This is a genomic window from Desulfoluna sp. CLI2B (genome assembly GCF_056847375.1).
Genome location: NZ_CP186557.1, coordinates 1,142,898 through 1,604,270, shown reverse-complemented (window position 1 = coordinate 1,604,270; position 461,373 = coordinate 1,142,898). Strand labels below are relative to the sequence as shown.

Below are 461,373 nucleotides of genomic sequence, written 5' to 3'. Positions count from 1 at the left end.
ATAATGGGGAAACACGCCTGCCAGCTCTTCCTCGGAGGTGTCCAAGGAGAAATTCACCACGGCATCGCCCATCTTGGTGTCGTAAAACGCCAGGAAAACCCCCTGGAACCGATCGCAGAACCGAGCCTTGAGGTCCCGCTCCAGGGCGGTGCAATGATCCAGCCCGAAATCGGGGAGCAGACGGCTCTCGTTTTTCTCTTCCACGCTGCGAATAAGCAGCCGGAGCCGCTCCAGGGTGTCGACATCCTCAGCCAGCTCACCCCGCAGAGAGGGCACCATGGCGTACTCTCGCTGCACCTCTCTGACCATGGAAAGGTTCAGGGAGAACGAGTAACTCAAAAGCACGCCCAAGGTCAGGCTGGCCAGTGCCAGACAGGAGAAGGCCATGACCTTGAGGCGCCTTTTGCCTTCAAGGAGGCGCCGTGTGGGTACATGGATGTTCCGATCCGTCGGAAGGATTTTGGAGAAGAGGTCGTGGAGGAAATAGCTGGTGTCCGTTGCATCCTGTTCCCCGTCGGAAGCCCTCCCCTCAAGCATGCGAGCCGCCTCGGGGAACTTGGAAAAAGGACGGCCGGACTGCCGGGCGCTGGAGAAAAAGAGCCCCCGCAAAAACGGAGCTTCCTGATAGACGTTGCCACTGAAGGCGGCGTCCGCAAAGGTCTTGAGTCGGCTTTCGATGCCCTGGAACTCCTCAGGAAAAAAAAGGACCCGGGCCTGGGCACTCTCCGTCCCGAGCGAACGTGCCACCTGCAGACGGTAGTTTCGAAGTTTTTTCGTCACCTGGGCAAAGGACGAAGAGAGATAAAACGCCGCATCGCACTGCATGTCGCCGTTGATGGACCCGAAAACCTGCTCGTACACGGCGTCGGGAAGCTGCTCGCAAAACTCCGTCATGCCCTGGATCAGATCGCACTTGGTCACCAGCAGATAGATGGGGAACCGCGCCCCGATCATCTTCATCAGCTCATTGATGCGATCCCGGATCTTGCGCCCTTCCTCTTCGATTTCATCCCGTGTTCCCGTCAACAGTGTTTTGGCCGAGACCGTAACCACAAGCCCGTTCAGGGGCTCTTTCTTCCGATACCTGGCCAGCTGCTTGAGAAAAGAGTGCCACTCCCGCTTGTCCTGGGACTCGTCCTGATGGGTGGCGTAGCGCCCCGCCGTATCCAGAACGATGGCCTCGTTGAAAAACCACCATTCGCAGTTGCGCGTCCCGGAAACCCCGGAAACGCGGGGAGGCTGCGCAAGGTTGGTCACAAGGCCAGAGTTTTCGATGGCCGTGGACTTGCCCGTGCCCGACTCCCCCATGACCATGTACCAGGGCAGGACATACAAGGGATCCCCCTTCACACGGAGGTGGGATTTCTTGAGTTCGGCAACGGACATCTTCCACTGCTTGCGCTGCTCGCTTGCGATGGCCTTGTCTTCGGCGGATGCGCCCTTGGCCACCAGCCCGTTGACGAATTTACGCTCCCGGTAACGGCTCCAGAGAAACCGCATCAGAAAAAAAAGCAGGAGCAGTCCCAGGGCCCCCGCAGACACAGCCGCCCCCGCCCATACGGAATACCCAAGCAATATGGCCACCACGGGTGGCACCAGGATAAGTGTCATCAACAGGCAGAGAATCAGAACCGCTTTCAGAAATGTTCGCATTTATCGCACCAGTCCTGTCAGAACTTCGCTGTTTAAAATAAACCCATAGACCACGAACAATATGCCGCACAGCACCGCAGGGGACAGCACAAGCAGAAAGCTCAGCATCGACGAACCGCTTTTGACCCGGGGCTCCATCCCCACGGGCATATCCCCCTTGTACGGTGCCGGAAACCATTTTTCCCGACCGTCGGAGGTCAACCGCTCGTCATCGTTCACCAGCCGCCTGCAAAGCCCTGCCTTCAGGTCCTCCAGGGTCTGCTCGTCCTCTTCCATGCCGTATCGTCCGCGAAACCCCGCCATGAGGCAGAGATAGAACACCTCAAACACCTCCCGCCGGGAAGGGTCCGTCTCCTTGAGCCGGGTAAAGAACTCGGCACCGCCCTGGGCGGTTTTAAAATGAATCCGCTGCAGGGACTCCTTCTGCCACTGGACCTTCCCGCTCCAGCCCGACTGCATGACACGGTCATCCACCCAACAGAACACGGCGAACCGGGCCCCCTCAAAATCCTCTTCGGAAAATTCGCTGCGTGCCGGATGGCGCCCACATGCATCCACATGCACCATGATGGATGCGCGAAGCTCTTCGTAGGGCGTCTGTATGCTGTCGCTCCCGGCCTTGGGGGCAGGGCATAGGCCACACAGGCCATCAACGGGATAAAACAGTCGCTCAAATGCATGCTATTTCCTCCTGACAATCATGATCTCCACCTTCATATCCGAAGCAAGCCCTTCCCAGTAAAGGGAGATGTGCTTTTCACGTTCCACGCGATGCCAGCGATCGTCCTGGCTGTCGATGCGAAAGTAGGACGAATTGCCGCGCCGCGGGAGTTCCTGTGGGGGAGACGCGAGATGCTCCAGGCCGATGCCCGGCAAAGACCGCTCCACAAACGCAGGCACCGAGGCCTTGGACCCCAGCTTGACCCCGATCTTGACCGCTTCGAGGATATGGTCCTGCTCCTCGGGCCCCGTCACCACGAGGTAGTACTGGCTGTTGGCCTCCAGATGGGGAGGCAGCAGCACGGCATTGAGGTAAGGGTCTTCCCGCTGGAACTCGATAATGTACTCGGGACCGGAGGTGATCTCATCCAGCAGGGCGGAAAGGATCATCCCGGCCTGGGAGTAGCAGTGCCACAGGTTGTCGTGGTCGTAAGCCGGAAGCCCCGCCCCCCCCTCTTCACTCTGGCCCAGGACATTGATGCGCTCAGAAAAAGAGGAGAGCTCTCCGATGGCCTGTCTCAGCACCACGTACAGGTCCCACGGGTGGGCTTCTTTGTGTTCGATGAGGTGTGCAATTTTGGGGATATAGCGATTGAGGGTTCTCAGGGCCAGGAGGAACACCATGTCCCGGGAGCCGAACTCCGCGTTGTGGACGCCCCGTTTTTTCTTGTAGCTCTCCAGCTCGTGCCCTTTGTAAGACAGCTGGTCGTAGACATCCTGGACCAGGCCCCAGAGCACCCTGGACCCGCTCAAGGCGTAAACAGGGGGAATAAATCGGGTGGACAGCACGATGTCGTCGCCGTTTCTCTCCAGCATGGCGATGGGAATCAACTCGTAGCCCCCCAGCTGGTCCAGCTCGGAGTGGAAAAAAACCTTGAGCAGCAGGGTCAGGGTTTTCAGCTGGGCAGGCGGGCCGTCCTGGTGCAGGTCCCTCACATTTTCGGGCTCCTCGCGGGCCAGGTAGCGGGTGGTGACCTCAGCGGGAAGCACGCCGGGCCCCAGGGTGGTGACGTTGCCCTGGTACCGGTTCATCTTGCGAACGCCCACATACACCGTCAGGGGCTTGCCGCCGTCCACCCAGGACTCCTGGAACCGCCTCGGCTCCATGAGGGCGTTTTCCCCGATGACGGCGTAGGTGCCATCCCGGAACCAGAATGCTCCGGCGTCGATATGGATGGACGAGCCGGACACGGCGGAACTTCGGATGGAGACATTCCCCACCCCTGTGAGATGGGGTTGGATGTGCCGATTGTAGGGCGTCAACGCGGATTCGTGATAGCTGTGGTTCAATTGCAGGTGCTGCGGCTGGAGAAAAAGCCCCTGGTGCCAGAAAAGTGGTTTTTCCATGCCTATTCTTCCTCTGCCTCTGCGCCGACGTCGACAATCTGATCGGGGCCCAGCACGAAATCCGCCTGCAACTTCCCTGGAACCAGTTTCTTGTTAAAGCTGAGCGCACTCTCTCGCTCAATAAACACGGGGATCTCAAGCAACCGAACCATGCGCTCCTGGGTCAACATGCCGTATCCCGCCACAATCCCCAGGTATCGCGTTCCTTCCGCGCGCTCCATCCGATGGGTCACGTCACTCCCCGGGTAGATATAGATACTCTTTACGGAGGTCACGCTCTCGTCGTACACCTTGCACTCCAACAACTTGGCGAGCCCGTCTTCATCCTGGCAGAGCTGGTTGAAGGAGTTGGGGTCGTTGAGCTGGTAGAGGACAACGTACAGGGTGTAGGCTTTCCCATGCCGTTGGTTGAGCTGGTTGTCTGCTTCGAAGTGAAGGACGATACCTTCTTGTTCAAGTTTCCACTCCGGTGGTGATACGGGAGAAAATCCGCACCCGCATACGGACCAGGCCAAAAGGGACAGCACGACAAAAAAAGTCTTTTTCACTTCCTAACTCCTTAACCAGATAGGGTTCACACATCAAAAAAAGGCAGGGATATCCCAGGGTATCGCAACTCGGCCTGTCGCGGTTCATCGCAGGCTCGTCTCTCGTGTGGCGAGGCTGCCGGGGACACCACGGAGGCAAGGCCCGGGAACCGGTCGGGTCGGCCGAAACAATCGATTGTCTGTTTATCTTTTCAGGCCAGGCCCCTTAATAAAGACCGGGGTAATTCGCTGCGTGGCCTTGAAATGCATGACTGGAGGGTACGAATGGTCATGGGTCATCCGGAGGCACCATGGCTCCCCGTCGAAGCCCATCACCGTGGGCTCCGCTTGTCAGCCGGAAGTGCATCACCGGAAGTGTGAAGGAAGAAAGCGGCATCAAAGGCATCAGTCAGCTCAAGGGCAATGGGGAGGCGTCCTCGGTGCTCCCTTTGCCGGACCGCACAAAACAAGCGCCAGGCTTTTGAGATCTTACGAACGGTGCCGACCGCCGCCTCTTTGGTGATGGCGACACTCATCTGTCGCCAATAGTGGGTGCTTCTGCCCCATCATGTCGGTGCATGTCTATTTCAATACATGCCCAGCCGTTACTTCAGTTATATTTTTAAGTAAAAACTGTTTTAATTTTACTATATTTTAAAATCATATCGCACAGAGATTAACTCTTCATCGTGTGTGAATAATTTTCATATGACACTTTACATCATTATTCAACAAATAATTACTCTCAAAGTAGAATAAAATAAAACCCAATCATACATCACGTCGTTCACAGCCTCAAAACCAGACACATCAATCTTCGATATTACAGGGTATTACATACAAACGCAGTCAATCACAGGAGGATCGCAAACGCCCACGCGCCCGTCAAACAGCAGCCACATGGAAAGTATTTGGGATATTGCCACTGCAACTCGACCCATAGATAAAAAACACTCAAAACGCAGGACACATCGCCTTTATTAATGGCTCATGCGAAAAAACTCTAGAACATAGATCGTAGCGATCGAAAGCAGTTCGATAATATCAAATCCATATCGCCATAAACGAAAACAGGCCATGATCTCACCAGATCATGGCCTGTTCGTAAAACACCTGTTGTTTCGTATCCAAAAACCTTATGAAGGCGACCGTCAGCTCGCCACGATCTTCAGGAAGGCCGACAGACTATCCGCCTCAAGCCTTCCCGCTTTCCACTCTTCAAGGGCCAGGGCAAGCTGATCCGGGCACGAGGTGGCCTTTTTCCCGCAGGTAATCCCCTTCAGACGGGCAATCACCTCATCCACGGACATGCCTTCCACAAGGCGCCCGATCCCCAGGAGATTTCCAGGACACCCTCCGGTAAACACGAGATTTTCAATGGCGTTGTTCTTGATATCAAAATCTATTTTTTTGGCGCAGACGCCCGAGGGCACGTACGTGTACATGATACATCCATCTCCGAATTTTTTTTCCAGAACGCAGATCAAGCCCATGGGGTTCGGCGTTCCTTATAAAGACACAAACAATAAAAAACGAAAATGACCATACACCGCTCCGCGTCCCATGAAAAGCCCGTTACGCACGGGCAGGCGTTTTTTTGCATCACAGCACACGTCACCGACGCAGCCTCCGTCAGTCCAGAGCGTGGTATCGGTCTGCCCAGGGAAAAGCCCGCTCAAGCTGCCCGGCCAGCCTGAACAAGGTCACCTCATCGCACATCCGCCCGGTAAAGAGCATGCCCAGGGGCAGCCCTCCCTCGGTCCAATGCAGGGGAACGGAAACGCTGGGAAGGCCGGAGATATTTCCAAGAACCGTAAAAGCCATACGACTCAACGTGGGTCCGGCAAAGTGCTTCACAAGCCCCAGCTTCATGAGCAGGCGCCCCGTTTTGACGGGACTGCCCATTTTCAACAGAAGGTCCTCAAATTTTGTGGGCGGCAGCACCCCGAGGGGATCGGGAGGGCCGATGAGGGTGGGAGTGAGAAACAGGTCGTGCCGTGTGAGGAACCGCCCCATGGCAAGTTGCACCTCGTGCCACCCTTTTTTTGCCATCACCAGATCGCAGGCGGAAAAAGACCGGCCGATCATGGCCATGTTGAGGGTGGAAGACTCCAGGGCAGCAACAGCCTTTTTTCCGTACTCTTTTCCGGTAAAGGCCACCTCCGCTGCCACGTGTGCACAGACCACCATAAAAAAGTCACGCCACAACGCGTCGGTGTTGATGGGGGGATCGGCCTCTTCCACCCGGTGGCCGAGGCCTTCCAGATGCTTGACGGTGGCTTCCAGACCCCGCAGCGCCTCCGGGTGCAGGGTGGCGTCGGTCAGGGGGCGGCTGGAAAAGGCAATGTTCAGCGGCCCCGGATCGACCTGGCAGGCGTCAAGGTAGGTTCCATGCCCACGGGCAACCCGGTAGGGGGCTCCCACCTCCGGTCCGGCCGTGGCATCAAGCATGGCAGCACTGTCCCGAACGCTCCGGGTGATGACATGCCCTGCCACGGCACCGTCCCAGGCCTCGCCCGATTCCGGCCCCAGGGGATTCAGACCCCGGGAGGGCTTCAGGCCAAAGACACCGCAACAAGCCGAGGGAAACCGGATGGACCCCCCGCCGTCGTTGGCCGACGCCATGGGCACAATCCCTGCGGCCACCGCAGCCGCCGACCCGCCGGACGACCCCCCGGTACTGATGCCCCGTTTCCATGGATTGTGGGCAGGCCCCGAAGACTTGGGCTCCGTGGTAATGGTGAGGCCGAACTCCGGGGTGTTGGTCTTTCCGAAGGGCACCACCCCGGCGGCCATGAACCGATTGACCAGCTCACTGTTCTCCCCGGGGACGGCACGGATTCCCCGGCTTCCCTTGCACAGGGGCTCTCCTTCATAATTGTCCATGAGATCCTTGAAAAGAAAAGGCACGCCCGTAAAGGGGCCGTCGGGCAGGGTCCCCGCTGCCTGGGCCCTGGCCCGCTCACAAAAGGTGTGAACGATGGCGTTCAGCTCCGGGTTTATCCGCTCCGCCCTTGAAATGGCACTTTCCAGAAGTTCGCGTGGGTGGACGTCACCTTTCCGTACAAGCTCCGCAAGGCCCAGGCCATCGTATCGGGTGTATTCGTTCAACATGGGGCAACTCCAGTCTCGGGGTTATGATGGTCTTGCGCCCGAACCAACAGGAAAAAACGGTTCTGCTGTCGGAAATCGGACCGTGGTGGCCGAATTGTAAGTCAAGCCATCGAATAAACTTGATTTACTACATAAACTATGATCTTATCAAGTAATACTCGTCCATAGGATGGGTACCGGCCACATTCAGGTCGATACATCAGCGTTCCTCCGAGCCTCGGCAACATGCTGATTGTATGAACCAAACAGATCACCATCAGACATACCCCAACCGCATCCCCGTTTTTTCACCCGGGGACAAAACAGATGAGACCCCCCCATGACATCACGACTCAATCTACCCGGACTCGCATGCTTCCTCCTGGCGGCTTTGGTGTTATTGCCCTCCCCGTCCATGGCATCGGACGAGGCCGCCATGAAAATGCCGGTGGAAGGCACCTGTGACGCCGCCTATGTTCTCCTTGAAGGTGTGTGCGTCTCCCAAAGCGCCCTGCAGACCGACCCCGTCACCCTGCTGGAAAAAATCAACGCTTTTAAGAAAAACGCCGACGACCCTAACGCCTCAGTACCGATTTCGGCCACAACCGACGACAACCCCACATGCGCGCGGTACAAAAAAATGATCGATGATTACCTGAAACAGGGCGTCATGACCTACAACCCGGAGACGGGAAAGATGGAAAGCATGAGGGGAGAGGCCGCAGAAGAGGCCATACGCGAGGCCCGAGAGTATGTAGACACCTTCTGCAATGATTGACGATGATGAGGTGCAAAAAATGATTCCAGTCCTTACAACCCCTGGTCAACCATCGGAGGCAGCCATGTTTGAAAACCGCAGCGGCGACACACCGATTTTTTCATGTTACCGATCAGGCGCCATTGTGCTGTTGCAACTGAAGAACGACCTGGTGAACACCATCAGCGAGATTGACATCAAAGAGCTGATGTTCGACTACTTCAAACGCTTTACATCCGACGCGTCGGTCAAAGTGATTATCCTCATGGGTGCCAAGGGGAAAAAAGGAAGAGACGAATACATTGATTTCTACCGGAAGGTGGCCTGCGGCAGCATGAGTTACGACAAGCTGGAGCGCCTCTACTGCGCCCTGAATCAATTTATCCTCAAGCTTGCCACCGTCAACAAATACGTCATCCACGCCGATCGCGGCCAGATCGACACCATCTTTCTCAGCATGGCCCTGGCATGCGACTACCGCATCCTCGCCACGGGAAGCGTCTACCAGAACCCCTACCACAACATCGGACTGGTCCCCAAAGGGGGCCTCGCCTATTTCCTCCCCCGCATGATCGGCTCCGCCGCAGCCTCAAAGTTTCTCTTGAGAAAAGACGACATCACCGCCAAGGAGGCCCTGGGCATCAAAATCGTGGATCGCATTGTTCCCCCCGATCGCCTGGAACAGGAAACGGTGAACATGGCACGATCCATTGCCGAGGTCCCGGCCGAAACTCTCTTTGGTGTGAAAAAGCTCCTGAACCTCTCCCAGGAAGACCTGCACAGGGTCCTTGAGGTGGAGAGCATCGAGCTGCGCCGCATTGTCCGCTCCGACGCCTTCAAGCAAGAACTTTCCGGGGCGTTGGACCGGTTTGGGTTGAGATATTGAAGGGGCTGAGGGCTAAGGGCTAAGGGCTAAGGGCTAAGGGCTAAGGGCTAAGGGCTAAGGGCTAAGGGAGCATACCCTTACAGGCACGATATGCACAGTGTTTTCAGGACTCGAACGAAAAAATACCGCCGGGCTTTAACCATAAGGGTTAAGGCCCGGCGGTAACCAACATTCGAGGTCTTTTCCATAGCGTCACGTTGCTCCCAGCTGGCCGCCAGAGGCATGCTTTGGACGGCTCCCCCTTATGTCTTCGTCACCGTGGGAAAAAGATCCGGGTCGGTGTGAGGGATGAACTTGGCCCCGCTGAAACGAATCATGAAATCCTGGTCGACGTTGAGTTCCACGTAGGTGATCCGGTCCCTTATGGCATCGGCCTCGTCCATGTAGCGATCCCCGTAGAGCATCAGGGTCGCCCCCTCCAGGGAGCTGTTCCCGATCTTTTCATACCGGTTACGGTCAAGGTCCGGGATCATGCCGATGGAGATGGCGGATTCGGGATCGATGTAGGCCCCGAAGGTCCCGGCCACATGGATTTTTTCCAGATCTCCGAACCCCACCCCCACCTTCATGACAATGGTCTCCAGGATGGTGTACATGGCCGCCTTGGAGCGGATCAGGCTGTCCAGGCTGGCCTGGGAAACGGTAATGGCGCTACCGGTTCCCGACATATCCTCCGCCACAACAATGAGGGCGGGCAGGCCGTGTTCCATGGTGTACCGATCCTTGCAGGCGGACTCCACGAGCTTTCCCTTGGCATCGATCATGCCCGTTAAAAAAAGGACGGCCGCCAGATCGATAAACCCCGACCCGCACACCCCCAACGGCGGCAGGTCGCCGATGGTGCCCACGGTAAAATCGTCGCCCTTCCTGCGCACCCGATCGATGACCCCGTCCCCGGCGGTCATGCCCATGGAAGAGACCCCCCCCTCAAGGGCAGGACCGGCAGCCCCGGCACACCCCACCAGCCAGTCCCAGTTGCCCAGAACCACTTCGGCGTTGGTCCCCACATCCACAAGGAGCGAGGTCTCCTTTTGCCGGTGAATACCGGAAAAAAGGATCCCGGAGATCAAATCGCCCCCAAAATAGCTGCCGATGTTGGGGAAGAAAAAGACGCGCCCCTCCGGGTTGGTATGCTTCAGGAACAGAGACGCCCTGTGGGTCCCCGGGGTGTTGGTCACCGGAATGTAGGGTTCGCGGATGATATGCTCTGCAGGGAGCCCCATAAACAGATGAGTCATGGCGGTATTCCCCGAAACCGCCACGATGTAAACCTCCTGCACCGAGACCCCGGCCTGGAGACAGAGGGTCTCCAAACCGTCGTCCACGCCTCTGCATACCAGGGTTTTCAACTCTTCGGCCCCTTCGTCCGTGGCCGCATGGTGAATCCGGGTCAGGATATCGCTGCCCAGGCTGACCTGGGGATTGTCCATCACCGTCTCGGAAAGCGTTTCCCGGCTCTCCAGATCCACAAGGCGCATGACGATGCGGGTGGTTCCCAGGTCCACGGCCACACCCAGGGCCCGGGTCTCTCCCCGGGGGCTCAGACGTCCAGGCAACCAGAAGTCGCCCGCCCCCCTGAAACAGAACGCACCTCGCGGAAAAGTCCCATTTCCTCAACAGGCGACTCACCCGTTGAAAAAGAGAAAAGTCCACCGCCGGGCGATTGCCCGTGACGGAGAGCGCCCGAAGCAACCGGTCCATATCCGCGCTGTTATCTGAAAGGGAAGGCATGGAAAGTCGAACCGGCCTCACCCACCCCAACCCATGGTCGTGTCGTGTCATCTGGTCAACCCCGGTTAAATGGTTTTCGTCCCCATGGGACGTCTCTCATCGGTGTGGTGAATCAACGTCGTCATAAAGCAAAAAGACTTATCCCGACGCCCAAAAGGAGGCGTTTCCGGCCTCCCGGCACAGGAGGAGATCCGCCCCCAGCAAAGGCGCCGGATCGTGGAAGCACACCGCCCCTTCTGCTCCCATGGTGGCCCAGCGCAGGGCCTTACGGGAAAGCCCGTCCGAAAAAGTCATCAGTGAAAAATGGAGATGGCAGGCTATACGAAGATGCCGCCGTAAAGGATCTGCCAGCGAGGCGAGGGGCTCTCCCCGCCCAAGCATATCGCCCCGGGCCAGGCCCTTTCTCGGGGTCACATGGGCATAAGCGGTAAAAAAAGGGCCTTTGGGCCCCTCGTGGCGTACAAAAAGGGAGGTCCCGATAAAATCGTCGTCGGAGACCTCCCAGACTTCTCCGTCAAAGGCTGCCGGGACACAAGCCCCCGGGCCCAGGGTCCGGGGCTCTCCGCCTTCGGAATAGTAACGGCACAAATCCACCCCTTCATGGGGAAAGGGCCGCGCTTTACCGCTGCCCCACCAGCTCTTCCGTGTCCCGAAGAGCATCGCCTCATGGGCGGCAAACCGAACCTGCCCCAGGCCGTTGGCTCCGGCAAGGCCCTTGAGGTAACGGCACGGGGGCATGCACGCAACCTGCTCAGGAAGCATGCGTAAAGACGATGCGATGGGCCATGAGATTGATGTCCGCAAGGACCCCTTTGACCTCCTTGACCTCACCCAGGAGGCCGCGGAGCACGTACACCCCGTTGTCGGCCGGCGTGATGGCGGCCACGTTCTCCATGACCAGCTCTTCCTGATCACCGTGCTTCAGGTACACATTGGATTCGCACATGGTATTGCTCCTTTCAGGTATGTTCAATGGGCAGGGCCGAAAAGACGGGCTGAAACGCAAGGAAGGCCGTTTTTTAAAGCCTCCGGGATTTACCGCGCAACGCTCCCCGACCCTCCGTAACGATCCAGCTCCCAGATGATGCACTGGGTCCGGAACTTGCAATAAAGCTTCGGGTCCGCACAGGTAGCACACTCATCGCAAAGATAGCGACCGTACTTGCTGCAGTAATAGCGCCCTTCCCGCTCAGGGTGGCGGGCACACCGTCTCTCGTCGTGATCCGCGGTTGCACTCATGACGTCACTCTACCCCAAGGACTGTGTGATTTCAAGAAAATGAGCCCGAAATCCCAAGTTGTCGATGCCCCCGTCCACACCGGACGATAGCATCGAACCGGAATGAACTCATCAATATAGTTTTACCTTTCAAGGAATAATCATTCAAAAAATATTTGACTTCCTCATGTTATTACATTACTGTTTGTAGCAAAGAACATGATTCACAATCTTCCAATGCATCTCACCTCGAACACCTCCTGAGCAGAGTTTGACGCACCTCTTCTTCAAACGGCCGCTCGACGCCCCGGGTAATGCAACACACCCACACCATACCAACGCACACGGCCCATGACCCAGGTGGTTCTTTCGCCTGATTTCAGGAATACCAACCCACGCTGGCCGCCCATCCAAGGAGGCATTCATGGATGAATGGACCTACGACCCGGAAAAGGCACGGCAATTCGCCGTTGAGGTGATGGAACGCTCCAACCAGAATATTTTTGCCTGCTATCAGTGCCGACGCTGCGCATCCGGGTGCACTGTGGGTGAAGAGATCGGCTTCACCCCGGACCGACTTATCCGCATGGTGATCACGGGCAACCGCAAAGCCGCCCTTGAAAATGCCCTGGTCTGGCAATGCGCTGCTACACCTGCGGCACCCGCTGCCCCAACGACATCCAGGGTGGGCGGGTCACCGAAACCCTCAAGAAAATGAGCCGCGAAGACAACCTGGTCCCCATGAGCCCCACCATCGCCTACTTCCACGACTCCTTCGTCACCGGATGCACACGGTGGGGACGGGTCAATGAAGTCCAGTTCATGGGATCCTACGAAATGAAACACATGGCCAAGAACCTCGTCAGCTTCAAGTTCGGTGCCGTGTGGAAAGAGATTCGCCAGCAGACCCTCCTCATGGGTGCCATGCTGAAGCAGCGCCGTCTCCACCTCAAGCTCCAGACGGCAAAAGGCCGCAACGAAGTCCGTTCCTTTTATAAACAAGCCATGGAAAAGAAAAAAAAGAGCAGAAGCACCCCGCAGCCCCGGTAATGGCAGAAGCCATTTCGGGCGGCCCGGGATACCCACCCGGCACGGATATCCAACAACCTTCAACCGGAGGACCCCATGGAGCTGGCTTACTACCCCGGATGTTCCCTGCACCAGTCGTCGCAGTTCTACGACCACCAGACGCGCCTTGTCTTCTCCACCCTGGGCATCGAACTCACCGAGATCTCCGACTGGAGCTGCTGCGGGGCAACCTCCGCAGGCAAGTTCGATGATTTCCTCGCCGTGGCCCTTCCCGCCCGAAACCTGGGCATTGCCGAAGCCTCGGGCTTCGACGAGATGGTGGTCCCCTGTTCAGGCTGTTACTCCAGCCTGCTCATGAGCCAGGTCCGGTTAAAGGAGAACCCCGCCCTGCTCTCGGAGATCAACCGGGAGCTCACCAGCAAGGTAGACGGCTCCCTCAAGCTGCTCACCATTCTGGATGTCCTGCTCAAGGCCACGGCAAAGCCCGGGGTCAAAGAACAGGTGGTCCACCCCTTAAACGGCATCAAGGCGGCCTGCTACTACGGCTGCATGACACGTTTTGCCTACGACGTGCCCGTCTCCGATGATGTGGAGAATCCCAGGGGGATGGAAACCCTGGTGGAATTCTTCGGCGGGGAGACCATGGACTGGAGCTACAAAACCGCCTGCTGCGGGGCGTCCGCCGCCATCAACGACCCGGACACGGCCATGACCCTCATGGCAAAGATCATGCGGGACGCCCTGGCCCGCAAGGCCAACTGCATCGTCACCACCTGCCCCATGTGCCAGCTCAACCTGGACGCCTACCAAGAGCGATTCTGCAATGCCCACGGCATCTACGAAAGGCTGCCCGTCTACTTCATCACCGAACTCGCCGGGCTGGCACTGGGGCTCCCCATGGACTCCCTCAACATGAAACAGCACTTCATCGACGTCACCGGCCTGATCAAGGAAACCGGCATCCTGAAAGAGACCCGAACGGCCTGACACCTCAACATCCGAAGCAGGACATGCCTTCTACGCGGCTCCGGAACACGACCACTCGAAGGACTTCGACAACAACACCTTCAGACTTCGCACGGACCCGGCACCTGACCTCACACACACCGGGTTCCCCATGACAGGGAGGCATCCATGACGAACACAAGCGGCTCCGTACTGGTGGTGGGCGGGGGCATCGGCGGCATGCAGGCGGCCCTTGACCTGGCCGACAGCGGTTTCAAGGTCCACATGATCCAGCGGGAATCCTCCATCGGCGGCACCATGGTCATGCTGGACAAAACCTTCCCCACCGGGGACTGCTCCATGTGCATGATCTCCCCCAAAATGGTGGAGGTGGGCCGTCATCCCAACATCGAGATCCACCCCCTATCCGAGGTGGCGAGGATCGACGGCACCCCTGGAGACTTCACCGCCGTCATTCACCAGAAGGCCCTGTACGTCGACCCCGACAAGTGCACGGGGTGCGGAAGCTGTGAAGAGAAATGCCCCAAAAAGGTCCCATCGGAATTCGAGCAGAACCTGGCCCCCCGCAAGGCCATCCATGCCCTCTTCTCCCAAGCCGTTCCCTCCACCCGGGTCATTGACGCCTCCCAGTGCATCTACCTCACCAAGGGCAAATGCCGGGCCTGTGAAAAAGTCTGCACGGCCGGGGCCATCCGCTTTGACGACACGGACAAGGAGTTCACCCTGAGAGCAGGGGCCGTGATCCTTTCCCCGGGCTTGGACCGCCACGACCCCACCATCCATCAGGAGCTGGGCTACGGCAGGTGGCCCAATGTGGTCACCTCCCTGCAGTTCGAACGCATTCTCTCGGCTTCCGGACCTTTCCAGGGCCACATCACCCGGCCCGCCGACGGCACCCACCCGAAAAAAATCGCCTGGCTCCACTGCGTGGGCTCCCGGGATCCCCATAACTAGTTCCGTCTGTCTGCTGCATGTACACCACCAAGCAGGCGGTCATCGCCAAGGAGCACGACAGCGCGGTGGAGCCAACCATCTTCTACATGGACATGCGGGCCCACGGCAAAGACTTCGACCGCTACATCGAACGAGCCAAAACCGACTACGGGGTGCGCTACATCCGGGCCATGATCTCCGACGTGCGGGAAACGGCCGAAGACGGCAACCTCACCCTGCGCTACGAGCGCCCGGACGGCTCCCTGGTCTCCGAGTCCTTCGACATGGTGGTCCTCTCCGTGGGCCTTCAGCCCAGAAAAGATGCCGCGGACTTTGCCGAAACCTTTGGCATTGACACCGACGCCCACCTGTTCCCCAAAACCGGGCCCTTTTCTCCCGTGGCCTCCTCACGGCCCGGGGTGTACGTCACCGGCTGCTATCAAGGCCCCAAGGACATCCCGGAAACCGTGGCTCAGGGCAGCGCCGTGGCAGGGGCAACCATGGCCCTTCTCAGCGAGGCCAGGGGCACGGAGATCACCACGCGCACCCTCCCCCCGGAAACCGTAACCGCAGAGGACGAGCCCCGCGCCGGTGTCTTTGTCTGCCACTGCGGGGTCAACATCGCCCAGACCGTGGACGTCAAATCCGTGGCCGAGATCGCCTCGGGCATTGAAGGCGTTGTCCACGCCGAGGACCTGGTCTACGCCTGCGCCCAGGACAGCCAGGAGATCATCCGGCAACGCATCACCGACAAAGGCCTCAACCGTGTTGTGGTGGCCTCCTGCACCCCCCGCACCCACGAGCCCCTCTTCCGGGAGACCATCCGGGCCGCAGGGCTCAACCCCTACCTCTTTGAACTGGCCGACATCCGGGAGCAGTGTTCCTGGTGCCACATGGGGCAAGGGGAAGAGGCCACCCAAAAAGCCAAAGAGCTCGTCTCCATGAGCATTGAAAAGGCCTTGCGCCTCATGCCCGTGGCCACGGCCACCGTGCCGGTCACCCCCCGGGCCCTTATAGTGGGCGGCGGCATCGCAGGGCTCACCTGCGCCCTCTCCCTTGCCGATCAGGGGTACGGGGTGGACCTGGTGGAAAAAGAGACCCAGCCCGGCGGGCTCCTGGCCGGGGTCTCCACAAGCTGGGACGGAGGCGATGTGGCCCAGTGCCTCAGGCAAAGCCTGGAGCGCGTGGCAACCCATGAGCGGATTACCGTTCACGCCGCAGCCGAAGTGGAGACCAGCGAAGGCTACGTGGGCAACTTCACCACCACCCTCACCGACGGGGCCACCGTAGAGCACGGCGCCGTGATCATGGCCACCGGCGGCACCTGGCACGAGCCCACCTCCTTTCTCTACGGAGAAGACCGCCGGGTCATGATCCTGCGGGACCTTGAGGCCTCCCTTGAGCAGGCCCCGCCAAAGGACCGGGAGCACGTTCTGTTTATCCAGTGCGCAGAGTCCCGGTGCGAGCCCCGCAACTACTGTTCCCGCATCTGCTGCCAGGAGTCCGTCAAACACGCCGTGGCCATCAAAAAAGCCAACCCCAAGGCCAACGTCACCATCCTCTACCGCGAAATGCGCACCTACGGCATGCGGGAGATGCTCTACGCCGAGGCCAGGGACTTAGGGGTCCTTTTCGTGCGCTACAGCCTGGACAACATGCCGGAACTCACCCCGTCAACCGACGGCATCGAGGTCCGCCTCAACGACGAGATGGCCGGGTTCCCCATCCGCTTCGTGGTTCAGCGCCTTGTGCTGGCTGCAGGGCTGAACCCTCACCCCGCCACCGGGGAGATGGCCGAAAGGTACAAACTCACCACCAACAGCGACGGCTTTCTCCTGGAAGCCCACGTCAAACTCAGGCCCGTGGACTTTCCCAGCGAAGGCTACTACGTGGCAGGCCTGGCCCACGCCCCGAAAAACATCGATGAAACCATCAGCCAGGCCCTCTCCGCCGCAGGCCGGGCAGGGGTGCTCCTTTCCAAAAAAGAGCTGGCCGTCTCCGGGGCCGTGGCCAAGCACAACCGGGACCTCTGCATGAGCTGCCTGGCGTGCGTCCGCAACTGCCCCTATGGCGCCCCCTTCATCGACACCGACGGCAAGGTGAGCCACAACGAGGTCAAGTGCGTGGGCTGCGGCATCTGCGCCGGGGTCTGCCCGGCCAAGGCTTTCCAGGTCAACAGCTTTAAAGACGATCAGATCGCGGCCATGATCGAGGCGGCGGCGCCGGGGAAAGTGGCCAATGGCGAGCAGTAATAAGTAGCAACCCGTTTCCAATGGATATTCAAACACATGGAGGCCCCATGGCAGATTCGGTAACAAACATGGAGACCGAAGCGCACGGCACGGCACCGGCATGGCAGCCCAAGATCCTTGCCTTTGCCTGTCACTACTGTGCCTTTGCAGCGGCCGACCTGGCCGGAGTAATGCGTCTCTCCTACCCCACCAACGTCAAAACCATCCGGCTTCCCTGCACGGGCAAGCTGGACCACGGCTACGTTCTCCAGGCCTTTGAACGGGGGTTTGACGGCATCTTCGTGGCGGGTTGACTCCAGGGCCAATGCCATTTCCTGGAAGGAAATACAAACGCTGCCAAACGCGTCACCCGTCTCAAGGGTCTCATCGCCCAGGTGGGCCTGGAGCCGGAGCGCCTGGAAATGTTCAACCTCTCTGCTGCCATGGGACCGAGGTGGGCGGAGATCTGCCGTGAATTTACGGAAACCGTGCGAGAACTCGGGCCGTCGCCCTTCGGAGAACCCCATCAAGGAGACAAGCGATGATCGTCGGACAGCAGAAACCGTTGGAAGAGATCTGGGAGATGGTCAAGGACCAGAAACGCCTGCTCGTGCTGGGCTGCAACACCTGTGTGGCGGTCTGCCATGAGGGGGGAAGCAAAGAGGCCGGGATCATCGCCTCCCTGCTCCGCATGAAGGCAACCAAGGAAGGCGTCACCATGGAGATCACCGAAGGGGGCGTGGAACGGCAGTGTGAAGAGGAGTTTTTCGCCCCCATGCTGGGAGCCATTGCCGACACCGATGCCGTGCTCTCCACGGCCTGCGGCATCGGCGTGCAGTTCATCGCCGCCTTCTGGAAAGACAAGCCGGTCTTTCCGGCCCTGAACACCACCTTTTTAGGAGGGGTGGAGACCGAAGGGATCTTTTCCGAGCGCTGCCAGGCCTGCGGAAGCTGCGTGCTCGGGCGCACCGGCGGCATCTGCCCCATCTCAAGGTGCGCCAAGCGGGTCTTGAACGGCCCCTGCGGCGGATCGGTGGACGGACGCTGCGAGATCAACAAGGACACCCCGTGCGCCTGGCAGCTCATCGTGGACCGCCTCAGGGAGCTGAACCAGATGGATCGCTACGAAGAGCTCTCCCCCATCCAGGACTGGTCCACAGACCGGGCCGGCGGTCCGAGAACCCTGGAACAGGAGGACCTGAAAAAATGAGACCCAAACGAACCCCGCGCACCGCAAGCCGCCTGGAACACGTCCTGGCCCAGGGTCATCTGGCCGTCACCTCCGAGTGCGGTCCCCCCAGGGGCACAGACGGCGCCGTACTGGAGACCAAGGGAGCCATGCTCAAAGGTTACGTCGACGTGGTGAACGTCACGGACAATCAGACCTCCATGACCCGGCTCTGCAGCCTGGCCGCCTCCATCCGGCTGAAGCAGGCTGGGCTGGAGCCTGTTCTCCAGATGGTCACCCGGGACAAAAACCGCATCGCCCTGCAAAGCGATATCCTGGGGGCCGCCTCCTTTGACATCAACAACATCCTCTGCCTCACCGGCGACCACCAGAGCTTCGGGGACTGCAAGACCGGTCAGAACGTTCACGACCTGGACTCCATGCAGCTCCTCCAGGTGGTCCGGCAGATGCGTGACGACGGCACCTTCATCGGTGGCGATGCCATCAGCCGTCCGCCGGAGATGTTCATCGGAGCGGCAGCCAACCCCTTTGCCGACCCCTTTGAGATCCGCGTCCCCCGTCTGGCCAAGAAAATCGCCGCAGGGGCCGAGTTCATCCAGACCCAGTGCATCTATAACGTCGATAAATTCGAAGCGTGGATGCAAGGAGTTCGGGACCGGGGCCTCCATGAGCAGACCTACATCCTTGCAGGGGTCACCCCCTTTAAAACCGCGGGCATGGCCAAGTACATGCGCAGCCGCGTCCCAGGCATCGACGTCCCCGAAGAGCTGGTCAAACGCATGAGCGACACCCCCAAAGAGAAACAGGCCGACGAAGGCATCGCCATCTGCCTGGAAACAATTGAGCGCCTCAAGGAGGTAGAGGGGGTCTGTGGCTTCCACGTCATGGCCATCGAATGGGAAGAGAAGGTTCCCGAAATTGTTAAACGGGCAGGACTCTATCCCAGGCCGGAGCTGGAGGAGCCCGCACCGATGCCCGCATCGGCGGCCGCCCCCTGACCCGATTATATGGATTGAACATTCAAGAAATTAAGCCAGCTCTGTGGTACCATAACAGAAGCCCCAAACCACCTGCAGACGTCAAGACCGAACAACCCCGGAGCATGACCGCAAGGGCCTGCCCTTGCCCCCCATACCCCACATCCTGGCCGGGCGGGAAACCGCCCGGAAAGGCGCGACCGGCCCCGGTGGGATACCACGGATACCGGACCGCACCTGAGCCATCAACCCATGCCGATCAAGGAGGTTGCCATGACTGAAAAGAAGCGTGTTCTTGTGGTGGATGACGAACCCGATATGACCCTCGTCATCAAAAAAAGGCTCGAAAGAGAAGGGTTCCTCACCGAGGTGGCCTACAACGGCAGCGAGGCCATCGCCAAGGTGGAGGCCAACCCACCGGATGCCATTGTCCTTGACGTCATGATGCCGGAGATGGATGGCTACGCAGTCTGCGACCAGTTGAAAAACGACGAAAAGTACGAGGGCATTCCCATCCTCATGCTCACCGCCGTGGCCGACCACGTGGGATCCACCCGCTATTCCCATTACGACGGGCGGGCCATGGAGGCCGATGACTACATTCCCAAGGGCCCCGATTCCACCGAAGAGATCGTTGCAGGCGTCAAGCGGCTGCTGATGTAATCCATCGCCACAAAAACGGATTCCCCGGGCAAGCCGACATCGTGTTAACGGCGTTGCCCGGGGTATCTCCGCTGGGGAAGCACAAAATGCACCCCCTTTGGGTGTCATGCATGCCATCAGGACACTGCCATGGAGATCAGAACATTCGAACCCAAGGAGAGATGCGGTCTTGTGGTGGTCATCACCGGCTACGGCAAAGGCAAGACCACCAGTGCCATGGGCATGGCCCTGCGGGCCACAGGCCACGGCATGAAGACCTGCATCATCCAATTCATGAAGGGGGATCTCTACTCTGGAGAGTGGGACGGGGTCAAAAAACTCGGCGGCCTGGTGGAGCTTACCGCCACCGGCAAAGGCTTCTGCGGCATCGAAGGCAACCCCTACTCCCACGCCGAACACCGGAAAAACGCCCAGGATGCCGTGGCCCTGGCCCACGACAAAATAGCCTCGGGCCTCTTTGACCTCCTTATCCTCGATGAAATCAACAACGCCCTTCACCTCAACCTCGTGGACCTTGATCAGGTCCATGCCCTCCTGGACAAACGCCCTGCCCCCCTCCACCTGGTCCTCACCGGCAGGGACGCCCACCCCGAAATCATCGACAGAGCCGACACCGCAAGCGAAGTCCGCGAAATCAAACACGCCTACAGAAAAGGCATCGAGCCCCAGCCGGGGGTTGATTTCTAAAGCCTCTGGCCTTGCGTACCGTTTTTCGGTGCGGGAGCCGCACCCTACGCTTCGCAACCCAGGCGGGACCGGGGGGTCCGTGGGGACAGGGAATCGTTTTCTTGTCGTACCAACAAAAAGCCGATACCTCGTAGGGTGCGCCATGCGCACCGTCAATTACCGAAGAAAGCGAATGAGTTACGGCGCTTTGAAATGACATTGGCTATAGACCAAAGCCGATGGTCTCGCGTTACGTTTGCGGTGCGGGGGCCGCACCCTACGCTTCGCAACCCAGGCGGGACCGGGGGTTCCGTGGTCCCAGGAAATCGTTTTCTTGTCGTACCAACAAAAAGCCGATACCTCGTTGGGTGCGCCGTGCGCACCGCCAATTACCAAAGAAAGTGGACGAGTTACGGCGTCTTGAAATGGTGTTGGCTGTGGCCAAAGCCGATGGCCTCGCGTTACGGTTGCGGTGCGGGGCGACCTGAAACGTTCGCAACCCAGGCGGAATCGGGGATTCCGTGGAGACAGGGAATCGTTTTCTTGTCGTGGCGGCAAAAAGCCGATACCTCGTTGGGTGCGCCGTGCGCACCGCCAATTACCGCAGAAAACGAATAAGTTACGGCGTCGTAGAATGGCGTTGGCTGTCACCAGAGCCGATGGCCTCGCGTTACGTTTGCGGTGCGGGGGCCGCACCCTACGCTTCGCAGCCCAAGCGGGACCGGGAGTTCCGTGGGGACAGGGAATCGTTTTCGCCATGGCGGCAAAAGGCCGCTGTCCCGTAGGGTGCGCCGCGCGCACCGTCAATTACCGAAGAAAACGGATGGGTTACAGCGCCTTAAAATGGCGTTGGCTGTGGCCAAAGCCGATGGTCTCGCGTTAAGTTTTCGGTGCGGGGGCCGCACCCTACGCTTCGCAACTCAGGCGGGATCGGGGGGGCCGTGTGGACAGGGAATCGTTTTCGCCATGGAGGCAAAAAGCCGGTGTCCCGTAGGGTGCGCCGTGCGCACCGCCAATTACCGAATAAAGCGGATGAGTTACGGCGTCTTAAGATGGCTTTGGCGTGGTGATAGCGGTGGCATCGCGTTACGTTTGCGGTGCGGGGGCCGCACCCTACGCTTCGCAGACACGGGGGGGGGGGGTTGGGATTCATACGATGGAGGAAAAGGCACAAACTCACCAACCCCGCGACGAATTTTCACCCCCGGAGGGTAAAAAAGCAGGCCAAAGGCTTTCGGGTTTTCCCATCAGTTTTGGCCTGCTTTTTTATGAAAATGCTTAATCGGGGATGAGGTCGTAGTAGTAGCGCATCACGTCGGTACGGGTGACAATACCGATCATCCTGCCGTCTTCCACCACCGGCACCCGGCCGATGTCGTGTTTGATCATAAGCCGTGCCGCTTCCAGAGGACTCTTTTCGGCTTCGATCTCTACCACGGAAGGGCTCATATAGGCTTTGACCGGGGATTTGAGTTGCTTTTCCTTGCGGATCTTTTTGAAGTCGCGCCGGGAGATCACCCCGCCAGGGACCTCTCCCCTGCCGTTGTCGGTGACCGGCACCCCGGTGCAGCCGCGTTCCCGAAGGAGCTCGCCCAGGGTTTCCATGGGGGTGGTGGCCTCCACGGAGACCACGGGAAAGCTCATGATATCCCCAAGCTGCACCGAAGCCACCTGGTCGTTCTCCACGAGGTTGCAGAGCATGGTAAAAACGGCATCGGGGTTGTGGAAATCGGATTTGAACTGGGCGGCCCCTGCCCCGGGATGGCCGCCGCCCCCCAGGGTACGCATGAGTTTTCCCATGTCCAGGTTCTCGGCCGTGCTGCGACCGATGATCATGCACTTGCTGCCCTCCCCGTCGTAGAAGACGCCGAAGGCCGCGTCGCTGTTTTCCAGGTCCAGGAACATGTTCACCACCACGGAGAGGTTGGCCACATGGCCCTCGATGGGCACTGCCGCAAAGGAGAGGGTGTACCCGTTGACCTTGCGCCTCTCCGGGTTCTTCATCATCTCAAAGAGCACGGACTTCTGTTTTTCACCGTACACCTGCTTAAGAAAACCGCTTAAAACGGAGAGATCGGCCTTTCGATCCAGGAGCCAGGCAACAGCCCGGGCGTCTTCGGGGGTGGTGGAAGGATAGGTGAGGCTTCCGGTGTCCTCATAAATGCCGATGAGAAACAGGGTCGCCAAAATGGGGGTGAGGACCATGCGTCGGGCTTCCAGTTCGAGGATCAGGTGGGTGACGGCGGAGCCGTATCCCTCGTTTCGAACCATGTCGGCCTTGATGTCGCCGCCGTGGTGATGGTCCCAGATATGAATGGTGAGATCGTCCCGCTCCTGCAGAGGGGCAAACCCGTCCAGGCGCTTCCAGCTGTTGGTGTCCACCACAATAAGCTGGGTCACCTCATCCAGGTTGATCTCCCGTGGGTGGAGGATCTCGAACAGATCCTTGTGAATGGCCATGAAGGCCCGAACATTGGCGTTGACGCTTTTGGGAAGAACCGGAACCGCATCCGGGTAAATCATGGTGGCGGCAATAAGGGAGGCCAACCCGTCAAAGTCGGTCCCCTTGTGGGTCGTCACGATCTGCATGGTATCTCCTGTGCCACAACTCTCCAGTCTTTAGAGGTCGGATTGAATGGTTTCCTTTAAGTTTCGTCCATATCGTACCGACAGCAGAGCCCTTTATGAATCACCCTCAAGGCCTTGCCGAGCATCCGGCCTCCCCCATGGATCCATGAAAGTTATACCCACTGTATCAAGCATATTGTAAAAAGGATCACGGATTTTTCAACCCCTGCCCCAACATTTCCTCCACAAAAAAGGAAAGCCCGCAGAAACAGCTCCTCCATAAGGATCATGGATTCCGCCCGGCCCGGCACCCGCCCTCATCCCACTGCGTAAATACGCAACCCACTTTTCATGAGGTATCCTATCCCGCAGAGCAATCTCGGTTTAAAGAGGCATTTGACCCTTGAAACAGCAGGGAGTCTCGAATCACAGCCCGGTCATTGAGGTTTTCCGCAACACCATAGGCCACGCCCCTTGCGCCCTCCACCCCCACCACCCCGAAAAGCCGCTATTTGGTAATAATAATGGTGTTCATGCTGATGGGTTCATGGTACATAACACACATCGTGTCAACCCGAAGGGAACGACGCGATTGATATTTCAAGGCTGAAATCACGGATCGGGCTTCTGATTTACGCAATCACAAACCCATATCTTGCCGAAAGGCACGGAACGAGACGTTCCCGACAGCCCATTTTCTTACGGTGACCGACCCTTCGGGCGGCCACACCAACATCACAGAGTCAGGTTGTACACATGAGCAAGATCATCATCACGGTAATCGGAAAAGACCGGCCCGGCATCGTCTCATCGGTGGCCCGGGTTCTTCTGCAGCTGGACTGCAACATAGAAAATGTCAGCCAGACCATCCTTCAGTCCGAATTTGCGGGTCTTTACATTGTCTCCATGCCGACGGGTACCGATCTGGAAGCCGTCACCGAGGCATTCAACGGCGCCTTTCAGGAAGATGGCCTCCAGGTCCACATCAGCCCTCTGGACGTTAACGCACCCCAGGTCGAGTGTGAAGGCGAGCACTTCATCATCACCACCATCGGCCCGGACAGCAAGGGGCTGGTGTACGACATCTCCAATGTCATCGCCGAAGCGGGTGTCAACATCATCAACCTGACGGCCGTGTTTGAAGGCGGGGACAACCCGGAGCGAAACATCATGGTCTACGAGATCCTGGTCCCGGACACCGTGGACCGACACATTCTCTCCGCCACCCTCAAGGAGAAGGCCGCCAGCCTCAACCTGGCCCTCACCTTCCAGCACAAGAACATCTTCGACACGGTGAACCGCATTTGAGTGTGAACCACCGCCGTCTTTTTACAATGAAGCAAAAAAACATGTCAGGAACAGACCATGCTTAGCGATAACGAACTGATATCCACCGTGGAGATGCTCAAATACGAGCACCTCGACGTCCGTACCGTGACCCTCGGGATCAACCTCTTTGACTGCGCCAGCCACGATCTGGAGACCTTCAAGTCCAACCTGCGCAAAAAAATCACCCGCCTTGCCGGCCCCCTTGTGGCCACCTGCAACGCCATCGGAGACAAATACGGCATCGAGGTGGTGAACAAACGTATCTCCATCAGCCCCATCGCCGTTGTGGCCGCCCCCTTCAACGCCGACCAGATGGTTGAGATCGCCAAGACCTTGAACGACATTGCCGTGGAAGTGGGCGTGGACTTCATCGGCGGCTTTTCCGCCCTGGTGGAAAAAGGCATGGCCAACGGGGACCGGGCCCTCATCGAAGCCATCCCCGAGGCCCTCACCCAGACCGAGCGCATCTGTGCCTCGGTGAACGTGGGCTCCACCCGGGCAGGCATCAACATGGACGCCGTGCTCCTCATGGCCCAGGCCATCAAGCGCGGGGCCGCCCTCACCGCCGACAAAGACGGCCTTGCCGTGGCCAAACTCTGCGTCTTCTGCAACATCCCCCAGGACGTTCCCTTCATGGCCGGGGCCTACCTCGGCACCGGCGAAGCCGACGCCGTCATCAACGTGGGGGTCAGCGGCCCCGGCGTGGTGAAGCGTGCCATCGACCGCGCCGTGGAAGCCAAGCCCAACCTGGGCTTGGGCGACATCGCCGAAATCATCAAGCGCACGGCCTGCAAGGTCACCCGGGTGGGCGAGCTCATCGGCCGCGAAGTGGCCCAGACCCTCGACATCCCCTTTGGCGTGGTGGACCTCTCCCTGGCCCCCACCCCCACCGTGGGCGACAGCGTGGGCGAAATCTTCCAGAGCCTGGGCCTCATCAGCATCGGCGCACCGGGCAGCACCGCAGCCCTTGCCATGCTCAACGACGCCGTGAAAAAAGGCGGCGCCTTTGCAAGCTCCCACGTGGGCGGCCTCTCCGGCGCCTTTATCCCTGTGAGCGAGGACCTGAACATTGAAGAAGCCTCCGAAGGGCTGCAACATCGAAAGCGAAGCCATGACCTGTGTCTGCTCCGTGGGCCTGGACATGGTGGCCATCCCCGGTGCCACCTCCGAGGAGACCATTGCAGGGATCATCGCCGACGAGATGGCCATCGGCATGATCAACAACAAGACCACCGCCTGCCGCCTCATCCCCGTGCCCGGCAAAGTGGCCGGAGAGAGCGCCCACTACGGGGGCCTCCTGGGCCACGCCACCATCATCGACGTGAAAAACTGCCAGGGCCGCAACGACTTTGTTCTCCACGGGGGTCGCATTCCGGCGCCCATCCACAGCCTGAAAAACTAAGGGATGGTATAGAAATTTGGCCTCCGGCGGCCCTGCCGGAGGCCAACGTTTAATCCGTCTTCGCCTGCAAAGACGGTTGCCCCATGTCATACATCACGCGAATGCCCGAGAACGATGGCATAATGGATGCCTCCATGCATTCGCCATAGGGTTTCCAGGTGCCCCCACCTGGCCGCCGGAGGCTGCTTTTTCGTCAATCGGTGCGCACGGCGCACCCTACCATTCCCCCGCAGCAACCCTGGCTACTGATCCGTAGAGTGCGCCCCCTGCACCGCCTTCGCCGCGCAAATCCCCGGCACCCTCTCCCCCAAATAAAAAACGGGCACCCCGAAGGGTGCCCGTTTGTGTGTTTCACAGTCGTTCGAGTGGTTCTATGCCGTATAATTGGCCCACTTCGTATCGATCATGCCCTGCATCTCTTCGATCACCGCATCGGAGAGGGAGCTGAAGCGACGCTGGGTCTGGAAGTACTCGGTGACGGGGGTGCGCTCTTTGCCCACGCGCTTGGCAGACTCACCGGTAAGGGAGAACTCGCCCTTGACGATCTCGTAGAGGTCGAACAGGCCGGTGGTGACCCCCAGCTTGCCGATCTTCACGGTATTGCGGGTGGGAAAGCCCCAGCCCGAGGGGCATGGGGTGTGGACGTGGATGTAGCGCGTCCCGCCCTTCATGGAGGCGGCCTTCTTCACCTTGTCGTAGAGATCAAGGGGGTAGGCGGCCGAAGCCGTGGCCACGTAATCGATCCCATGGGCGGCGATGATGCTCGGCACGTCTTTTTTGTGCTGGAGCTTGCCCTTGATGGGGGTGGTGGTGGTCATGACGCCCTTGGGGGTGGTGCCGGAACGCTGCACACCGGTGTTCATGTAGGCTTCGTTGTCGTAGCAGATGTAGATGATGTCCTCACCGCGCTCGCAGGCGCCGGAGAGGGCCTGGATGCCGATGTCCCCGGTGCCGCCGTCGCCGGCAAAGGCCACGACATTCAAGTGATCCCGCCCGGTGGCGCGCAGGGCTGCCCGCACGCCGGTGGCGGCCGCGGCCGTGGAGGCAAAGGTGACGTTCACGCAAGGAAGCTTGGTGGAGGCCACGGGGTAGAGCCCCTGGAGAACAGTCAGACAGCTGGGGGGAACGGCCAACACCGTATCCTTGCCCAGGGCTTTCAGGGCGGTGCGGTACACGATGCCCAGACCGCAGCCGGAGCAGGCGCGGTTGCCCGGATTCATGATCTCTTCATCCGTCAGGCTCAAAATCGTTGTTTTTTTCTCGTTATCCATGGCAGCCACCCTCTACAGCTTCAGGCCGATCCACCGGGGTTCATCCCCGACGGCGGCTTCTTTGTTGATGGATTCGGTCAGGGCGTCGTACAGGTGCTGGGTCTTGATCTCCCGGCCCCCAAGGCCCACGATGTAGTTGTGCACGAACGGCCGGGTCTCGGCGCTGTAGAGCGCGGACTTGACGTCTGCATAGAGAGCGCCCTGGTTGCCGTAGGAGAGAGCCTTTTCAAGCACGATGACGCCCTTGAACGCGGAAAGGGCTTCGCGCACGGCGGCGTCGGGGAAGGGCCGGTAGACCTTCAGGCCCATGACACCCACCTTGATTCCCTCCTCCCGCATGGCATCCACCACGTCGCGGAGCTGGTAGGAGAGAGATCCCATGCAGAAAGTCACGTAGTCGGCATCCTCACAGCGGTAGGGCTCCAGGAAGGGCTCGCCGCCACGGCCGAAGATCTCGCCGAACTCGCCGTCGATCTTTTCGATCTCGGAAAGGGCCGCGCGCAGGTCCGTGTGCAGGGTCTTGCGGATCTCCATGTAACCGGGGGCCGTGTTGCCGTGGAGGTCGGGCCGCACGTCCGGCAGGGTCACGGTGTTGAAGTTCCGGGGCTTTTCCGGGTTCAGGAAATGGGTGGGCTCAAAGCCGGGCAGAAAGGCGTCCACCTTCTCCTGCTCGGGCACGTCAAAGGGCATGTAGGTGTGGGACAGAAGGTAGCCGTCGTAGCACACCATAACGGGGATGCTCACGGTTTCGGCCAGCTTAAAGGCCTTGAGCACCGTGTCGTGGATCTGCTGGTGGTCGGCGCAGTACAGCTGGATCCAGCCCAGGTCACGCTGGCTCACCGTGTCTTGGTGGTCGTTCCAAACGGTCCAGGGCGCGCCCACGCCGCGGTTGGCCACACACATGACGATGGGAAGACGGGCCCCTGCCGCCCAGTGGAGCTGCTCGTTCATGTAGAGCAGGCCGTTGGCGCTGGTGGCGGTAAAGGAGCGGGCCCCTGCGGTGGAGGAGGCGATGCACACGGCCATGGCGCTGTGCTCGCTCTCCACGGGGATGTATTCGGCAGGGAGGTCACCGGACTCGACGAACTCGGACAATTTTTCCGTCAGAGGGGTCTGCGGCGTGATGGGGTAGGCGGCGATTACCTGGGTCCTCGCCAGTTTGACCCCAGTTGCGGCAGCCACGTTGCCTGATTCAATCACATGCATGGTCTATTTCTCCTCCTTGGTAAAGCTCGCCTCGGGCACCATGGAGATGGCCCCGGCGGGACACTCCTCGGCGCAGATGCCGCACCCCTTGCAGTAGGTATAATCAATGGTGGGCGGAATGGTCTTGGTGACCACCGCGTCGGGGCAGTAGAGCCAGCAGTTGAAACACGACGGCTTCCCGGTTTTGGCGGGAATACACTTCTCCGTATCGATGACGGGACGAACCACCCGCCAGGATCCGGTGTTGCCCCCGTCCCCGGGGCCCGGTTCACTGACAGAGATCATGTTGCAGAATGCGTCTTTGGACATCAGGCACCTCCGATGACTGTGCGATCATAAGTAAGGGCGGCCGCCCGGGCGTTCTCCTCGGGCTTCATGACGGAAAACTCGTTGAGGATGGCTTCCCTCAAAAGGTCACGGCTCACCAGACCGGTGGCCTTGGCAAAGGCACCGATGATCCCGGTGTTGACGATGCCGGGGGCCAGGCCGGCCTCCAGGGCATGGGACGTCACATCGGAGATGGAGAGTTTGTGGGCGCCGAAGTCGTAGGTGTCTATGGCTTTCGGGGTGTTGAGGATAATCTGCCCCCCGTCCTTCAGGCCATGGGTGACGTCCACTTCCTCAAGGAGGGTGTGGTCTAGAACCACAACCATATCCGGGGTTTCAATGGGAGAGAGATCGTAGATTTTCTCCCGGGAGATCTTCAGGGACGTGAAAACGGGGGCTCCCCTGCGCTCCGTTCCGAAGGTGGGGGCCATAACCACACCTTTGTAGCCTGCCTTGAACACGGCGTTGGCCACAACCTTGGCGGCTGTGATGGCACCCTGACCTCCCCGGCCGTGCCAACGGATTTCAATGATGTCCTGTCTCATGTTTCACCACTTTCAGCACGTGATGTGCCTTGATCATGCCTGGCACCTGCCCGATAGCGCCCGGGAAGGTGCAGAATATCCAAAGATATCCGACCCGGAATCATTCCGGGCCAGGGGGATACGATACCACCTGCGCCGTCCTTCCGTCTACCCTCGGAAAAGCGTGCTGAATCAGGAAGCTGCCGTATCCTTTCACATTGCTTGGGCTGCCTTTCACTTGACGTTAACGTCAAGATCAATCAAGAAGCAATATCGCAAACCAAATTCCCTTGTCAAGCCCCTTTGCGCAAGTTGGTCCGTCCCAGGCCGAAAACTTTGTTAATATGCGTTTTTCAAGGACATTGGCCACATTCTTCTTGATTTACCCCTCGGATACCGCTATCTAAATTTTAAAACCTGTGCGCACTTGCCGCTCAAGGCGTCACCATGCCGAGACCGATTCGACACCCAGCCGTTTGGTCCTCTACCCCGGCCCATGGCCAGAGCCTGTCCGTTCTGCGCATCCGAAAACATATTGAGGCACCCGGCAAAGACATTGCGTGACGAGCCGTCCCTGAAAATCATCAATTTTCAAGGACATGATTCAAAATCCGATACGGCTTACCTGTCACTGCAACCCTTGCCCTGCCCCCGACACACGGTTCACTCTGCATGGCGTTTCGCCATACTGATATATCAACCTTCAATGGCCGCGCATGTCACAGCCATTGCCATGACTTTTTTGAGGTCTTCCATGGATATCACCATCAACAAAATCGACACGCCCAAGGCACACCCCGATGAATCCAACCTGGGATTCGGGACCATCTTCACCGACCACATGTTCTGCATGGACTACACCGAAGGCATCGGATGGCACGACGCCCGCATCGTGCCCTACGGTCCCTTTGAGGTGAGCCCCGCCACCATGGTCCTCCACTACGGCCAGACCATCTTCGAAGGCCTGAAGGTCTACAAGAAGGAAGACGGCTCCGCCCAGCTCTTCCGTCCCCGCGACAACTTCGAGCGCCTCAACCGTTCCGCCCACGCCCTCTGCATCCCCGAGATCAACGTGGACGACTGCCTGGAGGCCCTCCAGGCCCTCCTCAGCATGGAAAAGGGCTGGATCCCTTCTGCTCCCGGCACCTCGCTGTATGTCCGTCCCTTCATCATCGCCATGGACCCCTACATCGGCCTGAAGTCCTCCCCCACCCACCGGTTCATGATCATCCTCTCCCCGGTGGGCGCGTACTACCCCGAAGGGTTCAATCCGGTGAAGATCTGGGTCTCTCCGGAACACGTCCGTGCCGTCCGCGGCGGCCTCGGCGCTGCCAAAACCGCCGCCAACTACGCAGCCAGCCTCTACGCCACCGAGATCGCCCAGGCCGAAGGCTACACCCAGGTGCTCTGGCTTGACGGCGTGGAGCGCAAATACGTCGAAGAGGTGGGCTCCATGAACATCTTCTTTGTCATCGACGACGAGATCGTCACCCCCGAGCTCAACGGTAGCATCCTGGCAGGCATTACCCGGGACTCCGTGCTCAAGCTGGCCCGCCACCAGGGCAAAAAAGTCGCGGAAAAACGCATCTCCATTGACGAGGTGTTCAAGGCCCACGAAGAAGGCCGCCTCCAGGAGGTCTTCGGCTCCGGCACCGCAGCGGTCATCTCCCCGGTCAACAAGATCAAATACGGCGACCGCGAGATCACCGTGGGCGACGGCGGCGCAGGCCCCATCTCCTCCGGCATCTTCAACGACCTCATGGACATCCAGTTCGGTCGTTCCGAAGATCCCCTGAACTGGATCGTTCCCGTGGCCTAAGTCCCTCGCACGGCTGAGGCAGACGCCACCCATACGACATAAAAAAGGCGGTATCCGATGATTCGGATACCGCCTTTTTTTTGGTAACGATTCACTTGCCTCCGGCGGGTCGCTTTTTGAAAAAAACTCCGCAAAAACGTTCCGGTCATCAAGGCGCTTAGCGTCAGTCCTGAGGTGTGAGGCAGTCTGCATAAACCCTCAACGTTCATGTCGGGCGAAGCCCGAGTCGTAGGCCTTAGCGCTTTGCCCTGAGGAACGAAGGGCAAAGCGCTAAGGCAATCAGCTTTCGAGGTGGCTCACCTCGCCGCCGGAGGCTGCTTTTACGAACAGTTCCACCAGGGTGCTGCTCCGGACATCCACGAGGCCCTTGTCCGTAAGCTTCAGGGCCGGGCTCACCGGCAGGGTAAGGGTGGCAAAGGACATCAGCGGGTTGGGATGGACAAAGCCGAGCTCTTCCATGGCCTGCTGGATCCGGGCGACCCGGTCGGCAATCTCGGGCATGGGGTCTTCGGAGAGGAGGCCTGCCACGGGAAGGGCCAGGGAGGCCACCACCTCCCCTTTTCGGACCACGCAGATCCCGCCCTGGTTGGGCGCGGACTCCATCTCATGTCCGAGGCCCGGTCCCCGGCCACCAGCAGGTTGTGGCTGTCGTGGGCATAGGAGGTGGCCACGGCGCCCCCTTGAAAGATGCACCCGGTCATGATCCCCTTGCCTGCCCCGGCCTTTCCGGTGTGGCGCTCGATGACAAGGGCCAGGTTGCAGGGCGCCTCCTCCCAGCACCCCCTGCCCTCTTCCACAGGTAGCGTGAGTCGCCCTTCACGGGTGTAGGTGGTGAGATTGTTCTTCTCCATGGTGCGGCAGCAGACTTTTGAAGCACCCTGTGGGGCCGCCAGCTCAAACAGGGTGTCCGGGAGTTCCTCGGGCAGGCGGATGCTTTGGTAGAAATCCTCGGGAAAGGTTTCGCCACAGCCAGCCTCTGCCGTTTGGCACCAGGACACGGGGACTCCGCCTTTAAAGACCTCCTCCACGGTAAAATCTGCTGACCGGTCGGCCAGGAGCACGGCATCGGCGACCTTGCCCGGTGCAATGGCCCCCCTGTCCCGAAATCCCATGCGGCGGGCCGGGGACCAGGTGGCGGCGATGACAGCCTTCTCTAAGGGCATGCCCGCCTCAAGGGCCTTTCTCACCACATGGTCGAGGTGCCCCTTTTCCGCCAGGACGTTGGGGGGCACATCATCGGTGACAAAACAGAAGAGACCGTCGGTATCGTGGGCCAGGAGGCAGTCGACAATCTCCGGGGTCACGGCTTTTTCCTGGATCTCCACAAACATGCCGTTTGCCAGGCGCTGTTCCAGGCCCTCGGGGTCCTGAAGGCAGTGATCCGAGTCCACGCCCATGTAGAGCACCTTGGCAAGGTCCAGGCCCTTGTAGGAGGGGCAGTGCCCCTCCACGGCGGCAAAGGGCTGCTCCCTTCGCATGTAGTCGATGAACTCTGCGGCACGGGACGGGCCCATGGCGATGAGCTCCGGGCAGTTCATCACCTCCCCGAGGCAGATGACCTTCGGTTCGTCCCGAAAAAGCCGGTCCAGCTCCTCCAGGCCCACCACGCCCCCGGAGGTCTCCAGATCAGATGAGGTGGCGGGCACGGAACTGGGGACCCCGTAGTAGACATCCGCCGCCGCCCCCTTGGAAACCCGGATCATCTCCTGGATGCCCCGAATCCCGAAAACGTTGGCGATCTCATGGGGCTCGGAGACCACGGTGGTCACCCCCCGCTCCGCAACGGCCCGGGCAAAGGGCACCGGGGTGCACAGGGTGCTTTCGATGTGCAGGTGGATGTCGATGAGCCCCGGAATCAGAGGTTTTCCTCCACAGTCCCGGGTCTCTTCAGGCTCAAAGCCCATGCCCTCCATCTTGCCGACATACAAAAAGCGCCCCCGGTGAATCACCACGTCGCAGCGGTCCCACCGCTTGAGAAAAACGTTGAACACCAGGGCATCTTTTAACAGGGCATCCACAACCATGGTGTCCGCCTCCTTTTTTTTATCATTTTGCAACGATTCAACCCCACATGCCTCCGGCGGCCCTGCCGGGGTCCAACCTTTTGAAAAATTGGACAAACAGGTCTTAAGCCATCATTTCAAGGCTCCGCAGGAGGCGCGCTGAATGGTTACATCATTTTCATATCAGTGAGTTGCGATGATCCTGAAATAGTAGATCATGAGAAGGGCGATGGCGTAAACCGACCAGTGGGCATCCCGCACCGATCCGGTGACGAGCTTTAAAAAGGCAAACACCACCAGGGCCGCTGCGATGCCGTTGCCCGCGTTAAAGGAGAAGATGGTCACCGTCACGCAGACAAAGGCGGGGATGTATTCCGTCATGTCGCTGTAGTCGATTTTTCGCATGGAGCCCAGCATGGAGATACCGATGTACATCAGCACCGGAGAGGTGGCGCAGGACGGAATCATCAGGGCAATGGGCGAGAAAAAGAGTGTCAGCAGAAAAAAGAAGGAGGCGGTCACGGTGGTCAGGCCGGTTCGGCCCCCTGCCTCCACCCCGGCGGAGGACTCCAGATAGGTGGTGAGCACCGGGCAGGAAAAAAAGGACCCGAAGGCGGTGGCGCCGGAGTCCACATAAAAACATTTGTCGATGCCCGGCATATCACCCTTCTCATCCAGGTACCCGGCCTGTGCCCCCACGGCAAGGAGAGTCCCAAGGGTGGAGAAGAAATCGGGAATGAAGAACGCCAGGAGATAGGGAAGATATTTCGGGCTCAGGGCCCCTGTGATGTCGAGGTTGAACATCATGGAATCGATGCCCGACGGCATGGACACCAGACTCCCAGGAAGCCTGGTCACCCCGAAGGGGATGCCCGCCAGCGTGGTGAGGAGCACGGCAAAGATGATGCCTCCCTTGACCTTGCGGGCGGTAAAGAAAAGCACCAGGAAAAACCCGAGGATGGAGAGAAGGGCCTTGGCCGAAGTGAGGTCCCCGAAGACCAGGACGTTCTTGCCCGGATTGGCCACGATGATCCCCGCGTGCTTGAACCCCAAAAGAGCGATGAACAGGCCGATCCCTGCGCCCACGGCCACCTTCACACTCGGAGGAATCACCGTCACGATAAACTCCCGGACCCCGAACACCGATACCAGGATAAAGATCACCCCGCTGATAAAGACGATGCCCGATGCGATGCTCAAAGGGACACCCCCTTTGAGCAGGGTAAAGGAAAAAATGGCCACGCTGCCAAGCCCCGGCCCCAGCATAAAAGGCCGGTTCGTGTAGAGTCCCATGACAAGGGACGCCAGCACCGTCATCACCACGGTGACCGTAAAGGCCGCCCCCTTGGGCACCCCGCCCGAGCTGAGCATACCGGGCACCACCGCGATGATGTACGCCATGGTTGCAAAGGTGGTAAACCCTGCGATGAGTTCTGTTTTCAGATCAGTCCCGAAGTCGGAACACTTAAAAAAGGTGCTGAGCCGCCCTTGGCCTATACCCTGTCCATCCATCCTCACTGTCCCCTTTTCAAACAAAAAATCCTGTCACGTAAAACAAATGAAAAAACGGCCCCTTTGCGCCGAATCCCTCTCGGCAGGGCCGCTCTGGATACACCTCAATATGGTTTTTCAAAAAAACAAGCCTCCGGCGGCCCTGCCGGGGGCCAAACTTTTAAAAAGTTTGATAAACAGGTCAGGCTTCGCCAAAACAATTCCAACATTTTCGCACCCGTGCTTCGTTTTGATCGCCCTTCGGGGCGATCAAAACGAAGCACGGGTGCATTAGAAACGTTTTTTGCGGAGCTTTTTTTCAAAAAAGCGACCCGCCGGAGGCAACTGAACAGTTACGAAATATCTAAATATTTCCAAGTAACCAGACGTAATAATAACTTATTAATTTAGCCCAATCGTTTTCTCATGAAATATCCGGGTTAAGCGTACTGCAACTTGACGGATACCTATCCCAAAGTCCGGACCGACGCCCGCTCTGCCAGGGTGCTGCGGATCATCACCTTGTGGCAGGTGGAGGTCACCTCCCCTGCGGCCACGTTGAGCAGGAGCTCGGCCGCGCTCTTTCCGGCATCGGCCATGTGCAGGTCCACGGTGGTCAGGGCCGGGTAGAGAAAAGGCGAGAAGGTGACGTTGTTGCGCCCGATGACGGAGATATCCTCGGGGATGCGGAGCCCGGCCTCCTGAACGGCGGCATAGGCTCCCATGGCCATCTGGTCCGACATGCAGCAGATGGCCGTGGGCGTCGGCCCGGTGGCCAGTCGCTCTTTTATCGCCAGGTAGGCGGATTCGGCCTGGTAGTCCCCGTAGCAGATATTCTCCCCGCGCACCGCGATGTCCGCCTCGCGGCAGCACGCGTTGTAGGCATCGATCACTCCCAGGGCGTTGACGTCGTTCTCGCGGCCCAGGAGCAGAACGATCTCCCGGTGCCCCTGATCGATCAGGAAAGAAGCCCCAGAGGCTTTGTCCAGGTCCTGGAGGATCACCTGATGAACGGGCAGGTCCAGCTCCGGGATGTTGATGGTCACAAAGGGCTTGCCGCTGTTTTGGAGGGTGGCGATGTTGCGGTGCACCTGCTCGGTGGAGCAAAAGCCCGTGCTGAAGAGAAAATACCCGTCGCATCCCGCGCTGTTTTGAAGCTGGTCTTTCACGATCTCCTCGGAGGAGGCTCCGTTAACGGGCAAAAAGAGCATGCTGTATCCCCTTTCCGAGAGGACCTGTTGAATGCCCGCCAGGATGGCGTTGGTAAACTCATTGACGAACAGGGGAAGCGAAGTGGGAATAATCACACCGGTGATCTTGGATTCGTGTCGCCCCAGGCTGCTGGCAAAGATGTTTTTGCGGTAATTGAGCTCGTCCACCACCTTGTCGATACGCTCCTTGGTGGAGGCACTGACCCGCGTCGTCTCTTTGTTGTTCAGGTAAAGGGAGACCGAGGCAATGGACACCCCGACCCGTTTGGCGATCTCTTTGATGGTTGCTGCCATGGTGATTCCCCCGATAGGTTAAACGTTCAACCTCACCTACTATGAAGCTTCCGTGCCTGTCAATATCTTCCTGGGAGACAGATCACCGGGGCCGTGACGGCCACTGTTCAAGATGGGGGGGAGGACCCGGGAAAAAACCGGGCTGTGACGGCAGCACGGAGGCGATTAGCGTTCCGGTCAGCGCCGTTTGGGATAAAGGAAGGCAAAGGGGGGGGGAAGGTGACAATCAGGCCAGGTGAGCTGCCAGGCGTCTTCCCAGGCCAAGGAGGGTGAGCGTCGGAGGAAGTCCCCAGGCCTCCGGCACCACAGAGCAGTCGCAGACGTAGAGGTGTTTTCAGGTCGGAGTCCACCATGTGGTTGATCTTGACGGTCCCTCCGGGATGGGCGGCCACCTTCCAGCCCGTATAGACACCCTTGGCTCCGGCCTGCCTCAAAATGGCCTTTGCCCGGGACACTCCCGTCTTCATCTTCAGGTGGTCCCCGGGGCCTATGCTCTTCCGAATGCCCCCTTTCCAGGTAAGCCGCCCCCCGAGCTCATCTTTGATCTTGATCATCACCATGAGGGTATCGGGCCGGGAGAGCATACGGTGAAATTTCAATTTCGGCGCGATCTGGGCGGCAAAAACCGGGGTCGGAAAGTGAAGGTCCACCATAAGATACCCCTCATCTTCCATATGGACACCCGCGGTCATCTGGGTCTCGCCCTTGCTGCCCAGGCCGCCCACAGAGCCGAACACCATCACCAGGGGATCAAAGAAAAAATCGTACCCTGCGCTGTAGAGCCCGCTGTGCCGAAGGATATGCGCCGATCCGATGCCCCCTGCGGAAAGGACCACCTTGTCGGCGTAAGCCGAATGGGTTTGAAAGCCTTTTTTGTATATCACCCCGATGGCGGTGTCCCCTTCAAAGATAACCTTCTCCACCTTGGCCCCGTTGACCAGGGTCGCCCCTTGTTCAACGGCTTCATCCACGTAATCGCGGGCAGTCCACTTGGCCCCGTAGGGGCAGCCGTAGGTACATTTCAGGCAGTCGGGCCGACAGGCGTCCTGGTCGATAAGCTTATTGAATTTGTTCCACTCATAGCCCAGGTTACGGGCGCTCTCCATCAGCCTCAGGGAACCGGGACCCATGAGTTCGTCTTTCAGGGGGGCGATGGGGAGTTCCCGCTTCAGCGCGTCCACCTCCCCTCGGATATCAATTCCATAGGACTCAAGCATCTCAAAGGGCGGGTCAAAGGCGGTGGCGCAGTAAAACATGGAACTTCCGCCGGTACATATGCCCCGGACCATACCAAGGAGGGCCTTGTTGCTGAACAGGATATTTCTGCCTGGAATACCCGCATTTTTCACCAGTTGAGAGAAGGTCCCCTTGACGGGTTTGTAATCACCCCATTCCAGGATCAGCACATCCTTCCCCTGTGCCGTCAGCTCCCTGGCGACGGTGGCTCCACCCGGGCCGGTTCCCACGACAATCACATCGGCCTGTGTCTTCATGGTTTCCATAACGCCTCCCTGTTAAAATTGTCGACAATCCACAACCGTCATTGATACATAGAGACAAGACACCTGTCAACACTCATCAACACTGTTTATCTTACAGCCTTTCAAGGGCTTACAGAGCCTTCAACAACTATCAGCCCACCCTCCAAAAACAACGCCGCCGCCCACCCTTTCGACCAGCCAAGGATACGCGGCGTGTTCTCATCATCTCAACCGTGACGCCGATGACGCCCCGAAGGATGCCAGGGCGTAAGCCTTTTCCGACGCCACATAGGCTTCCATGGCCTGGACGCCCCTCTCCACATCACGCGCTTCGAGGCTCTCCACAATGGTTTTGAAATAGGACAGCTTCGCAAGGTATCGTTTACGGTCCACCACCAGGGAGAGGTATTGCAACCGCTGGGCGTTGGGCATCAACCCCTGGAGGATCCTTGCAAGAACCGGGTTTTCCACGGTCTCCAGACCGACGGCGGCAAAACTGAAAATCGCATCATAGACGCCGCCGGCATCCCCCTTTTCAGCCGCGGCCGCCATCTGTTCGTAGGCGTGGACCAACTGCATGCGGTGAGACTCACCGCACCGTCCGATTCAGCGGCGCACCACCAGGCCGTAGAGGACCTGGAGGACATCGGCGTGCCCTTCGATCACCGCCTCGGTCACCCGGCTCACCCGCGCCCCGCACCGGGGCACGATCTCCACCAGCCCCCTTACGAATCGCCTCCCGGATGGGGGAACGACTCACCCCCAATTCACCGGCGATGGCCTGTTCACGGACCCACTCCCCAGGCGCCAGCTCCAGGCGCACGATCTTCTCCGTAAGGTAAGTGGCGATGCGATCGGACAAATTTTCAGGTTTCCCGGCTTCCATGGCCCTCCACTGGAATGGTTGACGTGGTGTGGTGCAAAAGATCGTGCCGGCACATTGGGCCTTACAGGCGACCTTCCCTCTTGAGCTCTTCATACCAGAGGGGATGATGTTCCCGAACCGCGTCTGCGCTCATCAAGCCGTCCCTGAAAATCGCCCGCAGCCCGTGCCGGTTCATGGGAATCAGGGATAGATATGAACGGGCAGCAACAGGGAGATAAAAACAAAGGAGACGGCATGGACAAACCGGGCCTGTTCCTGAAATGCCTGGGAAAAGAGATCCCGGAACATCAGAACCATCCCGCTTCCGGTGATGGCCGCAACCGCAAGGATCATGAGCCAGGCAAACCCCTTCTGGCCTGTGTTGAACTTGCCGAACCGACCATGTTCCAGGCGCACATAGGTCGTCCACAGCTCCTTCAGCCCCCGGAAGAGCGCACGGGGGCCCCAGCTCTGCTCCGGCCAGATCTTCCATCTTCGCACGGAAGCCAGCATGGTGAGGCAGAAAGGCAGGGCCGTCATGACAAAGAAGAGCGCGGTAACCCGGTGAAGGATCCTGGCCACCTGCAGGCCTCCGGCCAGACGATCCGCAGGGGTTTCCCCAAGGGCGGGCCCTCCTGCCCCGGCAAAGCTGATGGCATCGTGGGGTGCGGAAAACATCGACGCCAGGAAGCTGAAGTTCGTTGAAAAGACGGGGAGCCCCGTGATGAAAAACAGCACCATAAAATGGATGATGTGTTTGTGAAACCACCGCTGCATGCCACTAAACGCCGTAATATACGTCTCGGTATTACTCTCCATGCTCCTCCTCCCGTACCTTCTTTTTCCGTGCGCTGAGCCAGTGCAGGGAGTGAAGGGCCGCACCGGCACCGATACCGGCCAGCCCCATGGTCCCCAGGGTCTTGCTGCCCTGCCTGGCCTGCATGGTTCGCTTCACGGGGTTCTCCGGCAACAGGTACGCCTCGGCCAGGGCCTTCGGCGCCAGGGTCAGCCAGCCGATGCGCCCCACGGTGGCGTTGACCGCCTCCTTGCCGTAGAGCATGTACTCCCCGCCCAGCCTCTCGGCATAGCGGGCCAGGCGCTTTTCCCCTTCGGCGATCACTTCCGCTTCCGACCCGGAGACAAGGGCCCCGGCCGGACAGGCGGAGACACAAACCTGCTGCCTGCCGGATTCCACTCGGTCGTAGCATCCGATGCACTTTTTTGCCGTGTTGGAGACGGGATCGTAGCGGGGCACATCATAGGGGCAGACATCGATGCAGGTCCGGCAGCCGATGCAGGCGGAGGCGTTGATCACAATCTGGCCACCCGGACGACGCTCAATGGCCCCGGAGGGGCAATTGGCAAGACAGGGGGCATGCTCGCAATGACGACAATGATGAAAGGCCACCACCACCCGGGCCTTGGGATACGCCCCCACCTCCCGCCGGACCGGTGTGAAGTAAAAGGTCTCGGGAAGCAGGGCGTTTGAGGAGCGTTCGATGTGGATGCCCTCATCCCGGGCCATGCGCATGCGGTTTTCTGCCGAGCAGGCACTCATGCAGGCAAAGCAATTCAGGCAGCTAAGGGTGTCGTACAACATCAGGTGACGCATCAGGAAGCCCTCCGTAATTTAAGGATCACATCCTGGGGAAGATGTCCGGCAACCCCCGGAGAAAACTGAAGCCGTCCGAAATGATTGATATTCAGACCGTCATGGCGAGCAAACCGAAGTTTTTCAGGTGTCTGCATGCACCCCCTGCCGAAGCCGTGGTAGTAGAAGAGCACATCGGGATGAACCGTACGGCTCAGGGAGACCACGGCCCGCTGACGCTCTTCGGGGTAGTCCTCCAGCCACACCTCCACGGTGTCCCCTTCGGACACGCCCAGGTTCCGGGCCCGGGCTACGTTGATGAAGACATTTGCATAGCCCATGTCGTCATGGAGGGGAACCAGCACCGGGTTGTTGCGGGTCTGTCCACCGCAGAACGACCCCAGGGGAGAAAAGCCCGAGGCCGGAATGAACTCGTCGGTTCCCAGGGCCTTTTTCTTCCCGTACCAGCGGCAGGTCAGGTGAGGAAACAACGGGGAAGCGTGATCTCTTGCCCCATAGTCCGGATGCTCCGTGGCCAGGCGGTGATGAATACCAGCCAGCCAGAAGCTGTAGACCTCGTGTTTTCCCGTGGGGCTCTTGGGGGCATGGTCCGCCATGGTGCGGGACCCGCCCCAGCTCCCCTTTTCCAGGAGGGCCTCCACGGAGTCTGGCAGGGTCGCGGCCTCGTCCGGGGTAAGCCCTGAGATGCCCTTGAACTGACTGCGCCACAGGGGCATGAGCCCCTCTTTCTCCAGGTGGAGAAAATAAGCATCGTACTCTTCAGGCTCCAGCACCCGTTTGGCGAGCTGGCAGAGGATCCGATACCCATCCCGGCTTCCCAGCACCGGGTCCACCGCCTTTCGATTCACCCCGATGACCGGGATCAGGGATTTGTAACCGGTATAGAGGGGCTGGTCCTGCTCCAGAAAGGTGCAGCCCGGCAAGATCACGTCGGCAAACATGACGCTGTCCTGCCAGAACGGGGAGACCGCCACGATGGTCTCCACCTCCTTCATCATCTTCACCACATCCGCACCGCCGGCCGTGCCTCCCACCAGGTCCTGGCCCCAGAAAAAAAGAAGCTCCGGGACCATGGGTTTCTTCTCAAGGAAGGCTTTGACCACGGTGGAGCGGCCCTCCACAGGGCTTGCCGCCCAGCGCCCCGGGTCATGGGCGTTGTGCCAGGCAAGGATGCTCGTGCCGCCGGGCTCCGGCGGGTCCACCGGAAGTCCTCCGAGTCCGGCGTTGCGATTCCTCTGGATTCCCCCCTCCTGCCCATAGAGCCCGAGCAGCAGGTTGAGCATCTGGATGGCCACCTGGGCCCTGAAATCCGTGCTGTGCCGGGTGAAGCGATACCCGATCTCCACAAAGGCCTTTGGAGCCGCGTCGTGGAGCCTGTCCGCCACAGACTCCATGGTTTCTGGGGAGATCCCGCATACGGCGGCCATCTCCTCGGGACTGTTTGCCAGGGCACTCTCCTGAAGAAGCGCCAACGCTGGCCGAACGGTTTTCCCCTCCCAGGCATAGGTCCCCCCATAAGCCGGAACGCGGGCTTCCCGGGCAGGCCTCACCCTGTTCTCCGCCGTATCGAACACCAGGTAATCCCCCGGGGAATCGCCTTCGCCTTCAAAAAGAGGAAGCAGGGTTTCCGGGTCAATGAGGGCATCTGCGTTGGTTTTGCTTAGAAACCCCGCATCCACATACCCTTTTTTAAAGACAAAATGGATCACCCCGAGCAAAAACGAATAGTCGGTCCCCGGCCGGATGGGAAGCCACTCGGCCGTCGCCTGGGCCATCTCATTGGGATGCCGGGGATCCACAACGGTCAGGGGCAGCCCGTGCCTCAACCCGTCCCCGAACTGAGCGCCCCACCCGTGGGCGATGATGGCACCCCCTAAGTTCTTGCCGATGACCAGGCCGTAGTCTGCGTGTTCAAAATCGCTGGAGTGGGAACCCGGCCCCCCGAAATTCAAAATGGCCCTGGAGCTGCTGGACACCACGCTGAAGCAGGTGTCCCCGTACCCCACGATATTGGGGCTCCCGAACACGTTAAAAAAGAGCTCATCGTATTTCGCCGCCGAAGTAAAGCGGGAGAAAAGAACCGCCCTGTCCGCTTTTCCAGCGTCTCTCAGAGCCTTCATTTTCCCGGCCACCAGGTCCAGGGCTTCGTCCCAGCTCGCTTTCCTGAATTCGCCCTTGCCTCGCTCTCCGGTTCGGATCAGGGGGGTCTTGATGCGATCCTCGCTGTACAGGGCGCTCACCGCAGCCCGCGCACGCCCGCAAGTCCCCCAATTTTCATGGACCCTGCTCGCCTCCAGGCGAACCACCTTGCCCTCTTTGACCCAGGCGGTTGCCGGGCAGTGCTGAGCGCACATCTGACAGAGCACCGGAACGCCCTTTTCCCGTGCGTATTCGGAATCCGGCACATGCAGTGGCGTGGCCGCCGCCTCCTGCCCTGCCGCCAGTAAAGCCCCGGTGGCCCCCAGGGCCGAAGAGACCTTAAAAAAATCCCTTCTGGACAGCTTCGTTCGTTTATCCATGTGTCTTGGTATCCTCAATAAATGAAGTGCTGAAGCGACATACACAAAGCAACACAAACCCCAAGGAACGGCTCGCCGCCCTCTGTAATCGAAGGCCACCCACATTGACTTGTTCGTTTCCTAACGAGGGATACAGCTGGAAAGAGGCCTCCCGGGTTACACATCGCAAAAAATCGCGAGAAGCAATAGACAGATATTTTTTACTGAGAAAAGCAGAATATGAAGTTTATTTTTTATCTACTCAGGGGCAAAAAAGCAACACCCTTCTTCCGGTGCCATTGAAGCGCCGTCCTCTTTACGAGAGTGGCAAGGGAACAGGTAGAAAGAAGAAATAACAAGAAAGGATGGTCGTGGAGGGAATGAATGCACTCGGCCCGCCGGTGAGCGGGTAGCAAAAAAAAACGCCCCGTCGTCCTTTGGCCCCCTTAACGGATTCAACAGGGAGCCAAAGCATGGCGGGGCGCTGAAACAAAGGCCCTTTTCGCCGAAACAGCAGAAAAGGGCCAATGACTGTTACTTGTCGCTGTTCCCGTCCCAGATCCCCGGTTCCAGCTGGTCACGAAGCTCGGGGTACTCGTTGGCATCAAAGGTAGGCAGCTTGCCATTTTTGAGCTGCTTGTTGTAATCCCTGGCCAGCTTCACCACCACGCCGGAGAGAAGCACAATGGCCACCAGGTTGGTCAGGGCCATGAACCCCATGGAGAGGTCTGCCATGGACCAGACGATGGGCAGCTCGGCCACGGCGCCGAACATCACCATGCCCAGGACGAGAAACCGGAACACCGTCAGGCCGCCGGGGTGATTTCGCTCAAGGAAGATGAGGTTGGTCTCTGCATAGGAGTAGTTGGCGATGACCGAGGTAAAGGCAAAGAAAAAGATCGCCACGGCCACAAAAGCGTTGCCCCAGTCCCCAACACCGGAGGAGAGGGCTTTCTGGGTCAGTTCGATGCCGCTCATGCCGGAGTTGCTCTCCAGGGCACCGGAGACGAGAATCACGGCGGCCGTTGCGGTACAGATCACCAGGGTGTCGGCAAACACGCCCAGCATCTGGACATACCCCTGGGAGGCGGGGTGGGGAGGATAAGGCGTGGCCGAAGCAGCAGCGTTAGGAGCGGAACCCAGGCCCGCTTCGTTGGAAAACAGGCCGCGCTTGATGCCGTTCATCATGGCCTGGGCCACGGTGTACCCCAGGGCACCGGAGACCGCCTTGTCCCATCCAAAGGCACTGTTGATAATCAGAGAGATCACATCCGGAAGCTTTTCAATCTGGGAGCCCACCACAAACAGGGCGAGGATCAAATAGGCAAGGGCCATGAAGGGCACGATGAGTTCGGCCACCCGTGCGATGGTGCGAAGACCGCCGAAGATGACGATGCCGGAGAGGACCACGAGGATTCCCCCCATGACCGCAGGGGACACCCCAAAAGCCACATCCATGGCCTGGGCAATGGAGTTGGCCTGCACCGCGTTGAACACCAGGCCGAAGGAGATGATGAGAAAAATGGAGAAGAGCACACCCATCCAGCGCATGCCCAGGCCTTTTTCCATATAGTAGGCGGGGCCGCCTCGGTAGTTACCGGCGTCGTCTCGGGTCTTGTAAAGCTGAGCCAGGGTGCTCTCGGCAAAGGCGCTGGACATGCCCACCAGGGCCACCAGCCACATCCAGAAGATGGCACCGGGCCCCCCAAGGGTAAGGGCCACGGCCACGCCGGCAAGGTTACCGGTGCCGACACGGGCGGCCAGGCTTGTACACAGGGCCTGAAAGGATGAAATCCCGGCGCTGTCCGCCTGACGGCTCTTTTTCAGCACGGAGAACATGTGCCCGAAGTGGCGAAACTGGATGAATCCCAGGCGAAGGGTGAAGTAAATCCCCACGCCGATCAGAAGATAAATGAGGACAGAGCCCCAGATCAAGCCGTTCAGGTTGTTGATGATAGTGTTTAACACGCGTTGCTCCTTGTGAGTTTAACAGGGACCGGCTTCCCGTCGATGGCATGGACAAACAAAAAAACGCACGAGCCCGGGCATTGGCGTCCAAGCCGCCCCGTTCGTGCGTGTATGTGTGTGGGTAATGCCGTTCCCGCTCATTCATACGTTCATATTTCGGCCCGGAATATAGTACGATTCACCCTAAATTGCAATCACGTAAAAACGATGGAAATCCCTCGCCAAATCAAGCCTTAGCCAAGGTTCCTTCCTTGCTGAACAGACCGGTACCTGGCCCTGCCCCGATGGCTTAACAACAGGCAACCTTACGCTTATTCTCGGTTTCACCCCCACGGACACCCGAAGCAGAACCTCCATGCAACGCCCCGCCTTGCCCTTGGCATGGCCGCCTCCCAGGCACGCTCACGGCCTATTTTACTGACACATGCAAAAAAGCCATACCCTCTATTAGAAAAATGGAATATAATAAAAGTTTTCGCACTAAAACTCGACATAGACAAAGAGGAACACCGATGCTGGACATGTGGAACGAATCATTACCGTATATCATTCGAATCCTGACGGCCGCCGCCCTGGGGGGGCTGCTCGGACTGGAACGAGACATCCACGGTCGGGAGGCGGGCCTTCGGACCCACCTGCTGGTCTGCGCCGGGTCTGCGGTGTTCATGACGCTCTCCACGGCGGTTTCCACCTTCGGTGTGCTGAAACCCGAGGCCTTTCAGGGGGTCACGGATCCCGGGCGCATCGCCGCACAAATTGTCACGGGTATCGGCTTCCTGGGAGCCGGGGCCATCATCAAAGACGGCCTCTCCGTCCGGGGGCTCACCACAGCGGCCTGCCTCTGGATCACCTGCGCCATCGGCATGGCCGCAGGGGCCGGGCTGTATATCCTCTCCGTGGCCACCACCATCATCGCCCTCTTCTCCCTGTCGGTGCTCAACTACGTGGAGCAGTTCTATAAAAAGGATGTCTACCGCAACCTGACCCTCTCCCTGCCCGAAGGGGAAAAGCCGGAGAGGGCCGTCGAGGTGATGAAGAAAAACGGGCTCCGAATCATCTCCACGGAACTTCTGAAAGACTACGACACGGGCGTCACCCGCCTCACCCTGGGGCTCCAGCTCTCATCCCGGGGGAACGTGGACAAGCGCTCCTACGATATCATCGACGCCCTGGAGGAGAGCCCCATCATGCTCAACTCCATCAAGTGGTACAAAATTTAACACACCATAGACCAAGCGAGGTGACCATGGCCCCAGACGACCTGTTCGCCGCCCCAACCCTTGCCGATGTGCTACGGGAAATGGACATTGAATTTCTCGTTGCAGGGGAATACGGCATCACCGTGGACGACGCCGCAAATTTCATCGGCAACGACCACTTCCTCTTTCTGGATGTGCGAACCCGGGAGGAGAAAGACCACCTGACCTTCTCCTTTGCCCGGCACATCCCCTTGCATGAGCTTCCCGACCGTGTGGACGAACTCCCCCGGGACAAGTTCATCATCACCTTCTGCGTCTCCGGGTTTCGGGCCGCCATGGCCTACGCCTTCCTCCGCACCCAGGACTTCGACGAGATCAAGGCCCTCAAAGGACGCCTGGACGAGCTGGCCGGAGCCATGACCCCAGGCCGGTTCTACCGCCTGGGGCCATGATGCCAGCTGTGCTCGGGACCTACTCCCCTGAGAATCGCCTTGTCTCTTTCCGTGGGCTCGATCTCTTTATAGAGGTAAAGAACATTTCCGATGGGGTCGGCCACGGAAAACCCGCGGTCGCCCCAGGGGTGGTCTTCCAGGGGGCTCAGGACGGCAAGGCCCTCCCCTGTCAATCGCGCATGCTCGGCGTCCACATCCTCCACCATGAAATTCAGGACCACCCCGGCTCCGCCAAAGACAGGCCTGTCGCCCCGGGGCTCCATAAACTGAACTGTGGGGCCATCCGATCCAAAGCGAAGGCTCAGATACCAGCCGCAATCAAAGGCGATGGAAGCGGCAAAGTGTTTTCGATAAAACGCGCGGCATGCGTCAACATCCGGCGTGCAGAAACAGGTGGATAACGCCTGTGGATTCATCTTGTCTCCTTAAAAACTGTATAGATAGTCCATGCGCCAAGGTGATACGTCACCACCACGGCAAAGGAACCGATTGCACAGAAAAAACCGGTCAGGCCACAGCCCGGCCACATCCAAAACCGGCAGCCAGCACACCGGCATTGCCCAGGATCAACGCGGAAAAAACGAGCAGGCCGGGTCCAAACCCGCCATGGTCCGAAGCCGTGCCCAGCAGCATCGGCCCCGTAAAAAACCCCGTCCCCCAGGCCAGGTAAAATGCACCGGAGACGGTGCCCCTGCGGGAGATCGGAACCGACTCACTCAAAGCGGCCATGGCCGATACGCAGAAAACACCCAACCCGAACCCGGCCATGGCAAGAGAGCCTAAAAGGGCCGGGCCGCTGGCCCAGACGGCAAGGGGCAGGCAACTCCCCGCCAGGATAAGCCCCAGGATCATGGTCGCCACGCGTCCGGCTTTGTCGGACAAGGCGCCGCCCATAAGCTGGGCCAGCCCCACGGCAACATAAAACAGGACGAAAAAAAGCGACACAGCATTCTCCCCACCCCCACGGCCCGCCACAAGGGACATGGGAATCACGGTGAGAAACACGCCATAACCGCATCCGTAGAGAACAACGCCGGAGAAAACAGCCCGCGTCTCCCGGGTGGCCACAAGGGCCCACGCCGATGTCAGGTGCCAGCCCCCGCTTCGGGGACTCCCGGTCCCTTCGTTTTTCCCCACGCCCAAAAGCACCACGATCCCACCCGAAAAACCGGTTGCCGCAAGCAACCAAAAGGCGCCGGTGCCCCCCCAGCTGTCACACAAAAGAAGGCCCAGGAGCCCTCCTGCGGTCAGCCCCAGGTGCATGGATGCGTTGTACAGGCCCAGGATCTTCCCCCGGCCTTCGGTCCAATCCATGGAGAGCAGCGCCGGGGCCAGGGCCCAGACAGGCACCTCCCCCACCCCCTGGAGAAACCGTCCCAGATAAAGAATACTCGGGGTTTCGGCCAGACCATAGGCCAGGGCCGCAAAACCGCAGACCGCGTACCCGGCCACCAGAAACCATGTGCAGCCATAGCGGTCGGCAAGGGTCCCCATGGGGACCTGAAGCAACACAAAGGGAAGGGCAAAACACGAGGCAAGGCACCCCACGTCGGAATACGATCCGGACAGGGCAGCCGATTCGGGCGGAAGACGATGAAACGGTGAGACCGACGCCCACCATCAGAAAAAACACAGAGACATTCAACGAAACAGCCGATTGAAATCGAGCCATACCATCCTCCTTATCCGCTGACATATCAGCAGAAAGTCCACACTCAGAGCGGACGGATGGCCGGGGGCCCGGATTTCACGCACGGCCCCCGTTCTCTTAATCACACCCGGATACCGGGCAAATCAGGAGCCATCGCCACTCACTCTACAGAGAACGCCAAAAAATTCAGGCTGTCTGCGGAGGAGGCGGAGAGAGAAATCGTATGGTATGTGTATTCATGTGTCTCCTACCCCGGATATTTCATGAGAAAACAGCCACCCAAAAGGAAAGCAATATGATTTCGGACGGCTACAGTAAAAATATCAGCTATTTTGAAAATGCAAAATGTAAATCAACGTTTGCTGTTTGATTTTCTCATCCTTCGGGCGAGCCGAGTGCACCCATCTATACCGTTATTCCGACTTTATAAAACCACGACTTCTGCAGGCTTCTGATGCCTTGAATATGGGTGCACTCGACTCGTGAAATATCCGGGCTACACTGGTAACGGTTTTACAGGGTATTCTTCTTGATTTTGAAACGCGTGTCAATACCGCGTGCAGGCAAGATATGGGCAAGACCACCTACAAACCCGGGGATCAGTAGTCATACCACCCCTTGCCGGCCTTGCGCCCCACGCGCCCGGCGTCGAGATGTTCGCGGAAAATCCCGGGGGTCTTGAACCGGTCGCCGTAGGTATCGGTGAGAATGGTATGGACCTTGTCGAGAAGATCCAGGCTGATGTTGTCGCTCAGGCGAAAGGGACCCACGGGGTGACCGAGGCCGAGACGGCATGCGGTGTCGATGTCCTCTTTGGTGGCGACCCCCTCGTCCAGGAGCCTGTAGGCCTCGTTCATCAGCGCCAGGAGGATGCGGTTCACCACAAACCCCTCCACATTTTTCACCTTCACCGGCTCCTTGCCGATGGCCCGGCAGAATCCCATGGCAAACTCTGCGGTTGCCGTGGAGGTGACAAGCCCGGGGATCACTTCCACCAGCTTCATCACCGAGGCCGGAGAAAAGAAGTGGAGCCCCACGAACCGATCGGGGCGGGCCGCGGCGGCCAGTTTCGTAATGGAGATTGATGAGGTGTTGGAGGCAAAGACGCACTCGGGCTTGCACAAAACGTCCAGCTCTTCAAAGAGGGCCCGCTTGGTTTCAGGCACTTCCAGAATCGCCTCGATCACAAGGTCCACCTCGTCGAACCCGTCATACATGTCCGTTGCTTCGATGCGGGCAAGGGTATTCTCTTTTTCCGTCCCATCCAGCCTGCCCTTGTCCACCGCACGTGACAGGATCTTGCCTGCAACCGCCTTGCCCCTGTCCGCCAGGTCCTGGCTCACCTCTTTTAAAATGACATCCATGCCGCTTTGCGCGCAACACAGGGCAATCTCAGCCCCCATCATCCCCGCTCCCACAATCCCGACTCGCGTCACCTTGCTCATGGTCTCTATCCTTTCGGAAATCCGGTCTGTTCACAAAAAAACCAACCTTCTGGCCAAAGCTAAACTTCACGTTAACGTAAGCCGACAAACCCGATCGCGTCAAGACATATTGTACTCTTTTCAAAACATCGTTATCAGGCAAGGCGCGGTCGGCCCCCCACCTTTCCATGCCGGGCGCAACAGGGTATCCATGTTCCTTCGCCCATCCCCCCGGAACAGCACCGTATTTTTTCATCACGACGCCCCTTGACCCCACGCGCGAAGTGTCGTAAACCCTCGTCATGAACGCCCGCACGGGGGACGGCATTGTCATGTCCCCCTTGGCGCCGGACCGCCAGTGACCGTGCGGCCGGTATTAATGCTGACTTGCCGTCCGGGTATTGCCCATGCAACCCACCCTCGGTCTCAAGCTCATCCTCACCCCCGGCATCATCGCAGCCGTTACTTACGCGGGAAAACGCTGGGGTGCCCTGGTTGCCGGATGGCTCTCCGCCTTCCCGGTGATCTCCGGCCCCATCCTGCTCTTTCTTGCCCTGGAGCACGGCCCGGCCTTTGCCGGAAACGCAGCCACCGGAACCCTGTCCGGGGTCCTGGCCTTTGTCGCCTTTTACCTGGCCTACGCCTGGAGCGCCACGCGGTTCAACTGGCCGATTGCCCTGGTCCTGGCCCTTCTGACCTACACCCTGTCGGCCCTTCTCCTGCTGGCCTGGTTCCCTCCCCTTGGCATCGGCCTTCCCCTTATTCTGGCCGTGCTGTGGTTCTCCCCGAGGCTGTTTCCGGCCACATCCCCCGGAGCACCAACCTCGGTCTCCCACCCCCATGAGCTTGCCTACAGGATGATCGCCGCCGTGCTCCTGGTGCTGGCCGTCACCTGGGCCTCAGCCACCATCGGCCCCCGGGCAAGCGGCATTGCCGCCACCTTTCCGGTGATGGGCTCCATCCTGGCCGTCTTCTCCCACCGGAAGCAGGGCACGGGGTACGTGGTAAAACTCCTTCGGGGCATGGTCTTCGGTCTCTACTCCTTTGCCGCCTTCTGCATGGCCCTGAACCGAACGCTCACGGCCCTTCCCATGGCTGAGGCCTTTCTCCTCTCCCTGGCCATGGCCGTGCTCGCCCAGGCCATCGCCTGGCGCCTGCTGAAGCCATGAAAAACGGCCCCCGGCGGCAAGCTAAAAAGCCCGTCATATCCCGAATACCTCGTTAAAATCGAAACCTTGGGCGACCCGAACACGGTGCACAGGGTGCACCCTACCGCGCTATCGGCCCTTGGAACGGTGTCATCAAGAACACCCTGATGACCGAAACGATGACCAAGGCCCCCCATTCCCCATTCCCCATTCCCCATTCCCTATTCCCTATTCCCTATCCCCCATCCCCTATCCCCTATCCCCTATCCCCTATTCCCTATTCCCTATTCCCTATTCCCTATTCCCTATTCCCTATCCCCTATTCCCTATTCCCTATTCACTATTCACTATTTCCTATTCACTATTTCCTGTTTTTCCTGCTTTCCCTGCCCTTACCCCGCCTCCCTCAACGTCATGTTCTTTTCCACCCTCACCACCCGGTTGGTGGCGTCCAGGCAGACCCAGTCCCCGGTGCGGATCACGGCCATGGGGTCGATGTCCAGGCGATCCATCATGGGGATGTTGTTCATGACGGCGCTGATGGCGACAACGGGCTCCGCCTCCCGTACGATCATGCCCAGGGGCCCTGTTTTGAACAGGCAGGCGTAAAACCCGATGAGGGCTCCTGTGGTGGAGCCCCGCCCCGATGGAAACACAAGGATCTTGCCGGAAATGTTGGCTCCGGCCTGGTCGTGCAGGTCGTTGAGCCTGCCGGTGGTAAGGTCGAAGTCCCCCAGAAAGGAGAAGGGCATGCTCAGGACCAGTGCCTCCCCTTCCACGCATCCCTCTTTGATGGTGTGGCCTTTGATGTTCATCGTTCCTCCCATGTTCCGGTAAGGGCCGCATCGATACATTGACCGGTGCTGCCGTAGTACGTATCCATCACCTTTCCCCCGGCCACCTCGCCGGCCCCCCCGCGAAGCAGGTAATGGGCACAACGGGCTGAGTTGGTCGCCACGCGGGATACAGGCTCCTTCATGTGGGCAAAGGGAAACACAGCGATGCACGAATCAGTGATGACGAGGCCTCCGGCCTTTTCGATGGTGTCCACATACCCCATGCGGCGGCACAGCTCCAGCACCCCCTCGTTGGTGGCCAGGACCAGCCGCACCCCGTCGGACACCCGTTTCCCGTCCAGTCGCATGGCGATATCCCTGATTTCGCGCATGGTCAGATGGGGACACCCCAGGGCCACCACCTCCACATCCGAGGCTGTGTAATGACAGAGCTGGGCCGCCGCATCTTTCAGCTCAAAGGGCGAAAGGCTCAACGTCATATCGGGCTTGCGGTTGCCCAGGGTCGCCTCAAGGCTCGGGGCCTCCGGCGTGATCCCGGTCAAATGACAGAGGCTCACCGCCCCGGAGACAGGCATGGGAGAAAGCAGGTATTTCAGTTTTTCAAAGGGAACGGTGGGCGGCAGCCCGTCCACCACCACATTCCGTGTTTCGGCCAGTGCGCCGACGTGATAGCCGATGGCGCCCGCTCGGCTTCCGAGAGCTTTGCCGTATCCACTTTCTGGAACTTCACCACCACCTCGGCATAGCGCTCGTCCTTTCGTATGCGCCCGAACTCGGGGGTTCGGCCGGTGATGGCCGAACAGGTCATGGCAATGCCTGAATCCCGGTTTCCCCGGGCCCCGAACAGGGAGTTGTTGATGATGATGCCGGAAGACCCCGCCCAGGAAAAAACGTTGTCCTTTTTCAGCATGTTCCCCATGAGGTAGGGGGCGCAGCTCAAGGTCATAAAGCATCCCAGCCCCTTATAAAGTTCCACGGCCTTTGCCGTGTCCTGGATCACCGGGCCCGCCGAGTCTTCCCGAAGCCCGAGCTCCGTCACCCATCGGGCGGCAAGGGGAGACAGGGAGTGAATGGTGGACAGGGTGGGCACAACATCCACCCCTTCCATGAGCTCCTGAAGCATGTGCACGGGATCCGGCAGAATATGGGCGCTGTCCACCCGAACCAGCCGCTGGGCGTCAAAGGCCTCCCCGTATTCAACCAGAAACGCCAGGGCCTTCTGGACTCCGGGGCCGAACTCGCCCCCCAGCATCTTTCTCTCTTCTTCCGTTAAAAGCATAAAAACCTCGAATTCAGGTATCACAGAACGTTTCAGGTGTGTGCCCGTGCGGGTTGGAGCGCTTCAGCCCCGCATCGCACAGGCACGCGGTCCGCCAGAGACCGGTCATGCGGCCCTCGGAGGGATACAGAGAAGCTTCTTTTCAGGTGCCACGTCCCGGATATCCAGGCCCAGGCCCTCCACCAGGCTGTCCACGGTCACATCCATTCCGTTGCTGAAAAAATGGGGGTAATGCTTTTTCACGGAATCGAGAAGATCGTACACGGGGAGGTCGGGAAAGCTGCCGTAATAATGGATGTACTCCATGTGCTTCTCTCCCGAGAGGGTGTAGGCCGGGTAGGTCGTGTCATGGATGCCGTCGAACTCCGGGATGTAGTACCCGGATTTTTCGCACAGCCCCAGATCAAAGGACGGAGTGGCCTTGACCCATTTGCCTCCCAGAAAGATCTCGGCAAACCCGTGAAAGGCAAACACATCGGTCTGGAGCAGCTCGGTGATTTTCGCGGGGGTCTGGTGGTTGATGAGGTCGGCAAACCCCATGCGGGCGGGAATCCCCACGGACCTGGCCGCAGCGCACAGGACCAGTCCCTTGGACACGCAGTACCCGCTCGCTTTTTTCAGGATATTGCTGGCCTTCATGTACAGGGGATTGATCTCGTAGCCGAACAGGTCGTACTTGATATCGTCCCGGACAGCGTAAAACAGACGAATCGCCTTCTCTTGGTCGGTATAGGCTCCCCGGCACGCTTCCCGAGCGTAGTCCGCAATCTCAACGCAGTCAGAGTCAATGAAAAAGGTGGGCTTCAGGTACAGTGAAAACTCTTCGGGTTCTGTCATGGTATCGGTCTCCTGTGATTTGAATGAAGGCTGCGCAGTCTCCCGGGCTGTCCGATCCGGGAGCTGCAGGGAGTCAGAGCGGGTGCGCTACAGCAACATCGCGATTCACCGGGCAAAGGGGCCCTGGGGCAGAGGCCGGGCGGGACCCTGCCGTCAATCCATCTTCATGTACGTGCCGATCATGCCTGAAATCCCCTTGGCAAGGGGACGGAGCTGGGACACATCCACCTTGTCCAGGGTGTCGTCGGAGGTAAGAAGGTAATAGGGCTGGCCGATCCAGTGAATGAAGTCGACCCCCGTATACATATGGTAATGCCCGGCCTCACCCGGGGGCACGGGTCCCAGGAGGGTGGAGGGAATCAGCAGGGTCCGCTCCGGCTCGGTGCGCTTCATCATCCGCGATGCCGTGGCAATGGCTTCGTAGTTTTCGTTGACAAAGACGATGGAGAGCCTGCTGCTGCGGTTGCGGAACACCCCGTTGCCCTGCCCGTCGTCCACGTAGTTCCGGGCCGCCAGGTGCTCCAGGTTGATGTCCAGAACGGCGTTTTTCAACAGGTCCTCCGCGTGGGTATGGGCAAAGGTTCGGGACCCCTTGCCCCCGTAGAAATGCCCCGTGGTGGTGATAAAGAGCAGGGTCTTTTCACGCTGGTCCGGGGGAACCTGGGCCCAGGTCTCTGCCATGGCAAGGACCATGCCCACGCCGGTGCCGTCCTCGGTGGCCCCTTTGAAGGCCGAGTCGTGGTGGGTGCTGATGATGATGGTCTCCTCGGATTGCCCCGGCAGGATCCCGTAGATATTGCGGCCGTGGCCCGGCTCCAGGGTTCCGGTGATGGTCAGGGTGGCGTCGCCCCCGGCCTGGGCAAGGGCCTTGATGCGGTCGTTCTTGTAATGGGAGACATACATGCAGGGCATGGCCTTCATCTTGCCCGCATAGGGGCCCCAGTGGGTGTTGATGTCAAAGGGATGGTCCTTGAGCACCAGCACGAGGCCTGCGGCCCCCCGGTCGCTGGCGAGCCAGTAGACCGAGTTGGGATTGTTCTCCTCTGTATACTCCGCCGGAAAGTTGCTTCGCACAAAGGTCAGGTCCTGGGTGGTCAGCAGGTTGAAAGACCCGGTGGGATCCGAGGTGTAATACCCGTCGTCATAGAGCATCTGGATGAGCCCCACGGGAAAGGAGGGGAAGGGGCACTGGGCCACAATGATCTTGCCCTGGATGTTGCCCAGCTTGTCGAACTCTTCCCGGGTGCCCTCACCGGCCCAGACCATGGAGCCCGTCACGGCCCCACCGTTGGGTTTCTCCCCGTAGACCATGCCCGTGTTCACCGTATAGAAGGCGGGAAACTCCGTCATCACACCGTCCTCTTCCACCTGGAGATTCCAGGACTCGGCCTTGTAGACATCGCACTCAACCTCTTCGACACCCACATTTGCCACCCCCAGAATCGCCGACATTTCGCCGATGATGTACTCTTCGGCGATCCGGGCCTCCGGGGAACCGATCCTGCGATGCTCGGTGGCACACACCTGTTCGACATAGGAGAAAATTTCGTCTCCGGAAGGAAGATAAGCGTCGGTGTCGATGGGCTCGGGCAGGGTCTCTTCCACTTCGGAGGCCGCTTTCTTGATACGCATGAAGTGAGGGATATCCATGATCACCCGGGTGAGCAGCTCCACGGTGGTCTCCTCGCCGCTGGGCATGAAGAGGGCAGCCCACCCGTTGGCGGGCTCACTGGCCGGGCTGTGGAAGATGTAGCGCCAGGCGATGATTTTGTACCAGTAGTACTTCCCCACGTCGGCCTTTGTGTCGTCAAAGGTCGCCTCTTTCAATACAGGGCTGATGGGGTAATAAGGCCCTGCCACGTTACGGGCCCTGAACACGCTGTACCCGGTGGCGCGGGCAACGGGGTCCCACTGAATCCGTACCCTGTTTTCAAAGCGCCCGGAGCTGGCCACCACATTGGCGGGCGAGGCCACTTTGCTCAGGGACTCCAGGCATTCCTGAACAACCTCGGTTCCGGCATCGTCGGCGAAAACCGGCGATACAAAGAAAACAAACAGGGCCAGCGCAAGATGCCACAGGACATTCTTCTTCATGCATTCCTCCTTGAAATTCACAGTATAGTAGGTTGATATTCCTTAAAAAAATGATCCAAACAAAGAGACTGGGGACGTTGCCACCGAGCACATCCGCCCCGGATGTTCTGCTCAAGCTGTATCAAGGGATAGAAAAACATCGGTTCGGCGCATGCTGCCCCGGGCGATACGCATGAGTGGTTTCGCATTCCGAACACTGCTTGGATTACTGCACAGAGTATGCCACCTGTCGCACGCGACAACTCAACCGCGGCAAGTAAGGAGAAAAGGAAAACATTGTTCGTACTCAAACAAAAAAAAGGGCGGGGAATATTTCCCCACCCTTTCTCTACGAGCCGTCAATTATTCGATTTTTCTTATTGCTTAAATTGCAAAGAGGAGACATTCCGTAAATTGGGGAATTATTCCTCATCCACGGGAGCTATCTTGAATTTCTTAATCTTGGACGCCAGGGTTTTCCGATCGATCTTAAGGACCTGGGCCACCCGGCTCCGGTTCCACTGGTACCGGTTCAGGTGACTCTGAATGATCTCTTTTTCAAACCGCTCCACCTGGGAAGCCAGGGTACAGGAATCACCACCCGATACGGTATCGACCCTGGCCCTTCCGGGGGCGATGGATGTCTCTCCTCCGGGCATACCCGTAAAGTCGACCTTGTTAAGGGCAAGAAATCGGTTGAGGACATTCTGAAGTTCCCGCACGTTGCCCGGCCAGGTATAGGCCATGAACGACCGCCTGACCTTGGAGGAAATCCGGGGCAGGGGCTTGTCCGTCCCCGCCTTCATGAAAAAATGGTCGATGAGAAGGGGGATATCCTCGGCCCGGTGACGCAACGGAGGCAGGCGGATGGGAATGACATGGATGCGAAAAAAGAAATCTTCCCGCATTTTCCGGGTGCGAACCAGCTCTGTAAGGTCCCGGTTGGTGGCGGCCACAATGGAAAAGGAGGCGTGCTTTACCCGGTTGCTCCCGATGGGCGTGTAGCCGCCCCCTTCAAGGGCCCTCAACAGCTTGACCTGCATGTTGAGGCCGATCTCACCCACCTCGTCGAGGAAAAGAGTCCCGCCGTCGGCCAGGTCCAGGAACCCCGCCTTGTCGCATATGGCCCCGGTAAAGGCCCCCTTCTTGTACCCGAAAAACTCGCTTTCGATGATGCTCTCCGGTATGGCTCCGCAGTTCACCGGTACAAAGGGTTTGTCGGCCCTGGGGCTCATGTCGTGGATCGCCCGGGCCGCAAGCTCCTTTCCCGTGCCCGACTCCCCTGAAATCACCACGTTGGCAGGGGACGACGCCGCCTGGATGATCAACTCGTAGACCCGCTGCATGGCCTCGCTCTTACCGATAATGTTGCCGAACCGCTCGCTCTTCTGGATGGACCGCTTCAGGTAGATGTTTTCCACGCTCAGCTGCTGTTCCCTCTCCTTCAGGGCGACCTCGGCCTGCTTTCGCTGGGTGACGTCCCGGGCGACACATTGAAGGAGAATCACCTTTCCCCCCTCGGAGATGGGGTTGCAGGAGACCTCCACGTAAAAGTCGGGCCGGTCCTTGGCCCGGAACCGGAAGTCGTAGGTGGTGGTGCTGGGGTTCCCCGAAAAGGCCTGCTCCAGAAGCACGATGGCTGTATCGAGCTCCTGGGAATTGTCCAGATATCGGGAAATATGGGTATGGGTCATCTCCTCCGGCGAATACCCGCTGAATTCCGAGACCACCGGGCTGATATAGTCGATCCGCAAATCCGGCGTCAGGCCGAAGACCACGTCCTTGATCTCCTCGGTGAGCATGCGGTATTTGATCTCGCTGCGCCGCAAGGCCTCCTCGGCCTGTTTCCTCTCCGTAATGTCCCTGGAGGCCCCGGTAATTCCCACAGGGTGGCCGTACTCCGTCAGGATCAGCTTGGTGATGGTTTCGATCCACCGGCTGGTGCCGTCCTTGTGCCAGCATATCGTAGTGGGCACGTGGGCGTTGTACTCGCCCAGAAGTCCGTCCTTGAGCATCTGCTTTGCCCGGAGATAGGATTCTTCGGAGAAAAACTCCTGGAGCTTCAACAGCTTGAATTCCTCCTGGGTGTACCCCGTGACCCGCTTCACCGAAGGGCTCACATAGGTCACGGCAAGATCGAGGTCGGTGATAAAGACGACATCCGTGGAGTTCTCCGCGATCAATCGGAAAATTTCGTCCATGTTTCGTGCCGGAGGGGTGGCGGGCGCCTCGGTCATGCAGCCCTTGATGGCCACAAGGCTCCTGCCCGTGCCGGGAATCATGGAGACATTGACGGTGCGCTCACGAATCGCACCCTTGCTGTCGATGAGGCGGCACGGGTAGGCCTCCGGCACACCGCCCTGCTGCTCACGACGCATCCTGTGATACCGTTTCAGGGTTTCCATGTCCTCCCGGTGAATGAACTGCGAAAGCCCCCCCGCTCCGGCCGCCTCGGCTTCGCTGTACCCGGAGGCCTCCTCGAAAATCCGGTTGACCCTGAGGATCCGCATCTCTTCGTCCAGAACCACCACGGCCTCGCCCTGCTTCTCGAACTGTGTCTCAAGGGACTCGGTGCGCTGCCTCAAGGCCACCCCCATGTTGTTCTGGCGGGTCATGTCAAAGGCGGTGCACGTCACCGCCCTCACCTCGCCGTCCCCCCCGCAGATGGGCGATGATGAGACATCCGCCCAGAACACATCACCACCCTTGCAGATGAACCGGCGGGTCATCCGAAGGGAGGCCAGCTCGCCGCGAACCAGTGACATAAAGTTCCTCGCCACCTCCTCATAGTCATCCGGTGCGATGATGTCCCGGATGGAAAGGTTCCTGAGTTCGTCGTCAGCGTAGCCTGAGACTTTTTTCAACGACTCGTTGTATTCGAGAAAGGCCCCGTCACAGGAGAGGATTCCAATGATGATCGGGGTGACGTTGAAAACGGACTTGAATAGTGAGTACTCCTTCATGGCTCCCTTTCGCACATGGTGTTCAAAGTGATACGACTGCACTTCCGGAGTTCGCGCATCGGCCCCGACGAAAAATGATCATGATATGGATACGACGGCTCATTCAAGCCTGGTGACTCATGGAAAAAATGCTGCGTGTGCTGGTATGACGTGTCTTCGATGATATGCCGGGCTACCTGGCGAAGGGCCCTGGCCCGCTTTTTTGTACGACTGTACTATTTTTTACATCTATCTCACTGAAGGGGGGAACGGGGTCCCCTCAAAGGGGCCTCAAAAAAACACTGTTTTTCCTACTATACACCGGCAAATTTACTTTCTGCAAGAAGATTGACACAATTCCTCACACGGAAACACCACAAGGCATAAACAGAGCTGACTTTACGCACGACCCTGCGTTTAATAAACCGCCATGTAGACGTCATCAACAATACTACTTTTTCGATTTCCCTCTTCAGCCGGCCTCATGGTGAAGGGCCATGCCCCTGCCCGGATATTTCATGAAAAAACAAACAGCCAAAATGAAAGCCACATGATTTCAAAACGCTATAGCGAAAATGTCAGCTATTTTGAAAATGCAAATCAGGGTGTGTTGTTTGATTTTCTCACCCTTCGGGGGAGCCGGGCTACCCGGCCCGTCGCCGTCCCCACACAGCCTGCAGGGGATCTGCCTCCCGCTTTTGCGGGAAATAGGGATCCGACACCGGCCTTGGCCAGCCCCGGCGGCTTTCCGTGTGGTACTCGGTAAACGCCTCTGCGGCACGAAAATATTCAAGGACAAGCCCCATACGCTCAAAGGGATGAATCTCGGGCCAGGGCTGGGTGGCCTTGGGAGGAAACCAGCGATCGGAAAAGGTCAGGGCAAAAAGCCCGCCGGGCCGGAGCACCCGGGCAACCTCTTTGAAAAGAGCCACGGGATGGATGGCATACTCCACGGAAGCAGTGCACACCACGGCATCAAAGGAGGCGTCGTCATAGGGAAGCACGGGACGGGCGTTGAGGTCATGGACGGTACGAACCCCCAGTATGGCATTGCGGTCGAGCTCCTCGCCGTTCATCCCCAGCCCCGTGACCCGACAGGACCCTAAAGCGTCCGGCAAATGGGAGTCCCAGGATGCCATGAGGTCCAGAACGTCCGAGCCGTCGGTGAGCAGGCAGCCGTAAAGGGCCCGCACCTGCCCCTCGGCCTCGGCGTCCAGATGCTGCACAAGGCGGGGCGAGGCATAAAATACGGCATCATCCGGCCCTTCCGGCCGTTGCAGCGGGGTTCCGTCCACGCAAAGGTCGGGAGCTTGAAACAGCGCCTGCATACCGGGTCCGTCACCTGTGACGGATTCTGCTATCTCACGGCAACGCCCGGCCATGGACCGGTTCGACTCCTCGACGCAGTGAAGGCGAATGCCCAGGTCCAGGGGAAGCCCTGCCAGGGGGTGGTTCAGATCCAGGGTCACCCGCGTTTCGGTGACCTCCAGCACCTGCATGGGGCGTATGTCCTGGGGAAAAACGCCCAGGGCCCCGGACGCCACACCCCGGGGCAGGAAAAATCCCGGAACAATCCCGAAGGGGAGCCCCTGAGGAGGAGGCGAGACCTGACGGCGTGGGATGGTCCTCACCAGCTCCCCTGATCTCAACGGAAGCAACTCACCGGGTTCAAAGGCATGGCGAAGGGTCTCTCCCACCTGCCAGCCCTTCATGCCACGGCGCAGAGCCGCCGGGATGATGTCCCGCCACACGTTCACCGCCGGAATAAACAGGCGCTCCGTGTGACAGGCGTCGTCGCTGACCCACTTCAGGATGACCTCCACATCCGCATCCCCTTCAAGGATTGGCTCGCCCATACCATGCCTCCCAAACAAGGAAAAGTTCAGTAAACCTTGAAATAATTATTCCAAGGCGCTATAGCCACCATGGATTCCAGTATATAGCCAATCGCCGGGAGAAGACACCCGGAACATAGCGATACCATAATAAATAAGGATCATCCCACGTGCCTCGCAGCACCTCAGGTGAAACCGGCGGGGCCACCCAATGCATGTCAGGAGGAACCATGAAGGAACTGTTCGACACCATTCGCCTTGGCAACCTTGAACTGAAAAACCGATGCATCCGCGCCGCCACCTGGGAGGGCATCGCCGACGAGAGCGGTCATATCAACGACAAGGTCATGGACCTCTACAGGGATCTCGCCAAAGGTGGGGCGTCAGCCATCATCACCGGCTACGCCTTTGTACTGAAAGACGAGCAGCCCAACCCCAAGATGTTCGGCGCTTACGACGACACCTTCGTGGACACGTACAAGCCCCTCACCGACATGGTGCACGACAACGGCAGCAAGATCTTCCTCCAGCTTGTCTACGGCGGCTCTTTCACCTGGTTCGACACGGAAAACAGGGAGATCTGGGGACCATCCGCCGTGACCAATAAAATCTCCGGGGTCACCCCCAAGGAGATGACGCCCCTGGACATCCAGACCCTCATCGAAGCCTTCGGCGACGCGGCCAGGCGAGCTGACGGCGTGGAGATCCACGCCGGCCACGGCTACCTCCTCAACCAGTTCCTCTCCCCCTTCTTCAACCGGCGGGAAGATGTCTTCGGCGGAAGCAGCGAAAAAAGAGCCCGGGTCATCTTTGATGTCTTCGAGAACATCCGCAAGAAAACCGCCCCGGATTTCCCCGTGCTCATCAAACTCAACTGCTCGGATTTCATGGGCACCAAAGGGTTCACCTTTGAAGAGTGCCTGGCCCTGTGCAAAAAGCTGGACGCCATGGGCATCGACGGCATCGAGATCAGCGGCGGCCCCGTGTTCCGTGCCCCAAAAACAGAAAAAGAGACCACCTATGAGGTGACTCTTTCCGCAAACGATTCCTATTTCAGCGACTACGCCCGGGTCATTGCCGAGGCCGTGGACACCCCGGTGATCCTCGTGGGCGGCAACCGCTCCACGGCCACCATGGAACAGCTCCTGGCCGACACCGACATCGCCGCCTTCTCCTTCTCACGGCCCCTACTCTGCGAGCCCGACCTCATCAACAAATGGCAGGCCGACAAAACCGTCAAACCCCGCTGCACCTCCTGCGGCCAGTGCTCCGCCCTCGGCGCGCGGATTTCCTGCATCCAGAACCGGGAAAAGACGAGCCGTAGCGTTGAAAACAGCCTCCGGCGGCGAGGTGAGCCACCTCGAAAGCTTATTGCCATTGCGCTTTGCCCTTCGTTCCTCAGGGCAAAGCGCAATGGCCTTCGGCTCGGGCTGCGCCCGACATAAGCGCTAATGGATTGTGCGGGCTGGCTCACAAGCTTCGACGTCACAGGATACGTTGTCGCTACTTGCCCATTACCGATTTAACCGCACTGCCTTCTATGGTTAAAGTGCTTGGAAAAGCCTACCTCCGGCGGCCAGGGGATTTTTGGCCTAAGTGGCTTCCATGAGATGGCCCGTCAAGTGCTTTGAAATATGTTTGTCAAACTTTTCAAAAGTTTGGCCCCCGGCAGGGCCGCCGGAGGCGTCTTTAACCTGGCTGACCCGGAGCCATGGCCAGGCTCCGTGTGGCCACCTGCTGCCGGACGCCCTGGTCATGGAAAATGCCCAGAAACGCGGTGCCATTCTTCCTGGCCTCTTCCATGAGGTCACAGACGGTGCGTGTGTTGGCCGGATCCAGGGAGGCGGTGGGCTCGTCCAGGAGCATCACCGGGTAGGGCACGGCAAACCCGCGGGCGATGTTGATGCGCTGCTGCTCGCCCCCGGAAAAGGTGGTGGGGGACAGGTCCCAGAGCCGCTCCGGGATCCTAAGCCGTTCCAGCAGGGTCCGGGCCCTCTGCCCGGCAAGATCTGACGGCATGCCCCGTCCCAGCATGGGCTCCATCACCACGTCCAGGGCCGAGACCCTGGGAATCACCCGGAGAAACTGGCTCACATACCCGATGGTGGTGTTGCGCACCGCCACGACCTCCATGGGGGTAAGCCCCCCCATCTCCACGACCCGCCCCTGATGACGAACCCACACCCGTCCGGTCTCCATGCGGTAATTACCGTAGACCAGCTTCAACAAGGTGCTCTTGCCCGCCCCGGACGGTCCCTCAAGGACCACGGCTTCCCCGGGTGCAAGGGAAAGACTCACCTCATCGAGGACCGGGATCGTCACGTTCCCCTGGGTGTGCAGGCAAAAGGTCTTCCTGATTTTCTCTATATTGACAACCCATTCCATAGATAAACTCCCTGTAATGTTTCCAAAGCGTGTGCCTGCAGGGTACAACCCGGCAAGGTGTACCCCCTTCAAAGCATTTTGCAAATGCGCTTTGCCCCTTGTCCCCTGGAGTGCGGCGCTCCATTTCGGCCGTTTTTTCAACCGTTTTACCCATAGAAGCCACCGAGGGTATGCGGTAGGGTGCGCTTGCGCACCGCCGAAAAATGGTAGAGGTCTTAAGAGCAACTCAATGGGCCAAAACCGAAGAGACCAGCAGCTGGGTGTAGGGATGCTGGGGGTCGTCCAGAATCTGGTCCGTGAGCCCCTCCTCGACCACGCGCCCGGCCCGCATCACCAGGAGGCGATGGGCCAGGAGCCTGGCCACGGCCAGGTCGTGGGTCACGATGACCATGGAGAGCGAGAGCTGGGTCACGAGGTGCCGCATGATGTCCAGGACCCTGGCCTGCACCGAGACGTCCAGGCCGCTTGTGGGCTCGTCCATGAAGATGAGGCGCGGGTTGGTGATGAGGTTCCGTGCGATCTGGAGGCGCTGCTGCATGCCCCCGGAAAAGTGGGCGGGGATATCGTCCACGCGGTCCGCCCCGATCTCCACCCGCTCCAGCCACGCCATGGCCTTGCGGCGGATCCCGCCGTAGTGGCGCTCTCCGTTGGCCATGAGACGCTCGCCGATGTTGCCCCCGGCGCTGACGTGCATGCGCAGGCCGTCCCGCGGGTTCTGGTGCACGATGCCCATCTCCGTGCGAATCACCCGGCGCACCAGCTGCTCCGGGGAGCGGTTCATGTCCACCGCCCCGCAGGCGGCCTGGTAGACCACGGTGCCGGAGGTGGCCCGAAGCTGCCCGGACAGGCACCCCAAAAGGGTCGACTTGCCGGAGCCCGACTCCCCAACGATGCCCAGCACCTCCCCGGGGTGCATGGTAAAGCCGACGCCCTCGCACCCCAGCTGCGGCCCGTAGGTCTTGCACAGGTTCGTGACGGTGAGCAGTGCCTCATCGCCCATCTTGCCCCCCTTCCCTGCGTTGCCGGCAGTAATCGGTATCCGAGCAGACATGCATGGTCCCTCCCTTGTCGTCGGTGATGATCTCATCCAGGTAGCTTTCCGTTGCCCCGCACAGGGCGCAGCTCATCTCCCAGGACTCCACCTCAAAGGGATAGTCCTCAAAATCCAGGCTCCGAACCTCGGTGTACGGTGGCACGGCGTAGATCCGCTTCTCCCGCCCGGCCCCGAAGAGCTGAAGGGCGGGCATGCGGTCCATCTTGGGGTTGTCGAACTTGGGGATGGGGGACGGGCTCATGACGTACCGGCCCGCCACCTGCACGGGGTAGTCAAAGCCGGTCATGATGCGGTCGTGTTTGGCGATGTCCTCGTAGAGCTTCACCTGCATGGCGCCGTACTCCATGAGGGCGTGCATCTTTTCGGTTTCGGTGCGGCTCGGCTCGATGAAGACCAGGGGCTCGGGCAGGGGCACCTGGTAGACCATGACCTGGCCTTCGGCAAGGGGCGTCTCCGGGATGCGGTGGCGCGTCTGGATCACCGTGGCCTCGTCCGTCCGGGTGGTGGTATCCACCCCCGCAGTCTTGGAAAAAAAGGAGCGGATACTTACCGCGTTGGTGGTGTCGTCTGCCCCCTGGTCGATGACCTTCAGGGTGTCGTCCGGGCCGATGATGGAGGCGGTGATCTGGATGCCGCCGGTGCCCCACCCGTAAGGCAGGGGGATCTCCCGGCTCCCGAAGGGCACCTGAAAGCCCGGGATGGCCACCGCTTTCAGGAGGCTCCTGCGGATCATCCGCTTGGTCTGCTCATCCAGAAACGCAAAATTGTAGCCCTCCAGGGGGCCGTTTTGGTCCGTCTCCGGTGCCGTGGTCTCAGTTGGGGATTGCATCGTGGATTCTGTGTCCTTCTCTGTGGTCTTTCCGGAGGTCTCGCAAGAGCACCAGCTCGGATTGAAAATCGACGTAATGGGGCAGTTTGAGGTGCTGCACAAACCCCGAAGCTTCCAGGCTGTCGCAGTGGCCGAGGACAAATTCCTCATCCTGGGCGGGGTATGCCACCGTCTCCCCCAGCTCCCGGCTGCAGAGGGTCCTGTCCACAATGGCCATGGCCATGGCTTTGCGCTCGGACCTTCCGAAGGTCAGGCCGTAGCCCTGGGTGAGGGCCGGGGCCTCCCCTTTCGTTGAGGGTCCGGGTGGGGTGATCATCACGCACTCGGTGACGGTGATCTCCCCTATCACCACGGGAAACCCCAGCTCTTCGGGCACCATCTCCAGGGCCACCTCCCCCATGCGGATCTCCCCTGCAAAGGGGTGGTCCGAGGAGCCGAAGCCCCTCTGGGCTGAGTAGGCCATGGAGAGCAGAAAGCCTTCGTCTCCCCTACTCAGAGCCTGGAGCCGCACGGGCCGCTCCGCAGGAAACGCCAGGGGCTGGCGGGTCATGTCCCCGGGCTCTTCGTCTCCGTCCTCGTCACCGGCCATGAGCCCTTCGGCGGCCAGAAGGTCTGCCACCCGGGGGCAGGAAACGTCTTCCACGGCAGGCTCCGGGGGCGCCTGGGCCACCCGGAGGGTCTTGGCTCCCTGGCGGGGCCGCTCCAGGGAAAAATCCAGCAACCGGTGGGTGTAATCGTAGGTGGGCCCCAGCATCTGGCCCCCGGGCAGGTCCTTAAAGGTGGCCGAGATCCGCCGCCGCATATGCATGGCCGAGGTGTCCAGGGGCTGGGTAAAGCCGATGCGCGGCAAGGTGGTCCGATACGCCCTCAACAGAAACACGGCCTCGGCCAGGTCCCCTTGCGCCTGTTTTACAGCAATGGCTGCCAGGCGCCTGTCGCAGAGCGAGCCTTCGTTCATCACCCGGTCCACGGCAAGGCCCATCTGCTCTTCGATCTGCTCGACGGTCAACTCCGGTACCGACACATCGCCCCTGCGCTCCTCGGCCAACAGGGCGTGGGCTTGTTCGATGGCCTTCTCCCCTCCTTTTACCGCTACATACATGGCGTCTCTTCCCAGTCTGTTGTCCGCGGCATGGCCGCGATACGGTTGTTGCAGGCAAAAAGGATATCCACCCCAATGGGAAACAGGGCCCGGGCGTTTTTCCGACTGCTCCAGAAATGATCGGGCAGTCCCCCGGCATCCAGATCGCAGGACCCGTCGATGCCCGGCCCCATAAGCCGTTTGCCCGGGCGCGCTTCCAGGTGCTCCACCTGGAGGATCAGGGTGGTGGACTGATGGGGGCTCCCCTCGCTGCCCAAACAGAAGCTCTCCAGCCGAGGCATGGACTCCGGCCGGGTGACAAGGGCAAAGTCGGCCTCGGAGACCGAGGTGCCCATGGGAGACCCGCAGTGAAAGGTCACCCACTGAAGGGCCGACGCCCCCCTGGGAAGATCCGTCCACAACGAGGTTTCAAAATCCAGCAGGGTCAGGGCCAGGGCCGTGGTGGCCTCGTCCAGCCCCTCCACGGGGACCCACTCGTCCAGCTCGATGATGCGGCCCGGATGGGCCATGGCATCCAAAACCTGCCGGAAGACCTTCTGGGTACCGAGGGCCGGGTTGGCGAACCCTTCGGCGATCTCGTTTAAATTCATGGCTGTCTGCATCTATTCTCCCCTTACCATGGTGAAAAAATCGACACGGGTGGCATCCGTCTTTTCCGACGCGCGCCGCCTCTCCTCTGCCAGCTCACCGGCCAGGGGCTCCACCACCCTGGCCATCACCTCGCTATGGGCCCTGCTGTCCTGCAGCAAGGCGTCGAAAACCGCAGCGAGCTCCGCGTGACGCACCCGGGTGCCCCTGACGTAGGCACACCCGCTGAAGCCGGTCTCGGTCTGCACCGCGCACCGGGTGACAGGCACCTCCCCGAAGTTGAAGGGACGCCCCTGCCCCCCGGTGCGGGCCCGCACCATCACCATGGCCGTCTCCGGGGGACGCAGGAAGGTGTATGCCGGTTTGCCCGGCACCTCCTGCCAGGCCGCCTCCAGGGACGCCAGGGGAGCCCGGGCAAGGATCCCCATCCACTGCTGCCGCTCTTGTTGTTCCTGTGTGTTCTGCATCATCAGATAAATCTGCTCCTCAGCTTGCCGCAGGCATAATCCAGAAGGCTGACGCTGACGATGACCATGATCATCATGGTGGCCACCTCCCGGTACTCAAACCCGTTGATCTTGTCGAACATAAGAAACCCGATGCCCCCGGCCCCGCAAAAGCCCAGGATGGTGGCGCTGCGCACGTTGGACTCGAACCGCAGGAGGCTGTAGCTCACCACCAGGGGCATCACCTGGGGCAGCACGGAAAAGGAGATCACCTGCAGGTTCCCCGCCCCGCTGGCCACCAGGGCCTCCATCTGGCCGGGGTCGATGGCCTCGATGGCCTCGCTCACCACCTTGCCCAGGATGCCGAAGGTGTGGCAGAACCCAGGGCAAAGGGCCCCAGACCGATGACCGCCACAAAAATCAGGGCCATGACAAACTCGTTAAAGCCCCGGCAGAAGTCCAGGAAGCGCCGCACACCGACGTGGCAGAGCCAGCGAAGGGCCCGGTGCCGCCGCCCCTCCCCCTGGACCAGCAGGGCCAGGGTGTTTTCGGCGGCGCACATGGCCGCCGGAATGGCCAGCACCACGGCAAAGAGGGTTCCCCACACGGCCATGGCGATGGTCTCCACCAGTCCGTGGCCGTACTCCGAAAGGGCCGAAGGCGAGGTCTCCGGCGGAAAAAAGCCCCCCTTCTTGTCCCGGAGGATCTGGCGGTATTCCCGCTCCACAAAGGCCTCGCGCTCGGCTTCGGGTTTCCTGGACAGGAGCTCGTCGGCCAGGGCCTCGGTCTCCTTGTGCATGGCCATGCCCAGGGGCATCTCCTTTCCTGCGCGGGCCAGCCGTTTTTTCAGCTCCTCTCCGGCCTCTTCCATGGCAACGATCTTCAAAAGGTTCTCCGCCTGGATCCTGGCGTCCTTTCGGTCGAACTCGGTGAGCTCGCGGCCGAAGAGATAGGTGGCGGCATTCTCACGTTTCTCGATAAAAGCCATGGGGTCGATGCCCACGAACCAGTGAGCCATAGACACGCCGCCCACCAGCCACAAGGGCGAAAAGCCCCCGGGTCACTGTCTGAAAAGGCGTCTTGACCGGCTTCAGGCTCAGTCGTGTGATGACCTGGGTCTGGTTCATTTGGCCGCCATCTTCTTTTTGAGGTATTTCAGGTACCGGATGGTGTCGTAGGTGCTGTCGTCGGCAAACCCGTACCCCCCGTTCTGGAGGTGGGCCATGCCCTCTTTGTCCCCATTGAAGGAGAGAAGGGCCCCGGCAAAGGCGGCTTTCAGGCTTTCAGGCAGGTCTTTGCGGGCGGCCATGGGGGCCCCGGGGATCAGCTCCGAGGTCCAGAGGACCCGAAAGTCATCCAGGGTGGCCTGGCCCTTCTGGATCATCCGGTCCAGGTCGATGTTGTTGGTGGCGGCCACCTCCACGGTTCCGTTTTTCACCGAGAGGATGGAAGCCCCGTGGGACCCGGAGAACTTCACCTGGCGAAAGTAGGCTTCGGGCTTCACCTTCAGGTCCCGGGCAAAGAGGATGTTGGGCACCAGGTAGCCGGAGGTGGAGTTGGGATCGGTAAAGGCAAACACCTTTCCCTTGATCTGGGAAAGGGTCTTGATGGGCGAGTCCTTGCGGGTGATGATCACCCCGTAGTACCCGGGTTCCCCCGCTTTGTTCAGCTCCAGGGCAATGGCCTGGGCGTCGGCCTTCTTGGCGGCCTCCACGTAACTCTTGGGACCGAAGTAGGCAAAATCGAGGTGCTTGTGAGCCATGGCCGTGATCACGCCGGAGTAATCACTGGCGCTGATGATCTCCACCTCCACGCCCAGGCTCTTCTTCACGTGGTCGGCCAGGGGCTGAAACCGCGACTCCACGGCCGAGCCCCCTTCCGTGGGGATAAAACCGATACGGATCTTTTGGGGCCACTGAGCCTGGGAAGCCGACGCCGTCCCCGAAAGGATCAGACCGATACACATCACACACACCGCGGTCAATCGTCTTGCGTTGTCAAACATGGGATCTCCTTTGTGCTGTTCGTTATGTTACGGATAAATCGTATCGATGCCATTGGCAGCCGGAGGCTGCCTTTTTCAATTCAGGCGCAGGCCGCCAGGGTGGGGTCATCGGAGCGCGGGCCGTAGACGTCCCGAATGATCGCGTCGGTGAGGGCCTCCGGCGGGCCGTCAAAGACCATGCCCCCTGCTAAGATGCCGATGATGCGTTTGGCGTAGCGCCTGGCAAAGTCGATGTGATGAAGATTCACCACCACGGGGATGCCCTGCTCCTCATGGATTCGCCGAAGCAGCCCCATGATGACCTCCGAGCTTTTGGGGTCGAGGCTGGCGATGGGTTCGTCGGCAAGGAAGAGGGCCGGGTTCTGGGCCAGGGTCCGGGCGATGGCCACCCGTTGCTGCTGGCCGCCGGAGAGGGAATCGGCGCGCTGGTAGGCCAGGTTCCCGATGCCCACCTGGTTGAGGAGGCTGAAGGCCAGCTCCTGCTCCGCCTCGGAGAAGAGCCTCAGCAGTGATCCCGTGTGGGAGAGCAGCGTGGTGCAGAACCGGAGCCGCCCCACCAACACGTTTTCCAGGACCGTGAGCCGCCGGACCAGGTTGAACTGCTGAAAGATCATGCCCACCTGCTGGCGGACCCGGCGAAGCTTACGCCCGGTGGCCCGGGTGATCTCCTCCCCGTTCAGGAACATGTCGCCGCTGGAGGGGTTCACCAGGCGGTTGAGGCACCTCAGAAGGGTTGACTTTCCCGCCCCGGAGGAGCCGATGATGACGATAAAATCATCCTTTCGCACGGCAAGGGAGATCCCCCGAATCGCTTCGGTGCCGTTGGGGTACACCTTGCCCAGGTTCCGGGTCTCCAGCACGGTGTCGGCCAGGGTTGGATCAAGCGGCCGGATGGTGTCGCTCATGGCGCGGCCCTCCTTTGGCGGTTTCCGTGACGCAGGCAGGGGTTCCCTGCCCCTCCCCCGATCCGGGGGCGGCGTAGTGCACCATGCGGCCTCCCACCCAGCTCTGGATAATCCGCGCCCAGGGTTCGCTGCGGTCCACCACCAACAAGTCTGCCTTTTCCCCGGGGGCCAGGGTCCCCAGTCCTTTACGGATAAAACGCCCCGGCCCGGAGGTCACAAGGGAGAGGGCGTAATCCGGGGAGGTGTCCAGGGTCTTTGAAGGGTGCCTGGAGCATGCACTCGGGGTAGTAGTCACTGAGCAGGCCGTGGCAAAGCCCTCGCGAGACGGTCTCCGCCGCCTTGAGGTGTCCGCCGGAAGAGCGCCCCCTCACCAGGTTGGGCGCACCCATGAACACCCGCATGCCCTCTTTCACGGCCCGTTTTGCCGCATCCACGGAAAGGGGAAACTCACTGGCCGTTGCGCCCAGGGCCTTGACCAGGCCGACCTTCTCGGGGGTGTCGTCGTCGTGGCTCAAAAAGGGAAGCCCTTCGGCCGAAACCCGCCGGGCAAAGGAGGAGAGGGCATTCCACCCGGCCTCCCGGCACGCTGTTTTGCGATGGGCCATGCCCACGATCTCCTCATAGGCATCCCCACCGGCTCCGGCGTAGTAATCCACAAAGGCGCCCAGGGTGGTGAACTGTCCCTGGCCCGGGGTGTGGTCCATGACCGAGACCATGTCGATGAGGCCCTCGTCCAGAAGCCGGGTAAGGACCTTGCATCCCTCTTCGGCCCCCACCTCGTACCTGGCATGGACCAGGTGACGGACCATGGCCCCGGAGGAGCGGTCAAAGGCTTTGACCATGCGAATGATGCGCTCCACCTCCCCCGGGGACCTTAAGCCCAGCTCGTTGTCTGCAAAGCTGAGGGCATGGCAGTAGGTGGTGATACCGCAGGAGGCGATGCGCCGGTCCAGGTTGCGAAGAGCAAACTCAAAATCAAAATAGACCCCGGGGCGCATCTCGATGCTCTGCTCCAGGGCGTCGGAGTGGAGGTCCACCAGGCCCGGCATGATCAGCCGTCCCCCGGCGTCCAGGGTCACGGTTCCCCGGGGAGGCTGATCCCCTTCGGTCACCTCGAGCACCCCCTTTTCGCTGAAAAGAACCGACCCACGCTCCAGCAGGCGCTCTCCGTCAAACACCGCACCACCGGTGAGGCATATCGTGCTGTCCATAATCTGCTCCTGTTGTGATCTCCGTTTCCGGCAGGATGGCGGAAGAGGTCAGCGCCCCGCCGCATCCGGCCGTTCGTCTTCAACTGTCATAAGGAAAATAGAGGGGAAATGTTGGGAAATGACCGCGAAACGGTTAGCACTGTGTTAAACGCAATATCGCCGTGGGTGATATATAAGGAGAGGATCGGAAAAAAGGCTATGCCCTTACCTGGTGATGGCAGCCGGGCACAAAGTGCGTGAGGAGATCGATGAAGTGTGAGACCGAGGCCTCAAGGGAGTCGTTGTTCCGAGGGGTCTGGGTTAAATGTCGAGAAGCGGGGCAAGGGTGTCCGAGTGGCTGAGCCTGGCTTCAATCTGGGCTTCGGTTTCCCGGTTTCTGCGCAGGAGCCTTTTTTTGAGGATCTCGCGTTCCGCCTCGATATGGATCACCACCATCTCGGGATAGCGCCGGGCAGCCTCGCCAAGGTAACCCCGGGAGCCATTAACCACCACGCTCACGCCCCGGTCAAGCCAGCCGTCGATTTCGGCGCCGATGCCGTAGCCGTTGCCGTGGCTCTCCCAGGACAGGGCAAACAGCCCGAGCTCCCGCCTCTGGCAGAACTCTTCACGGGACAGGGCCACATGGTTCTCGCCCCCCGCATCCGCAGGGCGGGTAATGTATCGGTGGGCAAACAGCACCGGTGCCGAGCCGTTGAGCTCAGAGCGTGCCTCGGTGCACAGGGTATCTTTTCCGGCGCCCGACGCGCCGGTGACGTAAAAAAGTGTTCCGTTTTCCATGGGAAGGTATCCTCTGTTCGGGGTCAAGGCCCGAATGAACGGACCGGGATCTGCATGGATCAGCATGGGCTCCCATGGTGAGGTTTATATTACAATCGGGTGATAAAATCATGTTGCAATGGGCTCATTCGTTTCAATCGTCCTTCAACGGATGTATAATTCGGCACGACCTGCCCGGACGGGCCATGTCAGCCATCACTGTTCAGCCCGCCTTCGGCCTGGCAGAAAACCCAACACACCAAATGGAAAAAAGAGACCATGACGCATATCATCAAGGCCACCCTCCTCTTCGACGGCAAGGGAGGCACCGCCACCGACCGATACATCACCATTGAAAACGACCGCATCGCAAGCATCTCTGAAACCGCAACCCGCTGGGACTCGGAAGGGATCGTGACCCCCGCCTTCATAGATCCCCACTCCCACATCGGCATGGAACGCGAAGGGGAGCCCTCACGGGAGGGGGAGGCCAACGACGAAATCGCCCAGATCCTGCCCCTGGTGGACCCGGTGGACAGCCTCTACTTCGACGACCGCGCTTTCTCCGATGCCGTGGACTTCGGGGTCCTGTACAGCTGCGTGGTGCCGGGAAGCGGCAACCTCATCGGCGGCAAGGCCAGGGTGATCCGAAACTTTGCCCGGTACCGGGACGAAGCCGTGATCAAAGACTACGGCTACAAGATGGCCCTGGGCTACAACCCCCGCTCCACCACGGACTGGAAAGGGGATCGCCCCACCACCCGCATGGGGATCTACGCCATGCTCGAAAAGCGCTTTGACGAGGTGCTCCTTAAAAAGGAGAAGGCCGCCCTTGCAAAGGAGAAAAAACTCAACGAACTCTCGGACAAGCAGGCCAAGGGCGAGATCAACGAAACCGACCACGCCTTTGAGGCCGATGTCATCGAACGCGAATACCTCCTCTCCTTCGATCCCGAAGACAGCGCCCTGCTGGAGCTTCTCAGCGGCGAAAAAATCGCAAAAGTCCACGTGCACAAGGAAGACGACATTCTCTATCTCATCAAGCTCGTGGAAAAGTGCCCCCCGGTCTCTCCGTCACCTGCGATCACGCCTGCGATGTCTTCCACACCGAGATCTTCAACAAGCTCGCCGAACGGGAGATCCCCGTGGTTTACGGCCCCATCGGCTCCGTGGGCTACAAGGTGGAGCTCAAACACGCCGTTTACAAAAACACGGCCAAGCTCATGGCCTCTGAGGCCTTTTACACCCTCATGAGCGACCACCCCGTGACCCTTTCAGCCTCCCTCCGGGACGGGCTGAAGTTCTTCCTGATGCACGGCATGGACGAAGCCGAGGCCATCAGCCTGATCACCGGCAAAAGCGCCGCCGTCCTGGGCATCGACGACCAGCTCGGCACCATCGAAGAGGGAAAGCTCGCCAGCCTCCTGGTCTGGGAAAAGCCCCCCTTCCATTTAGGAGCGGTTCCTTCCGAAGTGTTTGCGGAAGGGAAGAAAATCAGATAGAAAGCCCCGCCCCTTTGCCCCGGGCTGCCCATTACAGGCGCAGTCCGGGGCCCACTCCCTGCCGCGAAACACCCCGCCCACACCAGTCTATCAGCAATACCCGACACGCCATCCAGCCAGCCCGTTAGACATCAGGACATGGGCCGTACGAGGCGCCGCCGCGCCGGAAAAACCCGTCAAAATACCCCATGACACAAACTAATTTCCAGATAATCCCCAAACCATGGCAAACCCGGAACCATCAATAATAAATTGAAATAAAAATCGATTTAAAAGATGATCATTGTCTTTTTTTAGAAACATACGGAAAAAATCATAACAACTCAAAATATCTTTTAATCACACCTCCGCCACAAGCGATTGCTCTTGAAAAAACCGTTGAAGCAATTTGACACAGGCTTTCGCCGCCTCTATGGTAGGCATCGTTTTGAACACAACCGAGGGTGAACCACATGACAAAAATTGAAGTGAGGGACCTGGTCAAGATTTTCGGTCCCTCCCCGCGACGGGCATTGTCCATGCTCCGGGACGGGTCTGACAAAGAAGAGATATTGGAAAAAACAGGCCACGGTGTCGGCGTGGGCGGGGTAACCTTCGACGTCAAGGCCGGAGAGATCATCGTTATCATGGGTCTTTCAGGGAGCGGAAAGTCCACCCTGGTGCGCTGCCTGAACCGGCTCATCGAGCCCACGGCGGGATCCATCCTCGTGGACGGGGTCGATATCGCCAAGGTAAGCCATGGGGAACTCCTGGATATCCGGCAGAAAAAATTTGGCATGGTCTTCCAGAATTTTGCCCTGTTTCCCCACCGCACCGTGGCGGAAAACGCCGCCTTCGGGCTTGAAATCCAGGGCGTGGAGCGGGAGGCCAGACTGGAGAAGGCCCACGAAGTCCTGGGCCAGGTGGGCCTGTCCGGCTGGGAGCAGAGCTACCCGGATCAGCTCTCCGGCGGCATGCAGCAGCGGGTGGGCCTTGCCCGCGCCCTGGCCGTAGACCCGGATATCCTGCTCATGGACGAAGCCTTCAGCGCCCTGGACCCCCTCATCCGAAGGGACATGCAGGACGAACTCCTGGACCTTCAGGACCGGCTCCAGAAGACCATCGTCTTCATCAGCCACGATCTGGACGAAGCCTTGAAAATCGGCGATCGCATCGTGCTGATGAAAGACGGCAAGGTGGTTCAGGTGGGCACACCGGACGAAATCCTCATGGAACCGGCCACCCGCTACGTGGAAAAATTCGTGGAAGACGTGGACATCTCCAAGGTCCTCACGGCCGAATCCGTGATGAAGCGCCCCTTTGCCGTGGGCCATGTGCGCAACGACGGGCCCAGAGCCGCCCTTCGCAAGATGAAAAACGAGGGAATCTCCAGCCTCTTCGTCACCAAGCGGGACCACTCCCTTCTGGGAATCATCTCGGCGGCCGACGCCAAAGAAGCCGCAGAGCGAGGCGACGACAACCTGGAGACCATTTTGCAGCGGGACGTCACCACCGTCCCCCCGGAGACCCCGGCCTCCGAGCTGTTCGAGATCCTCAAGGATCTCCCCTACCCCCTGGCCGTGGTCACGGAGACCCGGAAACTGGCGGGCGTCATTGTCCGCGGGACCCTGCTGGCCGCCCTGGCCGAAGGAGGACGAAGTGCTTGACCTGGACATCCCGAGGCTCCCCATCGGAAAGGCCATCGAAGCTGTCATCGATTTTCTCGTGGCCCATTGTTCCGGTGCCACCAATGTCTTCTCGGACATCATGGAGGCGTTCATCGACTTCATGGTGGACGGCATGCTCTTTTTGCCCCCCTGGCTCTTTATCCTGGGAATCGGGGCCCTGGCCTTTGCCATCACACGCAAGGCATCGGTGTCGGCCCTGGCCATCCTGGGGCTGTTCCTCATCGTGAACATGGGCCTGTGGAAGGCCACGGTAAGCACCCTGGCCCTGGTGCTCATAGCCACCCTGGTCTCCATCCTCATCGCCATCCCCACGGGGATCCTGGCGGCCTTGAATAGAACCGCCTATCGCATGGTCATGCCCGTTCTGGACTTTATGCAGACCATGCCGGCCTTCGTCTACCTGATCCCGGCCATCCCCTTTTTCGGGCTGGGCAAGGTGTCGGCCATCTTCTCCACCGTGATCTTCTCGGTGCCACCGGCCATCCGCCTCACCTGCCTCGGGATCCGCCAGGTTCCGGCAGAGCTCATCGAAGCGGCGGACGCATTTGGCTCCTCACCGCGCCAGAAGCTCTTCAAGATCCAGCTTCCACTGGCCACCCCCACCATCATGGCCGGGGTGAACCAGACGGTGATGCTGGCCCTCTCCATGGTGGTGGTGGCCGCCATGATCGGCGCCAAGGGCTTGGGGGGCGAGGTATGGAAAGCCATCCAGCGGCTCCAGCCCGGCAAGGGCTTTGAAGCCGGAATCGGAATTGTCATCGTTGCCATGCTCCTGGACCGCATACTTCAGCAGCTGGGAGCCAAGAATGGAAAACCTGAAGGAGGAAATGCATGATTCGCCGTATCGCGTCCCTTTGTCTCGCCCTGGCTGTTGCCGCTCTCATCGCAACCCCGGCCGCGGCCAAGGAAAAAATCAAAATCGTTTACGTGGAGTGGGCCTGTGCCACAGCCAGCTCCAACGTCATGAAAGCCGTCATCGAAGAAAACCTGGGCTACGACGTGGAGCTTACCCCGGTCTCGGCCCCGGCCATGTACGCAGCCCTGGCCTCAGGCGACCAGGACGCCCTGACCACCTCGTGGCTCCCCGTAACCCACGGTGACATGGTCAAACGCTATCAAGGGAAAATCGAAGACCTCGGCCCCAACTTCCACGGAGCCCGGATCGGCCTCATTGTCCCCACCTACGTGACCATCGACACGGTTGCCGAGCTCAACGCCAACGCCAAGGCCTTTGACGGTGAGATCATCGGCATCGACCCCGGTGCCGGGGTGATGCTCAAGACCGAAGAGGCCATGGACCACTACGGCCTGGACAAGATCGAGCTGGTCTCCTCCAGCGGCGCGGGCATGACCGCCACCCTGGCCAACCGCTACCGCCAGAAAAAATGGATCGCCGTCACCGGCTGGGTGCCCCACTGGAAGTTCGCCAAGTTCGACCTGAAGTTCCTTGAGGACCCGGACAAGGTGTACGGCGAGGCCGAGACCATCAACACCTTTGCCCGCAAGGGGCTCAAGGCGGACCACCCCAAGGTCTACCACGTGCTGGATACCTTCTCCTGGACCGCCGCCGAGATCGGTGAGGTGATGGCCATGAACACCGTGGACGGCTCCGACGTGTATGAAAATGCCAAAAAATGGGTCGCCGCCCACCCGGATCGTGTCAAGAGCTGGTTGCCGTAACAGATCCAGGAAAAGCCAGCCTCCGGCGGCAAGGTGGGGGCACCTTGAAACCCTATGGCGAATGCATGAAGGGCATCATCATGCCATCACTTCCAAGGCATTCGCGTGAAGGGTGATCGTTGACAACCCGTCTCGAAAAGAGACCTGTTTGATTCTTCAATAAACAGACAGATCGGAGCAGGAACGTTTTTGCGGAGTTTTTTTCAAAAGCGACCTGCCGGAGGCAAGCTGAACAGCTACAATAAAGTGCAAAAGCCCGCTCAAGGTTCCAAAGAACCATGGACGGGCTTTTGATTTTTGCCTGACACCATCTTCCCTGTTCAGTTGGGCACTTATGCCTGACCCGAGCCCTTCCCCAAAGCCGCTTTCCCAAGCATGGATGCCGCGATAATCACCCCCATCCCCAGAAGCACCTGCCCCGACACCCTCTGCCCGTGGATAAGCGCCACCAGAAGCACAGCCAGGGGCGGTGTAAGGTAGCTTAGAAACCCAATAACCGAAAGATTCCCCGTTGCCACTGCCCGGTTCCACAGGAAAAAGGAGAGCCCTAAAGGCACAAGGCCCACGTAAACCGCCGAAACAAGGGCCCGGCCCCCTGGTGCCGGATGGGGACCGGTAATGAGATAAAAAGCCGCGGAGATCACGGCGGCGTACACCGTAAAAGCGGTCATGGGACTGCGACAAGTGTTCAGCCTAGGCAGGGCCACGGAAAAACTGCTCCAGATCAACCCGCAGAGCAGTGCCAGGAGGTAGCCTTTCATGTAGGCGGCATCAAAGGAGAGATCCGCGTTGGAAGCGATCACAAGACCAGCACCCACCATGCCCATGAGCGCCGTTGCGACAATGCTCCCTTTGAGCTTTTTAAAGGCCAGCACCGAGGAGAAGACCACGATCCAGAAGGACCATGTGGTGGCCAGGATGGCGGCCTCGGCCAGCGGGGCGTTGTCCATGGCCATGTAGTAGACCCAGTGGTAGCCGAAGATCCCGGCAACACCCCAAAGGCTGGCGGCAAGCCCCGGAAGGTAAAGCCTCACAGAACGGGTCGTCACCACATCCTGAACATAGAGATAGAGAGCCGCCGACGTAAAGCTGTAGAACAGAAGAGACTCGGTGGAGAGGCCGTCAAGGCCCGCCCCCACGGCAGCCGGGAGACTCGCCCAGCATAAAATCGCCCCAAGGGCGTACAGATAAGGAACCACAACCACACTCCCGGACGCGGCGTGCGCGCCTTTAAAAAGGTTTTCTATTATCCGGCTCGGGCCGGGTGCCATCCATGGGAGACGAGGGTAGCCCAACGGGATGCGGCTATCTTGAACAAAATTGACATGGGATAAGGGGGGGGGGAGGCTAAGGGCGAAAGGCTAAAGGCAAAGGGCTAAAGGCGAAGGGAGGGGGATGGGGGAATCAGGATGAGCGCTGGTAGGCGCCGGGGGGAAGGCCGTAGCGGGACCGGAAGGCACGGGTGAGGTGGCTTTGATCGGAAAAACCGGAGGCCAGGGCGCTGTCTGCGATGGACTCTCCCCGTTCCAGCATGCGGCGGGCGTTTTCCAGGCGAAGCTGGGTCAGGTAGGCATGGGGCGCTGTGTAGTTCCCAGGGTTTTCCGGAAAAGGCGGATCAGGTGGTAGGGGGTGCATCCGGCAAGCCCGGCAAGGGTCTCCAAGGTCAGGGGCGTATCGAGATTCTCCCGGAGGCACTCCAGGACCCGGTCGATACGGACATCTCGTGCCTCCGGTGCCTTCGGCAAAGTCCCCAGTCGGCCGTGACGCCTGAAGAGGTCGCCGAAGACCCGGGTCACCCGGGTGGAGAGCTCTAAATCGGGCGCATCGCCGAGCATCAGCTCATGGAGCCGGGCCAGCTCTGTCCAGAGGGACCTGTCGGTTATGGGCCCGCCAGTGAGGCCAAGCCCCTCGGCACCGGAGAGGCCGAACTGTTCGCCCATGGCCTGGAACACCCCGGCCTCCACGTAAAAGCTGCGCAGGTGCCGGGCCGTCTCCGAGCAGGGACGGTTGCCATGGACCGCCCCGGGCTCGATGACGCTTATGCTGCCCGGTGCCAGGATGTCCGTGGAGCCACCAAGGCTGTAGTGCTCCCCCCCGGCCGTGTTCAGCCACACCACATACCGGTCGTGGATATGGGGCCGGAACTCGAAGGGATCGGTGCAGGAGAGCACCTTGACGCCCGGGATGCGTTCCGGTCTGTAGACCATGGCCATGGCAAGGGGCTCCTTTGCAAGGCAGGGGTTGGGTCAGAGACGAGGCATCAGGCGTGGCTGTTGGCGGTGAGTTCCTTGGCCCACTTGCCTTTGTCGGACTCAACAGGGGTAAAGCCCCTCAGCCGCGAGATGAGGCCATCGGGTTTTTCATCCATGAGGACGATGTTGCTGTAGTCGGCTTCGATGAACGACTGGTCGGCCATGTGGTTGAAAAAGGCCATGAGCTTGTCGTAGTAGGCGTCCACATTGAGAAAGCCGCAGGGCTTTTTGTGGATGCCCAGCTGGGACCAGGTGATGATCTCAAAGATCTCCTCCATGGTGCCGAACCCGCCGGGAAGCGCGATGAACCCGTCGGAGAGATCGGCCATGAGGCCCTTGCGCTCATGCATGGTGTCCACCACACGCAGGTCATCCAGGTCGGTGAGGGCCACTTCCATGTCCACCAGGTGACGGGTAATGACCCCGGTGACCTTGCCGCCGTTCTCTTTGACGGTCTTGGCAAGGGTCCCCATCATGCCCAGGCTGCCGCCTCCGTACACCAGGCGGATGTCGTTGGCAGCCATGGTTTTTCCAAGCTCCCGCGCCCCTTCCAGGTAGGCGGGGTTGGACCCGGGGCTTGCCCCGCAGAACACACAGATATTTTTCATTTTTTCTTCCTTGTATTTCTTTTTTTTGTAACGCTTCAACTCAAAAAAGCCTCCGGTGGCCCTGCCGGGGCCAAACTTTTACCAAATTAGATGCTTTGGGTTTGCCAAACAGGTCTTGACAGCTCCGGCATGAATTCCAGCGATTTTGACTGTTCTAATCTTTCTACCGGAACGTTTTTTGCGGAGCTTTTTTTCAAAAAAGCGACCCGCCGGAGGCAAAGATGAGCTGAATCGTTATTTTTTTTTAACACGCCCGGGTCCATCATGCCACGTTCAGAACCGTCGCCCCCATGCACCAGCGGTTCCGGCCCTTCTCCTTGGCCCGGTACAGGCCATCATCAGCAGCCTCGAAAAGGTCCCGCTCGGATCCCATTCTCGTGGGAGCCACGTGGCCACGCCGATGCTTGTGGTGACATACCCTGCGACAGAGGAGCGCTTGTGGGGAATGGCAAGGTCGGACACGGCCCCGAGAAGTCGTTCGGCCACATGAACAGCCCCTTCTGCCTCGGTTTCGGGCAGAAGCACGGCGAACTCTTCGCCGCCCACCCGCGCCACCTTGTCCGTGTGCCTCCTGGCCGCATCGGAGATGGCCAGGGCCACTTTTTTCAGGCAGTCGTCCCCCTGGGCATGCCCGCAGGTGTCGTTGTAGGCTTTAAAAAAATCGATATCCAGCATCACCAGGGAAAGGGGCGCCTGGGTCCTGATCCCCCGGATCCACTCCCGTTCGAAGATGACCTCAAACTCCCGTTTGTTAATAAGCCCGGTGAGGCCGTCCGTGGTGGAGAGCAGGCGAAGCTGCTCGTTGGTCTCTTCAAGCTGCTGTTGCAACTCTTCAAGCTCCACCAGCTTTCGGTCGAGCTCCCGGGTCTTTTTGCTCAGGGCATCCTTGTGGCGGAACAATTCGATGAAGACCCCCACCTTGCTCTTGAAGACCCGCTCGTCCAGGGGCTTGAACAGATAGTCCACCGCCCCGCTCTCGTACCCTTTGAACACCTGGGCATCCGCCCGAAACGCCGCCGTGATGAAGATGATGGGGATGTGCTTTGTCTTTTTGTTTCCGCGCATCAGCTCCGCCACTTCATAGCCGTCCATGCCGGGCATCTGGACGTCGAGGAGAACCAGGGCGAAATCGTGGTCCAGGGTGAGCCCCAGGGCCTCCATGCCGGAGGTGGCCCGGACGAGTTCGATATCCGGCTCATCCAGAAGGCTTTCCAGGGTCAGGAGGTTCTCCGGACGATCATCAACGATCAGTATCTTGGCAATTCCCATGACAAACCTTTGTGGTATTGATGGAACATAAACAATCAACAGCCCGTTTCAGAAAGCCCCCGCACACCACGACGGGGGCTTCATCTTTCTGTCAGGCCAGTGTTTTCAAAAAAGGGCCGATGCGTTCCAGAGGAAGCACATGGTCCGGGGTCACCGCCTTGATGGCGGCCCTGGGCATGGCATCTGCCGCGGCGGTCTCCGGATCCTGCACCACCACCAGGCCGCCCAGTGCCTTGACTCTCGCAACACCGGCCGCACCGTCTGAGTTGGCGCCGGTGAGGATCACCCCCACCAGCCCTTTACAGAACACCTCGGCGGCCGTCTCAAACAGCACGTCCACCGACGGCCGCGAGAAGTTTACCCGCTCCTCGGTGGACAGGGCAATGGTCCTGTCCGCCTCCACCATAAGGTGGTAGTTGGGAGGCGCCACATAGACGGTCCCCGGCTTCAGGGGCTCTTTGTCTTCGGCCTCCTTGGCGTGCAGCGCACACCGGATATCCAGATGCTTCGGCAGGTAGCTCTCTGTGTTCGGGCTAAGATGCTGAACCACAAGCACCGGCACCCCGAATGATTCGTCCAAAACCGGAAGGATCGCCTCCAGAGCGGCGAGGCCTCCGGCTGAAACGCCGATGACAACAGCTTCAAATGACTTCATGCGTTTCATCCTTTGCCATGGCCTGCCTGCCGGGTTCTCACAGGGCGGACGGGCCACGCTTTTTTCGGTATATCTTTTCTCGCTCGGACACGACCTCGAATCGGTCGGCCACGTTTGAAAACCGGATACTCTCCTTGGATCCAAGGCAGAGAAACCCGCCGGGACACAGGCTGTCGTAAAAAAGGTTCAACACCCGGTTCTGCAACTCCCGGTTAAAATAGATAAGAACGTTCCTGCAAAAGATCAGGTTCATCTCCCCGAACACCCCGTCGGTGACCAGGTTGTGGGAGGAGAAGAGCACATGCTCTTTAAGGGACCGTTTCATGATCACGTTATCATAATCGGCGGTGTAGTAATCTGAAAAAGAGCGGTCCCCGCCAGCCTTCTGGTAGTTGGCCGTGTACTCACGTACCAGGTCCATGGGGTAGATCCCCTCCTTGGCCTTTTGAAGGATCAGCTCGTTGAAATCCGTGGCGTACACCTGCACGCGGTCGCCCATGCCCTCCTCTTCCAAAAGGATGCACATGGAGTAGACCTCCTGGCCCGCCGAACACCCGGCATGCCACACCTTGGCAAAGGGGTAGGTGCGAAGATGTGGAAAGACCACCTCCCTCACCCGCTTGTAGAACCACGGGTCCCTGAACATCTCCGTGACGTTGATGGAAAGGTCCAGGAGCAGAGTGTTAAAAAAGCCTTCGTCATGGATGGCCCGGTGCTGCATGTCCGAGAACGTGTCCAGGCCTTCCAGGGACCGTCGGTGCTCCAGGCGACGCTTGGTATGGGTAAAGGCGTAGCTTCGGAAATCGTAGCCGTATTTCCGGTAGATGGCCTCAAGGAGCATCTGGATCTCAAGGCGTTCGTTTTCGATGCGTTCGGATTCATTCATATCAGTACAACCAGACCCTCAGCATGGATAGAAGTTTTTCCGCGTTCACGGGTTTGGCCAGGTAGTCGCTGGCACCGGCCTCTATGCACTTGCTCCTGTCCCCCTTCATGGCCTTGGCTGTCAGGGCGATGATGGGCAGCCTGGAGAAGGCCTTTTTCTTGCGGATCTCCGTCATGGCTTCGTAGCCGTCCATTACCGGCATCATGATGTCCATGAGGACCGCGTCCACCTTCTCCATGGCCTTGAGCTTGTCCAGGCATTCGATGCCGTTCCTGGCGATGACCACCTCCATGTTGCGTTCCTCCAACACACTGGAAAGCGCAAAAACGTTGCGCATGTCGTCGTCCACCAGCAGGATGGTCTTGCCGCTCAGCACCGCCTCCTTGTCGTGGACCATCTTGAGCATGTTGCGTTTCTCCTCCGGCAGGTTGGCTTCCACGCGATGGAGAAACAGGGCGGACTCGTCCAGGAGCCGCTCCGGGGATTTCACCCCCTTGACGATGATGCTCTCGGCGTAGCGGTTGAGTTCTTTTTCCTCATCCCGGGTCAGGTCCCGTCCCGTGTAGATGATGATGGGAACCCGGGTGGAGGTGGGGCTCAGGCGGATCTTCTCCAGCAGTTCAAAGCCCGTCATGTCCTCCAGGCCGAGGTCCAGGACCATGCAGTCGTAGCCCCCTTTGTCCAGCTCCGCCAGGGCTTCCCTGCCGGAACTGACGGCGGTGGTCTCCACGTCTCCGGTGCCGATGAGGGTCTCGATGCTCTCCCGGTGGATCTTGTCGTCTTCCACCAGAAGAAGCCGGCTCACGGGCTTGGAGGCGATGTCCTCCAGCTTGCTTAAAGCGTCTTCCACCTTCTCCATACTCACCGGCTTGGTGAGGTAGCCCACCGCCCCCATGCGCATGGCATCCAGGCAGCTGTCGTTAGCAGACATGAAATGCACAGGAATGTGCCGGAGTTCGGAGTTGCCCTTGAGGCGTTCCATGACGGTCCAGCCGTCGATGCCCGGCAGGCCGATGTCCAGGATGATGGCGCTGGGCTTGTAGTAATCGGCAAAATGGAGCCCGGTCTCCCCGTCTTCTGCCACCACGCACTTGAACCCCCGCTCCCGGGCAAAATCCCGCATGATCCTGGCGGAGTTGAGATCATCCTCGATGATGAGCAGGCTCTTTGCCTCCGGGGTCAGGGTTTTGCGGTCGTCCTCCACGTAATCGCTCTCACAAGGGGGAGAGGCAGGGGCTGCCAGGGGGCAGTCCGGGACGCTGCAGTCGACAGACGGAGGAATCGGCGCTGGTGAAGAGACCGGCGCGCTCTCCTGCCGTGCGGGTGCGGGCTCCGGCACCGGAGACGGCTCGGCCGCTGCGGACGGTGTCGTGCCCTGGTACGCCTCGGGGAGAAGCACGGTAAAGGTGCTGCCCTTGCCCTCTTCGCTGTCCAGCAAAATCGTGCCGCCCAGCAGCTTGGCCAGCTCCCGGGAGATGGACAGGCCCAGGCCGGTGCCGCCGTACTTGCGGCTCGTGCTGCCGTCTGCCTGCTGGAAAGCCTGGAAAATGGCCACCTGTTTCTCCTTGGCGATACCGATGCCGTCATCTGTAACAGCAAAGGCGAGAACACCTTCGGGCTCCATCTCCGCCCTGGCGAGGAGGTCGGGGCCGGGGCGGGACACGGTGAGGGCCACCGAACCCCGATCGGTGAACTTGAAGGCATTGGTCAAAAGGTTCCGCAGGATCTGCTGGAGCCTCTGGGAGTCTGTGCGGACCATCTCCGGCACACCCGGGGCAACGCTTAAGCCCAGGGCAATCTGTTTGTCTTCGGCCACATCCTTGAACAGCCGCCGGATATCGCCCATGAGCCCGTCCATGGTCACGTCCTCGATGACCAGCTCCACCTTGCCCGCTTCGATCTTGGAGAGGTCCAGGATCTCGTTGATAAGGGCCAGAAGGTCGGCGCCGGAAGCGTGGACAGCCTTGGCGGACTCCACCTGGCGCTCCGAGAGGTTGCCGTCCTTGTTCTTGGAGAGCATCTGGGAGAGGATCAGGATACTGTTCAGGGGTGTCCTCAACTCATGGGACATGTTGGCCAGAAACTCGGACTTGTACTTGCTGGCGATCTCAAGGTCCCGGGCCTTCTGCTTGACCACCTCCTGGGCGGCCTCCAGGTCGGTGTTCTTGCATGAGATGGCCTCTTTCTGTTCCTCCAGGGCCCGGGTCCGTTCCTCCAGCTCCTCGTTGGTGACCCGCAGCTCTTCCTGCTGGGCCTGGAGTTCGGACTCGGACTCCTTCAGGGCCTTGGTCTGCTCTTCCAGCTCCTCGTTGGTGACCCGCAGCTCCTCCTGCTGGGCCTGGAGTTCGGACTCGGATTCCTTCAGTGCCTTGGCCTGCTCCTCCAGCTCTTCGTTGGACACCCGCAGGGCCTCCTGCTGCTCCTGGGCCTTTTCCAGGAGATCGTGGATTGTCTGGCGGGACTTGGCGGCGTTGAACAAGATGGCCGCGTTTTCCATGTTCTGCTCGATGAAACGGCGCTGCATATCGGTGAAACGGCTCACCGAGCCCAAAAGCAGCACGCCCACCACCGCGCCTTCAAAGGAGACGGGTGCCGCGATAAAGTTGGACGGGATGGTCTCCCCCGCCCCGAAGTTCACGGCAGGTGCGCCGCTCTGCATGTCGCTGAACACCAGGATCTCGTTTTCCATGGCGGCCTGACCCACCATGCCTTCCCCAAGGGCGAATCGGTTGAAGTTGCCGCTGCGGTCGGTAAAAGCATAACTCGCCTTGAGTTCCAGGCCCTTGTCGGTCATGAGGTACAGGGCTCCGAGCTGGGCATCCATGTGCCGGGCCATGAAGGAGGTAAAGCGACGTGCCAGCTGGCCGCTGTCGTGTTCACCGCGCAACTTGTCGTCCAGCCCCTCTTTTCCGGATTTGAGCCAGTCCAGGTTCTGGAGTTTCCGCGCCATGTTGTTCAGCGCCCTTGCCAGGGCCCCCAGCTCATCCCTCTGGTTGAGCTTGAGGGAGGCATTGAGCTCCCCGTTGGCAATGGCCTCGGCAAACCGGATGTCCGCAATGAGGGGCCGGGTGATGGCGCGGGAAAAAAACAACGCGCCGATACCGATGCAGGCAAGGAGGAGCCCGGCCACCAGCCCGATCATCCGATAGATGCCCCTCACCGGTGCGGTGACCTCGTGCCTGTCGATCTTGGAGATGAGGTACCAGTCAAGGCCGGGGATCTCCAGCCGATGGTAGGCAACCAGAACGGCCTGCCCGATGCTGTCCATGTAGGTGGCGTGGCCACCTTCTATTCCCCCCCGGACTGCGTCATTCCAATACTCTGGCGGATTCTTGAGGGTCGACCCCACCACGAACTTCCCGCTGCCGATGGTCTTCACATTGCTCCGCAGCTCGAAACGATCCGTTTTTGCGTTGATCCCGAGAAGATAAGACTCTCCGGTGCTGCCCATCCCCTGGCGGGCGTCCACAATGTGTGTCACCTGCTCCGGTGAAAACTGGAAAATCAAGACCCCTTTGACGGTGTCGCTGTCGTATCGGATGGGGTGCCCCATGAACAGGGACTGAAGCCCCCCGCTGGGTCCGAAGGCAGCAAAATCGGACACAGCCGTTTTGCCGGTGGCCGCCACTTCCCGCCATACCGAGGCCAGGCCGGTCTCCTTGTAGGCACCGTGGCGCAGATTGGTGCCGAGGTCGTCTTCGCCTGCAACGGAAAAGAGGACATCCCCCTCGTCGGCATCCACCACAAAGATATCGTGGTACCCGTAGTTGCGGGCATAGACATCCATCATCTTGCTGTAGGGCTCCACCTGACGCCAGTAATCGGCGGACCGGCTGTCCAGCCCCACGGCCGCGCCTTTGCGGGACAGGGCCCTTTGGGACTTGAGAACCGCCAGCAGCTCGCGGGTCCGCTTGGACTCGGCCATGAACGCGATCCCGGCATGACGATCCGCGAAATACTCCTCGATCTGCCCTTTTCGGATCACCTGCACCGTGCTGAGCTGATCGAAGGACTTGTCCAGCAGAGAATCCGTGGACAACCGGGCCCCGAAATAGCCGATGACGACCAGGGGAACGGCACCGAAGATGATAAAGAGCAGGATAAGCTTGAACCGGATCCGCATATCTGAAAAACGAAACATGTGTACTCCAAAAACCAAATAACAGGCGCCCACAGCCCCCACGTAAAACACTCACACCAGCACACGCCCGGAACCCCACAGGCCCCGTGCCGATACGCACATCACCCCATCTTGAGAAAGCCGCGACGACGCAGGCAGAAAAATACGCGTCGACCCGGCCCGTTTCCTCACTTGGGTTTACAGGTCTTGACATGAAAAAGTCAACCGCTGATACCGGGAGATGCCTTATATTGTCAAGTCCGTAAAACTCCCCGGGGGCATCCCCCACAACCGGTAACGCAAAAAAGCCTATTCTGTCACGGATTCGGGAGAGAATAGGTACCGAGTTCTCGCCTCGGCCTGAACTCGATCACCCCCACCTCACGGGCCTCCGCAATGCCGGTTACGGCGCTTTGACGGCACAGCTCCATGGTCTTCATGGCATCCGGGCCGGAGAGTTCCTTGGAAAGGGTGCAGTGGGGAAGCCATCGTCCGGGAATATACCGCTGGAATGGAGGGTGGGCGCAGGCATCCAGAAGGCTGTATAGCCGTTGCTGCAGGTCAAGAAGAGGCCGGTTCGGGACCGGAGAAAGGATTACGGTGTGCTGCTCCCCGGGAATCAGGGAGATGGCGGGAAATGTGATGGGAAATCGGAAACACTCCTTGGAAAACGCCTTGACCAGGCTTAGAATCATCGTCTCATCAATGGAGGAAAGAACCGCCAGGCTCAGGTGGGGCCGCCCTCCGATCTGCTGGAGAACGGACGGCACACCGGATGCGGCGAGGACATCCCACGTTCGCCGGATGGTAGCCTCAAAGTCCGGATCAAAGTAAAGTTCGATGGAGTACCCCATGCTGACCTCCCAGAAAAAGCGATGTAACGATTCAGTTGCCTCAACTGATTTAAACGGTTGGGCAACAGAAGGCAAACAGGGATTAAAAAAGACGGAATCCGGCGGTGATCATGAACCGGTGAAGGACAGGATCATCCCGGGCAAAATCTTTGACCAGATTGTACTCCACGCCCACGTACCCCACCTCGTCCAGGTTGAAGCGCAGCCCGGCCGCTCCTGTAGCTCCCGCGCCGAACTCGGAGAGCCCCGGCTCCGGGTTGAGGTCGCCGATGATGCCCCCACCCTCCAGAAAGGGCTTCGGGAGCCAGACTTTTTTCGGGTTAAACTCCACGCCGGCACCGGCCGTAAGGGAGGTCACCGGATCGCTCACCTCGGCCCGGCCCAGGCCGTAAAGTCGAAGCTTGGCACCCAGGAGCGAATAAAACTGATGCCGATAGGAGAGGTCCAGGCCGAAGGTCCCTGCCCCTGCCTTCCCCGGAGCCGAGGTGCCGCCCGTCACGCTGGTGCCGAGCTGCAGGGCGTGGGTCCGCATCCAGGAGTCCAGGGCGTTGGGGCTGTCCCAAACCAGACCGAAGCCGCCGAAGGACTGCCCGGCGGCGGCCAGCACGCGTTTGACAAAGGTGGTGCACTGCAAACCAAACAGGTTGTAGTTGGGTTTGGACCGGCAGGTTTTCCGCGCTTCCTTCATGGCCGCTGCAAACTGGGCGGCGGTGAGAACAAAGCGCTGGGAGGCTGTGGGTGTGTGGCGCGTATCCGGGTGATGCACGCACCCTTTGACATCTTTGGTGATGTTGGAGCCGTCGTAGCCCCACTGGGGCCAGAACCCGTAGGTCCAGGAGGTCCCCTTGTCGTCCTCCAGCTTCACCCAGGAGTGCCCCACCTTGTGGGTTAACGGAAGCAGGAGGAAGGTCCCCTCTTTGTCTGCGTACACGGTAATGGAAAACTTACCCGTGGCCGGATGTTTGACAGGGTCCGGCTTTGCGCAGTCCTTAGAACAGTCCTTGGGACTGAGCCGGGCCACCACCGAAGCGGTGCCCCGCTGCTGAACCACATGGGTCAGTTCATGGGCCATCACCTGACGCCCCGCAGACGAGTCCGACGGCGGCAACCCCTTGCCCAGCACGATATGGTTCCCCAGGGCAAAGGCCCGGGCATGAAGGGACGCGGCCAGCTCGGCGGCCTCATCCCCCTTGTGGACCCGGACGCCGGAAAAATCCCGTCCGAAGCGTGGTTCCATATAGCCCCGGGTCCCGGTGTCCAGGGGTGCCCCGGAGGACCTCAGCCCCAACGGCCCTGTAAAACAGGCATCCCTCGGCCCGGCAAGGGCCGTTTCAACAGCTCCCGGTGACGGCATGGCCGTCACCTGCCGGGCCACCCGATGGGCCTCTTCCTCGGCCCTCTCCCCACCCGCGCCGCCGACGGTCACCGAGGGCAAAGGGGAAGGGCCCCGTGGGCCGGATGCCGAGTGTTCGCCTCCGCGCGCCATCCATTGTTGCATCCCGTGGTTCCCCACGGCCCGCTGCGGCCCTTCCTCAGGGCAGATATTCCTCCCCGGGCCGGGGGCACACTGCCGCCGGCATGGGTCGCCACCGCCTCCTTGACCTCTTTGGCCTGACGTAAAAAAGTACGCATGAACGTTCTCCTATATCCAACAGAAACCGCGCAGACATTGAAGGATCATCACGCCTTCCACAGACGACATAACGGAGGCTATATGACGCAGAACCTACCCCTTGAATACACGGTTACGGGCAATACGAAGGCACCTGGCTGGGAAACAACCCCTCCCCCGCGTTGCATTCCCAGAAGATATGCCCCTCGTCGTCCATGGAGGGAACGAACAGAAGCTCTCCCTCTTCCATGTCCACGGTGAGGGTCATGTTGGACGCGTCCACCGACAGATGGCTCCCATCCGGCAACGAATCCAGCACCCCGATGTCCTCCAGGGTGGGGATCTCTTCCGTCGTCTTGTAATAGGCTGCCATGGCTTCGCGCACCGGCCGGGTCTCGTGCATCACCGCGGTGGTATGGGCCTTGACCTTGTAGGTGGAAAACTGCGGGACGCTCACGGCAATAGTCGCGAACACAATATAAATCAGGATAATCAGGCCGGTCCCGGCCCCAAGGCGGCCGGCGTAGGGCAGGAAGGCGGCAAATACATAGGCGAGCCCATGGCGTGGTGGATCTTTGGCTTCGGGGGCCACCACCCGGGCCACACGCTTGGAGACCCAGGGATAGCCGGAGATGAGCTCATGAAGAGACATCCAGAAGCCCGACGTCTGCCGACTCTGACGCAGGTAAGCCTTGAGGTCCATGTCTTTCCATCGCTCAGCCCCCGCGGCCAGAGCGGCCAGGGCCCGTCCCGCCCCTTCCGGCGTCTTGCAGCAGGCCAGGCCGTGACGGTCGCATGTGGTCTCCCGCGCCCGGGAATAGGCCGCCCCCAGGAGGGGAAGCCAGAGAACCGGCCAGCGAAGCATGGTCCCGGTGAGGTGTTTCATCCTGATGTGCCCGAGTTCATGGCCGATGTAAAATTTCACCCCGTCGTCATGGGCTGCCATGGCATCCACCACATCGGAAAAAAGCACCACGAAATGGGTGCCAAGAAACCGGGTGGCAAAGGCATTGAAACCGCCGTCACCGTTTAAAATGTAGGCTTTCGGAGCCTCCTGGAATTTCAGAAGGTTGCTGCAGTAGACAAACTGGGCATAAAGGTCGGGGAACTGCTCCTGGGACAGCTCGATGCCGTTGCCCTTGATATGGGCGATGAGGGCGGATTGGGCAAAAAGATAAAACACAAACCCCACAAGCAACACGACCAGCGCGACCCCGACAGTACCAAGGATCAAAAGACCCCACACCGTAATCCCCAGGACAAGGGTAAGTGTTCCCAGAACGCGCTCGCGCGGACAGACTAGTTCTTCCATACCATCTCCTTTGCTCAGCGGTAACAAGATACAGACTCAAATGACGACACGAATTCAGCAGGTGAGAGCGGGTCGATCCTCCGGGCTATGGCTACTTGATGAGTTTGTCGACACCGATCTCCGTCAACATGTCCCGCCGGAAAAAGTTACAGCCAGGGGAAACGCGATAATGATACCGAGCTTGGACGCCCAGTTCCTGTCCAGGGGCCAGAGCAGCTGCTTGTGGTACGCCTCGATTTTGTCCCTGTCCTCCTCCTGACGAATCACAGACCAGAGCGCCATGACCTTTTTCTGCCTGGCGATGATGGTAAAAAGCATGGGTGAAAGAAACAGGAGCGGCACAAGCCATTGGATCATCTTCTGGCCCATGTCCGAGGCTCCGGTTGCACTCTGGGAAGCCTTGGAGACAATGGGGATGACAAGGGCGGGGGACAGAGCCCAGTAGATCATGTTCAACGCCTGGTTCCAGCGTTCCAGGCCGAACTCACGGATGGATGAGTAAGGATCGAGCCTTAGAACGATCCCATGTTGCCGGGCAAATGACATGCTGTCGAACCAGACAAACAAGGCAAGATGGGCCCAGATATGAAACAGAGACGCCACCCCCACGACAATGATGATGTATTGCTGGGTATAGGCCAGGCACACAAAGATCAGGTTGCTCCACTTGCCCGGGTTCTTTTCGCCCGGATGGCGCCTGAACAACCACGCCTCCGTCCAGGAGGCATCCTCAACCCGGTGTGTCACCTCCGGCAAGGGAATTGTCCCGTCTGATACCTCGTGCCAGCCTTGTGGCTCGGCCAGGAAGCGGCCACCTGTAGACTTGCCGCTGCCCTCTTCCCCCTTCAACAGGTACACATGGTCGGGCGGGTCAAGATAGAGCCCCACCAGGTCTGCCGTGTCCAGGGCCATGATGACCACGGCCAGCAGGGAGGAGAGAATAAGGATATATTTCCGGTAGCGATCGATATGGCTTACAAAGGCGTCCCTGCACGCGGGCACCCCGCCGTCGCCGCTGTTCACGACACACCCGTTGGCAAACAGGTCTTTCCATGACGCGATGAACTGGTCCCAGGTCGACCGGTACAGGTACACGACAGGAAGCCAGAACAGGGGGAAGAGAAACCAGTTGGGCTTTTGAAGGTAGCCCTTGAAAATATCCCCCGTGGCCAGGCCGAACAAAACGGAAAGCGGAAGCAGGGTCAGCGAGTACCCCATCAGCGCAAGGAGCAGGACACGGGTTCTGCTTTCAGCAAACCTGCCGATCATGGGGCGCCGCACTCTTTGAAAAAAACCGGTTCCATCGTACGCTCCTTGGAAGGGCGAATGCAGATACCCTGTTCGCATCCTCAAAACAATGTTCAACAAAACGTCGCTATACTACCCATTTCGTCCCGGCAACGCAAGGGTCATTTTACTACCAGTCGATACCGTTTGGCCCACGATCCGCCGGAGACAATTTTGAGCTGAAGAGGATGCATAAGAATAAGTAACGATTGATGTCGCCCCTGGCAGGCCGTTCCCGCTTGTTCCTACATCTTCATCAATCTGTCCAGCGTTTTTATCACATCGTCCCGGTTCTTTTTACTCTTCATCCACGCGGGGAGATTCGTGATGATGGCGTATTTTCCGGCATGATCTCCCCGTTCCCTCAGGGAAGAAGAGATATACTCTCTGAGATACGTCAGATGCGCCGTATTGTATGCCCATATCTCATTGCCCCTGACGTCATCAACATACCAGAGCCGCTCCCCGTTGTAGGGATCAAGGGGTCTGCCGCTGAAAAAATCAATGGACCACGAGATGTCCACAACATTGACGGCACCACACTCCGGGCAGGGAGCCTCAACGGTGTTGAAAGGCCTTTGCGGGGTCGATTCACAATTCACCCGTGCGTTCACCCACTTGTGACCGCACGCGCTGCAGGGACGACGGCCGAAGCCTTTGACGGGCCCCGACCAGGAGAAATGCTCACACGTCCTGGTGTACGAACACCGGGTGCAGACCACCCGCGTGCCTGTGGGGCACCAGGGGAGCAGATACTCGGATTTGCCCCTGGAGATGGCGTGCCCGTCGCATTCCGGGCACCGGATGTCGATATCCTGTTGAAGAAAGTAGTAAGCGGTGTACCAGGGCTCCGTGAACTGTTTCGAATTCCGGGGAGAGGACATAACCAAAACGCCTTTGAGGTTTCCATACGTAATAAAGGAAGATCAACCCTTCCAGACAAGGGCATGATTGAATCGCCTTTTTTACTCAATCCAAAAAGCTTAAGCAATAAAAAACAGCGTTCAAAATCCAACCGCATTGAACGCCCCACCGGGATCCGAGGTTAGTTTTTCAGCAACCAGCCATTATTGACGGCGGTTTCCAGATTCTGGAGAAACCAGGCGTAGATATCCGGTTCTACGTCTTTTATGAAGGCATGGGCTTCCATAACCTGGCTTTTTGTGATCCCGTGGTCCTTCCATGCCTGTCCATGGCTTGCCAGGTTATGCAGAAAAGGGAGCAACCGGTCCACCACCTTCAACAAGGCGGCTTCCCTGGAGTTCCCGAGTTCCTGCTCGTCCCACAGCTCGGCAAGATCGTTGATGGTGTTTCCGCCATGGGCCGCAAGCCTTGCCACGCATTTCCTCTCCAGGTCCGGCGCTGCATTTCGCGCGCTGTCGTAGAGAAAGGTATCCCCGGGGTCAATCTCCCCCAGGTCATGGACGAGGGCAAGCTTGATGAGTTTTTCCATGGAGACGTCTCGCTTCAGATGATTGGCCATCAGCCAGCAGGCCATGGCCAGGTGCCAGGAGTGCTCCGCAGAATTTTCAAGGCGCTTGCCGCCGGCAATGTAGGTTCTCCGGTTTACGAGCTTCAGGGCATCGAGTTCCAGCAAAAAATCGGTCAGTGCGTCCATAACTGTCTTTGGTCTCCCCCAATTGGTGTGACGGCAGCTTCCGCAGCAATCGCCTGTGTGTAGAATTTCGTGTCCACGGCCATCTTCGGGAACGAAGGGGGCAGCGCAGATGCCGGGATTTCAAGAAACCCGTGTTTTTCGTAAAACCGATGGGCTGCCTTAAATGCCGACGTGGTCCCAAGGTAGATACCGTCGATTCCCGTTGAGGCCCCCCATGCCAGAAGGGTTGTGAGCAGGCGTTCCGCCACCCCGTGCGTCGCCCCCCGGAAGGCTTTCTTTACGAACATTTTTCGCAAGGCCGCTTTCCCGCCGCCGATATCCAGCAGCGACACGGTGCCCACAACCTCTTCTTCGCTTACGGCCACCCAGAAGTTGCCGTTTCCTTGTTGATAAAAGGACGGGATCTCCAGCAGATCGGGTTGATGGTAAGGGGTAGATCGACTGCAAATTCCTCTGCGTCGATGGAACAGGATGATCTCCACTATCGTCGCGGAAATATATCTCTGAATAGGGCACGATTTCTGTCATGAATGTTTCCGCCTGGTTTCTGATTTTTCCATTTCAGCACCCTCCCCCACCGTGCACGGGCGGGCAAACCGGTCAGGGCCGGGGGCAAACCCGGGTAACAAGCCTTTCAAGGGCTGGCCTGTCTCCTCCCATGAGAACGGGGATCATTGGTTTCAGGGTCTCTTCGTCAAGGTCCCACCACGCCAGCCGGAGCAGAAGGTCCACGACCTCCTTGTCAAACCGCATGGAAATGTGCCGGGCCGGGACGCCACCCACCACCTCATAGGGTTCCACATCCTTGGTGACCACGGCCCGTGCTGCGATCCTTGCGCCGTCTCCTATGGAGACCCCCGCCATGATAACGGAACCGTTGCCGATCCACACATCGTTTCCTACCACGATATCGCCTTTGTTGTTCCACGAGTCATTGACGGCAACATCTTGTTCCCACATATCCCGAAATATGGCAAAGGGATAATTTACAAAGCTCTCGTTTTTGTGGTTGCCCCCATTGAGGAGGAAAGTAGCACCGGAAGCAAGGGAGCAGTACTTTCCGATGACCAGCTTATCGTTGTTGACGGGGTAATGATACAGCACGTTGGCGGTTTCGAACTGCAGGGGGTCCACCATATTGTAATCGCCGACGATGATGGATGGGTTCTTGATGGTGTTTTTTAATAAACAGGTGTGGGTGTCGTTGGGCATGGGAAATATAACGCTGCGATCCATGATTCTCCTTCGCGTGCTTTGAAAATACTCAGGCTCCGGGCCATACGCCAATGAAGGCCCCCGGCCTTTCAAAGCCAGGAGTACCACCAAAAAGAGCAAAAATCCACAGGCCCCTGCCAGGATATTTCCATGCCGTTTTCGCTGAATACGCCCCTGATTAAGCGTAAGATTACCGGACCTCCCGCCCTCCGGAAGAGACTTTCATTCTCTGCTGTTCCTCCCTGTAAAATGAGACAATCCGGTCGATCATCCCAAACTGCCGGGAGAGAAGGTCTTCGGTGATGGTCCGGATGCCCCACTTCTTGAAATCGATCTGCAGGCCGTTGCCGCCGGGGTCTTCTGCCCCGTCCAGCTCAGAATAAAACCCGCCCACGGAGACCAGCAGGCGGTGGACATCCTTGATGGCGTCGCAAAGCTCGGATACGTCGGAACCGGAAAACATTCCGGGGATGGGTTGGATCTCGGGCAAGGTCATGGCGACCCTCCTTTTTTGTTAGTGCGGTGTGACGGAAGCGGCATACAACAACGGCTGAAGGCGCTCATCCCGCAGGAGCAAACGCACCACCGCCGTGCCGTTTTTCTGCTAAATGCCCGGGCAACGCGCATCCTTTCGCCGTCTTTACGGATCCGTGGCCATGGGGACACCCGTGGCGCAGCGCCCACGATCCATCGCCCAAGAAATCACATAAGCAAATCCGGCGATTTTTTCTGTGCGTGTGACACGGCTCAAGGGAAATGAGACAGCCCCGGGCATATCGGTGAGAGGCAAACGCACCTTCGGTGAGATCAGGAGAGGAAAAACCCTGACGACAGGGCTTTGAGACATGGCACCGAATTCCGAAGATGCGTCTTCCCGCCTGTTAGTCAGGCACAGGCGCACCCACGGGCCACAAAACGCGGCAACACGGTGTGTTGAAAGGGGTTAACGTGGAATGGGGTAAGTAAAATACGACTTGAAATGGATTGGGGGGTGGTGTAAAAAACCGCTTAGCCATGACGACCTCCTTTTAAGGTTGTTCTGGTTAGGCCTGGCAGGATGTTGCACCATCCTGTCGGGTCGCTCCTCACACATACAATAACTAGTTATTACCGCTCACCATAAGTTCCTCTTTTGGGAATGTCAACATTTTTTCATCACAAAATGCAGGATGTTGCATCCCGCCACACCGGTTAAGGCCACGGCACCTTTCCCCAGAAAAAATCGTCTGTTTTCATGGCCTGAACGGGCCTGCGAGGGTTGCTCCGGATAGTTCACGCATCCAGAGCACCCATATTCAAGACATATGCACTGAAAATACGGCAACCGGCATGTAGCCTTGCCAGCGCTTTAGCCTTCATGATCAAAATCGTCAGGGTACTCCCCCTTTTTGAATGCGTCATACCAGATCTGCCTCGTCTCCGGTGTGGACAAAGCCAGCTCTTCCAGCACCTGCACCGTAAAATCCACGGCGCCCAGCCCGCTTGCGGTAATCACCTGCCTGTCCCTGACGGCAAGAGCATCCACATAAAGCTTCGGATCGGTGTGGCCGGAGGCCATTTTTTCCAGATAGACGGGCGAGTTGCTGGTATGCTGCCTGCCCTTAAGGATTCCGGCCCGGGCCAGGACCGTGGTGGCCGCGCAGATGGCGGCAATGGGAGTACCGGACGATTCCAGGCTTTTGAGGAAAGGCTCCAGCTCATCCCTTGGGTACCCCTTTTCCCACAGGTAGCCCCCGGGCAGGATAAACAGGGAGATATCCCCCGGCTCAACCCGGGAGAGGGACATATCCGGGATCACGCGCAACCCTCCCATGGAAACGACAATGTCTTCTGTAAAACCCACGCTTACCACCTCGGCCTTGCCCAACCGCCGAACTTCGGCAAGGACGTTGCCCAGCTCCCAATCCGCATACCCGTCAAACACAAGCACATACACGCGTTTCATGCACACAAGTCCTTTCTTCTTATGCCATCCCGGCCGGTGGCCAGCCTGACAGATGGAAAAATAACGCCACCTTCGGGTGGCAACATCAATGCTCCTGGTCCAAGCCTGCCGATGGATGCCACCTTCCAGGCCAGAGGGGTTGCGTTTTTCAAAGCGATCAGTCACCCCTCACCAACTGCAGCTCTGATGTCTTGCAGTGTATCGCCCCCGGCTACACCTTTGACATTTCGTTCACGGTAAACAGCGCAACCGCATCTTCCGTTGCCTTCAGATACTCGGCAAGATGGGCGCTGTTCATATGCACCTGCCATAATTCACGGCTTTCCCATCGTTCGTAGAACAGGAAAACCGCCGGATTTTCGTTGTCCTGGTGGAGATCATACTGCAGACAGCCCTCCTCCTTCCGGGTCGGAACAAGAAGCTTTAGCAGCTCCCCCTTGACCAGGCCGATTTGTTCACTTTTTGCCTCGATTCTGGCGACAATGATCAGTTCTTGTGACATGTCAAGCCTCCTTGGGAATAATGCCGGGGCATGCTTTAAAGAAGGACTCGCCCCCAAAAGCAATGGATAAACAGCTGAGCGTACTCTGCCCGTAGACCATCCCCACTAAAGATACGTTTTAAGAACAACGGCATCGGCACCGTCGGATCGCATATGGTACTGCATGGCGGTGGGTACAAAGCCCAACCTGACCAAAAGGCACAGCATGGCCGCGTTGTCCGCGAACACCAGGGCGCGAACATCCTTAAAGCCGAGAAAGATCGCAACCTCCACGGCGTGCTTCACCAAGAGCCGCCCGAGCCCCTCTCCTTTTCGATGCGGTAGCACCCCGACACCATAAATTTCAAACCCATCCAGCGGATTCACCTTAACGACCAACACGCCCAGGATCTCGCCCAGATCGTCCAATGCGCAGAAATATCGCCCCCCATGCTCTTTGTGGTGTTGAAGCCATGACTCAACGACGTCCGGCTCAAACGGGAGCAGGGTCGGGGATAAATAAGTCAGGTTTTCCGGGGCATTCCAAATCTCAAGGAACACCGGCAGCAACTTGCTTTTTTCTTCGGGACGCTCCTGGGGGACAAATTCCTTGATGGTTACAGGCGACATATGATGATCCTCTTGATAACGATAATGCCAATTGGACGAAAGCACAGAAACAAAGTCCTGACGGGACTATTAATTATCTATGTCCATATAAAAATTGTTATGTAACTTTATTACCGGACCACCTGATTCGCAGCATTGTTACTCTAATATAAATGCACCCTCGTATCGGTTCATCTTTAATTTACTTCAACAAAACTACACCCACCTTCAAATAGTGATTACTCTCGATATCGCGATTCTAAAAAATCCAAGTTCGCTACAAAACCCCAAAACAAAAAAGAGCTTTATCTTAGCAGAACACCACCTAAACATTCATTTTTTACTTGCACTCAACATTTCTCACAGGTATACATCTTCGTTATCTTAGCCTGTTAGAGCACATTCCATTACAGACCACTGTCAAATCACATTGATATTTATCTCATACAGGAGAATGTAATGAAGACCAGATTTATAGTATTGACGCTATCAGCCCTATTACTATTCAGTTGCAAAATATCAGGAAAAGTTTCACATAACAACGAGCCCCTCAAGGGTGTTAAGATTATATTATCTGATGGATTATCGCGCAAGACGATTACCAACATGGACGGGAATTATTCTTTTGAATTCAAAAAAGAGGACGCCACAGGTCAACATTTCACAATAACGCCTGAATTGGATGGATATATTTTCACTCCAGAGAAAAAACAAGTAAAGTTCACAACAGAACAAGAGATAAGCAATATTAACTTTTCAGCAAAAATTGATATTCGACCTGCGCTTATTGATCTATACAACAGCACAGATGGTGATTCATGGAGCAATAACGCGGGATGGAAAGAGCCTCCTCTCGAATCAGACGGTTTCTCAAAACGTGGATCTGAGGAAAACTGGTATGGAATAGAGTTTGATACAACCTCAAGTTCTCCCCTTATTGGAATAGACCTTTCCAACAACGGACTAACAGGAAGCATACCTCAAACAATTTCAACTTTTTCCGAATTGGTATCCATTAATTTAAGCCAAAACAACTTATTGGGAGCCATTCCGGATTCCATCGGATCTATCACACGTCTTGAATCCATTGATTTAAGTTACAACCGACTCAGAGGAACAATACCTTCAACCATTGTAAATCTAAAAAAACTCTCCAGCATTAACCTAAGCCACAACCATCTTTGTTCAGACAATGCTAACACTATAGCATTTCTCGACTCAATCAATCCGGATTGGGGACATGCACAAATCGACACGCCCTGCCACCCCATCAGAGATGCATTGATAGATATTTACGATGCAACCAATCGCTGAATCGACAACAACGGTGGGTGGGGAACCGATGACGATCTTTACAATTGGTACGGCGTCCAATACGACATGTATACGTCGACCTTTTCCCTCAACTTGCAGAATAACAACCTCCAAGGCATGCTCCCGGCCTCCCTCAGCCAGCTCAGCAACCTCACGTCCCTTAACCTATCATGGAACCAGCTGACGGGAACTCTGCCTGAAAATATCGGCAACATGAGCCAGTTGAGAGACCTCCACCTTGGAGGAAACCAACTATCCGGACCCATCCCCCAAAGCATCGGAGAGCTCACTGACCTTTACTCTCTCCAGCTTGACAGCAATGAGCTTAAAGGCATTATCCCTTCAAGTATCACAAAACTTAAAAACCTTTCACACCTCATGCTTATGCTCAACCACCTCTGCACCACAGATGAGGAGACGATATCCTTTTTGGATGGCATAAATCCAAGCTGGCGACAAGGCCAGATGGATACCCCCTGCCTGCCCATTCGTGATATTCTCGCGGAACTCTATCAAACCACCAATGGCCCGCAATGGACAAACAACGACGGCTGGGGCACCGATGACGATCTTCGTAATTGGTACGGCGTCCAATACGACATGCATACATCAACCTTTTCACTCAACTTGCAGAATAACAACCTCCAAGGCATGCTCCCGGCCTCCCTAAGCCAGCTCAGCAACCTCACGTCCCTTGACCTCTCATGGAACCAGCTGACGGGAACTCTGCCTGAAAATATCGGCAACATGAGCCAGTTGAGAGACCTCCACCTTGGAGGAAACCAACTATCCGGACCCATCCCCCAAAGCATCGGAGAGCTCACTGACCTTTACTCTCTCCAGCTTGACAGCAATGAGCTTAAAGGCATTATCCCTTCAAGTATCACAAAACTTAAAAACCTTTCACACCTCATGCTTATGCTCAACCACCTCTGCACCACAGATGAGGAGACGATATCCTTTTTGGATGGCATAAATCCAAGCTGGCGACAAGGCCAGATGGATACCCCCTGCCTGCCCATTCGTGATATTCTCACGGAACTCTATCAAACCACCAATGGCCCGCAATGGACAAACAACGACGGCTGGGGCACCGATGACGATCTTCGTAATTGGTACGGCGTCCAATACGACATGCATACATCAACCTTTTCCCTCAACTTGCAGAATAACAACCTCCAAGGCATGCTCCCGGCCTCCCTCAGCCAGCTCAGCAACCTCACGTCCCTTAACCTATCATGGAACCAGCTGACGGGAACTCTGCCTGAAAATATCGGCAACATGAGCCAGTTGAGAGACCTCCACCTTGGCGGAAACCAACTATCCGGACCCATCCCCCAAAGCATCGGAGAGCTCACTGACCTTTACTCTCTCCAGCTTGACAGCAATGAGCTTAAAGGCATTATCCCTTCAAGTATCACAAAACTTAAAAACCTTTCACACCTCATGCTTATGCTCAACCACCTCTGCACCACAGATGAGGGGACGATATCCTTTTTGGATGGCATAAATCCAAGCTGGCGACAAGGCCAGATGGATACCCCCTGCCTGCCCATTCGTGATATTCTCACGGAACTCTATCAAACCACCAATGGCGCGCAATGGACAAACAACGACGGCTGGGGCACCGATGACGATCTTCGTAATTGGTACGGCGTCCAATACGACATGCATACATCAACCTTTTCCCTCAACTTGCAGAATAACAACCTCCAAGGCATGCTCCCGGCCTCCCTCAGCCAACTCAGCAACCTCACGTCCCTTGACCTCTCATGGAACCAGCTGACGGGAACTCTGCCTGAAAATATCGGCAACATGAGCCAGTTGAGAGACCTCCTCCTTGGCGGAAACCAACTATCCGGACCCATCCCCCAAAGCATCAGGAGAGCTCACTTACTCTCTCCAGTTAGACAGCAATGAGCTTAAAGGCATTATCCCTTCAAGTATCACAAAACTTAAAAACCTTTCACACCTCATGCTTATGCTCAACCACCTCTGCACCACAGATGAGGAGACGATATCCTTTTTGGATGGCATAAATCCAAGCTGGCGACAAGGCCAGATGGATACCCCCTGCCTGCCCATTCGTGATATTCTCACGGAACTCTATCAAACCACCAATGGCCCGCAATGGACAAACAACGACGGCTGGGGCACCGATGACGATCTTCGTAATTGGTACGGCGTCCAATACGACATGCATACATCAACCTTTTCCCTCAACTTGCAGAATAACAACCTCCAAGGCATGCTCCCGGCCTCCCTCAGCCAACTCAGCAACCTCACGTCCCTTAACCTATCATGGAACCAGCTGACGGGAACTCTGCCTGAAAATGGCAACATGAGCCAGTTGAGACCTCCACCTTGGCGGAAACCAACTATCCGGACCCATCCCCCAAAGCATCGGAGAGCTCACTGACCTTTACTCTCTCCAGCTTGACAGCAATGAGCTTAAAGGCATTATCCCTTCAAGTATCACAAAACTTAAAAACCTTTCACACCTCATGCTTATGCTCAACCACCTCTGCACCACAGATGAGGAGACGATATCCTTTTTGGATGGCATAAATCCAAGCTGGCGACAAGGCCAGATGGATACCCCCTGCCTGCCCATTCGTGATATTCTCACGGAACTCTATCAAACCACCAATGGCGCGCAATGGACAAACAACGACGGCTGGGGCACCGATGACGATCTTCGTAATTGGTACGGCGTCCAATACGACATGCATACATCAACCTTTTCCCTCAACTTGCAGAATAACAACCTCCAAGGCATGCTCCCGGCCTCCCTCAGCCAACTCAGCAACCTCACGTCCCTTGACCTCTCATGGAACCAGCTGACGGGAACTCTGCCTGAAAATATCGGCAACATGAGCCAGTTGAGAGACCTCCTCCTTGGCGGAAACCAACTATCCGGACCCATCCCCCAAAGCATCGGAGAGCTCACTGACCTTTACTCTCTCCAGTTAGACAGCAATGAGCTTAAAGGCATTATCCCTTCAAGTATCACAAAACTTAAAAACCTTTCACACCTCATGCTTATGCTCAACCACCTCTGCACCACAGATGAGGAGACGATATCCTTTTTGGATGGCATAAATCCAAGCTGGCGACAAGGCCAGATAGATACTTCCCAGAACATGCCATTCGTGATATTCTCACGGAACTCTATCAAACCACCAATGGCCCGCAATGGACAAACAACGACGGCTGGGGCACCGATGACGATCTTCGTAATTGGTACGGCGTCCAATACGACATGCATACATCAACCTTTTCCCTCAACTTGCAGAATAACAACCTCCAAGGCATGCTCCCGGCCTCCCTCAGCCAACTCAGCAACCTCACGTCCCTTGACCTCTCATGGAACCAGCTGACGGGAACTCTGCCTGAAAATATCGGCAACATGAGCCAGTTGAGAGACCTCCTCCTTGGCGGAAACCAACTATCCGGACCCATCCCCCAAAGCATCGGAGAGCTCACGGACCTTTACTCTCTCCAGTTAGACAGCAATGAGCTTAAAGGCATTATCCCTTCAAGTATCACAAAACTTAAAAACCTTTCACACCTCATGCTTATGTTCAACCACCTCTGCACCACAGATGAGGAGACGATATCCTTTTTGGATGGCATAAATCCAAGCTGGCGACAAGGCCAGGTAGATACTCCTTGCGAGGAATAGCGTCCTTAAAGCCATTAGGTTGCAAGCAAAGGCATGTCCTGCAACCTAATGGCCACCATTATTAAAACTCAAAACAGATATTTGAATTTCAGGGCCTGGCTCATATATGAAATCAATGGCCAGGGCCGTTTTATGTGTAAAACGCTCAGCCCTTGATCTGCAACCAGGCGTCCGACACGACCATGCTGAAAACACACGTCATCACACCCGGCCTTATGTATGGGCCTGATATCCAAAAGGACTAATAAGGAGGGACAGGCTCTTTTTGCCCATCATAAAGATCCTGCCCTCTGCCTTTCTACCTGATTAACGCCTGATTTTTATTTTTGGGCGGGCTCCTACTCTTCCCGTTCCACGAGGCCCAGCTGGTTAACACCCCATATGTGCATCATTTCAAGGATCGGGAACACACTTTTACCCAGTTCAGTCAGAGTGTATTCCACACGGGGCGGGACTTCCGGATGAACGGTTCGTATTATCAAGCCGTCCCGTTCCAATTCTTTCAGCTGCTGAGTCAGCATCTTCTGGCTAACCCCAGGAACAACTCGTTCCAATTCCTTGTAGCGCTTGTCCGCATCATGAAGGTGCCACAACATAAGGCATTTCCATTTGCCGCTGAGCACCTCCATCGTGACTTCAACCGGGCAACGATATTCCCGGCCGTTCCATTTAATCATTTCAGAGCCTCAAAAAAAATGTGCCTGTTATCCGCCCATCTGACGGCAATTCGCACCGTTTGGTTCGTGTCGAACTGAAAAGTGCCTTCTTGCGCACTCACTCCAATCGCCTTATTTTACATATTGTTACAGAGAACACCACCAAACACAAACCATTATATGCAGGAGTACAACAATGACATACCCAAGAACTTTTTCACATATAGGACTATCCGTGACAAACCTGGAACAGGCTGTAGATTTCTACACAAACGTCCTTGGATGGTATGTGATCATGCCCCCCACAGAAATCAAGGCTGATGATTCTGCCATAGGCGTGATGTGTAACGATGTCTTTGGCGAAGGCTGGGGCAGTTTTCGCATTGCGCACCTTGCCACAGGTGACAAGATCGGCGTCGAGATTTTCGAATTTCGAAACTCTGAGCAGCGGGAAAACAACTTTGAATATTGGAAAACGGGCGTCTTCCACTTTTGTGTACAAGACCCGGACGTGGAGGGGTTGGCCGCCAAAATCGTAGAAAATGGCGGAAAGCAGCGAATGCCCGTGCGCGAATACTACCCGGGCGACAAACCCTACCGCATGGTGTACTGCGAAGACCCCTTCGGCAATCTCATCGAAATCTATTCCCACAGCTACGAACTGACCTACTCCGCTGGCGCATATCAGGAATAGCTCGCACAATGTCCGCACTTCCGTGCGGGCATTGTTTTATATACGCCTGATACCATGTCATAATCTATCCAGTATTCACGATAATCAAAGTGACATTAGGGACACCCTACTTTTTGCTATCCGGTATAACGGACCCGCCAAAGCCCCAAACGGCGCATTAACCTACCAACCGAACCAGAGAGACAAGAATAAAAGTTCGATTTTTAGGAATCGAACAGCGAAAAAATCAATTATATATCAACATAAAACCAACGCATTATCACTGTGACTTTCAAGGATAGCCTCTATCGGTAAGCCTTCGGAACCTCCCTTCCTCCTTCCGCCCTCCCATGGCATCAATTTTGCTATTTTTCAGCACAAAAAAACGTCACCACCACAAAGACAACACCTTTTTGATATGAATCCGCTCCGGCACCGGTTCACCGCGCACAGGGAGACACGAATGCACCGTTTCACATGCATCACCATCATCTTTACGCCTCTGATTTTATGTTGTTTAGCACTCTCGCCACCCCCTACAACATCAGAAACACGCCCAAAAGTCCTTCTCCTTCACAGCTACCACACCTCCAACCCGTGGGACATGTCTGTAGAGCAAGGCGTCCTGGACGCCCTGGCGGATGAGTACTATATCCCGGACGAAAACCTCGCCTTTGAGTCCTTCTACATGGACACCAAGCGGCGTACTTCCCGTGAGTGGAAAGAGGATGCAGGTAAAATGGCCCGTGAAGCCATCGGTCGCCTTCGACCGGCAGTGGTCATCGCCCTGGACGACAACTGCCAGGAATACGTTGTCCGGCGGATGAACACGTCAGGTTGTGCGTTTGTTTTTGCAGGGGTCAACCGGGACCCGGAGGAATACGGAATCATCACCAACCGGGAGAACCCGGGGGGCAACATCACAGGGGCCCTGGAAAGGGAACGGTTCCCTGAAAGCCTGGCCTTTATGAGACGCATCGTTCCAGGCATCAAACGCCTTGCCATTATCTCCGATGCATCCCCCACAGGGGCCCCTGTGGTTCAACGCATCAAAGCCCTGGCCCCGACCCATGGGGTGACGGTTGTCGATTCCCTGGAGACCGACGACTTCACCGCCTGGAAAGACTTTGTCACCAAAATCCAACCCCGGGCCGATGCCTTGGCTGTCGTCGTCTATCACACCGTAAAGGATGACAACGGCACCCATGTGCCTGCTGAAAAGGTCCTGGCCTGGACAACCTCCCACAGTAAGCTTCCCGACATGGGATTCTGGCCCTGGGCCGTCTCCCAGGGCCTCCTCTGCTCAGATGCCATCTCCGGCTATGACCAGGGGTACTATGTGGGTACCATCACCTCGTATATCCTTGGCGGTCAGTCCCCCGGGGACTTTCCCGTATCCGCCCCCCGAACCGGCCAACCTTGCATCAACCAGGCACGCGCCGACGAACTCGGCCTTGCGATTCCTGCCCACCTGACCAAAACAGCCAAGCTGTTTCCCACCATGACGACTCGATCCCCTCTCTCATCCCCGCCGGACTGATACGCCATTGGCCCCATGCCACGCTTAAAGAAACTGTTCACGGCTTATTCACATGCTGCCATCAAAAAGGAAATGCCCCCATGATCATTTCATGCACTCACTGCGGCAAGACGTACAGCATAAAAGCACAAACACTGCACTCCGACCGCTCCAAAGCCAAATGCCTGGCCTGTGGCAACTGGTTCGTCATCACCAAACAAAAGGAGCCGGTCGCCACCGCAACATCACCCCTCACGCGTGAAGAAAATCAAAAGCTGTCAGGGGACCTGTCTCCCGGCACCGAGCCAGAGACGCCGTCTTTCGACACCGAGCCGCCAGCGCCCATGCAGGGCCGGATTTCTCAGGCCAGCCCTGATGACAACCCGCCCCGAAAAGGCATTGGGCTCACAGGTAAATTTATTCTGTTCTCCATTCTTCCCTTTCTGCTCGTCTGCGCAGGCAGTCTCTGGTACTTCACACAGCTGGTCATGCCGCGCATGGACACCCAGGTCACCGAAACCATGTCCGATGCGATATGGAACATCGAACAAAGGCACCTCCGGGAGCAGAGCCGTTCCAACGCACGACAGGTCCGCCAATATCTCTTCAGGCACCCGGACCTTATCAACCGCAACTTTAACCGGGACATCTACTTTAAAAAAATCGCCATCAAAAAAATCGGGACCTCCGGCTACACCTTTCTCTACGAACGGCCACGGCCCGGCGGGATCTGGCGCAGCTGGGCCCACATCGACCCGAACATCGTAGGAAAAGACCTGTCTAAACTGAAAACAGACCAGCCTGATTTCAACGCCTTCTGGAACATCCTCACAGCAGTCGAGACGAAACCCTCCGCAGAAGGATTCTACCTGTGGCAGGACAAAGGGCAGACCAGCAGATGGTACCTAATCGTCACCAAAGTTCGCGGAACCCCTTATGTGACGGGAACTGCGTTCAAGGCCGAAGAGATAGAAGAAAACGTCAGCCTGCTCCGAAAGCAGGCCCGGCAGATCACCACCGAAGCCCTGCAGGGAACCCTTCTGGCCATGGGACTCGGGGCCCTTTTGGCTGCATCTATCTTCATCTTATACGGCCGCCGCACCACACGACGGATCATACACCTTTCCGAGGTGGCCGATCGTATCAGCCTGGGGGATCTGACAATTCCTGTCCATGTGGACTCTCGCGATGAGATCGGGGAATTGGCCGAAGCCATCAGCCGCATGCGGGACAGTATCAGTGTGGCCATTAAGCGGCTGAGGAGTAAAAACAACCGGTAGCAGCCCCTCATAACGCTCATGAACCCAGCCGGTGGGCCTTGCCCGCCGGTTTTCCGGAGACTCAATGATGAGAATAAAAAGTCTGTTTTATGCTCTGGTTGCCGCACTGTGTCTTACTGCCTGGGCAACTGCTTCTACCCATTCGAAGCGAGTGCTGATCCTCCAGAGTTATCATGCGGAATACCCCTGGGTAAGGGACGTAAGTCAAGGGATACAGGAAGCCTTGGAAGAAGAGCGTTTCATACAAGGGCACAACATGGATCTGGCCTTCTCTAGGAGTCCGCCACCCAACGCCATCCAGAAGGAATGACTGGAAGCAACAACAAAGCCAGAAGGCCATGGACCTCATCAACAGGCTGGAACCGGATGTTATCATTGCAAGCGACGACAATGCCCTTCGCTACGTGGTCACTCAACTCACAGACACCCATTGGCCCATCGTGTTTACAGGGATCAACGCCGACCCGACAGAGTATGAATGCATCGACAGCCTTATGGCTCCTGGGCACAACGTCACAGGCTGCATGGAACGGGAACGCTTCAAGGGCTCCATGCGCCTTCTGAAACGCGTCCTCCCCGACGCATCGCGTATTGCTGTCATCAGCGACAACGGCCCCACCTCGCGCCCTATCCTGGAACGCATCACAGCGCAGGCCAACGAGGCCCATGTCACCATTGCAGGTATCAAGGCGGCAACAACTTTTCATGAATGGCAACACTTTGTTCGGGACATGCAGAAAAAGGCTAATGCGCTGGTTGTGCTCACCTACCATGTGGTGAAAGACGAAAAAGGAAATGAAATCGCCCCGGAACAGGTTTTGCGATGGACATTGGAAAACAACCGCCTGCCTGAAGTGGGATTCTGGAAATGGGCCGTAGAGGACGGCCTGTTGCTCTCCGAGGCAATCTCCGGGTTTCAGCAGGGCTACCACGCAGGCACACTGGCCGCATATATATTAGAGGGCCAGCCGCCAAGTGACTTCGCCGTCACCACGCCTCGCCGGGGTGAACGATGCATCAACCTGGGACGGGCCAAGTCACTTGGCCTGACCATCCCCGAGGACCTGCAGACATTCACAACCCTCTTCACCGCCCAGCGGGTTCTGCAATAAGGGAGTAAGCAATAAGAGGGGCAGGCTCTTTTGAAAATCAAGATCACCACCGTTCATGGCACACCGCATCATTCCATGTTCCCAGGTTCTGTCACGTCACCGACTTACCACCGAACGTCAACATCATGCCTGTACTCCGCATTGAACTCCCCCTCTACCCCGAAAGGGGGAGATAAACACACCCTCCTCCCCTTTTTGGGAGATTTACCCATCATCTAACGTTGCCGAATTTTGATAAAACGAATGCTGCCAACGTCCAATACGTTATCGACATGTCCTCGGCAGGCAACTAACACGCCCCAAGAAATTGTCTCGACCATCCCAACGATCCTTTTATTCCAGGCAAGAAACCATGAATCTCAACGGTATCGCTACACGTCCGTTCACCATACCCTAAAATCCATTGCCTCCGTGCAAAGAACAAATCGAAAACAAAATTCGTTTTTCGACCATAATCCCCTTCTAAGGAAAAATCATTAATTTCGAAAGATTACCGCACAACATACCCCAAAATAGGTAGAAAAAAAGTCATAAAAATCTCTCTTTCGGGGGATTTACGCATCAAATTCATTGGCTTAAAAGAGAGCCATAAGCACCACATCGCCCTCCTGAAATTTTATTGCGTCAGCATTTAGCGAAAAAGACATAAGCGGTTCAATACAGCCAAGTAGATAAAGGGCACCTGAAAACAAAATCAAACGGTTTAGAACTCAGATCTTAAAAAAAGAGAACACACCTTAATTCATTATTCGACGATTTCTACAGGCCCCATTCGCTTTAAGGGTCAGGTCCATCAATCCCGATGCCTGATCCGGGGCGATAATTCATCAACACCATAACGTGAAAGGAGTCAAAAGTCATGAAACGTAACCTGGTTATCTTGAGCAACAAGCATTCCGCCCTCCGAGACGCCCTTGAAAAAAACAACAGCGTCTCTGAAGAATTCGTCAAAACGGAAAGCCCCCGGACGTCTCAGGTCGACGGCCACAACCTTTTGTTCGTCGATACCGAATCTTTCGGTGAAGCCGAAGCCATTCGGGATGAGCGCGTAGCCACCGCTCTGAAAAGAGGCATTCCCATCATCATCGAAAGCCCTACGGTCAAACTTCTTACTGAGCTGAGCGGCTGTGGTTCAGACAAGGTCGAGGCAGCACTTATTGTCCAGGGAAGAGGCCAGTTCTACTATTCCATGTCTTACATGGATATAGGCACAACAAGAGAGGACTGCTATTTTGCTGATTCCGAAATTCCCAAAGGACAATACGGAGACGAAGAGTCTGTAGTTCAAGCAATCTCTCGGCCTGAGTCACCCTACGTAACAACCGACGCTGTTGATATTGAGGAAAGAGTCCTTTGCGCTCTCAAAAACATTCAGACCGTAGAGAAAAAACTCGAGGTGTTACAAGACTCACCCTTCCAAAAAAGCGAAATTCCCAATAATCGTAAGTGGTCTCATCACCGGGATATGGAGTGGCAGAGTTGGGTCTTCGCAGACCCTTCAGGTGAAACAGATAAAACGAAATAGACCCAGAAACGACTTCTACTCTAACTCCAACCTGCTTGCTGCCAATAGCCCAGCGAAGGTAAAGGTTCTCAATGCCATGGTGGGTGGTACTGGCTTCGAAGCCGTGGTCCACGGCGAACAAATGATTCGAAACGATCATAAGCACAGAGGCTGGGCTCAGGGGTTGACAGGCATTGAGTTCAAACCAGATAGCGATGCGTTCGGAAAAATCCAAGACTACGTTCCCATCAACCAGGCCAACTCTACATCAATTTCTGCCGGGTATAAATGGGATATTGGCTTTACCGGAGGGGGCGGCCCCGAAGGGCCTGAGGGAAGCCTCAGCTTCTCCTACGGCCAAGATTCAGGACACACCAAACAATCAATGGATTACAGAACGTTAACCGAGTCAGTTGAAGACAACGGCATGGTTTTCTATCACAATGTGAACATTGTGGGAGGCGACACCGAAATTGATGCGATGAAGCTGTTCTATGAAAATGGGAGTAACGAATTTACAAAATTTTTCTATTTCCATTTCCCGTCCGGGCAACGGGTTCGCGGTTGGCCCACGCTTTCCACGGAACTTCTGAAACCTGATTCTGAATGCGTCTGGTTCGCCAACCCCGACGAATCACGAGCGGGAACGATGTTGATGAGAGGCGTACATGGCGTAGCCTACATGTTCCAAACGCAACCCAAGCACAAACCGATTCGAAGGCTGTCGTCTTTACTATGAAGACCGCATGACTGTCAATTTTCAATCTGTCAACTACAATGATCCAGAAGACTAAGTATTAAACCCGTTAGCACACCAAAGCAGAAAGTGGATAAACAGGTATTTTTTGTTTATTCATTTTACTAAAAGATTGTTCCGCACCCGGCATCTGGCCCTTCACATTTAACAAAATATCCATTTTTGTTTAAATAATTGCCATGTCGGGTGCACTTCGTTTGCATTAGCAAGTGAGATACAGAAGCCACCTGTGAAGACGAGCCTTAGGGGACTGTGGGAAACCATTATTCTACCAGAAAAAAGGCACAAGAGCTTTGAATGTAGACTATTTTAACGTATTACAGGAGAAACTGATAAGATTTCAAGCATTCTTTTCGAAGGAGTTACCCAATCCAAACCACTAACGCATTTAGCACACCAAAAACCTCAAGAGCCGAACCGCTTTACGCAAATGACGATGATCAGTATGACATACACGAACAGCAACAAGGGCTATAAGCTATCAGGCATGGCCGTATCTCCCTCGGCGTTGGTACCGCACACCACAGTGCTCACAAAACTTGATTGAAAAAAAGACTCTTATAAGAAAAGACACGTCATCGGTAAATTGTGAATGCTTCGCGCTTTAATGCTTTTCAGAAGTCGATTCATACATACGCCGCCTTTTGCGGTGATGAATTCGAATTTAACAGCATCTCGCCCGAAATCCGAGGAAGGATTAGCCTGCGCCTTTTGAAAACCAGCTCCCGGATTTCATCAACATGTCCGTCGTCAAATTTTTTTTGCTTCTGTGGGGGTGATTCCTGTGTGGGCCCATCGACTTATCAGCCCAAGCCTCAATGACGCCAACAAAGCCTGATTCTTTTGAAGCGAAAGGAAACCAATAATGAAAACGCCCGTATTAAAAGCTCTTATGACTCTTACAGCTTGCGTTCTGGTATCCACAGGGTGCCAGTCGTCAATCAGCGACAGTTCGTTATCGAGAATTGGTGACAACCAGGTTGCCTTTGGCAGTGGAGACAATACCAAAAACAGCAGCATTGCCCAAAACGGAGGAACCGCCAACAACCACAGCAATATCATAACGAACCACTATACGATCAATAACCCAACGGCGAATATCATCGAGGAGAACAATAGCCCAAAGATTGACAGAAGCAACTGTACGTTCCCGGTATTGGGGACCCTGTCTGTCATGGTAAAGCCAACAGATAAAAGTGGAAATTACTGGGATGAACCCAACAGAGTCACCGATGAAGCCGGCGCGCCTGATATCGGCTATTTGATCACGTTTTCCGACAACACCCAAATTGCTTACCCCCCAAAGAATAAATCAGGGGACCATGGATGGGGTAACATCCGTGACATGGAAAGCAGAAACATGTTCAACTATACGTTCAAAGATGTCTTGATCAAATCTGCAAACTTTAAAGTGGATATTTTTGATATCGATCAAGATCGAGCCACTCTCATCGCCTCGGGGGAAGGAAAAATCAATGTCCAGCGTGACTTTGATTTAGCCAGCGTAGAAGTTATCGTACCGGTAAATAAGGACGTCAGGCGTTAAAGGGCTGTCTCTTTTAGGTTCACAACACGCAAGTTCGCTGTTCCTCTTCCATTACGATATATGTGGCGATACATGATTTTTCAGGGGGATATCAGGAGAAGTATTGCACTGGTCATCACGATGAGCCTGTCTCTCTTTCTATTTGATCTTCCGGGACACTTCTGGAAAAACGAATTTATACAAATTATGGGATTCATTTGGCCACCCGTCATTGTGTTGTCGTGAGTGACGCAACAACCGGCCAGCCCCCAGGAGGAAAACCGGCTGCCGCCTTTTAACTCTCAAGCCCCTTTGATCAACACCAGACAATCAGGGGATCCTGAGGTTTTTAATTCCGCTCTCTTCGAACTCACGTGAGTACTTCTCGGCGCATTGATTGATTGCGGTAAATCGGTCGATGGAATCCATTTTTTCTGCCTCTTCCTTACCAACCTCTTCTAAAAAATCACGTTTACCGAGTTCTTGGCACAATGATTCCCAAAAGCACTCATCATCGTACTCATCTATGTAGTGATGAACATCCTCGTCCATTTCAAACCGGTTTGTGGGGAAAAACCCTTCAAGCTGTTTATTATATTCAATCAGACTTTCATATTTAAAATCTTTGGCAAAGGAATATACTTTTTGAACAAGCTCCTCGTATTTTTCTGTACCTGCGTCCTTCTCAATTTTTCGAGCGTTCATTACCCAATTGGCAATATATACAAGATCAAGAAGAAGCTGCCTGAACTCTTTTTTCTTTGGTAAAAATTCATTTTCACGTCGTGAACTCCTGAATTTATTATAATGGCAGGAACCGGATTTCGACTTGAGCTCACACTCGCACAAATTTCTCAAGATTGTAAAGACTCTTCAAAAAGAAAAAAACAACCCCAGTCCATCATTGAAGAAGGGCTGGGGCGTTTTACGTGTAAAGCGGACAGCTTCTATACAGAGGGGGTTATATCCCAGACATCCTGCTCTTTTTTGGAGTCCAGGGTGATGTGCCAGATCCTATTTTTGGTAAAATCGATGCGGTCCAGGTCCACTTTTCGAACCCGCCGGTTGTGTTGCGTATGGAAATACAACTTGTGCTCACTCTGGTCCCAGGCCGTGGTCCAGAGGGTTGAACTCCTCATCCCTTTCAGGTCAACCGTTTCCTCATTGGAGCCTTCCCCTGATCCCAGGGGCAGGTTAAAGTTATCGAGAATCCGAAACACTTCGTAGACGGTTTCACTGGAATGCTTTGTAGGGCGTGCAGTCTGGGTCCAGGCAACGGCCCGGACAAAGCGGGAGGGCGGCGTAAAATCACCGGGCAGCCCGATCATACCACTTGCTCCGCCTGTGGGATTCACCTCAACACCTTCAAGCTCTTTGCCCGAGGCCTCCTCTGAAGTGAGCTTTACATAGTTCCTGAGGTTGGTCATGTGCCAGTCATAGGAAGGCGAGTTGGTAATCACTCCCAGAGGGTTGTCGAAAAAACGAATTTTCCCTTTCAGGCACTCGATAACCACGGACTTGCCCGAGGGTTCGGTGACGATCCAATGGGCGTCCACAGGTATTTCCAGGGCCTCTTCCACTACGGCCACAAGGCGCACCCCTTCCATCCCTTTTTTGACCTCGTCCACGGTGGCGTATTGCGTAAGGATATAGGCGACCACATCCACTGCGGTGATTGTATCCTTTGCATTGACGGGGTCGTAAGCCATGTACTCGGCAGTACCGGGGTGGTAGAACAACCCTGCCGTGAGCCCCTTTTCATTCATGCCGTCTGAGAGCGTATCCTTTTTGAGCATATCCAGGGCAACAACCCCGTACACCGATTCCCAGGCCTTGCCGTTGTTACCATCCGGAGTCAGTCCCCTGAATGCATACCCGCGGGGTACAATGGCCACCCTTGAGTTCAAATCAAAGGCACCCCATTCCATGGAACGACCATAGACGCACGATCCGTCTTCCGCCATCAATCTCACCCCGGTGCACGCCTCCGCAGAGGCAAAGCAAAACAAGAACAGCAGCAGGATACCTGTCAACCAACCCGTCAACTTACGTCCGAACATGAATCGATCTCCCGTATTATGGATTTTTATTATCGCCGGTACGGTCACCGGCACACGTGACTGCACACACCTGTTTCACGACCGACACCCACCAAAACCAATGCAATGAAACGCCTTTGCGTCGCCCATGCCATGGATATCCTCCACGGCTTTCCATGCGTTGATCGTGCAGCAGGTAATGGCAGCCAGCATAGACCGCATTGAACTGCCATGATAATTCCCCGAATGGAGTATTTTGCGAAACGCCCTGCCTTCATTTCTGGGAAAAACATTTTCTGGTCATATGAACGAGGAAAACCGCAAGGGACACTGATAAATCGAAGCCCTTCAGGTTACGATAAGCAGGCTCAACGTCCGCTCTCTTCTCAGCGTATCGATGCGGCTGTTAGCCCCTGTTTTTTTTTAATATATATCTTTCAGATGTATCTTGGCGCTACATTCAGAGACATACAGCGTCTCAGCGGTCTTTGTCATCGGCCAGTTGCGAAACAGTTTCTGTTTCGCGTGGCATAAGCAGGTTGACAGGGGGGGAGAACTCTAAAAGTTTTGACTTTATGCTAGCTATTTTTTCTTCCTTGCGAAAAGCAAGCATTTCACAAGGAATCAGGCTTGTAAATAAAAAAGAAAAAACGGGACAGGCTCTTCATATCCTGAGTGTAATACTCAAAAAAGAGCCTATGTCAGCTTTTTATCTAAAATCAAATTTTGCCGGTGAGGTGAAAGTCCGATGTGACTATTTATTTTGGGAATCCTTAATGGACTGGACCAGGGCCTTAATATGGGCGTTATAACCCTTTATCCTTAAAATCGAAGCGTCGGTCAGGGGAGAAGACGTCGTTTGAGCAACGGCCTGGATGGCTTTCAGGTAACTGGGCAGGATTTCGGACATGATCTTGTGCCCTTTTGGCGTCAGACTGACCATGGCAGAGCGTCGATCGTTGGGGTCGGTTTTTCGATGAACAAGGCCGTCCCGTTCCAACACATCAAGGTTGTGGGAAGAAGACGCCCGGGTCATCTCGGCCACGATTGCAAGGTCAGCGGGCCTCATGATTCCTTCCGGGTGAAGATAAAGCCCCCTGAGCATATCAAAACGCCCCTTGGGTTGGCCGCTGATGGTTTCCGTCAGCAGCTTCAGCATCTCATGAAGTTTCTCCACTTCCAAAAACCAATTCATGGTCGTTTCAAAAAGGGAGTCATCAATGTCTTGCTGTTCACGCACATAAGAAAGTTGTGCTTGGAGCATCTCTTTTTTTATCATGTTGCCGTCCGCCTTTTACAGTTTTTTGGAGCTTCGCCTTGAAGCGCCTATATGTAAAAATCTTAACGGGCGGTGTCAACGAAAGATATCCCGGCCTCCCTGCCGGTCCGTACAGCGATTCAGGTTACGGAGGTTATGACGGCATATGCGTCAAGGCAAGCTGACCTGCATGATCGCGATAAATCCTGTGCAGTTCGGTTGAGGCCTTCATAGACGCACCATCCATGACTCCGTCGCGATTGTGTGCGCCTTTGTCATAAGCCAATCCGTGGGCCAGGGACCTTGAAAGGCACTCCGCAGCCAACGCCGCCATGTAAGCATGGTTTGCCCGGACGGAGCACATCCCACGGCTGGCAGGCCCTGCCCATGCCAACATGAGTTGAGCATGTCGCCGGGCGATGCCAAGTTTTTCCATGGATTCATGGGGCAATGGCGTAGCAAGGGCCAGCCTGATCTGCTCAAAGCAACAGGACGCGTGCAGCTGAAACCGCCGCCTGGGGGACGAGGGGTAAAAAAGGGCAATGAGAAGACCGGAAACCAAGGTACCTCCAACCATACACCAGGCATAACTTGTGACCACTGCGAATGAAGCCATGGTCGCTGCATAACTGTAGGCACAACTGTTCATCAGCACCCCCACCAGCATCCCCAAACCCCGAACGCGTGGATTTGGAGCGTGCATGAACCACCCCCAGAACGTAAAAATCGATGCAATCACGAGAAAGAAAAACTCGGTACTGTGGATGACCTGAAGAACAAAAAAAAGAAGCAATGCGCTTAAAACCATTGCAGCGAATTGGATGACAATAACAAAGGGCAGAGTCAGAGCCGGCCCTGCTGTACAGAAAATAATCTGAAGCGTGGCAAGAAGGGGGATGGCCGACCCTCCGGGCCAGCCTGTAAACCGCCACAAAACCATACCAAGGGTTGTTGCTCCTCCTGCAAGGAGTGCTTTCAATGCACTGTGAAAGGGGCCGCCGTAAGGATCCTCCCGCATGGGGTGATAAGCCTTCTCAATGCAGTCGGCTGTGGTGTCCTCAGCAAGGAAACAGAGCCTGGTTTCATATTCAAGGCGGTCCATGCACTCATGGGCCAATGAAATGAGTTCACACCAGGGCCCCTGGAAGGATTTAGATGGAACAGGCCCGGAATCGTTGTCGTCATGACGCTGGCATGATGCGTCACCACAACAGGAAAGTTCCGCTCGAAGGGTACGCAACCTGTTTGCAAGAGTGCGAAGGTAGCATGCCGAAAGGCTTCGGGACGTCACGTCAAAGGAGGCTGAGGGAGGCTCGGTGCAAATCAGGGTGAGATGAGCGGCCAGGTCGTCCAAAATGGCAAGAACGCGTTCATGACTCAGACGTTTTCGACGGAATGCATTTGTGTCACGGCAGGCATGACGCAGCTCATCCCGCAACAGGGCAACGCCACCGCAAAGCTCTCCCGGTTGAAGCAAAGGCGAAACACTACCCTGGGCAACCTGTTCGGCCCGTTGACCGGACAGCGCGGAGAGCTTTTCTATGAGACGACCGAGGTTGGTCCGATAGTCTTCACCGGCATATCTCGGAAGAACCACCTGGTGGGAGAGAGCTGCGGCCACAAGGCCTATGGCCACACCGCAGACACGGTCCACGGCCAGATAAAACGCAAGGATCGGTGCGTTGACACGGGTGAGGGTTACCAACCCGGCGGCCACAACGGCCCATCGCCAAAACTGAGGGTGCCGTGTTTCGAGCATGGCGTAGGTCCCCAACATGGCCAGAGAGCCGCAGGCCAGAGCGTACAGCAGGCCAGTAAAGCCAACGAGAAGAAGCCCTGCAAGTGTTCCCGCGATATTTCCTGCGAGGCGCTTAAAAAGTTTGTCTGAGACGGCACCATAATTCATCCCCTCAACCACAAGAATTGTTGTGGGAGCCCAATAGGGGTTTTCCAGTCCGAGCCACAGCGAGGCATACAGAGCCCCCGCCACAGCAAGCCCCGTACGGAACGCATACCCCGCCTGCCTTATCTGCATGTTGCTCTCCTTGCCCTGTATCAGGATCCGGTGCTGATGGCCACGGATGCCGTGGTACCGGGAATAACCCTCAAGCCCTTGATTGTTGATAAAAAAGTTATCTCCACGGGTACCCTCTGGGCCAGGCGAACCCAGTCAAATACAGCAGGAAGGCTGGGAACGAGTCCTGCTGAGGCAGAAAACTCACTTGGTGAGATGGCACAGCCAATGCTCTTGACCTGGCCCTTTAACGGGGTATCGGGCATGGTCATAAGAGACACCGTGGCAGGACTCCCCATACGGATGGATTCCAGCTGGGTTTCTTTAAATGCTGCCATCACATGGATACTCTGGTCATCCACAACCGCCATCACAGGCTGACCTGTCACCGCGTAGTCCCCGGGGTTGATCCTTACGTTGACAACATGCCCGTTCACCGGAGAGCGTACTTCTGTATAGGAGAGGTCTAATTCAGCCCTCTCAAGGCGAAGGCGGGCGCTTTCGATGAGCACGTTGTCCTCCCCTGTGGCCCCAAGCCGCATTTTTGCTTCCTTCAGTGCGGCCCGTGAGGCTTCAAGTGCAGAGGCCGATTCGTCAAAGGCCATCACCGCATCATCCAGGGTCTTCTGACTGATGCTGTTATGCTTCAAGAGAAACGCGTACCGCTCCTTGTTTCGTTTGGTATTAACGTATGTTGCCTCAGCCGATTTAACTCGGGCCGTGGCAATGTCCACTGTGGCCCTCAGGGTTGCCACCTCCTGACGTGCCTTCCGAAGGGCGGACGCAGCACTGTCCCGGGCCAGGATATATGGCCTTGCGTCAATTCGAAAAAGGACGTCTCCTTTGCGGACCTCTGCGTTGTCGGTAACCTTTACGTCAGAAATCTTGCCGTTGACCTGGGGCGCCAGGGCTACGATATCTGCTTCCACAAGACCATGGCGGGTCCATGGTCGAAGCTCATATCTGCGGTACGCCGTCAGCATAAGAAGCCCTGAGATAAGAACCAGTCCACCGGTTGCGAGCAGCCGATGAAGGCTGTTTTTTTGTAACTTCATGCACTCTCTCCTTACGGTGTTGTGGTGATAAGGGTCAACAAAGCGCTGTACCCTGCTGCCAGGGCCGTTACCACAAGCATCGGATGCCAGAACCGCTGCATCAGGTTGCATGCCTCTAAGACACGGCGTGTTACCATCGCCCCGGCAAGACCACCGGTGACAATGGGAAGCAGCGGAGGAAAGTAAAGGCCGCAAAAGGGGATCTCCATGAATGAAACGGGCATGGTTTAAACTCCACATATGGGTTCAGGTGCCTTGCAAGGCACTGGGTTTTCATTGTAGCACCACGAAAAAGGGGCATAACCTGCCCCGGCAGTTCAAAGCAGGAAGGGCATTGACAATGCCCTTCCTGCTTGAGCTGAAGATTTACCCTCCAAAAGGGTGTTCGGGCCTTTCGAAGTCAATGGGCGGCACCTAAATGACGGTTGCAGCCAAAGAGTTGCGCTCTTGTTTTGAACCACCTGTAATCGATCTGTGTTGAGCTCTTCATCCAGGCCCTTCACCAACCAATCCCGAAAACATAATGCATGATAAATGGCCATTAGATAAGTGCTCAAGCATTGCCTTCAGGGTCGCTTAAACATCACGGAGACCCTAATTAGACGACTGATAGTTAGATGTCAAATTATTTTTCAAAACATATTCCAAGCCTGGGAAAAGCAGCAGGTCCACTTGAGAACGCTGCGAACAACACAGAACGTGTCAAGGGATTACAAGACCGGATAGGACGGATGTTGAGGAATCGTTTGTTCGTCGGGGGATTTGGTCAGGGGTCGGGGCACAGGCTTTTTATGATTGCTGTCATTTCGTGTGTCCTTAACTGTTGCCCCATCAATGAAAGGAACACCAAAACGCCTGCAAAACACTCCAAAGGGTTCTGTTTCTTCCACCACACGCATACCATCAACAATACAACGCAAGAAAAACGATAGATCCATACGTGGACAGCGCTTCCATGAGCATGAAGGAGTGAACCTCCCAGACAATCGGTGCTAAAGAAACACAGGGAAATATACACCCGAGTTACCTTGTGTTGCTGTGCCCTTTTTCACCCAAGGTGTATAACACGCCCATGTCGAGCCAGATCCCTTTGTCTGTAGCCAGTTCGTCCGTTTCAGCCATGTGCTCTTTTTTAAATTGTAAAAAATCTTTTTCGGAAAGTTGACTTACCAACCAGCGAAAGCCCCCGTTCCATATGATGTACCACCAATCCGAGGCATCTCTTAAATAATACCCACACTCTTTCTGCTCGCAGTGTATATTTTGCAATCCTGAGAACTTAAAAAGAGTGGTGCATTGCTTTTTAGTTGAAACGCCTTTCCAGGCCATGCTTGATACTTCAATACCGTACTTTGCAAGACGATTGAGAAACACATTTACAAGAGGCGTAAAGGCATTATCCGAAAATGTTGTTATAAGCACCGCACCTCCGGGTTTAACTTTACTGGCTATATGGATCAGCTGTTTTGCCATATCCTCAACAAAAAAAATACTGAAAGAACTCACCGCAACATCGAAATGATTATCCTTGTAATCAATCGCCTGCATATCCATTTCAACAAATGTAACATTCGGTATCCCCAGTTTATTTTTGTTTTCCATGGCCTGTGCGAGCATACCTTCTGAAAAATCTATGCCCGTCACATGTCCATCCGGCAAATCCTTGGCAAGGGCAAACGCCACATACCCAGTGCCCGTGGCCACATCAATGACATGCTCATCTCCCCTCATATTCAATAAAGAGGAGACTTCATCAGGGGCCTCAGAAAAAAACCGCATTGCCGAATGCCCATACCCAGCAGAAATAGCATTAAACGTGTTCTTGTAAGCCTCTTTCAATCCGGGGTTCTCCATCATGAGATCTCCTCGTATCATTAAGGCACAACGTAACCTTAAGGACACAACAGCAGGTTATATTATCGAATATATGCTTATCTTTCAGAGAGAGTCCACGGTTTAGTAAAGTAGGTTTCACGAACGTCAAGAGCCTTTGATTTAGCCCAGTTTTCCAACCCCATCCTGTTTATCAGGCACAAATTAAAGACCTTCATATTGTGCGGCAACTCAGCAGCCCTGTCAGCATAAGGGTGCAAATTGTCGCACGGAAATTCGTCACAATCTCCACAAAAATCAACTTCCCTGGTTTTAGAACATTCATATGCGGCACAGCGATGCGAATCGCCGAAGAGATGCTTTTGCAATGGTATCTTGCCATCGTGATGTCGACATCCTTTGCACAGCATGATCTCAACAGGCACATTGTATTCTTCGGACATTTTTTCTACAGCGGCTCTTACCTCCTTGTTTTCACGGGCTAAATAGAAATGACAATTAAAGCAATCGAGACCACAGGGCGCAGTCATCTGAAAATAGTCCATAAGTGATCCTCCTCATCGGCTTTGGATTCATTTTGGCAGGAAAGATTATAATCCAGCCGGTAAAAATAAAGCATCCCCCATTTGGGGGATATGGATAAGATTTATGAGATGAAAAGAGCCTCTCCAGCCCGGCCCTTTTCGACACAACCAGGCGAAAGGCGGGCTGATCATCTGAGTGAGCACACACACCTTTTCATGGTGGAGAGATGGACAGTGTGATAGATAGGGGAACTCTTATTGTGATCTACCGCAAGCGCATCGCTTGATATTATAGGTTATATAAACGATACAGCCTGAAAGGAGAGTTTTTTTGAAAGCAGGTAATAAATTCGTTTTTTGTATGATCGTAGCTTTCACCGTAGGTTGCACGAGCCTTCCCAGGAAAAGCCCTTCGAACTGGATTGGTTATACCGAACGCGGCAAAGCCTCTTTTTACGCCATGAAGTACCAATTCAGAAAAACAGCAAGTGGTGAAAGGTTCAATCAGTTATCCAAGACAGCCGCCCATAAAAGGCTTCCATTCGGATCAAAGGTCAAAGTAACAAATGTAAAAAACGGCAAAAGCGTTATCGTCAAAATCAATGACAGAGGGCCCTTTGTTAAAGGGCGCATCATTGACTTGTCCCGTTCTGCATTCAGCAATATCGGCAACACCGCTTCGGGTGTGATCAACGTCAGGATCGAAGTGATCGAATAGCCCATGCCCCCCTACCCGACCATCCGGCGATTCGTCGATTGGTGTCCACTGGGAACTGTCTTTCTATGTGAACTCCTCAAAATCATCTTGGAGCACACAAAAAAGCATTCCCTCAGACACAACTTGGATCTGCCATAAAAACCGACTATTTCAACAAGGCTAACCGCATACGTTCAGGCACTCCTTTGCAGCCCACCACCTTGAAAACAGCGTGATTATCCGTGTTGTTCAGGAGCTCATGGGTCACAGCGACGTCAAAACCACGAAAATGCCCCCCATGTCATGGACAAGGGGGGGCGCAGCACTGCTTCTCCGGTGGGTATTGTGGTGGGATAAAAGGGGAAAGGAAAGGCGGACATACGCATCGTTTTTCACCGAAAAATCGATGGCGCACACGGCTTCCGAAGTGTGCTGTAAACGATGGATTTCCCACCCTCGTGTCCGGAACGAAACCGGTTCGGTTGGAGGAAGAAAACGCTGGGGTTGGCCCTGAGGAGCGCGGGCCAAGCCCCAACGGTAACCTGATTTCAAGGTAGAGCACCTTGCCGACGGAGGCATCGCTTTTATTCTTTTTCTCGTTTGCAGACTGAGCTTGGAAACGAAAGGTATCCTGATATCAGATAGTGCCCTCTCCCCTGCCCGCCGAAGGCTTTCTTTTTGCTCCACGTTGGCCGTCGAAGGCGCTTCTTGTTGGCTTTATTTACCTAATCCCGCTCCACAGCCGTCATGTCCACGGTTTTCGGGTAGGTTTCATTGCCGAGGGGTTCCAGGGCGTCCAGATCCACGGGGGTGGATTCGGGGGTAAGCCAGGAGCCCTTCTTTTTCAGGATATCCACGGCTTTGTTCCAGGGATAGGTAACAACCAGGGTATCACCTGCGCCGTTGACGGAAAGGCTTGAAGGGTAACGGGTCAGCACCTTGCCCCCGAGCCATACCTGGCTCCCCAGGGGCATGGTTTCAAAGGCGGAGAGGATGTACTTGCCGTCGGTGATGTCGGCCATGTCCGTACCGAGACCGGCCACGGAAGCGATGACCATGTAGCAGGTGTTGCCCACCATGCAGGCGTCGGCGATGCCGTAGAGCTGGAGGGGATCCAGGATGTCTCCCACGGTGCTGCTGAGGTTGCCGGCCACCCAGGTGATAAAATCGTCGTAGATAAAGTCCACTGTGCTGTGGATAAAGGGATCGGGGTCACCGGCCAGAATCTTGCCAACGTTGAGCACGGAGCAGACACCGCCCAGGTTGGTTGTCCCGGGAAGATAGACCCCGGAGGAGGTGATGTAAACCACGCTGAAATCCTCTGCAAAGAGGACCTTGACCTTGCCGTGGTAAGAGAAATCTTCATCTTCGTCTCCGGCGATGGGCGGCAGGGGAACGAGGCCTTCGTCGGTTGCCTCAAAGGGATAGATCTTGTCGGACACCCCGATGAGCAGCCTGCCGTTTGAAGAGACGCCGAAGCCGTAGTTGTAATCCCAGTGGTCTGCGTTCATGGTCAGGTCTTGGCCGAGAAATGCGCCGTCAAACCCCAGGGCCCGGATGCGGACATCCTGGATCTCGTCCCCTTTGACCATGGCATAGAGTTCGTCTCTCACGGGGTTTACCGCCAGTTTCAAGCCGATGCGGTAATAGTCGGCCCAAAACCGCTTCAGGGAAAAGCTTGCCAGACGGGACAGAGATGCTGCGTCGTAGATTTCCACCTCACAGCTGGTGAAGGCAGAGTTGCGCGTGCCCACCAGAAGCTTGGCGCCGTCGCCGGAAAGGACCATGTCCCAGATGTGACGCACCTGAAGGGTGTGTGTCTCAATGGCCAGCTCCGTTGCGGTTGGAGAGAGAGAGAGAAAAAAAAGTTGGCCGAACGTTGTCGGGGTCGTTGGTGTTGAGAAGAAGGGTCTTGCCCTGGGTGCCCCCAAGGTTGGTGATAACGGCAGTGTCTTCGCGGCATCCTGCAAGGACCGCTGCGGCGAAAAGCATAAAGGCCATGAACCATGCATGTTTTTTCATCATACCTCCCTGATATGGATAAACAGTCTGTCCGTGGCCACCGATGCAAGGGTGGCATCTTCGATACCCAAGCCGGATATGTCATCAATGGTGAGAAAATCGCCCAAAAAACAGTACATTCCATGTTGCCTTTTTGGCATGCCTGTTTTTTTCTGCGTAACCAGATGTAATACCGTCTTATGGACTGATCGTTTTCTCACGGAATATCCGGGCCAAAGGATCCGGCACCTGCCGTGCGGTGAATCCCGGCGACGTCGTTAGCGTGTTGCCATTGACCGGCCGGTTTTCCGCCCCGGACGGCGTTCCTGCCGGAGCCAAACATCGATACATTTGATTAACGATGTTTACCACAAAACTGACCCGTGGGTCAAAATCATTTTAGTCTAACCCAACTGGTAAACCACTTGATTTTTTATGTATTCACACAACATCCTACCTATCAGAGAAAAGCCTTACTTGAAAAACAAGCCGGACAAACGTGATGAAAACAGCTTCTGGAGACCGGCGAACCGACCAAAGACCCGGGCCAGAAACTGGCGGTAACCGATCAACGGATCTACCTGTCACTTTTTGTGTTTCAAAGGGGGATTGATAAAACGACTCAAAAGGATAAAAGGTGGGGTAAGGGGTTGGAAACGACGTCGCCCATGGAAGGTGCATGGGCGTCGTCGGAAACAAAGAGAGTATAAAGAACCTGTCCCCTGTTTCCATTTTAGTCTTCGAGATGATCACGAAGAAACTTATCAATTTGCCTTTTTGACCGCTCAGTACTCTTGTAAGAGTATTTTTGGGCCAATTCCAAAACATCGGGATCGTATTCAGAGATCATTCTGTTAACCTGAGCTTTCGATTTGTTACGAAACACACCCTTTACCGTTTTATGAATACTTCTGCTCATATAGTACCGGTTTCCATTTATTGATTATTATGTGTTATTGGCACAGAACGCCAAGCTAACCGGCATTTATCGTGGCGCGAGGCGACACGATAAATATCCGAGTTCAGGGCCATGTTAAGCATTGTTGTTATGAACTTGCTTGGCAGGATTCCCTACCACAGTAACATCTGACGGAATACTTTTGGTAACAACGGCCCCCGAGCCAATTACGCATCGTTTGCCAATTGTAACTCCTGGCAATATTACGGCGTTACCTCCAATCCAGCAGTCATCACCAATTGTTACTGATTTTGCAGATTCTAATCCTTCACGTCGCCTAATAGCATCAACAGGATGGGTTGCTGTATAAACTTGCACATTTGGACCAAATAGAACATTTGATCCTATCTCAATTGGCATTACATCCAGTAAAACACAATTAAAATTGAAAAAGACTTTGCTACCAGAATAAATATTGTACCCGTAGTCACAATAAAATGGAGGCTCAATAATTATGTCTGTCGCTGAGTTTGGGTAAAAGCGTGTTCAATTACTTCTTCGATATGTAGAATCATTTCCATATTCAGTGTAGTTGAGCCTGTGAATCAATTCACGAGCTTTCTTTCGCTCATCTAAAAGAATAGTATCAGAAGCATCATATAATTCCCCCTTCAACATTTTATCTTTTTCACTTTTCATCGCTGATACCTAATATTTTGAACTTAACACATGGCCATGCCGACCCAAAAATATGATAGGAACGACCAGCTGATAAAGCAGCGACCAGCTTTGGCATAGCTCCTAAAGTAATTGTTATATTTAGTAATTTCAACACATGTGGAGTATTCTTTTGTGATTTGAGTCACCTGTGAAACTAAGTGTAAAGCGGCCAAACTCTTTTTGAGATTCTACATCTTCTGTAATTTCTATTCGCCGGGCATGAAAAATTGACATAAGCTCTTCAACATCACGAGAACCGTGAAACCGAAATGATCGAGTGTCTGAGCCATCAGAGATGGCTAAAGTAACATCAATTACACCATCTCGAATTGGATTTTTGATCAAAATTTCAGTCGTCTTCCAATATTCATTAAAGATAATATTCATATGATTTTGGAAACATAACGCTTAAATAAACGGCGTCACGAAGCTGTGTAGCGAGAAACGAGGGGAGCAGCTTTGTGACGTCCGAGTTTATTTTATTGTTCTGCGCTCCTAATTTTTATTATGAAACGCTTCTAAATCGTGCCAAAATTTATCAAGGCCTTTTCTATATTCAAGAGCGATATGAAATCTTTTGCCTTGCCAGTTTTTTGACCGAAAAAATTCCATTGTTTTGTCAAAATCCTGTTTTGCCCATTCATCTGTGTGGTGAATATATGGAGTATCAGTTACCCAAAACCGAAGATCCGTTGAAGTTATCCTTAATAAAATTGATACAATTTCACTGTATTTAGTCCACAAACCTCTATAAAGACGGCATATATTCCCCCTGGAATATTCTTTTTTTTCTTTTGCCAAGTCAGTAAGTGTGTCAATGTGAACAATCTCTATAAACACATGGGTATAAGAAGAAATTAGGTCGTTTGAGCCTTCAAACATACTTCTTATTTTTTGAAGTCGACGATAATAAGGCGGATGAAAATCAGACCTTAATTTTCCGATGAATTGTCTTGCCGACTTCCATGTGCCGTCTGTTTCTTCAGTTTGTTCTATAAATTTTTCAAGATCTTGTTCTACGTCGAGAGTAAGATCAACCATTTTTTCATAAAGATCCCAGCTCTTTTTAAAGCGTTCCAAAATGATGCTATTTTTTGTTGATATAGCTTCTTTAATAACATCTAACTCATGCTTACCTTTGATGCCTGTGAATTTACTGAGGTTATCTATCCCCCATTTAAGGAGCAACTCATACATAGAATGTTTCCTTATATGGTACGCAGAACGCCGCGCTTCACCCGACGGGTGCGGCAGAGCGAAAAAGTTTGAAATACGCCGCACGTCAAAATGCTACACCGCTTGAAAAGTAGCACTTGCGCCCGGTCGGTGTGGAAGCTTTTGTTCGGTGCTACTTTCGAGCACCGGTACTATAAAGATGGTCTATACAATAGACTGTATCTTTGATTCTTTTTTTATCACAGTCCTTCCAAATACATATGTTATCTGAAGTGCCCCCACGAGACTTAAGAAGAAGCCCTTTTCTCTTCTCTTCAGTAACTTCAGACTGCCAGTTATCAATGCGCTCGATATGAAATGATGATCGAACCGTATATTTATCCCATTCATCTATTGCCCAAAGTTGATTGCAAACTTTGCATTCGTAGAGCCGCATCAAATTTGCGGTATCAAGCTCTTTTAATCCGTTTAGAAAACCTTCTGGGGCTTCACTTAGATAAAATGCTTTTGGTATGTGCTTACATTTACAGTTCATATAGGCACCGAACGCCAAAATCACGGGCCGGGCGCTGAAGCACGAAAGCGGCCAGTGAACGAAAATGGTTGAAAAAAGATACCGCTCAAAAAGCGGCGTCGTAAGCCCGGTCCAGTGTATTTGTTTGTTGGGTCATTCTTCTGGTGGCTCAAATTCCTCTTCAACAAACAAACCAGTTTTTGGATCTCTTCCAAATGCCACCGGAGGCGAAAACTCTAAAAACGGAATAATGCCAGGGTCATAATTACATACAGTATTAACGTCATAAATTGCCCAGTTTCCTGCAACATCAGCGTATTCCTGTGTTTCATCTCCCGACATGAATGTCCAACCACTATCAGGATATTCTTTATCTGGATCGGGAACTTCCCGATACATATAACCGACTTTTTCCCATCAACGAGTGCTCTATCAGAAGCGATCCGAGCACCGTCACCTTGCTATATCTTTTATTTGATCTGCACTAAGTTTATAATTTTTCATTTTATGGTAAACCCAACGCGTAAATAACCGGCGGCACGAAGTTGCGGAGCGAGGAACGAGCGGAGCAGCTTTGTGACGTCCGAGTTTATTTTATTGTTGGGCACAAAGTTAATCTGATCCTGTCCACGTTGGAAGTTCACTTCCTAATTTCTTTGAGAGTTGCACATTGAAATCATCACGTTGGTTTATTTTTGCACGGACGAAATTAACCGCCTCAACAGGAGTAAATATTTTAACCAAGTCTCTGAGTTTATGACGATTGCCTATAATACCACCTGGTTGTTTTTTAGACCCTCCATCTCCAGTGATAAGGACCGCTGCATATTTTGCAGCTTCACAAACAATCTTAACATCGTTTCGTTGATTGTCGTCTCGTGCACCATTGGGAAATATCGCTGATTCTACCTGTAAATAGATAGAATTAGAAGACTTTAGAGGAGATGTTGTTGTGTAAATTTGGTGGTTCGTTTTTCGAATTCTTGGAATGTAGTTACCAGCTATGGCCTCACTACGAGCTGTTCCAGATATATTGATTATGATAACTCCGTCATCGAACCACTTTTCGAGCTGATTTACATAAGGAAGTTTCTGCTTTGCATTAATCAAATTTGTATCGATGTGTAAGACAGGAATTTTAAGCAGTCTTGGGTTCATTTGCATATTCATGGCTGCCCTGTTCCTAAAGGTCTGTGATAGTACAACCATCAGCCTTACCATCGATTATTTGCTTACCAAAATTTATAGAGAGTGTAAATTTATCTGTGTATCTGGCTGTGGTATTAACCTCCTGAAAGGAGAATGTCACCATGGCCAAAAAGCAGAGTCGTATAGATGCACTTTTAGATGAGTTGCTCAAAGATGAAGACCCTAAAGAACTATTTAATAAAGATGGACTTCTTGAGGATTTAACCAAACGCCTTGTGGAACGCGCCTTGGAAGGCGAGCTGACCGATCATCTCGGCTACCAGAAGAATGAACGCCAAAAGAGTCGCTCGACAAACGTCCGTAATGGCAATACAAAAAAGACAATTGTAACGAATCGAGGTTCACTTGATATTGAGGTTCCCAGGGATCGAGATGGTGATTTCGAACCTCAGTTAGTCAGAAAGCGCCAAAAAAGGCTTCCAGGGTTTGATGACAAGGTCATTGCACTATATGCTCGCGGAATGACAGTGAGAGAGATCCAGGGCCATCTCAAAGATCTCTATAGTGTTGAAGTATCCCCGACACTGATCAGCAATGTGACCGACAGCGTCATAGATGATGTTCGCCAGTGGCAGTCTTTTTGGTCAGCTTGGATGCAGTTACTACCCATCGTTTACCTGGATGCAATATATCTAAAGATTCGTAAAGGCAGCCATGTTGAAAATCGAGCTGTTTATCTGGCATTGGGTGTAAACCTTGAAGGTAACAAAGAGCTTCTTGGCCTCTGGATTGGAGAGGCTGAGGGTGCAAAATTTTGGCTTGGCATCCTCACTGAGCTTCAAAGCCGAGGGGTAAAAGATATTTTGGTCGCTTGTGTTGACGGCTTAAAGGGCTTTCCTGAAGCCATTGGGAACGTCTTTCCTCAGACGGAAGTCCAGCTCTGTATCGTTCATATGGTGCGTAATTCTTTGAGATACGTTGGTTGGAAAGAGCGAAAGAACGTCGTAAAGAGTTTAAAGGAAATCTACACTGCACCCACAGAAGACGCTGGTTTGAGAGCTTTGGATCAATTTGAGCAAGAGTGGGGAGAAAGGTTCCCAATTATCGGCCAAATATGGCGTTCTAAATGGGAAAATATAGCGCCGTTCTTCCGTTACCCAGAACCGATACGTAAAGTCATTTATACGACAAATGCTATCGAATCTTTGAACGCATCATTGAAGAAAATTACAAAGAAACGGGCAGTTTTTCCAACAGAGGATTCAGTGCGAAAGGTTCTGTATCTGGCGATATTAAAGGCTTCTGAGAAGTGGTCGCGCCCCATCAGGGACTGGGCTGCTGCTCTCAACTATTTTTCGATTGTATTTGAGGGGAGAGTCCCTCTTTGATTTAAACGCCAGATACACAGTTTATTTGACAGTCTCAATTTATACAGTGGGATACCGCTTCTTCTTCAGTTTTGTATGCATTACCTGCACTGAATTTTTTTTCCGCAACACTGTCGTCTTTATGTTTCGAAATACAGAGGTGTATAGCCCACTCACTTGAAGTTGTTAACTGCATAGGAGTTGGGTGAATAAGGTATCCCTTATATGATATTACTTCCATTCCGTTCTCCTTGTCATAAGAATGCCCAACGCCGCAAATCACCGGCGGCAAAAGTTGCAGAGCGAAGCGGAGCGGCTTTTGCCGTCCGAGTGCATTTGCATTGTTATGAATAAGCCCGCTTATAAGAACAGACAAATTCTTCAAATATTGAATAAGGAAAATCACCCTCTCTATGTTCTTTGAAACTCTTTTCTGTCATTAAATCACGTATTTTTTCCATTTGTCTTAGGACACAAATACAGAACAATTTTAATTTAACCTCAAAACGGAGAGTTTCTAGCTTAGGTTTGGATACACTGTTAATCTGTGTACATTCCGTGGTTGTAAAGTTTACCTTATGTTGCTGCTCTGGATTACGCTTAATTGACCATAAATACTCACCGGGCTCGTCATGCCACTTAAACTCTGTTTCTGTAGCCCCCTCCAACATTGAAGTAAGCGCATTTAGAAGAACCTCAATAGGGTTTTCAAATATGTGTGTTGGCCCCATATAATAAATCGCACCATCGACATAGATATGGCAAACACTCCATCCATGGTTTTCAAGAAAGTAAAAAAAAATCTATGTCATCTGGGTACTTCATTCTCTATCTCTTTTTCATAACGCCACGCATGTGGGGCCGCCGAGCGGAGCGAGGGTACCTGGAGCGCAGCGGAAGGCGGTCCGACACAATGCGTTTGTTGTGTGATTATTTTGTTTTAGAAATACCTATTGAATTCGATCGTTTGCCAGTACTTTATTAGTGAGTTTCAATAGTTCCTCTTGGTTGCTCGAAAGAATATCTATCCATAATTTCTTTGATGCAGTATTGGGTTCATTCTCAAAATTCTTTACATCAATGTACCACTGTTTGGATAGCATGATCGGTGTAAAGAACCAGCCTGCATATGTTTTGACTTTATATGGTAAAGGGCCATATGATACCGAATCTTTGGTTTTTGTACTTACTATTTCAAACTTATAAATATGGTTTTCTTCGAGTGTCGTAACGTACCCAAAAAAGGTCATGTAGGCCAAAGCCTCATTAAAAAAACCTGATTGATGAGTATAATTGGAATCTGAGTAATTTGAAATTATTAAATCCGAGAACTTATCTGAATTATTGAATTGTTTGAATATTCCAGATTCTTGAATCGGTAGACGGAATAATTGATTGTATCTATCTGTGTCTCCGTCACTTGTAGAATCGATCTTAATTGTTAAACGACTTAGATTTGATAGTAATTGTTCACTCTCCTGATCAGTCACATGAGGTGAGTATTTTGTATAAGCACAGCTACAACATTGCAAAATTAGGATTAGGGCTACAATTTTCTTTCCCACATTTATCATACCAGAGCCCTTAAAAGGGATTCACAATCAGCTATGACACACAACGTAAAGCTAACGGGCCGGGCGGCGAAAGGCGGCACAGACCAGAAAGCGAAAGTGTTTGAAAAATAGAACCGCTTGGGACTGGACAGCTGTAGCCCGGTCCTAGTTAAGCGCCATGTTATGTGCCGCTAAAAACCATGAAACTATCGTTTTTACAATAAAAAACGATGGCCTCATTTATTTGCTCAATCGATGCTTTTGGATTTTGAAATAATACATTGTCAATTACATCTTGTATTAATTCATCACGATATAATAACCACCAGCCTTTATTTACGACTTTTTGAGGAAAAACTTCTTTGTAGTTCTCTTCTTCGATTATTTGAGGATAATCTCCGATAAAAATCAAATCGTCAACTTTTGGGTGTTCTTCATTTTTATTTTCCCAATAAACACAATAACTATCACTTGAATATCGATCCTTCGGCTTTCTATAGATCTCATATTCAATAATATCGCTTAACTTAATAAATGAATTCAATTCCATAGTATTTATTCCAAGCACATAACGCTTAAATAACCGGCGGCTCGAAGCTGCGGAGCGAGGAACGAGCGGAGCAGCTTTGTGCCGTCCGAGTTAATTTTTTTGTTATGTTTTAATATGATAGTAAGGATTAAATATTTTTTCTGATTTCACATTTTGTTCCGTTGGAATTTTAGATTTGGACTTGAGTTCAACATAAGCTTGCTGGGAAAGTGTGAAACTTACAAGCATCAAGGCCAATAAAAGGAAAACTAATCCAGTTCTGATGCAAAGGTATGCTACTTCATTTCGAACTTGTTTAACTAAATTAATATTTTCTTGGCCAACCAACGCTCGAACAGTTGCTAACTTTTTGTCTTGAGTTTTGCTCCTAACACAGTGTTCCATATCCATATTTGGGCATCAACTTAAATGAACCTAAAGAAATAATACCTCCACAAAGCATATAAATTGAAGAAAAGCTGAGAAATATAAGAATAATTGGTTTTAAAAAGTGAACAGGTAACAACTTTGCTATTGTTGTTGCAGAGACTCCTAAAACTGTTAAACATAAGCTTAGGCCAAGTGTAAATTTCTTGCCCCAATTCCTTGAGCTCTGGGGCTGCTCCGGCTAATCTATTGGCAATTATTGAATAATCAATGTCAAAATAATGCGAATGTTTATCTATTGAAGCACAATCAGCTTTAGGTACAATTTTTTGTTCAAATTTCCATATAATAAAAAAAGGAAATAGGAATTCTTTGATAGAATTTAAACATTTATTTAGCATGTCAAGCAAATCCATCGGATAATAATTTAGCTAAATCTTTTTCTATTGGTCGTTCATGGCTTGATAGCCAACCCCATTCACCTGTTGGGTTAATTTCGATGAAATAATAAGCATTTTCACATTTAATCAAATCGATTGCGCCATAGACCAACTTTAATTCTTTAAGTAACAAGATACATTTATTCTGAATATCCAAAGGCAAATCTATATCAATATATTCTAACTCTTCTTTTTTTAGTAGGCGCCAATCATCTGAAATGCCTTTTCCATTTGATAGAATTTGAACGGAATAAAGAGTATTGCCTATGACTGTAACTCGTATATCAATTTTCGGTTGTAAATAGCTTTGAGAAGTTAGTGGAGCATAGTAAACATTTTGGTCCGTCAAGCCAGATGGATCTATGTGGGATGTGTATGCAAATAGACAATCATTATTCTCTCGTAGAAGTAGAGTGTCTAATGATTTAACAATAATTTTCTTGTCGACTATTTTTAATTTTTGAAAGTCGTTACCGATATGGGTATTTGGAGTTAGAAAACCAATTCGAGAGGCAACCATTAATTGATATGGTTTTGATTCCGCAGAATAAGTACTTGCAGGCCAGTTTACCCAAAATGATTCATCAAAAACCATTAAGCCACGAAAAATGCACTCCACTGAGACCTTGATAATTGTTTTTCAGCTAAAGTACTTTATTAGGTGTATTTCGCAAGAATACTGGTAATCTATACCAAATAGATGTGATTTCTTTGATTTGTATTTCGGTACCTAATCCGCTAATACAAAGCTCTTTTGAAATAGGATCAATATTAATTCTATAGTCAGTTACGTTTTCTTTGTTTAGCCTGAAATAATTAACACCATCTTCTTCAAGTTGCCTAATAACTAAATCTACTGAAAAATCATATATGCTCGTAAGAATTAAACAAAATTTATTCATGATCCTTTTTGATCCTCACCGGTCTCGACATCGCATTTCTTAGTTGCTTGAACACCGAACTCAGAATCATGTCCAATTAAGACTTCATTGTCTCTCATCCAGATACCTCTTTTATGATTGAATTTGCTTCTTTTCGGCATTTCAGGTGTAGAAGTATAGGGTTTTCTTTTTGCAACATCAATTAATACATGACTTGACATGAGATTCTCCTTTTTTAAACATAACGCTACGCTCAGGGGCGTCAAAAAGTGGAGCGAGGAACGAGCGCAGCTTTTTGGCGTCCCTTGAAGCGTGTAGTTAGGTTATTTAGTTGATACGATTTAATGTCTTTTCTGGCCCCGTGAGCATTGTCACAAAGCTGTTATCGAAAACAAATTTGGGATGTTTTGAAACAATTGTCATTCCCCCAAAAAGTTGAATGCCCCATACTGATACTTCATCCCCTTTTTCACTCATTTTTCCTTTATAACGAACAGTATTGCCGCCTAAAGCATTGTTGATATAAAGACTCGAATTTAAAGAGAAAAGATACGAAACATAATCTATGCCAGATTTTGTGGGTGTGAAAACTTTAATAGACGTTTTTTGTGATAGGTACTTCCCCCAGTGATACCAAATTAATCCTCGGCCAACATAACTTATAAAATCATAAAGTATTTGTGTATCAAATAGTATTGCTTGTCTATTTTGATCGTTAGGATTTGGTGTTGGAATGCATATATTATGGTGTGAAGAAGCTATTTGTCTATGAAGTTTTTTATTATTCATTAGCCGCTTTGGTACATTTTCATTTAATTCTTTTAAAGCGTTATAGTGAGTAGCACCAAAAGGCAAAACGGTTGACAGATATTGTTCTAACTTTGATTTATTATTATTGCACTCCTTACAAGCAGGTACTTTTGGTAAATTATGACGATCAGGTAAATTAAAAAATTCACGGGGAAAAATATGATCTGCTGTTGAAGATTCTCTCTCTCGGCAATAAACACATTTTTTACCTTTATATTTCTTACTATGTCCCAAAACTTACAATCCTTTAAGAGACCTAACGTTGAGTTGTGGGGCCGCCGAGCGGAGCGAGGGCACTGGCGCGGAGCGCCAGCGGTCCCATACCAACGACTTGTTATAACCTTGCTATGTAATTGATGTGAAAGAAAAAACGATTTGACAGTCTGTTGCTTTTATTGCTTCGTTGACAATTTTAGGCAGATTCCAAATCTCAGTGTCATTTTCCGAAAAAATTGAAACAAAGACGTCATAAGCATCCGCTTTGATGTTGTATTCATCTATGAATTTTTTGATATCTTTTAATATATTTTGATTCTCTAAATCAATAAGACCCGTAATTTTCTTTGTTTTAAAATGTTCTCCAAATCTTACAGAAGGAATTTGAATTTTCAAATTTTTAGCCTGGTCATCAGACAGGCCCGTAAACCTAAAAATTACGTTTGCCTGAAAATCATAGTTGCGTTCTGGCATTGAACTAAATCACTTCAAATATGGGTTATAACGCTCCGCTTCACCGGGCGCAAAATGCGGAGCGAGGAACGAGAGCAGTGCTTGGCGGTCCGTGTACAAGTAATTGTTATTCCTTATTTTTCATTTATTTCTACCCATTTGCCGTTAATCAGTTTTTCAAAACGTCCCCATTGGGGATCACCGATTAAACGACCTACAACCCGAACTGATTCAATCCAGTCCTGCTGGCAATGCTCAAGTGGATCAGGAATTGTTTTCCATTCATCTTGATCAATGCCATAATCCTCTTTACACGACTCAAAGGCTATCTCTAAATTTTCAAACCAGTAATCACCTAAAGATGGGCCATCTTCAATGATGTCGTATTCAAACAAGTAAACTCCATCCTCACAGTCATGGATCATTAACCGTTTTATATTTGAACTATTGATTTTTGTTTTTGTAATATATCTCACTTGATTTGAGGGATAACGCTTGAGCTTAGGGGCCGCCGAGCGGAGCGAGGGAACTGGGGCGCAGCCCCAAGCGGTCCCTTAAAGCGACTTGTTAGACATAATATTTAACTATCTTAATTAAAATAACTTTCCACGAAGAAAATCCTTATAGCGCTGTGCTCGTTTTAAAACGTCATCGTAGGTCCATATATCTAAATTTGAGCCTTGATTAGTCAACAATCTAATTCGTTCTACATCGTCCTGAAAGTGCTGTTGCCTTCCAGCAACTAAAATCATTTTAGGTCTATAGACAGAAGTTTTTAATTTTAACCTTTCCTCAATATATCTTCGATTACTTGAATCATCAAACCACTCTCTGTAGTATTGAAGCTGTCCAATAGCTTCTTGAATTATTTGAGAAAAATAAACACGATTTGTTTTTCGTGTTATTGGTTTTAGGGATGGGCGTTTTAATTCAACCAAAGCACTCGAGCCCCCATCAATTTTTTCAAGGAAAAAATCAGGTATTAATTTACTTCCGTCTTCTTTATAAAGTATTGGATGAGGGTGTAATTCTCCAAAATCAATTCCAGAAATTATATGAGGGTGTTTTTCAAAAAAAAGTTGCAAATCTTGTTCTTTTGCACTTGTAGAATTAATTAAATCTTCAAGCTCTTCCAAAATTTGATCAGAATAACCGCACACTGTTTCGACAGGTTGAACATTTGAGCCTCGAAATACAAAAGGACCATACTCGGAAAAAGCATCATCAATACGTCCAATAGCTGTTGAACCAAAAGGACGAATACGAATTTTACCCGTACCATCTAATACAAGAAGCAATTGTTGTTGATCAAATGAAGGGTCTATAGCTGGAATTTTTCCTAATGCATTTTCAAGTGAACGTAGGTAGGTTTCACCACCTGTTGACAAAAAACCATCTCGTAGAAAACGCCTATCACCGAAAAGCGTTTTGATAAGATCAGATGGAACTATTCCTGAACGACCACCTTGAAGGGCGCCAATAATAAGATCAATTTCAGTTAATTTACCGTTGCTTTCAACTATTTTACCTCTTTTATTGAAACGACCATACTCGACAAATTTATCTGCAAAAAAATTCCAAAAAGTACTTTCATAGTCGTATATATGCAAATTTTCGGGTTCTTGTTCTTTAAAATTTGGTAAATTTGAAAGCGTAACATCGCACCGTTCAAATAAATCAATTATTGCTGGTGATCTAGCTATAAGACTCGAAAAAATATCCATATCTGTTTTTAAAAATACTGAATTACCTAATAAGTCCCCTGTCCTTCCAGCTCGTATTATTGCTGAAGCAGCTCTTTCACCAATGGCAACCTTTTTACCAAAAAAATAACGACAAGAATCTTCAAGTATCTTTTGCTCTTCGCTTGGTGAGTGCTTTTTATATATAGGCATAGATATTGTTCTCACTTGTCTAACGCCACACTTCACCCGACGGGCGCAGGGGCGAGAAAGTGTTTGAAAGATGCCGACCGCCGTTAAGTGATACCGCTTGAAAACCGCACTTGCGCCCGGTCGGCGTGCAAGTGTTTGTTAGCTGCTTGTAATACCGATTACCATTAATTCAAGAGCATATTCATAGACGCGTTCTGATAAATCTGTGCTTGACCCAAGTAATTTCATTACCTCATTCCTATGCTTTGTGTAATTTGGATTGTAATAATCATTGAAACTTCCCATCCCCCCATAAACAGATCTAATCGAAGATGATAGATCGCTTAATTCCTTTTGAGTGAATTTAGAGTTTGATAATGATTTTGCATTTTCAAGTTGTCGTTCAAAATGATCAATCCAAGGACAGTCCTCGTCTAAACGTAAATGAATACACAAATGTTCGAGCGATTGTATTAGTTTATCGAGCTGATTTTTTCGAATAGATAACTGAATTTTCATAGTCCTCGATCATGTTGAATAGCAGCTAACAATTATTAATGGACATTTTTGTCCCATAACACCTTCTCAGAGGGAAACATGGACATTATTGTCCGATATTCTATGAACTTCCGGGTATATAGGACCACCATGTCCCGTATTCCATTTATTGGGAACCGATATGTCCCATAATACCTTCTCAAAGGGATAAAGCGACAGCGCTGTCTCATAATCCACCATATGCCGGAATACGGGACTGATTTGTCGCATATTCTTATATTTCTTGCATTTTCAGACATCCTTGCATAATGTCTTGACGTTTGTTGTCATTAACATTGTTGACCTTAAACTCACACATCTTTCTCTCGGATATTCAGTTGTATGATCACCCCAAAGGCAACTGTCCGTTTATAGCCAAGCTGTTAAATTCTTACTCTTTGAATTGAACAATTGCAAGGAGGTATTTGTGAGCCCTGCGCCCCAGACAAGGCTGCTTGACAAAGTGCGTGACAAAATTCGCCTCAAGCACTACTCCATTCGGACAGAAGAGGCTTATACAAGCTGGATAAAGCGTTACATTCTCTTTCACGGCAAGAGGCACCCAAAGGACATGGGAAAGAAAGAGATTGAGGCCTACCTGACCCATCTCGCAACAAGACGGAACGTTGCTGCCTCGACGCAGAACCAGGCATTCAGCGCCCTGCTTTTTCTTTACAATGAGGTGCTTAAAATTGAAATTGAAGGCGAGATCAAAGCCTTTCGGGCCAAAAAGCCGATGCGCCTGCCTACCGTGCTGACGGTGGATGAAACCCAAAGGGTACTTGCCGGGATGTCCGGCCAATACCTGATCATGGGGCAGCTACTGTACGGGGGCGGATTAAGGGCCATTGAATGCCTGAGACTGAGGGTAAAGGATGTTGATTTCGGGCTTAACCAGATTGTCGTTCGCGATGGCAAAGGGCAGAAAGACCGCATCACCATTTTTCCGGATGTTGCAAAGGAAAGGCTCAGAGAACATCTGGATCAGAGAAAAGCGCTTCATGAATCAGACCTGGCTGATGATGTGGGCAGTGTCTATCTGCCCAACGCCCTGGCCGTGAAGTATAAAAACGCGGACAAAGAGTGGGGCTGGCAATACGTTTTCCCTTCGTCGGGTCTATCTGTCGATCCGCGGTCAGGGATCAGGCGCCGCCATCACCTCCATGAAAAGACGTTGAATCGGGCCATCTATAAGGCGCGAAAACTGGCCGGGATAATCAAACCGGTGACCTGCCACACCTTCCGTCACTCCTTTGCAACGCATCTCCTTGAGGCAGGCTACGACATCCGAACCATTCAGGACCTTCTGGGCCACAAGGACGTCAGCACCACCATGATCTACACCCACGTTCTCAACAAAGGAGGGCTGGCCGTTCAGAGCCCGTTGGACATCCATCATCAGCGCAAGGTCCATTGAGCCTTTTCGGGCAGTTGCTTCCCTTGAGCCATTCATCAACTCATGGAAATAAAAACATGCTTCCGGCGGGTCGCTTAACAAAAACTCCGCGGTAAAACTTGTAAAGAGCCTGCCCCCTGTTTAGTTTTGATGCTTTTCCTGTTTTACTATAGCGAGTCCAAGGGAAGCGTTAAAAACTATTTAAACGGCAGGTTAGCTTTTTTGTTTTTTATTGTGCCCTTTTCCTTTAGCCTTGTTTTTACCTTTCTTTTGTCCCTTGCTTGTTCCCCTACCCTGTCCGTCAGCTAACGAAAACGATCCTCTCTTGAGTGCATGAAAATCAGCTGAACCCGGCTTGATCCCGAGTTCTTTGGCTATAGCTCCCCATCCTTTATTCTTATTGCTCCTGTATATCTCTACTACACTCTCTGGTTCAGTGTTTGTCATCTTGCCGAGTTGAAGGCACATAAACACGTCAGCGGGAAACTCTACAGTTCTGATTATTGTCTGGACTTCAGGATAAGGGACACTGAACTGGGCACTCAACCTGGCGCTGAAATTATCTATGTCGGCTTTGGCCTGAATATTTAGGTTAGAAAGAAAATTGTCTAAATCTGCATACGCATTACTAACCGAAAACATAATAATGAACGTCATGGTCAAATTGATAAACGCTTTTTTCATAATTTTATTTCTTTCCTATATCCGATATTTTAAGCTCATCATTCGACTTAAATATATTGATTGGGCTAAAAATTAATAACATGCCTATCGACAGTAGCGCCTGCCACGCAAAAATAAAGACAAAATCATCCGATATTCATTACAATTCTTGAATCTTAAAACACAACACATGTGGTTTTCACCATCAACATCGCGCTTCAATAAACTTCGCACCACATAACAGTGCCATCCCAAACGAGCTCGGAAGATAAAATTCAGCTATTCGCAAAATTTTACTAATATTCATATCTTTTAACCCTCATGAATGCAAGCGTGTTATAACGTTACCCAAACCTAACATTTCATGGATAAACAACCATCCCAAATGCGATGACAAACTGAACCAAGGTTAAAAACCTGTTTACCAAACTTTCTTGTGGCGTCGTAGTGTAGCCCTTGAGCGACAATGCATCAAAAGGCTGGTCCTCGGCAGGGCCGCCAGAGGCAACAGCCCGCTGCCTGGTTGCTGTTTTGGGATCATTTTTTGTCAACAGATCTGAACACGGAGGAAGCCGTCAACGATGTGATGGGCCTGAGGGGTTAGGAATCGGAAGTGACATCGCCCATGGAAGGTGCATGGGCGACGCCGTAACAGAAAGGAAAGGGTGAAGGGAGGATGCCTATCGGCGTCCCTTGGGCTTGCCGGGTTTTCCTCCCCTGGACGGGCGGGAGCCGGGCTTAGGGTTTCCGTTGCCCCGGGGGCTGTTTGCCTTGCCGGAGCCGGTGCGGGTTTTCGTTTTGGTGGCGGCTTTTTTGCCGGAGCCACTGGATTTTGCCTTGCGGGATCGGGACTCCTGCTTTGCGGTTTTGCGCTTCTCCACCGATTTCTCACTTTCGAACTCTACCTTTTTCTTGCCGCCGCCGGTGCTGCCCGGGCGGTAGAGCACAAAATCCGGCACCTCGTGGCCCTGGGTGTAGCCGTCCACATGGGCCACGGGAAGCTTGCGCTTGAGAAAGGCTTCGATGGCCTCAAGGAAGGGCACCTCCTCGGCACCCACAAGGGAGATGGCCAGACCCTTTTCTCCGGCCCGGCCCGTACGGCCGATGCGGTGGACGTAATCTTCGGGAATCTTGGGCATGTCGTAGTTGACCACACAGGGTAAGCCGCTGATATCCAGGCCCCTGGCAGCCACATCCGTTGCCGTGAGGACCTGGATGCCCCCCTCTTTGAACTCCTGGAGGGTTCGGTTCCTGACGGACTGGCTCATGTTGCCGTGAAGGGCGGCCGACGGGATCCCCCGCTCCATGAGCTGAAGCTTGTTGGCCCCGTGCTTGGTGCGGCAAAAGGCCAAGACCCGGGACCAGCGGCCCTTGGTGATCAGATGGACAAGAAGCGCCCGTTTGTTGGACTTGTCCACGGTGTGAACCCGCTGGTCCACGGCGTCTGCTGCCGCTTTTTCAGGGGAGACCTCGATCTGGGCGGGGTTCGTGAGCATCCGGGAGGCAAGGTCTCGAATCTCCGGGGTATAGGTGGCGGAAAAGAGCATGGTGCGGCGCTCTTCGGGCAGCAGCTCCAGGATCTGGGAGATCTCCTGGCTGAAGCCCAGGTCCAGCATGCGGTCCGCTTCGTCAAAGACGAGGAACTCGATGTCCATGAGCTTTACGTGCCGCTGGATGGCAAGGTCCAGCAAACGCCCGGGCGTGGCCACCAGAATGTCCACCCCGCGCTTGAGGCGGGTGATCTGAGGATGAATACCCACCCCGCCGTACACCACGGTGCATCGCAGGGAGACACGCCGGGCATAGCCTTTGATGCACTCCCCCACCTGAAGGGCCAACTCCCGCGTGGGGGCCAGGACCAGGGCGCGGGGATGCCTGCCGTAGCCCTTTTTCTGACCCAGAATTTCTACCAGGGGCAGTGCAAAGGCGTCGGTCTTGCCCGTGCCGGTCTGGGCCCGGGCAAGGATATCCTGCCCTTCGAGGATCACGGGCACAGCCCTCTCCTGAATGGGGGTGGGCTGGGCATAGCCCTTGTCGCTTATGGCTTTCAGCAGTTCGGCACGAAGGCCAAGTCGATCAAATGACATCTCGTTCAATCCTCATTTCACTGTAACTGTTTCTTCAAATACTCCGGCCTGTTTCTATCACGGAAGGCACCCTTGCAGATAGGCTTTTATCTCAGCCGCGTCTTCCATGGCAAGACACTCGGCCAGGGCCTTTTCCGCGTCCGTGGCGCGGACGGATCGGATGAACCGCTTGGCTTCGGGAATGGCCGAGGGCACCATGCTGATCTGGCGCGCCCCCATGCCCACAAAAAGAAAAATACTCTCCTTGACGGCCGCGGCCTCCCCGCAGATGCACAGGGGTTTCCCTAAATGGTTGCACACCTTGACGATATGGTCCACGGTGGCCACCACCGACGGATGCAGGGCGTTGAAGTGAACGGCCACCTTCTTGTTGTTCCGGTCCACGGCCAGAAGGTATTGCATCAGGTCGTTGGTGCCTACATTCACGTAGTCCACGTACTTCAACAGCCGGTCCAGAATGGGCACGGCAGCCGGGACCTCCACCATGATGCCCAGCTTGATCTCCCGGTCATAGGCGATGCCCGCCCGGTCCAGGTTCTCCTTCTCCTCGGCCACCAGGGTTGCCACCCGCCGGATCTCCTCCACGCTGGTGATCATGGGAAAAAGAATCCGGGTGTTGCCGAAGACCGAGGCCCTGAGAATGGAGCGGATCTGCACCCGGAACACATCCTCCAGGTCCAGGCTCAGACGGATGGAGCGCCAGCCCAGGAAGGGGTTGTCCTCCTTGGGGTAGTCCAGGTAGGAGAGAAACTTGTCCCCGCCCACGTCAAAGGTGCGGATGGTCACCGAGCGCCCCTGGGACTTTTCGATGACCCGCCGGTACAGGGCCACCTGCTCCTCTTCAGAAGGAAAGGAGGTGCGCAGCAGAAAAGGAAACTCCGTGCGATAGAGCCCGATGAGGTCTGCCCCGTACTGCCTGGCCAGCATCATGTCCGAGAGCAGGCCGATGTTGGCCCCGAGGCCCACGGTGACGCCGTCCACGGTCTGGGCCGGGAGTTCCCGAAGGCCTTCGAGTTTTTTGCGGGCCTTGAGCCCCTCTTCCCGGCGCCGGGCGTACTCGTCCCGGATCTCCTGGGAGGGGTTTGCATACACAATCCCGGAGACCCCGTCAACAATGAGGTAATCCCCGTCCCGCACATGGTCCAGAATCCCCTCCACCCCGATGACGATGGGAATCTCCAGGGACCGCGCAATGATCACCGTGTGGGAGGTGCGCCCCCCCTTGGCCAGGACAATGCCCTTCAGGTGCGGCTGGCGAATGGCCAGAAGGTCCACGGGCGAGATGTCCGAGGCCACGATGATGGTGTCCCTGGCAAAGGCCTGGCCCGCGTCCCCGCCCATGCCCACAAGGTTTGCCAGGACCCGACGCCCGATATCCAGGACATCGGCTGCCCGCTCGCTTAGATACGGGTCCTCCATGGACTTGAACATCTTCACGTAAGCCGTGATCACCTTTTTCAAGGCGTATTCCGCGCTGACCTTCTCCTCGATCTTGGCGATGATCTTCTTTTTCAAGGAAGGGTCCGTCAGGAACATAAGGTGGGCGTCGATGATGGCCCTGTCCTGCTCGGAGAGCCTACGGGCACTTCTCGCCACCTCACGGATCTGGACTTCGGACGCCTCAAAGGCCTGGTCCAGGCGCAGGACCTCGGCCGACGTGTTCCGCACCTTCATGCGATGGACCTGATTAAAATCCATGGTTTCAAAGGTAAAGTGGGCATGGCCCGCGGCCACGCGATCGGACACCGGCTCTCCCCGAAGGTGGGAAAAGGAGTCCTCATCTTGGGGTTCGCCCTCCTCACCCGGCTCCAGGGAGCCGTCGGCCTCTCCCCTCTTCCGCTCTTCCCATAAGATGGTGTAGGCCACGGTGGCCGCCAGCTGCCCCGCGATCTTCTGGAACACCGGGATGTCGTCCGGCCGGATCCCCTCCTCGGCCAGGGTCTGCAGCACAAGGGCCCCCAGGACCTTGCGGTGGTAGATCAGGGGCACGCCCAGATAGGTCTTGTATTTTTCTTCGCCGCTGCCCTCGTAATACTTGAAGCGGGGGTGGGCCGAAGGATTCACGATGAACACCGGTGCCATGGTCTCGATGACCATACCGGTGAGGCCTTCGTCCACATCCATCTCGATGGTCCCCACGGACTCGCGGGTCAGGCCCACCGTGGCCTTCAGGTGCAGGCTGTTGCCGTATGGGTTGTAAGCGTACACCGAACAGACCTCCGTGGCGAATCGCCCGGCGATCATCCCCACGATGCGGTCCAGGGACTGCTCGGGGTTTTCGGAGTCGCTCATGGTCTCAAGGATCTCTTCCAGAATGTCTCGTTTGTCGTTGCGCATAAAATCCCTTTGTACCAAAACGCACAATCTGTCCGGGCAACACCGCGCTCCCATCTGCGGGCGGAGCAGCCCGGATATGTCATGATAAACCCATCAGGCCAACGCTGCAGAGGGGTATGACCGTGGGGTAATGCAAACCAATTCAACCGGCTTAAACAGGCAAAAGGCAGTTCACGGTTTTTCGCTGGGTTTTCTCATCCGCCGGGCAAGCCGGGGCAGCTGTGCAAAGAAAAGAAACACCACATTACCACTGCCGCCCGTCCGCCACAAGGGCACCCAGCCTGGTTAATCAGGAATATTGGGAAGGGTCGTGATCTCGCCCTTGTAGTTTCGCAGGGTGTATTCTTTGTCGTTTTTCTCCACGTAACTGTAGTAAGGCATCAGCATGATCTTCCCGATGCTGGTGGCCACCACGTACATGGGCTGGGCCAGCCCGCTGGTGTGTCCCCCAATAGATCGCGGTCAGGGTCGAGTTTCTCCACCGGTGTACGGAAATGATCGATGCCCGGGGCAGGCTCGCAATAGAAGAGGTAGTAGGGACGAATCCGAATGGACAGGAGTTTCTGGTGAAGTGCCTTGAACGTCTCTGTATCGTCGTTGATCCCTTTGAGCAGCACCGCCTGGTTGCCCACCTGGACGCCGCAGGAGAGCAGATCATACACCGCACGTGCCGTCTGCTCCGTGATCTCCCCGGGGTGGTTGCACTGGGTGTTGATCCAGATGGGCACCCGGTGGTACCCGGAGAGCACCTCTTTTAAGCCCGGCGTAATGCGGTGCGGAAGCACAATGGGGGTGCGGGTGCCGAAGCGAATCATCTCCACATGGGGAATCTCCCGCAGCTTTTCCACAAGCCAGGCGAGCTTGTCATCGGAGAGCACAAAGGGATCGCCCCCCGTCACCAGAACATCCCGGATCTCCCCATGATCCCTGATCCACTGCACCCCCTCCTCAATGTCAAAACGAAACCGAACCTCGCGCACCACCACCAGCTCCTTGCGAAAACAGTGTCGGCAATACATCGCGCACATATCGGTCACCAGAAAGGCGATACGGTCATGGTATTGTCGGGCGATGCAGTCGGGGCGGGTTTCGCTGGTTAGCCGGTTCTCTTTCCATGCCAGGTAATTTTCCACCCCGTAGCGGTTCTCCTTTTCCAGCACGGACGGAATGATCTGGCGACGAATGGGGCACCCGGGGTCCTCCGGGTCCATGAGAGAGGCAAAATAGGGGGTGGTACCCCACCGGACATTCTCTTTTTCAGCCTCTTCTATTCCTTTTTTCTCCCCGGGAGACACCGTGACATACGCCTGGAGCTTTTCCAGTGTGTTGACACTCTCCTCAAGCTGGGTCACCCACGCTTCCTTCTGATATCCCATGTCACCTCCCTTCCCTGCGGTGAAGAGCAAGTAAAACAAGGTTCAATATCATTGATTATACATGAAACCCGATGCAAAGCCATGAGGCTCTCGCGATAAAAGCGTCCTGCCGTAAGGAAAGGGTAACAGTACCTCAAACCATGGCCCGGCGCACTGTTCAGAAATGGTGGGCCCGGGCATCGCGCAGCCTTTGCCATATCGGATAATCATCGAATACCATTGAACAATCCCTGCCACCATAGTATACATAAACATCATGCACGGGGCTCACCGGCAGCCCCTTTCGCCCGTAAGCGAACCGTTTCCCGGGGCCACCGACCTCTCCTCTTCCTGCCATAAGACCTCCCCCTTGCCCCCTGCGAAACAACGCGTCCCGGCATTTTTGCCTTTCGGCTCATCACGCCTTTTCCCTCCGAACCCTTGTTTTAAGGAACTCGCCATGAGCGCCCGAACCGACGTCCTTGAGTTAAAAAACCGAATGTCCCAGTCTATCCTGGGGCAGGAGACCATCGTGGAGCGCCTTCTCCTGGGGCTCCTTGCAAACGGCAACCTCCTTGTGGAAGGATTGCCCGGCCTTGCCAAAACCCGAGCCGTCAAGGCCCTGGCCACCAACCTGGACGCCGGGATGAACCGCATCCAGTTCGTGCCGGACCTGCTTCCCTCGGACGTCACGGGAACCGAGGTCTACCACACGGTCCAGGGCCAGGGAGAGTTTCAGTTTCAGGCTGGCCCCATCTTCAACAACATCATCCTGGCCGATGAGATCAACCGGGCCCCGGCCAAGGTCCAGGCCGCCCTTCTGGAAGCCATGGAAGAACGCCAGGTCACGGTGGCCGGTACCACCCACGAACTGCCGGAGCTCTTCATGGTCATGGCCACCCAGAACCCCATCGAGCAGGAAGGCACCTACCCCCTGCCCGAGGCCCAGATGGACCGGTTCCTCATGCATGTCTCCATCACGTACCCGGATGAAGCAACGGAGATGGACATCGTGCGGCTGGTGAGGCGCGAAGCAGGCGCCACCAACGGCAACAGCGCCCCGGCGGAGCCCATCCCCCAGCAGGTGATCTTCGACGCCCGCAAAGAGATCGACGCCGTCCACACGGCCGAGGCCGTGGAGACCTACATCGTGGACCTTATCTCCGCCACCCGGAACCCGGAGCGATACGACGGTGACCTGGAAAAATGGATCCAGGTGGGGGCCAGCCCCCGGGGCTCCATCGGCCTGGACAAATGCTCCCGCGCCCACGCCTGGCTCGCAGGCAACGACCACGTCACCCCCGAGGACGTCCGCGCCGTGCTCCACGACGTCCTTCGCCATCGCATCATGCTGAGCTATGAAGCCAACGCGGACGGAATCACCGCCGATGAGGTACTTTCCGAGCTGGCAAAAACCGTGGCCGTGGCGTGAAAAGGAAGCCCACCATGAACCGACCCGATACACACCCCGGCGTCTACGCACGCCTGAGCGACCTGATCCGCCTGAAGCACAAGGCCCAGGGGTTCAGCTTTCTGCCCAGGCAACCGGTGCACAGCCTGCTCACGGGCAGGCACGCCTCACGCCTGCGGGGACGGGGCCTGGATTTCGAGGAGATCCGGGGCTACCTGCCGGGGGATGACATCCGCAGCATTGACTGGAAGGTGACCGCCCGCACCCGGAAACCCCACACCCGGGTCTACTCCGAAGAACGGGAACGCCCGGTGCTGCTGGTGGTGGACCAGCGATTGAGCATGTTCTTCGGCACCCGTGTCAACATGAAATCGGTCACCGCCGCCGAAACTGCGGCCCTTGCAGCCTGGCGGGTCATCAGCTCCGGGGACCGGGTGGGCGCGGTGATCTTCAACGACGAGGAGATCCGGCACATCCGCCCCCATCGAAGCGCCAGGACCGTCATGGAGATTCTCAACCGCATCATCGAATTCAACCACGCCCTGACGGTGGACAGCCGCATCACCCCGAGCCCCGGTGCCCTGGACCGAGCCCTGGAAAAAACAGCCCACCTGGCCCGCACCGACACCCTCATCTGCATCATCAGCGATTTTTCTGGGATCACAGAGGACACCTGCCGACACATCAAGCTCATGGGCCGCCACAACGACATCATCCTCGGCATGATCCACGACCCCACGGCAACGGATGCGGTGAATGCCGGGACCATCGTCATCAGCGACGGCATGCGCCAGGCGTCCCTGGACAGCAGTGACGAGGCCAAGCGCAACCTCGTGCGGGAGGTGTTCAATGAACGGCTCCACCTCCTCACCGAAGAGTTGACCCGATACGGGGTCCCGGTGCTGCCCATCCACACGGCAACAGGGGCGGCCGAGCAGATCCGCGATTCCCTGGGAGCCCGATGAGCCCAACCCGAACAGGGTGAGGAAAACCAGATGACAGACCCCACAAGCCTGGACAACCTCCACGATATCATCCCCTTTTCGCCCCAACCCCTCTGGCCACCGGCCCCGGGGTGGTACGTCATTGCCTGGATCCTTGCGGCGGCCACTGCCTGGCTCCTGATCACGTCAGCCCTCAGGTGGAAACGCAACAGGTACCGGCGGGAGGCCCTGGCCGAGCTGGCCCTGATAAATCGAGGCAGCCCCCCCACAAGGGACGAACTTGCCCCCTTACCGGCCCTGGTTAAACGCACCGCCCTTGCCGCCTACGGCAGACAAACCGTGGCCGCCCTCACCGGCGAACCATGGCTGGCGTTTCTCGACACAAGCCTCTCCACCACGGCCTTTACCCAAGGGACAGGGCGCCTTCTCATCCGCATCCCATACCAGCCAAAGGCCCCCCTTGACCCGGCCGAGGCAAAGAACCTGATTCACCTGGTCGAAACCTGGATAAAAAAACATGAAACGTAACGGTTCAGATCTTAAGAAGCTGCCTTCTATGGTTAAAGGGACCGACAAAAAGCGTGCCTCCGGCGGCGAGGTGAGCCACCTCGAAAGCTTATTGCCCTTGCGCTTTGTCCCTCGTTCCTCGGGCCAAAGCGCAAGGGCCTTCGGCTCGGGCTTCGCCCGACATAAATGCTGATGGTTTATACAGGATAGCTCTCAAGCTTCGACGTCACAGGATACATTGTCGTTACTTGCTCATTGTTAATTTAACCGCACTGCCTCCGGCGGCCATGGAATGATCCCCTGGCCCCTAGGTTGCGGATGCTTTCCCCTCATTTCTCGGAGGAATGCATCCACGAAGATGTCCATAAACCCATCTCAGATCTGTTTATTGTATTAAGCATTCAAACGTTTGGCCCCCGGCAGGGCCGCCGGAGGCATAAACTGTGTGCTTGCGATCATGTAAAGGACAGCCCCATGCTCCAGTTCCACACCCCCATCCTCTTTGCCCTGCTGCCCCTGCCCCTTCTGCTGAAACGCTTTCTGCCGGCATACAGCCAGCGGGAGCAGGGCATCAGGATTCCGTTTTTTGATGAGCTCGTTAAGAAAACCGGGCTCACGGCCTCGTCCGGGGCCGTGGTCCACGGGATGCCCCTCATCCACACCATCCTGGTCTTTGGTGCGTGGATCCTTTTGGTCACGGCCCTGGCTCGGCCACAGTGGGTGGAGGAGGCCGTCACCAAAACCGTTCCCTCCAGGGACCTGCTCCTTGCCGTGGACCTTTCCGGCTCCATGGAGACCACGGATTTCAAAAACAGGGAGGGCAAGGTGGTGGACCGGCTGACCGCCGTCAAGGAGGTGCTCCACGAGTTCCTCGAAGAGCGCGAAGGGGATCGGGTGGGGCTTATCTTTTTTGGGTCCGCAGCCTTTATCCAGGCCCCCTTCACCGAAGACCTGGAGACCTGCCGGATTCTCCTGGACGAAGCCCAGGTCCGCATGGCCGGACCCCAGACCATGCTGGGGGACGCCATCGGCCTTGCCATCACCCAGTTTGAGCGCAGCGACATGAAAGAGAGGGTGCTCATCATCCTCACCGACGGCAACGATACGGGCAGCCTGGTGCCCCCGGACAAAGCCGCGGACATCGCCAAGGACAACGGGGTGACCATCCACACCGTGGCCGTGGGCGACCCACGGGCGGCCGGTGAGGAGAAATTAGACGAAGCCACCTTAAAGGCCGTGGCAGCCACCACCGGGGGCGCGTTTTTCCATGCCGACGACCGCGACGGGCTCTCGGACGTCTACAAACGCCTGGATGAGATGAGCACCCGGGACCTGGAGACCATCAGCCACCGCCCCAGGACCGACCTCTTTCACTGGCCCCTGGGCGTGCTGCTGGTGGTGAGTTTCCTCTACCACGGCATGTCAGCCTTTTTCTCCAGAACGGCCAGAGCCACGCGCCATTCCCGGGAATCAAAGACGGAGGCGGCACACACATGACGCAGATCATCCACAACCTCCATTTTCTCAGGCCCCTGTGGCTCCTCGCCCTTGTCCCGGCCCTTTGCCTTGCCATCCTGATCCTCAGGCGGCACCACGGCAAAACTCCTTACGAAGGCGTCATCGCACCGCACCTCCTTGCCCATCTCCTGACCGGGCAGGACAAAGCCAACCGACTGCGCCCAGCCGGGCTCCTCATCCTCTTCTGGTGCCTTGCCGTCACCGCCCTGGCCGGGCCCTCCTGGAAAAAAGCACCCTCCCCCTTTACCGAGGACACCTCGGCCCTGGTCATCGCTGTGAAGGTCACGCCTTCCATGACCGCCGAAGACATCCGGCCCTCGCGCCTTACCCGGGCATCCCACAAAATAAGGGACCTTCTGGCCTTAAGGCCGGGCGCACGCACGGCCCTGGTGGCCTATGCCGGAAGCGCCCACCTGGTCATGCCCCTGACCCGAGACGCCACCATCATCACCACCTTTGCAGGGGAGCTCTCCCCGGAGATCATGCCCGAAGAGGGAGACCAGGCAGCCGCAGCCCTGGCCCTTGCTGCAGAACAACTGGAAAAGAACAACCAGCCCGGCTCCATCCTCCTCATGGCCGACAGCGTGGACCCAGGCCAGCTCAAGGCCCTTGAAGCCCATGCCGCCGAACACCGGTTCCCGGTGCATATCCTTGCCGTTGCCGCAGACAAAGGGGTCCCGGTTCCCCCGGACAGCCCCCCTGCCCCGCCCCTGGACCCAAAGAGGATGAAACAGGCCGCAGATGCCGTGGACGCGACCCTTACCATCATCAGCCCGGACGACCGGGACATCAAGGCACTGAACCGCCGCATCGAAAGCACTCCCGTGGACGCGGGGCCCCCGGAGGAAGGCGAGCACTGGCAGGACAGCGGCTACGCCCTGGTGCCCCTTTTAACCCTGCTCAGCCTCATGTGGTTCAGGCCGGGATGGCGCGTGAGGTGGCGATAAACGGAAAACCCCAAGGAACCCATGTCATGACACCAGGAAAGAAAGCCGCAATCGCCGTTTCCGCCGTCACCGTCATCCTCGCCATAATGGCCCTGCGCGAGACCGGTGGCTCCCTGGTCGGGCTCTTTCTCACCCCGGACCAGCAGGGCCGCCTGCTCATGTCCCGGGGAGACTACGCCACAGCCGCCGAACGGTTCTTTGATCCCATGGGCCGAGGCCAAGCATACTACCGCAACGGCCAGTTCAAGGAGGCCGCCGCCGCCTTCGGCCAGGTTCCTTCGGAAGAGGGCCTCTTCAATCGGGGAAACGCCCTTCTGATGGCCGGAAAATACGACGCGGCCATTGCAAGTTACGATGGTGCCCTCCTGGCCCGAACAGGCTGGAAAGAGGCTGAAGAGAATAAAACCCTTGCCATCGCCCGACGGGACAACATGGCGCCCCCCGAAGGAGACCAGGGAGGCATCGGCGGGGACCAGCTTGGGGCGGACGAGATCGTGTTCAGCGACCGTGTGGAAAAATCCGGCGGAGGCCGGGAAGAGACAGTGGAAGGCAGCGCCCAAATGTCGGACAAAGAGCTGAGGGCCATGTGGCTGAGGCGGGTTCAGACGCGGCCCGCTGACTTTTTGCGAGCCAAGTTTTCCTATCAGAACAGCGTACAAAAACCATAACCAAGGGATAATCCCCAGATTCGCAAATGCTCCATACCTTCGCTTGTCGCGCCGTAGGGTGCGCTTGCGCACCGCCGAGAAATCGCAGCGATCACAAACCCCATGCGGGACCGTCTTCACGCAGCATCGATATGGCAAAAGGCGTTGGTTTTTCGAACACATGGTGCGCAAGCACACCCTACAGGATGTCACCGGACAAGCTGTTAAAATAAAGCAGGGCAGCCCAGCGCAACACTCTGTGTTTTGCCCGAACATTATGGGCTAAACCGGTGCCCCCCTCAAAAAGACAGGGAAAAAAACATCCCATGCAAACACACCCCGCAACCACGTTCCCAAGGATCTCACTGTTACGGCATTGTCGTTTCCTTTTCCTGCTTCTCGCAGGCATCGTTCTTCTGTCATCCCCGGCAGGCGCCCAGGGCCCTTCGGAAAAAATCCGAGTCTCCCTTGCCCCGGAGGGCACGGTCAAGGTTGGCCAGAGGGTGACCCTCTCCATCGAACTCATGACCACAGCCCGGTTTTCCGGGTCCCCCGGGTTTGACATACCCGACATCCCCGGGGTTATCGCGCTGAAGCTTAACACCTTCGGCATCAACAGCACGGAAACCGCTGACGGCGTCACCTACAGTGTCCAGGGCCATGAGTTCGCCCTGTTTGCCCAGCGGCCGGGCAAACGGGTCATTGAACCCTTTGAAGTGCGCTTTTATCCCACCGGTCCCGGGGCAGCCCCGCCCCGGGAGGTCACGCTGAAGACCGAGCCCCTCACCCTGGATGCCGTTATGCCCCCGGGGGCCGAAGATCTTTCCGCACTCATCTGCACGGAAGCTGAGCAGCCGAAGCGTGGGACCCGCCCCCGGAAGAGGCCCGGGTGGGGGATGCCTTTACCCGCCGCATCACCATGCGGGCCGATGACGTTCCGGGCATGGCCTTCCCGCCCCTTGAGGTTCCCGACATCCGCTCCGTGGGAATCTACCCCAAAGAACCCCTGGTCAACGACAAGACAGACCGTGGCGACTTCACCGGAGAGCGAACCGAGACCATTACCTATGTGTGTGAAGCCAAGGGAACCGTCACCTTCCCGGAGGTAACGGTCCACTGGTGGGACCTCAAGAACGACAGCCTCCAGGTGAAAACCCTTCCGGCCGTGACCCTCAAGGTGAAGGCCAATCCCAGCCTCCTGACGGGAACCGATGCCCCCCTGCCCCTCTCTTCCTGGAACCGGGCCGTGCCGTGGCTCCTTTTTTCTGGCATCGTCCTCGCGCTGTGCGTGGTGGCGGCGGTAAAATACCGGGCCACATTGGGCGAACGTTTCATTGCATGGCGACAGGCCGAAAAATGCGCGGAGAAGACCTGCTTCAAGGCAATCAAAACAGCCTGCAGGGCCAAGGATCCTGCAGCCGCTTACGGAGCCCTGCTCGCGTGGATAGATGCCCTCCCCAACACCCCCGGCTCCCTTACCCCGGCCCTCATCAGCGACATCACCCAAAACCCACCCCTTGCCGAACAGGCAAACCGCCTGCAACGGCAATTGTTCCAATCCCCCGGCAGCCAGGGAACGCCCTGGGATGCCCCCGCCTTTTTCAAGGCCCTTAGCACATCCCGTCGCCGCCTTCTCAAAAAGGAAAAAACAAAAGCCTCTAAAAACGGGTTACCCGGGCTGAACCCGTCCTGACCGAGGCGCAACCGGTTTCCCCACCCATGCCTGCCCGCCGGGCCATCCACTATTCATCTTGATTTTATGGAAAAACATTGTAGTATTCCAGAAGCTAAGTTCTGCCGAAGCCACAGGCTTCATTCATCACCCCCTGCTGCCTCCAGAGTCCCGCGCAGAAATCGTGTTCCTGATCCTCCCGGCCCCTACGTAGAGCAAAAATACCCATATCGACACCGACACCGGAACCGCCATGGACGAGGCCCACACCGTATTTACCCGACTGCGACGCTCCATTTCCCATCCCCCCGTGCGCCCGGGAACCGAGCACAAAAGGGGCTGGGCAGGCTATGAAAACCTGGTGCTGCATATCCACCCCAAACGGGTCCCCTTAGCGGCCCTGCGTTTTACCCTCACCTGGGGGTTGGGGGGCATGTGTGCGGTGCTCTTTTCCCTTCTGGCCGCAAGCGGGATGCTGCTCCTCTTTGTCTACGAACCCTTTCCCGATAAAGCCTACCAGTCTATCCTGACCCTGCAAAACGAGATTCCCTTCGGGCAGCTGGTCCGGAACATCCACTACGTCAGCGCCAATCTCCTTATATTCGCCGCTTTCCTGCACATGCTGCGGGTCTTTTATACCGGGGCCTTTCACACGGTGCGCCAGTTCAACTGGGTCATCGGTGTGTGCCTCTTTACCGGGATCCTTCTCTCCAACTTCACCGGGTACCTCCTGCCCTGGGACCAGTTGTCCTACTGGGCCGTCACCATCTCCACGGGCATGACCGAGTACATCCCCCTTGCCGGAGGCTGGATCCGGGCCACTCTCCAGGGAAGTGAGGGCACCGGCTCCCACACCCTCATGATCTTTTTTACCCTCCACACCACGGTCCTGCCCGGGAGCATGATCATCCTCATGGCCTGGCACTTCTGGCGCATCCGAAAGGCCGGAGGCGTGGTGCTCCCGCCCGATCCCTCCGACGATCAGCGCCCGACCATGGTGGATACCCTGCCGAACCTCGCGGTAAGGGAAGGGGTGGTGGCCCTGGTTCTCGTGGCCGTTGTCATGGCAATCTCGGTGGCGTACAACGCCCCGCTGGGGGAAATGGCCAACCCCGGGCTCAGCCCCAACCCGGCCAAAGCCCCCTGGTATTTCATGGGGTTCCAGGAGCTGCTCCTGCATCTCCACCCCACCTTTGCGGTATGCATCATCCCCGCGGCCCTGTTGCTCCTCTGCCTGGGCCTGCCCTATCGCAGATACGACACGCCCTCGGGGGGCGTCTGGTTTTTCTCTTCCCAGGGAAAAAAAACGGGAATCACCGCCGCCCTCACCGCAGGGGTCGTGGTGCCTGCCACCGTGATGCTGAGCGAATACGCCCCCGGCCTTTCCGAATGGTTTCCAGACCTGCCCCCCGTGGTCACCGAGGGCATCCTGCCCACGGCATCAGCCTGCGTTGCCCTGGCCGTGTTCACCCGGATCATCAAACGGCGCTTCGCCACCACGAACAACGAAACAACCCTGGCCCTTTTTACCCTGGCTGTTGTCTCATTTGCCCTTCTCACCCTCACCGGTGTCTGGTTCAGGGGAGAAGGCATGGGGCTTGTCCAGCCCTTTGCTCACTGACCATCGGAGAAAAACAGATTCCATGACCACGCAGACCACCCACACCGAAGGCCAGCAGCCCACACCGCCCCGGCGGAGTTTCCTCAAAACCGTCTGGGCTTTTCTCGGGCTCATGGCCGCCGGCGAATTTCTCTGGATTGCCTCCGGGTTTCTCAGGCCCGGCAAAAAAACCTCACAGGCCGCCCCGTCGGACATGCTCATTGTGGCCGGAAAGCTGGAGGATTTTCCCATGGGATCGGTCACCGCCTTTGTGCGTGGCCGGTTCTACCTCTCCCGACTGGAAGACGGCGGCGTCCTTGCCATCTCCCGCAAGTGCACCCACCTGGGCTGCACCGTGCCCTGGGACGATGACGAGAAAAAATTCATCTGTCCCTGCCATGCCTCGGCCTTTGACAGGAAAGGAAGCGTCATCAGCCCACCGGCGCCGCGGCCTCTGGATATTTACCCCGTGACCATCGAAAACGGCGTGATCACCGTGGACACAAGCAGGACCATCCGCCGCAACGTTCTGGACCCTTCGCAAATCGCCTATGCCTGAGCAGAAACCACCGGACAAGGCCATGCCCTCTGACCTCACCCAAAATCGACCTGAGCACCGACGCTGGATCCAGGCAGGTGTCATCGCTACCTTGGTCATTGTCCTGGCCATTCCGCTCTATGTCCTGAAGGCAGATTACCTGCGCCGAACCCGTCCGGCACCGGCCCCCGCCGCCCCTACCTTTGTGGGCAGGCAAGCCTGCATCGGCTGCCACAAGCCCGAGTACGACAAGTGGCGCAACTCCCACCACGACCTGGCCATGGACACAGCCACCGAGGCCACGGTTCTCGGGGACTTCAATGACGCCGTGTTCACCCAAAACGGAATCACCACCCGGTTTTACAAGGACAACGGCGCCTTTTACGTCAACACCCTGGGGCCGGATGGACAAAACGACGATTTTCAAATCACCCACACCTTTGGTGTCTTTCCCCTCCAGCAGTACCTGGTGCCCTTTCCCGGGGGCCGGTACCAGTGCCTCACCATCGCCTGGGACGTGGAGAAAAAAAAGTGGTACGCCCTTCCCAACCACACGGACGACCCCGACGACTGGCTCCACTGGACCAACGCGGCCCAGAACTGGAACGGCATGTGCGCGGAGTGCCACTCCACCCATCTCCGCAAGGGCTATGACCACCGCACCGACACCTTCAACACCACCTGGACCGAGATCGATGTGAGCTGCGAGGCGTGCCACGGGCCGGGCTCCGCCCATGTGGCCTGGGCTGAAAAGCCCGACATGGGCCGGGAAAAAACGGAAAACTACCATTTACTGGTGGACACCCGGGACATCACCCCCGAGGCCCAACTCGCCATCTGTGCCCGCTGCCACTCACGGCGTGCCTCCTTTGCGGATTTTGACCACCGGGACGACGACATCATGGACTGCGTCATCCCCTCCCTTCTCAACGAAGGGCTCTACCACCCCGACGGGCAGATTTTAGATGAAGTCTATGTCTACGGATCCTTTACCCAAAGCAAGATGTACCAGAGGGAGGTCATGTGTAGCGACTGCCACGACGTCCACAGCCTGGACCGAAAGCTCGATGGCAACGATTTGTGCCTCCAGTGCCACCGAAAGGATATCTACGACACGGCCGACCACCACTTCCACAAAGCCGTGGACAAGGGAAAGCCCAGCAAAGGTGATGACTGCATCAGCTGTCACATGCCCGAAAGCCCGTACATGGGCATCGACATGCGAGCCGACCACAGCATCCGGATCCCCAGGCCCGACCTGAGCCTTGCCCTTCAGACCCCCAACGCCTGCAACGCCGCAGGCTGCCACGGAGACAAAACAGTTCAGTGGTCCGCCAACTGGACCCAGACATGGTACGGATTAAGGAAACGGGCCCATTACGGCACCACCTTTGCCGAGGCACGGAAAGGCAACCCAAAGGCAAAAAAAGAGCTGATCCGGCTCTCTCAGGATCAACTAAGGCCGCCGGTGGTAAGGGCCACAGCCCTCTCCCTGCTGCAACGCTACATGGATGATGAGGTCATGGGCGTGCTGGAGGAGTCCCTGTCGGACAGCGAAGCCCTGATCCGCCACACCGGCATCGCGACTTTGAACCTCACCGGGCATGAAAAAACCACCCGGCTCATCACCCCGCTGCTTTACGACCCGGTAAAAGCCGTACGCATCCAGGCGGCTCTGTGCCTGGCCCCTGTCCACAGGGAGCAGCTCAACACCAACCAGAAAATCGTCTTCAACACCGCCATCGACGAATACCGCGAAGCCATGGAATATGCGTCTGATTTCGCATCAGGCCGTTTCAACCTGGCCATCATGCACGATGCCCTGGGCGACACGGACCAGGCCATCGCCCAGTACCGTGAAGCCATCCGCATCGACGGCCAGTTCTTCCCGGCCAAAAACAACCTGGCCATGCTCTACAACCGCATAGGCAACAACCAGGGGGCCGTTGCGCTCTTCCGGGACATCCTGAAAACCCACCCAGAGCGCTACCACATGGCATACTCCCTGGGGCTTTTGCTGGCCGAAGAGAAGCAATACGCCGAAGCCGCAACCTGGCTCCGCCAGGCGGCAGAGGGGCTGCCGGAGCGATCCCGCGTCCATTACAACCTGGGGCTGCTCCTCCAGCACCTGGGGGAAAACGCGGAAGCCGAAGCCTCCCTGCTCCGGGCCCTCGCCCTGGAACCGGACCATGCCGATTACCTCCTGGCCCTTGCAGACCACCTGATCAAAAACCAGCGGTACGATGACGCCACCCTTGTGGCCCGGGCCATGATCCAAAAGCATCCGTCCAACCGAACCGGATACGACCTCCTCAATTACCTCCGGCATGTGTCTGCCGAGCCTTCCTCCCCCGGGGCAGCGGAATAAGGCATCAGCCCCTGCGGAAGCAAAAAAAACAGTTCATCGCCATATGTTGGTTTACCGTTGATAAACCAAATAAAAAAAGATATTATTTTAAAAACTTACCTCACCCCTTCTTCTCAAGAGCAATCCCCAGCAACAACCAAATCGTCTTTTTGCCGATGATGACCCTTTCGTGGAAAATCGTCGAGTCGACCCCTAACCAAGGAGCAGATTATGAAAACTGGCAAATTGATGGTCGCGGTCATCGCCGCATCCGTTGCGATGGTCCTCGCTGTGAGCCCTGCCTCGGCCGCTAAAAAGCCGAACATCCTCGTCATCATGGCCGACGATGTGGGCGTCCACAATGTCAGCGCATACAGCAAGGGCCTTGTGGGCTTTATGACCCCCAACCTCGACCGCCTGGCCAACGAAGGCATGATGTTCACCGACTACTATGCAGAGCAGAGCTGCACCGCCGGACGCTCCGCCTTTATTACAGGCCAGAGCCCGGTTCGCACGGGGCTCAGCAAGGTGGGCCTTCCCGGTGCAGACCTGGGAATCCAGCCCGAAGACCCCACCCTGGCAGAGCTTCTGAAGCCCCACGGCTACATGACCGGCCAGTTCGGTAAAAACCATCTGGGCGACAAGGACGAGTTCCTGCCCACGGCCCACGGCTTCGACGAGTTCTTCGGCAACCTCTACCACCTCAACGCTGAAGAGGAGCCTGAGCACGAGGACTACCCGAAGAACCCCGATTTCCGTAAAAAGTTCGGCCCAAGGGGCGTCATCAAATCCACGGCCGACGGAAAGATCGAGGACACAGGCCCCCTCACCCGCAAACGCATGGAAACCGTGGACGAAGAATTCTTAGCCTCCACCAAGGACTTCATCGAGCGGGCCAAAAAAGCAGACAAGCCCTTCTTTGCCTGGTTCAACCCCAGCCGCATGCACTTTTACACCCACCTGAAAAAAGAGAGCCAGGGCGTCACGGGCCTGGGCGTTTACGCCGACGGCATGGTGGAACACGACAAGATGGTGGGCGACCTTCTGGATTTCCTCAAGGCCCAGGGCCTGGAGGAGAACACCATCGTGGTCTACACCACGGACAATGGCCCCCATTACAACGAGTGGCCGGACGGCGGCATCTCCCCCTTCCGCGGCGAGAAAAACACCAACTGGGAAGGCGGATACCGGGTTCCGGCCATGGTACGCTGGCCCGGCAAGGTTCCCCCCGGCACCGTCTCCAACGAGATCATGTCCATGCTGGACTGGGTCCCCACCCTCATGGCAGCCGTGGGTGACGAGAAGGTCTCGGAAAAACTCCTCAAAGGCCACAAAGCCGCCGGTAAAAAGTTCAAGGTTCACTTAGACGGCTTCAACTTCCTGCCCCACATCACCGGCAAGGAGAAAGAAGGCCCCCGAAAGAGCTTCTTCTACTTTAACGACGACGCCCAGCTTGTGGGCCTGCGCTATGACCAGTGGAAGATCGTCTTTGCCGAGCAGCGGGCGAAAAAGATCGACGTGTGGCAAGAGCCCTTTGTCTGGCTTCGCGCTCCCAAGATATTCAACCTCAGAAGCGACCCTTACGAGCGTGCCGACACCGACTCCAACAACTACGGCCGCTGGTACATGAGGAGCGCGATCTCTTCTCCTCACCCCGGCCCAGCATGTGGTGGGCAAGTTCATCGCGACCCTGAAGGACTACCCGCCGCGCCAGAAGCCCGCCAAATTCAATGTGGACTCCGTAATGGAGACTCTCTATAAAGGCGGCTCCCACTAAGGGCTGAACTGGCTACCCAACGACAAAAGCCCCTGTCGCAAGCGACAGGGGCTTTTTTTATGTAGCGCCGGGTAAACGGCTTGACTCACACGGGTTTTTTGAGCAGCAGAAGCTCCTGGACCTCCGTCAGGACAATGGGCCGGGCGTCAAGGTCCACATCGGGCTGTTCCGCCATCTGTTTTGCCAGCTTCGGGTCAAAGGCCATGTCGAAATACCCGAAAGCCCACCCATAAAATTCCTCTGGGCTCTCGAAAACCCACCGGCTTTTAAATGTCTCACTGCGGCGTACCACCCAGTCACTGTCATCGATGGCCCGGCGCACCGCCGCCTTTTCCCGGTCTTCGTTGTGGAGCAGTGCAAACACCTGCCCCATGCCTTCATCATTTAAGGGTTCCAGTACCAGCAGGCTCCCACGGTCTCGGAGCACCCGCCACGCCTCCGCAAGGGCCTTACCGCAATCCCGATGGTGATGAAGTGACAGGCTGAAGAGGATGATGTCAAAGGAGGCGTCGGCAAATGCCAAGGCCTCGCCGGACCCGACGGCAACCTCCGCTCCCGGGACCGTCCCCTTTGCCTTCGCCGCCCTCTTCTCATCCGGGTCAATGGCTGTAAGGGAAGAGGTCTCCCTTGCCAGCCATTCGGTCAACCGGCCGTCCCCGCACCCGATTTCCAGAATGTCCCGATGCGCCAGGTCAACAAAGGCCTTGATCTGATCGCGTGTTTTTTCCTCGCTGTTCTGCTCCATGGCCTTCCCGGCTCCTCTGCCCAGGATATGCGCCGATAAGATCACCGCTTTTAATCCTGCCGTTTCTCATGAGATATCCGGGCTACGCCGACAGACGGACCACGGCCTGGTTGAGGCTGTCCAGGACCTCTTTGGCGCTGTCCATGACCTTGCGGCTGTTCTCCAGGTTGCCCCGGGTCTGGGTGGCGGCCTCTTCAATGCGCCCCAGGATGGTTTCACTGGCCTGGTTGCTCTCTGCGGCCTTGGCGGTGATATCGCCCATACCGTCGTTCATCTCCCCTACGTTGACATCAATCTCACGGGTGGAGGCTGACTGCTCTTCGATGGCTGCGGCCACGCCGTTGACGATGGTGCTGATGTTTCCAATCACCTCGGAGATGGCCGTGATTTGCTTTGTGGAGTCGGCAGTGGCGTCCTGAATCCCTTTGACCTGGCCGCGAATGCCGCTGGTGGCCTCGGCGGTCTGATGGGCAAGGGCCTTGATTTCGTTGGCAACAACAGCAAACCCCTTGCCCGCCTCACCGGCACGGGCCGCCTCAATGGTGGCGTTAAGGGCCAAGAGATTTGTCTGCTCGGAGATTTCGGTGATTACCTCGGTGATCTTGCCGATCTCCCGGGCCGCTTCGTCCAGGCGCTTGATCTCCCGGGAGGCCTCTTCGGAGCGGTGGACGCCCTGGGTGGAGATCTCCATGGCCCGGGCAGACTGACCAGCGATCTCCGTTACGGCACGTGCCATCTCTTCCATGGAGGCCGAGGTGAGCTCCATGTTGTGGGAAGCCTGCTCCACAGCCGCTGAAATGGCAGCGGTGTTCTCGCGCATGGACGAGGCGTCCGACGTTACCCCGCCGATCTGGGTGGCTGTCTCTTCCGAGGCCCCCACCATCTCTTCGGAGATATCCCGAAGCCCCTCGGAGGTACCGGTAAGCTCCGACGCTTTTTCCCTCAGTTCGTTGATCAGCATGGTGATGTCGGCGGCCCGCTCATCAAGCAATACAGAGTTTTCAATGTTCAGGCGGTACGAGGCGTTGGTCTTCTTGCCCACCCCCATCATCCCCAGGATATAGGTCAGAAACACGACACCGATGGCCCACTCACCGTTGAAGGCGGTCCACACGATAACGGGCACCAGCAGGCAGGCCACGTAAGCCACCAGAAGCCTCAGCGCCGGTGCCAGGGAGATAACACACCCCCCCACCAGGCCGCAGGTCATCACCATGGCATAGGTACTGTAGGCTGAGGTGGTCCCGTACAAATGAATGACCAGCATGCACACGGCCCCCCACACAAGGCCGGACACGAGGGTCGACACCAGAAAGAAACGATTCCAGAACAGAGGATTTTCGTTGTAGGAGGTTGCCGCCTTTCGGGCCGCCGCCAGTCTCAGCAGACTCAAAGCGACGATGACAGTGCCGAACATAACGGTGATAAGCGTATGTTCCCTGACCATGGGCGTCACGGCCAGGAGTATGCAGAACACCACGAAAAAAGCCACCACCGAAGGGCCGGAAAATGCGTAGAGATCCTGATACTTCTTCGCATTGACCTGTTCCTTGCGTTCCCGATCCATCTCTTCCACAGACATACATCCCCTCCCTTTTACTGACTTATCTGCACGGCAGCCACCAAAGCCCACCGTATTTACTTACCTTCAAGGGGAACCCGATCAAAACACTCAAGACCCCCGTCAAAAGCCATTATCACCATTTGTGATATATCTGCTATTCATACTCTTAGAGGGAATAGTTAAACCGTTTTTCAGCAAATATCAACATGCCTCTTTTCAAAAGAGAAGCAATCCCGGGTCCAAATACGCGGATTCAATTAGTTTGTATGCATACAATATTTTTTCATGACCTCACACGGCTTCCCAACTCTATATAAATCGAAGTAACACCCATCATATTTACCATCACGCCGCAATATATTACTTCGTACATCAACCATATTGACAAAGGTAACCATCTTCCGATAGCCTTTTGCCTGGGAAGCGGCGTGATTGCCCCATGCCCCGGGTGCAGCGCCCCACCCGGAAAGGCGGCCTCCCGATATTTCATAAAAAACGGCCAGACCAAAGCACGAAGATTGTTATTGCAGCTCTGATGCCTTGAATGATTTGGGTGCAACCCGTGAAATATCCGGGCTAACAGCCCACGACAACCCCTGACATGCAAGGAGACCCCATGCCGGATTCCGTGTACAGAAAGCTCCAGGAACACTTGAACCAACTTCCCATGGGATTTCCCCCCACGGAAAGTGGTGTGGATATCGCCCTGTTAAAAAAGATGTACGAACCCGAAGAGGCCGAGCTGACACTGAGCCTCACCCCGGCCCCCCAACGGGCGGATCAGGTGGCCGAAAAAAACGGCACCGACCCCGAGGCCTGCAAGGCAAAACTGGACCGCATGGGAAAAAGGGGCCTTCTTATCACCACCACCGTCAACGGTGAACGCCACTACGTGCTGGCTCCGTACATCGTGGGCACCTACGAGTACCAGATCAACCGGCTGGACAGGGAGTACACCGACCTGCACAACCAGTACATGATGGAGGCCATGGGCCTGGAGGTCTTTGGCGGCAAGACCTCCCTCTTCCGCATCGTCCCCGTGGAAAAAAGCGTGGAATCCGTTCAGGAGATCCTCCCCCACGACGTGGTAAAGACGAAAATCATGGAGGCGGACCGCATCGCCCTCACCGACTGCCTCTGCCGCCTGAAATCCAAAGCCGAGGGCCGTGGCTGCGACCACCCCGTCCGCACCTGCCTCTCCCTGAACCGATGCGCGGATTTTTTCATCGAAAACGACCTCCGGGCAGAAGAGATCAGCAAAGAAGAGGCCCTGGCCATCATGGACATGGCCGATCGCGAGGGCCTGGTCACCCAGACCCAGAACTCGGCAGGGGACCTGGACTACATCTGCAACTGCTGCAAGTGCAGTTGCGGCATCATGGCCACCGTGGTGCACCTTGGGCTCCACAACCAGCTCACCAAGGCCTCCTACATCAACACCCCGGACACCGAGGCCTGCACCGGCTGCGGCACCTGCCTGGACCGCTGCATGTTCAAGGCCATCCGCATCATCGACGGCAAGGCCTCCATCCACCCCAACAAGTGCATGGGCTGCGGCCTCTGCACCACCACCTGCCCCGAAGGCGCCGCAAAACTTACCAAACGGACCCCGGAGCAGATGCCCGATGTCCCGGAAAGCGTCCAGGCCATGTACGACCGCATCCAGGCTGAAAAAGGCCGCCCCGAGGCCTTCCACTCCTTTACGGAGATCCAGGATAAAGGCGGGGTGTTCTGATCGAATCTCTCACCCTTGGGACGAGCCGAGTGCACCCATCTTCTGCGTTATCAGAGCCTTTATAAAACCACGACTCCTTCAGCTCTGATGCTTTGAATAGTAGGTGCACTCGGCTCGTGAATTCCGGGCCAAGGCACGCATCATTCCCCTTCTATTTCAGAGCCGTTTATCGATACAGCCCCCCTTTTCGTCCCCCCCCATGCATTCCGCGCCAGCGACAGACCACCACAACACACGAGACAAACCGCAAAGAAACAGCCACTTAGCCCCAACCAGACACGACAACGGAAAAATATCTCGCCCATTTAGTTGACACCATCAACCTAAGGGCTTATAGTTGATCATAACAACGAAATAGCCCACGTAGTGGTGGGCTGGTATTTTAAAAGCATGTAAAATCATGACTCCGAGTCCGCCGCAGGCGACCGGCGCCCCAAATCAGGGCAAAAAATTTTATTCTATTAGTTGACAACATCAATCAAAAGGATGGATTTACCATGAACTCCCTGTCTAAGACCCTTGGGTACTTCGCGTTCATCACCGCCGAACTGACGGTCCTGTTCCTTGGCATCAGTACCATCGTGGCCCTGGTCCTCATGTACATACCCCATGAAAAGCTCCGGTCCTGGCTCTCCCGACGGGGCGTGGTGGGCAATGTCATCGCAGCCATGGTGGGCTCCCTCACCCCGTTTTGCGCCTGCTCCACCATTCCCATGACCCTGGGCATGCTCAACGCGGGGGCGCCCTTCGGGCCGGTGATGTCCTTTGTCATCGCCTCGCCCCTGCTCAACCCCATTATCCTGGCCATGGTGGCGGCCATGATGGGTCTTAAGGCCAGCATCATCTACTTTACCGTCACCTTTGCCGCATCCGTGGTGTTCGGGGTGATCCTGGAGAAAACCGGCGGAGCCGCCCACGTCCGGCACGTTCGCCTGAAAAACGGCATGGCCTCCGGCGGCCAGCAGGTGCCCGCCACCTTTGGGGGCAAACTGAAGGCGTCGTTTCTTTCGGCATGGTCCGATTTCCGCGGAGTGCTGGTCTACCTCCTCGTGGGGGTGGGCATCGGGGCCGCCATTTACGGCTACCTGCCCCAGGAGTTCGTGGCCCGGCTGGCAGGACCTGAGAACCCCTTTGCCATTCCCGTGGCCGCGGTCATCGGCATCCCGCTGTACATCCGTGCAGAGACCGCCATTCCCATCGGCCTTGCCCTCTCCCAGAAGGGCATGAGCATGGGGGCCGTCATCGCCCTGATCATCGGCGGAGCCGGCATGGCCATACCGGAGATGAGCATGCTGGCAAGCATCTTCCGCAAGCGGCTGGTGGCCTCCGTGGTGGCGGTCATCTTTGCCACGGCGGTCATCGGCGGGTACGTGTTCAACCTGATGCCCGCTTAACCCTTATCGTTCAGCAAGAAAACGCACCAAAAACGTTTCAACACAAAAGGAGACACCCCATGAGCAACGAGAAAAAAAACGGATTGTTCGGAAAACTCTTTGGCAAAAACAAATCCGAGAGCTGCTGCACCATGGAACTCGAAGAGATCTCGGAAACCGAGTCTTCCCAGTCAAAGGAGACGCCGGAAACCCGGCCTGAGACCAAAGAGAAGAAAAACTCCTGCTGCGGATGCTGCTGAGCCATCCCGTGCAGATCAATCACATGAACCCCGAACGCTCCCGGCGATGTCGCCGGGAGCCAACCCTCTGACATCCATTTGTCGTGGATGGAATCAGGACCCTGAGCATGAATCAATTAGACCACACCCTCAAAGCCATGGACCTTCATTTTTTTGCAACCGAAAAGCACGGCATCTCCCTTGCGGCAGCAGCCGACTGCCTTGCCGACAAAGAGCAGTGCGTCTTTCTCGACGTCCGTACCGACGAGGAGACACCCTACGCCCGATTCGGGGACGCAATCCACATCCCTTTAGAACAGCTGCCCGACCGCCTGGACGACGTGCCGCGGGACAAAGCCGTTGTGGTCTTCTGCACCTCGGTGGTGCGAGCCAGCATGGCCGCGTTTTACCTGAAGGCCGAAGGCTTTGCTTCTGCCCGGACCCTGCTGGCAAACTCCGAAGAGATGATGAAACTGTTTTCTCCGGCTGAAATCCATCGGCGAAAAGACGCCACCCCATCAAACCGTTCATTCTGAACCATACAATTGAGGCAAACTATGGAAAACATACGAAACTATTTTAGGGAAATGGATTACGAAGCCTTTGGCACCGGAGGGTTTGCCACCAGCCCGGCCGCCCTGCCCGGCCTTATCAAAAACAGGGCCTTTCTGATGGACCTGCGCACCCACGAAGAGGTTGAAGGGTTCTCCCTTCCCATGGCAGTCCACATCCCCCTGAACGAATTGCCGGACCGCCTTGACGAGATCCCCGATGACGTACCGGTGATCCTTTTTGCCGACGGCCCCTGGCGCCCCAGCGTGGCCATGGCCTACCTCATCGCCAGGGGATTTGACCAGGTCTCCATCATCCCCCAGGGGCTGCCCGAAATGGCCAAACTGCTGAAACCCGGCCCCCTGCATGCCGCAGGCATACGCGGATCACTGGAGGCCACGCCCGGGTGCGGGTGCCGCACATGCTGCTGATGACCGTTGCCGCCCTGGCCTTTGCACTGAGCTTTTTCTTTGCCCTGGGCGGGGTGGGCAGTGCCGTGGCCCTGGTCCCGGCCCTCATGGCCGTGGGCGTCCCCCCGGTAACGGCCAGGCCCGTGGCGCTCCTCGTCAACGTGGCGAGCCTGGGCGGGGCCACGGTCCACAACCTTCGAAGCGGACAGCTCAAACCCGGCCCCTGGTGGCCCCTCATTGCCTGCTCCCTTCCGGCAGCACCTTTAGGGGCCTGGGTCTCCACACTGATCCCCCAGGCCATCCTCCAGGGAGCCTTCGCCTGTTTCATGATCTTGTCCGGGCTGGTCATTGTCCGCCCGACCCGGGAATCCACAAAACAGGCGGCGGACACATGCCCCCCGGCGGGAAGCGCCTTGCTGGGATCGGTATCGGGGCTCATCTCGGGGATGCTGGGCGTCGGAGGCGGCGGGGTCATCGTACCCGCCCTCCACGGCATGGGGTTTCGGGCCCAGCAGATCGCCATGGTGACGGCCCTTTCCGTCCCCTTCTCATCGTTGACAGGATTTATGGCCTACACGGCCATGGGCTCCCTCTCCCTTGAGACATGCGCTGTGGCATCCGTCGCCGCCCTGGGCGGGGGACTCCTCGGGACCCGGGCCATGCACCGCATCGATCAGAAACGAATCCGCATGGTCCTGGCCCTCTCCCTGATGGTCTCAGGCCTGCGAATACTCTGGAAACTTGCGGGATAACACCCGCAATCACTACCCGGTTTCAAGAACCGGACCTATAGCGGACCGGAACCACCGGTCATTCATCGAATCAGAAAGGAGTAACAAACAAATGACATGCTTCAACCAGGTAAAACGTACGATTCTCTCAGCCGCCGCAATACTCCTCGGAGCCGCCATCTTTTCCACCCAGGCGTCAGCCCATGTGCTTGACTTTATGCACGGGCAAAAGGCCGTGCCTGGAAGCGAACTCTACGCGTTAGGGGAAACAGCCATGGCCCATACGGATGGAAACGTATCCTATTTTACCAACGGCAAGGGACGCGTTCTCAAAGTCCACGCCACAAAGGGTGCAAACGACACCCTTCGCGTCACCGTACAGCGCGTTTATATTCCCAGGAACTATATAGCGGAGACCCACAGCGAAACCGCCAGGGCAGAAAAGCTCTACGATCGATTGAGCCGGGTGGCCCGCAGCAGCCAGGGAAAATACGCCCTTTTGACGGATAAAGACGGCATGGCCGCATATCAATACGGCAAAGCCGTTGCTGAGAAGCTGGACTCTGAAAAATAACGTCCCCTTTCTTCTTCGTAAGGCGCGTCAGACCCGGTGAGCAGCGTTGCCTCACTGGACGCTACCACCGAAACAAAAAAGGCACCGACCCAAACCGGCCGGTGCCTTTCCTGTATTATCACGTCTTCATTATTTTCTGGGGCCAGGGCGTCAGCCCCCAAGCCCCGGACTCTCTTCCGGCCCACCCTTACTTGTTGGCGGCACCGAGAAAGCTGCCCAGGGCGGTGAGGATGATCTCCCGCATGGGCGCATCGATCTTCGCAACGATCTCCTCCATACGGGCATGGGCGTTGCGGTTGATCTCCTCCAGGGCGTCCCGGCCTTTGGCCGTGGGCTGAACACAGCAGACCCGCCCGTCCGTCTCGCTGCGGCGCCTTTCGGCAAGCCCCTTCTTCTCCAGCCTGTCCACCACCCGGGTGGCGCCACTCTTGGTAAACCCCAGCTTCCGGGCGATGCCCTGCATGGAGCAGTCGCACTCCAGGGAGATCTCCTTGAGCGCCCGGATGTCCGCATAGGACATGCCGTGGCAACAGCTGTTGTCTTGGACGTGGATGCCGAAGCGCCACACAATGTCATCAATATACCGCACAAACTGTTCTGTGTTTTCCGCCATAATCGTACCCCTTATTTAATTGACCTTATCAACCAATAAGGCATCTGCCCTTCACTGTCAACATACGCAGGGAAAAAACACGGGCGCTGCATGGGGCGCAGACCGAGCAGTTACGCTGTCATCTCCCCTTTCAGGCTGGCCTGCATGAGCTCGCGAATCACCTGTGTATCCGAACGGGTACTGAAAAGAAAAAACATTTTGGCAAGGGCCGCCTCCGGGGTCATATCAAACCCGCTGATGACACCGGCCTCCAGAAGGGCCGAGCCCGTGGCGTAGGTTCCCATCATCACCCGCCCTTTCAGGCACTGGGTGCAGTTAACGATCACCACGCCCCGGTCCGTGGCCTCTTTCAGCACGGCCATGAGTTCGGGGTCGTTATCCGGGGCGTTACCCACCCCGTAGGTCTCCAGAACCAGACCCTTGATGGGCGGAGCCAGAAGGTTTTTCACCACCGCCGCAGAAATCCCGGGAAAGAGGCGCAAGACCGCCACCGGGGAGCTGTAAAGCCGCTGGACCCGCAGGGAGCCCTGCCCCTCGGGCTTTGGCAGCAGCAGGTCCCTGTTGATCTCGATGTCGATGCCCGTGGTGCCCAGAGGGGGAAAGTTGGGGGAATCAAAGGCGTCGAAGCCCCCTGCGTTCCACTTGGTGGTGCGGTTGCCGCGAAACAGGCGGTTGTCGAAAAAAAGGCACACCTCGTGAATGTCCTCCCGGGCCGCCAGCAGCATGGCCGTGATGAGGTTCTCCCGGGAGTCGTTCCGCACCTCGCACAAGGGGATCTGGCCGCCGGTTAAAATCACCGGCTTTTGCAGCCCCTCCAGCATAAAGGGAAGGGCCGAGGCCGTGTAGGCCATGGTATCGGTGCCGTGGATCACCAGGAACCCGTCGTAGTCGTCGTGGTGGGCCGCGATGTCCTCTGCAATGTCAAACCAGGCCGAAGGGCTCATGCTCGACGAATCCAGGGGCGGATCGTACTCATGGATGTGGTACTCCGGCATGGACGGGCTCTTCAGCACGGCCATCTTCGCCATCTGCTCCTTGAGATACCCAGGAGAGGGCTCGTCAGCCCCTGTCACCCCACTTTCATCCCAATGGTTGGCCAGTATGGCAATGTAAATTCTCTTTTTCATGTGGTCCTAATCTATGGTCAACGTACGGGAAAGAAAAATCGCCTTCTTCGGATCAAATCACATCCGCCATTCAAACAAACGTCAGCCTTGATCAGCGTTTGGCCATCGGCATCCGTACATCTCCTCCCCCCGAAGCACCTTGTCCCCTGGAGCGCCGCACTCCTGTGCAGCACGGGCAACGACGGACTAAAGTGCCGCACCGGAGTGCGGCGCTCCGTTTCCGTTGATCTGTCTCGTTTTTTGGAAGGTCGCAGCCCAGACATCATTTAAGGCAAACGACAAAGCCCTGTTTGTTATAAGGTCAGGCAGAACCCAATCAGTCTGTCTCGCCCATCCGGTTGCTGTAGGCACGTGCCAGGCCCCCTTCGGCGGTTTCACGGTAGGGGCTGGGCAGGTCCTGGCCGGTTTCCCGCATGACGCGCACCACCTCGTCAAAGGAGATGAGGTGGGAACCATCGGAAAACAAGGCATAATCGGCGCAATTCATGGCCCGTGTGGCGGCAAAGGCGTTGCGCTCGATGCAGGGGATCTGCACAAGACCTGCCACGGGGTCGCAGGTGAGGCCCAGATGGTGTTCAAGGCCCATCTCGGCGGCGTATTCCACCTGGCGCACGGTGCCCCCCAGGATCTGGGCGGCGGCCCCTGCGGCCATGGCGCAGGCGGTGCCCACCTCTCCCTGGCAGCCCACTTCGGCACCGGAGATGGAGGCGTTGTATTTGATGAGGTTCCCGATGAGACCGGCCGTGGCCAGGGCCCTCAAAAAGATAATTTCGTCGGCCTCCACCACCTCCATGAGGTAACGGATCACCGCGGGAAGGACCCCGCAGGCCCCGCAGGTGGGGGCGGTGACAATGGTCCCCCCTGCGGCGTTCTCTTCGGAGACGGCCAGTGCGTAGGCGCTGATCTTGCCGGTGCGGCGGAAGTGGTCCCCGCTCATGACGGCTTTCTGATGCAGGGTCCAGGCCTTGCGGGTGAGCCCCAGCACCCCGGGAAGAATACCTTCGGTGGCAAGACCGCGATCCAGGGCGGCCAGCATGTGGTGGAGCTTATCCCGCAGAAACTCCCATATATCGGCGCCTTCGCACGCCTCCACATACTGCCAGAAGGGAATCCCCTCTTCCCGACAGTGGGTCAGGATATCCTCCATGGTAGTGAGGTCATAGGTATGGGAGCTGGCAGGCGGCATGCCGGTTTCGCTGATGGCGCCCCCGCCGGTGCTGTAGACAAGCCATTCGCCCAGGCTGGTCCCATCTGCGTCCAGGGCCTCAAAAAGCATGCCGTTGGGGTGTCCGGGAAGGAGCTCTTCCGGGCGCCAGGCGATCTCCACCGCCTTGGGGGCCAGCCCCTCCGCCACGGCCACATCGGTGAGGTGCCCCTTGCCCGTGGCGGCCAGGCTGGCAAACAGGGTCACCCGGAACGAGGCGGCCTCCGGGTGCTTCCCGCCAAAGATTTCCGCAGCCCGCTTGGGGCCCATGGTATGGCTGCTCGAGGGTCCGACCCCCGTCCTGTAGAGTTCCCGAAGTGATTCCATGGCCTGCCTCCTTTCCTTACATCCCGCAATTCGTGCACATACGCACCGTCAAACAAACAATGCCGTCGGGTAACCCTCGACGGCATTGAGTATCTTACACTGCGGATCGATCTCCGGACAAGGCCGGGATCGCCTGGTGCACTTTTTTTTCCAAAGGAGGCCCGGCCGGGCCTCCTTTATATAAGGATCTGCATGACGCTATTTCAGGTTGCGAAGGGCGATGCCGATGCAAAAACAGGCACCTCCCCAGGTAACGCCCAGCCCGAAGACCATCATCAGTACGGCAGATGTTTCCATATCGCTACTCCTTTCGACCCAGCAGGTCGCATTTGCTCAAAACAATGGCCAGAACGGGAAGACATGCCACAACGGCCCAGCCATAGATACCAAGGGCGCTGGCGGTGTACCCTTCATAGGGGGTGGTAATGTCCCCTGCGCATTTCATGACCATCATGTAGGCAACCACAAAGGTGGTGAAAAACTTGAGGCAAAAAGTCCACCACTGCCCCACGAGGAAGTCCGAGGTGCGGTTCATGGATGGACTCAAGGTTGAAGAACCAGGAGAGAAGTACAACCTCCACCAGACCACCGAGGAGAACGGCGTAGGTGTTGATAAAGTGGTCCACGATGTCGAGCGCGCCGGTACCGACCGCGGCCCCGGTGGTGTAGATGACGCTCACAGCAAACCCGATGCCGCAGAACAGGGTGGTGGCTGCCTTGCGGCTGATCTTGAAGCCCTCCAGGATCCCTGCGATGCACGCCTCGCAGATGGAGATCATGGAGCTGACCCCGGCAAAAAGCAGGGAGAGGAAGAAAAGCACCCCGATGAAACTGGCCCCGGGCATGAAGTTGATGGCCTGGGGAATGGTGACAAAGGCCAGGCCCACACCGGAGGAGACCACCTCTTTGATGGGAACCCCTTTTTGTGCCGCCATGTAGCCCAGCACGGAGAAGATCATGACCCCGGCGAGCATTGAGAAACCGCAGTTGATGAAGGCGGTCATAAAGGCGTTGTTGTTGATGTCCGAATCACCGGACAGGTAACTGGAGTAGGTGATCATGATCCCGAAGCCGATACTCAGGGAGAAGAAGACCTGACCAAAAGCAGCCGCCCACACCTTGATGTCGCCGAGGGCGGAAAAGTCCGGCTTGAAGAGCCAGTTCAGGCCGTCCACCGCACCGGGCATGGTCACCGCGCGGGCCATGATGAGGATAACCATGACAAACAGGGCGGGCATGAAAAACTTGTTGGCCGCCTCAATGCCCTTTTTAACACCGCAAATGAGCACGCCCCAGCATGTGAGCCACACCGCGGCCAGAGGGGCCAGGATGTGCCACTGGATGCCGCCCATGGAAAAGGGGCCGTCCGAAAGATGGAGGTACTCCTTGAAGAAGAAGCCGCTGGTGTCTTCACCCCAGCCGAGGTTGAAAGAGAAGGTAAAGTAAGAGAAAGACCAGGCAATGATCACCACGTAGTAGCTTGCAATGACAAAACAGACGAGAAGCTGCCACCAGCCCAGCCATCCCCACTTCTTGTTAAGAGAACGGAAGGTCACCGGGGTGGCCCCGGCGTGTCTCTGCCCCACCCCGAATTCGAGGATCAGAAGGGGAATACCGGCGGTGAAAACCGCAACAAAGTAAGGGATCAGAAAGGCTCCGCCCCCGTTTTCATACACCATGTAGGGAAATCGCCAGATGTTCCCCATGCCGATGGCGGACCCAACCGCCGCCAGGATAAACCCCAAACGGGTTCCCCATTGATCTCGCTGTTTCATGCAACCTCTTTTCCGTCGTGGATATCGATTGTGTATCGTCAAACAAAAAGCCCGCCCTGTCGAATCCACGGCACATCTTTCAGATCCAGACTTTCAATATCCCCCGCCTCAAATTTTAAAAGTTTAAAAAAGGGGATCCAGAAATTTGACGATATACCTAATTCACCGGGGTATGTCAATCATCAAGGAAAAGCCAAAACCGTTGTTACCTCTGTCAACCCCGTGACTGTCAACCCAATCGGCAAAAATGGTTTACCGAGTACCTTGACTGTCCCTTAGGATGCTGATAAGGTGTCTTTTTTCTAAAATTCGGTCAATCAATTGAAATATATAGATGTTATCGAGGTGAACGACAGTGAACAGGATTATTTCCACCCAACCGCGCGTCTCAGCGCTCCTTCCCTTGGGTCTCTTCCTTGCCATTTTTGTGGGGAGCGGGCTCTATTTTCAAAGCGTGGGCACCAGCTTCGCGTTCTACCAGGTGGCAGCTCCGGTGGCAGCCCTGCCCGCCATTATCCTGTCGGTTCTCCTGTCCAGGCAGGGCCTCACAGACACTGTGGAGCGCTTTCTCAAAGGCGCCGGACACAGCAACATCATGGCCATGTGCATGATCTACCTCCTTGCCGGTGGCTTCAGCGCCGTGGCCAAAGCCACCGGCGGCGTGGACGCGGTTGTGGCTGTGGCTATCTCCATCATCCCGGCCTCCTTTCTCCTGCCCGGTCTCTTTGTGGTGGGCGCCCTGATCTCCACGGCCATGGGAACCTCCATGGGCACCATCGCGGCCCTGGCCCCCATTGCCTTAGGCGTGGCCGGTGAAGCGGGCCTCTCCATCGCCCTCACCGCAGGTGCCGTCACCGGCGGCGCCATGTTCGGGGACAACCTCTCCATCATCTCCGACACCACCATCGCGGCCACCCGGACCCAGGGGTGTGAGATGAAGGACAAATTCCGAGTCAACGTGGCTGTTGCCGTTCCTGCGGCGATCATCACCATTGTCCTGCTCCTCTTCCAGGCCAAAGGCACCACCGTGGCCGAGGCCAAGGACGCATCCTTTCTCCTGGCCCTGCCCTACGCAGCCATCCTGGTGATGGCCGTTTCCGGCATCAACGTCTTTGCCGTGCTCTTCTCCGGCATCATCCTGGCGGGCCTTGCCGGGTTCATGACCACCCCGGACTTCACCCTCCTCACCTTTGCCAAGGAGATCTACAACGGGTTCACGGGCATGCAGGAGATCTTCATCCTCTCCATCTTCATCGGGGGCTTAGGGGAGCTCATGAAGAACAGGCAGCCTTCTGGCCCACTGGGACAGTTGTTGGTTTCCAACGCCATCCGCCACGTGGCCTCGAGCAAAGGCGGCACCGCCATCGCCGAGATGGGCATCGGGATCCTCGTCTTTCTCACCAACCTCTGCACGGCCAACAACACCGTGGCCATCCTCGTCACCGGCAGCGTAGCCAAAAACATCGCCGAAGCCAACGGCGTGGAGCCCAAGCGGGCCGCAGGCACCCTGGACATCTTCGCCTGCATCTGCCAGGGCCTGATCCCCTGGGGAGCCCAGATCCTCCTGGCCGCCTCCATCTTCAAGATTTCGCCCCTTGCCGTGGTGGGCAACGTCCACTACTGCATGGTGCTCTTCGGCTGCACCATGGTGGCCCTTTTCATCCCCGGCAAAAAAGCGAACGTCCCCGCAGGCGCATAAGCAAAAGCACAAACGGATTTAAAATAGAAAACCCCCGGCAGAGTGTTCTGCCGGGGGTTTTTTGTTTGGATAATCTGCGTTTCGGGGCGCACGGCGTACCCCACGGAACACCGAGCGGCATCGCGGGCTGTAGGGTGCGGCTCCCGCACCGGATGGCGCTTCAAGGGGCATTAAATTGGCGACGCAAAAAACAAAGGGCGCCATAACTTCGATCGGTGTCTATGGATGGGGCGTTTGCGGTGCGCACGGCGCACCCTACGGGACACCGAGCGGCATCGCGGGCTGTAGGGTGCGGCTCCCGCACCGGGTGGCGTTTCGAGGGGCAACAAATCGGTCACGCAAAAAACAAAGGGCGCCATGACTTCGGTCGGTTTCTGGGGATGGGGCGTTTGCGGTGCGCACGGCGCACCCTACGGAACACCGAGCGGCATCGCGGGCTGTAGGGTGCGGCTCCCGCACCGGGTGGCGTTTCGAGGGGCAGTAAATCGGTGACGCCAAAAACAAAGGGCGCCATGACTTCGGTCGGTTTATAGGGATGGGGCGTTTGCGGTGCGCACAGCGCACCCTACGGGACACCGTGCGATTTCGGGGGCATGGGCATTCCCTACGTCCTATGCCCTATGACCTATGACCTATGCCCTATTTTCCCTATCCCCTCAATAAATCGCCTTGGTGGATTCAGCGTCAAAAATGTGCAACTGATTGAGGTTGGCCTCCACGCGCACGGCGTCTCCGGGGCTGACGACCCTGCGGCCGTCGCATTTGGCAAGGACCCTGGCGCCGCCCAGGTCCACGTGGACGTGGGTTTCGTTGCCCAGGGGCTCCACCACATCCACCACGCCGGGGAGTTTCCAGTCATCCGGGAAACGGCCCTCACCGCTTTCAAGGGTCAGGTCTTCGGCGCGGATACCCACCACAACCTCCTGGCCGGGGGCGATCTCTGCGCCTTCTTTTTCCGGAATGGGAAGGCTCACCTCACCTTCAAATACAAGGGAGAGGCCCCCTGCCACGCCTTTGACCACTGCGGGGACCAGGTTCATGGGAGGGCTGCCGATAAAGCCGGCCACAAAGGTGTTAACGGGATGTTCAAAGAGCTCCAGGGGCTTGCCCTGCTGCACGATATGCCCGTCTTTCATCACCACGATGCGGTCCCCCAGGGTCATGGCTTCCACCTGATCGTGGGTGACGTAGATGATGGTGGCATCCACACGGCGATGGAGTTTCTTCATCTCGATGCGCATCTGGGTCCTGAGCTTGGCGTCGAGGTTGGAGAGGGGTTCGTCAAAGAGAAAAATATCGGGCCTGCGGACGATGGCCCGGCCCATGGCCACGCGCTGGCGCTGGCCGCCGGAGAGTTGGGAGGGCTTGCGGTAGAGAAACTCTTCCAGCCCCAGGATGGCCGCTGCCTCTTCCACGCGACGCTTGATCTCCTCCTTGGGCCTTTTTTTGATTTTCAGGCCAAAGGACATGTTGTCAAAAACGTTCATGTGGGGGTAGAGGGCGTAATTCTGGAACACCATGGCCACACCGCGATCCTTGGGGGCCAGGTCGTTGATCACCTTGTCCCCGATGGACATGGTCCCGTCCGAAATCTCTTCGAGGCCGGCGATCATCCGCAGGGTGGTGGACTTGCCGCAGCCGGAAGGGCCCACAAACACCACAAACTCCTTGTCCTCGATATCGAGATTGATGCCGTGCACCACCTCGGTCCTGCCATATCTCTTCACCACATCTTTAATCTGAAGACGAGCCATATCCTGTCCTGTCCTGAAAGTACCCCGTACGGGTCGGAGCTTCTTGTCATCGGCCACCGGCACGGGCCCGCTTGCGCCGGCCGCCATGCCATGGAAAAAAGATCCCGCATCTCTCCAAGGGGTCTTAGCAGGAATGGCGCAACCGAAACAATAAAAAAATCACGTTCCCCCGGGCCACCCGCACCCCGAGCCCCCCGGAGAGAAGGCAACTGTGCACACGAAATTTTTACCGTCCGAAAACAAGGGAGCGGATTTTAAAATCAATCCCCGCCGCCCCACCCGGTCCCATGCGACTACAGGGCCCTTCCGGGGCTGATTATGCCTTGACGCTCCCCCAAAATCGCCATACCCTGTCTGCGGCATAACCAGTAGCGGTTACAATCAATCAGGCGTTATTTCAGAACGACCCACGATGAGGAGGAGAAGAGATGGTTCTTCGAAAATGGTTAGCAACACTTACTGCGGCACTGATCCTTGCCCCCGCAGCAGCCATGGCCAAACCCGTCACCATTGAATGGTGGCATGCCATGAGATCTGCTCGCGGCGAAGTGGCCAACGAAATCATCAAGCGATTCAATGAGTCCCAGGACCAGTACCGTGTCGTGGGCACCTTCAAAGGAAACTACGACGAGACCCTCAACGCAGGGATCGCCGCCTTCAGGGCAAAAAAACAGCCCCACATCATGCAGGTATTCGAGGTGGGCACCCAGACCATGATGCTCTCCGGCGTGGTCTACCCCGTATTCCAGCTCATGAAGGACACAGGAAACGACATCGACTGGTCACGGTACCTCCAGCCCATCCTCTCCTACTACATGAACGCCGACGGCGAACTGGTTTCCATGCCCTTCAACTCGTCCACGCCCGTCATGTACTACAACAAAGAGCTCTTCAAAAAAGCGGGCATCGACACCGTCCCCGTCACCTGGGACGACATGGGCGTGGCCACGGGCAAACTCCGTGCCGCAGGTGTCGACGCCGGTATGGTCACCGCCTGGCAGTCCTGGGTCCAGGTGGAGAACTACAGCGCCATCCACAACATCCCCTTTGCCACCAAGGCCAACGGCTACGAAGGCCTTGACGTGGAACTCACCATCAACAACCCCCAGATGGTCAAGCACGTCACCCGCCTCCGGGACTGGGCCAAGGACGGCCGATTCGTCTACTCCGGCCAGAAATACCAGGGCCCCAAGGCTGAGTTCCTCGCCCAGAAAGCCGGGATCTACATGGACTCCATCAGCGGCATCGCCAAGCTGAAGAAAGCGGCCCAGTTTGACTGGGGCGTGGCTCCCCTTCCCGTGGAAGCGGACATGAAAGAGCCCCAGAACAGCATCATCGGCGGGGCCTCCCTCTGGGTGCTCAGGGGCCACACCAAGGAAGAATACAAGGCCACGGCCGCCTTCCTGAAGTTCATCTCCACCAACGAGATCCAGGAGTACTGGCACAAGCAGACCGGCTACTTCCCCGCCACCATTGACGCCTACGAAAGCCTCAAGGCCAAGGGCTACTACAAGGCCGACCCCAAACAGGAAGTGGGCATCAAGCAGCTCAAGCGACGGGACCCCACCAAGATCTCACGGGGCCTGCGCCTCGGCAGCTTCACCCAGATCCGCAACATCATCAACGAAGAGCTGGAACTGGTGTGGAACGGCAACAAGACCCCCCAGGAGGCCCTGGACGCGGCGGTCAAGCGTGCCAACATCAAGCTGAAATCCTTTGCCAAAACCTACAAGAGACGGTCCTAACCGTATCTAAAGGTTTAACAGACACCGCCCCGGACCCGGCCCCTGCGGCCGGGCCCGGGGCTTTCGTGCGTTGACGTATTACCCCAAAAGCCACAGGCCCCATGCAAAAACGATCGGTTTTCAACTCAAGGTACCTGCCCTACGTGCTGATCCTTCCACAGGTTCTGGTCACGTTGACTTTTTTTTACTGGCCCGCCGCCCAGGGACTGGTGCAATCCTTTCTCCTGAGCGACCCCTTCGGGATGTCCAACACCTTCGTGTGGTTTGAGAACTTTACGGCGATCTTCACCGATCCCCTCTACCTCAAGTCCATCGGCATCACCATTGTCTTCAGCCTCACCACCGCCTTTGTCTCCATCTCCCTGGGGATGATCATCGCCACCCTGGCCAACCGGGCCACGCGGTGCAAGGCCCTGATCCGGACCATGCTCATCTGGCCCTACGCCGTGGCCCCAGCCATCTCCGGTGTCCTCTGGCTTTTTCTTTTGCACCCCTCCTTCGGGGTGGTGGCCCTGGCCCTGAAAAAGTGGTTCGGCTTCAACTGGAACCCGGTGCTCAACGGCAACGACGCCCTGGCCATGGTCATCATCGCCAGTGCCTGGAAAGAGATCAGCTACAACTTCGTCTTCTTCATGGCCGGACTCCAGGCCATTCCCCATTCGCTCATCGAAGCGGCTTCCATGGACGGCGCCTCCCCTTTCCGACGGTTTTTCGCCATCACCCTGCCGCTGTTGTCCCCCACCCTCTTTTTCCTGACCGTCATGAACATCATCTACGCCTTCTTCGAGACCTTCGGGGTCATCCATGCGGTCACCCAGGGGGGCCCGGGCGGGGCCACCAACACCCTGGTCTACAAGGTGTACCAGGACGGATTTGTGGGACTGGACATGGGCTCGTCCGCCGCCCAGTCCGTGATCCTGATGATCCTCATCGTCGGAGTCACCGTGTTCCAGTTCAAATTCATCGAAAAAAGAGTCCAATACGCGGGGTAATAAAGGCACATCATGGTTGAAAAAACACCCATACTCGATTTTCTGACCTACGTTTTTCTGATCCTGGGCATCGTCATCGTCGGCTTTCCCATCCTCTACGCAGGCATTGCCGCGTCCCTGCCCCTGGAAAAGGTCTCCATGGTCCCCATGCCCCTGGTTCCCGGGGATCAGTTTTTCGTCAACATGAAGCTGGCCTGGACCCGCGGGGATCTCTCCACCCAGCTCTTCAACTCCCTGATCATGGCCTCGGGCATCACCCTCGGCAAGATCTCCGTCTCCATGCTGGGGGCGTTTTCCATCGTCTACTTCGACTACAAGCTGCGCACCGTGGCCTTTGTCACGGTCTTCTGCACCCTGATGCTGCCGGTGGAGGTGCGCATCCTGCCCACTTACGAGATGGCCGCCAACCTCTTCGGCCCCCTGCAGCCCCTCTGGGACATGCTGCACCTCAACAGCGTGGTGAGCTGGTTTGCCGGGCACGATGTGGAGGTCTCCCTCAACTGGAGCCTTCTGGACAGCCACACGGGCCTGATCCTGCCCCTGGTGGCCTCGGCCACCTGCACCTTCCTCTTCCGCCAGTTCTTCCTCACCGTGCCGGAAGAGCTCTGCGAAGCGGCCAAAATGGACGGGGCCTCCCCCATGACCTTCTTCTGGAAGGTGCTGCTGCCCCTGTCCAAAACCAACATCGCCGCCCTGGTGGTCATCGAGTTTGTCTACGGCTGGAACCAGTACCTCTGGCCCCTGCTCATCACCACCAACCCCAAGATGCAGACAGCGGTCATCGGCCTGCAGAACCTCATCCCCCTGGCCGACGACCTCCCCGAGTGGAACATCGCCCTGGCAGGGGCCCTCATCGTCATGCTGCCGCCCATCGTGGTGGTCCTGGCCATGCAGAAGTGGTTCGTCAAAGGCCTGGTGGACTCGGAAAAATAGCCCCGACCTTATCCGTTACAAACACCCAGGGCGCGGCACACCGTACGGTATGCCGCGCCCTGCCTCTTTTTTCTCACACAGCATAAAGGCGACCCCACATGATCACCCTTCCCTTTCACACCAACCGCTACTTCATTTTACGCCACGGCCACAGCACGGCCAACGACAAGGGCCTCATTGTGAGCAGCCCGGAAAACGGCATCGGCAACTGGGGCCTTTCGGAGACCGGCAAGGAGGAGGTGACCCGCTCCGTGACCCGCGCGCAAGACGAAGGGTTCTTCAATCGCCTCATCAAACCCGTGGTGGTCTGCTCTCCCTTTCTGCGAACCATGGAGACCGCCGACATCGCAGCCAAGATCCTCAAGGCGGAACGGTTCTCCGACGCCAACCTGCGGGAGCGCTTTTTCGGGGAGTTTGATTTAAAGGAGAGCGGCCTCTACGAAAAGGGGTGGGCCTTTGACGAGTCAAACCCGGATCACACCGAGTTCGGCGTGGAGAGCGTCAGCTCCGTTGCCGCCCGCATGGCGGAGGTGGTGAAACGCACGGGTCGCCGCTACAACGAAAAGGACATCATCCTGGTCACCCACGGGGATCCGGGCCAGATCCTTCAGTGTGTGTTCGACGGCATCGACCCGGCAAAACACCGCAGCCTCTCCCCCCTGGAGACGGCCGAAATCCGACCGGTCCCCAGCAGGTAAGGCACACCGCGCACGGTGCCGGGGCCCATCAGGCTCCGGCGGCTGCGGGGTCTTTCAGGTAGATGGTGTAGGTGTAGGGAGTCTTGGCGGGATACGCCTGGGAAAAAACCGGTGTGAAGGTGTCGGGAATCTCGGGCATGAAAATGTCCCCGGCGGGTGTGGCGTGAATATGGGAGATATGCAGGGTGTCTGCCAGGGGAAGGGTCTCCCGGAAGATTTCGCCACCCCCGGCCACCATGAGCCGCCGCCCCCCTGCGCAGCCCGCCTCAATGGCCTCCTCAAGGGAGGTGCAGACCAGGCACCCTGGGGCTTTGTAGGAGGCATTACGGGTCAGGACAATGATCTTTCTGCCCGGAAGGGGACGCCCGATGGTCTCCCAGGTTTTTCTGCCCATGAGCACGCTGTGGTGGTAACTCACCGCCTTAAACAGGGAGAGTTCCCCTTCGATATTCCAGGGAATATCGGCACCATTGCCGATGATCCCGTTGTCCGCCACCGCAACGACAATAGATATTTTCATGCTTACCATCCCTTCATCACCCGGATAAAGCCCACCGGCACCCTTTACGGGCCCGGGAACATCCCGTGCCGTGTGCCGTGTCTCCCCTATACCACCCGGGCCGGGCCGTGTCGAGGAGGCTGGTCCGGGCCACGGGCTACTTGATGATCTGGATCCCCATGGTGTGCATCCGGGCCATGCGACGCTGGCCCTTGTTCCCCCGCGTCACGGACAGCACACGGTTCACCAGCTCCAGCAATTCCCGGCAAAGGGGCCGAAACGAGTGGATGGAGCAGGTCGACGGATCCAGCAGGGTGCCGTAGCGATGCAGCAGGGTGATGCCTTTCACCCCTTCGGTGAGCTCGTCGATGGACTCCACCACCTCTTCGGCGACATCCTGGAAAAGGTCGATGTCCACCACATCATAGAGGATCGAAACAAGCTGCTCCCTGAGCTGCTCGAAGTCGCGGCGCTTTCCTGCGGCCAGCTCCAATGTTCGGTAATATCGTGTCTTCACATGTCTTCCGACGCTATCGGCTAAAATATCCATACGGCCTCCCGTCCGGGGCGAGGTTGTCTGTGATGCATTGGCCGTTTGCACGGCTCGCGGCATCCGTACCGGCATGAACGTCAGCGATGAGTGGGTTACACGAATGGGAGTGGGAAAACAGATACGTTTCAACAAATAATGGTCGCGAAAATATTCAGCGATTGCTCTTCAGGGGCTTGGAAACGCACAAGGCTTTCCATCCCCTCGCTGTCGCGGGCCAAACCGACATATATCGAACGTTGAATGCAAGTGCATGGTGATGGGGGTACATCCGGCGGTCTATACGTACAGTATACGTCGGAAGCGGAGCGTTAAGCAAGGCCGCAAAAAAATCTGCGGACTAACCCGGATATTTCACGAGTCGAGTGCACCCATATTCAAGGCATCAGAGCTGCAGATGAAGTTGTTTACCTCAAAGCTCTGATAACGCAGAAGATGGGTGCACTCGGCTCGCCCGAAGGGTGAGAAAATCAAACAGCAAACGTCGATTTCCATTTTCAAAACAGCCAGCGCCCTTGTTATAGCCACCCGAAATAATGGTGTTTTTCCTTTGACCGGTTGTTTTCTCATGAAATATCCGGGCTAAAGCTGGCCCTCTCCCCGGCCGAGATGATAACAAAGGGAGCCGAACCGACAACCGCAAGCCGTGGGATAAAAAAGATGACAAGCGACCAGAACGAAGCCGCAGAAAGCCCCAAACCCAAAAAGAGCAAAAGAAAGATAATCCTGCCCATTGCCGCCGTGCTGCTCCTTGCGGGCCTCGCCGCAGGGGGCTGGTTTGGGTACAACGCCTTTTTCAAATCCGGGTACCCCCGTCAAACCCTGGAGTACGTGGATCTGGACGACAGTGTCCTGAAGTTCTCCTGGGCACGGCTCCCCGATGTCTATCACCGCATGGTCGACGCCAACGCGGAGATGGCTCTCATGAAAAACGAAATCAAACGGATCAGGCGGGTGGGCAAGGCCTATCCCAGGCAGGAAAAAATCGTGGCATCGGAGATCAAACGGTGGGAGCGGAACGTGCAAAAACTCTCAGGGCAACTCCGCAGGTTCCAGGGCCAGGTGGAAGCGTTGTACGTGACATTCCGGGTCAACCCGGAAAAGGGGCAGGCCGCCATACGGGAAAAGGGTCCGGCCCTTGCCTCAGCCATGCTGGAGGCCGTCAACGGTGTCCGAAGCCAGACCGCTGCCCTTGAAGCGGCCCAGGTGGCCCCCACGGGGATCAAAGGGGTCATCGAACAGATCAAAAAGCAACTCAATAGCGTTCCTCAGGGTTCCCCCTTCTCCCCGGGCTCTTTTCTTCCTGTGTGGAAAAAAGGAAAAGGAGAGGCCTTGGCCAGATCGTCCACGGATCGCCTTGCCATCTCGGTAAACTCCGAACTGAAATGAAGCACCTTCTTGAATTGCTCATCAAAGGCTTTCCGCTGCTTGACGTAACTGTCGATGGTCTGAGACAGGTGAAGATCAAAAAAATCCCCCATCATGTTGTCACCGTACCGAAGCATCAGGTGAAGCAGGTGAACGGGGAGAAAAAACTTTTTGTTCTTTGCCTCCTCCACAAGGATCTGGGTGAGGATATAGGCCGTCACGTCATCCCCTGAACCGGCCTCCACTACCTTCACATCTTTTCCGCTCCGGATGATCTCGGCAAGCTGCTCCAGGGTGATGTACGAGCTCTCGGATGTGTTGTAGAGGCGCCTGTTGCTGTACTTTTTCACCACCACGGTCTCTTCAGCCATTGTCTCTCCCGCTTGGGTTGTCGGTCGATGGGTTGAAAGGCCCCGGATCGGCGACCCTTTTTTGGTACTATATGCCAGCCCACCGGGGAATGCAATTGACATCGGCGGCCTGTTTCCTTTATTGATAAAAGAGTGTTTTAATAAAATTACTTTGTTTGGTTTAAACAATTTTGTTTTTACCTATCGCAAATTCCTTTATAGTGAAACACAAACGCCCCTTCCCGTCCACTTGAAGCGGCCCGGCACCTAACCCGGATATGTCATGAGAAAACGGCTATACTGAAGCAATAACATGTTCTTGCAGGCGGTTAGCGCAAGAGATTTGACATCTCAAAGACACAAAATGCAATTCACGGTTTTCTGCACGATTTTCTCACCCTTCGGGCGAGCCGAGTGCACCCATCTCCTGCGTTATCAGGGCTTTCATAAAACCACGACGCCTGCTGAATATGGGTGAACTCGACTCGTGAAATATCCGGGCTAAAAGCCCTTTGCCCCGCAGGCGGTACCCTCCCGAGCAACAGACACCATGTCGGGTACCGCGAAACACAGCAGGTCAGGAACCGGATGACGACACAAAGACGACGCAGCCTTCCTCGCGAAAACAATACCATGTCAGCACACTTGGACCCCGGAACAGGAGAAACCCGACCATGGCGAAATCTATCCTGAAACAGCTCAAAGAGCATGAACGTGAAGTCCGAAGACAATTGATTATCAACGCAGCCAAAACCCTCTTCAGCCAGAATTCATTCCACGAAATCGGCATGAGGGATATCGCCAACGAGGCGGGCATCTCCGTTGCGTCGCTTTATCAATACTTTCCAAGCCAGGACGACCTGTTCGTAGAGATCCTCACCAACGACATCAACAAGATCAAATCGCGCCTCTGGGAAAGCCGTCGCGAACTGGACGATATCGCCATCGACATCGTCAATTTCCTTGTGGACAACGAAGATATCTTCCAGATGATGAGCCATTTCATGATCAAGGGCGAGAAAAACCCGGAGACCCTTCGCAAGTTCAACGTCATTCAGGTCCTGTTTCTGGACATGCTGGACAGGGCCCTTGCCAAAGCAGGGGAAGCCCATCCGGTCAGCTACTATTCCCATGCCTTTTTTGCCTCCCTTTTCGGCAACGTCATCACCTTCCGAAACTATCCGTCAAGCGACGCCTCCTCCCACAGGGAAAGCCTCTATCACGTGGCAAGGATTACAGCCAAAGCCTTCCACGACACCCTGGTCACAGAGGAAAAAGCCATAACCTTCTGAGGACGCGTATAAATGCAATGATCGCACATCAAACCTCTTTTATTAGAGTAAACATTGTTATATAATCGATTTTCTTCAGCGCCGACGTACCAACCTTACCGGACAAGGAGAAAATCCGTGACCATACGCCTGACCCTGCTCACAGCTGCCGCCATCTGTCTCCAAGCCGCCACCGCTTTCGGGCTCTGGGACTATGAGCCGCCCGCCGTCTCCACGCCACCCCTTATGGGTTGCTGGTCCGATGATACCGTCTCCTATGCCGTGGGGTTCGACGGCGCTGCCTTCCGCCATTCAGGGGGCTCCTGGTCGGACATCTCCGACGACACCCTCTCCGGTGCCGTGCTCTTTGCCGTCCACGCCACCCCATGGGGAACCGTGTATGCCTCAGGCTACCGCCTCGGCTCCCCGCTGTTCGACTCCAACAACGACGGAACCATCAACGCCATCGACACCCAGAGCAAATACGGCGTTATCTTTCGCTACACCGGATCGACCTGGGAGGAGCTCAACTCGCAGTACGGACCGGAGTCCCCCTATTTTGCCTCCTCCTTTACAGGCCTGTGGGTTGACGAAAACGGCGTGGTCTATCTGTCCGGGGGCAAACAGCGCTCGGCAACCGACACAACACCAGCAGGGGTCCTCCTCTCCTTTGACGGCGCCTCATTCAGCCCCCTGGTCGGGGCATCTCAAGAGCTTCCCAACATGTACGCCATCAACGGATTCGGTTCCAACGCCTATATTTCCAGCGCCGGAGGCCTTGTCCTTGAACTGAACACCGGCACAAACGCACTCACCCCCTTAAACAGCGGCGGGCTGAGCCTCGACTTCCGAGGGGTCTGGCAAACAGCGGACAAGACCCTTTATGCCGTGGCCGAAGCCACCTACGGGTACATCCTCCGATACCACGCCACCAAGGGATGGCAGCAAATGGCCATCGACAAAGAGGATCGCCCGCCCCTGTTGTGCATTAGCGAGGGCAACGGGCTCCTCGTGGCTGCCGGGAGCTACGGCAAGGCGTATTATCTGGACACCGACAACGACGTATGGAAGGAGATGCTCACAGGCACACAGAACGACATCAACTGCCTCAGCGCAGCAGAGGACGGCCTCCTGGCTGCCACCAACACGCCCTCCGGCTCCACCACCACCCCAACGGGCGCCCTGTACCGCATGACGGAAGCAGAGCCGAACACCGCTTACATCCTGGCGGATCAACCCACAGGCATCGGTGTCAAAGTGGGCGGCACCTACACCTATGAGGTCATCCTCTACGACTTTGCCCTGGGGGACATCTGGAAGCGGGAGTGGCATTTCAACACCGGCATACATGACCCCGTGCCCTCTTACGGGGTTCTCTACTCTTCCACCCCGTCAGGGGCCACCACCGCCCTCTACATTACCGGCGAGGGGGGAGAGGAAAGCAACCGGGAGCTGCGCATTCATCCCTGCACCGGATGCACGCCCCACATGGTGGTCTCAGGAGATGTCATCCACCTGACCGTCAACTCCGGGGTCACCACCCAGAACCAGATCAAAGAGATCCTTGAACAGAGCCACGCGGTCTCTGAGGTATACCCCCGACACGGCACCAGCCCCTGGGAGGTCTCATCCAAGGACTACGACAGCGTCCAGCTTACGGGAGGACGAGATAACGAGGACCTCTTCATCAACGAAGAGACCAAAGGCGATGACTACTACCTTGCCGTCCACCGGTTCAAGGGATTGGGAGAGTGGCACCCGGAGCTCACCGTGTATCGGGAAAACATCGCCTACATTGACGGCATGATCAAGCTATGGGGGCACAGGACCCAGGAACCGGGACCCACCGTCACGATCCAAGACACCGGGGAAACACCGGCGTCGGAGTCTGCAACGGGGGTGCTGGGCGGCCTTATCAATATCACCGCGCCCCCCGGCGTAAAGGGAAACATCGAGGTGAAACTTGCAAACCCCGCACCCTCAGATGAGGTGACCTCCACCTTCTCTTCCGTGTACAACACCCTTACTGTCCACATCCGTAACGGTACCACCACCATCCAGGCCATCATCGACCACCTGAACACCCTGGACGACACCATTGCGTCGGCGTCCTTTAAATCGGACAACGGCAACATTTCCGACAGCAACAGCCCCTGGCTTGACGAATACGAAACAAGCGTCACCCTGGCAGGGGGGACCAACCACGCAGAGGGCGAGTACGACGAGGCAAGCAACACGGTCACCCTCACCATTGACAGCGGCATCACCACCACCACGGACATGGCCATCGCCCTTTCCGAGGTATGCAGGGACCCCGAAGACAAAGAGACCCGAATCTTTGAAAAAGTAAACGATCTGGTTGCCTACAAAATCTGGGACACTGACGAACGAACCAACACAGTGACCCTTACCGGCATCTCCACGGAACCCGCCAGCACCACCGTCCGGGTCTTTTCCCCGGAGGACCTTGATTTCAAGCATACCCCCGTGAGCGCCAACCTCTCGGCAACGGTCACCTTTACAGACAATTCCAACCCGGACCTGGGCATCAACGCACTGGCAATGGGATATCTTCCGTCCCCTGGAGGAAGGCTACGAAACCAAGGCCAGCGTCACCAGCGAAACTGGTACCGCCGAAGCGTCTGTATCCGATCTCGGAGAGTACGACATCGGTATGCGAGTCACCCTAAAAGACGGGTCAACCCTTTCCAAAGTCGAGGAGGAAGCCTTAAAAATAAACGGAAAACACGCCGGTGACTCCAGTCTGGGCGGCGCCAACGGCTGTTTCATCGGATCGTTACCCCGTTATTGACACAACGATTTATCACACCGACACAAAAAAAGCCCCCCTTACGGAGTCGCTCCGAAGGGGGGCTTTTCATGAAGTGAAAAGTGGGTTTATGCCCTACTGACGAACAAGGCGGCGGTTGGGAAACGCCGTGGGTGAACTGCTCCGGCACGGGTTGATGTCCAGGCCGCCCCGTCGGGTAAACCGCCCCACCACCGTAAGGGCCGTGGGGGCCAGGCGAGCCATGATGTCCGTGTAGAGGGTCTCCACACAGTTCTCGTGGTAGCCCGTGTGGGTCCGAAACGAAACAAGGTAGGCAAAAAGCGCGGTCTCGTCGATCCTTTTCCCGGAGTAGGTGATTTCCACCGTGGCCCAGTCGGGCTGGCCGGTCACCGGGCAGTTGGTGCGCAGGATATGGGAACACAGGGTCTCGTCCGTGACGTCGCCGTCCCCGTGGGCCAGAAGGGAGGCGTCCACCTCGTAGACATACGAATCGGCTTCATGGTGATCGATGCACCGCCCACCTGCGCGTTGCGTCCCCAGGGCCTCGGTGTCGTCGCACCCAAACAGGGAGACCGTCACCTCCCCTTCCGCCACCCTGGAAAGATCGCCCGCCATGGCCGTCCTCACCGCCTCAGGGCTCTCAAACCGGCTCATGTTAAAGGAGTTCAGATAGAGTTTCAGGGACTTGGACTCCACAATGCACCGACTGATGGCCGGAACCCTGATCTCCGCCACCGCAGAGACGGGTTTGCCCTTACCGTCCAGCCAGGAGCACCACGGCCGTCCAGATGTCTTCGCCACAAAAGGGAAGCGCCTTTCCGTCCAACCCCAAAGCCCCCCGGCCCAGGGCCCGCTCCACCGGAAACAGCTGGGACGGGTCGTAGGTAAAGGTGTATCCGATTTTCTTCCCCAAGGGGTTTTCCGTTCTCATACAAACTCCCATCATGGATAAATAAAGCCTCCGGCGGCCCTGCCGGGGACGGATAAAGCATTCGCAAACAAGTCTGACGATGTTGGTTCACTCGACCGTCACCGTATGGCCCTTCATCGAGATTTCTTTTTCAATCACGAAGAACATAAAGACGGTTGAATAGACGTCATTGGCAGCCACGGGCGCAGCCCGTCAGCGAATGTGTAAGGGTGAGGAACGATCCCTGGAGCATTCGCGAACCTGGGGTGCAGGGGCTCAGCCCCTGCCCTCCGGAGGCATCGTTTCCAGCTATGCCAGGTATGTCGTCGGATCGAGGCCTTCGTCAAAGCGCAGGGCGTATTTGCGCTCGTCGCAGGCGCCGCAGGTGCCGCAATGGGCGGTACCGCCTTTGTAGCAGGTCCAGGTGGCGGCAAAGTCCACGCCCAGGGTGCGGCCCAGATCGCCGATCTCCCGCTTGTCCAGCTGGGAAAAGGGGAAGGCGATGGTCACCTGGCCGTCGGTACCGAGGTGGATGGCCTTGCCCAGGGCCTCGTTGAACTCGGGGCGACAGTCCGGGTAGATGAAGTGATCCCCTGCGTGGGAGGCCAGGACCACCTGGCGCGCGCCCACGGATTCGGCGTAGCCCGCGGCGATGGAGAGCATGATGCCGTTTCTGAACGGGACCACGGTGCTCTTCATGTTCTCGGAGTCGTAGGCGCCGTCGGGCACCTCCTCCCCGGATTGAGGAACTGGAAGGCTTCAAAAAGCTCGTTGATGAAGGGGAGCGGCACCAGGGTGTGGGTCACCCCCAGATGATCGCACATGGCCTTGGCCATGGGAAGCTCGCTGGCGTTGTGCTTGGAGCCGTAGTCAAAGCTGATGGCAACGCATCGCTGGCCTTTGGACAGGCAATGGGCAAGAAGGACGGCGGAGTCCATGCCGCCGGAGAGGACCACAACGGTTTCATACATGGGTCAGATTCCTTTTTTGGTATCAAAGGCGAGGATGTGAAGGCGGTTTGCCATGCGATAGCCCATCTTGACGCAGTGGTCCCAGACCAGGGGCATGGTCGCGATCTGCTCGTCCCGGGTCATGCCCAGGGGCATGAGCCACACACGGTCTTTTTCCAGGGCGTGGTCCGCCACAAAGGCGTCAATGAGGCCAAGGGTCTCTTGGCTGGCCACGAACTTGAGATGCCGCGCCCGGGCAACGCTTGTCCGGTCCACGTGCCAGGAGCCATCCAGGTACTTGGGCGAGAGGATCACCTCCCCCCTGATGTCTTCGGGCACAGGCACCTTGCCCGAGGTCTCGTACTGCACGGCAAGGCCCAGGTCAGACAACACCCGGTCCAGCTCCCAGAGGCCTGTCTCCCACTGACGCAGGGGCTCACCCCCTGTGATGACCACAAAGTCAAGCCCATTCTCCTTGGCAGCCGCCGCAAGGTCCGCGACCGACATCTCGGTGCCCTCGTCCCAGGCCCCTTTGGTGTCGCACCAGGGACACAAGGGCGGAACACAGCCTGCCAGGCGGATGAAAAAAGCGGGTCGCCCGGTGTGGGGCCCCTCTCCCTGGAGGGAGGCAAACATTTCATGGAGTCTCAGCATGGGCATCGCCTTACGCCGTCACCGTGGCCCAGGAGTCCGGGGTCTCGTAGAGCCGCACCTCTTTCAAGGTGAGCCCGTGGAATTCCGGCGCCTCGGACAGGGTCTTGAAGATATGGAGCACCATGTTCTCGGCCGTCACCGGCAGGTTCTCGTACTCGGGAAGCTCATTCAGGTTGGCGTGGTCGTACCGGTCCACGATGCGCTCCTTCACCAGGCCCTTGAGCTCGGTGAAGTTCAGGATCATCCCCGACGCATCCAGGGGACCGGCCACCGTCACCCTGAGGGTGTAGGTGTGTCCGTGAAAGGCCGCGCACTTGCCGTAAAGGGCCTTGTTCTCTTCTTCGGAAAAATCGTGACGGCAGAGCCTGTGGGCTGCGTCAAATCGGAACTCTTTGGTAATGGAAAGCATGGGCCACCTTGGTCACCGCCACACGTGCAGGAAGAAGCCCGGCAAACCATCCTGAGATTGGATCAAGAAAGGATTACGCGAAGGGGCCACAACCGGCTGCGCGGTCAGTGAGGGAGAATTTATTGTGCGGGATGCCTCTCGTCCGCATGGGCTTTTTTCTTGTAAAAAAAGCCCCATCCATAAAAACCGCCATGGCCAACACCACGGCAGATCAATTCTTTATTATACAACAACGCGCCTTTGTATCACAGGCCGGGCCAATTGAAAACGGGAAAAAGCACGCCCCCGGCGGCGAGGTGAACCACCTCGAAAGCTGATGTTTTCTGCGAGCTGCTTTATTAGCCCGGCAACTGACGGCCAGGCTATGGCGAGTGAGTTTTCCCCTTCGCGCCTCAGAAAAATCACATTCGCCTTCAGTCGTGTCCGGTTAGCTTTTTGCATTAAATTAATCGTAACTATTCAGCCCATCATCGTCTTCTTGAAGGCAGCTTGTCATGTCTTACGTTCCGGGAACCGTGGACCGTAGGGTGTGCTTGCGCACCATTTGTCTGAAAGACCGTCACCCATCGTCATATCCAAGCAATACGCGGTCCCTGTCACCTCGGCTTCGGTGGGCGATACTGTGCTTCGATGGTGCGCAAGCTCACCCTACCTTTCAACTCGGGTCTTCATCATAGAAAAGGATGACACGACTGATTCGCCTTTGATTTTGATCGGCCTGAATCTGTTTTTTCTATGCCCTCGTCCCTGTTTTTATGGTCCGCCTCACCAGGTCCAGGGCCTTAAACGCAAACACCCGCTTGTTCATGTGGCGGTCTTTAAAGGGAGAGACAAACCGGTGCGTCTCGGTGCCCGTTTCCGTGGCAACGCCGATCCAGACGGTGCCCACGGGCTTTTCGTCGGTGCCGCCGGAGGGACCTGCAATGCCGCTGGTGGCAACGCCGATATCGGCGCCGGAGACGCGCCGCACCCCTTCGGCCATCTCGGCCACGGTCTCGGCGCTCACCGCCCCGCAGGTTTCAAGGGTATGCCCCGAAACGCCCAGCACCTTCTCCTTGGCGCTGTTGGCATAGGTGACGGCCGAAAGGAAGAACCAGTCCGAGCTTCCCGGAACATCGGTAAGGAGGTTTCCGATGAGGCCGCCGGTGCAGCTCTCGGCCACCCCAAGGGTTTTCCCGGCCCCTTTCAGAGAGGCGGCCACGGACTCGGGCATGGAGAGCCCGGCCTCCGAGACCACATACCCATCCAGGCGCTTCAAGGCTTCTGCCGAAGCCGCCTCCTGGCGCTGAGCCAATCCGGCATCTGCCCCTGCAAACGCCCAGATCTTCACTTCGATGACGGGAAAGGAGGCCCGATAGCCCACATGAACCCCTGGGAACCCGGCCTCGATGCCGGAGATCCGCTCCCCCACCACGGACTCGGGAAGCCCGAAGGTGGTGATGGCGGTCTTGACCAGACGGCTCCCCTTGGGCTGCATCCCGGAGATGGCGGGCGTCACCGACTCGGTCATCAAAAATCGCATCTCTCTGGGCACCCCGGGCAGAAACCAGAACCGGGTGCCGGAGAGCTCCAGGGAAAAGGCCGGGGCCGTGCCCACGGGGTTGGGAATGCAGGCAGCTCCCCTGGGAAGGCGGGCCTGCTTGAGATTCGATGCGGGCACCGGCGCCTTGCGGCCTTCAAAGTAGGCGGCAACGGAGGCAGAGGCCACAGGGTCCTCCACCAGGGGAACCCCGGCGGATTCGGCAGCGGCCCGGGTGGTGAGATCGTCTTCCGTGGGCCCTAGGCCACCGGTCACCACTGCCACATCGCACCGCCCCGCCACCCGGGAAAAGACCTCTTTCAGGGCGGACAGGTTGTCCCCCACGGAAAGGTGCCGCACCACCTCCACGCCCAGCTCGCACAGCTGCTCCGAAATCCAGGCGGCGTGGCTGTCCACCACCTCCCCTTTGAGAATCTCCTCACCGGTCGTGATCACCATCGCTCTCATTCGTGTCGTCTCCTTTCACCGGTGGCACGGGCCGCCCTTTTAGATGGGGGAGACCCGGCACCTGCCCGCAGGCATCTTATTCGTGCAAAATCACAACGCCACTGCCCTTTGGCGTGGGCGCTCCGGTTACTTTATGCCAACCGTGGCGTGGACGCAAACCCCAATAACGGCCCTGAGTTCCCCCACCGGGCATAAGGGACCGTATCCTCCGATTTCGGTTGGTCATCCCCCCGTTTTATGGTAAATTGCCCCTCGTTGGTTGATTCCGGCGTGCATATTTTACCGAACGTTCAATATTTTAGGATTGGGCACCGGTGGCACCCGGCGGACCCCGACTGCTTTACCGGGTCGGCCCAACCCCCCGTTGGGCCGACCCGGTAGAGCGCACAAAACGCGCCACAGGTTGACCATCCGCTGGTCGCATCCCCTCGCGAGGACTTTGCCATTTGAATGTGGAAAACCGCCTGCATGACGGTGTTCCCATTTGACGCAAGCCCCCCTGGCTTTCGAACACAACGGAGATCTTTAGCCGGTGACGCCAATAATAATCAGGCTGTCATTCAACGGAAACAAACGCTTGCAAGGGTTCCAAAAGGTGGACTCCGTGTCCGTATTTTCGCACTATCCTTTGCCTTTTTAGCGAGTTACCGGAAGCTCACTGGAAAATTGTTGCTTGTTTCGACCACATGAAGTATGAGACTATTTTCCCCTGAGGCGTTGTCAAAACGCCCCGAACACTCGTGTTAAGGTTCCGTTTTTAATTTGCAAAATACGATTGATACGGCACGTCGTGCCTTTACATGTATAGTGTTGCGTTACCAGTAATCAAGGAAATAGGCGTATGGCAAAGAGTCTTTACATCAGCACAACCAACGCCAGGAGCGGAAAATCAACCATCGTTCTTGGTATCATGCAGCTTCTCTTGAGGGACCTGCACAACGTTGGCTTTTTCAGGCCCATCATCAACCCCGTGGACGGCGAGCGCGACTACGACACCGATCTGGTCCTCTCCCACTTCTACCTCGGCATGAGGTACGAAGACACCTACGCGATGACCCTGGACGAAGCCAAAAAACTCGTCAATGCCGGCAAACAGAACCAGATGATCGAGATCATTCTCAACAAGTACAAGCAGCTTGAAGAGAAGTATGATTTCGTTCTCTGCGAGGGCATCGATTTCGTGGTGGGCAACGAAGCCTTCACCTTCGACATCAACGCCGTGGTTGCCGCCAACATGGGCTGTCCCGCCCTGGTTGTCACCAACGGGCACAGCGCCACCATCGATGAAATCGTGAGCCTGAACCACCTGGCCATGGAAGATCTCGAGGACAAGGGAGTTGATATCCTCGGCATCATGGTCAACCGTGCAGATGCCTCACAGACCGAGACCATCCTTGAGACCCTCCAGAAGGACATCAAGGTGGACAACTGCTCCTTCCACGTCATCCCGGAAGACAGCAACCTCATGAAGCCCACGGTGGCGGATCTGCAGAAATGGCTGGGCGCCGATGTCATCTACGGCAAGAAGGCCATGGACAAGATGATTGACGGTTACGTCATCGCTGCCATCAGATCAACAACTTCCTCAACTACATCAAGGAAGACAGCCTCGTGGTCACCGCAGGGGACCGGACGGACATCATCCTGAGCGCCATGGCGTCCCGTCTCTCCAATGCCTACCCCAACATCTCCGGCATCCTCCTCACCGGCGGCATCGCCCCGTCCGAGAGCATCCAGAGACTGGTGGAAGGCTGGGAAGGGATCCCCGTTCCGATCCTTCTCGTCAAGGACCCCACGTACCCCACCATGCGGAACCTGAACCACGTGCACGCGCGGCTCGAGTCCAGCAACCCCAAAAAGATCGCGTCCGCCCTGGGCCTCTTCGAAGCCCACGTGGACACCCAGGAGATGCGCAGGAAACTCATCGAGCGCAAATCCGTCAACGTCACCCCCCAGATGTTCGAGTACAACCTCATCCAGAAGGCCAAGAAGAACAAGCAGCACATCGTCCTGCCCGAAGGCACCGGCGAGCGTATCCTGAACGCCTGCGACATCCCCGCGCCGCGCCGATGCCGCGAAGGGCTACCCTCCTGGAGAGTCCGAAAACCCAGCCAACATTCAGCTGCTCCTCCACCCTCCGGCCCCACCATTGTGGAGCCCACCAAGAGCCCGCTCTACGAAGAGTACGTCAACGATTTTTATGAGATGCGCAAGAACAAGAAGGGCATGAACCAGGATGTTGCCCGCGACCTCATGAGCGACGTTACCTACTTTGCCACCATGATGGTGCACAAGGGCCACGCCGACGGCATGGTCTCCGGTTCCGTGAACACCACGGCCCACACCATCAAGCCCGCGTTCCAGATCATCAAGACCAAGCCCGACGCCTCCATCGTCTCGTCCATCTTCCTGATGTGCCTGAAGGATCGCGTCCTGGCCTTTGGTGACTGCGCGGTCAACCCCACTCCCAATGCAGAACAGCTCGCTGAAATCGCCATCGGATCCGCCCAGACCGCCGAAATCTTCGGCGTCGACCCCAGGGTGGCCATGCTCTCCTACTCAACCGGGTCTTCCGGCAAAGGTGCCGAAGTGGAGAAGGTGATTGAAGCGACCAGCATCGCGAAGGAGCGCTGCCCCGATCTGCTTCTCGAAGGTCCCATTCAGTACGATGCCGCCATCGATCCGTCTGTGGCGCGAACCAAACTGCCCGACAGCAAAGTCGCCGGTCAGGCTACGGTCTTCATCTTCCCTGATCTCAACACCGGGAACAACACCTATAAAGCGGTACAACGCTCCTCCGACCAGGTGGTTGCCATCGGCCCCGTACTCCAGGGTCTTAACAAACCGGTCAACGACCTGTCCCGAGGCTGCACCGTACCCGACATCGTCAATACCGTGGCCATCACCGCCGTTCAGGCGCAGGCGGCCAAAGGTCTGGTTCAGGCGACCAGCGCCGCCGCACCATCCACGGGCAGGCGGCCCATAACACGCAGCGCCCTTCTCCCGCACGGTCCGCAGTTCGAGGAACATCCCCCAGGGTGCCATTCACCCGGGCGTTCCATTCAACGATTTTTCTGTTACAAGGTAAAATTCTATCATGAAAGTATTGGTTATTAACGCTGGCAGCTCATCCCTCAAATACCAGCTCCTCGACATGGAAAATGAAGCCGTTATGGCCAACGGCATTGTAGAACGTATCGGCGAAACCGTGGGCAAGCTTACCCACAAGGCCTTCCCCGACACCGACAACGAGAAAAAAGTGGTCAAGGAAGAAGAGATCAAGGACCACAAGATCGGCATGCACATGGTGCTGGACCTCATCACCGGCTCCGAAGCCGGCGTGATCTCCGACCCCAAAGAGATCGACGCCATCGGCCACCGCGTGGTCCAGGGCGGCGAGTCCTTCACCAGCGCCTGCGTGGTTGACGGCCCCGTCAAGGTTGCCATTGCGGACAACAACCCCCTGGCACCCCTGCACAACCCCGCCAACCTCATGGGCATCGAAGTGGCCGAAGAGCTCTTCCCCGGCACCCCCAACGTGGCGGTATTCGACACCGAATTCCACTCCTCCATGCCCAAGGAAGCCTTCCTCTACGCCCTGCCCTACGACTACTACAAAGAGCTGCGCATCCGTCGTTACGGTTTCCACGGCACCTCCCACAAGTACGTTTCCCGTAAAGTGGCCGAGTGCATGGGCAAAAAGGCCGAGGACATCAACGTCATCACCGTGCACCTGGGCAACGGCTGCTCCATGGCCGCTGTGGAAAAGGGCAAGTGCCAGGACACCTCCATGGGCATGACCCCCCTTGCAGGCGTCATGATGGGCACCCGAAGCGGTGACATCGACCCCGCCATCGTGGCTTACATCGCCGAGAACAAAGGCATGAGCGCTTCCGAGGTAGACTCCCTGCTCAACAAGCAGAGCGGCCTGAAAGGCGTATGCGGCCTCAACGACATGCGTGACATCCACTCTGCCGTTGAAAATGGCGACGAGATGGCCAAGCTGGCCCTCGACATGTTCGCCTACCGCGTCAAAAAATACATCGGTGCCTACACCGCCGTTCTCGGCAACATCGATGCCATCGTCTTCACCGCCGGTATCGGCGAGAACGACGACATCACCCGCGCCCTCATCTGCGAGAACCTCTCCGGCCTGGGCATCGACATGGACTTCGACAAAAACAACGGTCGCAAGGGCGAGCCCACCGCGGTTCACACCGACGCCTCCAAAGTTCAGGTCTGGGTCATCCCCACCAACGAAGAGCTCCAGATCGCCCAGGAAGCCGTGGAACTGCTCAAGTAAGTTCCCGCCTCCCCGTCACATGACGACGGCATGATCAAAAGAAAAGGCTCGAAAGGACCCCTTGTCCCTTCGGGCCTTTTTTTATGCCCTGCCCGTTCCGCCGGAAGGAGCACTACAGGGTTGACGCAAAAAAGACGTTGGCATACATACAGATCACTTTGTACAATAAAAGACGCCGTGCCACAGGGGAGAGTTCCCCTGTGGCGTATCGCAAAACCAAACGCCAGGGTCGTCCACCGACGAACGCAGACACACCGATGGGAGGAAACACGTTGAAAGAGCTCTATGTGGTCCTGTTTGAAGGAAAAGTCAGGGAGCGTGAGAGCAAACGGGAGGTCAAAAGCAGGCTCATGGACTGTTTCAACATGGGCCAGGCAGCCATAGACCGCCTCTTCTCCGGACAGCGCGTCATCGTCTTTCGGAGCGAGGACCGAGCCAAGACCGACGACTTTGCCAAGCGCTTTGCAGAGACAGGCGCCCTCTGCCGCATTGAGGTGGATTTCCGGGAAGAGGCGGAAAAAGAGTCCCCCGTCGAAAGCCCCCAGCGCCCCGAAGAGGAGCACCGGGCCCAGGACGTTCACTGGGAGGACGATGGGGCCACCTCATCCCTGGGCGCCTCCCCCCTGCTGCCCCTGTGGCAAAGCTTTGCAGGCCCCCGCGGGGAGTGGTACGCGGAACGATTCAAGCTCTTCTCCAGGTCAGGACGCACGGCCTTTGCCCCTTCCTGGAACTGGGGCGCCTTTCTCTTCGGTATCGTCTGGCTCATCTACCGCAAAATGTACGGCCTGGCCATTCTCTTTTTCGGTATCTCCGCCGCCGGTATCGTCATTCCCGGGGGCAGCCTGGCTGTCTCCTTCTTTTTCGGGGCCTTTGCCAACTTTCTCTACTTTCTCCATGTCAAAAAAAAGGTCGACGCCATCATCTCCGCCAGCGACCAGGTCGACCCCAACCAGGCCATGGAGGCCGCCGGGGGAGTCAACCCCATCTCCAAGGTCCTGGCCATCTTCCTCATCATGATGGGTGTCATGGCCTTTATAGGAACCTATCTCTTTGACCTGAGCGAACTCGCCCCCCATATCCAATAAGGGATCCGGTGCCCGCTTGCGGGTACCGGGCCATCCGGCCGCCCCTTGACCACCTGAAACGAGGAGCGGCCGGTCGACACTTCTTCCTTGACAGGAAAAATGAAAATCCCCTAGTCTGATATCAGCGCCATACGGTCCCCTTGCGACCCCATTGCACACCTCCCCGCCTCCCCCGGAAGAATACGCGGCATCCGCCCAGGACGAACCTCTTCCTGACCTTCAGGTCTCCCCACATTCAATGATACCGCTTCCAGGTCCTTCCCCAACAAGACCCGATGCGCATTGGCACCCCCGCCCAGGGTGGCTCAGGCCCTCTGTTTTTATCATCCATTTCCCAGGAGGTAAGCATGGCAGCTCAATACGTGGCAGACAGACGGGACATCGATTTTGTGTTGTTTGACCAGCTTGACGCAGAGTCGCTGACGGAACACCCGATATACGCCGATTTCAACCGGAAGACCTTTGAGATGGTGATCAACGAGGCACGGAAATTCGCCCTCAAGGAGCTGCTCCCCACCTACGGCCTGGGGGATCGCCAGGGTGTGCAATTCGACCGGGGCACGGTGACGCCGCCGAGATATCCGCCGGCGCCCCCTCGAGCTGCCGGAGGGGAGTGGCTGGCCCTGTCCGAGGAACCCGAGGTGGCCAGGGGCTCCCCTTTCTCATCAGCAACGCCGCCGGGGAGTACCTCATCGGCACCAACTTTGCCTTCTCCAGCTACGCCATGCTGGGCCACGGCGCGGGCAAAATGATCGAGCGATACGGCACCGAGCACCAGAAAGACCTCTTCATGAAAAAGCTTTACTCCGGGGAGTGGACGGGCACCATGCTCCTCACCGAACCGGACGCGGGCTCCGATGTGGGGGCCCTCACCACCTCGGCCACCCCCAACGACGACGGCACCTGGTCCCTTTACGGCACCAAGGCGTTCATCACCTCGGGTGACCACGACCTCACCGACAACATCATCCACCCGGTGTTGGCCCGCATCGAAGGGGCCCCTGCCGGCACCAAGGGCATCTCCATCTTCCTGGTCCCCAAGATCTGGGTCAACGAAGACGGCTCTTTGGGTGAACCCAACGACATCGTCTGCACGGGCATCGAAGAGAAGATGGGGCTCCACGGCAGCGCCACCTGCAGCATGTCCCTGGGCAGCAAGGGCACCTGCCGCGGCCTGCTCCTGGGGGAGGCCAACAAAGGGATGCGCATCATGTTCACCATGATGAATGAAGCCAGGCTCGGCGTGGGAATCCAGGCATTCTCCCATGCCTCGGCCGCCTACCTCCTGGCCCTGGAATACGCCCGCACCCGCAAGCAGGGCCGCGCCGTGGAAGAGGCCCTGGACCCCACGGCCCCGTCCGTGCCCATCATCGACCACCCGGATGTCCGGCGCATGCTCATGGAGATGAAATGCTGCGTGGACGGCATGCGGAGTTTTGCCTACTACATCGCCCTGCTCATGGATCACCACCGCATGGGCGCCTCCCCGGATGACCAGGAGATGGCCGATGACCTTGTGGGGCTTCTCACCCCCGTGCTCAAGGCCTACAACGGCATCAAGGGCTACGATGTGTGCACCAAGGCCATCCAGGTGTACGGCGGGGCCGGTTACCTCCGGGACTACACCGTGGAGCAGATCTCCCGGGATTGCAAAATCGCCTCCATCTACGAAGGCACCGACGGAATCCAGGCCATGGACCTGCTGGCGCGGAAACTCGGCATGAAAAAAGGGCAGGTTTTCATGGAGCTGTTGGCCCGCATGAACCGAACCGTCGAAGAGGCAGCCGGACTTGACGCCACCCGGCCCCTCACCGAGGCGGCCTCCAAACTCGTCAGCCGACTGGGTGATTGCGCCATGGCCATGGGAAAGAGCCTCCTTGAAGGCAACCTCCGAACAGCCTTTGCTCACTCCGTGCCCTTCCTTGAAATCATGGGCGATGCGGTCATGGCCTGGATGCTCCTCTGGCGCGCCACAGCGGCTGCCAGAGCCCTTGAGGCCGGGGCCAGAAAAAAGGATATCCCCTTTTACAACGGCCAGATCAAGGGGGCTGAGTTCTTTTTCAGCAACCTCCTGCCCGTGACCATGGGCAAGATGGAGGCTCTCACCGCCCTGGGGGATGCTGCCGTAACCATGGAAGATAAAGGCTTCGGAGGGTAAGAAGCAGGGGAAACCTGCCGACTCTTTTCCATGGCGCCTGTGCTCAATTCCTGTGACAGGCCGGAGCAATGTCTGCTATGGTTCAATCACTACCCAAAAATAAGGAAAATGCCTATAATCAATGTCGTGAGACGTGCTTCAGGCCAGGCTTTCAGCCGGAAGGGACCCGATGAAAATTAACAGAATCAGTGCACCTCAAGAGCGCCTATTACTATTCATCATCGCTGCGGGAACTTTTCTTATTTCCGGCCGATTCGACCTGTTTGAGCGTATTGTGGACATCACAAACGCCTATGAGGCCTTTGAACTCGATGAACTCATCATGGTATGCATCGTGCTGGTGTTCTGCCAGGCCATCCTCCTGCACCGAAGGTGGTTCAGCCTGAAACAGGCCAAAAAGAGCCTTGAAAGCCGGAATATGGAACTCCGATGGGGCCGGCTTCAAGGGCATGTCCATCTGCGCCTCCTGCAAGAAGATACGGGACGACCAGGGCTACTGGCACCAGGTGGAAGCCTACCTCAGCGCCCACTCCGAAGCGCGCTTCAGCCACGGCATCTGCCCGGCCTGCATGGACACGCTCTGCAGGACCATGGACGAAGAGACCGTCCTCCCTCCCGGCTCCAAACCGCCCCCCACAGATCAACCCTCTACCTCTGCCAAGGATTGACTTAGGTACCACTTTCGATTATGTAGCTTTTTTATAGCAATCAAGCCGCCCGTCGGGCGGCTTGCCACGTTTTACAGCAGGTAGATACCATTATGAGTGTTGCATTACAGGACGAGGAGCCCGGCGTCTCCCCGGTAGAAAAATCCGCGTTGGTCCAGGGCCTCCTGGCCATCTGGCCCATCTGCGTCGGGTACATCCCCCTGGGCCTGGCCATGGGGGTCCTGGGAGAAAAGGCGGGGCTCACCCCCGTTCAGGTCTGTTTCATGTCCCTCTGCGTCTTTGCAGGCAGCGGACAGTTCATCGCGGTCTCCATGATCACGGCAGGGGCCTCCATCCCCGCCATCGTCCTGACCACCTTTATCGTCAACCTGCGGCACCTTCTCATGAGCTCCTCCCTTGCCGTGCACTACCGGGGAGCCTGTCGCAAGAAGATCACCATGCTCAGCTACGGCATCGTGGACGAAACCTTTGCCGTCAACTTAAACCAGTTGAAAAATGGCCCCTGGGAGATCGACAAGGCCATCGTTGCCAGTTATGCAGCCTTCTTCTCCTGGGTAGCGAGCACCACCGTGGGATGTTTCTTCGGGCGCTTCATCCCGGAAAACGCCTTCGGCCTCAACTACGCCCTGACGGCCATGTTCATTACCCTGCTCATCTACCAGCTCAACGGCCCCATCTTCACCCTCACCGCCGTGATCTCAGGGGTCGTTGCCGTGGGGCTCTCCCTGGTCATGCCGGGCAACGCCTACATCATCATCGCCACCCTTTTCGCCGCCACCGCCGGCGTGCTCATCAAAAAACGGAGGCCCGCCCGTGGAAACCACTAGCTTTATCCTTCTTATCCTCGGCATGGGCCTTGTCTCCTTCATCCCCCGGTGGGTGCCCCTTTTCTTCCTCTCCAAGCGGCAGCTGCCGCCCCTGCTCATTGAGTGGCTGGAGTTGATCCCCGTTTCCATCTTAAGCGCCCTGCTGGTCCCGGCCCTGGTGACCCAGGGAACCCCCAGGGTCTTTGCGCCCTTCTCCATTGAGATGGCCGTGGCCGTGCCCACCTTCATCTTTGCCTGGTACACAAAATCCTTAGGGGGGACCCTGGTGGTGGGGATGCTGCTTTACTGGGGCGCGGGACTGATTATGTAAGGGTGCAGGAGAGGCACTGCCGCACCAGGTTCTCGCTGCTCATGTGATTGCAGGAGATATACCCCACAAGCCCCTTTTTGCCGAACAGGGTCCGCGTGATCTCTGTGGGGGTGCGCCCTTCACCGTGCAGCCCCTTCACCTTGTCTATGAGCTCCAGGTAGTATGCCAGCTTCATTTCCAGCATCCGGTGCCCATCCTCCACAACCCCTTTGTGGGCGCAGAAGAGGGTCTTTACATCGTACTCAAGGACGGTTTTCAGGCTTTCGAGATGCCCGGAGAGATCTTCATCTGCCCTGAACATCCTGACCTTGGGCGCAAGAAAGAGATCCCCTGTAAAAAGCCACTTTCTCTCCGGCTCCCAGAAACAGACATGGTCCGGGGAGTGCCCCGGGGTATGAATGGGCACAAGGGTGTGGCCGCCATCGGTTGCTACGGCCTTGGCCAGGGGCTCCGGCGATACCCTGGGAATGCTTCCCCAGAAAACCTTCTGATACATCCGAATGGAAAACCCCTCCCGCAACAAATCAGAGCCTGGGTGCGCATTCAGCAGTTAGCCGGTCATCTGTGAAAGAAAGGCCGCGTTGCCGCTGTGGTCTTCGTGGTGATGGGTAAGAAGGATTTGACGGACCGGCCTATCCTGGAAAAACCGGGCCACGGATTTCCGATCGTTGGGCGGCCCCGTATCGATCACCGTCTCGCCCAGGCAGAACATATGAACCGTTGAGTTGTCTGCCAGGTTGTATTTGCCGACCTTTACGCCGGTCACGGAGTCATGGGTAAACGTGCGGATAACACTCATAGGTCACCTCATCTCTGCTGCATGGACGGTTCGAAGACATCGCTGGCATTGGGAGACGCCTGCTCCATCAGGTGCTGCTTGCTGCCTGCAACCAACCTGAACAAAAGGACAGAGGGCACCATGACGGCATGGATGTACACAAGAGACAGGGCCAGCCGCATGGGCCCGGGCTCACGGTCCTGCCTCACACGATGGGGAGTAAAGGCCATCTCCAGGCAACCGGACGGGCAGGCTGACGCGCAGTGACCGCACCCCAGACACCTGTCCGGATCGACCCGAACACCGCTGACCGACACCTCCAGAGCTCCCACAGGGCAGGCCGACGAGCAGGAGGCGCACCCCGTGCAGGCAGCCGAGTCACAGACAGGAAGGTACGGACCGGAATGATAAATGGGCACCCCGTACTCATACCGCATCTTCATGGCAATGCAGCAGCAGGTGCAGCACATGCAGATATTGTTCTGATACGGCTGAATGCAGGACTCCAAGGAGAGGACCAGCCCCTTGTCATAGGCGTTTCGTAGAATCGCAAGGGCATCGGCCCTGGAAAGGCTCTTGCCGCCTTTCATCTCTTTTCGCAGAGAGGCCGTGTGGTTGATGCGCAGGCAGGTATAAAGCGGAGCATCGCAGCTCTTCTCCTCTGCCACCGCTCGGCAGGGGCAGGGGTCCACGTACAGGTCGGTGGCCGTTTCGATGACGGCTTCCATCTCTCCTAAGGGAAAGACCAGGGAATTGGTGTGAAGGTAACGGTAGTAAAGATGAAGCCCTTTTTTGACAAACCGGCCCACCACGGGAAGCTGCGCCAGGGTCCCGGTGAAGTGGTAGAACCGGATGGCATCCATGGTACCGGGCAGGTACCGTTTCAGAAAGTTGGTTCGAACCTTGCCGGTGTTGTCCACAACGTCCAATGCTTCGGATGTGTGGAGTCGTCTGGTTGATCCCATCCCATGCCCTCCCAAACATGAATAGTTCATGAATAAGCGCGATACAGACAAACATACCGCCTTGCAACAACGTGTTTCGACCAGGGTCATCACCAACGGCCGTGCATCGGCTGTCGCTGTCAATACCCTGACCCCCAACATATCCGGACAGGAAACGTGAAAGCGTCCCTCCCATCCTTTCAATTTGTTTTGTTACAAACCAAACAACCCCGCCGAGCCCACGGATCAGCTCCGTTTCAGGTTGCCCTCGATCTTGTCCATGAGAAGAAAGAGGATGTCTCTCTCCTCACGGCTCATGTCCTGAAAGAGCCTCTCCTTGAGCCCGCTGGAGATCCGAGCCATGCTCTCCATATGCTTTTCCGCCTGCAACGTCAGGGACACTCGCACCTTGCGCCCGTCGGAGGGGTCCGGTCCTTTTTGAACATACCCTTTGGTTTCAAGCTGATGGATGATGGTGGAGACCGTTGATTTGTCCTTGTAGGACTGTGCGGCAATATCCTTGACGGATACCGGCCCCTTGGTGTGGACGATATAAAGAATATCGCCGAAGGATGGTGGCAGGTCCTTTACCCCGGCCTTTTCCATCTCCTCTTCCAGGAATGAAAAGGCGAGCTTACGGATGACGCTGAGCTTGTAGACAAAATGTGAATCTGATGTTTTCATAAATCGTTTTGTACCAAACCAAAAGAAAGGCCGTCAACGGAAAATTCACAAGTTTCCGGTTGCCCCCTGAGCCCCAGGATTGAAAGCGGCGCCACACGTGGTCGAATCACCACATATCGTGCACCCTCTTTTCCGCACGCGCAATACATCATGATTCAGATATGTTGCATTCAGGATTTTTTCCCCACAGCCCAGAGGGCCACCGACCATGGGGCGATCTGTTCACATGACCTGCCCCTGTCCCGGGTACGCCAACGCGGCCCGGGCCCCCGCCACATGGCACACCTGGGGTCGCCCCCCACCTGTGGAATACTATTTGCTATGCTTATCAAACAGTGTTTATGATATGTTACACGGTTTCAACACCGACGCGCCCCATATCCTGCATGGTGCCGTCCTACCCCATACGGGAAACCGCGGCCAGCTCTTCGCCTCCCTTTACACTGCCTTTTTTCGGCAACACAACGCCCCCAGGCCGCACCCGTCGTCCCGTGACGGTGCCCGACACGACCCGACCATGTGTTCTCGCTCTTTTCAACCCCACGGTAAGGATTCCACCATGATCACATCCGTTGATGTCAGCAAGAATGACCTGATGAAGGAGTTGGGAAAGATGAACCGGTTTATCAAGATCCTCAGCCGGTGCAAAAAAGCCTTTATCCATGAGAAAAACGAACAAAGCCTGTTAAATGAAATCTGCCGGATCATCGTGGAGGTGGGCAGCTTTCCCTTCGTATGGATCGGTTTTGCCGAATCCGGCGGAAAAAAACCGATCCTGCCCGTGGCCACCTGCGGTTACGAAGAGGGATTCCTCCGGTCCATTGCCCCCTCCTGGGCCGAGGGCATCGACAACCCGCCCCCCATGGGAACGGCCATCCGCACCGGCAACGTCTGTACCATCCCGGATATCCGGGCCACGGACACGGCCCACTCCTGGCAATACGAGGCGATCTTAAGGGGCTTCGGGTCTGTGGTGGCCTTTCCCCTGATCTCCGACGGCAACACCCTGGGGGCCATCTCCATCTATGCCGGAGACGCCCACGCCTTTGACCCGGAAAAAGTCGACCTGTTGCGGGAGCTGGCCAACGACATCACCTGCGGGGTCCTCAACCTCCGATCCCGGGCAGAAGGCAGCCACATCAAAGAGATGCTCAAAGAGACCGAAGCCAAGTACAGCGGGGTCCTCGAAAACACGGGCACCGGCACCATCCTCATTGAAACCGACAGCATGATCTCCTTTGCCAACGCCACCTTTGAGACCTACAGCGGCTATACCGCAGAAGAGCTCATCGACCGGATGAAATGGTCGGACGTGATCCACGCCGACGACCGGGCCAGGCTCTCCCGTTACCATGTCTGGCGGCGCAGCGAACCGGGGCGGGCCCCGGATGTCTACGAATGCAAGATGATCACCAAGGACCGCACCGTCAAAAACATGCTGATGAAGGTGGGCATGATCAAGGGCACCCAGATCAGCATCGCCTCCTTCATGGACATCACCCACGCCAAGCTCGCCGAGGATCGCCTGAAACAACGGGAATCCCAGCTCCGGGCCATCATCGAAAACTTCGACGGCATGATCTACATCCGGGACAGCGACCACCGCATCGAGTTCATGAACACCCCCCTCATTGAATTCCTGGGCGAAAAAGCCCGCGGAAAGCAGTGCCACAAGGTCATTTACGGCCTGGACACCCCATGCCCCTGGTGTGACAGCCGCGCCCTGCTCAAGGGAGAATCCGTCAAGAAAGTGCTGAAGTGCCCGAAAAACGATCGCTGGTACGACTCGGTCATCTCCCCCATCCACGGCTCCGACGGATCGGTCTCCCGCATCCAGGCCATCATCCGGGATGTCACCGAACAAAAAATCGCGGAAGAGGCCCTTTTGGAAAGAGAAAAAGGCCTCAGGCAGGAGAACATCCGCCTGAAGTCCACCATGAAGGACCGCTACAAATTCGGAGAGATCGTGGGCAAGAGCCAGGCCATGCAGAGTGTCTACGAACTCATCCTGAAATCCGCGACCAGCGACGACCATATCATTATCTACGGAGAGTCCGGCACGGGCAAAGAGCTCGTGGCAAAGGCCATCCATGACGCCAGCGACAGATCCGACAAGCATTTTGTGCCCGTCAACTGCGGAGCCATCAACGAAAACATCATCGAAAGCGAGTTCTTCGGCCACAAAAAAGGGGCCTTCACCGGCGCGGACCGAGACCACGAAGGCTTTCTGGACGAGGCCGAAGCCCTACCTCTTCTGGACGATGTCGGAGAGATCGGGCTGAACATGCAGGTGAAGCTCCTGCGGGCAATCGACGGGGGCGGGTTCACCCCGGTGGGAAGCAACACCCTTAAGAAACCCAACATCCGCATCGTCTCCGCCACCAACCGGAACCTGTTGGAGGAGGTGAAGAAAAACAGGATGCGGGAGGACTTTTTCTACAGGATCCACGTGATCCCCATCCACCTCAAGCCCTTAAGGGAGCGCAAAGAGGACCTTCCCCTGCTCATCGAGCACTTCCTCAAGCGCTTCTGTCCCACCAGCAAGGTCCCCCCGGTCACGGGAAAATTCCTGGAGGCCATCACCCACTACGACTGGCCCGGCAACGTCCGGGAACTCCAGAACGCCCTGCGCCGTTTCATCTCCCTGAAAGAGCTCAACTTCAGCAGCGGCATCACCCCGGCCGGGTCCCCTGGCCAGGCTGGTCCCCCCGACGACTTCACAGACCTGAAAACCGTCATGGATGCCTTTGAAAAGCAGGTACTCACCCAGGTTCTCCAACAATGCCACTGGCACCGCGAACGTGCCGCCGCAAAGCTCAAACCACGGCAGTTCCTAAACACTAAAAAATACGGCCTGATGATCTGAGTTCCCCCCTTCGGGGCTGCCGCCCTCGCCGCGGCAGCCCCTTCCCCCTCCCGGCAATACCCCGGACACCTCCCACCCCATAATGCCCGAAGACCCGCCAGCCCCCAAGCGCCCTCTGTGTCAAGGCATTGATTCCAAACAACACACCTGCCCCGTGGCATATACTCCCCGAAGCACCCTGGACAGTTTTCGCCCCATATCACCCACAAGACCCTGTTATAACTATCCATTAACACAAAAATCAAATCATTGGCACGGCTCCTGCTCTTTCTCAGTGGGCAACGGTCCTTGCGATCCCCCGCCCAGGAGGGCCGCACCCGAGACAACATCCAACCCCAACCAGGAGCGGCATATGTCTGATTTTGTACAAACACTGGAGATCAAGAGAGAAGACATCTACAGGGATGCCCCCATCGCCGGATTCGGCCAGCGAAAGGCCGAGTTCAAGGGTACGGGCAAAAAAATCGACAACCGGTTCAAGCATCACCGGGACGTCGTGATCGTGGAGGCATGCCGGACTCCCTACGGGGTCATCGGCGGCCAGCTGAAACAGTACGATGCCCCGGAACTCGGCGCCATGGCCATCAAAGAGGTGCTGAGGCGCATGGAGGGCAAGGTGGCCCCCGAAGAGATCGACTACGTCATCATGGGCCAGGTGGTCCCGGCGGGCTGCGGCCAGGTCCCCGGGCGCCAGGCCACCATCCTGGCCGGACTCCCGGAGTCCGTCCCCTCCATCACCGTCAACAAGGTCTGCTCCTCGGGCATCAAGACCATTGACCTGGCCGCTCAGATGATCCAGCTGGGCCGGGCCGACATCTGCATCGCCGGGGGCCAGGAGAGCATGAGCAACTGCCCCTATGCCCTGCCCAACATGCGGTTCGGCCAGCGCATGGGCCTGCCCAGCGGCGAAACCCGGGACCTCATGGTCTACGACGGCCTGTGGGACGCCTTTTACAACCGCCACATGGCCATCCACGGGTCGGAAACCACCGACGAATTCGGGTTCTCCCGGGAAGAGAACGACGAGTGGGCCCTTCACTCCCAGACGGCGGCGGTGGCTGCCATGGCAGCCGGAAAGCTCGACGACGAGATCTTTCCCGTGGCCTACCGAAACGGCAAAAAACCCGATGTAATGACACAAGACGAAGGCCCGCGTCCCACCACCACCCTGGAAGGCCTGGCCAAAGCGGCCCGGTTCTTTCGGCCACACAAGCACGGTCACCGGCAAACCGGGGAGCGTCACCGCGGGCAACGCCCCGGGGGTCAACGACGGGGGGGACGTCTGCCTGCTCATGAGCCGGGAAAAGGCCGACGAGCTGGGCCTCAAGCCCCTCTTCTCCATTGTGGACTACGCCGAGGTCTCCCAGCCCACCAAAGACATCGCAACAGTCCCGGGGCTTTCCATCAAAAAGGTCCTGGACCAGAACAACCTCACCTGCGACGACGTGGACCTCATTGAGATCAACGAAGCCTTTGCCGCCGTGGCCCTGGTGAGTGCCCGCTCCATTCTGGGCCTCTCTAAGGAGAAGATGCTGGAGAAGGTCAACGTCAACGGCAGCGCCATCGCTTACGGCCACCCCATTGGTGCCACCGGGGCCCGCATTGTCATGACCCTGGCCTACGAGCTGAGGCGAAGGGGCGGCGGCATCGGCGTTTGCGGCATCTGCTCCGGCCACGCCCAGGGCGATGCCATGCTGATCCGCGTGGAGCCCTGACACCTGTTCACATCCAACCAAACGGAGGTTTTACCCATGGAAATCAAAAAAATCATGGTCATCGGCGCTGGCCAGATGGGTGGCGGCATTGCCCAGGTCGCCGCGCAATCGGGCTTTGACACCGTGCAGTACGACATCAACATGGAGCTGGTGGACAAAGGCATGGCGGTCATGGACAAGAACCTGTCCCGCAGCGTGGCCAAAGGCAAACTAACCGAAGAGGAGAAACAGGCCGTGCTGGGGCGCGTCACCTGCTCCACCAGCCTTGAGGATGCCGCGGACTGCGACCTTGTCATCGAAGCCATCGTGGAGAACCTGGAGATCAAGGCAAAGGTGTTCGAAGAACTCGATGCCACGGCCCCGTCCCACGCCATCCTGGCCACCAACACCTCCTCCCTTCCCATCACCCGCATCGCCGCCTGCACAAACCGGCCGGAAAAGGTCATCGGCATGCACTTCATGAACCCGGTACCCGTCATGAAACTCGTGGAGATCATCCGGGGCGTCGCCACCACCGACGAGGTGTGCCGCACCATCATCGAAACCTCCGAAAAGATGGGCAAGGTGGCTGTGGAATGCAAGGACGTGCCCGGTTTTGTCTCCAATCGGGTGTTGCAGGTGATGATCAACGAGGCCCTCTGGGAACTCTACGAGGGCGTTGCAACGGCCGAGGGCATCGACAACATCATGAAGCTGGGCATGAACCACCCCATGGGCCCCCTGGCCCTGGCCGACCTCATCGGCCTGGACACCATCCAGGCCATCCTGGGCGTGCTCCAGGATGGCTACGGGGACCCGAAATACCGCCCCTCCCCCCTGCTGACCCAGTACGTCAACGCGGGCTGGCTCGGCAGAAAAACCGGCAAGGGCATCTACGACTACGCGGACTGACCCGTCACCTTCAGCAAAAAGGAGTCACCATGGGATTTCTACTCAGCAAAGAGCAGCAGATGATCCAGCAGATGGCCAGGGAGTTCGCCCGGAAGGAGCTGGCGGAAAAAGCCGCCGAGCGGGACAAAACCCATGAATACCCCGCAGACAGCCTGAAGAAAATGGGGGAGCTGGGACTGTTGGGCATGCTTGTTTCCGAAACATACGGCGGGGAAGACATGGGCACCGTGGCCTACTCCCTGGCCTTAAGCGAGATTGCCTACGCCTGCGCCTCCACGGCCGTGATCATGTCCGTGCACAACTCCATCTGCTGCGGGAGCATCGAGCGGTTCGGCTCCGAAGAGCAGAAAGAGACCTTCCTCCGGCCCATGGCACAAGGTGAATTCATCGGGGCCTTTGCCCTCACCGAACCGGAAGCGGGCTCCGACCCCCAGTCCATGAGCTGCACCGCACAAAAAAAGGGGGATGAGTACATCATCAACGGCACCAAGCGATTTATCACAAGCGGCAAAAACGGCGGGGTCACCATCCTTCTTGCCCGCACCGCCCCCACGGGCAGCAAGGGGATCTCCGCCTTTCTCATCACCCCGGACCTGCCCGGCTTTGAGGTGGGGCGGGTGGAAGACAAGATGGGCCAGTGCGCCTCGGACACCGTGGACTTAAACTTCACGGACTGTCGCGTGCCCACATCGAGGCTGCTGGGCAAGGAAGGAGAAGGGTTCCTCGTAGCCATGTCCGGCCTGGACGCCGGGCGCATCGGCATCGCCTCCCTGGCCCTGGGCATCGGCACGGCGGCCCTGGACGAGGCAAAAAAATACGCAAAGAAACGGGAGCAGTTCGGAAAACCCATCTCCGAATTCCAGGGGCTCCGGTGGATGCTTGCCGACATGGCCATGGACGTGGAGGCGGCCAGGCTCCTGGTCTTGAACGCCGCCGCCACCAAGGAACAGGGCGAGCCCTGCACGGCCCAGGCTTCCATGGCCAAATGCTACGCCTCGGAGATGGCCCAGCGCGTCACCGGCCAGGGCATCCAGATCCACGGCGGCTACGGCTACACCAAGGAGTACCCGGTGGAGCGCTTCTATCGGGATGCGCGCATTACCACCATCTACGAGGGCACCAACCAGGTGCAGCGCATCGTCATCGCCGATGCCCTGATGAAGGACAAAAAGAAAAAACGGACGAGCAAAACAGCGGCGTAAGACCCCAAAGGGGCGATCCCGCATGCTGCGGGACGCCCGTGCCATCACCCCGTTCATCGCAAGGAGAGTACGATGGGAAAACCACAACACATCGGTTTGACCGAGGCCGTCGGCCTGATCCATGACGGCGACATGCTGACCTTCAGCGGGTTCACCATCTGGCGTCGCCCCATGGCGGCCATCTACGAGCTCATCCGCCAGAAAAAACGGGACCTGCACCTGGTGGAAGTCAACGGCGGCACCCACAGCGACCTGCTCATCGGCGCCGGGTGTGTCAAGATCTGGGAATCCTGCTGGATCGGCCATGAACTCTACGGCAAGATCGGAGCCAACCTTGCCCGAAAGGCCGAAGCAGGGGAAGTGGTCATCGAAGACTACTCCCACGTCCAGATCCTGGCCCGCATGACCGCAGGCTCCATGGGCCTGCCCTACCTCCCCACCTACGCAAGCCTGGGCACCGACATGCTCAACCCCGCCTACGACCACCTGGGGCAATTGGGACTCCGGGACGGCACCCACGAAAAAATTCCCAAGCTCAAAGCAGCAATCGTGGACGACCCCTTCTACGACAGCCAGCTTCTCCATGTGCCGGCCTGCAACCCGGACTGGTGCATCGCCCACGTGCAGATGGTGGGGGACGAAGGAACCGTCCGCATCGACGGGCAGACTTACTCCGACGCCGAAGCCATCAAGGCCTCGGACAAGGTCATCGTCATCGCCGAGCAGGTGGTCACCGAAGAGTTTATCCGAAGGGACCCCACCCGTAACCTCGTGCCCGGCCACCAGGTCCACTACATCGTGGAACTCCCCTGGGCGGGGCACCCCACGGGATGCTACGGCCAGTACGAGACCGACGGCGAGTTCATCCGCGATTTTTTCAACGCCACCCGCACCCAGGAAGGCCTCGACACCTGGGTGGAGGAGTGGGTCACGGGGGTCGACGACTTTGACGGGTACCTTGAAAAAATCGGTGTCCGGCGGCTGAAAACACTGAAGGCCAACCCGGCCTTCGGCTACTCCACCCGGGTCAAAAGGGGGGCGCGATCATGACAGCACCCAACTACGTCAAAAACGGCGAATTCAAACCCATGGACCTCCTTGCCGTGGCAGCGGCCCGGGAGGTCAAAGACGGCGACATCGTTTTTGCAGGGACCGGTTTGCCCATGCTGGCCATCATGCTGGCCCAGCACAACGCCTCCCCCAACGCGGTGTGCATCTATGAGGCAGGCAGCGTGGACGGCCGCCCCATCTCCCTGCCCACCTCGGTGGGGGACGCCCGGTGCAGCTATCAGGCCTCCATTGCCTCGGGCCTCACCGACGTCTTCAACCAGCTCCAGCGCGGGGTGGTGGACCTTGCCTTCCTGGGCGGTGCCGAGGTGGACCGCTACGGCAACGTCAACACCACGGGCATGGGCGTCTACGGCATGGTCCCGGAAAAACGGCTCACGGGCAGCGGCGGGAACTCGGACATCAACGGCCTGGCCCGCAAAACGGTCTTTATCATGCCCCAGGAGAAACGAAGGTTCAAAGAGCGCATCGACTACATCACCTCACCGGGGTGGCGCATCCCCAAGTGGCCCTCCGGGGAGCTGGTCCCCAAAAAAGAGGTGTACAACCGGGCCTTTCGCGGAGGGCCGTCGGCGGTGATCTCCAACATGGGGGTCTTCCGGTTCGATGAAAACGGCGAGATCTACCTGGACACCTACCATCCCGGCACCACCCCCGAAGAGGTGAAGGCCCACTGCAGCCTGGACCTGAACATCTCACGGGTGAGTGGCGAAACCGAGCTGCCCACCTACGAGGAGCTGGAGCTGCTCTACAACGTCATCGACCCGGAAGGGATCTTTCTTCAGTAGCCGGGACCGGTGCACAAGCCACGCAAAAACGACAGCATGCCGCAGCGATGGCCTCCCTTTGAAGGGCCGAATCGCTGCGGCATGCTTTTCTTTACCACCCGACCGCCCGAATCCGTTGGGGGCCGCTCAATCAAACAAGCGCCCCGAACAAAAAACACCATTCAAGCCTTGCAGCAACTCTCGGAAACGGCTACATTTTTCATCAACAATACGTAAACAGATTATCTCGGATTTCGCCCTCAAAGTCATCTTCCGCCCTGCCTGTCCGCCTCTTCCCTCGCATACCCCCACACAAATCAGCAGACCGCGATTCCCCGGCCACGATTGCTTTCGGTGGCTCCCTTTGCGTCCCTTGAATCACTTGTGAAACCGGGCACCGGCACCCTGCCTGAGCATGCCCCATGGCCTGCCGAGGCGCTTGCCCTGCCCCACACTTTCCCGGGCCCCTTGCCCGGATCACCACCATTTTTCAAGGAGAACACCATGCCGTCAAAAAAAACCACCCTGCTTGAGACCTCCGTGGAGGTTACCAGCCAGAATGACAACTGGACCCTCTTTGAGGTCACCGTCACCAACACCCTCCCCACCCCCCTGGACGCCGAGGACTGCATCTTGGACGTGGTGGCAGACGCTGCCGTCATCGGAGATTTCAAGTCGGCCTGGGTGGAGCTGGACATGGAGGCCCACGCCGCCACAGCCGGGACCACCCTTACCATCACTCTGGAGGCGGAAGAAGATCCTGTTTTCATCGATCCGGGCGCCTCCTTTGTCATCGGCTTCGACTTCAACCACGGAGACCTAACCGAAGAGGACATCACCTGCACGGCAACAGTGGACGAAGGAGCTGGCGAGAACCCCGGCCTGGACACCCCCTCCACCCGGGGAGCCCTTTTTGTGGGGGCCGACGGACGCCTCAAGGGCGAGGACGGAGAAGACATCCTCCTTCTGGGCATGAGCTCCCACGGCTACACCTGGTACGGCGAGTTTCTCAACCCCCACAGCATGGAGCAGATCCCATCGGTGTTCAGCGGCAACCTCGTGCGCGTTGCCATGTACACAGCCACGGAGGACGATATGGGGTATCTCGACTTTGCCGATACGGGCCAGGCGAGCCTGCGGGAGGAGGTCAAAACCCGGGTGCAGGAGGCCATCGACGCGGACCTGTACGTCATCATCGACTGGCACCTGCTCTATGACTTCACCTACGGGGCCCAGCCCTTTCCGTCACGGGACTTCTCCGGCACCGTGGAGATGGGGCCGGATGAGTGGAAAGGCCATGCCATCGACTTCTTCGAAGAGATGGCCCGGGCCTTTGGGGACAGCCCCAACGTGATCTTCGAGATCTTCAACGAACCGAACTACTCCACACCGGACAACTCGCCGGGCACCCCCCTGTACGCCTGGGAGGACATGAAAGGGACCGCAGAGGAGATCATCGACGCCATACGGGAGACGGGGGCGCAGAACGTCATCCTCGTGGGCACGCCGGAATGGTGCCAGCGCCTGGATCAGGTCATCGAAAGCCCCATCGAGGACCGGGAGAATATCATGTACAACCTCCACTTCTACGCCAAAGAGCACCTCCCCGAGCCCGGCCAGCACGTCTTCAACATGTTTCAGGCGGCCATGGACGAGGAACTCCCCATCTTTGTCTCGGAATTCGGCACCACCATGGCCGACGGCGGACAGGGGGTGGGCCCAACCGAAACAGAAAGCTGGCTCACCGCGTTGAACGACCACAGCGTAAGCTACGCAAACTGGAGCCTCAGCAACAAAGACGAGGACTCGGCCGCCCTGACCACATCGGCGGAACCGGACACCTGGGGAGCGGGCGACCTCTCCCCCTCCGGAGGAACCATCGCCGAACTCTACGCGGCCAGGCCGTCGGGAGGCGTGATAAAGCGGGCTGTTTAGCCAAACACAGCCCCTACGGGCAGGGGCTGTCACCAGATTGTGAAGCGGAAGGAGAACCGCCAGGAGAGAGGAAGGGGCGGTGGCCACAGGGCAGAATCAGTCGACGAGCCGGGGTCACCGCCTCTTTTGCGGCCCATGGAGAGGCCGTGCTTTTTGAGCTTCTCGCACCACGCTGAGACATTAATGCCGGTAGTCCCACCTCCCGGGTGGTCCGGTGCATGGAGACCGCCTGCCTGAGAAGCTCTTTTTCAAAGGCGTCCATCTTTCCCTTGAGGTCTTTCTGTGGCTCGTCGTACCCAACCGTCCTCCCTCGCGGGAGACAGGGGGAGGCCTCGGGCAAGTCGACCTCCCCAAGCACCACGATCTGGCGGGCAATGTTCTTGAGCTCCCGCACATTGCCGGGAAAGGGGTAGTCGTACAACTGGTCGAGGAGACTCTGGGAGGGGTAACGGCACAGCCGGTATTGGCAGTTGTACCGCTCGATATAATGGTCCAGGAGCCCTGCGATGTCTTCGGGACGTTGCCGCAGGGACGGGATGGTGAGGGAAAATCCGTTGAGTCGGTAGTAGAGGTCCTCGCGAAAGAGTCCCTGCGTCACCAGATCTTTAAGGTCACAGTTGGTGGCGGCCACCACCGTGCAGTCCACCTTCTGCACCCGGGTGCTGCCCAGGCGCGTCACCTCAAAGTCGTCTAAGTACTTGAGGAGCTTGGCCTGGAGGGCCAGGGGCAGGGTCCCGATCTCGTCAAGGAACAGGGTCCCGCCGTGGGCAGCCTCAAACAAGCCCTCTTTACCCTGGGCCCTGGCGCTGGTAAAGGCGCCCCCGTCGTACCCGAAGAGCTCGGACTCCAACAGGTTTTCGGGTACGGCCGCGCAGTTCAGCTGCACAAAGGGGTGCTCCCTGCGCCTGCTCTTTTCATGGATCAACCGGGCAAGGAGCCCTTTGCCGGTCCCCGACTCCCCCAGGACCAAAAGACGTGAGACCCCGGCATCGGCCAGCTTAAAGCTCCGCTTCAACAAACGTCGGTACAACGGGCTTTTGGCCACCACCTCGTACCTGCCGAGGGAGACCACCCCGGGATCCTCAAAGGACTCGCCGAACCCTGACCGGATCCGGCTCACCTCGGAAAGGGCCGCCTCATCGCTTAAGTGGGATATCTCCTTCTCCTTGACAACGATGCGGACGATCTCACCACGCTCGTTGACATAAGGGGTTCCGGTGTTGATGGTACGCACTCCCGTTCGAAGGGATGCCGCCTGGGTCACCCCCTGGCACCGACTGCGGAAGATGTCATGGGCCACGGAGCGATCGTAGAGGCCATTCTGGATCAGCTCAATATAACACCGGCCGATGAGAGAATCCGCCCGGATACCCCCGAGCTCCTCGGCTTTTTTGTTCACGGCGATCACACGGCCAAAGGCATCCCAGATCCAGATTCCGTCCGAAGACGAATGCAATATGTCCTCCATCCTCACCATCCCTGCATAAAACGAGGCAGGACTCCCCCAAATCCGGCCCATCAAACGAAAAAAATCACAAAAACCCGTTTCAAGACGAGGGCAATATATCTACTTCCGTCCACAGAGTCAATCGCCCTTTCCCCACACGGGAACGCCCAGAATAAAAAGACTAACACATTGATTACATGATACATACTCTCAATACACCACTTTTCCCAACCCACACCGCCACCCCCTGTCAATTCTTGACAAAAATTATCAAGAATTACTCACATTGACTGTGTGCCCCCATGATCACAGCAAGCCCCTGCCCATCCCCTTGAAAAAAGCAGGGCATTCCGCCCAGCCCAATCAGGGCACAACAGCCCCATGGCCTGTTGCGTAAAGGGGCCTGTTACATACAGGAACGTCCTCAACATCTTGATGGTTGGAAGGCGATTCTTCGGTTCGGAAAGGGACTGGGGAGGCAGGAGCAGCTTTGAGGTGGCCCCCCGCAGAGGAAACAGCGCGGGGGACCAGTGAATCGAAAGGGTTAACCCGAATATGTCACGGGGCGAGTACCCAGAGTCACGTCAGTGTTTTGACGTAATCGTTTTCCCGTGAAATACCTGAATTAAAAGATCAACTCATACCCGAGCTTGTAGGTGCGGCCCAGGTCGTAGTATTCGTAGTGCTTTGACTTGTCGGGGGTGTTGTCCCCCCAGGTCACCACGGTGTCGTCGAACATGTTGTCCACCCCAAAGGTAAGGTACCCCTTCCAGCATGCCAGCTTTCCGGCAAAATGGACCGGGTTGTAGCTGGGCAGGTTCCTCTCCCGCTCCCGCAAGATATCCACGGCAAGGTTGAGGACCAGCGGTTCGGTGACATAGGACACCCCCACCGAAGTCTGGAACTCAGGGGCGGCCTGGTACTCTTCCCCGTCGGTGTCTTCGGCCGTGGTATCGGCCAGGTAGCCGGCCACATCCAGGGAGACGGCGTCCAGGAACGAGGCCTGGTTCACAAAGGGGTAAAAGGAGGTCTCCCACTCCACCCCCGTGGACTCGTAGTCGCCCGCGTTGAACTTTGTGGTCTCCCCGCCCACGGTTTGGGTCTCGATTTTGTCCTCGAAGGTCATGTAAAAACCCGCCAGGCGGACCCTCATGTAGTCGTTGTCGTACTTGATCCCGCCCTCGTAGGTCCAGCCGCTCTCGGGGTCGAGATCCGGGTTACCCGTGAGGGCATCGCCCTTGTAGTACAGGTCGTTGAAGGTAGGTGCCTTGAATGCCTTTCCGGCGTTGGCAAAAAGGTTCAGGCCGGAGGAGACCCGGTAGGTGACCCCTGCCGAAGGCAGGAAGATGTCGTAGTCCTTGTTGTCACCGTTTCCATCGTAGATCAGCTGCTCACGGAACCCCAACACCACGGTGAGGGAATCGGCAAAGGTCTTTTTCGTCTGAACAAAGGCTGAAATATCATCCCGGTGGTGCCTGCCGTATTTTTCGCTGTAGTCGGCACCCCGGTAGACGTAGTCTCCTCCGGCGGTCAGCTCCACCCCGGCCAGGGTGGTCCGATAATCCCCCTGCACCCCGTAGTTGTAGTTCTTGTTGCACTCATCAGTAAAGCTGCTGCCTTTCACCTCCTCCCGGTCCAGCTGGTCCAGGTAGCCGAAGGCCTTGAGCCTGACGTGCTCTTTTTCAAATCGGATGTCGGCAAAATGCTTGGCGTGCTCCTGCTCCGTTTCCTTATCCACACCGCCTGCATTTTTGTTTTTTGTGTACCCGGTGGTGCTGAGGCTTCCCAGGTAGTCGACGTAGAGGCCGTCTGCCAGGGTGGCGTTGAGGTTGAGGCCGCCGCTGTCCACAGCATCCCGTGAGTAATAGTAGTTTTTGGAAGGAGAATCGGGGTAAGTGGTCTGGGAAATCTTGTCCACCGCGTCCAGGTGAGCGTAAGAGACCCCGACGTTTACCCGGGGGCTGCTGAGCTCTGCGCTTGCCGTGCGATGCCCGTGGGAGCCTGCCTCCACGGACACGGATGCCCGGGTGGCCTTGGCGTTCTTCTTGGTGATGATGTTGACCACGCTGGCAAGGGCGTCGGCCCCGTACAAGGTGGAAGCCGCCCCTTTCATCACCTCCACCCGCTCGATCTGCTCCAGGGGGATCATGTCCAGGTCGTACCCCTGGCCGGCGGCACCCTGGACAGGGCAGCCGTTGACCAGGATCAGGGTGCCCTTGGAAATCCCCCGGGCCGTGATCTCACTGTTCATGCCGCCGAAAGAGACCCCCTGGGGCCCGTAGGACTTGTAGGAGAAGCCCCCTTTTCGCCTCAAGGCCTGGGCCAAGTGTACTGGCCCCTGTCTCCATGAGCTCTTCCGATGAGTACATGGTGACAAACCGGGAGCTCTCTTTTTCCCCGGTGGGAAAACGTTCTGCCGTGACCACGACTTCCCCCAAGGGGTCTGCGTCCTTTGCTGCTGAGGGCGCAACCCCCGCAGAGCATAAAAAAATGGCCGCCACACCCGAACAAGCCAGGTGTTTCACATGACGTTTCAGCATACCTCGTTCCTCACATTCTTTGATGATTAAATCAGCAGGCATGGAGAAAAGAGGCGTGCGTTTCCATCCGGTCCCCATGCATGCCCGGGAAAAGGGCGGCTCGCCCCATTCCCCAAACACCCGCAGCCAGAAAAGCCCGGCCACGGAAAAGCCACATACTGTGCGGGTCTTTTTCTCCCCGGCGCCGCCTGCGCCGGGGAACAAAAAAACCCACACAGATCAAAGCCTGTGTGGGATACCGTTTTCATTCCACAATGCACGTTTCCACCCTTATCCACGAGTGAAAAATCTACCCAGCTATTCAGGTAAGTCTTCTGACTTCCGGATCGATCTACTGGCCGCGCCTTCCCGTTGAGATCCAACAGTGGCGTTGATGCGGCGTTCGTCCCCGGTTACAGCGGCGGGCCCGTTCCTGATTTGCACAGGATTCCTTGTTATGCAGGCCACTGATCGGCCGGCACCTGAATATTATGTCCGAAATGGCCAGGGCCATTTCTACCGGATGAAGAGGTCTACCCTTACCGTCAGCAAGATGTCAACGCATTCGTGCCGTGCCAAGGAAAACAGGCCATGGCAGCCCCGTGATAAAAAGCCTCCCCCACGGCCTGCAACCGGCAATAGCCCAATTAGCGCTCTCGAACCTCCCGACAGGTAAAAAAAACGAGCAGAAACCCGTGGATTACATGTTGCACCTTCGGAGCAACCCCGTTTCCAAGCAACCACCTGCAATAACGTTACATTACCGCAATCGGATCATTTTATTATGAAATATCCGGGGCAAGATCTCCCCCTCCTGCGGAGCCACGGTGAATCCCTCCGAGGCCCGAGAAAACCCGCCAGCGCCTATCCCCCCGAAGAAACCGGAAATACACGCAACACCATCGCTTTTACCAATGTTACCTTTCAAGGAGTAGGAATATTGTCCGGATCAAATCCTCACTTTTTTACTTTTTTCTGTTTGACTGTCACCACAAGTTGGGCTATTAGCTCTCGTGATTTTTATAAGATATTTCATAAAACATCATAACCCCTACGAAAGGACACAACACCCCCTGGCCGGGAATCTGGAAAAAAGATCGACGCACAGACAGGCAACCGCCTGCCTGCCATATTCCCACACGCCTCCCCATTGACTCTTCACGACTCATCAACCAACCCTGGGAATCAAAAACCACCTCACCGCACCCCCTGAAGGGTTCCGCGCCTTTTCTTCGGATACGTGTGTCCCGGTTTTTCAACCCGTTGACAGCTTTTCAATAAAATACGTTGGACACCTTCCTGTCTTAAGCCATGGCATCGGCACGCTTTTCGACAGCCCCTCGATCTGCGGACTTGTGCACGAAGTGTGGAGCCACACGTTTTTTTTGATCTTCGAAGCACCTCTTGATTAGGAGAATACCCCCATGAACACCTTGAAAACCATGACTCTTCAATCCAAGCTCATCCTGGGATTTACCACGGTACTGGGCCTGCTGGCCGCCACCACTCTGCTGGGAATCGTCACATTGAACAATGCATCCAACGGTTTTACGGAGTACCGGGAAATGGCCCGCAACGCCAACCTTTCCGGCCAGATTCAGGCCAATATGCTCATGACGCGGATGAACGTCAAAGAGTTCCTTATCTCTGGGAACGAGACCAACCGGGAAGAGTTCCTGGGGTACTATGAAAAGATGGATGATTTGCTGAAACGGGCAACCGAGAACATCAACCACCCTGACCGTGCCGCAAGAATCCGGGAAATCGACGCTTCCGTTAGCCGCTACAACGAAGCTTTCACCAAGGTGGTGAACCTCCAAAAGCAAGAAGAACAAATCATCGGAGACGTCCTGAACCCCAGGGGCAAGGCCATGGAAACCCTGCTCGCAGAGCTCCTGGAGTCGGCCAACCGGGAACGCGACACCGAAGTGACCTATGGGGCAGGGGTTGCCATGGAACACATGCTCATCGGCAGGGTTCACAGGACCGCCTTTTTCGTCAGCAATGCCCGCTCCGATGCCGACCGGGTGGCCTCCGAATTCGATTTGATGCAAGAGGCCCTGGACCACCTTGCAAAGACAGAGGCCCACGCCACGGCTCTTTCCAACATCCAAAAAGAGAAAGATCTTTACCTGCAAGGTTTTGCCCAGGCCCTTTCCCTTCGAAACACCCGCAACCAGGTCATTGAGGGCACCCTGGACCGTATCGGCCCCGAAGTGGCAAACCTTATCGATGAAATCAAGCTCGACATCAAGGGGGTCCAGGATCAGATCGGCCCCCGCCTGAAGGTATCCAACCACCGGGGGATCGTCCTGATCATCGTCATGAGCGCAGGGGCCCTGCTCATAGGCGTTCTCGTTGTCATCGGCCTGACCCGCAGCGTCTTGAGGCAGCTGGGCTGCGACCCCGCAGAGATTGCGGAGGTGGCCCGCAACATTGCCGGAGGCAACTTCCTCATCACCTTCACCTACGACAAGAACAACGAGCTCCACGGCGTTTACAAAGACATGGAAACCATGGCCATCAAACTCCGGGAAACCTTCTCCAATATCCGGTCCGGGGTACACACCCTCACCTCCGCCACCGAAGAACTCGGCACCGTGTCGACCCAGATGGTATCCGGCTCGGCCGAGACCTCCGGCAAATCCAACGCCGTAGCCGCAGCAGCAGAGAAAATGAGTGCCAACATGAACTCGGTGTCCGCTGCAACAGAGCAGTCCGCCACAAACATCAACATGGTGGCCGCCGCCCTGGAAGAAATGACCACCACCATCAATGAAATCGGCAGCAACACGGCCACGGCCCGAGGAATCAACGACGACGCGGTTGTCCTCTCCCGCAGGGCTTCCACCAAGGTCGATGCCCTGGGACAATCGGCCCATGAAATCGGCCAGGTCACCGAAGCCATCAAGGAGATCTCCGAGCAGACCAACCTCCTGGCATTAAACGCAACCATCGAGGCCGCACGGGCCGGTGAAGCGGGCAAAGGCTTTGCCGTGGTGGCAGGAGAGATCAAGGAGCTGGCGGTACAGACCTCCGAGGCAACCCACAAGATCAAGACCCGCATCGACGGAATCCAGGGCGCAACCAGTGACGCCATCGTAGAGATCCAGGGCATCTCCGATGTCATCACCAAGTTGAATGAACTGGTTACCACCATTGCCTCGGCCATTGAGGAGCAGTCGGTCACAAGCAAGGAGATCGCCGATAACATTGCCCAGGCATCCAAAGGAAACCAGGACATCACAGAGAGCATCGCCCATAGCGCTGTTGTGGCAGGCGACATCACCCATGACATCAACCAGGTCGACCACGCCGCAGGTGTGATGTCAACCAACAGCACCCAGATCGGCGACAACGTTGAAAAACTGAAAAACCTGTCCGATCAGCTCAAGCAGATGGTGGACGTGGTCAAATTCTGATAGCGCCAAAAAAAACGAAACGGGAAGACAAGGCCATACCCCCTCCCCGTTTCGTCAACCCCTATCCCTCAAGAACAACATCCCGAAAAAGAATAGACACTTCCGCCAGAAACACGGTACAAAAGGAAAAGTTGCCGGGCCTGCCGTGTTTGCTTGCACGACACACGCACGACGGACCCGCCGTCACCCCCTCAAACATGCCCATGTGACAAGCCCCCTACCCGCCTGCCAAAATCGACGGGATCGGCTCCACAGCCGCCATACATGACGCAACACCTGAAGGACCAAGGAGGATTATGAAAACCCACTGGCTGCTTTTCCTGATTCTGTGCCTTGCCTTTCCGGCCCTTGCCACGGAAACCATCACCGACAAAAGCGAGGCTGAGCCCCCTGCAGCGCCCCCCCCTGCCCATGAGACAAAGCCCATCAAGGAGACCTTCGGGGCCCCCACGGCAAAGCCTTTCAAGATCATTGGCGAGACCGTCGAACCCGGCACCATGAAAACCCTGAAATGGTTCTCTGTCCAGGCGCCGGGCGGGGTGACGGTGGGGACCCCGGTCATCGTCATCAACGGAGCGGAACCGGGCCCTGTCCTGACACTGACCGCCGCCATCCACGGAGACGAGCTCAACGGCATCGAAATGATCCGCCAGGTGGTGCACAACATCGACCCCAAAAAGCTTAACGGGGTGGTGGTGGGAATGCCCATCGTCAACCTCGAAGGATTCTGGAGGCGGGATCGCTACATCGGCGACCGAAGGGACCTCAACCGCTATTTTCCCGGGAACCCCGAGGGCTCCTACCCCAGCCGGGTTGCCCACGCTCTGTTCACGGACATCATCGACAAATGCGACATGCTCATCGACATCCACACCGGCTCGTTTTTCCGGGAAAACCTGCCCCAGCTCCGCGCGGACTTTGCCATGGACGAAGTGGCCGATCTCACCAAACACTTCGGCGACCTGACAGCCCTACAGAGCATCGCCCCGGAAGGCAGCCTGAGAGGGGCAGCCACCGCCTCGGGCATCCCCGCGGTGGTCATGGAGATCGGCGGCCCCTTGAGCCTGGAGCCCGACAAGGTGGCCACCGGCGTCAAGAGCATCCGAACCTTCCTGAAAAACGTGGGCATGGTGGACAAATTCAAATTCCTTCCCTCCCCACAGCCTGTTTTTTACGGCAGCGAATGGGTACGAGCCGAAGCCGGAGGGATCCTCATGAACAAAGTCAAGCTCGGGGCATCCGTCAAAAAAGGGGACCTCTTGGCCGAAATCATCGACCCGGTCACCAACGTGGTACACCAGACCCTCTCCCCTCTCAACGGCACCATCCTGGGGCGTGCCCAGAACCAGTTCGTCAGCCCGGGCTTTGCCCTCTTCCGGGTGGGTATCCGTCACACCCCCGAAGAACTTAAAGAGCAAAGCCGGGCTGAGTCGGCCGATACAATGGAATAAAATTTGGACAGCAATCGTCACTACTCAGCTTACCATTGCCTCCGGAGACCCATCCGGGGGCAACGTTCGTTCTCACCCGTTTTTTTGGGGCTGACCGGTACAAAATGTAAAACCCTTCACACCCGGTTCACCTCCCCCCCATGACATACCAAAAGAAAGAGACGTGCCCGTAGCCGGACGTGTCGCCTCATTGCCTTCACAGATAAGTATCGATCCGCTGATGACTTTATCCAGACAAGGAGCCTTGACCATGTCCATACTTTCAAAAACAGTTTCCACAACAAAGAAACAATGATATCACAGCGAATCTACATTCAAACCTATCCACCGGAGAACCCATGAAAATTGACGCCCACTACTACGGTATCCTGGCCTTCTGCAGGGCCTGCGGCTTCACCAAAGAGGCCGCGGGAACCATCGCCTACGCTTCCCAGTACGTCGACGATGCCAAGATCAACCACATGGTCCTGGCCAAGAAGCCGACGGATGTGGAGCCGGAGACCATCGACGGAAAACCGGCCTTTTTCAACATGGCCACCTGCCACTCTTACGCCCGGCTTGCCACCTACAACTACGATTCCATGACGGGCAACACCTGCGCCTTTCACTTTGTGCCGGGATGCGATGGGAAAAGCTTTACCCGTAAGCTGAGGTGCAAGGAAAACTCCCCCATCATCAGGCCCATCCTGGAAAAAGCCAAAGAAGAAAACGACCTTGTAAAGTTGGGCATGGTCCTTCACGCTTATGCCGACACCTTCTCTCATCAGGGGTTCTCCGGACTCCTGAGCAAGGTCAACAGCATCGAAAACCTCTCGGCCACCACCAAAATGCCCCTTGTGCTCAGGCACGTCTTTAAAAATCTGCTAGCGCAGCTCCAGAAGACAAAAATGGGGGACACCTTTCGCACCCCTCCACGCCATGGCCCGGCCTACGGCCACGGCAGGGCCTTGAGCTGCCCTGACGAGCCCCACCTCACCTGGACCTACCACTACCGACTACAGCGTACTCTTTCTCCCAGTTCAAACAATCCAAAGCGATCAACCCCGACCGCTTCGAAAGGGCCTTCACGAAGATCCACGGGCACCTTACGGACTACCTTGAAAAGCACCCCGAATACAAAGACCCCGGGGTCGGCCTCACGGACCTCACACCCCTGTTCGACACCCTCCTTGGCGTGCACACCGACAAAAAACGGATCAAAAACTGGCAGAAGACCATGGTCCGGCTCAACCTTCTGGACGCATCGGACCCCATGCTCAGCTACGACCGGTTCCACTGGCTCAAGGCGTCCTTTTCCAATTTCTCGGTAAAAGCCTACGACAAACGGAAGGTGGAAGGTGCCATTCCCGCCCCCGATTTTGCCGAGGGCAACTGGTACCGTTTTTATAAAGCGGTGCACTGGTACAAGGACCATTTTTTCAGGCTTGCGGAAAAAGAAGGGGTGACCATCCCCAGATAAAAAGGGCCCTCCGAAAAACAAAGGTTTGGGTTGCAGAAACCGGTACATGGTGCTATGGTCGCCACCGTTTTTGCCCGGTGGGGTGCATCCGGCAGGGGCCTTTCCCCTTTTCTCATGCATTCTTTTTACCGGGCACGGGCGGTTTGCCCTACGGCAGGCCATCACCACGTGACCATGCACACTCTGCACGACAGAGCAACAGATCACTTCACAGGAACAGGAAATGAACGATTCGGAAGGCGGCAGTCAGCCCGCTCCTGAAAAGACATCACCACGACTCCGACCGCTCTGCGACCCCTCCCCAAAGGCACGCCCCGTCACGCCCTTCGCGTAACATCCGGGTGGTCCTTTCCCTAAGGTGACGCGCGCGGCGCGGAACCCATCAGGGAGGTCCACCATGAAAAACCCGCTCCTCGTCCCTGAGCCATCAACCTCGAATCCGACAACCGTGAGGCCCTGGGCCTCTTTCTGGAGAGCGGACACCCGCGCGTCATCGCCGACTTTCTCTCCGCCCTCACCCCCGCAGAAGCCTGGCAGGTCCTTTGTGCGGGAGAGCTGTCCCTTGCCGCCGAGATCTTCTCGGAAATGGACGACTGGTTTCAGGCGGACGTTGCCGAAACCCTGAGCCGCCACGAGCTGGCCTGCCTGGTAACCGAAATGTCTCCTGACGACCGGGTGGACCTTCTCAGCCGCATTCCCGAAAACAGACGACTCCGAATCCTCTCCGCCCTGGCGGTTGCCGAGCGGGAAGACATCCGAAAGCTCTCCTCCTACCACGAAGGCAGCGCAGGCTCGGCCATGACCTCGGACTACGCCACCCTCTCCCCGGACCTGACGGCAGCCGACGCCATCGACAAACTCCGAAGGGAAGCCCCGGACAAGGAGACCATCTACTATGCCTATGTGGTGGATGAAGAGCGCAGGCTCATCGGATTTGCCTCGCTGAAGGACCTGATCCTGGCCCCGGCCCATGAGCAAGTGAAGGAGATCATGAACGAAGGGGTGATCTCGGTGCGGGCCACGGACGACCAGGAGTTTGCCGCGCGCCAGATCCAGAAGTACGGGCTCATCGCCCTGCCGGTGATCAACGGCGGCGACGCCCTGGTGGGCATCATCACCCACGACGACGCCATCGACATCATCACCCAGGAACACACCGAAGACCTGGAAAAGTTCATGGCCATCCAGGGGAGCCACGACGCGGCCTCCTACCTGCGCACCCCTGCCCTTACCCATTTCAGGAACCGCGTCCTCTGGGTGGTGGGCCTGGCCGCAGCGGGCCTGGTCTCAGGAGGAATCCTCCATCACTTCGAGGCCACCTTGAGCCACCTCATGATCCTGGCCCTCTATATGCCCATGCTGGCCGACACCGGCGGCAACACGGGCAGCCAGTCCGCCACCGTGGTGATTCGGGCCCTGGCGTTGGGAGAAATTTCGGCAAAAGACATCCTCAAGGTCCTGGGCAAGGAGTTCAAAATCGCCCTGATGCTGGCGGCCGCCCTGGCCGGTGTGGCCTGGATCAAGATCCAGCTCCTCTCCGGCGGCAGCCCCATCCCCGGAGGCTTTACCCTGCCCCAGGTAGGGGGCGCCATTGTCCTGGCCCTCTCCGTTCAGGTGCTCACTTCCACCCTGGTGGGCGCCCTCCTGCCCATGGGCGCAGCCGGGCTAAAGCTGGACCCGGCCGTTGTGGCCAGCCCGGCGTTGACCACAGTGGTGGATATCACCGGGCTCTTTATCTATTTCACCTGTGCGCGGGTGCTTTTGGGGGTATAAGGCTGGCGAGAGGGAAAACAGGACATAGGAAAAGCTGGTGATGGGAAAAACAGGTCATGGGTTATAAAAAACGCACAGTAACTATTCAGCTCAAAAAAACAGCCTCCGGCGGCAAGGTGTGCCACCTTGAAGCACATAGACGGCGTCGTCCTTGTTCCTCGGGTCAAATCACATCCGCCTTTAAAGTAAAAATTCACGCAAAAAGATTTTTTAAAACCTGTTTGTTAAACTTTTTAAAAGTTTAGCCCCCGGCAGGGCCGCCGGAGGCATGGGCTGAATAGTTACAACGCACATTCCCTATTTCCTATGGCCGATTCCCTTTTTTTCCTGTCACCTGGCTTGCCTTGCCCATTGCGGCGCTTCATGGTACGCTCCGCATCCTTGAAAAATGGCGCATCATCCCGGGATGATCGGCGGCGTGCCTGCCCTTTGCCCCGGCTTTCTGATACACTGAACCACGGACCCTTTCCATGATCCACTTAACCAACATCACCCGGCAGCACGGCAACCAGATCCTCTTTGACAAGGCGAGCCTCCAGATCCTCTCCGGCTCCCGTACGGGCCTGGTGGGCCCCAACGGGGCAGGCAAATCCACCATTTTCCGCCTGATCACAGGGGAAGAGGAGCCTGACGGAGGCGAGATCTCCATCGGGAAAAAGACCACCATCGGCTATTTTTCCCAGACCACTGGCGAGATGGCAGGCCGCACGGCGTTGGAAGAGGTTCTTGCTGCAGCCGGGAACATCGGCGAGCTGGCCGCGTCCATCAGCGAGATGGAAGAGGCCATGGCCGTTCCCATGGGCGACGACGAGATGGCCGCCCTCCTGGAGCGCTACGGCAATGCCGTGGAAGAGTTCGAAAACCGTGGGGGCTACGACCTGGAGCCCCGGGCTCGGGCCATCCTCACGGGCCTCGGCATCGGTCCTGCGGACCATGACCGGAGCGTCGAGGCCTTCAGCGGCGGATGGAAGATGCGCATCGCCCTGGCAGGGATCCTTCTCATCAACCCGGACGTGCTGCTGCTGGACGAGCCCACCAACCACCTGGACGTGGAGTCCATTGTCTGGCTGGAAAACTGGCTGGTCACTGAGTTCAAGGGTGCCCTGCTCATGACCTGTCACGACCAGGAGTTCATGAACCGCGTGGTAAGCCGCACCGTGGAGGTGGCCAATCGCACCCTCACCACCTACGGGGGCAACTACGACTTCTACTTAAAGGAGCGGGAGATCAGGCGCGAGCAGCTCATGGCAAGCTACCGACGCCAGCAGGAGATGCTGGCCAAGGAAGAGGAGTTCATCGCCCGGTTTGCCGCCCGCGTCTCCCACGCCGCCCAGGTGCAGTCCCGTATCAAGAAGCTGGAAAAAATCGAGCGCATCGAGCTGCCCCCGGAGCAGCGCACCATGACCTTCGAGTTTGCCGAGCCCCCGCGCTCCGGCGACGACGTGGTGGCCATCGACAACCTGGCCAAGTCCTGGCCCAAGGAGGACGGCTCCGAACAGTCGGTTTTCGGCGGGGTCTCGGGCATGGTGCGCAGGGGGGACAAGATTGCCGTGGTGGGTGTCAACGGCGCCGGAAAATCCACCTTTTTAAAGGTCATGGCAGGCCAGACCGAGGCATCAAAAGGCAACCTCACCATCGGTGCCAACGTGCACACCGGCTACTTCAGCCAGCACGCCATGGACATCCTCGACCCGCAGAAGAGCGTCTTCGACACCGTGCAGGATGCCCTGCCCACCGCAGGCATCGGGGTGATCCGCAACCTCTGCGCCGCCTTTCTCTTCTCCGGGGACGACGTGCACAAACGCATCGACATGCTCTCCGGCGGTGAAAAGAGCCGGGTGGTCCTGGCCACCCTGCTGGCACGCCCGTTGAACCTGCTGATCCTGGACGAACCCACCAACCACCTGGATATCCAGTCCCGGGAAATCCTGCTGGAAGCACTCAAAACGTTTACGGGCACCGTGGTCCTCGTGAGCCACGACCGCCACTTCCTGCGTGCCCTGGTCAGCCGGGTCTTTGCCATCGACCACGGGGAGATGATCCCCTACGAAGGCGACTACGACTATCTTGGTGAATTCAGACAGGTAGGAAAAAAAATGCCTCCGGCGGGCAGGATTCTCACCCTGCGCCCCCAGGTTTGCGAATGCTCCCGACCTTCGTTCCTCAGGTCGATCACATTCGCTGACGGGCTACGCCCGAGTAAAATAATGGTAGAGTGCGCTTGCGCACCATGATGGAACCCCCAATTTCGTTGGTTTTGCGGCCAAATGGTGCGCAAGCGCACCCTACGGGCCCAAGGTTGTTCCACCTTAATTCTGTTAAAACCGAAGGTGCTTGAAATCCGCTTGACTTTGCCCGGAATAAATAGCGCATAAGACGACTTAACAATTCGAAAGCCTTTGCGCTTTAGTAGGTGGCTCACCTCGCCGCCGGAGTTTTTTTTAAGGGCTCCCCGGTCTATCTCTCCCGACACCCGCAATCCATACAGAGGTAATAACAATGGCCAAAGTAAGCTGGAAACCCGGCACCATGATCTACCCCCTTCCCGCCGTCATGGTCAGCTGCGGCGAGACCGAAGCAGAGTACAACATCATCACCGTCGCCTGGACCGGGACCATCTGCTCGGACCCGCCCATGTGCTACATCTCCGTCCGGCCCAACCGCCACTCCTACGAGATCCTGAAGCGCACCGGCGAGTACGTCATCAACCTCACCACCGAAGAGCTGGCCAAGGCCACGGACTGGTGCGGGGTCCGTTCCGGCAAGAAATTTAACAAGTTCGAAGCAATGCACCTCACCCCCGGCAAAGCCGAAAAGGTGAATGCCCCCATCATCAGCGAGGCGCCCTTGCACATCGAGTGCCGTGTCAAGGAGATCGTGCCCCTGGGCACCCACGATATGTTCGTCAGCGAAGTGGTCAACGTCATGGCCGACACCCGCTACCTGGACGAAGAGACCGGGGCCTTTCACCTGGACTGGGCCAAGCCCATCTGCTACGCCCACGGCCAGTACAGGGGCCTGGGAAAAAAGCTGGGGAAATTCGGATTTTCCGTGGAGAAAAAGAAGAAAAAGATGGGGTCGCCCCTGCAAGGGGCGAAAAAAAGGGGGAAGGCGAAAGGGCTAAGGGCTAAGGGCTAAGGGCTAAGGGCTAAGGGCTAAGGGCTAAGGGCTAAGGGCTAAGGGCTAAGGGCTAAGGGCTAAGGGCTACAGGCTAAGGGAAAAATAGCCATGGAGGCTTTGTGACGCAAGGAAGAAAGGGTGCTTAATCCGGTAAATGTCACCTCGTAAAATTCAGCCCAATATAGCACAGACCGCAGGGATGACGTTGACTGGTCGTGTTGTGACGTTTGTAGGGTGTGCTCGCGCACCATTTGCTCGGAAAACCAACGTCTTTTGCCTTGCCTATACTGCGTGAAAAGCCAACCCTCACATGGATTTTCATGACCGTTACGATGTCTCTGCGGTGCGCAAGCGCACCCTGCCTCACATTGCCGGCACCGTCGGCACGCGTTAAAGCGAAAGGCCGCCGTGTGTCCCACCAGGGACACACGGCGGCCTTTTTGTTTTCAGGTTATCAGGCGCTTGCCCGCCGGGCGCCCTCGGCTTTCCTCGGGTACTTCAGGTAGGGGATGATCTGGCGGTTCTTGTTGCCGCCGGTACCGTCGTAGGTCACGCAGACCACGGGCACGCCGGTGACCGCTTCGATGGTCTCGGTCATGGACTCGGTGACCAGGGAGGCACAGCAGAAGGCCGGGCTGGTCTGGACAAAGAGGCCCACGTCCGGGTAGTGCTTCTTGATGTAGTGGACTTTGAGGATGTTGTCCATGGACTCTCCGGTGTTCTCCATGGAGAGGTTGTACCGGGCCAGAATCTTCTCCGGGTCGTCGGTGTAGGTGTGGTGCACGTCCGGCAGCACCCGCTCAAAGTACCTCAAATATCGGCGCTCCAGGGTGTTCATGGCCGCCAGAAGGGGCTTGTAGGAAATAAGGCTCATGTATTTGCCTTCGGCAAACCACTTCCTGAAATACTTTTCCGCGATCATCTTGGCGTACTCGTTGTACGGGGTGGTGATGGCCTCGCCGCCGTGGTCTTCGATGACCCGGATCAGGTCCTGGTTCATCACCTTGTTGTCCCGCACGTAAAGGTCCCCGAAGATGGCCACCTTGATGCGCTCTTCCTTTCGGGTCTCGATGCCTTCGAAAAGCTCGGTCACCTGGATGACGGCGCTCTCCTTGGTGCGGTATCCGGCCATGGCGTCGCAGAGGATCTCCATGGACCGCTCGGCCACCTTGTCCGTGGCGCCAGGAACCGCCTCGTAGGGCCGGACCCTGCAGATCATCTTCCGCAAAAGCCCCCCGAATAGATAGGCAAAATAGGTATTTACCCCCGCACGGATGGAGATGTCGATGAAGGAGAGCTCTCCCACAAACACGCCGGCCTCTTCCATCCCCCCTCCATGGGCCTTGAGGTGGCTCTTGATAAAATGGGGGTAGAGCTTGATGTTACAGGCCAGCTCCGAATGGGACATCCAGAGCACGGTGTCGGCCGGGTTGAGCCGGTTCTGCTCCATGCACTCGATGAACCCCTGGGCGATGGCGTTCACCGGGATGCACTGGCCCGTGTTGAACTTCAGGCTCTGCTGGATGGTGGCCGGGGTCTCCTCGATGAGGTAGGTGGTGTACCCTTCCCGCCTTAAGTTCTCGGCCAGGAGGCGGCAGGTGATGGCGTCCCAGTTGGGGATCACCACGTTCTTGTTTCGCATCTCCTTGGTCAGGTCCGGGTTCACCACGGAGTAATCTCCGGAGCCGTCCCTGTGGGCCTGAGTGTAGTGGTTCTTAAAGGAGCGGATGGCCGCTTCGATGCGGGTTTCATACCCCACGCTGGAGTCGTGCTCGTCCAGCTCCAGGATCAGGTACGGCTTGTTGTTGGCCTCCATCACCTTTTTAAAGGCATCGATGATAAAGGAGTCCGGGGCGCACTTGAAGGAGGTGACGAACACCGGGTAGATACCGGGGATCCCTGCGGCGGTCTCCGCGGCCTCCAGGATCTTGGCCGCGTAGTTCCAGTGCAGTTCGTCAAGCATGGGGCAACTTTGACCGGGTCTCAGTCCTGGTAAAAGGATTTCACGCCCCGCTCGGCAAAGATATCGGGGATTCGGTTGTTGGCCTGGCGGGACAGCACCGTGTAGGGCCGACCGAGGAGCACCACCGAGAGGTTCTCCCGGGGTTCAAACTCTTTTTCGTAGAGCCCTTTCAGGTTTTTCCTGGCCTCTTTCATGAACTCGGTGGCCTTGTTGTACGCGGTGGATACCTCAAAAAAACTCACGGGCTGTTTTGTCACCTGCTTGAGCATCCGGTAGAGCCGGTACCGGGTATGGAACCCCGAATAGAGGTACTTCAACGTGGGGGTCAGCAGCTGGGCTTTGCCCCCCAGGGCCGAGGCCGAAAGCACGGCCGGAGAGAACTGGGTGTAGTAGCAGTACTGGCGCCGTCCGCCCTTTTCCGGGTTCTTGTTCTCGATGTAGTAGGGCAGGAAAATAAAATCCGCCTTGTCCACCAGGTGGGACACATGGCCGTGCAGGGCCGTCATGGGCGCACAGAATTCGGCGCCGGTGAGGTTTTTCCCCTCCTTGACCGCCGCCTTGAACCCTTCGCTGGTCACCGTGCGGATGGAGAGCAGGGAGAAGAACCGCTTCCAGAAAGGCAGGTCTTCGCGCAGGTGAAGGGCTGCCGGGATGCCCACGACTTCGGCGTGGCGATACGAGGTGGGCGGCTCAACCCGAAGGAGCTTTTTGCGGGCCTTGAGCAGGTCAAACCCTGCTTTGTTGCTGCTCACAAAGGAGGTGGACTCGTAATCGCGGCCGCAGAGGAATCCGTAGGCCACCTTCTCCCCGGCCACATCGGCCACGGTGATCTTGCACTTGTTGTTGCAGAGGGAGCACACCTCGGAGGTGACGGCAATATGCTCTTTGTGGAGCCCCGTGCCCCGGAAGGTGGTGGCAGGCGCCCCTTCGTCCAGAAGAGTCAGGGCCGTGCCCAGGGCCCCGGTAAGATGACAGAACTTGGACACCAGAATCTCCTTGTTCAGGCGCTGCTCAAAGGCCGCCACCAGGGCTTTGTTCTTGGCCGTGGCCCCCTGGAAAAAAATCACCTCGCCGATGCGCCCCTCTTCCGCCACCTTGATGAGGTAGTTCTCCCTGACCGAATGCAGGGCCGAGGCCAGCACCTCGTCCACGGAAAACCCGCAGGCCAGGTAGTGGTTGATGTCCCGCTCCATGAAAACCGTACAGCGATCGCTGCTCATGGGGGCGCGAACCCCCAGGGTCCGGCGGGAGTAGGACCGCACATCGCACCCCAGTTTCAGGGCCTGCTCCTCGATGAAGCTGCCGGTACCTGCCGCGCAGACGTTGTTCATCACCGAGGAGGTGACCATCCCGTTTTTCAGGGTGGTGAACTTGGCGTCCTGGCCCCCGATCTCGATGATGGTGTCCACCTCGGGGTTGAGTTCGCAGGCAGCCCGGGCATGGGCGGTGATCTCGTCTAAGGCCAGGTCCGCTCCCACGATGCGCCCGATAAACTTGCGGCCCGAACCCGTGGTGCCCGCCCCTTTCCAGTCAAAGGCGACCCCGAGCTTTTTCTCAACCTCTTCCACCGCCTCAAAGATGCCTGACACCGCATCCACAGGGCGGCCTGAGGTGCGGGTGTAAAACCCGGCCACCACCTGTTTTGCCTCGTCCACCACCACCGCCTTGGTGCTGGTGGAGCCGATGTCGATGCCCAGGAACGCGGGCAGGGTTTTCTCCGTCGGCGTCTCGTAGACATCCACCTCCACAAAGCTCTTGAGGCCGTCATGCTCAAAGGGCAGATCGTAGCTTGAAACGCTTGAAAAGTTGGGATAATCCGACATGTGCAGTTCCAGGGGCGGGTAGTGATACTCCTTCACAAAGGACTCCTGCTGCTGCACGCCCCCGGGGATGGCAATGGGCTCGGCGTCGCAGGCAATGGCCCCACCGGCCAGAAACTCCAGGGCAGCACCCACGGCGCCATAGTAAAGGGCCATTTCGTCGGTAACAAAGGGCACCCCGGCAATGGACTCCAGATGACCGGTCACCGCGCGATTCAGGGCCACGCCCCCCACAAAAAGCACGGGGTCTTTTTGCTCCCGTGAGGCAAACACGGTATCGGCGATATTTTTGGCCAGGCCATGGCAGAGGCCGTCACAAATCTCGGCAAGGGAGTACCCCTCCTGCTGGGCATGGATAAGGTCGGTCTTGGCAAAAACGGCACACCGGGAGGCGATCTCGGGAAACTCTCCGTTGCTCTCTTCGGCGATGCGGGAGAGCTCTTCAATACCGGAAAGATTGAGGCGTCCTGCCTGTTGGTCCAGAAAACTCCCCGTACCCGCGGCACAGGACGTATTGCCACGGGTGTCCACGTAATTGCCCTTGTCGTCAAAACGGATCAGGGCAAACTGCTCGCCCCCCACGGACAGCACGTTTCGTGCTTCGGGATGAAGCTGCTTTGCAGCATGGATCAGGCTGATACGCCCGTCAAACCGTCGATTGGCCTTAATCAGGGATGGGGTGGTATCTGTGGCTGCCACCGCGCCAATGCGGCTTTCTGAAAAGGCCTGCAGAAGGGTCTCCACTGCCGATGTCATCTCACCTTTGTGCTGCAGGCTGACTTTTTTCACAATCTGCCTGTCGGGAGTCATCTCAACGGCGGTGGCCGATACGGATCCGATATCCAATCCAAGAATGTTCAGTGTCATATGTGTGGTCCCCAGCATGAATGGTTCGTTCTGTTCCAACGGGAAAGGGAACGTTAAAACCGGATATGTCTCAGCAACCTTCATTGGAGTAACGTCATACGACGTCAGATTGATCGCTTTCTGGCGAAATATCCGGATTCAGGGCTCGACCACCCCTTTGTTAAGGAAGGATTCTCTTCTCCTGCCGCTTCAGGTATCGCAAGGAGACAGCAAAACGGACAGAGGAAAACCCTGCATGGAGATAAAGGAGGGGGTGCTTGTGTGTTCGAGTGTGAGCCCTGGAGTCTCTGAAATCATCTGTTGCCGACGCCGCCGGTGGTGTGACGGCCGCAACAAAGGGGCGAGCGCGTAAAAAATAGGATCATGGGCCGTACAGATGGTTGCCGCTTAGAATACGTATTCTACACTCCGACACGTACCTGCACAAGCTCTTATCACTCCCCATGGCCCAATCAGAACCCGCCCGCAGGAGCCACCCTCAGAGACAACATTTCAATTTTACTGGAAATCCCAGCCGGTGCAATCGCCCAACAGAAAAAAACCGAATCCCTGCCTTTGGAGGTATGTTTCCAGGCAGGGATACGTAAAATCATCGGACAGCCCCATGAAGGTGCCGCCCCATCACCAACGAACAATGGCTTGACGAACCGCACCGAAAGGTTGATTTATGGAGAAATTGCCAGTAATATAGAGATATTCGTTTATCAACTCATCATCATCCATTCTGAAATGCCTTCATATCCGTTGCCCGAAGAAACAGAGTAAACATCGCCCTTTTCACCCACGGCAACCCCACGTCCTCTTTTCATGATGCGTTGGTAATCAATGTTCCTTTGCCCTTTGCTCTCCGGTCAGTTTCCCTTTTCGGCAAGGCCCCGTTACGCACATAAACACGATGCATTCCAACACCGTTGAAAGACCGCCTATGTCTACCTGGCCTCCAGGTTTTCCGGCTTTTCCCAGGGGTAACGCCCCCCTTGTGTAAAGCAAAGGGCGGAGCTATAGTCATTGATCATGCCTGCGCACAGACGCAGTCATCCTTGTACAGCGCCCCAGACATTCACCCATCAGCCCATACGCCACGGACATAAAATGCGATGCCCGGACCGGGACCCAACATCAACGAACAATGCCTTGACGTCACCAGCGACCTGAACGTCCTTTCCGACGTGCGCCGCTTTCTGAGAGACGTCTTCGCCGGCATCGCCGACGACCCCGTCAACCGCATGGAGCTGGCTGCCAACGAGGTGGCGGCCAACATCATCCGGCATGCCTACAAGGGAGCCCCCGGCCACACCATCGTCATCCGGGCACAGGTGGGTCCGGACCGCATCTGTGTCAGCTTCTTTGATCACGGTGCCCCCTTTGACCCGGAACAGGTCCCGGCCCCCCTCTTCGACGGCTCCCAGGAAGGAGGATTCGGGCTCTTCATCGTCTCCGAGGTAGTGGATGAGTTTCGATATCTCCCAAGCGCTGAGGGAAATCGCACAACCCTCTGCATCTTTCTGCCATGACCCGTCGCCCAAAGACCCTTGTCCTGTGTCTCCTGATGTTTCTCTGCGCCCCGGAATGCCCGGGGGCCGACACCAACCGCCCACTTTCGGACGAGGAGATCCTTGAGGCGATCGACATGCCGGACGGAACTTTTCTGGGTCATGCCTCCGAGGCCCAGGCCCGGAAGCTGGCCACCCTTTTGTGCAACCACCACAACAGCGCCATGGAGCACCTGGCAACCCTGGAAGACGCCGCAAAACAGAAGGAGGTCAAGCGCCTCATCCGGGAAAACCTCATGGTTGCCCAGCGGATCCTCGGGCACATCGAGAAAACGGCCAAGCACCAGGGCACCGGAGAATTGACCCTTTTTTACGACACCGGCGCCGACAGCTTTGCCGAAAACAGCCTCCAGCACAGGCGCCTGATACGGTTTCTGGACTACCTGGCCCGGGAGAGCAAAGGCCGCTCCATTCTTTTCATCAGCATCGGCAGGGCCTCGACGCCGGGGGAAGCGAAGGAGAACCTGGCCCTCTCCGCCAGGCGTGCCCACTTTCCCAAACGCTTTATCGACCACTACCTTGTAAACACCCCCCACGGGTTTTACGAAATATACGGCACGGGGGAGGCCAACAGCCCGGAAACCGGGAGCCCGGCCATCCACAGGCGCCACCAGCACACCCGCCTCATCGCCTTTTATGCAAAACCGTCCCCCCGGGAGCCTGCGGTGTCCGCCCCCCCACTGTCCCAGGCATCCCAGAACGCCCCGGACACCGCCGTACGTGCCGACACCGCAGAGCTCGCCCCCACGGAATCTGGCACCGGCACTCTCCTCGGCATGGAGTTCGCCTGGATCCCCCCGGGCACCTTCATCATGGGCAGCCCCACTGATGAACCGGGACGGGACCCTGACGAAACACAGAACCAGGTGACCCTGACCCGGGGCTTCTACATGCAGACCACAGAGGTGACCCAGGGCCAGTGGGATGCCCTCATGGAACACAACCCCTCCTACTACAAGGAGTGCGGGGCCAACTGCCCGGTGAACCGCGTCTGCTGGACAGACGTCATGGAGTTTATCCGGCGGCTCAACGCCATGGAGGAGGCGGAAGGATTTTACCGGCTCCCCACGGAGGCGGAGTGGGAATACGCATGCCGGGCGGGAAGCCCGGAGGCCTTTGCCAACGGCCCTCTGCTGGAGCTTGCCTGCGCCTACGACACCAACATGGACCACATGGGCTGGCACATCGGCAACTCCGGAACCCGTCTCCACATGGTGGGCCTGAAGGCAAAGAACAGCTGGGGCCTCTACGACATGCACGGCAACATCTGGGAGTGGTGCATGGACTGGGAAGGTCCCTACGGCGACCAGCCCCGCATCGACCCACAGGGACCGTCCATGGGAGACCGTAAGGTCATCCGGGGAGGGAGCTGGAGCAGCGACGACCGGGACTGCCGCTCCGCCAACCGCCTCTTCGTCACCGAGTGCAACCGCAACGCCGGTATCGGTTTCCGGCTGGTGATGGATAAACAAGAGGAATGATTCAGTTGCCTCCCGCGGGTCGCTTTTTTGGAAAAAAGCTCCGCACGTTTGCCCCCCCGGCAGGGCCGACGGAGGCAATGTTGAACTGAATAGTTACAAACAAGAATCATCTTTCACACAACAAAGAAGGGCCCCATGAAGATCCATTCCGAACCCATCAACGACGTCGTTGTGGTGGACATCCTGGCCGACTCCCTGGACGCCGGGAACACCCGTGAATTCAGGGAAGCCATCACCCCCCTGATCACCCCGGGTTCCACCCTTGTCCTCAACCTCGAGACCGTCCGGTTCCTGGACAGCTCCGGGTGCGGGTCCATCCTCTCCTGCCTGCGCCAGCTCAACGCCAATGACGGGGACCTCAAGGTGTGCGGCCTCCAGAAACAGGTACGCGCCGTCTTCGAGCTGGTGCGTATCCACCGGATCATCGACATCTTTGAGAACCGCGACGAAGCCATCAGACAGGCGTAAACCCATGCTCACCTCCCCGGACAGCGACGGCCGTCGGCGAACCGAACTCATCGAGGAACTCTACGGCCTTTACGGCAAAGGGACCCTTCGCATGCGCCTGCGCTTTGCCAGGAAGAAATACGCCTGGGTGACCGTCACCGGTGGGGCCAGGGCCATCAAGCGCGGCTTCGATATCCTGGCCGCCCTTTCCGCCCTCATCCTGCTTTCCCCCCTTTTCCTTGCAGTGACCGTGGCCATCCGGCTCACGGATAACGGGCCGGTGCTCTACTGGCAGAAACGGGTGGGCAAATGGGGGCGGGAGTTCCCCTTCCCCAAGTTTCGATCCATGGTGGTGGACGCAGAGACCGCCAAGGATGCGATTCTGGACCAAAGCGATCACGAGGAGAGCATCACCTTCAAAATGAAAAAAGACCCCAGAGTCACCGGCATCGGCAGGATCATCCGAAAGTTCAGCATTGATGAGCTTCCCCAGCTCTGGTGCGTCCTCAAAGGAGAGATGTCCCTTGTGGGGCCCAGGCCGCCGTTGCCCCGGGAGGTCGCCCTCTACACCCTGGCCGACAGGCGTCGCCTGGACGTCACCCCGGGCCTCACCAGCATCTGGGCAGTGAGTGGTCGTGGAGACATCCCCTTCCACCGCCAGGTGGAACTGGACCTCCAGTACATTGAAAGCCGCAGCATCGCAACCGACCTGAAGATCCTGCTCAAAACCATCCCCGCGGTCCTCTTCGGGCGGGGGGCGTACTGAGATGAAGGCCATTGTCATCGCCACGCGCGGGGTAGACCATGCCCCTGTGCTCTCGGAGCGATTCGGCGCGGCCATGCTTCCCCTTCTCGACCGGCCCTTCCTCCAGCACGGGGTGGAATCCCTGGTGCGATGGGGTGCCACGGAAATCGAGTTTGTCCTGAGCCACCGCCCTGAAAAGGTGGAGGCATTTTTCGGCACCGGGGAGCGTTGGGGGTGCCGGTTCCGATACCATCTCGTGCGGGATCCGGAGCACCCGTACCGCCCCTTGGTGGACGCCCTGGCATCAGCCCGGAAAGCCCCCCTCATCCTGGCCTGCGGCGAGGTTCTTCCGCTGGTGGAGACGCTGCCCGAAGCCGAAGACGCCCCCCTGGTCCTCATCCACGGAGAGGGGCCCAACATGCAGTGGTCCGGCTGGGCTGTGTTCCCAAGCGGCTTCGGTATAGACATGGAGGTCCCCACCGATGCCGCCGCCCTCGAAGCGGCCCTGCTCAATGCAGGGGCCAGGGAAGAGTCCCTTGCCTCCGTGCTGACGATCCGGGACCCGGCCACGCTCCTTGGGGCCACCCAAACCCTTCTGGACAAAGGCGTGCCCTACCTCATGCACGACGCCCGGGAGGTGGAGGACAGTGTCTGGCTCTCCCGGGATGTGGGAATCCACCCCACGGCCCGCATTACCCCGCCGGTCTATCTGGACGAGGGATGTCGCATCGGCAGGCTGGCAGTGATCGGTCCCTACGCGGTCCTGGCCAAAGGGTGCGTGGTGGACGAAAAAACGCGCATCCAAGATTCCGTGGTCCTGCCCATGAGCTACATCGGCAAGGAGCTCTCACTGGAAGACTCCGTGGTGGACAAGAACTGCCTGGTCAACACCTCCATCGGATCGGAACTCACCGTCACCGATGCCTTTATCATCGGTAACCTGGCCGAAAACGAACTCCGGCACCGCCTCGCCAGGATGGGATCTCGGCTGGCGGGCCTCCTGCTGCTGGTGCTCTTCGCGCCCCTGCTCCTCATCACACTGATGATCCTTACCCTGTCCAGGAAAGGTCCCTGCCGACCGCACCGGGACGTGGTGAGCCTCCCCGCACTGGCCGACGAAACCCACTGGCACACCTTTGCCTTTGCCACCTGCGAGGCCCAGGGACCGGACCCCGCCACCTGGGAGGCCCGGTGGTGGCACTTCTTCCTTGTCTTTCTCCCCGGCCTCATCCACGTGGCCGGAGGCCGCATGCGCCTGGTGGGCATAGGCCCACGAAGCACCGACGCCATCCGGTCCCTGCCCGAAGACTGGCGCCAGATCACCCTCACGGGCAAAGGGGGCCTCGTCACCGAGGCCATGCTCCACTTCGGGCCTTATCCCGATGAAGACGAACTCTACGCCGCCGAAACGGTCTACACCGTCTCCTCAGGCCTTTTCTACGACGCAAAACTCCTGCTCAAATACGCAGGCCAGCTCCTGGGCGTCATCCCACGCCCCGGCTCTTCCTGACCCTGCACATCTCCCCATTCCCCTTCACCTCTCCCGATTCTCTATCCCCCTGTTCCCCCATCGCCTGTTTTTCCTATTTCCCGTTTTTCCTATCACCTGCCGTCCCTGTTACCTGCTTTCCCCATTACCTATTACCTGATTTTCCTTCTTTACCTAAGGCCCATGGATAAAACCGTCCTCTTTCCCCTCATCGTCAGCGCCATTCTCCTTGCTTCCCGCTCGCCCCGGGAGGTCTTCATCCTCTCGTTCCTGCCGGCCCTCACCTTCTTCCCCGCCTATTTTAACGTCAAGGTGGTCAGCGGGGTGCCCGAGCTTTACTTCTGGTCCGCAGCCCTGGTACCCATCCTGGCGGCCTGGGCCATGAAGGGATTCGACGGGTACGATTATCACTGGATGGACCTGTTTATCTTTGCCTACGTTTTTGCCATCTTCTTTGCCCAGTGGAGCAACAGCACCTACAAGATCTCCCAGAAAATTCTCTTCAACAACGTCATGGGGATCTGTGTCCCTTATATGCTGGTACGGAGCTTCTCCGTGGACCGAAAAGCCCTTGTCTCCCTGATCCGGGCCATGACCGTGGTGGGGGCTGTGGTGGCCTTTTTGAACGCCATCGAATTCCGCATGTTCGTCAACCATTTCGACGAACATTTACGGCGCCTCTGGCCCACCTACGTGGTCTGGGACACCGGTATGGTCATGAGCCGATGGGGCTTCAAACGGGCCCTGGGGCCCTTTTCCCACCCCATTGTGGCCGGCTATGTGTTCGCCCTCATCGCCCCCTTGGCCATCTGGTGCTACAACCAGGGCCACTACCCCACCCGCCGCAAGGGCCAGATCATCAGTGAGCTGTCGATACGCTTGGCATCTTCGTCTCCATCTCCCGGGCCCCCATCATCGGATTTCTCCTGGGCCTTGCCGTCATCTACTACGGCTGGAACAAAAACCGCGCCGCCATCCTCACGGTGGTCTCCATCGTCGGGGCGATCCTTTTGATGGTCATCGTGCCGAAGTTCATCGACTACATCGCCGTCACCCGAGCCACGGCCACCACCGAGGCACAAAGGAACGTGGCCTACCGAAAGGAGATGTGGCAGGCCTACAGCGAGGTGGTCATGGAGCGCCCCTACGCCGGTTGGGGACGCTTCTCCGTGCCGTCGGTGAAGGGGATGAAATCCATCGACGCCGAATACCTGGGCGTGGCCCTGGCCTCAGGGGTCATCGCCCTCTTCTTCTACCTCGTCTTTCTCTTCGGTATGCTGATCCGCATGATCCTCTACGCCCAGAAAACAGCCTGGGACGACCCCTGGGGGCGCCTGGGCTGGTGCCTCATCGCGGGCTGGGTCTGCGCCATCTTCTCCCAGGCCACCGTCTATTCCGGAGCCCAGAGCGTCCAGTACCTCTACATGCTGGCCGGCATCGGCCAGATCCTGATCCTCACCCGGCCCCGGGAAACAGCATCGGAAGCCGAAGAGCCGGTGCCAGCCCGCTTCGGTTTTGCCCGCATCATCTGACTCAAGGGCCCCGCCGTCCATCGAACCTGTCCCGAAAGGTCCCCCTATGCCCCAGGCTCCTCGCCGCCCTTCCGCAAACCGCGCTCTCCTGGCCGCAGCAATGCTCCTTGTCTCGATCTGCGCCTGCGGCCCCAAGCCGTTGGAAATCCCCGACGACACCCCCTTTTCCCGCAGCAGCTTCCGCACAGAGATCCCCTTTGCCGACCCCGAGGTGATCCGGCTCCACGAGGCCAACCTCACCCATGAGTACATCATCGGCTCCGGGGACCTGCTCACCGTGGACGTCTGGAACCGCCCCAAGCTCTCCGGGGAACACGTGGTGGGGCCCTACGGCAACATCACCCTGCCCATGCTGGGGGAGTTCAAGATCGGAGGCATGAACCGAAAAAAAGCCTCCACCATCATCACGGATCTCTACCGGGAGTTCTACGAAGAGCCCATCGCCACGGTAAAGATCATCAAGTACATGAACAACCGGGTCTATGTTCTCGGAAGGGTTGCAAATCCGGGGGTCATTCATTTCAGCGGTCAGGCAACCCTCCTGGAAGCCCTGGCCATGGCAGGGGGCCTTCCCACCCGGGATAAAACCATCTTTCTTTCAAAATGCTACATTGTCCGCGGCAAAAACCAGATCATCTGGATCGACCTGTTGAAGCTCCTGCAGCGGGCCAACCTCAAGCTCAACATCAGCCTGGCCAACAACGACATCATCTATATTCCGGAGTCCATGGACGCCGCGGTCTTTGTCATGGGGGAAGTAGAGAACCCCGGTTCCTACCAGATCCAGACCACAGGCCTCTCCATACTGGATGCCATCAACCTGGCGGGCGGCCCCACCGAGGATGGCCAGACCGACGAAATCCGTCTCATCCGGGAGATGGAAGGGCAGGAGGGAGTCAAAACCATCGACATGGACATGATGCTGGCCACGGGCAACCTGAGCGACAACTTCCTGCTCCTGGACAACGACATCATCTATATCCCGAGAAAAGGAATAGCCACTTTCAACTATTATCTGCGCCAGATCGACCCGTTCCTGCGCACCTTCATCAGCGGTACCATCATCCACGACACCTTGACAGACTGACCCCACGTCCCATGCCCCACGACACCCATCGAGACCGCCCCTGCCATGGAAACACCGGAAAACAAATCTGTCCCGGCCTTTCCCGCCAAGCCCATCGATCCGGTTGGGAGCCTCCTCAACCACCTGCCCATGGTGTGCCTTATCGCCCTGAGCATCCTGGCCCTGGGCGTTCCGGCGGTCTGGCTCAAGGTCAAGCCCGTTTATTACAGCGAGGCGGTCCTGAAAATCGAACCGGTGATCCCCAAGATCCTCTACGGCAAGGAAGAGGCCTCCATCACCCCTTATTACGACGACTATGTGCGGACCCAGATCAACATCGTCAAAAGCTACGCCGTCCTCTCCATGGCCATCGAAGAGGTGGAAGAGACGGGCACAAACTGGAAATTCCCGGATGAAACCATGCAGCAGGCCGTGGACCGCCTTGCCATGCGCCTGGCCATCAAGCAGCTCCGGGACACACAGCTTTTCTCCCTGTCCATGTTCAGCCGGAGGGGACGTGGGCTTGCCGAAATCCTCAACGCCGTCTCAGCGGCCTACATCGAACACACCCGGCTGGAACGGTTCAACAAGGACGGCTCCAGGCTGGGGTTCCTCAAAGGACGGCGCGAAGAGCAGGAGAAGGTCCTGGCTGAAAAATACGCTGTACTGGAGAGCATCTCGGCCAAGTATGCCGTGGGGATCACCGATGAGAAGAACATCTACGTCTACCTCCAGGCCGTGGTGGACCTTACCCAGCAGCTGGTAAAGGCCAAGACGCGGCGCATCGAGACCCAGACCCGGCTTAGGGAGCTGGGGAATCAGATGGTCAAGCTCCAACAGCTGGACATCTCGGCAGATGTGGACGACGGTAAAGGACTGGGCCACCGAAACCATCCAGCTCTGCAAAAGCTCAGGACATGCGCCTGACCCTGTCCGGGGTCAACGAGAACCACCCGGACAGAAAGAGATAGAAGAAAACCTCACCCGACTCTATGAGGTCCAGGAGAACCTCCTCAGACGGGCGGGAGGTCAGGAGGCCGTCCGGGGCAAGCTCCTCTCCGACCAGCGAAAAAAAATCCTGGAAGAGGAGATGCTCTTTGCCTCGGCCCTGAGCGCTGAACAGCGGCTCATCGAGGAACTCACCGCCGCCGAGCACAAGGCCACGGACGTCAACACCCAGATGATGAAAGCGTCCACCCTCAGGCGGGAAATCGACCGTCTTCAGGACGCCCTGCTCCGCATCGAGGAGCGCATCGACCAGATCGAAGTGGAGTCCCGCTCACCGGGCCGGGCCAGCATCCTTACCCGGGCCAAATCCCCGGAAAAGCCCGATACGGGCAAACGGGTCAAGATGGCCGTGGTGGTGGTCCTTCTCAGCTTTTTTGCCGGCATCGGCTATGCCGTGACCAAAGACAAAATTGACCCGAACCTTCGAAGCATCCAGGACATCCAGCGGGTTTTGGGGTTTCCCCCCACCGGTCACATCATGGACGCCGCCCAGGACCAGGGAGCGGCAGAGGATCGCCACAGAATGTGCCTGGACACGCCATTTTCACGAATTTCCGAACAGTTCAAGGAGATCGCCTTCTCCATCGCCAAGGAGAACACCGAGCATAAATCCCGGGTCTACAACGGCCTCTCCCTCAACGGCAAACAGGGGGTCTCCACCTTTCTCCTCAACACACTCACCGCCCTGCCCGGCATGGCCAAGAACAAGATCTTCGTGGACCTCAACGTCTGGAGCCCCGTGAGTCGGGACCTCTTTTCCGAAGACACCCTGGGGCTGTGGGACGTTCTGGAGGGCCGCTGCGATCTGCAGGACGCCATCATCACCGACAGCGATTTTCCCTTCCACATCCTCCCCTTCGGCAGCTGGCCGGGCACAGACAAAAGCATCTTCCAGGAGATCGGCATGGCTCCCATGATCGAGAGCCTTCGGTGCGATTACGATTACATCCTTCTGGACTCCTCCCCATTGTGGCTCTCCACGGACGCCCGGTTCCTCACCCACATCTCGGATGTCACCATCCTGGTGGTGGAGTCCGGCTCCGTGGTGGAAAAAGAGCTCGCACGGGCCGTTCATACCCTCGACCGCCTGGAGGTCAAGGCCATCTCCGTGGTCCTGAACCGTGTCAGTTTCCAACGGGGCCGGTACTACCGGGAGGCCATGGACAACTACTACCGCCAGGTAAAAACCTCGTTTCAGGGGACGGGATAACGTGAAGACCCTCATCGAAAGAATCCGCCTTCGTTTTTTCATCCCAAGCGGCTTTCCCTACGCCCGATACCTCAAAGAGAAGGGGACGCTGAGGCGCCAGGGATCAGGCTGTTTCATCGCCAAAAACGCAGGGCTGCCGGACGGCTACCTCACCGCCATCGGCGACAACGTCTGGATCACCGACGGCTGCCAGCTCCTCTGCCATGACGCCTCGGTGATCATGCTCAACGCCCGGGACGCCTCCCACCTGGACCGTGTGGCCCCCATCACCATCGGGGACCACGTGTTTCTCGGCAACCGCACCACCGTGCTTCCCGGCATCACCGTGGGCAGCGACGTCATTGTCGGGGCGGGCTCCGTTATCACCCGGGACATCCCCGACGGGGAGGTCTGGGCGGGGAACCCTGCCCGCCGCATCTGCACCACGCAAGACTATCGGGACCGGATCCACGCGGCCACCGAGTCCCTGCCCTGGTCTTCCCTCCTTGCCGGAGAAGGCCCCCACATCTATGACCCGCACCGTGAAGCCGCACTCCGCAAAGCCCGCGTGGCCCATTTCTTCACCGATGACGAGGCGCACCAATGACCCATTCCTCGCAGCCAGGCCAGGACGTGCCCCAGGCCCCAGCCCAGCTCCGCATCGCCGTGGTCAGCCCCGGAGACCCCCGGGATCGACGCACCTGGTCCGGCTCCACCTACTTCATCGTCAAGGCCCTGGAGCCCCTTGCTCATTCCCTGACCTGGCTCGGCCCCCTGGCCGTGCCCCATCAGCGCCTCAAAAAACGGCTGGCCACCATCCGCCGCCACGTCACCGGCCTCCGCACTTACCCGGAGCGCACCGTCAAGGCGTCCCAATACTTCGGCAGGCGCATCGACCGGCGCCTGGACCGGGAAGAGTTCGACCTGCTCCTGGCCCCTGCGGCCAGCGTGGAAGCGGCCCACATTGAAAGCGACATTCCTCTGGTCTACATCTCCGATGCCACCTTTGCCCTCATGCAGGAGGTCTACCCCATTTTTTCGTCCATGGGGAAAGCCGCGGTCACGGAACACCGGTTTGAACAGGCTGTCATCGACCGGGCCGACCTGCTGGTCTATCCGTCCCACTGGGCCGCACGGTCGGCCATGCACTCCTACGCCGCGGACCCGGACAAGGTGCGGGTCATCCCCTTCGGCGCCAACCTGGACACCTCGCCCGTAAGGGAAGCCTGCCTCGGCAGGCACATCAAAGACCGCCTGGAGCTTCTCTTTCTGGCCAAGGAGTGGGAACGAAAAGGAGGGGAGATCGCCTTTCATACCCTGCTGGACCTCCTCGAACACGGCGTGGACGCCCGGCTCACGGTCTGCGGCACCGTGCCCCCGGCCCCCTTCCGCCACGAACGCATGACCGTGATCCCGTACCTCAACAAAAACATCCCGGAGCAAAGGGCCCGCTTCGAGGAGGTGCTGAGCCGTTCCCACCTCTTGCTTTTGCCCACCCCCCCGGGCCGAATGGTGTGGTCTTCTGCGAGGCCGCCGCCTACGGATTGCCCGTCTATGCCACGGATGTCGGGGGCGTGGGCACCATCGTGGAAAACGGGGTCAACGGGCACCTCCTGCCCCCGGCGGCCGGCGGGGCCGATTTTTCCCGCCTGATCCGGGAGACGGCCCTGGACCCTTCCACCTACATGCGCCTGAACACAGAAAGCAGGCGGCGCTATGAAGAACGCCTCAACTGGGAGGTCTGGGGACACACCATGGCAACAGAAATCTCAAGGATCCTACCCAAGCCATGAACGACAAAGAAAACATCGCCAGGACCGTCTCCCGGAACTCGTTGTTCACCATCATCTACAACGTCTGGTACCTGGGGAGCCGCCTTGTCCTGACACCGCTTATTCTCTCCTACATCACCATTGAGGAGTACGGGCTCTGGGCCTACTGCTTTGTGGTGCTCTCCTACCTGGCCTTAACCGCCTTCGGCTTCAACAACACCTACATCCGGTATGCCGCCGATTATCGGTCCCGGGGGGAAGACCACAAGGTCAACCAGCTCCTCTCCACGGGCATCGTCTCCATGCTGGGGGTGGGGCTCCTCCTGTTTCTCCTCTTTCTGCCCGGGCTGCCCTTCCTCATCCCAGTCCTCGGCATTAACCCGGAGCTCAGCCGCACGGCCCACCGGCTCTTTGTGGGAACCGCCGCCATCTTCGTCCTCAACTTCAGCCTGGCCGGGTACCAGTGCGTGCTGGAGGGCGAACAGAGGATTGCCCTGGTCCGGAAAATCCACCTGGTCGCCTCAGTGGTGGAGCTCATTCTCCTGCTCCTCTTTTTCCGCCTGGGCATGGGGGTCTTTTCCCTGCTCTGGGCCTATGGTATCCGCTTCGGGCTCATCATCCTTTCCACCATTTTCTTCGCCCACCGGGTGTTTCCTTTTCTCTCTGTGCGATTTCGGCACCTCCGCCTCGAAGCCCTCAAGGCCTTCGGCAATTTCGGCGGCAAGATGAGCCTTTGTAACTCTTTCCCCCTTCTCATCAATTCGGTGGACCGCATCTTTATCACGCGGATGCTCCACCTGGGCCCTGCGGGCCTCTACGAGATCGGGCGAAAGCTTCCCAACATCGGCATGATGCTCCCGTCGGCCGTGGCCGGGACCCTCATGCCCGCGGCCTCCCATCTGGAGGGGAGCGGGCTCCACAGAAAGCTCCGGGGCATGTACCTGCGGGCCACCCGTTACATCATGCTGCTTTCGGCCCTGCCCTACGCCTTTCTCATCTTTTTCGCCCCCCAGATCATCGAGGTGTGGGTGGGACCGGGGTATGACGACCCGGCGCGGGTGATGCAGATCCTGGCCCTGGGGACCCTCATCAACCTCTTCACCGGCTCCGGCACCGCCTGCGTCCGGGGCATGGGGCTCCCCGGCTACGAGATCCGGTACATGGCCATCTCCGCCACCATGCTCCTTGCCCTCACCCCGGTGTTCATCCACCTGGCGGGCCTGGAAGGCGCGGCCTGGTCCTACACCCTGGCCCAGGCCACAGGCTCCATCTACTTTTTGTTCGTGGCCAACCGGTTGTTTGAAATCCCCTGGAAAACCTTCATCGGCCAGACCGTGCCCCCGGTGCTGGTCATCTTTGCAGCGGGACTGCCCGGCCTGCTTCTCTGCCAAAATATCTGGGCTTCCGGGGCCTTCTCCCGGTGGTCCGGCCTATTTTTCCTGGCCCTCTTCGGCTGTGTCCACCTGCTCCTGGCCGTGCTGTTGCTGCTTCTGACGCGCCACCGCCTGTTGACCCCGGAAGAAAAAGCCAAGCTGGCTGACATCACGCCCCCGAAACCCATGATCCCGTTGTGGAGCCGACTATGGAGTCCCCCATAAAGCAACATCTCAGAAACATCTCCCTGGGTGTGCTCAGCCGACTCATCCGCTTCGTGTCTCCGGCAAGCCTCGCCCTGCCCCGCCACCTCTACACGGCCCGGTTCATGGCTCGTCTTCCCGGCACCGACCCCTCCACTCAATGCGACGGGCCCGTCCGCGTCATCGGTACCGGACGTATCGCCCTGGGCAAAGGGTGCCGCATCGGCAGGGAGTGCGAGTTCACCACCGAAGAGACAGGAAAAATCATCCTGGAAGACAACGTCCGCATCAACCGGGGTACCACCCTCGCCAGCTATGCCCAGGTCCGCATCGGCACCTTTACCATCATCGGCGAGTTTACGTCCATCCGCGATGCCAACCACGGCACGGAGATGGGCACCCCCATGCGCCTGCAACCCCACACCGCAACGCCCATCACCATCGGCAGGGACGTCTGGATCGGCCGAGGGTGCTGCATCCTGCCCGGAGTCACCATCGGCGACGGCGCCATCATCGGCGCCAACAGCGTGGTCACCAAAGATATCCCCCCTCACACCCTGGCAGCCGGGGCTCCGGCCACCGTGCTCCGGGAAAGGCAAAAAGGGTCCCCATGAAAGACAAAATCGCATACTTGGCCCCGGAAATTCCTGCCCTGTCGGCCACCTTTGTTACCGGAGAACTTCTGGAGATGGAGACCCAGGGGTTTTCCGTGTTGCCCATCTCGGTGCACCGCCCCACGTCCCCGGCCACCGGCCGTGAGGCGGAACGACTGGGCCGCGTCACCTGCTACCTTTACGATCAATCAGGGTTTTCCCTCTTCTGGTCCCACCTCAAGCGGGTGGCAACCCGACCCGTGAGGTACGCCAAATCCATCAACATCCTGGTACGGGACCTGGTGCGGGTGGGGCCCTTCTCACGCACCGCGGCCGGGCTCTGTTACCGCTGGGCAAGGGCCTCTCACCTGGCCGACATCCTCGATGCCAACCGATGTGAGCACCTGCACACCCACTTTGCCCACATCCCCACGGACCTGGCCATGTACGCTTCGATCATGGGCGGGGTCCCCTTCAGCTTCACGGCCCACGCCAACGACCTTTTTGAACGGGCCTGGCTGCTGAAGGAAAAGGTCAGTCGGGCCGCCTTTGCCGCCACCATCTCCGAGTTCAACCTGCGCTACCTCATCTCTCGAGGAGCACCGGAAGAGGCCATCCACGTCATGCGCTGCGGGGTGGATCCCTCTCTCTTTGAGGCCAGGCCCCCCAAGGAACTGGCCACGCCGCCCCTTTTGGGCAGCATCGGCCGTATGGTGGAAAAAAAAGGGTTCCACCAGCTCATCAAGGCCTGCGCCATCCTCAAGCGGCAGGGCATCGCCTTTCACCTGGAGATGGCAGGCCACGGCCCCATGAAGGAAGCTCTCCAGCAACGGGTGCTGGACCTGGGCCTTTCCGCAGAGGTCACCTTCAAGGGGGCACTGCCCCATACAGAGGTGCCGGGCTGGCTGACCGGCCTCGACGCCTTTGTGCTCCCCTGCAGGCGGGACGATCAGGGAGACATGGACGGCATCCCCGTGGTGCTCATGGAGGCCATGGCCTCCGGGGTCCCGGTGGTCTCCACGGCCATCTCAGGAATCCCGGAACTCATCGACGACGGCACCACAGGCCTTCTCTGCGAACCGGACAACGAGGACGACCTGGCTGAATCCCTCAAGCTCCTGCTGGCCCACCCCGATCTGCGGAAGAGCCTTGCCGAAAACGGCCGGGGCAAGGTGGAGGCGGAGTTCCACCAGGGCGCAAACACGGCGGCCCTGGCACGTCTGATCCGGCGGGCCTCGTTCCCACGGCCCTTTCCACCCCGCCAAAAAAGGCCCATCGGCAACCCGCCCCGCTACATCGTGGTCTCACCGGTGCGCGACGAAGAAGCGTACCTTCCGGCCACCATCGCCAGCGTCGCGTCCCAGACCATTCCCCCAACAGAATACATCCTGGTGGACGACGGCTCCACGGACAGCACAGCCGATATCATCCGGGAAGCGGCCAAAACCCACCCCTTTATCCGGTACGTCAGGCGATCCAACCGCGGGGAGAGAAAAGTGGGTGCCGGGGTCGTGGAGGCCTTCTACGACGGGTATGCGGCCATCGCCGCCACCTCCTACGACTTCATCTGCAAGATGGACGGGGACCTAACCGTCGGCCGCACTTATTTTGAGACCCTGTTCAGCCGTTTCCGCCAGGATCCCTACCTGGGGGCTGCCAGCGGAAAGCTGTTCCTTGATCTGGGGGACGGCCGGATGGTGGAAGAGCGCATCACCGACGAAAGCGTCCTGGGCGGGGTCCTGTGCCTCAGCCGCAGCTGCTTCGAGGCCATCGGAGGGTTTACCCGCCAGGTGATGTGGGACGGCATCACCTTCCACCGGTGCCGCATGGAGGGCTACCGCACCCGCAGCTTCAACACCCCGATTCTGAGGATCACCGACCACCGGATCATGGGATCGTCCCACAAGAGCATCTACCACGGCCGCCTGCGCTGGGGCTGGGGCCAGTACTTCATGGGCACCCACCCCCTCTACATCCTCGTTGCCGGGCTGTACCGTGTCATCGAACGCCCCTTTGTCATCGGCGGGCTTCTCATCATCGCCGGGTACCTCCAGGGCTGGGTCACACGGACCCGTCAGTACAACCACCCCGGCTTCAAGGCCTCCTTAAGGGCCTGGCAGCTGGAGCGCCTCAAGCTGGGCAGGCGCCTGGAGGTGCTGCCGGAGCCCAGCGGCCTCATACCGACGGACCCCGTGGGCCAGCAGGAGACCGCCGATGCGAACCATCCCTCCTGAAGCGGACAGGCAGCCCTCCGGGACGGCCCCACCCGCCGAGCGTGAGCTCATCTTCCGGCTCATCCTGCCGTTGAGGCTCTTCGGCGAGGTCTTTTTCCTGGGGATTCTCATGGGACGCGAGCCGGTCCCCGGGGCGTCTCCCGAGCAGGGCCGGCTCAGGGGGAACCTCACAGCCGCCGCCATCCTGATCCTGCTGTTGTGTGTGGTTCTTTCGGGAAGCTTTTTTCTGCTCTATCTCATCAAGACCCTGCTGGGGCTCGACCTCTTTACCGACGCCCACCTCCTGGAGTGACCCATGGCACAAAAAACAGATCTGTCCATCATCATCGTCTCCTTCAACACCCGTGAGCTGACCCGGAAGTGCCTGGCCTGCGTGCGGGACCACGGCGGAGAGGTCAGGCGCGAAGTCATCGTGGTGGACAACGCCTCCACCGATGGATCCCCGGAGATGATCGAGGCCGAATTCCCGGAGGTCACCCTCATCCGGCTGCCCGTCAACGTGGGCTTTGCAGGGGGCAACAACCCGGGCATGAAAAGGGCCTCGGGACGCTACATCCTGCTGCTCAACTCCGATGCCTTCATCGAAGACGGCGTCCTTGAAAAAACCATGGCCTACATGGACGCCAACCCCCGCACCGGAATCCTGGGATGCCGCCTCACCAACCCGGACGGCACCCTGCAGCCCTCGGCCCGGAGCCTGCCGGGCCCCATCAACAACTCTTCTAGATTTCCAGGGCTTGCCGCTACGCCTCCCGCATCCCGCATTTTCGGCAAGGTGGACTACACCTGGTGGGACCACAGCACCCCCCGCAAAGTGGGCTGGGTGGTGGGGGCCTTCTTCCTTATCCGCAGGCGAACCATGGAGACCATCGGCTTTCTGGACGACGGCTACTTTCTCTACTTTGAGGAGATCGACTACTGCCTGGCCGCCCAGAGGGCCTACTGGGACGTCGTCTTCTACCCCCACGCCTCGGTGGTCCACATCGGGGGACAGAGCACCCTCAAGACCCCCGGGCGCATCTCCACCCACGGGCGCCAGAGCCTTGCCATCCGCATCGCCAGCGAGTGCAGGTATTACCAGAAATGCTACGGCCGGACGCGTCTTTTGGCCGCCATGGCCGTGGAATACCTCTGGAACGGACTGATCCGCCTGAAACACACCCTTTCTCCCACACGGGAGTCGCCGCAGAAAAAAGCCGATGCAGCGGCCATCATGGAGCTGATCCTCAATCACCTGAGAACCTCATCCAAACCGTAAACAAACATCCGGGTTCCCTGAGCGTTACCCGACCCAACCCATAAACACACGTTTTTAAGGATACCATCATGAACCATACGACACGTTACGCCATCCTGGGCCTGCTCCTGCTGGCCCTGCCCACCCCAAGCCCGGCCAAGGAGTCACCCATCCAGTCCTTTGCCCTGCCTTGTGGATTGCGGGCCCCGTCATGCGGGCGGCCTCTGATGAGTCATCCGCCCTCTTCCAGAGCGATGTCCTGCCCTCCATGAACTCATGGATCAACACCAACCTGGGAGAAAACGTCTCCATCAACGACACCACGAGCATCGCTCTGGACCCATCCAAGCTCAAGCTCTGCACCGAATCCGAAGCCCGTGTCTACTTTGTGGGGGAAGGGGCGGGGTACAAAAACACCCTGGGCTTCAATACCCAGGGGAGCGGCATCAGCTCCGGGGACCCTCAGCTCATCTTCCCCGACGCCACCAGCCGCGTCTCCTCCTACGACCCGGGCCCGGGAAATTCCCAATCACGGAGCCGCTGGTACCCCCTGTACCCCGGGGACTTCGTGGACATCGGAACCCTTGAGGCCGACACCCAGCTTGATTTCTTCCTCATCGCCAACGGCGCCAGGGGCGGCACCATGACCTACTCCACGGATATCTCCACCAACCCCGACGGCATCGACCACGTGGTGGCCTACGCCATGCCCTCCAGCCCATACCTCCTCGTGGGATTTGAAGACCTTTACGGCGGCGGGGACCGGGACTTCAACGACCTCCTTTTTGCCGTGGACATCGGAGCGGCCAACGTGGCGGCCCTGGCCTCCGTTCCAGAGCCCGCCACACTCCTGACCCTGGCCTCATTCCTGATCATTGCCTTCACCGTCCACCGGAAAAAGCAGGCCGCCTGACCACAACCCGATGCACGCCGTCAGCATGGCCTCTTGCGAGACCAGGGACGGCGGGCGCCCATCAACCTTTTGCCTGTTGCGTAAAGCCTTTCACACGGAGGCGTCATGAAAAAAAGAAACACAGTGATCTCTGTCGTTGGTGTCCTTGTCCTTCTGATCATCCTGGTGGGCCTCGGCAGCGCTGTCTGGCGCAGCCACGCGCAAGAGAAGCGGGCCATGGAGACCCTGAAACGGGCCGAAGCCCTCCTCACCGAAGAGAAGCCCCTGGAGGCACTGGCCCTTCTGCGGCGCGTCCTGCCCCAGGATTCCGACAGCCTGCAGGAACACAAGGCCACCCTGGAAATCAGGGCCCACCTCGATATGCGCAACGTCCCGAGACTCCTGCATCTCTACGACCGACACCCCCACCTCTTCCTGCCCCATGAGGAGGCGGCCCTGTTTGTCTGCCGGGCCTTACTCCAGACAGGCAACAAAGAGCCCTACAATGCCCTGCGCCAGAGCTGGAAAGGCCGGGAAACCAATGCCGGGGCCTGGCTTGCCCTGGACGTGGACGCCCTTCTGGTGGAAGGCAAGCGGGACGCCGCCCTTGCCCTGCTGAACGAGGAACGCGCCGATGTGGACACCGAGACAGTCCGGCTGATTCGCCTGGCCCTTCTCAGCGCCCCGGACCATTTGGAAGAGGCCTGGGGCTACCTGGAAGAGGCCTCCCTGCTGGCGCCTTACAACAGCGACATCCGCCTCTTCCGCGCCCAGATTCTGGAGCAGCTCGGAAAACCGGCCGAAGCGCGGGTGGAATATGTGGCGGCCCACCTCGCCGAACCGGACAACCCACGGGTCAGGGACCAGCTGGCCGAATTCTACCGACGCCAGGGCAACCCGAACCTGGCCCTGGCCACCTGGGAAGGGGGCCTGACCCCGACGGCTCCGGGGTATCTCTGGCTCAAGGCCATGTTCTGGAGTCGCATGGCCACCCCCCTGGACCGGGACTGGACCCAGGCCACCTACCCGGAGGAGCGTCTTACCCCCCTTCTGGTCTGGTTCGGCAACCTGCCTGCCACAAGCCTGTGGAGCAACGATACCTTTTTCCAGATCCCCGATCGCAACCTCTTCCTCTCCACCCGCCAGGAACTCTTCTGGATGCGGGTGGTGGACCACCTTGCCCGTGACCAGGAGAACCAGGCCCTGCTCCTGCTGGAACGAAACCCCTTTAAAACCCGCTCCTGGAACCCGGAAATAGAAGAAGCCCTGGTGGCGGCCCTGCGATTTCGGAAATGGGGTACCTTCCCCAGGGAGCCCATGGGATCGCTGTCCGCCGACAGCTCCCACCCCCTGTTCCGTCAACTGGGCACCGACACTGCCGAGCCCTCTCCGGAGCTGGCCGCCCTCATCAAAAGTCCGGAGGCATTCTCCGCCATCTTCCTTGCCGGTGGCTGGCTGGAGGCGGCCCTTCTCCTTCACCGCATGCCTGAGATTCCCGAAGATTTTCCGGGCTGGGTCGCCTACGGCCTGACCCAGGCCATCCGTTACAACAGAAGCACCGAAGAGGCCTTGGCCTTTGCCGCCAGGCAGCCCCAGAGCCCGGCCCTCACCGTGCTGACCGGAGAGCTGCTCTTGTCCGAAAACCAAATCGACGACGCCATGACACGCCTGGCCGAATTGGCAAAAAGCCCTTCGGATGCAGGATTCCGTGCGGCCTGGCTCAAAACCATGGTCCACCTGGACAGGGGAGAGATTGAGGCGGCCGAGCAGACCCTCTCCGACCAGCCGGGCCTGGCCGATAGCCTTACCGGCCAGGAACTCCTGGCACGCATCGCCATTGCCAAAGACGACCCTGAACAAGCCACACGCATCTACACCGAGGTGATGACAGAATCAGCCGAGGCCAAGGTGTGGCTGGCCAGGCAGGCCTTTGCAGAGAAACGCTGGGATGAGGCGCGCCGCCTCACCACCGAGCTCAACGCCCTGTTCCCCGACAGCCTGCAGTTCCGGGCCAACCTCGCCGCCATTGCGGAGGCCGAAGGAAAAAGCAACGAGGTAGCGCCATGAATCGACGTCGCAGCCGTCCTGTCATTCCCACGCTCCTGGCCCTCTGTTTTGTCCTGATCTGGCTTCAGGACACAGGATGGGCCCAGTCCCTCTCCGACACCCTGCCCGTGCTTGCTGCCCTGCCCCTGTTTTACTGGCTGGGCAGGCCCTGGAAGCTTTCCGAGGAGCCGTCGCCTCCGTCGAGTCCCTTTCTTCTTGTGGGCATTGCCCTCTTTGCCCTTGGGCTCATCACCGGTGTGGCCCTGTTTCCCGCCCTGGGCTGGACAGCCTTTCTCTGGAGCTGGCTCTCTCCCCGCCTTGACCCGGCAGCCCGGCGCAGGGTGATGAAACTCATGCCCCTTCCCGTCATGGCCTTTCCCTGGCTCCTGCTGGACGGACGCCCCGTGGGGTGGTGGTTCCGCCTGAGCGGCGCCGAAGCCACCGAGGGGGTCTTCACCCTCCTGCAGCTGGATGTCCTCCGCCAGGGAACCAGGCTCCTCGTGGAAAACCTTCCCGTGGACGTGGCCCCGGCCTGCTCCGGCCTCAACACCCTCCAGGCCATGCTCATTGCAGGCATTGCCCTGGCATACCTGGAGCTGGGCGCAACCCGTCTCTACTGGATCTCCCTCCCCCTGCTCGTGGTGGCGGCCTGGGCAGCCAACACCCTGCGCATCATCGCCATCACCGGAACAGCCCTGGCCTTCGACCCGGAAACCGCCATGGGCGTCTTCCATACCCTGGGCGGGTGGCTGGTCATCGTGATTATGTTCCTGCTCTGCTTTGGAACGTTTCGATTCCTAGCGACCCATGCGCCCCTGCCTGCCGGGGAAGGCGCCCCATGAACCAGGCCCCCGACGCATCCGATGCCGCCAAGGACAAAGGGCTCTGGGCCCTCCTTGTTCGCCTCCGGCTCGCCGAGGCAGCGGTCTTTGCCTACTGCCTGTGGCACGCCCGGGACCTGCTTGCCGCCTGGCAGCGAAGCCCCCATGACCGCCTGGGCTGGCTGGCCCTGTTTATCTGGATCCTCCCCATCCTCTTCCGAGGCCGCCACCTGGAACAGGGCCGACTGCTGGGCCAGCCCCACCTCCTTGCCATGGGTCTTTTCCTCTCCTTCATCGGGGAACTCGGTTCCCTGAACCTTCTCAACCACCTGGGACTGGCCTCAGCCCTTGCAGGACTGGCCGGCCTCACCCCCCGGCAGCTCCCCTGGCTCCTCACCGCCATCAGCTGGATGCCCCTTCTGGGATGGGTGGGCAGCCATCTGTTTCCTTTCATGATCCTGCCCATGCGACTGGCCCTTGCAACGGCAGGCACCGGTTTCTTTTTCCTTTCATCGGCCCCCCCATCGGAGACTGCGTCGTGTCCAACCTGACCCGTATCCTCCTTCTCCTGAGCGTTGTCATCGCCCTGCTCTTTGGCCTGGCATCGGCTAAGCACGCCCACCGGAAACAGCCCTCCCGCCTGGACCATCTGCCCATCAACGGATCCGGATACGCAGGAAAGGACATACCCCTTACCCAGACAGAGCAGTCGGTCTTCGGCAACGCCCATGTGGTCAAGCGTCTTTATCACTTCGGTAGATTCCCCTTTGTGCTCATGGCCATCGACGGCTCCAGGTACCGTCACGCGGTCCACGACCCCACCTACTGTTTCCGGGGCATGGGCTGGGAGGTGGCGCACCGCAGCCCCATCCCCATGGAAGGGGGGGAATCATGCCTGCTCACCCTTGCAAGGGACGGAAAAAAACGACGGGTCCTTTACTGGTTCACCAACGGGGCCACACGCCACAGCTCCGTGGTCCGGTACTGGTTCCAGACAACCCTGAGACGGCTTACCTTCGGCCTTTCCGGGCCGGAGCCCCTCTTTGTCGTCATTCAGCCCGCAGGGGATTCAGCACCCCCGTGGCACCGGGTCATCCATCATTTCGGGCCGGTCCATGATCTCTGATAAACGAGTCACCACATCCACCGACATGGCAATAAGCCCAATGCGCATCGTAAAATTCAGCGAATGGCAGATTCTCAGCAAAATCATGGCCATCTCCATCATCAGCGTCGCCCTGCTGATCCTGGTCATCCTGGGGTATTTCATGCCCCTTGCGGAAAGGAAAATGCTCGCTGAAAAAAAAGAGGGGCTCAAAAACGTCGTGGATACCACCTTCGGCATGTTCCAGGAGTACGCCGACCTCATCAGAGACGGAAAAATCAGCAAAGCGGAGGCAAAAAAGCAGTTCGCCCGCCGCCTCAGGCCCCTGCGATTCAGTGAAAACAGTTATTTCTGGATCAATGACGTGGACTCCACCATGGTCATGCACCCCATCATGCCGGAGCTTGAGGGAAAAAACCTCAACGACCGGAAAGATTCCAAGGGCAACCTCCTCTTTCAGGACTTCCTTAAGGTCAGCAAAGCACACGGTGCCGGATACGTGGACTACATGTGGGCCAAGGCAGGAAAAGAAAAACCGGTTCCCAAGCTCTCCTATGTCCGGCTCTACGAACCCTGGGGCTGGATCCTCGGCAGCGGCATCTACATCGATGACGTCTACGAAGACATCAACCAGCTGCGCCTCTTCCTGCTGACCAGTGTCGCCCTGTTCGCCACGCTCACCATCACCCTTGCCGTTTTCATCGGAACCGGTATCACCCGGCCCTTAAAAAAAGTCATCTCAGGGCTTCAGGACATTGCCGGAGGCAAGGGGCGGGCCGGTCTCACCAAGCGCATCGCCATCACCTCCATCGATGAAATCGGCCTGCTCTCCACAGAGTTCAACAGCCTCATGGACGCCATCAACAGCCTGGCGGTCTTTAAAAACGTCATTGAAGAAGACGACTCCCTGGAGGAGGTTTACCAGAGGCTCGGCGATCTTTTCACGCAGACCATCGGCATCCCCCGATGCTTTATCTTCCAGGTCGTCAGCTCAAAGAGCAAGCTGGAGCTGACCTACCCCGGCCCCTTTGATCAGGAAGAGATGGTGTGCAGCCAGCTGATCCTAGATGACAATGCTCTCTGCAAGGCAAAGCGCACCGGCCACCTGATCACCTCCTCCCACTTTCCCGCCGTATGCAGGCAATTCACCTGCCAGAGGAGCACCACTACTGCATTCCCATTGTGGTGGGCGGCGCCACCGTTGCCGTGGTGCAGTTTCTCTTCCCGAAACCTGCCGGCCGTGAGGAGAGCAAAGAGAGGGAGACAAAGCTCTTCAAGGCAGAACAGTACATCAACGAATCCCTCGCGGTCATCGAAACCAAACGGCTGATGAATTCCCTTCAGGATGCGGCCCTCATCGACCCCCTCACCGGGCTTTACAACAGGCGCTACCTTCAGGAATACACGGAGAAAATCGTGGCGGGCGTCCTGAGGCGGGGAAAAAACATCGGGCTGATCATGTGCGATCTCGATTACTTCAAGCAGGTCAACGATACCTACGGCCATCATGCAGGGGACCTCGTCCTGCAGGAGACCGCCAAGACCATTGCTCAAAGTGTCCGGGACTCGGATATCGTCATCCGTTTTGGCGGCGAGGAGTTCCTGGTGGTCCTCCTCGACATCAACGACGGCGAGAGCATCGACATCGCGGAAAAAATCCGGTTGAAGGTCCAGCAGGTCAAGTTCAGGCTCCCGGATGGTGTCATTCAAAAAACCATCAGCCTCGGCGCAAGCGAATTTCCCAAGGACACGGACACGCTGTGGAGCTGCATCAAATACGCAGATGTGGCGCTCTACCGGGCCAAGGAAGAGGGTCGCAACCGGTGTATCCGGTTTCTCACGGAGATGTGGACGGAAGATCAGATCTGACGGCAGACCCATCAACCGCGAGATGAGAAGGATGTGCCCCATGAAATTCACCCAAAAAATCATGCACATGACGCGCAGGTTGAGGCTTCTGGCCGATAAGGGATATTACCCGGCCTACCTGAGGCACCAGGGGGTGCGCATCGGCAAAGACGCCGTGATCCTCTACCCGTCCTACATCGACGGCCGCATGCCCTACCTTGTGGAGATCGGGGACAACGTGGTTATCAGCCTGAACGTCACCATTCTCACCCACGACGCCACCAGTGCCTGGGCCGGAGACCTCATCAAGGTGGGACGGGTCGTCATAAAAGACCATTGCTTCATCGGAGCCGGAAGCACCATCCTCTGCAACACCACCATCGGACCCAACGCCATCGTGGGGGCAGGCTCCGTGGTGAGCCGGGACATCCCGCCGGACACGGTCTACGCAGGCAGCCCGGCCCGGTTTGTCTGCACCATGGAGGAGTTCACCCGCAAGAGCCGAGAGGCCGCAACGCACCGCCCCCTTATGGAGGGACGCCATTTTCAGCACCCGTATATCCCTCAACAGCAGAGGGACGCCCTGAAACAAAGCCTGGACGACGGGTTCGGGTATTTCTGTGCGAGGTTGCCGGATAAAAAAGAGGCTAAGGGCTAAGGAAGGGAATAGGGAATAGGGAATAGGGAATAGGGAATAGGGAATAGGGAATAGGGAATAGGGAATAGGGAAAATAGCGGGATAGCCGGAGCTGTCAAGGGAAACCACACCAACCCGACACAGGCGGAATATCATGTTTGAGAACATCCGGGCGGACCTTGCCGCCCACAAGGGAGACTGGGGATCCCAGGGATTCTGGGCCATGGTCATCTACCGATTCGGGAGGTGGCGATACACCATCGGAAACCGCTGGCTGAGGATGCCCTTCTCCCTGCTCTACAAAATCGCCTTCAAGGCTGTTCAGGTGGTGGCGGGCATTGAGCTGCCCTGTGAGGTCAACGTAGGAAAAGGGTTCCGCATCGACCATTTCGGCGGGGTGGTGGTCAGCGGGTTCGCCTCCTTCGGAGACCATTGCGTCATCCGCAACGGGGTGACCGTGGGACTGCAACGCACCGACGAGCCCGCAGCCCCGGCCATCGGAAACCATGTGGACATCGGTGCCGGAGCCAAGATTCTTGGCCCCATCACCATCGGCGATCATGTGGAGATCGGAGCCAATGCCGTGGTCATCCGAGATGTTCCCTCCCACGCCATCGCCGTGGGAATCCCCGCCCGCGTCATCAAAAAAGGAGGCACCACATGACCCGTCCCCTCCCCAGCATCGGCGTGGTGATTATCGGCATCAACGTCTCCCGGTATATCGACGGATGCATCCGCTCGGTGCTCTCCTGCGACTATCCCGCAGAAAAACTTGAGATCATCTATGTGGACGGCGGCTCCGACGACGGGAGCCCGGAACTGGCCGAAACCTTTGAAACCGTCAAGGTGATTCGCCTGGACCACCCCCACCCCACACCGGGTCGCGGGCGAAACGCGGGGTGGCGGGCGTCGTCTGCGCCCCTTATTCAGTTCATGGACGCGGACACCACCCTGGAGCCGGGCTGGTTTAGGGCGGCCCTGCCGCACCTGAAGGACCGGACCCCTTGTGTCTGCGGTTTCAGGCGGGAACGCCACCCGAAACGCAACAGGTACCACCTCCTCACCGAAATGGAGTGGGGCTACGAAGAGGGGCCCTGCCGCTACTTCGGCGGTGAGGTACTCCTCTACCGATATGCCCTGGAGGAGACCGGCGGGTTTGATGACGAGCTCGTGGCCGGAGAGGACCCCGAGCTGAGTCGCCGAATTCGCAAAACAGGCTGGGAAATCCTGCGGCTTGCGGCCCCCATGAGTACCCCATGGATCAACATAAACACCTTCGGCCAATACCTCTAGGTGAGCCTATCGAAGCGGCCACGCTTACGCCGAGATCGGCTGAGTTTTGCTTCCAGCTCCGACCCCCTCTGGCTGCGGGAACTCCTTCGGATCTCGGTTCGGGGAGGTCTTCCCCCGGCGCTCATCGCAGCAGGCCTCCTTACCGGGTATCCCCTCATGGGCCTTGCCGCGGCCCTGCTCATTGCCGCCAAGCCCTTCTACACGCTGGGCCGCATTGCCCGCAGGTTCCGCTGTTCCATGCCCCAGGCCCTTATCTATGCCGGCCATTCTGCCTTTGTGGTCTTCCCCCAGTTTGCCGGGGTCATCCGCTACCTTGCGGGCCGCCTCCTGGGCCGCCCCCTGCACAACACCCTCGGCTGACCCCCACTCACCACTCACCACTCACCACTCACTATTAACTATAAACTATTCACTATTCACTGTTCACCACTCACCAGCCAAAGGTCACCATGCAACCCACCGACACCGTCCTGATTTTAGGAATCCCCCTGGACAACCTCACCATGGAGGAGACTGTCGACCGTATCCATGACATGGTTGCCGCCTACCGCAGCGACGGGAAACCCAGACTTGTCGCCACGGTCAACGTCGACTTCCTCGTCAACACCCTCAGCTGGTTTTCCAGCGCCCCCCGACACCCCGAGCTCCTGGGCATCCTCCAGAACGCCGACCTCGTCACCGCCGACGGCATGCCCCTGGTCTGGGCCAGCCGCCTTTTGGGCAACCCGCTGAAGGAGAGGGTCACCGGAGCCGACCTCGTCCCCAAACTCGCCCTTGCCGCTCCCGGCAAAAAGCTCTCCCTCTATTTTCTGGGAGGACGGGGCGACGTGGCCAATAAGGCCGCCGAATGCCTGAAAAAGAAAAACCCCGGCATGCTCATCGCCGGGGTGGATTCCCCCTTTGTCCACATTGAAGGGGAGAAACTGGCCGAGGCCGATGAAGACGACACCGAGGTTATCGAGCGCATCAATGAAGCCGAACCGGACATTTTGCTGGTGGCCTTCGGAAACCCCAAGCAGGAGGCATGGTTCCACCGCAATCGCCATCGCCTCAAGGCGGCCGTCACCATCGGCATCGGCGGCACCTTCGAGTTCATCACCGGCAGCGTCTCCCGTGCCCCGATATGGATGCAGAACGCCGGGCTTGAATGGGTGTACCGCCTCATCCAGGACCCCACGCGCCTCTGGAAACGCTACATCGTCGGGCTGGTGAAGTTCTCCGTCATGGTGCTGCCCATCATCGTGCATGATCGGTGGAAAAGGCTCCGGTTTGGCACCCCGAAAAACGACACGCCCGAGCCCCTCGCGCCCCAGGAGGATATCCCCCTTAAAAATGAACTCAACGTGGTCCCCCTGCCAAACGAACTCGATGCATCGGTGGTGGCCGAGCTGAAGCAGCAACAGGAGGAGTGGCTGGCCCACGGCAACGGGCTGGTCCTTGATTTCCGCAATGTCCGGTTCATCGACTCATCGGGCTTGGGGTTTCTTCTGGGCCTTTGGAAAAAAGGCTCTGCCCGGTACGCGGGATTTCACATGGCCGGGGTGCAGCCCCAGGTGATGAAAACCCTCAAGCTCAATCGGGTGGCGTCCCTGCTCTCCGACCACATGGTGGAAGATCTTAAGGAGATCGAAAACTCCCAGCAGGCTCCGGTGCTGCACCGCCCGTTTTACCATACCCTGACATCCTCGGAAAAAAGCCGTGAACTCCAGCTCTACGGAGCCCTTGACGCAGCTCAGATGCAGGAATTCGATACCCAAAGGCTCCTCAAAGCCGTCGCCTCCCGACACCTCATCCTGGATCTGACCCACCTCAACTTTGTGGACAGCACCGGCCTGATCCTTCTGCTCAAAGTTAAAAAAACCGTTGCGTCATCCGGCCACACCTGTCTTACTTGTGGTGTCAATACACATGTTGCCCAAATGCTCCGTGTCACGAGACTGGACCATTTTTTCCCTTCTCTGCAGGACATCCGAAAGGCAAGGGCCGCCCTGGATAAAACCATCCTCTCCTGAAACCGTGCCCCGGGCCCTGCACCCCGGTCCCCAGCCCGAAAACACAGTGCCCCCCACAGGCAACAGCCCAGTCTGTTTCGCCTTAACCACGCATGCAAGGAGGTGCCATGTCCATCATCACAATATCCAGGTCATTCTGCAGCAAAGGAAGCGTTGTTGCGGAAAAGATCGCCACTGCCATGGGGTATGACTGCATCTCGCGGGAGATCCTCCTGGAGGCATCCGAACAGTTCAATGTCCCGGAAATCAAGCTGGCCAGGGCAATCCACGACGGGCCTTCCGTATACGATCGGTTCTCCCACGGCAAGGAGTGCTACATTGCGTTTATCAGGGCGGCCCTTCTCAACCGCCTTAAAAAAGGAAACGTCGTCTACCACGGATTGGCCGGACATTTTTTTGTTCAGGACATTCCCCACGTCCTGAAGATACGGCTCCTTTCGGACATGCAGACACGCATCGCCGACGAGATGGCCCGGGAACAGGTCACCGAAGAGATCGCCCGGAAACGGATCGCAAAGGATGACAAAGAGCGCTGCAACTGGAGCCATCACCTCTACAAAATCGACACCCGGGACCCCGAACTCTACGACTTGAGCATCAACCTCCGGCACGTCTCCGTGGAGGATTGCATCACCATCATCCGCAACACCGCTGACCTGGCCTACTTCCGTGAATCCGGCGAAACAAAAAGCAGATTGGAAAACCTGGCCCTGGCCGCTACGGTCCGGGCTTCCCTTGTGAATCGCTATTACAACGCCGAGGTGACCACCCGAGAAGGAAGCGTGGTTATCAAACTGCCCGATCCGGTGACCAAGGTCGACAAGACAAAGGAAGAGATCAGATCCCTTCTGACGGAGATCAAAGGCATCAAGGACATCTACATGGACATCAAGTCCAGCTCCATGCCGCGGACGGCCATGCACAAATAAGCACGGCAAAACCTCCGGGCCCGGGTATTTCATGCAAAAGGGAGCACCCGACTCGTGAAATATCCTGGCGGGGATACCCGCTGTTTGCAGGGCGCTGAAAAAAAGCGAAAATTTTCCATTGAAATTACCGTGTTCCGCGCCTATGATGCGCCCCTTGATAGACAAGCAAACTCATTTCTGACCCTTGGAGACGCACAATGCCCATTGTTACCCTGTCCAGTACATCCCAAATAAAACGCAAACTTATCGCGGAACGCATTGCCGAAAGGCTCGGCCACACCTGCATGTCCAGGGAGGTAATCCTCGAGGCATCCGAACAGTACAATGTTCCGGAAATCAAGCTCGCCAAGGCCATCCACGACAGCCCCACCATCTTTGAGCGACTGTCCAACGGCAAGGAACGGTACATCGCCTTTTTCCGGACGGCCCTTTTGAATAACCTGAAACAAGGCTCCATTGTCTACCACGGCATTGTGGGGCATTTTTTCGTCCAGAGGGTTCCCCATGTCCTGAAGGTGAAAATCATCGACAGCATGGAAAACAGAATCAAAGAGGAGATGGAGCGGGAAGACGTGCCTGAAAACGTGGCGAGAAAACGTGTTCTCCAGGAAGACAAGGAGCGCTACAACTGGTGCTCATCCCTGTACAAGATGGATACCCGGGACCCGGAGCTCTACAACATGGTCATCAACTTAGAGCGCATCTCTGTGGATGACTGCGTGGACATCATCTGCCACACCCTTGAAAAAGAGTCCTTCAAAGATACCGAAGAAGCGGAAAAACAGCTGAGCGACATGGCCCTGACGGCCACGGTCAAGGCAGCCATCGTCCAGAAATACAGCGAAGCCAAAGTGGCATCCCACAACGGCAACGTGGTCATCACCATGGACCCGCCCGTGGCACAGATCCCCAAAAAGAAACGGGACATCCGCGCCCTGACCTGCGGCATCGAAGGGATCAAACACCTGGAGCTGGACCTCAAGGCCAAGACGATTCCGCGGACGCCGATGCATAAGTAACAGGTAAATAGGTCATAGGAAAACAGGTCACAGGCCTATGCCCCATAACCTATGACCTTTTTTCCTGCTTTTTAAGCACCATCGCCGTCCGGGCGGGCAAATAGGTATAAATCAGGTGCCCGCCCTTGGCGTCGGGGAACGAAAAGAAACGCTGCTCCTCTTCGATGCGGCCCTGGCCGCCGAAACGACGGGCGTCGCTGTTCAGGTGCATGTTGTAATCACCGGGGCTCACGGGCACGGGATGGTCCACCCAGGACTCGGTGGGATGAAAGTTGAAGATATAGACCATGGCTCCCCTTTCAAAGGCGAGCCATTTTTTTATGCGCGAAATCCCCAGGAGCCGGATGGGGGCCTCGCCAAAAAGACCGCCATCTTGAATAAGGGCCGTCATGGCCCGGTCAAAGCTTGCCAGAAATGGGTATTTCAGGTCCGGGTTGTCCACCAGGCTCCACTGCCGCCTGGCATAATGACCGGACCAGTCATTGCCGTGGCGGGGAAAATCGATCCACTCCGGGTGGCCGAACTCATTGCCCATAAAGTTAAGATACCCGCCGCTGGCCGTTGCAAAGGTGATGAGGCGGATCATCTTGTGGAGGGCCATGGCCCGCTCGATGAGCGGATCGGTGTCGTCTTTTCCCATGTGATCGTACATGGCGGCCCCGGCCATGCGAATGGTTCGGTCCCACCAGGGCCTGGTGGGATTCGGCATAGCTCATGGCAGAGGCCCTGTGGCGCCCGTTGGTCAACTCGTACCAGATCGTGTCGAGGTTCCAGGACTCATCGGTACATTTCTACCAGCTTGGTCCAGAGATCGGGGAGTCCCATGGCAAACCGATAGTCAAACCCGGTTCCCCCGAGCTCCCGGGGAAGGGCCAGGCCCGGCATGCCGCTCACATCTTCGGCAATGGAAAGGGCCGAGGGACGGATCTCGTGGATCAACCGGTTGGCAAGGGAAAGATAGACCAGCGCCTCCTCGTCCACCTCGTCCCCGTAGTAGTCGTCATACGACGTAAAGCACCGGCTCATGCCCCGGTGGTGGTAAAGCATGCTGGTGACACCGTCAAACCGGAACCCGTCCAGGCGATACGTCTCCAGCCAGTACCGGCAATTGGAAAGCAGAAACCGGACCACTCCCTCTTTCCCATAATCAAAACAGCGTGAATCCCACCCCTCGTGGTGCCCCCTGCTGCCGTCGTGAAAGTAGAGGTGAGAGGTGCCGTCCTGGCGGCTCAAGCCCTCCACCTCGTTGCCCGCCGAGTGGGAGTGAACCAGATCGATGATCACCCGGATCCCCATGCCGTGGGCGGTGTCCACAAGGCGCATAAAGGCCTCGGGGGTTCCGAACCGGGACGAGACGGCAAAGTAACTGGTCACGTGGTACCCATAGGACCCGTAATAAGGATGCTCCAGAATCCCCATCAGCTGAATCGTGTTGTATCCCGCCTTTTTGATGCGAGGCAGCACATGATCCGTGAAATGGTCGAACCCGGCCACGTCGCCCTTCTCCCCGGCCATGCCCACATGGGCTTCGTACACCAGGGGGGGGACGCCCTCTTCGATCATGGGCCGGTTCCGCCACACATAGGGCTCCGGGCGCCATGCCTGGGCGTTGAAAAGAAGGGTCTCGGGATCCTGAACCACCCGATGGGCATGGGACGGGATGCGGTCTCCTGCGCCCCCTTCCCAGTGGATACGAAATCGGAACAGGGTGCCGTGGGGCATCTCCTCTTCGGGAAGAGTGATTTCCCAGATATCCGACCCGTATCGGCGCGTAAGGGCATACTCGGGCCTCTCCTGCCACTGGGAAAAGGTCCCCACAAGATACACGGCCGTGGCATTTGGCGCCCACTCCCCGATACGCCAGGAGCCCCCTTCGTACCTCGGGCCATAGACAAGGTGGGTATCGGCAGCATCCCTCAGGCTCCCGTGCCGGGACAGAAGCTTTTGGGCAAGGCTCACCTTCTCCAGGCGTCTCACCAGTACCGATCCGTAGGGTTTCAGCCAGGGATCCAGGCTGATGAGGGTCGCGGCCAGTTCTCCGGCATGGTCCAGGCCCGTACAGCTGTACCCGTTTCCCGTTTCGCTACACAATAAAGGGCCGTTCAAGCATCGTCTCATAAAGGTCAATGTACCTGTTCGCCGTTACGGTGTGATTGAAGGTCCTGCGACTCTCATCCATGATGCGGACAATCTGGGACCGTTTGAAGGCCTCGGGTTTCCGCCAGAAGGCCATGGCCTCATCAACGGCCCAGCGCAGGCCGCAAGAGTCGTAGGAGTTAAACAGAAACCCGTTGCCCGTTCCCTCCTCGGCATTGAGATGGGTGACGGTGTCGTGGATTCCGCCGGTGTCGCAGGCCACGGGCAGGGTGCCGTACAGGGGACCGATCATCTGGGGCAGGCCGCACGGCTCGAACCTTGACGGCATGAAGAGAAAGTCCGACGCCGCATAGGCCAGCCGGGAAAGGGTCTCCTCAAAAGGAGCCAGAGCCACCCTGGACTGCAGGTTAAATGTCCGGATGATCCTCTCAAAATGGGGTTTAAAGGCCCCGTCGGCCACCATCACCACCTGCATGCCGTCATGCCAGTAGTGGGACAGGGTCTCGTAGAGGATCTCCGCAAGGAGACCGCACCCCTTCTGCAAAGGATCCAGCCGGGACGGCCAGAAAAAGAGGGGCGCCCTGTGATCCGGCGTGAGGCCCAGTTTCTCCTGGAGATGGATCTTGTTGGAGCGCTTGCCCGCCTTATGGCTTTCCGCGGTATAATTCCTGAAAATGGCCGTGTCGGTCTCCGGGTCGCAGGTGTCGTCCGGGGCGTTCAGGATCCCGGCGGCACATCCCGCGTGCCACTTGTTGGCCAGCTCCTGCCGAAGCTGGCTTGTGACCATGTCGTGTCCGCCATGGACAATCTCACGGAAAAAGGTGGGGCTCACCGTGTTGACATAATGGGATGCAAACACCCCGCTCACCAGGTAATCCACGGGGATGGTGTCCCGGGATGCCTCGTAGTTCCCGGGGGGCCGGGTAAAATACAGGTGCTGCCAGAAATCCGCCGTGTCGATGCCCCGGTCTTCGATGGTTGCCATCACCGTCTCCCTGCTGTGGACATTGTGCAGGGTAAACAGGCAGGGAATCCCCACCCGCCTTGCCATGGCGGGAATCAGTCCGGTCATCCAGTCGTTGCAATGGATAAGGTCCGGTTTCACCCTCGGGATCACGTTGTTGATCACCTCACGCTGAAAGGCCAGAGAGATCTTCACGTCTTCCCCGTTGTACCCCGAATAGATCTGATCGAGGTAGAAAAAAGCCCTGTCTTCGGCCAGATGGATCCGATCGCTGGTGATGGAGTTCCGGATCCGATCCACCTCCTCGTCAAAATCGTTTCGCAACTGATCCCTGAAAATCGCCCGGTAGTTGGGAGTTACCCATGCGCACATCTCCCCCCTGTTCGTAAAGCGCCCGAATAAGGGAAGACGAGACATCCGCCAGCCCCCCGGCCTTGGCGTGCATTTTGTCCGCCCCCTCCCCCATGCCTGCGGGAAGGTATGTAATCTCTGGCGTAACAATAAGCACCCGGGGCGTTTTATTCCGAGATGTGGGCATGTTGGTTTTCTCCGGCGGCGGCGAAGGAAGCCACCTGGGCAATGGGTTTGGAATCACGTTTTGGAAACCGCCCTGCCGATAGTGGCGATGCGCAGGGGCAGCATTCAAGCAAAGGTTGGTCAAACCATATCCTCCTGGGCAACGGGGCCGAAAACCTCCGGTGAGGTCCCGGCCCCCTGATAATAAAGGTGTCAATCGCTGCTGAGCAGAGTCTTGACCCGGAGCCACTCACTGACGCTCCAGGCCTGGGCGTCGCAGCCACGAGGGACGTGGGGCGCGTTGCCATCCATGATCTCCGGAAGATGGCCGTAGCACCCGGTCAGGACCTGATGCAGTGGTTCATGAAGCAGGGAGAGGGCTGTTTTTCGCCCCCCATCCCCAAAGGCGCAAAACCAGGCCTCGCAAAAGAGGGGGTACAGCCACCCCCATGCGGTGCCGTTGTGGTACGCGGGTTTCCGCTCCCGCTCTTCATCCCCCTGGTACACTCCCTGGTAGGGGCGATGGGGATCGTTGAGGGGCAAGCCTTCCCAGGTAAGGGGCAGGGGATAAGCCACATGCCGGTCCGCAAGGCTTCGCATCGCTCCCGGTACCACCAGCTCCCTGCAGGCCTCCACCACCTTTCGGGCCCGGACCGGGTCCTCCACCACCCCCAGGGTAACGGCCAAAAGCTGGTTTGGACGCAGGTGGTCGTCAGCCGCAGCCTGCACCGCAGGCACGGGCGTTTCCGCATGCAGGCAATCGCTGAGCGCCCCTGTGGCGGCGCATGTAAACAGATCCAGGACCGACGTCTGAACATTTCGCGCCAGGGCCAGCCAGGCTGCTCCTCCCTCCCTGTCCATCCGTCCCAGCCCCACGAGGGTCCGGTACCAGAGGGCCTGAATTTCAATGCAGTACCCGGACCGGGGCGTGCACGCAGGATGGTCGGTGTCCATCCAGGTAAAATGGGCGGGACTGAAGACCAGGCCGGACAAGGGATCCGTGACAATGCCGTTGGGGGTACCATCTGAATAGTGCCGGGCAATGGAGAGCAGGATCTCCCGCAAGGAGCGCCCCCCCATGTCCAGCTCAAAAAAACTCTCGTCTCCGACGGCCTCGGCCGCTTCAAAGGCCGCCACGGCAAACCACAGGGGCGCGTCGGTGGTATCCCGATTGCCCGTGTTCCTCCCCAGGATCATGTTGGGCAGGGTCCCCTTCTCCTCGAACTGCCCGAACTGGGTCAACACGGCCGTAGCGTCTTCGTGATGCCCCGCCGCCAGCAGTCCCCGCACGCAGATGAGGGAATCACGCCCCCAGTCCAGGAACCAGGGGAACCCGGCAATCACCGATTTGTGCCCTTCCCGGTGCACCAGGTATGCGGAAAGGGAACGTTCCATCAACGCATCGGGGGTAAGCTCAAGCTCGCCGTCATCCATCACAGGCCCCGCCCGTGAATAGAGTGTCGAAGCGGCCTCCCCCACAGCCCTCGGCACCACCTGACCGTCCACCACCGTGCCGTCTCCCTGGCAGAGCATGGTCTCCATGTACCCGGGACTGAAAAGGTCGGTGGTGGCCCTGAGAGCCGCTCCTGCTCCAGGGGCAGAGGCACCATGTAGTCCCATATGGGCAATGCGTGATAGCTCCCGTCACTCAAGGTCAGGGCAAACCGGTGCCCCCCTGCCAGGTCAAAGAAAAATCCTCTTTTTTCCGAAACGATCCTGCTCGGCCACTGGGTTTCCGGGCCGGTGTACGCCTTGGTGGTGTGATGAAAGCTGCGGTCCTCGATATCATGTCTCAGAATCAGGCCCACGGGTTCATCGGGCTCAAGCATCCGGGCAAAGGGAGCCGCTGTCCGGCGAAAGCAGAGGCGGGTCCGGTTCTCCCCTTCCACACCTTCGATGCGCATCTCAACCTGAACCAGCTTGCCGTTGCCCACCGGTACCAGGTAGGTCCAGAGCCCCACCATGCCCTTGCCCGTCCTGAACCTCTCCAGGTACTCCAGGGCCAGGGGAAAGGAGAAGCCGCCGTAGGTCACCCAGGCCCGACACCGCGTCCAGACCACCCGCCGGTCTTCGGGGCACGCCGGATTGAGGTTTGCCGCCAGCAGCGCATCGTACTTGCTTGTCAGGCGTTCCCTCTCAACGGGTACGCGAACCAGCGCCCCTCTGCCGTTGGAGCCGATGACGATGGAGGGAAAAGGACGGTCCCCACGGGCAAACTGGAGAGGAAGGTGCTTGGGCTCCCGGGCGGTGAGGTAACGGATGCCGCCGTTTCCGTTGTGTATCCCGTCGGGGGCGTAAAGGGTCAGGCAAAGCTGTCCGTGCTCAGTTTCCCCCCTGTCCCGCCTCGGCATGAAAAGGGCGGTCACCTCCCCGGAGGGAAGGCGGATCCCCGTCTCCGCACCGCAGGTCTCTGTCCCCACCTCCCGCACCACCCGGAACGGATGGGCACAACACACCATCAGAAAATGATCGGGGGGCACCATCACCTCCCGGTGCCGGTCCATGGGCCAGCGCCACACCACGGTCCGCGTCTCCATGGAAAAGGGGTTTTCACGCCTCAGGTACCCTTCTGGGTCCCGGGTAAAGTGCCCCACAGCGTCATCAATGGAAAAATCCGAACAGTCCGTGAGGCCATGGTAAAAGGTGTGAACCTTCAGGCAGGCCGCCGCAAGAATCTTTCGGTGCAGGTGCTCAGGCCACACCGAGGGAGCCCGGCCATGGGTGGCCACGGCCTCCACGTCCCCTGCGTCCGGTGTCAGGCAGAGCACCGCCCCAGGAGCCAGGTCCAGGGCAACCCCTCCGGCCCGCGCGGTGACAACCGCCCTCTTCCCGGTGAGCAGGTCCCAGAACGGCCCCCGCGACAACGTATCGGCCACCCAGGACGCCTTGGCCGGTGCCCTGCAGTCGGTGTTGGCCACCACCCAGAGGCTTTTGCCCGTTGCGTCATGGTCTCGACGCACCACCACGGCTTCCTCGGATGCGGAGTCCAGCACCGAAAGTTCCGTGCCTTCGTGGTAACAGGGATGGTGCTTCAGAATCGTTGCGAGACGCGCCAGGTGGTCCACCAGGTTCTCCCGGCTCCCCCAGTTGAGCCCCGAGGACCCGTGCACGTCGATCTTCTCCGTGGCCAGCCACTCCACCCCGTTGGCAAACCCGAAGCTGCCGTTGCAGGAGAGAAGAGCGCACAGGGCGGTCCTGTGGCGGGCGTAGCACGAGGAGACTGCGGCCAGGCGATTGTTGTCATGGGTCTCGGCAAAATTGACCAGGAGGCCGTCCTCCCGAGAGATCCCGGCAAGTTCCCGGAGGTAATTTTCAACGGCCCTTTTGTCTTCGTTCTGGAAGAGTTCGGAGTAGCCCCAGTCAAACCCGCAACGCCCAAGGATCTCCCGGGTGGCGTCGATGCCCCCGCCCAGACCCTCCAGCAGGAAAATGGTATGGGGATAGGCTGCCCTCACCGTGCGTACCACCTGGATCCAGATCCGCGGGGGGATCATGTACCCGGCATCGCACCGGAACCCGTCCACGCCCCGGTGGCACCAGGTGAGAAAGGCCTCGGTGAGGTGGTCGGCCACCCCGGGGCTGGAGTGATCCAGTTCCGTAAGGTCCGCCCAGATCACCCCCCAGGCACCCGGGGAGACGATCTCGCCGTCGGCCCTGCGGAGCAGCCACTCCGGATGTGCTTCGTGGACCCAGGCAGCCCAGCCCGTATGGTTGGCAGCCAGGTCAAGGATCACCTTTGCGCCCCGTTCGTGGATGGCGTCCGTCAGGTCCGTGAACTGCTCCACAGGGGTCCTTTTGCGATCGAATTCAGCCAGAGAGGGCTCCACACCTGTAAAACTCAGGGCGGCGTACGGGCTGCCGAAACGCCCCATCTTTCCGAAGGTGGTGGGCAAAGGGTTCACCGGCAGGAGCTGGATCACGTTGCAGCCAAGCCTGCCGATGATAAAATCGAGGTGACGCGCAAAAGACCGGAAGGTCCCGGACGGAGGGATCACGGTGTGGCCTTCCCTCTCCAAACGGGCTGTGGCCTCGGCACAGGGCTCCGATGCCTCTTGCTCAAGAAGCATGGAGGGGCCGAACTGCCGTAAAAACGCGTTATATATAATGGCGGAGCAGCATGTGGCGGCGGGCTTGGCATGAATCTTCACGTTGCTGCCCTCCACCCAGAGGATCCCCCCCGGCTGCTTCACGCAGCAGGTTGCCTCAAAGTACCCGGCTTCGGTCACCGGCAGGGTGAGGACAAAGCGGCCCTTGCCCGCTGGAAGCATGGGAATGTCCCGCCAGGCGTTTTCCGGGTACGCGGGGCAGGCTTCCTCCACCTCCGGTGCGGTGAACCCCAGGTTTGTGCGCACCACCCCCTCCCCGCCTTCCCCCTCGCCCAGGCAGAGATCAAAGACAAGGATCTCTCCTTCGTAGCGTACCAGGGAACTGCCGGGTGTCGGTGTCTGGGTCAGCGGACCGACCGATTTCCTTGTACCGGATGGATTCATAACAGCCTCGGATGCGGAGCGTTTGGTCGCGGGATCGACAGGTTGAAGGTGAACGGGGTGACGGCTCGGCCCGTTGGGCGAGTCCACAAAAAAACGGGCAATAACGCGGGACACATCAGGTTACTGGGCAGGGCTCACCCCCCAGATGTCCCGGGCGTACTCCAGGATGGTGCGATCGCTTGAAAAGGTTCCGGTGTGGGCGATATTCTTCACCACAAGCCCGGCCCACTTTCGCGTATCGAGAAAGCAGCGGTCCACCTCCTGCTGGATTAACAGGTAAGACGAGAGATCGGCCAGGTGATAATACATGTCCCGACCGTAGAGCAGGTGCTCAAAAATCCAGGTGAACAAGCCGGGATCCTTGGGGCAGAAAAGGTTCCCGGTGAAGGCGTCGAGGATCCGCTTGACGGCCGGATCGTTTTCGTAGATGTCCCAGGGATTGTATTCCCTGCCCTCGCGCAGAGCACGGATCCCGGCCACATCATGGCCGAAAATGAAGATGTTGTCCCGGCCCACCTCGTTCATGATCTCGATGTTGGCCCCGTCACAGGTGCCCACGGTAAGCGCCCCGTTCATGGCAAACTTCATGTTCCCCGTTCCCGATGCCTCGGTGCCTGCCGTGGAGATCTGCTCGCTCAGATCAGCTCCGGGGATAATCGTTTCCGCCACGCTCACCCGGTAATCAGGCACAAAGGCCACCCGTAAAAACCTGCGGGCCTTGGGGTGGGCATTCACCACCGAAGCGATGCTGTTGATCAGCTTGATAATCTGCTTGGCCACCTGGTACCCCGGGGCCGCCTTTCCCGCGAACACAAAGGTGCGGGGCACCTCGGGGCATTTATCGTCCTCGGTGATCATCAGGTACTGGTGCACAATGTGAAGGGCCTTCAAAAGCTGCCGCTTGTACTCATGGATCCGCTTGGCATGGACATCGAACAGCGAATCCGGGTCCACCCTTATGGTGGTGTCGCTCCAGATAAGGGCGGCCAGCTTCTCTTTGTTCGCCCGCTTCACCTGCATGAGCCTATCCAGGAACCCGGCATCCTCGGCCCAGGTTTCAAGGGCCTGAAGCTTATGCAGGTCGCGGATCCACCCGTCGCCGATGGTCTCGGTGATCAGGGAGGCAAGGCCGGGGTTGGCCTTGAGCAGCCAGCGCCTCGGGGTCACCCCGTTGGTTTTGTTGTTGAATTTTTCCGGCCAGAGCCTGTAAAAATCCGGCAGCAGGTGGTTCTTGAGCAGTTCGGTGTGCAGGGCGGCCACCCCGTTCACCGAGTGGCTCCCCACCATGGCAAGGTGGGACATGCGCACCTGCTTCTCCTCCCCCTCTTCGATAAGGGAGACGTTCCGCACCAGGTTCTCGTCCCCGGGCCACCTCAGGGTGATCTCTTCCAGGAAACGCCGGTTGATTTCGTAAATGACCTGGAGATGGCGGGGCACCACGAACTCCATGAGGCTCACCGGCCACTTTTCCAGGGCCTCGGGCAGCAGGGTGTGGTTGGTATAGCCGAAGGTCCGCTCCGTAATGGACCAGGCCCGCTCCCAGGGCAGCGCCTTTTCGTCCACGAGGAACCGCATGAACTCGGCAATGGCCAGGGCCGGATGGGTATCGTTGAGCTGGATGGCAACCTTTTCCGGGAACAAATCAAGGTTATCGTAGTTGCGCAGAAACGTCTGGGAGATGTCGCGGATCGAACAGGCCACGAAGAAATACTCCTGCACCAGGCGCAGGAGCCGTCCTGCGTGGAAATAATCCGAGGGATAGAGCACCTTGGAGATGTTCTCCGAGGAGATCTTGTTCTTCACCGCTTCGTGGTAATCCCCGTCGTTGAAGATCTCCACGTCGAACTCCTCCGACGACTTGGCGGAAAAAAGACGCAGGATGTTCACCGTATCCCCGCCGTATCCCACGATGGGCATGTCAAAGGGTACCCCCACCACCATCTCCCAGTCCCGCCACATGGGGTTGTAGTCCCCCTTTTTATCGCGGGTGTGGTCGATGCGTCCGAAAAACGGCACCAGGCACGCCTCTTCCGGCCGCGAAATCTGCCAGGGGTTGCCCCGTTTCAACCAGTTGTCCGACGCCTCCCGCTGGTACCCGTTGCAGAACTGCTGCCTGAAATGACCGAACTCGTAGTTGATCCCGTATCCGTAGCCGGGAATGCCCAGGGTGGCCATGGAATCGAGGAAACAGGCAGCCAGTCGCCCCAGCCCCCCGTTGCCCAGGGCTGCGTCCGTGGTGCACTCCTGAACCTCATCCAAATCCACTCCCATCTCTTCCAGGGCCGATTTGAAGGTATCGTAGAGCTTCAGGTTGCAGAGGTTGTTGCCCAGGGCCCGGCCCATGAGAAACTCCATGGAAAGATAGTAGACCCGCTTGACCCGCCCCTGGCTGTAACGTTTTTCTGTTTCAAAAAGCCGCTCGAACAGCCGATCCCGCACCGACAGGGAGACCGCCCAGTACAGGTCCCGAACGGAGGCTTTTTTCCAATCCCGGCCCAGGGTGTACCTCAGGTGATGGATCACCGACGCCTGAAGCGCTTCCTGGGTGTTCATGAGACGCATGCCATCAAAAAGTTTCATCGTGTCTGTCCATGGGGTACGGTCAGGGGAGCGCACCCCTGCCATAGGTAATATGGGTTAACGTCCTGATTCCTTCGGCACAAACCCCGTGCCGAAGCGACTCATTGCAAGCCGGACGAAAACATGCGGGTTCCGTGGTATCGCATCGCCCGGCAGGGTATGCAGGAATAAAAGCGTAACTGGACCATAATAAGACGAACGGATTTTCGGGGAAAAACGACCGCAGCAAAAGGTGGCTGCCTGGGTATGTCACATCATCTGGATTGGCTTTCCGGGCATGGTTCATGCCGGTCCGACGTGGTCGCCCTGTCGATGAAGGGCAAGGGATCCGAGCTGCCGTGGAAAGCCCTGTACGGGTGGATTGCGCCGTTGCGCTGGAAGTCGGTTCTACAAGTTGTCAGATTATCTCAAAATTTCCCTTTTATTTCAACACAAGGCTTTCCCTCTTCGAGAAAATTGTTTCTGTACACAGAAACAATTCTTGACACCCCTTCCCCTGCCGTGTATAACAGCCGCAACGATGCTTAAAAAACGCATTGAAAAAGAAAGCCTCCCGAAGGGCTGGCTTTTTTAAGTTAAAAAACACCCCTTTATTTGTAGAACTGTCAGCATGGCAACATATAACGGAACCCTCACTCTTGCAGCACCCTTTTTCTGGTGGTGGCGCACCCGCCTCAACGGTATGCCCACGCACCCCTTGCCTTGCTGAACACCGACTTTCATTAGAATCCGACAGGGACCGTGAGCACACCTCACGGTCCTTTTTTATTTTAAGGGCCGAACGCAACGACGTTACCGGCCCTTTTTTTATATCCAGACCCGGGGGCCGCACGTCTCTCATCGATCATTTGCAAGCAAACACCTGCTTAAGGAAAACACCATGTTTCTCACAGAATTCCCTTCACGCGACGCCTTCACCGCCTTGGCCGAGCAAGCCGATGTCATCCCCCTGTGCCGGGAAATCCTGGCCGATCAGGAGACGCCGGTCTCCCTTCTCACGCGGTTCTATACCCCGGACACCCCCCTTTTCCTCCTGGAGAGCGTGGAGGGCGGAGAGCGCTGGGGTCGGTTCAGCTTCCTGGGGGTGTCGGCGCGCATGGAGGTGCGGGTCTTTCTCGAGCATGTGGAGACGACAACCGGAGAGACCGTGGCCAGGGTCGCCCACCACGGCAAGCCCCTTGAGATTCTTCGGGACCTCATGACGGGCTGCAAAGCCGCGGAGCTCCCGGAGCTGCCCCGATTTCAGGGCGGGCTCACCGGGTTCATGACCTACGAGATGGTCTCGTTCTTTGAAAACATCCCCCACGACCACCCGGAGGAGAAGCCCCTGGCCCACTTCATCCTGGCCGACGAGATGATTCTTTTCGACAACATCCGCAACACCATGGTGGCCATGGTGCTCTGTTTCAAAGAGGACTTCCCGGACGCTGTGGCCCTCTACAAAGATGGAGAAAAGCGCCTGGACGCCCTCATGGACAAGGTGGAGCACGGCAACGGCAAGGCCCCGGGTAAAAAACCCGACGTGCCCCTTTCCCCCGCACCGGTCATCTCCCACGAGGCGTATCGGGCCAGGGTGGCCAAAGCCCGGGAAGCGATCTTCGACGGCGAGATCATCCAGGCCGTCATCTCCCAGCCCTTTACCTGCCAGGCGCCCCCCTGCCCCGTGGAACTCTACCGGGCTCAGCGCTACATCAACCCCTCGCCCTACCTCTACTTCATGAACCTGGGCGACACCTGCCTGGTGGGCTCCTCCCCGGAGGTGATGGTGCGCCTGGAGCGGGGCACGGCAACGGTCCGCCCCATTGCCGGTACCCGGCCCCGGGGCGCCACCCAGCAGGAAGACCGACGGCTTGCCGACGACCTCTTAAAGGACGAAAAAGAGCGGGCCGAACACCTCATGCTGGTGGACCTGGGCCGCAACGACCTGGGTCGGGTGGCCACCACCGGCACCGTACAGGTCACGGACCTCATGGTGGTGGAGCGCTACTCCCACGTCATGCACCTGGTCTCCAACATCTCCTGCGACCTCAAGCCGGGCTTGGACGCCTTTGACCTGGTGGAGGCCACCTTCCCGGCGGGGACCCTTTCGGGTGCTCCCAAGGTGCGAGCCATGGAGATCATCGCCGAACTGGAAGAATCCCCAAGGGGCCCCTACGGCGGTGCCGTGGGCTACGTCTCCTTCAGCGGCAACATGGACCTGGCCATCACTATCCGTACCGCCGTCATCGAAGGGGAGACCCTCACCGTCCGCGCCGGGGCCGGTATCGTGGCCGACTCCGACCCGGAGACCGAACGGCAGGAGACCGTCAACAAAGCCATGGCCATCGAAGTGGCCACCCGAAGCTAACGCTTCACCCATGGGCACCAAACGCCCGTAACGTTTTTTTAAAGCACAGGTGACACACCATGATTCTGATGATCGATAATTTTGATTCGTTTACCTACAACCTCGTCCAGTACCTGGAAATGGGGGGTGCCGAGGTGACGGTGTACCGCAACAACGCCGTCACCCTGGAGGAGATCAACGCCCTCTCCCCTTCCGGTATCGTCATCTCCCCGGGACCGGGAAGGCCCGCGTCCGCCGGGGTCTCCATGGACGCCATTCGGGCCTTTTCCGGCCAGGTGCCCATCCTGGGGGTCTGCCTCGGCCACCAGAGCATCGCCGAGGCCTTCGGTGGCACCGTCATCCGCGCCAAGGCAGTGATGCACGGCAAGGTCTCGGAGGTGGAAACCGACGGCGAGGGCGTCTTTGCCGGTATCGCCTCCCCCATGAAGGCCATGCGCTACCACTCCCTGGCCGTGGAAGAGTCGAGCCTGCCGGGCGAGCTTGTGGTCACGGCCAGGACCGCCGACGGCGAGATCATGGGGCTAAGGCACCGGTCCCACCCCACCGAAGGGATCCAGTTCCACCCGGAATCCATCATGACCACCACGGGCAAGCGGCTGATCCGTAATTTTATCAGGCGCGCCAGCTGATATCCCCCCACCGTCCATGGCGCATGATTTGAAGCGGTTGACATAAAAATACCAATAAAATTTCACGGGCGCGGCCCACAGGAAATGAGACAACTCATAAGGGGAAAAAATGTTCAGCGACATCCTGAAAAAAATCGTGGCAGGGGAAAACCTTTACGAAAGCACCATGGCCGACGCCATGGAAGAGATCCTTGCAGGCCGGGCCACCGACGCCCAGATCGGCGCCCTCATGGCCGGGCTCGCCGCCAAGGGAGAGACCTTTGAAGAGCTGGCCGGGGCCGCCCGGGCCATGCGCAAAAACGCCACGCGCATCCATGCGGGCGGCGCCTGCTTCGATACCTGCGGCACCGGCGGGGACGGCCTCTCCACCTTTAATATCTCCACCATCACCGCCTTTGTGGTGGCAGCAGGCGGCGTCACCGTGGCCAAGCACGGAAACCGAAGCGTCTCCAGCACCTGCGGCAGCGCCGATGTGCTGGAAGCCCTGGACGTTGACTTAAGCGTCTCCCCGGACGTGGTGGAAGAAGCCATCGCCGAGGTGGGCATCGGCTTTCTCTTTGCCCCCACCTTCCACGGGGCCATGCGCCACGCAGCCGCAGCCCGCAAAGAGACGGGCCTTCGAAGCATCTTCAACATGGTGGGCCCCTTGACCAACCCGGCAGGGGCCTCCCGCCAGCTCCTGGGGGTCTACGCCCCCCACCTCACCGAGATGTTCGCCGAAGCCCTGCGCCTTCTGGGTACCCGCAGAGCCATGGTGGTCCACGGCCACGACGGCCTGGACGAAATCAGCGTCTGCGCCCCCACCCGGGTCACCGAGCTCAACAACGAACTCATCCGCACCACGGACATCGACCCCACGGACTACTTCGGGGAACTGGCCCCCCCGGACGCCCTCAAAGGCGGCACCCCGGAAGAGAACGCCCGCATCGCCCGGGACATACTTTCCGGCGACGAACGGGGCCACAGGCGCAACGTGGTCCTCATCAACGCCGGAGCCGCCCTCATGGCAGCCGACAAAGCCGACACCCTGAGGGACGGCATCTTCCTCGCCGAAGAGGCCATCGACTCCGGCAACGCCATGGCCAAGCTGGAAGGGCTGGCACGCTATACCACCGAAAACGCATAAGCACGCAAAAAGCCTCCGGCAGCAAGGTGTACCACCTTGAAAGCAGGATGCGGATGCTCTTTGCCCCTCGTTCCTCGGGTCAAATCACATCCGCCTTTAAACCGACATTGATTCACCAAGAGCATTTAAGACCTATTTGTTAAACTTTTTTAAAAGCTTAGCCCCCGACAGGGCCGCCGGAGGCAAAGAGGGTTAAAAAACATGAGCGGATTTTTAGAGACCATCGTCACCCATGTGAAGGGCGTGGTGGCGCAGAGCAAAACCAGGGTTTCCATGGCGGACATGCGGCGTGCCGCTGAAGCGCCCCGGGTGGTGAGGCCCTTTCGAAGGGCACTGGAGGAAAAAACCGTGGCGGTCATTGCCGAGGTCAAACGGGCCTCTCCCTCCAAGGGAGACATCGACCTCGATCTGGACGCGGCCCAGACGGCCCGGCGGTATGAGCAGGGAGGGGCCGCTGCCCTGAGCGTGCTCACCGAAGAGACATTTTTCAAAGGAAGCCTGGGTGACCTCAGGGCGGCCCGGCAGGCCGTTGCTCTTCCGGTGTTGCGCAAGGAGTTCATTGTGGACCCGTACCAGCTTTACGAAACCGCGGCAGCAGGGGCCGACGCCGTGCTCCTCATCGCCCGGATTCTTTCCCCCTCGCAGCTGGGGGACTTCATGGCCCTGGCCTCGGAGCTTCGCCTGGAAGCCCTGGTGGAGGTCTTTGACGAGGCCGACATCGAGAAAGTGGCCCCCTTTGCCCCGCCCCTGGTGGGCATCAACAACCGCAACCTGAAGAGCTTTGAGACGGACACCACCCGGGCCGGGCGACTGAGCGGCCACCTGCCTTCGGGCACCACGGTGGTGGCGGCCTCGGGCATCAAAGAGACCGAGGACATCCGGCGCCATCTGAAGACCGGGATCTCCTCCTTTCTGGTGGGGGAAAGCCTGGTAAGGGCCGAGGACTCCGTCGGGTTGCTCCGGTTGTGGTGTGACGTGAAGGATGAAGGGTGAAAGATCGACAGGAACGGAACGTCGCACTCCGATGCGGTTTTTCAGTTCGTCGTTACACGTGCCGCACAGGAGTGCGGCGCTCCAGGGGCCAAAGGCCTGTTTGTCATTTTTTCTTTAAACGTGGCCGTCGAAGGCAATTTTGAACTGAATAGTTACAATGGAAAACACCATGCACACCCCTCGCATTAAAATCTGTGGATTGACATCCCCTTCGGAGGCGGCCTTTTGCGCAGAAGCCGGAGCCCATGCCGTGGGCCTGGTCTTTTTTCCCAAGAGCCCGCGCAACGTGAGCCCGTTGCAGGCTCGTGAGATCACCCGGGAGTTGCCGCCTGAGGTGGCTTCGGTGGGGGTTTTTGTGAACGCGTCCTTTGAGACCGTCATGGCCGTTTCGGAAACGGCCGGGCTTTCCGCGGTGCAGCTCCACGGCAACGAGCCGCCGGAGCTGGCCGAAGCCCTCCATGGCCAGGGGCTTACCGTGCTCAAGGCCTTTTACGTCACCGCCACGCCGCTCATGGAACGCGCTTCGGCGTACCCGTCGGCCACGGCCCTGGTGGAGTGGGGCAAGGGAGTCCTGCCCGGGGGAAACGCCCTGGCCTGGGGGGACGAGACCCCGCCCCTTCCCCGGTGCAGCCCCCTGGTCATTGCCGGGGGCCTGGGCCCTGACAGCGTGGCCGATATCATCCGGCGTTTCCGGCCCGACGGGGTGGATGTGAGCTCCGGCGTGGAGACGGAACCCGGAAAAAAATCCTTTGATAAAATACAAAAATTCATACGGATCGTGGGCCAATGCCAGGTTCCCGGTCCCATAAAGGAGCCTTTTAGACATGACGAACCAAAATCCCCCCAATAACCTGGGCCATTTCGGCCCCTTCGGCGGCATGTACGCCGGTGAGACCCTCATGAGCGCCCTTTTGGAGCTGCGGGAGGGTTACGAAAAGATCAAAACCGACGCAGCCTTCCAAAAGGAGCTGGACAGCCTCCTTGCCACCTACGTGGGCCGCCCCACGCCCCTCTTTTTTGCACGGCGCCTCACCGAGCACGCGGGCGGCGCCCGCATCTATTTAAAACGGGAAGACCTGGCCCACACCGGCGCCCACAAGATCAACAACACCGTGGGCCAGGCCCTTCTGGCCAAGTGGATGGGCAAAAAACGGCTCATCGCCGAAACCGGCGCAGGCCAGCACGGCGTGGCCACGGCCACCACCGCGGCCCTTTTCGGCATGGACTGCACGGTCTTCATGGGGGAAGAGGACATCCGTCGCCAGGCCCCAAACGTCCGCCGCATGGAGCTGCTGGGGGCCGAGGTGGTCTCGGTTTCTTCGGGGTCGGGGACCCTGAAAGACGCCATGAACGAGGCCATGCGCCACTGGTCCTCCACCGTGGAAGACACCTTTTACGTCATCGGCTCCGTGGCCGGGCCCCACCCCTACCCCAGCATGGTCCGGGACTTCCAGCGGATCATCGGCCTGGAGACCAAAAGCCAGATCCGGGAAGTCGAAGGCCGGCTGCCCGACCTCATCGTGGCCTGCATCGGGGGAGGCTCCAACGCCATGGGCATCTTTCACCCCTTTGTGGACGACCCCGAGGTGGCCCTCCTCGGCGTGGAAGCCGCAGGGGAAGGCATCGACACCGACAAACACGCGGCCACCCTGAGCAAGGGCACCGTAGGCGTCCTCCACGGCTCCAAAAGCTACGTGCTCCAGGACGACGACGGACAGGTCCTGGAAGCCCACTCCGTCTCCGCCGGGCTGGACTACCCCGGGGTGGGCCCGGAGCACGCCCTGTTCAAGGAGACCGGGCGGGTCACCTACGACTCGGCTACGGACGAAGAGGCGATACACGCCTTTAAAACCATGTGCAAACTGGAAGGGATCATCCCGGCCCTGGAGAGCTCCCATGCCCTGGCCATGGGCATCCGAAAAGCAGGGGAGATGGGCAAGGACAAGGTGATTGTCATCAACCTTTCCGGCAGGGGGGATAAAGACATGGCCAGCGTGGCCGACTACGATGCAAAACGGGAGGGGATGTAATGAAGCGGATTGACGATCGATTCGAACAACTGAAAGAAAAGGGCGAAAAGGCCCTGGTGGGATTTGTCACGGCCTGCGACCCGGACTACGACACCTCCCTGGCCCTCATCAAAGAGATGTGCGATGCAGGCCTCGATGTCCTGGAGCTGGGGATCCCCTTTTCCGATCCCACGGCCGACGGCCCGGTGATCCAGCGCTCTTCGGAGCGGGCCCTTCAAAACGGGGCAACGGTTAGGCGCATCCTGGAATTGGTGGAGGCCATCCGGGACTTTACGGATATCCCCGTGATCCTCTTCTCCTACACCAACCCCCTTCTGGCCTTCGGCTACGAAGCCTTTGCCCGAAGCGCGGCCAAGGCCGGTGCCGACGGGGTCCTTGTGGTGGACATGCCCCCCGAAGAGTCCGATGAGCTGAACCGCGCCCTGGAAGCAGAGTCCATGAGCCTTATTCGCCTCATGGCCCCCACCACGGACGGCCAGCGCGCCCCCATGGTGGCAGGCGCTGCCTCGGGCTTTCTCTACCTCATCTCCATGGTGGGAGTCACCGGCAGCGGCGGCCTCGACGCCAACGCCGTGGAAGCCCTCTACACCAGGGTAAAGGCCCTGAGCCCCGTGCCCGTGTGCGTGGGCTTCGGCATCTCCACACCTGACGACGTGGGCGCCATCGCCCGCTTTGCCGACGGCGTGGTCATCGGCAGCGCCTTTGAGCGCCTCATCGAAACCAACCTGGACAACCCGAAACTCCCCACCCTCATCGGCGACCAGACCCGAGCCTACAAAGCCCGGACCAGATAAAACCAACAAGCAGCCTCCGGCGGGCAGGGGATAAATCCCCTGCACCCCAGGTTCGCAAATGCTCCGTCCCTTCGTTCCTCAGGGACGGAGCATTTGCTGACGGGCTTCGCCCGTGTTGAATACGGAAGGTATCGAACAATAAACCGTATCAGGGAATCTCTCGTTCCCAGGCTCTGCCTGGGAATGAGACACGGAGGCTCTGCCTCCACGATTGAGATCGTTTCACCCAATGATTTTTATCCACGATGCCGCTTTGCTTCACACCGGCAGGTCGGAACCCGGAAACAAAAAAAAGAAAACCATATTGCCATTGCACGTCGTCCCTCAGAAAAAAGTGCAATGAGATTTACACGGACTTGTGCCGCCTCATGGTGCTCTCCCGACACCTGTTGTTCCCTATTCACTACTAACCATTCACTATTTACCCACCAACGCCTTCCCCCCATACACCCTCACCCCTTCCCCCGGCTCTTTGATCACCGAATGAATCGTTTCGGCAACGGTATCGGCATGGACGGGACGGTAGGCGGCGGGAAGCAGAAACGAAACCGGGGAGAGTAACCGCGCGGCCAGGGATTCCCCGAACCGGGTCTCCCCGCGATCCCCCATAAGAAGGGAGGGGCGCAGGATATGGCAGGCGGCATACCCGAGGGCCGTCACCCGCTTTTCCATCTCCCCTTTGGTGCGAAGATAGTGGGAAGAGGCTGTGGCAGAGGCCCCCACGCTGGAGATCACCACCAGGGTCCGGGCGCCGCACCGGAGGCCATAGGCAGCGGCAGCTTCGGTGTAGAGGCAGTCCACCTCAAAGAGCCGCTCTTTGCTCCCCGCCTTTTTCAAGGTGGTCCCCAGGGCGCAGACCATGACGTCCACCCGGCAGGACGGGGCCAGGGAATCCAGGGCGTTAAAATCCGCCACAAGGGAGGTCACCTTGTCATGGGACTCAAGCTCGGAAACGGCCCGCCGCCCCAGAAGCACGATCTTTTCAATCCCGGAGTCGCCAACGGCCCGCTTAAAAAACGCACCGCCCACAAGGCCCGTGGCCCCAGCCATCATCACCTGCATACGCCCTCCTTGTTCGTTTTGGTTAAGGGACAACACAACGCCCAAAAAAGCCTCCGGCGGCCCTGCCGGGGGCCAAACGTTTAAAAAGTTTGACAAACAGGTTTTACGTACATTGTTTCAGGCTACGCTTCCAGGAAAGCCTTGAGCTCGTCTACGCCCTTACGGGTCACAAGACGGGCGGAGCGCTCCATCTTTCGCGCGTTCTCCGTATAGTACTCAAGGGCTTTGAGGGTCCATGCGATCACCTCGTCGTCGGTGAGGCCCTCGGCAATGACATCGCCGATACGGGGACGCCCACCGGCGTTGCCGCCGAAGACCAGGGTCCATCCGGATTTCTTCCCGAAAATACCCACATCCCGGAGGTATCCTTCACTGCAGTTGAAGGCACAACCGGAGACCCCGACCTTTACCTTGCCTGGAAATACCCGGTCTGCCAAGGCCTTACCCAGTTTTTCCGAAAGTCCCAGGGAGTCCTGACAGGCGTATTTGCAGCTTCGCCGCCCCGGGCAGGACTGAAGGGTATGGGGGCCGGTCTTCACACCCACGGGCTTGGGCATGGCTCCCCCGAGTTCCGCCAAAAGGGCCGGGGCCTCCTCTTTTTCAACGCCGTAGAGTTTCAGCCTCTGGGCAGCCGTGATCTTGATGGTTTCCACATTGTATTTTTTCGCCACAGCTGCGATCTCTTCCAGTCGATCCGGGGTGGTCATCCCCAGGGGAGACCCCGGGACGACAACGCCTATTTTTGAATCACTCATGCTCTTCACTGGTCCTGATTTTTATGTTGGATGGATGTCACGCCGCCGGAAAGCCCAAAGGCCCGGCAGCACCTGAATCACGGGTTTTACTACGTCCCGTGCACCGTGTATACATCTAAAATTGTTATCATAACGTTCACCCAAACTTTCGGGCCCCACATTCTACCCCCGGTAAGGCGCCCCCCGAAAGCAATCCACAGAAAAAAAGCTCACTCATTCCTCAATTTTCAATCATCCTCAATTCAAGTTCTTTCCTGGAAAACCGATATGAACCGTGGGGCATCACACAGCGCCCACGTGCTGTTCGTTTTGTCACGATTCAGCTCAAAAACAGCCCCTATGATCAAATATATAAAAAGCCGCCTCTGACGGAGGCAGCTCTGATAGTGACCGTCTTTTAAGGCTTGCCACCATGCAGCCGAAGGCCAGGGCGGATGCGCCGGTTCACCCGGGAGCACGCCGCGGAGACTTTGTTTGTTTTATTTATCTGAATATTTCACCATGCGGTCCTCACTCCGGGTCATCTGCCTGGGACTCTTTTTTTGCCTGGCCGCCCTGACCACGGCTTACGGGGGCACGCCCACCCTTCTCTTTCGTCACATCGATGAAACCGACGGCCTCCCGGACAATACCGTCTTCCAGATCATGCAGGACCATAATGGTGCCATGTGGTTCGGCACCCGCAACGGGGTGGCCCGGTACGACGGCGTTACCATGGGGGTCTTCCAAAACGACCTGGACAACCCGAAGAGCCTCTCCCACAACGATGCCGGCGGCGTTATCGAAGACCGGGAGGGCGCTGTCTGGGTTCGCACATGGGGGGGCGGGCTCAACCGCATCGACCCGGATACGGGTGAGGCAGTGGTGTTCCGACACGATCCGTCCAATCCCCGGAGCCTCAGTGAAGACCGGATCCAGATCCACTACGAAGACTCCCACGGGGCGATCTGGGCCGGCAGCTTCAGCTCCGGCCTCAACCGTTTCGACAAAGAGACCGCCGACTTTACCCGGTTTACAGCCGACAACGGGCCTGGTGCCATCAGCCACAACCGCATCTGGTCCATTGCCGAATCCCGGGACCGCACCCTCTGGGTCGGCACCGAGAGGGGCTTGAACCGCTTCAACCGGGCCGATGAAACCTTCACCGCCTTTCGGCACGATCCCCAGGTCCCCGCCTCCCTTCCCCACGATCAAATCCGCACCCTCTACCCGGCCGGGGGATCCGCCCTTTGGGTCGGCACCGCCCAAGGATTTCGCCTCTTTGACCCGGACCAGGGTCGTTGCGTGCCCTTTCCCGGCATGGACGGGCTTCCGCCGGAGGCTGACGGCACCATCAACACCCTCTACGACGACGGCCGCACCCTGTGGGTAGGTACCCAAAATCACGGTCTCCTCATCCTGGACCTTGAGACTGGCCGATCCACCCTGCACCAGAACGTGCCGTACCTTGACGGCTCCCTCTCCCACAATGACATCCGGTGGATCCTTGAGGACCGTTCCGGCGTCATCTGGATCGGAACCCGCGGAGGCGGGGTCAACACACTGAGCAAAACCCTGTATCGGATGCAGCTCTTCCTGCCCGGGTACTCCGGGAACGACATCCCCAACTCCGTCCATGCCGTGGCCACCGACAGCGACGGAACCCTCTGGACGGGGAGCTGGTACACCGGCCTCAAAAAGTCATCCCCGGGACAAAACCGATACGAGGCGACAGAAAACGGCCCCCCTCCCCTGGGCCCGGGTAGCCTGGACATCAACGCCCTCTCCCCGGCACCGGACGGCTCCCTCTGGATCGGCACCTGGGGCGCCGGCCTCCTCCTCAGAGACCGCCTTACCGGGGCGTACATCCCCTGGGGCGACAAGCCTCCGGCACAGGACACCCGGATCATCACTGCCCTGAGTACAAAAACCTCCGGTGTCGTCTGGGCAGGAACCCGCAACCGCGGTCTGTTCCGCCATGACCTGAAAACCGGTGACGTCAAGCGGTTCGGCAAAGGGCCCGCCTCTCAGCAAGGCCTCAGCAGCAACACCGTCCACGCCCTTGTGGAAGCCAGTGGAAACACCTTGTGGGTGGGCACCGATATGGGGCTGAACCGCATCGACCAGGACGGAAAGCGGGTCACCCAGTTTCACCACCGCAAAGGGGCGGCAGAGAGCCTGTCCAACAACATCGTCACCTGCCTTGCCACAACCCCCAACGGAGCGATCTGGGTCGGAACCTACAAGGGGCTTAACCGCCTCAACCCCGAGACCGAAACCGTCCGGTCCTACTTCAAGGAGGACGGCCTCTCCGGGGACATCATAAAAAGCATCCTCTTCGACGGCAGAAGGCGCCTTTGGGTGGCCACGGAAAGGGGCCTCTCCGCCCTGGACATCAAAACCGGGGCCATCTCCCGCTTTCCCATGCCCCTGCGGTTCGTGCAGGGAGCGGCCCACCGCTCCCCGGACGGCAACCTGATCTTCGGAGGGGAAAACGGCTGCCTTCTCTTTGCGCCGGGCGAAATCCCCATGAGCCACCCCACGGGCTCCATTCACCTGACCGGGCTTGTGCTCAACGGCACCCCGGTCCATCCGGGGAGCCCCGAAGGCAACCGCATCAACCTGGGGGCTTCCCTGGACAAAACCCAGGGCATCACCCTGACGCACCAGGAAAACAACCTCACCCTCTCCTTTGCCCTCCACGACTTCAACAGCCCCTCGGAGAACCGTTACAAGTACAAGCTCACAGGATACGACGCCTCCTGGGTGGAGGCAGGCAACACCCCCACGGCACGATACTCCCACCTGCCCCCCGGCACCTACCAATTTCAGGTCATGGCCTCGGGGAGCCACGGCACCTGGAACCGTGACCATGGGGGCCTGGAGATACGGATTACCCCACCGTTCTGGCAGCAGGCCTCCTTTCGCGCGGCAATCTGCCTGGCCCTGGCCGGTTTCATCGGCCTGCGGATCACCACCGCCCGAAAGCGCACCCGGAAGCTGACGCAGCTCGTGGCCCAAAGGACGGAAGAACTTGAGGCCCAGGCCCGTCGGTTGGAACAACTCTCCCTCACCGACCCCCTTACGGAGTTGCCGAACCGAAGGGGCGTTGAAAAACGAAAACGGGAACTCCACTCCCGGGCCAGACGTTACCAAAGCCCCTATGCCCTGGTCCTGGCCGACCTGGATCACTTCAAGGGGATCAACGACACCTGCGGCCACGACTGCGGAGATTATATCCTTCAGCGAGTCAGCAGGCTCCTGGAGTCCAACCTCAGGGCCCACGACATCCTGGGTCGCTGGACCGGTCAGCAGTTCATCCTCCTGCTCCCGGACACCACCGGAGAAGACGCAGAGACCATGGCGGAACGCCTCCGCAACCGCATCGCCTCCTCCCTGTTCGACTGGAAGGGCACCTACCTCACCGTCACCCTGACCTTGGGGGTCACGGACTGCACTGCCTCGGAGACCTTTGAACACAATGTCAGCAGGGCCGACGCGGCCCTCTGCAAAGGCAAACACATGGGACGAAACCGGGTGGTCTTTGCAAAGTCGGGATAAACACGAGGCCATCGACCTCCCAGGACGACGGGTTGCTCCATGCCCGTCGGTCCCAAAAAATCAACCGGGCATGGATGCACCACACAATTCCATGCTACTATGAACAAGTTCACTGACGGAGCCCTTCCGTGCAAGGGCCCCAACACCGCACACCAAACCTGATCCGTCCACCGCACCTCTTTTATCCAGGCTCCCTGCACCCTTTCGCCCCCCCCCCTTTGGTTCGATGCACCCGGCCATGCGCCATGCGTCACTGCGTTCCCAAAAAAAGATTCATGACATATCCGGACTAACGCCATTCGGCGGAGGTAGCCATGAACACTCAGAAACACGCCATGATCGCCAAACTGATGTCAGACCTCAGCATGTCCAGAAGGCGTTTCCTCAAGGCATCTGCTGCCGGAGGCACCCTGCTGGCAACCGGCATGGGGCTGAAACCGGAACTCACGGCCCTTGCGGAGGCCCAGGACACGCCCCCGGAAGAGAAAGGCACCTGGCATGCCGGTACCTGCCAGGGATGCACCTCCTGGTGCTCCAAGCAGGTCTATGTCGTGGGCGACCGTGCGGTAAAGGTCAGGGGGAACCCCCACTCCAAGGTCTGCATGGGGGCCAGCTGTGTCCGGGCCCACATGGCCCTTCAGCAGGTCTATGACCCGGATCGCATCAAAACCCCCATGAAGCGCACCAACCCCAAAAAGGGGCGCCACGAAGACCCCGGCTTTGTCCCCATAACCTGGGACGAGGCCCTTGACACCCTGGCCGACAAGATCATGGAACTTCGCGATGCCGGTGAAACCCACAAATACATGCTCATGCGCGGCCGCTACACCTACATGCGGGATATCCTCTACGACCGCATGACCAAAATCATCGGCTCACCCAACAACATTTCCCACAGCGCCATCTGCGCAGAGGCGGAAAAATTCGGGTCTTACTACACGGAAGGATACTGGAGCTACCGGCAGTACGATGTCACAAAAGCCCGGTATGTCCTCATCTGGGGGGCCGACCCCCTGGCCGCCAACCGCCAGGTGCCCTTTTACACCAGCGTGTGGGGGGATGTGGTGGACCGGGCCCGGGTGGCGGTGGTGGAACCCCGGCTTTCGGCAACGGCGGGCAAGGCCGATGAATGGCTGCCCATCGTGCCGGGGCAGGACAGCGCCCTGGCCCTGGCCATCGCCCACGTCATCCTCGCCCGCGGGCTCTGGTCCAGGGAATTTGTGGGGGACTTCAAGGATGGCACCAACCGGTTCGTTCCGAGGCAGACCGTGGATGATTCGACCTTTGACGAAAAATTCACCCACGGGGTGGTCGCCTGGTGGAACCTTGAGGTCAAAGACCGGACCCCGGCGTGGGCGGCCGAAAAAACCGGCCTGCCCGAGGCGCAGATCCTCCGGGTGGCGGAAGATTTCGGCAAGGCAGCCCCCAGGGCCATCTCCTGGGTGGGGGGCGGGCCATCGATGCAGGTCCGGGGCGGATATGGCAGCATGGCCTGCCACGCCTTGAACGGCCTGGTGGGGGCCTGCGACAACGAGGGGGGCACCCTGGTCAGCAACAAGGAGTACACCAAAAAGTTCCCCAAGCCCGACGCCTTCATGGACGAGATCGCCAAGAAAGGGAACACACATGGATCAACGGGGCCGCTTGACGTTTCCCGCCCTGAAATCGGGCAAACCCGGCTCGGCCGTCCTCACCAACAACGCGGCGGACGGGATCCTCAACGAGGACCCCTATGAGATCAAGGTCGCCGTGGGCTACATGAACAACTTCACCTTCTCCTGCACCCAGCCCGACCGCTGGGAACGGGCCGTTGCCAAGATTCCCTTCGTGGCCCACCTCACCACCCACGCCTCGGAATTCTCCTGGTTTTCAGACATCCTCCTGCCCAACACCCATCACCTCTTTGAAAAATACGGGTACGTGAAATCCATCGCCAACGGCTACCGGCATGTCACCCTGATGCAGCCGGTGATCAAGCGCATCGGAGACTACAAAACCGATGAAACCGAGGTGCCCTGGCTGCTGGCGGAAAAGCTCTCCCAACGGGGATTCGACAACCTCTTGCGTCACTACAAAGAGTACCGGGACCCGGAAACCGGCAAAGAGCCGACCACCGCCGACGAGTTTTCCCTCTTCGCCCTGAAGTACGCCACCCAGTCCCTGTGGGACCCGGCCCAATACAAGGGGGGAGACAAATTCAACGGCTGGGAGGACTTTCTCAAAACCGGGGTCTGGAATTCCGATCCCTACCCCTACCGCAAGCGCTGGGGGAAAATGAAAACCGCCACGGGAAAATTCGAGTTTTACAGCGTCACCCTGAAAACCGCCCTTGAAAAGCACGCCAAAAACCACAAAACCACCGTCGATGAGGTCCTGACGGCCTGTAACTACGAAGCGCAAGGGGAGCACGCCTTTATCCCCCACCACGAAGACCCCTTCACCATCGGCGATGCCGCCACCTACCCCTTTGTGTTCGTGGATCACAAATCGCGGCTAAACCGGGAGGGGCGTTCGGCCAATTGCACCTGGTATTACGATTTCAAGGACCTGGACCCCGGTGATGAGCCCTGGCAGGACGTGGCCAAGATCAACCCCGCCGATGGAAAAAAAATCGGGGTGGAGTCCGGAGACAAGATTCGCATCACCTCCCCCACCGGCACCATCGAGTGCACGGCAAAGCTGTGGGAGGGGATCCGGCCGGGCACCGTCGCCAAATGCTTCGGACAGGGCCACTGGGCCTACGGCCGGGTGGCCACACGAGTGTTCGGGAAAACCCCCAGGGGCGGCAACAACAACGACCTGATCCCGGCCGAATACGACCGGTTGAGCGGCAGCACGGTCCGGCATGCCGGCACCCGCGTGAAAATCGAACGCATAGAGGAGGGATAACGCCATGCCACAATACGCCATGGTCATCGACCTTCAACGATGTGTGGGGTGTGGAGGCTGCAGCGTCGCCTGCCGAAACGAAAACAACGTACCGGACGGGATCTACTGGTCCAACAAAATCACCGAAACCGTCGGCACCTTTCCCGATGTCAGGTTCCATTACCTCCCCACCCTGTGCAACCACTGCGAAAACGCCCCGTGCGTCCGGGGTTGCCCCACCGGGGCCATGCACAAGCTTCCCAACGGCATCACCATGCACGACCCGGACAAATGCATCGGCTGCAAGTACTGTGAGTTCAACTGCCCCTACGGCGTCATCTATTTCAACTGGCGCAGCCCTCACCCCTCCTGGCGTCATACCGAACCGCTCATCGAAGGCGGCACCTTCTCCCCGTCGGAAGTAACGCAAAAAGCAGGGGGCAAGGCCATCCCCTATTACAACCCGGATCGGGAAGAGACCCAGCCCGGGATCCGTCCCAAAGGGGTGGTGGAGAAGTGCACCTTCTGTGATCACCGCGTGCAAAAAAAACTCCTGCCATACTGCGTGGAGGCCTGCCCGGCCGATGCACGGATCTTCGGAGACATCAGCGACCCCAAAAGCAAGGTCAGCAAGCTGTTGGGAAAATTCAAGCCCTTCAGGCTGAAAGAGCACCTGGGAACAAACCCGCGGGTCTTTTACATCCGGGGGTACGACCCGGCCCACTACGAGGCCTCCAAGGGGGGGTACAAATGAACGGGAAAAAAACAACCTACACAATCTGGCTGGGTGGGCTCGGAGCCTGTATCCTGGCGGGCCTGTACACCACGATAACCCTCTTTCGGGAGGGGCACTGGCTTTTTGCCGCCAACGATGTCGTCATCTGGACCCTTCCCCTGGGCATGTACATCTTCCTGGCCCTCAGCAGCTCTGGCCTCGCCATGCTCTCCGCGTTGCCGACCCTGTTCGGTATGGAGCGCCTGGCCCCGAGTTCAAAACGACTGGTGTTTCTCGCCCTGGCCACCCTCTGCGGGGCCTTTGTTGCCATCGCCCTGGAAATCGGGAATATCTGGAGCATGATCTACTTCATCATCTCCCCCAACCTGGCCTCCCCCATCTGGTGGATGGGCGCCCTTTATACCGCCGAGCTCCTGTTTCTCGCCGTGAAGCTCGGATGCCTTTATGCCGGGGACAGACAAAGCGCTCTGAGCAAAACCGCAGGCTCCCTCTCCTTTCTCTGTGCCATGGCGGCCCCCATGGTCCTGGGAGCCGTCTTCGGGACCACCGAGTCACGGGCGGTCTACTTCGGGCCCATGCACTCCATCTTCTACCTGGTCATGGCCCTTTTCAGCGGCACCGCCCTGTTTCTCCTCCACACCATGATATGCCACAGGCTGAAAACCGGCCGGTTCTCCCCATATCGCCCCGCTGTGGACGAGGTGTTTTACCGCCTGTTCGCCTGGTCGGCAGGGGCCGCCATTGTCATCACCGGGATAAAATCAGCCGTCGCCGCGTCAACCGTGATCCCGGAGTTCATGGCGCATCGCACCCTCAACACCCCCTTCGGGAGCCTGTTCGGGTTTCCCCTGGAGGCCATCATCGGCCTGGTTGTCCCCTTTGCCCTGATCATGAGCCCTGCTGTCCGCAAAACCGCCACCGGCACCCTAACGGCGGCCCTGATCGCCTGGGCCGGGTCCCTGGTCATCCACATGAAGATCCTCATCAACGGCCAGCGATTCCCCGTCGGCCCCAAGGCAGAGCAGTTCCCGGAGATTGTCACCTACGCCCCAAGCCCCTGGGAATGGCTGGTGGCCCTGTTTGCCATCTCGGTGATGCTGCTTCTCTACACCCTGGGTGAGCGGTATCTCAACCTGGGCACCGATGGCGCGGCCACCCGTTGAAAAAAGCATACCTCCGGCAGCGAGGTGAGCCACCTCGAAAGCTGCTGGTGGTGTGTACGAGTGATACGACAAGCCTTGAGGGGTCAGGATTCGTTATCGTAACTCGTGAATTATCAGCTTTAACCGGACTGCCTCCATGCATTCGCCATACGGAGTTACCATGAACACAGACGACATCATCCGTTTTGAATCGGTACGCCAAGAAGTCTACAGGGGCCTCTCGGCCTGCTTTTGCCTGCCGGGCCCCCCGCTTGTCCACATACCGGAGACCCTGGTCCGCCTGTTGGCGGCCCAGGAATCTGAAGCCGTGGCCCCCATGGCCCGCATGGCATCCGCCATGGAATCGCTCACGGATTTTTCCGGGCTCCGAATCGAGTTCACCCGACTCTTTGTCGGTCCGTACGGCCGCCTGGCCCCTCCCTGCGGATCCGGCTACATGGACGAAACCGGCACAATGATGAGCGATTCCGCCATGGATGCCGAGGCCAGGTACCGCAAGGCGGGCCTTGTGGTGGCCGACACCTTCAAAGAGGCCCCGGATCACATCGTGGCCGAACTGGACTACCTCAGCTTTCTTGTCGGCAGGGAGATCGATGCCCTGGCCCCGGACACCGAGGAGGTGCCCCAGGCACATCTCCATGAACAGAAAGAGTTCCTCGAACGTCACCTCGCCCGCTGGGTCCCCCCCTTTGCGGAAAACATCATGCGCCATGCAACGTCCCCGTTTTATCAGGACCTTGCAACGGCCACCCGCCTTGTCATCCGGGAAAGCTTGGACTACCTCAGCATCCCGGGCCTCTCGGAGCATGGTGCCCCCCTCCCCGATAGTCCACCGCACTAACATCTCATTGTTATTGGCTGGCCGGTCTCCCAAGAAATATCCGGGCTGGTCAAAGGGCCTCTATTTTCCTTGCCCCGGGCTTTGCCTTCTATGTATATACTCATGGTAAGCATATCATCAGCCCCGGAACCTGGGTCTTTCATCCCTTTTTCGTCATGATGCATCCGAAACACCGTCGAGGAGAGGCCCCGCTGACCGAGGCATGTCGGCCGGTGATCATCCGCGCCGTCACTCACCTGTTTTGGACAGGGACCCTGCCAAGGGCCCTGAAAACAAGCCATGCGCGCTCTCTTATCTCGATCAACCGTTGCCCTCCTGCTCCTTCTTCTCTTTGCTGCCTGCGATGAAACAGACACCAGCCAGCCCCTCACCATCAGCGGCCACATCACCACGGACAAGGCCGTGGCCCAAAGCGGTGGAGAGATGTATGCCTCGGTCCTGAAGGGCAGCGGCCAGGAGATGATGTCCCGGGACCTGTCGGACTCTTTTGAGGCCATGACCTGCACAGCCCCGGACGGCAGCTTTACCCTGGACCTCTCCGACACCGGGCTGGCCCCCGGGGACACGGTGACCCTCATCGGCTTTCTCGACCGAAACGGGCATGGGGGGATTCCCACCCCGGACGAGGGCGACGCCATGGGGTTCTTCATGGAAGAAGGGAGCTTCACGCCGAGCTACACCCTGAAGCCAGGGGTCAACAGCGGGGCCGACATCCGCATCAGCCGACAGGTCTATGACTTCCACAAGGAGATCTCAGGAACCATCACCGGAGGCTACACCGGGCTGGTCCACCTGCTTGCCTATGCAGGGGACACCAGGAGCCTCGATCTCTCTACCCTTGATGTGGACAGCATCATCGGGTACGCAAGCGTTGAAAAACGTGAACATTCCCTGGACTACCGGATGACGATCCTCCCCTACGGCCATGACCTGCCCATTGCCGATGTGACGATCATGGCCATCTTCGATGCCAACAATAACGAAAAACTTGATCCCGGCGAGGCCGTGGCCTTCCATTCCCAGCACCCCAAGGGCCTGCCCACCTTAGTGACCCTGACCGAAGGGACTCAGGGCGACATCAACCTGGATGCAGACCACGCCATGGTCCTGCCGGTCCCGGCGGGCGAAACCATCACCCTGTCGGGTCGGGTGGAACCCCCTGTCGGCTACGGCGGAGACAGCGCCCCCCTCTTTGTCCTGGTGGCGGAGACAGACGCCCCCAACCTTCTCCTCACCCACCCTCTGTCCGTCACCCGGGCCTTTTACCGACTGGATCCCGGGACCGTGGATTTCAACCTGGACGTGAGCCCAACAGGCCTTGCCCCCGGAGACACCGTCATGGTCCTGGCCCTGTGGGACCAAAATTTCAAAGAGGCCCCGGACACACCCACCTACACCTGCTTTCCCGATGCCAACGCCGGGGATCTTCTGGGCTACTACCAGGACAAAGCCACCTTCACCGTGGCCCACACACTCCATAAAGGAGAGAACACCTTTGTCCCCGAGGCCGGGGGAAACCCCGCCCTGAGGTTTGACGTCAACCGACGGGTGGTTAACCACAGCGCATCCCTGGCGTTCAAGATTCAAAACGGAGGCGGGGTCACCGTCAACACGGGAGACGCCCTCCTTGTCATCGCCATCCAGAAAGAAGGCCTGACCATTTCCCGCGCCTTTAATCAACCGACCGGATCGCAACGTCGCCATTGACCGTGATGGCCGCCACGGGAGATGCCGAGCACACCTACGCCGTCCCGGTCATGGGGGCGTTGCTTGACGAGATCATCAAAACGCCCTTTGGCGTAGAGGAGGTGTATGTCATAGCCGTCCTGGACGCCAACCAAAACGGAAAGCCTGATACCGGTGAATCCCTGGCATACTACCCGACGATGCTCTCTTTACCGGCCACCACCGATATCAGAGACGGCATCAACACCCTGGATAAACCCGTGACATTTTCCATGTTCACCCTTTAACCAAGCCTGCAAGAAAAACTCCCGGGATTGGAAGGTGTGACAAACCGCAAAGGAAGACAAAACCTGTTTGTCATACTTTTTTAAAAGGTTGGCCGCCGAGGTTATTCCAGTTAAAGTCACGCGCATCCCAAAAGTTCTTCATCGTGTTTTAGAAGAATGAAATGGGCCTCTCCTGCAAAGACGGTTGCCAGATATCACACATCAAGCGAATGCCCCGATAACGAAGGCAGAATGGCTGCCTCCATGCATTCGCATCAGGGTTTCAAGGTGCCCCCACCTTGCCGCCGGAGGCAAAAAATAAATGCGTTTGCCTTGGCATCAGCCCCGGGCTCCCTTTCCATTTAAGACCACATGGGGTAAAACGTGGGCAGGCCGCTGGCAGCGGGCCTTACATTACACAACATCCCATGGGACCCACTGGCAATGCATCACAATCACGAACTGGAACTGGCCTTTGACTTTGTCCAAGGCACCCAGCGCAATCTTTTCCTCACCGGCAAAGCAGGCACCGGCAAAACAACCTTTCTCCACCGGGTAAAGGATGCAATCCCCAAGCGCATGGTGGTGGTGGCTCCCACCGGGGTGGCGGCCATCAACGCAGGCGGCACCACCATCCACTCCTTTTTCCAGATGCCCTTCGGGCCCCTGCCCCCGGACACCACCATCCAGAACCGCCGGTTCAGCAAGAAGAAGATCCACATCATCCAGTCCCTGGACCTTCTGGTCATCGATGAGATCAGCATGGTGCGCGCCGACCTTCTGGACGGCATCGACCAGGTGCTGAGGCGCTACCGGGACCGCACAAAGCCCTTCGGCGGGGTGCAGCTCCTCATGATCGGGGACCTCCACCAGCTGGCCCCCATCATCAAGCCCGACGACTGGGAGCTTCTCTCCCCGTACTACGAAACAGGCTATTTTTTCAGCAGCCGGGCCTTTCAGGAGGCCTCGGTCCTGGGCCTGGAGCTGACCCACGTCTACCGGCAGAGCAACGCGGCTTTTATCAAGATCTTGAACGAGATCCGGGAAAACCGCCTGTCCGAGGACTCCCAGGCCAAGCTCAACACCCGGTACAAGCCCTCGTCCCTGCCGGGCAGCAAGGAGGGGTACATCACCCTCACCACCCACAACGCCAGCGCCGACCGCATCAACGATGACAAACTCGTCGCCATGGACGCCCCCACCGTTGCCTTTGACGCCGAGGTGAGCGGCACCTTCCCGGAATACGCCTACCCCGCCGATGAGCTCCTGCAGCTCAAGGAAGGGGCCCAGGTGATGTTCGTGAAAAACGACAGTTCAACAAAAAAGGCCTATTACAACGGCAAGATCGGTACCGTCACCGAGATCGACGAGGAGGAGATCCAGGTGCAGTGTGAGGGGGAACCTTCCCCCATCACGGTGAACCGGGAGACCTGGGAAAACATCACCTACACCCTCAACGAGGAAACCAAGGAGATCGACGAAGAGGTGGTGGGACGTTTCTCCCAGTACCCCCTGCGCCTGGCCTGGGCCATCACCATCCACAAGAGCCAGGGACTCACCTTTGACAAGGCCGTCATCGACGCCGGGGCCTCCTTTGCCCACGGCCAGACCTACGTGGCCTTAAGCCGGTGCAAGACCCTGGAGGGAATTGTCCTGAGCAGCAAGATATCCCCGTCGGGCATTATCTGCGATGCGTCGGTGAACCGATTTACCCGGGATATTGAAGAGCACCCGCCCACAAAACAGGACCTGTCCGAGGCCCGGCGCACCTGCCAGTTCGCCCTTTTGGACGAGCTCTTCGGCTACCAGGCCCTTCAAGAAAAAATCAGCCACTGCCACACCACCCTCCACCACCACAGAAAAGCGGTCCAGGGCTCCCTCCTCGATATCCTCACCGAGATCCTCTCCACCACCCTGCCCGAGTTCATCCGCATCGCAGGGGCCTTTTCCAGGCAGGTGGCCTCCTTGATGGAAGACGATCTGGACCTGGAGGAGAACGAGGTAATCCAGGACCGTATCCGAAAGGGCTGCGCCTACTTCTCCGAACAGACCCGCCACGCCGTTGCCGAGCGCCTTGACGAAGCCAGCTTCGACACCGACAACCAGTCCGTAAAAACCCTCATCGGCGAGTCCCTGGTGGCTGTAAGGGAAGAACTTATTGTCAAGGAGATCTGTCTGAAAGGCTGCAGGGAGGGATTCCGGGTGGAGACCTACCTCTCCGTAAGGACCCGGGCCTTCTTCAAGAAGCAAAGCATCACCGCCCGGGCCAAGGCCAAGGTCAAAAGCCTCTCCAGCGAGCACCCCCGGCTCCTGAACCAGCTCCGGGAATGGCGAAAAGAGCGGGCCAGACAAGACGATATCAACCCGTCCCGCGTGGCCACCTTAAACTCCCTGGTCACCATCTCCACCGAGCACCCGGACACCCTCACCAAACTGCGCACCATCCAGGGCATGGGCGCCAAGCGGGTGAAAACCTACGGGGCCGAGATCATCGAGATCGTCCGAGCCTATACGGGTAACGGAGAAAAAAAAGCAAGGGCGGGGGTCCAGCAGAGCCTGGACCTGGGGTAAGGCCAATTCAAAAAGCGTGCCTCCGGCGGCGAGGTGAGCCACCTCGAAAGCATATTGCCCTTGCGCTTTGCCCGACATGAGCGTTGATGGTTTCTGCGGGCAGGCTTACAAGCTTCGACGTCACAGGATACGCTGTCGCTGCTTGTCCATTGTCGATTTAACTGCACGGCCTCAAACGGCCAGTCGGGGGCAGTCATTATGCAATCGCTCTCAGGGCATTCGCGTGATGTGTGACATGTGGCATCTCGTAGGGTGTGCTTGCGCACCGTTTGTTCGGGAACCCAACATCTTTTGAGATGTATATGCTTCGTGAAGGTGACCCGTATATGAGGTTTCATGACCGTTATGATTTTTCGATGGTGCGCAAGCGCACCCTACCTCACATCCTACGCCCTGGGCGACGCGTCACACCCAACATAAAGAGGCGCTTACCCCGCCTCTTTTCATGTGGCATAAGCTGATTAGCGGCCAATCGTATCTTATTTCGTGGCCGAGCCCTTGGACGCCGGAGACCTCCGGATAACAACTTATTTTCTTGCAACCACGGTAACGACCCCGCCCTCTTCGGTGACATCCACCGAACCAAAGCCCGCCCCTTCAAGCTGTGCTTTCACCCATGCCCCCGACAGGCGAAGTTTCTCGTAGCAACTTGCCTTCAGGGTCCAGCCCCCCTGCCCGTTGGTGTGGACAAGGTCGTGCACGGTTACCGTCTCGGGCCCGTACTCCAGAAAACAGGTCAAAATGGTATCCTCGTCACTTTTCACCGGGATAAAACGGTTCACCCCGGTCAGCTCGCCGGAGAGGTCCCGAAAGGTCAGGATCAGGGTCCCGGCATCATCCAGGGCCGCCGCCACCTTCCCGAAGAGGTCCGTCACCGCCTCTTTGGAAGGCAGATGGAGCACGGTGTCCGTCATGCACACCACCAGCTCCACGTTCTCCCCCACATGATCGTCAAAGCATGTGAGGTCCCCTTCCACCGTCTTGACGGGCAATGCCCCGGCATGGTCTTCAAGCTCCCGTAAAAGGGGGCCGCTCAAGTCAATGGCCGTCACCTTGAATCCCAGCCGGGCCAGGGGAATGGCCTGAAACCCGCACCCCGCCCCCAGGTCCAGGGCAACACCCGACCGCACGGGGCATATGCCGCGGGTATTGAAAAAATCCGTGTTTCGCTTCACCCCTGAGTCAAAGCCTCCGAACATCCACGAATAGACACCTGCCAGCACCCCGTCGTAATGATCTTTCACCGTCGCCATAGCGTTCTCCCAAAAGCAATAAGGTCCAGGGATCCGGCCACATCCCACCCAAACCCGGATATTTCATGAGAAAACGACCACGCCAAACATTCCTGAAATATCCGGGACAAGGCCCCTTGAGCCATTTCCCCACGGACACACCTTCCACTGGTTAACCAGTGGACCTATTGAAAACATTCATTTCTTTCTTTATTTACTGAAAAAGCTTGAATTGGTGCATGAATATCTATATTTAAAGGTTTTTATTAATTCAGCATATTTTTCAGGAACCAGGCGTATGAAGATTCAATGCCCGGGCTGCAACAAAGCATACCGGATAAATGACGACATCGTATACAAGGTACACAACAAAACCGCCAAATGCACCCAGTGCGGGCAGGTGATCCCCATCGCGGACTTCCTTCTGGAAAAAGAGGCCCTGGCCCCCTTTGCATGCGGAGAGGAGCTCAAGCTTGAGGTGGTGGCCAACCTCAAAAAACTGTACCCCATGCCACACATCCTCTTGAAGGCGCGCAAACTCCTTGCCGGCAACGGAAACTTCGACGAACTCGGGAGCCTCCTCAACACCGACCCCGCCCTGGCCAGCCGGGTCCTCAAGGTGGCCAATTCCGCCTACTACGGCATGAGCGGCAACGTCTCTTCCCTGCACATGGCGGCAACCCTCCTGGGCAGCGGCACCCTCATGCAGATCCTCCTCATGGTGGGCAACGCCAAGGCCCTTGGACGGTCCCTTGACGGGTACGGGTTGGGGTCGGGACAACTGTGGCGCCACTCCCTTGCCGTGGCCGTCTGCTCCGGGCTCATCGAAAAAAAACAGCCCGGCAGCGACGAAGAAGAGGCCTTCTTTGCAGGGCTCATGCACGATTCCGGCAAAATCATCCTCGATTCGTATGTGTTGGAGAGAAAAGACCTCTTCACCCGCTATGCCTCCCTGACCCGCGAGCCCCTTTCTGCCGTTGAGCAAAAAATCCTCGGGTTCACCCATGGGGAGATCGGCTACGAGCTGTGCCGCAAATGGAACCTGCCCGACCACATGGCCACGGCCATCCGGGACCACCATCTTCCGGGGGATTCCGAAAACAACCGGCTCGCCCACGTGATCCATCTGGCCAACCGCATGGCCGACCGGGCCCTGGGCACAGCCACCAAAACACCGACACTGCCCAAGGCGTCCCTCTCCATTTTGAACATCACCGAAACCGAGGTGGAAGCCATCATCACCGAGGCCCTGACGACGGTGGAGACCATGGAAGAGGACACCTATTGACAAGCATCACAGCCTGTCCACATCGAAATCGATGCCGAATTTGCTGACACTGGGTTGCTGGATGGTCTTCACGGAGTCGTCGATGGCGTGAAACTGGCGGTGCAGCTCATCCCCGATCTCATACACGCTCACTCGCTTGCTGTTGTCGGTGTCGGGCTCTGCCTCAAAGGCCCGGTTCAGAAGATGCACCAGCAGGCCGCTTCCTCTGTAGTTGTCCACGGACTGCTGGGCGGCCTGGGTGGAGGAGAACATGGTGACCCCCGCCTTGTGGGTAAACGAGGAGATCCTCGCATCATAAAAGCCCGTCATGATGTCGTTTAAGGCCCCGGAGTGGCAGGTGTCGAACACCACGAGCTGCTTCTGGGCCGGAATCTCTTCCAGGGCTGAGATCAGAGTGGATGACGGGAGCCAGCTTCCAGGGTCAAATCCCCCGTTTTCACCTGCGTAGGTGTGTGTGATGATATAAAACTCATCGGCGACCTCTCCGTGGGAGGCCACGAACAGCAAAAACACATCCTCGGGCTCGGCTGCGGCTTTAACCGTCTCCAGGGCATGAAGGATCTTCACCCGGGTGGCGTCCCCGTTGAAAAGCCCCATCACCTCAATGCCCCCGTAGACACGAGAAAGATGCTCTTCCACGAGCCCTTTCACCTCCTCGGCGTCGTTCACCGCGTTGGCAAGGTTCAGGGCCTTGTTGCGATACGTATCGATCCCCACCACCAGGGCGTAGACCTTCGGCTTTTTGGGCGAAGCCGTGGAGCGGGCAACCTTTTCCGTCATCACCCCCTGCACCGTATTTTTCCCATTGAAGGCCACCGCCCGGATGGAGTTCTCCCCTGCCGTGGCTTTGACGGAGAGGGTGCCGGTCACTTCGGCGCCCGCCCGAGAAGAGACATGCGCCCCTGCCCTTCGTGGGGACTGCCCGGCCACTCGTTTCAACCCCCGGAGGCGCCGGGGCACCTCGTTGGTTGCAAACACCGGGGCCAGGGCATCTTTCCGAAGGCCTTGCCCCGGGTCTCCGTGGCTTTCCACATGGAACAGCTTGCCGTTGATGTAAAACCGTATCGCCCCGATACCGCCCCCCGTATCCTTCACCGTATAGCGCACAGCCAGGGTTCCGGGGGTGGTTTCTTCAACGGCCAGCCGGGTAATCTCGGGCGGGGGGCAGTGGATGACCTCATGGATCCGCACCGGAGCCAGGTCGGCCATGGCCTCGAGCCGCTGCAACCGGCCCCGCACGATGTCCGGGCGGTAAAACAGATCGTACACCTGATTCAGCCCGAGCCAGCGAACTCCACCGCTCCCCTTCTCTCCGTTGACGTGGAGCCACACCTTGGGAAGCAGAGCATAGGAACCGGCAAAATACCCATCGTCCGCGATGACCAGGTAACGTCCGGCCTCGTCCACCACAAAGGTGAAGAGGGGATGCACGGTTGTAAGCCCTGAAGGATTGCGTTCCCCCGCCGAAGGAATGTTCCACAGAAGAATCTCCCCGGATAGGTCGGAGGTCACCAGGGTGGAGCCTGAAATGGAGACGGAACGCACCGTGGAGGTGTGCCCCACAAATTCATCCCCTCTCCTCCCTCAAAATCATAGGCCACCAGTTTACCCGAGCGGTTGCCGCTGACGATGAGATCTTCGGTGAGCCCGAACGCGTGGGGCACCCAGCCGTCTTCCGGTGGAATGTCCACGTACAGCACGGTCCGGCCGGACGCCTTGTCGTTGAGCCGGTAGATGAGGTCCGGGTTAAAGCTGTTGGTGGGGCCCAGTTCCAGGCGATAGCGATCGTTGGTGACGCTGACCCGGGGAAAGTCCGATGGGTTCACCCGACCCGTAAGCTTAAGGGTGTTCAAGTCCAGGGCGTTTTCCAAATCCAGGCAGTTTTCGTCAAATCCGTCACCGGAAAAGCCCCCGTCGTATTTGCAGCAACGGGTTCCCCAGGCCAGGTAATTGCCGTTGAAGGAGACGCTGCGTTTGGGCGCGATGGGAATGTCGGAGCCCACCATTGAAAGCCCTTTGGTTCCGGGCATTGTAAAAGCCCATCGATGGAATACCCCGTCGTCGTGGCCGATGCCTGTAAGGGTTCCGGAGTCGATGAAGGCCATGGGCCACAGGGGCTGCGTCCTGTGGAGATCCAAGGCGGCCACGCGCCGGTACGAATCGGTTTCGTACACCTCGGCACACATCTCATCGTCCCAGCTCTCCACAGCCAGAAATCGCCCGTCCGGGGAATAACAGAGCTGCGCGATGTTCACGGTTCGGGTGCGGATCACCTGTTTAAAGACCAGCATCTCATCGGCGGGACGGCGGGGATCCAGGCTGAAAATCCAGACCACGTTGTTTGCCCGGCTGGACACAGCCAGCTCCCGGTTATTGGGGTTACAGGCGATGTCGCACATTTCAAAGGAATACCTGAAATCGGTGCCGTAAATATCTGAATCGCCCCCTGTCACCGACACCTCATGGCTCTCCAGAGTGCCCCCGGCCTTGCCCTTGAGAGTATCAGGATCACTGACATGGATAGACTCATCCAGGCTCACATCAAAGACCACATACCGGCCCCCCAGTTTGAGGAGCTTCAGCTCCACAACAACCCGTCCCTCTGTTGGGATGGTCCGCACCGGAGTGCGTGACCCCATGTCCCAGAGAGTGATCCGCCCTTTCCGGGCCGTGGCAAGGTAGGCATTGTCGGGGCTGATGTCCATGGCCCCCACACGAGCGCCCACAGGGACCTCCGCCTGCAATGCACCGGATCCGAAGTCGTAGAAAAGCAAGTTTTTGTCCACCCCCGCCACGAGCAAAGACTCATCGCGGCAGACCGCCATGCTGTCGCACGTTCCGGAGTCATCGGTGATATTCCAAAGAAACTTTCGCCTCTCCCGGCCGGTGGCCGAGTCAAAGACCCGTATGGTCTTGTCCCCGGAACAGGTGATGATCTCCTTTCCGGAAGACGTCACGAGCAATTCGTCCACCACCCCGGAAAGAACACCCCGATCAACCTTGAGGTGAAACCGAGGTTCTCCCGGAACCCGGTGAGAGGAAAAGGGTTTTCTGATATTACTCTCATAATCGACGGCAGGGTTTTTGGCGGGATAACGCGCTGAAACACATCCAGAGACAACAACGGCAGCGGTAAGCAGTACAATAAAACGTCTTATGTTCATCACTTCATCTTCCCCATCATCATGCATGCCCCCGGCACCACACCAGCCCGGTATCTGCGGGCGTATAAGCAGCATAGAGCGCGACAAAAGGGGCTCAAACCATCCGGATAATAAGGCCAAAGGAAAACCGTACACCAACAGAGGCGGCGATGGCAACTCGCTCCGGAAAGGGAAAGGCATACCAGGCTATCAACAACTCTTCAATGACATTCAAACATATGCCACCAAGCCCTTGAACGCCCTCTTACCGGCCAAGGGCCGGATGTACCGCACGTTTTGTGCATGACATCCGGCCCATGCAGGTGTATATCTGATTCGATTATTCGAGAAAGAAGAAAACAGAGCCCATGCCCTGCCCGTAAACCCAACCCTGGGATGAAAAAAGCCCCCTGGATCGCCCACAGGAAGAGACATGAACATTACCTGCGCCCATTGCTCAAAAGCCTACCGGATCAGTGACGATCTTGTTTACCAGATCTGCCGCATTCAATTGATGTGCACCGCCTGCGGAAACGCCATCGCCATTGAACCCCAGGTCCTCTCCGAAGAAACCCTTCAGGCCCACCCGTCAGGGGAGGCGCTTCGGCAGGAGGTGGTGGGCAATCTCAAAAAACTCTACCCCATGCCCCACATCCTTCTCAAAGCGCGTACGCTGCTTTCCGGGCAGAAAAACTTCAAGGAGCTCGAACACCTGCTCGGCACGGATCCCGCCCTGGCCGGGCGTGTTTTGAAAATCGCCAACTCGGCCTACTACGGCATGAGCGGCAAGGTCTCTTCCATCCAGATGGCGGCCACCGTGCTGGGAACCGACACCCTGCTCCAGATCATCACCCTGGTGGAAGATTCAGAACGCCGGCACCCTTGAAGGGTACGGCCTGGACTCGGGTGAACTCTGGAAGCACTCCCTTGCCGTGGCCATCTGCGCACGACTCATCGAAGAGACCCTCCAGGCCAAAAACGGTGACGACGCCTTTCTGGCCGGATTGATGCACGACGCGGGAAAAATCATTCTGGATACCTATATACAGGACAGGCAACAGTTGTTCAGCAGATACACTCTCCTCACCCGTGCATCCATAACCGCCACGGAAGAAAAAATCCTGGAATTTACCCATGCCGACATCGGGGGAGAGCTCTGCAGGAGATGGAATCTCCCGGAAACCATGGCCACAGCCATCCAATACCATCACACCCCGGCAGACTCCGGGGGCAATCGCCTGGCCTACGTCCTCAGCCTCGCAGACCACATGGCAAAGAGCCTTTCAACAGCATCCGACGAACCGCCCGACCACGTAAAAGAGACCCTTGCTTACCTGCCCATCCCGGAGATCGCCTTAAAGGACCTGTCCCGCAAAGCACAGGACGCCCTGGAGAGCCTGGAAGAAGATACGTATTAAGGGTAAGGCGACAGGTAAAACAGGAGACGAAGCAAAGGAGAATCTTAAACACCGGTACAAAACGGGAATTTCAGCACAAAAAGGGAGAAAAAAAGAAAACGTTCAGTGAACGTCTGGGGAAGGAATGGAGAGAAGAAGAAAAATGGCGTCCCCAAGGGGATTTGAACCCCTGTCGCCGGCGTGAAAGGCCGGTGTCCTGGACCAGGCTAGACGATGGGGACGCAATATTTTTCTTCCTTCAAGGTTGTGGCGGGAGTGACGAGACTCGAACTCGCGGCCTCCAGCGTGACAGGCTGGCGTTCTAACCAAACTGAACTACACCCCCGTAACCTTGAAAGGGGTTGTCGGGTGGTGCCCAGGGGCGGAATCGAACCACCGACACGGGGATTTTCAGTCCCCTGCTCTACCGACTGAGCTACCTGGGCGCACCAAACGAGAACAGGTTCTAAAGAAATCCGTCGGACGTGTCAACCAAAAATTGCATGATGCGCAAAAAAGGGTCTTGCTGCTCCGGGCTCCTGACCGCCCGGTGTCTGCATCATTTTGTGCTGGGCAGGTCGAGGTTGTCGTAAGTAAGCTTTGAGGGATTGTTCGTGATGCCTTTTTGAAACGGATACTTGGACAAGGAGTCCCGAAACGCCGCCACCACACCGCCGCTTGGGGCAATGAGCCACATGTTGTCCGCCATCCATCGAATATACATGCCGGCCTCCTTGGGGGCGGTTTCATAGGGATCGGCCTTCAGGTTCACAATCTCCGGCAGTGCCGACGTTCTCCGCCACGCGCTGAACTGATTACCCGTCTCCAGGGAAAAGTTCAGCTTCCAGTCCCGCCAGCGGACAGCATTGAGTTCCCCCGAGGAGGAGAAATACAAAAACGATTCCCGGGGCGGCTTCTCGGCTTCCCCTGATAAGTAGGGAAGGAAATTGTACCCGTCCGGATGAATCTTCCACTTTTTCCCGTTGGCCTTGTGGCCTTTTTTCAGCTTGGCGACAATGTCCGGCTCTCCGGCGGCGGCCAGCAGGGTGGGCATCCAGTCCTCATGGGACATGAGGGCGTTGATCTTTGCCCCCGGCTTGATAACGCCGGGCCAGCGGCACACAATGGGAGCACGGAAGCCCCCCTCGTTTGTGGTGCCCTTCTCCCCGTTAAACGGATTGGTGGCTCCATCAGGCCAGGCCACCTTCTGGGCTCCGTTGTCCGTGGAGTAGATAGCGATGGTGTTGTCCGCTATGCCGAGTTCATCAATCTTGTCGAGCAAGGTGCCGATGTGGGTGTCGTGCTCGGTCATGCCGTCGGCAAAGACACCAACCCCGGTGATGCCCCTGTATTTTTCCTGGAGGCGGGTCCACACGTGCATCCTCGTGGCGTTATGCCACACGAAAAAGGGTTTTCCCGCCTTGTGGGAGCGCTCGATAAAATCGAGGGACCCGGCGAGAAGCTCTTCATCCACGGTTTCCATGCGCTTTCGCGTCAACGGCCCCGTATCTTCGATCTTGCCGTCGGCCGAGGACTTGATCACCCCCCGCGGCCCGAATTTCTCGTGAAACTCCTTCTCCTTGGGATAATAGTAGGTTTCCGGCTCCTCTTCGGCGTTCAGGTGATACAGGTTGCCGAAAAATTCATCAAACCCGTGATTGGTGGGAAGATGGACGTCCTGATCCCCCAGGTGATTCTTACCGAACTGGCCCGTTGCATACCCCTTTTCCTTTAACAGGTCGGCAATGGTCGGGGCCCAGTCGGGAATGCCATGGGTTGAGCCGGGCAGGCCAATGGAGAGAAGGCCGGTTCGAAAAGGGCTCTGCCCGAGAATGAACGCCGCCCTGCCCGCGGTACAGGATTGTTGGGCATAGTAATCCGTAAACAGGGCCCCTTCACTGGCGATGCGGTCGATGTTGGGTGTACGGTACCCCATGATCCCATGGCTGTAAGCGCTGATGTTGGTCTGCCCCACATCGTCCCCCCAGATCACAAGGATATTGGGCGGTTTTGTTTCAGCAAGCCCATGCCCGCCGAAGCCCAGAACCAGCATCATAAGAAAAGCCAGGTGCCTAATGTTCATGGGCGGCCTCCATCGCGTCGAGTTTTTGCAGCATCATCACCCCAGCGGCCGCAAAGAGCAATTCAAGGACCATGTAGAGAAAAAGGAGCCAGTGGGGCATACCGTCTACGATCAGGCTCAGGGCCCTGCCCAGGGCCAGTCCGGCCATGAACACCACCAGGGTGTAAAGGGCGGGACGGGTAAGGGCTTTGTTGCGAGCCCCCATGACCCAGAACACGACAAACCCGAAGTAAAGACACATAACAGCACGGAATATGTGCGTCAGGTTGACGCTTTCAACCGGTATGTCGAACAGAAACCTCAAACTGGCCGAAGGGGCAACCCCGTAAGTCAAGGCGATGGGGGTCAGGCCTGCTGCGGCCACGAGCAAAAAAATCTGAGCCATATTCATGTCCCGTTCTCCTTCTGCTATTAAAAAATATGGAAAGAGCCTGAAAGATATGGATACCCCGCCATTTGGCACCATGTGGTTACAGGGCTTTGTTGCACGTATGCCGGCGTGCTTGGTCTGAAAGGCTCTGCAAAGTAGAAGACACAGGCCCGGCGGATCTGACGGAAAATCTTGATCCTTACATCGCGGCCTGAAAAGGGGTGTGGTTCCGGTGCGGAAAAAACGGACCGAAGAAAACGCGGAAAAGCGGCACCGATAAACCGGTACCGATCTTTTACATCATCATGATATCAACCAATTGTTTTGTCAAGAAAATCAACCCAAAGCCCATCACGAAGGCCAGAGATAAACCCGTCATTCCGTCAGCCCCTCACTGGATGACATCACTGGCAGCCCCCCCCTTTCCGTTCGCTTATTGACAACAGCGCCTCGGCCTGTTGTATCATAACCTGCAACACGCGCTTCAAGCGCAGCTCCGCACAAGCACCATGATCTCTCCTTGCAACCCACGCCATGGAGGACACCCATGCCCCATCTCACTCGTCTTATCATGATTTTTTTATTCTCGGCCCTGCTCTGCGGATGTACAGGCAAACCGGAACCCCAGGAGCCATCCCATAACGAGGCACAGGAGACCGGAGTGACGGCCCCCGACCAGGCACCCGGTCATGTCTTTGAGGTGAAGGGGCTGGTGGTTTACAAGGAGATCGAAGGCGGTTTTTTCGCCATAGAAGGGGACGACGGCAAGACATACGATCCCGTCAACCTGCCCGAGGTCTTTCGGAAAGACGGGCTCAGGGTCAGGCTGACGGCGCGAAAAAAAGAAGACATGGCCGGTATTCACATGCACGGAACGATCATTGAAATCGTCGACATAAGCAAAGCACCGGAGTAGCGGATAAACGGGTGAGGCGCCTTTGGCTCAGGGCCTCCCCCGCCCATGGATCAAAACCGGACTGCCGACACCTTACCTTCAAGGTGATCCGCAAGGCCTTTCAAGGCATCGACATTGCCTCCCACCAGGGTGCTGGAGTTCAGCATCTCCCTTGCCGCCTGGTCCACCTCGCTGATGTCATGGGCGATTTCCCCGGACACCGCAGCACTCTGGGAGATACTCTCCTTGATCTCCTCGGTCCCCATGGAGGCCTGGGAAATGTTGTCGGCAATCTCTTTGCTTGTGACGGACTGCTCTTCAATGGCCGAAGCAATGGTTGTCACCAGTTCATTGAGTCGGTCAATGATATCGGAAATCCCCTGAATTTCGTGAATGGCATCGGCGGTGGCGCCTTGGATGCCATCAACCTGGCCTTTGATTTCCAGGGTCGCACTGGAGGTTTCCACGGCCAGGCTTTTGATCTCTCCGGCAACCACGGCGAACCCTTTTCCCGCCTCACCGGCCCTCGCCGCTTCGATGGTGGCGTTTAGCGCCAGGAGGTTTGTCTGCTGGGAAATTTCGTTGATGGTTTCCGTCACCTTGCTGATTTCGTTTGCAGACTTGCCCAGGGTATCGATCTTTTCTGAGGCCTGTTTGGAAAGAACCACCGCCTCGTCGTTGATGTTCCTTGCCGTTGAGGTGTTCAAGGCGATTTCATTAATTGTGGAGGTCATCTCCTCAAGGGCCGCTGCCACCATGTTGATGTTGGAGGCCGCCTGCTCCGTTGCCGCGGAAACAGATGTCATGTTCACGTTCATCTCTTCTGCGGCGGCTGCCACCGTATTGGACCGATCCGAGGTCTGGGCGGAGCCGGAGACCATCTGCCCCGAGATATCGGTCAACTCCGAGGCAGATGCGGTGAGGGTATGAACCCCGGAGTTGATATCGGTGAACAACTCCCGCAGACTGGCTGCCATGGTTTCCATGTCCTTGTACACCCCTTGGATTTCGTCCTTCCCATTCCGGTCAAATGCCACCGACAAATCCCCATTGGCAATGCTGTGGGCCACCTCGGCGATCTGGGCAGGGTCGCAGCCCAGCTGGGACAGAACGCTTCGGGTCAGAAATATCACCACAGAAATCCCGGCCAGCAACGCCGCAAGACTCAGCACCGCAATAAATGTCTGGCCTCTGCGGTTGGATGCCTGAAGCCTGGGACCGATCTCGTCCTGAACACCTTTGATGTCCAGCTTGATCTCCTCAATGGTGGATGCCACGGCAGGACCGATTCGACCCAGCACCCCTGTAGCAACGGCATCTCTTTTCTCCTGTATGGCCTGAGCCCTGGCGTGGCCTTCCATATAGAGCCCAAGGTTTTCCCGGATGGAGGCCACCGCTGTTTTTTGAGCGCTGTCCGAGGTGGAGCGGTCCAGGGCATCCAGGTCATCCTGCATGGATACAAACTCCGCGGCCACCTGCCGGGCATCGTCGTCAGAATGGGTGGTGAAAAAGCGCCCTTCGTAAACCCGGGCAGCCAGCATGTGCTTCATGGCGTTTCCGGCATGGTAGACGGCACTCGCGGCGTTGTTTCCTTCCGCGGCATCCATGGCCTCGGCAAGGAGCGCCTCCACCTTGGGGCCATAGACGTTCAAAGACTCCTTCTCCAGACGGTTAAACGCTTCGGTGAGCGACACAACCTCGCCGAATGCCTGGTGGTATCGTTCCACGTCTTTTTTTATCTGGGCAATTTTGGCGGCGCGCTCGGGATGTTCGATATCCTTTCCCGCTTTTTCAAGAAAGGCATACATTTTGGTGTAGTACGCCTGAAACTCTTCCCGATCGGATTCGCTTCCGCTGATAAGGTACTCTTTGACGCTCATCCGGGTCATCAGCATATTGGCCTGAACACGCCCGGACAGGTTTGTATCGCGAGCCATGTCGCGATAGCTGGCAAACCCCTGGGAAGAGGTTCTCAGTTTTGAGATCCCCAAAAGGGACGTAAATGCCAGCAGGGTTAAAATGGTCGCAAATCCAAGGGTGAGTTTGGTTCGTAGTGTCATTTTCTTTACCATAGCCATCGTATCAACATATCCTTCGCAACATATTTATCAGCAACCCTGCTTTTGCATGAAAACCCAAAGGGGGCTTTCCGGTACACGGGTCACTGCGTTCAGCGTATATATTCTGTTCATCCACATGAAATCAGGGCCGGCCACTTGCCATGCCCGTATCAACAGGAGCCGATCCTTCGCCCGACAATCCTTTCGTCAAACGCCATGCATAAAAAATTCCCAAAGCCATTGTGAAATTCGGTAAACAATTAAGTGTCGAACGGGATAAAAGTCACCTTCACTCAATTCCCCGTCCCCCCAATGATCAACATCGCGACGGATCAGGAAGGCGTCCCTCCCTCGGGCGATTGGAAGCCCGTATCCCCGCCGCATTGACGATGGTTCTGCTTTTTACAACATTCATGCCAACCCGTGAAAACCCATGGCTGGTGCCCAGGCAAAAGCACCCACAGCCAACCTCAATACAATTGAAAAAACGAAAAATTGTTTCTCAAAATCAAAATTAAGCAATGCTGCCCGGGCAATGGGATGCCGCCTGCCACCTGTCTCACACCACCCCGTACAGCCAGATCTGTATCACGTTTCAAGGGACAGGCCCTTTGCGGCTCAGGAGAGCGAACCCCACACTGTCCAACCTGCAAACGAGGAATCATTTCACAAAAGAAGAGGCGCACAGAAAACCGAAAAATATAGAAGAGAAAAAGAGCCGTGAACAGGAACACCTGCGCAGGAAGTCCGCAGGTCACCGGCACCATGGGAGTCAACGCTGCCATTCAGGTACCATCCGGAAAATGGGTTTTGATTTCCAACGCGATATGGTAGCCTGTATCTGTTTAATTACAGGTCGTTGGCATGTCATTGCACAATAAAAACGAAGCCCATGGCACACTCACCGGAACCGCCCTTTGAGCCATCCCCACAACCCGCCCATGACACCCCCGCTTCGTTAAGCGCAGAACTCCCTGCGCATGCCGAAACACCCTCCAAAAAAGCGCAAAACAGCCATAACCATGGGGCTCCATCTGAGCGTCCCCATGGGTCAGTCCCCAGTGTCTGAAATGAATCATCAACCGTAACGCATCCACTCAATCGGGAGAAAGGCCATGAACAGATTCTTGATCGTGACGATTATCCTCCTTGTGTCATGCTTATCCGCCAGCATGGTTTCTGCCGGGTCCAAGGGCAAAAAGATCATCCACGATGCGGAGTACGCCATTTTGGAAGCCCAAAACGGCAAGCAGTGGGCTGAAGACGACAAGGCCATTGATAAAAAACTCGCGGATCTCCGTAAAAAAAGCGGGGGCAAGCCTCCCAATTTCATTTACATCCTGCTTGATGATGTCGGATTCGGGGAAATCGGCATGGATGAGCTGAGTGTCATTCGCGGTTACAAGACACCCCATATGTCAAAGCTGGCAAAGGAAGGGATGAGCCTCCAGAGAATGTACACGGAACCGTCCTGTACGCCGACTCGCGTGGCCATGATGACCGGTCGCTACCCTTCACGGACAGGAACCACCGAGGCCAAGGCCACCCTTGCAGGGGACGGGTTGAACGCCGAAGAGATCACCATTGCCGAAATCCTTAAAGACGCGGGGTATTTTACCTCCCATGTGGGCAAATGGCACCTGGGTGACATTGAGCAGGCGTACGCCAGCAACCAGGGCTTCATGCACGCGGAATTCCCCATCCATCAGCAAGGACAGCTGGCCATTATGGGGCGGGACATGGAGACGGCCGACATTATCCGCGGTGTGGACCCAAGTCGGCAAAAGCAGACCTTTACCCTGGACAAGCTGTTTGTCCCGAATCCCGCGCACATGGTGACAGGGGTGGAACTGCGCGACGGAAAGCTCTACGAAGTGGATTTGAAAGCCGGTGAGGAGTGGACCCAGAAAAAATACCGCGAAATGAACGAGCGGTACCAAAAACACGCATTGTCTCAACTGCGCACCCTTGCCGGGCAGAAGAAACCTTTCTTCCTCAATTACTGGCCGCTCTTCCCCCTCTCCTTTGTTCAGGAATTCAGGAGTGAGTACAACACCCTCAACGGCGGGACCATGGCGGACATCCTTGTGGAGGTGGATGAATGGATTGGCGATATCATCCAGGAAGTGGACACCCTGGGCATTGCAGAAAACACCGTCATCATCGTCATGGGTGACAACGGTCCCTTCCTCCAATATGAAGGGCCAACCGGCCAGAGCGACCGCATCTATCGCGGCGGCAAAACCGACCACCTGGAAGGAGGCGTACGCGTCAATGCCTGGGTCAAGTGGAAAGGTGTGATCGAAGCCGGAAGCTTTGCCGAGGACATCTTCCACGTCAGCGACCTGTTCACAACCCTTGCCCGCCTGGGCAATGCCATGGACGGGATTCCGAGGGACAGGATCATCGACGGGGTGGACCAGAGCGGGATCCTGCTTTTGGGAGAAGGCCACGGGCGCCGGGACTATGTCCACATCTATGAGGGCCCTACACTGAAATCCATTGTCAAAAACAAATACAAGATGCACCTCCCCGCCCCGGGTGATAACCCCATTGCCGCTCCCATCTTCGACCTTTACCGGGATCCCCGGGAAAAACGACCCATCGACGCCATCAAATACGGCCCATGGGCAGGGGGACAGTTCGCCGGCATGGTCAAACGCCATATGGCGTTCAAAATGAAGTACCCGGACAGGCCGCCTGTTTATGACATTCCGTACAAGGGAATTGAAAACCTCAGACCTGAAACCAAACAATTACTCGAAGTCTTCATGCTCGGGCTGCCCAAGAAAAAATAGCCTCCCATGTTTAGTTACCCTGCCACGGACACGCCGTTTTTCTGTGGCAGGATTCGGGCAGGGGACTGCGCAAAAAAACAAAACACAAAAAAAAACGCCCCCGGCAACCCTGCCGGGGGCGTTTTTTTTTGAAAGAATGAACAGCCAGGCGTTAAACAGTCGAAGCCATTGGCTCGTCGACTGTTTTTAACTCAACGGGAAGGCTTCCCCTTTTTCCGCACCAACGCCAGCACGTCGGGAGCCATCAACAAACCTGCCCCCACCGTGTAGGCCAGCAAATCCATCACATCGAATGTCGATCCGATGACAACCCGGGCCACCCTGTTCTCCTGAAGCCCGAGAATGCCAACCAGATCAAAGTACTGACCCATCTCCACGGCCCAGGCAAAAATCAGTACCCCTGTCACCAGTTTTGCCTTGTCACACACCAGAAAAGACCGGAAAAAAAGATAGAGAAGAACCACGACCAGGGCATCCCCCACAAAGGGCCGGATAAACGCATCCCGGACAAACAGAGCAATCACCAATTCCACCAGAAACATACCGGCAAAAAGAGATCCATAGCGCCAATCAATTTTCAAAGTCATATCCATCTGCATAGCGGAGCTATCCACCCCTATCCTCGCTGCAAGTTCAACCCACGGTCACCAAACTCAAAGGCCTTACGATAAACCAAAAACAGTAAAATATCAAAAACGAAAGGTTCCCCCATTGGCCTCCACCCCTTGTAACATGTAGACAAACGGTGAAGATCCGCAGTGAGCGTAATAGAAATATATGGATGAAGGATATACAGGAGGGCGTAAACGCAGCGATACGGATCTATCTGGGGCATGCGGGCAAGGGACGGGTTAAAGGAACGTGAGCCGAAGGAGAATAAAACGCAGGTCGAGCCGAGCGTGAGAACGAGCACCGTCCCTTGCCATACAAAGGCAAGCAAAACACACATCGTAAAGCCTGCTGGATGTGCGAAGCAGTAAATCGATAAGCAGACTATCTCACACTTCTTTTTTGATGTCCAGACGATTCAATCGCAGACCTGGCATTTTTATTTACACTGGCAATAGAAAGAGTATTTAAAAACTTTTTTTAGCCTTAAAAACAGAGACATAAAAGACAACATTTCTTTTCGTGCCTCTCAAAACACAAACAAGCAATGTTATAAAAACTCCGCACACCCCTGGCGCCACAACCAACCGCTCCCGGGAGTTGCTGTTTCCTCATCACAATGCCATGCCAGCTTCCCCTGCCCCGGTGCACCCCCATGGCCGCAACGGGCGGTCTGTCACCCGGTACCCAAAAGAATGACCGGGACGGTCGGGCCAACCACCCCCACCTTAACAAAAACCAAACAATTAACCACCGGATTTATCAGATAAAAACTATTGACATGGCGAATCGATGAAATTATGGTGGGGTGTAATAACTAGTTATTAGATGCATGAAGTCGACCCGACAGGATGTCGGCAAACACCCTGTCAGGCCTAACCAGTACAACCTTTACCGGAGGTCGTCATGGCTAAACGATTTTTTACCCCACACCCACATCCATTTCAAGTCGATTTATCCTCCACCCGTGGAACCCCGCACCCTCTCAACCTGCTTTACTGTCGTTACAAATGGCCAGAAAACACCGGCGTTTCAGAATAACGGGCGGCACGGCGCCCCAACGGGATACCCATTCACATTCTCCGAAAGCCCACGCACGGGCTACTCTTCTGCTGTCTCTCGACATGGCCTCACCCAAGGGGCGTTTTTCTCGTTTCCCGCATGAGAACGGGGCTGAGTATTTTTTCTAACGGTAGTCATGTTTCTTAGCAAAATTTAGATTTCTTTCAGCAACCACCCAGCTCGCCCTAAGGCAAAAAAAGAGCAAAAAAGCGGCGCATTGCATGTTGCATGGCTGAACCCTCTAAATTTTCCTGAATACCCAGATGCAGCGCCCTGGCCTGATTGTTTTCCCATGCATATCCAGGCCAGACAACATGACACCCTCGGCATCAGCACGACCATCGGCAAAAGTGCATTGCCGCCCCCCCCGTTTCAATGCCAACAGGCAACACACCCGTGGTGCGCACTTTTTTTGGAGCGTTCCGGCGGCTCGGTTCCGCAGGAAAAGCCCGTCTATCACGGGCTGCCATGCGCCGACCCCCATCGGGAGCCCGCTCTCAACGAATACGCACGTTTCCCCGGTGAGAGCCCCGTGCGCAGCCGCACAGCCCATTACGCACAATGCATCAAACAAGGAGCTCCCATGCCCTCATTCACAACCCAGACTTCAACTGTCATGTTCTCACGATCCGAAATCTCAGAACTCTGCGACGCCATCAAGGACATCCATCGCACCCTCCACGCCGTGGGCAGACTGTATTCGGAACTATGCGGCACAGAGGCCCCCGGCGGCAACGGCCTCCAGATAGACTTTAAAAAATGGGGGATTCGCACGATCACCGAAGATCTCCTCAGCCGCCAGTACGATTCCATTGATCGCATGGTTGAAATCTACAGGGAGGAGCAGGAAAAAATGAAGAACACCCGCTGACAGCGTCAGCACAAGCTTCCCAAAAAAGGCACCAATTCAGCCCATGCCTCCGGCGGACCTGCCGGGGGCATGGGTTTTGGTCAGACCTTGACCACAGAAGGCTGTTTTTTTTGGCTTTGATCCAATCGCTTTCCCATGAAATATCCGGGCTAAATAAAACCGCACCCGAAGATGAATGATCCGGCCCTGCAACCCCACGGGCCTTGCCCAAAACGCCATGCTCACCCTACCAAGTGCGAACCATACATTGAACCCAAACCTTTTTACGCCATGTGTTCCCTGTGCAATCATAAAAAAGCTTCGAACTAAATACATATATCGAACACCCGTCAACCAGAAAAATACCCAAAATCATTCCACTTTTTCGACATACACACCCACAGAATGAAATTTATCCTATTGTGTTCAATGGATTTTATATGGTATGAAGGGCTTCCATGATCCATTGAGTTGTAAATAAATTTCGGAAACCATTCCCTCAAAAGAGACGTCGCATAGGCGAATCAGCACGATTTGTTTTACGCCGCAGGAACCAGATGATTGAATACAGAAATGTAAGAAAAGTATACGGAAACGGCCAGGATGCCGTCCCGGCCGTTCGAGACATCAGTCTGCAGATCAAACCGGGAGAAGTCGTTGTCTTTCTTGGCCCCTCCGGGTGTGGCAAGACCACCCTGCTTCGCATGACCAACAAGCTGGAAGAGATCTCCGGCGGGGACATCCTGGTGGACGGCCGCAGCATCCGCGAACTCAACCCCGTTCAGCTCAGGCGCAGCATGGGCTACGTGATCCAGCAGATCGGCCTGTTCCCCAACAAGACCATCTATGAAAACATCGCCATGATCCCCCGGGTTCTCAAGTGGGACAAGGCGAAAATCGACGACCGGGTGGCCCACCTTTTAAAAATAGTCAAGCTCGACCCGGAGACCTACAGCGACAGATACCCCGCCGAACTCTCCGGCGGTCAGCAGCAGCGCGTGGGCGTGGCCCGCGCCCTGGCCGCAGACCCGGACATCCTCTTGATGGACGAACCCTTCGGGGCCATCGACCCCATCAACCGCGATCAGATCCAGGACGAATTCATGCGGCTCCAGGCCCGCCTGAAAAAGACCATCGTCTTTGTCTCCCACGACATCCACGAAGCCATCAAAATGGCAGACCGCATCGCCATCTTCCGGGCCGGCCAGCTGGTACAGTTCGACACCCCGGAGATGATCCTCACCCAGCCTCGGAACAAATTCGTCTCGGATTTTGTGGGGGCGGACCGCGCCCTGAAGGTCCTGGGGCTGATCCGCGCCCGGGAAGCCATGAACTCCTCGCCGAAAAACGTCATCCCGGCAGAGATGAAGAGCCCGGAAGCCCTGGACCGCCTCATGGAGAAAAACCGGAAGGTGGGAATCGTGGTGGAAAACGGCAAGCCCGTGGGCTACGTGACGCCCAAGCTCCTGAAGTTCGAAACCGGACCGGTGACCGACGCAGCCGAACCTTTCCAGATCTTTGTAGAAGACGACGAGCCCCTTCGGGAAGTCCTCTCCTCCATGCTCATGGACACCATGGACTTTTACTGCGTGGTGGACGACAACGGCCACTTCAAAGGGACCATCACCTACCAGAACATCCAGGACAAGATCATGGAATTCTATGAAGACGACAGCAACAAGTAGGGGGCTTTTGTGAGCATCATAGACTTTATCCAACAAAACCTGGACCAGACCCTGACCCTGGGGCTGGAGCACCTCTACCTGGTGTTCCTCTCCCTGTGCATCGCCATGGTCACCGGCATCCCCACGGGCATCGCCATCACCAAAAACGATGCCCTGGCCAAAAAAGTGATCGACGTGGCCAACATCCTGATGACCGTGCCCTCCATCGCCCTGTTCGGCATCATGCTGCCCATCCTCGCCCCATACGGCCTGGGCCTCGGCAAGGTCCCTGCGGTGGTGGCCCTGGTCCTCTACAGCGAACTGCCCATCATCCGGAACACGTACACGGCCATCAAAAACGTGGATTCAAGCCTTGTGGACGCCGGAAAAGGCATGGGCCTGACCCGGTGGCAGCTCCTCAAAGAGGTGGAGATCCCCCTGGCTGTCCCCGTGATCCTGGCCGGCCTGCGCACCGCCGCCGTCATGAACATCGGCATCGCCGCCATCGCCGCCTACATCGGGGCCGGAGGCCTGGGGGTCTTTATCCAGCAGGGCATCTCCCGGTCCTATGAAGAGATGATCATCACAGGAGCCCTGGGCGTCTCCATCCTTGCCATCCTGGTGGATTCCGGCATGGCCCTCATCGAACGCCGGCTTACATCCAAGGGCCTTAAAATCGAGGCATAAGAAGTCATGACTTTGGCAACAAAACTCTATCGTTTCACACTTTTCGGCATCCTCTTTTTCTGCGGGGTCAAGGCCCAGCAGATCGGGCTCATGGAGTACCTCTCCGACCCCTTTGAAATGGAATATGTCATGGAGCTGGTTCGCCAGCACCTGGTGCTTGTGGGCAGCAGCATGCTCATGGCCACCATCATCGGGCTGGGCGCAGGCATCCTGCTCACGCGGGACCGCATGAAAAAGCACACCCCCGCGGTGATGTACGTCCTGAGCCTGGGGCAGACCATTCCGTCCCTGGCCGTCATCGCCATCTCCCTGAGCTTTCTCGGCATCGGCACCAAGCCGGCGATTTTCGCCCTCACCATCTACTCCATCCTGCCCATTGCCAGGAACACCCTGGCCCAGGATGGGGCCGTGCCCTCGGGCATCACCGACGCGGCCCGGGGCATCGGGCTCACCCCCTTCCAGATTCTTATGCAGGTGGAACTCCCCAACGCTGCCACGGTGATCCTCACGGGCTTTCGAATCGCCCTGGTCATCAACGTGGGAAGCGCCCCCCTGGGCTTTCTGGTGGGAGCGGGGGGCCTGGGAGACCTTATCTTCACCGGCATCGACATGATGATGCCCGTCAAACTTTTGGCCGGAGCCATCCCAACCACCCTGCTGGCCCTTGTGGGCGATTACGCCTGCGAGATGCTGGGACTCCTGGTGGTCCCCAAGGGGCTCAGGCTTCAAAACAGTTAAACACCCAACACAGGAGACACCCATGCAGACAGCCAAACGCGCATTTTTAAGGCTTGCCCTTGCCGCCTGCCTCGCCCTGGCCTTCACCACCCAGGCCATGGCCGCAAAGGAGATCGTCCTCGGCGGAAAAAACTACACCGAGCAGTACCTGCTCACAGAGCTTGCCAAGCAGATCCTTGAGAGCAAAGGATTCCAGGTCACCGTCAAAAACGGGGTGGGCTCCTCCATTGCCCGCCAGTCCCTGGAAAACGGCCTCACCGATCTCTACTTCGAGTACACGGGCACCGCCTACACCGTCTACCACAAGGGCACCGACCCCGAGGTGATCAACAACTCCCAGAAGTCCTATGACTACTGCAAGACAAAGGACGCGGAGAAAGGGTTGATCTGGCTTAAGAAAACGTCCTTCAACAACACCTACACCCTCATGATGCGGGCCGACGAGGCTGAAGCGGCCAACATCAAGACCATCTCCGACTTAGGGGCCCGCTACAAAAAAGATTCCAAAGCCTACACCCTGGCCGTGGGCACCGAGTTCTGGGAGCGCCCGGACGGCATCAAAAAAATGATGAAGGTCTACGGATTCAGGATCTCCGGCTCCCGAATCAAGAAAATGGACGTGGGCATCACCTACCTGGCCCTTAAAAACAAGCAGGTGGACGTGGCCATGGGTTACTCCACGGACGGCCGCATCGCCGCCTTCAACCTCGTCAACCTGGACGACGACATGCACTTCTTCCCCGTCTACAACCCGGCCCCGGTGGTTCGCAAGGACGTACTCGCCAAGTACCCCGAAATCGAAACCCTCCTGGCCCCCCTGACGGATAAACTCACCGCCGACCAGATGCAGACCCTGAACGCGAAAGTCGACGTGGATCACCAGAGCGTCACCGAAACCGCCTCAGCCTGGCTCAAAGCCAACAACCTGTTGTAGGCAAAAAGGCTTCGGCCTTCAGACCTGTTAAACGCAAAAAAGCCCGGTGCGGCATAACGCCACCGGGCTTTTTTTGAATCTTTAACGTACCGGACTGAGGTTTGTGATTTGTAATATAACGTCTTTAGCGAATATTCCCAATCCTGTCCCACCGAACGTTCCGTTTGCGGCCGACGGACCAGTATACCCCGACAACCTTGCCGCGAAGAGCTTCTAGTGAAAGCACCCCCCAAAACCGGCTGTCATGGCTATTGTCCCGATTGTCACCCATAACAAAGCAGGATCCTTCTGGGACACGCATGGGACCAAAGTTATCCCTTAAAGTCACCTCACGACTAAACATGCGGCTGTCAATATGAATCGCGTAGGCCTCCCAAACCTCCTGCCCGTTCAAAAACAATTTTTTATTCCTGATCTCAACCTCGTCGCCACCCATGGAAACGATTCGTTCTAGGAAATTTTTCTTGGGATTCTCGGGATATTCACACACAATCACATCCCCCCTTTCCGGCTCAGAAAACCTGTAGGCCATCTGATTCACCAAAATATGATCCCCCGGCAAAAGAGTCGGCACCATCGACGCGGAAGGGATGGTGTACGCCTTGACAGCATACGTTCTGATTGGGAGGGCAAGTATCAGACTCGACACGAGAGTCATTACCTGCAGCGCAACCACCTTTTTGTAGGATGTGCCCAGAATCCTTTTCAGGGCCCATAAACCGGCGCACCAACTCAGGATAGGCATCAGCACTTCCACGGCCACCTGATTAAGCTCAAATCGTTGCAGCCCGTATAGAAGAGCCTGGCAACCCAATCCGATAAGCAGCGCGACAACAGAAGCGACAAGGCCTCTTTTAATCGTCAAGTCCTTTATCTTGAGGAGCCTCCCAAAGCCCACCATAAAAAGAACCGAAAAAACAAAGGAAACCATCAAGAATCCAACGGTTATAAAAAAGATCTCCATATCGTCGCAACACCTTTCAATACCTACCCTTTATTCAAGGGGCTCAGGCCCCTCTATTTTTTCCGATTGTCCCTTACCTCAAAGGACTTCTTCTTGTCCCGCCTCAGGTCAAAAAGCCCGATGGCCTCCATCAGGTCACTCAACCGTGCGCCATGACCAGTACCTGGGTCAAAGGAGGCATGGTTGCTGATATGGGAACCGACCTTGGAAAGGTTTGCCCACCCGTCACCGTTTTCCGAGCCGGAAATGGCATCACGGAGCAGGTTCATCAGCTTGGCATCTCCCCGCAGCTCTTTGGCATCGACCCGGGTTGTTTTCACCGCCACCTCATCATCCACATAGAGAAAGGTGGAACACGCATTGATAAACACGGGTGGTGTTTTCCGCTCCCCGAACCCGATCACCGATTTTCCTTCGGAGATGATCCGCGTGGCAAGGGGCGTAAAGTCGCAATCAGAGGTCACAATGCAGAAGGTGTCCACCTGCTTGGTGTAGAGAATGTCCATGGCATCGATGGCAATGGCGATATCCGTGGCATTTTTTCCCTTGGTGAGGTCGTACTGCTGGAAAGGCTGGATGGTGCTGGACGCGCTTTACCACTGGCAGCCCGTGGTCCAATTGCCGTAGGCCCGCCGGATGTTCACCTTCCCATGCCGCGCAAGTTCCGAAAAAATCTTCTGGATGGACTTGGCCGGTGAATTGTCCGCGTCAATGAGCAGGGCAATGTTCTTGGTATCTGTCACAATGGGCCTCCAATGAGTGGGTTCACAAATCTGCTCAACACCGAAGATCGCCTTATGGATCAGACATCGCCACCTTCGGCATAATAATAACCGAAGGCAGTCTACCACAACAAAGGGGGTGGCGGTGCGTAAAACATCGGAGGACAAGACAGCAAACCCTTCCACAAGTAAAACCCAGAGCATTTACATATATCTTTTACTCATATAAAAAGATATTGATAAACAGAAGAAGCCACAACGCAATACATACAGCCCCCCACCACACCAAAGCAAGGAGACCCATGATGTCGAAAAACTCATTTATCCCCGGGTTTGACTTCCGGTTGGCCACCCTTGGATTTCTTGTGGCCCTGTTCAGCGCGGGGATCGGCATCGGTGGAGGGACGCTTCTGGTCTCCATACTGACGTCATTTTTCGGGTTTGACTTCAAAAAGGCGGCGGGCATCTCCCTGGCGACCATCATCCCCATCAGCTTTGTTGGGGCCGTAAACCACCTGATCCTGCTTCCCGGGCCACCCGCCCTTCGGCTTTACCTTCTCTTTATCCCGGCATGCGTCTGTGGAACGGTGCTGGGTGGACGCATGGTGCAAAAGCATCACACGGGGTGGCTGAAACTTGCCTTTGCCCTCTTCCTGCTCGTGGTCAGCCTGCGGATGCTGAAGATCTGCGATTTTCCCTTCCTGGTCTACACCGGCCTGCATGCCCTTTTGCTGTCACACGAATCCCTTCTCGTCATCCCCGTGGGGATCCTCATCGGCATGATCGCAGTACTGTTGGGGATCGGATGCGGCTTGCTCATTGTGCCCTTTTTCGTGATCGTATTACAGCTCGACATGCACCAGGCCATCCCCCTCTCGTTAACCACCATGTTTTTTCTCTCTACGTCTGCCACCCTCATCCACAACAAACTGAACCTCTACGACAAATCCCCTTTAAAAAGCCTGATGGTTCCGGCCCTGGCCGGTGCGGTGGCAGGTGCCATCATCTCAAGCCACCTGCCGGCGTTTATCCTCAAACAGCTCTTCGGAGTGTTTCTCCTTCTCATCTCCTGCAACTTTATCCTTCAGGAACTGAAAAGCTACTTGCAACGGAGCCGGCCCATCAAAACCGAATGACCATCCGAAGCCAGAAAGACAGTTTTAAGTGGCAAGGCGAGAAGCGTGCCCCATCTTTTTTCACACGAGATGGGTAAGCCTGTAAGTGAACTGCGACACCACCCACCAGCAAGAAAAGGCCGCACAGGAGTGCGGCGCTCCTCATTGGAAAAGCGACTGTGCCTGCCGTCAGCCTTACAGCAACGTTTCATCCCGCAGCCGCTTGACCACCTCCATGGTCGAAAAGGTGCGGTCCATGGTGTAGAGATGGATGCCCGGCACACCGGCTTTAAGGAGGCCCCGGCACTGGTCGGTGGCAAAGTCGATGCCCATGGCAAGGACGGCCTCTTTGTCGTCGGGGTCCACGCTTGTGAGGCGGGCTTCGAGATCGGGGGTGATGGTGGTACCACAGACCTTGGCGAGGATTCGGGCCATCTTGACGCTGTAGACGGGCATGATCCCGGGGATAATGGGAACGTTGATTCCTGCGGTGCGGCACCGCTCCACGTAATGGAGAAAAAAAGAGTTCTCGTAAAAGTTCTGTGCCACCACGTACTCGGCGCCGTTGTCCACCTTGGCCTTGAGATGTTCGATGTCCTTTTCAAGGCTTTCGGCCTCCTGGTGGCCTTCGGGGTACCCGGCGCAGCCCAGGGTAAAGTCGTAGCGCTTTTTGATAAAGGCGATGAGGTCCGAGGCATAAGGAAAACTGTCCGGATGCGGGGTAAACCCCTCCTGTTGGGGCTTGTCGCCCCGGATAACAAAGATGGTTTCGATGCCCATATCCCGGTAGCGATCCAGCACCTCGGTAATCTCCGACGGTGCCATGCCGTACCCGGCGAGGTAGGCCACGGTGGGGATGGATTTGTCCAGCATGGTTCGGACGGTCTGGTACGATCCGTCCCGGTTGGAGCCGCCCGCTCCGAAGGTAACGGACATGTAATCAGGGGCCATGGAGAAGAGATCGTCCACCACGGCGCCGAAGCCTTCTTCGGCTTTTTCGGTTCGGGGCGGAAAGAACTCCATGGACAGGACGGGGGACTGGGTGTCGTAGAGGTGGGTGACGCGCATGGGATAGGCTCCTGGTGCAGGTGGATAATGGAAAAGGACGGCGGCCTTGCCGGAGAATCACCCCTTTGAAACGTTGGACAAACAAGAAAAGGTGCCCGCCGGTCTGCTGTCGGGAAATGTCTTTTTCTGTGATACGAAATTTACTGACGATCTTCAAGGAAGAATAAGAAAAGGTGTCTCGTGGAAGGTGATGGGAATGGGCTTGCAGGTGATGTGGTAATACGTGAGGGAAAGTGGAATCACGTCGGTCGGCCCGGGAAAGCCGCACCGAAGTGCGGCGCTCCATATTTGGCTGCCATGGGCCAAAGACGCTGACGGCCAATGTGCCCGGCCCTTGGGACCCGGCACATTGGCAAAATCGGGTATCAGACGGAAAACTGTGCTGCGGTGTCCCTGAGCTGGGCGGCCATGGTGTTCAGGCCGTCGGCGCTTTGTCGGATCCGATCGCTGCCGTGGGACATCTCCCCGGCCTCGGTGTTGACCGCAGCGATATCCCGGGCGATCTCTTCGGCCACGGCCGAGCTTCGGCTGACGTTCTGCTGCTTTCCCGGATGCCTTCATTGGTCTGATGGACATTGGCGGCGATTTCAGCGGTGGAGGCAGACTGCTGCTCCACGGCGGCGGCGATGGTGGCGACGATCTCGTTCACCCCGTCGATGACCGAGGAGATCTCCTCAATCTCGGTGCTGGAGGCGGAGGCCGTGCCCTGCATCTCTTCGATGCGGGAGCGGATGTCCAGGGTGGCTTCGGCGGTCTGGTGGGCCAGGGCTTTGATTTCGCTTGCCACCACGGCAAACCCTTTGCCCGCTTCACCGGCACGGGCCGCCTCGATGGTGGCGTTGAGGGCCAACAGGTTGGTCTGCTCGGAGATGTCGGTGATGGTCTCGGTCACCTTTCCGATGGCCTCTGCCGCACTCCCCAGCTCCACCATGCGGGTGGCTGCGCGCCTTGATTTCTCAACGGCTTCGCCGGAGATGCCGCGGGCTGACTCCGTGTGATCCGCGATCTCACGGATGGTGGAGGTCATCTCCTCGGTGGCACTGCCCACCTGGTTCGCGTTGGTGGCGGCCTGCTCCATGGCCGCAGCCACGGAGACCATGTTTGCGCTCATCGTCTGGGCCGAGGCGGCTACGGTATTGGATGTTTCAAAGGTTTGCCCCGCCCCTGCGGACATCTGCTCGGAAACATCTGAGAGTTCCGTGGAAGAGGCAAGAAGGGTATCGGTGCTCTGCTTCATCTCCGTGATCATGGCGGAAAAGGCCCCGACCATGGCGTTGAGAACGCCCCCCAGGCGGGAGATCTCATCGCCCCCTTCTGCACGAAAGACCACGGCCAGGTTGCCGGTGGCCAGGATGTTCACCTTCTTTGCCATCTCCTTCAACGGGCTGGCGATGTTGTTGACCACAAACAGGCTGAAGGCCATGGTCAGGAGAAAAAAGGTCGCGGCAATGGCCACCAGGGAGATGACGGCTTTTTGAATGACAGTGCGGCTGAGCATGTCGGAAAACTTGGTCTCATAGGCCTCGATGTTGTCCAGATAGACCCCGGTACCGATCCAGTAGTCCGTGCCTGCAATCATCTCGGAGTATCCCAGCTTGAGGGTATCCCCTTCCCCGGGCTTGTTCCACATGAACTCCACAAACCCGCCGCCCCGCCTGGCGTTGTTGTAGAGCTCGCCCACGGAACGCACACCGTTTTTGTCCACCAGGTGTCCCAGGTCCTTGCCTTCGAGCTGATGCTTGATGGGGTGCACGGCATTGCGGGTTCCCTTGTAGATAAAGTAGTACCCGGACTTGTCCTCTTCAAAGCGTACGGGATAGATCATCCGACGCATGGCATCGACTTTCTCCTCTTCGCCCTCAATGCCTTCAAGGGCCCTGGAGAGGGCCACAGACACGCTGTGCACCGAAGCCTTGAGCTTATCCTGCTGGGCCTTGTACAGAACCTCTTTGGCTCCTTCAATACCCACATCCCGGGTGACGCCGATATAGTGGACTGCGGTTGCAGACAACGAGAGAAAAGAGACAGATACCATGATGAGAACAATAATCATCTGGGTCTTGATCTTGAAACATCGAAGCATGAATGGGGGGTCCTTCCGCTGATTGACGTACCAGAACGCGCACGTTATGGAAGAGCCCGACAGCCCCACACCGACGCGAACACATGGATACAACGTCACATTTGAGTCAAATGATTCACAGCATACCGGACCTGACTGTCTGACGGCATGCTCTCCTTGCCAAGCCTGATTGTTGAAAAATGAACGATCCTTATCTCATGAACCACTCAATTTTTCAACGTTTTGATCCCATGGTTTCTCAGGTGGAAACCGCGCGTGGCAACCCGGCAGGATGTGTGCCCCTTGGCGTTACACTGTCCAGGGGCGCGGGCCTGGCGATAAAATATCCCTGGGCGTGGGTGCATCCTGCCCGAGTCACGGCGTCAAGCTGTGCAGGCTCTTCAATGCCCTCGGCCACCACCGAGACCCCCAGCTTCTGGGAAATGGAAGCAATGGCCGAGATAATGGACAGCCCGTCCTGGTCAATACGAGAGATAAAGGATCGATCGATCTTCAGGGTGTCGATTTGGTAGCGGTGCAGGTAGGCAAGGGACGAATAGCCCGTTCCGAAGTCATCGATGGCGATGCGGACACCTGCCTCCCGGAGCCGGTTGAGGTTGGCCTCGGCCATGGGGCGGCTTTCCATGAAGTCGGTTTCCGTAATTTCCACCACAAGATGTGAGGGCGACACCCCGTAACGGGCAAACACCCCCGTAATAAACGGGCAGAGTTCCGGGTCGCCGAGCTGGCTTGCCGTCAGGTTGATGTTGAGGATGCGCTCAGGGAACTCCCGGTTCCAGGCGGAAAGGGTCCGGGCCGCGGCCTCCACCCCCCAGCACCTCAGGGCGGTGGAGAGACCGGTCTCTTCCAGCACGGAAAGAAACGCTCCTGGAGCCAGCACCCCTTTTGTGGGATGGTTCCAGCGGATCAGGGCCTCAAAACGATCCGTGGGGCCCTGCGGCAGGGTCAGGATGGGCTGAAAGTAGAACTCGAACTCATCCCGATCAAAGGCATCCCTTAACTCCTGCTCCATCTCCAGGCGATGCACCGCCTTTTCATGAAGGCTGCTGTCAAAAAAGGTAAAGCGCCCACGGCCCGAGCCCTTGGCTTCATACATGGCAAGGTCGGCATTCCGGATCACCGTGTCCGGATCCGTGTACCCGGAGAGATCGAACACCACGCCGATGCTCGCACCGATATGGAGCACCTGGCCGTCGATCTCAAAGGGTGAGGCTGCCGCATCCAGAAGGCGACGGGCAATGCCCTCCACCTCGGAGGCGTCCCGGGTCTCCCGAAGCAGCACGGCAAACTCGTCACCGCCGATGCGCGCCACGGTATCCCTGTCCCGCAGGCACTGGGTGAAGCGCCGTGAGACAACCTGAAGCAGGGCGTCCCCCACGGGGTGGCCCAGGGAGTCGTTCACCGACTTGAACCGATCCAGGTCCAGGAGCATCACGGAGCAACTCTCCCCATCACCATGGGGAGTCAGGAGCTCTTTGAGGCCTTCCACAAAGGCGAGCCGGTTGTCGATGCCTGTGAGGGCATCGTGGTAGGCCTGGTGGGTCAACCGCTTTTCCGCAAGCTTGCGGTCGGTAATATCCTCATAGATCAGAAAAATCCCCCCGGACTGGTTCTCCACATCCACCCGGCAGCCTACGATGGAGACGGAAAGGGGTGTGCCGTCCACCCGCATCCTTACCCCCTCGCCGCTGAACCGGCCCCGGGTCGTGATGGTTTCCAGAAGCGTTTGGTAGGCTTCGGCTTCCGTCACCGGCACCGTGTTCATGGGCTCAACCTGCCCTTCAAGGTCGTGGGCTCCGTACCCGAAGAGGTCGCAGAAGGCCTGATTGGCCCGGACAATGCCATGGTTCTCATCCAGCAAAAGAATGCCCTGGGGGGAATGGTCGAACAGGCCGGTTAAAAAACGCCCGTGGCGAAGGGAGTTTGCCCGGCTGCTTTCAAGACTCGCGGCCAGGGCATCGCGGCCCCTTTTCACCTCCACCTGGGTGCGCACCCTGGACTGAACGATCAACGGGGTCACCGGCTTGTGCAGGTAATCGGCGCAGCCAAGGCGAAACCCTTTGGTCTCATCCGAAGGATCGCTGCAGGCCGTCACCATGATAACGGGAATGTGGCGGGTCGCCTCATCGGCCTTGAGCCGCAAGAGCACTTCGTAGCCGTCCATGCCGGGCATCATCACATCCAGGAGGATCAGGTCGGGCCCATGCCCTGCGCGGGCAATGCCGAGCCCCTCTTCCCCGGAGGTGGCCGCCTGGAGGGTGTACTCCTCCATGAGAATCGTCCCGAGGACGTCGATGTTGGACGGAATGTCGTCGATGATAAGAAGGGTCGGTTTCTCCATGTCACTCTCCTGTGGAGGCCTCGGAACACGTGGCGGGCCCTGCAGCGACCATCTGGGTCAGCAGGCCCCGGGCATCTTTGAAGTTGTATTTTCGAAGGCAGGCCACCAGCTGTTCCGCCTGGGGCCGGAACCCTGCATGGCTTAAGGGCTCCAAAAGAGCCTCGGCCTTGACCCGGGCCATGATATTGCGGGTGGCAATGAGCGCTTCAAGCTCCCGGAGGCCCTCTCCAAAGGGGCTGCCTGACGAAGGAGCGCTTTCCGATTTGACGCCCGCAGGGACAAGACGTTCCGCTTCCTGCTCCAGAGCGGCGATGCACCTGTCCAGGGAGTCCACGTCAGACAGGGCCACACCGGGCTGCCCTTCTTTGACGGCGGCTTCCATGGCAGAGGCCGCTTCGGCCAGTTCATGGCAATACAGGTTGGCGGCAGCGCCTTTGAGGGCATGGAGCCGTGACCGGGCCTCTTCCCAAGAGCCTGCGGCCAAGGCTTCAGCAATGGAGGCAGGGGTCTCCTTAAAGGCTTCCACAAATCCAGTGACCAGCTCCCCCGCGCGGCTCCGGTCTCCCCTGAGGGCCGTCACCAGGCCTTCAATGTCAGGGACACCGGCGGCAGCCGGTGCCTGGGAGGTATCCGTGGGCAACTGTCCGTCCAGAACCCGGAGCAGCTCTCCGGGAGTCACGGGCTTGGTGAGAAATCCCGAGGCACCGGAGGCCATGGCCGCCCTTCGGGTGTCGGGGTCCGCGTCTGCGGTGAGCATCACCACGGGAAGGTCTTCGAGGCCCTCTGAAGTACGGATGGCCTCGGTGAGCTCGCACCCGTCCATGCCGGGCATCTGCATGTCCGCCAACACCAGGTCAAAGGGGACGCGCCCCAGAAGGTCCAGGGCCTTATGGCCGTCGGCGGCGCATTGCACCTTGAAATGTGCCGCGCCCAGGATCTCTTCTGCCACGTTTCGGTTAAAGGGGTTGTCCTCCACCACCAGCACGCGATGACCGTGTGAGCTCCCTCCAGAGATATCGGAAGGAACCGCCGGTGCAGGAGCTGGGACCAGAGACGACACAATGGCATTGTACAGGGCCGACTGCTTCACCGGTTTTGCCACGTGCCCGGCAATGTCCAGCCCCCGGTGCCAGGACACGTCCCGGTTGTTCAGGGGAGACAACAGGACCACCTCCGGGCGATGCCCCTCGTCCATGGCCTGCAAGTGGCTGATGAGCCGTTCCCCCTGGCCGGGAGGCAGGGTCACGTCCGCGAGAAGCAACCCATAGGCTCCTCGGGCCTGGGTGAGGAACGCCACGGCCTCGGGGACGGACCCTGCCAAATCGTAGGGAAATTCAAAGTCATCCAGATACCCGGAAAGGACACGCCGCGCGGAGTCGTTGTCCTCCAGCAGAAGACACCGGGGCTTGGTTCCGGCCCCGTAGAGAAAGCCCTCGGAGGTTTCGTACGGAGCCTTAAGGGGACAGGTTAAGGTAAATTCACTGCCGCGGCCCTGGGTGGACGCAACCGTGAGCGCCCCATCCATCAACGCCGAGAGTTTTCGGCAGATGGCAAGGCCCAGGCCCGTGCCGCCGTGGTGGCGGGTGGTGGAGCCGTCGGCCTGGGTAAAGGCGTCAAAGAGGGTGGGAAGCACCTCATCAGGGATGCCCTCCCCGGTATCGCGCACCCCAAGGGAGAGGGTTCCGGTTTCCAGGGTCTCCCGCTGAAACCTTGCGGTGACCACAACCTCCCCGGCCTCGGTGAACCGGATAGCGTTTGCCGTCAGGTTGGTGATAATCTGGCCCAGGCGCACGGGGTCCCCCACCAGGGTCTGGGGCACGGTGGCGTCGATGTCGCAGACCAGCTCCAAAGATTTCTCCTGGGCCTGCTGGCTCAAGGTGTCCGTCACCCCTTCCATGAGATCTCGAAGGCGGAAAGGAACAGCTTCCAGTTCCAGCTTACCGGCATCCATCTTGGAATAATCGAGGATCTCGTTGACCATGGTCAAAAGCGTCCTGGAGGCCGAAGCGATAATCCGGAGGTTTTCCTTCGCCCTCGGGGAGTCGGGTTGCGTCAGGAGCACGTCCGCCATGCCCATGATGGCGTTAATGGGCGTACGGATCTCGTGGCTTATGTTGGCCAGAAACGCCCCCTTGGCCTGTCCCGAGGCCTCGGCGGCCAGGCGGGCCTGGTTAAGTTCTTCGGTGCGCTTTTCCACCCGGCGCTCCAGCTCGGCCTCCCTCACCTCGATGATCCGCACCATCCAGTTCAGGTCCCGCATGAGGGCCACGATCTCGTTTTCGTCTTCAGCCTCCGGGGGAAGCCGGAAGCCCGTGTAATCCCCCGTTTTCACCCGCTGGCAGAACCGGCTGATACGCGTCACCTGGCGCTTGACCAGCCAATGGAACCCCGGGAGCCAGGGTGCCACAAGGGGCAGGCCAAAGGCGGTAAGCAAGCCCACTGTAAGGGCGTGCTGAAAGGCGGGCAGAACGTGGATGCTGCTGGTCCGGGCCGCCAGCCACACCGCCGCCAGGGGCAGGGTGGCGTACACATAAAGAATAAACTTGTATTTCAGTGCCAGTTTCATGACCACACTCTATACGTTTGGCCCCCGGCAGGGCTGCCGGAGGTATTTTGAGCTGAATCGTTGCAACAGGTTCAAAAAAAGCGATTGAATGCCGTTTTAAAGGCGGATGTGATTTGACCCGGGGAACGAGGGGCAAAACGCATCCGCTACCTGCTTTCAAGATGGCACACCTTGCCGCCGGAGGCTTTTTTGGCGCTGACTCGTTTCTCCAAGCCTTTGGCTGTTACGCCAGCCTGAACCGGCCCACCACATCCGTCAGTTCCTGGGAAAGGGCTGTCAGGGTCCCTGCGCTGCGGTTCACCAGGCTGCTGCTGCCCGATATCTCCCCGGAGGTTCGGCTCGACTCGGCGATGTCCCGCGAGATGCCCGCAAAGGTGGCGGATGCCCCGGCAATGTTCCGGTCGATCTCCGAAATCCCGGCAGAAACCGACCCCACATGGGCCACAATGGCATCGGTGAGCACCCGCTGCTCTTCCAGGCTCCCTGCGGTGGCCCGAACGATACCGTCCACCCGGTCCAGGCCGTCGGCAAGGCCATCCACCGTTGCCAGGACCTCTGCCGCCGATCGGCCCACGGCCTCTGTTTTCTGTTGAATCAGCTCGGAAGCCTTGGAAACCTGGGCGGCGAGCTCCTTGACCTCGGAGGCCACCACGGCAAACCCTGCCCCGGCGCTTCCGGCCCGGGCCGCTTCAATGGTGGCGTTCAAGGCCAGGAGGTTGGTCTGGGAGGCGATGTCGTGGATGCCCTCGGCAATGCCCCCGATTTCGCCTGTGGCGGCATCAAAGGCGCGGAAGGCTGAACGGGCTTCGCCCAGGGCCGATACCGTGTCCTCGGTGATGCCCCGGGCGTTTTCCGCACGGGAGGCCAAGGCCTTGATGGACTCCTTTACCCCGGTGGAAGCGCCGGAAATCTCCCCGGCACCCACGGCGGACTCACCGATGGCATTGCCGATGGCGGCCATGGTGCGCTCCAGGCTCTCCGAGGCCGACGCCGTGGCCGCCACCTTGTCGCTGACGGCTGCCGAGTGGGAAGCCATGTCTTCGGAGGTGGCGGCAAGCTCCCCGGACGAGGCGACCAGGGCCTCGGAGGCCTCGGCACACTTCTCAATGAGGCCGTTTAAATGCTCGGCCATGCCGTTCTGGGCCCGGACCAGGTCGCCTATCTCATCGCGCCTGCGTGTCTCCATGCGACCGGCAAGGTCCCCGGAGGCGATCCTGGCGGAAAAATCGCAAAGGTCCTTCAGGGCGCCGGAGAGACGGCGTGAATAGAAAAAGGTTGCAAAGCAACCCAGGACCAGCACTGCGACGCCCACGCCCACGGAGGTGATCTCAATCTGGCGGAGAACGGCTTTCACCTGCCGGGTCTCTTCAAACAGGGCCCAAAAGAACCTGCCACGGCTTGGACCGAAGCCCACGGGCACCGCACGAAGGATCCCGGAAGTCCCGCCCAGAAGGACGTTTCTGTCGGCATGGGAAATGGAGCCACCCAAAACGCCTTCGGGCAGGGTTGAAAACCCCTTGGCATCCGAGGAAGCGCGAAGGCGATACGTTCCGCCCAGGTCTTCATAGAGGGCACAGCGTCCTGGTCCGCCCCGGAGAAGGGCGGTCACAAAGGCATCGTCCAGGCTTCGCCTGACCACCATGGTCCCGAGAAAACTTGCCTTGTTGTAGACTGGGCTTAAAAAGACCATCTCCGGGACCCCGCCCCTCACCCCCATACCGCCAGCAACAGTGCCTTTGGCCATCTTCTGCGCCGGGGCCTTCAAGCCTTCGGCCTCCCCCACCACGCAGCTACCTTTCCGGTCAAACACCGTCACCCCGTCGTAGGAGAGCACCCGCTTCATGAAGCCGACCCTGGTTTTGAGATTGTCGTATTTTTTCGTGAACCTGGCCGCCTTCATCAGACGGACAATCTCGCGGTCCCCAGCCATGCGGCCAAGGTCTGCCTCCATGGAGGTGTAGATCGCCGACACCTTCCCCTCCATGGCCGACACCCTTGCGGTGAGCTCTTTTTCCTGGGCATTCATCAGAATGCGCCCGGAGTTGATGTGAATGGGAATGATGATGGATGCCACAGCCAGAATCAGGATGGCGCTGAAAAAAAGGCTGAGCTTGCTTCCGATGTTCATGATCATACTCTCTTTCAAAACACATGGCCCTTTGCCCCACGGCACAAGGCCTGAAATGGTAACGACTCAGCTCAAAGCTGCCTCCGGCGGCCCTGCCGGGGCTAAACGTTTAAAACGTTTAACAAACAGGTCATAAAAAAAGGTACATGAATGCCGCTTTACATGCAGATGTGATTTGACCCGAGGAACGAGGGGCAAATGACATCTGCTATCTGCTTTCAAGGTGGCACACCTTGCCGCCGGAGGCTGTTTTTTGAGGCTGAATAGTTACGACGGGTTTAACAAACAGGGGTTAAAACCCGGCCTTGAGCCAGTCCATGGCAAAGCCCTTTTCCATGAGCTGCCTGCCGTGGGCACCCGTGGCAAAGGCCAGGAAACGGGTCGTTGCATCCGACGCATTTTTTCGGCTGACCAGGCTGCGCCGAGCAAGGAAGGGGTACTGACCGTTCTTCTCGGACGCCCGACACGGGGCCACACCGTCCACGGCCAGGTGCTTTGAGTTGGCGTCAAAGAACATCCTCGGCACCATGGCGACGGCCATCTCGTTGGCCGCAATCTCATCGAGCTGGTTGTCCGTCACCTCCACGTACATCACCGACTCTTCCAGGCGCGCCGTGTTTTTTGTGATGCCGCTTTCCGCAAGGGCCTTGTCCAGCAGGGTGTCGTAACTTGCCCCGCACCGCTGCTTATACAAAAGGATCTCCATGTCCTTGCCGCCCACCTCTTTCCAGTTGGTGATGTTCCCGGCAAAGATGTCAAGGACCTGTCGGTTTGTCAGGGTATCCACAGGGTTTGCCTTGCTCACGGCCACGGCATAGGCCATGGGATCAAGGGGGGTCTCCACCAGGCCTGCGGCTTTCTCCTCGTCGGTGAGGGGTCTTAAAAGCGTTCCGATGTCGGCGGCGCCCGAGCGAACGGCGGCTACCCCCGCCTCCAGCCCGGCACAGTCCTCGTTCATGGAAAATGCAAAAGGCGTCTCGCTGCGAAAGGGATTGGGAAGCCCTTCCTGGGTCTCATGGGTGACAACCACGCTGTTGAAAATACACCGCCCGGTCACTGCCACGGTGAGATCCTGTCCGGGCCCGGCAAACAGGTTGCCCGGAACCAACACCGATGCCGCGCAAAGGGCTCCTGCCCCAGCTGCCGTTCGTTTCAAAAAATCGCGCCGTGAACATGTTGCCCCACATGTGCATGATTTTGTCATGATACCTCTCCCTTCCACATTTTCTTTGCTGTATAAATTTTTCTTGGCTCGCCAAACAAATCTGCCTGGCCGAGATAAATATGGAAGGTAAAATTCTTTGTCAATACCAAAATTAGGCAACAACCCATCAACCGGGAATCACCAACACATCATCCGCCAACGGATCCATCAAAATAACAAGGCCATAGACATTCAGTTGCGGATGGTGGGGCTACTCTGTTTTTCCACCCCGCCCCGAGGCGTTGCGGGCCTTTCCCCGCCACAACCGACGTGGCGGAGGCCTGGTTATCCCGTTGCCCCAAGGGGTTCAGGCGCCTTGACAAATGGGGTTCGACCGACTAATACCGTATTTTTTAGGAAAGACAAAATTTATTTATACCAACAAAAAAAACAGAAGGATGTTCAGCCCAATGATATCCCACGACACCCTCATGAGAAACCTCCCCGGCATGGTCTACCGGAGGATCAACGACGGCTACTGGAGCATCGACTATGTCAGCGAAGGGGCCCGCAAACTCTTTGGGGAGACCCCCTACCGAATGATCCTGACCCGGCGGGCCAAGCTGGCCAACCTGGTCCATGAGGCATGTGTCGACGAGGTTATCCGGGCATCGGAGCAGGCCATGCATAGGCACAAACCCTACCAGCTCATTTACCGCGTCAATTCGCTGACAGAACGGGACAAGTGGGTCTGGGACCGAGGGGAAGGCATCTACGATGACAAGGGGGTCCTCATCGCAGCCGAAGGGTTCATCACCGATTTTACAGAACACAAGGAGATGGAAGAGGAGCTGCGAAGATTCGCTGAACTGCCAGGTGGCACTCAAGACGGCTTCCATGCCATGACCGGCGCATCCCCTGCCATGCAGGAGCTCTACACCATGATCGAAAAAGCAGCCGAAACCACGGCCCCGGTCATCGTCAACGGAGAGTCCGGCACCGGCAAAGAGCTGGTCTCCCGCACCATCCATGACATCGGCCCCAGAAAGGAAAAAAACTTTGTGCCGGTCAACTGCGGCGCCATTCCGGAAAACCTTATGGAGTCCGAGTTCTTCGGCCACTGCAAGGGGGCTTTTTCCGGGGCCCACTCCGACCGGGAAGGCCTCCTGGACAAGGCCGACGGCGGCACCCTCTTTCTGGATGAAATCGGTGAGATCGGGCTTTCCATGCAGACCAAACTCCTTCGGGCCATCGAGGGCGGCGGATACACCCCGGTGGGGGGGCGGCAGGTGAAGGTCCCAGATATCCGCATCGTCTCTGCCACGAACCGGGATCTTTCCGAACTGGTGCGCCGAGGAACAATGCGGGAGGATTTCTTCTACAGGATCCATGTGGTCCCCATCAAGGTGCCGCCTGCGGCAGGCCGATGTCCCCTGGTGGACCGCTTCATCAAGGCCTGGCCCGGGGAGACAAAGCCCGGGCCGTCTGAAATGTCCGCCATCATGGCCTACGACTGGCCGGGAAACATCCGGGAGCTGGATAACGTCCTCAGGCGCTATGCCACCCTGGGACGCCTGGACCTGCCCACCGCCTGCCGGGCCCCGGCAAGCTGTCCGGGCCTGGAGAGGGGTCCCCTCAAAACCCGCCTTGCCGCCCTGGAAAAGCAGATGATCGAAAGGGCGTTAAAGGAGAACAACCACAACCGCACCCGCGCCGCTGCCGAGCTGGCCATCGACCGGCGCTCCCTCTACACCAAGATCAAGGCGTACAACATCTCCCCCGGAGAGTAACGGGAAGAAATCCCCCAAACCGGGGGTTTTCTTCCCGCCCCCGTCAAGGAGCCCGCCTTCCAAGGCTTTCTGCTGCGGTGGCGTGCAAAGTCGGGAAGATGGCTTCCCATTGGCAAAAAATCAGGCAAGCCTAAAAATTTACAGTTAATGAAAATAATTTACAGACCTTATGGCATTTGCACTCAGGTTGGCCCGCAATATGCTCTATCTCCCGGTACGCAATTGAACCCCATGGGCCTTTGCCAGCGCCACGAGCCGTCCCATAGATCAAGGCCGGCGCATGCAACGCCCTGCAACCGAAGGAGAGCACCATGTCCGAACCAACCGAAATGCGGAACCTCATCATGATCGGAGACAAGCTGGCCCACACCGCAAGGGCCCTGGGAGTCCTGCCCCGGGCCATGGTCACCAGCCAGATCCCCCTCATCGAAGACTTTTTCCCCGGCATCGACCACCTGGAGTGCACCCGCTGCATCATGACCACCAAGCGGCGCATCCTTCACACAGCCGCCAAGCGGGGCGGAATACAAAAAATCCTTTTGGAAAAGGACACCGCCGCCAGCGACTACTGGTGCGGGCTCAACCCCTCAGAGATGGAAAACGAGCTCACCTCCGACGGCTACGAGGTATCGGTGGTCGACTTTTCACAAGGAATTCACCACGGCATCCGCGACACAGGCAAGGTCCTTGGCCGGGACAAGCTGGCGGAGCGCTTGATCAGGCACTATGACGCCCAGCTTGAGGAGGTCACAGCACTCCTGCCTTTGGGGGACAAAAAACGCGTTGCCGCCTTCGTGGGCTTCATGCACCCCATGACCCATGAGAACTTCCTGATCCCACAGGCGTGCGACAGCTTTCTCAATCAAAAGGTCATGGAACCCCTGGGGCTAAAGAACGCCCTGGAGGACCTGGGCCCCCTGGATGAGCTCTCCCCGGCTGAGATGATGCAACGGCTCACCCAAACCGCACCGGAGGTCATCGTGATCACCGGAAACGCCCAGGCAGGGCTCATGGCCATCCGGGACGCGGCAGATGCCGACCCCGCCTTCCGGGAGGTCCCCGCCGTAAAAAACCATGCCGTCCATGCCCTGCCCGCCTGTAGCGGCGGGGAACCTGCGGACTACCCGCAGATCCTCGGCGCATGGGCCCACGCCCTTGGCCACAAAGAGCGTGGAACGATTTGACCCGCAGCGACGGGACACAAAGCAATACCAGGAGATGAACGTGAAAAAGCAGATTTTTAAACTACCCATGATGGTGTGCATGGCCCTCATGGCCACCCAGGCCCTGGCCGAAGAGCCGAACATCCCGGCAAAACCCCAGGATCCCCCGGCTGTTGCCACACGCATGGACAGCATGGTGGTCACCGCCACGCGCACGAAAACCAGCGCCTTTGACGTGCCCGCCTCGGCCTCTGTGGTGGACGCGGACACCATTGAGCAGGACCGGCCCGACAACCTGGCCGACATCCTGGAGAGCATTCCCGGCGTGGACATCTCAGGAGATGCAGCCCACGCCCAGCAACCGGCCTTGAGGGGCCTGCCCGAAAGCCAGACCATCATCAAGGTGGACGGGGCCCGTGAAAACTACGTGCAAAAAGCAGGGGACGCCCAGTCCACCATCCTGGTGGACCCGGATCTTTTAAAAGAGGTGGAGGTGGTCCGAGGACCGGCATCGGTGATGCATGGAGCCGGAGGCATCGGCGGGGTGATCTCTCTTACCACCAAGGATGCCGCCGATCTCTTGAAGCCCGGCCGGAACGTGGGGGCCATGGTCAAGGGCGGTGTCAGCACCGCCGGAGACGAAACCCATGGAACCGCCGCGGCCTACGGGCGGTACGGAAACCTCGACATCCTGGCCACCGACGCCTTACCGGCGATGTGGAAACCAGCACCGAAGAAGAGGGCAAGGAGACCGTCAAACGGGACGGCAAAATCAAAAACGCCATGGTCAAGGCCACCTACACGCCCACAGATGCCCACACCTTCTCCCTCAACGCCACCCGCTTTGATCAGGACATCACCTATAAAAAGGACGATTCCCGTTACCAGGCAGAGCAGGACAAGCTGATCGGCACCTGGCGCCTGACACCGGACAGCCCCCTGGTGGACGCTAAGATCACCGCCCTCTGGTCCAAGCGCGACGAAACCGTGGAGAACAACATCACGGACAAGCTGGAGTTCACCTCCATGGGCATCGATGCCCAGAACATCATGGCATTCAACACCGGAAGCCGCGTCTCCCATCGGCTAGTCTTCGGAGCGGACGCCTACCGGGACGAATACACGCCCAAGGCGGGTGATCCCGCCATAGCCTACACCAACCCTCCGGGTCACGGGGAAGACGCCGGGGCCTTCATCCAGGACGAAATCGCCGTGCCCGGCGGGTTCACCCTGATCCCGGCCCTTCGCTACACCTGGTACTCCCGTACCGGAGAAAACTCCGAATCCCCAGACGGTACCGAAGACCGTGTCTCCCCCAAAATGACCGTGGACTGGAAACCCGTGCCCTGGGCCGGGTTCCACACCACCTACGCCGAGTCCTTCCGGGCCCCGCTGGTGAGCGAAATGTTCACGGAACTCGATAGCCCCCACCCCTTCAACCCCATGATCCGCGTCAAGGTCCTGGCCAACCCGGACCTGAAGCCGGAACAGGCAGACACCTGGGAATGGGGCGCGCGTTTTGCCTTTGATGGACTCCTCGCCGATGACGACGCCCTGCGCATCAAGGGGATCTACTTCCAGGAAAAAATCGAAGATCTCATCGACGCCAAAACCCTCCAGATGCCTGCACCTCCGGACTTCGAATTCGTCTCCACCATGGTAAACGTGGAATCCGTCAAGCGGGAAGGCTACGAGCTGGAATTTGCCTACAAGATAAAGAACCTGTCCCTTCTTCTGGGGCACTCAAAAATCAAAGGCCGGGACGAAAAAACCAAAGAAAACGCCGGAGAAACACCCGCCACCACCCTGGTGCGGGCCGACTACCTTTTCAAGGCCCTGAACCTCAAACTGGGCTGGCGCGCCCGCTTTGTGGAGAGCTTTGAAAACGGCGACGACGAATACGAGTCCTACGAGGTCCACAGCCTCTCCTCCACCTTCAGGCCCACGTGGTTCCAAAACCGGGACCTGGCCCTCTACCTCAACGTGGACAACCTCTTTGACGAGTCCTACGACGCCTACCACTTCAAAAACAGCGGCCCAGGCGGCGCACGGAGCATCAAGGCAGGGATGAGCATGATGTTTTAAAAGGAAAAAGCAGCCCCCGGCGGCCCTTCCGGGGGCTAAACGATTAAAAAGTATAGCAAACAGGCTTCAACAGTTCTTCTTGAGTGAAGTTTGAAAAGACGAAATAAATCGACTGAAACGGAGCGCCGCACTCCGGTGAGGCTTTTTAGTCCGTCGTTACCCGTGCCGCACCGGAGTGCGGCGCTCCAGGCGACAAGGGTATTCGGAGGGTGATGCAGATAGCCCGATAACCCAAAAGATGATCAAGGCTGACGTTTGTTTGAACGGCGGATGTGGTTTGACCCGAGGAATCCGCCTACGCCCATATCTGTGCGTCACCATTCGACAACGGCAATGGGCTACGGCGCGACAAGCGAAGGCAAATGCGAAAAAGCATTCCCGAACCTGGGGTCCAGGGGATTTGTTCCCTGGCAACCGGAGGCAGTCCGGTTAAAGCTGATAGTCAACGGGTTACGTGAATGAGTCCCGGTCTTTCAAGGCTTGTGGGACAGCTCGTACAAACCACCAGCTTATGTATCGGGCGAAGCCCGAGCCGAAGGCGTTTGCGCATTTTCCTGAGGAACGAAGGGAAATGCGTAAACGCAATAAGCTTTCGAGGTGGCTCACCTCGCCGCCGGAGGCCTGCTTTTTCCACTCACGTTAACCATAGAAGGCACGCTTTTACCACACAATCCTTCCGGTAAGCCGGAAGCCAGACAAGGTATGTTCATCATGACGTTTCGTATTCCCCGGATTGTGCTCGTTCTTTTTGTGCTGACCGTCTCCACGGCCCGTGCGGAGAGCCCGGGCACCGTCTTTTCCCACGCCTTAAGTTCCGGGGGGGCACCAAAGTACAAGGCGGGGTTTACCCATTTTGATTACGTGAACCCCGACGCCCCCAAAGGCGGAACCCTGCGGGATTATGCCATCGGAAGCTTCAACAGCTTCAATCCTTTTATCCTTAAAGGGGAGTGCGCTGCGGGGGTTGACCTGGTCTACGACAGCCTCATGATAGAGTCCGAAGACGAGGACGGGGTGTACTACGGGCTGCTGGCAGAGGGCGTGGAGATGCCGGAAGACCGTTCCTGGATCACTTTCCATCTGAGAAAAGAGGCCCGATTCCATGACGGCACCCCGGTGACGGCAGACGATGTGGTCTTCTCGTACAACGCCCTGATCAACAACTTCGGCAACACCCTGAAAAAGTACTACGAAGAGATCAAAGGGGTGGAGGCCCTTGACCCATACAGGGTGAAGTTCACAGTCAAAGACAGGGCGAGCCGGGAACTTCCCGCCATCCTGGCCCAGATCGCCGTCTTGCCGGAGCATGCCTGGCACGGCCGTGATTTTTCCGCCACCACCCTGGACCTCCCCTTGGGAAGCGGGCCTTACCGCATCGCGTCTTTCAGGCAGGGACGAAGCATCACCTACGAACGCGTCAAAGACTACTGGGCCCGGGACCTTCCCGTGTGTCGCGGCATATATAACGTTGATACCATCACCGTCGATTACTTTCGAGACGGCACCGTGGCCATGGAAGCCTTTCGGGCCGGGCTCTACGACTACCGTTTGGAAACCTCGGCCAAGACCTGGGCCACCATGTACAAGGGACCGGCCTTTGACCGGGGCGAGATCAAGCGTGTCATCCTTCCCCACCGGCTTCCCCAGGGCATGGAAGGCCTCGTGTTCAACACCCGCAGGCCGGTGTTCAAAAATCCACGGGTCCGCTACGCCCTCCTCCTCGCCTTTGATTACGATTGGGCGAAAAAGCGGCTCTACTATGGTGAGCCCCAGCGTTTTACCAGCTACTTCTTTAATTCAGATTTTGCCGCCCCTCCCCTTCCGGGCCCTGAGGAGAGAGCGCTTCTGGCCCCGTTCAGAGACGAGTTGCCCGAAGAGATCTTCACCGCCCCCTACCGCATCCCGGAATCCAACGGATCCGGGCACATCCGGGAGCGCCTCATCCGGGCAGCCCGGATCCTCAAGGAAGAGGGCTGGCAGGTAAAAGACAACAGGCTCGTCTACGTCAAGGAGAAGGGCCCCGTAAAGAAGGGAAGCCCCTTTCGATTCCAGTTCCTCTCGGATTCGACGGCCACGGACCGACTCCTGCTGCCGTTTCAAAGGAACCTGGCTCGCCTGGGCATCGAGATGGTCATTCACCGCAGCGACATCTCCCAGTACATCCTGCGCATGCGAAGCTACGATTACGACATGATCAACGCAGGCTTCGGCTGCATGCCGACCCCGGGGGTTGAGATGAAACTGTACTGGCACTCGGAGAATGCCGACCGAAAAGGGGCCAGGAACCTTGCCGGGGTCAAGAGCCGGGCCGTGGATTTCCTGGTGGAAAAAATCCTCTCCGCACCGGACCGCACCTCGCTCGTTTTCGCCATGCACGCTCTGGACCGGGTGCTGCTCCGGGGCACCTACATAATCCCCTTCGGGGCCATAAGCCACTATCGGCTGGCCTACAGGAACCAATTCGACATGCCCCATGTAATCACCGGCAAGAAACCCCAGGCCGTCACCTGGTGGGTACGACCGAACAATGGCGCCACCCCGGCAAGCCCGAAGGAGAAGTGATGGGCAGCTATATTCTCAAACGAATTTTCTACATGATCCCCACGCTGCTGGGGATCCTCACCGTTAACTTTTTTGTGATCCAGTTGGCACCGGGAGGGCCGGTGGAGCAGGTGATCTCCAAGATGCAGGGAGACCGCCGGTCCGTGGTGGAACGCATCTCCGGCCAGGAGGGCGACCTTGTCAGCACACCGGACACCTCCCTTGACCGGGTCAACCGATACAAAGGGGCCCAAGGCATCTCCCCTGAAATGATCCGGGAGATCGAAAAGCAGTTCGGATTCGACAAACCCATCCATGAACGCTACCTGGACATGCTGAAACGCTACCTCTGCTTTGACTTTGGGGATAGCTTTTTCAGGGACCGCAAGGTGGTGGACATCATCCTTGAAAAAATGCCCGTCTCCATCTCCCTGGGGCTCTGGAGCACCCTGTTGATCTACGGGATCTCCATTCCTTTAGGCATCCGTAAGGCCGTCCACCACGGCAGCCGGTTCGACGTCTGGTCCAGCACCGTGGTGATCCTGATGAACTCCATCCCGGTGTTTCTCTTTGCCGTCCTTCTCATCACCGTATTTGCCGGGGGCAGCTATCTCCAGTGGTTTCCCATGCGCGGACTGGTCTCCCCCGGTTTTGAGGCCCTCTCCTTCTGGGGAAAGATCATCGACTACCTCCACCACCTCTGCCTGCCCATCCTGGCCATGAGCATCGGGGGCATCGCAGGCCTCGCCCTTCTCACCAAAAACTCCTTTTTAGAGGAGATCAACAAGCTCTACGTGGTGACGGCCCGGGCCAAGGGGGTGACGGAAAAAAGGATCCTGTTGGGCCATGTGTTCCGTAACGCCATGATCATCGTTATCTCGGGCCTTCCGGCCACCTTTGTAAGCATCTTTTTCACCGGGTCCATGATGATCGAGGTGATCTTCTCCTTAGACGGCATGGGGCTCTTAGGGTTTGAGTCCACCATGCAGCGGGACTACCCGGTGATGTTCGCCAACCTCTACATCGGCCTTCTCATGGGCCTGGCCCTGAAGATCATCAGCGACATCACCTATGTGTGGGTGGACCCGCGCATCTCCTTTGACGAAAGCGAGGCATGACCATGGCATGGATCAACCTGTCCCCCATCGGCAAGCGGCGCGTGCGGGCCTTTCGGTCCAACCGCCGGGCCTTTTACTCCCTTGTGCTCTTTTCCGTGCTCTTTGCCCTGAGCCTTGTGGCTGAAATCATTGCCAACGACGCGCCCCTTCTGGTGCGATTCCAGAAGCACTGGTACCTGCCCGTGGTTCAGGACATTCCGGAGACGGCCTTCGGGGGCGTGTTTGAAACCACGGCGGATTTCACGGATCCCCAGGTGCAGGCCCTCATCAACGACAACGGCTGGATGCTCTGGCCCCCCATCCGCCTCCATTACAACACGGTGAATTTTGCCCGCCCCGTCTTCCCGGCCCCGCCCAACGGCCAAAACCTGCTGGGCACCGACGACCACGGCCGGGACATCTTTGTGCGGCTGCTTTACGGATTTCGCACCTCGGTGACCTTCGGGCTGCTCCTCACCCTCTTCAGCTCGGCCATCGGCATCTCCGTGGGGGCTGTCCAGGGCTACTTCGGGGGAAAAATCGACATGCTGGGACAAAGGCTCATGGAGATCTGGTCGGGGGTGCCCCTGCTCTATATCCTCATCATCATCTCCAGCTTCATCGAGCCGGGATTCTGGATCATCCTGGGCATCATGCTCCTCTTCAGCTGGATGGGCCTGGTGGATGTGGTCCGGGCTGAGTTCCTCCGCTGCAGGAACTTGGAGTACGTAAGGGCCGCACGGGCCCTGGGCATCGGGGACCGCAAGATCATGTGGAGGCACGTCCTGCCCAACTCCCTCATCTCGGTATTCAGCTTTCTGCCCTTTATCCTGAGCGGCTCCATCACCACCCTCACCTCCCTGGACTTCCTGGGCTTTGGCCTGCCCCCGGGCTCCCCGGCCCTGGGTGAGCTTCTGGCCCAGGGCAAGGCCAATCAGCACGCACCATGGATCGGCCTCTCCGCCTTTGTGGTCCTGGCCCTCATGCTGAGCCTGCTCGTGTTTATCGGGGAGGGCGTGCGCGACGCCTTTGACCCAAGACACCAGGTTCGGGGGTGAGCAGCAGGAAAAGCGTGCCTCCTGCGGCCAGGGGATTTTTAGCCTAAGTGGCTTCGCCACCCCTGGACCCCAGGTTCGGGAATGCTCTTTCGCCTTCGTTCCTCAGGCTCATCACATTCCCTGACGGGCTTCGCCCGTGAGTATGCCGACGGCAGTGGTCATCCTTGCTTTGTCAGGATGTCTTTCGTTCCCAGGCTCCGCCTGGGAATGATACACGGAGGCTCTGCCTCCACGTTTGAAATCGCTTCGTGCTGCAGATGTTATCCATATATATGCTTCTGCCTAACCCCTTCAAGGCGGAGCCTGAGCCGAAGCGTAATGGCTATCAGCTTTCGAGGCAGGGCCAACGCATTTGAAAATTCAGTTGCCTCCGGCGGGTCGCTTTTTGAAAAAAGCTCCACAAAAACGTTCCGGTAATCAAGATGCTTATCTCCAGCCCCGCAGGGGCCGAAGATAAGCGCCTTGATAAATTAAAAAATAAGAGGGGCTATACCCTGCAGGGGCGTACCCTCAAAAAATAAAGTCTGTTTATCAAACGTTTCAAACGTTTGGCCCCCGGCAGGGCCGCCGGAGGCAAATAAAATTCAGGAGAGATCATTGACCCTATCCCCAGTGTTAAACGTTGAAGACCTGCATATATCCTTTTCTGAAAACGGCATGGAAAAAGAGGTGGTCAAAGGAATCTCCTTTGCCGTCAACCGGGGGGAAATCGTTGCCATCGTGGGCGAGAGCGGGGCGGGTAAATCCGTGGCAGCCCAATCGGCCTTGCGGCTGCTGCCTGAATCCGGGACCCGCATTCGGGGCGAGATAACCCTTGAAGACCAACATATCCTGGAGCTATCCGATAAGGAGATGCGAAGGGTGCGGGGCAAAAGTGCCGGGATGATTTTTCAGGAGCCCATGACCGCCTTGAACCCTCTACACACCGTTGAAAAACAGATCATCGAAGGGATCCTGTGCCACACGCGGATTGAACGAAAGGAGGCCAGACAGCAAGCCCTGGGGCTGCTCCATGCCGTGGGCATCGATCAAGCCGAAGAGCGCCTCGGCCATCACCCCCACCAGCTGTCGGGGGGGCAGAGGCAGCGTGTCATGATCGCCATGGCCATTGCCTCGAATCCGGGCCTTCTCATCGCCGACGAGCCCACCACGGCCCTGGACGTCACGGTACAGGCCAGGGTGCTGGCCCTGTTGTCCAGGCTCAAGGAAACACGCAACATGGGCATCCTGCTCATCACCCACGACCTTGGGGTGGTCCGGCACGTGGCCGACCGGGTCTGCGTAATGCGAGACGGCGAATTCGTCGAGACGGGAACCCCCGACGAGCTCTTCAAAGCGCCCCGACATCCCTACACCCGCCAGCTTGTGACGGCCCATGCGACGCCATCAGAGCCCCGCAACATGGAGTATGTGAACCCGAAGCCACGACATCAAGGTTCATTTCCATAATAAAGGGGACAGGTTCTTTTTCCAGAAACGACGTGTCACCCGCGCCGTGGACGGGGTCTCCCTCGACATAAAGGCCGGAGAGAGCCTGGGCATCGTGGGGGAAAGTGGCTCCGGCAAATCCACACTGGCCTTGGCCCTGTTGCGCCTGATTCGGTGCCGGGGGCGTATCGAGTTTCTGGGGTCCCGTCTGGATACCCTACCCCATGCCGACCTCAACCGCGTCAGGCAAAAGATCCAAGTCGTGTTCCAAGACCCCTTTGCCAGCCTCTCCCCCCGCATGAGCGTCCGGGAGATCGTTGCCGAGGGCCTCAGCCACCACGACCCCAAAAATCGTGACACCCACCCACGGATTATTAAAGAGGCCATCTCCGAGGTGGGACTGTCCCCATCTATTCTGGACCGCTATCCCCACGAATTTTCAGGCGGCGAAAGGCAACGCATCGCCATCGCCAGGGCCCTGGTCCTGAACCCGGAGCTCATCATCCTGGACGAACCCACCTCGGCCCTTGACAGGTCCATCCAATTTCAGGTCACCACCCTTTTGAAGACTCTCCAGAAAACCCGAAACATCGCCTACCTCTTCATCTCCCACGACCTGCGTATCATCCGCGCCCTTTGCGACCGGGTGTTGGTTATGAAGCAGGGCCGCGTGGTGGAGGCCGGGAACACCCGGGAGATTTTTGAGACCCCGACACAGCCCTACACCCGGGAGCTCCTGGCAGCAGCGTTGTAAGGGGACAGGTTCATATTCGATTTTTTCGAAAGCTATCCGTTGCAACGGTATGCAGATCAAAAGAAAGCACAGGCAAAAGTCAGAAAAACGCCTCACCATCTCAACGCTCAGCCAGCCGTTTCAATGAGTACATTCCCTTGATACCTCTGACTCGTTTTGGAATCTTCTCCCGCGTTGTATGAAACCGCTCTTTAAAAATTTCATGACACGCTTGAACAAAGGCCCGGGAACCGATGACTCCAGAATCGGTAAAGTAACGGGTCCTGTACCGAAAATGTTTCACCACGTTTACTTCAAATCCTTTGGCGACTTCGGCATCCAAAATGACCTTCGATATCTTTGCGGCTCCGCTCTTCTCAATGGCACCCACATGGTAGAGGTATTCCCGGTATACCCGAATCTGGCTGGTCCCATCGGCTGTCGGTTCGTCCGGCATTCCAAAATCCGACGAAAGAAACCCGTCTGTGTTTCCCGTCTGGATGTGGTAACCAATGGAGCACCATCGGTAATCTTCCGGGCGCGACACAATGCCTGCACGAACTGCGTTGAGATCGATATATGCAAGGCAATGGACCAGGGTATCTCCCTGTTGGACCAGTACGCTTTTGAACCGCTCACCCCAGAGGGTTCCCCGACGTTTTTTCCGCTTATTGTAAAAGCAGGAAAAGCTCTGCTTGATATCTTTGACATAGGCTGAAAGGTTGCAGAAGCGTTCTCTGTACTCATCCAGACACCCCTCGGGAAACGCTGTGCCCTCTCTGTAGAGAAGCTGGTAGCGCCTCCGGACCTCTTCATCGGAGACCATGGCGCCGGGAAGCACCTCCACAAGCAAGTGAAAGTGATTTCCCATGACGGCATAGCCAAAAACCTCCACACAATAGATACTGGAAAGCCTTTTGATAATCCGCACCAGTTCGTCTTTCTCAACATCACCGAACGGAAGCCCGTCCAGTGCGGTTCGGCTGATCACATGGTATGCGGCTTTCTGACCGGGGTCGGTCACAACCATACGGGGAACACGTGGCATGGCAACCTCCTCACAGGGCTATTGCGGTGTCACATTGAAAGTTGAACTGCACAAAAAATTTCCATATGAATCAAGCAAGATAGGTTCGAGCCAATCATGCCACGATTGCATTGGTCGAGTCCAGCATAAAGAACCTGTCCCCAGATGGATAGCTTGCCATTTTTGTGTTGCTGGGGTACATCTCAAGGCATGGAAAAACCGTTTCACATCCGCGACCTTCTGGACACCCTGCACTTCCTTTCTGTAGACGAAGAGAGAGCCGAAATCTCGGGCCACGCCGAAGTGGACGAATCAAACCGACGCCTGGTCGAAAGCCAGGCCTGTGACGACGACCGGGCCCGCCTGGCACGCTGGCTCTCTGCACGCAGAGAAGCCGCAAAGGAAACAAAGCGTCCCGGTGATCTCTTTGTCACGGCCTCCGCCCTTCTCTCGGCTGGCCTGGTCGGTATCGGGGCGATCACAGGCTACGGCGGGGTGTTTTCATTTCTTGCCTACTCAGGTGCAGCCCCGGTCAACGTGCTGGTCTTCTTTGTATTGTTCATCCTCATCCAGGCCCTCCTCGCCGCCGGAAGTGCCCTGCCCCTGCTCATGAAGATCAAGGCCCCCGAAAGCCTCAGCCCCTTTGGCGTCATGACAAGCCACCTCTTCTCCCGGGCCATGGAAAAGGCAATGAAGCGACTCCCCGCAGAGCGACGAACAGAAACCCAGGGGCTGTGGAGGCGACTGCAGGCAGACTCCCGGGCCTTCGGGCGCACTCTCTTCTACCTGATATTCTCCCGGGTCCAGCTCTTTGCCCTGGCCTTTGCCGTCGGGGCTCTCACCGCCTTTGTCACACGCATCCTCTTTTTTGATACAGCCTTCGGATGGCAAACCACCCTAGGCGAAGGTGCAGCCCCCCAGGTGGTCCATGGCCTGGCCCAATGGGTTGCCCTGCCCTGGTCCTGGTGCTTTCCCGACGGTGTGGGCGTCCCGACCCTCGATGCCGTGGCCGGAAGCCGCGTTCTTTTAAAGGAAGGCATCAAAAATCTCTCCGGAGCCCACCTCACCTCCTGGTGGCCCTTCCTCGCCATGGGCCTTGTGATGTATGGACTCCTGCCCCGCCTCTGCCTTCTCCTCGTCTCCCAAAGGGGCCTTAAGCGGGCGGCGAACCGGGAACTTCTGGCCGCACCCCAAGTCCGGGTCCTGCTGGAGGCCCTGTGCGCCCCCTCTCTGACCACCAAAGTGACCGAATCCCATCGGGCCGAAGAGGCCGAAGCCGAACTGACACGGCGCAAAACAGCGACGCCCTCCGACACCACCCAAGCGCCCGCCCCCGAGGCTCCAGGCCCCGGGGTTCTTGTACCCGAAGAGCTGGAAGGCATGATCCCGGACCTCGAACATCACCTGTCCGGCCTTTTGGCCTCCCCTGAGATCATCCCCGTCTCCATGGAAGAACCCGCCCGGTTGCCGGACCACCACGGTCGCCTCTACCTGATCCAAGAAGCGTGGCAGGCACCCATCCGGGAGACCCTGGACTGGGTTGAAGAGCTTTCCCGATCGTGCACCGCCCCCCTGACGATCCTTCTCATCGGTGAGGTGGCCGAACAAGCCCTGGCACCGCCTGAAGAGAGCCATGTGCATATCTGGCGCAAGGTGATTGCAGCCCTTGCCCTGCCGGGCTTGAGGGTGGAGGTAATCGAGCCCGGGTCAAAGGGCAATGGACCGGAACCCACGGCATAACCACCACGGCCAAAAGGCAATACGCTGCCCTGGTTTGATAAAGCCATCGGCCCCATGATATAAGGCAACCATGACCAACACGACCATCCCAGAATTTGCCATCCTCGGCCATCCCAACGAAGGGAAATCGACCCTGGTCTCCACCCTCACCGAGGACGACACCGTCCGGGTAAGCCCCTTCCCCGGCGAAACCACGTCCAGCCGCACCTACACAGTGACCCTGAACGAAAAGCCCCTCATTCGCTTTGTGGACACCCCGGGCTTTCAGGCACCGAAAAAGACCCTGGCCTGGTTCCGTGCCTATACAGGGAAACCGGAGCGTATCCTTGAGGCCTTCCTTGCCGAACACCAACGCGATAAAACCTTTGCCGACGAATGCGAGCTCCTGGCCCCCGTGGCGAAGGATGGGATCGTGCGTGGCGGACGGCTCCCGGCCCGTGCGCCAGAATGACCTGGCGGAAATGGGAGTCCTTCGCCTCACGGGCCTGCCCGCATGGCGGTGATCGACTGCAAAGGGGGCAAACGAAAAACACCTGGCTGCCTGGCGGCAACCCGGCGAAAACCTTCAACGCCGTCCGGGTGTTGAACGCCCACACCGCAGCCGTCAAAGACCGGCTGAGACTGCTGGCGGCCCTCATGACCGTGGACCAGAATCAAGTCGCCCTTACCCATGTGGTGACGGCCCTGAACGAAGAGTGGGGCCACCGGCTCAGGCGAAGCGTCGATGCCATGGCCGAACTGTTCCGGTTTGCCCTCACCCACACGGTGTCTGCCTCCCTTGGCCAGAAGGAATCAAAGGAGGATGCCGAACACAAACTGGCGCTCCGCTTCCAGGAAGACCTCCGGAAAAAAGAGGCCCGGACCCGGGAACAGATCCGCCGCACCTTCCGCCACAGTCTCTTTGATGTGACCATGCCCGAAGGGTCCGTCCTTCGCCAGGACCTCTTTGACAAACGCACCTTCAAACTCCTGGGCCTCACCCGCACACAGCTGGCCACGGCCGCAGCCACCTGCGGAGGGGCGGCAGGAGCCGTCATCGATCTGGCCGCCGCAGGCCACAGCCTCGGTCTCTTTACGGTCCTGGGCTCCGTTGGCGGCGCAGCCTCCGCTTTTCTGGGCGAAAGGCGCATGGCACGGGCCAAGGTCTCCGGCATTCCACTGGGCGGCCAGGAGCTCACCCTGGGGCCCTGCCGGAACCTCCAGATGCCTTTTGTCCTGCTGGACCGGATCCTCCTCTACTTCACCCTCATCACCTCCCGGGCCCACGGGAAACGGGATGAGGCGGCCCTGGCCGTGGAAGAGGCAGCCCTTGCAGACGGCGGCGCCTCCCGCCATCTCTCCGCATCCGACAAAAAAGCCTTCCAGGCCCTCTTCACCGCCGCGGGCAAAAAGGACGCCCCGGGCATTGAGGCCGCCCTTGCGAAAATTCGGGAAATCCTGTTTGCACGCATCAATGGGTGATCGACAGCAACCATCCGATACGTCGTTGCCTTCTATGATTAAAGTCGGGAGCAAAAGCAAGCCTCCGGCGGCGAGGGTGGCAAAGCCACAATAGCGAAAACACCTCGAAAGATGATTGCCATTGCGCTTTGCCCTTCGTTCCTCAGGGCAAAGCGCAATGGCCTTCGGATCGGGCTACGCCCGACATAAACGCTAATGATTTGTGCGGTCTGGCTCACAAGCTTCGAAGTCACAGGGTACGTTGTCGCTATTTGCCCATTGCCGATTTAACCGCACTGCCTCCGGCGGCCCTGCCGGGGGCCAAACGTTTGACAAACAGGTTTTGTTTTTTGAGAATACGCCCCCACAAGGCATAGCCCCCTCTTCTTCATTTTTATTTACCGGAACGTTTTTGCGGCTTGTCACGGCGTAGCCGAAGGCGAAGACGGAAGCTTTTTTCAAAAAGCGACCCGCCGGAGGCCACTGAATGTTTAAATGCGTTGACCCTGTATCGATCACGTCGCCCCATTGCCTACCCGGCCCCGGGCTGATAAAGTAAGCCATTGATCCATCGCTTTTTCATCCGGTTTCACATTCCCCACCCCAAGGTTGCCATGAAACGATTTGCCATCACACTCTCCGCCCTTCTGCTGCTCCTCATGACCGCCACCCTTTGCGCGGCTGAAGACAAGGCGTGGTACATGGTCGATGAAATCCGCCTCAACGCCATCCGTGTGGAGGTGGGGGGCTGGACCATCGATCCCCCCGACCCGGAGGTTATCAACAAGCGCCTGGAAACCCTTCAGACCCTGATGGACAACGCCTCCTCCTGTGTGGAGACAACGGAAAAAGAGCTCTCCCAGGTGGAAAAAAAGACGGCAGTGCTGGGGGACCCCGACGCCTCCGATGACTCGGAGCTGGCCAGGCGACGAAGCACCCTTGAGACCGACCGCAAGAACCTGGAGCAGCGGCTGGCCATCTGCAGGCTCCTCAACCTAAGCGCCCGGGAATTGCAGAAGCAGATCATCACCTGGCGCCAGAAAAATTTCACCAGCGCCCTGCTGGACAGGCAACAGCCCGTCTGGAAGTCCATCGTGGCCCTGCCCGCCCTCATTGCCTCCCCCCGGACGCTCTACGAGTTCAGGGCCACCGCCCACCCCGACACCAACCTCATGCTGCTGGCCGGTTTCTTCCCCCTGCTCCTGCTGCTCCCCCTGATCCTCACCCTGGACCGCCGGATCAAGAGCTGGTCCGCAGAAGACCCGGAGCTGAAACGCCATAAGGCAGCCCTTATGTTCACCCGGCGGCTGCCCGCCATTGCCCTGCTCACCTCCACGGCCTCAGGGTTTTACGCCGGAGGCATCATCACCCTGGCAGCCCCGGTGGGTGCCCTGGCCATCGCCCTGGCCGTCAGCCCTCTTGTGGAGCGGTACTTCAGCAAAGAGACCCTGGGCGTCCCCGCCTCGTTTTCCCTGCGGGTCTTCATCACCCTGGTCCTGCTCATCGAAGCCATCGTCATTGCAGACATCGAAAGCCGCGTTCCCGGCCCCCTGGCCGCTGTGGTCCGAAGCGTCCTCATGCTCCTGCTCCTGGGTGCTTCGGTCCGGGTCCTCTGGGCCCTCTCCCGCCACCCCCGTCTCTCCCTGCTCAGGAGCATCCGCATCCCCCTCACCTTCTGCCTCGCCTTCGGGCCCGTGGCAGACTGGCTGGGGTACCGCCACCTGGCAACCTTTGCCACCGTGGGGGTCCTGGGCACCCTCACCGGCGGGCTGGTGGCCTGGGCCATTGTCCTGGGGATCCACAAGGTCCAGGACATCCTCACGGAGATCCCCGCCAAGCCCGGGGCCCTTAAGATGCGCCACACCCTGGGATACGGGCCGGAAGAACAGGTGAAGGGGCTCTTGCTCGTCACCCGCAGCCTCACCATCGTGGTCATCCTGGCCTTCGGCCTGCTTGTCCTGAAAATCTGGGGCCAGACCGCCATCCAGGCCACCACCCTGGGGACCTTCTTCCTTGAAGGGTTCCGCGTGGGCAACATCGTCATCGTTCCGGTGAGGATCATCATGGCCGTGTTCCTCTTCTTCCTGATCCTCAACATCTCCCGGTGGCTCAAGCACCAGATGGGGGAAAAGTGGCTCACCCATACCAACTTCGACAAGGGCGAAAAACAGTCCATCGTCACCCTCACCGGATACGTGCTCACCGGCTTTGCCCTCTTCTACTCCCTGTCCATCGCCGGGCTGGAGTTCAAAAACCTGGCCATCATCGCAGGGGCCCTCTCCGTGGGTATCGGCTTCGGCCTTCAGAACATCGTCAACAACTTCGTCTCCGGCCTCATCCTCCTTTTTGAACGCCCCGTCCGCCCCGGGGACTGGGTGGTGGTGGGGGAGACCGAAGGGTATGTCAAGCGGGTCAGCATCCGGTTCACCCACATCCAGACCTTTGACCGGGCCGACGTGCTGGTGCCCAACTCAGACCTCATCGCCAACCAGGTGACCAACTGGATGCTGGGGGACCCCTTCGGCCGTGTCATGGTCCAGGTTGGCGTGGCCTACGGCACCGACACCCGAAAAGTCCACGACCTCATGATGCAGATCGCCGAGGAGCACCCCATGGTCCTCACCAACGGCCGCCTGGTGCCCAAGCCCAGGGTGCTGTTCAAGGGCTTCGGCGACAGCTCCCTGGACTTTGAGCTGCGCTGCCATATACGGGACATCGACTACCGCATGACCGTTCGAAGCGAACTGCTCTTTGCCATTGACGACGCCTTTCGAAAAGAACACATCGAGATCCCCTTTCCCCAGCGGGTGCTCCACCAGGCCACAGAGCCCCGGGATGAGGAAAAAGACGAGGCCAAGGCAGAAGGCGCCGCCCCTTCCCCTGAAGAGTCCCATTGACCCCAGGATCGCCCCTTTGGAAAACCCCTTGATATGCATTGAAAATTTGTAACCCGTCCGTCCCCTGTGGTAGAATAGGAAAATCACACGCCCCCGTGTGACGTGATCTGCCCCCCGCAACACGCAGCCAGATCACCCGTTCACCCCGTTTCTTTCGCCTATGGTCTGATACACCGCCTCCCCCGAGGCACCGGGCCGTGTCCGGCCCTGCATATCGCCACAATCCAGGCCCCCGGCACGTTTCCCAAGGCACCCTATGTTCAAAGACCTGAAAGAAACTACGCAGCATCGCTTAGGCATCGGCTTCGGCACCATCCTGATCCTGATGATCAGCCTGGGCTCCGTTGCCCTGCACCAGATGGGGCAGCTCTCCGACCTCACCCGGAAGATGTACCGCCACCCCTTTCAGGTCAGCAACACGGTCCAACGGGTGGACTCCAACATTATAAGGCTTCACAACGCCATGAAGGACGTGGCCCTCTCCCGCATTCCCCAGGAACTCCAGATAGCCGTCCTCACCATGCAGGCCCTGGAAGAAGAGATCGAAAGGGACTTTAAGGCCATCAAGCGCCTCTACCTCGGGGAACACGCCATGGTGGACCACGCCCTGGCCCTTTACAAGGAGTGGCTGCCCATCCGCGACGAGATCATCATGCTTGTCAAGGACGGCGAGCCCTGGCGGGCGGCAGAAATCGCCAAGGGCCGGGGTGCCGCCCACATGGAACTCATTACCCAGAGCATGGCCCTGCTCAACGAATCCACCCAGTACGAAGCACAGATCTTCTTCAACCACACCCGAAAGGTAAGGCGCCAGGCCTTTATCCTCATGTACTGGGCCCTGGGCCTGGCCTTCACCGCCGGCCTCTACTTCACCTGGCTGGTGACCCGTTCCGTGGCCTCACCGGTCCAGGAGATCGTGGAGGTCTCCGACGCCATCGCCAAAGGGGACCTCCACCGCCAGATCACCTACCACTCCGAAGACGAGGTGGGCCAGATGGCCGCAAGCCTGCGGCACATGCTCTCCGGGGTCATCGGCGAGGGCCAGTCCATCAAACGGGGCATCCCCATCGTCCTGTGGACCGCGGACACGGAGCTGAAGATGACCTACATCAACCGGGCGGCCGCCACCCTGGCCGAAGAGCTCACCGAGGTGGAAGCCGAAGGTCTCGTGGGGGATTACCGGGTGGACGAAGTGATGAAGGATGAAGACGGCCTCTGCGGGATCATGGCCAGGAAAAGCCTGCTCTACGGCATGCAAAACGACATGGAGCTCTACTTCCGATGCGCAGACGACGTGCGCTGCCTGCGATGCGTCACCTCCCAGCTCAAGGACCTCACGGGCCAGGTGGTGGGGGTCATGGGGGTGGGCATCGACATCACCCAGCGCATCAAGGCTGAAGAACGCCTCATGGAGAGCGAGGCGCGCCTCGAAGAGGCCCAGCGCATCGCCCACCTCGGCCACTGGGAGGTCAATCTGGAGACCGGCCTGGCCACCTGGTCCCAGGAGTTCTATCGGATCTTCGGCCTGGAACCCGCAGGCGAGCCCATCAGCCGGGAGGGCCTTAAAAAAATCGTCTCCCCCGAGCACTTCGAAATCATCGACCGGATCCTGGGCGCCATTCTCAATGAAGGGCGCACGGTCTTTGAAGAACGCATCACCCTCCCCGACGGCACGGCCCGGTGGGTGGTGGGCAAGGGACTGCTCGCACGCAGTGAAGAGGGAACGCCCCTTTCCGCCTTCGGCACCGTCCAGGACGTCACCGAACAGAAACTTGCCGAAGAGTCCCGGCGGACCCTTGAAGGCGAGCTGCGCCAGTCCCAGAAGCTCCAGGCCATCGGCACCCTGGCAGGGGGCATCGCCCACGACTTCAACAACATCCTGGCAGCCATCCTGGGGTTCTCCGAACTCCTCGAAGACGAGGTCAGGAAAGGGAGCCTCGAACACCAGTACGTGGAAGAGATCCTCAAGGCGGCCAGGCGGGCCCGGGACCTGGTCAAACAGATCCTCAACTTCAGCCGACAGGCGGACCAGACCCTGACCCCGGTGTTCCTGCGGCCCGTCATCGGCGATGCGGTGAAACTGCTCCGGGCCACCATCCCCAGCACCATCACCATCGACATCTCCCTGGGCGAGGAGCCCGAAAAACCGGTGATGGCCGACCCCACCCAGATCCACCAGATGGTGATGAACCTAGGCGCCAACGCGGCCCACGCCATGAAGCACCAGGGGCGGCGCATTGCCATCGCCCTCACCCAGGAGCCCCTCTCCGCAGAGGTCATGGGCCGCCACCCGGACCTGAAGCCTGGGGAATACCAATGCTTCACCATTGACGACCAGGGCTGTGGCCTGGCCCCTGAAACCCGGCAACGCATCTTCGACCCCTTCTTCACCACCAAAGAACCCGGGGAAGGCACCGGCATGGGGCTCTCCGTGGTCCACGGCATCGTCAAGGCCCTTAAAGGGACCATCGAAGTGGAGAGCGTGGTGGGCCAGGGTACCCGCTTTGCCATCTACCTGCCCACGGTGGACGCAGATCCCCCGGACGCCGACGCCCCGGACGAGGCCGCCCTGCCCACGGGGGGAGAGCACATCCTCCTGGTGGATGACGAAGAGGCCATCCTCTCCGCCACGGTCTCGTCCCTGAAGAGCCTGGGCTACCGCGTCACAAAAAGCCAGGCAGGAGATGAGGCCCTGGGCCTCTTCCAGAACGCCCCGGACGATTACCACCTGGTCATCACCGACATGAACATGCCCAACTTAAACGGCGCTCAGCTCTCCGAAAAGCTTCTGGCCATCCGACCGGACATCCCCATCATCCTTTTAACGGGCTACAGCGACCAGATCGACGAACCCCTGGCCAAAAAAATAGGAATTCGCAGCTACCTCCTGAAACCCCTGGCCCGAAATCAGCTGGCCCATGCGGTTCGGGACGCCATGGGCCACGGCGAGCACACGGAGGCGTAACCTCGGAAGTCCCAGAAAACAAAGTCCCTTAAGCCCCGGTTGCGGCATGGGCCGCCCGCCCCCACGTCACCTCGGCCCAAAAATGTTCACTTTAGAATCCCACCCCCCCAAAAAACCCCTCAAAAATCTTCGCACCTGAACTTTTTATGTTCGATAGTGAAAATTTTACTTGCTTTTTGCGGCATGCATAGCCTATTGATTAAGTGCGTTGACGACGTTGTTCGAAACTGAACATGCATCAGCACCGTGCAACGACTGAAACCCACCGCAGAAACAGGTTCCGAACACGGGCCACCGCTCTGGAACGGAACCGTCAAACCAAACAAACCGCTTCAGGAGGGCAACATGATCAAGATAGGCATCAACGGATTCGGACGTATCGGCCGACTGGTCTTCAGGGCAGCAGTAAACCGCAACGACATGGAAGTCGTTGCCATCAACGACCTGATCGATGTGGACTACATCGCCTACATGCTCAAATACGACTCTACCCACGGCCGCTTCGACGGCACCGTTGAGGTTGCAGACGGCAACCTGGTGGTCAACGGCAACACCATCCGGGTCACCTCGGAGCGCAACCCCGCCGACCTTGCCTGGTCCGACGTGGGCGCCGACTACGTGGTAGAGGCCACCGGCCTGTTCCTCACCGAAGAGAAAGCCTCCGCCCACTTAAAGGCAGGAGCAAAGAAAGTGGTTCTCTCCGCCCCCTCCAAGGACGCCACCCCCATGTTCGTCATGGGCGTCAACCACACCGATTACGCGGGCCAGACCATCGTCTCCAACGCCTCCTGCACCACCAACTGCCTGGCCCCCATGGCCCACGTCGTTCACAAGGCATTCGGCATCAAGGAAGGCCTCATGACCACGGTCCACGCCACCACCGCCACCCAGATGACCGTGGACGGCCCCTCCCGCAAAGACTGGCGCGGCGGCCGCGGCGCTGGCCAGAACATCATCCCCAGCTCCACCGGCGCAGCCAAGGCCGTTGGCAAGGTCATCCCCGACCTGAACGGAAAGCTTACCGGCATGTCCTTCCGCGTCCCCACCCCGGACGTCTCCGTTGTGGACCTCACCTGCAGCCTGGAAAAGCCCGCCACCTACGATGAGATCAAAAAAGCCCTCAAAGAGGCCGCCGAAGGCGAACTCAAGGGCATCCTCGGTTACACCGAAGACGCCGTGGTCTCCACCGACTTCGTGGGCGAGTCCTGCACCTCCGTCTTCGACGCCGAAGCCGGCATCGCCTTGAGCGACACCTTCGTCAAGCTCATCGCCTGGTACGACAACGAATGGGGCTACTCCTGCAAGGTCCTGGACCTGCTCAAGCACATCGCTGAGTAGGGACTGGTTTCCGGCCATTATCCGACGCGCCGCAGCCTGGCCCATGGGCTGAGGCGCCCCTTCGGATACATCGGCCGGCCCCATGCGCCGCGGGCTGCCGGGGCCCTTTCCGACCAAAACAAACAACCCATGGAAAGGCCCCGAAAGCCCGAAGGCGCCACATATTTGCCCCCTGTGTCGCCACCATGCCGCGGAGGCAACGAACACAACCGTGACGATGGATGAGGAACCGACGATGAACAAGCTTTTTATTGAAGAGATCGACTGCAAGGGAAAAACGGTGATCGTACGGGTGGACTTCAACGTGCCCGTCAAAGGCGGCGCCGTTGAAAACGACAAGAGGCTTCGGGCAGCCCTGCCCACCATCACCCGCCTTGCGGACAGCGGCGCCAAAGTGGTTCTCATGAGCCACCTGGGTCGCCCCAAGGGCCAGAGAGTGGAAGCCATGAGCCTTGCCCCGGTAGCAAAACGGCTCTCCGAACTCCTTGAAAAGCCCGTGGCCTTTGCCGAAGAGTGCATCGGCCCCAAAGCCCGGGAGGCGGTAAACGCCCTTGCGGACGGCGACGTACTTCTCCTTGAAAACCTGCGATTCCACAAGGCCGAGACCGACAACGACGACGCCTTTGCAGCCGAACTGGCCAAACTGGCCGATCTCTACGTCAACGACGCCTTCGGCACCGCCCACCGCGCCCACGCCTCCACCGAGGGCATCACCCGGCACATGGACACCTGCGCCTGCGGCTACCTTATTAAAAAGGAGCTCGATTTCCTGGGCAGCGCCCTGGCAGAGCCCAAGCGCCCCTTCACCGCCATCATCGGCGGGGCCAAAATCTCCGGAAAAATCGATGTCATCAAGGCCCTGCTCCCCAAGGTGGACACCCTGATCATCGGCGGCGGCATGGCCTGCACCTTCCTCAAGGCCATGGGCCGCGAGATCGGCAACTCCCTGTGCGAAGAGGAAAAACTCCCCCTGGCCAAAGAGCTCCTGGAGCTGGGCAAGGGAAAGATCCTCCTCCCCTCCGACTACCTCGTCACCGATCGCCTGGATTTTGATAACCGGACCATCGGCTCCGCTGACTTTGTGGCGGAAGACGCCATCGCAGCAGGTCAGATGGCCGTGGACATCGGCCCCACATCCGTGGCTGCCTTTGCAGAGGCCATCGCAGCATCCAAGACCGTGGTCTGGAACGGCCCCATGGGGGTCTTTGAAATCGAGGCATCGGCCAAGGGCACCTTTGCCGTGGCAGAGGCCCTGGTCACGGCCACGGCAAACGGCGGCACCACCATCGTGGGCGGCGGGGACTCCGCAGCCGCCATCGAAAAGGCAGGCCTGGCCGACAAGGTCTCCCACGTCTCCACCGGGGGCGGCGCCTCCCTGGAGTTTTTGGAAGGCAAGAAACTGCCCGGGGTGGAAGCCCTGGGAACACCGACACGCTGAAAAAAAAGCACGGCACAGACACATAATCACTGCGTTTCACCCTGTCAGATGGCTTGAAAAAGGATGAAACACAAAATCCGTTATCCGCGGGCCAAGCCCCGTGAACGTTCATGCAACGCACCCTCGCCGTCTTCCCACGGTGAAAACCCGCGTGCAGCCATACGCCTGAGAAAACCGAAGGGACAGGCGAGGGTTCGGAGCATGGACACACCAGGAGTATGTCATGAAACGTGAACAAATGATTCGGCAACTGGAAGACCCCTCACGGGTCTGGGACGTTATCATCATCGGCGGGGGAGCCACGGGCTTAGGTTCCGGCGTGGACGCAGCCTCCCGAGGCTACAGCACCCTGGTGCTGGAGCAGGGCGACTTTGCGGAAGCCACCTCCAGCCGCAGCACCAAGCTGGTCCACGGCGGGGTGCGCTACCTGCAGCAGGGCAACATCGCCCTGGTCATGGATGCCCTGAAAGAGCGCGGCATCATGCTGAAAAACGCCCCCCACCTTGTTTACAACCAGGCCTTTATCGGCGCCCATGCACCGGGTGGTGGAGCGCCCCTTCTACGGCATCGGCCTGAAACTCTACGACATGCTCGCCGGCAAGCTGGGCTTCGGTCCCTCCAAGCTCCTCTCCAGGGAAGAGACCCTCACACGCATCCCCACCCTCAAGACCGACGGCCTCAAAGGGGGCGTGGTTTACCACGACGGCCAGTTCGACGACGCGCGCCTTGCCATCACCCTGGCCCGCACCATGGAGAGCCTCGGTCAGTTCCCCATCAACCACATGGAAGTCACCGGGCTGCTGAAGAAGAAAGGCGGCGTGGTGGAAGGGGTCACCGCCCGTGACCGCCTCACCGGCACCGAGTACACCCTGAAGGCCAAGTCCGTGGTCAACGCAGCCGGCATCTTCGTGGACAACATCCGCGCCATGGACAACGAGAACACCAAAAAACTCATCGCCCCCAGCCAGGGCGTGCACCTGATCCTCGACAAGTCCTTTGCCCCCGGGGACACCGCCGTCATGGTCCCCCACACCGACGACGGGCGCGTCATCTTCATGGTACCCTGGCACGACCACGTTATCGTGGGCACCACCGACACCCCCATCAAGGACCCGGTCATGGAGCCTGTCCCCCTGGACGAGGAGATCGATTTCCTCCTCAGCCATGCCGGCCGCTACCTCTCCAGGGTTCCCTCCAAAGGGGATGTCCTGAGCGTCTTCACCGGTATCCGCCCCCTCATCTCCGGGGACGACTCCGACGGCAAGACCTCTTCCCTCTCCCGGGACCACCACCTCACCATCTCCCCCAACGGCCTGGTCACCATCGCCGGGGGCAAATGGACCACCTACCGCAAGATGGGCGAAGACACCATCGACCGCGCCGCCCAGATCGGCGGCCTGCCCCACCGCGACTCCCAGACCCGGGACCTGAAACTCCACGGCTGGTGCGTGAACGCCGACCTCAGCGATCCTTTCCACGTCTACGGCAGCTACGAAGGTGAGGTCAAAGAGCTGGCCCAGGAGAACCCCGAGCTGGCCGAGCCCCTGCACCCCGCCCTGCCCTACACCGGCCTGGAAGTGGTCTGGGCCGTTCGCAACGAGTGGGCCTGCAACGTGGCCGACGTGCTGTCACGCCGTACCCGCTCCCTGCTGCTCAACGCTGCAGCCAGCGTCTCCGCCGCCCCCAGGGTAGCCGCCATCATGGCAAAAGAGCTGGGCAAAGATCAGGCGTGGATCGACGAGCAGGTGGAAGCCTACGGGAAACTGGCAGAAAACTACATGCCCAGATAAGGGGCCCAGAGGCAGGCCGACGCGACTTTCCGGCCTGCCTGACCATCCCGTAACACTGCCCTTGGACGCCCGTAACACAAACCGGGTAACCAAGACACAATATGAACACAGCCTCCCTGAAATGGCCGTCCCCGCCCGCCGCAGGTTTCCATGACCCCTGAAAGGCGGGGCCGGCCATCTCATCAACCGGGAGAGACCCTTTGCAAGCTCAAGGAGAGAACATGCGCAGGACCAAGATTGTCTGCACCATCGGCCCCACCAGCGAGTCCCCGGACGTGCTTCGTAACCTCATTGAAAGCGGCATGAACGTGGCGCGGCTCAACTTCTCCCACGGGAGCCACGACGAGCACATCAAAAAGATCCGTACCATCCGCGAGCTGTCCCGGGAGATGGGCAAACCCGTGGCCATCCTCCAGGACCTCTGCGGCCCCAAGATGCGCACCGGTAAAATCGAGGAGCCCGGCATCGAGCTGGTCCCCGGTGCCGAGCTGATCCTCACCTCAGAGGAGATCATGGGAGGCGGCAACCGCGTCTCGGTCTCCTACAAGGACCTGCCCGAAGAGGTAAAGGCCGACGACGTGATCCTCCTGGCCGACGGCCTCATGGAGCTCACCGTCAAAGAAGTCAAGGGACAGGACATTGTCTGCACCGTGGTCATCGGAGGCCTTCTCACCTCCAACAAGGGCATCAACCTGCCCACCAGCGTCCTGAAAATTCCGGCCCTCACCGAAAAGGACAAAGAGGACCTGGCCTTCGGCCTTGAAAACGACGTCGATTTTGTGGCCCTCTCCTTTGTAAAGACCGTGGACGACATCAACGAGATCAAAGAGCTCATCGCAGCAGCGGGCAAAGCCACCCCGGTCATCGCCAAGATCGAAAAACACGAAGCCATCGCCAACATCGACGAGATCATGAAGGCCACCGGCGGCATCATGGTGGCCAGGGGCGACCTGGGCGTGGAGATTCCCTTGGAGGATGTCCCGGGCGTTCAGAAGATGCTCGTGGAAAAATCCGTGGCAGCGGGCAAGCCCGTCATCATCGCCACCCAGATGCTCCGCTCCATGGTGGACTCCCCACGCCCCACCCGCGCCGAAGCCACCGACGTGGCCAACGCTGTTCTGGACGGGGCCGACGCCGTCATGCTCTCGGAAGAGACCGCCAACGGCAACTTCCCGGTGGAGACCGTCCGCTACATGAGCCGCATCGCCGCCAAGGCCGAAGAGACCTACCCCCACAAGCAGTTCATGAAGAGCGTCTGCAAAGAGCGCGTCTCCGATTCGGTCTCCTACGCAGCCTGCGTCCTGGCCGAAAAACTCAGCACCAGGGCCATTGTGGCCCCCACCACCTCCGGGTTCACCGCCCGTCAGATCTCCCGGTTCCGCCCGGACTCCCCCATCATCGCCCTCTCCCCGGACGAGGCCGCCATGCGAAGGCTCTGCCTCTCGGGCCGAGCCACCCCAGCCTGGTGGACAGCGCCGAGGGCATGGACGAGATGATCGAGCAGGGAGCCAGCGAAGCCTTAGAGACCGGCCTCGTGGACAAGGGCGACACCATCGTCATCACCGCCGGATACCCCACCTGGGTCCCCGGCACCACCAACATGGTGAAGGTAAAGGTGGCGTAAACCGCTTTTCGCGGTATCGTCTATCGTAATGGAAACATCTGGTGGTGGGAGCCGGGGGTGCCTGCTCATGGGCTCCCCGGCATCTCCCGTCGCCGCTTAATATAAGATAAAGAAGGTATGACATGACTCAGATCACCAACGTGGTTGCACGCGAAATCCTGGATTCACGAGGAAACCCCACCGTTGAGGTGGACATCACCCTTCACTGCGGCGCCACCGGCCGCGCTGCCGTTCCTTCCGGTGCCTCCACCGGTACCCGCGAAGCTCTGGAGCTCCGGGACAAGGACCCCAAGCGCTACCTCGGCAAAGGCGTTCTCACCGCCGTTGAAAACGTCAACGCCATCATCGCCCCGGCCGTCATCGGCCTGGACGCGTCAGACCAGGTGGCCCTGGACGAGGCCCTCATCGAGCTGGACGGCACGGAAAACAAATCCAAGCTGGGTGCCAACGCCCTGCTCGGCGTCTCCATGGCCGCGGCCCGCGCAGCAGCCGATGCCTACAGCCTTCCCCTCTACCGCTACCTGGGCGGCATGGCGGCCTGTGAGCTGCCCCTGCCCATGATGAATATCGTCAACGGCGGCTCCCACGCCACCAACAGCCTGGACATCCAGGAGTTCATGATCATCCCTGCAGGCGCGGGTACCGCAGCCGAAGCGATCCGCATGGGCGCCGAGGTGTTCCACCACCTCAAGTCCCTGCTCAAGGAGAAGGGGCTCACCACGGGTGTGGGCGACGAAGGGGGTTTTGCCCCCAACCTGGGCTCCAACGAAGAGGCCCTGGCCCTGATCATCGCTGCCGTTGAGTCTGCCGGATATGTCCCCGGCAAGGACGTGGTCCTGGCCCTGGACGCCGCAGCCAGTGAATTCTACAAAGACGGAAAATACGTACTGGAGGCCGAAGGCAAGGCCCTCACCTCCGAGGAGATGGTTGCCTACTACGAACGCCTCGTGGCCACCTACCCCATCGTCTCCATCGAAGACGGCCTGGCCGAAGGAGACTGGGACGGTTGGGCTCTCATGACCCAGCGCATGGGCGAGAAGATCCAGATCGTGGGCGACGACCTGTTCGTCACCAACCCCGCCATCCTCGCCAAGGGCATCGAGCTTGGGGTTGCCAACTCCATCCTCATCAAGCTCAACCAGATCGGCACGGTCACCGAAACCCTGCGCGCCATTGAAATGGCCCGTGCGGCCGGGTACTCCACGGTCATCTCCCACCGTTCCGGTGAGACCTCGGACACCTTTATCTCCGATCTTGCCGTGGGCATCTCCGGGGGCCAGATCAAGACCGGCTCTCTCTCCAGGAGCGACCGCGTGGCCAAGTACAACCAGCTCATGCGCATCGCCGAAGAGCTGGGCGCTGCCGCCCGTCTTTCCCGACCGGCCTTCGTCAAGTAACCGACAGTAACGGGACGTGGATAACAACAGGAGCATCCCGTTGCGGCCGTTGCATGCCGTCCCACCGGAACAGCAAGCCCCGGTGGGACAGCATCTTCCCGGACGACTGCACGGCGCACCTTATTGTTCACGCCCCGAGAGCAGCCTCCTGCGGCAGGGGCGGCGCTCCACGGCTCACCCAGCAGGTTCTCCTCACCACCTGCAGGGTTCCGTGGCCGCCCCTTGCCGGGCCGCTGCCACCCTTTTTTCGGGATGCAGGCCCCCTGTACAGGGGTAGCTGCCCCATGCCCGAGACGGCCGGAAAATGCCTGGCGCAAGGCGTTTTCCGGGCGCTCAACGGCCATTTTCAGGGGAAAGGCACACATCGGTGCGGATGTGTCCGGCCCCCACCAAGGAGCGTGCAGCCGAGCTGCAACACCCGTCCGCCAGCTGCACGCCCGCCCTTTTCCACGTTCGCTGAAAGCGGATCGGTTCCCTGCCGGGCCCCTTTTGGCAGCGTCCCCTTCTCCCCCGAACACCCTGCCTCACCCCTGTTTCCCCCTTTCTGTTCGCGATTTTAAATTTTTCGTTCAAATGTTCACTATCGAACATCAAACCGAACGAAAATTTTCACAATGAAAATGTTCCTCCCCTGAGACCGAACCTGAACACGGGTTACCCTCTTGTCATCCGTTTTTCTCAATAAATGCCAAAGACAAACCCTTTTTTACGCCGCGCCAAATCCCGCCTCAAAATCGCCCATTGCATACCAGTTCCCTTATAAGTCACCAAACATCAACGATAAAATTTTCACATTCGAATATTTTTAACTTGATTTATTTCGGTTTCGAATATACATCAAACAAACAGTGTTTCTCGCGCAACGCTACGTTTGACGGGAAACCGATATGCCCGGCAATGGAGGCGGGCGAAATTCTTGACGTTCTTAAAGAGATGATTTGGAGGAAAGAGTATGTCTAGTTTTCTGGGAGAGCTGATTGGAACATTGATCTTGACCCTGTTCGGATGCGGCGTTGTTGGAGGCGTTGTACTGAACAAATCCAAAGCTCAGGACTCCGGGTGGATCGTAATCACCCTTGGGTGGGGTTTTGCCGTAGCCTTCGCCGTTTACCTCGTGGGGAAATACTCCGGTGCCCATGTTAACCCGGCCGTTACCATCGGCCTTGCCACCATCGGCCTCTTCCCCTGGGCTGATGTTCCCATGTACATCGCCGGCCAGATGATCGGGGCCTTCATCGGCGCTACCCTGGTCTACCTGCACTACTACCCCCACTGGGCTGAAACCGAAGACAAAGACGCCAAACTGGGTGTTTTCGCCACCGGTCCCGCCATCAGCAACCCCATGGCCAACCTCTTCAGCGAGATCCTCGGCACCGCCATCCTCGTCTTCGGCCTGCTGGGCATCGGCGCCAACAAATTCTCCGAAGGCCTGAATCCCCTCATCGTCGGCTTCTTCATTGCCGCCATCGGCCTCTCCTTCGGTGGTACCACAGGTTACGCCATCAACCCCGCCAGGGACCTGGGTCCCCGCCTTACCCACTTCTTCATGCCCATCGCAGGCAAGCGTGACTCCGACTGGGGCTACGCCTGGATCCCCGTTGTCGGGCCCATCATCGGCGGCGTTGCCGGTGCCCTGCTTTACAAGGCCATCGTCATGTAGGAAGATCAGGAGGCCGATTCCGGCCCCTGCTGCACACCGAACAAAAGAGCAAATGAACACAGCGGACGGTTCCTCCGTCTAACCGAAACCACCCTGCGGCTGTCCGGTCCGCAGGGGGTTCCTCGGGGGCCCTCCGCGCACAACCCATACTGAGGAGTCAATCATGGAAAAAAAATACATCATCTCCATCGACCAGGGAACCACAAGCTCACGTGCCATCCTCTTCGACAAAGCAGGCGAAATCCAGCTGGTAACCCAGAAAGAGTTCACCCAGATCTTCCCCCAGCCCGGCTGGGTAGAGCATGACGCCCTGGAGATCTGGTCTTCCGTCCAGTCTGTCCTGGCCGAACTCCTTGCCAACAAAGACGTCTCCGGCGACGACATCGCAGCCATCGGTATCACCAACCAGCGTGAAACCACCGTGGTATGGGACAAAAACACCGGCAACCCCATCTACAACGCCATCGTCTGGCAGTCCCGTCAGACCGCAGGCATCTGCGATGAGCTCAAGGCCAAAGGCCTGAACGACACCGTTCGCGACAAGACCGGCCTGCTCATCGACGCCTACTTCTCCGGTACCAAGGTCAAGTGGATCCTGGACAACGTGGAAGGCGCCCGCGCCAAAGCCGAAAAAGGGGACCTCCTCTTCGGTACCATCGACACCTGGATCACCTGGAAGCTCACCGGCGGCAAGGCCCACGTCACCGATTACTCCAACGCTTCCCGTACCTTGATGTACAACATCTACGACCTTGCCTGGGACGAAGAGCTCCTGGAAGCCCTCACCGTTCCCGCGTCCATGCTCCCCGAGGTTCGCCCCTCTTCCGACGTTTACGGCACCACCGCCCCCAACGCCTTCTTTGGCTACGAAATTCCCATCGCCGGTATCGCAGGCGACCAGCAGGCAGCCCTCTTCGGCCAGGCCTGCTACGAAGAAGGGATGGCCAAGAACACTTACGGCACCGGCTGCTTCATGCTGATGAACACCGGCGAAAAAGCGGTTAAATCCGAAAACGGCCTGCTCACCACCATCGCCTGGGGTGTAAATGGCAAGGTAGAGTACGCCCTTGAAGGCAGCGTCTTTGTTGCCGGTTCCGCCATCCAGTGGCTCCGTGACGGCCTGCGCATGTTCGCCGACGCCAAGGACAGCCAGGCGTACGCCGACCGTGTGAAATCCACCGACGGTGTTTACGTGGTCCCCGCCTTCGTTGGCCTGGGCACCCCCTACTGGGACAGCGACGTTCGCGGCTGCGTCTTCGGCCTCACTCGCGGCACCTCCAAAGAGCACTTTGTTCGTGCCACCCTGGAGTCCCTGGCTTACCAGACCAAAGACGTCCTCTCCGCCATGGAAGCCGACTCCGGCATCTCCATCAAGACCCTCCGTGTGGACGGCGGCGCAACGGGCAACGACTTCCTCCTCCAGTTCCAGAGCGACATCCTGGGTGCCGATGTAGAGCGTCCCGTCATCGTGGAAACCACCGCCCTCGGCGCCGCCTACCTGGCCGGCCTCGCCGTCGGTTTCTGGAAGAACCGCGCTGAGATCGCTTCCCAGTGGAACAAGGACAAAACCTTTGAAGTTGCCATGGACGACGACACCCGCGACAGCCTCTACGCAGGCTGGCAGAAAGCCGTCAAAGCCTCCATGGCGTTCAAGTAACAAACGCCTTGCCTATCCCTGGTTGTCGCCCCGGAAAGACTGCTTGACATGGCCGGTCGATCCGGGGCGTCAACCACCGGGACCGCTGAATCCGTGGCGCCCGTGCAACGCACCTTCCCCTCTTACCCGGTGCAGTGCATTTATAGCAGCCCCCTGCCCCTTGCAAACATCGCGGCGCAGGCATCGCCGGGCGCCACACCTGCCAGACCCGAACCACCCCTGAAAGGAGTGTCATGAGAACCCCCTTAATTGCCGGCAACTGGAAAATGAACAAAACCCTGGACGAGGCCATGGCCTTTGCCCGTTACCTGGGGGAAAACCCTGTAAGAGAAGGGGTCGACACCCTGCTTTGCGCCCCTGCCCCCCTGCTTTACCCCCTGGCCGACGCCCTTACCGGAACCGGCGTTGCCGTCGGCGCCCAGAACATGCATTACGAAGCCCAAGGGGCCTTCACCGGTGAAATCTCCGCGGCCATGATCAACGACACAGGCGCGTCCTACGTCATCCTCGGCCACTCCGAGCGTCGCCAGCTTTTCGCAGAGACCGACGCCTCGGTCAACAAAAAGACCAACTGCGCCCTCAAGGCCGGAATCACCCCCATCCTCTGCTGCGGCGAAAGCCTGGAAGAACGCGAAGAAGGCCGCACCGCAGACGTCATCAAGGCCCAGGTCGTCAACGGCCTTTTAGGTATTGCCGAGGCCGACGTCACCGGCGTGGTCATCGCCTACGAACCCATCTGGGCCATCGGCACCGGCAAAACCGCCAGCAGCGCCGACGCCAATGAGGTCTGCGCGGCCATCCGAGGCATCATCGCCGACCTGTACAGCCAGGAGGCGGCCGACGCACTGCGCATTCTCTACGGAGGCAGCGTCAACGCCGATACCATCGAAGGGCTCATGGCCGAAACCGACATCGACGGTGCCCTGGTGGGCGGCGCCAGCCTCGACCCGGCAAGCTTTCACCGTCTGACCACTTTCTGAGCAGGAGCAGTACCCATGAACACACCGGTGACACTTGTCATTCTGGACGGCTGGGGAGAGGGGAAACCCTGCCGCTACAACGCCGTCCAGCATGCGGACACCCCCAACATGGATCGCTTCATGGCCGAAGCCGCCCACACCACCCTTGCCGCCAGCGGCGAGGACGTGGGGCTGCCTCCCGGCCAGATGGGCAACTCCGAGGTGGGGCACCTCAACATCGGCTGCGGCCGTGTGGTCCGCCAGTCCCTCTCGCGCATCACCCACGCCATCGAGGACGGCTCTTTCTTTGAAAATCCGACCCTGCTTGAAGCCGTAAACCGCGCCAAGGAGCCGGGCAAGGCCCTGCACCTCATGGGTCTCCTCTCCGATGGCGGCGTCCACAGCCACATGGCCCACCTCAAGGGCCTTTTGGATATGGCCGCCCGTAATAAGGTGGAGCAGGTCTTTGTCCACGCCATCCTGGACGGACGGGACACCCCACCCCAGAGCGCCCTCTCCTTCATCGAAGAGCTGGAGCACACGTTCCACACCATGCGCGTGGGCACCCTGGCCTCCCTGAGCGGCCGCTACTACGCCATGGACCGTGACAACCGCTGGGAGAGAACCCGATACGCCTACGACACCCTCACCGGTAACGAACCGGCCCGGGCCGCAACTGCCGCCCATGCCGTGGAAGCGTCCTACGCCAAGGGCGACACCGATGAGTTCTTCGAACCCCTGCTCCTTGAAGGGACCGAAGGGGCCATCCGCGACGGCGACGCCGTGATCTTCTTCAACTTCCGCCCGGACCGGGCGCGCCAGATCACCCGCGCCTTTGTGGATGATGAGTTTGAAGGGTTCCAGCGGGAAAAACGGGACGTCCACTTTGTCTGCATGACCGAATACGATGCCGACATCAAGGGCACCTCCGTTGCCTTCGGGCCCGTCACCCCCAAGCGCCCCCTGGGCACTGTGGTGGCCGAGGCCGGACGCACCCAGCTGCGCATCGCCGAGACCGAAAAGTACGCCCACGTCACCTTCTTCTTCAACGGCGGCGTGGAGGCCGAATCCCCGGGCGAGACCAGGCTCCTGATCCCCTCCCCCAAGGTGGCCACCTACGACCTGAAACCGGAGATGTCCGCCGTTGAGCTCACAGACACCTTTGTGGAGCGCTTCACAGCCACCCCGGACGACCTGACCGTGCTCAACTTCGCCAACGCGGACATGGTGGGCCACACAGGCGACATGAAGGCGGCTGTCAAGGCCCTTGAAACCGTGGACGACTGCCTGGGCCGGGTGGTTTCCGCCGCCACGGAAAACGGCGGAGCGGTTCTCATCACCGCCGACCACGGCAACGCGGAGATCATGGTGGACCCCATCACAGGGAACCCCATGACCGCCCACACCACCAACCCGGTGCCCCTGATCCTCCTGGGCGCCGACACCCCCTCTTTGCGGGACGGAGGTCGCCTCTGCGACATCGCCCCCACCATCCTGTCTCTCCTGGGGATACCCCAACCCGAGGAGATGACCGGTCAAAGCCTGTTGGCTTGATCCTGAGCCGGGGCGGACCCCAACGCCCCGGCACCCTCCCCGCACATTACCTACCACAAGAACACACCCTTTTTATTTTTTACTTAATTCCTACTACATCAACCCTGCACAATACATAGAAATACACAACAGCATAACAGCACACACCCCCTTGACAGACCCCTGACAAGTCCAATTGATGGATGATTTCATTGATTTTTAATTCAATATTGGGTAGTATTAAACACACACTAACATTAGCACAGACACAGCAAGTAAATTTAGCTTATCCAAACATAAGCTACACCATATAATTTTTCTAAATATGAGGTATCTGTTTTTTAGTACACGGTAATACGACGATGCCTTCGGGCCCTGCCGGACCCTTCGGCAACCTGAAATGGGAAAGGGAAAGACGTATGCGTAACACAAAGAAACACGGGTTCACCATCCTGGCCATGATGCTCCTGCTGGCCGCACACCCCGGCCGGGCAGAGGCCGGGAAGATCGAAACATGGGCCAAAGCGCTTCAACCCTCGGCGCTGTCACGACAGGCCCAACAAGACGAGCTCACCTGGTTCGCCCGGACGGCCGCCCCATACAAGGGCATGGAGATCAGGGCCTGCGCCGAAGGGATCCCCACCCACAAGTGGGAGGCGGCGGTGCTGGCCAAGGCCTTCACCGAAATCACCGGCATCAAGGTCCGGGTGGACATCATGCGGGGAAGGTGAGGTGGACGGCAGCGGCCGATGGAGACCGACAGAAGAGCAGTCCAACATCTTCGACCGCAACAATCGGCCACTGCGACAGTGCCCTGGACTTCAAAGCTTTTGTAGGGGAAGGGCCGTCGACTACAACCAGCCTGGGAAGCTGATGACTTCCTCAACCTGGAGTTCGGCCAGGACTACGAGGGCCATCAGCTCCAGCTCCCGGATCAGCAGTTCGCCAACCTCTACTGGTTCCGCTACGACTGGTTTACCAACCCGCAATTCAAAAAAGAGTTCAAGGCGCGCTACGGCTACGAGCTCGGGGTGCCCATCAACTGGCAGGCCTACGAAGACATCGCCGAATTTTTCACCGGCAAGACCATCGACGGCAAAAAAGTGTACGGCCACATGGACTACGGGAAAAAATCCCCGGGCCTGGGATGGCGCTTCACCGACGCCTGGCTCTCCATGGCAGGGGCTGGCGACAAGGGCCTGCCCAACGGGCTTCCCGTGGACGAATGGGGCATCCGGGTGGAAAACAAGATCCCCGTGGGGGCCACCGTGGCCCGGGGCGGTGCCACCAACGGCCCGGCCGCGGTCTACGCCATGGAAAAATACATCCACTGGATGAAGGCCTACGCCCCCCCGTACGGGGAGTACATGGACTTTTTCGTGGCGGGCATTGTTCCCTCCAAGGGCCGCATCGCCCAGAGCATCTTCCAGTACACCACCTGGCTGTCGGAAGACGCCTACACCAACCCGGAGAGCCGGGTAACGGACAGCAAGGGCAACCCCCTGTGGCGCGTGGCCCCCTCCCCCCACGGCAAGTACTGGGAAGAGGGCATGAAAGTGGGCTATCAGGACACCGGCAGCTGGACCATCCTCAAACACTCGGTCACGGGCAAGCACCGGAAGGCGGCCTGGCTCTGGGCCCAGTTCTGCGTCTCCAAATCGGTGTGCATGAAAAAGTTCCTTGAAAACAAAACCCCCATCCGTAAAAGCACCATCTTCTCGCCCAAGCTGGACCGTTACGAAGGAAAATTCGGCGGCCTCATCACCTTTTACCGCTCCCCGGTGGAGAACCGGTGGACGGACACCGGCCCCAACGTCCCCCACTACCCCTCCCTTTCAGCCCAGTGGGCCAAAAACGTGGGCATGGCCGTGGCCGGAGAGATCACCGCCCAGCAGGCCATGGACAACATCGCCCACGCCATGGAGGACCTCATGGCAGCCATGGAGCTTCCCCGGTACTCGCCGAAGCTCAACCCCAAAAAATCCCGCGACTACTGGCTGAACCAGCCCGGAGCCCCCAAGGCGCCCGTGCCGGATGAAAAGGGAAAAACCATGCCCTACGACAAACTCATCGAGACCTGGAAACACAGGGGATAAGGAGGCAGCCATGAAAATGATCTACAAACTGGGCGGAGGGTTCGGCATTGTCATCTTCCTGCTCTTAGGTGTCATCGGTATCTACCAGTACTGCGTCCGCTCCACGGTGAAAAGCGTGGGAAACCTCATGGCGGTGGAGCTGAAAATTGCTGAAAACGCGGCCGACGTCAAATCCCTGCTCATCGAAAGCCGGGAACTCCAGAGCCGCTTCCTCGCCAGCCGGGACGAAGCTGCCCTGGCAACCCTGAAGGAGGGCATCGCACGGCTCCAGGACGAAGCCGACGCCATCAACACCCTGGCCAGACAGGCAGGCTACCTGAAGAGCGCTGAAAAATCCGACCGGGTCAAGGACCTGGCCGAACACTACCTGGCCTCTTTTCTGGAACTTGCCTCGGCCTGGGAGCGCAAAGGGGCCGATGCCCACTCGGGCCTCCAGGGGGAACTCAACAAGGCGGGTGCCATCCTGGAAGAGAAGATGAAGGGCCACCAGGTGGAGACCCTCTACCTCGCCTTTCTGCGGCTCTGGATCTGCGAGCGGGAGTTCAAGCAGACCACCTTTGCCGACGCCAGGGAGAACCTCGTCAACAGCATCGATGCCTATGAAGCGGCCCTGAACCGCTCCACCTGCAGCGCCGAAAGCAAGGCCTACCAGGCCAAGCAGCTGACCCTTTACAAAGGGGCCCTGGAGCAGCTGGACGACGACGAGTACTTCTACGAGATCATGGTCACCACCCGGGAGAACATCGAAGCCTCCTTAAACGATGTCTACGTGCCCATGGCCGGAAAACTCCTCCTGGCCATCCGCACCCATGAGAAGAGTTACCTCCTCTACGGAGAAGAAAAGGATGCCGAGGCCACCCGCACGGCCGTTACCACCCTCTCGGACCAGCTCAAGGGGGCCGGTATCACCCAGACCCACGTCACCGAGGCCACCGAGCAGCTGGATGCCTACGCCAATGCCTTTGCAGAAGTCCTTGGCGAGGAGAGGATCATCGAAGAGGCCGAGGCCACCATGGGCGCTTCGGCCCGGGAGATCGGCGAAGCCGTGGAGGGCATCTACCGGGAGGCCATGGACATCGCGGGCTCGCGCTCCCGAACCCTTGGCGACTCCGCAGAGACCCTGTCGCGCATCGCCATGGTTGTTGGAGCCATAGCTGTCCTCATCGGCATGGTCCTGGCCTTTTTCATCACCCGCTCCATCACCGTCCCCTTAAAGCAGGTCATCACCATGGTGGCGGACATCGCCCAGGGCGACGGGGACCTCACCGGTCGCCTCTCCTACGGGGCACGGGACGAAATCGGAGAGCTGGCCACCCTCTTCAACTCTTTCCTCGAAAAGCTCCAGGGCATGATCCGCGATATTGCCGGGGGCTCCGGCACCATCGGCTCGGCTTCCAAGGAGCTGCTCTCCATCTCCGGGGAGATGACCAAGGGAGCGGACGGCATGTCCCATCAGCTCCACTCCGTGGCCACGGCCGCCTCGGACATGAGCGGAAACATCGAGAGCATGGCAGAGGCCCTCAACGACGCCTCGTCCACGGCCCACCTCGTGGCCTCGGCCACCGAGGAGATGACCGCCTCCATCGCCGAGATCGCCGGAAAAACAGAAACCGCCCGCTCCATCTCAGAGACCGCCGTCAGCGAGACCCACCGGGCCAAGGAGCTCATGGAGACCCTGGGCAGAGCCGCCAAGGAGATCGGCGAGGTCTCCCAGACCATCGACGACATCTCCGGCCAGACCAACCTGCTGGCCTTAAACGCCACCATCGAGGCGGCCCGGGCCGGAGAAGCGGGTAAAGGCTTTGCCGTGGTGGCAAACGAGATCAAAACCCTGGCCCACGAAGCCGGGGCAGCCACCACCCGCATCAACGAACAGATCGTGGGCATCCAGAATGCCGCCAAAAACACCACCGCCGGCATGAACGCCACGGCCCAGACGATCCATGAAATCGACCAGATCATCCAGACCATCGGCACCACCATCGAAGAGCAGTCTGTGACGACCCGGGAGATCTCCGGCAACCTGGCCCAGTCCTCCCAGGCCATCGCCCTGGTCAACGACCAGGCCCGAGACGGCGCGCGCTTTGCCGACCAGATCGCCCGGGAGATCACCGAGGTCAGCCACACCGCCGCCACCCTCGTCTCCAGCAGCGACATGGTCAACACCCATGCCGAAGACGTCACCGGCCTGTCCGGCGGCTTGCAGGAGCAGGTGGGAAAATTCAGGATCTGATACAACACACCACATAAAAACAATAAAAAAAGCCCCCGGCAACGTTGCCGGGGGCGAATCCTTAATGTATGTGGGGGAGGGGATATGCAAGGCAGGGTGCGCTTGCGCACCACCAAAGGGTCACGACACCCATAAAAAGCCATGCACAGGCTCCCCTTGCGAAACACAGAATCGGCAAAAGGGTTGATTTTACCAACCCATTGGTGCTCAAGCGCACCCTACCGAAGCCTACATATCAAGCTGTAAAACCAACCGGTTTCCTGATAAACGGAAAGGGCCTCTCCTGCAACACCGGCTGTCCCATATCACACCCCACGCGAATGCCCCGATAACACAGGCAGAATGGCGGTCTTCATGCATTCGCCACAAGGTTTCCAGGTGCCCCCACCTGGCCGCCGGAGGCGCTTTTCTTACCCGATGGCACACGCCACGGCTTTGGCCGCATGGATGGCCGCGGTGTCGTAGAGGGGCACCTGGGTATCTGACGGCCCCACCAGCAGGCCGATCTACCATAGCCCCAGATCACGGCTTCGGCCCCTTTTGCCTTGAGTTTCTCAATGATCTCCACAAAGCGTTCCCTGGAGGAGGGGTTGATCTCGCCGCGGCAGAGTTCCAGTTCGTAGATCACGTTGTGGACATCACCACGGCCCCGGTCATCCGGGTGCGTCCGCCCTCAAGGCCAACCTCTGGTTGAGCCTTTCTGTGTAAAAATCTTCTTCCATGGTAAAGCGCGTCCCCAAAAGCCCCACCCTGGAGATCCCGTCGGCGGCCAGGGCCTCGGCCGTGGCATCGGCGATGTGAAGAAGGGGAATGGCGATGCGCGCCTGGACCTCTTCGGCCACCTTGTGCATGGTGTTGGTGCAGATCATGAGAAAGTCCGCGCCCGCCGCCTCCACCGAGGTTGCGGCCCGGCCGAAGAAGTCCGGCAGCGTACGCGGCTGCTCCGGCATCCTGAAGGGCCTCCACCTCTTCAAAATCCACGCTGTACAGGCTGATCTTGGCCGAGTGAAGGCCGCCGGGCTAGCCGACCCCTTCATTGATGGCTTTGTAGTAACCGGCGGTGGATTCCCAGCTCATTTTGCGCCGACGATCGGAATCGTTTTCGTGAGTTCTCTTCCTTTCACTTGCCTCCGGCGGCCCTGCCGGGGCGTGGGACCTTATTATTCCCTTTAGTCGACGATGACCTCGCAATCTCCGCCCGCATTCTTCCTGACGGCACCCACAAAGCCGTACACGACAAAACAGAGGGACACCCCTTGCTGAATCGCGAGGATGGGCTTGCCCTGAAGCAGCATCAGGGTGCCCATGCTTGCGTTCATCAGCATGAAAAAAAGCCACCCCACGTGCCTCTCCTTTGCCAGAAGGTAGCTCCCCAGCAGGAACCCCACCATCACCCCCATCTCCAGCACCTGGGAAAGCGAGGTGACGCCGTGGTAATCGTACAGGCTGAACCCCACGCCAAGGATCATGAACCCGTAGGTGCTGACCGTGGCCACCCCGTCAAGGGTCCCGTGGCTCTCTCCGCTGCCCTGATACACACGAAGCAGGCCCAGCACCATGGCAGGGACGCCTCCGGCCTCTATGGATGCGGCAATCCAGTTGTGCTTAAGGATCAAAATCGTCACCCAGGCAGGAACCCCGAGAATGTAGATGGCCCAGCCCCACAGTTTCAGCTGGCGAGCCCCACGTTCGCCAGCCCCTTCGGCAAATGAAAACAGCATTTTATTGACGAGGTAAAACGAGCCTCCCCACAGCTGGAGCAGCATGTCCATGGTTCATTGGTCCCTTCTAAAAATTCAGGCTGTCAGAGTATCAGGGGAAGTGGCGGGAGGTGTTGCGGCACGGCCTGCCTGACACGTTTTCTTTTCCTCTTTTCGGTTGAGCAACAGGAGGTTCCCCAAAAGGATCAGGGCCACACCGCTGAAGGCATACCCGCTCCACCGGTACCCTTCCCAGATGGTGGAGATCACCAGGGCCACCACCGGAAAGACCAGGGTGGCATAAGCCGCCCGATCCGCCCCGATGCGGCCGATGAGGGAGAGATAGCAACCAAAGGCCACGATGGACCCGAAGACCGCCAGGTAGACCAGGGAGCCCACATAGGCAGTGCTCACCTCAAAGGCAAAGGAGCGCCCAAGAAGCGCGGACAGCCCCAGCATAAGCAGGGCTCCGTAGAGCATGCCGAAGGCATTGGTCTGCACCACGGGGAGCCCTGCTTTCTGGTTGCGTGCGGACAGGATGTTGCCGATGGAGGCAAGATAAGTAGCTGCAAAGCAGAGCATGAGCCCCTTGGCCCCGCTGTCCCCGAAGTGAAACGAGGTGAGCTCGGGCCGGAACACCAGGCCGATGCCCACAAGGCCCAACGCGCCCCCCGCCACCACCCTGGCGTCCACGGGGCTCTTGAGAAACAAGGCCCCGTTCACCACGTTCATCACCATCACCGTGGAAAATCTCGCCGCTTCCAGAAGCACATTGCGATGTGAGACTACAGGTAAACAACCATAAGTCAAGGCAAAGAGGAAAACACCCTGGGCGGCCATGGCCAGGTGCTCTTTCCTTGTAAATCGCATGGGCAAACGCCGCAGGGCGCACCACAGGAGAAGAAGCACCGCTGCCAGGGAAAACCGATAGGTCACCGACACCATGGGGTCGATGCGCCCCAGCTGAAAGGTAATGGCCAGCCAGGTGGAGCCCCAGATCAGAATCGTCATCACATAAAACATTACATTTCGCATAGCATCCATCACATTGTTGGTCGTAAAAATCGAAAAAAAAGGCCTCCGGCGGCCCTGCCGGGGGCTAAACTTTTAAAAAGTTTAACAAACAGGTTTTAAAAAACCGATATAACTTCGAGGTTATAAAGCAGCTAACATAAACCATCAGCGTTTATGTCGGGCGCAGCCCGAGCCGAAGGCCATTGCGCTTTGCCCTGAGGAACGAAGGGCAAAGCGCAATGGCTATAAGCTTTCGAGGTGGCTCACCTCGCCGCCGGAGGCACGCTTTTTGAGTCCATTACACCAGCGCATGGGCAGCGTCCCCAACGGCCTTGAGGGCCCAGCGGGTCTCCGGTGTAAAGGCGGCGGCGTTGAGGCGCAGGTAGTGCTGGTAGGTGTCGCCGAGGGAAAAAAGGGCGCCCGGGGCCACGGTGATGCCCAGGGGCTCCACTGCGGCATAGAGTTTCAGGGAGTCCACGGCCTGGGGCATCTCCACCCAGAGGGTAAACCCGCCCCAGGGCCGGGTGACCCGGGTGCCTTTGGGGAAGGTCTCCCCCACCATCTCGCCCATGGCGGCCACCCGCTGGGCACAGGTACGCCTGAGGCCCCGCAGGTGGTGTTCGTAGCCCCCGTTGGCCAGAAACTCTGCCACGGCCAGCTGGGGGGGCAGGGCCGTGGCCAGGGAGGATACCATCTTCAGGCGCTGCATGCGCTCCTGGAACCTGCCTGAAACCATCCACCCCACCCGGTAACCCGGGGCCAGGGTCTTGGAAAAAGAGGAGCAGAGGATCACCATACCGCTCTTATCGTAGGCCTTGCACACCCCGGGGCGACGGCCCTCAAAGGCGATGTCGCCATTGATATCATCTTCCACCAGGGGCACCTGATACCGTGCCAGAAGAGCCACCAGGGCTTTTTTCTTCTCCTCGGAGAGGGAGACCCCTAAGGGGTTGTTGAAGTTGGTCACCTGAAGGCAGGCGCTCACCCGGTTTCGGGAGAGGGCGCGCTCCAGGGCGTCCAGATGAATCCCGTCCACGGGGGATGAGGGAATTTCAAGGACCTTGAGACCCAGCTCCCGGAAGAGCTGCAGAAAGTTGAAATAGACCGGGGCACCTGTGACCACGGTGTCCCCGGGCCGACAGAGGACCTTCATGGCCAGGGAGACCCCTTCCGAGGCCCCGGAGGTGATGAGGATCTCGTCCGGAGACAGGGTCACCCCGGCCTTGAGCATATGCCGGGCGATCTGGTGCCTCAGCTTTGGAAGGCCGCTGCCCATGGCGTAGTCGGTGCCGTGGCCCTTGGTGCGCCGCACCTCGGCCGCCATGATCCGTCCCAGTTTTTCAGACGGAAGAATGGCAGGGTCGGGAATGGCCGCCCCGAACTGCACCCTCCTCGGGTCGTTGACATCCCGCATGATGCGGGAGACCATCTCTCCGGCCTCCACGGCCGCGGCATTGAGGATGGGACGCCGCACATCCGGCTCCCGGGGAATCTCGGGAAGCCGTGCGCACACGTAGTAACCGGACTGGGGGCGTGCTTCGATGACCCGCCGGTCCTCCAGCAGGCCGTAGGCGGTCTTCACGGTGTTGATGCTCACCTTCAGCCGCTGGCTCATGGCCCGGATGGAGGGCACCTTCTCACCGGGCAGGAACGTGCCCTCCCTCACCATGAGGGCCAGGCGCCCGGCCACCTCCTCGTAGAGGGGCTGCTCCCCCTTTTTCTCTGCAACGTTCGCTTTCATGACGATACCCTACCCCACTTATCCTGAAGGCCTAAAGATACAGTTGGTTTCATTTTCAATGGGCACAGTTTTTCATATCATTCATTCAAAGGACACAGATAAATGCACTCCCCGTCTTGACCGTCGACCCGTTCTGATCCATCGTAGGCAGGGGATCGCTAAGACCTCCGGCCCTCGCGTGTGGCGCAGTAGTCCTGAATGGTGACACGCAGCCACGGGTGCAGGCGGATCTCATCCGCTGGCGAAGGCTTGTTTGAACTGAACAGTGACCAAAAGGAAAAAACATGAAAGAGCACCTTTCCAACACGGCTTTCAGGCTCATGACGGTGGCCTTCCGGGTCAAGGACCTGTTCAGCAGGCGCACGGATATCCTGGCGGAATTCGAGATCATGGAAGGGATGCATGTGGTGGATTACGGGTGCGGTCCGGGCTCTTACCTCAAGGCCGCCTCCCGGCGGGTGGGGAGAACAGGGCTGGTGACGGCCGTGGACCTCCACCCCCTGGCCATCCAGTCTGTCAACGAGAGGGCGTTTCGCATGGGGCTCACCAACGTCATGGGGCTGCTCACCCGGGGGTATGCGACACCCCTGGACGACGACAGCGTCCACATCGTGTATGCCATGGACATGTTCCACATGGTCAAGGACCCCACGGCCATGCTCTCGGACATCCGGCGCATTCTGGTGCCGGAAGGGGTCCTCTACATCGACAGCGGCCACCAGCCCAAAGAGACTGCACGGCAAAAAATCCTCGACTCAGGTCACTTTGCCATCCAGCGATCCACGGACCGTTATTTTCAATGCCGCCCCGAGCCCTGATCTGCACCATGTAACCGTTGTCTCCGGCGGCCCTGCCGGGGGGGGGGGGGCTAAACGTTTAAAAAGTTAAACAAACAGGTTTTAACCAAAAGTCACACAGGGAGTTGTACCATGTCAGACGTCTTGATCACCCGCCTCGACCACGAAGGAGAGGCCGCCGATTTTCTCGCCCTTTTCACAGAATACACCCGCAGCCTGGGAACAGCCGGGACCCCGAGCGATGTCCCGATCCCCGCAAACCTTGTGGAGGCGATCCAAAAACGAAACGACGTGGTGGTCTTCCTCGCCTATGAAGAGAAGCAGCCCGCGGGTTTTGCCGTCACCGTGGAAGGATTTTCCACCTTTCGTGCCATGCCTTCGCTCAACATCCACGATCTGGGGGTAAGCAGCCGATTCCGCGGCCATGGGGTGGGCAAGACCCTGTTAAACGCCGTCCGCGACGAAGCCGAAAAGAGAGGGTGCTGCAAGCTCACCCTGGAGGTGTACGAAAACAACACCAGGGCCTTTTCCCTTTACCAATCCATGGGGTTTTCCACCCTGTCGGGCAACGACGACACCGAGCAGACCCTGTTTATGGCGAGCCCCCTCTAAGGAGAAAGGTCAGGGGCACATGGACCCGTTTGCCCCAGGAGGTGGCCGAGTGGTCGTGGCCTTTCCAGACACGGTTCATGCAGCTTTCCCCTTCCCGGTACCCTTTTCGGGCCAGGATGTCCCGGACGCGGCTGTGGTAGGGGATGTACTTGGCGTCCAGGGCTTCGGTGCTGATATCAAAGTAAAACCGGTGAGACGCGGGGTCGGGCAGGGTATCTGCCATGTAGGGAAGGGTGGAGCCCTCGTAAAGGGGCCAGTGGGAAGAGAGGCAGCCGGCCCCGCAAAACAGGTCCGGGTGCTCGCACACCGCGTACAGTGAGATGATGCCCCCTAAGCTGGAGCCCATGGCAAACCGCGCTTCGGGGCGGGTGATAAGGGGATAGGCCGACTCCATGTGGGGAATCAGCTCTTCGGTAAGAAATCTCAGGTAACGATCCGAGGTGGGGCATTTGCCCCGCCGCCGGATGGACGCTTTCTCCTTTTCGGATACATACCGTTCCACGGGCTTTTTGGGAACGTACTCCCGCCAGCGATCCGGTGTGTTCCAGATGTTGGCCAGGATCACCGGGGGAATCACCCCGTCCTCAATGAGCCCCCTTGCCGTATCGCAGAGCCCCCAGCCCATGAGGTTGCTTGCGGGCAGGCAGTTGTACTGCCCGTCCTGCAGGTAGATCACGGGGTACCGGGCCCCTCCCCCCTTGTCATAGCCCGGCGGCAGCCACACGTCCACATGGCGCGGCGCCACAAACCGGGAGTCGAACGTGTCGATTCGCTCCAGCATCCTTCCTCCTGCTCACACCTCAACCCATGGGTCGGCACCTCCAAAAAAACGGTGCCTTATCCGGTTACATGATAAAATCTCAGGAATAGATGGAGGTAGCAAAGAAGGAAGGACAATTCAAGGCAATCCGTGATAATACATTCAATTTCCAGCAAAATTTGCAGCGAGCAAGGAAATTGTCAACCACCGGTAGGAAGTGGCCCCAAAGACGGACACCCCGGGGCTTTGCCGCAAAACAAAAGCGCCGCACTGGCGTGCGGCGCTCCACAAAAAACAGCCATGATGGCCCGCGTTGCTTATCTCACCACAAGGTTGTTCTCCACGCGCTTGACGCCCACGAGGCGGTCGGCCAGGCGAACGGCTTCATCGCGCATGGCTGCGCTCTTCAGCACGCCAGTGAGGGTCACCACCCCGTTGTTGACGTCCACATCGATGTGCAGGGCATCCACGTCCGGTGAGGCGATGAGTTCCGACTTCACCTTGATGCCCACCACCTTGTCGTCCAGGGCCTGCCCGATGCTGGTGGGGCCCACCTGCAGGAGGTTGTTGACGTCCTTGACCCCTGAGACCTTGCGGACCACGGCCTCCACATTGCGCGCCACCCCTTCGTTGTCCACGATGCCGGTGAGGGTCACCACCCCTTCGATGGTGTCCACGTCCACGGAGAAGGTGGGCACCTCCCGGCATTCGGCAAGGGCGGTCTTGACCCGGGCAGTGAGGGTGGCGTCGTCCACCTGGTTGCCGAAGGTACGTTTATCCGAAGCGCTTTTGTAGACGCCTGTGGCGCCGGTTCCCACCACAATCGGGGCGCACCCCGCACACAAGAGAAAAAGAAATACCGCAATCCATCGCATCGGCATACAGCCAAACCCTCCAAAACAAGACACTGCCCGCCGACGGAAGGTCCGGAGCGGACCGACCCACAAGCGTATCGACAGGCGATTCAAACATTCCATCCATACCATGGTGCCTGGATCGTCCCCTGTGACGGAGATCACGTCTGTGGGAACAACCCCCATGTCAGCCCGACGATAGCCCACTTTTCAAAAAGCGGCAAGGTCAAGGCTACTCATCCCCGAAGGCCCGGTTGTGCTGCTCCATCACCCGGATAAAGGTGGTGCGTTTGGAGAGTTCCTTGAGCTTGGCCGCGCCCACGTAAGTGCAGGTGGATCGAAGGCCCCCCAAAATGTCCAGAAGGGTGTCTTCCACCGCCCCCCGGTACGGGACCGTCACGGATTTGCCCTCGGAGGCGCGGTAGTCGGCCACCCCGCCGCTGTGCTTTTCCATGGCGTCCCGGGAGCTCATGCCGTAGAAGGTCACCACCTTTTCTCCGTTCTCCTCGAGGATCTCCCCGCCGGATTCGTCGTGGCCCGCCAGCATCCCCCCCAGCATGGTAAAATCGGTGCCCGCGCCAAAGGCCTTGGCAATATCCCCGGCGCAGGTGCACCCGCCGTCGGCAACAATGAGCCCCTTGAGGCCGTGGGCGGCGTCCGCGCACTCGATGATGGCCGAAAGCTGGGGATACCCCACCCCGGTTTTCACCCGGGTGGTGCAGACCGACCCCTCTTCCCACGCTGACCACGTCGGCCCCGGAGAGGATCAGCTCTTCCACCATCTCCCCTGTCACCACGTTGCCCGCCACGATCACCTTGTCCGGAAAAAGGTCCCGCACTCTGCGAACCACGTCCACGAAGTTTTCCGTGTACCCGTTGGCCACGTCGATGCAGATGAATTTAAGAAGCGGCAGCACATGAACGATCTGTTTCAAACGCTCCAGATCCGCATCCATGGTCCCGGTGCTCACCATGATGTGGTCGAAGATGGAATCATCCTGGCGCGCCAGAAAGTTTTTGAGGTCCTCCGGCGAGTAATACTTGTGAAGGGCTGTCATGGCCCCGTGCTTTGCCAGGGCCTCGGCCATGGCCAGGGTGCCCACCGTGTCCATGTTGGCGGCGATGATGGGCACACCGGACCAGGTGGTCTGGCTGTGCCGGAACAGGTAGGTGCGGTTCATCTCCACCTGGGACCTGCTCTTCAGGGTGGAGCGTTTCGGACGGATCAGCACATCCTTGAACCCGAGTTTCACTTCGTTGTCGATTCGCATGGCACACCTCATCCTTCCGTGTATGGGTTGGGCGATATTGCAAGAGGCCACACGCAGCACGGGCTGGTGCAGCAACGACAAAACCATCTGAAACAACAGCCTGAATCAGTCTATCCAAAAACAGGGAGTCTGCCAACAGGATGCGCCGGGCAAGGCAATGAAAGGCAAATCGGGGCCGTGGGAGGTATGATACGAAAAAACGTTCCGGGAAGGTCACCGGAAGAGGTCCAGCATGTTGTCATGCTGAATCACCTCTCCCGGTTGAAGGCGGGTCTCAATGGTTCTCAGAGGTGGAGGCAACCTGCTTTAAAAGGGCGTCGGGAATGTCCCAGCCTTCGGGGTTGTCCTGCACCTTCCAGCGCCTGTGGAACCACCACCACTGGTTGGGGGCTTCCCGAATCCACCCTTCGGCGATGCGGTTCAGGCGCTCGGTGTTGTGGCGGATATTCTCATCCATATCCTCATAGGGCGTCTCAAGATGGAAGGCCGGGGAAACCTTGACATGGTGGTGACCGTCTTTGGCTTTCCGGCTGATAACCCCCGGGATGATGGTGGCGCCGGTCTCAAAGGCAAACCGTGCAGGAGCAGGGGTCGTTGCCGCAAGCTCTCCGAAAAAATCGCACACGATGGACCGGTGCTTGGCAAGATGCTGGTCGATGACCAGGGTGACGATCTTGTTTTCCGCCAGCAGCTCCTTGATGTAATTCTTGGTCCCCTTGCGGTTGATGATGATAACACCGGTGTTCTTGCGAACACTTGATATGAACTGCTCTGCGGCCTTGCTCATCTCTTTGACCACCACGGCGATGGGAGCCCCCCGCATGGCCATGGAGCATCCCCCCAAGTCCACGTTATCCAGGTGCGTGGCCACCAGGATCACCCCTTTGCCGCGGGCAAGGGCGGCGTCCATGTGCTCCCAGCCGTCGATCTGGACCAGTTTTTTGTTCTCCTCAAGGCTCATATGGGGAATGCGGAGTATCTCTACGATGTACATGGCAAAGTTGGCAAACAGCTCCCGGATGGCCTTTCGCTGCTCGTCTCTGGTGAGTTCCCTGCCCATGGCTCGATTGATGTTGTGCAGGGCCTCTTTTCGTCGAATCGGGATAAGATAGTACCAGATCCATCCAAGGCATCGGCCAAAGGCCATGGCCACGGGCAAGGGCAGGCGTGAGATAAATCGACTGAATACATTCAACATGTGGTGTGCCTTCTTCACTATAAATAATAGACTATCGTATGTGCTGCGTGTCCCCTGCGGGCACGGCCCGCAAGGGCAAAAAAAATGTGCCCCGAGCATCAGGGCACATTCCGTGCGAAAATGCGGTATTAAAAAAACTGAGGACTTATGGGATGATCCCGTCATGTGCTATTTATTCTTGGCATGGCCCAGAGCATCACGCCAGTTCTTCAAGGATCATGCGCATGTGCTCTTTTTCGGCTGCGGCCACCGAGTAAAAAATCTCGGCGCCCTCCCCTTCCATGGTGTCGGCCAGGTTGCGGTACATCTCATAGGCAGCCACCTCCACCTCCAGGGCCACCTCAAAGAGGGCCCGCCATCCCAGGGTGCCGTCCTTCATGCGCTCAAAGAGCTGGCTCAGGTTCTCCCCGCCTTCCACAACGGAACCGGGCAGGGTGTTCACCAGGGTCACACAGTCCGGGGCATGGGGGTCCAGGCGCTTCAAGTAGGCGTGGATGAGGTTGATGTGGGAAATCTCCACGGCGGCAAGTTTCCTCACCACCCCCACGGGCCCTTTGCCTTCCATGAGCTTTTCCAGGCGCTGATAAAACCGCCAGGCGCCTTTTTCCAGGTCCATGGCCGCCATGAGCATCCGCGGGAGGTCTTCGTGCTGACGGATCACCCGGATCTTGGGCAGGCCGTAGGCCAGGCGCCCCAGGTAGGCATCCAGGCCCCCGGCGAGGTTGAAAACCTCACCCTCCGGCGCAACGTTCGTCTCGTAGATCAGCGCCACGGCAAGGGATTTGGCCCCGCGCTCACAGACAAAGACTGTGGTGCGCTTCGGATCCAGCTCCCCTGCCCGTTTGTTGATGGCAAGGGCCGGGATACTCACGGATCCGGGTATGTGTTCCTGCTCAAAATCCTCCTCGCGACGCACGTCCACGAGGGTTACCTCCCCTTCCGGGTGCCGGTCCAGAAAGGCGTCCAGCTCCTCTGGCCATAACTGCTTCATCGTCTTTTCCTCGGTATGCAGATCGCCTCACCTGAAAACTGAGGCATAAAAAAACAATAGATTTACATCGTATCACTTGTTTTTTCAATGCACCCGCCAAAAAAACAATATTTCCTCATGTGCACCCTGCTCACAGACAAACCGGATGCGGCCCCGGAAGGACTTGCCGAGGGGTCGCTTTTTGCTCAGATAAACTGGGTCATGAGCTGGGTGATCACCTCGTCCACGTTGTCGGGGGTGATGGCGTACTGCCTGCAGGTGGCCTCCACCTGTTTCATATGGGCCGAGCCCTTCATGCCCCCGATGCCGTGGAACAGGCCAAGGCGCCGCCCCACCTGATAGTGCATCTTCTCCACGGGATCCATGGCAAGAAACGCGCGGATCTTATCGCACATCGCCTCCCTGTCAACAGGAAAGCTCCCCTCCACGTCCTGAAAGAGGTTCAGGATGTGGTCGCTTGTGAGGGTGCTGGTGATCTCCCCCAGGGACTCCAGAAAAAGAAGGATCTCTTCAGCGGCCTCCACATCGGTGATCTTCTCGAACCGTCCTTCCTTCCAGTCGGTATAGAGCTCGGTATGCCCGGGGATGGCAAGGGTGCGGAGCCGGAGTCGGGGTTGATCTGGGTCAGGGCGTCGGCGGTCTCCAGGGCGTGATCGCGGGACAGCTCCTTTCCCCCCAGGCCGGGCATCACGTACTCGGAGAGTTCCATGCCCGCCTTCTTCACCTTCAGGCCGCCCTGGATATGCATGGCCTTGGTGGAACCCTTTTTCACCCGTTTGAGTACAGCGTCGGAGCCGGATTCCATGCCGATGTGAATCCGGTTCAACCCGGCTTCGGCCATTCGGGCCAGGTGCTCATCGCTGATCCGGGCCACGGTGTGGGACCTGGCATAGGAGGTGATTCGATAGTCCCAGGGAAAGACAGAACGCATGTACTCCAGGACGCGGATCAGGTCCTCGGGCTTCACGATAAGGCTGTTGGCGTCCTGGAGGAACACCGAGGTCATCCGTCCCCGGGCCCAGTTGGCCGCCGCCTGGAAGGCATGGATCTCTCCACTCCTGACCGTGGCCTGAACCGCCTCAAGGTCGGTGCGGGTTACCCGGCCGTTATTTCTGATCACCCCATGGAGGGGGATCGCATACCGGGCCACCGCGTCGATGTCCCGCATCACGTCCTCCACAGGCCTCAGGGAAAAGGTCTCCCCCTTGTAGACCGGGCAGAAGGTGCATCGGTTCCACGGGCAGTTACGCGACACGCGAATCAACAGGCTCGCCGCTTCGCTGGGAGGCCGGATGGGCCCCTGCTCAAATCCTTCATACTCACGGACTGTCTTCATGGTATCCTCGCTTTTCAATCCATCCCGGAAATTTCATGAGAAAACGGCGTCACCAGAACATCTACTCGATTTTCTCAGCTTTACGGGCGAGCCGAATGCACCATCTGCAGTTCTGATGCCTTGAATATGGGTGCACTCGACGTGTGAAATGGTTGCCAGAGTCGTTGTCAATATCTCAAAAGTAGACATCCCTGGCGGGAATGCAATGCGCAGGGCCTATAATTTACAACGATACCTCCAAAATATGAGCCGGCTTCCCATTCCGTACAAGGCTCGTTTTGACAAACACCCGGGCCTGACATATGATCGCCCTGGTAGGTCATTGCCTTGGGAATACCGGCAATGCCATGGTTTGAATCAAACAATCGGGTACCCATGACGGAAACACACGCTAACCTTCGCAGGTTAAAGCTCATCTGGCCCCTTCTCCTTCTGGTCTTCATCCTTGTGGTGGGTACCGGCGGGACGGCAATTCATCTCTCCCGGTTTTATCGCACCCCGCAAGGTGACCCGGCCACAACGCTCATCTACACCATCAATCGCGGTCAGAGTTTCAACACCACCGCCCGCCAGCTGGTGGAAGCCGGACTCTGCTCTTCCGAGACAAAACTGCGGTTCATGGCCACCGTCTACGGCCTCGACAAGAAAATCAAGGCCGGAGAATACCGCCTGTCCGGTGCCATGACACCCGAGGAGATCCTCACCGTTCTCACCCGCGGAAAGGTCCACCTGCGCAAGCTCACCATCCCGGAAGGTTACACAGTCAAGCAGATTGCCGATGTGGTGGAACAAAGCGGCCTTGGCGAGGCGGCCCTGATCATGGACCTCTGCTTTTCCGAGCCCTTTACCCGTCGCATGGAGCTGCCCGAAGAAGCCCCGTCCCTTGAAGGCTACCTCTTCCCGGAAACCTATCTTTTTGAGAAGGGCACCTCCGAAGAGGCCATTCTCGCAGCCATGGTCGGACGCTTCAAGGCGGTCTTCACCGAAGAGCTGCAGCAGGAGGGCAAGGCCCTCGGGCTTTCCCCCAATCAGGTGGTAACCCTGGCCTCCATCATCGAAAAAGAGACCGGCGCCCCATCGGAGCGCCCCATCATCTCATCGGTCTTCCACAACCGGCTCAAAAAACGGATGCGCCTGGAGACCGATCCCACGGTCATCTACGGCATCAAAGACTTTAACGGCAACATCACCCGAAAAGACCTCCGGCGCAGGACCCCGTACAACACCTACGTCATCAAGGTGAGCGCTCTGACCGATCGCCAGCCCGGGCCTTGCAGCCCTTACGGCAGCCGTCCGGCCCGAGGACACCGGGTACCTCTACTTTGTCTCCAAAAAAGACGGGTCCCATCACTTTTCCCGAACCTTCAAGGAGCACTCCCGAGCTGTACGCAAGTACCAGCTAAACAGATAGTGACACACCCCAGGACACGCACATGGCACAGATTTCCGATATGACACTGGACGAACAGGTGGGCCAGCGGCTCATCGTGGGCTTTGACGGCACCGACCTCACCGATGACCTGAAGTACCTCATCGACACCCTCAAGGTGGGAGGTGTGATCCTCTTTTCCCCCAACATCGACTCCCCGGCCCAGGTGGCCAACCTGTGCCATGCCATGCAGGCGTACGCGGCCCACTGCGGCCTGCCGCCCCTGTTCATCTCCGTGGATCAGGAAGGGGGCCAGGTGGCCCGCATGAAAGAGCCCCTCACCCTCTTCCCCGAAGGCGCCCCGGCCCTGGGCACCCCTGAGGCGGCCCGGCACTTCGGGCGCACCACGGGAAAAGAACTCTTTGAGGTGGGCTACAACATGGACATGGCCCCGGTGCTGGACGTCCAGCCCGAGGGGTTTTCCGGCATCATGGCAAAAAGGGTGTTCCCGGGTTCGCCACAGGAAGTCGGCGCCCTGGGGGTTGAGGTCATGGAGGCCCTGGAGACCGAAGGGGTCCTGGCCGTGGTCAAGCACTTCCCGGGCATCGGCCGCACCACCCTGGACTCCCACCTCACCCTGCCCCTGCTGGACACGCCCCTTGAGGAGTTGTCCAGAACCGATCTGGTACCCTTTGAGATTGCCTTTGCAGCCGGGGCCTCGGCCGTGATGCTCTCCCACATCAAGTACACGGACATCGACGACCAGTGGCCCGCCAGCCTCTCCCCCGAAGTAGTCAAAGGGGTCTTGCGGGGCCGCATGGGCTTCAACGGCGTCACCATGACCGACGACCTCGACATGAAGGCCGTCACCTGCGACATGGAGACCGCCGCCCGGCAGATCTTCACCGCAGACGTGGACATCGCCCTGATCTGCCATCGAAGCGACCGTTACGAAACCCTTGCCAACACCCTGAAAACCATGGGAGCACGCTTTCCCGGCGCCCACGCCCTGGCCGTGGGACGCATCCTGGCCTTAAAAGAGATCATGACCCGAAAGGCCCCCACCTGATGGCAGGCCTGGCCTATCGCCTGACCCGGGGGTACCTGACCTGGATCTCTCCGGCCACTCCCCGGGCCGTGAGGCTGAGAAACGCCCTGTGCTTTCTGCTCCTCATCGCCTGGGCCCCCTTCGGCATTGCCGTTCTCTTTCTCTTTGACGCGCCCGGCTCCGAATCAGACCCCATCGCCTGGATCATGGCAGGGTTTGTCTGGCTCTACCCCCTGCTTTTCCTCATCTCCCTGCCCCTCACCTGGCTGGCCCTGCGCGCCAGAAACATCCCCCGGGCCGCCAAACGCGCCACCCTCCCCCTGTGGTACGCCAAGGCCATGGTCATGACCGGCGTGGGGTTTTACCTGGCCTTGAACAAATAGCGCCATCCAGCGCATCTTGCCCTCAAGAGGCCTCCGGCGGCCTTGCCGGGGGCCAAACTTTTAAAACGTTTGGCAAACAGTTCTTAAGCAAGCCTTTCCAGGCTCCGCCGAAATAGTTTCCACTTTTTCACATTAGAAACGTTTTTTGAGGAGCTTTTTTTCAAAAAAGCGACCCGCCGGAGGCATGTTTTTGCTTTGATGTTTCCTTGCCCCCTCACCCGAACGTGGATAAGACAGACGAAGGCCCCAAATCACCTCACGGAAAATTTTTTCCCAGCAGCATGGACTCCATCTTGAATTTCCACCAGCGGTTCGCTCCCCAGTCTCCGTACTGCGCGTCCAGAAACGGGGGAATATCCGTCACACCGTGGACGGCTTTCATGTACCCCCTCACCACGGAATCCACCGGGATCTCGCCATAAAAGCCCAGAAGGGTCATAAGATGAATCCGGGCGTACTCCCCGAATCCTTTGAGCTTAGAGATCTGTTCCCCGGCTTCGCCTGAGCTCTACCCCTACAAAAGGGTTTCGAGCCCTGGGTTTGCCACAAAACAGTGGGCCAATGCCTTGAGATAGGCACTCCGGTAGCCCACGGGAGCAAGGGTTTTAAGCTCCTCGGCGCTGAAGCGGTTCACCTCGGCAGGGGCGGGAAAGGGGCACCTGCCTGATGGGGCGGGCTCGGTAAAGGCCGTGCTGCACAGGGCCTCGGCCATCTTTCGGGTCAGGGCCCAGGAGCAGTTGGTTGTCAAAAGGGTTTTGGCGGCGTTTTCCCAGACCGTGGGAGCCGTGAGCAGCCGCCCGGCGCCCTGGGCCACCAGGGTTGCGTGGGCCTCCGAGGTCTTATGGGCCAGGCGTTTGATGGTGGCGGTCTCCCTGTCCAGGGCCAGCATGGTGGTCAGTGCCGTTTTTAAAGCGGCCCTCTCTTCCTCGGTCAGGGGGCTGTCCCCGGTCACCTCAACGGCAAGGGTGTCACCGGCCTGGGAGACCAGCAAGTCCACGGGCCGGACCCCGGTGTGGAGCACATACCGGAGGTATCCCTGAGAATTCCCTTTTCCTCAGCTTAAAGGGACGAAGCTGGCGCCAGCCGTGGGTGAGGCAGAGGGTTTCAAGGGAATAGTCGTCGGGGCAGGTCAGGGAAAGGGTCGTTGTTGTCATGGGACTCCGGGCAATGGGTTAAGGGGCAGGGCCCCGGTTACGTGAAAGGCGGCTGCATCAAAGCAGACAATGCCCCCCGGGGCAAGCCCCTGAAATGCATTGCCCCTGTTCCGCCGATTGATTTGCCCGGTAAACTGTGCTGTATATAGAAACGGAAAGGGAACATCGAAAAAGAAGGCCGCACTGAAGTCGCCCAAGCTGGTCACAAAACGCCAACCGGGCCACCGTGAAGACTGCCGGAGCCCTCGTCAAAGGGGATTTTCATTATGGGTCAGAAACATTCTCTTCACACCTTTGTCCACCGTACCCTGATTATCCGCCTTGTGGCCTTGGGGATCGGGCTCTCCCTGGTCATGGGCGCCGGGGTCCTTCTCATGGAGCGCGACCGGGTCAGCCGTGAAGCCATTGCCGTGGCCGTGGATCGCCTTGCCCTGTTCTCCGGACGCAACGAAGCCCTCCTGGCCGATCCGGACCAGCTGGATGCCGACGCTCTGCACCAGGCCGTCCTCGACTTCAGCGCCACCCGCACCCCCATCCAGTCCGGGGCCTTTGCCTTCATCGGCATTTACGACCTGAAAGGCGCCAAGGTTATCGATTTCTACAATGAAACCCACGACCACTTAAGCGCCGTCAAAGAAGCCCAGCAAGCCTCCCCCCTGTTGATACCCGACAGGGGCGCCCCCCGTTACGAGATTGTCCGCATTGCCGGTCGCCCCTATCTCAAAAGCGCCCTTCCCCTGTCCAACAGCAGCGGCCAGAACGTGGGAATCATCAACGGATTTTTCGCCTTCTCCCCGGAGACCATCAAGGCCTTCCGCATGCGCGGGCTCAGGGCCATGATCGGGGCCATGATCATTGTCCTTATTACCACGGCCGTGATCTACCCGGTGGTCTTGAAGCTTACGAAGCGCATCACCCGGTTTTCCGTCCGCCTCCTGGAGGCCAACCTGGACACCCTGGAGACCCTGGGCAGCGCCATTGCCCAGCGGGACAGCGACACCAACGCCCACAACTACCGGGTCACCATCTACGCAGCCCGCCTGGGCGAGGAGCTGAACCTTCCCGCCCAGACCATGCGCACCCTCATCAAGGGGGCCTTTCTCCATGATGTGGGCAAAATCGGTGTTCCCGATGAGGTACTTCTCAAGCCCGGTCGCCTGGACGACGATGAATATGAGATCATGAAGACACACGTGGACCATGGATGCGACATCATTGAGCGGTCCACATGGCTCAACGACGCGTTGGAGGTGATCCGGTCCCACCACGAAAAGATGACGGGCAAGGGCTACCCCATGGGCCTTGAAGGAGACGGGATCCCCATCACGGCACGGGTATTTGCCATTGCCGACGTGTTCGACGCCCTCACCTCCAGGCGCCCCTACAAAACGGCCTGGTCCTTTGACGAGGCCATGGAGATCCTGGAGGAGGGTCGGGGCACCCACTTTGACCCGCAGCTTCTGGACACCTTCGGCCGCATCGCAAAGCCCCTTTACGATCAATACGGGGGCAAGGAGAAAATCTTTCGAGAGGAGCTCGACGAGATCCTCAAAACCTATTTTCATGAAGGCATGGACAGCCTGGACTACTGACACACACTGGAGACTCACATGAATTGCCCGAAGTGCACCACCACGGAACTGAAACAGACCGGCTACAACTCACCCTACTTCTGCAAGGCCTGCGGCGGCATGTGGCTTCTGCCGGGGAGCCGTGCCGAAGTGGCCGACATGACCGTCACAGAGGCAGACGGGGAATCGGCCCCGGAGGGACAGGACAGCAAGACCGGCCTGTGCCCCTCCGGCCACGGCATCATGATCCGGGCCAAAATCGAACTCGACGAGCCCTTTTTCCTGGAAAAATGCACGGCCTGCGGCGGGATCTGGTTTGACAAGGGAGAGTGGCAGCGTATCGCCGAGACCAACCTGGCCGACAACTTAAGCGTTCTCTGGTCCTCGTCCTGGCAGCGGAAACAGAGCCGGGAGAAAAACCGGGAGAGCTTCCTTGCCATGAACCAGAACCTTTTGGGAGAGTCCGTCTTTGACGCCATCATGGAGCTGGCAGAGCGCCTGAAAGATCACCCCGACCAGGACCGCGCCCTGGCCCTGCTCCGGCAGGAACTCACCCACCCGTAAAACACGGTGCGGGGTGCCGCCACAGGGCCGTTCAGTGTCCTGCGGTTCCCCGCCCCAGCCCGGCTATTTCACGGAAAGCGTTAGGCCTCCCCACAGCAATCGACTGTAATAATGATCTATTGATTCGGCTTGGCCGTTTTTTCATGAAATATCCGGGGCAGGGTATCCTGGATCACGATCTCCACCGCATCCACCGGGCACACCGTGTAACAGTCTCCGCAGACATCGCATCGCGATGGATCGATGACGCACCTGTCCTCCTCCCGGCCAATGGCCGTAAAAGAGCACCTCTCCAGGCAGGCTCCGCACCCCATGCACGCATCGGTGATGCGCATGCCCTGGAACGGCACCTGTTGCCCCCCGAAACAGAACCGGGTCCGCTCCAGCTTGTGGGGACGGTTCTCCTTCTCGAAATCAAAATCAAACACCTCCCCCCAGGCCCGGTGCAGGCAAAACGTCGTCATGGCCGGGTACTTCTCGATGTCCTTGACACCCAGCATGAACATCTCATTCTCCTGAGCCTTTGCCTTGAGGGCCTCCAGGGGGATCTCCCTGACCTCTCCGGTGGCCCTGATGGTGTACCCGGGCTCAAAGGAAGGCATGCCCTCATCGTCATGGGCAATGGTGGTGGTGGGGTACATGCCGCAGATGGACACCAGGCCGGTCTCGTTCAGTTGCTTATAAAACGCCTTGGTGACCATGGTCCTGAAGTAGAGTCCCTCGTCATCAAAGGCAAACAAATGGGCAATCCGGGTCTGGGGAACGCCCTTGTCCACTGTGGCAAACACAAGGCTGCCGATGGCATCGAATTTTTCATACACGTCTGCACGTTTCATCTTCTTACATCCTTTCAGATAAGGGTAACTATTCGGTTCAAAAAAAGCCTCCGGCGGCCAGGTGGGGGCACCTGGAAACCCTGTGGCGAATGCATGAAGGCAGGCATCATGCAATCGTTTTCGGGGCATTCGCGTGGCGTGTGACCTGTGGCAAGCATTTTTGCAGGAGAGGCCCATGTCATTCTTTCCAAAAAACCCGATGAAGGACATATGGGATCCCCCTGGCTTTAACGAGAATGACACCGCCCCAAAAGGCCCACAGCCCGTAGGGTGCACGGAGTGCACCATAGGAATCGGCGCTTTAAAGCGTCACGACCAACGCAACGAAAGCACCTACAAAAAAGCGCCCAAGGCCAGAAACATCAAAAAACTGATCACACCGCCGGTCAGGGCAAAGGGCATCTGGACCCTGACGTGATCCATGCCGTCCACCCCCGCCACCTTGGCCGCCAGGATGGTGGTGTCTGAGATGGGGGAGCAGTGATCGCCGAAAACAGCCCCGGAACCGCAGGCCCCTAAAACCAGGGGGACACTGACGTCCATGGCAGCGGCCAGGGGGATGGAAATGGGAACGAGGATGGAGAGGGTCCCGCCGCCGGTTCCGCTCATAAAGGAAATCAGGGCCCCACCCACAAACACCATGGCCGGTACAAGGGCCGCAGGGACATGGTGGCCGAACCCGGCGAGGTAGGCTCCCGTCCCCAGCTGGTTCAGCAGGTCGCTCAAGGCAAAGGAGAGGGTGAGGACCAGGGCGATCTCAAGGTAGGAGGCCATGCCCTGGACGCACCAGGCAATATAGCCCTGGGTGTCCACCACGCCCCGAACCTTGTAAAAAACGCCGGTCACAACCAGGGTCAACAGAATACCCGTAAAGATGGAAGCGGAGCCGTCTCCGGTGAGGACCATGAGCCCAAAGACCCCAACGATAAAAAGGCCCAAGGGGAGCAGCATGTTCACGGCCCCTGACTCTGGAACACCCTGGATCACTTCAGACCGATCCCCGGCATCCGTGTCCCGGCCTTTCCTCCCTGCCGGAGCCACTTTTTTCCTGCCGATAATCGCGCCCCCTGCAATGGCAATGGAGACCATGGAATAGACCTGAAAGGGTATGGCCTGGAGCACCAGGCGAAACGGGTCCCCGCTGATCACCCCAGACGAGACCTGGGTCCCGATCAAGGCGGCAAGAAAGGCCCCTGCCGCCGTGGCCGGAGACAAAAACGCAACGGATGCGGAGGTGGAATCGATGAGGTAGGAGAGCTTTTCCCGGTTTCCGTGGTGGGCGTCAAACAAGGGCCCCATGGCCACCCCACGGACCACAATGGAGACGGTGGTGTCCACAAAGAGCACCAGGCCCAAAAGATAGGCGAGGACCTCCGCCCCCAGAGCGCTCTTGACGGCCCTTTTTTTCAAGGTCAACAGCCGCACAAAGCCCTTCACCCCTCCTGAGTGCTCAATGACGTGGACCAGGGAGCCTGTCATCAGCACAAAGAGAATGGCCTTTGCAGACCAGCTGCTTTCAAACACAGCCGCGATGCCGTTGATCCCGGCAAAAAGGGTGCCCTGGGCGACATCCAGGAGAAGCCCCCCGGCAAACACCCCGGCAAAAAGGGCCAGGATGATGTTGCGCGAATAAAAGGTCAGAAGCAGGGTGAGGGTCACCGGTGCCAACGAGACAATGCCAGGGTTCATGGGTGTCACCTTCGTGGGTTGCCGTGGCCTTGGCCTGGAGCAACGCCGATAAAGTTTGATATCAAACTATTTAATTAAAAAAAACGCCCGCAGCCCGCTGCGGGAGCCCTCACTCGACTTTCAGGGAAAATTCCCGTGAATCCGTTCCAGAAGCTGCACCGCCTGCTCTTTTTCACCTTGGGAAAAGCCCTTGAAGGTGGTGGCAAGAAGCTTGGCCGAGACATACTCGAAATCGGGCTTGAGTTCCTCTCCCTCGCGGGTGAGGCCAATGAGCGTGACCCGGCTGTCGGCAAGGTCCTTGCGCTTCTCCACATATCCGAGCTTGATGAGCTTATTGATCAGGGCCGTGATGGTCGACTTGTCCCGGCCGATCCTTTCGGCCAGCTCTTTCATGGACAGCGGAGAGCTCTGGAACAGGTTGACAAGGATATCCCCGTGGGACGGGGCAAGCCCCTCGATGCCCAGCTCTTTCAGCTTCGTCAGGATGAATGCGTTGGACTTCTCCCTGGTTTTTGCAATCAGGGCGATGATGTGGTCTGTTTTCACTGTCAGCTCCTTGGCGTCACGTTCATTGGCGGGCAATATAGTTTGATATCAAACCTACGTCAAGCCCTTTTCTCTCCCTTGCATTTGTGTTGGCATCCTCCCGGGGCTCAGTCCTTTGTTTTATAGGGACCGCGCTCTGAAGGAAACGATATGCCGAGCTTAACCATCCGACTCCGCAGGGTGCTCGGGTTCATGCCCAAAACCTCGGCGGCCCCGCCGTCTCCGGCAATTCTGCCGCGGGTCTTTTCAAGGACAAGGCGGATATGGGCCGTGACCGCCGCATCCATGGAGAGCCCCCTGGGCTCCGATTGGACCGAACCGAAAGAGGCCGGTTCGTCCGGACCCGGAGCCAGCACCGGGAATCGCAGGGGACCTCCCTGGGAGAGAATCAGGGCCCGCTCCACCAGGTTCTGCAGCTCGCGCACATTACCGGGCCAATCATAGGCCATGAGGGCATCCAGTTCCCCTTTGGCCATGGCAGAGGACGTACCGAGGTTCATCTCCCGGACCTTGGCGCGGATAAAGTGATCAAGGAGCAGGGGAATATCTTCCTTGCGCTCACGCAGCGGGGGAATCCGGACAGGAAAAATGTTGAGTCGGTACCAGAGGTCCTGGCGAAACCTGCCGTCGGCAACCATCTGGGGCAGGTTGCGATGGGTGGCGGCGATGATCCGTACATCGGCCCGAAGGGTCTCCCCTCCCCCCACCCGTTCAAACTCCCCGCTCTGGATCACCCGAAGGAGTTTCACCTGCACAGCGGGGGGCAGCTCCCCGATCTCATCCAGAAACAGGGTGCCGCCGTTTGCCCGCTCAAACCGCCCGGGTTTCATCTCGATGGCGCCGGTAAAGGCCCCTTTCTCATGCCCAAAAAGCTCCGAGTCCACCAGGGAGTCCGGAATGGCACCGCAGTTGAGGCGAATCAGGGGGGCTCCCGAACGGCTGGAGAGCTTGTGCACCTCCCCGGCCACCACCTCCTTGCCCGTTCCCGTCTCTCCCAGAAGCAGCACCGGCGTGTCTGTGGGGGCAACCTGGGAGACCAGGGAACGCACCTCCCGAAGGCCGGTATCTCCCCCCACCATCACCCCGTCCATCCGGCTCTCCTGCTGGAGAGCCTTGTGGTCCTGCACCAGGTCCATGTACCGCAAGGCGTTTGACAACGCGATGGCAAAGGGCTCCTTCACTTCGGTGACGATGGCCCCGTGGCCGGTGTGATAGCAGTCCAACCCCTCCACGGCAAAGGTGAGGTTGCCGATGAGGGTCTGCCCCACGGTGAGCCCGCAGGTCATGGAGGAGAAGCTGCCGCCGTTTTTTTCCAGAAGGAACCCGGGGATCACTGTCCTGACCAGGCTGTAGATCTCACGGTTGATGGGGTGGGTGTGGTCCCTGATCCAGGGGGTGGTGGCCGACCGGGATTCCCGCTGCCAGTGGGTGATGCTCTCCCAGGCGGTATCGGAAATGGGAAAGGACTCGTTCACCAGGTGCCCGCCGCCGTCGTAGGCCAGTGCGATGAGACGGGCGCGTTTCCGCTCGGTCTCGTAGCGGGTGATGATAACCCCGTCCAGGGGGAGTTCATCCTTGAGGTACTGATACACATCAAACAGGGCCTTGTCGATATCCAGGCTGCCGCAGATGCAGCGCACAACTTCTCGAAATCGTTCCTCTCTCATCAATGCGATATATCCTTTTTAAAACGAAATATCGCATCAAATGACATGACATTTCATTTTCACAAAACCAGGCCATCCCCAACATGCCGAAGTTACCGCACTTCTCCTTCCGGCACGAATATTGATATCCCTTTCGGCCAATGTTTGCAATCCAAATACCCGAAAAGGAGAATAGCCATGAGTTGGAAACAAACCTACGCAGAGCGCCTCACCACACCGGAAGCCATTGCCGCCTCCCTGCCCGAAAACGCCACGGTCTTTGCTTCCCCGGCGGCCAGTTTCCCCCTGGAGCTGATCAACGCCATCACCGCATCACCCGACATCGGCACCCTGAACATGTACTCCGCCCTCATCATGACCCTTCCGGATTTTCTCTCGCCGGAGCAGCAGAAGAAGGTCAACTACTTCAGCTGTTTCATGGGGCCCATCGAACGCATGCTCCTTGCCCAGGGCGATTGCGTCTCTCCCATCAGCATCCACTTCAGCCGCATGTACGAGCTGAGCCTGCAGGGGGGCTTTGATGCCTCCATCCTGGAGGTCTCTCCTCCCGATGAAAACGGCTACATGAGCCTGGGACCTAGCGGCACCCTGGTGGGCCACGCAGCCCTTACCGCCTCGAAAAAGATCTACTGCCAGGTCAACGACCAGACCCCTTACGTGTTTGGTGACAAGGCCCATGTCCACGTGTCCGAGGTTACGGCCCTGTGCGAAGTGAGCCGCCCCTGCGACGAGCTCCCCGCCACCTCCCCCGATGCCATTGAAGAGACCATCGCGGATCTCATCACCGAACGGATCCCGGACGGGGCCACCCTCCAGCTCGGCATCGGCAAACTCGCCGACGCCATCGGAGACCGCCTGTCGGAAAAAAAAGACCTGGGCATCCACACCGAGCTGCTCACCCCCTCCATGGTAAGGCTCCACGAGATGGGCGTCATCACCGGTGCGAAAAAGGAACTCCACACGGGAAAGATCATCTCCGCCTTCGGCATGGGCGCCGCCAAGGATTACGCCTTCATGCACCGAAACCCCTGCTTTGAGCAGTACCCGGCCTCTTACGTCAACGATCCCAACATCATCGGAGCCCACAGCAACTTCGTCTCCATCAACAACGCCCTGGCCGTGGACCTCACCGGACAAGTCTCCAGCGAGTCCATCGGGTTCGCCCAGCACAGCGCCACGGGTGGCCAGCTCGACTTTGTCCGCGGTGCCCGCCTCTCCAAAGGCGGCCAGAGCTTCATCGCCCTGAAGTCCACCTCCGGCTCCGGAAAGAAGCGTTTTTCCCGCATCCAGATGAGCTTTGCACCGGGCACCGCCGTCACCACCCCCCGAAGCGATGTCCAGTGCATCGTCACGGAGCACGGCATCGCCGAACTGGCCCACAAGAGTATCCCGCAACGAGTTGCCGCCCTCATCGCCATCGCCCACCCCGACTTCCGCGAGGCCCTCGCCCGAAGCGCGGTCAAGGCAGGCCTGATCTCGGCCAGCGCCCTGAAGGACGCTGAGCTCGCGGCGTAACGCAAAAAGCCTCCGGCAGGTCGTTCTTTCAGAAAAACCGCCGCAAAAAACGCTCCGGAACCTATTGGAACGCTTGAACCCCGGCAGGGCCACCGGAGGCAAACGCAACCTGAGTCGTTACCGTATTTTTTTAGTGAGTCAACATCAGGAGAGAGTGATGAAACGACGTTTGTATGCCGCCCTTGCCATGCTGGCGGTCTGTGTCCGGGCCTCGGTGGCCCCGGCGAGCCTCATCGAAAACAACACCGACTTAAGTGCCGAGTGGACCCGCATGCCGGCCCGTGTGGCCGCCACCGACTCCGTGGACACGGCCCTCTACAACCCGGCCGGTGCCGTCCGCCTCGGTGAGGGAACTTATATCTGGGTATCCAACCAGATCATGCCCAAATCCTTCACCCACAGCAAAGGGGGCGTGGACCATGAGACAACCACCACCACATGGGCTGTCCCGGGCCTGTTCGTCATGAAGAACGGAAAACGGTGGAGCCTGTTTTCCGGAGCCACGGTCATCGGCGGCGGTGGCACCCTCAACTATGATAACGGAATCATTCTGGACAAGGCTTCGGGCTTGACCGCCACGCAACTTGCCGGGCTCGTGGCCACAAGGGGAAAAGCCCCCGGCCCCATCTTCCCGGAAGAGGTCACTTCGGCCTGGCTGGGGGGATACGTGGGCGGGGCCTTTGCGGCCAATACCAAGCTCTCTCTTTCCCTGGTGGGACGGGTTGTCAGCGGCAGCAGGGAGTATGAGATCGACGGGGGGAACATGCTGGACTACGATACCTCGGGCACCGGGTTTGCCCCCATCGTCGGTTTGGACTCCCCCGGCCCGTCCTGGAACATCGGGTTCCGTCATGAATTCAGAACAAAAGTAAAGTGGGATGTGGACACCATGAAAGGTTCCCTTGCCCCGGCGTTTGCCAGGCAACTCGGCAGCGAGGGGGACACATACCGAAAGGATTTTCCGGCCATGACGGCCCTCGGGGTGGCCTGGAAGGCATCTGAGGCCCTCACACTGGCAAGCGATTTCAACTACATCTGGCACGAGGAGGTGAACTGGGAGGGTGATGAGGATGATCTCGACAACACCTTCGAGGCGTCCCTTGCCGCCGAATACGCCCTCAGCGACACCTTCAAAATCAGTTGTGGCTACAGCTTTGCCGAGTCCGGCATCGGCAAGGAGGACTACTCCCCCACCCTTTCAAAAAACACCTTCCACGGCATATCGGCAGGATTCATGGCGGCGCCCTCGCCGGGGCTCAGGTTCAACGTCGGGGTCACGAAATTCTTCTACATGGATGAAACCGACAGCCACGACGTCACCTATGAAAAGGATCTCTGGATTATCGGTACCGGGGTGCAATACACGTTCAAATAACCCCTGAAAATCATCCAGCACTCACATCAATCATAGACAGAGCAAAGCGTTTTGGCCAGCTCCCGGATCCGTGCCCTTGCCCTGGGAGGTTCCAATACCTCCACAAGGGGACCGAACCCCAGGATCAAGCTGTACACCCACTCGTCTTCCGGGAAAGGGAAAAAACCCATGGTGGAGCCGTCCGGCATGGGGTGAAGATGTTCAGAACTGGCGTAATCGGTGATGCGCCCCCTGGCCGACGGGGCGAAGCGAAGAACAAAAAGGGTCCGGGGCCGTGTGTCGACCTCGGGCTGCCCCTTCTCCCTGTAAGGTGGGTGGATATCCGGTGAAAAAACAGTCTCCAACTGTTCCGCACATACCATGCGGGTCAGTTTGAAGATCCGGAGGGCCTTTCGAAGGCGGCAGAACCCGTAGAGATACCAGGCAGCCCCCTTGATGATAACGGACAGGGGCTCAATCTCCCGCTCGGTGATTTCGCCTGTTGCAGAAGCGTAACGCACCTGAAGCACCCGCCTTGCTTCCACGGCTTTGTGGACCGTCCTGAAAAGTTCGCGGGTCCCCTCATCGATGCCCCAGGGTGTGACATCCATGATCAGGGTCTCGTGGGCAAACCGGGCCCCGGCTCCGGAGGCAAGACTCAAAAGCTTCTCTTTTGTCCCCCGGAACCCCGAATCCCCGAACAGCTCGTGAAGCCGCCCCACCAGGGATGTGATGGTTTTCAGCTCATCCGGGGCAAAAAACTGCCGGTCCACGGTGTACCCATCCATGATGCGGTAGCCCCCCGCCTTCCCACGGTCCGCATAGATGGGCACCCCGGCCCGCCCCAGCGAATCCATGTCCCGCTGAATGGTCCGCAAAGACACCTCAAAATGATCCGCCAACTCACGGGCCGTGGCTTTTTTCCGATTGATCAGGTAAAGGGTGATGGAAAGGAGCCGATCTGTCTTCATCCAGCTGAACGTCCTCCTGATCGTGGTCTTCGCGGTTTCGTCAAACCAACGAATGACGGTGGGAAACTGACGCTGAAGTGTTTCTTACTTCCACCGACTCAAGGTCGGTAACGTCGTCTTCATAAGAGTCCTTGCCTCCTCCTCGGGCATGCCCGAGGCCACCATATGGGGAACACAGGCCTCAACCATCTCCTCCATGGTGACATCCTGGACGAACGCACCTTTCTGGTAGCAGTAGGTGCAGTACTCACCGGTAAGCGAACCGTCGATTTCGGTTCCCATGAGGTCTTTTTCCGATACGGGCATGCCGCAGCTCTGGCAAAAAGTAGGTGCTGTCATTCTTCCATCCTCCAAATCAATTGATGTGACTACCATGTATGATGAAACATCTTTTCATCGCCTGGATGGAGTATACGGCAGGTATTATGACACCATTGTGTCGTAATTCAATGGGCCTCAAAAAAAACGTTGAAGCCCTGCCCGTCCGAGTCAGCATATCGGGCCTGCAACAACATGGCGACAACGTCGGAAACCCATTCGGCTTGTTTTTTGACCAATAAAAAAACCTCCGAAGCCCAAGGCCCCGGAGGTTTTTTCATGCCTGCCGAATTGAATCGACTTAGCCGAGAACCTTGATCAGCTCCACGGTGAAGCACAGGGTGGCGTTGGGACCGATGGCGTCCCCTGCGCCCTGGGCGCCGTAGCCGATGGAGGCGGGGATCACCAGCTCGTACTTGGCCCCTTCCTTCATGAGCTGAAGGGCTTCGGCCGACCCGATCATCCTGTTCACGGGGAAGGTGGCGGGCTGCTCACGCTTGTAAGAGCTGTCGAAGATGGAACCGTCAAGGAGACGGCCTTCGTAATGAACCGTGACCTGGTCCTTGGCACTGGGGGTCTTGCCGGTGCCCTCTTCCACCACGGTGTACTGAAGACCGGAGTCGGTGACCACCACGCCCTCTTTCTTGGCGTTTTCGCCGAGGAAGGCCCGGCCCTCGGCGCGGTTCTTCTCGCCGACTTCGTCCTTGGCCTTCTGCATCTCTTCCTGCATGTGCTGCTGGAAGGCCATCATCACCTGCTGCATCTCACCTGCGGGCATGGTGGGCTGCTCGCCTTTCATGGCTGCTCTGAAGGAATCGCAGAAAATATCCGCGTCGATGTCGAAGCCCTTGCGCCGGAAGTCACCGCCGATGCTCTGGGCAAGGATATAGCTCACTTTCTTGAAATCTACGACCATGGGTCTACCACCTTCTGTCTTGTCTTTGGGTTGAGGCCGATTTCTCCGGCCGACATATCGGACCACACACAGCCGCATCCAAAGAAAAGCCCCCGTCACCCTCGTGAAAGGCCACCCGTCCAGGGAAAACACGCTGCATGTCGACGACATAAAAAAAGGGCTGGGATCGAACTCGTCAATCCCAGCCGTGCCGGACAATATCACAGATTTTTTCTTATTGCACGTTGCCCGGAAGAACTCCGGCGACCACGGCCCGAAATGCTAAAATCCCAGGTCCGCGTTGATAAGGATCACCTTCACCCGGCCCTTGGGAAAGGACTTTTCGGTGATGGTCCAGGTGTTGCAGATACGTGCCGGGCTCTTGCAGTCCTGGCACACGCCGGTTTTGGCGCAGGGGGTTTTCATGTCCAGGCGCATGGCGTTCACCGGGGCCGCGTAGTTTTTGACGCGGTCCATGGCGGATTCAAGGTCGGGAACGATCTTGTTGCGCCCCACAAGGATCACCACCTCCCTGGGCCCGAAGGTAAGGGCTGCGATGCGGTTGCCGACCATGTCCAGGTTCACGAGGTAGCCGTCTTCGGCCACGGCGTTGGTGCCCGTCACATATATATCGGAGAGAAGGGACTGCCTGCGGCGCTCCCCCACCTCCTCCGGTGTAAAGCCTTTCTTGTCGTAGGTGTCGAGGACATCCAGGTCGTCCCGGTTTTTCAGCATCTCATACACCCCGGTGGACACGTGGGTGAGGGAACCGCCCCAGGAGATGCTCTTGGCGTCGGACTTGGCCAGGATCTCTTCTTCCACGATGGTTTTGGCGTCTTCAGGTGCATCGGCGATAAAGACCGTGAAGTTGTTGGCCTCCAGGCGCTCCTTCACGGATTCCAGGCGCAGTCGCCAGTAGGCGTCGATGGGATCTTTCATTTGGGTGTCTCCTTTGCTGTTGTCGGTATCTCGGCGGGTCGTTGCCCGGGGATATCCCATTAGCTATCAGGGAGAAGCGCCCCCTGCAAGAAGAAGACGCTTCCTCGGCCCTTAAGATGTGCTTTGTTTATCGATCATTGATTGTCTCAGAGACCATTTTTACCACAACCTAAAAAGTGCTTGACCTCGTTTCGAGCCGTTGGGTAAGTATAGTTTCTTATGCTTTCGCCGCGGTTCACGGCTGTTTTGAGGGCCCCGGAGCATATCCGTAAGTAATGGCAGTACCCTGGGAGCGGCGGTGGCCGGCACCCGCAGAAGGTGAGGAGTGTGTTATGTGCAAGGACATCAGGTTTCATTCGTTGGAGGTGGCGGTATGACCCGTGAAGCAAGCCGCCCGTTACGCATCTGTATGATCAGTTACCGCAGCAATCCCCATTGCGGCGGCCAGGGTGTCTATGTGAGGAACCTCGCACGGGCCCTCACCGAACTGGGTCACCACGTGGAGGTGGTGGCCGGGCCCCCGGATCCCCTCCTGGATTCCAAGGCCAAGCTCACCATGCTGGACTGCCTGGACCTGTACAACGCGGAAAACCCCTTTCGCACCCCTACTGTGGGAGAGCTAAAAAACCCAATTAACCTCATGGAATGGTTGAGCATCTCCACCATGGGGTACCCGGAGCCCGAAACCTTCGGGTACAGGGCGTACAACCACCTGAAGCACAGGGTCCACGAATTCGACATCATCCACGACAACCAGAGCCTCTCCTACGGCATCCTGGCCCTGAGCCGCCTGGTTCCCACCGTGGCCACCATCCACCACCCCATCACCCGGGACCGCCAGATCGCGGTACGCAGTGTACGAAGTTTCTGGAAAAAAGTGAAACACCTGAGGTGGTACTCCTTCATCGGCATGCAGAAACGGGTGGTCAGGCGCCTTCCCAAGTTCATCACCGTCTGGAGTTTCGACGACATCCACGCCGAGTTCGACGTCCCGGCAGAGCGCTTCCACGTGGTGCCCAACGGCATCAACACCGAACTCTTCTACCCGCTGCCCCACATCCAGCGCGAACCCAACCGGCTCATCGTCACCAACAGCGCGGACCAGCCCTTAAAGGGCCTCTACTACCTCCTTCAGGCCGTGCACACCATCAGCAAGCACCGGGACATCAGGCTCACCGTCATCGGCACCCCCAAGGAGGGAGGCGGCATTGAAAAGCTGGTGAAAAAGCTGGACATGGGCCACCTCATCGACTTCACGGGCCGGGTCTCAAACGAAGAGTTCCGGGAGCATTACGCCAAGGCGTCCATCGCCGTAGTCCCTTCCGTGTACGAAGGCTTCGGCCTGCCCGTGGGCGAGGCCATGGCCAGCGGGATCCCGGTGATCAGCACCACCGGCGGTGCCCTGCCCGAGGTGGCAGGGGACGCGGCCATGCTGGTGCCGCCTGAAAACCCCGAGGCCCTTGCAGAGGCCATCTGCCATCTGCTGGACAACCCCGACAAGGCAAAGGAGCTGGGCGAAGCAGGTTACAAGCGCGTTCAGGAACAGTTTACATGGAAAAACGCCGCCGAGCAGACCGTGGCAGCGTACAGGGAGGCCATCCGTGATCACCGTAAAATTTAACATACTGGACGTCAAACCCGGCTACCGAATCCTGGACATCGGCTGCGGCCCGGGCCGCCACATCAGCGCCGCCTACGAATACGAGAAGGTCACCGCCATCGGCGCCGACCTCTCCCACGAAGACCTGCAGCAGGGCGTCAAGCGGCTTCAGTTCCACGACCACCTGGGCGCTCACAAAGGGGGCTCCTGGGCCTTTACCATGGCCGACATCACCAACCTGCCCTTTGCCGACGACAGCTTCGACATCGTCCTCTGCTCGGAGGTGATGGAGCACATCCCCAATGACGACGCCGCGGCCAAAGAGATCTTAAGGGTACTGAAACCCGGCCACAACCTGGTGGTGACCGTCCCCCGCTTCTGGCCCGAAAAGATCTGCTGGCTCCTCTCCGATGAATACTTCAATGCCAACATGGGCCATGTGCGCATCTACAAGAAAAAGCCCCTGGTGAGCCTCATCGAAAAACAGGGGGCCTCCTACTGGAACGCCCACCACGCCCACAGCATCCACGCCCCCTACTGGTGGTTGAAATGCCTCGTGGGCCCCACCCGTACCGACCACTGGGCCGTGAACCTGTACAAACGGTTCCTGGAGTGGGACATCCTCTCCCAGCCCAAGATCACAAAATTCATGGACAGGCTCCTCAACCCGGTCATGGGCAAGAGCCTGGTGCTCTACTTTACCAAGGACAAATAACGGCGCCACCGGACAATCAACACAATGCGCGATTCCGTAATCACGCCCTTTTTTTGTAACCACTCAGCTTTACCTCCGGCGGGTCGCCGGAGGCTTTTTTGAGCTTTTACCCCAGCTCCAGGGAGGTCAGGCCGTAGATGCCTGAAAGGGGCAGCGAGGGAGGGTCGCCGGAGTACATGCGCACGGTTTTTTTGACGGGTTCCATGCCAAAGGATTCGGCCAGCTCCATGGCGTTGGGGTTGGCGTCGGGGATATCCATGTAGACCGGGCCTTCGCCGCCGTAGGCTTTCAGGGCGATGTAGAGTCTGTGGGCATGGGAGGGGTTCAGGGCAAACAGGGGCCCGATGCGGAAGCCGTCCCAGGCCTGGCGCAGCACGCCGTATCCGGCAAGGTGGCCGTCCTGGAGGATCCCTAAAGCAATAACGCCGGGGCGCGTGATCCAGGAAGCGAGGAAGGCCTCCCGGCTGGAGAAGAAAAAGGTGGTGTCAAAGGCCACGACCCGGTCAAAGGGGATATCGGTGAGGGGAAGCAGGTAAGGATCGGCCTGGAGCACGCCCCCTGCGCCCCCGCGATAGCGGATCACGTGGTGGGCGGTTTGAAAGCCCATCTTCTGATATTTGGCTTCGCAGGAAGCGGCGGTGTTGAGCCCCACGGTGCAGCCCTCCAGGGAGTCCATTCCCTGGCGCCACACCACGCGCCCCACGCCCATGCCCCGGCAGTCCGGCCTCACAAGGTAAAAGCCAAGGAACCCGAGACGGGCCGCGTACCGAACAGATGAGAGAAGCGCCACGGGCTCGCCGTCCACCTCGGCGATCCAGAAGCCTTCGGGGTCGCAGGCGTAAAAACAGGCCCCGTCGTGAATTCCGGGGTTCCACCCTTCCTGGCCCGCCCATGCAATGGCAATGGCCAAATCTTCCTGATCCATCCGGCGTATGGTCGCCTGTTCCTGACTCATCATGCTCCCTCCGATCTCATCGACAGACCCGATGCCCTGGGTCTGCTCCATGCACGAAGCGACGTGAAACCAGCCACGCTTCCATTGCCTTTCAGTCTATCCCATTTCCCCTCACATGATCAATCGCATTATACACAACACTGGCACAGCGGGACTCCCGGAGGAACTCCAGTGAGCCGATAAAAATCAGGGTGTATCCGAGGAGTTCGGTGCCCTCCTCCACCGCGGTTTTCACCACCGGCATGTACCCGTCACCCATGATGCCCCGCCAGAGCACCTGGCGTCCGAAGAGCCGGGAGAAGACAAACACGGTAACAAACCCGCCCACCATGAGCCCGAAGCTGGGCTTGCCCACAAACCCATGGAGGGAGTCCAGGAGCGCTTCCCGGTCTCGATACACGGAAACAGCTGTGAGCAGCGCGGTAAGGCACACAAGGACCTGCCAGCCGCCGTCAAAGAGATACCGGTCCAGGCAGAAATCAAACTCGCGTATCCCGGCCATGGCGGCCGCCCCCACCAGCATGGTGGCCACCGGGTTCGGCGAAGGATCCCGGTGGCCTGCGGTCCAGGCACACACCATGGTAAAAAAAAGGGCCGCCACCTGCAGGGCCTCCAGCAGCGAGTCCTCTCCGAAGAGATAGGCGGAAGGCGTGTTCAGGGCTTCCCAGGTGATGCACAGGGCCATGGCCCCGGCAAGGAACGCGTAAAAAAAATAGCGGGCAAAGGTGCCGCTCAACGAAGTCAACGAACAAGGGGATTCCATACTCTGACGCTCACGATTCATAGGTACAACGATTCGACTCGCTTTGGGCGGGTCGCGTTTTTCAATAACTCCATGGAAATCAGGACGCGAAAAGCAGGGAGGAGCCCAACCGCGCTCCTCCCTGCACGCCAAGGAGACTTACTTTCCGAAAGGGTGTTCAGGCCTTTCGAAACCGGATGACGGAGCCGTAAAGGCCCCGTCGTATCGTTACGATGCCCCTAAAGGGGCCTTGCCACGGCACAGGCCGTGTCGGTTCGGTGGTTCTTTCCCGACCCCGGCAGAGAGGTATCCATCCCCGTTCATACCGGAGCTGTTTTCCCTGCCGCCCGGCCAAACGCCGCAGGGGACTTCCGTGGCGTAATCCAACACGGCCAGGGCATCCATGTAGGCATAGAGGGCCTGATAGTAATTGGAATCGGCTGATGTAAGGTAGGTCCGGGCGTCGATGACGTCGGTGGAGGTGGCCACCTGCTGGTCGTACTGCACCCGGGTAATCCGCCAGTTCTTCCGGGCCTGGGCCCGGGACTTCTCGGCGGTGGTGATGTTCTTCAGGGCCACGGTCCGATCCAGAAGCGCGTTTTGCACATCCTGTTTCACCGCGGCCTCGGCATCTGCCAGAGAGGCCTGCACAGACCGCCTGCGCTGGGCCTGCTCTGCTGCGTTGGCACCGGTCTTGCCCCAGTTCCAGAGGGTCCATGATGCCTGCAGGGTGATGCTGGCCGAGTCCGAATGGGTAAAGGCGTTGTCATCGGGAATGGGGCCGTCCCCGGCCTTTGCGTAGCGCCCCACCAGGTCGACCCTGGGGTAATAGGCACTCTTGGCCGCCGTCTCCCCCAATGTTGCCTCCCGGATCCCCAGGCGCAGAAGGGCCACCAGCGGTCGCCGCGTCACGGCCAGGGCTTCGAGTTCCTCGCTGCTCTGGGCCCAGATGGGGGGCGCATGCCTGTCGGCAATGGCAAGGGGCTCAAAGGGGTCGCGATGCAACAACCGATTAACCGAAATACGGGCTTTGTCCGTCTCCGACTCGGCCAGGTTGCGGTTCTGAACCGCCTCTGCAAGGGCCACCTCCGCTTTCAAGAGATCGTTCAGGGGGATCAAACCCTGCTCCGTGGTCCCCCACAGCCACGCGCATGGGGGTGGGAGTCGCCTCGTCCTCGGCCACGGTCTGGAGCCGCTTGGCAAGGAGTAGGCGATGACAGGCCTGCCGCACGCTGAGGGCCAGTTGCTGGAGGGTCTCCCGGCGGTTCAGCTCTTCGGTGTCCACCCCGAGCCGGGCCAGGTCATGGGCCGTCTTCAGGGCGTAGCCCGAAAACAGGGGCTGCACGAGCTGTACATCCCAACCGGCCTCCTCCTTGTAGCCTGCGGGAAAGGTTCCCCACGCGCTCTTCTGGATCGGTTCCCGGTTATGGTTTGTCCAGTAGTACCCGGCCGACAGGGTGGGCAGCCGATCGGCCCGGGCGCTGGTGAGGGCCTCCCTGGAGGCCGCCACCTCGGCGTCGGCACCGGTCACAGCCGGGTTGCTTCGCAGGGCTTCGGCCACGGCCTCCTCGATGCTCATCTGTTCCGCGGCTCCGGCAGGCCCGGCCGCGCACAGCGCGACACAGGCCGCTCCTAAAAAGAATCCCACAATCCGTTTTGCCATCATGCTGCCACCTCCCCTGCGGTCCTGTCCGTCCGGATCCTGAAAAAAAGTGTGTAGAGCACCGGAATCACCACCAGGGTAAGCACCGTTGCAAAGGCCAGCCCCACCATGATGGTCACCGCCATGGAGACGAACATCACGTCGAAAATCAGGGGGATCATCCCGAATATCGTGGTTACGGAAGCCATCATCACCGGCCGCATGCGGTTCAGGGACGCCTCTTTCACGGCTGCCAGGGGGTCTTTTCCGCCCTTGATGTCTTCATCGATGAGGTCGATGAGCACCACGGCGTTTTTGATCATCATGCCGATGAGGCTGTACGCCCCCAGCATGGCCAGGAACCCGAAGGGCTGGCCGAAAATCAGCAGCCCCGCTGACATGCCCACCAGGGCAAGGGGCAGGATCGTGATGATCATCAGCGGCTGGCGGACCCCGTTGAAAAGCCACACCAGGATCATCACCATGGCCACGAGGCTCACCGGCAGAAAGGCACTGACCCCTTCGTTGCTGTCCTTGGAGAGCTCGTACTCCCCTTCCCACTCCAGGGTGTACCCGGCAGGCAGGGGGATGGCCTCCACCCGGGGCCGGATCTGCTGAAGCAGGGTATCGGAGGTCATGGTTCCCGCGGGATCGCACTGGGCGCGGATCACGCGGCGGCGGTTGTACCTGCGGATCACGGGATCTTCCCAGAAAAAGTCGCTGCCTTCGGTGACCTGGGCCACGGGGACCCCGGCGTCAGAGACACCCCACACCGGCAGGGCCGCAAGGTCGGTCTGGTCCGGTGAGGAGTAGACCACCTTCACCGGGATGAGTTCGTCATGCTCCCGGTAGCTGGTCACGGTCACCCCGTCGGTGCCCCCCAGGAGATCCCGGGCCAGATCCGTTCGCTCCACTCCGGCACGGCGCCCCTTGTTCTGGACATACAGGGCCTCCCAGACCAGGGAGCGTTCCCGCCAGTCGTCCGTGATGTTGATGGCATTGGGGGTGTCGGCCATCACCTCCCGGGCCTGCTCGGCCAGGGAACGCAGCACCGCGGGGTCGGGGCCGGTGAATCGTGCCTCCACCCGGTAGTCGGCCTTGGGCCCGCTGATGTACTTGGTGATGTGAGGCTCACCCTCGGGAAGATACTCGGCAAACCACCGGGCCAGCTCCTCCATCATCCCGCTGATCTCCCGGTAATCCTCCACGTTGATGATCAGCTGGCCGTAGTTGGCCATCTTGGGCTCGGGGTTGACGGCGTTCATGAACCGGGGGGGCCCCTGGCCCACGCAGGTGGCCACGCCCGTGACGCCCTCCATCTCCATGGCAAAGGCTTCGGCGAGTTTCAGGTCCTCGGAGACCATGTCGATGCGGGAGCCTTCCGGGCGTCGGTAGTCCACCACGAACTGGGCGGTGTCGGCATCGGCGAAGAAACGCTTCTCCACGATCCCCATACCGGCCCCGGCCAGGACCAGCAACCCGACCATCAGCCCCAGAGTCAACAGGCGATGGCGAAGGGCCGTGTCCAGCAATCGCTTGTAGATACGGTATGTGGGCCCGCTGTGAAGATCCTCACTGCCCTTGCCTTCGGGAACGGTGAGAAACCGGTAGCAGAACACCGGGGTCTGGGACATGGCCAGGAACCAGCTGAACATCAGGGCAATGGCCACCACCTGAAAGAGGCTGGCACAGAACTCCCCGGTGTTGGTGGGGGCCATGTAAATGGGAAAAAAGGCCAGGCAGGCGATGATGGTGGCCCCTAAAAGGGGCACGGCGCTCTGGCGGGTGGGCTCGGCAATGGCGCTGTGTCGCGTCATCCCCTTTTGCAGGTTCACCAGCCCGGCGTCGGCCACCACGATGGCGTTGTCCACGATCATCCCCATCACAAGGATAAGGGCGGCCAGGGAGATCTTCTGCAGGTCGATGCCCCAGACCAGCATCACAATAAAGGTCCCCATGATGGACAGAACCAGGTTGGCGGCAATGATAAGCCCGCTGCGCAGCCCCATGGTCACGAGAAGCACCCCGATGACAATGGCCACGGACTCGGCCAGGTTAAGCATGAACCCCTTGATCTTGTCCTTGACGAAGTCGGACTGGTAGTAGACCTTGTGGAGCTCAATGCCCACGGGAAGGCCCGCCATGAGCTCCGTCAGGCGCGCGTTCACCGCCTCCCCCATGGTGACCACGTTGGCACCGTCTGCCGCTGACGCGGCAATGCCGATGGCCGGGTTGCCGTTAAACCGCATCAGGGGCTCGGCAGGGTCCAGATACTCGCGGGTGATGGTGGCCAGGTCCTTCAAGAGCACCTGCTCCTCGCCCTGCCCCTGGATCACCAGCTCCCCGATCTCATCCACCGACCCAAAGGCCCCGGATGGCTGGATACGCACCCGGAGGCTTCCCACGTCCATGGCCCCGGCCGGGGCCATGGTGTTCTGGGCCTGGAGCATGGACGCAATGCGGGACGGAGGGATACCCAGGGAGGCGCACTTGGCCCGGGAGACATCCACGGTTACCACCTCGGGCTGGATGCCGTAAAAGGTGATCCGCTCCACATCGGGCACCAGCATAAGCTCGCGGCGGATGTAATCGGCGTACTCTTTAAGCTCAGCCAGGGAGTACCCGTCGGCAGACAAGGCCATAAACAGCCCGTACACATCCCCGTAGTCGTCCATCACCTCCGAGGGCAGGGCGCCCTCGGGGAGCTGGCCCTGGACGGCCGTCACCTTGCGCCTCAACATGTCCCAGAGCTGCTGGAGGTCGTCGGAGCGGACCCACTCATTTAAATCCACGTAGACCAGGGAGAGCCCGGCACGGGATTCCGAGCGCACCTTGTCCACCTCGTCGGCGCCCTGCACCGCCTCCTCGATAAGCCGAGTCACCTGCTGCTCCACCTCATGGGGAGAGGCCCCGGGATACACGGTCATCACCATGGCCGTTTTCACCGTGAAGACCGGATCTTCCAGCTTGCCCAGGCGAAAATAGCCCCAGATGCCCCCCAGGAGCAGGAGCACCATGGCAAACATCACGGTGGTTTGATTACGTAACGAAAAATCGGGCAACGTCATCCCTTCTTTCCTTTTTTTAGATCAAAACGTGCCTCCGGCGGTCTGCCGGGAGCCAAACGTTTGAAAAGTTCGACCAATCAGGTTGATGCACCACAAACCGTCTTCGTGCCTCAGGGGAGAATCCGGCGTTGACGGCAGAGGGCTTGTCTCTACATTTCACCGCCCACGTTGGTGGGGCTCACCTCGGGCAGGACCTTCACCTTGCGCCCGTCGGAAAGGCCCCGCACACCGGCGGCGATCACCTGCATCCCCTCTTCCAGGGGGCCGTCGATACGCAGGCCTTTGCGGTCCGCGCCCAGGAGTTCCACCGACACCTGACGTGCCGCCATCTCCTTTTCGTCCACCACCCAGACAAAGCTGCCTTCCTCCACGGTGTTCACCACCGCGGTCTCCGGAACGGCAAACCCTGCCTCCACATCCCTTGCGGTGAGGGTCACCTCCGAGGCCATGCCCGGACGGATGCGGTGCCCCGCATTCTCATTGAGGGTCAGGTAAAGGGGATAAGAACGGTTGGAGGGGTTGGGGTTCTTGGAGAGCTCCTTGACCGTTGCGGCCAGGGTCTCACCGGGCAGGGCGTCAAACCGGCAGGCGATGCCGCCGATGCGCTTGACGATGGGGAGCATCCCTTCGGGGATGGCCACCTCCACCTCCATGTGATCCAGGTCCACAAGGGAGATAACGGGCTGGCCCTGGGCCACGGTCTCGTGGTTTTCGATAAATTTTTCATGCACATACCCGTCAAAGGGGGCGATGAGCACTGTATCGGCCAGGCTGTTCTTTGCCTCTTCCAGATTTTTTTCCGCGGCATCCACACTGGCCCCTGCCACCTCATAGGTGGCGGTGATGCTGTCGAAAGTGGCCTGGGCCGCGGCGCTCTCCGCGCGCAGGGTCTTGTAGCGCCGGTACTGGAGCTCCGCCTCTTTCAACTGGGCCCTGGACACGGTCAGGCTGGCGGTGAGGGTGGCCACCTTGACCTCGAAGTCCCGCGGATCGATGCGGGCGATAACCTCTCCTTTCCGCACTTTTTCTCCCCTGTCCACGGCCAGGGTCACCACAGGACCGCCCACCCGAAAGGAGAGATCCACGTCCCTCAGGGAGCGGACGGTACCGGGAAAGCGCCACGCGGCGTTCTCGCCGGGCCGACACAACGTCACCGCCTTCACGGGACGGATTGTCTTGTTCTCCTGCACCTTGTTGGCCTCGCTCTCCGAGCATCCGGCCGAGGCCAGGGCCAACATCATCCCTGCCACAAGGGCCGCCGCTCCCCGTATGTTTATCTGTCCTGTTCGTTTCATCATTCCATCGTTCCTGTGTTTAATTGTGAAGGGGCGAGAGTCCCCTAACCCGGATATTTCACAATAACCGACCGCCATAGCATTGCGGCCACCTTGATCCGATCGGTTTCCCATAAAATCTCCGCGTTAGCCCTTTGCCTTCCAAAACGAGACATGCACATGGCCCAAATCCTCCAGGGCCCAGACCAGATCCCGCTGGGCCGCTACACCCTCGGGATCCCGGACCTGAGACCATTCGATGGCCACGGCCCAGTCGTTTTCAATGCGCTCGTTGCGGTAAAGCCTGCAGGCACGTCCGGCCACATGGCAAAATCGTGTAAACAGGGCAGACACCTTGTGATCGCTGCCCAAGTCCGTCAACCTCACCGTGATCTCTTCCCTGCAATTCATAGTCTGCTCCATTTACCGGGCGAGCGAGTCGGCTCGCCGTTGATCATCCGTATGCGTAGGCATGATGTATCCGGGAAAACACCTTGCCCGCCCTTTGGGCCGACCGCCCTGAAGATGGGGGGGGATCATTGCGACCGGCGGCCTGGAACAGGTGTCGATGTTTTCCCGGACTCCCTGGCGGGAACCACCCGAAGGTGACAGGGGGCTGTTACCAAGCCATCCCCCTCCGCCGGGATTCACTTCTTTAGCTTGCCAAAAGCATGCCATATTTTTTACTCATGTATATTCAGGACATTACACACAAGCAAAATCAAAAATGTCATATACAACATTTTCATATGTTGCATACGGCACCCTCTTTCGGTACATATCGTATATGACACTTTTACTGCCGCACCTTCCCATTGCGGCGGACCTTATGGGTGAATCCCGCCTTTTCCATTGGAGTAACGCCATGCCCAGAACCGACGACATCAGCTTTTTCCACCAGGGCACCCTGGCCATCTGCGGAAGCATCGACATTGGCGAAGCCCTGCAGGAATGCCTGGTCTTTCTGCAACGCTACATGCCGGCCGAAAACATCACCATGGACTATCTGGACACATCCATCCCGGGCATCTGCACCGTGGCCCAGGCGGGCTTTCCCCTTATGGCACCGGGAACCATTGTGGAGATCTCCGACCGTGAGGTGGCCTTCATCGAATCCCAGTGGAGCCAGACCACCTTGAGCAACCGCCCGGAAGACAACCCCGTGGCCCAGCGGGTGGCGGCCCACGTGGGCATCGACTCCGTCTTCTCTTCAGCCGTCCTTCACCTCATGACCAAAAACCAGCGACTGGGGGTGGTGGCGGTGAGCGCCTTGAAGGAGGGGCAGTTCACCGAAGAACACGCCCGGCTCCTCTCCCTGCTCCACGACCCCTTTGCCGTGGCCATGAGCAACGCCCTGCGCTACCAGGAGGTGCTTCGACTTCAGGAGATGCTCAAGGACGACAACCGTTTTCTGACAAACGAACTCCACCGCATGAGCGGGGACACCATCATCGGGGAACATTTCGGGCTGAGGGAGGTAATGGAAAAGGTGCGGCAGGTGGCGCCCCTGGACAGCCAGGTGCTTCTTCTGGGGGAAACCGGGGTGGGAAAGGAGGTCATCGCCAACGCGATTCATTACAACTCATCGCGGTCAAAGGGCCCTTTCATCAAGGTCAACTGCGGGGCCATTCCCGAGAGCCTTCTGGACAGCGAACTCTTCGGCCATGAAAAGGGGGCCTTCACCGGCGCCCTCTCCCGGAAACGGGGACGGTTCGAGCGGGCCCACGGGGGGACCCTGTTCTTAGATGAGATCGGGGAGTTGCCCCAGGCAGCCCAGGTGAGGCTGCTGCGAGTGCTTCAGACCAAGGAGTTTGAACGGGTGGGGGGCACGGAGCCCATCAAGGCGGATGTACGGATCATCGCCGCCACCCACCGGAGGCTGGAGAGCATGGTCAAGGAGAACACCTTTCGGAAAGACCTCTGGTTCCGGCTCAACGTCTTTCCCCTGACCATCCCCCCCTTAAGGGAGAGAAAGGCCGACATTCCGGCCCTGGTAAACCATTTCATCGAAAAAAAGAGCCACGAGATGAAGCTGCCCTACCGCCCGGTGCCGGCCGCCTTGAGCGTCGGAGGGCCACCACTGGCCCGGCAATGTCCGGGAGCTGGAGAACATCGTGGAACGGGAGATCATCCGCAACTACTCCGGGGACCGCGACACCCCGTTGCTCTTTGCCGAGGTGGCGGCGCCCCAAGGACTTGTCCGCGAACCGGCAGCCCTCCCGGCCGAGGAAGGGCCCACCAACCTGGATGCGGTGATCAGCCGGCACCTGAGCCACATGATGACCCGAACCGGGGGAAAAATCCAAGGGGAAGACGGGGCGGCCGCCCTGTTGGGCATCCACCCCAGCACCCTGCGCCACCGACTGAGAAAACTGGGGATCCCCTTCGGGCGCGGGGCGTTCTGACAGAATTCTTACGCTTCGGCCTGCATGAGGGCCAGGGTGGTGTCCAGCATGCGGTTGGCGTAGCCCCACTCGTTGTCGAACCAGGCCAGGACACTCACGGTGTGGCCGGAGACACGGGTCTGGGTGCCGTCCACCACGGAGGAGCGGGGGTCGTGGTTGTAGTCGCAGGAGACCAGGGGCACCTCGGTGTAGCCCAGGATGCCGTTCATCCCGTTATGGGCCGCTTTGTACAGGGCCTCGTTTACGGCTTTGGCATCGGTCTTCTCCCGCACCTGGGCGGTGAGCTGCATGGCCGAGACGTTGAGGGTCGGCACCCTCAGGGCCAAGGCTTCAAAGCGCCCCTCAAGGTGAGGGAGGATGCGATCCAGCCCCTTGGCAAGCCCCGTGTTCACGGGGATGATGGAGTGGCTGGAGCTCCGGGTCTTGCGGAGGTCCTGGTCATGGTAGGCATCGATGACCGGCTGATCGTTCATCATGGAGTGAACCGTGGTGATGACCCCGCTTTCAATGCCGAAGGACTCGTCCAGGGTCTTGATCACCGGCACAATGCAGTTGGTGGTGCATGAGGCGTTGGAGATAACGGTGTGCTCTTTTTTCAGGGTGTCGTGGTTGGTGCCGTACACAATGGTGGCGTCCACGTCCGGTTCGGCCGGACAGGAGTAGACCACCTTTTTCGCACCGGCCTCGATGTGCTTCTCGGCCATGGCGCGCCGGGTAAAACACCCGGTGCACTCCAACACCACGTCCACATCCAGCCGGTCCCAGGCCAGGCGTGAGAGCTCTTTCTGGTAGGTGACGGCAATGGGGTCCCCGTTGACCACCAGGGTGTGCCCCTCGCAGGAGACCTCCCCGTCAAACCGCCCGTGGGTGGAATCGTACTTCGTCAGGTGGGCGATGGACTCGATATCGGAAAGCTCGTTGATCCCCACGATCACCAGGTCGTCCCGGTGACCCGACTCGTAAAGGGCCCGCAAAATACATCGCCCGATACGACCATATCCGTTGATTGCAACTCTGTATGTCATGAAAACCAATCCATAAAAACCTGCCTGCGCCCGGCGCCTTTTCGAAAGCCCCCTTCCGGGCGTCCTGCGCAAACCGTTTTTTTCTTCCGTCACCCCTGATGCCGGCTGTTGTGATGCGTTCGTTACGAAGCGCCTCCCCTTGAATAAAAACACTGGGGAAAACGCCTTGACAGTTCCGGGTCCGGCCCCGACGGTCGTGTCACCTCCGGGCCGGAAAGGGCTGTACTATACCAAAGTCCCGACCTCAAGTGTAGGGATATATCCCGGGCAGGCGCGCCCGCAAGGCGTCACCCCTCCATGGCGGCGGAGATCACGGCCATAAGATCGGCATGGGTATAGGGCTTGACGATGGCCGCGCAGAATCCGTGGGCCATGTAATCGGCCATCACCGGATCGTTGGAGTAGCCGCTGGAGACCACCACCCGGGCATCGGGGTCCCGTTGCAGGATGATGCCCGCAGCTTCCAGCCCGCCCATGGCACCGGCCACGGTGAGGTCCGTGATCACCACGTCCACAGGTTCCGGCCCGCCATGGCGTTCCCTGTAAACGGCCACCGCCTCTTCACCGCTTGCGGTGAGCAGCACCTCATAGCCCATGGAGACCAGAAGGCCCTCCACCACCTCCCTGACCATCTCTTCATCATCCATCACCAGGATCCGGCCCCGCCCCATGGCCTGGGGCCGGGGTTGCGCCTCAAGGGGCTCAGAAAGAGCCTCCTCCGATGCGGGCAGGTAGAGGGTAAAACAAGTTCCCCGGCCGGGGGTGGACGCCACCTCGATGTGCCCGTCGTGCTTGGACACGATGGAATGGGTGGTGGCAAGGCCGAGGCCGCTTCCGGTTTTCTTGGTGGTGAAAAAAGGATCGAAGACCCGATCCCTGATCTCCTCCGGGATGCCGGGCCCCTCGTCGCAAAAGGTGAGTTTCACATACCGGTCGCCCTTGAGGGGAAGGAGCCCCACCTTCTCCACCTTGATGGAGTGGTTCTCCGCGGCGATGGTTATGACCCCGCCCCGGGGCATGGCCTGCACCGCGTTGAGGATCAGGTTCTGGGCCACCTGGCTGATCTGGCCCGCATCGATCTCCGCAGGCCAGAGGTCGTCGGCAAAACGGGTTTCGCAGCGCACCCGGCTGCCCCGAAGCACAAACCCGGCGGACTCCCGAACCACATCCACCACCGAAGCCACACGGATGACGGGCGCCCCGCCCTTGGAGAAGGTCAAGAGCTGCTGGGTGAGGTCCTTGGCCCGGTCGCAGGCCTTGAGCACATCCGTCAGGAGCCGATGGGTCTCGGAGGCCTCCTGGCAACGGGTCCGCGCAAGGCTCACCCCACCCAGAACCGCCGTAAGGATATTGTTGAAGTCGTGGGCGATGCCCCCGGCAAGCACCCCCACAGACTCAAGCTTTCTGACCTTGAGGAGTTCATCTTCCATGCGGTTTTCGTCGGTGACGTCCCGGAACACCAGGACCACCCCCACAATGGTGCTGGTGCGATCCATGATGGGCGCCCCGCTGTCTGCGATGCTGCGCTCGGTGCCGTCTTTTGCGATGAGGGCCGTATGATTTGCCAGGGTGATGATGTTGCCCGTGGCCAGGACCTTATCCACAGGGTTTTCGCACGGCTTGCGGGTTTTCTCGTTGATGATGCGGAACACCTCGGCCATGGGGCGCCCGACGGCCTCGTTCTGGGTCCAGCCTGTGAGCTTTTCAGCCACCTTGTTCATCAGGACCACATGCCCGGAGACGTCGCTGGTGATCACCCCGTCTCCGATGCTCCGAAGGGTCACGGCCAGGCGCTCTTTTTCCTCGGAGAGCTTCTCCTCGGCCTCTTTCCTGGCGCTGATATCCCGGCCCACGGAGACCACACAGGCCTGGTCCGTAAGGCGGGCCACCTTCAGGGAGACCTCCACCCAGAAATCCGTTCCGTCCTTTCGTCGGCTCTGCCACTGGACCACCCGGGGGTCTCCCTGGGCCACCTGCCGAAACAGGGCCATGGCCTTGTCCCCGGTGGAGTCCCCTTCCCCGGAGAGAAGGGTCTCAAAGCCCACCCAGGTCTGATTAGCACCCATACCCCAGCATGGCAAGTCCGGGCTTGTTGATGTCCACCACGGCACCGGTTTCGGCGTCATGGAGGATAATGGCGTCGTTGGGGGTATTGAAAATCTCCCGATAGCGCCGCTCACTTTCCCGAAAGGCCCGCTCCGCCTGGAGCCTTTCGTCGATCTGGCGACTCAGGATATCGTTGGCCTTGGAGAGCTCCTCCGTACGTCGGGCCACCTTCCGTTTCAACGCCCAGCTCCACAGCAGAAACAAAAGGGCCACAGCCACCAGGGGGCCCACCACCATGGACATATGGACCAGAAGTTCCTTGCCGTTAAACTCCCTGGGCCGGTAAGCGCCGAACCACTTGGCATGAATCTCGTCGTACTGCCCCGAGGCCTTGATGGCGCTGAGCCCCTCGTTGAGCAGAGAGAGCAGTCGCTGGTCCCCTTTTCTCACGGCAAAGCAGAAGGCGCGCTGTAAAATGGGAGGGCCCACGGGCCGGATGGCCTCCAGGCCTTCGTCCTTGATGATCATGAGCCCCTGGAGCCGGGAGACAAGGGCCGCATCCCCCTCCCCTGCCGCCAGGGCCTTGAGCACCTCGTGCATATTCTCCCGCACCACGATCTCCACGGGTTCGCCCCTCTGAAGCAGATAATCGTGCCCGATGTCTTCTTTCTGAACGATGACCCGCCTGTGCCGGGTATCGTCAAGATCCCGGATGGGACTGCCCTCGGGGGCAAACACGGCGTAGGACGCCACGTTATGGGGCGAACTGAAGGCAAAATGCCTCAATCGTTCCGGGGACCTGAACATGCCCATGAGCACATCCACCTCCCCGGCCTGAAGGGCACTGCGGGCCTCATGCCAGGGCATGAGCCTCAGGCTGGTGAGAATCCCCATTTCCCGGGCCACGGCCCGGGTGATATCCACATCAAAGCCGGTGGGGGTACCCTGCTCGTCAAGGTACTCATACGGAGGGTAGCTGTTGTCTCCCGAAGATCAGGTAGTCTGCCTCGCACTACGACAACAACAATCCAGCTCCGCACACCATACCGACAACCAGCCGCACCACACAGACCCGGAAGTTAAAACCCAGCACCGCACCCCCCTGTTTCGTATGTCACCATGCAGGCATGGTCGTCACGTCACCGACACACAGAGCACCCAAGGCCCCGGCCGCTCAACCCGGAACAGCCTCCGAACGGCCAGGCACAAGCCGAGACAGCCGGAGGAACAAATCGCATGTTTACGCTTTGAATTACTGATCGCACGATTGAAGGAAAAACTGAAGGATTTAAAACAGAAAAATCTTCGGAAGGGGGTGTCGAAGCGCCCTATGCAAAGGGTTTTTCAGGCACATCCCCCGCAGAGCCAGCAGCAGGAGAGTCAAGGTGATTTCGGCTTCGGCAGCAGACAGGGTCCTCCCCCCAGGGAAAGGGAACGGCAAAAAGCACCCCGACGAGGCAGAGGGCGAGCACAGGGGGCCGGACCCAAAGCCCCGTGGAGGGAATCCTCAAACAGAGCGGCCCCCAGGGGAAGCACCACAAGTGAGCACCCGTATGCAAGACGCCCCAGCAGGCTCTGGAGGGAAAAATAGGTGCTTCGCTCATGGCGTCCAAGCAAGGGGGCAAGCTCGGCATTCACCAGGGGCGTAGACACCGCGCGGGAAGCGGTTCGGCCCACCAGCATCAGGGCCACCAGCGGATGCACCACAAGGGCCATGGCCCCGATGAGCACCACCTGGAGCAGGGCACAGGCAAGCAAGGTCCGCCGCACCACACACCGATGATGAATCCGCCCGGCAAAGCGCGTCATAAAGGCCCCCAGGCCCATGGTCAGGGCCAGGTGCATACCGGAAAGGGGCGGTACCAGGGACGGCCCCACCCCGGACCACGCCAGGGCCTGCTTCAGGTAGGGTTGGTAAAACTCATAGGGAATATGGAGAAGCACGGTCATGGCAAGGGCGTAGAGGGTAAAAAAGCGAAGGCGGGGCCCCCGGGCTTTCCTCAGGACATGGCGAAGCTGGGGACCGAAGGGCGCCGCCACCTTCCCTTTGGCCCCTTCGGGTTCCGTCATGGTCATCACGATCCCCAGCGAGATCATTGCCGTGGCACACGACAGCCCGTACACCCACCTCAGGTGACCGGCGGCGGCCAGCCCGCCCAGGAGTGCCGCCCCGCCACCGGCCAGGAGGCTGTATTTAAGGGCCCGCCCCTCCAGGGAAGCGTACTCGGCCTCTCGGCCCAAGTCCTTGAGACTCTCGTAGTGAAGGGCCGTGTCCGTTCCCGAAGCCGACGCAAACCCTGCGGCCAGAAAAAGCTGGGCCGCGGCAAACTGCCAAAAGGTGTGGCCGGTCAAAAAAAGAAGGTAGGCCAGGCCCAGGCAGCCGGAGGAACACATCAGGGTTCGCCTTCGCCCGAAGCGATCGGCGAGATATCCCGAAGGGACTTCGGCCGCGGCAACGGCTACATAATAGACAGCTTCCAGGTGCAGGGCCTCGGACAGGCTGAGCACCGAAGAGAAATAGAGAAAAAAGACCGGCCCCCAGAAGTAGCCATCCCTGAAAAAAAGATACCAGGGATATCGCGCAATGTTTGCCGTCAATGCCTCGCTTCGCTCTGTCATAGCCGTCTCACAGATATTTCGATATTTCTGCCAGCTCCGCCTTGATGTCACCGGCTGAGCGTTCTTTCAACGCGTGATCGTCCAGGCAGTGGTCGATATGATCGCGCACCAGGGCCTGCTTGGCGTTGCCCACGGCCCTGTAAACCGCCTGGAGCTGCCTGGCCACCTCCACACAGGGCGCCTCGCCCTCAATCATGGCCACCACCTTGGCCAGGTGCCCCCCGGCCCGTCTCAGCCGCTTGGCGATTTCATCATGATTTTTATGACGTGATGCGTCAGCCATTTGGCCCTCCTGTCATGGTGTCCATGGTTCATAACCTATCCCCGGGGTGGGGATACATATACAACTACTTATTTTTCATATTCATTGCAAGAAACAAAATACAGAGCATTAGCGCGCGTTACCTGTAAAGCAACAGAAAAACCCACGTTCACGGGAAAAGCCTTTCGTTCTTTTGGCCAAAAAGGGTACAATACCAACACGTAAGGCCAAGCCGTAACAACCGACGCCATAACGCCAACCCGGACAAAACATCCCCTTAAGACCTGAGTCCCTGACGGCACTCCGGGATCAAGCCATACCTCGACCGCTTCGCTTCAGCCCTGCAAAAAAACTTATGTACGCTTTCAGGAGCACCTTCTCCCCTCGCCCTTTTTGTTCCCACCCCTGCTCTTCCTGCTCCTTGCCTGAAACAAACACGCCCGCCCACAGGAGGCTTTCATGAACCCACGTTTTGTTTCAATCCTTGCGGCCCTTGTCTTCCTGGCCCTGGCAGGTTGCAGCTCCAGCTCCGATTCGTCGGACGCCAATTTCGGGGACCTCACCGTCCAGCTCACCGATGCCCCCTCCCCGGACTACAAAGCCGTCTACATCAGCGTCAATCAGGTGGAGGTCAACCGATCCGCCACCGATGAAAACGGGTGGCAGGTGGTGGACATCGTCAATGAAACCATCAACCTTCTGGATTATACGGGGGGGCTCTTGAAGTCCCTGGGCACACGGGAGATGCCTGCCGGAGTGTACAATCAGGTGCGCCTGGTCCTGGCCAGCGCCCCGGATGAGCAGACGAACATCCTTGGATCGCTCCACCCCTTTGCACACTACGTGGTGGAGCTCGACGACTCCATTCACCAGCTCACCGTCCCCAGTGAGGACAGCAGCGGTGTCACGCGGACCAAACAATTCATCATCGACACAAACGCCAACGTCGAGCTGATCCTGGACTTTGAGACCATCGAGATGATAGATCCGTGGTACAGGGGGCGACACCGGGCAATGGTTCTTGAAATCGATCCTTGAGGTGCTGGATACCCGGGAGATTGCACTCATATCCGGCTCCGTCACCGACAGCCCCACCCCGGGCACGGCCCCGCACAGTCCGCTTTGGTGCAGACCTACGACGGCTTTGCCACCGACCCCAAAAACAGAGTCATCACCATTGGCTCCACCCTCACCGATGCGGCGGGCTCCTATACCCTCAGGGTCCCGGAGAGCACGTACAACCTCGTTGCCTACAATGACAACGAATTCAGCCCATTGTGTCGCCGCATCACCGCCCTTACGGGCACCCCCCTCACCGAGGATTTTGCATTGACCGGGACCAACCCCGCAGGCACGTTAACCGTCAGAATCACGGGATTTAACGTCGGGAATGAAGAGTCTATCACGGTGAGCGTACGCAGGGACGCCCCCTGTGGAACCGGCTTGCCCAATTTCATCGAACTGCTGTCCGAATCCTACTCTGCCGATGGTGACTACAACATCACCCTACCCCCAAACAACTACACGGTGGTGGCCTTCGGCGACCCCATCTCCTCGACCATAAGCAATACCTGGGAGATCACATCGGGGGGCACCAGAATTTTCGTAATAAACCTGTAGCCCCCGAATTGTCAGACATTCAGCTCCCGCTCCAGCTCGTCCAGAAATGACTCCATAACGCCATGGCGACGCTCCGCTTCCCTTCGGGCCGCGCCGGTATGCAGTGTATCTTTGAGGGTCAGGAGCTTGGCGTAAAAATGGTCCACGGCATAGGCCCGATCGTCCAGCTCCCGGTGCCTGCCAAAGGGGTCCTCCGGATGAAACATGGCCGAGTCCATGGCCCCGCCCGTTAAAAAGCAGCGGGCTATGCCCAGGGCCCCAATGGCATCCAGGCGGTCAGCGTCCTGGACCACCCGGGCCTCCAGGGTCTCCGGTGGCTTTCCCAGGCTGAAGCTGTGGGCGTGGATGGCGTGATGCACGGCGGCAAGCGTGTCCCCGGAAACCCCGACCCCCTTTAAAAACCGCACCGCCTCATCCGCCGCCAGACGGGACGCAAAAGCCCTCTCCGGCGAATTCTTGGGCACGCTCACACAATCATGGAGCCACGCCGCAGGCACAACCACGCCAAGATCCGCCCCCTCCGCTTCCCCGATGCGCCGAGCCATGGACACCACCCGCTTCACATGGCCCAGGTCGTGGGCCCCGTCCTGAACAGCCCGCCCTTTAAGAAACGCTTCACACGCTTTTTCCATAATCTTCTCCTTAAAAATGTCCCACACGTGCACAGGTTCAAACACATGCGTATGAGAGCACACCCTTATGTGAGTGTGACGCGTTACCAACGATGTAGGGAATATGCGGTAGGGTACGCTTGCGCACCGCCGATAAATCGTAACGGCCATGCCCCCATATCCGGCTGACCTTCACACAGCATCAAAATATCAGAAGGCGTCGGTTTTTCGAACACTTGGTGCGCAAGCACATCCTACAGGTGATCGCATACCAGGCTGTTAAAGTCACGCGAACCTCCCCCCTTCATCGGGTTCCAGATACCCCCACCTTGCCGCCGAAGACTGCTTTGTTTTTTTATGGCGCCCAACAAAAAACCCGCGACTCGGCATGAGTCGCGGGTTTGTTTTTTCATCTGACGTCAGGGTGTTCCTGACTTAGCCGAGGTACTCGAACAGGGAGCTCAGGGCCTCGTCCAGGTGTTCCGGCTTGGAGCCGCCGGCCTGGGCCATGTCGGGACGGCCGCCACCGCCGCCGCCAACGATGGCTGCGGCTTTCTTGACGATGTCACCGGCTTTGTAGGTTTTGGTGAGGTCTTTGGTCACCAGGGCAAGCAGGAGGGCTTTCCCGCCGGACTCGGTACCGAGGAGCACAACGCCGGAGCCGATCTTGTCGCGGAAGCGGTCTGCCAGCTCGCGGAGCTGGGCCGGGTTTTCCACGGAGACTTTCTTGGCCACGGCGCGGACTCCGTTCACCTCTTTGATGTCGTCATCGAGGCTTTCGGCGGCTTTGCCTGCCATCTGCATCTTGAGCTGCTTGAGCTCTTTTTCAAGGGCCTTGTTGTCGGCCAGGATCTTTTCCAGACGCTCGGAGAGGTTCTCCGGGCCCGCTCCTCGACCATGGCTGATGCTCGGCAAGGGTGTGGAGGCTCTTCTGGGTGCTTTCGATGGCCGAAGCACCGGTGAGGGCCTCGATACGCCGCACGCCCGAAGCGATGCCGGAGTCCGAAAGAATACGGAAGGCGCCGATGTCACCGGAGGCTGCCGTATGGGTGCCCCCGCAGAACTCTTTGGAGAAATCCCCCATGGAGACCACGCGGACCCGGTCCCCGTACTTTTCGTCGAACAGGGCGGTGGCGCCGGTCTTCATGGCCTCTTCAGCGTCCATCTCCTCGACGCCCACGGGCACGTTCATGCGGATGCAGTCGTTGACGCGGGCTTCGATAGCATCCAGGGTGGCGCGGTCCACCGGGGCAAAGTGGGTAAAGTCAAACCGGAGGCGATCCGGGCCCACCAGGGAGCCTGCCTGCTTGACGTGCTCGCCGAGCACCGAACGAAGGGCGGCATGGAGGATGTGGGTGGCGCTATGGTTCAGGGCGGTGGCGGCGCGTTTATCGCAATCCACGGCCAGAGTCGCCATGAGGCCTGCCTTCACCGCTCCGCTCTCCACGCGGCACTTGTGGATAAAAAGGCCTGTGGGATCCTTGATGGTATCCAGGACGGTCAGCTGAAAGCCTTCCCCTGAAAGGGTCCCGCAGTCGCCCATCTGGCCCCCGGACTCCCCGTAGAACGGCGTGGCTTCCACCACAACCTCCACGTCGGTGCCCGCAGCCGGAGCTTCCACCTCCTCACCGTCCACGGCCACCACCAGGATCTTGGACTCTCCGGTAAGGCCTGCGTACCCGGTGAACTCGGTTTTCACACCCGCTGCAGAGAGCTTGCGGAAGGCTTCCCCGCTCCGGGTAAAGGCAACGCTGCTGCGGGATTTTTCCCGCTGGGCTTCCATGGCCTTGTCAAACCCTTCCAGATCCAGGGTGATGGTGTCGTCGGTGATGACATCGCGGATGATGTCCACGGGAAAACCGTAGGTATCGTAGAGCTTGAAGATCACATCCCCGGAGAGGACTTTCGCCTCGGACGCCTTCACGTCCTCCAGGGCCTCTTCCAGAAGCCTCAGGCCGTTGTCGAGGGTCACGGAGAAGCTCTCTTCCTCGTTTTTGATCACGCTGGTGATAAAGGCTTCGCTCTCCTTGAGTTCGGGATAGGCGTCGGCCATCATCTCCATGACCACGCGGCTGGTGGTGTGGAGGAAGGGCTCGGTGAGCCCGATAAAACGACCGTACCGAATGGCGCGGCGCATGATGCGGCGCAGCACGTAGCCCCGGCCTTCGTTTGCGGGCATCACCCCGTCGCTGATGAGGAAGGTGGCGGCGCGGCTGTGGTCGGAGATGACCTTCATGGCGATGGCGGTGTCATTGCAGTCCGTCATCTTCTTGCCGGAGAGCTCTTCCACCTTGCCGATGATGGGGGTAAAGAGGTCGGTGTCGTAGTTGGTATCCGCGTTCTGCATGATGCTGGTGATGCGCTCAAGGCCCATGCCGGTGTCGATGCAGGGGTTGGGAAGGGGGGTAAGGGTCCCCTCTTCGTCCCGCTCGTACTGCATGAACACGAGGTTCCAGATCTCCAGGTAGCGGTCGCAGTCGCAGCCCACGGCGCAGTTGGGGTTGTCGCAGCCGAAGCGCTCCCCACGGTCGATGTGGATCTCGGTGCAGGGGCCGCAGGGGCCGGTGTCGCCCATGGCCCAGAAGTTATCGGCTTCGCCCAGGCGGACGATGCGGTCTTCGGGCACGCCGATCTTCTTGTTCCAGATTTCAAAGGCTTCGTCGTCATCCAGGTAAATGGAGACCCAAAGCTTGTCCACGGGAAGCTTGTACCCGTTGGTGAGAAGGTCCCAGGCAAAGGTGATGGCCTGCTCCTTGAAATAGTCGCCGAAGGAGAAGTTGCCGAGCATCTCGAAAAAGGTGTGGTGGCGAGCCGTGTACCCGACGTTTTCCAGGTCGTTGTGCTTGCCCCCGGCGCGAACGCACTTCTGGCTCGTCACGGCCGTTGTGTAGTCCCTCTTCTCTTCGCCGATGAAGGTACGCTTGAACTGCACCATGCCCGCGTTGGTAAAAAGGAGAGTGGGGTCATCCGACGGCACAAGAGACGAGCTCCTGACGTTCCGGTGGTTGTGCTTCTTAAAGTAGTCGATAAAGAGTTTTCGCGCTTCGCTGCCTTTCATCACCTTGCTCCATGGCAGGGCCCTTGGCCCCGGGTTGGACCGTTACGGTCCCTTGTGGTAAATGGTCAAAATCGACGTTCTCGAAAAAAGGGTTCCCTGGGATCGACCCGCCTGGGAGGGTCGCCGGGCTTTTTCGAGGCCACCAAAAATAATATACACAAATAAACAGCAAAAGGGCCTGCGCCTGATCAGGCGCAGCGCCCTTTTTTCAGTTTATCAAATGATTCCTTGCAGAACCACCCTATTATGCGTCCGCCGCCTCGTCCGCGGGGGCTTCGGCAATGCCCAGGGCTTCTTTGACCTTGCCCAGAACTTCGTCGTACAGCTCGGTGTTTTCGGCAAAGAACTTCTTGGCGTTTTCACGGCCCTGGCCCACGCGCTCTCCGTTGTAGGAGTACCACGCGCCGCTCTTCTCCACGATACCGGCTTCCACACCGATGTCGATGAGCTCTCCGGTCTTGGAGATGCCTTCGCCGTACATGAGGTCGAACTCCGCCTCTTTGAAGGGAGGCGCCATCTTGTTCTTCACCACCTTCACGCGGGTACGGTTACCCATGACCTCGGTGCCGTCCTTGATGGCGGACGAACGACGGATCTCCATGCGCACGGAGGAGTAGAACTTCAGGGCGTTGCCACCGGTGGTGGTTTCGGGGTTGCCGAAGACCACGCCGATCTTCATACGGATCTGGTTGATGAAGATCACGGTGGTGTTGGTGCGGCCGATGGTGGCGGTGAGCTTGCGAAGGGCCTGGCTCATGAGGCGGGCCTGGAGGCCCATGTGGGCGTCGCCCATCTCCCCTTCGATCTCGGCGCGGGGCACCAGGGCCGCCACGGAGTCCACCACGAGCACATCAACAGCGCCGCTTCGGACCAGCATGTCGGCGATCTCCAGGGCCTGCTCACCGGTGTCGGGCTGGGACACGAGCAGGTCGTCGCAGTTGACCCCCAGCTTCTGGGCGTACACAACATCCAGGGCGTGCTCGGCATCGATGAAAGCTGCAATGCCCCCGCGTTTCTGGGACTCAGCTACAATATGAAGGGTCAGGGTGGTTTTCCCGGATGATTCGGGGCCGTAGATCTCAATGACGCGACCCTTGGGCACACCACCTACTCCCAGGGCCTTGTCCAGGGCGATGGAACCGGTGGGAATAACGGGCACTGACGCCACTTCCCGGTTCCCAAGCTTCATGATGGCCCCTTTACCGAACTGGCGTTCAATCTGACCCATGGCCGTTTCAACGGCCTTATCCCTGTCAAAGGACGTGCCCATGCGCTCCTCCTTGGTCCTCTTTTCGGTCCGCTGCAGACAACCGAAAGTCTAAGGTATAATATCTATCTTGATTTACTGATTTTTTTACATAATTGAGACGAAAAGACATTTTTCGAATTTCTATCGATATATCACTCTTTGATCCATTATGCGAGCCCTGAAATAAACCGCCACCCCCTCCCGATTCCAGGGCTCCGCCCCCCGGCCCTGAGATTTGGTATTGATAAATCAGAACCCTTACTATAAACTTACGAAATCAATACCTTTTACACCCAAAATCTAACCCAGGGCATTGCCATGCCATCCATGCCCGCTGACCTCATCACACCCTGCCTGTTCACCACAAATAAAACCAAGGAGACCCTCCAAAATGAACACAAAAATCGCAGCCTATGCCGTGGCTATTTTTGTTTCAACCGCACTTCTGGGGTGCCAGCCCGGCAGCCAGGGAAGCAAAACCTACAAACCCGGTCAGGCCCAGCAGGCCATGTCCGTTTATTATGGCACAGTCCTCAATGTGGCCGATGTGCAGATCCAGCATGAAGAAAGCGGCGCAGGAGCCGTGGGAGGTGCCGTGGTAGGCGGGATTGTGGGCTCCACCATCGGCGGAGGCAGCGGCAGCACCCTGGCCACCACCGCCGGAGCCCTGGGCGGAGCTGCTGCGGGAAGCGCAGCCGAGCGCTCACGGGCCATGCGCCCCGGGGTTGAGATCGAGCTGGAACTCGACGACGGACGCATCATGGTGGTTGTCCAGGAGAAAGACGACGAATACGTCGTGGGGGACAGGGTCCGCCTCATCGAAAGCGGGGACGGCACGATGCGCGTCCGACAGTAACGTCAACGGCAAGCCTTGGATACCGCCAGAAACATAAAGGGCCCTGCAGCATAAACTGCAGGGCCCTTTTGCGCTCTCAAACAAAAACAGGAAGGGACACCGCCTCCGTCAAAAAACACTGGGCACCCAGCCAAAAAGTCCCGAAACAGCCCCCACATAACGAGCAACAACCACACTGTGCGCAGGTACATTGAAAACAAGGCCGAGAATCCCGGAAAAATAAAGATGCATCACAACGCCTTCAGGCGCATACCGGATGCCTTGCCTCCAGAATCGAAACGGCACCACAACACCGGCAAAAACAAGCCCCCAGAACAGCGCCGTTTCACAAACCGACACCACAGGAACAGCCATCAACACCCGGGTCATATCCACCATGCCCTGAATATCAAAAAACAGATATATCGCGCCGTACATACACTGGGACATGACATACGCCAGGAGCCCCACCTCAACAGCGTAAGATATAGTGGTACGTACAAGGCCCGCAGCACTTAACAGCAGCACCCCCACCACACCTGCGGAAGCCACCACAGCGCCCCAGAACACCACCCAGCCGGTGAGTTCTGCCCATGTCACCGACGCAAAGACCGAAGCCTTACCGAAAATAAAGGTTCCAACACCAACGCCTCCCATGGAGACAACGTACAGCGTCGGGGCCATAACCAAGATCAAGGCGTTCAAAGGGTTCAGAACATAGCCTTTTGAGTCCTCGGAGCCCGCATAATACGCGAAATTCACCCACACGCTGCATGCCAGGGGCCTGAAGAACCCTGCATAGAGAACCCCGGCAATCAGAAGCCACAGAACAGCCGCCCTTCCCCCTGAAGCGCTACCCCTCAGCACCTCGTCGCCCAGGCTCATAATGTCCGGGTGCTTGAGCACATAATAGGCGGCACCAAGGGAGACCGCACCCGAGGCCCCAAAAAGGCAGCGTCCCACCAGACTCTTCCCTGCCCCAAACATGGCCTCGGCCCTATCCAGGCGAGCCTCGCCGAACCGCGCAGCAAACCCCGCAATAAAGATTCCATACATAAACACACGCGGGCCCCTGACCGAATAGTGAAAAAGGCTCAGCAGATAACCACTGGCGGCATACGCCACGCCCCCCACCAGAAAAAGCGACAGAAACGCAAGGCCCGGCGGCACGGGTCCATGGCCGCTCCTAGTTGAAACGTCACCACCATCCCCCGCCATGCCCCTTTCCTCACATCGAGACGCGCCCCCCAGACCAGTACCGAGCAGCACCATGGTCTTGTAGATGATGCCCATGACGACATCTATTGCCGACCAAAAAGGCACACAGGAAAGGTGCCCATGTCGTATCTTCCTCAGCGTATCCACCGTGTATCCCCTCATCCAAAAAATAACCGACGGTTCTTGCTCACCACAACGGCGATAATCAGTTGTTACGGAACATCCGGGCTTAACGCCTTTGCAAGTTGTTGACGAATGCCCTTCAACACCCGGATGACGAGGACCATGGGGCACTCGGCTCGCCCAAAGGGGGAGAAAATCGAGCAGGAAACCGTGAATTACATTTTACACCTTTGAAATGTCTAATTTTTCGCCACAACAACGAATTGGAATAACTCTCTATTATTACAGATGGTCCGTTTTCTCATGAAATACCCGGGCTAAATTTCAATGGGACTATTCCGCAGTTCTGTGCTTAATTGAGACGGTCCCTCTCAACCAGCAGCGTTAGCTAAAAATAAACCATGCTGCTATGTGATTTGGTAACAAGAAGGGTCCATCATTTTTGGTAATAACGAGCCTTACAGAGGAGTAATCATGGATTTTACTGCCGCAGCCTCAACGCATACCAAATTCAACTGGAGGGTCCGTTCCCTGGCTTCCGATTTCATACTCGAGGATACCTGGGAGTTCCCATATGAATTCAGCGCAAAGGACGGGGTCGACTTACATTTGTTCCAGAAATCCGCCATTGAGCCCATGATGAAGGACATTTACGATGTCTCCATAGCGGGAATGCTCTTCAGGGTACGAAAGGTTTTAGGCGCGTTATTTCGTATCGATAACAACTTGAACAATCACCCCATTCCGGGCTGCAGAGAAAAGAGCCTTCGGGATCGTTTGCAGGATGGGGACCTTGAAAAAAACACTCCGCAGCGCGCGATGGACATCTCAACGCGCGACTATATGGACTTCAGGCCAGTGTATACCTTCGAGGACGAAACGCTCCATGAGCTCTCCAATTCCACCGAGCATGCGTTGATGCACTATGCATGGTCTCCCTCGGGAGACGGAAAGTGGAAGGTCCGCCTTGCGGTCTACATCAAGTACAGGAGCAGTTTCAGCGCGCTTTACATGAGATGTATCCGACCATTCCGCCACTACGTGGTCTACCCCCATATTTTCAGGAAGTGCATGGCCCACTGGGAAGCACGATCCGATGAAGGAGTCGCGTCTTGATGACCAGAAGGGTTAAAGCTTCGTTTTGCCCATCCTGATTGCATAAAACGTTGTCAGGTCGCGATGAATATGGGGAAAGGGGTAACGACAAGATCGTTGCTTACCCCGCCCTAAAAGGTTTGCGAATCCGCCGCCCCGCATACGGCTTTCCGATGCCGAAAAAGACATAACCCACCTTGCTCTACCAGCCCCCTTCCATATCAACGACACCTCAGATAAGCCATTACCGGCCATGGCCTATGGAGGCGACCCTCAACACCACATGCCAATGCAAACCTTCACCGAACCAGAACCTTTTCCGTTTGACATCCATAAACCCCTCATGTAATGACAATTCAATAAATCCAGAATAATTGTTGGCAAAGGATATGATGCCGATTGCCCTTTTTATGTGCAGTTCATGATCAGCCGGTGGGGTATCGCCTCTTCGACAGTGTATTCTGGCAGACATACAGGGGCCCAAGCAGAAAAGAACACATTCCCTGGGAATGCCGTGATGAAGTAACCCGAACACCATGGGCAACGCGCTGGTGACTCACCAGGCAGCCGGAGGGTTTCATTTGGTTTCTTCGATATATGCTTCGGCCCTGACTTCAGGTACTGAATAAAATCAGTATAACAAGGAATCCTGTGAAAATCAGGAACGGGCCCGCCGCTGTAACCGGGGACGAACACTGCACACAGCCACTGCCACACTGTGACGGGAAGGCGCAGCCAGTAGGATGATCCGGGAGTCAGAAGACTTACCTGAATGGAGATGTGTTATCACTTTATGGCACCAAAGTGATGACGTTGTTGTGGTATGAAAAACGGTAACCCACACAGGAAAGATCCTGTGTGGGTTTTTTATTGCCTGAGCACATACCGGAGGTATCGGCACCCGCCAGGCAATAAAGCACGTCACACGATGTTTTGATATCACTCCTTTGCCGCCATTCAGACACCATGCGGGCTACGTTTTTAAACAAACCGTGTGTAAAGGGTGTGCTGTATGGACTCCGAATTAAGGCATCAACGTTCCGACGACATCGTTTCAGATCATATGGACCTTGAACTGAGGCGGCCCGAAAACGGTGAGAAGGGATGGACCAAAGAGATCCCCCTAAGGCCCGGGCTCTCCTTGATTCTTACCAAGGCAACGTATGCCGAAGGCGTGACCTCCCATTTCGAAATGGAGCGGTCCCCACTGCTCTTTTGCTTTGTACTCTCAGGAAGCGGCCGGTCCATAGTCAACCTGGGGAAACCCAAGCCGACAATCATCCAGGCAGAGACAGGCACATGCACCGTATCCTGCTTTCCAAATTCACAAGGGTACAGCCAATTTCCCCCTGAAAAACCCGTTCACATGCTCCACATCCAGGTCGACCCGGTCGTGTTGGGCATGTTCTCCCGGGGGGATATGGAGCAAGCCCCCGCCGATCTCCGGGCTGTTATGGAGGGGTGCCCCAAGACCCACTACCACTATGCGGGCTCCATGCCCCCTGCCATGCAAACCGCCCTTCACCAGCTTCTCAATTGCCCGTATCAGGGCCTGATCAAACGAGTCTTCCTCGAAAGCAAGGCCCTTGAGTTGATATCGCTTCAACTTGAACAGGCTGCCATTGCCAGACACAGCATAAAAAAAACCGCTCCGCTTCGCCCTTCCGATATAGACCGTGTCCATGAGGCCATGGGCATTATCGTCGAGAATATGCAGACCCCGCCATCACTGCTGGAACTTGCCAGTCGAGTCGGGCTGAATGATTTCAAGCTCAAGAACGGGTTCAGGCAGGTCTGTGGGCAAACGGCCTTCGGCTATTTACATGAGCATCGGATGGAGAGAGCCCGCCAGCTTCTGGAAGAGGGCAACATGAATATCAAGGAGATATCGTATCAGGTTGGCTATATGGACGCGGGGCGATTCTCCGATGCCTTTAAAACCAAATTCGGCATCAGGCCGAGTATTTACCGAAGCAACACGTGCTTCAGCGCCATGCCTTAAGCCCCCTCTTTTCCCGGAAGCCTGAGCCCCCTTTGCTTTGGGCCGACGCACGGTTGACGCAAAAGTCAGGCAACAGCACACCGAGGAAGACTGCCTCCTTTAAAGCCGATTCCGTCCAAAAATCCATCCAGGTCATGCAAGAATCCGTTTCGGTCATACCACCCCCATTTCACCCCATGAACAGCGGCGCTATATTGCGGCAATACCATTACATGATGGCTTTATTTTTATCGTTTTTCACCCTTCAAAGGAGCCGGGTGCCCACCCTGATGATCCGTCATCAGCGCCTTGTGGCAATGAGGCTGCAAGGGCAACTCAGATGCGCTGAACTGCGGTTTGCCCCTTAAGTTCAGGCCCATCACTCGTAACAGATTCAGCTTTAAGGAACAGGTCATGAATAGAAACAGAGATCGATTTCCAAAGGGTTTTATGGCGTCGCTGCTCGTTGTACTGGTGGCTCTATCCCCATTATCAGCGTCTTTGGCGATGGCACAGGAGCAGAAAGCAGAACCGTCATCTTTTCGGCTTGAGCCCGTAACGGTTACGGCCCAAAAAGTGGAAGAGCATGTTCAGGATGTCCCCATGAGTCTGTCCGTCTTCACCGGCACCGACATCGAAGATTCCGGCAGCAAGGACATGAGTGATCTTGTTCGCTATGTCCCCAACCTGTTCATGAACGAATCCTCGGCGGAGAATCTATTGGTTTTAAGGGGTGTCTCCTCCTTTACAACCTCCATTTACTCTCCCACCGGGTTTTATGTGGACGGGGTCAATTTCCCGCTGCACTACATGTACAACACCGAACTGCTCGACCTTGAAAGGGCTGAGGTTTTGCGGGGCCCCCAAGGGACCCTGTACGGTCGGAACAGTGAATCCGGCGTCATCAACCTTGTGACCAGGCAGCCGGACAATGAGTTCAAGGGAAAGCTTTTTACCGAATACAGCAGCTACGACTCCTGGCGGGCCGGGATGAATGCAAGTGGCCCTATTATCGAAAACACCCTCTATCTGGGCGTTGCGGCTCAAGCAAGTATCTCCGACGGCTTCATCACAAACACATGCAACGGCGATGATAAAAGCGCTGAAAAAGACCAGAAGAACGGCCGCGCCACCCTGAGGTGGACCCCCACGGACCAGTGGGACCTGTCCTTCACAGCCGATTTCATGGACACCGATGACCAGCAGAATTCCTACAGGTACCGCACAGGACCGTATGCAACGGATTATAACACCATCAGCCACAACGACGCCGATGAGTACTCCCGCCAGGAAGGCAACGGCCAGACACTGAACATGAAGTATTCCGGCGAGTCCTTCAACATGACGTCCGTCACCGGGTTACGGACCTATTCCCACAGCTACAGCACCGATATGGACTGCACCAATGACCTGGGCCCCCTCAACTGGGGGGCTTCGCCCAACAAATACAGCATCGACCATATGAGCCAGGAGGTCAGGCTGTTCTCCCCGGACAACCAAGGGCCCTTTCAATGGCTCGCGGGTATATACGGGTTCAAGGAGGAAACCGAAGTAACAAGCGAGAGAAAAGCCTGGGCCATGAAGGCCGACACCGATATCGACATCGACGGGTATGCAGGATTCGGACAGTGCACGGTCACGGTGTTGGATAAAATGCACCTGACGGCAGGCCTGAGGTTTGACCATCAGCAACTGCACGGAACCATGACGGGCAAAGGCGGGGCCGGGGTCATCGATCAGGACAAGAAGCTGGATTACAATGAGTGGCTCCCGAAGTTCTCCATTGCCTATGATCTTACCGGCAATGTCATGGCGTATACCACGGCGTCCAAAGGGTACATGGTCGGCGGGTACAACTATGGTTACATGCCCAGCGATAAAGAGGCGTTCTATTATGATCCCGAATACACCTGGAACTACGAGGCAGGTATCAAAACATCGTGGCTGAATGAGAGGCTCATTGCCAACCTGGCGGCCTTTTACATCGATATCGACGACAAACAGGTGGTGGAGTGGTCCTTTGCCGCAGGCACGTCCATAAACAACGCTGCAAAGGCCCATTGCATGGGCGTGGAACTGGAAATTCAGGCCCGCCCCCTTCCCGGCCTGGACCTGTTCTCCGGCTTTGGGTACGTCAAATCAGAGTTCGACGACTGGAAGGCCCTGCAACAGGACGGCTCTTTTTATGATTTTGATGGAAACAGCCTCCCCAATGTCCCGCAGTACACCTACAACCTGGGCGCATCCTATTTCCTTGAAAATGGATTGTTCACAAGGGCGGAACTCCTCGGCACAGGTGAGTTTTACGGAGACCCCAAAAACAACACCAAACAGGAAGCATACGAGATCGTAAACCTTCGCTTTGGGTACGAAGCCGAGAGCTGGAAGGTGGAAGTCTGGAGCAAAAACCTGCTGGATGAAGAATACGTCACGGCTCTGTTCGACAACAGCGCCATGGGCCTTGGCGAGCTGGTCCAGGATGGCGACCCCAGAACAATCGGCATTACGACCACTTATTACTTTTAAACACCGACGTCTCTGGGCGCAAAAAGTAAGTTACCGTTTTCAACGCGATATTGTTGCCCTACGGACAAGCCGGGTGCCCCTCTTTTCCACCTACCGGAGCACCCGGCCCTCACAATCCCCAGGCCAGGCAAAGGCCTCACATTTAGGCTTTCTACGTAACGATAGAGACTTACATAAGGAGCGGCATCATGCCCTATTCCCCGAAAACAGACGCAGATTTTAGCACGCTGTATGAAATAATGACGGGCCCGGTTCAATCAAAGCTTCTGTTCGTCGGCATGGAGCTGAAGGTGTTTAATCAGCTGAAGGAACCCAGATCATCCCGTGAGGTGGCTGAGGCCCTGGGAACCCACCTCGAAAATACCAGGCTCTTTTTAAATGGCCTCACAGCCATGGGCTTGGTGACAAAAAGCAACCATCTATACCAGAACACGCCTTTTACACAAACCTCCCTTGTGGAAGGGAGCCCGACATGCTTCAGCGACATGCTCAGGCAAATAGCGTCCATGCGGGAACGTGCCATTGCCGACCTCTCAGCGCTGGTCAAAAAAGGTCCTCCCCTGCCCTCAAAAGAGACAGACATGGGAGATGAAGAGGTCTGGGCCCGGTATGCCGTGTCAATGGCCAACTACCAGAGAGCCGGGGCAGCCCAACAGGCCGTTGAGATTGTCTCGGCCATTCCGGAATTTTCCTCGTTTAAAACCATGCTGGATTTGGGGGGAGGCCCCGGGATCATAGGGATAGCCCTTGTCAAAGCACATCCCACCATGAACGGGGTCATCTTTGATCAACCGGCCGTTGCCCGTATTGCTGAGCAGTTCATCAAAGAGCATCACATTGAAAATCGCATCACGACCATGGGGGGTGATTACAACGAGGACCCCATTGGCGGAAAATACGACCTGATATGGGCAAGCACAACGCTCAACTTTGCCAAACCGAACATTGACAGCCTCATACAAAAAATATATGAATCCCTAAATCCAGGAGGTTACTTTGTCAGCATCGCCGATGGACTGACCTGTGAACGCACACAGCCCGGACACTATGTGCTGGACCAGCTTCCCTCAGCGCTCATGGGCCATGATTTCGGCATGAACCAGGGCGTTATCGCAGGCGCCATGGTCCGTACCGGCTTTCAAACAGTCCGCAGCCAGACCATCCAAACCCCCATGATGCCCATGGAATTGGACATAGCCAGAAAGGCCTTATACCCATCATGAAGCACCCAACGATCCAGTTTAAAATGACTCTTTTGTTTGTCATGTATATGCTGCAGAACATCTATACCGGCTTAACCTGGGTTCTGCTGCCAATTCTCATGCGGAAGCAGGGGTTCGGTCTCAGTGAAATCGGTTTTTCTGTTTTGGTATACAGCCCCTGGGCCTTAAAATTTCTCTACGCATCACAGGTTGACCGCTGGCACTTTCCCTGGCTGGGGCGCCGTAAAAGCTGGTTTGCCCCTTTCATGATCCTGACCTGCCTTGCATTGCCCGTTCTGTCGTTTCTGGATCCCCAAACCCAGCTTGACAAAGTACTCATGGTGGTGTTTTTCCTCAACCTGTGCACATCCACCGCAGACATTGCCGTCGATGGATACGCCACGGATATCTTACAGCCCCATGAAATGCCCATGGGCAACACCATACAGATGTCTGGCTATTGGACCGGGATGCTCATCGGATCAAGCTTTTTCATAAGGCTGTATGAATCGTCGGGCTGGAGTCATACCTTCATGGCGCTCACCGGCCTCTACTGCCTGTTGACCGTGCCTGTTTTACTGCATGGCGAGATCAAGCCCCTCACCTCGGCAGAAACAGACCAACGTGCCGAGGACAACCGTCCAAGTGCCCTGGCATTTGTCAGGACCGGATCATTCCTGTATGTCGTGATGTTCCTGATAATCAGCTCACTGATCATGCGGGCGGGAAGCCAGCTCCGGTTCCCCATGCTGGTGGACAAGGGATTCAACACAGATGATATCGGCAAGCTCATGATGTACTTCGGCACTCCCATGTCCATTCTCGGGTCTGTTATCGGAGGGGCCTGTATCAAGCGGATGGGCGAAGGAAAGGTGTTTGTTGCGGGATGCCTCATGTCGGCTGTCGTGGGTTTGTGGTCCGTAGGGTTGCTCAAACTTCAACACCCATCCATCCATGAGGCATCCGTGATGTTTGCCGTTGAGTACCTGATGATGGGCATGATGATGGTCCTGGCTTACAACCTGATCATGAAAGTCAGCGCTGGCCCCCAGTCCGCCACAAACTTCGCCGTGCTATGCGCGTCCAATCATATCATTTCGTTTATCGTGATGTCCGTCATGGGCGTATTGTGCGACCAGACCGGATACATCATCCTCTTCTCCGCACTGACGGCCACGGCCCTTTTGCTCATCATTCCCGGTCGAGGGTTGATTCTCAACCGAATCCTTTCACCACCCGATGAATCCTTACACGAAAAACCCATGAAGATGGCTGGGTAAGGATTCAGGAAAAGGACAAAAAGCAATGCCTCCGGCGGCAAGGTGAGCCACCTTGAAAGCTGGTTGCCCCTGCGCTTTACCCCTCGTCCCCCGGGTTAAAGCGCAGCGGCATTCGTTGCACATTTATTTTGCCCCTGAAAGCAAAGCGCATAACCAGTCGAGAGATTAACCGGTTGACTCCATTTTGTAAGCCGTCATTCCGTAACAGGCGGGTAAGGCATTGTTTCCAGAGCATTCTGTGCCCTTTCCATGGCCGCTTCATGGCGTGCCGGTATCCCCTGATTCCACGCATTCAACCTGGCCCCGCCTTTCAGGCTGGAGTATGAGCTCGCGCCCCCCTGTACCGTGGAACTTCCCACGTTCCTGGCAGAATCAACGGTAACAATAACCGTACCCGACGTAGAATCCGTGAACCCAGATTTTATTTGTTCTTTGTCCCAGGTTACGACTCCGGCACCAACACCACGGGCACCTTTTAGAATACTTTTGCCTATATTCAGGGCAGCACTGCCCAGCCCCTTTGTCACCTCGACACCTCCGGAAGCAATGTCAGCCCCCGCATGAATGCTATCTTTTCCCAGCCTGAAAATGCCACCGGATAAACGGCCAACAACCCCAAGCAGAATTTTATCCATTTGCACTTTGGGAGCATTGAGGGGGCCCGTAATCTTGATGGTATTATACTTCACATTTCTGTCGGTCAGTATCGAGGAGTTAAGGTGCAGCGACTCTGTGTTAACCGCAAGCCCGATGTCGGCATCAAGGCCGGTGGCTCCTATAGCCTTCCGTGTTGCCGATGGAACCATGGCACCCAATGTGTCCAGCTTGAAACCTGTCACCCGAACCTGGGCGTTTATCAGGGGGAAACCGACCCCGACATGGCCAATTGACCCTAAAAGGCCCAGGTATGCCGTTGGATGATCTTCAGGCTGGCTAAGCGCAAATGATCCCGAGACAGAGGCCGGTGGGCTCTCTTCCCTGGTGTCAAACAAGCGCAGCCCACTGATGTTGAGTTCAATGTCTTTTATCGGTAAAGCGATGCCTTTTTTGGGCAGGGAATCATTCTGATACGTCAGAGCCCCGTCTTCCAGCCGGACTTTTTTAAACATGATAACCGGCCGTTTGGTTTCGGTGGAGGGCTCGCTGGGCGCCACTTCCGTAACCTGTTCATCTGCTTTGCCCCTCCGCCCCTTCAACATGCCGATCAATCGTTTGAGTATGCCGGGTTCCTCTTTTGGCGGCTCAACGATGTCCGGTTCTTCCACCGGCCCGCCAAAGATCTGCCCCAGGCGCTGCCAATTGGATGCGCCGTCTTCCTGGACAATCAGGGATAACGAAGGCCCCTTTACCCGGACACTCTCAATCACCATTTCCGGTGCCCCAAAATCCAGCCCGTCACTGTGAATCTCCAACCTGTCCAGGCCGGCAAACGGCTCCATATCAAAGCCGGGTGGTTGGTCCACCCTGAGCCCACTCAAGGCAAACATGATCTTGCCGCAAAGGATATCCCCCTGCATCACATCACGGAGCTGCAGGTCATCCACAGCCAGATCAAGTTGCAACTCAGAAGACCATTGCTGCTTCGAAAGGCCATCGATAAGTGAAATGCGGATGCTTTCAAAACGTATGGAATCTATGCCAATAGAGGGAATGGACACCCCACTCCCATCAGGGTCCACAGGGGGTTCGGTATCAGGTTCTGCATCTGCTTTGCCTGGCTTCACGATATTCTGAACACTCACGTTTCCCTCGTCATCACGTATGACGACGATGGACAGGTCTTTCAGCACGAGCTCTTCTGCAGTAAGAGAGCCAACAAGCAGCGAGATCAGCTTGACGTCCAGCACCAACGTCTCAAGATGCAGAAGCGGTGTTGATCCGAACTGTTGTTGCGAATTGATGGTAAGTCCCTTGACTTCCACTCGCCCCTCTGCCAACTCAACATCGATGGCATCAAGGGATCCGCCACCTGCCAGGTAGGTATTCAGGAGTTTATGGATCTGGGTGTGCGCAATTGAATTGATGTTCATGTTCAGGATGCTCAACGCAATGATCACAACCAGCGTTAAGCCTGTCAACGCGACCCACCACCACTTAAATCGGTAATTTTTTTTGTTGTGTGCGCTCATCACAGGCAGTCCCATAGGGTCGGCATAGACAACACCTGTCGTCATCCGACCATTCCCGACGTATTGAAGTTTGATTAGCTGAAGGCTGGTTATTTTCTGGCAGCAGTAGAACAAATCACGCAAACCCCAGGCTCTGTCTCAGAACACACTGGATTCGTGCAGGGGCGAAGCGACGTGCAGGTGACCCGATGTTCTCCGTTCATTTCATGAACGCAAGCCACACGGGTTCGGTTGATATGAGCTTATGCCCATTTTTCCTATTATAGCGCCACGACATGGCTTTTGCCATTGGAAAACAAGCCGTTAAAACAGATCCCGCGACGGCAAATGCCCCTGCGGAGATTAAGCATAGTTCTATTGGGAAAGACGCCAGAAAGGCTCTGTAAAGAAAGAAGGACGCTGTCAGATCTGTGGTGCAGAGCATGACAAAATCTGATCAGGAAGACGTGGAATCTATTCTCCCCTAACCCGGATATTTCACAAGTCGAGTGCACCCATATTCAAGGCATCAGAGCTGCAGATGTCGTTGTTTATCTCAAAGCTCTAATAACGCAGAAGATGGGTGCACTTGGCTCGCCCGAAGGGTGAGAAAATCAAACAGCAAACGTCGATTTACATTTTGACTGATTGTTTTCTCATGAAATATCCGGGCTAACCACCCCGGGACCACATGATCCCGGGGCGGGTTGGAGGGGGGGGGCGTAAAGAGGGCTTCCGGCTGGAGCCCTCAACTAGAAATGATGCACGTAACGCACATTGTATCGGTTGCCTTCCGTTCGGTTTTCAGCGCCCGATTCAAAGTAAACGTTGACGAGAAGGTTATCATCCTTGCCCAGATGGAGCACACCGCCAGGACCGATGGCAAAGACTTTCTCGGCAGTGCCGTCGATACGTTTGCCATCATATTCTGTATCTTGATACTGGTTGAGATAATACCCGTTCAGCCCGAGCCGGAGCCGACCGGGAATCACCTCATAGGCCGTTGTAAAGTTCGCATGGAAGGCATCCCCGGCCCGGGTCTCCGTCACACCAACCAATCCATCGTTGGGGTCATCATTTTTAAAGTTATAAAGATAGTGAAGCCGAGCTGAAACGGTGAGCTTTGGCGTCAGAAAGGCGGTAAATGCCCAATAGGGGTTGAATGTATAGGTGTTGGAGCCTGGGTTCAGTTCCTTGTCAGAATCATATTTTCCCGTGGGAAAGGTAACCTGAAGCTCAATCCGATGCATGAATTTCGGCCCATTGGCCCCCATGATGGGATCCCACTGAATAAACGGCCCCACAAGAACATCTCCGAGCCCGGTGCCATTGTCTTCAGGAAAGGGCGCATCCATGGCGTAAGACATATCCAGCCCAACCACCGGGATCATCACATTCACACCCCATTTGCCCCCCAGGAAAACAGGCTGATCCGACTGATAAATAAACTGAGACATGGATATCCAGATATCAAGATTCTCATCGGCACCGTCCGGCAATGCCGCATCCCCCTGGGCATTTTTCAGTGAATCAGACTCGTAGTATTGCACATACTGAGAGTAATAAAACCCCGGCCCCGATGGCGGCCCCCCGTCCAGAAAGCTTGTGAATCCCAAGTTCACACTTGGCATATCATACGCCATCGCCCCACCAACAGTAGCGAGCATCCCCACAACCATCCCCACGAACCCTACCAACAATTTACCTCTCACAACCCCTCCTCAATCCCAAAATATGAGTCACATAGACCACGGAGCGCCAACCGCCCTCAAAAACACGTCCGAGCAAAAGATACCAGCCATTTGTTTCTATACACAGAAACAAAGAGCCCATTTTGTAGCAAGACTTTCGCATAATCGCAAGCTCGATTTTTCATTCCACGAACAAAGATCGGGCGAGCCCACGTAGCGGACTATAGTTTTGAAACAACTTGAGTAAAAAGAGTGGAATTCTCTAATGGCGGGTGGACGGGACCAGGGAAAGCACGTCCCAAACCGGATATTTTATGCAAGGGCAAGGCATCAGATGAGCACGCTCCGCTTTGCCGATCATACGCGTATAGGGCTATGACAGGTTGTGGAGGGGGGCCGGTGCGGGTGGCGGGTTATTTCTATGGATTTTGAAATGAATAACCATGGAATATAACGACAAAAAAACTATTGACACACCGAGAGGATGAATTTATGGTTGATCGTAATAACTAGTTATTATCATTGAAAGGCGACCCGACAGGATGCGGACACATCCTGCCAGGCCTGACCAAAACAACCTAACACGGAGGTCGTTATGGCTAAGCGGTTTTTTACACCAGCCCCCGATCCATTTCAAGTCGTATTTTCCTTCATGCGCGGCATCCCGCGCCACGTTTACCACCATCATTGCCGATTCAAATGGCCTATGAACACGTGCGTTTCTGACTGACGGCGGGGAAAACGCCCCTTCGGAACTCTGCGCGTCTTCGAGCTGCACTGGCAATGAAGGAGTTCTGCCTCTTTTCCTCCTCATCTCACCGAAGGTGCGTTTTCCCTTTCCCGATGCCTGAAGGGCTCTTTTGCCTTTTGGGGCAGCCTTGTCCCTTTTCCCGATTTTTTTGGGGGAAGGAATCATCAGGGTACAGGGGCAAGGCCAGAGGGGGTAGGTCATAGCAAGACCCTGCGTTCCATACGCTACGGTTCCGGTGTATCGGTGCATTTGGCTTTTCAGGTACAGCCATAAGTGCCGATGACTTCGGGCAAATGCTATGGCCTATTCCCGACTTCTTGAATGCCCCCCCTGTTTTTCTTTGCCCTTCTTTCCCTATCACCTAATTCATTGGGAGTTCACCATGACCACGTCACCGGGAATGTTCGAAGGCTCCGAAATTTCGGAGCTGTGCGACTCCATCAAAGACATCCACCGTCTGTTGAAATCTGTGGGGGCTTTTCACGCGGAACTGGATGAGGCAGAAGCGCCAGGAGGAAACGGCCTTCAGATCGACTTCAAAAAATGGGGAATCCGAACCATCACCGAAGACCTCCTGGCCCGGCAGTATGCCAAGATTGATCGGATGGCGGCAATTTATAAGGAGGAGCAGGATAAAATGCGGGGAAGGTGATGGCGCTTTTGGCATTGGATTGGCACACTTTGATTTGCCCGGCCTACCCTCCTCCACGGTGGATTATTCCATGCAAATCAAACGCAAAAAGGGCACCCCAATTGAGGTGCCCTTTTTTTAGCCGACCTTTAACTTATGACGTTTCTAAACAGGCAGCCACCGCTTTGGTCAAGGCCTAGGATGGTTGGCGGTATAAAAGTTCGGGGCTCAACACCCCTCACCTCCTATGCCCAACGGGCTGCAGAAAAGCTGCGCAAGAATGGGCTTCGGGCAAGCGTGATGGATGTCTATGCGATGAGCAACAGATTCCAGAAGGCTGATTTTTATTACAACAAGACCTCCTTTAGGTTTCCGGTGCCAACTTCCGACAGCCCGGAAATTATCAAGGGGGCCCTTGCGTCCTTTACCGAAATTTACCGGGAAGACCTACCTTTCAAAAAGCTGGGAATCCATATGCGGGAGCTGGCCCAGGAAAAACCAGAACAACAACTCCTCTTTGATAAAGTAGACCGGGGCCAGTCTTCGGCCCTGATGAAAGCAATGGATGCGGTAAATGCCAACATGGGATGCCGTACCGTGAGTTATGCATTATCCGGACTCTCCACTGACCTTTCAGATCCCAAAGCATGGCGCTCTCAATTCAACCACAAGTCCCCTTCCTATACCACTCGATGGTATCAACTTCTTCGAGTGACCAGACCCTTCCATCTGGCCCGGTTTACATTTTCAATGTTTGCATGCCGGGTCTTTTTTTATCCTTCCTTGCAATTATGTCTATCAAGGAGTAAGAATTTAATTCTGTGATGATAAATAGCTGATATATCGTTGACTATCCAGTCAATAGAAATTGCCGATTTTGAGATCATGGATTTCGATTAGGACATTGTTCTCTTCTGTACACAGAACAGCATGACAGGATGTCCGAAAAATCATGAATTATACGGATTATCAGACATTTTTGTCGGATAATCCTTGAATTAAGTGTAATATCCGACAGTTTTGACCATATTTGTCCTTGAGAGGGGATTATCGGACAAAAATGTCGGATAATAATTGTTGGGCAACTTAGGAGTCTTCTTTAATTGGAGCAATATTATGATTCCAATATATGAACAAGGTTTGGGTAACGGTATAGGACATGGTTTAGACTCTTTTTTAAATCGTTTTGATACGATTTGCTCTGAACATAAAAAAGAAGGAAGGGCTAAAGCATTTGCTTTCATTTTTTATGATTTTACGGATGAGGCAATTCGCCATATTCTTCAAAATCAGGGTGTGTTTGCAAAGCTTGATCGGTTATCTGGCAACGAACTGAGCGTATTCTACCTTCACACAGATACAGGCACACGCCACGCTATAGATACATTCAATATTAATTTTCTTGCCGCTTTAGGTGTAGAAGACCGAGCTTCACTTCCTTGCGTGGTGTTTTTTCGTTATGATAATGATCTAATCAGTGATGTCGAAATAGCTCAACTGGAGAGCGCAGATCTCATACACGGATTCAAAGAACTTTATGAAGCGATATCGTCCTACATCCAAAGAAAGCCAAAGCCGTCAATACAATCAAAGGCTATCGTGTGGCTTAAGAACGGTACAAAATTTATAGGTATTGAGACATTCAGAGCTGGATTAATAAAAGGTTTAGAATTTTTGTTTTAATTATATGAGTACGCCCAACTACTCGCTGCAGGGGACGCCAAAAAGCTGCGCTCGTTCCTCGCTTCACTTTTTGACGCCCCTGAGCGTAGCATTTATACGGTGGGCGTAGTAAGTCTGATTTCGACCCAAAGCGGACATTTGTTAATCTTAATGTCACGAAGAAAGCACTATAGGTAGGTTAAAATCGAATCGAAGTTTGAGCACCGCACACTCATAGAGCCGCCAAAATGTCTAATAACAAATACTTACCCTATACACTTGATGAAATGCTGGCTGTGATTAGCCTTCTCAAAGACTCCTCCCTTGCAGATATGTCAGACACCAAAGTTAGAACGCACCTCACAAACATGATGAACGGGAGCCTGTTGAATACATGGAAATTGAATGCGCATAGCTTTCGTATTCGAGAAGCCCTCGAAGGCCACCTTGAAACGAATCTTTCTGGTCTCGTAGCGAAGAAGCCACCACACGACCGGTATGGTCGATGCAACACCAAAGAAAACTCGGCTTATTACGCAGCGCTGGATATCGAAACAGCGCTTCTGGAAAGTAATGCAGAGGAAGGAAAAGTTTATCAGGTACTGGAGTTGTCACCCAAAAAAGACATTCAACTCGATACCGTGATTGTCGGCTGGCTGGACTACTACCGAAGGCACAACTCAGCGCCGCCACTGCTAACAGCTCTGCACGACAACCAGGCTAAGGCAGCGAGGGAACTAATAGAGAAAACAGCACCTGAAGATGCTACCAAACAAATTGTGTTTGATGCTTTTATTGCCGACCAGTTTCGAAAGATTGTTTTAAATAATGGAGAATATCGCGCAACTGCGTTGTACAGCTCTCTTATGCTGGAAAGTGACAGATTTGAGCAAATTCTCTATCCCAGCGTGGCAAATTTCGGCGGCTGGAACGTTGCAATTCGTCCCAACCTCGTAACCGAGTGTTTGGAAATATCTTCTGTGCAGTTGATCCAAGTTGATAAAGACCTCGGGTACGGGATGTATGATTGCACAGTCGTTGGACGCGGTGATCTATCTGGAAGCAAAATCACTTGGACTTGCGGCGACGATTACGTTTCGAAAGGTGGAGAATCTCCCTTCTTCCGAGACACAATGCGAAACCCATTCAGCAAACTCTCCTATGAACGGCGGGTAGAAAAAGCGCTTGGTTCGCTTCCTAATGGTGCGGGAAAAAAACACTTTCTTTATGTACTGGATGTCCATGTGTCAGATTATGATGGACCTATCACAACGGATGAATATGTATTCAATGAGTTTGATGACCAGTCATTGTCCGCGCTTCACGATCTGCTTGAAGTTTGCGACCTAGATGTTCGTAAAGGGATCGGTAAAAACGCAAAATACCTTTTGGCGACAGATCGTTCTCTCAAACTTGACCATGTAGAACGTCATTTACAAGACAGATTTAGTGAAGATCTAGCCGGAACACCAAGATCTGTTTTATGCAGTTACCAAACTCAATATAAAGACTGGGGAAGCCGATATCGGGCGACAGAAAATAGCTTGAACATAACTGTGCAGTCAATCAATGAAATATTAAAACTTTGCCATGTGTAATCCCGAAATATTTGACCCGGTTTTCATGCATTTATTGCTATGTTCCATATGTCCGCTTCTGGCCGAATTTTGACACCGCGAAGATGTTACAGGTAACGTATAACAAGTTGCTGCACTCGGAAAAATTACTCGCTGCGCCCCTAATTTTCCGGTGAGTAAGGCGTTATGTGTATAGAAAGTGAGATAGTTAATATGAATAAAATCTATAAGTTTTTACTTGATGTCCTAAATTCATGGCTCACTGTTGTTTTAGTCATTGGTTTTTGTTGCGTTAGTTTTTACCTTGGACAACAGAAAACTGATATGAACCTATTTGCAGCATCCGGTGCTGTGATGACCGTCTTTGGCTTGTTTTCTACAATTCGTTTCACTACTATTGAAAAATTCTTGAACCAAGAAAACATTATTGCCAATAGTACTGGCCTTACTGGTGGTCCTTTATCTCCAGAAGAAGCTGAAAAAATACGAAAACAACATCAAGAGAGAGCAAGAGTTCGTTTAGAAAAAGAACTACGAAGTGAAATCAAAGGAATAACACTTACAATTGTTGGCACAGTCATTTGGGCTTATGGCTCATATGTCCCTGTATTTTAGTACAAACAATGAAGAGCACATAATTGTGGAAAGGGGTCAGACCTACACATTTGACAAACAGACATAACCTATAGCATTTGTGTCTAAATTTATAAGCATACAATATTTCAAAACCGTTAAGAGATAGGACTGATGGCATTGTGTCCTGAAGCGTGATGCACTGCTCTTCGGATCCACCAATTCCGCATTCCGGCAGAAGTCTAAATTTACGAAAGAGTTAAAAAAGGTTGTGTCATATGTGTACGTCTGCCCCCAAGACCCCAGGTTAGATTTTGATGAGCATAAACTACTTAACAATCTCTAACTACCTAATTTAAATTACACCACAGAGAGTTATTCAATGAAAAATACAGTATTTTCAATTTTCACAATGCTACTATGTTGTCTTTTCCTTTTTGCGTGTAGTGAAGACCACAAAAGCTTTGAAGACATTCAGAGTGAAAACAACCAAAAAACAAACGACTTTAAAGAATGGTGGCATGAAAGTTTAAAAAGTGCACCGACGCACTATGGATATGAATTTTTGAACAATTTCTCTCAAAATGAAATAGAAATAATATATGCTTTTTATAGTAGAGAGGTTATGAATTCAGCTTCGTATAGTCCTAAAAGATTTAATTCTCTTGGAAAAGAGTTAGCTGAAAGATTTGGCGTTAATTATAAGATATTTGAAAATGCTGATTCTTTTATGGCACTGAAGTATATACCTTACCTATCCAAAATTACTAAAGATTTTTTCAAGCTAAATATGAGCACCATAATCCCGGACTATTACAGCCCCATTCAAACGACAGCTTTCGTTGGAGACTATACATTTTGCTGTACACTTAGCTTAAATATTTGTCGAAATAGTGATGACTTAGAACGTCAAATCTATGAACATATCGACTATTTAAAAAGATCTCTCCCTTCAAAAATCAAAGGCTTTAAAATTTTTGATATTAGATATAATTGCAAAAATACAGGCACTACTGGATCATTTGATATTGGTTACATATGGAGAAGGGAAGGAAATTTGTTAATGAGGAAAAAAAGCTCAAGTGGCACGTATGGTGGGTACAGAACACCTAAAGAAAATAAATATTGGCATGAGCCATCATGGAATAATCATCAAATTCTTTATAATGATCCAGCCTTAATTTCAAAAATATTCGAAAAAATCAATTCTGAGAATTCCATTTCACAATGATTTTCGGATGAAGGGGTCAAACCTACACATTTGATATTTTTGATATCTTGAAATGATGACTGATGACTCTTGGAACTATATCTAATACCAGTCGAGATAAATGGAGTGGAGATAGGGAGGCCTTGACATCGATAAAAGTTTAAAATTGGTTCTATACAGTTACGTTATATCCTGACCACACACATGACACTCACCCCAAACCCACTACCTGCTTCAGAAACGTCAGACGCATGGGAAGGCGATGGAACTTCCGGCACCAGATGGGCACGCTCCGCTTTGCCCATCCTACATGTATCTGGCGGTTGTAGGTTGCTGAAGGTATTGATTGATGCGTCGAAGGGTTAGGGACTGAAAGAGCCCTCACCACCCTTACCTTAAAACAAACCGTTACAGGTTTTGAAACGTCAGGCCCATGGGAAGGTGGTGGAACTTCCGACACCAGATGGGCACGCTCCGTTTTGCCCATCCTACATGTATCTGGCGGCTGTAGGTTGCTGAAGGTATTGATCGAGGCATCGAAGGGTTAGGGGCTGAAAGAGCCCTCACCACCCTCACCTTAAAACAAACCGTTACAGGTTTTGAAACGTCAGACGCATGGGAAGGTGATGGAGCTTCCGGCACCAGATGGGCACGCTCCGCTTTGCCCTTCCTACTTGTATCTGGCGGCTGTAGGTTGCTGAAGGTATTGATCGATGCATCGAAGTGTTAGGGGCTGAAAGAGCCCTCACCTCAAAACAACCCGTTACAGGTTTTGAAACGTCAGACGTATGGGAAGGTGATGGCACTTCCGGCACCCGATGGGCACGCTCCGCTTTGCCCATCCTACACGTATCCAAGATTGATTATTTCATGACCACCAAACGCAAAAAGGGCACCCAAATTTGGGTGCCCTTTTTTAAATCTGTTTTCAATCTGTATCCCGAGGGACAAAGATCTAAAAACATTATATATGTGGCGGAAGCACATGGGAATCGAACCCACCCGGGACGGTGTTAACGCCCCACACCGGATTTGAAGTCCGGGAGCATCACCAGAACGCTGCGTGCTTCCATGCGTTTCAGTGTGTGTTTTCGTGCGAGACCTTACCCGCAATATGGTGACGTTGTCAACGTTTTTCAAGGGCCCCGCCGGGCTTTTTTCCCGTTGAAACGCGGCCGCCCATCGGGTAATGTCGAGGGATATTGTTAAGGGAGCTGAAGGGCCCTGCCCGACAGGATGCTTCTTAAACCATCGAAACAGCCCGCCTTACCCGAGCAGTTCAAAAGCCCGACGACGTTGTACCTCGCCGCCCCAGGCTCTTTTTTCTGTGACACAAACCATCCACATGGGAGCATGACATCCATGATCAATACAGACAGACTGACCCAACGATTCATCCGCTTTGCCGAAACCGACAGCCCCTCACGCAACGAAAAGGCCATGGCCGACATGCTGGCAGAGGAGCTCAAGGCCCTGGGTGCCGAAGTCTCCTTTGACGACGCCCACACAACATGCGGAAGCCAGACCGGCAACATTTTTGCCCGTTTTTCCGGCACAGCGGACGTGGATCCCATGCTGCTGAGCGGCCACATGGACACCGTGGTCCCCGGTGAAGGCATCAAGGTGGTCCTTGAAGACGGTGTGTTCCGAAGCGCAGGTGAAACCGTGCTGGGCGGAGACGACAAAAGCGCCCTGGCCATCATCCTGGAGGTGATGGAGACCCTCATCGAAAAAGACCTGCCCCGCCCCCCCGTTGAAATTGTCTTTACGGTCTGCGAAGAGATCGGCCTTCTGGGGGCCAAGCATTTCGACACCAAGGCGTTAAAATCAAAAATGGGCTACATCCTGGATTCCAAGGACACCGAGGCTGTGGTGACCAACGCCCCCTTTGCCGTGCATTATACCGTTACAGTCCACGGATTGTCTGCCCACGCCGGCATGGAGCCAGAAAAAGGGGTCAGCGCCATTGCCGTGGCATCGGACGCCATCACCCGCATCACCTGCGGCCGAATTGATTCAGAAACCACCTGCAACATCGGAAAAATCGAAGGGGGCTCTGCCACCAACATCGTGCCTGACTGTGTGGAGATCACCGGTGAAGCCCGAAGCCACAGCAAAGAAAAGCTCGATGCCATCGTGGAGAGCATCCACACCGCCTTCCGTGAGGCCGTGGTCCGTGCAGGGGGAGGCGATGACGAGACCCTGCCCAGCTTTGACATCGATGTAAACGAAGACTTCCCCGGCACCAGCGTTCCCCACGACCACGCCGTGGTCGCCCTGGCCCAGAAAGCAGGCAAGGCCCTGGGACGCACCATTGTCACCCAGCGCGTGGGTGGCGGCTCTGATGCCAATATCTTCTTCGGTAAGGGCATCACCGCAGGGGTTCTGGGCACGGGCATGACCGACGTCCACACCGTCAACGAGTCCATTACCCTGGCAGACATGACCGCATGTGCCGAGCTTCTCTGCACCATTCTCGGCAACCACGCCAAGCAGGGAGCCTGATCATGCACCTTCACATGGACTGTTTTTCCGGCCTCAGCGGAGACATGGCCCTGGGCGCCCTCATGGACCTGGGGGTGCCGGTGGACTGGCTCAAGGAGCAGCTCACACCGCTCCTTGAGGACCGGTTCGATATCACCTGCGAGAAGGTTCTCAAACGGGGGATCCATGCTGTAAACGTGACGGTGCACGATCACAGCCACAGCCACCACCACGGAGACCATCACCACCATCACGCCCTGGATTACCGAAAAATCCGGACTCTCATCCAGGGTTCTCCTTTAAAGGATGCGGTAAAAGAGCGCGCCCTTTGCGTGTTCCACCGCATTGCCGTGGCCGAAGCCAAAATCCACGGCTGCGACATCGACACCGTGCACTTCCACGAAGTGGGGGGCATCGATGCCGTGGCAGACATTGTTGGCGTGATCCTGGCCCTGGATTACCTGGGCGTCACATCCGTCAGCTGCTCTCCCCTGCCCCTGGGAAGCGGCACGGTGACCTGCGCCCACGGAGAGCTTCCCGTGCCCGCCCCGGCAACCCTGGAGATCCTCAAAGGAATCCCAGTCTACGGAAACGACGCCGGATGTGAGGTCCTCACCCCCACGGGCGCGGCCCTGGCCGCCGAGCTGACCGACCACTTTGGCCCCATGCCCGAGCGGGTGATGGCCGCCGTGGGCTACGGAGCGGGAAAACGCGAGACCAAGGGCCTCCCCAACCTTGTGCGCATGGTACTGTGCGAGACGTCCGAATCGGCCGAAACCGTGGTGGAGCTCTCCTGCAACATCGACGACATGAGCCCGGAGATCCTCGGCCATGCCATGGAGACCCTGCTACATGCCGGAGCACTGGATGTCTGGTTCACCCCCATCCAGATGAAAAAAAACCGGCCCGCCAGCCAGCTTTCCTGCCTCTGCCGGGAAGAGGACCGAAAACACCTCACGGAAAAGATCCTTTCCGAGACTACCACCATCGGGGTCCGCTGGCAGCGCCTCAGCCGCACCACCCTGACCCGAAAGGCCATCACCCTGGCCTGCCCCTCCGGGGAGGTGGCCGCCAAAGAGGTGACGCTCCCGGGTGGTTCACGCCGGATCACACCGGAATACGAGGCCTGCAAAGCCCTGGCCGATCAAAAGGGTTGCTCCCTGGCTGAGATCTACACCGAAGCCTTGGGTGCAGCCCAGGCCCTGCTGAACTAAACGATGCCTCCGGCGGCCCTGCCGGGGGCCAGGCTTTAGATACGTTAGACAAACAGGTTATACAAACACCACAAAAGGACTGACATGATGCGGCTCTCTGACAAGCACATTCTCTTACTTGCCACGGGCTTCGGCTCCGGCAAGGCCCCCTTCTCCCCCGGAACCTTCGGCAGCGCCGCCGCCCTGCCCTTCTGCGTCCTGATCTGGCTCTCCGGCCTTGCCTTTGGTACGCCCTTTTCGTTTCTCCTCGTCACGGCCCTGGTGATCTTCTCTGTGGTGGTGGCCGAAGAGGCCGTGAAACTCCTGGGGGAAAAAGACCCCTCCTGCGTGGTCATCGACGAGTTTGCAGGCATGTTCGTCACCTTTGCAGGGGTTGCCCTTACCTGGAAAGTGGCCCTGGCCGGGTTCCTTCTTTTCCGCTTCTTCGACATCCTCAAGCCGGTTCCGGTGCGCACCCTGGAAAAACTCCTGCCCGGCGGCGCAGGGGTGGTCATGGACGATGTGGCCGCTGGCGTCATGGCAGGCCTTGTTCTTCAGATCGGAATCAGGGTGTTGGGATAAAAAACAGTAACTATTCAGCTTAGGCCTCCGGCGGCCCTGCCGGAGGCTAAACTTTTTAGAGGATGTCCCATAGGGCCAAATCCTCTGAAGAGAAATTACATATTTTCAAAATCCGGATCGTTGTCTTTTTTGCAGGATTCCCTGAGCCGATTGATCTCCTCAGCCTTTGCCTCCAACATATGAATATACGGGTCGTCAACCGTAATGTCGGGAACTGTCAACGCTGACGCAGAATATTTCCCCACAAACCCGGACAGCCTGTAACGGCTTATTTGCTCCAACTTTTTTATGGTAGAGAGTAAGCCGCGCCCTTCACAATGGAAGTGACCTGCCATACAGGTGCACTTGGGCACAACTTTATAGGTACCGATCGACTTATCAGATAGCAGTAGAAGTGTGGAGGTGCCTAAATCACCGACAACCTGTGACCCTGGGCCATACGAACAGCACACAATGGCACGAATATCTGTTTGAAATGGATTAGAGACTTTCCACTTAACAGGGCTGTACGAGTTTAAAACCAAAACCACCGGCCTGGAGTTTTTTTTATGGACAGGTTTACAGAAAGATCTTTACTTGAGCTTTCATAGAGCCCTGCAAAATGGAGTTCGTACTCTTCTGAGATACTCTCTTCCAAGCGTTCCTTGATCTCTTTGTAGGATAGCCTTTGAACGTTTTCGAAAAACCCGACTGAAAACTCCGTTGTATGCCAATTATTGACGTATTCGACCTCTACGAGATGTTTTCCCGGCTCAAAATTAAGCAGGCATTCCTTTTTTGAGCCACCAGTGTATACGACAGCCCCATCAATGATAAGACGCGTCTTTGACCAACCCTGATTCACAGCAATTCGTTTAGTCTCTTTTTCCGAAACATAAATATACCCCACCCAGTACGCCCCGAAATTTTCCGAGCTGATGCCATGAAAATCATCATAAATGTAGTTAATACTGATATCTTCAACAGCCTCCTGGGCAATGCAATGCCCCGGGTTGTTCGTGTCTATGTAAAATGCGGAAAAGCCTTTCTCAGGAACAACACCCGCAGGGTTTAATTTTCGCCCCCATGTAGAATTGGCTTTGGGGTAATCCCTGGCTGATTTAATATCCTCTTCACACGAGGTCCTTCTTCGTGACTTGATGATATCTTTTTTATAAACCTCATCCGCTTTCCCACAGTCAAGTCGATAGCCAACACCAAAAGGATTTGTCTTGTAGTCGCACAACGAAAGATATTTGCCGTTATCTTGACGCATAAAAAAATCCAACGATGAAAGATCTGCCGGGTACTCACCGTGTGATTGATAATAATAATCAACGGCATGAAGCACCTGCCGTGAAAGCCGTCCGCGATTCTTCTTTCTGTTCGCCTCAGGAGTAAAGTCTTGTGTATACTCCGCCATACGTTGTGCTTTTTCATTAATGGCTGCCGTGGCTACCTGTGTATTAAGATATTCTGACTCAATGCGCTTAAACGTACCTATCGCACTTTCAATATCTCCGTTATCCCACTCGATAATAGCCTGATTCAAAAGGGTCCGGGCCTCTTTCTCTGAGTTCCCGCATCCACATAGGCACAAGGCAGCTACCAATACGACTGACATTTTTTTCCACATAGCATGTCTCTTTCAGTTATTGATTCATAAGCACCCACCACCACGATCGACACAAAACAAAGGGCATTTCATAGTCACAGAGAACTATTCAATCATCAAATTCAGAATTTAACGTTCACCACGCACACTGTCAAGCACTTCACTATAAGTACTTATAGTGCCTTCTTTTCAATATCTCACCCAAATCACGTCAAATATTTCCGGTATCCGATGCATAGTCTCTTCGTCGTTTTTTTCCTTCGCCTTTTGCCAGTTCTTATCTTCCCCTGCAAGGAATCCTTAATTTGGCATTTCGGGGTGAAAACCATTCTGATATGATGAAAAAATAATTCGAACGCCATGCGCCGATGACGACGCAGCTGTAAACATATAAATCGGTGGAAACCCTTGATTTCCCCGCAAAGGACTGACCATGAAATCACAACTCGACGCCACGGATCGTACCCTGATCAAACAGCTAAGCCTCGATGGCCGCATGCCGGTGAACAAGCTTGTGGAGCACTTGGGCGTCACCCCACCCACCCTCTACTCGAGGATGAAGCGTATGCTCAGCTCCGGGGTTCTCAAGATCGCCGGGCTCATCGATATTTTTAAAACCGAAGACCTCATCATGGCCATTGTGGCGTTCAAGATCGTCGACGGCACCAAACTTGAAGAGAGGCTGGAGCAGATCTCAAAACTCAAACAGGTCCACTCGGCCATGGTGGTCACGGGACGCTTCGATATCTTCATCGAGGTGGTGGTCCCGGAAATGCCCGCCCTTTATGAGTTCATGACCAAGGACCTTCCCGCCTTAGGGGACATCGAGTCCTGCGAATCCTTTGTGGTGATGAAGGCCAAGAACAAATGGGTCCTTCCCAAAAGCACCAATGACTGGTTTGACCAAGTGTGAATCCTTCGGACCAACACGACGGGAGCAAGGCGGATCGTTTGACACGATCCGCCTTTTTTTGTGCCTCAAATCCCTTCCGGTGCCCGGAGCCCAGGGCCCTGCCCCCCATCCCCTGAATGATTCACCCTGCGGGCGTCCTCATTTTTCCGTTGACAGACAAGGCCCTTCAGCGCAATATTAACTACTATGGTAGTTAATAATATTATCCCACAAATCACAGCCCTGGGATTTTCCGAATACGAAGCCAAGGCCTACGTGCACCTTCTGGCGGTGCAACCGGCCTCTGCGTATGAACTCTCCCAGGCATCAGGCATTCCGTCATCCAAGATCTATGAGATCCTGGGGCGCCTTGTGGAAAAACGCGTTGTCTTTGTGGAAGGCGAAGGACGCAAAAAAAAGTACGTGGGCACACCGCCCGAGGAGTTCGTGGAGAGCAGGCGCCGCTTTTTCCACCGAACCTTCGACACCCTTGAAGAGGGCCTAAAGCAGCTCTCGGTCAAGGCCGACGACGTCTCCTTCATCTGGAACATCACTGAGTACGACGTGCTCATCGACAAGGCCGAGCGGATGATCGAAGGCGCCAAAGAGAGTCTGCTACTCTCCACCTGGCCCGACGAAGCGGCCACTCTGGAGCCAGCTCTGTCCCAGGCCGAAGCCCGGGGTGTCCGCATTGCCACCGTCCACTTCGGAGAGATTAAAACAGCGGCGGGCCGCATCTTCGAGCACCCCATCGAAGACACCCTCTTCGAAGAGAAAGGGGGGCGGGGTTTTGTGCTGGTGACAGACGCCACGGCGGCCATCGTGGCCACCATCACCAATACCAACCGCGTGGAGGGGGCATGGAGCCTCAACCAGGGATTCATCACCCTGGCCGAGGACTACATCAAACACGACATCTACATCATGAAGATCGTCCGCCGCTTCGACGGCCTTCTCCATGACACCTTCGGAGACCGCTATCACCACCTGCGGGATATATTCAACGACACCGATCTGGCGTAACACGTTTCAAAAAAACCCCCAACGGGAAACCAAGGAGACTTCCATGCAGATATACATCGACAGCAACTGGGTTGGAAAAGAGGACGCAAAAATCTCGGTCTTTGACCATGGGCTTCTTTACGGAGACGGGGTTTTCGAAGGCATTCGCATTTACAACGGAACCATTTTCCGATTGAAGGAGCACGTGCGCAGACTCTACGACAGCGCACGGGCCATCCTGCTCACCATCCCCATGAGCGAAGAAGAGATGGCGGAGCTGCTGCGCGAAGCCGTGGCCAAAAATGAAAAAACCGACGGGTACATCCGCCTGGTGATTACCCGGGGGGTGGGCGACCTCGGCATCAACCCTGCCACCTGCCCTGAGGCGTCCGTCATTGTCATCGTGGACGACATCATCCTCTACCCTGAAGAGCATTACACCAGGGGAATCAAGGTAATCACCGCCTCCACCCGCCGAAACAGCCCGGACGCCGTGGACCCGAGGATCAAATCCCTCAACTACCTCAACAACATCATGGCCAAGCTAGAGGCCCAGCAGGCCGGGTGCCTGGAAGCGATCCTCCTCAACCGCGAGGGCAAGGTGGCCGAATGCACCGGAGACAACATCTTCTACATCCGGGACGGGGTTCTCCTGACCCCTGCGTCCGATCAGGGAGCCCTCAAGGGCATCACCCGGGACGCCGTCATTGAGGCAGCCAAAGGCATCGGCATGGAGACACGGGCAACCCCGTCCACCCTGTACGATCTCTACACCGCCGATGAGTGCTTCCTTACGGGAACCGCCGCCGAGATGATCCCCGTCACCACCATCGACGGCCGGACCATCGGAACCGGCACCCCCGGCCCCGACACGGCCAGGGTTCGGGAAGCCTTCCAGGCTCTGATCCGAAACGAGTGCTGACCGTACTCGACCCGAGACCTGTCCAGGCGCCCCCGGACAGATCTCGGTCGCTTGCTTTATGCGTCGCTCCGGCATGTCTGCCCTGCCGGAGCGATCCTCCCTCCTCCGACACATGTTCAGGCATAACCGCCAGCCCCTCTTCAGCCCATACAGAAGGCTGGTTGCCCGTATCCAGACCATGACACATAAACCACCAGGAATAACGGTTTGTTGCGCCTACCCCATCGTGGCCCCATAAACTATCAGAGCCCAAAGGCCATGGTATAACCGCGCTTCCCACTGTCCGCTCCACTACCCATCAAATCATGTAACTCATTACACACTTTTCTTCCGTCCCCCGTTAACCTTTCCTGATCATAGGCATTTATCATCCATCTTCCGTGGCATATATTTTGCTATATTACCCCACAAATGAGTCAACCAACAGGCCTTCCATACATAACAAGGAAGGCCTTGCTCATTTACTACCCACTGACTGAAACGGAACACTGACAAACACTAAAAACCATTCACCGGCAAGGGGGCTTGACTGCCCTTGCCCATGGACACACGAAGGGACCAGACCCAATGAGCAGACCGATCCGGATTTTATGCTTCCTCTTTTCCATGCTGCTGACCTGCGGCTCCGCCATGGCGACACCTTACACCTTTGAAATGGGTGACGCCTCATCCATCGATGTCTCCAAAACCACCCAGGGACTGACCATGTGGGCCGAAATCTACCAGTCGGTTTCATCCCAGGCTTTTTTACTGGACCCGGGAGAATCCTTCAGCTTCAAGTTTGCACACATGGGAACACACGAGAGCTGGATCAATGAGGATGACCTCAAGGCCATGGAGGTCACGGCGTACATGGATTTTGACCTCCCGGACATCACCCAGGATATATCCGGAGAATCCACCGGATTTTCGGGAAAATTCGAGTTTAAGCAAGGCTGGCAGGTCATCTGGGATGACCCTGTGTATGTGGACTTTGGAAACGGAGGGCGATTCGCCATCGAACTGAGCGACGCCACATTCTCAAGCTCCATGTGGACAGGCCCCCACGGCCCCTGCTGGAGCGAAGGCGATGCCGACATCTTTGCCACGGTCACCCTGGAGACGGCCCCTTCACCGACAACGGCCCCGGTTCCCGAACCGGCCACGGCTGTTCTCCTCGGCCTCGGAGTGGGCCTCCTGGGTATATCCCGGCTTAAAAGAAAAAAAGCATCCGGGAACTGATCCTTTTTAAGGGTGCAGCAACTCCGTAATAAAAAAGCCTCCGGCAACACTGCCGGAGGCTTTTTGTTTGTGGGGCTTCGAAACCACGCCTACCCCGAGCCTGCTCCTCCCGGGCGATTCAGCACCAGCTGCAGGTTCGCCAGGGACCGCTCGGCAAACTGGGCTTCACAGCAGGCAAGGTAGAAGAGCCACTTCCGCTTGAACACCTCGTCGAACCCCAGAGCGGCAAGCTTGTCTGCGTTGGCAAGGAAACGCTCCCGCCAGGCCTTGAGGGTCCGGGCATAATGTGGGCCGATGTTCTCAAGGTGCTCCACGATGAGCCGTGACGATCGGGTCATGGCCCGGGAGAGCACGGAAAGGGACGGCAAGTGACCTCCGGGGAAGACATGGCGCTGGATCCAGTCCTCGTGGGTCCGATACGCATCGTAGCGCTGGTCCGGCACGGTGATCACCTGGAGCACCACGAGGCCCTCCGGTGTCAACAGCCTGTCGCACTGCCGGAAAAAAGTCCCCAAGAACCTGTGGCCGACGGCCTCCAGCATCTCGATGGAGACGACCCTGTCAAACGCCCCGGACATCTTCCTGTAGTCCTTGATGAGCAGGGTGATGCGATCCTCCAACCCCTCCTCCCTGACCTTCTGAAGGGCAAAGGCGTGCTGAGCTTCGGACAGGGTTATCCCTGTGACCCGGCACCCGGTGCGTTTCACCGCCTCCACCGCAAAGGAACCCCACCCGAACCCAATCTCCAGCACATGATGGTCCGGTGAAATCCGCGCCTTGTCGATCAGATGGTGCAGCTTGCTCCTCTGAGCTGCTTCAAGGGTCTCGCCCGGCTCGTTGTGGAGCGCCGCCGAATAGGTCATGGTCTCGTCTAAAAACAGGGCAAAAAAATCGTTGCTCAGGTCGTAATGCTTTCGGATATTCCTTTGACTGCCCGTCAGGGTATTGTGGCGGGCCCGGTCCAGCAAACGCCCCATGCCATGGGCCAGCCAGGCCAGGGGCAGCTGGGAATCCGTCGCCGTGTCCATGTTGCGGATAAGGATTCGAATCAAGTCTGCCGGGTTATCACTCGTCCACATCCCCTCCATGAAACTCTCCCCGAAACCGATGTCGCTGCCCAGGACCACGCGCGGATAAAACCTGGGATCTGCAATGCTCAGGTTGGCCTGAAGAGATGAGGATGTATCACCATACACCCTTTGAATGCCACCCGACGGACCCTTCATGGCACCCGGAAAACGAACCGTAACGCACCCGTTTCCGATACGTCGGAGCAGCCCCAGCACCTGTTTTTCACAGAGCCGTTCCAGAATCGTCCCCCCCCTGTGCCGAATGGTCATGGAACTTTTGGGGACAGGGCGATCAAAAACAGGCAACTTCTTACCGGCAAAGAGGCGCAGGGCTTCCCTCAAGATGCGCGGGACGGTTTTCCACGGCATCACGGGACGTGAGATCAGGGTCCGCAACTGATTTTTCTGCGTCAGGGGGATGCTCTCTCCCTTGAGGGAGGCGGACAGGACCTTATCCCCGTCACGCATCAGGAGAATCTTGATGGACAGCTTTCCATCGGGTGACGAGATGTAAAACCGGTAGGTTCCCTCCATGTTATTAAATGGAGAGACATGAAAAGCCTTGGGGGCCGTGTATTCCACAGGAAAGCCCGATGCGGGGCCGGCGGACACCTCCTCGTCTTTGGTCAACAGGTACAAATGCCTGTCCCCGAAGGTGTTGTTGACTTCGGCCACGATACACACCGGTCGGCGGTCTTCGGCGAGGCAATAATAAAAACTCACGGGGTTGAACACACGATTGAAGTAACTTGGTGAGGTGATGAGCATGACCTGCCGAACCGTGTCATGGCAGCCTCTCTCCTTAAGATAGCGGTACAGCTTCTCCTTGATACTCCCGGAGCCGCTATCCAGGTACCTGTCATCGTAAAGGGATACCGGGCGACGTCGGTTGTACCCGAAAAAAGGCAAACGCCGGTCTAAGGACTCCAACTCATCAAGATCAAAACAGTACAGATACACCGGATACCGGAATCGATGCGCCACCGGTTTCAGGCGAGCATGCTCGACAACTCCTTTGATGATGCATGAATTCACAGTATTCCCCCCAATTCCGAGGCCACGTCCACGGCTGACCGGACAGCGTCCTCGTGAAAACCGTATCCGAAGTAGCTTCCGCAGAAATAGGTATCCCGCTTCCCGTTCAACGCCTTGAGCCCCTCCTGGGTGGCAACAGACTCAAAGGTAAACAACGGATGATCGTAGAGCAGCTCCCTGTGAACGGATGAAATCGGAATCTCCTTTGCAGGGTTCAGGGTGACGCACCAGGTCTCGTGTGTCTTCAAGTGCTGCAATCGGTTCATGAAATATGTGACTGTAATGGGCTCTCCATGCCCGGAGCCCGCCTCACGGATATAGTTCCAGGAAGCCCGGGCCCTGGCCCGCGACGGGAGCAGGGAAGCATCGGTATGGAGAATCACCCGGTTGGAGGCATAACGCCAGGGTGAAAGCAGCCGGGTCTCCTCCTCGGAAGGATCCTCCAGCATCCTGAAGGCTTCATCCGCATGGGCAGCCACCACCACCCGGTCAAAGGTCTCCGGGTGCGCCCCTTCCGCCGTGACCATCACTCCTGATTCCGTCCGCCGAATGCCCGTGACGGGCGTCCCCTCCACCACCCTTCCTGTAAATCCGTTCAAAAAGGCCTTCACATAGCTGTGGCTGCCCCCGGACACCACCGACCACTGAGGGTGCTCGGTCAAGGTCAACAACCCGTGGTTCTCATAAAACCGTGCAAAGGTCTCCATGGGGAACTCGGCCATCTGAGCATCCGGTGCCGACCAGATCGCAGCTGCCATGGGCAGAACAAAACGATCGACAACCTCACGGCTGACCCCTTCCCCCGTCAGGTACTCCCCGAGGGTAACACCAGCAAGCCGCCCATCTGCCAAATCCTTTCGTATGGCCTGCATCAGAGCACGCACGCCCCATAAAAATCGCCAAAACGACGGCCTCAACACATTTTCCCGCTGGGCAAACAGTGTGTTGAGGCTGGTGGAGGCATACTCCAGACCGGTGCGCCGACAGGTATAGCTGAAGGACATATCCGTCTCTACAAGGGGCACCTTGAGACGGGAAAGAAGCTTCGTGAAAAGAGGATACGTCCTGTTGTTCATCACGATAAAGCCCGTGTCGACAGGCGTTCCGGCGTCGGGTCCCCGGTCGATCACCACCGTATGGGTGTGACCGCCGATATACCCGTTCCTTTCATAAAGGGTTACCTTGTGGTGGTCTTGCAACAGGCAGGCCGCTGTGATCCCGGACACACCGGCACCTATGACGGCAATGTTGAGCGGAGGATTCATGGGCGGGTCCTTTCTCGAAGGCGAAGGAAAAGTTGAATAATTCTAAATCACTGACATCAAAAATGCAACATCTGGAAAAGCAAAAGCCCACCCCAACACCTTGCCCCTGCCAAACCGAGATGCCTTTGAAGTTACGTCAAAGATTTACTTTTCTAGTTTTACTGTATATAGCCATATACAGAGGCGCTTTAGGGGTCGCTGGCCACCGGATAGAGGTTTACCGGTGATGCCGCGCACCCCGGCAGAAGGAAAGCTCGCCCTCACTATCAGGGAATAAAACCAAACCAAATGAAAAAAAACCGATGCCGCAGGGGCCACGTGAGCCACCTGCGACGGCAGGGCTGCGCATGCAGGCTCAGGGGCTATCACAATGCCCATGAGCTATGTGTTATGGGAAAGAACAAGTGTGCCGGGCAAATGCTATTTTCATCTCGCCACATCGACATAACGATCCATGGCAAGAGACACAAACACTTGTCACGATACAACTCAGTGTTTTCCACCCACTGCCCTGACCGCCGAACATCATCATCGCCCAAGGTAACAGAAAGCTCCTCATCCAACGCTTCACACCTAAGCCAATTACGATTTTTCGAAGGATTCCTTCGAGATAGGAACAAAACTTTTTTTTTAATTAATCCCAGCGTGGTGAACACGTACGGACCTGAAAACTCTACCGAAGCATGGAGCAGTGTAAGCTTCCCCTCCCAACGTCACCACATGTGCGGCGTAAAGAGACAGATGGAATCGCGACAACGGCAATACAAGGCATTGCATTACCGGCTGACCTGTTTACGGGGTGTTTTACAATCCGAATTCAATCCGAAACCCATGCGTGCACCGCGTTGGGGTCTATCCATGACAAAGGAGAACGTACCATGACCGCATCGCAAGCAGTATTGACCCTCAACTTGCCGTCACGCAACGTCAACAAAAAATCAACGACACAGTTAAAAGGAAAGGAGGTAAGCAAAAAACACCTGATCAACGCTCTCAATCACATCAACTTCAAGGAAGAGAGCGTTACCCTTGTGTTTACAGAGCCATACAATGATACATCATTCCGCATCGAAGCATACCCCATGCCCGTGTTGAGCGATTACCCGACCTTCAAGCCCCTGCAACCCCTTCCCCAAGGGGTTTTCCCGGAGCACCTTACCGGCCTTATCATCCCCGATGGAAACGGCGAAATTCACGCGATTCCCCTTCTGCGAGCTGCAAGCTCAACAGGGCTGAGCATCGTCT

General features: G+C 57.7%; 411 protein-coding genes, 4 tRNA genes, 14 pseudogenes and 2 riboswitches (2 of these 431 running past the window's edge). Of the genes and pseudogenes, 216 read left to right on the top strand and 213 right to left on the bottom strand.

Going from position 1 to position 461,373, the window contains the following annotated elements; all coding sequences use genetic code 11:
* The 6 genes from ACOYW2_RS07835 to ACOYW2_RS07810 form a co-directional block, all read right to left on the bottom strand.
* Positions 1 to 1,653, bottom strand: the 5' portion of a protein-coding gene (locus ACOYW2_RS07835) for a type VI secretion protein IcmF/TssM N-terminal domain-containing protein (protein WP_482770026.1). The gene continues 657 nt to the left of window position 1, outside the view; 1,653 of the gene's 2,310 nt are visible here — the first part of the coding sequence; the start codon lies at positions 1,651 to 1,653; its stop codon lies off the left edge, out of view.
* Positions 1,654 to 2,256 carry a DotU family type IV/VI secretion system protein gene (locus tag ACOYW2_RS07830; protein WP_482770998.1) on the bottom strand — a complete coding sequence of 201 codons (603 nt, stop codon included), beginning with the start codon at positions 2,254 to 2,256 and terminating at the stop codon, positions 1,654 to 1,656. It lies immediately after the preceding gene.
* Positions 2,257 to 2,334: 78 nt separating this feature from the next.
* Positions 2,335 to 3,720 carry a type VI secretion system baseplate subunit TssK gene (tssK, locus tag ACOYW2_RS07825; protein WP_482416750.1) on the bottom strand — a complete coding sequence of 462 codons (1,386 nt, stop codon included), beginning with the start codon at positions 3,718 to 3,720 and terminating at the stop codon, positions 2,335 to 2,337.
* 2 nt (positions 3,721 to 3,722) lie between these two features.
* Positions 3,723 to 4,268 carry a type VI secretion system lipoprotein TssJ gene (gene tssJ, locus ACOYW2_RS07820; RefSeq protein WP_180140884.1) on the bottom strand — a complete coding sequence of 182 codons (546 nt, stop codon included), beginning with the start codon at positions 4,266 to 4,268 and terminating at the stop codon, positions 3,723 to 3,725.
* 1,130 nt (positions 4,269 to 5,398) lie between these two features.
* Positions 5,399 to 5,692 carry a TIGR03905 family TSCPD domain-containing protein gene (locus ACOYW2_RS07815; protein ID WP_482416751.1) on the bottom strand — a complete coding sequence of 98 codons (294 nt, stop codon included), beginning with the start codon at positions 5,690 to 5,692 and terminating at the stop codon, positions 5,399 to 5,401.
* Positions 5,693 to 5,879: 187 nt separating this feature from the next.
* Positions 5,880 to 7,361, bottom strand: coding sequence for an amidase (locus ACOYW2_RS07810; RefSeq protein WP_482770025.1), 1,482 nt, complete (start codon positions 7,359 to 7,361; stop codon positions 5,880 to 5,882).
* A 373-nt stretch (positions 7,362 to 7,734) separates the two neighbouring features.
* Between ACOYW2_RS07810 and ACOYW2_RS07805 the strand changes: the two genes are divergently transcribed.
* Positions 7,735 to 8,118 (top strand): hypothetical protein, encoded by a 384-nt coding sequence (locus ACOYW2_RS07805; protein ID WP_482770024.1) that lies wholly within the window; start codon positions 7,735 to 7,737, stop codon positions 8,116 to 8,118.
* Positions 8,119 to 8,182: 64 nt separating this feature from the next.
* Positions 8,183 to 8,983: an enoyl-CoA hydratase/isomerase family protein gene (locus ACOYW2_RS07800; RefSeq protein WP_482770023.1), complete on the top strand. Its 801-nt coding sequence runs from the start codon at positions 8,183 to 8,185 to the stop codon at positions 8,981 to 8,983.
* A gap of 242 nt (positions 8,984 to 9,225) precedes the next feature.
* Here ACOYW2_RS07800 and ACOYW2_RS07795 read toward each other — a convergent pair whose 3' ends face one another.
* The 5 genes and pseudogenes from ACOYW2_RS07795 to ACOYW2_RS07775 form a co-directional block, all read right to left on the bottom strand.
* Positions 9,226 to 10,539, bottom strand: coding sequence for an ASKHA domain-containing protein (locus ACOYW2_RS07795; RefSeq protein WP_482770022.1), 1,314 nt, complete (start codon positions 10,537 to 10,539; stop codon positions 9,226 to 9,228).
* Positions 10,540 to 10,600: 61 nt separating this feature from the next.
* A pseudogene (locus ACOYW2_RS07790) lies at positions 10,601 to 10,684 on the bottom strand (hypothetical protein); the annotation flags it as partial.
* A 168-nt stretch (positions 10,685 to 10,852) separates the two neighbouring features.
* Positions 10,853 to 11,452, bottom strand: a complete 600-nt coding sequence (locus ACOYW2_RS07785) for a M23 family metallopeptidase (RefSeq protein WP_482770021.1) — start codon at positions 11,450 to 11,452, stop codon at positions 10,853 to 10,855.
* Positions 11,453 to 11,465: 13 nt separating this feature from the next.
* Complete coding sequence (locus tag ACOYW2_RS07780; protein ID WP_180140876.1) at positions 11,466 to 11,660, bottom strand: CooT family nickel-binding protein; 195 nt, start codon at positions 11,658 to 11,660, stop codon at positions 11,466 to 11,468.
* 89 nt (positions 11,661 to 11,749) lie between these two features.
* Positions 11,750 to 11,953 carry a hypothetical protein gene (locus tag ACOYW2_RS07775; protein WP_482770020.1) on the bottom strand — a complete coding sequence of 68 codons (204 nt, stop codon included), beginning with the start codon at positions 11,951 to 11,953 and terminating at the stop codon, positions 11,750 to 11,752.
* Positions 11,954 to 12,356: 403 nt separating this feature from the next.
* On the opposite strand from ACOYW2_RS07775, the gene ACOYW2_RS07770 reads away from it, so the two are divergent.
* The 10 genes from ACOYW2_RS07770 to ACOYW2_RS07725 all read left to right on the top strand — a co-directional run bounded on the left by ACOYW2_RS07770 (position 12,357) and on the right by ACOYW2_RS07725 (position 20,607).
* On the top strand, positions 12,357 to 12,650 hold the full coding sequence (locus tag ACOYW2_RS07770; protein WP_482770019.1) for a hypothetical protein: 294 nt from the start codon (positions 12,357 to 12,359) through the stop codon (positions 12,648 to 12,650).
* Positions 12,572 to 12,982 (top strand): hypothetical protein, encoded by a 411-nt coding sequence (locus ACOYW2_RS07765; protein ID WP_482422421.1) that lies wholly within the window; start codon positions 12,572 to 12,574, stop codon positions 12,980 to 12,982. The genes ACOYW2_RS07770 and ACOYW2_RS07765 overlap by 79 nt, the downstream gene beginning before the upstream one ends.
* 75 nt (positions 12,983 to 13,057) lie before the next feature.
* Entirely contained in the window at positions 13,058 to 13,948 is an 891-nt protein-coding gene (locus tag ACOYW2_RS07760; protein ID WP_482770018.1) for a CoB--CoM heterodisulfide reductase iron-sulfur subunit B family protein, read from the top strand.
* 147 nt (positions 13,949 to 14,095) lie between these two features.
* Positions 14,096 to 14,881, top strand: coding sequence for a 4Fe-4S dicluster domain-containing protein (locus ACOYW2_RS07755; protein WP_482770017.1), 786 nt, complete (start codon positions 14,096 to 14,098; stop codon positions 14,879 to 14,881).
* Positions 14,882 to 14,898: 17 nt separating this feature from the next.
* Positions 14,899 to 17,112 carry a CoB--CoM heterodisulfide reductase iron-sulfur subunit A family protein gene (locus ACOYW2_RS07750; protein WP_482770016.1) on the top strand — a complete coding sequence of 738 codons (2,214 nt, stop codon included), beginning with the start codon at positions 14,899 to 14,901 and terminating at the stop codon, positions 17,110 to 17,112.
* A 20-nt stretch (positions 17,113 to 17,132) separates the two neighbouring features.
* Entirely contained in the window at positions 17,133 to 17,636 is a 504-nt protein-coding gene (locus tag ACOYW2_RS07745; protein WP_482770015.1) for a hydrogenase iron-sulfur subunit, read from the top strand.
* Positions 17,633 to 18,301, top strand: a complete 669-nt coding sequence (locus tag ACOYW2_RS07740; RefSeq protein WP_482416761.1) for a methylenetetrahydrofolate reductase C-terminal domain-containing protein — start codon at positions 17,633 to 17,635, stop codon at positions 18,299 to 18,301. The genes ACOYW2_RS07745 and ACOYW2_RS07740 overlap by 4 nt, the downstream gene beginning before the upstream one ends.
* Positions 18,298 to 19,278 (top strand): methylenetetrahydrofolate reductase, encoded by a 981-nt coding sequence (locus tag ACOYW2_RS07735; protein WP_482770014.1) that lies wholly within the window; start codon positions 18,298 to 18,300, stop codon positions 19,276 to 19,278. The genes ACOYW2_RS07740 and ACOYW2_RS07735 overlap by 4 nt, the downstream gene beginning before the upstream one ends.
* 252 nt (positions 19,279 to 19,530) lie before the next feature.
* Positions 19,531 to 19,920, top strand: a complete 390-nt coding sequence (locus ACOYW2_RS07730; RefSeq protein ID WP_482422415.1) for a response regulator transcription factor — start codon at positions 19,531 to 19,533, stop codon at positions 19,918 to 19,920.
* A 129-nt stretch (positions 19,921 to 20,049) separates the two neighbouring features.
* Positions 20,050 to 20,607 carry a cob(I)yrinic acid a,c-diamide adenosyltransferase gene (locus ACOYW2_RS07725; RefSeq protein WP_482770013.1) on the top strand — a complete coding sequence of 186 codons (558 nt, stop codon included), beginning with the start codon at positions 20,050 to 20,052 and terminating at the stop codon, positions 20,605 to 20,607.
* A 1,257-nt stretch (positions 20,608 to 21,864) separates the two neighbouring features.
* Here ACOYW2_RS07725 and ACOYW2_RS07720 read toward each other — a convergent pair.
* Positions 21,865 to 23,175, bottom strand: a complete 1,311-nt coding sequence (locus ACOYW2_RS07720; RefSeq protein WP_482770012.1) for a CBS domain-containing protein — start codon at positions 23,173 to 23,175, stop codon at positions 21,865 to 21,867.
* A 735-nt stretch (positions 23,176 to 23,910) separates the two neighbouring features.
* Between ACOYW2_RS07720 and ACOYW2_RS07715 the strand changes: the two genes are divergently transcribed.
* Together ACOYW2_RS07715 and ACOYW2_RS07710 are read left to right on the top strand one after the other, a co-directional pair.
* Positions 23,911 to 24,462 (top strand): glycine cleavage system transcriptional repressor, encoded by a 552-nt coding sequence (locus ACOYW2_RS07715; RefSeq protein ID WP_482770011.1) that lies wholly within the window; start codon positions 23,911 to 23,913, stop codon positions 24,460 to 24,462.
* A 57-nt stretch (positions 24,463 to 24,519) separates the two neighbouring features.
* Complete coding sequence (locus tag ACOYW2_RS07710) at positions 24,520 to 25,938, top strand: DUF711 family protein (RefSeq protein WP_482770010.1); 1,419 nt, start codon at positions 24,520 to 24,522, stop codon at positions 25,936 to 25,938.
* A gap of 318 nt (positions 25,939 to 26,256) precedes the next feature.
* Here the strand turns inward: ACOYW2_RS07710 and ACOYW2_RS07705 are convergent, their stop codons facing one another.
* From ACOYW2_RS07705 to ACOYW2_RS07690, 4 genes are read right to left on the bottom strand one after another with little or no spacing between them, the layout of a single operon-like run.
* On the bottom strand, positions 26,257 to 27,156 hold the full coding sequence (locus tag ACOYW2_RS07705; protein ID WP_482770009.1) for a thiamine pyrophosphate-dependent enzyme: 900 nt from the start codon (positions 27,154 to 27,156) through the stop codon (positions 26,257 to 26,259).
* A 12-nt stretch (positions 27,157 to 27,168) separates the two neighbouring features.
* A complete protein-coding gene (locus ACOYW2_RS07700) occupies positions 27,169 to 28,362 on the bottom strand; it encodes a pyruvate ferredoxin oxidoreductase (RefSeq protein ID WP_482770008.1) in 1,194 nt (397 codons plus the stop codon).
* Between the two features lie 3 nt (positions 28,363 to 28,365).
* The gene (locus ACOYW2_RS07695) at positions 28,366 to 28,671 is read right to left on the bottom strand and encodes a 4Fe-4S binding protein (protein WP_218951021.1); all 306 of its coding nucleotides are present in this window, start codon (positions 28,669 to 28,671) and stop codon (positions 28,366 to 28,368) included.
* A complete protein-coding gene (locus tag ACOYW2_RS07690; protein ID WP_218951020.1) occupies positions 28,671 to 29,234 on the bottom strand; it encodes a 2-oxoacid:acceptor oxidoreductase family protein in 564 nt (187 codons plus the stop codon). The genes ACOYW2_RS07695 and ACOYW2_RS07690 overlap by 1 nt, the downstream gene beginning before the upstream one ends.
* Before the next feature lie 733 nt (positions 29,235 to 29,967).
* Between ACOYW2_RS07690 and ACOYW2_RS07685 the strand changes: the two genes are divergently transcribed.
* Positions 29,968 to 31,032 (top strand): branched-chain amino acid aminotransferase, encoded by a 1,065-nt coding sequence (locus ACOYW2_RS07685; protein WP_482422410.1) that lies wholly within the window; start codon positions 29,968 to 29,970, stop codon positions 31,030 to 31,032.
* 279 nt (positions 31,033 to 31,311) lie between these two features.
* On the opposite strand, the gene ACOYW2_RS07680 is transcribed toward ACOYW2_RS07685, so the two are convergent.
* The 3 genes from ACOYW2_RS07680 to ACOYW2_RS07670 form a co-directional block, all read right to left on the bottom strand.
* Positions 31,312 to 31,560 (bottom strand): adenine deaminase C-terminal domain-containing protein, encoded by a 249-nt coding sequence (locus tag ACOYW2_RS07680; protein ID WP_482770997.1) that lies wholly within the window; start codon positions 31,558 to 31,560, stop codon positions 31,312 to 31,314.
* Complete coding sequence (locus ACOYW2_RS07675; protein ID WP_482770007.1) at positions 31,455 to 33,056, bottom strand: amidohydrolase family protein; 1,602 nt, start codon at positions 33,054 to 33,056, stop codon at positions 31,455 to 31,457. The genes ACOYW2_RS07680 and ACOYW2_RS07675 overlap by 106 nt, the downstream gene beginning before the upstream one ends.
* Positions 33,057 to 33,218: 162 nt before the next feature.
* Positions 33,219 to 34,547: an NCS2 family permease gene (locus ACOYW2_RS07670; RefSeq protein WP_482770006.1), complete on the bottom strand. Its 1,329-nt coding sequence runs from the start codon at positions 34,545 to 34,547 to the stop codon at positions 33,219 to 33,221.
* On the opposite strand from ACOYW2_RS07670, the gene ACOYW2_RS07665 reads away from it, so the two are divergent.
* Complete coding sequence (locus ACOYW2_RS07665) at positions 34,524 to 34,937, top strand: hypothetical protein (RefSeq protein WP_482770005.1); 414 nt, start codon at positions 34,524 to 34,526, stop codon at positions 34,935 to 34,937. The genes ACOYW2_RS07670 and ACOYW2_RS07665 overlap by 24 nt on opposite strands.
* 56 nt (positions 34,938 to 34,993) lie before the next feature.
* On the opposite strand, the gene ACOYW2_RS07660 is transcribed toward ACOYW2_RS07665, so the two are convergent.
* The 8 genes and pseudogenes from ACOYW2_RS07660 to ACOYW2_RS07625 form a co-directional block, all read right to left on the bottom strand.
* The gene (locus ACOYW2_RS07660) at positions 34,994 to 36,031 is read right to left on the bottom strand and encodes a LacI family DNA-binding transcriptional regulator (RefSeq protein ID WP_482770004.1); all 1,038 of its coding nucleotides are present in this window, start codon (positions 36,029 to 36,031) and stop codon (positions 34,994 to 34,996) included.
* A gap of 107 nt (positions 36,032 to 36,138) precedes the next feature.
* Positions 36,139 to 37,533 (bottom strand): GMC family oxidoreductase N-terminal domain-containing protein, encoded by a 1,395-nt coding sequence (locus tag ACOYW2_RS07655; protein ID WP_482770003.1) that lies wholly within the window; start codon positions 37,531 to 37,533, stop codon positions 36,139 to 36,141.
* Positions 37,534 to 37,734: 201 nt separating this feature from the next.
* Positions 37,735 to 38,118, bottom strand: a complete 384-nt coding sequence (locus ACOYW2_RS07650) for an FCD domain-containing protein (protein ID WP_482770996.1) — start codon at positions 38,116 to 38,118, stop codon at positions 37,735 to 37,737.
* A 133-nt stretch (positions 38,119 to 38,251) separates the two neighbouring features.
* Positions 38,252 to 38,398: pseudogene (locus ACOYW2_RS07645) on the bottom strand (GntR family transcriptional regulator); the annotation flags it as partial.
* A gap of 180 nt (positions 38,399 to 38,578) precedes the next feature.
* Positions 38,579 to 39,196: a cytochrome b/b6 domain-containing protein gene (locus ACOYW2_RS07640; RefSeq protein ID WP_482770002.1), complete on the bottom strand. Its 618-nt coding sequence runs from the start codon at positions 39,194 to 39,196 to the stop codon at positions 38,579 to 38,581.
* On the bottom strand, positions 39,186 to 39,989 hold the full coding sequence (locus tag ACOYW2_RS07635) for a 4Fe-4S dicluster domain-containing protein (protein WP_482770001.1): 804 nt from the start codon (positions 39,987 to 39,989) through the stop codon (positions 39,186 to 39,188). The genes ACOYW2_RS07640 and ACOYW2_RS07635 overlap by 11 nt, the downstream gene beginning before the upstream one ends.
* Positions 39,989 to 42,508 carry a molybdopterin-containing oxidoreductase family protein gene (locus tag ACOYW2_RS07630; RefSeq protein WP_482770000.1) on the bottom strand — a complete coding sequence of 840 codons (2,520 nt, stop codon included), beginning with the start codon at positions 42,506 to 42,508 and terminating at the stop codon, positions 39,989 to 39,991. The genes ACOYW2_RS07635 and ACOYW2_RS07630 overlap by 1 nt, the downstream gene beginning before the upstream one ends.
* 513 nt (positions 42,509 to 43,021) lie before the next feature.
* Positions 43,022 to 44,455: an alanine/glycine:cation symporter family protein gene (locus ACOYW2_RS07625; RefSeq protein WP_482769999.1), complete on the bottom strand. Its 1,434-nt coding sequence runs from the start codon at positions 44,453 to 44,455 to the stop codon at positions 43,022 to 43,024.
* Between the two features lie 512 nt (positions 44,456 to 44,967).
* On the opposite strand from ACOYW2_RS07625, the gene ACOYW2_RS07620 reads away from it, so the two are divergent.
* Positions 44,968 to 45,675, top strand: a complete 708-nt coding sequence (locus ACOYW2_RS07620; RefSeq protein WP_482769998.1) for an MgtC/SapB family protein — start codon at positions 44,968 to 44,970, stop codon at positions 45,673 to 45,675.
* Between the two features lie 26 nt (positions 45,676 to 45,701).
* The gene (locus ACOYW2_RS07615) at positions 45,702 to 46,106 is read left to right on the top strand and encodes a rhodanese-like domain-containing protein (protein ID WP_482769997.1); all 405 of its coding nucleotides are present in this window, start codon (positions 45,702 to 45,704) and stop codon (positions 46,104 to 46,106) included.
* Here the strand turns inward: ACOYW2_RS07615 and ACOYW2_RS07610 are convergent.
* From ACOYW2_RS07610 to ACOYW2_RS07600, 3 genes are all read right to left on the bottom strand, one after another.
* Complete coding sequence (locus tag ACOYW2_RS07610; RefSeq protein WP_482769996.1) at positions 46,088 to 46,522, bottom strand: VOC family protein; 435 nt, start codon at positions 46,520 to 46,522, stop codon at positions 46,088 to 46,090. The genes ACOYW2_RS07615 and ACOYW2_RS07610 overlap by 19 nt on opposite strands.
* 91 nt (positions 46,523 to 46,613) lie before the next feature.
* Entirely contained in the window at positions 46,614 to 47,675 is a 1,062-nt protein-coding gene (locus tag ACOYW2_RS07605; protein ID WP_482770995.1) for an MFS transporter, read from the bottom strand.
* 681 nt (positions 47,676 to 48,356) lie between these two features.
* Positions 48,357 to 49,202, bottom strand: coding sequence for a 3-hydroxyacyl-CoA dehydrogenase family protein (locus ACOYW2_RS07600; protein WP_482416784.1), 846 nt, complete (start codon positions 49,200 to 49,202; stop codon positions 48,357 to 48,359).
* 386 nt (positions 49,203 to 49,588) lie between these two features.
* Here ACOYW2_RS07600 and ACOYW2_RS07595 point away from each other — a divergent pair, with 386 nt between their 5' ends.
* Positions 49,589 to 50,350 carry a hypothetical protein gene (locus tag ACOYW2_RS07595; protein WP_482769995.1) on the top strand — a complete coding sequence of 254 codons (762 nt, stop codon included), beginning with the start codon at positions 49,589 to 49,591 and terminating at the stop codon, positions 50,348 to 50,350.
* A gap of 371 nt (positions 50,351 to 50,721) precedes the next feature.
* Here ACOYW2_RS07595 and ACOYW2_RS07590 read toward each other — a convergent pair whose 3' ends face one another.
* From ACOYW2_RS07590 to ACOYW2_RS07560, 7 genes are all read right to left on the bottom strand, one after another.
* Entirely contained in the window at positions 50,722 to 51,144 is a 423-nt protein-coding gene (locus ACOYW2_RS07590; protein ID WP_482416786.1) for an aconitase X swivel domain-containing protein, read from the bottom strand.
* Positions 51,141 to 51,758 (bottom strand): aconitase X, encoded by a 618-nt coding sequence (locus tag ACOYW2_RS07585; protein WP_482769994.1) that lies wholly within the window; start codon positions 51,756 to 51,758, stop codon positions 51,141 to 51,143. The genes ACOYW2_RS07590 and ACOYW2_RS07585 overlap by 4 nt, the downstream gene beginning before the upstream one ends.
* Positions 51,719 to 52,405 (bottom strand): aconitase X, encoded by a 687-nt coding sequence (locus ACOYW2_RS07580; RefSeq protein WP_482769993.1) that lies wholly within the window; start codon positions 52,403 to 52,405, stop codon positions 51,719 to 51,721. The genes ACOYW2_RS07585 and ACOYW2_RS07580 overlap by 40 nt, the downstream gene beginning before the upstream one ends.
* Positions 52,406 to 52,510: 105 nt before the next feature.
* Positions 52,511 to 53,242 (bottom strand): transglutaminase-like domain-containing protein, encoded by a 732-nt coding sequence (locus ACOYW2_RS07575; protein WP_482769992.1) that lies wholly within the window; start codon positions 53,240 to 53,242, stop codon positions 52,511 to 52,513.
* 153 nt (positions 53,243 to 53,395) lie between these two features.
* Positions 53,396 to 55,336 carry a M28 family metallopeptidase gene (locus tag ACOYW2_RS07570; RefSeq protein WP_482769991.1) on the bottom strand — a complete coding sequence of 647 codons (1,941 nt, stop codon included), beginning with the start codon at positions 55,334 to 55,336 and terminating at the stop codon, positions 53,396 to 53,398.
* Positions 55,337 to 55,737: 401 nt separating this feature from the next.
* Positions 55,738 to 58,278 (bottom strand): PAS domain S-box protein, encoded by a 2,541-nt coding sequence (locus tag ACOYW2_RS07565; protein WP_482769990.1) that lies wholly within the window; start codon positions 58,276 to 58,278, stop codon positions 55,738 to 55,740.
* 623 nt (positions 58,279 to 58,901) lie between these two features.
* Positions 58,902 to 60,113: a methyltransferase domain-containing protein gene (locus ACOYW2_RS07560; protein ID WP_482769989.1), complete on the bottom strand. Its 1,212-nt coding sequence runs from the start codon at positions 60,111 to 60,113 to the stop codon at positions 58,902 to 58,904.
* 209 nt (positions 60,114 to 60,322) lie between these two features.
* Between ACOYW2_RS07560 and ACOYW2_RS07555 the strand changes: the two genes are divergently transcribed.
* Positions 60,323 to 61,537: an NADH:flavin oxidoreductase gene (locus ACOYW2_RS07555; RefSeq protein WP_482769988.1), complete on the top strand. Its 1,215-nt coding sequence runs from the start codon at positions 60,323 to 60,325 to the stop codon at positions 61,535 to 61,537.
* A gap of 244 nt (positions 61,538 to 61,781) precedes the next feature.
* On the opposite strand, the gene phnL is transcribed toward ACOYW2_RS07555, so the two are convergent.
* The 13 genes from phnL to phnN all read right to left on the bottom strand — a co-directional run bounded on the left by phnL (position 61,782) and on the right by phnN (position 71,394).
* A complete protein-coding gene (gene phnL / locus ACOYW2_RS07550) occupies positions 61,782 to 62,477 on the bottom strand; it encodes a phosphonate C-P lyase system protein PhnL (protein ID WP_482769987.1) in 696 nt (231 codons plus the stop codon).
* A gap of 226 nt (positions 62,478 to 62,703) precedes the next feature.
* Positions 62,704 to 63,477 (bottom strand): phosphonate C-P lyase system protein PhnK, encoded by a 774-nt coding sequence (gene phnK, locus ACOYW2_RS07545; protein ID WP_482769986.1) that lies wholly within the window; start codon positions 63,475 to 63,477, stop codon positions 62,704 to 62,706.
* Positions 63,467 to 64,360 carry an alpha-D-ribose 1-methylphosphonate 5-phosphate C-P-lyase PhnJ gene (locus ACOYW2_RS07540; RefSeq protein ID WP_482769985.1) on the bottom strand — a complete coding sequence of 298 codons (894 nt, stop codon included), beginning with the start codon at positions 64,358 to 64,360 and terminating at the stop codon, positions 63,467 to 63,469. Before ACOYW2_RS07540 ends, phnK begins: the two co-directional genes overlap by 11 nt.
* Positions 64,344 to 65,462, bottom strand: coding sequence for a carbon-phosphorus lyase complex subunit (locus tag ACOYW2_RS07535; RefSeq protein WP_482769984.1), 1,119 nt, complete (start codon positions 65,460 to 65,462; stop codon positions 64,344 to 64,346). Before ACOYW2_RS07535 ends, ACOYW2_RS07540 begins: the two co-directional genes overlap by 17 nt.
* Entirely contained in the window at positions 65,453 to 66,064 is a 612-nt protein-coding gene (gene phnH, locus ACOYW2_RS07530) for a phosphonate C-P lyase system protein PhnH (protein ID WP_482769983.1), read from the bottom strand. The genes ACOYW2_RS07535 and phnH overlap by 10 nt, the downstream gene beginning before the upstream one ends.
* Complete coding sequence (phnG, locus tag ACOYW2_RS07525; protein WP_482769982.1) at positions 66,065 to 66,520, bottom strand: phosphonate C-P lyase system protein PhnG; 456 nt, start codon at positions 66,518 to 66,520, stop codon at positions 66,065 to 66,067.
* The gene (locus ACOYW2_RS07520) at positions 66,520 to 66,843 is read right to left on the bottom strand and encodes a PhnE/PtxC family ABC transporter permease (RefSeq protein WP_482422382.1); all 324 of its coding nucleotides are present in this window, start codon (positions 66,841 to 66,843) and stop codon (positions 66,520 to 66,522) included. Before ACOYW2_RS07520 ends, phnG begins: the two co-directional genes overlap by 1 nt.
* Positions 66,840 to 67,514: a PhnE/PtxC family ABC transporter permease gene (locus tag ACOYW2_RS07515; protein ID WP_482769981.1), complete on the bottom strand. Its 675-nt coding sequence runs from the start codon at positions 67,512 to 67,514 to the stop codon at positions 66,840 to 66,842. The genes ACOYW2_RS07520 and ACOYW2_RS07515 overlap by 4 nt, the downstream gene beginning before the upstream one ends.
* Before the next feature lie 105 nt (positions 67,515 to 67,619).
* On the bottom strand, positions 67,620 to 68,501 hold the full coding sequence (gene phnD, locus ACOYW2_RS07510; protein ID WP_482769980.1) for a phosphonate ABC transporter substrate-binding protein: 882 nt from the start codon (positions 68,499 to 68,501) through the stop codon (positions 67,620 to 67,622).
* Positions 68,502 to 68,581: 80 nt separating this feature from the next.
* Positions 68,582 to 69,406 carry a phosphonate ABC transporter ATP-binding protein gene (gene phnC / locus ACOYW2_RS07505; protein WP_482769979.1) on the bottom strand — a complete coding sequence of 275 codons (825 nt, stop codon included), beginning with the start codon at positions 69,404 to 69,406 and terminating at the stop codon, positions 68,582 to 68,584.
* Complete coding sequence (locus tag ACOYW2_RS07500) at positions 69,381 to 69,554, bottom strand: hypothetical protein (protein ID WP_482769978.1); 174 nt, start codon at positions 69,552 to 69,554, stop codon at positions 69,381 to 69,383. Before ACOYW2_RS07500 ends, phnC begins: the two co-directional genes overlap by 26 nt.
* Positions 69,555 to 69,591: 37 nt before the next feature.
* Positions 69,592 to 70,617 (bottom strand): alpha-D-ribose 1-methylphosphonate 5-triphosphate diphosphatase, encoded by a 1,026-nt coding sequence (locus tag ACOYW2_RS07495; RefSeq protein ID WP_482769977.1) that lies wholly within the window; start codon positions 70,615 to 70,617, stop codon positions 69,592 to 69,594.
* A 300-nt stretch (positions 70,618 to 70,917) separates the two neighbouring features.
* Positions 70,918 to 71,394 carry a phosphonate metabolism protein/1,5-bisphosphokinase (PRPP-forming) PhnN gene (gene phnN / locus ACOYW2_RS07490; RefSeq protein WP_482769976.1) on the bottom strand — a complete coding sequence of 159 codons (477 nt, stop codon included), beginning with the start codon at positions 71,392 to 71,394 and terminating at the stop codon, positions 70,918 to 70,920.
* Between the two features lie 258 nt (positions 71,395 to 71,652).
* On the opposite strand from phnN, the gene ACOYW2_RS07485 reads away from it, so the two are divergent.
* The 5 genes from ACOYW2_RS07485 to ACOYW2_RS07465 all read left to right on the top strand — a co-directional run bounded on the left by ACOYW2_RS07485 (position 71,653) and on the right by ACOYW2_RS07465 (position 76,222).
* Positions 71,653 to 72,627, top strand: coding sequence for an amidohydrolase family protein (locus ACOYW2_RS07485; RefSeq protein ID WP_482769975.1), 975 nt, complete (start codon positions 71,653 to 71,655; stop codon positions 72,625 to 72,627).
* Positions 72,597 to 72,875 (top strand): amidohydrolase family protein, encoded by a 279-nt coding sequence (locus ACOYW2_RS07480; protein WP_482769974.1) that lies wholly within the window; start codon positions 72,597 to 72,599, stop codon positions 72,873 to 72,875. Before ACOYW2_RS07485 ends, ACOYW2_RS07480 begins: the two co-directional genes overlap by 31 nt.
* A gap of 452 nt (positions 72,876 to 73,327) precedes the next feature.
* Entirely contained in the window at positions 73,328 to 74,521 is a 1,194-nt protein-coding gene (locus ACOYW2_RS07475; RefSeq protein WP_482769973.1) for a quaternary amine ABC transporter ATP-binding protein, read from the top strand.
* Complete coding sequence (locus tag ACOYW2_RS07470) at positions 74,514 to 75,377, top strand: ABC transporter permease (RefSeq protein WP_246317784.1); 864 nt, start codon at positions 74,514 to 74,516, stop codon at positions 75,375 to 75,377. The genes ACOYW2_RS07475 and ACOYW2_RS07470 overlap by 8 nt, the downstream gene beginning before the upstream one ends.
* Positions 75,374 to 76,222 (top strand): glycine betaine ABC transporter substrate-binding protein, encoded by an 849-nt coding sequence (locus ACOYW2_RS07465; RefSeq protein WP_482769972.1) that lies wholly within the window; start codon positions 75,374 to 75,376, stop codon positions 76,220 to 76,222. The genes ACOYW2_RS07470 and ACOYW2_RS07465 overlap by 4 nt, the downstream gene beginning before the upstream one ends.
* 332 nt (positions 76,223 to 76,554) lie before the next feature.
* Here ACOYW2_RS07465 and ACOYW2_RS07460 read toward each other — a convergent pair whose 3' ends face one another.
* The 20 genes from ACOYW2_RS07460 to ACOYW2_RS07365 form a co-directional block, all read right to left on the bottom strand.
* A complete protein-coding gene (locus tag ACOYW2_RS07460) occupies positions 76,555 to 77,421 on the bottom strand; it encodes a DMT family transporter (RefSeq protein WP_482769971.1) in 867 nt (288 codons plus the stop codon).
* A 205-nt stretch (positions 77,422 to 77,626) separates the two neighbouring features.
* Entirely contained in the window at positions 77,627 to 77,755 is a 129-nt protein-coding gene (locus tag ACOYW2_RS07455; protein WP_482422369.1) for a helix-turn-helix domain-containing protein, read from the bottom strand.
* A gap of 29 nt (positions 77,756 to 77,784) precedes the next feature.
* Positions 77,785 to 78,435: an AraC family ligand binding domain-containing protein gene (locus ACOYW2_RS07450; RefSeq protein WP_482769970.1), complete on the bottom strand. Its 651-nt coding sequence runs from the start codon at positions 78,433 to 78,435 to the stop codon at positions 77,785 to 77,787.
* Positions 78,436 to 78,482: 47 nt separating this feature from the next.
* Entirely contained in the window at positions 78,483 to 79,082 is a 600-nt protein-coding gene (locus ACOYW2_RS07445; RefSeq protein ID WP_482422367.1) for an LOG family protein, read from the bottom strand.
* Positions 79,083 to 79,355: 273 nt separating this feature from the next.
* Entirely contained in the window at positions 79,356 to 80,351 is a 996-nt protein-coding gene (locus ACOYW2_RS07440; protein WP_482769969.1) for a GGDEF domain-containing response regulator, read from the bottom strand.
* 91 nt (positions 80,352 to 80,442) lie between these two features.
* Complete coding sequence (locus ACOYW2_RS07435; RefSeq protein WP_482416812.1) at positions 80,443 to 81,006, bottom strand: chemotaxis protein CheB; 564 nt, start codon at positions 81,004 to 81,006, stop codon at positions 80,443 to 80,445.
* 37 nt (positions 81,007 to 81,043) lie between these two features.
* Positions 81,044 to 81,892 (bottom strand): CheR family methyltransferase, encoded by an 849-nt coding sequence (locus ACOYW2_RS07430; protein WP_482416813.1) that lies wholly within the window; start codon positions 81,890 to 81,892, stop codon positions 81,044 to 81,046.
* Position 81,893: 1 nt separating this feature from the next.
* On the bottom strand, positions 81,894 to 86,033 hold the full coding sequence (locus tag ACOYW2_RS07425; protein WP_482769968.1) for a response regulator: 4,140 nt from the start codon (positions 86,031 to 86,033) through the stop codon (positions 81,894 to 81,896).
* Positions 86,034 to 86,329: 296 nt separating this feature from the next.
* Positions 86,330 to 86,866: a 2'-5' RNA ligase family protein gene (locus ACOYW2_RS07420; protein WP_482769967.1), complete on the bottom strand. Its 537-nt coding sequence runs from the start codon at positions 86,864 to 86,866 to the stop codon at positions 86,330 to 86,332.
* A gap of 82 nt (positions 86,867 to 86,948) precedes the next feature.
* Positions 86,949 to 88,364 (bottom strand): eCIS core domain-containing protein, encoded by a 1,416-nt coding sequence (locus ACOYW2_RS07415; RefSeq protein WP_482769966.1) that lies wholly within the window; start codon positions 88,362 to 88,364, stop codon positions 86,949 to 86,951.
* A 247-nt stretch (positions 88,365 to 88,611) separates the two neighbouring features.
* Entirely contained in the window at positions 88,612 to 89,790 is a 1,179-nt protein-coding gene (locus ACOYW2_RS07410; RefSeq protein ID WP_482769965.1) for a M48 family metallopeptidase, read from the bottom strand.
* A 123-nt stretch (positions 89,791 to 89,913) separates the two neighbouring features.
* The gene (locus ACOYW2_RS07405) at positions 89,914 to 91,059 is read right to left on the bottom strand and encodes a hypothetical protein (RefSeq protein ID WP_482769964.1); all 1,146 of its coding nucleotides are present in this window, start codon (positions 91,057 to 91,059) and stop codon (positions 89,914 to 89,916) included.
* A gap of 263 nt (positions 91,060 to 91,322) precedes the next feature.
* On the bottom strand, positions 91,323 to 91,961 hold the full coding sequence (locus ACOYW2_RS07400; protein WP_482769963.1) for a hypothetical protein: 639 nt from the start codon (positions 91,959 to 91,961) through the stop codon (positions 91,323 to 91,325).
* 161 nt (positions 91,962 to 92,122) lie between these two features.
* Entirely contained in the window at positions 92,123 to 92,695 is a 573-nt protein-coding gene (locus tag ACOYW2_RS07395; RefSeq protein ID WP_482422354.1) for an HD domain-containing protein, read from the bottom strand.
* Positions 92,683 to 93,177, bottom strand: coding sequence for a GNAT family N-acetyltransferase (locus tag ACOYW2_RS07390; RefSeq protein ID WP_482769962.1), 495 nt, complete (start codon positions 93,175 to 93,177; stop codon positions 92,683 to 92,685). Before ACOYW2_RS07390 ends, ACOYW2_RS07395 begins: the two co-directional genes overlap by 13 nt.
* 118 nt (positions 93,178 to 93,295) lie before the next feature.
* On the bottom strand, positions 93,296 to 93,931 hold the full coding sequence (locus ACOYW2_RS07385) for a CatB-related O-acetyltransferase (RefSeq protein ID WP_482769961.1): 636 nt from the start codon (positions 93,929 to 93,931) through the stop codon (positions 93,296 to 93,298).
* 169 nt (positions 93,932 to 94,100) lie between these two features.
* Positions 94,101 to 94,406: a hypothetical protein gene (locus ACOYW2_RS07380; RefSeq protein WP_482769960.1), complete on the bottom strand. Its 306-nt coding sequence runs from the start codon at positions 94,404 to 94,406 to the stop codon at positions 94,101 to 94,103.
* A gap of 852 nt (positions 94,407 to 95,258) precedes the next feature.
* Positions 95,259 to 95,855, bottom strand: coding sequence for a DJ-1/PfpI family protein (locus tag ACOYW2_RS07375; RefSeq protein ID WP_482769959.1), 597 nt, complete (start codon positions 95,853 to 95,855; stop codon positions 95,259 to 95,261).
* 211 nt (positions 95,856 to 96,066) lie between these two features.
* Positions 96,067 to 96,357, bottom strand: a complete 291-nt coding sequence (locus ACOYW2_RS07370; protein WP_482769958.1) for a putative quinol monooxygenase — start codon at positions 96,355 to 96,357, stop codon at positions 96,067 to 96,069.
* A 105-nt stretch (positions 96,358 to 96,462) separates the two neighbouring features.
* Positions 96,463 to 96,966, bottom strand: coding sequence for a GNAT family N-acetyltransferase (locus tag ACOYW2_RS07365; RefSeq protein WP_482769957.1), 504 nt, complete (start codon positions 96,964 to 96,966; stop codon positions 96,463 to 96,465).
* Between the two features lie 438 nt (positions 96,967 to 97,404).
* Here ACOYW2_RS07365 and ACOYW2_RS07360 point away from each other — a divergent pair, with 438 nt between their 5' ends.
* Positions 97,405 to 98,259 carry a peptidase associated/transthyretin-like domain-containing protein gene (locus ACOYW2_RS07360; RefSeq protein ID WP_482769956.1) on the top strand — a complete coding sequence of 285 codons (855 nt, stop codon included), beginning with the start codon at positions 97,405 to 97,407 and terminating at the stop codon, positions 98,257 to 98,259.
* 66 nt (positions 98,260 to 98,325) lie between these two features.
* Positions 98,326 to 100,179 carry a leucine-rich repeat domain-containing protein gene (locus ACOYW2_RS07355; RefSeq protein ID WP_482769955.1) on the top strand — a complete coding sequence of 618 codons (1,854 nt, stop codon included), beginning with the start codon at positions 98,326 to 98,328 and terminating at the stop codon, positions 100,177 to 100,179.
* A gap of 46 nt (positions 100,180 to 100,225) precedes the next feature.
* On the opposite strand, the gene ACOYW2_RS07350 is transcribed toward ACOYW2_RS07355, so the two are convergent.
* Positions 100,226 to 100,462, bottom strand: a complete 237-nt coding sequence (locus tag ACOYW2_RS07350; RefSeq protein WP_482771116.1) for a hypothetical protein — start codon at positions 100,460 to 100,462, stop codon at positions 100,226 to 100,228.
* On the opposite strand from ACOYW2_RS07350, the gene ACOYW2_RS07345 reads away from it, so the two are divergent.
* Positions 100,457 to 100,678, top strand: a complete 222-nt coding sequence (locus ACOYW2_RS07345; RefSeq protein WP_482770994.1) for a hypothetical protein — start codon at positions 100,457 to 100,459, stop codon at positions 100,676 to 100,678. The two genes, ACOYW2_RS07350 and ACOYW2_RS07345, sit on opposite strands and share 6 nt — an antisense overlap.
* A gap of 76 nt (positions 100,679 to 100,754) precedes the next feature.
* Here the strand turns inward: ACOYW2_RS07345 and ACOYW2_RS07340 are convergent, their stop codons facing one another.
* Entirely contained in the window at positions 100,755 to 100,991 is a 237-nt protein-coding gene (locus ACOYW2_RS07340) for a hypothetical protein (RefSeq protein WP_482771116.1), read from the bottom strand.
* On the opposite strand from ACOYW2_RS07340, the gene ACOYW2_RS07335 reads away from it, so the two are divergent.
* Together ACOYW2_RS07335 and ACOYW2_RS07330 are read left to right on the top strand one after the other, a co-directional pair.
* Complete coding sequence (locus ACOYW2_RS07335) at positions 100,986 to 101,639, top strand: hypothetical protein (RefSeq protein WP_482770993.1); 654 nt, start codon at positions 100,986 to 100,988, stop codon at positions 101,637 to 101,639. The genes ACOYW2_RS07340 and ACOYW2_RS07335 overlap by 6 nt on opposite strands.
* The gene (locus ACOYW2_RS07330; RefSeq protein ID WP_482769954.1) at positions 101,522 to 101,944 is read left to right on the top strand and encodes a hypothetical protein; all 423 of its coding nucleotides are present in this window, start codon (positions 101,522 to 101,524) and stop codon (positions 101,942 to 101,944) included. Before ACOYW2_RS07335 ends, ACOYW2_RS07330 begins: the two co-directional genes overlap by 118 nt.
* A 338-nt stretch (positions 101,945 to 102,282) precedes the next feature.
* Here the strand turns inward: ACOYW2_RS07330 and ACOYW2_RS07325 are convergent, their stop codons facing one another.
* Complete coding sequence (locus tag ACOYW2_RS07325; protein WP_482769953.1) at positions 102,283 to 102,621, bottom strand: winged helix-turn-helix transcriptional regulator; 339 nt, start codon at positions 102,619 to 102,621, stop codon at positions 102,283 to 102,285.
* Between the two features lie 175 nt (positions 102,622 to 102,796).
* Between ACOYW2_RS07325 and ACOYW2_RS07320 the strand changes: the two genes are divergently transcribed.
* The 7 genes from ACOYW2_RS07320 to ACOYW2_RS07290 all read left to right on the top strand — a co-directional run bounded on the left by ACOYW2_RS07320 (position 102,797) and on the right by ACOYW2_RS07290 (position 110,991).
* A complete protein-coding gene (locus ACOYW2_RS07320) occupies positions 102,797 to 103,294 on the top strand; it encodes a lactoylglutathione lyase family protein (RefSeq protein ID WP_482422341.1) in 498 nt (165 codons plus the stop codon).
* Positions 103,295 to 103,877: 583 nt separating this feature from the next.
* On the top strand, positions 103,878 to 104,813 hold the full coding sequence (locus ACOYW2_RS07315; protein ID WP_482769952.1) for an ABC transporter substrate-binding protein: 936 nt from the start codon (positions 103,878 to 103,880) through the stop codon (positions 104,811 to 104,813).
* Positions 104,814 to 104,893: 80 nt separating this feature from the next.
* The gene (locus tag ACOYW2_RS07310) at positions 104,894 to 106,072 is read left to right on the top strand and encodes a HAMP domain-containing protein (protein ID WP_482769951.1); all 1,179 of its coding nucleotides are present in this window, start codon (positions 104,894 to 104,896) and stop codon (positions 106,070 to 106,072) included.
* A gap of 338 nt (positions 106,073 to 106,410) precedes the next feature.
* The gene (locus tag ACOYW2_RS07305; protein WP_482769950.1) at positions 106,411 to 107,184 is read left to right on the top strand and encodes an ABC transporter substrate-binding protein; all 774 of its coding nucleotides are present in this window, start codon (positions 106,411 to 106,413) and stop codon (positions 107,182 to 107,184) included.
* A gap of 859 nt (positions 107,185 to 108,043) precedes the next feature.
* A complete protein-coding gene (locus ACOYW2_RS07300) occupies positions 108,044 to 108,709 on the top strand; it encodes a hypothetical protein (RefSeq protein WP_482769949.1) in 666 nt (221 codons plus the stop codon).
* On the top strand, positions 108,687 to 109,427 hold the full coding sequence (locus ACOYW2_RS07295) for a hypothetical protein (protein ID WP_482769948.1): 741 nt from the start codon (positions 108,687 to 108,689) through the stop codon (positions 109,425 to 109,427). Before ACOYW2_RS07300 ends, ACOYW2_RS07295 begins: the two co-directional genes overlap by 23 nt.
* 883 nt (positions 109,428 to 110,310) lie before the next feature.
* On the top strand, positions 110,311 to 110,991 hold the full coding sequence (locus tag ACOYW2_RS07290) for a hypothetical protein (protein WP_482769947.1): 681 nt from the start codon (positions 110,311 to 110,313) through the stop codon (positions 110,989 to 110,991).
* Between the two features lie 309 nt (positions 110,992 to 111,300).
* Here the strand turns inward: ACOYW2_RS07290 and ACOYW2_RS07285 are convergent, their stop codons facing one another.
* The 8 genes from ACOYW2_RS07285 to ACOYW2_RS07250 all read right to left on the bottom strand — a co-directional run bounded on the left by ACOYW2_RS07285 (position 111,301) and on the right by ACOYW2_RS07250 (position 119,714).
* A complete protein-coding gene (locus ACOYW2_RS07285; RefSeq protein WP_482769946.1) occupies positions 111,301 to 111,828 on the bottom strand; it encodes a hypothetical protein in 528 nt (175 codons plus the stop codon).
* A gap of 89 nt (positions 111,829 to 111,917) precedes the next feature.
* Positions 111,918 to 113,030, bottom strand: a complete 1,113-nt coding sequence (locus ACOYW2_RS07280) for a linear amide C-N hydrolase (RefSeq protein WP_482769945.1) — start codon at positions 113,028 to 113,030, stop codon at positions 111,918 to 111,920.
* A 733-nt stretch (positions 113,031 to 113,763) separates the two neighbouring features.
* Positions 113,764 to 114,288: a MarR family winged helix-turn-helix transcriptional regulator gene (locus ACOYW2_RS07275; RefSeq protein WP_482422332.1), complete on the bottom strand. Its 525-nt coding sequence runs from the start codon at positions 114,286 to 114,288 to the stop codon at positions 113,764 to 113,766.
* Between the two features lie 133 nt (positions 114,289 to 114,421).
* Complete coding sequence (locus ACOYW2_RS07270; protein WP_482769944.1) at positions 114,422 to 116,302, bottom strand: FUSC family protein; 1,881 nt, start codon at positions 116,300 to 116,302, stop codon at positions 114,422 to 114,424.
* Between the two features lie 20 nt (positions 116,303 to 116,322).
* The gene (locus tag ACOYW2_RS07265; protein WP_482769943.1) at positions 116,323 to 117,336 is read right to left on the bottom strand and encodes an HlyD family secretion protein; all 1,014 of its coding nucleotides are present in this window, start codon (positions 117,334 to 117,336) and stop codon (positions 116,323 to 116,325) included.
* An 11-nt stretch (positions 117,337 to 117,347) separates the two neighbouring features.
* Complete coding sequence (locus tag ACOYW2_RS07260) at positions 117,348 to 117,560, bottom strand: DUF1656 domain-containing protein (protein WP_482416834.1); 213 nt, start codon at positions 117,558 to 117,560, stop codon at positions 117,348 to 117,350.
* A gap of 799 nt (positions 117,561 to 118,359) precedes the next feature.
* Complete coding sequence (locus ACOYW2_RS07255; RefSeq protein WP_482769942.1) at positions 118,360 to 119,193, bottom strand: class I SAM-dependent methyltransferase; 834 nt, start codon at positions 119,191 to 119,193, stop codon at positions 118,360 to 118,362.
* A 74-nt stretch (positions 119,194 to 119,267) separates the two neighbouring features.
* Positions 119,268 to 119,714, bottom strand: coding sequence for a DUF3795 domain-containing protein (locus ACOYW2_RS07250; protein ID WP_482769941.1), 447 nt, complete (start codon positions 119,712 to 119,714; stop codon positions 119,268 to 119,270).
* A 310-nt stretch (positions 119,715 to 120,024) separates the two neighbouring features.
* Here ACOYW2_RS07250 and ACOYW2_RS07245 point away from each other — a divergent pair, with 310 nt between their 5' ends.
* On the top strand, positions 120,025 to 120,411 hold the full coding sequence (locus ACOYW2_RS07245) for a septal ring lytic transglycosylase RlpA family protein (protein ID WP_246317781.1): 387 nt from the start codon (positions 120,025 to 120,027) through the stop codon (positions 120,409 to 120,411).
* Between the two features lie 175 nt (positions 120,412 to 120,586).
* Positions 120,587 to 120,904 (top strand): annotated as a pseudogene (locus ACOYW2_RS07240) (hypothetical protein); the annotation flags it as partial.
* A gap of 211 nt (positions 120,905 to 121,115) precedes the next feature.
* Here ACOYW2_RS07240 and ACOYW2_RS07235 read toward each other — a convergent pair.
* The 8 genes and pseudogenes from ACOYW2_RS07235 to ACOYW2_RS07200 all read right to left on the bottom strand — a co-directional run bounded on the left by ACOYW2_RS07235 (position 121,116) and on the right by ACOYW2_RS07200 (position 126,869).
* Entirely contained in the window at positions 121,116 to 122,195 is a 1,080-nt protein-coding gene (locus tag ACOYW2_RS07235) for a hypothetical protein (RefSeq protein WP_482769940.1), read from the bottom strand.
* 16 nt (positions 122,196 to 122,211) lie between these two features.
* On the bottom strand, positions 122,212 to 122,415 hold the full coding sequence (locus ACOYW2_RS07230; RefSeq protein ID WP_482769939.1) for a hypothetical protein: 204 nt from the start codon (positions 122,413 to 122,415) through the stop codon (positions 122,212 to 122,214).
* 1,009 nt (positions 122,416 to 123,424) lie between these two features.
* Complete coding sequence (locus ACOYW2_RS07225) at positions 123,425 to 123,709, bottom strand: DapH/DapD/GlmU-related protein (protein WP_482769938.1); 285 nt, start codon at positions 123,707 to 123,709, stop codon at positions 123,425 to 123,427.
* A gap of 126 nt (positions 123,710 to 123,835) precedes the next feature.
* Positions 123,836 to 123,988, bottom strand: a complete 153-nt coding sequence (locus tag ACOYW2_RS07220; RefSeq protein ID WP_482769937.1) for a maltose acetyltransferase domain-containing protein — start codon at positions 123,986 to 123,988, stop codon at positions 123,836 to 123,838.
* Positions 123,989 to 124,117: 129 nt separating this feature from the next.
* Positions 124,118 to 124,396 carry a hypothetical protein gene (locus tag ACOYW2_RS07215; protein WP_482769936.1) on the bottom strand — a complete coding sequence of 93 codons (279 nt, stop codon included), beginning with the start codon at positions 124,394 to 124,396 and terminating at the stop codon, positions 124,118 to 124,120.
* A 108-nt stretch (positions 124,397 to 124,504) separates the two neighbouring features.
* Positions 124,505 to 125,206 carry a hypothetical protein gene (locus ACOYW2_RS07210; protein WP_482769935.1) on the bottom strand — a complete coding sequence of 234 codons (702 nt, stop codon included), beginning with the start codon at positions 125,204 to 125,206 and terminating at the stop codon, positions 124,505 to 124,507.
* Positions 125,207 to 125,852: 646 nt separating this feature from the next.
* Positions 125,853 to 126,101, bottom strand: a pseudogene (locus tag ACOYW2_RS07205) (immunity protein Imm33 domain-containing protein); the annotation flags it as partial.
* Between the two features lie 210 nt (positions 126,102 to 126,311).
* Positions 126,312 to 126,869 (bottom strand): hypothetical protein, encoded by a 558-nt coding sequence (locus ACOYW2_RS07200; RefSeq protein ID WP_482769934.1) that lies wholly within the window; start codon positions 126,867 to 126,869, stop codon positions 126,312 to 126,314.
* 140 nt (positions 126,870 to 127,009) lie between these two features.
* Between ACOYW2_RS07200 and ACOYW2_RS07195 the strand changes: the two genes are divergently transcribed.
* Positions 127,010 to 128,236: an IS256 family transposase gene (locus tag ACOYW2_RS07195; protein ID WP_482769933.1), complete on the top strand. Its 1,227-nt coding sequence runs from the start codon at positions 127,010 to 127,012 to the stop codon at positions 128,234 to 128,236.
* A gap of 34 nt (positions 128,237 to 128,270) precedes the next feature.
* Here ACOYW2_RS07195 and ACOYW2_RS07190 read toward each other — a convergent pair whose 3' ends face one another.
* The 13 genes from ACOYW2_RS07190 to ACOYW2_RS07130 form a co-directional block, all read right to left on the bottom strand.
* The gene (locus ACOYW2_RS07190) at positions 128,271 to 128,456 is read right to left on the bottom strand and encodes a CV_2116 domain-containing protein (RefSeq protein ID WP_482769932.1); all 186 of its coding nucleotides are present in this window, start codon (positions 128,454 to 128,456) and stop codon (positions 128,271 to 128,273) included.
* A 103-nt stretch (positions 128,457 to 128,559) separates the two neighbouring features.
* On the bottom strand, positions 128,560 to 128,946 hold the full coding sequence (locus ACOYW2_RS07185) for a hypothetical protein (protein WP_482769931.1): 387 nt from the start codon (positions 128,944 to 128,946) through the stop codon (positions 128,560 to 128,562).
* 219 nt (positions 128,947 to 129,165) lie between these two features.
* On the bottom strand, positions 129,166 to 129,789 hold the full coding sequence (locus ACOYW2_RS07180; protein ID WP_482769930.1) for a hypothetical protein: 624 nt from the start codon (positions 129,787 to 129,789) through the stop codon (positions 129,166 to 129,168).
* A 160-nt stretch (positions 129,790 to 129,949) separates the two neighbouring features.
* Positions 129,950 to 130,318, bottom strand: coding sequence for a DUF7716 domain-containing protein (locus ACOYW2_RS07175; RefSeq protein WP_482416849.1), 369 nt, complete (start codon positions 130,316 to 130,318; stop codon positions 129,950 to 129,952).
* A 102-nt stretch (positions 130,319 to 130,420) separates the two neighbouring features.
* Entirely contained in the window at positions 130,421 to 130,708 is a 288-nt protein-coding gene (locus ACOYW2_RS07170) for a hypothetical protein (protein WP_482769929.1), read from the bottom strand.
* A gap of 378 nt (positions 130,709 to 131,086) precedes the next feature.
* Entirely contained in the window at positions 131,087 to 131,719 is a 633-nt protein-coding gene (locus ACOYW2_RS07165) for an MvdC/MvdD family ATP grasp protein (protein WP_482769928.1), read from the bottom strand.
* A gap of 49 nt (positions 131,720 to 131,768) precedes the next feature.
* A complete protein-coding gene (locus tag ACOYW2_RS07160; protein ID WP_482769927.1) occupies positions 131,769 to 132,026 on the bottom strand; it encodes an MvdC/MvdD family ATP grasp protein in 258 nt (85 codons plus the stop codon).
* Positions 132,023 to 132,226: a hypothetical protein gene (locus tag ACOYW2_RS07155; RefSeq protein WP_482769926.1), complete on the bottom strand. Its 204-nt coding sequence runs from the start codon at positions 132,224 to 132,226 to the stop codon at positions 132,023 to 132,025. Before ACOYW2_RS07155 ends, ACOYW2_RS07160 begins: the two co-directional genes overlap by 4 nt.
* Before the next feature lie 106 nt (positions 132,227 to 132,332).
* On the bottom strand, positions 132,333 to 133,049 hold the full coding sequence (locus ACOYW2_RS07150) for an HNH endonuclease (RefSeq protein WP_482769925.1): 717 nt from the start codon (positions 133,047 to 133,049) through the stop codon (positions 132,333 to 132,335).
* A gap of 111 nt (positions 133,050 to 133,160) precedes the next feature.
* Positions 133,161 to 133,505 (bottom strand): hypothetical protein, encoded by a 345-nt coding sequence (locus tag ACOYW2_RS07145; protein ID WP_482769924.1) that lies wholly within the window; start codon positions 133,503 to 133,505, stop codon positions 133,161 to 133,163.
* Between the two features lie 113 nt (positions 133,506 to 133,618).
* Complete coding sequence (locus ACOYW2_RS07140) at positions 133,619 to 133,879, bottom strand: hypothetical protein (protein ID WP_482769923.1); 261 nt, start codon at positions 133,877 to 133,879, stop codon at positions 133,619 to 133,621.
* Positions 133,880 to 134,077: 198 nt separating this feature from the next.
* Positions 134,078 to 135,394: a Shedu anti-phage system protein SduA domain-containing protein gene (locus ACOYW2_RS07135; protein WP_482769922.1), complete on the bottom strand. Its 1,317-nt coding sequence runs from the start codon at positions 135,392 to 135,394 to the stop codon at positions 134,078 to 134,080.
* 123 nt (positions 135,395 to 135,517) lie between these two features.
* Positions 135,518 to 135,877, bottom strand: a complete 360-nt coding sequence (locus ACOYW2_RS07130; RefSeq protein ID WP_139164018.1) for a DUF6966 domain-containing protein — start codon at positions 135,875 to 135,877, stop codon at positions 135,518 to 135,520.
* A 445-nt stretch (positions 135,878 to 136,322) separates the two neighbouring features.
* Here ACOYW2_RS07130 and ACOYW2_RS07125 point away from each other — a divergent pair, with 445 nt between their 5' ends.
* Positions 136,323 to 137,312, top strand: coding sequence for an integron integrase (locus ACOYW2_RS07125; protein WP_482769921.1), 990 nt, complete (start codon positions 136,323 to 136,325; stop codon positions 137,310 to 137,312).
* 192 nt (positions 137,313 to 137,504) lie between these two features.
* Here the strand turns inward: ACOYW2_RS07125 and ACOYW2_RS07120 are convergent, their stop codons facing one another.
* From ACOYW2_RS07120 to ACOYW2_RS07100, 5 genes are all read right to left on the bottom strand, one after another.
* Entirely contained in the window at positions 137,505 to 137,975 is a 471-nt protein-coding gene (locus tag ACOYW2_RS07120; protein WP_482769920.1) for a hypothetical protein, read from the bottom strand.
* 659 nt (positions 137,976 to 138,634) lie between these two features.
* Positions 138,635 to 140,041, bottom strand: a complete 1,407-nt coding sequence (locus ACOYW2_RS07115) for a DEAD/DEAH box helicase (RefSeq protein WP_482769919.1) — start codon at positions 140,039 to 140,041, stop codon at positions 138,635 to 138,637.
* A 57-nt stretch (positions 140,042 to 140,098) separates the two neighbouring features.
* Complete coding sequence (ptsP, locus tag ACOYW2_RS07110) at positions 140,099 to 142,378, bottom strand: phosphoenolpyruvate--protein phosphotransferase (RefSeq protein WP_482769918.1); 2,280 nt, start codon at positions 142,376 to 142,378, stop codon at positions 140,099 to 140,101.
* A gap of 285 nt (positions 142,379 to 142,663) precedes the next feature.
* Positions 142,664 to 142,798, bottom strand: a complete 135-nt coding sequence (locus tag ACOYW2_RS07105; protein WP_482422308.1) for a hypothetical protein — start codon at positions 142,796 to 142,798, stop codon at positions 142,664 to 142,666.
* On the bottom strand, positions 142,759 to 143,754 hold the full coding sequence (locus ACOYW2_RS07100) for a KamA family radical SAM protein (protein WP_482769917.1): 996 nt from the start codon (positions 143,752 to 143,754) through the stop codon (positions 142,759 to 142,761). The genes ACOYW2_RS07105 and ACOYW2_RS07100 overlap by 40 nt, the downstream gene beginning before the upstream one ends.
* 439 nt (positions 143,755 to 144,193) lie before the next feature.
* On the opposite strand from ACOYW2_RS07100, the gene ACOYW2_RS07095 reads away from it, so the two are divergent.
* From ACOYW2_RS07095 to ACOYW2_RS07040, 12 genes and pseudogenes are all read left to right on the top strand, one after another.
* Positions 144,194 to 145,165, top strand: coding sequence for an AAA family ATPase (locus ACOYW2_RS07095; protein ID WP_482422306.1), 972 nt, complete (start codon positions 144,194 to 144,196; stop codon positions 145,163 to 145,165).
* A 14-nt stretch (positions 145,166 to 145,179) separates the two neighbouring features.
* Positions 145,180 to 146,109, top strand: coding sequence for a DUF58 domain-containing protein (locus tag ACOYW2_RS07090; protein WP_482769916.1), 930 nt, complete (start codon positions 145,180 to 145,182; stop codon positions 146,107 to 146,109).
* 30 nt (positions 146,110 to 146,139) lie between these two features.
* Entirely contained in the window at positions 146,140 to 146,616 is a 477-nt protein-coding gene (locus tag ACOYW2_RS07085; RefSeq protein WP_482769915.1) for a DUF4381 domain-containing protein, read from the top strand.
* A 453-nt stretch (positions 146,617 to 147,069) separates the two neighbouring features.
* Positions 147,070 to 148,092 carry a VWA domain-containing protein gene (locus ACOYW2_RS07080; RefSeq protein ID WP_482769914.1) on the top strand — a complete coding sequence of 341 codons (1,023 nt, stop codon included), beginning with the start codon at positions 147,070 to 147,072 and terminating at the stop codon, positions 148,090 to 148,092.
* On the top strand, positions 148,089 to 149,060 hold the full coding sequence (locus ACOYW2_RS07075) for a VWA domain-containing protein (RefSeq protein WP_482769913.1): 972 nt from the start codon (positions 148,089 to 148,091) through the stop codon (positions 149,058 to 149,060). Before ACOYW2_RS07080 ends, ACOYW2_RS07075 begins: the two co-directional genes overlap by 4 nt.
* 26 nt (positions 149,061 to 149,086) lie before the next feature.
* A complete protein-coding gene (locus ACOYW2_RS07070) occupies positions 149,087 to 149,728 on the top strand; it encodes a hypothetical protein (RefSeq protein WP_482769912.1) in 642 nt (213 codons plus the stop codon).
* Positions 149,729 to 150,033: 305 nt separating this feature from the next.
* Positions 150,034 to 150,486, top strand: a pseudogene (locus ACOYW2_RS07065) (BatD family protein); the annotation flags it as partial.
* A gap of 110 nt (positions 150,487 to 150,596) precedes the next feature.
* Positions 150,597 to 151,400, top strand: coding sequence for a BatD family protein (locus tag ACOYW2_RS07060; RefSeq protein WP_482769911.1), 804 nt, complete (start codon positions 150,597 to 150,599; stop codon positions 151,398 to 151,400).
* 232 nt (positions 151,401 to 151,632) lie between these two features.
* On the top strand, positions 151,633 to 153,000 hold the full coding sequence (locus ACOYW2_RS07055; protein ID WP_482769910.1) for a cytochrome b N-terminal domain-containing protein: 1,368 nt from the start codon (positions 151,633 to 151,635) through the stop codon (positions 152,998 to 153,000).
* Positions 153,001 to 153,022: 22 nt separating this feature from the next.
* The gene (locus tag ACOYW2_RS07050; protein WP_482769909.1) at positions 153,023 to 153,538 is read left to right on the top strand and encodes a QcrA and Rieske domain-containing protein; all 516 of its coding nucleotides are present in this window, start codon (positions 153,023 to 153,025) and stop codon (positions 153,536 to 153,538) included.
* Positions 153,539 to 153,560: 22 nt separating this feature from the next.
* Positions 153,561 to 155,885, top strand: coding sequence for a tetratricopeptide repeat protein (locus tag ACOYW2_RS07045; RefSeq protein ID WP_482769908.1), 2,325 nt, complete (start codon positions 153,561 to 153,563; stop codon positions 155,883 to 155,885).
* A 210-nt stretch (positions 155,886 to 156,095) separates the two neighbouring features.
* Complete coding sequence (locus ACOYW2_RS07040) at positions 156,096 to 157,625, top strand: arylsulfatase (protein ID WP_482769907.1); 1,530 nt, start codon at positions 156,096 to 156,098, stop codon at positions 157,623 to 157,625.
* Between the two features lie 101 nt (positions 157,626 to 157,726).
* Here ACOYW2_RS07040 and ACOYW2_RS07035 read toward each other — a convergent pair whose 3' ends face one another.
* Positions 157,727 to 158,386, bottom strand: a complete 660-nt coding sequence (locus ACOYW2_RS07035; protein WP_482769906.1) for a class I SAM-dependent methyltransferase — start codon at positions 158,384 to 158,386, stop codon at positions 157,727 to 157,729.
* 82 nt (positions 158,387 to 158,468) lie between these two features.
* Positions 158,469 to 159,968: a methyl-accepting chemotaxis protein gene (locus tag ACOYW2_RS07030; protein WP_482769905.1), complete on the bottom strand. Its 1,500-nt coding sequence runs from the start codon at positions 159,966 to 159,968 to the stop codon at positions 158,469 to 158,471.
* A gap of 598 nt (positions 159,969 to 160,566) precedes the next feature.
* On the opposite strand from ACOYW2_RS07030, the gene ACOYW2_RS07025 reads away from it, so the two are divergent.
* The 7 genes from ACOYW2_RS07025 to ACOYW2_RS06995 all read left to right on the top strand — a co-directional run bounded on the left by ACOYW2_RS07025 (position 160,567) and on the right by ACOYW2_RS06995 (position 165,564).
* A complete protein-coding gene (locus tag ACOYW2_RS07025; RefSeq protein WP_482769904.1) occupies positions 160,567 to 161,685 on the top strand; it encodes an ATP-binding protein in 1,119 nt (372 codons plus the stop codon).
* A 497-nt stretch (positions 161,686 to 162,182) separates the two neighbouring features.
* Positions 162,183 to 163,079: a permease gene (locus ACOYW2_RS07020; protein ID WP_180147392.1), complete on the top strand. Its 897-nt coding sequence runs from the start codon at positions 162,183 to 162,185 to the stop codon at positions 163,077 to 163,079.
* Positions 163,080 to 163,138: 59 nt separating this feature from the next.
* Positions 163,139 to 163,318: a hypothetical protein gene (locus ACOYW2_RS07015; RefSeq protein WP_180147390.1), complete on the top strand. Its 180-nt coding sequence runs from the start codon at positions 163,139 to 163,141 to the stop codon at positions 163,316 to 163,318.
* A gap of 107 nt (positions 163,319 to 163,425) precedes the next feature.
* Positions 163,426 to 163,833: a rhodanese-like domain-containing protein gene (locus ACOYW2_RS07010; RefSeq protein WP_482769903.1), complete on the top strand. Its 408-nt coding sequence runs from the start codon at positions 163,426 to 163,428 to the stop codon at positions 163,831 to 163,833.
* Positions 163,834 to 163,854: 21 nt separating this feature from the next.
* Positions 163,855 to 164,280 (top strand): rhodanese-like domain-containing protein, encoded by a 426-nt coding sequence (locus tag ACOYW2_RS07005; RefSeq protein WP_482769902.1) that lies wholly within the window; start codon positions 163,855 to 163,857, stop codon positions 164,278 to 164,280.
* Complete coding sequence (locus ACOYW2_RS07000) at positions 164,271 to 165,011, top strand: sulfite exporter TauE/SafE family protein (protein WP_482416870.1); 741 nt, start codon at positions 164,271 to 164,273, stop codon at positions 165,009 to 165,011. The genes ACOYW2_RS07005 and ACOYW2_RS07000 overlap by 10 nt, the downstream gene beginning before the upstream one ends.
* Before the next feature lie 91 nt (positions 165,012 to 165,102).
* Positions 165,103 to 165,564 carry a hypothetical protein gene (locus ACOYW2_RS06995; protein ID WP_482769901.1) on the top strand — a complete coding sequence of 154 codons (462 nt, stop codon included), beginning with the start codon at positions 165,103 to 165,105 and terminating at the stop codon, positions 165,562 to 165,564.
* A 187-nt stretch (positions 165,565 to 165,751) separates the two neighbouring features.
* Here ACOYW2_RS06995 and ACOYW2_RS06990 read toward each other — a convergent pair whose 3' ends face one another.
* The 6 genes from ACOYW2_RS06990 to ACOYW2_RS06965 all read right to left on the bottom strand — a co-directional run bounded on the left by ACOYW2_RS06990 (position 165,752) and on the right by ACOYW2_RS06965 (position 170,610).
* Positions 165,752 to 166,177 (bottom strand): MarR family winged helix-turn-helix transcriptional regulator, encoded by a 426-nt coding sequence (locus tag ACOYW2_RS06990; protein WP_482416872.1) that lies wholly within the window; start codon positions 166,175 to 166,177, stop codon positions 165,752 to 165,754.
* A 110-nt stretch (positions 166,178 to 166,287) separates the two neighbouring features.
* Positions 166,288 to 167,304, bottom strand: coding sequence for an asparaginase (gene ansA / locus ACOYW2_RS06985; RefSeq protein ID WP_482769900.1), 1,017 nt, complete (start codon positions 167,302 to 167,304; stop codon positions 166,288 to 166,290).
* 316 nt (positions 167,305 to 167,620) lie between these two features.
* Positions 167,621 to 168,835: an L-serine ammonia-lyase, iron-sulfur-dependent, subunit alpha gene (locus ACOYW2_RS06980; protein ID WP_482769899.1), complete on the bottom strand. Its 1,215-nt coding sequence runs from the start codon at positions 168,833 to 168,835 to the stop codon at positions 167,621 to 167,623.
* A gap of 198 nt (positions 168,836 to 169,033) precedes the next feature.
* Positions 169,034 to 169,132, bottom strand: a complete 99-nt coding sequence (locus tag ACOYW2_RS06975; RefSeq protein WP_139163969.1) for a MetS family NSS transporter small subunit — start codon at positions 169,130 to 169,132, stop codon at positions 169,034 to 169,036.
* A 4-nt stretch (positions 169,133 to 169,136) separates the two neighbouring features.
* Positions 169,137 to 169,289, bottom strand: coding sequence for a hypothetical protein (locus tag ACOYW2_RS06970; RefSeq protein WP_482769898.1), 153 nt, complete (start codon positions 169,287 to 169,289; stop codon positions 169,137 to 169,139).
* Positions 169,246 to 170,610, bottom strand: a complete 1,365-nt coding sequence (locus ACOYW2_RS06965; RefSeq protein WP_482769897.1) for a sodium-dependent transporter — start codon at positions 170,608 to 170,610, stop codon at positions 169,246 to 169,248. The genes ACOYW2_RS06970 and ACOYW2_RS06965 overlap by 44 nt, the downstream gene beginning before the upstream one ends.
* Before the next feature lie 355 nt (positions 170,611 to 170,965).
* On the opposite strand from ACOYW2_RS06965, the gene ACOYW2_RS06960 reads away from it, so the two are divergent.
* On the top strand, positions 170,966 to 172,309 hold the full coding sequence (locus tag ACOYW2_RS06960) for a Na+/H+ antiporter NhaC family protein (protein ID WP_482422284.1): 1,344 nt from the start codon (positions 170,966 to 170,968) through the stop codon (positions 172,307 to 172,309).
* Positions 172,310 to 172,965: 656 nt separating this feature from the next.
* Here ACOYW2_RS06960 and ACOYW2_RS06955 read toward each other — a convergent pair.
* A complete protein-coding gene (locus ACOYW2_RS06955; protein ID WP_482422283.1) occupies positions 172,966 to 174,063 on the bottom strand; it encodes an ABC transporter ATP-binding protein in 1,098 nt (365 codons plus the stop codon).
* Positions 174,064 to 174,491: 428 nt separating this feature from the next.
* Here ACOYW2_RS06955 and ugpB point away from each other — a divergent pair, with 428 nt between their 5' ends.
* From ugpB to ACOYW2_RS06935, 4 genes are all read left to right on the top strand, one after another.
* Complete coding sequence (gene ugpB / locus ACOYW2_RS06950) at positions 174,492 to 175,808, top strand: sn-glycerol-3-phosphate ABC transporter substrate-binding protein UgpB (RefSeq protein ID WP_482416878.1); 1,317 nt, start codon at positions 174,492 to 174,494, stop codon at positions 175,806 to 175,808.
* A 101-nt stretch (positions 175,809 to 175,909) separates the two neighbouring features.
* Complete coding sequence (gene ugpA, locus ACOYW2_RS06945) at positions 175,910 to 176,800, top strand: sn-glycerol-3-phosphate ABC transporter permease UgpA (RefSeq protein ID WP_180144479.1); 891 nt, start codon at positions 175,910 to 175,912, stop codon at positions 176,798 to 176,800.
* A 12-nt stretch (positions 176,801 to 176,812) separates the two neighbouring features.
* The gene (locus ACOYW2_RS06940) at positions 176,813 to 177,733 is read left to right on the top strand and encodes an ABC transporter permease subunit (protein WP_180144476.1); all 921 of its coding nucleotides are present in this window, start codon (positions 176,813 to 176,815) and stop codon (positions 177,731 to 177,733) included.
* A 98-nt stretch (positions 177,734 to 177,831) separates the two neighbouring features.
* Complete coding sequence (locus ACOYW2_RS06935) at positions 177,832 to 178,431, top strand: histidine phosphatase family protein (RefSeq protein WP_482769896.1); 600 nt, start codon at positions 177,832 to 177,834, stop codon at positions 178,429 to 178,431.
* Between the two features lie 28 nt (positions 178,432 to 178,459).
* On the opposite strand, the gene ACOYW2_RS06930 is transcribed toward ACOYW2_RS06935, so the two are convergent.
* The 4 genes from ACOYW2_RS06930 to ACOYW2_RS06915 form a co-directional block, all read right to left on the bottom strand.
* Positions 178,460 to 178,951: a dihydrofolate reductase gene (locus tag ACOYW2_RS06930; protein ID WP_482422281.1), complete on the bottom strand. Its 492-nt coding sequence runs from the start codon at positions 178,949 to 178,951 to the stop codon at positions 178,460 to 178,462.
* A 136-nt stretch (positions 178,952 to 179,087) separates the two neighbouring features.
* Complete coding sequence (locus tag ACOYW2_RS06925) at positions 179,088 to 179,447, bottom strand: hypothetical protein (RefSeq protein WP_482416881.1); 360 nt, start codon at positions 179,445 to 179,447, stop codon at positions 179,088 to 179,090.
* 387 nt (positions 179,448 to 179,834) lie between these two features.
* Complete coding sequence (locus ACOYW2_RS06920) at positions 179,835 to 180,050, bottom strand: hypothetical protein (RefSeq protein WP_482769895.1); 216 nt, start codon at positions 180,048 to 180,050, stop codon at positions 179,835 to 179,837.
* A gap of 698 nt (positions 180,051 to 180,748) precedes the next feature.
* A complete protein-coding gene (locus tag ACOYW2_RS06915) occupies positions 180,749 to 181,219 on the bottom strand; it encodes a polyhydroxyalkanoate synthesis regulator DNA-binding domain-containing protein (RefSeq protein WP_482416883.1) in 471 nt (156 codons plus the stop codon).
* Positions 181,220 to 181,872: 653 nt separating this feature from the next.
* Between ACOYW2_RS06915 and ACOYW2_RS06910 the strand changes: the two genes are divergently transcribed.
* Both ACOYW2_RS06910 and ACOYW2_RS06905 read left to right on the top strand, forming a co-directional pair.
* Positions 181,873 to 182,490, top strand: coding sequence for a TetR/AcrR family transcriptional regulator (locus tag ACOYW2_RS06910; RefSeq protein WP_482416884.1), 618 nt, complete (start codon positions 181,873 to 181,875; stop codon positions 182,488 to 182,490).
* A 117-nt stretch (positions 182,491 to 182,607) separates the two neighbouring features.
* Positions 182,608 to 185,226 (top strand): hypothetical protein, encoded by a 2,619-nt coding sequence (locus ACOYW2_RS06905; protein ID WP_482769894.1) that lies wholly within the window; start codon positions 182,608 to 182,610, stop codon positions 185,224 to 185,226.
* A gap of 148 nt (positions 185,227 to 185,374) precedes the next feature.
* On the opposite strand, the gene ACOYW2_RS06900 is transcribed toward ACOYW2_RS06905, so the two are convergent.
* The 6 genes from ACOYW2_RS06900 to ACOYW2_RS06875 all read right to left on the bottom strand — a co-directional run bounded on the left by ACOYW2_RS06900 (position 185,375) and on the right by ACOYW2_RS06875 (position 188,183).
* Positions 185,375 to 186,061, bottom strand: a complete 687-nt coding sequence (locus ACOYW2_RS06900) for an NADPH-dependent 7-cyano-7-deazaguanine reductase QueF (RefSeq protein ID WP_482769893.1) — start codon at positions 186,059 to 186,061, stop codon at positions 185,375 to 185,377.
* Complete coding sequence (locus ACOYW2_RS06895) at positions 186,015 to 186,191, bottom strand: hypothetical protein (protein WP_482769892.1); 177 nt, start codon at positions 186,189 to 186,191, stop codon at positions 186,015 to 186,017. Before ACOYW2_RS06895 ends, ACOYW2_RS06900 begins: the two co-directional genes overlap by 47 nt.
* 288 nt (positions 186,192 to 186,479) lie before the next feature.
* Entirely contained in the window at positions 186,480 to 186,899 is a 420-nt protein-coding gene (locus ACOYW2_RS06890; protein WP_482769891.1) for a 7-cyano-7-deazaguanine synthase, read from the bottom strand.
* Positions 186,866 to 187,141, bottom strand: a complete 276-nt coding sequence (locus ACOYW2_RS06885) for a 7-cyano-7-deazaguanine synthase (RefSeq protein WP_482769890.1) — start codon at positions 187,139 to 187,141, stop codon at positions 186,866 to 186,868. Before ACOYW2_RS06885 ends, ACOYW2_RS06890 begins: the two co-directional genes overlap by 34 nt.
* A 3-nt stretch (positions 187,142 to 187,144) precedes the next feature.
* Complete coding sequence (locus ACOYW2_RS06880; RefSeq protein ID WP_482769889.1) at positions 187,145 to 187,774, bottom strand: 7-carboxy-7-deazaguanine synthase QueE; 630 nt, start codon at positions 187,772 to 187,774, stop codon at positions 187,145 to 187,147.
* Between the two features lie 10 nt (positions 187,775 to 187,784).
* Positions 187,785 to 188,183: a 6-pyruvoyl trahydropterin synthase family protein gene (locus ACOYW2_RS06875; protein ID WP_482416891.1), complete on the bottom strand. Its 399-nt coding sequence runs from the start codon at positions 188,181 to 188,183 to the stop codon at positions 187,785 to 187,787.
* Positions 188,184 to 188,191: 8 nt separating this feature from the next.
* Between ACOYW2_RS06875 and ACOYW2_RS06870 the strand changes: the two genes are divergently transcribed.
* Positions 188,192 to 188,500, top strand: a complete 309-nt coding sequence (locus tag ACOYW2_RS06870; protein WP_482769888.1) for a hypothetical protein — start codon at positions 188,192 to 188,194, stop codon at positions 188,498 to 188,500.
* A gap of 416 nt (positions 188,501 to 188,916) precedes the next feature.
* Here ACOYW2_RS06870 and ACOYW2_RS06865 read toward each other — a convergent pair whose 3' ends face one another.
* On the bottom strand, positions 188,917 to 190,161 hold the full coding sequence (locus ACOYW2_RS06865) for a CinA family nicotinamide mononucleotide deamidase-related protein (protein ID WP_482769887.1): 1,245 nt from the start codon (positions 190,159 to 190,161) through the stop codon (positions 188,917 to 188,919).
* Positions 190,162 to 191,011: 850 nt separating this feature from the next.
* Between ACOYW2_RS06865 and ACOYW2_RS06860 the strand changes: the two genes are divergently transcribed.
* The 6 genes from ACOYW2_RS06860 (at position 191,012) to ACOYW2_RS06835 (ending at position 197,716) form a co-directional block, all read left to right on the top strand.
* The gene (locus ACOYW2_RS06860; RefSeq protein WP_482769886.1) at positions 191,012 to 191,818 is read left to right on the top strand and encodes an AAA family ATPase; all 807 of its coding nucleotides are present in this window, start codon (positions 191,012 to 191,014) and stop codon (positions 191,816 to 191,818) included.
* The gene (pta, locus tag ACOYW2_RS06855) at positions 191,782 to 193,287 is read left to right on the top strand and encodes a phosphate acetyltransferase (RefSeq protein ID WP_482769885.1); all 1,506 of its coding nucleotides are present in this window, start codon (positions 191,782 to 191,784) and stop codon (positions 193,285 to 193,287) included. The genes ACOYW2_RS06860 and pta overlap by 37 nt, the downstream gene beginning before the upstream one ends.
* Positions 193,268 to 194,473, top strand: a complete 1,206-nt coding sequence (locus tag ACOYW2_RS06850; RefSeq protein WP_180144425.1) for an acetate/propionate family kinase — start codon at positions 193,268 to 193,270, stop codon at positions 194,471 to 194,473. Before pta ends, ACOYW2_RS06850 begins: the two co-directional genes overlap by 20 nt.
* A 272-nt stretch (positions 194,474 to 194,745) precedes the next feature.
* Positions 194,746 to 195,558, top strand: a complete 813-nt coding sequence (locus ACOYW2_RS06845; RefSeq protein WP_482769884.1) for a DUF2628 domain-containing protein — start codon at positions 194,746 to 194,748, stop codon at positions 195,556 to 195,558.
* 347 nt (positions 195,559 to 195,905) lie between these two features.
* Entirely contained in the window at positions 195,906 to 196,310 is a 405-nt protein-coding gene (locus ACOYW2_RS06840) for an acyl-CoA dehydrogenase N-terminal domain-containing protein (RefSeq protein ID WP_482769883.1), read from the top strand.
* Positions 196,283 to 197,716, top strand: a complete 1,434-nt coding sequence (locus tag ACOYW2_RS06835) for an acyl-CoA dehydrogenase family protein (RefSeq protein WP_482770992.1) — start codon at positions 196,283 to 196,285, stop codon at positions 197,714 to 197,716. The genes ACOYW2_RS06840 and ACOYW2_RS06835 overlap by 28 nt, the downstream gene beginning before the upstream one ends.
* 211 nt (positions 197,717 to 197,927) lie before the next feature.
* On the opposite strand, the gene ACOYW2_RS06830 is transcribed toward ACOYW2_RS06835, so the two are convergent.
* Positions 197,928 to 198,173, bottom strand: coding sequence for a hypothetical protein (locus tag ACOYW2_RS06830; protein ID WP_482422269.1), 246 nt, complete (start codon positions 198,171 to 198,173; stop codon positions 197,928 to 197,930).
* Here ACOYW2_RS06830 and ACOYW2_RS06825 point away from each other — a divergent pair.
* The 3 genes from ACOYW2_RS06825 (at position 198,166) to ACOYW2_RS06815 (ending at position 199,521) form a co-directional block, all read left to right on the top strand.
* Positions 198,166 to 198,384, top strand: a complete 219-nt coding sequence (locus tag ACOYW2_RS06825; protein ID WP_482422268.1) for a hypothetical protein — start codon at positions 198,166 to 198,168, stop codon at positions 198,382 to 198,384. The two genes, ACOYW2_RS06830 and ACOYW2_RS06825, sit on opposite strands and share 8 nt — an antisense overlap.
* A 92-nt stretch (positions 198,385 to 198,476) precedes the next feature.
* The gene (locus ACOYW2_RS06820) at positions 198,477 to 199,211 is read left to right on the top strand and encodes an AzlC family ABC transporter permease (RefSeq protein WP_482769882.1); all 735 of its coding nucleotides are present in this window, start codon (positions 198,477 to 198,479) and stop codon (positions 199,209 to 199,211) included.
* Entirely contained in the window at positions 199,198 to 199,521 is a 324-nt protein-coding gene (locus ACOYW2_RS06815) for an AzlD domain-containing protein (RefSeq protein WP_482769881.1), read from the top strand. The genes ACOYW2_RS06820 and ACOYW2_RS06815 overlap by 14 nt, the downstream gene beginning before the upstream one ends.
* On the opposite strand, the pseudogene ACOYW2_RS06810 reads toward ACOYW2_RS06815, so the two are convergent.
* The 3 genes and pseudogenes from ACOYW2_RS06810 to ACOYW2_RS06800 form a co-directional block, all read right to left on the bottom strand.
* A pseudogene (locus tag ACOYW2_RS06810) lies at positions 199,514 to 200,233 on the bottom strand (MBL fold metallo-hydrolase). The gene ACOYW2_RS06815 and the pseudogene ACOYW2_RS06810 sit on opposite strands and share 8 nt — an antisense overlap.
* A gap of 95 nt (positions 200,234 to 200,328) precedes the next feature.
* Positions 200,329 to 201,264 (bottom strand): 4Fe-4S binding protein, encoded by a 936-nt coding sequence (locus ACOYW2_RS06805; RefSeq protein ID WP_482769880.1) that lies wholly within the window; start codon positions 201,262 to 201,264, stop codon positions 200,329 to 200,331.
* Positions 201,265 to 201,489: 225 nt separating this feature from the next.
* The gene (locus ACOYW2_RS06800; RefSeq protein ID WP_482422264.1) at positions 201,490 to 201,927 is read right to left on the bottom strand and encodes a MarR family winged helix-turn-helix transcriptional regulator; all 438 of its coding nucleotides are present in this window, start codon (positions 201,925 to 201,927) and stop codon (positions 201,490 to 201,492) included.
* A 559-nt stretch (positions 201,928 to 202,486) separates the two neighbouring features.
* On the opposite strand from ACOYW2_RS06800, the gene ACOYW2_RS06795 reads away from it, so the two are divergent.
* The 8 genes from ACOYW2_RS06795 (at position 202,487) to ACOYW2_RS06760 (ending at position 212,371) form a co-directional block, all read left to right on the top strand.
* On the top strand, positions 202,487 to 204,793 hold the full coding sequence (locus tag ACOYW2_RS06795) for a sigma 54-interacting transcriptional regulator (RefSeq protein WP_482769879.1): 2,307 nt from the start codon (positions 202,487 to 202,489) through the stop codon (positions 204,791 to 204,793).
* Positions 204,794 to 205,145: 352 nt separating this feature from the next.
* Complete coding sequence (locus ACOYW2_RS06790; RefSeq protein WP_482769878.1) at positions 205,146 to 206,252, top strand: thiolase family protein; 1,107 nt, start codon at positions 205,146 to 205,148, stop codon at positions 206,250 to 206,252.
* A complete protein-coding gene (locus ACOYW2_RS06785) occupies positions 206,137 to 206,508 on the top strand; it encodes a hypothetical protein (protein WP_482770991.1) in 372 nt (123 codons plus the stop codon). Before ACOYW2_RS06790 ends, ACOYW2_RS06785 begins: the two co-directional genes overlap by 116 nt.
* Positions 206,509 to 206,544: 36 nt before the next feature.
* The gene (locus ACOYW2_RS06780) at positions 206,545 to 207,399 is read left to right on the top strand and encodes a 3-hydroxyacyl-CoA dehydrogenase family protein (RefSeq protein WP_482422260.1); all 855 of its coding nucleotides are present in this window, start codon (positions 206,545 to 206,547) and stop codon (positions 207,397 to 207,399) included.
* Between the two features lie 29 nt (positions 207,400 to 207,428).
* On the top strand, positions 207,429 to 208,601 hold the full coding sequence (locus ACOYW2_RS06775) for an acyl-CoA dehydrogenase family protein (protein WP_482769877.1): 1,173 nt from the start codon (positions 207,429 to 207,431) through the stop codon (positions 208,599 to 208,601).
* A gap of 72 nt (positions 208,602 to 208,673) precedes the next feature.
* A complete protein-coding gene (locus tag ACOYW2_RS06770) occupies positions 208,674 to 209,651 on the top strand; it encodes a CoA transferase subunit A (RefSeq protein WP_482769876.1) in 978 nt (325 codons plus the stop codon).
* Positions 209,648 to 210,457, top strand: coding sequence for a CoA-transferase subunit beta (locus ACOYW2_RS06765; RefSeq protein ID WP_482769875.1), 810 nt, complete (start codon positions 209,648 to 209,650; stop codon positions 210,455 to 210,457). Before ACOYW2_RS06770 ends, ACOYW2_RS06765 begins: the two co-directional genes overlap by 4 nt.
* A gap of 483 nt (positions 210,458 to 210,940) precedes the next feature.
* Complete coding sequence (locus ACOYW2_RS06760) at positions 210,941 to 212,371, top strand: glycoside hydrolase family 5 protein (RefSeq protein WP_482769874.1); 1,431 nt, start codon at positions 210,941 to 210,943, stop codon at positions 212,369 to 212,371.
* 13 nt (positions 212,372 to 212,384) lie between these two features.
* On the opposite strand, the gene ACOYW2_RS06755 is transcribed toward ACOYW2_RS06760, so the two are convergent.
* Together ACOYW2_RS06755 and ACOYW2_RS06750 are read right to left on the bottom strand one after the other, a co-directional pair.
* On the bottom strand, positions 212,385 to 213,839 hold the full coding sequence (locus ACOYW2_RS06755) for a sigma-54 interaction domain-containing protein (protein WP_482769873.1): 1,455 nt from the start codon (positions 213,837 to 213,839) through the stop codon (positions 212,385 to 212,387).
* A 604-nt stretch (positions 213,840 to 214,443) separates the two neighbouring features.
* On the bottom strand, positions 214,444 to 216,144 hold the full coding sequence (locus tag ACOYW2_RS06750; protein WP_482769872.1) for a TonB-dependent receptor plug domain-containing protein: 1,701 nt from the start codon (positions 216,142 to 216,144) through the stop codon (positions 214,444 to 214,446).
* A gap of 501 nt (positions 216,145 to 216,645) precedes the next feature.
* Positions 216,646 to 216,838: riboswitch (cobalamin riboswitch) on the bottom strand.
* A 923-nt stretch (positions 216,839 to 217,761) separates the two neighbouring features.
* Here ACOYW2_RS06750 and ACOYW2_RS06745 point away from each other — a divergent pair.
* From ACOYW2_RS06745 to ACOYW2_RS06715, 7 genes and pseudogenes are all read left to right on the top strand, one after another.
* Positions 217,762 to 219,759 carry a methyl-accepting chemotaxis protein gene (locus ACOYW2_RS06745; RefSeq protein WP_482769871.1) on the top strand — a complete coding sequence of 666 codons (1,998 nt, stop codon included), beginning with the start codon at positions 217,762 to 217,764 and terminating at the stop codon, positions 219,757 to 219,759.
* Between the two features lie 296 nt (positions 219,760 to 220,055).
* A complete protein-coding gene (locus tag ACOYW2_RS06740; protein WP_482769870.1) occupies positions 220,056 to 221,210 on the top strand; it encodes a succinylglutamate desuccinylase/aspartoacylase family protein in 1,155 nt (384 codons plus the stop codon).
* 338 nt (positions 221,211 to 221,548) lie between these two features.
* Positions 221,549 to 222,235 (top strand): annotated as a pseudogene (locus ACOYW2_RS06735) (DUF6765 family protein); the annotation flags it as partial.
* Positions 222,187 to 222,669, top strand: coding sequence for a DUF6765 family protein (locus tag ACOYW2_RS06730; RefSeq protein ID WP_482770990.1), 483 nt, complete (start codon positions 222,187 to 222,189; stop codon positions 222,667 to 222,669). The pseudogene ACOYW2_RS06735 and the gene ACOYW2_RS06730, both read left to right, overlap by 49 nt.
* 426 nt (positions 222,670 to 223,095) lie before the next feature.
* Entirely contained in the window at positions 223,096 to 224,442 is a 1,347-nt protein-coding gene (gene mgtE / locus ACOYW2_RS06725) for a magnesium transporter (protein ID WP_482770989.1), read from the top strand.
* A gap of 470 nt (positions 224,443 to 224,912) precedes the next feature.
* Positions 224,913 to 226,676, top strand: coding sequence for an ABC-F family ATP-binding cassette domain-containing protein (locus ACOYW2_RS06720; protein WP_482769869.1), 1,764 nt, complete (start codon positions 224,913 to 224,915; stop codon positions 226,674 to 226,676).
* Between the two features lie 265 nt (positions 226,677 to 226,941).
* A complete protein-coding gene (locus ACOYW2_RS06715) occupies positions 226,942 to 227,580 on the top strand; it encodes a flavin reductase family protein (protein ID WP_482416920.1) in 639 nt (212 codons plus the stop codon).
* A gap of 436 nt (positions 227,581 to 228,016) precedes the next feature.
* Here the strand turns inward: ACOYW2_RS06715 and ACOYW2_RS06710 are convergent, their stop codons facing one another.
* On the bottom strand, positions 228,017 to 229,525 hold the full coding sequence (locus ACOYW2_RS06710; RefSeq protein WP_482769868.1) for a hypothetical protein: 1,509 nt from the start codon (positions 229,523 to 229,525) through the stop codon (positions 228,017 to 228,019).
* Between the two features lie 20 nt (positions 229,526 to 229,545).
* Complete coding sequence (locus ACOYW2_RS06705; RefSeq protein ID WP_482769867.1) at positions 229,546 to 232,212, bottom strand: acyl-CoA dehydratase activase; 2,667 nt, start codon at positions 232,210 to 232,212, stop codon at positions 229,546 to 229,548.
* 363 nt (positions 232,213 to 232,575) lie between these two features.
* Here ACOYW2_RS06705 and ACOYW2_RS06700 point away from each other — a divergent pair, with 363 nt between their 5' ends.
* The 33 genes from ACOYW2_RS06700 (at position 232,576) to ACOYW2_RS06540 (ending at position 262,737) form a co-directional block, all read left to right on the top strand.
* A complete protein-coding gene (locus ACOYW2_RS06700) occupies positions 232,576 to 232,977 on the top strand; it encodes a hypothetical protein (RefSeq protein WP_482769866.1) in 402 nt (133 codons plus the stop codon).
* A 332-nt stretch (positions 232,978 to 233,309) separates the two neighbouring features.
* Positions 233,310 to 233,726, top strand: coding sequence for an ATP-binding protein (locus ACOYW2_RS06695; RefSeq protein ID WP_482416922.1), 417 nt, complete (start codon positions 233,310 to 233,312; stop codon positions 233,724 to 233,726).
* Complete coding sequence (locus tag ACOYW2_RS06690; RefSeq protein WP_482422244.1) at positions 233,723 to 235,246, top strand: formylglycine-generating enzyme family protein; 1,524 nt, start codon at positions 233,723 to 233,725, stop codon at positions 235,244 to 235,246. The genes ACOYW2_RS06695 and ACOYW2_RS06690 overlap by 4 nt, the downstream gene beginning before the upstream one ends.
* A 135-nt stretch (positions 235,247 to 235,381) precedes the next feature.
* Complete coding sequence (locus ACOYW2_RS06685; RefSeq protein WP_482416924.1) at positions 235,382 to 235,714, top strand: anti-sigma factor antagonist; 333 nt, start codon at positions 235,382 to 235,384, stop codon at positions 235,712 to 235,714.
* Between the two features lie 4 nt (positions 235,715 to 235,718).
* Positions 235,719 to 236,459 (top strand): sugar transferase, encoded by a 741-nt coding sequence (locus tag ACOYW2_RS06680; protein ID WP_482769865.1) that lies wholly within the window; start codon positions 235,719 to 235,721, stop codon positions 236,457 to 236,459.
* Position 236,460: 1 nt separating this feature from the next.
* Positions 236,461 to 237,948: a GlgC family sugar phosphate nucleotidyltransferase gene (locus tag ACOYW2_RS06675; protein WP_482769864.1), complete on the top strand. Its 1,488-nt coding sequence runs from the start codon at positions 236,461 to 236,463 to the stop codon at positions 237,946 to 237,948.
* 162 nt (positions 237,949 to 238,110) lie between these two features.
* Positions 238,111 to 238,941, top strand: a complete 831-nt coding sequence (locus tag ACOYW2_RS06670) for a hypothetical protein (RefSeq protein ID WP_482769863.1) — start codon at positions 238,111 to 238,113, stop codon at positions 238,939 to 238,941.
* Positions 238,824 to 239,459 carry an O-antigen ligase family protein gene (locus tag ACOYW2_RS06665; protein ID WP_482423679.1) on the top strand — a complete coding sequence of 212 codons (636 nt, stop codon included), beginning with the start codon at positions 238,824 to 238,826 and terminating at the stop codon, positions 239,457 to 239,459. The genes ACOYW2_RS06670 and ACOYW2_RS06665 overlap by 118 nt, the downstream gene beginning before the upstream one ends.
* A gap of 46 nt (positions 239,460 to 239,505) precedes the next feature.
* Entirely contained in the window at positions 239,506 to 240,546 is a 1,041-nt protein-coding gene (locus tag ACOYW2_RS06660; RefSeq protein WP_482416928.1) for an SLBB domain-containing protein, read from the top strand.
* Between the two features lie 45 nt (positions 240,547 to 240,591).
* The gene (locus tag ACOYW2_RS06655; RefSeq protein ID WP_482769862.1) at positions 240,592 to 241,452 is read left to right on the top strand and encodes a GumC domain-containing protein; all 861 of its coding nucleotides are present in this window, start codon (positions 240,592 to 240,594) and stop codon (positions 241,450 to 241,452) included.
* Positions 241,382 to 242,743 (top strand): hypothetical protein, encoded by a 1,362-nt coding sequence (locus tag ACOYW2_RS06650; RefSeq protein ID WP_482769861.1) that lies wholly within the window; start codon positions 241,382 to 241,384, stop codon positions 242,741 to 242,743. The genes ACOYW2_RS06655 and ACOYW2_RS06650 overlap by 71 nt, the downstream gene beginning before the upstream one ends.
* A 1-nt stretch (position 242,744) precedes the next feature.
* Entirely contained in the window at positions 242,745 to 243,329 is a 585-nt protein-coding gene (locus tag ACOYW2_RS06645) for an acyltransferase (protein ID WP_482769860.1), read from the top strand.
* Positions 243,326 to 244,375 (top strand): glycosyltransferase, encoded by a 1,050-nt coding sequence (locus ACOYW2_RS06640; RefSeq protein ID WP_482769859.1) that lies wholly within the window; start codon positions 243,326 to 243,328, stop codon positions 244,373 to 244,375. The genes ACOYW2_RS06645 and ACOYW2_RS06640 overlap by 4 nt, the downstream gene beginning before the upstream one ends.
* The gene (locus tag ACOYW2_RS06635) at positions 244,267 to 244,515 is read left to right on the top strand and encodes a hypothetical protein (RefSeq protein ID WP_482769858.1); all 249 of its coding nucleotides are present in this window, start codon (positions 244,267 to 244,269) and stop codon (positions 244,513 to 244,515) included. Before ACOYW2_RS06640 ends, ACOYW2_RS06635 begins: the two co-directional genes overlap by 109 nt.
* On the top strand, positions 244,512 to 246,092 hold the full coding sequence (locus ACOYW2_RS06630) for a lipopolysaccharide biosynthesis protein (protein WP_482769857.1): 1,581 nt from the start codon (positions 244,512 to 244,514) through the stop codon (positions 246,090 to 246,092). The genes ACOYW2_RS06635 and ACOYW2_RS06630 overlap by 4 nt, the downstream gene beginning before the upstream one ends.
* The gene (locus tag ACOYW2_RS06625; protein ID WP_482769856.1) at positions 246,077 to 246,685 is read left to right on the top strand and encodes an acyltransferase; all 609 of its coding nucleotides are present in this window, start codon (positions 246,077 to 246,079) and stop codon (positions 246,683 to 246,685) included. Before ACOYW2_RS06630 ends, ACOYW2_RS06625 begins: the two co-directional genes overlap by 16 nt.
* On the top strand, positions 246,682 to 248,898 hold the full coding sequence (locus ACOYW2_RS06620) for a glycosyltransferase (RefSeq protein WP_482769855.1): 2,217 nt from the start codon (positions 246,682 to 246,684) through the stop codon (positions 248,896 to 248,898). The genes ACOYW2_RS06625 and ACOYW2_RS06620 overlap by 4 nt, the downstream gene beginning before the upstream one ends.
* The gene (locus ACOYW2_RS06615) at positions 248,879 to 249,190 is read left to right on the top strand and encodes a hypothetical protein (RefSeq protein WP_482416935.1); all 312 of its coding nucleotides are present in this window, start codon (positions 248,879 to 248,881) and stop codon (positions 249,188 to 249,190) included. Before ACOYW2_RS06620 ends, ACOYW2_RS06615 begins: the two co-directional genes overlap by 20 nt.
* Before the next feature lie 3 nt (positions 249,191 to 249,193).
* Complete coding sequence (locus ACOYW2_RS06610; protein ID WP_482769854.1) at positions 249,194 to 250,156, top strand: glycosyltransferase family 2 protein; 963 nt, start codon at positions 249,194 to 249,196, stop codon at positions 250,154 to 250,156.
* 190 nt (positions 250,157 to 250,346) lie between these two features.
* Positions 250,347 to 251,048 carry a DUF4114 domain-containing protein gene (locus tag ACOYW2_RS06605; protein WP_482422232.1) on the top strand — a complete coding sequence of 234 codons (702 nt, stop codon included), beginning with the start codon at positions 250,347 to 250,349 and terminating at the stop codon, positions 251,046 to 251,048.
* 105 nt (positions 251,049 to 251,153) lie between these two features.
* Positions 251,154 to 253,094, top strand: coding sequence for a tetratricopeptide repeat protein (locus tag ACOYW2_RS06600; protein WP_482769853.1), 1,941 nt, complete (start codon positions 251,154 to 251,156; stop codon positions 253,092 to 253,094).
* A complete protein-coding gene (locus tag ACOYW2_RS06595; protein WP_482769852.1) occupies positions 253,091 to 253,915 on the top strand; it encodes an exosortase/archaeosortase family protein in 825 nt (274 codons plus the stop codon). Before ACOYW2_RS06600 ends, ACOYW2_RS06595 begins: the two co-directional genes overlap by 4 nt.
* Positions 253,912 to 254,445: a hypothetical protein gene (locus ACOYW2_RS06590; RefSeq protein ID WP_482769851.1), complete on the top strand. Its 534-nt coding sequence runs from the start codon at positions 253,912 to 253,914 to the stop codon at positions 254,443 to 254,445. Before ACOYW2_RS06595 ends, ACOYW2_RS06590 begins: the two co-directional genes overlap by 4 nt.
* Positions 254,433 to 255,020, top strand: a complete 588-nt coding sequence (locus ACOYW2_RS06585) for an exosortase-associated EpsI family protein (RefSeq protein WP_482769850.1) — start codon at positions 254,433 to 254,435, stop codon at positions 255,018 to 255,020. The genes ACOYW2_RS06590 and ACOYW2_RS06585 overlap by 13 nt, the downstream gene beginning before the upstream one ends.
* Positions 255,010 to 256,329, top strand: coding sequence for a cache domain-containing protein (locus ACOYW2_RS06580; protein WP_482769849.1), 1,320 nt, complete (start codon positions 255,010 to 255,012; stop codon positions 256,327 to 256,329). Before ACOYW2_RS06585 ends, ACOYW2_RS06580 begins: the two co-directional genes overlap by 11 nt.
* Positions 256,329 to 256,868: a GGDEF domain-containing protein gene (locus tag ACOYW2_RS06575; protein WP_482422226.1), complete on the top strand. Its 540-nt coding sequence runs from the start codon at positions 256,329 to 256,331 to the stop codon at positions 256,866 to 256,868. The genes ACOYW2_RS06580 and ACOYW2_RS06575 overlap by 1 nt, the downstream gene beginning before the upstream one ends.
* 40 nt (positions 256,869 to 256,908) lie before the next feature.
* On the top strand, positions 256,909 to 257,505 hold the full coding sequence (locus tag ACOYW2_RS06570; RefSeq protein ID WP_482769848.1) for an acyltransferase: 597 nt from the start codon (positions 256,909 to 256,911) through the stop codon (positions 257,503 to 257,505).
* Positions 257,506 to 257,638: 133 nt separating this feature from the next.
* A complete protein-coding gene (locus ACOYW2_RS06565) occupies positions 257,639 to 258,148 on the top strand; it encodes a serine O-acetyltransferase (RefSeq protein WP_482769847.1) in 510 nt (169 codons plus the stop codon).
* Complete coding sequence (locus tag ACOYW2_RS06560) at positions 258,145 to 258,777, top strand: glycosyltransferase family 2 protein (RefSeq protein WP_482769846.1); 633 nt, start codon at positions 258,145 to 258,147, stop codon at positions 258,775 to 258,777. The genes ACOYW2_RS06565 and ACOYW2_RS06560 overlap by 4 nt, the downstream gene beginning before the upstream one ends.
* Complete coding sequence (locus ACOYW2_RS06555; RefSeq protein ID WP_482769845.1) at positions 258,778 to 259,137, top strand: hypothetical protein; 360 nt, start codon at positions 258,778 to 258,780, stop codon at positions 259,135 to 259,137.
* An 89-nt stretch (positions 259,138 to 259,226) separates the two neighbouring features.
* A complete protein-coding gene (locus tag ACOYW2_RS06550; protein WP_482769844.1) occupies positions 259,227 to 260,789 on the top strand; it encodes a WecB/TagA/CpsF family glycosyltransferase in 1,563 nt (520 codons plus the stop codon).
* Between the two features lie 107 nt (positions 260,790 to 260,896).
* Positions 260,897 to 261,718, top strand: coding sequence for a cytidylate kinase-like family protein (locus ACOYW2_RS06545; RefSeq protein ID WP_482769843.1), 822 nt, complete (start codon positions 260,897 to 260,899; stop codon positions 261,716 to 261,718).
* A gap of 197 nt (positions 261,719 to 261,915) precedes the next feature.
* Positions 261,916 to 262,737: a cytidylate kinase-like family protein gene (locus ACOYW2_RS06540; protein ID WP_482422221.1), complete on the top strand. Its 822-nt coding sequence runs from the start codon at positions 261,916 to 261,918 to the stop codon at positions 262,735 to 262,737.
* Positions 262,738 to 262,786: 49 nt separating this feature from the next.
* On the opposite strand, the gene ACOYW2_RS06535 is transcribed toward ACOYW2_RS06540, so the two are convergent.
* The 6 genes from ACOYW2_RS06535 to ACOYW2_RS06510 form a co-directional block, all read right to left on the bottom strand.
* Positions 262,787 to 263,446: an alpha amylase C-terminal domain-containing protein gene (locus ACOYW2_RS06535; protein ID WP_482769842.1), complete on the bottom strand. Its 660-nt coding sequence runs from the start codon at positions 263,444 to 263,446 to the stop codon at positions 262,787 to 262,789.
* 68 nt (positions 263,447 to 263,514) lie between these two features.
* Positions 263,515 to 264,843, bottom strand: coding sequence for an alpha-amylase family glycosyl hydrolase (locus ACOYW2_RS06530; RefSeq protein ID WP_482769841.1), 1,329 nt, complete (start codon positions 264,841 to 264,843; stop codon positions 263,515 to 263,517).
* Complete coding sequence (locus ACOYW2_RS06525; RefSeq protein WP_482769840.1) at positions 264,821 to 266,170, bottom strand: glycogen synthase; 1,350 nt, start codon at positions 266,168 to 266,170, stop codon at positions 264,821 to 264,823. Before ACOYW2_RS06525 ends, ACOYW2_RS06530 begins: the two co-directional genes overlap by 23 nt.
* 357 nt (positions 266,171 to 266,527) lie before the next feature.
* Positions 266,528 to 267,847: an amylo-alpha-1,6-glucosidase gene (locus ACOYW2_RS06520; RefSeq protein ID WP_482769839.1), complete on the bottom strand. Its 1,320-nt coding sequence runs from the start codon at positions 267,845 to 267,847 to the stop codon at positions 266,528 to 266,530.
* Positions 267,748 to 270,804: a glycogen debranching enzyme N-terminal domain-containing protein gene (locus ACOYW2_RS06515; protein WP_482769838.1), complete on the bottom strand. Its 3,057-nt coding sequence runs from the start codon at positions 270,802 to 270,804 to the stop codon at positions 267,748 to 267,750. Before ACOYW2_RS06515 ends, ACOYW2_RS06520 begins: the two co-directional genes overlap by 100 nt.
* A gap of 120 nt (positions 270,805 to 270,924) precedes the next feature.
* Positions 270,925 to 273,384, bottom strand: coding sequence for a glycogen/starch/alpha-glucan phosphorylase (locus ACOYW2_RS06510; protein ID WP_482769837.1), 2,460 nt, complete (start codon positions 273,382 to 273,384; stop codon positions 270,925 to 270,927).
* A gap of 246 nt (positions 273,385 to 273,630) precedes the next feature.
* On the opposite strand from ACOYW2_RS06510, the gene ACOYW2_RS06505 reads away from it, so the two are divergent.
* The 8 genes from ACOYW2_RS06505 (at position 273,631) to trpA (ending at position 281,303) form a co-directional block, all read left to right on the top strand.
* Positions 273,631 to 273,912: a hypothetical protein gene (locus ACOYW2_RS06505; protein ID WP_482769836.1), complete on the top strand. Its 282-nt coding sequence runs from the start codon at positions 273,631 to 273,633 to the stop codon at positions 273,910 to 273,912.
* Positions 273,913 to 274,264: 352 nt separating this feature from the next.
* Positions 274,265 to 275,731 carry an anthranilate synthase component I family protein gene (locus ACOYW2_RS06500; protein WP_482769835.1) on the top strand — a complete coding sequence of 489 codons (1,467 nt, stop codon included), beginning with the start codon at positions 274,265 to 274,267 and terminating at the stop codon, positions 275,729 to 275,731.
* A 59-nt stretch (positions 275,732 to 275,790) separates the two neighbouring features.
* Complete coding sequence (locus ACOYW2_RS06495; RefSeq protein WP_482769834.1) at positions 275,791 to 276,360, top strand: anthranilate synthase component II; 570 nt, start codon at positions 275,791 to 275,793, stop codon at positions 276,358 to 276,360.
* A 109-nt stretch (positions 276,361 to 276,469) separates the two neighbouring features.
* Positions 276,470 to 277,486: an anthranilate phosphoribosyltransferase gene (trpD, locus tag ACOYW2_RS06490; protein ID WP_482769833.1), complete on the top strand. Its 1,017-nt coding sequence runs from the start codon at positions 276,470 to 276,472 to the stop codon at positions 277,484 to 277,486.
* Positions 277,487 to 277,687: 201 nt separating this feature from the next.
* Positions 277,688 to 278,479, top strand: coding sequence for an indole-3-glycerol phosphate synthase TrpC (gene trpC, locus ACOYW2_RS06485; RefSeq protein WP_482769832.1), 792 nt, complete (start codon positions 277,688 to 277,690; stop codon positions 278,477 to 278,479).
* Positions 278,480 to 278,648: 169 nt separating this feature from the next.
* A complete protein-coding gene (locus tag ACOYW2_RS06480; RefSeq protein ID WP_482769831.1) occupies positions 278,649 to 279,329 on the top strand; it encodes a phosphoribosylanthranilate isomerase in 681 nt (226 codons plus the stop codon).
* Positions 279,304 to 280,509: a tryptophan synthase subunit beta gene (gene trpB / locus ACOYW2_RS06475; RefSeq protein WP_482769830.1), complete on the top strand. Its 1,206-nt coding sequence runs from the start codon at positions 279,304 to 279,306 to the stop codon at positions 280,507 to 280,509. The genes ACOYW2_RS06480 and trpB overlap by 26 nt, the downstream gene beginning before the upstream one ends.
* The gene (trpA, locus tag ACOYW2_RS06470) at positions 280,509 to 281,303 is read left to right on the top strand and encodes a tryptophan synthase subunit alpha (RefSeq protein WP_482769829.1); all 795 of its coding nucleotides are present in this window, start codon (positions 280,509 to 280,511) and stop codon (positions 281,301 to 281,303) included. The genes trpB and trpA overlap by 1 nt, the downstream gene beginning before the upstream one ends.
* 417 nt (positions 281,304 to 281,720) lie before the next feature.
* Here trpA and ACOYW2_RS06465 read toward each other — a convergent pair whose 3' ends face one another.
* Both ACOYW2_RS06465 and ACOYW2_RS06460 read right to left on the bottom strand, forming a co-directional pair.
* Positions 281,721 to 282,365, bottom strand: coding sequence for an NAD(P)H-binding protein (locus tag ACOYW2_RS06465; RefSeq protein WP_482769828.1), 645 nt, complete (start codon positions 282,363 to 282,365; stop codon positions 281,721 to 281,723).
* A 122-nt stretch (positions 282,366 to 282,487) separates the two neighbouring features.
* Positions 282,488 to 283,120, bottom strand: a complete 633-nt coding sequence (locus tag ACOYW2_RS06460) for an NAD(P)/FAD-dependent oxidoreductase (RefSeq protein WP_482769827.1) — start codon at positions 283,118 to 283,120, stop codon at positions 282,488 to 282,490.
* Between the two features lie 474 nt (positions 283,121 to 283,594).
* Here ACOYW2_RS06460 and ACOYW2_RS06455 point away from each other — a divergent pair, with 474 nt between their 5' ends.
* The 9 genes from ACOYW2_RS06455 to ACOYW2_RS06415 all read left to right on the top strand — a co-directional run bounded on the left by ACOYW2_RS06455 (position 283,595) and on the right by ACOYW2_RS06415 (position 296,791).
* On the top strand, positions 283,595 to 286,660 hold the full coding sequence (locus tag ACOYW2_RS06455) for a two-component regulator propeller domain-containing protein (protein ID WP_482769826.1): 3,066 nt from the start codon (positions 283,595 to 283,597) through the stop codon (positions 286,658 to 286,660).
* A gap of 314 nt (positions 286,661 to 286,974) precedes the next feature.
* Positions 286,975 to 288,396, top strand: coding sequence for a molybdopterin-dependent oxidoreductase (locus tag ACOYW2_RS06450; RefSeq protein ID WP_482769825.1), 1,422 nt, complete (start codon positions 286,975 to 286,977; stop codon positions 288,394 to 288,396).
* Positions 288,287 to 289,549 (top strand): molybdopterin dinucleotide binding domain-containing protein, encoded by a 1,263-nt coding sequence (locus ACOYW2_RS06445; RefSeq protein ID WP_482769824.1) that lies wholly within the window; start codon positions 288,287 to 288,289, stop codon positions 289,547 to 289,549. Before ACOYW2_RS06450 ends, ACOYW2_RS06445 begins: the two co-directional genes overlap by 110 nt.
* Before the next feature lie 4 nt (positions 289,550 to 289,553).
* Positions 289,554 to 290,282, top strand: a complete 729-nt coding sequence (locus ACOYW2_RS06440) for a 4Fe-4S dicluster domain-containing protein (RefSeq protein ID WP_482769823.1) — start codon at positions 289,554 to 289,556, stop codon at positions 290,280 to 290,282.
* Positions 290,279 to 291,427 carry an NrfD/PsrC family molybdoenzyme membrane anchor subunit gene (gene nrfD, locus ACOYW2_RS06435; RefSeq protein WP_482769822.1) on the top strand — a complete coding sequence of 383 codons (1,149 nt, stop codon included), beginning with the start codon at positions 290,279 to 290,281 and terminating at the stop codon, positions 291,425 to 291,427. Before ACOYW2_RS06440 ends, nrfD begins: the two co-directional genes overlap by 4 nt.
* Positions 291,428 to 291,587: 160 nt before the next feature.
* The gene (locus ACOYW2_RS06430) at positions 291,588 to 292,268 is read left to right on the top strand and encodes a TorD/DmsD family molecular chaperone (protein WP_482769821.1); all 681 of its coding nucleotides are present in this window, start codon (positions 291,588 to 291,590) and stop codon (positions 292,266 to 292,268) included.
* Between the two features lie 279 nt (positions 292,269 to 292,547).
* Complete coding sequence (locus tag ACOYW2_RS06425) at positions 292,548 to 293,975, top strand: hypothetical protein (RefSeq protein ID WP_482769820.1); 1,428 nt, start codon at positions 292,548 to 292,550, stop codon at positions 293,973 to 293,975.
* Between the two features lie 5 nt (positions 293,976 to 293,980).
* Positions 293,981 to 294,241: a hypothetical protein gene (locus ACOYW2_RS06420; RefSeq protein WP_482769819.1), complete on the top strand. Its 261-nt coding sequence runs from the start codon at positions 293,981 to 293,983 to the stop codon at positions 294,239 to 294,241.
* A 423-nt stretch (positions 294,242 to 294,664) separates the two neighbouring features.
* The gene (locus ACOYW2_RS06415; RefSeq protein WP_482769818.1) at positions 294,665 to 296,791 is read left to right on the top strand and encodes an HRDC domain-containing protein; all 2,127 of its coding nucleotides are present in this window, start codon (positions 294,665 to 294,667) and stop codon (positions 296,789 to 296,791) included.
* Between the two features lie 527 nt (positions 296,792 to 297,318).
* Here ACOYW2_RS06415 and ACOYW2_RS06410 read toward each other — a convergent pair.
* Positions 297,319 to 298,044, bottom strand: a complete 726-nt coding sequence (locus ACOYW2_RS06410; protein ID WP_482769817.1) for a class I SAM-dependent methyltransferase — start codon at positions 298,042 to 298,044, stop codon at positions 297,319 to 297,321.
* Positions 298,045 to 298,321: 277 nt separating this feature from the next.
* Between ACOYW2_RS06410 and ACOYW2_RS06405 the strand changes: the two genes are divergently transcribed.
* Positions 298,322 to 299,311, top strand: a complete 990-nt coding sequence (locus tag ACOYW2_RS06405) for an HDOD domain-containing protein (RefSeq protein ID WP_482769816.1) — start codon at positions 298,322 to 298,324, stop codon at positions 299,309 to 299,311.
* Between the two features lie 6 nt (positions 299,312 to 299,317).
* Here ACOYW2_RS06405 and ACOYW2_RS06400 read toward each other — a convergent pair whose 3' ends face one another.
* Positions 299,318 to 300,874, bottom strand: a complete 1,557-nt coding sequence (locus tag ACOYW2_RS06400; protein ID WP_482769815.1) for a caspase family protein — start codon at positions 300,872 to 300,874, stop codon at positions 299,318 to 299,320.
* On the bottom strand, positions 300,820 to 302,268 hold the full coding sequence (locus ACOYW2_RS06395) for a WD40 repeat domain-containing protein (RefSeq protein WP_482769814.1): 1,449 nt from the start codon (positions 302,266 to 302,268) through the stop codon (positions 300,820 to 300,822). Before ACOYW2_RS06395 ends, ACOYW2_RS06400 begins: the two co-directional genes overlap by 55 nt.
* Before the next feature lie 619 nt (positions 302,269 to 302,887).
* On the opposite strand from ACOYW2_RS06395, the gene ACOYW2_RS06390 reads away from it, so the two are divergent.
* Together ACOYW2_RS06390 and ACOYW2_RS06385 are read left to right on the top strand one after the other, a co-directional pair.
* Positions 302,888 to 303,340, top strand: coding sequence for an HDOD domain-containing protein (locus tag ACOYW2_RS06390; RefSeq protein WP_482769813.1), 453 nt, complete (start codon positions 302,888 to 302,890; stop codon positions 303,338 to 303,340).
* Complete coding sequence (locus tag ACOYW2_RS06385) at positions 303,318 to 303,872, top strand: HDOD domain-containing protein (RefSeq protein ID WP_482770988.1); 555 nt, start codon at positions 303,318 to 303,320, stop codon at positions 303,870 to 303,872. The genes ACOYW2_RS06390 and ACOYW2_RS06385 overlap by 23 nt, the downstream gene beginning before the upstream one ends.
* A gap of 143 nt (positions 303,873 to 304,015) precedes the next feature.
* Here the strand turns inward: ACOYW2_RS06385 and ACOYW2_RS06380 are convergent.
* From ACOYW2_RS06380 to ACOYW2_RS06360, 5 genes are all read right to left on the bottom strand, one after another.
* Positions 304,016 to 304,093 (bottom strand) — tRNA-Glu (locus ACOYW2_RS06380).
* Positions 304,094 to 304,119: 26 nt separating this feature from the next.
* Positions 304,120 to 304,197: transfer RNA gene (locus ACOYW2_RS06375), tRNA-Asp, on the bottom strand.
* 24 nt (positions 304,198 to 304,221) lie between these two features.
* Positions 304,222 to 304,297: transfer RNA gene (locus tag ACOYW2_RS06370), tRNA-Phe, on the bottom strand.
* Positions 304,298 to 304,410: 113 nt separating this feature from the next.
* Positions 304,411 to 305,934 (bottom strand): arylsulfatase, encoded by a 1,524-nt coding sequence (locus ACOYW2_RS06365; RefSeq protein ID WP_482769812.1) that lies wholly within the window; start codon positions 305,932 to 305,934, stop codon positions 304,411 to 304,413.
* A complete protein-coding gene (locus ACOYW2_RS06360) occupies positions 305,924 to 306,325 on the bottom strand; it encodes a DUF4345 domain-containing protein (protein WP_482769811.1) in 402 nt (133 codons plus the stop codon). The genes ACOYW2_RS06365 and ACOYW2_RS06360 overlap by 11 nt, the downstream gene beginning before the upstream one ends.
* A gap of 640 nt (positions 306,326 to 306,965) precedes the next feature.
* Between ACOYW2_RS06360 and ACOYW2_RS06355 the strand changes: the two genes are divergently transcribed.
* The gene (locus ACOYW2_RS06355) at positions 306,966 to 307,220 is read left to right on the top strand and encodes a hypothetical protein (RefSeq protein ID WP_482769810.1); all 255 of its coding nucleotides are present in this window, start codon (positions 306,966 to 306,968) and stop codon (positions 307,218 to 307,220) included.
* Positions 307,221 to 307,270: 50 nt separating this feature from the next.
* On the opposite strand, the gene ACOYW2_RS06350 is transcribed toward ACOYW2_RS06355, so the two are convergent.
* Together ACOYW2_RS06350 and ACOYW2_RS06345 are read right to left on the bottom strand one after the other, a co-directional pair.
* Positions 307,271 to 309,259: a HAMP domain-containing methyl-accepting chemotaxis protein gene (locus ACOYW2_RS06350; RefSeq protein WP_482769809.1), complete on the bottom strand. Its 1,989-nt coding sequence runs from the start codon at positions 309,257 to 309,259 to the stop codon at positions 307,271 to 307,273.
* Between the two features lie 470 nt (positions 309,260 to 309,729).
* Positions 309,730 to 310,044: a hypothetical protein gene (locus ACOYW2_RS06345; protein ID WP_482769808.1), complete on the bottom strand. Its 315-nt coding sequence runs from the start codon at positions 310,042 to 310,044 to the stop codon at positions 309,730 to 309,732.
* Positions 310,045 to 310,374: 330 nt separating this feature from the next.
* On the opposite strand from ACOYW2_RS06345, the gene ACOYW2_RS06340 reads away from it, so the two are divergent.
* A complete protein-coding gene (locus tag ACOYW2_RS06340; RefSeq protein ID WP_482769807.1) occupies positions 310,375 to 312,057 on the top strand; it encodes a sulfatase-like hydrolase/transferase in 1,683 nt (560 codons plus the stop codon).
* Between the two features lie 191 nt (positions 312,058 to 312,248).
* Here ACOYW2_RS06340 and ACOYW2_RS06335 read toward each other — a convergent pair whose 3' ends face one another.
* On the bottom strand, positions 312,249 to 312,638 hold the full coding sequence (locus ACOYW2_RS06335) for a ribosomal maturation YjgA family protein (RefSeq protein ID WP_482769806.1): 390 nt from the start codon (positions 312,636 to 312,638) through the stop codon (positions 312,249 to 312,251).
* Positions 312,639 to 314,311: 1,673 nt separating this feature from the next.
* Between ACOYW2_RS06335 and ACOYW2_RS06330 the strand changes: the two genes are divergently transcribed.
* The 5 genes from ACOYW2_RS06330 to ACOYW2_RS06310 all read left to right on the top strand — a co-directional run bounded on the left by ACOYW2_RS06330 (position 314,312) and on the right by ACOYW2_RS06310 (position 318,601).
* Positions 314,312 to 314,599: a hypothetical protein gene (locus ACOYW2_RS06330; RefSeq protein WP_482769805.1), complete on the top strand. Its 288-nt coding sequence runs from the start codon at positions 314,312 to 314,314 to the stop codon at positions 314,597 to 314,599.
* Positions 314,600 to 315,135: 536 nt separating this feature from the next.
* Positions 315,136 to 316,263: an ABC transporter ATP-binding protein gene (locus ACOYW2_RS06325; RefSeq protein ID WP_482416982.1), complete on the top strand. Its 1,128-nt coding sequence runs from the start codon at positions 315,136 to 315,138 to the stop codon at positions 316,261 to 316,263.
* Between the two features lie 9 nt (positions 316,264 to 316,272).
* Positions 316,273 to 316,929, top strand: a complete 657-nt coding sequence (locus tag ACOYW2_RS06320) for an ABC transporter permease (RefSeq protein ID WP_180144146.1) — start codon at positions 316,273 to 316,275, stop codon at positions 316,927 to 316,929.
* Between the two features lie 6 nt (positions 316,930 to 316,935).
* Positions 316,936 to 317,667 (top strand): ABC transporter permease, encoded by a 732-nt coding sequence (locus ACOYW2_RS06315; protein ID WP_482769804.1) that lies wholly within the window; start codon positions 316,936 to 316,938, stop codon positions 317,665 to 317,667.
* A 22-nt stretch (positions 317,668 to 317,689) separates the two neighbouring features.
* A complete protein-coding gene (locus ACOYW2_RS06310) occupies positions 317,690 to 318,601 on the top strand; it encodes a glycine betaine ABC transporter substrate-binding protein (RefSeq protein ID WP_482416984.1) in 912 nt (303 codons plus the stop codon).
* A gap of 124 nt (positions 318,602 to 318,725) precedes the next feature.
* Here ACOYW2_RS06310 and lepB read toward each other — a convergent pair whose 3' ends face one another.
* From lepB to ACOYW2_RS06295, 3 genes and pseudogenes are all read right to left on the bottom strand, one after another.
* Complete coding sequence (gene lepB / locus ACOYW2_RS06305; protein ID WP_482769803.1) at positions 318,726 to 319,565, bottom strand: signal peptidase I; 840 nt, start codon at positions 319,563 to 319,565, stop codon at positions 318,726 to 318,728.
* 53 nt (positions 319,566 to 319,618) lie between these two features.
* The gene (locus ACOYW2_RS06300; RefSeq protein ID WP_482423677.1) at positions 319,619 to 319,834 is read right to left on the bottom strand and encodes an OST-HTH/LOTUS domain-containing protein; all 216 of its coding nucleotides are present in this window, start codon (positions 319,832 to 319,834) and stop codon (positions 319,619 to 319,621) included.
* 78 nt (positions 319,835 to 319,912) lie between these two features.
* Positions 319,913 to 320,308: pseudogene (locus tag ACOYW2_RS06295) on the bottom strand (NYN domain-containing protein); the annotation flags it as partial.
* Between the two features lie 281 nt (positions 320,309 to 320,589).
* On the opposite strand from ACOYW2_RS06295, the gene ACOYW2_RS06290 reads away from it, so the two are divergent.
* Positions 320,590 to 321,423 (top strand): sulfite exporter TauE/SafE family protein, encoded by an 834-nt coding sequence (locus tag ACOYW2_RS06290; protein WP_482769802.1) that lies wholly within the window; start codon positions 320,590 to 320,592, stop codon positions 321,421 to 321,423.
* A gap of 174 nt (positions 321,424 to 321,597) precedes the next feature.
* Here ACOYW2_RS06290 and ACOYW2_RS06285 read toward each other — a convergent pair whose 3' ends face one another.
* On the bottom strand, positions 321,598 to 322,470 hold the full coding sequence (locus tag ACOYW2_RS06285) for a methylenetetrahydrofolate reductase (protein ID WP_482769801.1): 873 nt from the start codon (positions 322,468 to 322,470) through the stop codon (positions 321,598 to 321,600).
* A gap of 46 nt (positions 322,471 to 322,516) precedes the next feature.
* On the opposite strand from ACOYW2_RS06285, the gene ACOYW2_RS06280 reads away from it, so the two are divergent.
* The gene (locus tag ACOYW2_RS06280) at positions 322,517 to 322,690 is read left to right on the top strand and encodes a hypothetical protein (RefSeq protein WP_482769800.1); all 174 of its coding nucleotides are present in this window, start codon (positions 322,517 to 322,519) and stop codon (positions 322,688 to 322,690) included.
* A 195-nt stretch (positions 322,691 to 322,885) separates the two neighbouring features.
* On the opposite strand, the gene ACOYW2_RS06275 is transcribed toward ACOYW2_RS06280, so the two are convergent.
* The 5 genes from ACOYW2_RS06275 to ACOYW2_RS06255 all read right to left on the bottom strand — a co-directional run bounded on the left by ACOYW2_RS06275 (position 322,886) and on the right by ACOYW2_RS06255 (position 332,792).
* Positions 322,886 to 324,553, bottom strand: coding sequence for a methyl-accepting chemotaxis protein (locus tag ACOYW2_RS06275; protein ID WP_482769799.1), 1,668 nt, complete (start codon positions 324,551 to 324,553; stop codon positions 322,886 to 322,888).
* A 238-nt stretch (positions 324,554 to 324,791) separates the two neighbouring features.
* Positions 324,792 to 326,894 carry an EAL domain-containing response regulator gene (locus ACOYW2_RS06270; protein ID WP_482769798.1) on the bottom strand — a complete coding sequence of 701 codons (2,103 nt, stop codon included), beginning with the start codon at positions 326,892 to 326,894 and terminating at the stop codon, positions 324,792 to 324,794.
* A 1-nt stretch (position 326,895) separates the two neighbouring features.
* Positions 326,896 to 329,460, bottom strand: coding sequence for a response regulator (locus ACOYW2_RS06265; RefSeq protein ID WP_482769797.1), 2,565 nt, complete (start codon positions 329,458 to 329,460; stop codon positions 326,896 to 326,898).
* Positions 329,461 to 329,683: 223 nt separating this feature from the next.
* The gene (locus ACOYW2_RS06260; RefSeq protein WP_482769796.1) at positions 329,684 to 331,588 is read right to left on the bottom strand and encodes a methyl-accepting chemotaxis protein; all 1,905 of its coding nucleotides are present in this window, start codon (positions 331,586 to 331,588) and stop codon (positions 329,684 to 329,686) included.
* Between the two features lie 292 nt (positions 331,589 to 331,880).
* Positions 331,881 to 332,792: a substrate-binding domain-containing protein gene (locus ACOYW2_RS06255; protein WP_482769795.1), complete on the bottom strand. Its 912-nt coding sequence runs from the start codon at positions 332,790 to 332,792 to the stop codon at positions 331,881 to 331,883.
* A 410-nt stretch (positions 332,793 to 333,202) separates the two neighbouring features.
* Here ACOYW2_RS06255 and ACOYW2_RS06250 point away from each other — a divergent pair, with 410 nt between their 5' ends.
* The 9 genes and pseudogenes from ACOYW2_RS06250 (at position 333,203) to ACOYW2_RS06210 (ending at position 344,648) form a co-directional block, all read left to right on the top strand.
* Positions 333,203 to 334,522: a sigma-54 interaction domain-containing protein gene (locus tag ACOYW2_RS06250; protein ID WP_482769794.1), complete on the top strand. Its 1,320-nt coding sequence runs from the start codon at positions 333,203 to 333,205 to the stop codon at positions 334,520 to 334,522.
* 311 nt (positions 334,523 to 334,833) lie between these two features.
* Complete coding sequence (locus ACOYW2_RS06245) at positions 334,834 to 335,706, top strand: ABC transporter substrate-binding protein (protein WP_482769793.1); 873 nt, start codon at positions 334,834 to 334,836, stop codon at positions 335,704 to 335,706.
* A pseudogene (locus ACOYW2_RS06240) lies at positions 335,597 to 336,220 on the top strand (TonB-dependent receptor plug domain-containing protein); the annotation flags it as partial. The gene ACOYW2_RS06245 and the pseudogene ACOYW2_RS06240, both read left to right, overlap by 110 nt.
* 182 nt (positions 336,221 to 336,402) lie before the next feature.
* Positions 336,403 to 337,770, top strand: a complete 1,368-nt coding sequence (locus ACOYW2_RS06235; RefSeq protein WP_482769792.1) for a TonB-dependent receptor domain-containing protein — start codon at positions 336,403 to 336,405, stop codon at positions 337,768 to 337,770.
* Between the two features lie 711 nt (positions 337,771 to 338,481).
* The gene (locus ACOYW2_RS06230) at positions 338,482 to 340,332 is read left to right on the top strand and encodes an extracellular solute-binding protein (RefSeq protein WP_482769791.1); all 1,851 of its coding nucleotides are present in this window, start codon (positions 338,482 to 338,484) and stop codon (positions 340,330 to 340,332) included.
* A complete protein-coding gene (locus tag ACOYW2_RS06225) occupies positions 340,332 to 341,429 on the top strand; it encodes a microcin C ABC transporter permease YejB (protein WP_482769790.1) in 1,098 nt (365 codons plus the stop codon). The genes ACOYW2_RS06230 and ACOYW2_RS06225 overlap by 1 nt, the downstream gene beginning before the upstream one ends.
* Positions 341,426 to 342,466, top strand: coding sequence for an ABC transporter permease (locus tag ACOYW2_RS06220; protein WP_482769789.1), 1,041 nt, complete (start codon positions 341,426 to 341,428; stop codon positions 342,464 to 342,466). The genes ACOYW2_RS06225 and ACOYW2_RS06220 overlap by 4 nt, the downstream gene beginning before the upstream one ends.
* A gap of 597 nt (positions 342,467 to 343,063) precedes the next feature.
* Positions 343,064 to 343,915, top strand: a complete 852-nt coding sequence (locus tag ACOYW2_RS06215; protein WP_482769788.1) for an ATP-binding cassette domain-containing protein — start codon at positions 343,064 to 343,066, stop codon at positions 343,913 to 343,915.
* A 46-nt stretch (positions 343,916 to 343,961) separates the two neighbouring features.
* Positions 343,962 to 344,648 carry an ATP-binding cassette domain-containing protein gene (locus tag ACOYW2_RS06210; protein ID WP_482769787.1) on the top strand — a complete coding sequence of 229 codons (687 nt, stop codon included), beginning with the start codon at positions 343,962 to 343,964 and terminating at the stop codon, positions 344,646 to 344,648.
* A gap of 100 nt (positions 344,649 to 344,748) precedes the next feature.
* Here ACOYW2_RS06210 and ACOYW2_RS06205 read toward each other — a convergent pair whose 3' ends face one another.
* Positions 344,749 to 345,675, bottom strand: a complete 927-nt coding sequence (locus ACOYW2_RS06205; RefSeq protein WP_482769786.1) for a transposase — start codon at positions 345,673 to 345,675, stop codon at positions 344,749 to 344,751.
* A gap of 189 nt (positions 345,676 to 345,864) precedes the next feature.
* On the opposite strand from ACOYW2_RS06205, the gene ACOYW2_RS06200 reads away from it, so the two are divergent.
* The 18 genes and pseudogenes from ACOYW2_RS06200 to ACOYW2_RS06115 all read left to right on the top strand — a co-directional run bounded on the left by ACOYW2_RS06200 (position 345,865) and on the right by ACOYW2_RS06115 (position 372,421).
* On the top strand, positions 345,865 to 347,394 hold the full coding sequence (locus ACOYW2_RS06200; protein WP_482769785.1) for a DUF2868 domain-containing protein: 1,530 nt from the start codon (positions 345,865 to 345,867) through the stop codon (positions 347,392 to 347,394).
* Positions 347,395 to 347,464: 70 nt separating this feature from the next.
* Positions 347,465 to 347,845 carry a GTPase gene (locus ACOYW2_RS06195; protein ID WP_482769784.1) on the top strand — a complete coding sequence of 127 codons (381 nt, stop codon included), beginning with the start codon at positions 347,465 to 347,467 and terminating at the stop codon, positions 347,843 to 347,845.
* Positions 347,842 to 348,855 carry a DUF3482 domain-containing protein gene (locus ACOYW2_RS06190; RefSeq protein WP_482769783.1) on the top strand — a complete coding sequence of 338 codons (1,014 nt, stop codon included), beginning with the start codon at positions 347,842 to 347,844 and terminating at the stop codon, positions 348,853 to 348,855. The genes ACOYW2_RS06195 and ACOYW2_RS06190 overlap by 4 nt, the downstream gene beginning before the upstream one ends.
* Before the next feature lie 593 nt (positions 348,856 to 349,448).
* Positions 349,449 to 351,731 (top strand): mechanosensitive ion channel domain-containing protein, encoded by a 2,283-nt coding sequence (locus tag ACOYW2_RS06185; protein WP_482769782.1) that lies wholly within the window; start codon positions 349,449 to 349,451, stop codon positions 351,729 to 351,731.
* A 256-nt stretch (positions 351,732 to 351,987) separates the two neighbouring features.
* Positions 351,988 to 354,696 carry a response regulator gene (locus ACOYW2_RS06180; RefSeq protein ID WP_482769781.1) on the top strand — a complete coding sequence of 903 codons (2,709 nt, stop codon included), beginning with the start codon at positions 351,988 to 351,990 and terminating at the stop codon, positions 354,694 to 354,696.
* 345 nt (positions 354,697 to 355,041) lie between these two features.
* Positions 355,042 to 356,034: a type I glyceraldehyde-3-phosphate dehydrogenase gene (gene gap, locus ACOYW2_RS06175; protein WP_180144117.1), complete on the top strand. Its 993-nt coding sequence runs from the start codon at positions 355,042 to 355,044 to the stop codon at positions 356,032 to 356,034.
* Between the two features lie 235 nt (positions 356,035 to 356,269).
* Positions 356,270 to 357,472 carry a phosphoglycerate kinase gene (locus ACOYW2_RS06170; protein WP_482769780.1) on the top strand — a complete coding sequence of 401 codons (1,203 nt, stop codon included), beginning with the start codon at positions 356,270 to 356,272 and terminating at the stop codon, positions 357,470 to 357,472.
* A 223-nt stretch (positions 357,473 to 357,695) separates the two neighbouring features.
* Positions 357,696 to 357,983, top strand: a pseudogene (locus ACOYW2_RS06165) (FAD-dependent oxidoreductase); the annotation flags it as partial.
* Between the two features lie 22 nt (positions 357,984 to 358,005).
* Positions 358,006 to 359,262, top strand: a complete 1,257-nt coding sequence (locus ACOYW2_RS06160) for a glycerol-3-phosphate dehydrogenase/oxidase (RefSeq protein ID WP_482769779.1) — start codon at positions 358,006 to 358,008, stop codon at positions 359,260 to 359,262.
* Positions 359,263 to 359,483: 221 nt separating this feature from the next.
* Positions 359,484 to 360,886: pseudogene (gene pyk / locus ACOYW2_RS06155) on the top strand (pyruvate kinase).
* Positions 360,887 to 361,008: 122 nt separating this feature from the next.
* On the top strand, positions 361,009 to 362,283 hold the full coding sequence (gene eno, locus ACOYW2_RS06150) for a phosphopyruvate hydratase (protein WP_482417010.1): 1,275 nt from the start codon (positions 361,009 to 361,011) through the stop codon (positions 362,281 to 362,283).
* A 952-nt stretch (positions 362,284 to 363,235) separates the two neighbouring features.
* The gene (locus ACOYW2_RS06145) at positions 363,236 to 363,943 is read left to right on the top strand and encodes an MIP/aquaporin family protein (protein ID WP_482417011.1); all 708 of its coding nucleotides are present in this window, start codon (positions 363,236 to 363,238) and stop codon (positions 363,941 to 363,943) included.
* Positions 363,944 to 364,106: 163 nt separating this feature from the next.
* On the top strand, positions 364,107 to 365,600 hold the full coding sequence (gene glpK / locus ACOYW2_RS06140) for a glycerol kinase GlpK (protein WP_482769778.1): 1,494 nt from the start codon (positions 364,107 to 364,109) through the stop codon (positions 365,598 to 365,600).
* 233 nt (positions 365,601 to 365,833) lie between these two features.
* Entirely contained in the window at positions 365,834 to 366,580 is a 747-nt protein-coding gene (tpiA, locus tag ACOYW2_RS06135; RefSeq protein ID WP_482769777.1) for a triose-phosphate isomerase, read from the top strand.
* A gap of 15 nt (positions 366,581 to 366,595) precedes the next feature.
* Positions 366,596 to 368,113: a 2,3-bisphosphoglycerate-independent phosphoglycerate mutase gene (gene gpmI / locus ACOYW2_RS06130; protein WP_482769776.1), complete on the top strand. Its 1,518-nt coding sequence runs from the start codon at positions 366,596 to 366,598 to the stop codon at positions 368,111 to 368,113.
* A 398-nt stretch (positions 368,114 to 368,511) separates the two neighbouring features.
* Entirely contained in the window at positions 368,512 to 368,823 is a 312-nt protein-coding gene (locus ACOYW2_RS06125) for a hypothetical protein (protein ID WP_482769775.1), read from the top strand.
* A 300-nt stretch (positions 368,824 to 369,123) separates the two neighbouring features.
* A complete protein-coding gene (locus ACOYW2_RS06120) occupies positions 369,124 to 370,188 on the top strand; it encodes a type 2 periplasmic-binding domain-containing protein (protein ID WP_482422152.1) in 1,065 nt (354 codons plus the stop codon).
* A 10-nt stretch (positions 370,189 to 370,198) separates the two neighbouring features.
* Positions 370,199 to 372,421 (top strand): methyl-accepting chemotaxis protein, encoded by a 2,223-nt coding sequence (locus ACOYW2_RS06115; protein ID WP_482769774.1) that lies wholly within the window; start codon positions 370,199 to 370,201, stop codon positions 372,419 to 372,421.
* 352 nt (positions 372,422 to 372,773) lie between these two features.
* On the opposite strand, the gene ACOYW2_RS06110 is transcribed toward ACOYW2_RS06115, so the two are convergent.
* From ACOYW2_RS06110 to ACOYW2_RS06090, 5 genes are all read right to left on the bottom strand, one after another.
* Positions 372,774 to 373,049: a hypothetical protein gene (locus ACOYW2_RS06110; protein ID WP_482769773.1), complete on the bottom strand. Its 276-nt coding sequence runs from the start codon at positions 373,047 to 373,049 to the stop codon at positions 372,774 to 372,776.
* Between the two features lie 25 nt (positions 373,050 to 373,074).
* The gene (locus ACOYW2_RS06105) at positions 373,075 to 373,371 is read right to left on the bottom strand and encodes an aspartate/glutamate racemase family protein (RefSeq protein ID WP_482769772.1); all 297 of its coding nucleotides are present in this window, start codon (positions 373,369 to 373,371) and stop codon (positions 373,075 to 373,077) included.
* A 219-nt stretch (positions 373,372 to 373,590) separates the two neighbouring features.
* Positions 373,591 to 374,193 (bottom strand): hypothetical protein, encoded by a 603-nt coding sequence (locus tag ACOYW2_RS06100; RefSeq protein WP_482769771.1) that lies wholly within the window; start codon positions 374,191 to 374,193, stop codon positions 373,591 to 373,593.
* A gap of 24 nt (positions 374,194 to 374,217) precedes the next feature.
* Positions 374,218 to 375,132: a DMT family transporter gene (locus tag ACOYW2_RS06095; protein WP_482769770.1), complete on the bottom strand. Its 915-nt coding sequence runs from the start codon at positions 375,130 to 375,132 to the stop codon at positions 374,218 to 374,220.
* 301 nt (positions 375,133 to 375,433) lie between these two features.
* Entirely contained in the window at positions 375,434 to 376,876 is a 1,443-nt protein-coding gene (locus ACOYW2_RS06090; RefSeq protein ID WP_482769769.1) for an aminotransferase-like domain-containing protein, read from the bottom strand.
* A gap of 284 nt (positions 376,877 to 377,160) precedes the next feature.
* On the opposite strand from ACOYW2_RS06090, the gene ACOYW2_RS06085 reads away from it, so the two are divergent.
* Together ACOYW2_RS06085 and ACOYW2_RS06080 are read left to right on the top strand one after the other, a co-directional pair.
* Positions 377,161 to 377,694 carry a class I SAM-dependent methyltransferase gene (locus tag ACOYW2_RS06085; protein ID WP_482769768.1) on the top strand — a complete coding sequence of 178 codons (534 nt, stop codon included), beginning with the start codon at positions 377,161 to 377,163 and terminating at the stop codon, positions 377,692 to 377,694.
* A 111-nt stretch (positions 377,695 to 377,805) separates the two neighbouring features.
* The gene (locus ACOYW2_RS06080; protein WP_482417022.1) at positions 377,806 to 378,285 is read left to right on the top strand and encodes a GNAT family N-acetyltransferase; all 480 of its coding nucleotides are present in this window, start codon (positions 377,806 to 377,808) and stop codon (positions 378,283 to 378,285) included.
* Here ACOYW2_RS06080 and ACOYW2_RS06075 read toward each other — a convergent pair.
* The 7 genes and pseudogenes from ACOYW2_RS06075 to ACOYW2_RS06045 all read right to left on the bottom strand — a co-directional run bounded on the left by ACOYW2_RS06075 (position 378,266) and on the right by ACOYW2_RS06045 (position 384,695).
* Positions 378,266 to 379,066, bottom strand: coding sequence for an alpha/beta hydrolase (locus ACOYW2_RS06075; RefSeq protein WP_482422141.1), 801 nt, complete (start codon positions 379,064 to 379,066; stop codon positions 378,266 to 378,268). The genes ACOYW2_RS06080 and ACOYW2_RS06075 overlap by 20 nt on opposite strands.
* A 296-nt stretch (positions 379,067 to 379,362) precedes the next feature.
* A complete protein-coding gene (locus ACOYW2_RS06070) occupies positions 379,363 to 379,926 on the bottom strand; it encodes a BON domain-containing protein (protein WP_482769767.1) in 564 nt (187 codons plus the stop codon).
* Between the two features lie 205 nt (positions 379,927 to 380,131).
* Positions 380,132 to 381,170: pseudogene (locus tag ACOYW2_RS06065) on the bottom strand (GMP reductase).
* A 274-nt stretch (positions 381,171 to 381,444) separates the two neighbouring features.
* Positions 381,445 to 382,368 (bottom strand): lysophospholipid acyltransferase family protein, encoded by a 924-nt coding sequence (locus ACOYW2_RS06060; protein WP_482422139.1) that lies wholly within the window; start codon positions 382,366 to 382,368, stop codon positions 381,445 to 381,447.
* A 196-nt stretch (positions 382,369 to 382,564) separates the two neighbouring features.
* Entirely contained in the window at positions 382,565 to 383,359 is a 795-nt protein-coding gene (locus ACOYW2_RS06055) for a rhodanese-like domain-containing protein (protein WP_482769766.1), read from the bottom strand.
* Positions 383,360 to 383,544: 185 nt separating this feature from the next.
* Complete coding sequence (locus ACOYW2_RS06050) at positions 383,545 to 383,883, bottom strand: hypothetical protein (protein ID WP_482769765.1); 339 nt, start codon at positions 383,881 to 383,883, stop codon at positions 383,545 to 383,547.
* On the bottom strand, positions 383,802 to 384,695 hold the full coding sequence (locus tag ACOYW2_RS06045; RefSeq protein ID WP_482769764.1) for a radical SAM protein: 894 nt from the start codon (positions 384,693 to 384,695) through the stop codon (positions 383,802 to 383,804). The genes ACOYW2_RS06050 and ACOYW2_RS06045 overlap by 82 nt, the downstream gene beginning before the upstream one ends.
* A gap of 375 nt (positions 384,696 to 385,070) precedes the next feature.
* Between ACOYW2_RS06045 and mltG the strand changes: the two genes are divergently transcribed.
* From mltG to ACOYW2_RS06030, 3 genes are read left to right on the top strand one after another with little or no spacing between them, the layout of a single operon-like run.
* Positions 385,071 to 386,150, top strand: a complete 1,080-nt coding sequence (gene mltG, locus ACOYW2_RS06040; RefSeq protein WP_482769763.1) for an endolytic transglycosylase MltG — start codon at positions 385,071 to 385,073, stop codon at positions 386,148 to 386,150.
* Positions 386,129 to 387,133 carry a glycoside hydrolase family 3 N-terminal domain-containing protein gene (locus ACOYW2_RS06035; protein WP_482769762.1) on the top strand — a complete coding sequence of 335 codons (1,005 nt, stop codon included), beginning with the start codon at positions 386,129 to 386,131 and terminating at the stop codon, positions 387,131 to 387,133. Before mltG ends, ACOYW2_RS06035 begins: the two co-directional genes overlap by 22 nt.
* Entirely contained in the window at positions 387,133 to 387,495 is a 363-nt protein-coding gene (locus ACOYW2_RS06030) for a hypothetical protein (protein ID WP_482769761.1), read from the top strand. Before ACOYW2_RS06035 ends, ACOYW2_RS06030 begins: the two co-directional genes overlap by 1 nt.
* A gap of 256 nt (positions 387,496 to 387,751) precedes the next feature.
* Here the strand turns inward: ACOYW2_RS06030 and ACOYW2_RS06025 are convergent, their stop codons facing one another.
* Entirely contained in the window at positions 387,752 to 387,934 is a 183-nt protein-coding gene (locus ACOYW2_RS06025) for a hypothetical protein (RefSeq protein ID WP_482422133.1), read from the bottom strand.
* 75 nt (positions 387,935 to 388,009) lie between these two features.
* On the bottom strand, positions 388,010 to 388,516 hold the full coding sequence (locus ACOYW2_RS06020) for a DNA glycosylase family protein (protein ID WP_482769760.1): 507 nt from the start codon (positions 388,514 to 388,516) through the stop codon (positions 388,010 to 388,012).
* A gap of 399 nt (positions 388,517 to 388,915) precedes the next feature.
* Here ACOYW2_RS06020 and ACOYW2_RS06015 point away from each other — a divergent pair, with 399 nt between their 5' ends.
* Positions 388,916 to 390,241 carry an HD-GYP domain-containing protein gene (locus tag ACOYW2_RS06015; RefSeq protein ID WP_482769759.1) on the top strand — a complete coding sequence of 442 codons (1,326 nt, stop codon included), beginning with the start codon at positions 388,916 to 388,918 and terminating at the stop codon, positions 390,239 to 390,241.
* Positions 390,242 to 390,259: 18 nt separating this feature from the next.
* Entirely contained in the window at positions 390,260 to 390,784 is a 525-nt protein-coding gene (locus ACOYW2_RS06010) for a TFIIB-type zinc ribbon-containing protein (protein WP_482417034.1), read from the top strand.
* 116 nt (positions 390,785 to 390,900) lie between these two features.
* On the opposite strand, the gene ACOYW2_RS06005 is transcribed toward ACOYW2_RS06010, so the two are convergent.
* The 4 genes from ACOYW2_RS06005 to ACOYW2_RS05990 form a co-directional block, all read right to left on the bottom strand.
* On the bottom strand, positions 390,901 to 391,620 hold the full coding sequence (locus ACOYW2_RS06005; protein ID WP_482769758.1) for a 4Fe-4S binding protein: 720 nt from the start codon (positions 391,618 to 391,620) through the stop codon (positions 390,901 to 390,903).
* Between the two features lie 333 nt (positions 391,621 to 391,953).
* Entirely contained in the window at positions 391,954 to 393,309 is a 1,356-nt protein-coding gene (locus tag ACOYW2_RS06000) for a Na+/H+ antiporter NhaC family protein (protein ID WP_482769757.1), read from the bottom strand.
* 120 nt (positions 393,310 to 393,429) lie between these two features.
* Positions 393,430 to 393,855 (bottom strand): MarR family winged helix-turn-helix transcriptional regulator, encoded by a 426-nt coding sequence (locus ACOYW2_RS05995; protein WP_482417037.1) that lies wholly within the window; start codon positions 393,853 to 393,855, stop codon positions 393,430 to 393,432.
* A 107-nt stretch (positions 393,856 to 393,962) separates the two neighbouring features.
* Positions 393,963 to 395,522: a sigma-54 interaction domain-containing protein gene (locus tag ACOYW2_RS05990; RefSeq protein ID WP_482769756.1), complete on the bottom strand. Its 1,560-nt coding sequence runs from the start codon at positions 395,520 to 395,522 to the stop codon at positions 393,963 to 393,965.
* A gap of 177 nt (positions 395,523 to 395,699) precedes the next feature.
* Here ACOYW2_RS05990 and ACOYW2_RS05985 point away from each other — a divergent pair, with 177 nt between their 5' ends.
* Both ACOYW2_RS05985 and ACOYW2_RS05980 read left to right on the top strand, forming a co-directional pair.
* Positions 395,700 to 397,037 carry an acetyl-CoA hydrolase/transferase family protein gene (locus tag ACOYW2_RS05985; protein ID WP_482769755.1) on the top strand — a complete coding sequence of 446 codons (1,338 nt, stop codon included), beginning with the start codon at positions 395,700 to 395,702 and terminating at the stop codon, positions 397,035 to 397,037.
* A gap of 157 nt (positions 397,038 to 397,194) precedes the next feature.
* Positions 397,195 to 398,412 (top strand): OmpP1/FadL family transporter, encoded by a 1,218-nt coding sequence (locus ACOYW2_RS05980; protein WP_482769754.1) that lies wholly within the window; start codon positions 397,195 to 397,197, stop codon positions 398,410 to 398,412.
* A 26-nt stretch (positions 398,413 to 398,438) separates the two neighbouring features.
* Here the strand turns inward: ACOYW2_RS05980 and ACOYW2_RS05975 are convergent, their stop codons facing one another.
* The 4 genes from ACOYW2_RS05975 to ACOYW2_RS05960 all read right to left on the bottom strand — a co-directional run bounded on the left by ACOYW2_RS05975 (position 398,439) and on the right by ACOYW2_RS05960 (position 401,514).
* A complete protein-coding gene (locus tag ACOYW2_RS05975) occupies positions 398,439 to 399,362 on the bottom strand; it encodes a helix-turn-helix transcriptional regulator (protein ID WP_482769753.1) in 924 nt (307 codons plus the stop codon).
* An 84-nt stretch (positions 399,363 to 399,446) separates the two neighbouring features.
* Positions 399,447 to 399,701 carry a zinc ribbon domain-containing protein gene (locus ACOYW2_RS05970; RefSeq protein WP_482769752.1) on the bottom strand — a complete coding sequence of 85 codons (255 nt, stop codon included), beginning with the start codon at positions 399,699 to 399,701 and terminating at the stop codon, positions 399,447 to 399,449.
* A gap of 280 nt (positions 399,702 to 399,981) precedes the next feature.
* On the bottom strand, positions 399,982 to 400,596 hold the full coding sequence (locus ACOYW2_RS05965; protein ID WP_482422120.1) for an FKBP-type peptidyl-prolyl cis-trans isomerase N-terminal domain-containing protein: 615 nt from the start codon (positions 400,594 to 400,596) through the stop codon (positions 399,982 to 399,984).
* 261 nt (positions 400,597 to 400,857) lie between these two features.
* The gene (locus ACOYW2_RS05960; protein ID WP_180144044.1) at positions 400,858 to 401,514 is read right to left on the bottom strand and encodes a lactate utilization protein; all 657 of its coding nucleotides are present in this window, start codon (positions 401,512 to 401,514) and stop codon (positions 400,858 to 400,860) included.
* 373 nt (positions 401,515 to 401,887) lie between these two features.
* Between ACOYW2_RS05960 and ACOYW2_RS05955 the strand changes: the two genes are divergently transcribed.
* Both ACOYW2_RS05955 and ACOYW2_RS05950 read left to right on the top strand, forming a co-directional pair.
* Complete coding sequence (locus ACOYW2_RS05955; protein WP_482769751.1) at positions 401,888 to 403,135, top strand: glycosyltransferase family 4 protein; 1,248 nt, start codon at positions 401,888 to 401,890, stop codon at positions 403,133 to 403,135.
* Positions 403,116 to 403,829 (top strand): class I SAM-dependent methyltransferase, encoded by a 714-nt coding sequence (locus ACOYW2_RS05950; protein WP_482417044.1) that lies wholly within the window; start codon positions 403,116 to 403,118, stop codon positions 403,827 to 403,829. The genes ACOYW2_RS05955 and ACOYW2_RS05950 overlap by 20 nt, the downstream gene beginning before the upstream one ends.
* A 106-nt stretch (positions 403,830 to 403,935) precedes the next feature.
* Here the strand turns inward: ACOYW2_RS05950 and ACOYW2_RS05945 are convergent, their stop codons facing one another.
* The 10 genes from ACOYW2_RS05945 to ACOYW2_RS05900 all read right to left on the bottom strand — a co-directional run bounded on the left by ACOYW2_RS05945 (position 403,936) and on the right by ACOYW2_RS05900 (position 413,086).
* The gene (locus ACOYW2_RS05945; protein ID WP_482422116.1) at positions 403,936 to 404,787 is read right to left on the bottom strand and encodes a GNAT family N-acetyltransferase; all 852 of its coding nucleotides are present in this window, start codon (positions 404,785 to 404,787) and stop codon (positions 403,936 to 403,938) included.
* 88 nt (positions 404,788 to 404,875) lie between these two features.
* Entirely contained in the window at positions 404,876 to 405,547 is a 672-nt protein-coding gene (locus ACOYW2_RS05940; RefSeq protein WP_482769750.1) for a hypothetical protein, read from the bottom strand.
* 207 nt (positions 405,548 to 405,754) lie between these two features.
* Positions 405,755 to 406,645, bottom strand: a complete 891-nt coding sequence (locus tag ACOYW2_RS05935) for a TolC family protein (protein ID WP_482769749.1) — start codon at positions 406,643 to 406,645, stop codon at positions 405,755 to 405,757.
* Positions 406,539 to 407,192: a TolC family protein gene (locus tag ACOYW2_RS05930; protein ID WP_482769748.1), complete on the bottom strand. Its 654-nt coding sequence runs from the start codon at positions 407,190 to 407,192 to the stop codon at positions 406,539 to 406,541. Before ACOYW2_RS05930 ends, ACOYW2_RS05935 begins: the two co-directional genes overlap by 107 nt.
* Positions 407,189 to 410,236 (bottom strand): efflux RND transporter permease subunit, encoded by a 3,048-nt coding sequence (locus tag ACOYW2_RS05925; protein WP_482417048.1) that lies wholly within the window; start codon positions 410,234 to 410,236, stop codon positions 407,189 to 407,191. The genes ACOYW2_RS05930 and ACOYW2_RS05925 overlap by 4 nt, the downstream gene beginning before the upstream one ends.
* Positions 410,237 to 410,385: 149 nt before the next feature.
* Complete coding sequence (locus ACOYW2_RS05920) at positions 410,386 to 411,534, bottom strand: efflux RND transporter periplasmic adaptor subunit (RefSeq protein WP_482769747.1); 1,149 nt, start codon at positions 411,532 to 411,534, stop codon at positions 410,386 to 410,388.
* A gap of 123 nt (positions 411,535 to 411,657) precedes the next feature.
* Positions 411,658 to 411,921 (bottom strand): hypothetical protein, encoded by a 264-nt coding sequence (locus ACOYW2_RS05915; protein ID WP_482769746.1) that lies wholly within the window; start codon positions 411,919 to 411,921, stop codon positions 411,658 to 411,660.
* A 385-nt stretch (positions 411,922 to 412,306) separates the two neighbouring features.
* A complete protein-coding gene (locus ACOYW2_RS05910) occupies positions 412,307 to 412,480 on the bottom strand; it encodes a hypothetical protein (RefSeq protein WP_482769745.1) in 174 nt (57 codons plus the stop codon).
* Between the two features lie 32 nt (positions 412,481 to 412,512).
* Positions 412,513 to 412,704 carry a hypothetical protein gene (locus ACOYW2_RS05905; RefSeq protein WP_482422109.1) on the bottom strand — a complete coding sequence of 64 codons (192 nt, stop codon included), beginning with the start codon at positions 412,702 to 412,704 and terminating at the stop codon, positions 412,513 to 412,515.
* A gap of 16 nt (positions 412,705 to 412,720) precedes the next feature.
* Positions 412,721 to 413,086 carry a hypothetical protein gene (locus ACOYW2_RS05900; RefSeq protein WP_482769744.1) on the bottom strand — a complete coding sequence of 122 codons (366 nt, stop codon included), beginning with the start codon at positions 413,084 to 413,086 and terminating at the stop codon, positions 412,721 to 412,723.
* Here ACOYW2_RS05900 and ACOYW2_RS05895 point away from each other — a divergent pair.
* Positions 412,991 to 413,413: pseudogene (locus ACOYW2_RS05895) on the top strand (sigma-54 factor interaction domain-containing protein); the annotation flags it as partial. The gene ACOYW2_RS05900 and the pseudogene ACOYW2_RS05895 sit on opposite strands and share 96 nt — an antisense overlap.
* Before the next feature lie 211 nt (positions 413,414 to 413,624).
* Positions 413,625 to 413,915: a helix-turn-helix domain-containing protein gene (locus tag ACOYW2_RS05890; RefSeq protein ID WP_482769743.1), complete on the top strand. Its 291-nt coding sequence runs from the start codon at positions 413,625 to 413,627 to the stop codon at positions 413,913 to 413,915.
* Between the two features lie 8 nt (positions 413,916 to 413,923).
* On the opposite strand, the gene gap (ACOYW2_RS05885) is transcribed toward ACOYW2_RS05890, so the two are convergent.
* From gap (ACOYW2_RS05885) to ACOYW2_RS05860, 6 genes and pseudogenes are all read right to left on the bottom strand, one after another.
* The gene (gap, locus tag ACOYW2_RS05885) at positions 413,924 to 414,940 is read right to left on the bottom strand and encodes a type I glyceraldehyde-3-phosphate dehydrogenase (RefSeq protein WP_180144024.1); all 1,017 of its coding nucleotides are present in this window, start codon (positions 414,938 to 414,940) and stop codon (positions 413,924 to 413,926) included.
* A gap of 287 nt (positions 414,941 to 415,227) precedes the next feature.
* Positions 415,228 to 417,006 (bottom strand): hybrid sensor histidine kinase/response regulator, encoded by a 1,779-nt coding sequence (locus ACOYW2_RS05880; RefSeq protein WP_482769742.1) that lies wholly within the window; start codon positions 417,004 to 417,006, stop codon positions 415,228 to 415,230.
* On the bottom strand, positions 416,996 to 417,283 hold the full coding sequence (locus tag ACOYW2_RS05875; RefSeq protein ID WP_482770987.1) for a PAS domain S-box protein: 288 nt from the start codon (positions 417,281 to 417,283) through the stop codon (positions 416,996 to 416,998). Before ACOYW2_RS05875 ends, ACOYW2_RS05880 begins: the two co-directional genes overlap by 11 nt.
* Before the next feature lie 63 nt (positions 417,284 to 417,346).
* A pseudogene (locus tag ACOYW2_RS05870) lies at positions 417,347 to 417,958 on the bottom strand (transporter substrate-binding domain-containing protein); the annotation flags it as partial.
* Between the two features lie 408 nt (positions 417,959 to 418,366).
* Complete coding sequence (locus tag ACOYW2_RS05865) at positions 418,367 to 419,605, bottom strand: MFS transporter (RefSeq protein WP_482769741.1); 1,239 nt, start codon at positions 419,603 to 419,605, stop codon at positions 418,367 to 418,369.
* Between the two features lie 7 nt (positions 419,606 to 419,612).
* On the bottom strand, positions 419,613 to 419,888 hold the full coding sequence (locus ACOYW2_RS05860; protein WP_180144013.1) for a metal-sensing transcriptional repressor: 276 nt from the start codon (positions 419,886 to 419,888) through the stop codon (positions 419,613 to 419,615).
* 438 nt (positions 419,889 to 420,326) lie between these two features.
* Between ACOYW2_RS05860 and ACOYW2_RS05855 the strand changes: the two genes are divergently transcribed.
* Together ACOYW2_RS05855 and ACOYW2_RS05850 are read left to right on the top strand one after the other, a co-directional pair.
* Positions 420,327 to 420,905, top strand: coding sequence for a DUF4382 domain-containing protein (locus tag ACOYW2_RS05855; protein ID WP_482769740.1), 579 nt, complete (start codon positions 420,327 to 420,329; stop codon positions 420,903 to 420,905).
* Between the two features lie 87 nt (positions 420,906 to 420,992).
* On the top strand, positions 420,993 to 421,487 hold the full coding sequence (locus tag ACOYW2_RS05850) for a hypothetical protein (RefSeq protein ID WP_482769739.1): 495 nt from the start codon (positions 420,993 to 420,995) through the stop codon (positions 421,485 to 421,487).
* An 11-nt stretch (positions 421,488 to 421,498) separates the two neighbouring features.
* Here ACOYW2_RS05850 and ACOYW2_RS05845 read toward each other — a convergent pair whose 3' ends face one another.
* The 4 genes from ACOYW2_RS05845 to recA all read right to left on the bottom strand — a co-directional run bounded on the left by ACOYW2_RS05845 (position 421,499) and on the right by recA (position 426,426).
* Positions 421,499 to 422,119, bottom strand: coding sequence for an HD domain-containing protein (locus ACOYW2_RS05845; RefSeq protein WP_482769738.1), 621 nt, complete (start codon positions 422,117 to 422,119; stop codon positions 421,499 to 421,501).
* 414 nt (positions 422,120 to 422,533) lie between these two features.
* Positions 422,534 to 423,013 (bottom strand): DHHA1 domain-containing protein, encoded by a 480-nt coding sequence (locus ACOYW2_RS05840; RefSeq protein WP_482769737.1) that lies wholly within the window; start codon positions 423,011 to 423,013, stop codon positions 422,534 to 422,536.
* The gene (alaS, locus tag ACOYW2_RS05835; RefSeq protein WP_482769736.1) at positions 422,925 to 425,156 is read right to left on the bottom strand and encodes an alanine--tRNA ligase; all 2,232 of its coding nucleotides are present in this window, start codon (positions 425,154 to 425,156) and stop codon (positions 422,925 to 422,927) included. Before alaS ends, ACOYW2_RS05840 begins: the two co-directional genes overlap by 89 nt.
* 244 nt (positions 425,157 to 425,400) lie before the next feature.
* Entirely contained in the window at positions 425,401 to 426,426 is a 1,026-nt protein-coding gene (recA, locus tag ACOYW2_RS05830) for a recombinase RecA (RefSeq protein ID WP_482422098.1), read from the bottom strand.
* A 370-nt stretch (positions 426,427 to 426,796) separates the two neighbouring features.
* Here recA and ACOYW2_RS05825 point away from each other — a divergent pair, with 370 nt between their 5' ends.
* Entirely contained in the window at positions 426,797 to 427,261 is a 465-nt protein-coding gene (locus tag ACOYW2_RS05825; RefSeq protein WP_482417058.1) for a glycine zipper 2TM domain-containing protein, read from the top strand.
* Between the two features lie 108 nt (positions 427,262 to 427,369).
* Here the strand turns inward: ACOYW2_RS05825 and ACOYW2_RS05820 are convergent, their stop codons facing one another.
* Positions 427,370 to 428,533, bottom strand: a complete 1,164-nt coding sequence (locus ACOYW2_RS05820; RefSeq protein ID WP_482769735.1) for a hypothetical protein — start codon at positions 428,531 to 428,533, stop codon at positions 427,370 to 427,372.
* Between the two features lie 522 nt (positions 428,534 to 429,055).
* Between ACOYW2_RS05820 and ACOYW2_RS05815 the strand changes: the two genes are divergently transcribed.
* From ACOYW2_RS05815 to ACOYW2_RS05795, 5 genes are all read left to right on the top strand, one after another.
* Complete coding sequence (locus tag ACOYW2_RS05815) at positions 429,056 to 429,697, top strand: DUF2867 domain-containing protein (protein WP_482769734.1); 642 nt, start codon at positions 429,056 to 429,058, stop codon at positions 429,695 to 429,697.
* A gap of 578 nt (positions 429,698 to 430,275) precedes the next feature.
* Positions 430,276 to 430,462, top strand: a riboswitch (cobalamin riboswitch).
* A 226-nt stretch (positions 430,463 to 430,688) separates the two neighbouring features.
* Positions 430,689 to 431,678: a helix-turn-helix transcriptional regulator gene (locus tag ACOYW2_RS05810; RefSeq protein ID WP_482769733.1), complete on the top strand. Its 990-nt coding sequence runs from the start codon at positions 430,689 to 430,691 to the stop codon at positions 431,676 to 431,678.
* 393 nt (positions 431,679 to 432,071) lie between these two features.
* Positions 432,072 to 434,183 carry a TonB-dependent receptor gene (locus ACOYW2_RS05805; RefSeq protein ID WP_482769732.1) on the top strand — a complete coding sequence of 704 codons (2,112 nt, stop codon included), beginning with the start codon at positions 432,072 to 432,074 and terminating at the stop codon, positions 434,181 to 434,183.
* 188 nt (positions 434,184 to 434,371) lie between these two features.
* Positions 434,372 to 435,406 (top strand): methyltransferase, encoded by a 1,035-nt coding sequence (locus ACOYW2_RS05800; protein WP_482769731.1) that lies wholly within the window; start codon positions 434,372 to 434,374, stop codon positions 435,404 to 435,406.
* Positions 435,403 to 436,665: an MFS transporter gene (locus ACOYW2_RS05795; protein WP_482769730.1), complete on the top strand. Its 1,263-nt coding sequence runs from the start codon at positions 435,403 to 435,405 to the stop codon at positions 436,663 to 436,665. Before ACOYW2_RS05800 ends, ACOYW2_RS05795 begins: the two co-directional genes overlap by 4 nt.
* A 194-nt stretch (positions 436,666 to 436,859) precedes the next feature.
* Here the strand turns inward: ACOYW2_RS05795 and ACOYW2_RS05790 are convergent, their stop codons facing one another.
* Complete coding sequence (locus ACOYW2_RS05790) at positions 436,860 to 438,839, bottom strand: DUF748 domain-containing protein (RefSeq protein WP_482769729.1); 1,980 nt, start codon at positions 438,837 to 438,839, stop codon at positions 436,860 to 436,862.
* A 686-nt stretch (positions 438,840 to 439,525) separates the two neighbouring features.
* Positions 439,526 to 440,485 (bottom strand): SphA family protein, encoded by a 960-nt coding sequence (locus ACOYW2_RS05785; protein ID WP_482769728.1) that lies wholly within the window; start codon positions 440,483 to 440,485, stop codon positions 439,526 to 439,528.
* 1,112 nt (positions 440,486 to 441,597) lie between these two features.
* Here ACOYW2_RS05785 and ACOYW2_RS05780 point away from each other — a divergent pair.
* The 6 genes from ACOYW2_RS05780 to ACOYW2_RS05755 all read left to right on the top strand — a co-directional run bounded on the left by ACOYW2_RS05780 (position 441,598) and on the right by ACOYW2_RS05755 (position 446,889).
* Positions 441,598 to 441,867, top strand: a complete 270-nt coding sequence (locus ACOYW2_RS05780) for a hypothetical protein (protein WP_482769727.1) — start codon at positions 441,598 to 441,600, stop codon at positions 441,865 to 441,867.
* A 180-nt stretch (positions 441,868 to 442,047) separates the two neighbouring features.
* Positions 442,048 to 442,671 carry a DUF4113 domain-containing protein gene (locus ACOYW2_RS05775; protein ID WP_482769726.1) on the top strand — a complete coding sequence of 208 codons (624 nt, stop codon included), beginning with the start codon at positions 442,048 to 442,050 and terminating at the stop codon, positions 442,669 to 442,671.
* A gap of 291 nt (positions 442,672 to 442,962) precedes the next feature.
* A complete protein-coding gene (locus ACOYW2_RS05770; RefSeq protein ID WP_482769725.1) occupies positions 442,963 to 443,529 on the top strand; it encodes a hypothetical protein in 567 nt (188 codons plus the stop codon).
* 227 nt (positions 443,530 to 443,756) lie between these two features.
* Positions 443,757 to 445,106 (top strand): RES family NAD+ phosphorylase, encoded by a 1,350-nt coding sequence (locus tag ACOYW2_RS05765; RefSeq protein WP_482769724.1) that lies wholly within the window; start codon positions 443,757 to 443,759, stop codon positions 445,104 to 445,106.
* A gap of 192 nt (positions 445,107 to 445,298) precedes the next feature.
* Positions 445,299 to 445,700, top strand: a complete 402-nt coding sequence (locus ACOYW2_RS05760; protein WP_482769723.1) for a hypothetical protein — start codon at positions 445,299 to 445,301, stop codon at positions 445,698 to 445,700.
* Positions 445,701 to 446,040: 340 nt separating this feature from the next.
* Positions 446,041 to 446,889 (top strand): hypothetical protein, encoded by an 849-nt coding sequence (locus ACOYW2_RS05755; protein ID WP_482769722.1) that lies wholly within the window; start codon positions 446,041 to 446,043, stop codon positions 446,887 to 446,889.
* A 952-nt stretch (positions 446,890 to 447,841) separates the two neighbouring features.
* Here ACOYW2_RS05755 and ACOYW2_RS05750 read toward each other — a convergent pair.
* Positions 447,842 to 447,939 (bottom strand) — tRNA-Sec (locus tag ACOYW2_RS05750).
* 291 nt (positions 447,940 to 448,230) lie between these two features.
* Here ACOYW2_RS05750 and ACOYW2_RS05745 point away from each other — a divergent pair.
* The 3 genes from ACOYW2_RS05745 (at position 448,231) to ACOYW2_RS05735 (ending at position 451,127) form a co-directional block, all read left to right on the top strand.
* Positions 448,231 to 449,373 (top strand): M20/M25/M40 family metallo-hydrolase, encoded by a 1,143-nt coding sequence (locus ACOYW2_RS05745; RefSeq protein WP_482769721.1) that lies wholly within the window; start codon positions 448,231 to 448,233, stop codon positions 449,371 to 449,373.
* 2 nt (positions 449,374 to 449,375) lie between these two features.
* Complete coding sequence (larC, locus tag ACOYW2_RS05740) at positions 449,376 to 450,566, top strand: nickel pincer cofactor biosynthesis protein LarC (RefSeq protein ID WP_482769720.1); 1,191 nt, start codon at positions 449,376 to 449,378, stop codon at positions 450,564 to 450,566.
* Between the two features lie 84 nt (positions 450,567 to 450,650).
* Positions 450,651 to 451,127: a phosphatidylglycerophosphatase A family protein gene (locus ACOYW2_RS05735; protein WP_482422079.1), complete on the top strand. Its 477-nt coding sequence runs from the start codon at positions 450,651 to 450,653 to the stop codon at positions 451,125 to 451,127.
* 514 nt (positions 451,128 to 451,641) lie between these two features.
* On the opposite strand, the gene ACOYW2_RS05730 is transcribed toward ACOYW2_RS05735, so the two are convergent.
* Positions 451,642 to 452,742, bottom strand: coding sequence for a hypothetical protein (locus tag ACOYW2_RS05730; RefSeq protein ID WP_482769719.1), 1,101 nt, complete (start codon positions 452,740 to 452,742; stop codon positions 451,642 to 451,644).
* Between the two features lie 412 nt (positions 452,743 to 453,154).
* Here ACOYW2_RS05730 and ACOYW2_RS05725 point away from each other — a divergent pair, with 412 nt between their 5' ends.
* The 4 genes from ACOYW2_RS05725 (at position 453,155) to ACOYW2_RS05710 (ending at position 456,758) form a co-directional block, all read left to right on the top strand.
* Positions 453,155 to 453,634, top strand: coding sequence for an Lrp/AsnC family transcriptional regulator (locus ACOYW2_RS05725; RefSeq protein WP_180146003.1), 480 nt, complete (start codon positions 453,155 to 453,157; stop codon positions 453,632 to 453,634).
* A 186-nt stretch (positions 453,635 to 453,820) separates the two neighbouring features.
* On the top strand, positions 453,821 to 454,636 hold the full coding sequence (locus tag ACOYW2_RS05720) for a TrmB family transcriptional regulator (protein WP_180145999.1): 816 nt from the start codon (positions 453,821 to 453,823) through the stop codon (positions 454,634 to 454,636).
* A gap of 43 nt (positions 454,637 to 454,679) precedes the next feature.
* The gene (ilvE, locus tag ACOYW2_RS05715; RefSeq protein WP_482769718.1) at positions 454,680 to 455,537 is read left to right on the top strand and encodes a branched-chain-amino-acid transaminase; all 858 of its coding nucleotides are present in this window, start codon (positions 454,680 to 454,682) and stop codon (positions 455,535 to 455,537) included.
* Positions 455,538 to 456,104: 567 nt separating this feature from the next.
* Entirely contained in the window at positions 456,105 to 456,758 is a 654-nt protein-coding gene (locus ACOYW2_RS05710) for a PEP-CTERM sorting domain-containing protein (RefSeq protein ID WP_482769717.1), read from the top strand.
* Between the two features lie 89 nt (positions 456,759 to 456,847).
* Here ACOYW2_RS05710 and ACOYW2_RS05705 read toward each other — a convergent pair whose 3' ends face one another.
* Together ACOYW2_RS05705 and ACOYW2_RS05700 are read right to left on the bottom strand one after the other, a co-directional pair.
* Positions 456,848 to 458,863 carry a DUF1365 family protein gene (locus tag ACOYW2_RS05705; RefSeq protein WP_482769716.1) on the bottom strand — a complete coding sequence of 672 codons (2,016 nt, stop codon included), beginning with the start codon at positions 458,861 to 458,863 and terminating at the stop codon, positions 456,848 to 456,850.
* Entirely contained in the window at positions 458,860 to 460,128 is a 1,269-nt protein-coding gene (locus tag ACOYW2_RS05700; RefSeq protein ID WP_482769715.1) for an NAD(P)/FAD-dependent oxidoreductase, read from the bottom strand. Before ACOYW2_RS05700 ends, ACOYW2_RS05705 begins: the two co-directional genes overlap by 4 nt.
* A gap of 878 nt (positions 460,129 to 461,006) precedes the next feature.
* Between ACOYW2_RS05700 and ACOYW2_RS05695 the strand changes: the two genes are divergently transcribed.
* On the top strand, positions 461,007 to 461,373 hold the 5' portion of the coding sequence (locus tag ACOYW2_RS05695; protein WP_482769714.1) for a hypothetical protein. The gene runs 1,673 nt beyond the window's last position; 367 of the gene's 2,040 nt are visible here — the first part of the coding sequence; its start codon is at positions 461,007 to 461,009; the stop codon falls past the right edge of the window.

Bases quoted from the DNA above. Each gene is read 5' to 3' on its own strand.
- ACOYW2_RS07700 (WP_482770008.1), bottom strand. From the start codon at position 28,362: ATGCATGTGATTGAATCAGGCAACGTGGCTGCCGCAACTGGGGTCAAA.
- ACOYW2_RS05710 (WP_482769717.1), top strand. From the start codon at position 456,105: ATGAGCAGACCGATCCGGATTTTATGCTTCCTCTTTTCCATGCTGCTG.
- ACOYW2_RS06680 (WP_482769865.1), top strand. From the start codon at position 235,719: ATGCTCACCTCCCCGGACAGCGACGGCCGTCGGCGAACCGAACTCATC.
- ACOYW2_RS06865 (WP_482769887.1), bottom strand. From the start codon at position 190,161: ATGGTGATCACGACCGGTGAGGAGATTCTCAAAGGGGAGGTGGTGGAC.
- lepB (WP_482769803.1), bottom strand. From the start codon at position 319,565: ATGGAGATCTTTTTTATAACCGTTGGATTCTTGATGGTTTCCTTTGTT.
- ACOYW2_RS07300 (WP_482769949.1), top strand. From the start codon at position 108,044: ATGAAACGTAACCTGGTTATCTTGAGCAACAAGCATTCCGCCCTCCGA.
- ACOYW2_RS06260 (WP_482769796.1), bottom strand. From the start codon at position 331,588: ATGAACATCGGAAGCAAGCTCAGCCTTTTTTTCAGCGCCATCCTGATT.
- ACOYW2_RS07105 (WP_482422308.1), bottom strand. From the start codon at position 142,798: ATGTACGTGGTGGCCACCAGCATCGGGAAGATCATGCTGATGCCTTAC.
- ACOYW2_RS06420 (WP_482769819.1), top strand. From the start codon at position 293,981: ATGGCCGCCACGGGAGATGCCGAGCACACCTACGCCGTCCCGGTCATG.
- ACOYW2_RS07045 (WP_482769908.1), top strand. From the start codon at position 153,561: ATGCCCTCTGACCTCACCCAAAATCGACCTGAGCACCGACGCTGGATC.
- ACOYW2_RS06180 (WP_482769781.1), top strand. From the start codon at position 351,988: ATGTTCAAAGACCTGAAAGAAACTACGCAGCATCGCTTAGGCATCGGC.
- ACOYW2_RS07040 (WP_482769907.1), top strand. From the start codon at position 156,096: ATGAAAACTGGCAAATTGATGGTCGCGGTCATCGCCGCATCCGTTGCG.
- ACOYW2_RS06505 (WP_482769836.1), top strand. From the start codon at position 273,631: ATGTCACATCATCTGGATTGGCTTTCCGGGCATGGTTCATGCCGGTCC.
- ACOYW2_RS06955 (WP_482422283.1), bottom strand. From the start codon at position 174,063: ATGGCTCGTCTTCAGATTAAAGATGTGGTGAAGAGATATGGCAGGACC.
- ACOYW2_RS06300 (WP_482423677.1), bottom strand. From the start codon at position 319,834: ATGAACCTGCTCCGTGATGCCATTTCCGGCTCGGAAAACGGTGACGGG.
- ACOYW2_RS06575 (WP_482422226.1), top strand. From the start codon at position 256,329: ATGAATTCCCTTCAGGATGCGGCCCTCATCGACCCCCTCACCGGGCTT.
- ACOYW2_RS07180 (WP_482769930.1), bottom strand. From the start codon at position 129,789: ATGATAAATGTGGGAAAGAAAATTGTAGCCCTAATCCTAATTTTGCAA.
- ACOYW2_RS07190 (WP_482769932.1), bottom strand. From the start codon at position 128,456: ATGGAAGTAATATCATATAAGGGATACCTTATTCACCCAACTCCTATG.
- ACOYW2_RS06220 (WP_482769789.1), top strand. From the start codon at position 341,426: ATGACCATGGCATGGATCAACCTGTCCCCCATCGGCAAGCGGCGCGTG.
- ACOYW2_RS05765 (WP_482769724.1), top strand. From the start codon at position 443,757: ATGTCTAATAACAAATACTTACCCTATACACTTGATGAAATGCTGGCT.
- ACOYW2_RS06550 (WP_482769844.1), top strand. From the start codon at position 259,227: ATGCAACCCACCGACACCGTCCTGATTTTAGGAATCCCCCTGGACAAC.
- ansA (WP_482769900.1), bottom strand. From the start codon at position 167,304: ATGAAAAAGAGAATTTACATTGCCATACTGGCCAACCATTGGGATGAA.
- ACOYW2_RS07255 (WP_482769942.1), bottom strand. From the start codon at position 119,193: ATGATGGAGAACCCCGGATTGAAAGAGGCTTACAAGAACACGTTTAAT.
- ACOYW2_RS06895 (WP_482769892.1), bottom strand. From the start codon at position 186,191: ATGAGAACGGAAAACCCCTTGGGGAAGAAAATCGGATACACCTTTACC.
- ACOYW2_RS05815 (WP_482769734.1), top strand. From the start codon at position 429,056: ATGGATTTTACTGCCGCAGCCTCAACGCATACCAAATTCAACTGGAGG.
- ACOYW2_RS07765 (WP_482422421.1), top strand. From the start codon at position 12,572: ATGCGCTGCTACACCTGCGGCACCCGCTGCCCCAACGACATCCAGGGT.
- ACOYW2_RS06940 (WP_180144476.1), top strand. From the start codon at position 176,813: ATGGTTGAAAAAACACCCATACTCGATTTTCTGACCTACGTTTTTCTG.
- ACOYW2_RS07595 (WP_482769995.1), top strand. From the start codon at position 49,589: ATGCAACCCACCCTCGGTCTCAAGCTCATCCTCACCCCCGGCATCATC.
- ACOYW2_RS05790 (WP_482769729.1), bottom strand. From the start codon at position 438,839: ATGACGACAGGTGTTGTCTATGCCGACCCTATGGGACTGCCTGTGATG.
- ACOYW2_RS07660 (WP_482770004.1), bottom strand. From the start codon at position 36,031: ATGGCAGCAACCATCAAAGAGATCGCCAAACGGGTCGGGGTGTCCATT.
- ACOYW2_RS07735 (WP_482770014.1), top strand. From the start codon at position 18,298: ATGAGACCCAAACGAACCCCGCGCACCGCAAGCCGCCTGGAACACGTC.
- ACOYW2_RS06565 (WP_482769847.1), top strand. From the start codon at position 257,639: ATGTTTGAGAACATCCGGGCGGACCTTGCCGCCCACAAGGGAGACTGG.
- alaS (WP_482769736.1), bottom strand. From the start codon at position 425,156: ATGAAAGGCAGCGAAGCGCGAAAACTCTTTATCGACTACTTTAAGAAG.
- ACOYW2_RS05780 (WP_482769727.1), top strand. From the start codon at position 441,598: ATGACCACGTCACCGGGAATGTTCGAAGGCTCCGAAATTTCGGAGCTG.
- ACOYW2_RS07030 (WP_482769905.1), bottom strand. From the start codon at position 159,968: ATGTCTGTGGAAGAGATGGATCGGGAACGCAAGGAACAGGTCAATGCG.
- ACOYW2_RS07325 (WP_482769953.1), bottom strand. From the start codon at position 102,621: ATGATTAAATGGAACGGCCGGGAATATCGTTGCCCGGTTGAAGTCACG.
- ACOYW2_RS06605 (WP_482422232.1), top strand. From the start codon at position 250,347: ATGCGGGCGGCCTCTGATGAGTCATCCGCCCTCTTCCAGAGCGATGTC.
- ACOYW2_RS07310 (WP_482769951.1), top strand. From the start codon at position 104,894: ATGATCATTTCATGCACTCACTGCGGCAAGACGTACAGCATAAAAGCA.
- ACOYW2_RS07400 (WP_482769963.1), bottom strand. From the start codon at position 91,961: ATGTCCTCTCCCCGGAATTCGAAACAGTTCACGGAGCCCTGGTACACC.
- phnK (WP_482769986.1), bottom strand. From the start codon at position 63,477: ATGGGCGATGAGGCACTGCTCACCGTCACGAACCTGTGCAAGACCTAC.
- ACOYW2_RS06205 (WP_482769786.1), bottom strand. From the start codon at position 345,675: ATGCCACGTGTTCCCCGTATGGTTGTGACCGACCCCGGTCAGAAAGCC.
- ACOYW2_RS06545 (WP_482769843.1), top strand. From the start codon at position 260,897: ATGTCCATCATCACAATATCCAGGTCATTCTGCAGCAAAGGAAGCGTT.
- ACOYW2_RS06230 (WP_482769791.1), top strand. From the start codon at position 338,482: ATGACGTTTCGTATTCCCCGGATTGTGCTCGTTCTTTTTGTGCTGACC.
- ACOYW2_RS06600 (WP_482769853.1), top strand. From the start codon at position 251,154: ATGAAAAAAAGAAACACAGTGATCTCTGTCGTTGGTGTCCTTGTCCTT.
- mltG (WP_482769763.1), top strand. From the start codon at position 385,071: ATGACGGAAACACACGCTAACCTTCGCAGGTTAAAGCTCATCTGGCCC.
- ACOYW2_RS07005 (WP_482769902.1), top strand. From the start codon at position 163,855: ATGGAAAACATACGAAACTATTTTAGGGAAATGGATTACGAAGCCTTT.
- ACOYW2_RS06405 (WP_482769816.1), top strand. From the start codon at position 298,322: ATGAAGATTCAATGCCCGGGCTGCAACAAAGCATACCGGATAAATGAC.
- ACOYW2_RS06760 (WP_482769874.1), top strand. From the start codon at position 210,941: ATGCCGTCAAAAAAAACCACCCTGCTTGAGACCTCCGTGGAGGTTACC.
- ACOYW2_RS07580 (WP_482769993.1), bottom strand. From the start codon at position 52,405: ATGCTTTTAACGGAAGAAGAGAGAAAGATGCTGGGGGGCGAGTTCGGC.
- ACOYW2_RS07290 (WP_482769947.1), top strand. From the start codon at position 110,311: ATGAAAACGCCCGTATTAAAAGCTCTTATGACTCTTACAGCTTGCGTT.
- ACOYW2_RS06700 (WP_482769866.1), top strand. From the start codon at position 232,576: ATGGGCCGTACAGATGGTTGCCGCTTAGAATACGTATTCTACACTCCG.
- ACOYW2_RS05800 (WP_482769731.1), top strand. From the start codon at position 434,372: ATGCCCTATTCCCCGAAAACAGACGCAGATTTTAGCACGCTGTATGAA.
- phnH (WP_482769983.1), bottom strand. From the start codon at position 66,064: ATGCAGACAGCCATGAATTTAAACGAGATCGCCGAAGGGTTCGCCAAC.
- ACOYW2_RS06170 (WP_482769780.1), top strand. From the start codon at position 356,270: ATGAACAAGCTTTTTATTGAAGAGATCGACTGCAAGGGAAAAACGGTG.
- ACOYW2_RS07405 (WP_482769964.1), bottom strand. From the start codon at position 91,059: ATGATCGGCAGGTTTGCTGAAAGCAGAACCCGTGTCCTGCTCCTTGCG.
- ACOYW2_RS07275 (WP_482422332.1), bottom strand. From the start codon at position 114,288: ATGATAAAAAAAGAGATGCTCCAAGCACAACTTTCTTATGTGCGTGAA.
- ACOYW2_RS07000 (WP_482416870.1), top strand. From the start codon at position 164,271: ATGCTGCTGATGACCGTTGCCGCCCTGGCCTTTGCACTGAGCTTTTTC.
- ACOYW2_RS05725 (WP_180146003.1), top strand. From the start codon at position 453,155: ATGAAATCACAACTCGACGCCACGGATCGTACCCTGATCAAACAGCTA.
- ACOYW2_RS06800 (WP_482422264.1), bottom strand. From the start codon at position 201,927: ATGAAAACATCAGATTCACATTTTGTCTACAAGCTCAGCGTCATCCGT.
- ACOYW2_RS06270 (WP_482769798.1), bottom strand. From the start codon at position 326,894: ATGGAGAAACCGACCCTTCTTATCATCGACGACATTCCGTCCAACATC.
- ACOYW2_RS07225 (WP_482769938.1), bottom strand. From the start codon at position 123,709: ATGCCAATTGAGATAGGATCAAATGTTCTATTTGGTCCAAATGTGCAA.
- ACOYW2_RS06225 (WP_482769790.1), top strand. From the start codon at position 340,332: ATGGGCAGCTATATTCTCAAACGAATTTTCTACATGATCCCCACGCTG.
- ACOYW2_RS06510 (WP_482769837.1), bottom strand. From the start codon at position 273,384: ATGAAACTTTTTGATGGCATGCGTCTCATGAACACCCAGGAAGCGCTT.
- trpD (WP_482769833.1), top strand. From the start codon at position 276,470: ATGTTCAGCGACATCCTGAAAAAAATCGTGGCAGGGGAAAACCTTTAC.
- ACOYW2_RS06025 (WP_482422133.1), bottom strand. From the start codon at position 387,934: ATGACCCTTCTGGGCTTTTATGGCGAGATCCCGGTGGATTCCGTGGTG.
- ACOYW2_RS07055 (WP_482769910.1), top strand. From the start codon at position 151,633: ATGGACGAGGCCCACACCGTATTTACCCGACTGCGACGCTCCATTTCC.
- ACOYW2_RS06570 (WP_482769848.1), top strand. From the start codon at position 256,909: ATGAAATTCACCCAAAAAATCATGCACATGACGCGCAGGTTGAGGCTT.
- ACOYW2_RS05720 (WP_180145999.1), top strand. From the start codon at position 453,821: ATGGTAGTTAATAATATTATCCCACAAATCACAGCCCTGGGATTTTCC.
- ACOYW2_RS06365 (WP_482769812.1), bottom strand. From the start codon at position 305,934: ATGAACATTAGGCACCTGGCTTTTCTTATGATGCTGGTTCTGGGCTTC.
- phnD (WP_482769980.1), bottom strand. From the start codon at position 68,501: ATGTTTGACAACGCAAGACGATTGACCGCGGTGTGTGTGATGTGTATC.
- ACOYW2_RS06670 (WP_482769863.1), top strand. From the start codon at position 238,111: ATGGATAAAACCGTCCTCTTTCCCCTCATCGTCAGCGCCATTCTCCTT.
- ACOYW2_RS05925 (WP_482417048.1), bottom strand. From the start codon at position 410,236: ATGACGTTGCCCGATTTTTCGTTACGTAATCAAACCACCGTGATGTTT.
- ACOYW2_RS07690 (WP_218951020.1), bottom strand. From the start codon at position 29,234: ATGAGACAGGACATCATTGAAATCCGTTGGCACGGCCGGGGAGGTCAG.
- ACOYW2_RS06990 (WP_482416872.1), bottom strand. From the start codon at position 166,177: ATGGCGGAAAACACAGAACAGTTTGTGCGGTATATTGATGACATTGTG.
- ACOYW2_RS06265 (WP_482769797.1), bottom strand. From the start codon at position 329,460: ATGAAACTGGCACTGAAATACAAGTTTATTCTTTATGTGTACGCCACC.
- ACOYW2_RS07320 (WP_482422341.1), top strand. From the start codon at position 102,797: ATGACATACCCAAGAACTTTTTCACATATAGGACTATCCGTGACAAAC.
- trpB (WP_482769830.1), top strand. From the start codon at position 279,304: ATGACGAACCAAAATCCCCCCAATAACCTGGGCCATTTCGGCCCCTTC.
- ACOYW2_RS06430 (WP_482769821.1), top strand. From the start codon at position 291,588: ATGAACACAGACGACATCATCCGTTTTGAATCGGTACGCCAAGAAGTC.
- ACOYW2_RS07070 (WP_482769912.1), top strand. From the start codon at position 149,087: ATGACACCAGGAAAGAAAGCCGCAATCGCCGTTTCCGCCGTCACCGTC.
- nrfD (WP_482769822.1), top strand. From the start codon at position 290,279: ATGAACGGGAAAAAAACAACCTACACAATCTGGCTGGGTGGGCTCGGA.
- phnN (WP_482769976.1), bottom strand. From the start codon at position 71,394: ATGGAAAACGGAACACTTTTTTACGTCACCGGCGCGTCGGGCGCCGGA.
- ACOYW2_RS06805 (WP_482769880.1), bottom strand. From the start codon at position 201,264: ATGGGATCAACCAGACGACTCCACACATCCGAAGCATTGGACGTTGTG.
- ACOYW2_RS05745 (WP_482769721.1), top strand. From the start codon at position 448,231: ATGATCAATACAGACAGACTGACCCAACGATTCATCCGCTTTGCCGAA.
- trpC (WP_482769832.1), top strand. From the start codon at position 277,688: ATGAGCGGATTTTTAGAGACCATCGTCACCCATGTGAAGGGCGTGGTG.
- ACOYW2_RS06825 (WP_482422268.1), top strand. From the start codon at position 198,166: ATGTCCATCTGCGCCTCCTGCAAGAAGATACGGGACGACCAGGGCTAC.
- gap (WP_180144024.1), bottom strand. From the start codon at position 414,940: ATGACATACAGAGTTGCAATCAACGGATATGGTCGTATCGGGCGATGT.
- ACOYW2_RS07035 (WP_482769906.1), bottom strand. From the start codon at position 158,386: ATGGAGCAGAACAGCGAGGAAAAAACACGCGATCAGATCAAGGCCTTT.
- ACOYW2_RS07160 (WP_482769927.1), bottom strand. From the start codon at position 132,026: ATGAATAAATTTTGTTTAATTCTTACGAGCATATATGATTTTTCAGTA.
- ACOYW2_RS07155 (WP_482769926.1), bottom strand. From the start codon at position 132,226: ATGTCAAGTCATGTATTAATTGATGTTGCAAAAAGAAAACCCTATACT.
- ACOYW2_RS07100 (WP_482769917.1), bottom strand. From the start codon at position 143,754: ATGGGATATCAGAAGGAAGCGTGGGTGACCCAGCTTGAGGAGAGTGTC.
- ACOYW2_RS05855 (WP_482769740.1), top strand. From the start codon at position 420,327: ATGAACCCACGTTTTGTTTCAATCCTTGCGGCCCTTGTCTTCCTGGCC.
- ACOYW2_RS05820 (WP_482769735.1), bottom strand. From the start codon at position 428,533: ATGGGCATCATCTACAAGACCATGGTGCTGCTCGGTACTGGTCTGGGG.
- ACOYW2_RS07080 (WP_482769914.1), top strand. From the start codon at position 147,070: ATGCTCCAGTTCCACACCCCCATCCTCTTTGCCCTGCTGCCCCTGCCC.
- ACOYW2_RS06685 (WP_482416924.1), top strand. From the start codon at position 235,382: ATGAAGATCCATTCCGAACCCATCAACGACGTCGTTGTGGTGGACATC.
- ACOYW2_RS07565 (WP_482769990.1), bottom strand. From the start codon at position 58,278: ATGAAGGAGTACTCACTATTCAAGTCCGTTTTCAACGTCACCCCGATC.
- ACOYW2_RS06425 (WP_482769820.1), top strand. From the start codon at position 292,548: ATGCGCGCTCTCTTATCTCGATCAACCGTTGCCCTCCTGCTCCTTCTT.
- larC (WP_482769720.1), top strand. From the start codon at position 449,376: ATGCACCTTCACATGGACTGTTTTTCCGGCCTCAGCGGAGACATGGCC.
- ACOYW2_RS07350 (WP_482771116.1), bottom strand. From the start codon at position 100,462: ATGCATGTCGTATTGGACGCCGTACCAATTACGAAGATCGTCATCGGT.
- ACOYW2_RS06005 (WP_482769758.1), bottom strand. From the start codon at position 391,620: ATGAAACGTGCAGACGTGTATGAAAAATTCGATGCCATCGGCAGCCTT.
- ACOYW2_RS07050 (WP_482769909.1), top strand. From the start codon at position 153,023: ATGACCACGCAGACCACCCACACCGAAGGCCAGCAGCCCACACCGCCC.
- ACOYW2_RS06390 (WP_482769813.1), top strand. From the start codon at position 302,888: ATGAACATTACCTGCGCCCATTGCTCAAAAGCCTACCGGATCAGTGAC.
- ptsP (WP_482769918.1), bottom strand. From the start codon at position 142,378: ATGCGCAACGACAAACGAGACATTCTGGAAGAGATCCTTGAGACCATG.
- ACOYW2_RS06980 (WP_482769899.1), bottom strand. From the start codon at position 168,835: ATGGAATCACTTCGGGAACTCTACAGGACGGGGGTCGGACCCTCGAGC.
- ACOYW2_RS06070 (WP_482769767.1), bottom strand. From the start codon at position 379,926: ATGCCGATGCGATGGATTGCGGTATTTCTTTTTCTCTTGTGTGCGGGG.
- ACOYW2_RS07775 (WP_482770020.1), bottom strand. From the start codon at position 11,953: ATGAGTGCAACCGCGGATCACGACGAGAGACGGTGTGCCCGCCACCCT.
- ACOYW2_RS06525 (WP_482769840.1), bottom strand. From the start codon at position 266,170: ATGTGCGCATGGGTAACTCCCAACTACCGGGCGATTTTCAGGGATCAG.
- ACOYW2_RS05730 (WP_482769719.1), bottom strand. From the start codon at position 452,742: ATGTGGAAAAAAATGTCAGTCGTATTGGTAGCTGCCTTGTGCCTATGT.
- ACOYW2_RS05965 (WP_482422120.1), bottom strand. From the start codon at position 400,596: ATGGTCGTAGATTTCAAGAAAGTGAGCTATATCCTTGCCCAGAGCATC.
- ACOYW2_RS06580 (WP_482769849.1), top strand. From the start codon at position 255,010: ATGATCTCTGATAAACGAGTCACCACATCCACCGACATGGCAATAAGC.
- ACOYW2_RS07685 (WP_482422410.1), top strand. From the start codon at position 29,968: ATGGATATCACCATCAACAAAATCGACACGCCCAAGGCACACCCCGAT.
- ACOYW2_RS07315 (WP_482769952.1), top strand. From the start codon at position 103,878: ATGTCTGTAGAGCAAGGCGTCCTGGACGCCCTGGCGGATGAGTACTAT.
- ACOYW2_RS06125 (WP_482769775.1), top strand. From the start codon at position 368,512: ATGCGTAACACAAAGAAACACGGGTTCACCATCCTGGCCATGATGCTC.
- ACOYW2_RS06160 (WP_482769779.1), top strand. From the start codon at position 358,006: ATGCACCGGGTGGTGGAGCGCCCCTTCTACGGCATCGGCCTGAAACTC.
- ACOYW2_RS06775 (WP_482769877.1), top strand. From the start codon at position 207,429: ATGGGATTTCTACTCAGCAAAGAGCAGCAGATGATCCAGCAGATGGCC.
- gap (WP_180144117.1), top strand. From the start codon at position 355,042: ATGATCAAGATAGGCATCAACGGATTCGGACGTATCGGCCGACTGGTC.
- ACOYW2_RS05700 (WP_482769715.1), bottom strand. From the start codon at position 460,128: ATGAATCCTCCGCTCAACATTGCCGTCATAGGTGCCGGTGTGTCCGGG.
- ACOYW2_RS07670 (WP_482770006.1), bottom strand. From the start codon at position 34,547: ATGGATGGACAGGGTATAGGCCAAGGGCGGCTCAGCACCTTTTTTAAG.
- ACOYW2_RS07495 (WP_482769977.1), bottom strand. From the start codon at position 70,617: ATGGACAGCACGATATGCCTCACCGGTGGTGCGGTGTTTGACGGAGAG.
- ACOYW2_RS07365 (WP_482769957.1), bottom strand. From the start codon at position 96,966: ATGTCGCCTGTAACCATCAAGGAATTTGTCCCCCAGGAGCGTCCCGAA.
- ACOYW2_RS07415 (WP_482769966.1), bottom strand. From the start codon at position 88,364: ATGCAACAATGGATGGCGCGCGGAGGCGAACACTCGGCATCCGGCCCA.
- ACOYW2_RS06190 (WP_482769783.1), top strand. From the start codon at position 347,842: ATGACCTGGCGGAAATGGGAGTCCTTCGCCTCACGGGCCTGCCCGCAT.
- ACOYW2_RS07305 (WP_482769950.1), top strand. From the start codon at position 106,411: ATGGACCTCATCAACAGGCTGGAACCGGATGTTATCATTGCAAGCGAC.
- ACOYW2_RS05980 (WP_482769754.1), top strand. From the start codon at position 397,195: ATGAAACGACGTTTGTATGCCGCCCTTGCCATGCTGGCGGTCTGTGTC.
- ACOYW2_RS07770 (WP_482770019.1), top strand. From the start codon at position 12,357: ATGGATGAATGGACCTACGACCCGGAAAAGGCACGGCAATTCGCCGTT.
- ACOYW2_RS06625 (WP_482769856.1), top strand. From the start codon at position 246,077: ATGGAGTCCCCCATAAAGCAACATCTCAGAAACATCTCCCTGGGTGTG.
- ACOYW2_RS07260 (WP_482416834.1), bottom strand. From the start codon at position 117,560: ATGCCCGTTTCATTCATGGAGATCCCCTTTTGCGGCCTTTACTTTCCT.
- ACOYW2_RS06860 (WP_482769886.1), top strand. From the start codon at position 191,012: ATGGCAAAGAGTCTTTACATCAGCACAACCAACGCCAGGAGCGGAAAA.
- ACOYW2_RS06520 (WP_482769839.1), bottom strand. From the start codon at position 267,847: ATGCTCTGCCAGGGAGACGGCACGGTGGTGGACGGTCAGGTGGTGCCG.
- ACOYW2_RS06740 (WP_482769870.1), top strand. From the start codon at position 220,056: ATGAAAACCCACTGGCTGCTTTTCCTGATTCTGTGCCTTGCCTTTCCG.
- ACOYW2_RS06340 (WP_482769807.1), top strand. From the start codon at position 310,375: ATGAACAGATTCTTGATCGTGACGATTATCCTCCTTGTGTCATGCTTA.
- ACOYW2_RS06820 (WP_482769882.1), top strand. From the start codon at position 198,477: ATGAGTGTTGCATTACAGGACGAGGAGCCCGGCGTCTCCCCGGTAGAA.
- ACOYW2_RS06745 (WP_482769871.1), top strand. From the start codon at position 217,762: ATGAACACCTTGAAAACCATGACTCTTCAATCCAAGCTCATCCTGGGA.
- ACOYW2_RS06695 (WP_482416922.1), top strand. From the start codon at position 233,310: ATGCCCGGACCGGGACCCAACATCAACGAACAATGCCTTGACGTCACC.
- ACOYW2_RS06500 (WP_482769835.1), top strand. From the start codon at position 274,265: ATGTTTCTCACAGAATTCCCTTCACGCGACGCCTTCACCGCCTTGGCC.
- ACOYW2_RS06915 (WP_482416883.1), bottom strand. From the start codon at position 181,219: ATGGCTGAAGAGACCGTGGTGGTGAAAAAGTACAGCAACAGGCGCCTC.
- ACOYW2_RS07750 (WP_482770016.1), top strand. From the start codon at position 14,899: ATGTACACCACCAAGCAGGCGGTCATCGCCAAGGAGCACGACAGCGCG.
- phnC (WP_482769979.1), bottom strand. From the start codon at position 69,406: ATGAGCGACACCATCCGGCCGCTTGATCCAACCCTGGCCGACACCGTG.
- ACOYW2_RS07115 (WP_482769919.1), bottom strand. From the start codon at position 140,041: ATGTCATTTGATCGACTTGGCCTTCGTGCCGAACTGCTGAAAGCCATA.
- glpK (WP_482769778.1), top strand. From the start codon at position 364,107: ATGGAAAAAAAATACATCATCTCCATCGACCAGGGAACCACAAGCTCA.
- ACOYW2_RS05755 (WP_482769722.1), top strand. From the start codon at position 446,041: ATGAAAAATACAGTATTTTCAATTTTCACAATGCTACTATGTTGTCTT.
- ACOYW2_RS06185 (WP_482769782.1), top strand. From the start codon at position 349,449: ATGAAACGATTTGCCATCACACTCTCCGCCCTTCTGCTGCTCCTCATG.
- ACOYW2_RS06535 (WP_482769842.1), bottom strand. From the start codon at position 263,446: ATGCCGAATCCCACCAGGCCCTGGTGGGACCGAACCATTCGCATGGCC.
- ACOYW2_RS07640 (WP_482770002.1), bottom strand. From the start codon at position 39,196: ATGGAGAGTAATACCGAGACGTATATTACGGCGTTTAGTGGCATGCAG.
- ACOYW2_RS07075 (WP_482769913.1), top strand. From the start codon at position 148,089: ATGACGCAGATCATCCACAACCTCCATTTTCTCAGGCCCCTGTGGCTC.
- ACOYW2_RS07710 (WP_482770010.1), top strand. From the start codon at position 24,520: ATGCTTAGCGATAACGAACTGATATCCACCGTGGAGATGCTCAAATAC.
- ACOYW2_RS07800 (WP_482770023.1), top strand. From the start codon at position 8,183: ATGTTTGAAAACCGCAGCGGCGACACACCGATTTTTTCATGTTACCGA.
- ACOYW2_RS06245 (WP_482769793.1), top strand. From the start codon at position 334,834: ATGTCCGAACCAACCGAAATGCGGAACCTCATCATGATCGGAGACAAG.
- ACOYW2_RS06705 (WP_482769867.1), bottom strand. From the start codon at position 232,212: ATGACACTGAACATTCTTGGATTGGATATCGGATCCGTATCGGCCACC.
- ACOYW2_RS07345 (WP_482770994.1), top strand. From the start codon at position 100,457: ATGCATACATCAACCTTTTCCCTCAACTTGCAGAATAACAACCTCCAA.
- ACOYW2_RS05945 (WP_482422116.1), bottom strand. From the start codon at position 404,787: ATGATGAGTCAGGAACAGGCGACCATACGCCGGATGGATCAGGAAGAT.
- ACOYW2_RS06045 (WP_482769764.1), bottom strand. From the start codon at position 384,695: ATGAAGACAGTCCGTGAGTATGAAGGATTTGAGCAGGGGCCCATCCGG.
- ACOYW2_RS06660 (WP_482416928.1), top strand. From the start codon at position 239,506: ATGCCCCAGGCTCCTCGCCGCCCTTCCGCAAACCGCGCTCTCCTGGCC.
- ACOYW2_RS06880 (WP_482769889.1), bottom strand. From the start codon at position 187,774: ATGCTGAGACTCCATGAAATGTTTGCCTCCCTCCAGGGAGAGGGGCCC.
- ACOYW2_RS07170 (WP_482769929.1), bottom strand. From the start codon at position 130,708: ATGGATATGGAACACTGTGTTAGGAGCAAAACTCAAGACAAAAAGTTA.
- ACOYW2_RS06080 (WP_482417022.1), top strand. From the start codon at position 377,806: ATGTCAGACGTCTTGATCACCCGCCTCGACCACGAAGGAGAGGCCGCC.
- ACOYW2_RS06655 (WP_482769862.1), top strand. From the start codon at position 240,592: ATGGAAACACCGGAAAACAAATCTGTCCCGGCCTTTCCCGCCAAGCCC.
- ACOYW2_RS06195 (WP_482769784.1), top strand. From the start codon at position 347,465: ATGACCAACACGACCATCCCAGAATTTGCCATCCTCGGCCATCCCAAC.
- ACOYW2_RS07715 (WP_482770011.1), top strand. From the start codon at position 23,911: ATGAGCAAGATCATCATCACGGTAATCGGAAAAGACCGGCCCGGCATC.
- ACOYW2_RS06995 (WP_482769901.1), top strand. From the start codon at position 165,103: ATGACATGCTTCAACCAGGTAAAACGTACGATTCTCTCAGCCGCCGCA.
- eno (WP_482417010.1), top strand. From the start codon at position 361,009: ATGACTCAGATCACCAACGTGGTTGCACGCGAAATCCTGGATTCACGA.
- ACOYW2_RS06765 (WP_482769875.1), top strand. From the start codon at position 209,648: ATGACAGCACCCAACTACGTCAAAAACGGCGAATTCAAACCCATGGAC.
- ACOYW2_RS05955 (WP_482769751.1), top strand. From the start codon at position 401,888: ATGACCCGTGAAGCAAGCCGCCCGTTACGCATCTGTATGATCAGTTAC.
- ACOYW2_RS06085 (WP_482769768.1), top strand. From the start codon at position 377,161: ATGAAAGAGCACCTTTCCAACACGGCTTTCAGGCTCATGACGGTGGCC.
- ACOYW2_RS06690 (WP_482422244.1), top strand. From the start codon at position 233,723: ATGACCCGTCGCCCAAAGACCCTTGTCCTGTGTCTCCTGATGTTTCTC.
- ACOYW2_RS06770 (WP_482769876.1), top strand. From the start codon at position 208,674: ATGGGAAAACCACAACACATCGGTTTGACCGAGGCCGTCGGCCTGATC.
- ACOYW2_RS07270 (WP_482769944.1), bottom strand. From the start codon at position 116,302: ATGCAGATAAGGCAGGCGGGGTATGCGTTCCGTACGGGGCTTGCTGTG.
- ACOYW2_RS07210 (WP_482769935.1), bottom strand. From the start codon at position 125,206: ATGTATGAGTTGCTCCTTAAATGGGGGATAGATAACCTCAGTAAATTC.
- ACOYW2_RS07610 (WP_482769996.1), bottom strand. From the start codon at position 46,522: ATGAATCCACAGGCGTTATCCACCTGTTTCTGCACGCCGGATGTTGAC.
- ACOYW2_RS06875 (WP_482416891.1), bottom strand. From the start codon at position 188,183: ATGCTTTCCATTACCAAAGAGTTCCGATTTGACGCAGCCCACAGGCTC.
- ACOYW2_RS05760 (WP_482769723.1), top strand. From the start codon at position 445,299: ATGAATAAAATCTATAAGTTTTTACTTGATGTCCTAAATTCATGGCTC.
- ACOYW2_RS07095 (WP_482422306.1), top strand. From the start codon at position 144,194: ATGAGCGCCCGAACCGACGTCCTTGAGTTAAAAAACCGAATGTCCCAG.
- ACOYW2_RS06060 (WP_482422139.1), bottom strand. From the start codon at position 382,368: ATGTTGAATGTATTCAGTCGATTTATCTCACGCCTGCCCTTGCCCGTG.
- ACOYW2_RS07085 (WP_482769915.1), top strand. From the start codon at position 146,140: ATGACAGACCCCACAAGCCTGGACAACCTCCACGATATCATCCCCTTT.
- ACOYW2_RS07720 (WP_482770012.1), bottom strand. From the start codon at position 23,175: ATGCAGATCGTGACGACCCACAAGGGGACCGACTTTGACGGGTTGGCC.
- ACOYW2_RS07560 (WP_482769989.1), bottom strand. From the start codon at position 60,113: ATGGGCGAGCCAATCCTTGAAGGGGATGCGGATGTGGAGGTCATCCTG.
- ACOYW2_RS07385 (WP_482769961.1), bottom strand. From the start codon at position 93,931: ATGGATCGCAGCGTTATATTTCCCATGCCCAACGACACCCACACCTGT.
- ACOYW2_RS06930 (WP_482422281.1), bottom strand. From the start codon at position 178,951: ATGAAAATATCTATTGTCGTTGCGGTGGCGGACAACGGGATCATCGGC.
- ACOYW2_RS07450 (WP_482769970.1), bottom strand. From the start codon at position 78,435: ATGGCCATGGTCTACAGACCGGAACGCATCCCGGGCGTCAAGGTGCTC.
- ACOYW2_RS06330 (WP_482769805.1), top strand. From the start codon at position 314,312: ATGCCCTCATTCACAACCCAGACTTCAACTGTCATGTTCTCACGATCC.
- ACOYW2_RS06000 (WP_482769757.1), bottom strand. From the start codon at position 393,309: ATGAACCCTGGCATTGTCTCGTTGGCACCGGTGACCCTCACCCTGCTT.
- ACOYW2_RS07200 (WP_482769934.1), bottom strand. From the start codon at position 126,869: ATGAATATGCAAATGAACCCAAGACTGCTTAAAATTCCTGTCTTACAC.
- ACOYW2_RS07360 (WP_482769956.1), top strand. From the start codon at position 97,405: ATGAAGACCAGATTTATAGTATTGACGCTATCAGCCCTATTACTATTC.
- ACOYW2_RS06970 (WP_482769898.1), bottom strand. From the start codon at position 169,289: ATGATGGTCATGAAATGCGCAGGGGACATTACCACCCCCTATGAAGGG.
- ACOYW2_RS06255 (WP_482769795.1), bottom strand. From the start codon at position 332,792: ATGACAAAATCATGCACATGTGGGGCAACATGTTCACGGCGCGATTTT.
- ACOYW2_RS06910 (WP_482416884.1), top strand. From the start codon at position 181,873: ATGGCGAAATCTATCCTGAAACAGCTCAAAGAGCATGAACGTGAAGTC.
- ACOYW2_RS06595 (WP_482769852.1), top strand. From the start codon at position 253,091: ATGAATCGACGTCGCAGCCGTCCTGTCATTCCCACGCTCCTGGCCCTC.
- ACOYW2_RS06105 (WP_482769772.1), bottom strand. From the start codon at position 373,371: ATGCCGGAGCAGCCGCGTACGCTGCCGGACTTCTTCGGCCGGGCCGCA.
- ACOYW2_RS07540 (WP_482769985.1), bottom strand. From the start codon at position 64,360: ATGCAATCCCCAACTGAGACCACGGCACCGGAGACGGACCAAAACGGC.
- ACOYW2_RS07675 (WP_482770007.1), bottom strand. From the start codon at position 33,056: ATGGTTGTGGATGCCCTGTTAAAAGATGCCCTGGTGTTCAACGTTTTT.
- ACOYW2_RS05775 (WP_482769726.1), top strand. From the start codon at position 442,048: ATGGTTGGCGGTATAAAAGTTCGGGGCTCAACACCCCTCACCTCCTAT.
- ACOYW2_RS05920 (WP_482769747.1), bottom strand. From the start codon at position 411,534: ATGATGAAACGAACAGGACAGATAAACATACGGGGAGCGGCGGCCCTT.
- ACOYW2_RS06720 (WP_482769869.1), top strand. From the start codon at position 224,913: ATGATCCACTTAACCAACATCACCCGGCAGCACGGCAACCAGATCCTC.
- ACOYW2_RS07335 (WP_482770993.1), top strand. From the start codon at position 100,986: ATGCATACATCAACCTTTTCCCTCAACTTGCAGAATAACAACCTCCAA.
- ACOYW2_RS05770 (WP_482769725.1), top strand. From the start codon at position 442,963: ATGATTCCAATATATGAACAAGGTTTGGGTAACGGTATAGGACATGGT.
- ACOYW2_RS06360 (WP_482769811.1), bottom strand. From the start codon at position 306,325: ATGAATATGGCTCAGATTTTTTTGCTCGTGGCCGCAGCAGGCCTGACC.
- ACOYW2_RS06095 (WP_482769770.1), bottom strand. From the start codon at position 375,132: ATGACGATTCTGATCTGGGGCTCCACCTGGCTGGCCATTACCTTTCAG.
- ACOYW2_RS07195 (WP_482769933.1), top strand. From the start codon at position 127,010: ATGGCCAAAAAGCAGAGTCGTATAGATGCACTTTTAGATGAGTTGCTC.
- ACOYW2_RS07655 (WP_482770003.1), bottom strand. From the start codon at position 37,533: ATGGAAACCATGAAGACACAGGCCGATGTGATTGTCGTGGGAACCGGC.
- ACOYW2_RS07380 (WP_482769960.1), bottom strand. From the start codon at position 94,406: ATGACCTTGCCCGAGATCCAACCCATCCCCGGAATGTTTTCCGGTTCC.
- ACOYW2_RS07810 (WP_482770025.1), bottom strand. From the start codon at position 7,361: ATGTTGAACGAATACACCCGATACGATGGCCTGGGCCTTGCGGAGCTT.
- ACOYW2_RS07250 (WP_482769941.1), bottom strand. From the start codon at position 119,714: ATGGACTATTTTCAGATGACTGCGCCCTGTGGTCTCGATTGCTTTAAT.
- tssK (WP_482416750.1), bottom strand. From the start codon at position 3,720: ATGGAAAAACCACTTTTCTGGCACCAGGGGCTTTTTCTCCAGCCGCAG.
- ACOYW2_RS06345 (WP_482769808.1), bottom strand. From the start codon at position 310,044: ATGGCAGCGTTGACTCCCATGGTGCCGGTGACCTGCGGACTTCCTGCG.
- ACOYW2_RS06515 (WP_482769838.1), bottom strand. From the start codon at position 270,804: ATGAATCCATCCGGTACAAGGAAATCGGTCGGTCCGCTGACCCAGACA.
- ACOYW2_RS07395 (WP_482422354.1), bottom strand. From the start codon at position 92,695: ATGGACGCACTGACCGATTTTTTGCTGGAACTCGATGCCCTGAAGCTC.
- ACOYW2_RS06920 (WP_482769895.1), bottom strand. From the start codon at position 180,050: ATGAGAAAACAACCGGTCAAAGGAAAAACACCATTATTTCGGGTGGCT.
- ACOYW2_RS07330 (WP_482769954.1), top strand. From the start codon at position 101,522: ATGCATACATCAACCTTTTCCCTCAACTTGCAGAATAACAACCTCCAA.
- ACOYW2_RS06615 (WP_482416935.1), top strand. From the start codon at position 248,879: ATGCGAACCATCCCTCCTGAAGCGGACAGGCAGCCCTCCGGGACGGCC.
- ACOYW2_RS07570 (WP_482769991.1), bottom strand. From the start codon at position 55,336: ATGAAGAAGAATGTCCTGTGGCATCTTGCGCTGGCCCTGTTTGTTTTC.
- ACOYW2_RS06560 (WP_482769846.1), top strand. From the start codon at position 258,145: ATGACCCGTCCCCTCCCCAGCATCGGCGTGGTGATTATCGGCATCAAC.
- ACOYW2_RS07145 (WP_482769924.1), bottom strand. From the start codon at position 133,505: ATGCCAGAACGCAACTATGATTTTCAGGCAAACGTAATTTTTAGGTTT.
- ACOYW2_RS07025 (WP_482769904.1), top strand. From the start codon at position 160,567: ATGCCGGATTCCGTGTACAGAAAGCTCCAGGAACACTTGAACCAACTT.
- ACOYW2_RS07355 (WP_482769955.1), top strand. From the start codon at position 98,326: ATGTATACGTCGACCTTTTCCCTCAACTTGCAGAATAACAACCTCCAA.
- ACOYW2_RS05875 (WP_482770987.1), bottom strand. From the start codon at position 417,283: ATGGTGGTGGGCCCCCTGGTGGCTGTGGCCCTTTTGTTTCTGCTGTGG.
- ACOYW2_RS06450 (WP_482769825.1), top strand. From the start codon at position 286,975: ATGAACACTCAGAAACACGCCATGATCGCCAAACTGATGTCAGACCTC.
- ACOYW2_RS07130 (WP_139164018.1), bottom strand. From the start codon at position 135,877: ATGAAAATTCAGTTATCTATTCGAAAAAATCAGCTCGATAAACTAATA.
- ACOYW2_RS06830 (WP_482422269.1), bottom strand. From the start codon at position 198,173: ATGGACATGCCCTTGAAGCCGGCCCCATCGGAGTTCCATATTCCGGCT.
- ACOYW2_RS07480 (WP_482769974.1), top strand. From the start codon at position 72,597: ATGGCCTCTGAGGCCTTTTACACCCTCATGAGCGACCACCCCGTGACC.
- ACOYW2_RS05975 (WP_482769753.1), bottom strand. From the start codon at position 399,362: ATGAAGACAGATCGGCTCCTTTCCATCACCCTTTACCTGATCAATCGG.
- ACOYW2_RS05990 (WP_482769756.1), bottom strand. From the start codon at position 395,522: ATGAGAGAGGAACGATTTCGAGAAGTTGTGCGCTGCATCTGCGGCAGC.
- ACOYW2_RS07535 (WP_482769984.1), bottom strand. From the start codon at position 65,462: ATGTATGTAGCGGTAAAAGGAGGGGAGAAGGCCATCGAACAAGCCCAC.
- ACOYW2_RS06015 (WP_482769759.1), top strand. From the start codon at position 388,916: ATGGGTCAGAAACATTCTCTTCACACCTTTGTCCACCGTACCCTGATT.
- ACOYW2_RS07755 (WP_482770017.1), top strand. From the start codon at position 14,096: ATGACGAACACAAGCGGCTCCGTACTGGTGGTGGGCGGGGGCATCGGC.
- ACOYW2_RS07430 (WP_482416813.1), bottom strand. From the start codon at position 81,892: ATGAATGAATCCGAACGCATCGAAAACGAACGCCTTGAGATCCAGATG.
- ACOYW2_RS07375 (WP_482769959.1), bottom strand. From the start codon at position 95,855: ATGAAACGCGTGTATGTGCTTGTGTTTGACGGGTATGCGGATTGGGAG.
- ACOYW2_RS06100 (WP_482769771.1), bottom strand. From the start codon at position 374,193: ATGGACATGCTGCTCCAGCTGTGGGGAGGCTCGTTTTACCTCGTCAAT.
- ACOYW2_RS07455 (WP_482422369.1), bottom strand. From the start codon at position 77,755: ATGCTGGAACGGGGAGAGTCCATCGCAGACAGCGCCCTGGCCTCCGGT.
- ACOYW2_RS06885 (WP_482769890.1), bottom strand. From the start codon at position 187,141: ATGTATGAAACCGTTGTGGTCCTCTCCGGCGGCATGGACTCCGCCGTC.
- ACOYW2_RS06650 (WP_482769861.1), top strand. From the start codon at position 241,382: ATGTGGACGACGGTAAAGGACTGGGCCACCGAAACCATCCAGCTCTGC.
- ACOYW2_RS06145 (WP_482417011.1), top strand. From the start codon at position 363,236: ATGTCTAGTTTTCTGGGAGAGCTGATTGGAACATTGATCTTGACCCTG.
- ACOYW2_RS06460 (WP_482769827.1), bottom strand. From the start codon at position 283,120: ATGAGTGATTCAAAAATAGGCGTTGTCGTCCCGGGGTCTCCCCTGGGG.
- ACOYW2_RS05735 (WP_482422079.1), top strand. From the start codon at position 450,651: ATGATGCGGCTCTCTGACAAGCACATTCTCTTACTTGCCACGGGCTTC.
- ACOYW2_RS05985 (WP_482769755.1), top strand. From the start codon at position 395,700: ATGAGTTGGAAACAAACCTACGCAGAGCGCCTCACCACACCGGAAGCC.
- ACOYW2_RS07555 (WP_482769988.1), top strand. From the start codon at position 60,323: ATGAAGGAACTGTTCGACACCATTCGCCTTGGCAACCTTGAACTGAAA.
- ACOYW2_RS07280 (WP_482769945.1), bottom strand. From the start codon at position 113,030: ATGTTCGGACGTAAGTTGACGGGTTGGTTGACAGGTATCCTGCTGCTG.
- ACOYW2_RS06610 (WP_482769854.1), top strand. From the start codon at position 249,194: ATGGCACAAAAAACAGATCTGTCCATCATCATCGTCTCCTTCAACACC.
- ACOYW2_RS06035 (WP_482769762.1), top strand. From the start codon at position 386,129: ATGGCACAGATTTCCGATATGACACTGGACGAACAGGTGGGCCAGCGG.
- ACOYW2_RS06285 (WP_482769801.1), bottom strand. From the start codon at position 322,470: ATGCGCGTCACCCACCTCTACGACACCCAGTCCCCCGTCCTGTCCATG.
- ACOYW2_RS07120 (WP_482769920.1), bottom strand. From the start codon at position 137,975: ATGAAAAAAGCGTTTATCAATTTGACCATGACGTTCATTATTATGTTT.
- ACOYW2_RS06090 (WP_482769769.1), bottom strand. From the start codon at position 376,876: ATGAAAGCGAACGTTGCAGAGAAAAAGGGGGAGCAGCCCCTCTACGAG.
- ACOYW2_RS06010 (WP_482417034.1), top strand. From the start codon at position 390,260: ATGAATTGCCCGAAGTGCACCACCACGGAACTGAAACAGACCGGCTAC.
- ACOYW2_RS07175 (WP_482416849.1), bottom strand. From the start codon at position 130,318: ATGGAATTGAATTCATTTATTAAGTTAAGCGATATTATTGAATATGAG.
- ACOYW2_RS07420 (WP_482769967.1), bottom strand. From the start codon at position 86,866: ATGGGGTACTCCATCGAACTTTACTTTGATCCGGACTTTGAGGCTACC.
- ACOYW2_RS05880 (WP_482769742.1), bottom strand. From the start codon at position 417,006: ATGGGTGCTAATCAGACCTGGGTGGGCTTTGAGACCCTTCTCTCCGGG.
- ACOYW2_RS07445 (WP_482422367.1), bottom strand. From the start codon at position 79,082: ATGAAAAATATCTGTGTGTTCTGCGGGGCAAGCCCCGGGTCCAACCCC.
- ACOYW2_RS07725 (WP_482770013.1), top strand. From the start codon at position 20,050: ATGGAGATCAGAACATTCGAACCCAAGGAGAGATGCGGTCTTGTGGTG.
- ACOYW2_RS07475 (WP_482769973.1), top strand. From the start codon at position 73,328: ATGACAAAAATTGAAGTGAGGGACCTGGTCAAGATTTTCGGTCCCTCC.
- ilvE (WP_482769718.1), top strand. From the start codon at position 454,680: ATGCAGATATACATCGACAGCAACTGGGTTGGAAAAGAGGACGCAAAA.
- ACOYW2_RS05865 (WP_482769741.1), bottom strand. From the start codon at position 419,605: ATGACAGAGCGAAGCGAGGCATTGACGGCAAACATTGCGCGATATCCC.
- ACOYW2_RS06495 (WP_482769834.1), top strand. From the start codon at position 275,791: ATGATTCTGATGATCGATAATTTTGATTCGTTTACCTACAACCTCGTC.
- ACOYW2_RS06350 (WP_482769809.1), bottom strand. From the start codon at position 309,259: ATGACACTACGAACCAAACTCACCCTTGGATTTGCGACCATTTTAACC.
- ACOYW2_RS06115 (WP_482769774.1), top strand. From the start codon at position 370,199: ATGAAAATGATCTACAAACTGGGCGGAGGGTTCGGCATTGTCATCTTC.
- ACOYW2_RS05905 (WP_482422109.1), bottom strand. From the start codon at position 412,704: ATGCCCACGTGGGCCGCCACCCGCTGGGCCACGGGGTTGTCTTCCGGG.
- ACOYW2_RS07760 (WP_482770018.1), top strand. From the start codon at position 13,058: ATGGAGCTGGCTTACTACCCCGGATGTTCCCTGCACCAGTCGTCGCAG.
- ACOYW2_RS05940 (WP_482769750.1), bottom strand. From the start codon at position 405,547: ATGGAATCCCCTTGTTCGTTGACTTCGTTGAGCGGCACCTTTGCCCGC.
- ACOYW2_RS07485 (WP_482769975.1), top strand. From the start codon at position 71,653: ATGACGCATATCATCAAGGCCACCCTCCTCTTCGACGGCAAGGGAGGC.
- trpA (WP_482769829.1), top strand. From the start codon at position 280,509: ATGAAGCGGATTGACGATCGATTCGAACAACTGAAAGAAAAGGGCGAA.
- ACOYW2_RS06410 (WP_482769817.1), bottom strand. From the start codon at position 298,044: ATGGCGACGGTGAAAGATCATTACGACGGGGTGCTGGCAGGTGTCTAT.
- ACOYW2_RS07730 (WP_482422415.1), top strand. From the start codon at position 19,531: ATGACTGAAAAGAAGCGTGTTCTTGTGGTGGATGACGAACCCGATATG.
- ACOYW2_RS07780 (WP_180140876.1), bottom strand. From the start codon at position 11,660: ATGTGCGAATCCAATGTGTACCTGAAGCACGGTGATCAGGAAGAGCTG.
- ACOYW2_RS07620 (WP_482769998.1), top strand. From the start codon at position 44,968: ATGCTGGACATGTGGAACGAATCATTACCGTATATCATTCGAATCCTG.
- ACOYW2_RS06275 (WP_482769799.1), bottom strand. From the start codon at position 324,553: ATGCTTCGATGTTTCAAGATCAAGACCCAGATGATTATTGTTCTCATC.
- ACOYW2_RS07600 (WP_482416784.1), bottom strand. From the start codon at position 49,202: ATGAGCAAGGTGACGCGAGTCGGGATTGTGGGAGCGGGGATGATGGGG.
- ACOYW2_RS06290 (WP_482769802.1), top strand. From the start codon at position 320,590: ATGATGTCGAAAAACTCATTTATCCCCGGGTTTGACTTCCGGTTGGCC.
- recA (WP_482422098.1), bottom strand. From the start codon at position 426,426: ATGGGCACGTCCTTTGACAGGGATAAGGCCGTTGAAACGGCCATGGGT.
- ACOYW2_RS05960 (WP_180144044.1), bottom strand. From the start codon at position 401,514: ATGAAAGATCCCATCGACGCCTACTGGCGACTGCGCCTGGAATCCGTG.
- ACOYW2_RS06780 (WP_482422260.1), top strand. From the start codon at position 206,545: ATGGAAATCAAAAAAATCATGGTCATCGGCGCTGGCCAGATGGGTGGC.
- ACOYW2_RS06030 (WP_482769761.1), top strand. From the start codon at position 387,133: ATGGCAGGCCTGGCCTATCGCCTGACCCGGGGGTACCTGACCTGGATC.
- ACOYW2_RS06325 (WP_482416982.1), top strand. From the start codon at position 315,136: ATGATTGAATACAGAAATGTAAGAAAAGTATACGGAAACGGCCAGGAT.
- ACOYW2_RS05795 (WP_482769730.1), top strand. From the start codon at position 435,403: ATGAAGCACCCAACGATCCAGTTTAAAATGACTCTTTTGTTTGTCATG.
- ACOYW2_RS07410 (WP_482769965.1), bottom strand. From the start codon at position 89,790: ATGGAAGAACTAGTCTGTCCGCGCGAGCGCGTTCTGGGAACACTTACC.
- ACOYW2_RS07615 (WP_482769997.1), top strand. From the start codon at position 45,702: ATGGCCCCAGACGACCTGTTCGCCGCCCCAACCCTTGCCGATGTGCTA.
- ugpB (WP_482416878.1), top strand. From the start codon at position 174,492: ATGGTTCTTCGAAAATGGTTAGCAACACTTACTGCGGCACTGATCCTT.
- ACOYW2_RS06315 (WP_482769804.1), top strand. From the start codon at position 316,936: ATGACTTTGGCAACAAAACTCTATCGTTTCACACTTTTCGGCATCCTC.
- ACOYW2_RS05805 (WP_482769732.1), top strand. From the start codon at position 432,072: ATGAATAGAAACAGAGATCGATTTCCAAAGGGTTTTATGGCGTCGCTG.
- ACOYW2_RS07340 (WP_482771116.1), bottom strand. From the start codon at position 100,991: ATGCATGTCGTATTGGACGCCGTACCAATTACGAAGATCGTCATCGGT.
- ACOYW2_RS07265 (WP_482769943.1), bottom strand. From the start codon at position 117,336: ATGAAGTTACAAAAAAACAGCCTTCATCGGCTGCTCGCAACCGGTGGA.
- ACOYW2_RS06075 (WP_482422141.1), bottom strand. From the start codon at position 379,066: ATGCTGGAGCGAATCGACACGTTCGACTCCCGGTTTGTGGCGCCGCGC.
- ACOYW2_RS06850 (WP_180144425.1), top strand. From the start codon at position 193,268: ATGAAAGTATTGGTTATTAACGCTGGCAGCTCATCCCTCAAATACCAG.
- ACOYW2_RS07425 (WP_482769968.1), bottom strand. From the start codon at position 86,033: ATGTTTCGTTTTTCAGATATGCGGATCCGGTTCAAGCTTATCCTGCTC.
- ACOYW2_RS06790 (WP_482769878.1), top strand. From the start codon at position 205,146: ATGTCTGATTTTGTACAAACACTGGAGATCAAGAGAGAAGACATCTAC.
- ACOYW2_RS07215 (WP_482769936.1), bottom strand. From the start codon at position 124,396: ATGAATATTATCTTTAATGAATATTGGAAGACGACTGAAATTTTGATC.
- ACOYW2_RS06620 (WP_482769855.1), top strand. From the start codon at position 246,682: ATGAAAGACAAAATCGCATACTTGGCCCCGGAAATTCCTGCCCTGTCG.
- ACOYW2_RS07185 (WP_482769931.1), bottom strand. From the start codon at position 128,946: ATGGGGCCAACACACATATTTGAAAACCCTATTGAGGTTCTTCTAAAT.
- ACOYW2_RS07010 (WP_482769903.1), top strand. From the start codon at position 163,426: ATGAATCAATTAGACCACACCCTCAAAGCCATGGACCTTCATTTTTTT.
- ACOYW2_RS05930 (WP_482769748.1), bottom strand. From the start codon at position 407,192: ATGATGGCAAAACGGATTGTGGGATTCTTTTTAGGAGCGGCCTGTGTC.
- ACOYW2_RS06675 (WP_482769864.1), top strand. From the start codon at position 236,461: ATGAAGGCCATTGTCATCGCCACGCGCGGGGTAGACCATGCCCCTGTG.
- ACOYW2_RS06640 (WP_482769859.1), top strand. From the start codon at position 243,326: ATGACCCATTCCTCGCAGCCAGGCCAGGACGTGCCCCAGGCCCCAGCC.
- ACOYW2_RS06975 (WP_139163969.1), bottom strand. From the start codon at position 169,132: ATGGAAACATCTGCCGTACTGATGATGGTCTTCGGGCTGGGCGTTACC.
- ACOYW2_RS07435 (WP_482416812.1), bottom strand. From the start codon at position 81,006: ATGAAGTCATTTGAAGCTGTTGTCATCGGCGTTTCAGCCGGAGGCCTC.
- ACOYW2_RS05845 (WP_482769738.1), bottom strand. From the start codon at position 422,119: ATGGAAAAAGCGTGTGAAGCGTTTCTTAAAGGGCGGGCTGTTCAGGAC.
- ACOYW2_RS06590 (WP_482769851.1), top strand. From the start codon at position 253,912: ATGAACCAGGCCCCCGACGCATCCGATGCCGCCAAGGACAAAGGGCTC.
- tpiA (WP_482769777.1), top strand. From the start codon at position 365,834: ATGAGAACCCCCTTAATTGCCGGCAACTGGAAAATGAACAAAACCCTG.
- ACOYW2_RS07695 (WP_218951021.1), bottom strand. From the start codon at position 28,671: ATGTCCAAAGACGCATTCTGCAACATGATCTCTGTCAGTGAACCGGGC.
- ACOYW2_RS07440 (WP_482769969.1), bottom strand. From the start codon at position 80,351: ATGGGAATTGCCAAGATACTGATCGTTGATGATCGTCCGGAGAACCTC.
- ACOYW2_RS07590 (WP_482416786.1), bottom strand. From the start codon at position 51,144: ATGAACATCAAAGGCCACACCATCAAAGAGGGATGCGTGGAAGGGGAG.
- ACOYW2_RS06310 (WP_482416984.1), top strand. From the start codon at position 317,690: ATGCAGACAGCCAAACGCGCATTTTTAAGGCTTGCCCTTGCCGCCTGC.
- ACOYW2_RS07575 (WP_482769992.1), bottom strand. From the start codon at position 53,242: ATGACAGAACCCGAAGAGTTTTCACTGTACCTGAAGCCCACCTTTTTC.
- ACOYW2_RS06965 (WP_482769897.1), bottom strand. From the start codon at position 170,610: ATGAAACAGCGAGATCAATGGGGAACCCGTTTGGGGTTTATCCTGGCG.
- ACOYW2_RS06480 (WP_482769831.1), top strand. From the start codon at position 278,649: ATGCACACCCCTCGCATTAAAATCTGTGGATTGACATCCCCTTCGGAG.
- ACOYW2_RS07370 (WP_482769958.1), bottom strand. From the start codon at position 96,357: ATGTCACAAGAACTGATCATTGTCGCCAGAATCGAGGCAAAAAGTGAA.
- ACOYW2_RS06835 (WP_482770992.1), top strand. From the start codon at position 196,283: ATGCTGGGCCACGGCGCGGGCAAAATGATCGAGCGATACGGCACCGAG.
- ACOYW2_RS06445 (WP_482769824.1), top strand. From the start codon at position 288,287: ATGGATCAACGGGGCCGCTTGACGTTTCCCGCCCTGAAATCGGGCAAA.
- ACOYW2_RS05825 (WP_482417058.1), top strand. From the start codon at position 426,797: ATGAACACAAAAATCGCAGCCTATGCCGTGGCTATTTTTGTTTCAACC.
- ACOYW2_RS06055 (WP_482769766.1), bottom strand. From the start codon at position 383,359: ATGAAGCAGTTATGGCCAGAGGAGCTGGACGCCTTTCTGGACCGGCAC.
- ACOYW2_RS07220 (WP_482769937.1), bottom strand. From the start codon at position 123,988: ATGAAAAGTGAAAAAGATAAAATGTTGAAGGGGGAATTATATGATGCT.
- phnL (WP_482769987.1), bottom strand. From the start codon at position 62,477: ATGGAATGGGTTGTCAATATAGAGAAAATCAGGAAGACCTTTTGCCTG.
- ACOYW2_RS07815 (WP_482416751.1), bottom strand. From the start codon at position 5,692: ATGTACACGTACGTGCCCTCGGGCGTCTGCGCCAAAAAAATAGATTTT.
- ACOYW2_RS07015 (WP_180147390.1), top strand. From the start codon at position 163,139: ATGAGCAACGAGAAAAAAAACGGATTGTTCGGAAAACTCTTTGGCAAA.
- ACOYW2_RS07630 (WP_482770000.1), bottom strand. From the start codon at position 42,508: ATGGATAAACGAACGAAGCTGTCCAGAAGGGATTTTTTTAAGGTCTCT.
- ACOYW2_RS07230 (WP_482769939.1), bottom strand. From the start codon at position 122,415: ATGATGAAAAAACATGCATGGTTCATGGCCTTTATGCTTTTCGCCGCA.
- ACOYW2_RS06440 (WP_482769823.1), top strand. From the start codon at position 289,554: ATGCCACAATACGCCATGGTCATCGACCTTCAACGATGTGTGGGGTGT.
- ACOYW2_RS06415 (WP_482769818.1), top strand. From the start codon at position 294,665: ATGCATCACAATCACGAACTGGAACTGGCCTTTGACTTTGTCCAAGGC.
- ACOYW2_RS07705 (WP_482770009.1), bottom strand. From the start codon at position 27,156: ATGGATAACGAGAAAAAAACAACGATTTTGAGCCTGACGGATGAAGAG.
- ACOYW2_RS06935 (WP_482769896.1), top strand. From the start codon at position 177,832: ATGATCACCCTTCCCTTTCACACCAACCGCTACTTCATTTTACGCCAC.
- ACOYW2_RS05915 (WP_482769746.1), bottom strand. From the start codon at position 411,921: ATGAATTGCAGGGAAGAGATCACGGTGAGGTTGACGGACTTGGGCAGC.
- ACOYW2_RS07020 (WP_180147392.1), top strand. From the start codon at position 162,183: ATGAACTCCCTGTCTAAGACCCTTGGGTACTTCGCGTTCATCACCGCC.
- ACOYW2_RS06755 (WP_482769873.1), bottom strand. From the start codon at position 213,839: ATGGAGGACATATTGCATTCGTCTTCGGACGGAATCTGGATCTGGGAT.
- ACOYW2_RS05900 (WP_482769744.1), bottom strand. From the start codon at position 413,086: ATGAATCGCGTTGGCGATGACCTCCTTTCCCACCCCGGTTTCCCCCAG.
- ACOYW2_RS06710 (WP_482769868.1), bottom strand. From the start codon at position 229,525: ATGCTTGACGAACTGCACTGGAACTACGCGGCCAAGATCCTGGAGGCC.
- ACOYW2_RS05970 (WP_482769752.1), bottom strand. From the start codon at position 399,701: ATGACAGCACCTACTTTTTGCCAGAGCTGCGGCATGCCCGTATCGGAA.
- ACOYW2_RS07740 (WP_482416761.1), top strand. From the start codon at position 17,633: ATGATCGTCGGACAGCAGAAACCGTTGGAAGAGATCTGGGAGATGGTC.
- ACOYW2_RS07090 (WP_482769916.1), top strand. From the start codon at position 145,180: ATGAACCGACCCGATACACACCCCGGCGTCTACGCACGCCTGAGCGAC.
- gpmI (WP_482769776.1), top strand. From the start codon at position 366,596: ATGAACACACCGGTGACACTTGTCATTCTGGACGGCTGGGGAGAGGGG.
- ACOYW2_RS06630 (WP_482769857.1), top strand. From the start codon at position 244,512: ATGAACGACAAAGAAAACATCGCCAGGACCGTCTCCCGGAACTCGTTG.
- ACOYW2_RS06840 (WP_482769883.1), top strand. From the start codon at position 195,906: ATGGCAGCTCAATACGTGGCAGACAGACGGGACATCGATTTTGTGTTG.
- ACOYW2_RS05860 (WP_180144013.1), bottom strand. From the start codon at position 419,888: ATGGCTGACGCATCACGTCATAAAAATCATGATGAAATCGCCAAGCGG.
- ACOYW2_RS07635 (WP_482770001.1), bottom strand. From the start codon at position 39,989: ATGCGTCACCTGATGTTGTACGACACCCTTAGCTGCCTGAATTGCTTT.
- ACOYW2_RS06540 (WP_482422221.1), top strand. From the start codon at position 261,916: ATGCCCATTGTTACCCTGTCCAGTACATCCCAAATAAAACGCAAACTT.
- ACOYW2_RS07165 (WP_482769928.1), bottom strand. From the start codon at position 131,719: ATGGTTTTTGATGAATCATTTTGGGTAAACTGGCCTGCAAGTACTTAT.
- ACOYW2_RS07465 (WP_482769972.1), top strand. From the start codon at position 75,374: ATGATTCGCCGTATCGCGTCCCTTTGTCTCGCCCTGGCTGTTGCCGCT.
- ACOYW2_RS05810 (WP_482769733.1), top strand. From the start codon at position 430,689: ATGGACTCCGAATTAAGGCATCAACGTTCCGACGACATCGTTTCAGAT.
- phnG (WP_482769982.1), bottom strand. From the start codon at position 66,520: ATGATGCAGAACACACAGGAACAACAAGAGCGGCAGCAGTGGATGGGG.
- ACOYW2_RS06465 (WP_482769828.1), bottom strand. From the start codon at position 282,365: ATGCAGGTGATGATGGCTGGGGCCACGGGCCTTGTGGGCGGTGCGTTT.
- ACOYW2_RS06250 (WP_482769794.1), top strand. From the start codon at position 333,203: ATGATATCCCACGACACCCTCATGAGAAACCTCCCCGGCATGGTCTAC.
- ACOYW2_RS06795 (WP_482769879.1), top strand. From the start codon at position 202,487: ATGATCACATCCGTTGATGTCAGCAAGAATGACCTGATGAAGGAGTTG.
- ACOYW2_RS07785 (WP_482770021.1), bottom strand. From the start codon at position 11,452: ATGCCCCCGTGCCGTTACCTCAAGGGCCTTGCCGGAGCCAACGGCCTG.
- ACOYW2_RS07515 (WP_482769981.1), bottom strand. From the start codon at position 67,514: ATGGCTCACTGGTTCGTGGGCATCGACCCCATGGCTTTTATCGAGAAA.
- ACOYW2_RS06715 (WP_482416920.1), top strand. From the start codon at position 226,942: ATGGCCAAAGTAAGCTGGAAACCCGGCACCATGATCTACCCCCTTCCC.
- ugpA (WP_180144479.1), top strand. From the start codon at position 175,910: ATGCAAAAACGATCGGTTTTCAACTCAAGGTACCTGCCCTACGTGCTG.
- ACOYW2_RS06200 (WP_482769785.1), top strand. From the start codon at position 345,865: ATGGAAAAACCGTTTCACATCCGCGACCTTCTGGACACCCTGCACTTC.